Source organism: Gymnodinialimonas sp. JB5-7 (assembly GCF_055693405.1).
On the sequence record NZ_JBVFUX010000012.1, the window covers coordinates 608431 to 1057493 of the forward strand.

Annotated in this window: 426 protein-coding genes, 4 tRNA genes and 80 pseudogenes (2 of these 510 only partly in view); 211 read left to right on the forward strand and 299 right to left on the reverse strand. The window is 61.2% G+C overall.

The window, feature by feature from the left end:
- From ACZ1HK_RS11025 to rpmC, 30 genes and pseudogenes are all read right to left on the reverse strand, one after another.
- Positions 1-454, reverse strand: the 5' portion of a protein-coding gene (locus ACZ1HK_RS11025; RefSeq protein ID WP_472628756.1) for an amino acid ABC transporter ATP-binding protein. Its footprint begins 344 nt before the window's first position; 454 of the gene's 798 nt are visible here — the first part of the coding sequence; the start codon lies at positions 452-454; its stop codon lies off the left edge, out of view.
- A 14-nt stretch (positions 455-468) separates the two neighbouring features.
- Positions 469-1790: pseudogene (locus ACZ1HK_RS11030) on the reverse strand (amino acid ABC transporter permease).
- A gap of 1 nt (position 1791) precedes the next feature.
- Entirely contained in the window at positions 1792-3069 is a 1278-nt protein-coding gene (locus ACZ1HK_RS11035) for an amino acid ABC transporter permease (RefSeq protein WP_472628757.1), read from the reverse strand.
- A 137-nt stretch (positions 3070-3206) separates the two neighbouring features.
- A complete protein-coding gene (locus ACZ1HK_RS11040) occupies positions 3207-4238 on the reverse strand; it encodes an amino acid ABC transporter substrate-binding protein (RefSeq protein ID WP_472628758.1) in 1032 nt (343 codons plus the stop codon).
- 234 nt (positions 4239-4472) lie between these two features.
- The gene (locus ACZ1HK_RS11045; RefSeq protein WP_472628759.1) at positions 4473-5186 is read right to left on the reverse strand and encodes an ATP12 family chaperone protein; all 714 of its coding nucleotides are present in this window, start codon (positions 5184-5186) and stop codon (positions 4473-4475) included.
- Positions 5183-5854 carry an HAD-IA family hydrolase gene (locus ACZ1HK_RS11050; protein ID WP_472628760.1) on the reverse strand — a complete coding sequence of 224 codons (672 nt, stop codon included), beginning with the start codon at positions 5852-5854 and terminating at the stop codon, positions 5183-5185. The genes ACZ1HK_RS11045 and ACZ1HK_RS11050 overlap by 4 nt, the downstream gene beginning before the upstream one ends.
- Positions 5845-6893: pseudogene (locus tag ACZ1HK_RS11055) on the reverse strand (RluA family pseudouridine synthase). Before ACZ1HK_RS11055 ends, ACZ1HK_RS11050 begins: the two are co-directional and overlap by 10 nt.
- A complete protein-coding gene (crcB, locus tag ACZ1HK_RS11060) occupies positions 6890-7267 on the reverse strand; it encodes a fluoride efflux transporter CrcB (RefSeq protein WP_472628761.1) in 378 nt (125 codons plus the stop codon). The pseudogene ACZ1HK_RS11055 and the gene crcB overlap by 4 nt, the downstream one beginning before the upstream one ends.
- Positions 7268-7313: 46 nt before the next feature.
- Positions 7314-8623, reverse strand: a pseudogene (locus tag ACZ1HK_RS11065) (replication-associated recombination protein A).
- Positions 8624-8756: 133 nt separating this feature from the next.
- A complete protein-coding gene (locus ACZ1HK_RS11070) occupies positions 8757-9338 on the reverse strand; it encodes an acyl-homoserine-lactone synthase (RefSeq protein WP_472628762.1) in 582 nt (193 codons plus the stop codon).
- A gap of 85 nt (positions 9339-9423) precedes the next feature.
- Complete coding sequence (locus tag ACZ1HK_RS11075; RefSeq protein WP_472628763.1) at positions 9424-10035, reverse strand: helix-turn-helix transcriptional regulator; 612 nt, start codon at positions 10033-10035, stop codon at positions 9424-9426.
- A gap of 338 nt (positions 10036-10373) precedes the next feature.
- Positions 10374-10793: a 50S ribosomal protein L17 gene (gene rplQ, locus ACZ1HK_RS11080; protein ID WP_472628764.1), complete on the reverse strand. Its 420-nt coding sequence runs from the start codon at positions 10791-10793 to the stop codon at positions 10374-10376.
- Positions 10794-10924: 131 nt separating this feature from the next.
- Entirely contained in the window at positions 10925-11941 is a 1017-nt protein-coding gene (locus tag ACZ1HK_RS11085) for a DNA-directed RNA polymerase subunit alpha (protein WP_472628765.1), read from the reverse strand.
- 108 nt (positions 11942-12049) lie between these two features.
- On the reverse strand, positions 12050-12439 hold the full coding sequence (gene rpsK / locus ACZ1HK_RS11090; protein WP_368476535.1) for a 30S ribosomal protein S11: 390 nt from the start codon (positions 12437-12439) through the stop codon (positions 12050-12052).
- A 15-nt stretch (positions 12440-12454) separates the two neighbouring features.
- On the reverse strand, positions 12455-12823 hold the full coding sequence (gene rpsM, locus ACZ1HK_RS11095) for a 30S ribosomal protein S13 (RefSeq protein WP_368476536.1): 369 nt from the start codon (positions 12821-12823) through the stop codon (positions 12455-12457).
- A 161-nt stretch (positions 12824-12984) separates the two neighbouring features.
- Positions 12985-13562, reverse strand: a pseudogene (locus ACZ1HK_RS11100) (adenylate kinase).
- Complete coding sequence (gene secY, locus ACZ1HK_RS11105) at positions 13559-14929, reverse strand: preprotein translocase subunit SecY (protein WP_368476538.1); 1371 nt, start codon at positions 14927-14929, stop codon at positions 13559-13561. Before secY ends, ACZ1HK_RS11100 begins: the two are co-directional and overlap by 4 nt.
- 133 nt (positions 14930-15062) lie before the next feature.
- Positions 15063-15536: a 50S ribosomal protein L15 gene (gene rplO / locus ACZ1HK_RS11110; RefSeq protein ID WP_472628766.1), complete on the reverse strand. Its 474-nt coding sequence runs from the start codon at positions 15534-15536 to the stop codon at positions 15063-15065.
- Positions 15537-15683: 147 nt separating this feature from the next.
- Positions 15684-16160, reverse strand: a complete 477-nt coding sequence (locus tag ACZ1HK_RS11115) for a hypothetical protein (RefSeq protein WP_472628767.1) — start codon at positions 16158-16160, stop codon at positions 15684-15686.
- Between the two features lie 128 nt (positions 16161-16288).
- Positions 16289-16477, reverse strand: a complete 189-nt coding sequence (rpmD, locus tag ACZ1HK_RS11120; protein ID WP_224813493.1) for a 50S ribosomal protein L30 — start codon at positions 16475-16477, stop codon at positions 16289-16291.
- Positions 16478-16482: 5 nt separating this feature from the next.
- Positions 16483-17058: a 30S ribosomal protein S5 gene (rpsE, locus tag ACZ1HK_RS11125; RefSeq protein WP_368476541.1), complete on the reverse strand. Its 576-nt coding sequence runs from the start codon at positions 17056-17058 to the stop codon at positions 16483-16485.
- 118 nt (positions 17059-17176) lie between these two features.
- Positions 17177-17536, reverse strand: a complete 360-nt coding sequence (gene rplR, locus ACZ1HK_RS11130) for a 50S ribosomal protein L18 (protein ID WP_472628768.1) — start codon at positions 17534-17536, stop codon at positions 17177-17179.
- Between the two features lie 11 nt (positions 17537-17547).
- On the reverse strand, positions 17548-18081 hold the full coding sequence (rplF, locus tag ACZ1HK_RS11135; protein WP_472628769.1) for a 50S ribosomal protein L6: 534 nt from the start codon (positions 18079-18081) through the stop codon (positions 17548-17550).
- Positions 18082-18094: 13 nt separating this feature from the next.
- Positions 18095-18487 (reverse strand): 30S ribosomal protein S8, encoded by a 393-nt coding sequence (gene rpsH / locus ACZ1HK_RS11140; RefSeq protein WP_472628770.1) that lies wholly within the window; start codon positions 18485-18487, stop codon positions 18095-18097.
- A 12-nt stretch (positions 18488-18499) separates the two neighbouring features.
- Positions 18500-18805, reverse strand: coding sequence for a 30S ribosomal protein S14 (gene rpsN, locus ACZ1HK_RS11145; RefSeq protein WP_368476545.1), 306 nt, complete (start codon positions 18803-18805; stop codon positions 18500-18502).
- Between the two features lie 18 nt (positions 18806-18823).
- Entirely contained in the window at positions 18824-19384 is a 561-nt protein-coding gene (gene rplE / locus ACZ1HK_RS11150) for a 50S ribosomal protein L5 (RefSeq protein WP_472628771.1), read from the reverse strand.
- The gene (gene rplX / locus ACZ1HK_RS11155) at positions 19384-19689 is read right to left on the reverse strand and encodes a 50S ribosomal protein L24 (protein WP_368476547.1); all 306 of its coding nucleotides are present in this window, start codon (positions 19687-19689) and stop codon (positions 19384-19386) included. Before rplX ends, rplE begins: the two co-directional genes overlap by 1 nt.
- 1 nt (position 19690) lies before the next feature.
- On the reverse strand, positions 19691-20059 hold the full coding sequence (gene rplN / locus ACZ1HK_RS11160; RefSeq protein ID WP_011567679.1) for a 50S ribosomal protein L14: 369 nt from the start codon (positions 20057-20059) through the stop codon (positions 19691-19693).
- A gap of 80 nt (positions 20060-20139) precedes the next feature.
- Positions 20140-20370 (reverse strand): 30S ribosomal protein S17, encoded by a 231-nt coding sequence (rpsQ, locus tag ACZ1HK_RS11165; RefSeq protein ID WP_472628772.1) that lies wholly within the window; start codon positions 20368-20370, stop codon positions 20140-20142.
- 3 nt (positions 20371-20373) lie between these two features.
- Complete coding sequence (gene rpmC, locus ACZ1HK_RS11170) at positions 20374-20580, reverse strand: 50S ribosomal protein L29 (protein ID WP_472628773.1); 207 nt, start codon at positions 20578-20580, stop codon at positions 20374-20376.
- 642 nt (positions 20581-21222) lie between these two features.
- Between rpmC and ACZ1HK_RS11175 the strand changes: the two genes are divergently transcribed.
- The gene (locus ACZ1HK_RS11175) at positions 21223-21456 is read left to right on the forward strand and encodes a DUF4145 domain-containing protein (protein ID WP_472628774.1); all 234 of its coding nucleotides are present in this window, start codon (positions 21223-21225) and stop codon (positions 21454-21456) included.
- Between the two features lie 169 nt (positions 21457-21625).
- Positions 21626-22207 carry a hemerythrin domain-containing protein gene (locus tag ACZ1HK_RS11180; protein ID WP_472628775.1) on the forward strand — a complete coding sequence of 194 codons (582 nt, stop codon included), beginning with the start codon at positions 21626-21628 and terminating at the stop codon, positions 22205-22207.
- An 88-nt stretch (positions 22208-22295) separates the two neighbouring features.
- On the opposite strand, the gene ACZ1HK_RS11185 is transcribed toward ACZ1HK_RS11180, so the two are convergent.
- A complete protein-coding gene (locus tag ACZ1HK_RS11185; RefSeq protein ID WP_472628776.1) occupies positions 22296-22751 on the reverse strand; it encodes a hypothetical protein in 456 nt (151 codons plus the stop codon).
- A 68-nt stretch (positions 22752-22819) separates the two neighbouring features.
- Positions 22820-23442 (reverse strand): annotated as a pseudogene (locus tag ACZ1HK_RS11190) (TIGR02466 family protein).
- 86 nt (positions 23443-23528) lie between these two features.
- Between ACZ1HK_RS11190 and ACZ1HK_RS11195 the strand changes: the two are divergent.
- Both ACZ1HK_RS11195 and ACZ1HK_RS11200 read left to right on the forward strand, forming a co-directional pair.
- Positions 23529-24236: a lysozyme family protein gene (locus tag ACZ1HK_RS11195; RefSeq protein WP_472628777.1), complete on the forward strand. Its 708-nt coding sequence runs from the start codon at positions 23529-23531 to the stop codon at positions 24234-24236.
- Positions 24237-24267: 31 nt separating this feature from the next.
- On the forward strand, positions 24268-24699 hold the full coding sequence (locus ACZ1HK_RS11200) for a DUF1569 domain-containing protein (RefSeq protein WP_472628778.1): 432 nt from the start codon (positions 24268-24270) through the stop codon (positions 24697-24699).
- Between the two features lie 10 nt (positions 24700-24709).
- Here ACZ1HK_RS11200 and ACZ1HK_RS11205 read toward each other — a convergent pair whose 3' ends face one another.
- The 11 genes and pseudogenes from ACZ1HK_RS11205 to ACZ1HK_RS11255 form a co-directional block, all read right to left on the reverse strand.
- Positions 24710-25225 (reverse strand): hypothetical protein, encoded by a 516-nt coding sequence (locus ACZ1HK_RS11205; RefSeq protein WP_472628779.1) that lies wholly within the window; start codon positions 25223-25225, stop codon positions 24710-24712.
- Positions 25226-25384: 159 nt separating this feature from the next.
- Complete coding sequence (gene rplP, locus ACZ1HK_RS11210) at positions 25385-25798, reverse strand: 50S ribosomal protein L16 (protein WP_472628780.1); 414 nt, start codon at positions 25796-25798, stop codon at positions 25385-25387.
- A 13-nt stretch (positions 25799-25811) separates the two neighbouring features.
- The gene (rpsC, locus tag ACZ1HK_RS11215) at positions 25812-26555 is read right to left on the reverse strand and encodes a 30S ribosomal protein S3 (protein WP_472628781.1); all 744 of its coding nucleotides are present in this window, start codon (positions 26553-26555) and stop codon (positions 25812-25814) included.
- Positions 26555-26935 carry a 50S ribosomal protein L22 gene (rplV, locus tag ACZ1HK_RS11220; RefSeq protein ID WP_472628782.1) on the reverse strand — a complete coding sequence of 127 codons (381 nt, stop codon included), beginning with the start codon at positions 26933-26935 and terminating at the stop codon, positions 26555-26557. The genes rpsC and rplV overlap by 1 nt, the downstream gene beginning before the upstream one ends.
- Before the next feature lie 3 nt (positions 26936-26938).
- Complete coding sequence (gene rpsS / locus ACZ1HK_RS11225; RefSeq protein WP_368476562.1) at positions 26939-27217, reverse strand: 30S ribosomal protein S19; 279 nt, start codon at positions 27215-27217, stop codon at positions 26939-26941.
- A 3-nt stretch (positions 27218-27220) separates the two neighbouring features.
- Positions 27221-28064: pseudogene (gene rplB, locus ACZ1HK_RS11230) on the reverse strand (50S ribosomal protein L2).
- A 1023-nt stretch (positions 28065-29087) separates the two neighbouring features.
- On the reverse strand, positions 29088-29315 hold the full coding sequence (locus tag ACZ1HK_RS11235) for a hypothetical protein (RefSeq protein WP_472630926.1): 228 nt from the start codon (positions 29313-29315) through the stop codon (positions 29088-29090).
- Entirely contained in the window at positions 29255-29566 is a 312-nt protein-coding gene (locus tag ACZ1HK_RS11240) for a hypothetical protein (protein ID WP_472628783.1), read from the reverse strand. The genes ACZ1HK_RS11235 and ACZ1HK_RS11240 overlap by 61 nt, the downstream gene beginning before the upstream one ends.
- Before the next feature lie 54 nt (positions 29567-29620).
- Positions 29621-29959 carry a cation:proton antiporter regulatory subunit gene (locus ACZ1HK_RS11245; protein WP_472628784.1) on the reverse strand — a complete coding sequence of 113 codons (339 nt, stop codon included), beginning with the start codon at positions 29957-29959 and terminating at the stop codon, positions 29621-29623.
- Positions 29904-30746, reverse strand: a complete 843-nt coding sequence (locus ACZ1HK_RS11250; protein WP_472628785.1) for an SLC13 family permease — start codon at positions 30744-30746, stop codon at positions 29904-29906. Before ACZ1HK_RS11250 ends, ACZ1HK_RS11245 begins: the two co-directional genes overlap by 56 nt.
- A 6-nt stretch (positions 30747-30752) precedes the next feature.
- Positions 30753-30980, reverse strand: coding sequence for a hypothetical protein (locus ACZ1HK_RS11255; RefSeq protein ID WP_472628786.1), 228 nt, complete (start codon positions 30978-30980; stop codon positions 30753-30755).
- Between the two features lie 200 nt (positions 30981-31180).
- Between ACZ1HK_RS11255 and ACZ1HK_RS11260 the strand changes: the two genes are divergently transcribed.
- Positions 31181-32116 carry an MBL fold metallo-hydrolase gene (locus ACZ1HK_RS11260; protein WP_472628787.1) on the forward strand — a complete coding sequence of 312 codons (936 nt, stop codon included), beginning with the start codon at positions 31181-31183 and terminating at the stop codon, positions 32114-32116.
- Between the two features lie 85 nt (positions 32117-32201).
- Here the strand turns inward: ACZ1HK_RS11260 and ACZ1HK_RS11265 are convergent, their stop codons facing one another.
- From ACZ1HK_RS11265 to ACZ1HK_RS11370, 22 genes and pseudogenes are all read right to left on the reverse strand, one after another.
- Complete coding sequence (locus ACZ1HK_RS11265) at positions 32202-32498, reverse strand: 50S ribosomal protein L23 (protein ID WP_368476565.1); 297 nt, start codon at positions 32496-32498, stop codon at positions 32202-32204.
- Complete coding sequence (gene rplD, locus ACZ1HK_RS11270) at positions 32495-33115, reverse strand: 50S ribosomal protein L4 (RefSeq protein WP_472630823.1); 621 nt, start codon at positions 33113-33115, stop codon at positions 32495-32497. The genes ACZ1HK_RS11265 and rplD overlap by 4 nt, the downstream gene beginning before the upstream one ends.
- Positions 33115-33987, reverse strand: a complete 873-nt coding sequence (rplC, locus tag ACZ1HK_RS11275) for a 50S ribosomal protein L3 (RefSeq protein ID WP_472628788.1) — start codon at positions 33985-33987, stop codon at positions 33115-33117. The genes rplD and rplC overlap by 1 nt, the downstream gene beginning before the upstream one ends.
- A gap of 15 nt (positions 33988-34002) precedes the next feature.
- Complete coding sequence (rpsJ, locus tag ACZ1HK_RS11280) at positions 34003-34317, reverse strand: 30S ribosomal protein S10 (protein WP_339987329.1); 315 nt, start codon at positions 34315-34317, stop codon at positions 34003-34005.
- A gap of 403 nt (positions 34318-34720) precedes the next feature.
- Positions 34721-35131: a hypothetical protein gene (locus tag ACZ1HK_RS11285; RefSeq protein ID WP_472628789.1), complete on the reverse strand. Its 411-nt coding sequence runs from the start codon at positions 35129-35131 to the stop codon at positions 34721-34723.
- A gap of 419 nt (positions 35132-35550) precedes the next feature.
- Complete coding sequence (tuf, locus tag ACZ1HK_RS11290) at positions 35551-36726, reverse strand: elongation factor Tu (protein WP_472628790.1); 1176 nt, start codon at positions 36724-36726, stop codon at positions 35551-35553.
- 74 nt (positions 36727-36800) lie between these two features.
- Positions 36801-38918 (reverse strand): elongation factor G, encoded by a 2118-nt coding sequence (gene fusA / locus ACZ1HK_RS11295; protein WP_472628791.1) that lies wholly within the window; start codon positions 38916-38918, stop codon positions 36801-36803.
- A 66-nt stretch (positions 38919-38984) separates the two neighbouring features.
- Entirely contained in the window at positions 38985-39455 is a 471-nt protein-coding gene (gene rpsG / locus ACZ1HK_RS11300) for a 30S ribosomal protein S7 (RefSeq protein WP_368476570.1), read from the reverse strand.
- 12 nt (positions 39456-39467) lie between these two features.
- The gene (gene rpsL / locus ACZ1HK_RS11305; protein ID WP_071673925.1) at positions 39468-39839 is read right to left on the reverse strand and encodes a 30S ribosomal protein S12; all 372 of its coding nucleotides are present in this window, start codon (positions 39837-39839) and stop codon (positions 39468-39470) included.
- Positions 39840-40102: 263 nt separating this feature from the next.
- On the reverse strand, positions 40103-40933 hold the full coding sequence (locus ACZ1HK_RS11310; RefSeq protein ID WP_472628792.1) for a putative rhamnosyl transferase: 831 nt from the start codon (positions 40931-40933) through the stop codon (positions 40103-40105).
- Entirely contained in the window at positions 40926-41792 is an 867-nt protein-coding gene (locus tag ACZ1HK_RS11315; RefSeq protein ID WP_472628794.1) for a DMT family transporter, read from the reverse strand. The genes ACZ1HK_RS11310 and ACZ1HK_RS11315 overlap by 8 nt, the downstream gene beginning before the upstream one ends.
- A complete protein-coding gene (locus ACZ1HK_RS11320; protein WP_472628795.1) occupies positions 41789-42688 on the reverse strand; it encodes a glycosyltransferase in 900 nt (299 codons plus the stop codon). The genes ACZ1HK_RS11315 and ACZ1HK_RS11320 overlap by 4 nt, the downstream gene beginning before the upstream one ends.
- A 66-nt stretch (positions 42689-42754) precedes the next feature.
- On the reverse strand, positions 42755-43096 hold the full coding sequence (locus ACZ1HK_RS11325) for a VOC family protein (RefSeq protein WP_472628796.1): 342 nt from the start codon (positions 43094-43096) through the stop codon (positions 42755-42757).
- Positions 43097-43206: 110 nt separating this feature from the next.
- Positions 43207-47430, reverse strand: coding sequence for a DNA-directed RNA polymerase subunit beta' (gene rpoC / locus ACZ1HK_RS11330; RefSeq protein ID WP_472628797.1), 4224 nt, complete (start codon positions 47428-47430; stop codon positions 43207-43209).
- Between the two features lie 71 nt (positions 47431-47501).
- A pseudogene (gene rpoB / locus ACZ1HK_RS11335) lies at positions 47502-51660 on the reverse strand (DNA-directed RNA polymerase subunit beta).
- A gap of 242 nt (positions 51661-51902) precedes the next feature.
- Positions 51903-52277 carry a 50S ribosomal protein L7/L12 gene (gene rplL, locus ACZ1HK_RS11340; protein ID WP_472628798.1) on the reverse strand — a complete coding sequence of 125 codons (375 nt, stop codon included), beginning with the start codon at positions 52275-52277 and terminating at the stop codon, positions 51903-51905.
- Positions 52278-52341: 64 nt separating this feature from the next.
- Positions 52342-52854: a 50S ribosomal protein L10 gene (gene rplJ / locus ACZ1HK_RS11345; RefSeq protein ID WP_472628799.1), complete on the reverse strand. Its 513-nt coding sequence runs from the start codon at positions 52852-52854 to the stop codon at positions 52342-52344.
- Positions 52855-53154: 300 nt separating this feature from the next.
- Positions 53155-53340, reverse strand: a complete 186-nt coding sequence (locus ACZ1HK_RS11350) for a hypothetical protein (RefSeq protein WP_472628800.1) — start codon at positions 53338-53340, stop codon at positions 53155-53157.
- Positions 53341-53359: 19 nt separating this feature from the next.
- Positions 53360-54169 (reverse strand): hypothetical protein, encoded by an 810-nt coding sequence (locus ACZ1HK_RS11355; protein WP_472628801.1) that lies wholly within the window; start codon positions 54167-54169, stop codon positions 53360-53362.
- A 166-nt stretch (positions 54170-54335) separates the two neighbouring features.
- Complete coding sequence (rplA, locus tag ACZ1HK_RS11360; RefSeq protein WP_472628802.1) at positions 54336-55034, reverse strand: 50S ribosomal protein L1; 699 nt, start codon at positions 55032-55034, stop codon at positions 54336-54338.
- 4 nt (positions 55035-55038) lie between these two features.
- A pseudogene (rplK, locus tag ACZ1HK_RS11365) lies at positions 55039-55490 on the reverse strand (50S ribosomal protein L11).
- A gap of 257 nt (positions 55491-55747) precedes the next feature.
- Positions 55748-56926, reverse strand: coding sequence for a hypothetical protein (locus ACZ1HK_RS11370; RefSeq protein WP_472628803.1), 1179 nt, complete (start codon positions 56924-56926; stop codon positions 55748-55750).
- Between the two features lie 160 nt (positions 56927-57086).
- Here ACZ1HK_RS11370 and ACZ1HK_RS11375 point away from each other — a divergent pair, with 160 nt between their 5' ends.
- A complete protein-coding gene (locus ACZ1HK_RS11375) occupies positions 57087-58091 on the forward strand; it encodes a glutathione S-transferase C-terminal domain-containing protein (RefSeq protein WP_472628804.1) in 1005 nt (334 codons plus the stop codon).
- 51 nt (positions 58092-58142) lie between these two features.
- Here ACZ1HK_RS11375 and nusG read toward each other — a convergent pair whose 3' ends face one another.
- Positions 58143-58676, reverse strand: a complete 534-nt coding sequence (nusG, locus tag ACZ1HK_RS11380) for a transcription termination/antitermination protein NusG (RefSeq protein ID WP_472628805.1) — start codon at positions 58674-58676, stop codon at positions 58143-58145.
- Between the two features lie 142 nt (positions 58677-58818).
- A complete protein-coding gene (gene secE, locus ACZ1HK_RS11385; RefSeq protein ID WP_472628806.1) occupies positions 58819-59010 on the reverse strand; it encodes a preprotein translocase subunit SecE in 192 nt (63 codons plus the stop codon).
- Between the two features lie 37 nt (positions 59011-59047).
- Here secE and ACZ1HK_RS11390 point away from each other — a divergent pair, with 37 nt between their 5' ends.
- Positions 59048-59533 (forward strand): YdcF family protein, encoded by a 486-nt coding sequence (locus tag ACZ1HK_RS11390; RefSeq protein ID WP_472628807.1) that lies wholly within the window; start codon positions 59048-59050, stop codon positions 59531-59533.
- Positions 59534-59536: 3 nt separating this feature from the next.
- Here ACZ1HK_RS11390 and ACZ1HK_RS11395 read toward each other — a convergent pair whose 3' ends face one another.
- The gene (locus tag ACZ1HK_RS11395) at positions 59537-60349 is read right to left on the reverse strand and encodes an alpha/beta hydrolase (protein ID WP_472628808.1); all 813 of its coding nucleotides are present in this window, start codon (positions 60347-60349) and stop codon (positions 59537-59539) included.
- Positions 60350-60392: 43 nt separating this feature from the next.
- Positions 60393-60468, reverse strand: a tRNA-Trp gene (locus tag ACZ1HK_RS11400).
- A 128-nt stretch (positions 60469-60596) separates the two neighbouring features.
- On the opposite strand from ACZ1HK_RS11400, the gene ACZ1HK_RS11405 reads away from it, so the two are divergent.
- On the forward strand, positions 60597-60866 hold the full coding sequence (locus ACZ1HK_RS11405) for a hypothetical protein (RefSeq protein WP_472628809.1): 270 nt from the start codon (positions 60597-60599) through the stop codon (positions 60864-60866).
- Positions 60867-60920: 54 nt separating this feature from the next.
- On the opposite strand, the gene ACZ1HK_RS11410 is transcribed toward ACZ1HK_RS11405, so the two are convergent.
- The 3 genes from ACZ1HK_RS11410 to ACZ1HK_RS11420 form a co-directional block, all read right to left on the reverse strand.
- Positions 60921-61607 (reverse strand): hypothetical protein, encoded by a 687-nt coding sequence (locus tag ACZ1HK_RS11410; protein ID WP_472628810.1) that lies wholly within the window; start codon positions 61605-61607, stop codon positions 60921-60923.
- A 382-nt stretch (positions 61608-61989) separates the two neighbouring features.
- Complete coding sequence (gene tuf / locus ACZ1HK_RS11415) at positions 61990-63165, reverse strand: elongation factor Tu (RefSeq protein ID WP_472628790.1); 1176 nt, start codon at positions 63163-63165, stop codon at positions 61990-61992.
- 123 nt (positions 63166-63288) lie between these two features.
- Positions 63289-63948, reverse strand: coding sequence for a hypothetical protein (locus tag ACZ1HK_RS11420; protein WP_472628811.1), 660 nt, complete (start codon positions 63946-63948; stop codon positions 63289-63291).
- A 133-nt stretch (positions 63949-64081) separates the two neighbouring features.
- On the opposite strand from ACZ1HK_RS11420, the gene ACZ1HK_RS11425 reads away from it, so the two are divergent.
- Complete coding sequence (locus ACZ1HK_RS11425; RefSeq protein ID WP_472628812.1) at positions 64082-64231, forward strand: hypothetical protein; 150 nt, start codon at positions 64082-64084, stop codon at positions 64229-64231.
- Positions 64232-64341: 110 nt separating this feature from the next.
- On the forward strand, positions 64342-64779 hold the full coding sequence (locus ACZ1HK_RS11430; protein WP_472628813.1) for a hypothetical protein: 438 nt from the start codon (positions 64342-64344) through the stop codon (positions 64777-64779).
- A 6-nt stretch (positions 64780-64785) separates the two neighbouring features.
- Here the strand turns inward: ACZ1HK_RS11430 and parC are convergent, their stop codons facing one another.
- The gene (parC, locus tag ACZ1HK_RS11435) at positions 64786-67089 is read right to left on the reverse strand and encodes a DNA topoisomerase IV subunit A (protein ID WP_472628814.1); all 2304 of its coding nucleotides are present in this window, start codon (positions 67087-67089) and stop codon (positions 64786-64788) included.
- A gap of 149 nt (positions 67090-67238) precedes the next feature.
- Between parC and ACZ1HK_RS11440 the strand changes: the two genes are divergently transcribed.
- From ACZ1HK_RS11440 to ACZ1HK_RS11455, 4 genes are read left to right on the forward strand one after another with little or no spacing between them, the layout of a single operon-like run.
- Positions 67239-67835 carry an SH3 domain-containing protein gene (locus tag ACZ1HK_RS11440; protein WP_472628815.1) on the forward strand — a complete coding sequence of 199 codons (597 nt, stop codon included), beginning with the start codon at positions 67239-67241 and terminating at the stop codon, positions 67833-67835.
- A gap of 60 nt (positions 67836-67895) precedes the next feature.
- On the forward strand, positions 67896-68723 hold the full coding sequence (locus ACZ1HK_RS11445) for an SDR family NAD(P)-dependent oxidoreductase (protein WP_472628816.1): 828 nt from the start codon (positions 67896-67898) through the stop codon (positions 68721-68723).
- Positions 68724-68775: 52 nt separating this feature from the next.
- Positions 68776-69000 (forward strand): twin transmembrane helix small protein, encoded by a 225-nt coding sequence (locus ACZ1HK_RS11450; protein ID WP_472628817.1) that lies wholly within the window; start codon positions 68776-68778, stop codon positions 68998-69000.
- Positions 68988-69560: a cob(I)yrinic acid a,c-diamide adenosyltransferase gene (locus ACZ1HK_RS11455; protein ID WP_472628818.1), complete on the forward strand. Its 573-nt coding sequence runs from the start codon at positions 68988-68990 to the stop codon at positions 69558-69560. The genes ACZ1HK_RS11450 and ACZ1HK_RS11455 overlap by 13 nt, the downstream gene beginning before the upstream one ends.
- Before the next feature lie 7 nt (positions 69561-69567).
- Here ACZ1HK_RS11455 and ACZ1HK_RS11460 read toward each other — a convergent pair whose 3' ends face one another.
- Positions 69568-69912: a hypothetical protein gene (locus tag ACZ1HK_RS11460; RefSeq protein ID WP_472628819.1), complete on the reverse strand. Its 345-nt coding sequence runs from the start codon at positions 69910-69912 to the stop codon at positions 69568-69570.
- Between the two features lie 11 nt (positions 69913-69923).
- A complete protein-coding gene (locus ACZ1HK_RS11465) occupies positions 69924-70286 on the reverse strand; it encodes a hypothetical protein (RefSeq protein WP_472628820.1) in 363 nt (120 codons plus the stop codon).
- Between the two features lie 219 nt (positions 70287-70505).
- On the opposite strand from ACZ1HK_RS11465, the gene trhA reads away from it, so the two are divergent.
- From trhA to ACZ1HK_RS11480, 3 genes are all read left to right on the forward strand, one after another.
- Entirely contained in the window at positions 70506-71174 is a 669-nt protein-coding gene (gene trhA, locus ACZ1HK_RS11470) for a PAQR family membrane homeostasis protein TrhA (protein ID WP_472628821.1), read from the forward strand.
- 186 nt (positions 71175-71360) lie between these two features.
- Positions 71361-72122 carry an electron transfer flavoprotein subunit beta/FixA family protein gene (locus ACZ1HK_RS11475; protein WP_472628822.1) on the forward strand — a complete coding sequence of 254 codons (762 nt, stop codon included), beginning with the start codon at positions 71361-71363 and terminating at the stop codon, positions 72120-72122.
- Positions 72122-73048, forward strand: a complete 927-nt coding sequence (locus ACZ1HK_RS11480; RefSeq protein WP_472628823.1) for an electron transfer flavoprotein subunit alpha/FixB family protein — start codon at positions 72122-72124, stop codon at positions 73046-73048. Before ACZ1HK_RS11475 ends, ACZ1HK_RS11480 begins: the two co-directional genes overlap by 1 nt.
- Positions 73049-73115: 67 nt before the next feature.
- On the opposite strand, the gene ACZ1HK_RS11485 is transcribed toward ACZ1HK_RS11480, so the two are convergent.
- Positions 73116-73928: a DUF6473 family protein gene (locus ACZ1HK_RS11485; RefSeq protein WP_472628824.1), complete on the reverse strand. Its 813-nt coding sequence runs from the start codon at positions 73926-73928 to the stop codon at positions 73116-73118.
- Positions 73929-74134: 206 nt separating this feature from the next.
- Between ACZ1HK_RS11485 and ACZ1HK_RS11490 the strand changes: the two genes are divergently transcribed.
- Positions 74135-75010 (forward strand): 3-hydroxybutyryl-CoA dehydrogenase, encoded by an 876-nt coding sequence (locus ACZ1HK_RS11490; RefSeq protein WP_472628825.1) that lies wholly within the window; start codon positions 74135-74137, stop codon positions 75008-75010.
- A gap of 7 nt (positions 75011-75017) precedes the next feature.
- Here the strand turns inward: ACZ1HK_RS11490 and ACZ1HK_RS11495 are convergent, their stop codons facing one another.
- From ACZ1HK_RS11495 to ACZ1HK_RS11525, 7 genes and pseudogenes are all read right to left on the reverse strand, one after another.
- The gene (locus ACZ1HK_RS11495; RefSeq protein WP_472630824.1) at positions 75018-75905 is read right to left on the reverse strand and encodes a lysophospholipid acyltransferase family protein; all 888 of its coding nucleotides are present in this window, start codon (positions 75903-75905) and stop codon (positions 75018-75020) included.
- 66 nt (positions 75906-75971) lie between these two features.
- Complete coding sequence (locus tag ACZ1HK_RS11500) at positions 75972-76259, reverse strand: HPr family phosphocarrier protein (protein WP_472628826.1); 288 nt, start codon at positions 76257-76259, stop codon at positions 75972-75974.
- 15 nt (positions 76260-76274) lie between these two features.
- Positions 76275-76667: a PTS sugar transporter subunit IIA gene (locus ACZ1HK_RS11505; protein WP_472628827.1), complete on the reverse strand. Its 393-nt coding sequence runs from the start codon at positions 76665-76667 to the stop codon at positions 76275-76277.
- A gap of 39 nt (positions 76668-76706) precedes the next feature.
- Positions 76707-77582, reverse strand: a complete 876-nt coding sequence (gene rapZ / locus ACZ1HK_RS11510) for an RNase adapter RapZ (RefSeq protein WP_472628828.1) — start codon at positions 77580-77582, stop codon at positions 76707-76709.
- A 14-nt stretch (positions 77583-77596) separates the two neighbouring features.
- Positions 77597-78055 (reverse strand): HPr kinase/phosphorylase, encoded by a 459-nt coding sequence (locus ACZ1HK_RS11515; protein ID WP_472628829.1) that lies wholly within the window; start codon positions 78053-78055, stop codon positions 77597-77599.
- Between the two features lie 3 nt (positions 78056-78058).
- Positions 78059-79762 (reverse strand): sensor N-terminal transmembrane domain-containing protein, encoded by a 1704-nt coding sequence (locus ACZ1HK_RS11520; RefSeq protein ID WP_472630825.1) that lies wholly within the window; start codon positions 79760-79762, stop codon positions 78059-78061.
- Positions 79763-79792: 30 nt separating this feature from the next.
- Positions 79793-80495 (reverse strand): annotated as a pseudogene (locus ACZ1HK_RS11525) (response regulator).
- A gap of 369 nt (positions 80496-80864) precedes the next feature.
- On the opposite strand from ACZ1HK_RS11525, the pseudogene ACZ1HK_RS11530 reads away from it, so the two are divergent.
- Positions 80865-82459 (forward strand): annotated as a pseudogene (locus ACZ1HK_RS11530) (phosphoenolpyruvate carboxykinase).
- A gap of 84 nt (positions 82460-82543) precedes the next feature.
- Complete coding sequence (locus tag ACZ1HK_RS11535) at positions 82544-83092, forward strand: DUF3859 domain-containing protein (protein ID WP_472628830.1); 549 nt, start codon at positions 82544-82546, stop codon at positions 83090-83092.
- 212 nt (positions 83093-83304) lie between these two features.
- Here ACZ1HK_RS11535 and ACZ1HK_RS11540 read toward each other — a convergent pair whose 3' ends face one another.
- Entirely contained in the window at positions 83305-84021 is a 717-nt protein-coding gene (locus tag ACZ1HK_RS11540) for a sulfite exporter TauE/SafE family protein (RefSeq protein WP_472628831.1), read from the reverse strand.
- Between the two features lie 231 nt (positions 84022-84252).
- Here ACZ1HK_RS11540 and ACZ1HK_RS11545 point away from each other — a divergent pair.
- The 4 genes and pseudogenes from ACZ1HK_RS11545 to thpR all read left to right on the forward strand — a co-directional run bounded on the left by ACZ1HK_RS11545 (position 84253) and on the right by thpR (position 87547).
- Positions 84253-85936: pseudogene (locus tag ACZ1HK_RS11545) on the forward strand (acyl-CoA dehydrogenase family protein).
- Between the two features lie 77 nt (positions 85937-86013).
- Positions 86014-86553 (forward strand): NAD-dependent epimerase/dehydratase family protein, encoded by a 540-nt coding sequence (locus ACZ1HK_RS11550; RefSeq protein WP_472628832.1) that lies wholly within the window; start codon positions 86014-86016, stop codon positions 86551-86553.
- Positions 86544-87011 carry a Rossmann-fold NAD(P)-binding domain-containing protein gene (locus ACZ1HK_RS11555; RefSeq protein WP_472628833.1) on the forward strand — a complete coding sequence of 156 codons (468 nt, stop codon included), beginning with the start codon at positions 86544-86546 and terminating at the stop codon, positions 87009-87011. The genes ACZ1HK_RS11550 and ACZ1HK_RS11555 overlap by 10 nt, the downstream gene beginning before the upstream one ends.
- The gene (gene thpR / locus ACZ1HK_RS11560; RefSeq protein ID WP_472628834.1) at positions 87011-87547 is read left to right on the forward strand and encodes an RNA 2',3'-cyclic phosphodiesterase; all 537 of its coding nucleotides are present in this window, start codon (positions 87011-87013) and stop codon (positions 87545-87547) included. Before ACZ1HK_RS11555 ends, thpR begins: the two co-directional genes overlap by 1 nt.
- Here thpR and recO read toward each other — a convergent pair.
- A pseudogene (gene recO / locus ACZ1HK_RS11565) lies at positions 87522-88248 on the reverse strand (DNA repair protein RecO). The gene thpR and the pseudogene recO sit on opposite strands and share 26 nt — an antisense overlap.
- A 104-nt stretch (positions 88249-88352) precedes the next feature.
- Here recO and ACZ1HK_RS11570 point away from each other — a divergent pair.
- The gene (locus tag ACZ1HK_RS11570) at positions 88353-88970 is read left to right on the forward strand and encodes a Pr6Pr family membrane protein (protein ID WP_472628835.1); all 618 of its coding nucleotides are present in this window, start codon (positions 88353-88355) and stop codon (positions 88968-88970) included.
- Positions 88971-89118: 148 nt separating this feature from the next.
- On the opposite strand, the gene ACZ1HK_RS11575 is transcribed toward ACZ1HK_RS11570, so the two are convergent.
- The 11 genes and pseudogenes from ACZ1HK_RS11575 to folK form a co-directional block, all read right to left on the reverse strand.
- A complete protein-coding gene (locus ACZ1HK_RS11575; protein ID WP_472628836.1) occupies positions 89119-89454 on the reverse strand; it encodes a DUF1491 family protein in 336 nt (111 codons plus the stop codon).
- Positions 89451-90358, reverse strand: a pseudogene (era, locus tag ACZ1HK_RS11580) (GTPase Era). Before era ends, ACZ1HK_RS11575 begins: the two are co-directional and overlap by 4 nt.
- 67 nt (positions 90359-90425) lie before the next feature.
- The gene (rnc, locus tag ACZ1HK_RS11585; RefSeq protein ID WP_472628837.1) at positions 90426-91103 is read right to left on the reverse strand and encodes a ribonuclease III; all 678 of its coding nucleotides are present in this window, start codon (positions 91101-91103) and stop codon (positions 90426-90428) included.
- Positions 91100-91879 (reverse strand): signal peptidase I, encoded by a 780-nt coding sequence (gene lepB / locus ACZ1HK_RS11590; protein WP_472628838.1) that lies wholly within the window; start codon positions 91877-91879, stop codon positions 91100-91102. Before lepB ends, rnc begins: the two co-directional genes overlap by 4 nt.
- Before the next feature lie 161 nt (positions 91880-92040).
- Entirely contained in the window at positions 92041-92493 is a 453-nt protein-coding gene (gene acpS, locus ACZ1HK_RS11595; RefSeq protein ID WP_472628839.1) for a holo-ACP synthase, read from the reverse strand.
- A complete protein-coding gene (locus ACZ1HK_RS11600; RefSeq protein WP_472628840.1) occupies positions 92490-92930 on the reverse strand; it encodes a hypothetical protein in 441 nt (146 codons plus the stop codon). The genes acpS and ACZ1HK_RS11600 overlap by 4 nt, the downstream gene beginning before the upstream one ends.
- Positions 92931-93000: 70 nt before the next feature.
- A complete protein-coding gene (locus tag ACZ1HK_RS11605) occupies positions 93001-93741 on the reverse strand; it encodes a pyridoxine 5'-phosphate synthase (protein ID WP_472628841.1) in 741 nt (246 codons plus the stop codon).
- Between the two features lie 5 nt (positions 93742-93746).
- Positions 93747-94277, reverse strand: coding sequence for a DUF2062 domain-containing protein (locus ACZ1HK_RS11610; RefSeq protein WP_472628842.1), 531 nt, complete (start codon positions 94275-94277; stop codon positions 93747-93749).
- A gap of 221 nt (positions 94278-94498) precedes the next feature.
- The gene (locus ACZ1HK_RS11615) at positions 94499-96667 is read right to left on the reverse strand and encodes a RelA/SpoT family protein (RefSeq protein WP_472628843.1); all 2169 of its coding nucleotides are present in this window, start codon (positions 96665-96667) and stop codon (positions 94499-94501) included.
- Complete coding sequence (gene rpoZ / locus ACZ1HK_RS11620) at positions 96664-97017, reverse strand: DNA-directed RNA polymerase subunit omega (RefSeq protein WP_472628844.1); 354 nt, start codon at positions 97015-97017, stop codon at positions 96664-96666. Before rpoZ ends, ACZ1HK_RS11615 begins: the two co-directional genes overlap by 4 nt.
- A gap of 84 nt (positions 97018-97101) precedes the next feature.
- Positions 97102-97677, reverse strand: coding sequence for a 2-amino-4-hydroxy-6-hydroxymethyldihydropteridine diphosphokinase (gene folK / locus ACZ1HK_RS11625; RefSeq protein ID WP_472628845.1), 576 nt, complete (start codon positions 97675-97677; stop codon positions 97102-97104).
- 130 nt (positions 97678-97807) lie between these two features.
- Between folK and ACZ1HK_RS11630 the strand changes: the two genes are divergently transcribed.
- On the forward strand, positions 97808-98383 hold the full coding sequence (locus tag ACZ1HK_RS11630) for a LabA-like NYN domain-containing protein (protein ID WP_472628846.1): 576 nt from the start codon (positions 97808-97810) through the stop codon (positions 98381-98383).
- Positions 98380-98841: a hypothetical protein gene (locus tag ACZ1HK_RS11635; protein WP_472628847.1), complete on the forward strand. Its 462-nt coding sequence runs from the start codon at positions 98380-98382 to the stop codon at positions 98839-98841. Before ACZ1HK_RS11630 ends, ACZ1HK_RS11635 begins: the two co-directional genes overlap by 4 nt.
- 10 nt (positions 98842-98851) lie before the next feature.
- Here ACZ1HK_RS11635 and ACZ1HK_RS11640 read toward each other — a convergent pair whose 3' ends face one another.
- Entirely contained in the window at positions 98852-99352 is a 501-nt protein-coding gene (locus ACZ1HK_RS11640) for an anthrone oxygenase family protein (protein ID WP_472628848.1), read from the reverse strand.
- Between the two features lie 89 nt (positions 99353-99441).
- Between ACZ1HK_RS11640 and ACZ1HK_RS11645 the strand changes: the two genes are divergently transcribed.
- Complete coding sequence (locus tag ACZ1HK_RS11645) at positions 99442-100032, forward strand: TetR/AcrR family transcriptional regulator (RefSeq protein WP_472628849.1); 591 nt, start codon at positions 99442-99444, stop codon at positions 100030-100032.
- Between the two features lie 76 nt (positions 100033-100108).
- On the opposite strand, the gene ACZ1HK_RS11650 is transcribed toward ACZ1HK_RS11645, so the two are convergent.
- Together ACZ1HK_RS11650 and ACZ1HK_RS11655 are read right to left on the reverse strand one after the other, a co-directional pair.
- Positions 100109-100645 carry a peroxiredoxin-like family protein gene (locus tag ACZ1HK_RS11650; RefSeq protein ID WP_472628850.1) on the reverse strand — a complete coding sequence of 179 codons (537 nt, stop codon included), beginning with the start codon at positions 100643-100645 and terminating at the stop codon, positions 100109-100111.
- Between the two features lie 84 nt (positions 100646-100729).
- Positions 100730-101203, reverse strand: a complete 474-nt coding sequence (locus ACZ1HK_RS11655; RefSeq protein ID WP_472628851.1) for a c-type cytochrome — start codon at positions 101201-101203, stop codon at positions 100730-100732.
- A gap of 135 nt (positions 101204-101338) precedes the next feature.
- Between ACZ1HK_RS11655 and ispH the strand changes: the two are divergent.
- The 13 genes and pseudogenes from ispH (at position 101339) to ACZ1HK_RS11720 (ending at position 108841) form a co-directional block, all read left to right on the forward strand.
- A pseudogene (gene ispH / locus ACZ1HK_RS11660) lies at positions 101339-102267 on the forward strand (4-hydroxy-3-methylbut-2-enyl diphosphate reductase).
- A pseudogene (locus ACZ1HK_RS11665) lies at positions 102254-102828 on the forward strand (DUF7002 family protein). Before ispH ends, ACZ1HK_RS11665 begins: the two co-directional pseudogenes overlap by 14 nt.
- 56 nt (positions 102829-102884) lie before the next feature.
- A complete protein-coding gene (locus tag ACZ1HK_RS11670; protein ID WP_472628852.1) occupies positions 102885-103523 on the forward strand; it encodes a DsbA family protein in 639 nt (212 codons plus the stop codon).
- 46 nt (positions 103524-103569) lie between these two features.
- Positions 103570-104400, forward strand: coding sequence for a phytanoyl-CoA dioxygenase family protein (locus ACZ1HK_RS11675; RefSeq protein ID WP_472628853.1), 831 nt, complete (start codon positions 103570-103572; stop codon positions 104398-104400).
- A 171-nt stretch (positions 104401-104571) separates the two neighbouring features.
- Positions 104572-104784: a hypothetical protein gene (locus ACZ1HK_RS11680; RefSeq protein ID WP_472630927.1), complete on the forward strand. Its 213-nt coding sequence runs from the start codon at positions 104572-104574 to the stop codon at positions 104782-104784.
- Entirely contained in the window at positions 104736-104852 is a 117-nt protein-coding gene (locus ACZ1HK_RS11685; protein ID WP_472628854.1) for a YdeI/OmpD-associated family protein, read from the forward strand. The genes ACZ1HK_RS11680 and ACZ1HK_RS11685 overlap by 49 nt, the downstream gene beginning before the upstream one ends.
- A gap of 81 nt (positions 104853-104933) precedes the next feature.
- The gene (locus ACZ1HK_RS11690; RefSeq protein ID WP_472628855.1) at positions 104934-105548 is read left to right on the forward strand and encodes a LysE family translocator; all 615 of its coding nucleotides are present in this window, start codon (positions 104934-104936) and stop codon (positions 105546-105548) included.
- A complete protein-coding gene (locus ACZ1HK_RS11695) occupies positions 105479-106132 on the forward strand; it encodes a DUF3429 domain-containing protein (protein ID WP_472628856.1) in 654 nt (217 codons plus the stop codon). Before ACZ1HK_RS11690 ends, ACZ1HK_RS11695 begins: the two co-directional genes overlap by 70 nt.
- A complete protein-coding gene (locus ACZ1HK_RS11700) occupies positions 106129-106725 on the forward strand; it encodes a class I SAM-dependent methyltransferase (RefSeq protein ID WP_472628857.1) in 597 nt (198 codons plus the stop codon). The genes ACZ1HK_RS11695 and ACZ1HK_RS11700 overlap by 4 nt, the downstream gene beginning before the upstream one ends.
- Positions 106718-107191, forward strand: a complete 474-nt coding sequence (rnhA, locus tag ACZ1HK_RS11705) for a ribonuclease HI (RefSeq protein WP_472628858.1) — start codon at positions 106718-106720, stop codon at positions 107189-107191. Before ACZ1HK_RS11700 ends, rnhA begins: the two co-directional genes overlap by 8 nt.
- A complete protein-coding gene (locus ACZ1HK_RS11710) occupies positions 107184-107573 on the forward strand; it encodes an NUDIX domain-containing protein (protein WP_472628859.1) in 390 nt (129 codons plus the stop codon). The genes rnhA and ACZ1HK_RS11710 overlap by 8 nt, the downstream gene beginning before the upstream one ends.
- A pseudogene (locus ACZ1HK_RS11715) lies at positions 107570-108181 on the forward strand (trimeric intracellular cation channel family protein); the annotation flags it as partial. The gene ACZ1HK_RS11710 and the pseudogene ACZ1HK_RS11715, both read left to right, overlap by 4 nt.
- 339 nt (positions 108182-108520) lie before the next feature.
- Positions 108521-108841 (forward strand): hypothetical protein, encoded by a 321-nt coding sequence (locus tag ACZ1HK_RS11720; RefSeq protein ID WP_472628860.1) that lies wholly within the window; start codon positions 108521-108523, stop codon positions 108839-108841.
- 92 nt (positions 108842-108933) lie between these two features.
- Here the strand turns inward: ACZ1HK_RS11720 and ACZ1HK_RS11725 are convergent, their stop codons facing one another.
- From ACZ1HK_RS11725 to ACZ1HK_RS11735, 3 genes are all read right to left on the reverse strand, one after another.
- A complete protein-coding gene (locus ACZ1HK_RS11725) occupies positions 108934-109980 on the reverse strand; it encodes a hypothetical protein (protein ID WP_472628861.1) in 1047 nt (348 codons plus the stop codon).
- Between the two features lie 54 nt (positions 109981-110034).
- Entirely contained in the window at positions 110035-110505 is a 471-nt protein-coding gene (gene greA, locus ACZ1HK_RS11730) for a transcription elongation factor GreA (protein ID WP_472628862.1), read from the reverse strand.
- 128 nt (positions 110506-110633) lie between these two features.
- Positions 110634-110783 carry a hypothetical protein gene (locus ACZ1HK_RS11735; RefSeq protein WP_472628863.1) on the reverse strand — a complete coding sequence of 50 codons (150 nt, stop codon included), beginning with the start codon at positions 110781-110783 and terminating at the stop codon, positions 110634-110636.
- Between the two features lie 309 nt (positions 110784-111092).
- Between ACZ1HK_RS11735 and ACZ1HK_RS11740 the strand changes: the two genes are divergently transcribed.
- The 3 genes from ACZ1HK_RS11740 (at position 111093) to ACZ1HK_RS11750 (ending at position 113243) form a co-directional block, all read left to right on the forward strand.
- Positions 111093-111986 carry a porin gene (locus tag ACZ1HK_RS11740; protein WP_472628864.1) on the forward strand — a complete coding sequence of 298 codons (894 nt, stop codon included), beginning with the start codon at positions 111093-111095 and terminating at the stop codon, positions 111984-111986.
- A 106-nt stretch (positions 111987-112092) separates the two neighbouring features.
- Positions 112093-112317 (forward strand): hypothetical protein, encoded by a 225-nt coding sequence (locus tag ACZ1HK_RS11745; RefSeq protein WP_472628866.1) that lies wholly within the window; start codon positions 112093-112095, stop codon positions 112315-112317.
- A gap of 74 nt (positions 112318-112391) precedes the next feature.
- Positions 112392-113243, forward strand: a complete 852-nt coding sequence (locus ACZ1HK_RS11750; RefSeq protein ID WP_472628867.1) for a sulfotransferase domain-containing protein — start codon at positions 112392-112394, stop codon at positions 113241-113243.
- Here ACZ1HK_RS11750 and argH read toward each other — a convergent pair.
- Positions 113235-114650 carry an argininosuccinate lyase gene (argH, locus tag ACZ1HK_RS11755; RefSeq protein ID WP_472628868.1) on the reverse strand — a complete coding sequence of 472 codons (1416 nt, stop codon included), beginning with the start codon at positions 114648-114650 and terminating at the stop codon, positions 113235-113237. The genes ACZ1HK_RS11750 and argH overlap by 9 nt on opposite strands.
- Before the next feature lie 31 nt (positions 114651-114681).
- Between argH and ACZ1HK_RS11760 the strand changes: the two genes are divergently transcribed.
- Positions 114682-115239, forward strand: a complete 558-nt coding sequence (locus ACZ1HK_RS11760) for a TlpA family protein disulfide reductase (RefSeq protein ID WP_472628869.1) — start codon at positions 114682-114684, stop codon at positions 115237-115239.
- Positions 115240-115462: 223 nt separating this feature from the next.
- On the opposite strand, the gene ACZ1HK_RS11765 is transcribed toward ACZ1HK_RS11760, so the two are convergent.
- Entirely contained in the window at positions 115463-116047 is a 585-nt protein-coding gene (locus ACZ1HK_RS11765; RefSeq protein ID WP_472628870.1) for a DNA-3-methyladenine glycosylase I, read from the reverse strand.
- A gap of 105 nt (positions 116048-116152) precedes the next feature.
- Here ACZ1HK_RS11765 and ACZ1HK_RS11770 point away from each other — a divergent pair, with 105 nt between their 5' ends.
- From ACZ1HK_RS11770 to yddG, 4 genes and pseudogenes are all read left to right on the forward strand, one after another.
- Positions 116153-116983: an EAL domain-containing protein gene (locus ACZ1HK_RS11770; protein WP_472628871.1), complete on the forward strand. Its 831-nt coding sequence runs from the start codon at positions 116153-116155 to the stop codon at positions 116981-116983.
- Between the two features lie 170 nt (positions 116984-117153).
- Positions 117154-118329, forward strand: coding sequence for an acetyl-CoA C-acetyltransferase (locus ACZ1HK_RS11775; protein ID WP_472628872.1), 1176 nt, complete (start codon positions 117154-117156; stop codon positions 118327-118329).
- A 93-nt stretch (positions 118330-118422) separates the two neighbouring features.
- Positions 118423-119146 (forward strand): annotated as a pseudogene (phbB, locus tag ACZ1HK_RS11780) (acetoacetyl-CoA reductase).
- Positions 119147-119393: 247 nt separating this feature from the next.
- Positions 119394-120285, forward strand: a pseudogene (gene yddG, locus ACZ1HK_RS11785) (aromatic amino acid exporter YddG).
- A 178-nt stretch (positions 120286-120463) separates the two neighbouring features.
- On the opposite strand, the gene ACZ1HK_RS11790 reads toward yddG, so the two are convergent.
- Positions 120464-120604 carry a hypothetical protein gene (locus tag ACZ1HK_RS11790; RefSeq protein WP_472628873.1) on the reverse strand — a complete coding sequence of 47 codons (141 nt, stop codon included), beginning with the start codon at positions 120602-120604 and terminating at the stop codon, positions 120464-120466.
- 323 nt (positions 120605-120927) lie between these two features.
- Between ACZ1HK_RS11790 and ACZ1HK_RS11795 the strand changes: the two genes are divergently transcribed.
- Positions 120928-121935: a LysR substrate-binding domain-containing protein gene (locus ACZ1HK_RS11795; protein ID WP_472628874.1), complete on the forward strand. Its 1008-nt coding sequence runs from the start codon at positions 120928-120930 to the stop codon at positions 121933-121935.
- Here the strand turns inward: ACZ1HK_RS11795 and ACZ1HK_RS11800 are convergent.
- The 3 genes from ACZ1HK_RS11800 to ACZ1HK_RS11810 form a co-directional block, all read right to left on the reverse strand.
- Positions 121904-122068: a YdcH family protein gene (locus tag ACZ1HK_RS11800; RefSeq protein ID WP_368476664.1), complete on the reverse strand. Its 165-nt coding sequence runs from the start codon at positions 122066-122068 to the stop codon at positions 121904-121906. The genes ACZ1HK_RS11795 and ACZ1HK_RS11800 overlap by 32 nt on opposite strands.
- Before the next feature lie 107 nt (positions 122069-122175).
- On the reverse strand, positions 122176-122904 hold the full coding sequence (locus ACZ1HK_RS11805; RefSeq protein WP_472628875.1) for a tRNA1(Val) (adenine(37)-N6)-methyltransferase: 729 nt from the start codon (positions 122902-122904) through the stop codon (positions 122176-122178).
- Positions 122901-123116 carry a putative signal transducing protein gene (locus tag ACZ1HK_RS11810; protein WP_368477662.1) on the reverse strand — a complete coding sequence of 72 codons (216 nt, stop codon included), beginning with the start codon at positions 123114-123116 and terminating at the stop codon, positions 122901-122903. The genes ACZ1HK_RS11805 and ACZ1HK_RS11810 overlap by 4 nt, the downstream gene beginning before the upstream one ends.
- A 52-nt stretch (positions 123117-123168) precedes the next feature.
- On the opposite strand from ACZ1HK_RS11810, the gene ACZ1HK_RS11815 reads away from it, so the two are divergent.
- Positions 123169-124182, forward strand: a complete 1014-nt coding sequence (locus ACZ1HK_RS11815) for a polyprenyl synthetase family protein (RefSeq protein ID WP_472628876.1) — start codon at positions 123169-123171, stop codon at positions 124180-124182.
- Here ACZ1HK_RS11815 and ACZ1HK_RS11820 read toward each other — a convergent pair.
- The 3 genes and pseudogenes from ACZ1HK_RS11820 to ACZ1HK_RS11830 form a co-directional block, all read right to left on the reverse strand.
- A pseudogene (locus ACZ1HK_RS11820) lies at positions 124179-124969 on the reverse strand (4-(cytidine 5'-diphospho)-2-C-methyl-D-erythritol kinase). The gene ACZ1HK_RS11815 and the pseudogene ACZ1HK_RS11820 overlap by 4 nt on opposite strands.
- Positions 124966-126648: a tetratricopeptide repeat protein gene (locus tag ACZ1HK_RS11825; protein WP_472628878.1), complete on the reverse strand. Its 1683-nt coding sequence runs from the start codon at positions 126646-126648 to the stop codon at positions 124966-124968. The pseudogene ACZ1HK_RS11820 and the gene ACZ1HK_RS11825 overlap by 4 nt, the downstream one beginning before the upstream one ends.
- Positions 126649-126726: 78 nt before the next feature.
- The gene (locus ACZ1HK_RS11830; RefSeq protein ID WP_472628879.1) at positions 126727-128376 is read right to left on the reverse strand and encodes an electron transfer flavoprotein-ubiquinone oxidoreductase; all 1650 of its coding nucleotides are present in this window, start codon (positions 128374-128376) and stop codon (positions 126727-126729) included.
- Positions 128377-128567: 191 nt separating this feature from the next.
- Between ACZ1HK_RS11830 and ACZ1HK_RS11835 the strand changes: the two genes are divergently transcribed.
- The 3 genes from ACZ1HK_RS11835 to ACZ1HK_RS11845 all read left to right on the forward strand — a co-directional run bounded on the left by ACZ1HK_RS11835 (position 128568) and on the right by ACZ1HK_RS11845 (position 132907).
- Positions 128568-128876 (forward strand): DUF2834 domain-containing protein, encoded by a 309-nt coding sequence (locus ACZ1HK_RS11835; protein WP_472628880.1) that lies wholly within the window; start codon positions 128568-128570, stop codon positions 128874-128876.
- Positions 128877-129058: 182 nt separating this feature from the next.
- On the forward strand, positions 129059-130324 hold the full coding sequence (gene lysA, locus ACZ1HK_RS11840; protein WP_472628881.1) for a diaminopimelate decarboxylase: 1266 nt from the start codon (positions 129059-129061) through the stop codon (positions 130322-130324).
- Positions 130325-130546: 222 nt separating this feature from the next.
- Positions 130547-132907, forward strand: a complete 2361-nt coding sequence (locus ACZ1HK_RS11845) for a DUF4175 domain-containing protein (protein WP_472628882.1) — start codon at positions 130547-130549, stop codon at positions 132905-132907.
- A gap of 7 nt (positions 132908-132914) precedes the next feature.
- Here ACZ1HK_RS11845 and ACZ1HK_RS11850 read toward each other — a convergent pair whose 3' ends face one another.
- Positions 132915-133367: a hypothetical protein gene (locus ACZ1HK_RS11850; RefSeq protein ID WP_472630928.1), complete on the reverse strand. Its 453-nt coding sequence runs from the start codon at positions 133365-133367 to the stop codon at positions 132915-132917.
- Between the two features lie 308 nt (positions 133368-133675).
- Positions 133676-133771: pseudogene (locus ACZ1HK_RS11855) on the reverse strand (zinc-ribbon domain-containing protein); the annotation flags it as partial.
- A 246-nt stretch (positions 133772-134017) separates the two neighbouring features.
- Between ACZ1HK_RS11855 and ACZ1HK_RS11860 the strand changes: the two are divergent.
- From ACZ1HK_RS11860 to ACZ1HK_RS11880, 5 genes and pseudogenes are all read left to right on the forward strand, one after another.
- Complete coding sequence (locus ACZ1HK_RS11860; RefSeq protein ID WP_472630826.1) at positions 134018-134695, forward strand: cell division ATP-binding protein FtsE; 678 nt, start codon at positions 134018-134020, stop codon at positions 134693-134695.
- Positions 134692-135594: a cell division protein FtsX gene (locus ACZ1HK_RS11865; protein WP_472628883.1), complete on the forward strand. Its 903-nt coding sequence runs from the start codon at positions 134692-134694 to the stop codon at positions 135592-135594. The genes ACZ1HK_RS11860 and ACZ1HK_RS11865 overlap by 4 nt, the downstream gene beginning before the upstream one ends.
- Positions 135591-136316 (forward strand): lysophospholipid acyltransferase family protein, encoded by a 726-nt coding sequence (locus ACZ1HK_RS11870; protein ID WP_472628884.1) that lies wholly within the window; start codon positions 135591-135593, stop codon positions 136314-136316. Before ACZ1HK_RS11865 ends, ACZ1HK_RS11870 begins: the two co-directional genes overlap by 4 nt.
- Positions 136316-136914 (forward strand): annotated as a pseudogene (locus ACZ1HK_RS11875) (pyridoxamine 5'-phosphate oxidase family protein). The gene ACZ1HK_RS11870 and the pseudogene ACZ1HK_RS11875 overlap by 1 nt, the downstream one beginning before the upstream one ends.
- Positions 136911-137126, forward strand: a complete 216-nt coding sequence (locus ACZ1HK_RS11880) for a hypothetical protein (protein WP_472628885.1) — start codon at positions 136911-136913, stop codon at positions 137124-137126. The pseudogene ACZ1HK_RS11875 and the gene ACZ1HK_RS11880 overlap by 4 nt, the downstream one beginning before the upstream one ends.
- Here the strand turns inward: ACZ1HK_RS11880 and ACZ1HK_RS11885 are convergent.
- The 7 genes and pseudogenes from ACZ1HK_RS11885 to def (ACZ1HK_RS11915) all read right to left on the reverse strand — a co-directional run bounded on the left by ACZ1HK_RS11885 (position 137123) and on the right by def (ACZ1HK_RS11915) (position 142859).
- Positions 137123-138081, reverse strand: a pseudogene (locus tag ACZ1HK_RS11885) (acetyl-CoA carboxylase carboxyltransferase subunit alpha). The gene ACZ1HK_RS11880 and the pseudogene ACZ1HK_RS11885 overlap by 4 nt on opposite strands.
- A gap of 92 nt (positions 138082-138173) precedes the next feature.
- Positions 138174-139349: a LytS/YhcK type 5TM receptor domain-containing protein gene (locus ACZ1HK_RS11890; RefSeq protein WP_472628886.1), complete on the reverse strand. Its 1176-nt coding sequence runs from the start codon at positions 139347-139349 to the stop codon at positions 138174-138176.
- Between the two features lie 73 nt (positions 139350-139422).
- A pseudogene (locus ACZ1HK_RS11895) lies at positions 139423-140378 on the reverse strand (L-malyl-CoA/beta-methylmalyl-CoA lyase).
- Between the two features lie 216 nt (positions 140379-140594).
- The gene (locus tag ACZ1HK_RS11900; RefSeq protein ID WP_472628887.1) at positions 140595-140864 is read right to left on the reverse strand and encodes a hypothetical protein; all 270 of its coding nucleotides are present in this window, start codon (positions 140862-140864) and stop codon (positions 140595-140597) included.
- A 1-nt stretch (position 140865) separates the two neighbouring features.
- Positions 140866-141773: pseudogene (gene fmt / locus ACZ1HK_RS11905) on the reverse strand (methionyl-tRNA formyltransferase).
- Positions 141773-142267, reverse strand: coding sequence for a peptide deformylase (gene def, locus ACZ1HK_RS11910; protein ID WP_472628888.1), 495 nt, complete (start codon positions 142265-142267; stop codon positions 141773-141775). The pseudogene fmt and the gene def (ACZ1HK_RS11910) overlap by 1 nt, the downstream one beginning before the upstream one ends.
- A gap of 67 nt (positions 142268-142334) precedes the next feature.
- Entirely contained in the window at positions 142335-142859 is a 525-nt protein-coding gene (gene def, locus ACZ1HK_RS11915) for a peptide deformylase (RefSeq protein WP_472628889.1), read from the reverse strand.
- A 102-nt stretch (positions 142860-142961) separates the two neighbouring features.
- Between def (ACZ1HK_RS11915) and ACZ1HK_RS11920 the strand changes: the two genes are divergently transcribed.
- Entirely contained in the window at positions 142962-144131 is a 1170-nt protein-coding gene (locus tag ACZ1HK_RS11920; protein WP_472628890.1) for a MalY/PatB family protein, read from the forward strand.
- On the opposite strand, the gene ACZ1HK_RS11925 is transcribed toward ACZ1HK_RS11920, so the two are convergent.
- The 4 genes from ACZ1HK_RS11925 to ACZ1HK_RS11940 all read right to left on the reverse strand — a co-directional run bounded on the left by ACZ1HK_RS11925 (position 144125) and on the right by ACZ1HK_RS11940 (position 146964).
- Positions 144125-144997, reverse strand: coding sequence for a DMT family transporter (locus ACZ1HK_RS11925; protein ID WP_472628891.1), 873 nt, complete (start codon positions 144995-144997; stop codon positions 144125-144127). The genes ACZ1HK_RS11920 and ACZ1HK_RS11925 overlap by 7 nt on opposite strands.
- The gene (locus ACZ1HK_RS11930; RefSeq protein ID WP_472628892.1) at positions 144997-145464 is read right to left on the reverse strand and encodes a hypothetical protein; all 468 of its coding nucleotides are present in this window, start codon (positions 145462-145464) and stop codon (positions 144997-144999) included. Before ACZ1HK_RS11930 ends, ACZ1HK_RS11925 begins: the two co-directional genes overlap by 1 nt.
- A gap of 379 nt (positions 145465-145843) precedes the next feature.
- The gene (gene mobA, locus ACZ1HK_RS11935; RefSeq protein WP_472628893.1) at positions 145844-146404 is read right to left on the reverse strand and encodes a molybdenum cofactor guanylyltransferase MobA; all 561 of its coding nucleotides are present in this window, start codon (positions 146402-146404) and stop codon (positions 145844-145846) included.
- Complete coding sequence (locus ACZ1HK_RS11940) at positions 146401-146964, reverse strand: hypothetical protein (protein ID WP_472628894.1); 564 nt, start codon at positions 146962-146964, stop codon at positions 146401-146403. The genes mobA and ACZ1HK_RS11940 overlap by 4 nt, the downstream gene beginning before the upstream one ends.
- Before the next feature lie 102 nt (positions 146965-147066).
- Between ACZ1HK_RS11940 and ACZ1HK_RS11945 the strand changes: the two are divergent.
- A pseudogene (locus ACZ1HK_RS11945) lies at positions 147067-147752 on the forward strand (AzlC family ABC transporter permease); the annotation flags it as partial.
- Between the two features lie 43 nt (positions 147753-147795).
- Positions 147796-148125 (forward strand): AzlD domain-containing protein, encoded by a 330-nt coding sequence (locus tag ACZ1HK_RS11950; protein WP_472628895.1) that lies wholly within the window; start codon positions 147796-147798, stop codon positions 148123-148125.
- On the opposite strand, the gene ACZ1HK_RS11955 is transcribed toward ACZ1HK_RS11950, so the two are convergent.
- Positions 148122-148592, reverse strand: a complete 471-nt coding sequence (locus ACZ1HK_RS11955; RefSeq protein WP_472628896.1) for an Lrp/AsnC family transcriptional regulator — start codon at positions 148590-148592, stop codon at positions 148122-148124. The genes ACZ1HK_RS11950 and ACZ1HK_RS11955 overlap by 4 nt on opposite strands.
- Before the next feature lie 137 nt (positions 148593-148729).
- Between ACZ1HK_RS11955 and ald the strand changes: the two genes are divergently transcribed.
- Entirely contained in the window at positions 148730-149848 is a 1119-nt protein-coding gene (gene ald / locus ACZ1HK_RS11960; protein WP_472628897.1) for an alanine dehydrogenase, read from the forward strand.
- A gap of 38 nt (positions 149849-149886) precedes the next feature.
- On the opposite strand, the gene ACZ1HK_RS11965 is transcribed toward ald, so the two are convergent.
- On the reverse strand, positions 149887-150267 hold the full coding sequence (locus ACZ1HK_RS11965) for a hypothetical protein (RefSeq protein ID WP_472628898.1): 381 nt from the start codon (positions 150265-150267) through the stop codon (positions 149887-149889).
- A 146-nt stretch (positions 150268-150413) separates the two neighbouring features.
- Here ACZ1HK_RS11965 and ACZ1HK_RS11970 point away from each other — a divergent pair, with 146 nt between their 5' ends.
- Positions 150414-150788, forward strand: coding sequence for a MarR family winged helix-turn-helix transcriptional regulator (locus ACZ1HK_RS11970; protein WP_472628899.1), 375 nt, complete (start codon positions 150414-150416; stop codon positions 150786-150788).
- Here the strand turns inward: ACZ1HK_RS11970 and mscL are convergent.
- Positions 150785-151219, reverse strand: a complete 435-nt coding sequence (mscL, locus tag ACZ1HK_RS11975; protein WP_472628900.1) for a large conductance mechanosensitive channel protein MscL — start codon at positions 151217-151219, stop codon at positions 150785-150787. The genes ACZ1HK_RS11970 and mscL overlap by 4 nt on opposite strands.
- A 157-nt stretch (positions 151220-151376) precedes the next feature.
- Here mscL and ACZ1HK_RS11980 point away from each other — a divergent pair, with 157 nt between their 5' ends.
- Entirely contained in the window at positions 151377-152078 is a 702-nt protein-coding gene (locus ACZ1HK_RS11980; RefSeq protein WP_472628901.1) for a glutathione S-transferase family protein, read from the forward strand.
- Between the two features lie 40 nt (positions 152079-152118).
- Here ACZ1HK_RS11980 and ACZ1HK_RS11985 read toward each other — a convergent pair whose 3' ends face one another.
- The 5 genes from ACZ1HK_RS11985 to pheS form a co-directional block, all read right to left on the reverse strand.
- On the reverse strand, positions 152119-152568 hold the full coding sequence (locus ACZ1HK_RS11985; protein ID WP_472628902.1) for a YtoQ family protein: 450 nt from the start codon (positions 152566-152568) through the stop codon (positions 152119-152121).
- Positions 152569-152771: 203 nt separating this feature from the next.
- Positions 152772-155177 carry a phenylalanine--tRNA ligase subunit beta gene (pheT, locus tag ACZ1HK_RS11990; RefSeq protein ID WP_472628903.1) on the reverse strand — a complete coding sequence of 802 codons (2406 nt, stop codon included), beginning with the start codon at positions 155175-155177 and terminating at the stop codon, positions 152772-152774.
- A 65-nt stretch (positions 155178-155242) separates the two neighbouring features.
- Complete coding sequence (locus ACZ1HK_RS11995) at positions 155243-156028, reverse strand: CE1 family esterase (RefSeq protein ID WP_472628904.1); 786 nt, start codon at positions 156026-156028, stop codon at positions 155243-155245.
- Positions 156029-156119: 91 nt separating this feature from the next.
- Complete coding sequence (locus ACZ1HK_RS12000; protein ID WP_472628905.1) at positions 156120-156551, reverse strand: hypothetical protein; 432 nt, start codon at positions 156549-156551, stop codon at positions 156120-156122.
- On the reverse strand, positions 156548-157621 hold the full coding sequence (gene pheS / locus ACZ1HK_RS12005; RefSeq protein WP_472630827.1) for a phenylalanine--tRNA ligase subunit alpha: 1074 nt from the start codon (positions 157619-157621) through the stop codon (positions 156548-156550). The genes ACZ1HK_RS12000 and pheS overlap by 4 nt, the downstream gene beginning before the upstream one ends.
- Positions 157622-158140: 519 nt before the next feature.
- Here pheS and ACZ1HK_RS12010 point away from each other — a divergent pair.
- Complete coding sequence (locus ACZ1HK_RS12010; RefSeq protein ID WP_472628906.1) at positions 158141-158998, forward strand: OmpA family protein; 858 nt, start codon at positions 158141-158143, stop codon at positions 158996-158998.
- Positions 158999-159014: 16 nt separating this feature from the next.
- Positions 159015-159488: a hypothetical protein gene (locus ACZ1HK_RS12015; protein ID WP_472628907.1), complete on the forward strand. Its 474-nt coding sequence runs from the start codon at positions 159015-159017 to the stop codon at positions 159486-159488.
- A 77-nt stretch (positions 159489-159565) separates the two neighbouring features.
- Here the strand turns inward: ACZ1HK_RS12015 and rplT are convergent, their stop codons facing one another.
- Together rplT and rpmI are read right to left on the reverse strand one after the other, a co-directional pair.
- Entirely contained in the window at positions 159566-159925 is a 360-nt protein-coding gene (gene rplT / locus ACZ1HK_RS12020; protein ID WP_339987467.1) for a 50S ribosomal protein L20, read from the reverse strand.
- Positions 159926-159937: 12 nt separating this feature from the next.
- Complete coding sequence (gene rpmI / locus ACZ1HK_RS12025) at positions 159938-160138, reverse strand: 50S ribosomal protein L35 (RefSeq protein ID WP_368476705.1); 201 nt, start codon at positions 160136-160138, stop codon at positions 159938-159940.
- 174 nt (positions 160139-160312) lie between these two features.
- On the opposite strand from rpmI, the gene ACZ1HK_RS12030 reads away from it, so the two are divergent.
- Positions 160313-160915, forward strand: a complete 603-nt coding sequence (locus ACZ1HK_RS12030; protein WP_472628908.1) for an exopolysaccharide biosynthesis protein — start codon at positions 160313-160315, stop codon at positions 160913-160915.
- A gap of 38 nt (positions 160916-160953) precedes the next feature.
- Here the strand turns inward: ACZ1HK_RS12030 and ACZ1HK_RS12035 are convergent, their stop codons facing one another.
- Both ACZ1HK_RS12035 and pyk read right to left on the reverse strand, forming a co-directional pair.
- Complete coding sequence (locus ACZ1HK_RS12035) at positions 160954-161184, reverse strand: hypothetical protein (RefSeq protein WP_472628909.1); 231 nt, start codon at positions 161182-161184, stop codon at positions 160954-160956.
- Between the two features lie 2 nt (positions 161185-161186).
- A complete protein-coding gene (pyk, locus tag ACZ1HK_RS12040) occupies positions 161187-162635 on the reverse strand; it encodes a pyruvate kinase (protein ID WP_472628910.1) in 1449 nt (482 codons plus the stop codon).
- Positions 162636-162820: 185 nt separating this feature from the next.
- On the opposite strand from pyk, the gene ACZ1HK_RS12045 reads away from it, so the two are divergent.
- Together ACZ1HK_RS12045 and ACZ1HK_RS12050 are read left to right on the forward strand one after the other, a co-directional pair.
- Entirely contained in the window at positions 162821-163558 is a 738-nt protein-coding gene (locus tag ACZ1HK_RS12045) for an N-formylglutamate amidohydrolase (protein WP_472628911.1), read from the forward strand.
- 20 nt (positions 163559-163578) lie between these two features.
- Positions 163579-163875 carry a DUF1244 domain-containing protein gene (locus ACZ1HK_RS12050; RefSeq protein WP_472628912.1) on the forward strand — a complete coding sequence of 99 codons (297 nt, stop codon included), beginning with the start codon at positions 163579-163581 and terminating at the stop codon, positions 163873-163875.
- 176 nt (positions 163876-164051) lie between these two features.
- Here the strand turns inward: ACZ1HK_RS12050 and yaaA are convergent.
- The 5 pseudogenes from yaaA to ACZ1HK_RS12075 all read right to left on the reverse strand — a co-directional run bounded on the left by yaaA (position 164052) and on the right by ACZ1HK_RS12075 (position 169445).
- Positions 164052-164833 (reverse strand): annotated as a pseudogene (gene yaaA, locus ACZ1HK_RS12055) (peroxide stress protein YaaA).
- A gap of 42 nt (positions 164834-164875) precedes the next feature.
- Positions 164876-166935: pseudogene (recQ, locus tag ACZ1HK_RS12060) on the reverse strand (DNA helicase RecQ).
- 112 nt (positions 166936-167047) lie between these two features.
- Positions 167048-167686, reverse strand: a pseudogene (locus ACZ1HK_RS12065) (HAD family hydrolase); the annotation flags it as partial.
- Positions 167683-168241 (reverse strand): annotated as a pseudogene (gene rsmD, locus ACZ1HK_RS12070) (16S rRNA (guanine(966)-N(2))-methyltransferase RsmD). The pseudogenes rsmD and ACZ1HK_RS12065, both read right to left, overlap by 4 nt.
- A pseudogene (locus ACZ1HK_RS12075) lies at positions 168238-169445 on the reverse strand (NAD(P)/FAD-dependent oxidoreductase). The pseudogenes rsmD and ACZ1HK_RS12075 overlap by 4 nt, the downstream one beginning before the upstream one ends.
- 75 nt (positions 169446-169520) lie before the next feature.
- Between ACZ1HK_RS12075 and ACZ1HK_RS12080 the strand changes: the two are divergent.
- Positions 169521-170009, forward strand: coding sequence for a redoxin family protein (locus ACZ1HK_RS12080; protein ID WP_472628913.1), 489 nt, complete (start codon positions 169521-169523; stop codon positions 170007-170009).
- On the opposite strand, the gene ACZ1HK_RS12085 is transcribed toward ACZ1HK_RS12080, so the two are convergent.
- From ACZ1HK_RS12085 to ACZ1HK_RS12100, 4 genes and pseudogenes are all read right to left on the reverse strand, one after another.
- Positions 170006-170302 carry a 4a-hydroxytetrahydrobiopterin dehydratase gene (locus ACZ1HK_RS12085; protein WP_472628914.1) on the reverse strand — a complete coding sequence of 99 codons (297 nt, stop codon included), beginning with the start codon at positions 170300-170302 and terminating at the stop codon, positions 170006-170008. The genes ACZ1HK_RS12080 and ACZ1HK_RS12085 overlap by 4 nt on opposite strands.
- Positions 170302-171482, reverse strand: a pseudogene (locus ACZ1HK_RS12090) (GNAT family N-acetyltransferase). The gene ACZ1HK_RS12085 and the pseudogene ACZ1HK_RS12090 overlap by 1 nt, the downstream one beginning before the upstream one ends.
- A 60-nt stretch (positions 171483-171542) precedes the next feature.
- Positions 171543-172307, reverse strand: a complete 765-nt coding sequence (locus ACZ1HK_RS12095; protein WP_472628915.1) for a glycerophosphodiester phosphodiesterase family protein — start codon at positions 172305-172307, stop codon at positions 171543-171545.
- Positions 172304-172771 carry a RidA family protein gene (locus ACZ1HK_RS12100; RefSeq protein ID WP_472628916.1) on the reverse strand — a complete coding sequence of 156 codons (468 nt, stop codon included), beginning with the start codon at positions 172769-172771 and terminating at the stop codon, positions 172304-172306. The genes ACZ1HK_RS12095 and ACZ1HK_RS12100 overlap by 4 nt, the downstream gene beginning before the upstream one ends.
- A gap of 311 nt (positions 172772-173082) precedes the next feature.
- Here ACZ1HK_RS12100 and ACZ1HK_RS12105 point away from each other — a divergent pair, with 311 nt between their 5' ends.
- Positions 173083-173841, forward strand: coding sequence for an MlaA family lipoprotein (locus ACZ1HK_RS12105; RefSeq protein ID WP_472628917.1), 759 nt, complete (start codon positions 173083-173085; stop codon positions 173839-173841).
- On the forward strand, positions 173831-174445 hold the full coding sequence (locus ACZ1HK_RS12110; protein WP_472628918.1) for an MlaC/ttg2D family ABC transporter substrate-binding protein: 615 nt from the start codon (positions 173831-173833) through the stop codon (positions 174443-174445). The genes ACZ1HK_RS12105 and ACZ1HK_RS12110 overlap by 11 nt, the downstream gene beginning before the upstream one ends.
- A gap of 7 nt (positions 174446-174452) precedes the next feature.
- On the opposite strand, the gene hspQ is transcribed toward ACZ1HK_RS12110, so the two are convergent.
- A complete protein-coding gene (gene hspQ / locus ACZ1HK_RS12115) occupies positions 174453-174779 on the reverse strand; it encodes a heat shock protein HspQ (protein ID WP_368476724.1) in 327 nt (108 codons plus the stop codon).
- Positions 174780-174866: 87 nt separating this feature from the next.
- Between hspQ and ACZ1HK_RS12120 the strand changes: the two genes are divergently transcribed.
- Together ACZ1HK_RS12120 and ACZ1HK_RS12125 are read left to right on the forward strand one after the other, a co-directional pair.
- Positions 174867-175754, forward strand: coding sequence for an AEC family transporter (locus ACZ1HK_RS12120; RefSeq protein WP_472628919.1), 888 nt, complete (start codon positions 174867-174869; stop codon positions 175752-175754).
- A gap of 86 nt (positions 175755-175840) precedes the next feature.
- Entirely contained in the window at positions 175841-176416 is a 576-nt protein-coding gene (locus ACZ1HK_RS12125; RefSeq protein ID WP_472628920.1) for a transglycosylase SLT domain-containing protein, read from the forward strand.
- Here the strand turns inward: ACZ1HK_RS12125 and ACZ1HK_RS12130 are convergent.
- The 6 genes and pseudogenes from ACZ1HK_RS12130 to ACZ1HK_RS12155 all read right to left on the reverse strand — a co-directional run bounded on the left by ACZ1HK_RS12130 (position 176413) and on the right by ACZ1HK_RS12155 (position 183882).
- The gene (locus tag ACZ1HK_RS12130; protein ID WP_472628921.1) at positions 176413-177030 is read right to left on the reverse strand and encodes a LolA family protein; all 618 of its coding nucleotides are present in this window, start codon (positions 177028-177030) and stop codon (positions 176413-176415) included. The two genes, ACZ1HK_RS12125 and ACZ1HK_RS12130, sit on opposite strands and share 4 nt — an antisense overlap.
- A 119-nt stretch (positions 177031-177149) precedes the next feature.
- Entirely contained in the window at positions 177150-177698 is a 549-nt protein-coding gene (locus ACZ1HK_RS12135; protein ID WP_472628922.1) for a YbhB/YbcL family Raf kinase inhibitor-like protein, read from the reverse strand.
- Between the two features lie 101 nt (positions 177699-177799).
- Positions 177800-178354 carry a class I SAM-dependent methyltransferase gene (locus tag ACZ1HK_RS12140; RefSeq protein WP_472628923.1) on the reverse strand — a complete coding sequence of 185 codons (555 nt, stop codon included), beginning with the start codon at positions 178352-178354 and terminating at the stop codon, positions 177800-177802.
- An 11-nt stretch (positions 178355-178365) separates the two neighbouring features.
- Positions 178366-181260 (reverse strand): DNA translocase FtsK, encoded by a 2895-nt coding sequence (locus ACZ1HK_RS12145; RefSeq protein ID WP_472628924.1) that lies wholly within the window; start codon positions 181258-181260, stop codon positions 178366-178368.
- Between the two features lie 12 nt (positions 181261-181272).
- Positions 181273-182454, reverse strand: a pseudogene (locus ACZ1HK_RS12150) (aminotransferase class I/II-fold pyridoxal phosphate-dependent enzyme).
- 105 nt (positions 182455-182559) lie between these two features.
- Positions 182560-183882: an amidase gene (locus ACZ1HK_RS12155; RefSeq protein WP_472628925.1), complete on the reverse strand. Its 1323-nt coding sequence runs from the start codon at positions 183880-183882 to the stop codon at positions 182560-182562.
- Between the two features lie 47 nt (positions 183883-183929).
- Between ACZ1HK_RS12155 and ACZ1HK_RS12160 the strand changes: the two genes are divergently transcribed.
- Together ACZ1HK_RS12160 and ACZ1HK_RS12165 are read left to right on the forward strand one after the other, a co-directional pair.
- Complete coding sequence (locus ACZ1HK_RS12160; RefSeq protein WP_472628926.1) at positions 183930-185183, forward strand: FAD-dependent monooxygenase; 1254 nt, start codon at positions 183930-183932, stop codon at positions 185181-185183.
- An 83-nt stretch (positions 185184-185266) separates the two neighbouring features.
- Complete coding sequence (locus tag ACZ1HK_RS12165; protein WP_472628927.1) at positions 185267-185716, forward strand: hypothetical protein; 450 nt, start codon at positions 185267-185269, stop codon at positions 185714-185716.
- A gap of 6 nt (positions 185717-185722) precedes the next feature.
- Here ACZ1HK_RS12165 and ACZ1HK_RS12170 read toward each other — a convergent pair whose 3' ends face one another.
- From ACZ1HK_RS12170 to ACZ1HK_RS12190, 5 genes are all read right to left on the reverse strand, one after another.
- The gene (locus ACZ1HK_RS12170; protein WP_472628928.1) at positions 185723-185902 is read right to left on the reverse strand and encodes a Trm112 family protein; all 180 of its coding nucleotides are present in this window, start codon (positions 185900-185902) and stop codon (positions 185723-185725) included.
- On the reverse strand, positions 185899-186543 hold the full coding sequence (locus ACZ1HK_RS12175; RefSeq protein WP_472628929.1) for an LON peptidase substrate-binding domain-containing protein: 645 nt from the start codon (positions 186541-186543) through the stop codon (positions 185899-185901). The genes ACZ1HK_RS12170 and ACZ1HK_RS12175 overlap by 4 nt, the downstream gene beginning before the upstream one ends.
- A 51-nt stretch (positions 186544-186594) precedes the next feature.
- Complete coding sequence (locus ACZ1HK_RS12180; RefSeq protein ID WP_472628930.1) at positions 186595-187515, reverse strand: tetratricopeptide repeat protein; 921 nt, start codon at positions 187513-187515, stop codon at positions 186595-186597.
- A 63-nt stretch (positions 187516-187578) separates the two neighbouring features.
- Complete coding sequence (locus ACZ1HK_RS12185; RefSeq protein ID WP_472628931.1) at positions 187579-188370, reverse strand: exodeoxyribonuclease III; 792 nt, start codon at positions 188368-188370, stop codon at positions 187579-187581.
- A 113-nt stretch (positions 188371-188483) separates the two neighbouring features.
- Positions 188484-189449, reverse strand: a complete 966-nt coding sequence (locus tag ACZ1HK_RS12190; protein ID WP_472628932.1) for an alpha/beta fold hydrolase — start codon at positions 189447-189449, stop codon at positions 188484-188486.
- 44 nt (positions 189450-189493) lie between these two features.
- Between ACZ1HK_RS12190 and ACZ1HK_RS12195 the strand changes: the two genes are divergently transcribed.
- The gene (locus ACZ1HK_RS12195; protein ID WP_472628933.1) at positions 189494-190732 is read left to right on the forward strand and encodes an MFS transporter; all 1239 of its coding nucleotides are present in this window, start codon (positions 189494-189496) and stop codon (positions 190730-190732) included.
- 98 nt (positions 190733-190830) lie between these two features.
- On the opposite strand, the gene ACZ1HK_RS12200 is transcribed toward ACZ1HK_RS12195, so the two are convergent.
- The gene (locus tag ACZ1HK_RS12200) at positions 190831-191208 is read right to left on the reverse strand and encodes a VOC family protein (RefSeq protein WP_472630828.1); all 378 of its coding nucleotides are present in this window, start codon (positions 191206-191208) and stop codon (positions 190831-190833) included.
- A gap of 159 nt (positions 191209-191367) precedes the next feature.
- Positions 191368-192054, reverse strand: coding sequence for a response regulator transcription factor (locus tag ACZ1HK_RS12205; RefSeq protein WP_472628934.1), 687 nt, complete (start codon positions 192052-192054; stop codon positions 191368-191370).
- Positions 192055-192204: 150 nt separating this feature from the next.
- Between ACZ1HK_RS12205 and ribA the strand changes: the two are divergent.
- Both ribA and ACZ1HK_RS12215 read left to right on the forward strand, forming a co-directional pair.
- Positions 192205-193279 (forward strand): annotated as a pseudogene (gene ribA / locus ACZ1HK_RS12210) (GTP cyclohydrolase II).
- Positions 193280-193331: 52 nt separating this feature from the next.
- The gene (locus ACZ1HK_RS12215; protein ID WP_472628935.1) at positions 193332-193853 is read left to right on the forward strand and encodes a L,D-transpeptidase family protein; all 522 of its coding nucleotides are present in this window, start codon (positions 193332-193334) and stop codon (positions 193851-193853) included.
- Here the strand turns inward: ACZ1HK_RS12215 and ACZ1HK_RS12220 are convergent.
- The 4 genes from ACZ1HK_RS12220 to ACZ1HK_RS12235 form a co-directional block, all read right to left on the reverse strand.
- Positions 193844-194497, reverse strand: a complete 654-nt coding sequence (locus ACZ1HK_RS12220; protein WP_472628936.1) for a YggS family pyridoxal phosphate-dependent enzyme — start codon at positions 194495-194497, stop codon at positions 193844-193846. The two genes, ACZ1HK_RS12215 and ACZ1HK_RS12220, sit on opposite strands and share 10 nt — an antisense overlap.
- Before the next feature lie 71 nt (positions 194498-194568).
- The gene (locus tag ACZ1HK_RS12225; protein ID WP_472628937.1) at positions 194569-194832 is read right to left on the reverse strand and encodes a porin; all 264 of its coding nucleotides are present in this window, start codon (positions 194830-194832) and stop codon (positions 194569-194571) included.
- Between the two features lie 73 nt (positions 194833-194905).
- On the reverse strand, positions 194906-195103 hold the full coding sequence (locus ACZ1HK_RS12230) for a hypothetical protein (RefSeq protein ID WP_472628938.1): 198 nt from the start codon (positions 195101-195103) through the stop codon (positions 194906-194908).
- A 4-nt stretch (positions 195104-195107) separates the two neighbouring features.
- Entirely contained in the window at positions 195108-195746 is a 639-nt protein-coding gene (locus ACZ1HK_RS12235) for a porin (protein ID WP_472628939.1), read from the reverse strand.
- Between the two features lie 512 nt (positions 195747-196258).
- Here ACZ1HK_RS12235 and ACZ1HK_RS12240 point away from each other — a divergent pair.
- The 5 genes and pseudogenes from ACZ1HK_RS12240 (at position 196259) to ACZ1HK_RS12260 (ending at position 201500) form a co-directional block, all read left to right on the forward strand.
- The gene (locus tag ACZ1HK_RS12240; protein WP_472628940.1) at positions 196259-196750 is read left to right on the forward strand and encodes a DUF3576 domain-containing protein; all 492 of its coding nucleotides are present in this window, start codon (positions 196259-196261) and stop codon (positions 196748-196750) included.
- An 84-nt stretch (positions 196751-196834) separates the two neighbouring features.
- Positions 196835-199408 (forward strand): annotated as a pseudogene (leuS, locus tag ACZ1HK_RS12245) (leucine--tRNA ligase).
- Complete coding sequence (lptE, locus tag ACZ1HK_RS12250; protein ID WP_472628941.1) at positions 199395-199877, forward strand: LPS assembly lipoprotein LptE; 483 nt, start codon at positions 199395-199397, stop codon at positions 199875-199877. The pseudogene leuS and the gene lptE overlap by 14 nt, the downstream one beginning before the upstream one ends.
- A pseudogene (gene holA, locus ACZ1HK_RS12255) lies at positions 199874-200904 on the forward strand (DNA polymerase III subunit delta). Before lptE ends, holA begins: the two are co-directional and overlap by 4 nt.
- On the forward strand, positions 200904-201500 hold the full coding sequence (locus tag ACZ1HK_RS12260; RefSeq protein ID WP_472628942.1) for a glutathione S-transferase family protein: 597 nt from the start codon (positions 200904-200906) through the stop codon (positions 201498-201500). The pseudogene holA and the gene ACZ1HK_RS12260 overlap by 1 nt, the downstream one beginning before the upstream one ends.
- A gap of 63 nt (positions 201501-201563) precedes the next feature.
- On the opposite strand, the gene ACZ1HK_RS12265 is transcribed toward ACZ1HK_RS12260, so the two are convergent.
- Entirely contained in the window at positions 201564-202763 is a 1200-nt protein-coding gene (locus ACZ1HK_RS12265) for a BaiN/RdsA family NAD(P)/FAD-dependent oxidoreductase (RefSeq protein ID WP_472628943.1), read from the reverse strand.
- Here ACZ1HK_RS12265 and ACZ1HK_RS12270 point away from each other — a divergent pair.
- Positions 202762-203067: an HNH endonuclease family protein gene (locus ACZ1HK_RS12270; protein WP_472628944.1), complete on the forward strand. Its 306-nt coding sequence runs from the start codon at positions 202762-202764 to the stop codon at positions 203065-203067. The two genes, ACZ1HK_RS12265 and ACZ1HK_RS12270, sit on opposite strands and share 2 nt — an antisense overlap.
- A gap of 23 nt (positions 203068-203090) precedes the next feature.
- Here ACZ1HK_RS12270 and ACZ1HK_RS12275 read toward each other — a convergent pair.
- Together ACZ1HK_RS12275 and ACZ1HK_RS12280 are read right to left on the reverse strand one after the other, a co-directional pair.
- Positions 203091-203698 (reverse strand): annotated as a pseudogene (locus ACZ1HK_RS12275) (enoyl-CoA hydratase/isomerase family protein).
- Entirely contained in the window at positions 203695-204447 is a 753-nt protein-coding gene (locus ACZ1HK_RS12280) for an SDR family oxidoreductase (protein WP_472628945.1), read from the reverse strand. Before ACZ1HK_RS12280 ends, ACZ1HK_RS12275 begins: the two are co-directional and overlap by 4 nt.
- A gap of 184 nt (positions 204448-204631) precedes the next feature.
- Between ACZ1HK_RS12280 and ACZ1HK_RS12285 the strand changes: the two genes are divergently transcribed.
- The 3 genes from ACZ1HK_RS12285 to ACZ1HK_RS12295 all read left to right on the forward strand — a co-directional run bounded on the left by ACZ1HK_RS12285 (position 204632) and on the right by ACZ1HK_RS12295 (position 208347).
- Complete coding sequence (locus tag ACZ1HK_RS12285; RefSeq protein ID WP_472628946.1) at positions 204632-206122, forward strand: DUF2125 domain-containing protein; 1491 nt, start codon at positions 204632-204634, stop codon at positions 206120-206122.
- 112 nt (positions 206123-206234) lie between these two features.
- On the forward strand, positions 206235-207584 hold the full coding sequence (locus ACZ1HK_RS12290) for a TldD/PmbA family protein (protein WP_472628947.1): 1350 nt from the start codon (positions 206235-206237) through the stop codon (positions 207582-207584).
- Positions 207571-208347 (forward strand): inositol monophosphatase family protein, encoded by a 777-nt coding sequence (locus ACZ1HK_RS12295; protein WP_472628948.1) that lies wholly within the window; start codon positions 207571-207573, stop codon positions 208345-208347. The genes ACZ1HK_RS12290 and ACZ1HK_RS12295 overlap by 14 nt, the downstream gene beginning before the upstream one ends.
- On the opposite strand, the gene ACZ1HK_RS12300 is transcribed toward ACZ1HK_RS12295, so the two are convergent.
- Together ACZ1HK_RS12300 and ACZ1HK_RS12305 are read right to left on the reverse strand one after the other, a co-directional pair.
- Complete coding sequence (locus ACZ1HK_RS12300; protein WP_472628949.1) at positions 208344-208526, reverse strand: hypothetical protein; 183 nt, start codon at positions 208524-208526, stop codon at positions 208344-208346. The two genes, ACZ1HK_RS12295 and ACZ1HK_RS12300, sit on opposite strands and share 4 nt — an antisense overlap.
- Positions 208527-208787: 261 nt before the next feature.
- Complete coding sequence (locus ACZ1HK_RS12305) at positions 208788-208970, reverse strand: hypothetical protein (protein ID WP_472628950.1); 183 nt, start codon at positions 208968-208970, stop codon at positions 208788-208790.
- Positions 208971-209146: 176 nt separating this feature from the next.
- Here ACZ1HK_RS12305 and ACZ1HK_RS12310 point away from each other — a divergent pair, with 176 nt between their 5' ends.
- From ACZ1HK_RS12310 to lpxK, 3 genes and pseudogenes are all read left to right on the forward strand, one after another.
- Positions 209147-209392 (forward strand): DUF4170 domain-containing protein, encoded by a 246-nt coding sequence (locus ACZ1HK_RS12310; RefSeq protein WP_472628951.1) that lies wholly within the window; start codon positions 209147-209149, stop codon positions 209390-209392.
- An 8-nt stretch (positions 209393-209400) separates the two neighbouring features.
- Complete coding sequence (locus ACZ1HK_RS12315; protein ID WP_472628952.1) at positions 209401-210714, forward strand: 3-deoxy-D-manno-octulosonic acid transferase; 1314 nt, start codon at positions 209401-209403, stop codon at positions 210712-210714.
- Positions 210714-211689: pseudogene (gene lpxK, locus ACZ1HK_RS12320) on the forward strand (tetraacyldisaccharide 4'-kinase); the annotation flags it as partial. The gene ACZ1HK_RS12315 and the pseudogene lpxK, both read left to right, overlap by 1 nt.
- Before the next feature lie 28 nt (positions 211690-211717).
- On the opposite strand, the pseudogene ACZ1HK_RS12325 reads toward lpxK, so the two are convergent.
- Together ACZ1HK_RS12325 and ACZ1HK_RS12330 are read right to left on the reverse strand one after the other, a co-directional pair.
- A pseudogene (locus ACZ1HK_RS12325) lies at positions 211718-212406 on the reverse strand (DsbA family protein).
- Between the two features lie 164 nt (positions 212407-212570).
- Positions 212571-212954 (reverse strand): DUF721 domain-containing protein, encoded by a 384-nt coding sequence (locus ACZ1HK_RS12330; RefSeq protein ID WP_472628953.1) that lies wholly within the window; start codon positions 212952-212954, stop codon positions 212571-212573.
- Positions 212955-213037: 83 nt separating this feature from the next.
- On the opposite strand from ACZ1HK_RS12330, the pseudogene mutY reads away from it, so the two are divergent.
- Positions 213038-214103, forward strand: a pseudogene (gene mutY / locus ACZ1HK_RS12335) (A/G-specific adenine glycosylase).
- 29 nt (positions 214104-214132) lie between these two features.
- Positions 214133-215266, forward strand: coding sequence for an alkane 1-monooxygenase (locus ACZ1HK_RS12340; RefSeq protein WP_472628954.1), 1134 nt, complete (start codon positions 214133-214135; stop codon positions 215264-215266).
- A gap of 116 nt (positions 215267-215382) precedes the next feature.
- Here ACZ1HK_RS12340 and ACZ1HK_RS12345 read toward each other — a convergent pair whose 3' ends face one another.
- The 7 genes and pseudogenes from ACZ1HK_RS12345 to ACZ1HK_RS12375 form a co-directional block, all read right to left on the reverse strand.
- Complete coding sequence (locus ACZ1HK_RS12345; protein WP_472628955.1) at positions 215383-216012, reverse strand: NAD(P)-dependent oxidoreductase; 630 nt, start codon at positions 216010-216012, stop codon at positions 215383-215385.
- A gap of 51 nt (positions 216013-216063) precedes the next feature.
- Complete coding sequence (locus ACZ1HK_RS12350) at positions 216064-216735, reverse strand: cupin domain-containing protein (protein ID WP_472628956.1); 672 nt, start codon at positions 216733-216735, stop codon at positions 216064-216066.
- Between the two features lie 213 nt (positions 216736-216948).
- The gene (locus tag ACZ1HK_RS12355; protein ID WP_472628957.1) at positions 216949-218052 is read right to left on the reverse strand and encodes a DNA methyltransferase; all 1104 of its coding nucleotides are present in this window, start codon (positions 218050-218052) and stop codon (positions 216949-216951) included.
- Between the two features lie 108 nt (positions 218053-218160).
- A pseudogene (locus ACZ1HK_RS12360) lies at positions 218161-218760 on the reverse strand (ribonuclease HII).
- A gap of 129 nt (positions 218761-218889) precedes the next feature.
- Complete coding sequence (locus ACZ1HK_RS12365) at positions 218890-219129, reverse strand: hypothetical protein (protein WP_472628958.1); 240 nt, start codon at positions 219127-219129, stop codon at positions 218890-218892.
- Positions 219126-219338, reverse strand: coding sequence for a hypothetical protein (locus tag ACZ1HK_RS12370; protein ID WP_472628959.1), 213 nt, complete (start codon positions 219336-219338; stop codon positions 219126-219128). The genes ACZ1HK_RS12365 and ACZ1HK_RS12370 overlap by 4 nt, the downstream gene beginning before the upstream one ends.
- Before the next feature lie 143 nt (positions 219339-219481).
- Positions 219482-220039 carry a hypothetical protein gene (locus tag ACZ1HK_RS12375; RefSeq protein ID WP_472628960.1) on the reverse strand — a complete coding sequence of 186 codons (558 nt, stop codon included), beginning with the start codon at positions 220037-220039 and terminating at the stop codon, positions 219482-219484.
- Positions 220040-220281: 242 nt separating this feature from the next.
- Between ACZ1HK_RS12375 and ACZ1HK_RS12380 the strand changes: the two genes are divergently transcribed.
- From ACZ1HK_RS12380 to ACZ1HK_RS12395, 4 genes are read left to right on the forward strand one after another with little or no spacing between them, the layout of a single operon-like run.
- Entirely contained in the window at positions 220282-220575 is a 294-nt protein-coding gene (locus tag ACZ1HK_RS12380; RefSeq protein WP_472628961.1) for a hypothetical protein, read from the forward strand.
- Complete coding sequence (locus ACZ1HK_RS12385; protein ID WP_368476775.1) at positions 220547-221269, forward strand: winged helix-turn-helix domain-containing protein; 723 nt, start codon at positions 220547-220549, stop codon at positions 221267-221269. The genes ACZ1HK_RS12380 and ACZ1HK_RS12385 overlap by 29 nt, the downstream gene beginning before the upstream one ends.
- A gap of 3 nt (positions 221270-221272) precedes the next feature.
- On the forward strand, positions 221273-221800 hold the full coding sequence (locus ACZ1HK_RS12390; RefSeq protein ID WP_472628962.1) for an alpha/beta hydrolase: 528 nt from the start codon (positions 221273-221275) through the stop codon (positions 221798-221800).
- A 4-nt stretch (positions 221801-221804) separates the two neighbouring features.
- Positions 221805-222347, forward strand: coding sequence for an alpha/beta hydrolase fold domain-containing protein (locus ACZ1HK_RS12395; protein WP_472630829.1), 543 nt, complete (start codon positions 221805-221807; stop codon positions 222345-222347).
- Here ACZ1HK_RS12395 and ACZ1HK_RS12400 read toward each other — a convergent pair.
- Complete coding sequence (locus ACZ1HK_RS12400) at positions 222304-222588, reverse strand: hypothetical protein (RefSeq protein ID WP_472628963.1); 285 nt, start codon at positions 222586-222588, stop codon at positions 222304-222306. The genes ACZ1HK_RS12395 and ACZ1HK_RS12400 overlap by 44 nt on opposite strands.
- A 563-nt stretch (positions 222589-223151) precedes the next feature.
- Between ACZ1HK_RS12400 and ACZ1HK_RS12405 the strand changes: the two genes are divergently transcribed.
- A complete protein-coding gene (locus tag ACZ1HK_RS12405; RefSeq protein WP_472628964.1) occupies positions 223152-223940 on the forward strand; it encodes a cupin domain-containing protein in 789 nt (262 codons plus the stop codon).
- A gap of 133 nt (positions 223941-224073) precedes the next feature.
- Here the strand turns inward: ACZ1HK_RS12405 and ACZ1HK_RS12410 are convergent, their stop codons facing one another.
- From ACZ1HK_RS12410 to gpmI, 7 genes and pseudogenes are all read right to left on the reverse strand, one after another.
- Positions 224074-224571, reverse strand: a complete 498-nt coding sequence (locus ACZ1HK_RS12410; protein ID WP_472628965.1) for a hypothetical protein — start codon at positions 224569-224571, stop codon at positions 224074-224076.
- 29 nt (positions 224572-224600) lie between these two features.
- Complete coding sequence (locus tag ACZ1HK_RS12415) at positions 224601-225056, reverse strand: hypothetical protein (RefSeq protein ID WP_472628966.1); 456 nt, start codon at positions 225054-225056, stop codon at positions 224601-224603.
- Positions 225053-225529: pseudogene (locus ACZ1HK_RS12420) on the reverse strand (RNA pyrophosphohydrolase). The gene ACZ1HK_RS12415 and the pseudogene ACZ1HK_RS12420 overlap by 4 nt, the downstream one beginning before the upstream one ends.
- Positions 225526-226849: pseudogene (locus ACZ1HK_RS12425) on the reverse strand (S41 family peptidase). The pseudogenes ACZ1HK_RS12420 and ACZ1HK_RS12425 overlap by 4 nt, the downstream one beginning before the upstream one ends.
- 40 nt (positions 226850-226889) lie before the next feature.
- Positions 226890-227207, reverse strand: coding sequence for a murein hydrolase activator EnvC family protein (locus ACZ1HK_RS12430; protein WP_472628967.1), 318 nt, complete (start codon positions 227205-227207; stop codon positions 226890-226892).
- Positions 227201-228019 carry a murein hydrolase activator EnvC family protein gene (locus tag ACZ1HK_RS12435; RefSeq protein ID WP_472628968.1) on the reverse strand — a complete coding sequence of 273 codons (819 nt, stop codon included), beginning with the start codon at positions 228017-228019 and terminating at the stop codon, positions 227201-227203. Before ACZ1HK_RS12435 ends, ACZ1HK_RS12430 begins: the two co-directional genes overlap by 7 nt.
- Positions 228016-229538: pseudogene (gpmI, locus tag ACZ1HK_RS12440) on the reverse strand (2,3-bisphosphoglycerate-independent phosphoglycerate mutase). The gene ACZ1HK_RS12435 and the pseudogene gpmI overlap by 4 nt, the downstream one beginning before the upstream one ends.
- Positions 229539-229693: 155 nt before the next feature.
- On the opposite strand from gpmI, the gene ACZ1HK_RS12445 reads away from it, so the two are divergent.
- From ACZ1HK_RS12445 to ACZ1HK_RS12475, 7 genes and pseudogenes are all read left to right on the forward strand, one after another.
- A complete protein-coding gene (locus tag ACZ1HK_RS12445; protein WP_472628969.1) occupies positions 229694-231472 on the forward strand; it encodes a pre-peptidase C-terminal domain-containing protein in 1779 nt (592 codons plus the stop codon).
- Positions 231439-231783 (forward strand): annotated as a pseudogene (locus ACZ1HK_RS12450) (calcium-binding protein); the annotation flags it as partial. The gene ACZ1HK_RS12445 and the pseudogene ACZ1HK_RS12450, both read left to right, overlap by 34 nt.
- Before the next feature lie 134 nt (positions 231784-231917).
- Positions 231918-232799 (forward strand): calcium-binding protein, encoded by an 882-nt coding sequence (locus tag ACZ1HK_RS12455; RefSeq protein WP_472630830.1) that lies wholly within the window; start codon positions 231918-231920, stop codon positions 232797-232799.
- Positions 232800-233017: 218 nt separating this feature from the next.
- Positions 233018-233833: a hypothetical protein gene (locus ACZ1HK_RS12460; RefSeq protein ID WP_472628970.1), complete on the forward strand. Its 816-nt coding sequence runs from the start codon at positions 233018-233020 to the stop codon at positions 233831-233833.
- Positions 233751-234905 (forward strand): glycosyltransferase family protein, encoded by a 1155-nt coding sequence (locus ACZ1HK_RS12465; RefSeq protein WP_472628971.1) that lies wholly within the window; start codon positions 233751-233753, stop codon positions 234903-234905. The genes ACZ1HK_RS12460 and ACZ1HK_RS12465 overlap by 83 nt, the downstream gene beginning before the upstream one ends.
- The gene (locus ACZ1HK_RS12470) at positions 234902-236005 is read left to right on the forward strand and encodes a hypothetical protein (protein ID WP_472628972.1); all 1104 of its coding nucleotides are present in this window, start codon (positions 234902-234904) and stop codon (positions 236003-236005) included. The genes ACZ1HK_RS12465 and ACZ1HK_RS12470 overlap by 4 nt, the downstream gene beginning before the upstream one ends.
- Positions 236002-236883: a hypothetical protein gene (locus ACZ1HK_RS12475; protein WP_472628973.1), complete on the forward strand. Its 882-nt coding sequence runs from the start codon at positions 236002-236004 to the stop codon at positions 236881-236883. The genes ACZ1HK_RS12470 and ACZ1HK_RS12475 overlap by 4 nt, the downstream gene beginning before the upstream one ends.
- A 9-nt stretch (positions 236884-236892) precedes the next feature.
- Here the strand turns inward: ACZ1HK_RS12475 and ACZ1HK_RS12480 are convergent, their stop codons facing one another.
- From ACZ1HK_RS12480 to ACZ1HK_RS12490, 3 genes are all read right to left on the reverse strand, one after another.
- Positions 236893-239730, reverse strand: coding sequence for a calcium-binding protein (locus ACZ1HK_RS12480; protein WP_472628974.1), 2838 nt, complete (start codon positions 239728-239730; stop codon positions 236893-236895).
- Positions 239731-239949: 219 nt separating this feature from the next.
- Positions 239950-240621 (reverse strand): ABC transporter ATP-binding protein, encoded by a 672-nt coding sequence (locus ACZ1HK_RS12485; protein ID WP_472628975.1) that lies wholly within the window; start codon positions 240619-240621, stop codon positions 239950-239952.
- A gap of 13 nt (positions 240622-240634) precedes the next feature.
- The gene (locus tag ACZ1HK_RS12490) at positions 240635-241879 is read right to left on the reverse strand and encodes a KpsE/RkpR family capsule polysaccharide export protein (RefSeq protein ID WP_472628976.1); all 1245 of its coding nucleotides are present in this window, start codon (positions 241877-241879) and stop codon (positions 240635-240637) included.
- Positions 241880-241984: 105 nt separating this feature from the next.
- Here ACZ1HK_RS12490 and ACZ1HK_RS12495 point away from each other — a divergent pair, with 105 nt between their 5' ends.
- Positions 241985-242794 carry an ABC transporter permease gene (locus ACZ1HK_RS12495; RefSeq protein ID WP_472628977.1) on the forward strand — a complete coding sequence of 270 codons (810 nt, stop codon included), beginning with the start codon at positions 241985-241987 and terminating at the stop codon, positions 242792-242794.
- A 56-nt stretch (positions 242795-242850) separates the two neighbouring features.
- Here the strand turns inward: ACZ1HK_RS12495 and rlmH are convergent.
- The 3 genes and pseudogenes from rlmH to ACZ1HK_RS12510 form a co-directional block, all read right to left on the reverse strand.
- Positions 242851-243317 (reverse strand): annotated as a pseudogene (rlmH, locus tag ACZ1HK_RS12500) (23S rRNA (pseudouridine(1915)-N(3))-methyltransferase RlmH).
- Positions 243318-243324: 7 nt separating this feature from the next.
- Positions 243325-243741: a ribosome silencing factor gene (gene rsfS / locus ACZ1HK_RS12505; protein WP_368476793.1), complete on the reverse strand. Its 417-nt coding sequence runs from the start codon at positions 243739-243741 to the stop codon at positions 243325-243327.
- Between the two features lie 121 nt (positions 243742-243862).
- Positions 243863-244375, reverse strand: coding sequence for a hypothetical protein (locus ACZ1HK_RS12510; protein ID WP_472628978.1), 513 nt, complete (start codon positions 244373-244375; stop codon positions 243863-243865).
- Between the two features lie 72 nt (positions 244376-244447).
- Between ACZ1HK_RS12510 and ACZ1HK_RS12515 the strand changes: the two genes are divergently transcribed.
- The 6 genes and pseudogenes from ACZ1HK_RS12515 (at position 244448) to ACZ1HK_RS12540 (ending at position 251043) form a co-directional block, all read left to right on the forward strand.
- Positions 244448-244990: a DUF2975 domain-containing protein gene (locus tag ACZ1HK_RS12515; protein ID WP_472628979.1), complete on the forward strand. Its 543-nt coding sequence runs from the start codon at positions 244448-244450 to the stop codon at positions 244988-244990.
- Positions 244990-245211: a helix-turn-helix domain-containing protein gene (locus ACZ1HK_RS12520; protein ID WP_472628980.1), complete on the forward strand. Its 222-nt coding sequence runs from the start codon at positions 244990-244992 to the stop codon at positions 245209-245211. Before ACZ1HK_RS12515 ends, ACZ1HK_RS12520 begins: the two co-directional genes overlap by 1 nt.
- A gap of 248 nt (positions 245212-245459) precedes the next feature.
- Positions 245460-248916 (forward strand): annotated as a pseudogene (locus ACZ1HK_RS12525) (chromosome segregation SMC family protein).
- 289 nt (positions 248917-249205) lie between these two features.
- Positions 249206-249766 (forward strand): SMODS domain-containing nucleotidyltransferase, encoded by a 561-nt coding sequence (locus tag ACZ1HK_RS12530; RefSeq protein WP_472628981.1) that lies wholly within the window; start codon positions 249206-249208, stop codon positions 249764-249766.
- A 74-nt stretch (positions 249767-249840) separates the two neighbouring features.
- Positions 249841-250478: pseudogene (locus ACZ1HK_RS12535) on the forward strand (nucleotide-binding domain-containing protein).
- A 19-nt stretch (positions 250479-250497) separates the two neighbouring features.
- Complete coding sequence (locus tag ACZ1HK_RS12540; protein WP_472628982.1) at positions 250498-251043, forward strand: SLATT domain-containing protein; 546 nt, start codon at positions 250498-250500, stop codon at positions 251041-251043.
- Between the two features lie 84 nt (positions 251044-251127).
- On the opposite strand, the gene ACZ1HK_RS12545 is transcribed toward ACZ1HK_RS12540, so the two are convergent.
- Entirely contained in the window at positions 251128-251958 is an 831-nt protein-coding gene (locus ACZ1HK_RS12545) for a ParB/RepB/Spo0J family partition protein (RefSeq protein WP_472628983.1), read from the reverse strand.
- Positions 251959-252019: 61 nt separating this feature from the next.
- Complete coding sequence (locus ACZ1HK_RS12550; RefSeq protein WP_472628984.1) at positions 252020-253198, reverse strand: lytic murein transglycosylase; 1179 nt, start codon at positions 253196-253198, stop codon at positions 252020-252022.
- Positions 253199-253426: 228 nt separating this feature from the next.
- On the opposite strand from ACZ1HK_RS12550, the gene ACZ1HK_RS12555 reads away from it, so the two are divergent.
- From ACZ1HK_RS12555 to ACZ1HK_RS12570, 4 genes are all read left to right on the forward strand, one after another.
- Complete coding sequence (locus ACZ1HK_RS12555) at positions 253427-254053, forward strand: outer membrane protein (RefSeq protein WP_472628985.1); 627 nt, start codon at positions 253427-253429, stop codon at positions 254051-254053.
- A 167-nt stretch (positions 254054-254220) separates the two neighbouring features.
- A complete protein-coding gene (gene merF, locus ACZ1HK_RS12560) occupies positions 254221-254493 on the forward strand; it encodes a mercury resistance system transport protein MerF (RefSeq protein WP_472628986.1) in 273 nt (90 codons plus the stop codon).
- Positions 254466-254693 (forward strand): GDCCVxC domain-containing (seleno)protein, encoded by a 228-nt coding sequence (locus ACZ1HK_RS12565; RefSeq protein ID WP_472628987.1) that lies wholly within the window; start codon positions 254466-254468, stop codon positions 254691-254693. The genes merF and ACZ1HK_RS12565 overlap by 28 nt, the downstream gene beginning before the upstream one ends.
- A 181-nt stretch (positions 254694-254874) precedes the next feature.
- Positions 254875-255693, forward strand: coding sequence for a DUF2189 domain-containing protein (locus tag ACZ1HK_RS12570; RefSeq protein ID WP_472628988.1), 819 nt, complete (start codon positions 254875-254877; stop codon positions 255691-255693).
- A 4-nt stretch (positions 255694-255697) separates the two neighbouring features.
- Here ACZ1HK_RS12570 and cbiB read toward each other — a convergent pair whose 3' ends face one another.
- From cbiB to ACZ1HK_RS12595, 5 genes are all read right to left on the reverse strand, one after another.
- On the reverse strand, positions 255698-256609 hold the full coding sequence (cbiB, locus tag ACZ1HK_RS12575) for an adenosylcobinamide-phosphate synthase CbiB (protein ID WP_472628989.1): 912 nt from the start codon (positions 256607-256609) through the stop codon (positions 255698-255700).
- On the reverse strand, positions 256606-256845 hold the full coding sequence (locus ACZ1HK_RS12580; RefSeq protein ID WP_472628990.1) for a hypothetical protein: 240 nt from the start codon (positions 256843-256845) through the stop codon (positions 256606-256608). The genes cbiB and ACZ1HK_RS12580 overlap by 4 nt, the downstream gene beginning before the upstream one ends.
- Positions 256846-256862: 17 nt before the next feature.
- Positions 256863-257561 (reverse strand): aminotransferase class I/II-fold pyridoxal phosphate-dependent enzyme, encoded by a 699-nt coding sequence (locus tag ACZ1HK_RS12585; RefSeq protein ID WP_472628991.1) that lies wholly within the window; start codon positions 257559-257561, stop codon positions 256863-256865.
- Between the two features lie 21 nt (positions 257562-257582).
- Positions 257583-258572, reverse strand: coding sequence for a glutathione S-transferase family protein (locus ACZ1HK_RS12590; RefSeq protein WP_472628992.1), 990 nt, complete (start codon positions 258570-258572; stop codon positions 257583-257585).
- A gap of 86 nt (positions 258573-258658) precedes the next feature.
- On the reverse strand, positions 258659-259174 hold the full coding sequence (locus tag ACZ1HK_RS12595; protein ID WP_472628993.1) for a CGNR zinc finger domain-containing protein: 516 nt from the start codon (positions 259172-259174) through the stop codon (positions 258659-258661).
- 252 nt (positions 259175-259426) lie between these two features.
- Between ACZ1HK_RS12595 and ACZ1HK_RS12600 the strand changes: the two genes are divergently transcribed.
- The 5 genes from ACZ1HK_RS12600 to ACZ1HK_RS12620 all read left to right on the forward strand — a co-directional run bounded on the left by ACZ1HK_RS12600 (position 259427) and on the right by ACZ1HK_RS12620 (position 263648).
- Positions 259427-259777 carry a hypothetical protein gene (locus tag ACZ1HK_RS12600; RefSeq protein ID WP_472628994.1) on the forward strand — a complete coding sequence of 117 codons (351 nt, stop codon included), beginning with the start codon at positions 259427-259429 and terminating at the stop codon, positions 259775-259777.
- A gap of 149 nt (positions 259778-259926) precedes the next feature.
- A complete protein-coding gene (gene dgcN / locus ACZ1HK_RS12605) occupies positions 259927-260928 on the forward strand; it encodes an N-acetyltransferase DgcN (protein ID WP_472628995.1) in 1002 nt (333 codons plus the stop codon).
- Positions 260928-261881, forward strand: coding sequence for an N-acetyl-D-Glu racemase DgcA (dgcA, locus tag ACZ1HK_RS12610; RefSeq protein ID WP_472628996.1), 954 nt, complete (start codon positions 260928-260930; stop codon positions 261879-261881). The genes dgcN and dgcA overlap by 1 nt, the downstream gene beginning before the upstream one ends.
- A gap of 60 nt (positions 261882-261941) precedes the next feature.
- Positions 261942-262757, forward strand: coding sequence for a CE1 family esterase (locus tag ACZ1HK_RS12615; RefSeq protein ID WP_472628997.1), 816 nt, complete (start codon positions 261942-261944; stop codon positions 262755-262757).
- Between the two features lie 33 nt (positions 262758-262790).
- Positions 262791-263648, forward strand: a complete 858-nt coding sequence (locus tag ACZ1HK_RS12620; RefSeq protein WP_472628998.1) for a D-amino-acid transaminase — start codon at positions 262791-262793, stop codon at positions 263646-263648.
- A gap of 94 nt (positions 263649-263742) precedes the next feature.
- On the opposite strand, the gene ACZ1HK_RS12625 is transcribed toward ACZ1HK_RS12620, so the two are convergent.
- The 3 genes and pseudogenes from ACZ1HK_RS12625 to ACZ1HK_RS12635 form a co-directional block, all read right to left on the reverse strand.
- The gene (locus tag ACZ1HK_RS12625; protein WP_472628999.1) at positions 263743-264207 is read right to left on the reverse strand and encodes a VOC family protein; all 465 of its coding nucleotides are present in this window, start codon (positions 264205-264207) and stop codon (positions 263743-263745) included.
- Positions 264188-265849, reverse strand: a complete 1662-nt coding sequence (locus ACZ1HK_RS12630; protein ID WP_472629000.1) for a calcium-binding protein — start codon at positions 265847-265849, stop codon at positions 264188-264190. Before ACZ1HK_RS12630 ends, ACZ1HK_RS12625 begins: the two co-directional genes overlap by 20 nt.
- Positions 265850-266111: 262 nt before the next feature.
- Positions 266112-267799: pseudogene (locus tag ACZ1HK_RS12635) on the reverse strand (DUF6504 family protein).
- A gap of 83 nt (positions 267800-267882) precedes the next feature.
- Between ACZ1HK_RS12635 and ACZ1HK_RS12640 the strand changes: the two are divergent.
- Complete coding sequence (locus ACZ1HK_RS12640; protein ID WP_472629001.1) at positions 267883-268350, forward strand: MOSC domain-containing protein; 468 nt, start codon at positions 267883-267885, stop codon at positions 268348-268350.
- Between the two features lie 80 nt (positions 268351-268430).
- Here ACZ1HK_RS12640 and ACZ1HK_RS12645 read toward each other — a convergent pair whose 3' ends face one another.
- The 3 genes and pseudogenes from ACZ1HK_RS12645 to dapE form a co-directional block, all read right to left on the reverse strand.
- Entirely contained in the window at positions 268431-269954 is a 1524-nt protein-coding gene (locus tag ACZ1HK_RS12645; protein ID WP_472629002.1) for a lytic murein transglycosylase, read from the reverse strand.
- A 129-nt stretch (positions 269955-270083) separates the two neighbouring features.
- Positions 270084-272338: pseudogene (gene rnr / locus ACZ1HK_RS12650) on the reverse strand (ribonuclease R).
- Between the two features lie 155 nt (positions 272339-272493).
- Positions 272494-273644 (reverse strand): annotated as a pseudogene (gene dapE, locus ACZ1HK_RS12655) (succinyl-diaminopimelate desuccinylase).
- Between the two features lie 298 nt (positions 273645-273942).
- On the opposite strand from dapE, the gene ACZ1HK_RS12660 reads away from it, so the two are divergent.
- Both ACZ1HK_RS12660 and ACZ1HK_RS12665 read left to right on the forward strand, forming a co-directional pair.
- On the forward strand, positions 273943-275520 hold the full coding sequence (locus ACZ1HK_RS12660) for a Hint domain-containing protein (RefSeq protein ID WP_472629003.1): 1578 nt from the start codon (positions 273943-273945) through the stop codon (positions 275518-275520).
- Positions 275521-275570: 50 nt separating this feature from the next.
- Entirely contained in the window at positions 275571-276587 is a 1017-nt protein-coding gene (locus tag ACZ1HK_RS12665; RefSeq protein ID WP_472629004.1) for a Hint domain-containing protein, read from the forward strand.
- On the opposite strand, the gene ACZ1HK_RS12670 is transcribed toward ACZ1HK_RS12665, so the two are convergent.
- From ACZ1HK_RS12670 to dapD, 5 genes are all read right to left on the reverse strand, one after another.
- Positions 276584-276934: a hypothetical protein gene (locus ACZ1HK_RS12670; protein WP_472629005.1), complete on the reverse strand. Its 351-nt coding sequence runs from the start codon at positions 276932-276934 to the stop codon at positions 276584-276586. The genes ACZ1HK_RS12665 and ACZ1HK_RS12670 overlap by 4 nt on opposite strands.
- Before the next feature lie 42 nt (positions 276935-276976).
- A complete protein-coding gene (locus ACZ1HK_RS12675; RefSeq protein WP_472629006.1) occupies positions 276977-277738 on the reverse strand; it encodes a YHYH protein in 762 nt (253 codons plus the stop codon).
- A 68-nt stretch (positions 277739-277806) separates the two neighbouring features.
- Positions 277807-278058: a GlsB/YeaQ/YmgE family stress response membrane protein gene (locus ACZ1HK_RS12680; RefSeq protein WP_472629007.1), complete on the reverse strand. Its 252-nt coding sequence runs from the start codon at positions 278056-278058 to the stop codon at positions 277807-277809.
- 63 nt (positions 278059-278121) lie between these two features.
- Complete coding sequence (locus tag ACZ1HK_RS12685) at positions 278122-278580, reverse strand: hypothetical protein (protein WP_472629008.1); 459 nt, start codon at positions 278578-278580, stop codon at positions 278122-278124.
- Entirely contained in the window at positions 278580-279407 is an 828-nt protein-coding gene (dapD, locus tag ACZ1HK_RS12690) for a 2,3,4,5-tetrahydropyridine-2,6-dicarboxylate N-succinyltransferase (protein WP_472629009.1), read from the reverse strand. Before dapD ends, ACZ1HK_RS12685 begins: the two co-directional genes overlap by 1 nt.
- Positions 279408-279592: 185 nt before the next feature.
- On the opposite strand from dapD, the gene ACZ1HK_RS12695 reads away from it, so the two are divergent.
- Positions 279593-279952, forward strand: coding sequence for a hypothetical protein (locus tag ACZ1HK_RS12695; protein WP_472629010.1), 360 nt, complete (start codon positions 279593-279595; stop codon positions 279950-279952).
- Between the two features lie 39 nt (positions 279953-279991).
- Here ACZ1HK_RS12695 and ACZ1HK_RS12700 read toward each other — a convergent pair whose 3' ends face one another.
- A complete protein-coding gene (locus ACZ1HK_RS12700) occupies positions 279992-280708 on the reverse strand; it encodes a 1-acyl-sn-glycerol-3-phosphate acyltransferase (protein ID WP_472629011.1) in 717 nt (238 codons plus the stop codon).
- Between the two features lie 75 nt (positions 280709-280783).
- Here ACZ1HK_RS12700 and ACZ1HK_RS12705 point away from each other — a divergent pair, with 75 nt between their 5' ends.
- Complete coding sequence (locus tag ACZ1HK_RS12705) at positions 280784-281623, forward strand: LOG family protein (RefSeq protein WP_472629012.1); 840 nt, start codon at positions 280784-280786, stop codon at positions 281621-281623.
- A gap of 11 nt (positions 281624-281634) precedes the next feature.
- Here the strand turns inward: ACZ1HK_RS12705 and ACZ1HK_RS12710 are convergent, their stop codons facing one another.
- From ACZ1HK_RS12710 to ACZ1HK_RS12735, 6 genes are all read right to left on the reverse strand, one after another.
- Positions 281635-281766: a hypothetical protein gene (locus ACZ1HK_RS12710; protein ID WP_472630929.1), complete on the reverse strand. Its 132-nt coding sequence runs from the start codon at positions 281764-281766 to the stop codon at positions 281635-281637.
- Entirely contained in the window at positions 281744-282250 is a 507-nt protein-coding gene (locus ACZ1HK_RS12715; RefSeq protein ID WP_472629013.1) for an outer membrane protein, read from the reverse strand. The genes ACZ1HK_RS12710 and ACZ1HK_RS12715 overlap by 23 nt, the downstream gene beginning before the upstream one ends.
- 85 nt (positions 282251-282335) lie before the next feature.
- Positions 282336-282857 carry an outer membrane protein gene (locus ACZ1HK_RS12720; RefSeq protein ID WP_472629014.1) on the reverse strand — a complete coding sequence of 174 codons (522 nt, stop codon included), beginning with the start codon at positions 282855-282857 and terminating at the stop codon, positions 282336-282338.
- 247 nt (positions 282858-283104) lie between these two features.
- Positions 283105-284013, reverse strand: coding sequence for a penicillin-insensitive murein endopeptidase (gene mepA / locus ACZ1HK_RS12725; protein ID WP_472629015.1), 909 nt, complete (start codon positions 284011-284013; stop codon positions 283105-283107).
- Positions 284010-285389: an MFS transporter gene (locus ACZ1HK_RS12730; RefSeq protein ID WP_472629016.1), complete on the reverse strand. Its 1380-nt coding sequence runs from the start codon at positions 285387-285389 to the stop codon at positions 284010-284012. Before ACZ1HK_RS12730 ends, mepA begins: the two co-directional genes overlap by 4 nt.
- Before the next feature lie 51 nt (positions 285390-285440).
- Positions 285441-286010 carry an acyl-CoA thioesterase gene (locus tag ACZ1HK_RS12735; protein ID WP_472629017.1) on the reverse strand — a complete coding sequence of 190 codons (570 nt, stop codon included), beginning with the start codon at positions 286008-286010 and terminating at the stop codon, positions 285441-285443.
- Positions 286011-286119: 109 nt separating this feature from the next.
- On the opposite strand from ACZ1HK_RS12735, the gene ACZ1HK_RS12740 reads away from it, so the two are divergent.
- A complete protein-coding gene (locus tag ACZ1HK_RS12740) occupies positions 286120-286407 on the forward strand; it encodes a YggT family protein (RefSeq protein ID WP_472629018.1) in 288 nt (95 codons plus the stop codon).
- A gap of 2 nt (positions 286408-286409) precedes the next feature.
- Here the strand turns inward: ACZ1HK_RS12740 and msrA are convergent, their stop codons facing one another.
- A complete protein-coding gene (msrA, locus tag ACZ1HK_RS12745; RefSeq protein ID WP_472629019.1) occupies positions 286410-287087 on the reverse strand; it encodes a peptide-methionine (S)-S-oxide reductase MsrA in 678 nt (225 codons plus the stop codon).
- A 150-nt stretch (positions 287088-287237) separates the two neighbouring features.
- On the opposite strand from msrA, the gene ACZ1HK_RS12750 reads away from it, so the two are divergent.
- The 8 genes from ACZ1HK_RS12750 to ACZ1HK_RS12785 all read left to right on the forward strand — a co-directional run bounded on the left by ACZ1HK_RS12750 (position 287238) and on the right by ACZ1HK_RS12785 (position 294582).
- Positions 287238-287933, forward strand: a complete 696-nt coding sequence (locus ACZ1HK_RS12750; protein ID WP_472629020.1) for a sulfotransferase-like domain-containing protein — start codon at positions 287238-287240, stop codon at positions 287931-287933.
- 48 nt (positions 287934-287981) lie between these two features.
- Entirely contained in the window at positions 287982-289766 is a 1785-nt protein-coding gene (locus ACZ1HK_RS12755) for an adenine deaminase (protein WP_472629021.1), read from the forward strand.
- Between the two features lie 510 nt (positions 289767-290276).
- Complete coding sequence (locus ACZ1HK_RS12760) at positions 290277-290549, forward strand: hypothetical protein (RefSeq protein ID WP_472629022.1); 273 nt, start codon at positions 290277-290279, stop codon at positions 290547-290549.
- Positions 290546-292027: an AMP nucleosidase gene (locus tag ACZ1HK_RS12765; protein WP_472629023.1), complete on the forward strand. Its 1482-nt coding sequence runs from the start codon at positions 290546-290548 to the stop codon at positions 292025-292027. Before ACZ1HK_RS12760 ends, ACZ1HK_RS12765 begins: the two co-directional genes overlap by 4 nt.
- Positions 292028-292163: 136 nt before the next feature.
- On the forward strand, positions 292164-292454 hold the full coding sequence (locus ACZ1HK_RS12770; RefSeq protein WP_472629024.1) for an HU family DNA-binding protein: 291 nt from the start codon (positions 292164-292166) through the stop codon (positions 292452-292454).
- Positions 292455-292526: 72 nt separating this feature from the next.
- Positions 292527-293396: a DMT family transporter gene (locus ACZ1HK_RS12775; RefSeq protein WP_472629025.1), complete on the forward strand. Its 870-nt coding sequence runs from the start codon at positions 292527-292529 to the stop codon at positions 293394-293396.
- Between the two features lie 57 nt (positions 293397-293453).
- On the forward strand, positions 293454-294167 hold the full coding sequence (locus ACZ1HK_RS12780) for a cytochrome c biogenesis CcdA family protein (RefSeq protein WP_472629026.1): 714 nt from the start codon (positions 293454-293456) through the stop codon (positions 294165-294167).
- A 208-nt stretch (positions 294168-294375) separates the two neighbouring features.
- Positions 294376-294582 (forward strand): YbbN family protein, encoded by a 207-nt coding sequence (locus ACZ1HK_RS12785; RefSeq protein ID WP_472629027.1) that lies wholly within the window; start codon positions 294376-294378, stop codon positions 294580-294582.
- Positions 294583-294588: 6 nt separating this feature from the next.
- Here the strand turns inward: ACZ1HK_RS12785 and ACZ1HK_RS12790 are convergent, their stop codons facing one another.
- Entirely contained in the window at positions 294589-295293 is a 705-nt protein-coding gene (locus tag ACZ1HK_RS12790) for a hypothetical protein (RefSeq protein WP_472629028.1), read from the reverse strand.
- 161 nt (positions 295294-295454) lie between these two features.
- Positions 295455-296550 (reverse strand): annotated as a pseudogene (gene aroC / locus ACZ1HK_RS12795) (chorismate synthase).
- A 214-nt stretch (positions 296551-296764) separates the two neighbouring features.
- Here aroC and thiB point away from each other — a divergent pair.
- The 4 genes and pseudogenes from thiB (at position 296765) to ACZ1HK_RS12815 (ending at position 299978) form a co-directional block, all read left to right on the forward strand.
- Positions 296765-297760, forward strand: a complete 996-nt coding sequence (gene thiB, locus ACZ1HK_RS12800; RefSeq protein ID WP_472629029.1) for a thiamine ABC transporter substrate binding subunit — start codon at positions 296765-296767, stop codon at positions 297758-297760.
- On the forward strand, positions 297736-299301 hold the full coding sequence (locus tag ACZ1HK_RS12805) for a thiamine/thiamine pyrophosphate ABC transporter permease ThiP (RefSeq protein WP_472629030.1): 1566 nt from the start codon (positions 297736-297738) through the stop codon (positions 299299-299301). Before thiB ends, ACZ1HK_RS12805 begins: the two co-directional genes overlap by 25 nt.
- A 76-nt stretch (positions 299302-299377) precedes the next feature.
- A pseudogene (locus ACZ1HK_RS12810) lies at positions 299378-299702 on the forward strand (ATP-binding cassette domain-containing protein); the annotation flags it as partial.
- A gap of 12 nt (positions 299703-299714) precedes the next feature.
- The gene (locus tag ACZ1HK_RS12815; protein WP_472630831.1) at positions 299715-299978 is read left to right on the forward strand and encodes an AAA family ATPase; all 264 of its coding nucleotides are present in this window, start codon (positions 299715-299717) and stop codon (positions 299976-299978) included.
- Between the two features lie 57 nt (positions 299979-300035).
- On the opposite strand, the gene ACZ1HK_RS12820 is transcribed toward ACZ1HK_RS12815, so the two are convergent.
- From ACZ1HK_RS12820 to dapF, 10 genes are all read right to left on the reverse strand, one after another.
- Positions 300036-300848, reverse strand: a complete 813-nt coding sequence (locus ACZ1HK_RS12820) for a cytochrome c1 (RefSeq protein WP_472629031.1) — start codon at positions 300846-300848, stop codon at positions 300036-300038.
- A gap of 15 nt (positions 300849-300863) precedes the next feature.
- The gene (locus ACZ1HK_RS12825; RefSeq protein ID WP_472629033.1) at positions 300864-302222 is read right to left on the reverse strand and encodes a cytochrome b; all 1359 of its coding nucleotides are present in this window, start codon (positions 302220-302222) and stop codon (positions 300864-300866) included.
- 14 nt (positions 302223-302236) lie between these two features.
- Positions 302237-302812: a ubiquinol-cytochrome c reductase iron-sulfur subunit gene (gene petA, locus ACZ1HK_RS12830; RefSeq protein WP_472629034.1), complete on the reverse strand. Its 576-nt coding sequence runs from the start codon at positions 302810-302812 to the stop codon at positions 302237-302239.
- Between the two features lie 233 nt (positions 302813-303045).
- On the reverse strand, positions 303046-303594 hold the full coding sequence (locus ACZ1HK_RS12835; protein ID WP_472629035.1) for a pyridoxamine 5'-phosphate oxidase family protein: 549 nt from the start codon (positions 303592-303594) through the stop codon (positions 303046-303048).
- Between the two features lie 97 nt (positions 303595-303691).
- Positions 303692-304117, reverse strand: coding sequence for a GNAT family N-acetyltransferase (locus ACZ1HK_RS12840; protein WP_472629036.1), 426 nt, complete (start codon positions 304115-304117; stop codon positions 303692-303694).
- Positions 304114-304713, reverse strand: a complete 600-nt coding sequence (locus ACZ1HK_RS12845) for a glutathione S-transferase family protein (protein ID WP_472630832.1) — start codon at positions 304711-304713, stop codon at positions 304114-304116. Before ACZ1HK_RS12845 ends, ACZ1HK_RS12840 begins: the two co-directional genes overlap by 4 nt.
- Positions 304713-304994 (reverse strand): hypothetical protein, encoded by a 282-nt coding sequence (locus tag ACZ1HK_RS12850; protein WP_472629037.1) that lies wholly within the window; start codon positions 304992-304994, stop codon positions 304713-304715. Before ACZ1HK_RS12850 ends, ACZ1HK_RS12845 begins: the two co-directional genes overlap by 1 nt.
- Positions 304995-305024: 30 nt before the next feature.
- Positions 305025-305678, reverse strand: a complete 654-nt coding sequence (locus tag ACZ1HK_RS12855; protein ID WP_472629038.1) for an FMN-binding negative transcriptional regulator — start codon at positions 305676-305678, stop codon at positions 305025-305027.
- 24 nt (positions 305679-305702) lie between these two features.
- Complete coding sequence (gene mtaB / locus ACZ1HK_RS12860; protein ID WP_472629039.1) at positions 305703-306965, reverse strand: tRNA (N(6)-L-threonylcarbamoyladenosine(37)-C(2))-methylthiotransferase MtaB; 1263 nt, start codon at positions 306963-306965, stop codon at positions 305703-305705.
- On the reverse strand, positions 306962-307801 hold the full coding sequence (gene dapF, locus ACZ1HK_RS12865; RefSeq protein ID WP_472629040.1) for a diaminopimelate epimerase: 840 nt from the start codon (positions 307799-307801) through the stop codon (positions 306962-306964). The genes mtaB and dapF overlap by 4 nt, the downstream gene beginning before the upstream one ends.
- Positions 307802-307897: 96 nt before the next feature.
- On the opposite strand from dapF, the gene ACZ1HK_RS12870 reads away from it, so the two are divergent.
- Positions 307898-307973 (forward strand) — tRNA-Lys (locus ACZ1HK_RS12870).
- 382 nt (positions 307974-308355) lie between these two features.
- Here the strand turns inward: ACZ1HK_RS12870 and ACZ1HK_RS12875 are convergent.
- From ACZ1HK_RS12875 to ACZ1HK_RS12895, 5 genes are all read right to left on the reverse strand, one after another.
- A complete protein-coding gene (locus ACZ1HK_RS12875) occupies positions 308356-309255 on the reverse strand; it encodes an FGGY family carbohydrate kinase (RefSeq protein WP_472629041.1) in 900 nt (299 codons plus the stop codon).
- Positions 309252-310187, reverse strand: coding sequence for a class II aldolase/adducin family protein (locus ACZ1HK_RS12880; RefSeq protein WP_472629042.1), 936 nt, complete (start codon positions 310185-310187; stop codon positions 309252-309254). Before ACZ1HK_RS12880 ends, ACZ1HK_RS12875 begins: the two co-directional genes overlap by 4 nt.
- Positions 310188-310191: 4 nt before the next feature.
- Positions 310192-310992, reverse strand: a complete 801-nt coding sequence (locus tag ACZ1HK_RS12885; protein ID WP_472629043.1) for a TIGR01459 family HAD-type hydrolase — start codon at positions 310990-310992, stop codon at positions 310192-310194.
- 3 nt (positions 310993-310995) lie between these two features.
- On the reverse strand, positions 310996-311931 hold the full coding sequence (locus ACZ1HK_RS12890) for an N-acyl homoserine lactonase family protein (protein ID WP_472629044.1): 936 nt from the start codon (positions 311929-311931) through the stop codon (positions 310996-310998).
- Positions 311932-312017: 86 nt separating this feature from the next.
- A complete protein-coding gene (locus ACZ1HK_RS12895; protein WP_472629045.1) occupies positions 312018-312683 on the reverse strand; it encodes a GntR family transcriptional regulator in 666 nt (221 codons plus the stop codon).
- A 127-nt stretch (positions 312684-312810) separates the two neighbouring features.
- On the opposite strand from ACZ1HK_RS12895, the gene ACZ1HK_RS12900 reads away from it, so the two are divergent.
- The 8 genes and pseudogenes from ACZ1HK_RS12900 (at position 312811) to ACZ1HK_RS12935 (ending at position 320686) form a co-directional block, all read left to right on the forward strand.
- Positions 312811-313899: an ABC transporter ATP-binding protein gene (locus tag ACZ1HK_RS12900; RefSeq protein ID WP_472629046.1), complete on the forward strand. Its 1089-nt coding sequence runs from the start codon at positions 312811-312813 to the stop codon at positions 313897-313899.
- Positions 313900-313932: 33 nt separating this feature from the next.
- A complete protein-coding gene (locus tag ACZ1HK_RS12905; RefSeq protein WP_472629048.1) occupies positions 313933-315267 on the forward strand; it encodes an ABC transporter substrate-binding protein in 1335 nt (444 codons plus the stop codon).
- A 112-nt stretch (positions 315268-315379) separates the two neighbouring features.
- Positions 315380-316303: a carbohydrate ABC transporter permease gene (locus ACZ1HK_RS12910; protein WP_472629049.1), complete on the forward strand. Its 924-nt coding sequence runs from the start codon at positions 315380-315382 to the stop codon at positions 316301-316303.
- A gap of 3 nt (positions 316304-316306) precedes the next feature.
- On the forward strand, positions 316307-317242 hold the full coding sequence (locus ACZ1HK_RS12915) for a carbohydrate ABC transporter permease (protein WP_472629050.1): 936 nt from the start codon (positions 316307-316309) through the stop codon (positions 317240-317242).
- 4 nt (positions 317243-317246) lie between these two features.
- Positions 317247-317549, forward strand: a complete 303-nt coding sequence (locus tag ACZ1HK_RS12920) for a hypothetical protein (protein WP_472629051.1) — start codon at positions 317247-317249, stop codon at positions 317547-317549.
- Complete coding sequence (locus ACZ1HK_RS12925) at positions 317504-318385, forward strand: Tm-1-like ATP-binding domain-containing protein (RefSeq protein WP_472629052.1); 882 nt, start codon at positions 317504-317506, stop codon at positions 318383-318385. Before ACZ1HK_RS12920 ends, ACZ1HK_RS12925 begins: the two co-directional genes overlap by 46 nt.
- Positions 318378-319043 carry a class II aldolase/adducin family protein gene (locus tag ACZ1HK_RS12930; protein WP_472629053.1) on the forward strand — a complete coding sequence of 222 codons (666 nt, stop codon included), beginning with the start codon at positions 318378-318380 and terminating at the stop codon, positions 319041-319043. The genes ACZ1HK_RS12925 and ACZ1HK_RS12930 overlap by 8 nt, the downstream gene beginning before the upstream one ends.
- Before the next feature lie 231 nt (positions 319044-319274).
- Positions 319275-320686 (forward strand): annotated as a pseudogene (locus tag ACZ1HK_RS12935) (L-serine ammonia-lyase).
- Between the two features lie 7 nt (positions 320687-320693).
- On the opposite strand, the gene ACZ1HK_RS12940 reads toward ACZ1HK_RS12935, so the two are convergent.
- A complete protein-coding gene (locus tag ACZ1HK_RS12940; protein WP_472629054.1) occupies positions 320694-321716 on the reverse strand; it encodes a LacI family DNA-binding transcriptional regulator in 1023 nt (340 codons plus the stop codon).
- Between the two features lie 107 nt (positions 321717-321823).
- Here ACZ1HK_RS12940 and ACZ1HK_RS12945 point away from each other — a divergent pair.
- From ACZ1HK_RS12945 to ACZ1HK_RS12960, 4 genes and pseudogenes are all read left to right on the forward strand, one after another.
- Positions 321824-321900 (forward strand) — tRNA-Arg (locus ACZ1HK_RS12945).
- A 171-nt stretch (positions 321901-322071) separates the two neighbouring features.
- Positions 322072-322836 carry a coenzyme F420 hydrogenase/dehydrogenase beta subunit N-terminal domain-containing protein gene (locus ACZ1HK_RS12950; RefSeq protein WP_472629055.1) on the forward strand — a complete coding sequence of 255 codons (765 nt, stop codon included), beginning with the start codon at positions 322072-322074 and terminating at the stop codon, positions 322834-322836.
- On the forward strand, positions 322833-323201 hold the full coding sequence (locus tag ACZ1HK_RS12955; RefSeq protein ID WP_472629056.1) for a hypothetical protein: 369 nt from the start codon (positions 322833-322835) through the stop codon (positions 323199-323201). The genes ACZ1HK_RS12950 and ACZ1HK_RS12955 overlap by 4 nt, the downstream gene beginning before the upstream one ends.
- Positions 323202-323383: 182 nt before the next feature.
- Positions 323384-326406 (forward strand): annotated as a pseudogene (locus tag ACZ1HK_RS12960) (error-prone DNA polymerase).
- A 159-nt stretch (positions 326407-326565) separates the two neighbouring features.
- On the opposite strand, the gene ACZ1HK_RS12965 reads toward ACZ1HK_RS12960, so the two are convergent.
- On the reverse strand, positions 326566-327456 hold the full coding sequence (locus tag ACZ1HK_RS12965; protein WP_472629057.1) for an AraC family transcriptional regulator: 891 nt from the start codon (positions 327454-327456) through the stop codon (positions 326566-326568).
- Positions 327457-327616: 160 nt separating this feature from the next.
- On the opposite strand from ACZ1HK_RS12965, the gene ACZ1HK_RS12970 reads away from it, so the two are divergent.
- A complete protein-coding gene (locus ACZ1HK_RS12970) occupies positions 327617-328570 on the forward strand; it encodes an SDR family oxidoreductase (RefSeq protein ID WP_472629058.1) in 954 nt (317 codons plus the stop codon).
- 143 nt (positions 328571-328713) lie between these two features.
- Here ACZ1HK_RS12970 and pip read toward each other — a convergent pair.
- Positions 328714-329702 (reverse strand): annotated as a pseudogene (gene pip, locus ACZ1HK_RS12975) (prolyl aminopeptidase).
- Positions 329703-329760: 58 nt separating this feature from the next.
- On the opposite strand from pip, the gene ubiG reads away from it, so the two are divergent.
- Positions 329761-330507 carry a bifunctional 2-polyprenyl-6-hydroxyphenol methylase/3-demethylubiquinol 3-O-methyltransferase UbiG gene (gene ubiG / locus ACZ1HK_RS12980; RefSeq protein WP_472629059.1) on the forward strand — a complete coding sequence of 249 codons (747 nt, stop codon included), beginning with the start codon at positions 329761-329763 and terminating at the stop codon, positions 330505-330507.
- A gap of 62 nt (positions 330508-330569) precedes the next feature.
- Here the strand turns inward: ubiG and ACZ1HK_RS12985 are convergent, their stop codons facing one another.
- From ACZ1HK_RS12985 to ACZ1HK_RS12995, 3 genes are read right to left on the reverse strand one after another with little or no spacing between them, the layout of a single operon-like run.
- Entirely contained in the window at positions 330570-331013 is a 444-nt protein-coding gene (locus tag ACZ1HK_RS12985) for a MarR family winged helix-turn-helix transcriptional regulator (protein ID WP_472630833.1), read from the reverse strand.
- A 56-nt stretch (positions 331014-331069) separates the two neighbouring features.
- Positions 331070-331330 carry a glutaredoxin 3 gene (grxC, locus tag ACZ1HK_RS12990; protein ID WP_472629060.1) on the reverse strand — a complete coding sequence of 87 codons (261 nt, stop codon included), beginning with the start codon at positions 331328-331330 and terminating at the stop codon, positions 331070-331072.
- A 39-nt stretch (positions 331331-331369) separates the two neighbouring features.
- Positions 331370-332104, reverse strand: coding sequence for a double zinc ribbon domain-containing protein (locus tag ACZ1HK_RS12995; RefSeq protein WP_472629061.1), 735 nt, complete (start codon positions 332102-332104; stop codon positions 331370-331372).
- Positions 332105-332153: 49 nt separating this feature from the next.
- Between ACZ1HK_RS12995 and ACZ1HK_RS13000 the strand changes: the two genes are divergently transcribed.
- Both ACZ1HK_RS13000 and hemH read left to right on the forward strand, forming a co-directional pair.
- On the forward strand, positions 332154-333023 hold the full coding sequence (locus ACZ1HK_RS13000) for a methyltransferase domain-containing protein (RefSeq protein WP_472629062.1): 870 nt from the start codon (positions 332154-332156) through the stop codon (positions 333021-333023).
- A gap of 2 nt (positions 333024-333025) precedes the next feature.
- Positions 333026-334083, forward strand: a pseudogene (gene hemH / locus ACZ1HK_RS13005) (ferrochelatase).
- 132 nt (positions 334084-334215) lie between these two features.
- On the opposite strand, the gene ACZ1HK_RS13010 reads toward hemH, so the two are convergent.
- The 5 genes and pseudogenes from ACZ1HK_RS13010 to ACZ1HK_RS13030 form a co-directional block, all read right to left on the reverse strand.
- Complete coding sequence (locus ACZ1HK_RS13010) at positions 334216-334362, reverse strand: hypothetical protein (RefSeq protein WP_472629063.1); 147 nt, start codon at positions 334360-334362, stop codon at positions 334216-334218.
- A gap of 149 nt (positions 334363-334511) precedes the next feature.
- Positions 334512-334910, reverse strand: coding sequence for an 8-oxo-dGTP diphosphatase MutT (gene mutT, locus ACZ1HK_RS13015; RefSeq protein ID WP_472629064.1), 399 nt, complete (start codon positions 334908-334910; stop codon positions 334512-334514).
- Positions 334907-336176 (reverse strand): annotated as a pseudogene (argJ, locus tag ACZ1HK_RS13020) (bifunctional glutamate N-acetyltransferase/amino-acid acetyltransferase ArgJ). The gene mutT and the pseudogene argJ overlap by 4 nt, the downstream one beginning before the upstream one ends.
- Positions 336177-336197: 21 nt before the next feature.
- On the reverse strand, positions 336198-336776 hold the full coding sequence (locus tag ACZ1HK_RS13025; protein WP_472629065.1) for a peptidylprolyl isomerase: 579 nt from the start codon (positions 336774-336776) through the stop codon (positions 336198-336200).
- Positions 336754-337041 (reverse strand): hypothetical protein, encoded by a 288-nt coding sequence (locus ACZ1HK_RS13030; protein ID WP_472629066.1) that lies wholly within the window; start codon positions 337039-337041, stop codon positions 336754-336756. Before ACZ1HK_RS13030 ends, ACZ1HK_RS13025 begins: the two co-directional genes overlap by 23 nt.
- 219 nt (positions 337042-337260) lie before the next feature.
- On the opposite strand from ACZ1HK_RS13030, the pseudogene secA reads away from it, so the two are divergent.
- From secA to ACZ1HK_RS13050, 4 genes and pseudogenes are all read left to right on the forward strand, one after another.
- Positions 337261-340033: pseudogene (secA, locus tag ACZ1HK_RS13035) on the forward strand (preprotein translocase subunit SecA).
- A 279-nt stretch (positions 340034-340312) separates the two neighbouring features.
- On the forward strand, positions 340313-341284 hold the full coding sequence (locus tag ACZ1HK_RS13040; RefSeq protein ID WP_472629067.1) for a hypothetical protein: 972 nt from the start codon (positions 340313-340315) through the stop codon (positions 341282-341284).
- Positions 341175-342140 (forward strand): annotated as a pseudogene (locus ACZ1HK_RS13045) (substrate-binding domain-containing protein); the annotation flags it as partial. The gene ACZ1HK_RS13040 and the pseudogene ACZ1HK_RS13045, both read left to right, overlap by 110 nt.
- Before the next feature lie 208 nt (positions 342141-342348).
- Positions 342349-342723 carry an OmpA family protein gene (locus tag ACZ1HK_RS13050; RefSeq protein WP_472629068.1) on the forward strand — a complete coding sequence of 125 codons (375 nt, stop codon included), beginning with the start codon at positions 342349-342351 and terminating at the stop codon, positions 342721-342723.
- A 198-nt stretch (positions 342724-342921) separates the two neighbouring features.
- Here ACZ1HK_RS13050 and radC read toward each other — a convergent pair whose 3' ends face one another.
- From radC to sfsA, 5 genes are all read right to left on the reverse strand, one after another.
- Positions 342922-343689, reverse strand: a complete 768-nt coding sequence (gene radC / locus ACZ1HK_RS13055) for a RadC family protein (protein ID WP_472629069.1) — start codon at positions 343687-343689, stop codon at positions 342922-342924.
- Between the two features lie 35 nt (positions 343690-343724).
- Positions 343725-344891: a sterol desaturase family protein gene (locus tag ACZ1HK_RS13060; RefSeq protein ID WP_472629070.1), complete on the reverse strand. Its 1167-nt coding sequence runs from the start codon at positions 344889-344891 to the stop codon at positions 343725-343727.
- 92 nt (positions 344892-344983) lie between these two features.
- Positions 344984-345676, reverse strand: coding sequence for a hypothetical protein (locus tag ACZ1HK_RS13065; RefSeq protein WP_472629071.1), 693 nt, complete (start codon positions 345674-345676; stop codon positions 344984-344986).
- A gap of 78 nt (positions 345677-345754) precedes the next feature.
- Complete coding sequence (map, locus tag ACZ1HK_RS13070) at positions 345755-346564, reverse strand: type I methionyl aminopeptidase (protein ID WP_472629072.1); 810 nt, start codon at positions 346562-346564, stop codon at positions 345755-345757.
- Between the two features lie 65 nt (positions 346565-346629).
- Positions 346630-347355: a DNA/RNA nuclease SfsA gene (sfsA, locus tag ACZ1HK_RS13075; protein ID WP_472629073.1), complete on the reverse strand. Its 726-nt coding sequence runs from the start codon at positions 347353-347355 to the stop codon at positions 346630-346632.
- Between the two features lie 48 nt (positions 347356-347403).
- Here sfsA and ACZ1HK_RS13080 point away from each other — a divergent pair, with 48 nt between their 5' ends.
- From ACZ1HK_RS13080 to ACZ1HK_RS13095, 4 genes are all read left to right on the forward strand, one after another.
- The gene (locus ACZ1HK_RS13080; protein ID WP_472629074.1) at positions 347404-348135 is read left to right on the forward strand and encodes a competence/damage-inducible protein A; all 732 of its coding nucleotides are present in this window, start codon (positions 347404-347406) and stop codon (positions 348133-348135) included.
- 157 nt (positions 348136-348292) lie between these two features.
- Positions 348293-348868, forward strand: a complete 576-nt coding sequence (locus ACZ1HK_RS13085) for a GNAT family N-acetyltransferase (protein ID WP_472629075.1) — start codon at positions 348293-348295, stop codon at positions 348866-348868.
- Between the two features lie 29 nt (positions 348869-348897).
- Positions 348898-349170, forward strand: a complete 273-nt coding sequence (locus ACZ1HK_RS13090; protein ID WP_472629076.1) for a hypothetical protein — start codon at positions 348898-348900, stop codon at positions 349168-349170.
- A complete protein-coding gene (locus tag ACZ1HK_RS13095; protein WP_472629077.1) occupies positions 349142-349846 on the forward strand; it encodes an OmpA family protein in 705 nt (234 codons plus the stop codon). The genes ACZ1HK_RS13090 and ACZ1HK_RS13095 overlap by 29 nt, the downstream gene beginning before the upstream one ends.
- Positions 349847-349949: 103 nt before the next feature.
- Here the strand turns inward: ACZ1HK_RS13095 and ACZ1HK_RS13100 are convergent, their stop codons facing one another.
- Together ACZ1HK_RS13100 and ACZ1HK_RS13105 are read right to left on the reverse strand one after the other, a co-directional pair.
- Complete coding sequence (locus tag ACZ1HK_RS13100) at positions 349950-350303, reverse strand: hypothetical protein (protein WP_472629078.1); 354 nt, start codon at positions 350301-350303, stop codon at positions 349950-349952.
- A gap of 149 nt (positions 350304-350452) precedes the next feature.
- Complete coding sequence (locus tag ACZ1HK_RS13105; protein ID WP_472629079.1) at positions 350453-351358, reverse strand: LysR family transcriptional regulator; 906 nt, start codon at positions 351356-351358, stop codon at positions 350453-350455.
- A gap of 206 nt (positions 351359-351564) precedes the next feature.
- Here ACZ1HK_RS13105 and ACZ1HK_RS13110 point away from each other — a divergent pair, with 206 nt between their 5' ends.
- Entirely contained in the window at positions 351565-352290 is a 726-nt protein-coding gene (locus ACZ1HK_RS13110) for a class II aldolase and adducin N-terminal domain-containing protein (protein ID WP_472629080.1), read from the forward strand.
- Between the two features lie 24 nt (positions 352291-352314).
- Here ACZ1HK_RS13110 and speB read toward each other — a convergent pair whose 3' ends face one another.
- On the reverse strand, positions 352315-353265 hold the full coding sequence (speB, locus tag ACZ1HK_RS13115) for an agmatinase (protein WP_472629081.1): 951 nt from the start codon (positions 353263-353265) through the stop codon (positions 352315-352317).
- A gap of 96 nt (positions 353266-353361) precedes the next feature.
- Between speB and mtgA the strand changes: the two genes are divergently transcribed.
- From mtgA to ACZ1HK_RS13150, 7 genes are all read left to right on the forward strand, one after another.
- A complete protein-coding gene (gene mtgA, locus ACZ1HK_RS13120; protein WP_472629082.1) occupies positions 353362-354114 on the forward strand; it encodes a monofunctional biosynthetic peptidoglycan transglycosylase in 753 nt (250 codons plus the stop codon).
- A gap of 51 nt (positions 354115-354165) precedes the next feature.
- Positions 354166-354831, forward strand: coding sequence for an FtsZ-binding protein FzlA (fzlA, locus tag ACZ1HK_RS13125; RefSeq protein WP_472629083.1), 666 nt, complete (start codon positions 354166-354168; stop codon positions 354829-354831).
- Positions 354828-355859 (forward strand): tRNA epoxyqueuosine(34) reductase QueG, encoded by a 1032-nt coding sequence (queG, locus tag ACZ1HK_RS13130; protein WP_472629084.1) that lies wholly within the window; start codon positions 354828-354830, stop codon positions 355857-355859. Before fzlA ends, queG begins: the two co-directional genes overlap by 4 nt.
- Entirely contained in the window at positions 355856-356713 is an 858-nt protein-coding gene (locus ACZ1HK_RS13135; RefSeq protein ID WP_472629085.1) for an SDR family oxidoreductase, read from the forward strand. The genes queG and ACZ1HK_RS13135 overlap by 4 nt, the downstream gene beginning before the upstream one ends.
- Positions 356714-356857: 144 nt before the next feature.
- On the forward strand, positions 356858-357259 hold the full coding sequence (locus ACZ1HK_RS13140) for a L,D-transpeptidase family protein (RefSeq protein WP_472629086.1): 402 nt from the start codon (positions 356858-356860) through the stop codon (positions 357257-357259).
- A gap of 288 nt (positions 357260-357547) precedes the next feature.
- Positions 357548-357733, forward strand: coding sequence for a hypothetical protein (locus ACZ1HK_RS13145; protein ID WP_368476899.1), 186 nt, complete (start codon positions 357548-357550; stop codon positions 357731-357733).
- Between the two features lie 191 nt (positions 357734-357924).
- Entirely contained in the window at positions 357925-358110 is a 186-nt protein-coding gene (locus tag ACZ1HK_RS13150) for a hypothetical protein (protein WP_472629087.1), read from the forward strand.
- 71 nt (positions 358111-358181) lie between these two features.
- Here the strand turns inward: ACZ1HK_RS13150 and rlmN are convergent.
- From rlmN to ACZ1HK_RS13165, 3 genes and pseudogenes are all read right to left on the reverse strand, one after another.
- Positions 358182-359364 (reverse strand): annotated as a pseudogene (rlmN, locus tag ACZ1HK_RS13155) (dual-specificity RNA methyltransferase RlmN).
- Positions 359365-359527: 163 nt separating this feature from the next.
- Positions 359528-360061 (reverse strand): invasion associated locus B family protein, encoded by a 534-nt coding sequence (locus ACZ1HK_RS13160; protein WP_472629088.1) that lies wholly within the window; start codon positions 360059-360061, stop codon positions 359528-359530.
- Entirely contained in the window at positions 360036-360569 is a 534-nt protein-coding gene (locus ACZ1HK_RS13165; RefSeq protein ID WP_368476903.1) for an invasion associated locus B family protein, read from the reverse strand. The genes ACZ1HK_RS13160 and ACZ1HK_RS13165 overlap by 26 nt, the downstream gene beginning before the upstream one ends.
- 172 nt (positions 360570-360741) lie before the next feature.
- On the opposite strand from ACZ1HK_RS13165, the pseudogene ACZ1HK_RS13170 reads away from it, so the two are divergent.
- Positions 360742-361756 (forward strand): annotated as a pseudogene (locus ACZ1HK_RS13170) (asparaginase).
- Here the strand turns inward: ACZ1HK_RS13170 and ACZ1HK_RS13175 are convergent.
- Both ACZ1HK_RS13175 and ACZ1HK_RS13180 read right to left on the reverse strand, forming a co-directional pair.
- A complete protein-coding gene (locus tag ACZ1HK_RS13175; RefSeq protein ID WP_472629089.1) occupies positions 361753-363597 on the reverse strand; it encodes an ATP-binding protein in 1845 nt (614 codons plus the stop codon). The pseudogene ACZ1HK_RS13170 and the gene ACZ1HK_RS13175 overlap by 4 nt on opposite strands.
- Complete coding sequence (locus ACZ1HK_RS13180) at positions 363581-363949, reverse strand: hypothetical protein (protein ID WP_472629090.1); 369 nt, start codon at positions 363947-363949, stop codon at positions 363581-363583. The genes ACZ1HK_RS13175 and ACZ1HK_RS13180 overlap by 17 nt, the downstream gene beginning before the upstream one ends.
- Before the next feature lie 183 nt (positions 363950-364132).
- On the opposite strand from ACZ1HK_RS13180, the pseudogene ACZ1HK_RS13185 reads away from it, so the two are divergent.
- The 3 genes and pseudogenes from ACZ1HK_RS13185 (at position 364133) to ACZ1HK_RS13195 (ending at position 371607) form a co-directional block, all read left to right on the forward strand.
- Positions 364133-369567, forward strand: a pseudogene (locus tag ACZ1HK_RS13185) (MG2 domain-containing protein).
- The gene (pbpC, locus tag ACZ1HK_RS13190) at positions 369564-371360 is read left to right on the forward strand and encodes a penicillin-binding protein 1C (RefSeq protein ID WP_472629091.1); all 1797 of its coding nucleotides are present in this window, start codon (positions 369564-369566) and stop codon (positions 371358-371360) included. Before ACZ1HK_RS13185 ends, pbpC begins: the two are co-directional and overlap by 4 nt.
- Positions 371353-371607: a hypothetical protein gene (locus tag ACZ1HK_RS13195; protein ID WP_472629092.1), complete on the forward strand. Its 255-nt coding sequence runs from the start codon at positions 371353-371355 to the stop codon at positions 371605-371607. Before pbpC ends, ACZ1HK_RS13195 begins: the two co-directional genes overlap by 8 nt.
- A gap of 64 nt (positions 371608-371671) precedes the next feature.
- On the opposite strand, the pseudogene ACZ1HK_RS13200 reads toward ACZ1HK_RS13195, so the two are convergent.
- From ACZ1HK_RS13200 to ACZ1HK_RS13210, 3 pseudogenes are all read right to left on the reverse strand, one after another.
- Positions 371672-372848, reverse strand: a pseudogene (locus tag ACZ1HK_RS13200) (acetyl-CoA C-acyltransferase family protein).
- A gap of 63 nt (positions 372849-372911) precedes the next feature.
- Positions 372912-374509: pseudogene (gene serA, locus ACZ1HK_RS13205) on the reverse strand (phosphoglycerate dehydrogenase).
- 70 nt (positions 374510-374579) lie between these two features.
- Positions 374580-375768, reverse strand: a pseudogene (locus ACZ1HK_RS13210) (phosphoserine transaminase).
- Between the two features lie 303 nt (positions 375769-376071).
- Here ACZ1HK_RS13210 and ACZ1HK_RS13215 point away from each other — a divergent pair.
- A complete protein-coding gene (locus tag ACZ1HK_RS13215) occupies positions 376072-376686 on the forward strand; it encodes a MarR family winged helix-turn-helix transcriptional regulator (protein WP_472629093.1) in 615 nt (204 codons plus the stop codon).
- Positions 376687-376990: 304 nt separating this feature from the next.
- On the opposite strand, the gene ACZ1HK_RS13220 is transcribed toward ACZ1HK_RS13215, so the two are convergent.
- Positions 376991-377302: a hypothetical protein gene (locus ACZ1HK_RS13220; RefSeq protein ID WP_472629094.1), complete on the reverse strand. Its 312-nt coding sequence runs from the start codon at positions 377300-377302 to the stop codon at positions 376991-376993.
- Between the two features lie 94 nt (positions 377303-377396).
- On the opposite strand from ACZ1HK_RS13220, the pseudogene ACZ1HK_RS13225 reads away from it, so the two are divergent.
- The 7 genes and pseudogenes from ACZ1HK_RS13225 to ACZ1HK_RS13255 all read left to right on the forward strand — a co-directional run bounded on the left by ACZ1HK_RS13225 (position 377397) and on the right by ACZ1HK_RS13255 (position 382024).
- Positions 377397-378055, forward strand: a pseudogene (locus tag ACZ1HK_RS13225) (ABC transporter ATP-binding protein).
- Positions 378056-378057: 2 nt separating this feature from the next.
- Positions 378058-378696 carry a hypothetical protein gene (locus tag ACZ1HK_RS13230; protein ID WP_472629095.1) on the forward strand — a complete coding sequence of 213 codons (639 nt, stop codon included), beginning with the start codon at positions 378058-378060 and terminating at the stop codon, positions 378694-378696.
- Positions 378647-379402 (forward strand): FtsX-like permease family protein, encoded by a 756-nt coding sequence (locus ACZ1HK_RS13235; RefSeq protein ID WP_472629096.1) that lies wholly within the window; start codon positions 378647-378649, stop codon positions 379400-379402. Before ACZ1HK_RS13230 ends, ACZ1HK_RS13235 begins: the two co-directional genes overlap by 50 nt.
- A complete protein-coding gene (locus tag ACZ1HK_RS13240; protein ID WP_472629097.1) occupies positions 379402-380451 on the forward strand; it encodes an ABC transporter permease in 1050 nt (349 codons plus the stop codon). Before ACZ1HK_RS13235 ends, ACZ1HK_RS13240 begins: the two co-directional genes overlap by 1 nt.
- A complete protein-coding gene (locus ACZ1HK_RS13245) occupies positions 380451-381503 on the forward strand; it encodes a lipocalin-like domain-containing protein (protein WP_472629098.1) in 1053 nt (350 codons plus the stop codon). Before ACZ1HK_RS13240 ends, ACZ1HK_RS13245 begins: the two co-directional genes overlap by 1 nt.
- Positions 381504-381519: 16 nt before the next feature.
- On the forward strand, positions 381520-381888 hold the full coding sequence (locus ACZ1HK_RS13250; protein WP_472630834.1) for a pyridoxamine 5'-phosphate oxidase family protein: 369 nt from the start codon (positions 381520-381522) through the stop codon (positions 381886-381888).
- Positions 381788-382024, forward strand: coding sequence for a hypothetical protein (locus ACZ1HK_RS13255; protein WP_472630930.1), 237 nt, complete (start codon positions 381788-381790; stop codon positions 382022-382024). The genes ACZ1HK_RS13250 and ACZ1HK_RS13255 overlap by 101 nt, the downstream gene beginning before the upstream one ends.
- 246 nt (positions 382025-382270) lie before the next feature.
- Here the strand turns inward: ACZ1HK_RS13255 and ACZ1HK_RS13260 are convergent, their stop codons facing one another.
- Together ACZ1HK_RS13260 and ACZ1HK_RS13265 are read right to left on the reverse strand one after the other, a co-directional pair.
- Positions 382271-382690, reverse strand: a complete 420-nt coding sequence (locus ACZ1HK_RS13260) for a hypothetical protein (RefSeq protein WP_472629099.1) — start codon at positions 382688-382690, stop codon at positions 382271-382273.
- Positions 382654-383748 carry an alpha/beta hydrolase gene (locus ACZ1HK_RS13265; protein ID WP_472629100.1) on the reverse strand — a complete coding sequence of 365 codons (1095 nt, stop codon included), beginning with the start codon at positions 383746-383748 and terminating at the stop codon, positions 382654-382656. Before ACZ1HK_RS13265 ends, ACZ1HK_RS13260 begins: the two co-directional genes overlap by 37 nt.
- Positions 383749-383862: 114 nt before the next feature.
- On the opposite strand from ACZ1HK_RS13265, the gene serB reads away from it, so the two are divergent.
- The gene (gene serB, locus ACZ1HK_RS13270; protein WP_472629101.1) at positions 383863-384735 is read left to right on the forward strand and encodes a phosphoserine phosphatase SerB; all 873 of its coding nucleotides are present in this window, start codon (positions 383863-383865) and stop codon (positions 384733-384735) included.
- A 34-nt stretch (positions 384736-384769) separates the two neighbouring features.
- Here the strand turns inward: serB and ACZ1HK_RS13275 are convergent, their stop codons facing one another.
- The 7 genes and pseudogenes from ACZ1HK_RS13275 to ACZ1HK_RS13305 form a co-directional block, all read right to left on the reverse strand.
- The gene (locus ACZ1HK_RS13275; RefSeq protein WP_472629102.1) at positions 384770-385702 is read right to left on the reverse strand and encodes a Hint domain-containing protein; all 933 of its coding nucleotides are present in this window, start codon (positions 385700-385702) and stop codon (positions 384770-384772) included.
- A 119-nt stretch (positions 385703-385821) separates the two neighbouring features.
- Positions 385822-390362 (reverse strand): annotated as a pseudogene (gene gltB / locus ACZ1HK_RS13280) (glutamate synthase large subunit).
- Positions 390359-391027, reverse strand: a complete 669-nt coding sequence (locus ACZ1HK_RS13285; protein ID WP_472629103.1) for a DUF4328 domain-containing protein — start codon at positions 391025-391027, stop codon at positions 390359-390361. Before ACZ1HK_RS13285 ends, gltB begins: the two are co-directional and overlap by 4 nt.
- The gene (locus ACZ1HK_RS13290; protein WP_472629104.1) at positions 391024-391482 is read right to left on the reverse strand and encodes a GFA family protein; all 459 of its coding nucleotides are present in this window, start codon (positions 391480-391482) and stop codon (positions 391024-391026) included. Before ACZ1HK_RS13290 ends, ACZ1HK_RS13285 begins: the two co-directional genes overlap by 4 nt.
- A gap of 75 nt (positions 391483-391557) precedes the next feature.
- A complete protein-coding gene (locus ACZ1HK_RS13295; protein ID WP_472629105.1) occupies positions 391558-392121 on the reverse strand; it encodes a hypothetical protein in 564 nt (187 codons plus the stop codon).
- Positions 392118-392855 carry a hypothetical protein gene (locus tag ACZ1HK_RS13300; protein ID WP_472629106.1) on the reverse strand — a complete coding sequence of 246 codons (738 nt, stop codon included), beginning with the start codon at positions 392853-392855 and terminating at the stop codon, positions 392118-392120. Before ACZ1HK_RS13300 ends, ACZ1HK_RS13295 begins: the two co-directional genes overlap by 4 nt.
- Before the next feature lie 140 nt (positions 392856-392995).
- Positions 392996-394438: an NAD(P)-dependent oxidoreductase gene (locus tag ACZ1HK_RS13305; RefSeq protein ID WP_472629107.1), complete on the reverse strand. Its 1443-nt coding sequence runs from the start codon at positions 394436-394438 to the stop codon at positions 392996-392998.
- Between the two features lie 203 nt (positions 394439-394641).
- Between ACZ1HK_RS13305 and ACZ1HK_RS13310 the strand changes: the two genes are divergently transcribed.
- Complete coding sequence (locus tag ACZ1HK_RS13310; RefSeq protein WP_472629108.1) at positions 394642-395445, forward strand: undecaprenyl-diphosphate phosphatase; 804 nt, start codon at positions 394642-394644, stop codon at positions 395443-395445.
- On the opposite strand, the pseudogene ACZ1HK_RS13315 reads toward ACZ1HK_RS13310, so the two are convergent.
- Positions 395442-396426 (reverse strand): annotated as a pseudogene (locus ACZ1HK_RS13315) (complex I NDUFA9 subunit family protein). The gene ACZ1HK_RS13310 and the pseudogene ACZ1HK_RS13315 overlap by 4 nt on opposite strands.
- A gap of 207 nt (positions 396427-396633) precedes the next feature.
- On the opposite strand from ACZ1HK_RS13315, the gene ACZ1HK_RS13320 reads away from it, so the two are divergent.
- From ACZ1HK_RS13320 to ACZ1HK_RS13365, 10 genes and pseudogenes are all read left to right on the forward strand, one after another.
- Positions 396634-398370 carry an autotransporter assembly complex protein TamA gene (locus ACZ1HK_RS13320; protein ID WP_472629109.1) on the forward strand — a complete coding sequence of 579 codons (1737 nt, stop codon included), beginning with the start codon at positions 396634-396636 and terminating at the stop codon, positions 398368-398370.
- The gene (locus ACZ1HK_RS13325) at positions 398370-401042 is read left to right on the forward strand and encodes a hypothetical protein (protein WP_472629110.1); all 2673 of its coding nucleotides are present in this window, start codon (positions 398370-398372) and stop codon (positions 401040-401042) included. The genes ACZ1HK_RS13320 and ACZ1HK_RS13325 overlap by 1 nt, the downstream gene beginning before the upstream one ends.
- Positions 401043-401137: 95 nt before the next feature.
- Positions 401138-401992 carry a translocation/assembly module TamB domain-containing protein gene (locus ACZ1HK_RS13330; RefSeq protein WP_472630835.1) on the forward strand — a complete coding sequence of 285 codons (855 nt, stop codon included), beginning with the start codon at positions 401138-401140 and terminating at the stop codon, positions 401990-401992.
- 42 nt (positions 401993-402034) lie between these two features.
- Positions 402035-402121 (forward strand) — tRNA-Leu (locus tag ACZ1HK_RS13335).
- Positions 402122-402243: 122 nt separating this feature from the next.
- Positions 402244-402855, forward strand: coding sequence for a ribonuclease D (locus ACZ1HK_RS13340; protein WP_472629111.1), 612 nt, complete (start codon positions 402244-402246; stop codon positions 402853-402855).
- Positions 402856-402879: 24 nt separating this feature from the next.
- Positions 402880-403476 (forward strand): LPS export ABC transporter periplasmic protein LptC, encoded by a 597-nt coding sequence (gene lptC / locus ACZ1HK_RS13345; RefSeq protein WP_472629112.1) that lies wholly within the window; start codon positions 402880-402882, stop codon positions 403474-403476.
- A 9-nt stretch (positions 403477-403485) separates the two neighbouring features.
- Positions 403486-403971, forward strand: a complete 486-nt coding sequence (locus ACZ1HK_RS13350; RefSeq protein WP_472629113.1) for an LptA/OstA family protein — start codon at positions 403486-403488, stop codon at positions 403969-403971.
- Position 403972: 1 nt separating this feature from the next.
- Positions 403973-404723: pseudogene (lptB, locus tag ACZ1HK_RS13355) on the forward strand (LPS export ABC transporter ATP-binding protein).
- 196 nt (positions 404724-404919) lie between these two features.
- Positions 404920-405495, forward strand: coding sequence for a ribosome hibernation-promoting factor, HPF/YfiA family (gene hpf / locus ACZ1HK_RS13360; RefSeq protein WP_472629114.1), 576 nt, complete (start codon positions 404920-404922; stop codon positions 405493-405495).
- 47 nt (positions 405496-405542) lie between these two features.
- Positions 405543-406007 (forward strand): PTS sugar transporter subunit IIA, encoded by a 465-nt coding sequence (locus ACZ1HK_RS13365; RefSeq protein WP_472629115.1) that lies wholly within the window; start codon positions 405543-405545, stop codon positions 406005-406007.
- Here ACZ1HK_RS13365 and ACZ1HK_RS13370 read toward each other — a convergent pair.
- The 8 genes and pseudogenes from ACZ1HK_RS13370 to cysQ form a co-directional block, all read right to left on the reverse strand.
- Entirely contained in the window at positions 406004-407440 is a 1437-nt protein-coding gene (locus tag ACZ1HK_RS13370; RefSeq protein ID WP_472629116.1) for a nodulation protein NodH, read from the reverse strand. The two genes, ACZ1HK_RS13365 and ACZ1HK_RS13370, sit on opposite strands and share 4 nt — an antisense overlap.
- Before the next feature lie 3 nt (positions 407441-407443).
- Positions 407444-409144, reverse strand: a complete 1701-nt coding sequence (locus tag ACZ1HK_RS13375) for a DUF5927 domain-containing protein (protein WP_472629117.1) — start codon at positions 409142-409144, stop codon at positions 407444-407446.
- Positions 409141-410150: pseudogene (locus tag ACZ1HK_RS13380) on the reverse strand (glycosyltransferase family 2 protein). Before ACZ1HK_RS13380 ends, ACZ1HK_RS13375 begins: the two are co-directional and overlap by 4 nt.
- The gene (locus tag ACZ1HK_RS13385; RefSeq protein ID WP_472629118.1) at positions 410147-411382 is read right to left on the reverse strand and encodes a glycosyltransferase family 4 protein; all 1236 of its coding nucleotides are present in this window, start codon (positions 411380-411382) and stop codon (positions 410147-410149) included. Before ACZ1HK_RS13385 ends, ACZ1HK_RS13380 begins: the two are co-directional and overlap by 4 nt.
- A gap of 13 nt (positions 411383-411395) precedes the next feature.
- On the reverse strand, positions 411396-412289 hold the full coding sequence (gene galU / locus ACZ1HK_RS13390) for a UTP--glucose-1-phosphate uridylyltransferase GalU (protein WP_472629119.1): 894 nt from the start codon (positions 412287-412289) through the stop codon (positions 411396-411398).
- Between the two features lie 95 nt (positions 412290-412384).
- Positions 412385-413608 (reverse strand): glycosyltransferase family 2 protein, encoded by a 1224-nt coding sequence (locus tag ACZ1HK_RS13395; RefSeq protein WP_472629120.1) that lies wholly within the window; start codon positions 413606-413608, stop codon positions 412385-412387.
- Positions 413605-414402 (reverse strand): 3-deoxy-manno-octulosonate cytidylyltransferase, encoded by a 798-nt coding sequence (locus tag ACZ1HK_RS13400; RefSeq protein WP_472629121.1) that lies wholly within the window; start codon positions 414400-414402, stop codon positions 413605-413607. The genes ACZ1HK_RS13395 and ACZ1HK_RS13400 overlap by 4 nt, the downstream gene beginning before the upstream one ends.
- On the reverse strand, positions 414399-415196 hold the full coding sequence (gene cysQ / locus ACZ1HK_RS13405) for a 3'(2'),5'-bisphosphate nucleotidase CysQ (protein WP_472629122.1): 798 nt from the start codon (positions 415194-415196) through the stop codon (positions 414399-414401). Before cysQ ends, ACZ1HK_RS13400 begins: the two co-directional genes overlap by 4 nt.
- A 136-nt stretch (positions 415197-415332) precedes the next feature.
- Here cysQ and ACZ1HK_RS13410 point away from each other — a divergent pair, with 136 nt between their 5' ends.
- Positions 415333-416157 (forward strand): ABC transporter permease, encoded by an 825-nt coding sequence (locus ACZ1HK_RS13410; RefSeq protein WP_472629123.1) that lies wholly within the window; start codon positions 415333-415335, stop codon positions 416155-416157.
- A 3-nt stretch (positions 416158-416160) separates the two neighbouring features.
- Here the strand turns inward: ACZ1HK_RS13410 and ACZ1HK_RS13415 are convergent, their stop codons facing one another.
- Positions 416161-416760 (reverse strand): alpha-ketoglutarate-dependent dioxygenase AlkB family protein, encoded by a 600-nt coding sequence (locus tag ACZ1HK_RS13415; RefSeq protein ID WP_472629124.1) that lies wholly within the window; start codon positions 416758-416760, stop codon positions 416161-416163.
- A gap of 190 nt (positions 416761-416950) precedes the next feature.
- Between ACZ1HK_RS13415 and dnaK the strand changes: the two genes are divergently transcribed.
- Together dnaK and dnaJ are read left to right on the forward strand one after the other, a co-directional pair.
- A complete protein-coding gene (gene dnaK / locus ACZ1HK_RS13420; RefSeq protein ID WP_472629125.1) occupies positions 416951-418876 on the forward strand; it encodes a molecular chaperone DnaK in 1926 nt (641 codons plus the stop codon).
- Between the two features lie 71 nt (positions 418877-418947).
- On the forward strand, positions 418948-420102 hold the full coding sequence (gene dnaJ, locus ACZ1HK_RS13425) for a molecular chaperone DnaJ (RefSeq protein ID WP_472629126.1): 1155 nt from the start codon (positions 418948-418950) through the stop codon (positions 420100-420102).
- 164 nt (positions 420103-420266) lie between these two features.
- Here the strand turns inward: dnaJ and ACZ1HK_RS13430 are convergent, their stop codons facing one another.
- Positions 420267-422531 carry an NADP-dependent malic enzyme gene (locus tag ACZ1HK_RS13430; RefSeq protein ID WP_472629127.1) on the reverse strand — a complete coding sequence of 755 codons (2265 nt, stop codon included), beginning with the start codon at positions 422529-422531 and terminating at the stop codon, positions 420267-420269.
- A gap of 118 nt (positions 422532-422649) precedes the next feature.
- On the opposite strand from ACZ1HK_RS13430, the gene mutS reads away from it, so the two are divergent.
- Positions 422650-425289, forward strand: coding sequence for a DNA mismatch repair protein MutS (gene mutS, locus ACZ1HK_RS13435; protein ID WP_472629128.1), 2640 nt, complete (start codon positions 422650-422652; stop codon positions 425287-425289).
- Here mutS and ACZ1HK_RS13440 read toward each other — a convergent pair.
- Together ACZ1HK_RS13440 and hrcA are read right to left on the reverse strand one after the other, a co-directional pair.
- Positions 425273-425770 (reverse strand): nucleotide exchange factor GrpE, encoded by a 498-nt coding sequence (locus ACZ1HK_RS13440; RefSeq protein ID WP_472630836.1) that lies wholly within the window; start codon positions 425768-425770, stop codon positions 425273-425275. The genes mutS and ACZ1HK_RS13440 overlap by 17 nt on opposite strands.
- Before the next feature lie 115 nt (positions 425771-425885).
- Positions 425886-426951, reverse strand: a pseudogene (hrcA, locus tag ACZ1HK_RS13445) (heat-inducible transcriptional repressor HrcA).
- A gap of 96 nt (positions 426952-427047) precedes the next feature.
- Here hrcA and rph point away from each other — a divergent pair.
- The 3 pseudogenes from rph (at position 427048) to hemW (ending at position 429522) form a co-directional block, all read left to right on the forward strand.
- Positions 427048-427762 (forward strand): annotated as a pseudogene (rph, locus tag ACZ1HK_RS13450) (ribonuclease PH).
- 1 nt (position 427763) lies between these two features.
- Positions 427764-428374: pseudogene (gene rdgB, locus ACZ1HK_RS13455) on the forward strand (RdgB/HAM1 family non-canonical purine NTP pyrophosphatase).
- A pseudogene (gene hemW / locus ACZ1HK_RS13460) lies at positions 428367-429522 on the forward strand (radical SAM family heme chaperone HemW). The pseudogenes rdgB and hemW overlap by 8 nt, the downstream one beginning before the upstream one ends.
- Before the next feature lie 4 nt (positions 429523-429526).
- Here the strand turns inward: hemW and ACZ1HK_RS13465 are convergent.
- The 6 genes from ACZ1HK_RS13465 to rho are packed head-to-tail and all read right to left on the reverse strand — an operon-like array spanning position 429527 to position 436279.
- On the reverse strand, positions 429527-430429 hold the full coding sequence (locus ACZ1HK_RS13465) for a ParB/RepB/Spo0J family partition protein (RefSeq protein WP_472629129.1): 903 nt from the start codon (positions 430427-430429) through the stop codon (positions 429527-429529).
- Positions 430429-431205 (reverse strand): ParA family protein, encoded by a 777-nt coding sequence (locus ACZ1HK_RS13470; RefSeq protein ID WP_472629130.1) that lies wholly within the window; start codon positions 431203-431205, stop codon positions 430429-430431. The genes ACZ1HK_RS13465 and ACZ1HK_RS13470 overlap by 1 nt, the downstream gene beginning before the upstream one ends.
- 1 nt (position 431206) lies before the next feature.
- Positions 431207-431818 carry a 16S rRNA (guanine(527)-N(7))-methyltransferase RsmG gene (gene rsmG / locus ACZ1HK_RS13475; RefSeq protein WP_472629131.1) on the reverse strand — a complete coding sequence of 204 codons (612 nt, stop codon included), beginning with the start codon at positions 431816-431818 and terminating at the stop codon, positions 431207-431209.
- 19 nt (positions 431819-431837) lie between these two features.
- Positions 431838-433712, reverse strand: coding sequence for a tRNA uridine-5-carboxymethylaminomethyl(34) synthesis enzyme MnmG (mnmG, locus tag ACZ1HK_RS13480; protein ID WP_472629132.1), 1875 nt, complete (start codon positions 433710-433712; stop codon positions 431838-431840).
- Between the two features lie 2 nt (positions 433713-433714).
- Positions 433715-434995, reverse strand: coding sequence for a tRNA uridine-5-carboxymethylaminomethyl(34) synthesis GTPase MnmE (gene mnmE / locus ACZ1HK_RS13485; protein WP_472629133.1), 1281 nt, complete (start codon positions 434993-434995; stop codon positions 433715-433717).
- Between the two features lie 12 nt (positions 434996-435007).
- Positions 435008-436279: a transcription termination factor Rho gene (gene rho, locus ACZ1HK_RS13490; RefSeq protein WP_472629134.1), complete on the reverse strand. Its 1272-nt coding sequence runs from the start codon at positions 436277-436279 to the stop codon at positions 435008-435010.
- Positions 436280-436815: 536 nt separating this feature from the next.
- Here rho and ACZ1HK_RS13495 point away from each other — a divergent pair.
- From ACZ1HK_RS13495 to dnaQ, 4 genes and pseudogenes are all read left to right on the forward strand, one after another.
- Complete coding sequence (locus tag ACZ1HK_RS13495) at positions 436816-437415, forward strand: Maf family protein (protein WP_472629135.1); 600 nt, start codon at positions 436816-436818, stop codon at positions 437413-437415.
- Positions 437412-438248 carry a shikimate dehydrogenase gene (locus tag ACZ1HK_RS13500; protein ID WP_472629136.1) on the forward strand — a complete coding sequence of 279 codons (837 nt, stop codon included), beginning with the start codon at positions 437412-437414 and terminating at the stop codon, positions 438246-438248. Before ACZ1HK_RS13495 ends, ACZ1HK_RS13500 begins: the two co-directional genes overlap by 4 nt.
- Positions 438245-438820, forward strand: coding sequence for a dephospho-CoA kinase (coaE, locus tag ACZ1HK_RS13505; RefSeq protein WP_472629137.1), 576 nt, complete (start codon positions 438245-438247; stop codon positions 438818-438820). Before ACZ1HK_RS13500 ends, coaE begins: the two co-directional genes overlap by 4 nt.
- 1 nt (position 438821) lies before the next feature.
- Positions 438822-439521 (forward strand): annotated as a pseudogene (gene dnaQ, locus ACZ1HK_RS13510) (DNA polymerase III subunit epsilon).
- 1 nt (position 439522) lies between these two features.
- Here dnaQ and secB read toward each other — a convergent pair.
- Together secB and ACZ1HK_RS13520 are read right to left on the reverse strand one after the other, a co-directional pair.
- Positions 439523-440048: pseudogene (gene secB, locus ACZ1HK_RS13515) on the reverse strand (protein-export chaperone SecB).
- Between the two features lie 56 nt (positions 440049-440104).
- Positions 440105-440570, reverse strand: a pseudogene (locus ACZ1HK_RS13520) (FxsA family protein).
- Positions 440571-440693: 123 nt separating this feature from the next.
- Between ACZ1HK_RS13520 and ACZ1HK_RS13525 the strand changes: the two are divergent.
- From ACZ1HK_RS13525 to ACZ1HK_RS13535, 3 genes are read left to right on the forward strand one after another with little or no spacing between them, the layout of a single operon-like run.
- Positions 440694-441353, forward strand: coding sequence for a Tim44/TimA family putative adaptor protein (locus ACZ1HK_RS13525; protein ID WP_472629138.1), 660 nt, complete (start codon positions 440694-440696; stop codon positions 441351-441353).
- A gap of 3 nt (positions 441354-441356) precedes the next feature.
- Positions 441357-442373 carry a murein transglycosylase A gene (mltA, locus tag ACZ1HK_RS13530; RefSeq protein ID WP_472629139.1) on the forward strand — a complete coding sequence of 339 codons (1017 nt, stop codon included), beginning with the start codon at positions 441357-441359 and terminating at the stop codon, positions 442371-442373.
- Between the two features lie 3 nt (positions 442374-442376).
- Positions 442377-442982, forward strand: coding sequence for a Smr/MutS family protein (locus tag ACZ1HK_RS13535; protein WP_472629140.1), 606 nt, complete (start codon positions 442377-442379; stop codon positions 442980-442982).
- On the opposite strand, the gene ACZ1HK_RS13540 is transcribed toward ACZ1HK_RS13535, so the two are convergent.
- The 7 genes and pseudogenes from ACZ1HK_RS13540 to crtD form a co-directional block, all read right to left on the reverse strand.
- Entirely contained in the window at positions 442979-444103 is a 1125-nt protein-coding gene (locus tag ACZ1HK_RS13540; protein WP_472629141.1) for an alpha/beta hydrolase, read from the reverse strand. The genes ACZ1HK_RS13535 and ACZ1HK_RS13540 overlap by 4 nt on opposite strands.
- A 23-nt stretch (positions 444104-444126) precedes the next feature.
- A complete protein-coding gene (hslU, locus tag ACZ1HK_RS13545; protein WP_472629142.1) occupies positions 444127-445437 on the reverse strand; it encodes an ATP-dependent protease ATPase subunit HslU in 1311 nt (436 codons plus the stop codon).
- Positions 445434-446561: pseudogene (locus ACZ1HK_RS13550) on the reverse strand (aldo/keto reductase). The gene hslU and the pseudogene ACZ1HK_RS13550 overlap by 4 nt, the downstream one beginning before the upstream one ends.
- Positions 446468-447541, reverse strand: coding sequence for a hypothetical protein (locus tag ACZ1HK_RS13555; protein WP_472629143.1), 1074 nt, complete (start codon positions 447539-447541; stop codon positions 446468-446470). Before ACZ1HK_RS13555 ends, ACZ1HK_RS13550 begins: the two are co-directional and overlap by 94 nt.
- Positions 447538-448095, reverse strand: coding sequence for an ATP-dependent protease subunit HslV (gene hslV, locus ACZ1HK_RS13560; RefSeq protein WP_472629144.1), 558 nt, complete (start codon positions 448093-448095; stop codon positions 447538-447540). The genes ACZ1HK_RS13555 and hslV overlap by 4 nt, the downstream gene beginning before the upstream one ends.
- A 55-nt stretch (positions 448096-448150) precedes the next feature.
- Positions 448151-449022, reverse strand: a pseudogene (crtC, locus tag ACZ1HK_RS13565) (carotenoid 1,2-hydratase).
- Positions 448977-449063 (reverse strand): annotated as a pseudogene (gene crtD / locus ACZ1HK_RS13570) (1-hydroxycarotenoid 3,4-desaturase CrtD) (it continues 1484 nt past the right edge of the window). The pseudogenes crtC and crtD overlap by 46 nt, the downstream one beginning before the upstream one ends.

Consider the following 449063-nt stretch of genomic DNA (forward strand, 5'->3'; position numbering starts at 1 on the left):
GTTCCGGGATCTTCACTTTCTCAAGGAAATACATCGCCGTCTCTTCGGCTTCCTTCTTGGGCGTTTTGCGGACCCAGATCGGTGCCAGCGTGCAGTTCTCCAGGATCGTCAGATGCGGGAATAGGTTGAAGTGCTGGAAGCACATGCCAACCTCGGACCGGATCTTGTCGATGTTTTTGAGGTCGTTGGACAGCAGCGTGCCGTCCACTGTGATCCTGCCCTGCTGATGCTCCTCCAGCGCATTGATGCACCGGATAAGCGTCGACTTGCCCGATCCGGACGGCCCGCAAATCACGATCCGCTCGCCCCGCTGCACGGTCAGGTTGATGTCGCGCAGAACGTGGAACGTCCCGTACCACTTGTTCATCCCCGTGATTTCAATGGCCACCTCGTCGGAGACCTTCATTTGCGAGCGGTCGATTTCGCGCTCTTCTGCCATGTTTGTATCAGCCATGGATCAGGCCTCCTTTAACGGTGATCGGTGCGCAGTTTGCGCTCGAGATATTGCGAATACCGGGACATGCCGTAGCAACAGATGAAGAAGCACAGCCCGATGAAGATGAAGAGTTCCCAGTAGATCCCGTTCCAGTCGGTCGTCGCCCGGATCAGGTTCGAGAAACCGATTGGATCGCTGAGGCCCACAAAGACCACCAGAACGGTGTCCTTGAAGAGGCCGATGAACGACGAAACAATACCAGGGATCGAGATTTTCAATGCCTGCGGCAGGATGATCAGCTGCATGGACTGCCAGTAATTCAGACCAAGGCTGTCAGCCCCCTCATACTGACCCCGCGGCAAGGCGGCCAAGCCACCCCGGATCACCTCGGCGATATAGGCCGAGGAGAACAGCGTCACCATGATGATCACGCGCAGCATCAGGTCAAAGTTCGTGCCCGGCGGCAGGAAGTAATTCAGTAGCAGGGATGCCGTGAACAGCCACACAATCAGCGGCACGCCCCGGATCACCTCAATGAAGATCACCGAGAACTTGTTGATGATGAACAGATCCGACTGCCGCCCGAGGGCCAGAACAATCCCCAACGGCATGGACAGGATGATCCCCGAGGCGCCGATCACGAAGGCCAGAAGGAAGCCCCCAAAATCGTCGGAAGGTACGGCCTCGATCCCAATCGGGATCGCGCCGGACAAAGCGCCAGCAATAGGACCCGCGATGAACAGCCAGTAGAGGATCGGGATTAGGATCGCGGCAATCGTTGCGCTCAACGCGCCAATGGCAGGCGCCCCGAACTTGAAGATCGCCCAACCGATCACAAAGCCCACGGCAATCATCAGCGGCCCCCAGATGGTGCCCCCCACAAAAGCCAGGCGCAGATGAAGGGCGCAGCCGCCGTCAGGATGAACATCTTGCGCGGCACCGTGTCGAACAGCACCGGCGCAAGGGCCGCAAGGAACAAGGCCAGCGCAAGGATCGGCCGCCAGTACAGGTCGGACGGGTAGAACCCGAAGGTCAGCTGGTGCCAACGGTCGCCCAACACGGCCCAACAAGCCACCCCGTGGCCATGCTCACTCGAGCCGCCCCGCGCATCCCGGATTTCGCGACACTCGCTCAGCGAGTCCGCATCCCAGATGCCGTTGACCATCCATGGAAGGATGCCTTGCAAGACATAGTAGATAACGATGATCGACAGCACCGTCAGGATCGCATTCAGCGGTGAAGAAAACAGGTTCTCCCGCATCCACTTGACCGGCCCAGCCGCGGTGATCGGCGGCGCCTGTTCCGGCAACATCTCTGTGCGGACATAGGCGGTTTCAGCATGAATCTCGCTCATATCAACGCTCCTGCAACTTGACGGAATTGTTGTAGATGTTCATCGCGCCAGAAATGATCAGTGACGTGATCAAGTAGAACAGGCCCAACAAAAGCATCCCCTCCAATTCCCGACCGGTCTGGTTGATCGTGATCCCCCCAAGGGTGGACCGCACATCCATGTACCCCACGGCAATCGCCAGAGAGGAGTTCTTGGTCAGGTTCAGAAATTGCGAAATCAGCGGCGGAATGATCACCCGCAGCGCTTGCGGCAGGATCACAAGGTTCATTGTCCAGCTTGGACGCATACCCAGTGCGAAGGCCGCCTCGGTCTGGCCCTTGCTGACCGCCATGATACCGGCTCGCACGATCTCGGCGATGAAGGCTCCGGTATAAAGCGACAGGGCGAACCACAGCGCGATCAGGGAGTTCCGAAGGTGAATGCCGTCAGCGAAGTTGAAGCCGCGCAGTTCGGGATATTCCAGCGTCGCACCCAATGCGACCAACACGATTAAGGCGGGTACAACCACGGCCCCCAATCGCATCCAGAACGTGCCCGGCGGGCGAACGCCTGTCTTTTCCTGAATGGCGGTCGCACGGCGTCCGATAAAGCCGGATGCCAGGAAGCCTGCAATGATCACAGCAAGCAGCAAGATGATGTCGCCTGCGCTTTGCGATGCAATCACCGCGCCGGTATCTGCATCAACCTCGTTACCACCAAGCGAGCGATTGAAAACAAGGTTGGGAATATAGATGCCGCGGTTCGTGATGGCGACGCTGTCGCCAAGGATCATCGACGCTTCAGCATCCTCGCCGCGGAAATCGCGCGGCTGCGGTGTGCCTTCCGTCATGACCGCAAAGATCACAAGGATCCAAAGCAGCAGCGGAATGTTGCGGAAGCCTTCGACGTAGACCGACATCAGGCGTGACACGATCCAGTTCTTCGACAGGCGCAGAACACCAGCGAACACACCCAGCACAGTGGCCGTGATACAGCCTAGAACAGCCACCAAAAGGGTGTTCAGGATGCCGACAATGGCGGCTCGACCGTGGGTCGAGTCATTCGAATACTCAACAAGGCGCTGGTTGATGTCGTACCCGGCGCGATTGCCGAGGAAACCGAAGTCGAAGTCTTTGCCCAGTGCTTGAAGGTTGGTGACGACGTTGTTCGCCAGCCAGACTAGACCAAGCATGATCAGGACAAATGCAACCACCTGGATCGTCATCGATCTGTAGCGCGTGTCGTAGATAAGCTGGCTTAGCCGGAACCCCTCCACCGGTGGGTCGGTCATCGTTGCCATCTCTGTGGCCCCCTGTCGTTGGTTTCGTTGTTGCGGTACGGGCCGTCTTTTGCGGTCCCTTGCATCACTGCAACTTACGTTTGTCTGTATATGAGAAGGGCGCGAACTTTACGCTCGCGCCCTCTCGTTTTTTGGTCTTACCGGAAGGGCGGGCTGTAGAGCAGGCCGCCATCGGTCCACTGAGCGTTCAGGCCGCGGGCCAGACCGATCGGGGTGGATTCGCCGATATTGCCTTCGAACAGCTCACCGTAGTTGCCGACAGCTGCGATAGCGTTTGCAGCCCAATCCGCTTCGAGGCCGAGCATTGCGCCCAGTTCACCCTCGGTGCCGAGCAGGCGGCGGATTTCCGGGTTCTCGGTGGTGCCACCGATTTCGCCAACGTTGGCCGAGGTCACGCCGAGCTCTTCAGCAGTGATCAGAGCGTTCAGCGTCCAGCGAACGATGTCGCCCCACTCGTGGTCGCCGTGGCGAACCAGCGGGCCGAGCGGCTCTTTCGAGACGATCTCGGGCAGAACGACGTGCGCCGACGGATCTTCGAACGTGGCGCGCGTTGCGGCCAGGCCCGAGGCATCCGTGGTGTAAACGTCGCAAGCACCGGCCAGGTACTGCTGCTGTGCTTCTGCGTTGGTCTCGATCGGCACGGGCTCGTAGCTCATGTTGTTCGAGGAGAAGAAGTCAGCAAGGTTCAGTTCGGTCGTGGTACCGGTCTGGATGCAGACGGTTGCGCCGTCCAGTTCCAGGGCCGACGAAACGCCGAGTTCACGGGGGACCATGAAGCCCTGACCATCGTAATAGTTAACACCGGTGAATTCGAACGCGAGGTCGACATCGCGCGAGAACGTCCAGGTGGTGTTACGAGCCAGCATGTCGACTTCGCCCGAAGCCAGCGCAGTAAAGCGGGTCTGGCCAGTGGTCGGAACGAATTCAACGGCGGTCGGATCGCCAAGAACAGCTGCAGCAACCGCGCGGCATACGCCGACGTCGAAGCCTTCCCACTCGCCTTCGGCGTTGGGGGCTGCGAAGCCGGTCAGACCGGTGGTCACGCCGCAGTTCAGCGAGCCGCGCTCTTGGATCTGGCCCAGCGTGGTGTCGCCGTGGCCGTCAGCAAACGCTGCGCCCGATGCAACACCGGCTACGGCGAGCGTGCCGAGAAGTACGGATTTTTTCATTGTTAACCTCTTCCTGTGGGATCGCCCTAAGGGATCATATTATTTGCCCTTCGGGCTTTGGCATATGCCGGGAGGGGCTTTTCGCCCCCGCCGCTGCCAAAATGGGCAAATCCTGTGCACAAGGTCAAGGGCATCGGACGCTCAAAACACACTGGAAACACTTCGTTTGCAGGCCGCTCGGCGTACGCTGCCTGCATTTTATGCAACAGGCACTGGCCCATGCCCGAAGAAACGTCAGTTCTCAGAGCATAGCGACAAGAACCGCTCGGCATGAAGCAATTGGCTGCGCTTTGCCGCTGCCATCTGCGTGGCCTCGTCATCTTCGCCCCATTGGGAGATTTGCCAATCCTCATCGATTCGGCTCAAAAGCCATGCTTCGTTGGCCGAAATGTGGCCATCTGCGATCGCCAAACCGAGCACCAAAGACCCGGTCAAGGTGATCAGGTCATGCAGAGCCGTCAGCGGAAACGCCTCGGTGCGCAACACCCGATTGGACAATGCGCGCAGGGCGTCGGGATCCTGCTCAACCGGCAAGACGCCCGCCACTGGCACCAAGCGGGCGCCATAGCGATCCGCGGCCCAATCCAGCATCGGATCCCAAGCGCCTTTCTGACGTTGCGTCAACTCAAGCGGCCCCTCCGCCCGATAGCACAGCAGATCGGTTTCGCCGTAGGCTGACAGCATCGCACAGACCTCGGCATGCTGCGGCGCGACTCGCTCAATCGCCGAATTTGCAGAGCGCGTGTTGGGCATGGTCAGCGGTTGGATATGCCCCTCCTGCGCCCTCCATTCTTCGGCCACTGCGTCGGCCAACGTGCGCGTGGGCATGATCAGCGGCAGCTTGCCCGGTGTGTTGAGGGCACGCGCGTCCAGCAAAACCCGAAACCCGTCGCCTTCCGCGTGCACCGTCACCTCGGTCCAGAACCGCTTTGCTTTCCATTCCGTCATGCGAAGGCCCAGCATTCTTCTAACGCGGCGGGTATATCCACGAACCGCTCCACCACGCGCACAGCCCCGGCCTGCACCAGCGCATCTTCGGGGTGATATCCCCAGCCAACCGCCAGCGCTGTCACCGACCCCGCGCGCGCCATCTCCATATCGAAACTTGTATCGCCCACCATCACGGCCCTCTCCGCCTCAACCCCCGTCTCGGCCAAGCACGCCTCCACCATCGACGGATGCGGTTTGGACGGATGGAAATCAGCGACCTGCACCGTCTGAAACACCCGCGCCCAGCCGTGCAGCTCGATCAGATGGTCGAGCCCTCGCTTGCTCTTGCCCGTTGCCACCCCCAACAGCACGTCGTCCCGTGCCGCCAATCCGGCCAACACCTCCGCCGCACCGGGATAGAGTGGTGAAGCACCCTCACCCGACATCCGCAGCCCCGCGAACGTGTCCTTGTAAGCCTCGGTCAACAGACCCGCCAATTCTGCCCGCTCCGGCACCAGCCGTGCAAAAGCCTCCGGCAGCGACAAGCCCACGATCCCCAGCACTGCCTCACGTGGCGGCACCGCCATACCATGCGCCTCGAACGCGCCTTTCATCGACGCCAAGATATGCGCCTGGCTGTCGACCAGCGTGCCGTCCACATCGAAGATGACCAGCTTCAGGTCCATTCATCCTCCGCAAACGGATCCGCCGGCACGTCCGAGGCCTGCCACCCCAACGTCTCCCACGTCTTCGCCATATGCTCAGACAGTGGTGCAATCAGGTTCACTTGAGCCCCGCCAAACGGATGCTGAAACGACAGGCTCCGCGCATGCAGATGCAGCTTGCGGCTGATCTCACCGCCCAACTGAGCGCCCCAGCCATCGCCTAGGTTTTCCTGGCCCGAGCCGCCGTATTTCCCATCGCCGATGATCGGATGCCCGATCTCGGCCATGTGCGCGCGCAGCTGATGCGTCCGCCCCGTAATCGGCACCAAAGCACACCACGACACGCGCCCGCCAAGGTTCGACAACACCGCGTAATCCGTCTCCGCCCGCTTTGCGCCTTCAACGCTGCGCACTTCATCGGGCATCACCGCACGCATCTTCTCGTTCTCGCCGCCCTTGCCATGGCCCGGCGCCTTCACCAGCCCGTACTTGATCGTGCCCATCTTGGGCAGCGGCGTACCGGCGACGGCAGCCCAATAGATCTTGCGCGTTTCCCGCGCGCGGAACGCATCGGTCAGCGCCTTTGCACTGGCCCGCGTCCGCGCCATCAGCAAAACGCCCGATGTGTCCTTGTCGAGCCGATGCACCAACCTCGGCTTTTCCTCAAACCCGAACCGCAGCGCCTCCGCCAAGCCATCCACATGGCGGCTTTGGCCTGAACCCCTTGCGACGGCAAGCCAGCTGGCTTGTTCAGCGCAATGATATGATCATCCCGGTAGATCACAGCTTTCCGCATCATCTCCGCATCCGCATCGCTGATCTTGGGCTGCTTGTGCACCACCGGCGCGGCCGTATCAGGCAGCGGCGGCACGCGCACGCTCTGCCCCACCTCCACACGGGTCGAACTCTTCACCCGTCCCCCATCAACGCGGATCTCGCCCTTCCGGCACATCTTCTCGATCCGGCCCTGCGAGACCTGCGGGAACCGCTTGCGAAACCAGCGGTCCAACCGCTGATCGCCCTCATCCGGGCCAACCTCAACCGTTTGGACACCACTCATGCGAACATCCCTCGCGCGACCCAGAGGCCTAACATCAGCCCACCAATCGATAGAACCACCGAGGCCCCAACATACAGTGCCGCCTGCCCCACATCGCCGCGCTCATACAGCGTCACAGCCTCCAGCGAAAAGGCGGAGAAGGTCGTGAACCCGCCCAACAGGCCCGTCATCACCAAGGGAGACAAATGCGTGAGCCCGCGCTGCGCCGCGACCACCACAAAGACCCCCATCAGGAACGAGCCTACGATATTCACCGTGAGGATCGGCAAGGGGAACGCGCCATGCCCGAACAGCCGGACCATGCCGATACCCGTCAGGTATCGGAGCACGGCACCAACGGCGCCGCCAAAGGCCACTTGCAGGATCGCTGTCATAGGGGCGGGATGCGCCGGGCGGGTTGGGATGTCAACGTATCGCCTGTCACTTGCCGCGCTTCTTCCTCAACCCGTCGAACCATTCCACGCGCTTCTTCAGATCGCGTTCGAACCCGCGTTCCTTCGGTTCATAGAACCGCGCCCGCGACATCGTATCGGGGAAGTAGTTCGCCCCCGAAAACCCGTCCTCATGATCGTGGTCATAAGCATAGCCCTCGCCGTAGCCCTGATCTTTCATCATGGACGTCGGCGCATTCAGGATATGCTTTGGCGGCATCGCCGATCCAGTCGACTTCGCCGAAGCGCGCGCCGCCTTATAAGCCACGTAGTTCGCGTTCGATTTCGGGGCGAGCGCCAGGTAGATGATCGCCTGAGACAACGCAAGCTCGCCCTCGGGCGACCCCAACCGCTCATACGTCTCCCACGCATCCAGACAGACGCGCTGCGCCTGCGGATCGGCCAGCCCGACGTCTTCCACCGCCATCCGCACCATGCGCCGCGCGAGATAGCGTGGGTCCTCGCCCCCTCCAGCATCCGTGCGAACCAATAAAGGCAGGCATCCGGGTCGCTGCCGCGCATCGACTTGTGCAGGGCCGAGATCAGGTTGTAATGCGCGTCGCCCGACTTGTCGTATTGCGCGGCGCGCCGCTGCAAACGCGCACCCAACGCCTTGGTATCGAGCGGCTCAACATTCCAGGCCGCGACCTGTTCCACCAGATTAAGCAACGCGCGCCCATCCCCATCGGCCATCTCGCGCAAGCTGACCCGCGCATCGGGCAGCAGGGGCAGCTTGCGGTCCAGCTCCGCTTCGGCCCGCTGCAGCAGAGCCTCGAGATCGTCGTCGCTCAAGCGCTCAAGAACCATGACCTGAGACCGCGACATGACAGCAGCATTCAACTCGAACGAGGGGTTCTCTGTGGTCGCCCCCACCAGAAGGATCGTGCCGTCCTCCATATGCGGCAGGAAGCTGTCCTGCTGCGCCTTGTTGAAACGGTGGATTTCGTCGACGAACAGAAGTGTGCCCTTGCCGTTCTGGCGGCGCAGTTTCGCGCCCTCGAACACTTTGCGCAGGTCCGGCACGCCGGTGAAAATCGCGCTGATCTGGACGAAATGCAGGTCGGTCTCATCCGCCAAAAGCCGCGCGATGGTCGTCTTGCCCACACCCGGCGGCCCCCAGAAGATCAGGCTCGACAGCGACCCGGAGTCCAGCATCACCCGCAGGCTGCCGTCCGGCCCCAAAATGTGCTGCTGACCGATGACCTCCGACAATGCGGCGGGCCGCAACCGATCCGCCAGCGGTCGCGGTCCTGTGGAGGCGTCCTGCGCCGCCGCAGATGTGTCGAAGAGATCAGCCATAATGGGCAAAGCTACGCCCGCGCCACAGTGGCGGCAAGGGTAAAGAAAAGGTTAAAGAAATCTCTTTTGTTATTATTTATCATAGGTTTAAGTGGTTTGTGCAAGCTTGCACAAACCACTTGAATCCTCCGTTTCAGTGCATTTTCGAGGCCATCGAGACAAAGTAGCACCGATGCGCCACGCCGCCGATCTTCATGATCGGCCCTCCGGCCTCCATATCAATGCCAAGGCGGCGGCCGAGCCGCGGGATGCCAATGGGCAGAAGGCCCAAAAGCGTCGTCGCCCCCAACTCCCGCGCCGAGCGCACCATGTGCCCCATCAGCGACATCTGAACCTCCCGCCGGATCTCTGTCTCCACCCCTTCGGCGACAAACAGGCGGTTGGCGTCCCAGATATGCTCCGCAATCGGCGCTGGATCATCCAGCAAATTGGCAGGGATCGAGTCCAGCAACCCCCGCTGCGCGTCCCGCACCATATAGCTGTAGATCCCGCAAGACGCCGTCGTCGGCGTCAACCGCACCCCTGCCAGCACGCGAAGGCCATCATGGACGCAAACCCACCGGCTCTGCGCCGTGTCGTACTGGTCAAACTCCATCCCGCCTTCCGAGGGGATCTCCCAGCCCATTTCTTCAATGAATGTCCGGTGTCGTGCTTTCAGCATGTTCGTGAACAACGGCCCATGCCGGTGGAAGTTCTCGAACGAGAGTGTCGTCATTTGCATATGAGTCTCCAATGAGGTGAATCGCGTATTTCGAAACACCACGCAGTTGGCTCTCATGCGGGGCTGCGACCCCTGACGCTCAGATCAACCCGTACTCCTTGGCCCTTTGAACGGCTTCTGCCGTCGTTCGGGCCATCAGCTTCTGACGCGCAGACGTCAGTCGCGCCTTGAAGGCGCTTTCGGATATGCCGAGCTTTGCGGCAGCAGCTGCATGGCGGTCCCCCTCCGCGATGCATTTCAGTGCGTCGGCCTGCGCCTTGGACAGGCGGGCCGGCGGTTCGGACAGATCGTGCATGCGGTGCACGATCCGGTAGACAAGCTCCATTTCGTCTTCGGTGAACTCACGGTCTTCCCGGCTTGCACCCGCGATGGTGCGCGACGACATCGGCCCGATGGATGCGATCATCCCGTATCTCAGGCCGTATTCCGCAGATTCCTTCAGGATCCCGAACGGGTCAGGAAGGCCAATCTGGCTCCAACGACGTGTCCCCGTATGGCTTAGCCCCCAAGCCAAGGTGGGGTCGCGCAGACCGTAGAGCTTTGACGTGTAAACCTCCTGCCAGGAGTCGGGATATGTGTTCACCATGATCAGCGGAGAGACGTAGCGAATATGCAGACCCACGGCGAAACCGGCAGGGGCCGCCAACGAAAGCTCGTGCAGCAATAGGTCTAGAACCGGCGCTTTTGTCATCTAACCCACCAAATGGACATGTCCATTTAGATAGGTTGCCCGAAACGGGGTCAAGCCGGATGATCAATTGCTAACGCAAGGTGAGACGAATGACCAAAAGGATCGAACCCGATCTTTTCGCGCGTCTCATGAAGTTGTCTTCTGAAACGCGCCGTGACCTACTCGAATTCCTTGGGCAATCGCCTTTGGATGCAGATTTTGTCGTGGCCGACATCCACTTGCCGACACCTTCAACGCACACGGGCAAACTACGCTAGAGCCCCCAAAAAAGCCTCCTGCCAAAGAGAAAACCCTCCGACACGGCCGGAGGGTTCAATCAAGTAGCCGCTGCAAAGGGATCAGCCTTCGACGGCGTCCTCTTCTTCAACGCGCGCACGGTCTACGGCGCCTTTGGCGTCAACATCGCGGTCAACGAATTCGATGATCGCCATCGGCGCCATGTCGCCATAGCGGAAGCCCGCCTTCATGATGCGAATGTAACCGCCCTGGCGTTCCGCATAGCGGGGGCCAAGCACGTCAAACAGCTTGGCGACAAACTGGTCCTGCTTCAGCTGCGATGCGGCCTGACGGCGCGCGTGCAGGTCGCCGCGCTTGGCAAGCGTGATCAGCTTTTCCACGATCGGACGCAGTTCCTTTGCCTTGGGCAAAGTCGTCTTGATCTGTTCATGTTCAATCAGCGAGCCGGCCATGTTCGAGAACATCGCCTTGCGGTGCTCGTGGGTCCGGTTCAGGCGGCGGTATCCGCGGGCGTGACGCATGTGTCTTCTCCAATTCAGGTGCCCTCTACGGGCGATTTTGCTTTGTCTGGGGCCCCATGCGTGCGGGGCCCTCTCCTTGGGGCGTTCAAACCCGAATATTCCCCGGCGCGACCGGGCATTCATTCAGCAGCTTAGAAGTTGTCTTCGTACTTCTTCGCCAGCTCTTCGATGTTGTCGGGCGGCCAGTCCACGATATCCATACCGAGGTGCAGGCCCATGCCGGACAGCACTTCCTTGATCTCGTTGAGCGACTTGCGGCCAAAGTTCGGCGTGCGCAGCATCTCTGCCTCGGTCTTCTGGATCAGATCACCGATGTAGACGATGTTGTCGTTCTTAAGGCAGTTCGCAGACCGCACCGAAAGCTCCAGCTCATCAACCTTCTTCAGGAGAAGCGGGTTGAATTCCAGATCGTCTTCGTCGTCCTGACGGGTGGCCGACTCCGGCTCGTCGAAGTTCACGAAGATCGACAGCTGGTCCTGGATGATACGCGCGGCATAGGCCACGGCATCGTCCGGCGTTACAGAGCCGTCAGTTTCCAGCTTCAGCGTCAGCTTGTCATAGTCGAGCACTTGACCCTCGCGGGTCGGCTGCACATCATAGGACACCTTCTTAACCGGCGAATAAATCGCATCGATCGGCATCAGGCCGATGGGTGCATCTTCCGGGCGATTCTTGTCAGCGGCGACATAGCCCTTGCCGGTATTAACCGTCAGCTCGATGTACAGATCGGCACCATCGTCGAGGTGGCAGATCACGTGATCCTTGTTCAGGATCTCGATGCCTGCCGACTCCGAAATATCGCCAGCCGTCACAACGCGCGGGCCTTTGGCGGAGATCGAAACGCGCTTGGGCCCTTCGGCTTCCATGCGGATCGCGACGCCCTTCAGGTTCAACACGATATCGGTCACGTCTTCCCGCACGCCAGCCACGCTGGAGAATTCGTGCAGAACGCCGTCGATTTGGACGGAGGTGATGGCCGCGCCTTGCAGCGAGGACATCAGAACGCGGCGCAGCGCGTTCCCAAGCGTCAGGCCGAAGCCCCGCTCAAGCGGTTCAGCAACGACAGTTGCCTTCCGCGCCGGGTCGGTCCCAGGCTGGACTACCAGCTGGGTGGGCTTGATCAGCTCTTGCCAATTTTTGTGGATCATGCGTCGCCTCCATGCTCGTGTCGGGGGGATCCATCCCGGACACACTCGAGGTAAAAATGACGAATCCGGGCCACGGAAAACCGCAGCCCGGCAGGAATTCTTCTGACCTTAGACGCGACGGCGCTTTGGTGGGCGGCAGCCGTTATGGGCCATCGGGGTCACGTCGCGGATCGACGTGATCTGGAAGCCAAGAGCCGCCAGGGCGCGCAGCGCGCTTTCACGGCCCGAACCGGGGCCCTGAACTTCGACCTCAAGCGTTTTCACGCCGTGGTCCTGCGCCTTCTTGCCCGCATCTTCCGCAGCCATCTGGGCGGCGAACGGTGTGGACTTGCGGCTGCCCTTGAAGCCCATCGTGCCAGCAGACGACCACGAAATGGCGTTGCCCTGCACGTCAGAGATCAGGATCTTGGTGTTGTTGAACGAAGAGTTCACATGCGCAACGCCAGTGGCGATGTTCTTGGAAACCTTCTTCTTCGCGGGACGACGATCACGTGCCATGTGTCCAGCCCTCCCTTATTTCTTCTTACCGGCAATGGCCTTTGCGGGGCCTTTGCGGGTACGAGCGTTGGTGTGCGTGCGCTGACCGCGGACGGGCAGGTTACGACGATGGCGCAGACCGCGGTAGCAGCCCAGGTCCATGAGACGCTTGATGTTCATCTGCGTCTCGCGGCGCAGGTCACCTTCGACGTTGTAGTTGGCGTCGATGTGCTCGCGGATTTGCAGAACCTCTGCATCCGACAGCTCATTCACGCGGCGCGTGGCGTCGATGCCAACGGCTTCGCAGATGGCTGCGGCGGAGGTGTGACCAATTCCGGTGATGTAGGTCAGCGCGATCGGAACGCGCTTTGCGGTGGGGATGTTGACCCCTGCAATACGTGCCATGTGTGGCTCTTTCCTTCGGTTGCGAGCCCGTAACCCCAGGCCCTTTTTCACAACGTAAGCCCGGGCGGTTTTTCCCGGGCTTGCAATGCATCCTGGCAGGGTGATTCCTGCGGAGATGGCGGTAACTATGACTTGATGACCAAAAGGTCAATAGGCCCGGATCAGGCGTCCATGATGCCCGCAATCTCGGCCGCAACTTCGTCCATCGTGCCGAGGCCTTCAACACCCCGAAGCATCCCTTTGGCATAGTAATAACCAAGCAGAGGCGAGGTCTGTTTGTAATAGACGAACAGGCGTTCCTGCATCGCTTCTGCTGTATCGTCCGCGCGCGGTTCCTTGCCTGCGGCGACAGCTTCGGCGGCACGGTTCACTACACGCTCGACCAGGACTTCATCCTTGTCGACACGCATCTCGATCACCGCATCAAGACTTTGGCCCATATCGGCGAGCAACTGCTCCAGCGCATCAGCCTGAGGAAGCGTCCGGGGAAGCCGTCAAAGATGAAGCCATTGCCACCGGTTTCCAACTTTTCGCGGATTAGGCCGATGACGATCTCATCCGTCACCAGATGGCCCTTGGCCATAACCTCGGCCACCTTCTGGCCCATCTCGGTGCCGCTTGTCTTGGCTTCCCGCAGCATGTCCCCCGTGGACAACTGCGTCATGCCGCGTGCTTCGACAAGGCGCGAGGCCTGCGTTCCCTTTCCCGCACCCGGCGGGCCCAAAAGAATGATGTTCATCGACGCGCCGGTCCCTTCCGCGGTTTCTTGGCGCCACTCTTGCGCCCGCGGAGCTGGGACTTTTCGAGCAGGCCTTCGTATTGGTGGGCCAACAGATGTGATTGGATCTGCTGTACCGTATCCATCCCCACCGAAACGATGATGAGAATCGAAGTGCCGCCAAAGTAAGCAGTAATCGCCAGGTTTGTCCGCACAATTTCTGGCATGAGACAAACCAGCGCAAGATAGGCCGAGCCAAGCACCAGGATGCGGCGCACCACATATTCCAGATACTCCGCCGTCCGTGCGCCCGGGCGAATGCCAGGAATAAAGCCGTTCTGGTTCTTTAGATTGTCGGCCACATCCTCGGTCTTGAACGACACGTTCAGCGTATAGAAATATGTGAAGAAGATGATCATGGACGCGAAGAACAGCAGATACAGTGGCTGACCAGGCCCGAAGTTTGCAAGGATCCAGCCCATGACCGGGCCGTTGCCCTCAGCTCCGCCGAACGTGGTCAGCGTGGTGGGCAGCAGCAAGAGCGACGAGGCAAAGATCGCCGGGATCACACCCGCCGGGTTCACCTTGACGGGCAGGTGGCTGGAGCCACCGTCGTAGACCTTCATCCCGACCTGACGGCGCGGGTACTGAATGTGTATTTTCCTCAAGCTGCGCTCCATGAACACAACGAAGAAGAGCGTGCCAATCAGCATCACGATCACGCCCAAGATCGCAGGCGTCGAAAGCGCACCCTGACGGCCGGACTCGAAGAACTGCGCCAGAGCAGCGGGGATTTCCGCGATGATTCCGACGAAGATAATCAGCGAGATGCCATTGCCGATGCCACGCTGGGTGATCTGCTCACCCAACCACATCAGGAACATCGTACCACCGACAAGCGTGATCACGCAGGCCGCGCGGAAGAACCAGCCCGGATCGGTCACAAGTCCACCAGATTCCATCGAAACGGCAAGCCCGTAGGCCTGCGCGGTCGCCAAAACCACCGTGCCGTAGCGCGTCCATTGGTTCAGCTTCTTGCGGCCCTGCTCACCCTCCTTCTTCAGCTGCTCCATCGCCGGCACCATGGCCGACATAAGCTGCACGATGATCGAGGCCGAGATGTAGGGCATGATGCCAAGCGCAAAGACACCCATGCGCGACAGCGCGCCACCGGTGAACATGTTCAGAACGCCACCAAGACCAGCCGCCGCTTGATCGAAGAAGTTCTGCAACTCGATCGCGTCGATGCCAGGCACCGGAATATAGGTGCCGATCCGGTAGATGATCAGAAGGCCCAGGGTGAACCAGATCCGTTGGCGAAGCTCTGTCGCTTTGCCAAACGCGCTCCAGCTCATGTTGGAGGCCATTTGCTCCGCTGCTGATGCCATGCCGTCTCTCTTATGCGCTAAAGCCGCCGGGCCCTTTGCGGGGCCCCTGCGGCGCAGGAATTCCTTGGGGTAGGATGTAGGCGGAGAGCGCCCCGCCCACAAGCGTTACGGGGTGATTAACACCCCGAACGGGTTACTCCGCCGCAGCAGCCGCAGCCACGGTCAGCGAACCGCCGGCCTTTTCGACGGCCTCAACAGCCGCCTTTGAGGCGCCAGTCACGTTGATGTTCAGCTTGGCTGAAACGTCGCCTTTCGCCAGAACACGCACACCGTCCAGTTTGCGGCGCACGAGGCCGGACGCGACCAGCGCATCTTCGGTGATCTCGGATTTCGCATCGATCTTGCCGGCGTCTACGAACTTCTGGATCAGGCCCAGGTTCACAACGGCGAACTTCTTGCGATTTGGCTTGTTGAAGCCGCGCTTTGGCAAGCGCTGGTAGAGGGGCATCTGGCCGCCTTCATAGGCGTTGATTGCCACACCCGAACGGGATTTCTGGCCTTTGATACCACGGCCAGCGGTCTTACCCATGCCCGAACCCGGGCCGCGGCCCACGCGCTTGCGCCGTTTGGTTGCACCGGGATTGTCCCGCAATTCATGCAGTTTCATGTCGCTTCTCCTTTGCCGGAACACCTCCCTTGAAGCGAAAATGGGAGGGACGCGGCTTACGTTAATGTAGAATGCCCCGAAGAACACCGGGCGCGTATAAGGAAACAGACCGCACACCGCAAGAGGGCATGTATGGGCAGTCAGCCGTTAGGCGATCGTCTCCTGCGCAGAGCCCTGCGCACGGCGGCAGGCCGGCTTGAAATCATTGTCTTCCAACAGATCCGCAAAGCTCTTGTAAGTATCGAGCAATTCCAGCGCCGCTAACGCCTCTTCCTCGGTTCGGAAAATCTCCACGCGAATGCCATGGGCCAGCTCGGAGAGGAGCTGGTACATCCGCCCGACTCCGAAAACAGTGTCGTTCGGCGAATAGATGACCGTGTGGGTGTCGACGATAATCGAGGGCGACTGTTCATTCACCGTGCGCAGCAACGTGCGCATGATATCAAAATTGATGTCCAGCTCGGTAATGCCCGAATGGTCGATCAATTCCGGTCGCCCGGGCACGTAATACTTGTCGTTGAGATAAGCATCGAAATTCGCCTGGAACTGGTCGAAATCGACGTAACCCCACCAACGCGCGTAAAGCAGGTCACGCTCGAGGCATGTTGAAAATTCGATGGGCATATTCGCGCCGAGGCCCTTGTCGTTTATGGTCTGTGTAAAGAAAAATAGACTGAATTGATTTAAATCCCATAAAAAAAGCCGCCCCACCGTACGGTGGGGCAGCCTTTCATTAACCAATTCGAAGGCGCTTAGCCGCGCTCTTCGACGATCTCCACGAGATGCGGGATCTTGTTGATCATACCGCGGACGGAAGGGGTATCCTCCAGCTCGCGGGTTTTGTGCATCTTGTTCAGGCCCAGGCCGATCAGCGTGGCACGCTGTTCCTGCGGGCGGCGGATGGGCGAGCCCACCTGCTTGACGACGATGGTTTTTGCCATGGGTCTCAGGCCTCCTCAGTCTCTGCCGCAGGGGCGTCATCGCGCTTGGGCAGGATGTCGGCGACCTTCTTGCCGCGACGTGCTGCAACCTGACGGGGCGAGCTTTCCTTGCGCAGACCGTCCAGCGTTGCACGGATCATGTTGTAGGGGTTCTGCGACCCGGTCGACTTCGACACAACGTCCTTCACACCCAGCATCTCGAATACGGCACGCATCGGACCACCGGCGATGATCCCGGTTCCTTCCGGGGCTGTGCGCATCACAACCTTGCCGGCGCCATGACGGCCCAGGATGTCGTGGTGCAGCGTGCGACCTTCCTTGAGGGGCACGCGGATCAGGTTGCGCTTGGCCTGCTCGGTGGCCTTGCGGATCGCCTCGGGCACCTCTTTGGCCTTACCTTTGCCGAAGCCCACGCGACCGCGCTGGTCACCAACCACAACAAGGGCTGCAAAGCCGAAACGCTTACCACCCTTCACGGTCTTGGAAACGCGGTTGATCGCAACCAGACGGTCGGCAAATTCCGGCGTTTCCTCTTCACGATTGCGACCGCGGCCGCGCCCTCTGTTTTCACGTTCTGCCATATGGCAATTCCTTCAAATCGGAGCGCGTGAAGCACGCGCCGGAGTTGTCTCAATCCTCGTGAACCAACAGGCCCCGGGATCATCGAGGGCGCCCCCGAGGGACGCCCTTCAAGGTCTCTTAGAACTTCAGACCACCTTCACGCGCGGCGTCGGCCAAGGCCTTCACACGCCCGTGGAACAGGAAGCCGCCACGGTCGAAATAGCATTCTTCGACCCCGGCCTTCTTCGCCCGCTCGGCAATCGCGGCGCCCACCTTTGCGGCGGCCTCCACGTTGTTCTTGCCGACCACGCCGAGCGACGATTCGAGGGAAGACGCGGACGCGAGCGTGCGGCCTTCCACATCGTCGATCAGCTGGACGCTGATGTTCTTGTTCGAACGATGAACCGAAAGGCGCGCGCGCCCTGCAGCCATCTTCTTCATTTTGTTCCGGTTGCGCAGGCGGCGCTTCTGGAACAGATCGCGTTTGCTCATAGCCATAGTGCCAGCCCTTACTTCTTCTTGCCTTCCTTACGGAAGATGTACTCACCCTTGTAGCGAATGCCTTTGCCCTTGTAGGGCTCGGGCGCACGCCACTCACGAATGTTCGCTGCCACCTGACCAACAAGCTGCTGGTCGGTGCCCTCGATCACCACTTCAGTGTTCTTCGGGCAGGTGACGGTCACACCGGCGGGCACTTCGAAATCGACGTCGTGGCTGTAGCCGAGCGACAGCTTCAGGGTGTTACCCTGCATCTGCGCACGATAACCAACACCGGTGATCTCAAGCTCTTTCTTGAAACCGTCGGTGACGCCGGTGACGAGGTTCTGAACCATGGTGCGGCTCATGCCCCACTGCTGACGGGCACGCTTGGACTTGCCACGCGGCTCAACAGTGACGGCATTGTCGGCCACGGCCAGCGACACATCGTCGGTTGCGGTGAAGTTGCGGGCACCCTTGGGGCCTTTCACTTCGATGGTCTGACCCGACACGGAGGCTTCGACACCCCCGGGCAGCTCGACCGGTCTTTTACCAATACGAGACATAGCGAGGGCCTCCTTAGAAGATTGTGCAAAGCACTTCGCCGCCAACATTCTGGCTGCGAGCGTTTGCATCGGACATCACGCCCTTCGAGGTGGAAACGATCGACACACCCAGACCCTGACGGACCTGTGGGATGTCGCCCACGCTCATGTAGACGCGGCGGCCGGGTTTCGACACGCGCTTGAGCTCACGGATCACCGGGGTGCCTTCATAGTACTTCAGGCTGATTTCAAAGGCGGGGTGACCGTCTTTGCCGGTGGTGGGCTCGTAGCCGCGGATATAGCCTTCGTCCGCCAACACATCCAAGACACGCGCACGCTGCTTGGAGGCCGGGGTCTCGACCGTGGATTTACCGCGCATCTGGCTATTGCGGATGCGGGTCAGCATATCGCCGATAGGATCATTCATCTTATCTGCTCCTTACCAGCTCGACTTGACCATGCCGGGGATCTGACCGTTGGAGGCCAAATCACGCAGCTTGATCCGCGACATTTTCAGCTTGCGGTAATACGCCTTCGGGCGACCGGTCAGCTGGCAACGGTTGTGAAGACGGGTGGCCGAGCTGTTGCGCGGCAGTTTCGCCAGTTTCAGACGCGCCTTGAAGCGCTCTTCCATCGGCTTGTCTTCGTCATTTGCGATCTCTTTCAGCGCGGCACGCTTGGCGGCATACTTCTCCACCAGGCGCTGACGCTTGAGTTCACGTTGAACCATGGAAACTTTGGCCATGTGTCTTTTCCTCTCGCGTCAGGCGTTGAACGGCATGTTGAAGTGCTTCAGAAGCGACTTCGCCTCGGCGTCCGTGTCCGCCGTTGTGACAATGATCACGTCGATGCCCCAGACTTCGTCGACTTTGTCGAAGTTGATCTCGGGGAAAACGATGTGCTCCTTGATGCCCATGGCAAAGTTGCCACGACCGTCGAACGACGGCTTCACACCACGGAAGTCGCGAATGCGGGGCATTGCGATGGTGGTGAGGCGGTCAAGGAAGTCGTACATGCGGTCGCCGCGCAGCGTGACCTTCGTGCCAAGCGGCATGTCTTCCCGAACGCGGAAGCCAGCGATGGACTTCTTTGCTTTGGTGATGACAGCGTGCTGGCCTGCGATGGCGGTCAGGTCTTCCTGGGCCGATTTGGCCTTCTTGGAGTCCTTCACGCTCTCGGCCCCGGCGCCGATGTTGAGAACGATCTTCTCAAGACGCGGGATCTGCATGTCGTTCTTGTAGCCGAATTCCTCTTTCATGGCTGCCTTGATGGCATCCTTGTAAGCGGCCTTCAGACGCGGGGTGTAGTTGGCGGTATCCAGCATCAGATCACGTCCCCCGTGGTCTTGGCGAAGCGGACCTTCTTGCCGTCTTCCTCACGGAAGCCAACGCGGGTTGCTTTGCCGTTTGCATCCAGCAGGGCCAGGTTCGACAGATCGATGGGCATCGCCTGAGGGATGCGGCCACCTTGGCTGGACTGGCTTTGCTTGGTGTGACGGATGGCGATGTTCACGCCGTCCACAATGGCTTTGCCGGCCTTGGGGTTCACGGAGGCGATTTCGCCTTCCTTGCCCTTGTCCTTACCGGCAAGCACGACGACCTTGTCGCCCTTCTTGAGCTTAGCTGCCATCTTACAGCACCTCCGGCGCAAGCGAGATGATCTTCATGAAGTTCTTCGCGCGCAGCTCACGAACAACCGGCCCGAAGATACGGGTGCCGATCGGCTCGTTGTTGTTGTTGAGGATGACGGCGGCGTTGCGGTCGAAGCGGATGGCGGTGCCATCCTCACGACGCACTTCCTTGGCGGTGCGAACGACGACGGCCTTACGAACGTCACCTTTCTTCACACGACCACGCGGAATAGCCTCTTTGACCGACACCACGATGATGTCGCCCACAGAGGCGTATTTGCGTTTGGAACCACCCAGGACCTTGATGCACTGAACACGGCGAGCGCCGCTATTGTCAGCAACATCCAGATTGGTCTGCATCTGGATCATATTGGTTTCTCCCGACGTCCCGAACCGGCAGTTTGCACATTGGCCCGGGGGTTTCGATCAAACCGAAAGGTTGACGCTTCTCAGGAAGCGAGAACCTCCCAGCGCTTGGATTTCGAGACAGGGGCACATTCCTGAATGCGGACTGTGTCACCTACCTTGAACGTGTTCTCCGGATCGTGTGCCCGATACTTTTTGGACTTCCGGATGGTCTTCTGCATGACCGGGTGCTTGAAGCGGCGCTCCACGGAAACGGTCACGGTCTGTTCGTTGGCGTCGCTGGTCACGGTGCCGGTCAAAATACGCTTGGGCATAGATCAGGCCTCCGCTGCGGCAGCGGCCGCTTTTTCGTTCAGAATGGTCTTAACGCGCGCGGCGTCACGGCGAACCTGACGCATACGAGCGGTGTTTTCGAGCTGGCCGGTGGCCTGCTGGAAGCGGAGGTTGAAAGCCTCCTTCTTAAGCGCCTTCAGCTCATCACGAAGCTGGTCCGGCGTCTTGTCACGCAGTTCCTGGGCGTTCATCGCCTTTTTCCTTTCAACATCACGAGGGCGCGCCGCATGGGCGGGTTACGCTGATTCCCGTGGAGTTCGGTGAATGAGGGGGCCGTATAGGGGGATGGGGGCGGTTGGCAAGCAGAACTGCCGTTTGAAGTTCTCGCCGATGAACTGCTACCTTCTCGCTTAAGAAGGAAGCGAGCATCACTAACATGGCATTTGAACTTCCACCACTTGGATCTCGCCGAAACGCCGAGCGACTCCTACCGCTGCCCTAATTGCAGAACCGGTCTTCTGGAAGTCGTGGACGATAGCTTCGCCTTCACTGAACCGAAGCACTCGAAAGCAGCTCATAGAGTCGAAGAGTGGGATCCCGATTGGATAGAGTATCGTTTCTCATTCAGGCTGCAGTGCAACGCAAAAGCATGCCAAGAGTTAGCCTTCGCCATTGGGACCGGAACGCTTGATCAGCGCTACGATGGTAGGGGTGGAGCCGAGTATTACGATAGCTTTCGCATCCACGCCATCAGCCCTCCGCCAGACCTTTTGAGGTGCTCTGAGGATACTCCAGTCAAGGTTGAAAGAGGGTTAAGCGCAGCTTTTTGCTCTATTGGGCCGACCTCTCCGCCGCGGCGAACGCGCTACGCACAGCACTCGAACGTCTCCTTGATGAGATGGGGATTCCAACATCGGACGAAACAAGCTTCTGGGGCGACCCGGCAACTCACTCTCCACGGTAGGATAGAGAATGCTAGCGTGCAGAACAAAGACTTTGCCGAATTATTCATGGCACTTAAGGAAGTTGGCAATTTAGGTTCACATGGCAATCAAGTGCGACGCAACGAATTTGAGGCTGCGACAGAGATTTTCGCGCATGTGTTGAATGAGTTGTTTCAGAACTGACTTCTGGCTCGGATAAAGAAGATCGCCAAATCTTTGAGAGATGGGATCAAATCGCGTCGCAAATGAACGCGGGCTGATCAGACTCGTATCGTTTTCGCGACGGATGCATTCCCAGTTACTCACAAGAAGCTTCACCAATCGCAATCGACCCTTAAACTGCCGTCCCGCCATGCCCAACCTCTCCGCCCTCCCCCTCGCCCAACTCACACTGGACGAGGCCGCCCGCCCCTCGGCCCAACCACTCCCCAACGCAACCGACCAGCACCGCAGCCAAGGCAAGCAACTCGCCCTTATCCACCGGCACTACCTGATGGAGATGGCCCGCATCGGTGCCGTCCTCGCCCGGATCGAGGCCGGCGACGCCCCGCCCGAGAACCTCAAGCGCATCGTCCTGTCCCTCGACATGTCCGAGAACCTGCGCGCCTTTGGCTCGCTCTGCGGGCAGGAATGCCGCATCCTCAAGATGCACCATGATATCGAAGCCGCCGACATGTTCCCCCGGATCGAGGCCGCCGGGAACGGCCTGTTCCGAGAGGTCGTCGCCAAGCTGAAGGCCGAGCATGAGGTGGTCCACGAACTCCTCCTCCGCCTCGACCGCGCCGCCGACACCCTCATCGCCGACCCCACCGACGCGAACTTCACCGAAGCCGCCGCCATCTTCCGACAGCTGGAAACCGTCATCCGCTCCCATTTCGGCTACGAGGAAACCGAACTGGCCGAGGCCATAGGCTACTACCTCGGGCACATCTGACCCACCCAATGCCCGGGCGCAGTCGAACCTCACGTTGATCTGACGGTGTTCATCGGTGCTTCATGGCGCAGCCCCGATCCGCAAATCCCTACCCGACACATTCCTTGATCGTGTAGACATCCACATAGACCCCATCCTCGTAAGGTTGGGTCATTTCCAAATCAGCGAACCCTCTGGTCGTGACGGTCAGTTGGTCGCCCTCCCGCACCAGCTCGGTCTGCCAGAAACTGCGTTCATCGCCCGGCAGGAGCCCCTCGATCTCGATCCCGATACAGCGGCCAAGGCTGTCGTCTTCGCAGGTTGTGGTCGAGACCGCCGTCAGCGTCGCGCCATCGTCATAGCGGTGGAACGCGAACAGGACGGCCTGGATAAGGTAGCTGTCCGTCTCATAGTGCAATTCGCCGCCGATCGAATCTTCCGACACGGCGACTTCCAATCTGCATTCCTGCGACTGCGCCAGAACGGGCGCTGCCGCACCGACGAGCATTCCGGCACTGGCAAGGGCCGGGGTGAGAGCCGAAAAAACGTTTTTGATGAATGGCATGATGTGTCCTTCGGAAATCCCTCAAACACTTCCACAACATGTTTTGCACGGCAAGGCTCGGGCGCGCCTTACGTCCAGGCGTAGTTGAAACTGATGCTGATCCGGTCGTCCTCGTCCATGTTCATCGGCACCTCGTGACGCAGCCAGCGATTCCCAAAGCAGCACGTCGCCCGGCCTGCGGGTTCGGGTAGACGAAGGCCCGCAACTCCTCCCGCGCATCCGCCTTGCGCGCAGGCGCGGCCATCATCATCGCATGGCGCGGATCCTCCAGCTTGATCGACCGCGCACCCGGCGGCACCGCCACGTAGGTCGTGCCCGAAATGACAGAATGCGGATGGATATGAGAGGTATGGATGCCCCCTTCGGGCAAGATGTTGATCCAGATATCTTCCAGCTTGAGCGCGCGGTCTTCCAGATCGAATTCCAGATCCTTCGCGAACGCTGCAACATGTTTGTCCAGCGCCTCAACCACCTGCGCGAAAATCGGAAACCGCCAGGGCAAATCCGTCAGGGATGCATAGGAGGTATAGCCGGGAAATCCGTTTTCCTCGCACCATTCCTGCCCGGCCTCATCGTCATCGGCGATGGAAAAGCACGAGGCCATCAACTCATCCCGATCCACGGCCGGGCCGAACTCGGCCAGCTTGGCGTGATAAAGTCGGGTCGCGAAAAGGGATTTGATCTGGGCCATGGGCGCTTGTGTAGGCGCGCGGCAACGGTTTGGAAAGATATTGCCGCCATGCTGCGCCCAAGACGAACGATTGAGGCTCGGCCAGAATGGCAAACCGGCTTTACGGGGCACTCTTCCTGCCCCTCACGCTCATCTTCCTGATCGCGGGGCTGGCCAAGGCCGATGTAGCGCCTCTCGTCACCCGCGCCGCACCGCTGATCGAAGGAGGCCTAGGTTCCACGACCGCAATCAATGGATCACTGTTCGCGGGCACACAGGATGGCAGCTTCTTCGCGCCCTTCCCCGTCCGCGCCCCCGCCCCCACTGGCGTTGGGCACTCAACCGCGCGGCTCCTCACCTTGATTTCTCGTGCTGAAGCCGGGCAAGCGGGCTACGACGCTGTGCAACACGGCGCGCGCATCCGCACACCGCGTCCGCCCACGCAGATGACCCTTGGGGAGATCTACGCCTGGATCACCGCAACCCCCGGCCAACCCCACGCCATCGGACGCTACCAGTTCATCCCCGACACGCTCCGCCGCGTCGCCCGTATCCGCGGCTATGGGCCGGAGGTCCGCTTCACGGCTGAGGTGCAGGATAGCCTCGCAACTGTCCTGCTGGACGAGGCAGGCCTGCAGGCCTTTGAAGCGGGGGAACTCGGTCGCCGCGACTTCATGCACAACCTCGCCCGCATCTGGGCCGGACTGCCCCTGCCCAACGGCAGGTCCTACTATCAAGGCTATGCGGGCAACCGCGCGACCATGTCATGGGCCGAATTCAGCGGCGGGATGGAGGCGATCTGGCCCACAGGTTGACCGGCTCATTCTAACGGCCTCTAGTGGCCCCATGACCAACGCCCTCGACACCGCCTTTCGCCGCCTCGACGAACTGGACGTCACCGCGATCCAGTCCACCGGCGACTGGGACCTGGGGCGCACCTTCAGCCATCTCGCTCAAGGGGTGGAGTTCTCCATGTCCGGCTACCCGGAGGAGAAGCCGAGGCTCTTCCAGATGACCGCGGGCAAACTTGCCTTCACGGTTTTCAAGTCTGCGCGGGCGGATGAGCCATGGCCTCGACGAACCCATCCCGGGGAGGTTGTCGGCGATGTGTCAGCCGATGCTGGCCTTCATCGTCTCGTGACGTCCCTCGAAACCTTCCGGGACTTCAACGGAGCGCTCCGCCCCCACTTTGCCTTCGGTGCGCTCGGCAAGGATCAGTTCGCTCTGGCGCACCTGATGCACATCGAAAACCATCTGGAAGAGGTGCGGTTGGGCTAGGCACAGCACGCTACGGCCACTGCCCGAAAGCATCTTCCGCGGGGTCCGTTCCCTTCTGTGCCCGGTAGTAATCCATCGCGCCCTGAAGCCCGATGGGCCGTGTCGGCTCAACGGCTGCGTTGCTTTGCGACGTCACAACCAATTCTCGCGCCCCGGCATCCTCGAATTGGCTCAGGACCAGCCCGAGTTCCTCGTAGGCTAGCGACCCACCCTGAATTTGATCCGTGCCGCCGTTCATTCGATCCAATGCGGCCAGCACCTGATCCAGTGGCTGCTGCAACAGGTCGACCTCACCAAGCAGAACGGATTTTGCAACGCTATGGTTGATGGTGAGAGCCTCAAGGCAATCTTTCGTGAAATCACAGGACGAAAAAGCCAAACCATCCCAGACCTGGCACACACCACCACCGCCGACGACACGGAATCTATTCTGCGGCGGCCCAAGCAACGCCGCGACCGCCTCTTGGCTCGTGCCGAATTCAAGCGGGCCGACTGACAGGCGCGGTATGATGACAAGCTGTTCCATCCCGCCAAAGGACCCCAGCGCTGCACAGCTGACAAGAGAAAACCCCCGCCGATCTCTCGACGGAGGCTTCCCATTCTTTCAACCGGAGTGGGGCCCGGGCGATTTCTGCGAAATCACCTGTCCCCATTGGCGAGCGCCCGCCTGCGGCAGGCACTACCTTTACCAGTCTTCGCGGACCACGGTGCGGGTCTTGACCGGAAGCTTCATCGCCGCAAGGCGCAGGGCCTCACGGGCGATTGGCTCCGACACACCGTCGATCTCGAACATGATCCGGCCAGGCTTGACCTTGCACGCCCAGAAATCGACCGAACCCTTACCCTTACCCATACGTACTTCGACGGGCTTGGAGGTCACCGGGGTATCCGGGAAAATCCGGATCCAGACGCGACCCTGACGCTTCATATGACGCGTCATGGCCCGACGGGCGGCTTCGATTTGGCGCGCAGTGACGCGCTCGGGCTGCAGGGCTTTCAGACCAAAGGTGCCGAAGTTCAGGTCAGACCCGCCCTTCGCTTCGCCTTTGATCCGGCCTTTGTGCATCTTGCGGAACTTTGTCCGTTTGGGTTGCAACATTGATCAGACCTCCTCAGCGGTCACGGCGCGGGCGCGAGGCCCCACCGCTTTCCTGGATTTCCTGATTGCGACGATCACGAGCCGACGGATCGTGCTCCATGATCTCACCTTTGAAGATCCAGGTTTTGATGCCGATGATGCCATAAGGCGTCGAGGCCTCGGCATGTGCATAGTCGATATCCGCACGCAGGGTGTGAAGCGGCACACGGCCCTCACGATACCACTCGGTCCGGGCGATCTCGGCACCGCCAAGGCGGCCCGCGACGTTGACCCGGATGCCCAGGGCACCCATGCGCATGGCGTTTTGAACGGCACGCTTCATGGCACGGCGGAAAGACACACGGCGTTCCAGCTGCTGAGCAATGCTCTCAGCCACCAGTTGCGCGTCCAGCTCGGGCTTGCGGATCTCAACGATGTTGAGATGCAGTTCCGAGTCGGTGATCTTCGCCAATTCCTTGCGCAGGCCCTCGATGTCTGCACCTTTCTTGCCGATGATGACACCCGGACGGGCCGAGTGGATCGTCACACGGCACTTCTTGTGCGGACGCTCAATGATGACCTTTGCGATCCCGGCATCACCGGGGTTGCGGCGGTCACGCTTGGCAACCAGATCCCACCAGCCCTTCTTGATGAACTCGCGGATCTTGATGTCTTCCAGCAGCAGATCACCGTATTCCTTGGTGTTCGCGTACCAGCGGCTGTCCCAGGTCCGGTTGACCTGCAGACGCATGCCGATGGGGTTTACCTTATGTCCCATTAGGCGGTCTCCTCAACCTGACGGACCGTGATGGTCAGTTCTGCAAACGGCTTGTGAATGCGGCCAAACCGGCCACGCGCCCGCGGACGACCGCGCTTCATCACAAGGTTCTTGCCCACATAGGCCTCAGACACGACAAGCTCGTCGACATCCAGACCGTGGTTGTTTTCCGCATTGGCGATGGCCGACTGAAGGCATTTCTTCACGTCGATCGCGATACGCTTTTTCGAGAAAGTGAGATCGGTCAACGCCTTCTCCACCTTCTTGCCGCGAATGAGGCCGGCAACGAGGTTCAGCTTCTGCGGGCTGGTCTTCAGCATCCGCAGCTTGGCGCGTGCCTCGTTGTCCGCCACGCGGCGGGGATTTTTATCCTTGCCCATGGCTTACTTCCTCTTGGCTTTCTTGTCCGCCGCGTGCCCGTAGTAGGTACGCGTGGGCGAATATTCCCCGAACTTCTGACCGATCATGTCCTCGGTCACGTTCACCGGCACATGCTTCTGGCCGTTGTACACACCGAACGTCAGACCGACGAACTGGGGCAGGATGGTGGAGCGGCGCGACCAGATCTTGATCACGTCGTTGCGCCCGCTTTCGCGCGCGGCTTCGGCCTTCTTGAGGACGTAAGAGTCGACAAAAGGCCCTTTCCAGACGGAGCGGCTCATGACTTAGCGCCCTTTCTTCTTGGCGTGACGCGAGCGGATGATCAGCTTCTGCGACGCCTTGTTCTTGTTGCGGGTACGCTTGCCCTTGGTATCGTTACCCCAGGGTGTCACCGGCGTACGGCCACCCGAAGTACGACCCTCACCACCACCATGCGGGTGGTCGATCGGGTTCATGGCGACGCCGCGAACGCTTGGGCGCTTGCCCATGTGACGCACACGACCGGCCTTACCGAGGTTCTGGTTCGAGTTGTCGGGGTTCGACACCGCGCCAACCGTTGCCATGCACTCCTGACGGACGAGGCGAAGCTCACCCGAGCGACAGGCGGATCTGAGCGTAACCACCATCACGACCCACGAACTGGGCATAGGTGCCCGCGGCGCGTGCGATCTGGCCACCCTTGCCGGGCTTCAGCTCGATGTTGTGCACGATGGTACCAATCGGCAGGCCCGAGAACGGCATCGCGTTGCCCGGCTTGATGTCGGCCTTGGCGGAGGAGATCACCTTGTCGCCAACAGCCAGACGCTGCGGGGCAAGGATATAGGCCTGCTCACCATCGGTGTATTGCACCAACGCGATGAAGGCAGTCCGGTTCGGGTCATATTCGATCCGAACGACGGTTGCTTCCACGTCAAACTTGGTGCGCTTGAAATCTACGATACGGTAAAGGCGTTTTGCCCCACCACCACGACGACGCGCCGTGATCCGTCCGGTGTTGTTCCGGCCGCCCTTCTTGGTCAAACCCTCCGTGAGGGATTTGACTGGACGTCCTTTCCACAGCTCCGAACGGTCGATCAGTACCAGCCCACGCTGGCCCGGCGTCGTCGGCTTATACGACTTGAGTGCCATGTTAACTGTCTTCCGTTTGCTTGAAGGACCGGCATGTGGCCGACCCCGATGTTATAGGCCCCCGTAGGTGCCCGTAGAGATGGTCATACGACCAAAAACACAGCCCCGGACGAATCCGGGGCAGTGCTTATGCGGTGCGTGTAGGAGGTGTCGTAGTTATCGTCAAGCGACGAACGCAGCTTGAAGGTTGACAACTAGCTGAGCAAGCAACATAGACCATGTGTTCAGTAGAAATTGCAAAGGAGTTCTGGCCATACTACTCCGTGTCGACCGATTGAGCGTCGGATTCGCCAACACATTGGTCGATGCTCGGGCTCAGGGTCCTCTGCGTCGACCCAACGCCGGCCTTTGCCGATCAACACTGGCGCGCAAGCGCAGTGGTAAGTCGTAGCCATCAGTGTCGGGTGAGCTAGCGACGGACGTACTTTCGTTGGCCTGCTTAGCGCCGACAGATCTTACGCGCGAATGCTCCGAAATTGAGACGTTCGTTCTATCGTCGCAAAACCTAGGAGCCGCGCGAATACTGACAAGCTTATTCAGACGCTCCGCCACCGCACGAGCGTCATTGGCACGCATTCGGCAAGCGCGCTAGCTGGCGGATAATGGATCGGGGCAAGCACAAGAGGGCTTATGTGCTGCTCGATGCGGCAGATCGAGCTTTCTGATAGCGCTATGGAAGGCCGAGGCGACGCCGCGCGGGCTGTCGTTTACGCGGTATTCTTTCAGCTGCTAAGGCTGTCCATAGTCCGAAGCTTTTGCGAGGGCGCGACAGGCGGCGAGAATTGCTCGGACAATCGAGGGGTTCGCAACCTCTGAAGAAATGCTCCTCGAATACAATTCGCATTCAGTTTGATCGCAACGATCCCGTTGATGGTGCTTTACTGCCTTATGACGGAACAGATGCACTGATCCACTCAGATCGTTGACGTCCTCTCAAGTCGACGAATGCTGAGTTGTATTGTAAGGGGCGAACAGCTATCGACGGTTCGACAGGCGTGCACACCAGCTGCGTCAAGGGCACCTTCAAAACAAAACGCTCATCACCCCCAACGACACCACCAAAAACAGCACCGTCATGATCCCGCCGGACTTCATGAAATCCGTCACCTTGTAGCCCGCTGGCCCCATGATCAGCGCGTTCACCTGATGGGTCGGGATCAGGAAACTGTTCGACGTCGAAATCGCCACCGTCAGCGCGAAAATCGCCGGGTTCCCGCCCGCCGCCACAGCAATCGACACCGCCAGCGGCACCAGCAGACACCGTTGCGCCCACGTTCGACATGATCAGCGTGAAGATCGTGGCCAGCACCGCGACGCCCGCCTGCAACGCCCAGATCGGCCAGCCGTCCAGAAGCATCAGGATGCGGTCCGCGATCCACGCCGCGGTGCCCAGTGCTTTGCACAGCCAGCCCCAACGGGATCAGGCTCGCCAACAAGAACACCGTGCTCCAACTGACCGCGCGGTAGGCCTCATCAATCGACAGCACCCGCGTCATGATCATCCCCACGGCGCCCGGTCAGCAGGCACAGAGACAACAAGATGTCGGTGAACAGGATCATGCACAAGCGCCACTGGCGAAGAAGGTCAGCGCCCATCCCACCTTGGTCGGGCGCAGTTCCTCTTGCGGGAAGTCGGTGGTCACGACCACGAAATCGCGATCCTTGGTCAGGCGCGTCAACGCCTCCCAAGTCGAATGGATCACCAGCGTGTCGCCTGCTTTGAAGGGCACGTTGGCAATCGCCGTGGGCGCGTGATCTTCGGTCTCGACGTAGCTCAGCGTTTCCTCATCGCGGTGGATCGCCAACATGCTCGCGCCGTAGGTCTTGCGGAAAATCACGTCATGGGCGCATTTCCCGATCAGCGAGGAGCCCGGCGGGATCACGACCTCGGCCACACCCGATTTCGTCGGCGCATAATCCTCGGCGAACACATCCAGCGACGAATGCATCGTCAAGCCCCGATCGAGGACCATCGTGTTCACATCCCGCCCCCGGCCCAGAACAGCCAAGACGGCAGGGCGTGGTGATCGGCGTATCGATCGTCGGCGCAAACCAACGCTGCCCACGATAGGCGCTGCCGATGATGTAGACGTGATATTCTTGCATCAGGTCGTCGAAGGTCATCCCCTCACACGGATGGCCGACCGGGATGCTCACCTCGAAAATATCGGCGTGCAGTCCGTAGATCTTCTGCAGATATTCCCGCAGCGATTGGCCGCTGGTCGCATCCTCCGCATCTGGTTGCCCAGGAAGAACCCAACGCCCCAAAAGCACGAAATACAGGATCCCCGTCAGGATCAGTGCGATGCCAATAGGCGTAACGTCGAACAGGCCAAACGGCTCCATCTGCTGATCCGCCGGCAGGCTGTCATTGGCGTTCGCGATCAGGTCGTTCAGCAGGATCAGCGGCGAGGACCCCACCATCGTCATCGTGCCGCCCAGGATCGCGCAGAAGCCCATCGGCATCAGCAAGCGGCTCAACGGCAGTTCCGTCCGCACGCTGATCCGGCTGACCACCGGCAGAAACAACGCCGCCGCGCCCACATTCTGCATGAAAGAAGAAATCACACCCACAGTGCCGGAGATGATCGGCACAATCCGCGCCTCTGTCCGCCCACCGTGCTTCAGGATAAACGCCGCGACCTTCGACATGATGCCCGGTCTTGTCGAGCCCCGCGCCAATGATCATCACCGCGATGATCGACACGACCGCGTTCGAGGCCAGCCCCGAGAACAGCTCGTCTCGTGTCCGCGATGTTCTCCCAGTCCGGGCACCTGGCTCACCAGACCCAGCAGCACAAGCACGGAAATCGCGGCCAGATCGATGCGCACGACCTCGGTCACGAACAACGTGACCGTCAATGCCAGCAGCCCTAAGACCACTGTCATTTCAAGCGTCAGTCCAAGTGCGTCCAATCGTGCCTCCCTTGTCCCCACTTAACCCCACACCGGCCCCCGGGCGAAAGGGCCAGTTCCACACAACGGTCAGGACAGCGCCTTAATGGGGCAGGCGCGCCACAGCATTGCCTGTCGCGGAGCTTCACGAAACCGTGATGGGTCTTTCGACCACCTCCCTCCTACCCTTCAGGTGATACGCAATCACCGGAGCCCGTCCCATGTCTCTGCCCACACCCCACTTGTCCCGTCGTGTCCTGATGGCCACTGCCGCGGCCGCGCCCCTCGCTGGCCTCGCCGCAGGCGTTTCTCGTGCTGAAGCCCCGATGCTCGGGGAAAGTTTCGCGCAGCATCGCCGCTTCATGGTCGGCGGGTTCGAGGTCACAACGATCCTTGCCGGCACCGCAGCCCGGGAAGATGCGCAAAGTATCTTCGGCATGAACGTCCCGACTGAGACCTTCGATGCCGTGTCCGAACGGAACTTCCTGCCCACCGACACGATGCGCTTCTTCTTCACACCCACGCTTGTGAACACCGGATCTGAGCTGATCCTCTTCGACGCTGGTCTGAATGCCGCGGCTACGACGGGGGCGCTCGCCTCAGCAGGGTATACACCGGACCAAGTCGATATCTTGGTCCTCACCCACATGCACGGCGACCATATCGGCGGATTGATGCGTGAAGGCGCGCCGACTTTCGCCAATGCCCGTTATGTGACGGGCGAGGCGGAGTTCGATTATTGGGCCAACGCTGAGAATGACGGTTTTGAGGCCAACGTCCGCCCCCTGGCGGATCAGATGACATTCATCGGCGACGGTGCCGATGTTGTCACCGGCGTCACCGGCCTCGCAGCCTTTGGCCATACGCCTGGCCACATGGTCTATCGCTTGGAAAGCGAGGGCGAAGGCCTCGTCATTTTCGCCGATCTCGCCAATCACCCGGTCTGGTCGCTCGCCCGCCCCGATTGGGAGGTGCGCTTCGATGCCGATAAAGAGGCCGCCGCCGCCGCCCGCCGAAACATCCTCGGCATGATCGCGGCAGATCGCGTGCCGGCCGTGGGCTACCACATGCCCTTCCCGGCCGTGGGGTATGTTGCGCCGGGGACTGGCGATGCAGAATTCCAATGGGTGCCAGAAGCGGGGCAATTGATGGGCTAACCCGACCGTGATCACCGGGCTCGCTCAAAGAAAAAACCCCGCCGCAGACGCGACGGGGTTTTCCGAATTCAGTGGATCACAAGGATCAAAGGCCGGTCGATACGTCGATCGTGTTGCCTTCTTCCAGCGTCACATAGGCCTTCTTGACGTCTTTCCGCGTGCCGAGCTGGCCACGGAAGCGCTTGACCTTGCCCTTTGTGATGGTCGTGTTCACGGCCTTCACCTTTACACCAAAGACGGCCTCAACGGCTTCCTTGATCATGGGCTTGTTCGCGTCGATGGCCACCTCGAACACCACGGCCCCATTCTCGGAGGCCATCGTGGTTTTCTCGGTGATCAGCGGCTTGCGGATCACATCGTAATGCTTGGCGTCTGCACTCATTTCAGGCGAGCCTCCAATGCTTCGACACCCGCCTTCGTGATCACCAGCGTGTCACGCTTCAGGATGTCATAGACGTTTGCACCCATCGTCGGCAGCACATCGAGACCTTCGATGTTGCGCGCGGCCTGGGCGAAGTTGGCGTCCACGTCAGCACCGTCAATGATCAGCGCGCGCTTCCAACCCATTTCCTTGACCTGTTTGGCCAGGGCAGAGGTCTTTGCGTCCTTCATTGCGATGCTGTCGATCACGACCAGACGACCTTCCGCAGCCTTCGCGGAAAGCGCATGGCGCAGTCCCAGCTTGCGGAACTTCTTCGGCAGATCATGGCCGTGGCTGCGCGGGGTCGGACCCTTGTAGATACCACCTTTGCGGAAGATCGGCGCGTTGCGGTCACCATGGCGTGCGCCACCGGTGCCCTTCTGGCGATAGATCTTCTTGGTGGAATAGCTCGTTTCCGAGCGGGTCTTCACCTTGTGCGTGCCGGCTTGCGCATTGTTGCGCTGCCAGCGGACGACGCGATGCAGGATGTCGGCGCGTGGCTCCAGCCCGAACAGGGCCTCGTCCAGGTCGACCGAACCGGCTTTCTTACCGTCCAGTTTGATAACGTCGACTTTCATCATTCACCGTCCTTCTTCTCGGCATCGTCACCCTCGGGGGCAGCGTCGCCTTCAGCCGCGATTTCAGCTTCGGCCTGGGCCAGCGCTTCTGCTTCCGCAGCCGCCTGCTCTTCCGCCAGACGTGCCGCTTCCGCTTCAGCTTCCGCAGCAGCGGCAGCAGCCGCTTCTTCAGCCGCTTTCGCAGCTTCAGCAGCAGCAGAGGCCAGAGCAGCAGGCAGAATGGCGTTCTCAGGGAACGGCTTCTTCACCGCATCCTTGACCGTCACCCAGCCGCCCTTGGAACCCGGAACAGCGCCCTTGATCATGATCAGGCCACGGTCGCTGTCGGTCTTCACAACCTGCAAGTTCTGCGTGGTGACACGGGCAGCACCCATGTGACCGGCCATTTTCTTGCCTTTGAAGACGCGACCCGGGTCCTGACACTGACCGGTCGAACCGTGCGAACGGTGCGAAATCGACACACCGTGCGTAGCGCGCAGGCCGCCGAAGTTGTGCCGCTTCATGGCACCGGCAAAACCCTTACCGATCGAGGTGCCCGTCACATCGACGAACTGACCCTCGAAATAGTGGTCGGCGATGATTTCCTCGCCCACATCCAGCAGGTTCTCCGCATCAACGCGGAATTCCACCAGCTTGCGCTTGGGCTCCACATTCGCCTTGGCGAAGTGGCCGCGCATCGGCGCCGACGTCCGCTTGGCCTTTGCCGTACCGGCACCAAGCTGAACAGCCGAATAGCCGTCGCTGTCGGAGGTCTTCTTCGCGACCACCTGAAGTTTATCTAATTGAAGAACGGTCACAGGGATCTGCTTGCCGTCTTCCATGAAAAGGCGGGTCATCCCGACCTTTTTCGCGATCACACCAGAGCGCAACATAATCTGTAACCCTCCTTAGACCGAAATCTGAACGTCAACGCCCGCGGCGAGGTCGAGCTTCATCAGCGCGTCCACGGTCTGCGGGGTCGGGTCAACGATGTCGAGCAGGCGCTTGTGAGTACGGATCTCCCACTGGTCGCGGCTCTTCTTGTCAACGTGCGGGCCACGGAGAACCGTGAACTTCTCGATCTTGTTGGGCAGCGGGATCGGACCACGGACCGTAGCACCTGTGCGCTTGGCCGTGTTTACGATTTCCTGCGTGGAAGCGTCGAGAACCCGATAATCAAACGCCTTGAGGCGGATACGGATATTCTGGCTGGCAACTGCCATGCTTGTCCCCTTCTTTCGGGGTTTCACCGGATTGGACGAATGCCGCTCATCGGCACCCCTCGTCGCGGTATTTGATCCAACGGAAATGGGGGCACGCCATGGCGCACCCCGTTGGATGAGCGGCGTATAGGGGACAGCGAAAGAACTGGCAAGTAGATTCGAGCTGAATTGCACCATGACATCGTCAGGTCTCGAAGCCGCGTCATCGACGGGCCGGGGACTGTCGATCCAACGGCATTTCTGCTGCGCTTTATGGCAGCCAAGTCATCGCACAAAATAATCGGTGCACCCAGCTTCAGCAAATCGACAGGCCGCCGGACGGCCCGTCGATGGCGGGGCGGGCAAGCCCGCTGTTAACCCGCTTTGCGACATTGATTTGGTCGGCGCTGAAGGGCGCTAGGTTCTACGAGACGCTTGCGCGTCGCATCATCTCTTTAAGGTACTCTAAGTGTTCCACGTTACGACGCTCGATTTTTTCACTTGTGAACATCGAACCCAACAGGAATTGGCGCGGAGCGGTAAGTGCAATCCACATCAAATCCAGCGCCAGCAGGAAAACAATCAAACCAACTGGGAAAAAGGCGACCGCGAGAAACGCCGAAAAAATTGTGCCAATGCCTCCGCCTCCGGCCAATGTTTCCGTAAGGCGAAGGACCGCTTCCATACCGTTAATGACGAAGCCCAACATCGCAATTGGGATCAACCCGACAAACCAGCCATATCGCGCGAAGGAAATCATCGCTGCATGGATGTGCCAAAGCCTGAGTCTTGAGAAAACCAAGACAACGAAACGCCAACGGAAGATCGCTCTCATGGTTCCTTTTCCGATATTTGGCCTCATTGCGATGTGAAACGCAGTTTAAGCGCCACGATTCATAGATGAAACCCCGTCGTGCCCGAAGTGAGTGGGGTGCAACCCACCGTTTCCCGTCCGTAGACCGGGCTTTCAGCCCGGGGCGCTGACTCGTAGGGCGGGACTTGTCCCGCCGTTCTGCCCCCGGATCATGGTTAGCGAGAGGTTAACGGGATTCGTCTTTTCGTTTGGGAACAGGGGCTTAACCCCTCTGCTCAACCTTGAGCAGGCGAGGCCTCTCAAGAAAAAGGCCCCGCCGGTTGGGCGGGGCCTTCTGACAATTTCAACCGTCGGCGGCACCGGGTTCTCGTGACCTTTGCCAGAGCAAAGGCACTGCCACCCGGCACCTTCTGGCCAAAGTTTCCTATGGAAACTCGACCTTATTCAATGATCTTCGACACAACACCTGCACCAACCGTGCGTCCACCTTCGCGGATGGCGAAGCGGAGGCCGTTTTCCATCGCGATCGGCGCGATCAGTTCCACGTTGAACTTCAGGTTGTCGCCCGGCATCACCATCTCCGTGCCGCTGGGAAGCTCAACCGTGCCCGTCACGTCCGTCGTGCGGAAGTAGAACTGCGGGCGGTAGTTGGCGAAGAACGGCGTGTGGCGGCCACCTTCCTCTTTGGTGAGGATGTAGGCCTCGGCCTCGAACTTCGTGTGCGGCGTCACCGAGCCGGGCTTGCAGAGCACCTGGCCCCGCTCAACACCGTCACGGTCCACACCACGCAGCAGCGCGCCGATATTGTCGCCGGCTTCACCGCGGTCCAGCAGCTTGCGGAACATCTCAACGCCCGTGCAGGTCGTCTTCGACGTGTCGCGGATGCCCACGATCTCGATCTCGTCGCCCACATTGATCACGCCACGCTCCACGCGACCGGTCACAACCGTGCCGCGGCCAGAGATCGAGAACACGTCTTCGATCGGCATCAGGAACGGCTGGTCCACAGCACGCTCGGGCGTATCGATATACTCGTCGACAGCCGCCATCAGCTCGGCGATTTTCTCTTCGCCGATATTCGCGTCACGGCCTTCCAGCGCGGCGAGCGCGGAGCCCGCAACGATCGGAATGTCGTCGCCCGGATAGTCGTAGGACGACAGCAGTTCGCGGATCTCCATCTCGACGAGTTCCAGCAGTTCCTCGTCGTCGACCTGGTCCACCTTGTTCATGAACACGACCATCTTCGGGATGCCAACCTGGCGGCCCAGAAGGATGTGCTCGCGCGTTTGCGGCATCGGGCCGTCGGCGGCGTTCACAACCAGGATCGCGCCGTCCATCTGGGCGGCACCGGTGATCATGTTCTTCACGTAGTCGGCGTGGCCGGGGCAGTCGACATGGGCGTAGTGGCGCGCGTCGGTCTCGTACTCCACGTGCGCGGTCGAAATCGTGATCCCGCGCGCTTTCTCTTCCGGCGCGCCGTCAATCTCGTCATACGCCTTGAAGTCGCCAAACTGCTTCGTAATCGCAGCCGTCAGCGTCGTCTTGCCGTGGTCAACGTGACCAATCGTGCCGATGTTCACATGCGGCTTCGTACGTTCAAACTTTTCCTTTGCCATGATGGCCTCCTTGAAGTTCTTCGGCACCCAAACGGATGCCTATGGGTGGGGCGGGCGGCGTCACCGCCCCGCCGTTATGCGTATTTCGCCTGGATCTCGTCCGAGATGTTGTTCGGAACCGGCTCGTAATGGTCGAACTGCATCGTGAACTGCGCGCGGCCCGAAGACATGGAGCGCAGCGTGTTGATATAGCCGAACATATTGGCCAGCGGCACGAAGGCGTCGATCGCGATGGCATTGCCGCGCGTATCCTGCCCCTGCACCTGACCGCGACGCGAGGTCAGATCGCCAATGATACCGCCGGTATACTCTTCCGGCGTGATCACCTCGACCTTCATGATCGGCTCGAGCAGCTTGGCACCGGCCTTCTTCATGCCTTCGCGCATGCCCATGCGGGCTGCGATTTCAAAGGCCAGAACGCTGGAGTCCACGTCGTGGAACTTACCGTCGACCAGGGCAACCTTGAAGTCGATCACAGGGAAGCCAGCCAGCGGGCCGCTATCCATGACCGAGTTGATGCCCTTTTCCACGCCAGGGATATATTCCTTCGGCACGGCACCGCCGACGATGCGGCTCTCGAACGAGTAACCCTCGCCGGGCTCGGTCGGGCTGATTTCCAGCTTGACCTCGGCGTACTGACCAGACCCACCCGACTGCTTCTTGTGGGTGTAGGTGTGCTCGACTGCGTGAGAGATGGTCTCACGGTAAGCCACCTGGGGTGCACCGATATTGGCTTCAACCTTGAACTCGCGCTTCAGGCGGTCGACGAGGATGTCGAGGTGAAGTTCGCCCATGCCTTTCATGATGGTCTGACCGGACTCAAGGTCAGTTTCCACACGGAAGGACGGATCTTCGGCTGCCAGACGGGCCAGACCCTGGGACATCTTCTCCTGGTCGCCCTTCGTCTTGGGCTCAACCGCGATCTCGATCACCGGATCGGGGAAGGTCATCGTTTCCAGAACCACCGGATCTGCCTTGTCGCAAAGCGTATCCCCGGTCGTCGTGTTCTTCAGACCACCCAGCGCGATGATGTCGCCGGCGAATGCCTCTTCGATCTCTTCGCGGTTGTTGGAGTGCATCATCATCATGCGGCCCACACGCTCGTTGTTCTCCTTTGTGGAGTTGAGCATGGAGTCGCCCTTCTTCAGCTGGCCGGAGTAGATCCGGACAAACGTCAAAGAGCCCACAAACGGGTCGTTCATGATTTTGAACGCAAGGCCCGAGAAGGCCATGTTGTCGTCCGCGCGGCGAGCGATGTCGCGGGTTTCCGTCTCATCGCCGGGCTTGAAGCCCATGTAATCCACCACGTCGAGCGGGCTCGGCAGATAGTCGATCACAGCGTTGAGCAGCGGCTGAACACCTTTGTTCTTGAACGCAGAGCCGCCCAGAACCGGCACAAAGGCCATCTCAAGCGTACCCTTGCGCAGGAGTGCGCGCAGGGTCGGCACGTCAGGCTCGTTGCCTTCGAGGTATTCCATCATGGCGTCGTCGTCCATTTCGACGGCCGCTTCGATCATCTTGCCACGCCATTCGTCGGCCATGTCCTTGAGGTCAGCGCGGATCGGCGCCTTCACCCAAGATGCACCAAGGTCTTCGCCCTGCCACAGCCACTCTTCCATGGTCACGAGGTCGATCAGGCCTTCCAGCTCGGTCTCGGCACCAATTGGAATACCAACAGGCACGGCACGTGCGCCGGTGCGGTCTTCGATCATGTGGACGCAGTTGAAGAAGTCAGCGCCGATCTTGTCCATCTTGTTGACGAACACGATGCGCGGAACCTTGTAGCGGTCGGCCTGACGCCAAACGGTTTCGGTCTGTGGCTCAACACCAGCATTGGCGTCGAGCACGCAAACGGCACCGTCGAGGACCGCCAGCGAACGCTCAACTTCAATGGTGAAGTCCACGTGGCCGGGGGTGTCGATGATGTTCAGGCGGTGCTTTTCGGTGTCGGCAGTCTGGCCGTCCTCGGTGCGCTCCCAGAAGGTGGTCGTCGCAGCGGAGGTGATGGTGATGCCGCGTTCCTGCTCCTGCTCCATCCAGTCCATGGTGGCTGCACCATCGTGCACCTCACCGATGTTGTGGGATTTGCCGGTGTAGTACAGGATGCGTTCGGAACAGGTGGTCTTGCCCGCATCAATGTGGGCCATGATCCCGAAGTTGCGGTAACGCTCCAGCGGATATTCGCGTGCCATGTGAGGTATCCTCAGGCTTGAGTTTGAAAACGGAGGAGGCCCCGGGGATGCGGGGCCGCCAAGGTCTTACCAGCGGTAGTGGCTGAACGCGCGGTTGGCGTCGGCCATCTTGTGGGTGTCTTCGCGCTTCTTGACGGCGGCACCACGGGAATTGACGGCGTCGATCAGCTCACCGGCCAGACGCTCTTCCATGGTGTTTTCATTGCGTGCGCGGCTGGCGTTGATCAACCAGCGGATCGCCAACGCTTCGCGGCGCTCAGGGCGCACGTCGACGGGCACCTGGTAGGTGGCACCACCCACGCGGCGCGAGCGCACCTCAACGGCGGGTTTCACGTTGTCGAGCGCTTCGTGGAACACTTCCACGGGCGCGCGCTTCAGCTTGGCCTCGACGCGGTCGAACGCGTTGTAGACGATCTTTTCTGCGACCGACTTCTTACCGTCGATCATCAGGTTGTTCATGAACTTGGTCAGGACGGTGTCACCGAACTTTGCGTCGGGCAGCACCTGGCGCTTTTCAGCGGCGTGACGGCGGGACATCTATAAATCCTCTTACTTCGGACGCTTGGCGCCGTATTTCGAACGACGCTGGCGACGATCCTTGACGCCCTGCGTATCGAGAACACCCCGCAGGATGTGGTAGCGCACACCGGGAAGGTCTTTCACACGACCGCCGCGGATCAGGACCACGGAGTGCTCCTGAAGGTTGTGGCTTTCACCGGGGATGTAGCTGATCACCTCGTAGCCGTTGGTCAGGCGGACCTTCGCAACTTTCCGCATAGCGGAGTTCGGCTTCTTCGGCGTCGTCGTATACACGCGGGTGCATACGCCACGCTTTTGCGGGCAGCTCTCGAGGTGCTGAGACTTCGAGCGTTTTACTTTGGGCTGCCGCGGTTTGCGGATCAGCTGTTGGATAGTTGGCATTCGGGATCCCCGTCTGTCGTTCTCATCATGTCGGCGGTGTCCCTTGCCATGCGTGGCCTTGGCACGCAAAAACACCAAAACCGCACGCATCCCTTCCCTACCTGGAGGACGCTGCGGAGGAATTTCCAGAGGATCGGGGCTGCAAAATCGCCCGGATCGTGGCCACTCAGATCTGTATTTCAGCCACAAAGGACGCGCACGGGCATCCGGGCCAAGTGGCGCGGGGTATAGGGGGTCCCCGATGGCCTGTCAACAGCGCCGGTTTACTCGGCCGTCAGCGTGCGCCACTCGGCCTGAAATGCCGGTAAATCAATGGCGAAACGCCTTTGGATCATGGGCGCAATCTCATCGTCAGGCACAGGCACCGGCTGGCCCGCCCCAAAGGGCGTGCGCGCATCGTTGTGATCGTGATCCCCGCGAATGAACATCACGGAATCGGTGAGGTTCACGAACGGCACCCGTGCCCAGATCTTGTGATGTGGGAAGTCCATCACAATGGCCTCGTCGTCAGGTTTTAGGTAGATCGCCAATCCCGCCGACCAGCAATGCGTGTTCAAGACTTGCGGCTTGATCTGGCCACCCTCGATGGCTTGCAGCACCACACCCTTACCGTGGTCGAGCGCCACACGGCCCGCGAAATTCGCCAGCCGTCCGACTTTGTTCCAACTGCGCCTGAGCTGCTGCACATAATCGACCGCCACGGCGTCATCATCGTCCAGCCTGAACTCAGCCACCACAGCGCGCGTTCCATCGCGCCCGCCCCACATCACATCTCGGCAGATTGCGCGGTGATCCCCTGGCTCGCGCCAATGGGCCTGCACCTGCGGGCAATCCCTAATCGCGGCCTCGATGCGGCCCCGCCACGGTTCGGGGAAATCCTCCCCCAACAGCAGGTGCATGGTGAAATCCGCGTCAGTCTGCGCGCGCAGGGGCGGCAAGAACACGTGCTCGAACCACAACGTCCGCTCGTCCAGCCGCTTCGGCGCGTAAAGCGCAGCGCGGCGTTCTTCCAGGCTCTCATGGTATCTCTTGAACCCGCCAGTGCACGGGAAAGAGAACCGGCACAGCCCCTGAACCTGCACCCCCTCAGCCACGGGCCACCTGCCGTTCGCGGATCAGGGTGAACACGCCCGTCGCCACAACGATCGCGGCCCCAGTCAGGGCCAGCCCATTGGGGAATTCTGCAAACACGACCACTCCAAGGATTAGGGCAAACACCAGTGCCGTATAACGGAAGGGCGACGTCACAGCGACATCGCCGACCCGCATCACAAAGATCGACAGGACGTAGCCGCCAATGATGAAGAGCGCGCTACCCGCAAGATAGGCGATGTCCCGACCGTCCATCGGCACCCAATCGATGGTGAAGGACATAACCCCCCCAAAGGCGCCAACAGACGCTGCGGTCAGAACGGCGACCGACATCAGCGGAACGTCGTTCGAAAATGCCCGCGTGGACAAGTCCCGGCCCGCAACAAGGAAAACGGCTACCAAGGCCAACAACGAATACGCGTTGAACCCCTCGGTTCCCGGCTGAACAATCAGAAGCACGCCCGAAGCGCCCACGGCGATTGCCGTCCAGCGTCGCCAACCCACCGGCTCCCTGAATAGCAAAGCCGCGCCTAGCGTTACCACCAGCGGCAGGGCCGCCAGGATCGCTGTCGCATTCGCCAGCTCCATATTCACCAGCGCGGTCAAGAACGTCACAACCGTCAAAACTTCGAACACTGTCCGCAGGGCCACCTTCGCGCGGTCGCCTTTCGGGATGCGGAAGGTCAGCTTCCCAAATGCCGCCACGGTAACCGCCAACAGCAGGGTTGTCAGAATGCCGCGTAGGAACACGATTTGGAACAGCGGCACCGTTTCAGCCAGCAGCTTTACGAAGACATCGTTCATCGTGAACGCTGCCATCGAGCCCATCATGAAGAGCGCGCCCTGAAGGTTCGGGTTCATTCTTCGCCGTCACCCTTGGCGATGTCGGCCCGCGCCTCATCCGCCAATTGGCGCGCCATTCCGGACCCTTCTTCCTGCAACTTTTCCATCATCGGCAGAAGCCGCTTGGGGTTCAGCCCAAAGCGTTCCCGGAACAGCTTACGTGCTTGCCACAGCGGAAGCTCACGCGACCCGGGCGGGATGGAGCGGTCGCTGTCATTATGTCCATGGAGCGTGCGCACAAACATGTATTCATGCGGGTCAATCCAGCAGCGCGCATGGCAGGCCAGTTTGCGGTGGTTCCAGCGGTAGATGTTATGCTGGCTGTCCGGGTGATGGATCATCGCGCTGGCCAGCCCGAGTGGCTGCGGTTCGGAGTAATCCCAAAACTGATCATCGTCGCGCTTCATGTCCCAGTAGATGCCGCGATGGAAGCAGACGGCAGCCGGCACCTCGGCAGTGGCCCAGTTCAGCTTGATGAGGTTGTCCGAGATCTCGCGCGTCCGCTCGATATAGTCGCAGCCCACCGCATCGTCGTCGTCCAACCGGAACCCGGTGATGAAATCCGCCTCTTCATCCAGACCACGTCGAAACGCCCGCCGTGTGGAATTCAGTGGCCCGGCGGCCTCTAACGTACAGATGCGCAGATATGGATGCTTTTCTGCCAAGCGCTTCAGACGCTTGCGGAAGTGGAACGGCATCGTGTCGCCGATGAGAGCCACCAGGATAAAGTCCTGATCCGTCTGGGCATCCAGCGAAGGCAGGCAAATATTCTCAAAATAGGCAAAGCGGCGCTGCATGCGACCCGGCGCATAAAGCTCCGCCGCCGCCTCTTCCGGGCCCTTGTTCAGGGTGCGAAACCCGGCATCCCCGAGGTAGGAGAAACGGCACACGCCTATGATCTTGTTCACTGCCATGCAAACGCCCTTACCCGGCCCTTGAGGCGGAAGTTAGGCAATTTCCGCTGAGTGGGGAATCCCCCCTCAAATCGGCGTCCAGACCGCCATCTCGGTGCCACCGGGTTCACGGAACTGGAACCTGCGCCCGCCCGGAAATTCGAAGATGTCTTTCGTGATCTCAGCACCCGCAGCCTTCACGCGCTCTAGCATCGCGTCCAGATCATCGGCTTTGAGAACCGGCAACGGCGCACGCAATTCCCCGCGCTCGATCCCGCCCCCAAGCTCGGCCCCTTGAAGATCGCGATAGTCGGGGCCGTAATCGATGAAGCTCCATCCGAAGGCCTCGGCAAAGAAAGCCTGCGTTTCCTCAAGCTTGGGGGACGTGAATTCGAGATAGTCGAGCGGTGGGCGCGCATCGGTTGACATTGGAACCTCCAAGACGATTGAGAACATAACGTAAACAAAATCTGAGAAAGCGCAAAAGAAAACGCCCCACCGTTTCCGATGGGGCGTTCCAATTGTCTTTGCAGTACAGCTTAATCTGCCGCATCCCCTTCGGGCGCTTCGCCATCTGCCTCGAACACTTCCGGGGCGGCCAGTGCAGCGGCTTCGGCCGCTGCTGCTTGCTGCTCTTCGATCACGACCATGTCGCGCGACTTGGCGATGCGCTCGACCTTCTGCGTGGCACCACCGGTGCCCGCCGGGATCAGGCGGCCCACGATTACGTTCTCTTTCAGACCAACCAGCTTGTCTTTCTTGCCCTGAACCGAAGCCTCGGTCAGCACGCGCGTGGTTTCCTGGAAGGACGCCGCCGAGATGAACGACCGGGTCTGGAGCGAGGCCTTGGTGATCCCCAGAAGGATCGGCTCACCCTGTGCCGGACGACGACCATCAGCGATGGCCTTCTCGTTGGCCGCATCGAACTCGGCCTTGTCGACATGCTCGCCCTTCAGAAGCGTGGTTTCACCAGAATCCTGGATCTCCCACTTCTGCAGCATCTGACGGACGATGACTTCGATGTGCTTGTCGTTAATCTTCACACCCTGAAGGCGATAAACGTCCTGCACCTCGTCGATCATGTAATCGGCCAGCGCTTCCACACCCATGACCGCAAGAATGTCATGCGGGGCCGGGTTGCCGTCCATGATGTATTCACCCTTCTGGATGAAATCACCTTCGGCGACCGGGATGTGCTTGCCCTTGGGCACCATGTATTCCACCGGCTCCAAGCTCTCGTCCGCAGGCACGATGCCGATGCGGCGCTTGTTCTTGAAGTCGCGGCCGAATTTCACGTAACCGTCGATTTCCGCGATGATGGCGTGGTCCTTCGGACGACGTGCTTCGAAGAGTTCGGCCACACGCGGCAGACCACCGGTAATGTCCTTCGTCTTCGCACCTTCACGCGGGATACGCGCAATCACGTCACCGGCTTCAACCGTCTGACCATCTTCGATGGACAGAATGGCGTCGACCGACATCGTGTAGGTCACGGGGTTGCCCTGATCGTTGCGCATCGGCTCACCATCTTCACCCGCGATAATGATCTCGGGCTTCAGCTCATTGCCCTTGGGGGCCGTGCGCCAATCCGAGACGATTTTCTGGGTCATGCCGGTTGCATCGTCCGTTTCATCCCGCAGCGAGATACCTACGGTCAGGTCGACGAACTTCGCGTTACCAGCGGCCTCGGCGATGATCGGAAGCGTATACGGGTCCCATTCGAACAGGCGATCACCACGGGCGATGTCCTGCCCATCTGTCACCAGCACGTTGGTGCCGTACCCCAGCTTGAACGAGGCACGCTCGGCGCCCTGCTCATCCACAATCGCCAGCTGCATGTTGCGCCCCATGACGACCGTCTGGCCATCACGGTTCTTCAGCAGGTTGGGATTGCGGAATTCGATCTTGCCTTCGACATTGGCTTCCTGGAACGACTGCTGGCCACCCTGGGCCACGCCGCCGATGTGGAACGTCCGCATCGTCAGCTGCGTGCCAGGCTCACCGATCGACTGCGCCGCGATGATACCCACGGCTTCGCCGGTATTCACCTTCGTACCGCGTGCGAGGTCACGACCATAACACGTGGCACAGACACCCTCTTCCGCCTCACAAGTCAGCGGGGAGCGCATCTGCATCGTGGTCACACCAGCGGCCTCGACTGCATCGGCCTTGCGTTCGTCGATCAACTCGCCCTTGGCGACGATCACCTCATCGGTGCCGGGCACAAGCACGTCTTCCCCGGCCGTACGACCCAGGATGCGCTCTGCCAGCGAGGCCACGACTTCACCGTCATTGACAGCAGCCTCGGCCTTGATCGTCTTTTCGGTGCCGCAATCGTCCATACGAACGATACAGTCCTGCGCCACGTCCACCAGACGACGCGTCAGATAGCCCGAGTTCGCCGTCTTCAACGCAGTATCCGACAGACCCTTCCGGGCGCCGTGGGTGGAGTTGAAGTATTCAAGAACGGTCAGACCTTCCTTGAAGTTCGAGATGATCGGCGTCTCGATGATTTCGCCGTTCGGCTTGGCCATCAGGCCGCGCATGCCGCCCAACTGCTTCATCTGCGTGACCGAGCCACGCGCACCGGAGTGGGCCATCATGTAGACTGAGTTCGGCTCCATCTCGGACCCGTCTTCGGCGCGCTTGGCAGCCGAGATCGTGCCCATCATGGCGTCCGTGACTTTGTCGTTGGCTTTCGACCAGGCATCGATGACCTTGTTGTACTTCTCACCCTGGGTGATCAGACCATCCATGTACTGCTGTTCGAATTCCTTCACCTGACCGCGGGTATCCTCGACAAGGTCCCACTTGTCGTCTGGAATGACCATGTCGTCCTTGCCGAACGAGATGCCCGCCTTGAACGCTTCACGGAAGCCCATGCCCATGATCTGGTCGCAGAAGATGACCGACTCTTTCTGACCGCAATACCGGTAGACAGTGTCGATGACCTGCTGCACTTCCTTCTTCCGAAGAAGGCGGTTCACCAGATCAAACGGCGCCTTGGCGTTGAGCGGCAATAGCGCACCCAACAGCACACGGCCCGGCGTGGTTTCAAACCGCATCAGAACCTCGTTGCCCTCTTCATCAATCTGAGGAAGGCGCGCGTGGATCTTGGCGTGCAGATGCACCTCGCCCGCGTCGAGCGCGTGGCGAACCTCATCCACATCCGAGAAGATCATGCCTTCGCCCTGCATCCCCTCACGCTGCAGCGTGACGTAGTAGAGACCCAGGATCATGTCCTGCGACGGAACGATGATCGGTGCGCCGTTGGCGGGCGACAGCACGTTATTCGTCGACATCATCAGAACGCGGGCTTCAAGCTGTGCCTCAAGGCTCAGCGGGACGTGCACAGCCATCTGGTCGCCATCGAAGTCAGCGTTGAAGGCCGAGCAGACCAGCGGGTGAAGCTGGATCGCCTTGCCTTCGATCAGTACAGGTTCGAACGCCTGAATGCCAAGACGGTGCAACGTGGGCGCACGGTTCAGAAGGACCGGATGCTCACGAATAACCTCGTCGAGGATATCCCACACTTCGGGACGCTCTTTTTCGACCAGCTTCTTGGCCTGCTTCACGGTCGAAGACAGACCTTTCGCCTCAAGCCGCGAATAGATGAACGGCTTGAACAGCTCCAACGCCATCTTCTTCGGCAAGCCGCACTGGTGCAGTTTCAACTCCGGCCCGGTCACGATGACCGAACGGCCCGAGAAGTCCACGCGCTTGCCCAGAAGGTTCTGGCGGAAACGGCCCTGCTTGCCCTTCAACATGTCCGACAGCGATTTCAGCGGGCGCTTGTTGGCACCCGTGATCACGCGGCCCCGACGGCCGTTGTCGAACAGAGCGTCGACAGATTCCTGCAGCATCCGCTTTTCGTTGCGGATGATGATGTCCGGCGCGCGCAGTTCGATCAGGCGCTTCAGGCGGTTGTTCCGGTTGATCACGCGGCGATAGAGGTCGTTGAGGTCAGACGTCGCGAAACGGCCACCATCCAGCGGCACCAGCGGGCGCAGCTCTGGCGGGATGACTGGAACAACGGTCAGAACCATCCACTCGGGCCGGTTGCCGGACTCGAGGAAAGATTCAACGATCTTCAGACGCTTGATGATCTTCTTCGGCTTCAGCTCACCTGTCGCTTCCTTGAGGTCTTCGCGCAGATTCTGCGCCTCGGACTCAAGATCGATCTGGGAAAGCATCTCGCGGATCGCTTCCGCACCGATATTGGCCTGGAACGCATCGGCGCCGTAGGCGTCCTGCGCATCCATGAACTCCTCTTCCGACATCAACTGACCGTATTGCAGGTCCGTCAGTCCGGGTTCGATCACCACATAGTTCTCGAAGTAAAGGATCCGCTCCAGATCGCGCAGCGTCATGTCCAGCATCAGGCCGATGCGGGACGGCAGCGACTTGAGGAACCAGATGTGCGCAACCGGCGCGGCCAGCTCGATGTGACCCATACGCTCACGACGGACCTTTTGCAGCGTGACTTCCACACCACATTTCTCGCAGACAACGCCGCGATACTTCATGCGCTTGTATTTGCCGCAGAGGCACTCATAGTCCTTGATCGGCCCGAAGATACGGGCACAGAACAGACCGTCACGCTCAGGCTTGAACGTACGGTAGTTGATCGTTTCGGGCTTTTTGATTTCCCCGTACGACCACGACAGGATGCGCTCGGGCGACGCCAGCGAAACCTTGATCTCGTCAAACGCCTTGGGCGGCGTCAGCGGGTTGAACGGGTTGTTTGTCAGTTCCTGGTTCATTTCGAATCCTTGAAATTAAAGGCGCGTGAGGGAGGGGGCGATCTTGCGACCGCCCCGAAGGCGTGGGCGGATTACTCCGCCGCGATGCCCCCTTCGTCCTCCTCCGCATCCAGGAGTTCCATGTTGAGGCCCAATCCGCGGACCTCTTTGACGAGAACGTTGAACGATTCCGGCACGCCGGCCTCGAAATTGTCCTCACCCTTAACGATGCTCTCGTAGACCTTGGTCCGGCCCGCAACGTCGTCCGACTTCACCGTCAGCATTTCCTGCAAGGTGTAGGCGGCGCCGTAGGCTTCCAGGGCCCAGACCTCCATCTCACCGAAGCGCTGACCGCCGAACTGCGCCTTACCACCCAGCGGCTGCTGTGTGACGAGCGAGTACGGCCCCGTCGAACGGGCGTGGATCTTGTCGTCGACGAGGTGGTGCAGTTTCAGCAGGTATTTCACACCCACTGTCACCGGACGCGCGAATTTCTCACCGGTGCGGCCGTCGAACAGGTCCGACTGACCGGATTCTGAGAACCCGGCCCGCATCAGCGCGTCATTCACATCCGCCTCTTTCGCACCGTCGAAGACCGGCGTTGCGATCGGAACACCGCGGGTCACGTTGCCCGCCGCTTCCAGAAGGCTGTCCTCGTCACGATCGGCGAAAGCTTCCGAGTAGACCTCGTCACCATAGGCGATCTTCAAGGCATCGCGCACCGGGGTCATGTCGCCAGAGCGGCGATATTCGTCCAATGCGTCGTCGATCTTCAGGCCAAGGCCACGTGCCGCCCAACCCATATGGGTCTCAAGGATCTGACCCACGTTCATGCGCGACGGCACACCCAGCGGGTTCAGCACGAAATCAACCGGCGTACCGTCCGCAAGGAACGGCATGTCCTCCATCGGGACCACCTTCGAGATCACACCCTTGTTGCCGTGACGGCCAGCCATCTTGTCGCCCGGCTGAAGCTTGCGCTTCACGGCAATGAAGACCTTGACCATCTTCATCACACCCGGGGGCAGATCGTCGCCGCGACGGACCTTCTCGACCTTGTCCTCAAAGCGATGATCGAGCGCGCGTTTTTGCGCGTCAAACTGCTCGTTGAGGGCTTCGACCTGGGCCGCGTCTTGCTCGTCTTCGAGGGCAAGCTGCCACCACTGGCCGCGCGACAGTTGCTCATCAAGCAACTCCGCGGTGATCGGGCTGTTCGGCTTCACGCCTTTGGGGCCTTTGACCGCAACCTTGCCTTCGATCATGCCGCGCAGACGGGCGTAGATGTTCCGTTCCAGGATCACCAGCTCGTCGTCACGGTCACGGGCAAGGCGCTCGACCTCTTCCCGCTCGATCTGCAGGGCACGTTCGTCTTTCTCAACGCCGTGGCGGTTGAAGACGCGTACTTCCACAACCGTCCCGAAATCGCCGGGCGGCAGGCGAAGCGACGTGTCACGCACGTCCGAGGCCTTCTCACCGAAGATTGCACGCAGAAGCTTTTCTTCCGGCGTCATCGGGCTTTCGCCCTTCGGTGTGATCTTACCCACAAGAATGTCCGCCGGGCCAACTTCTGCACCGATATAGACAATGCCCGCTTCGTCGAGGTTGCGCAGGGCTTCCTCACCGACATTCGGGATGTCGCGGGTGATCTCTTCCGGCCCAAGCTTCGTGTCACGGGCGGCGACTTCAAATTCCTCGATGTGGATTGAGGTGAAGACGTCATCCTTCACGATACGCTCGGAGATCAGGATCGAGTCCTCGTAGTTGTAACCATTCCACGGCATGAAGGCGACGATGACGTTCTTGCCAAGCGCCAGTTCACCGATATCCGTGGACGGGCCGTCTGCGATGACCTCACCTTTGCCAACCTTGTCGCCCACCTTCACCAGCGGACGCTGGTTGATGCAGGTGTTCTGGTTGGAACGCTGGAATTTGCGCAGACGGTAGATGTCCACGCCCGCGTCACCCAGCTCAAGATCCTCAGTTGCACGCACAACGATACGCTGCGCATCGACCTGGTCGATGACACCGCCACGCTTGGCCATGATCGCAGCACCGGAATCCTGCGCCACAATGCTCTCGATGCCCGTGCCCACGAACGGAGCATCGGCCTGCAAAAGCGGCACAGCCTGACGTTGCATGTTGGAGCCCATCAGCGCGCGGTTCGCGTCGTCGTTCTCAAGGAACGGGATCAGCGATGCGGCCACGGAGACCAACTGCTTGGGCGACACGTCGATCAGGTCAACGCTTTCACGGGCGTTCAGCGTGTACTCGCCGGACATCCGCGTGTTGACCATATCGTTCACGAACTTGCCATTCTCATCGAGGTTCGCGTTCGCCTGCGCCACGGTGTGACGCATCTCCTCGGTCGCGGACATGTAGACCACGTCGTCGGAGACCACTGCGTCATTCACACGGCGATAGGGCGTTTCGATGAAGCCGTACTTGTTCACGCGGGCATAGGTGGCCAGCGAGTTAATCAGACCAATGTTCGGCCCTTCCGGCGTTTCAATCGGGCACATCCGGCCATAGTGTGTCGGATGCACGTCGCGCACCTCAAAACCAGCCCGTTCCCGCGTCAGACCACCCGGCCCAAGCGCCGACAGGCGACGTTTGTGGGTGACTTCCGAAAGCGGGTTCGTCTGGTCCATGAACTGCGACAGCTGCGAGGAGCCGAAGAATTCACGCACGGCCGCCGCAGCAGGCTTGGCGTTGATCAGGTCCTGCGGCATCACGGTGTCGATCTCGACCGACGACATACGCTCCTTGATGGCGCGCTCCATGCGCAGCAGGCCAACACGGTACTGGTTCTCCATCAACTCACCGACCGAGCGCACACGGCGATTTCCGAGGTGGTCGATGTCGTCAATGTCGCCACGTCCGTCGCGCAGTTCCACCAGCGCCTTGATGCAGGCGATAATGTCTTCCTTGCGGAGCGTCCGCATGGTGTCTTCCGCGTCCAGATCGAGACGCATGTTCATCTTCACGCGACCAACGGCCGACAGATCATAACGCTCAGAGTCGAAGAACAGCTGGTCGAACAGGTTCGACGCGGCTTCAACGGTGGGCGGCTCACCCGGACGCATGACGCGGTAGATGTCCATCAGCGCGGTTTCACGGTTCAGGTTCTTGTCCGTCGCCATGGTGTTGCGCATGTACGGGCCGACAGTGACGTTATCGATGTCGAGCACCGGAATCTCGGTGATGCCGGCATCCAGCAGCTCTTTCAGCGTACCACCAGTGACTTCACCTTCCTTGTCGACTTCCCACGTCAGCTCATCACCGGCTTCGACATAAATCGCGCCGTTTTCCTCGTTGATGATGTCCTTGGCGGCAAAGCGGCCCACGATGCCGTCGAACGGCACCAGCAGGTTCTCGATCTCACCCTCGTCGATCCACTTCTTGACCGCGCGCGGGGTGACCTTCTTGCCAGCCTCGGCAATGACTTCGCCGGTCTTGGCGTCCACCAGATCGGCCACCGGGCGGGTGCCACGCACACGCTCAGGGAAGAACTTCGTGGCCCAGCCCTTGTTCTTCACCATCTTGAACGTGACGGTGTCGTAATAGGCATCCATGATGCCTTCCTGGTCCAGACCCAGCGCATAAAGCAGGGTGGTCACAGGCAGCTTACGACGGCGGTCGATACGCGCGAACACGATATCCTTGGCGTCGAACTCGAAGTCCAGCCAAGAGCCGCGATATGGGATGATGCGGCACGCGAACAGCAGTTTGCCCGAGGAGTGCGTCTTGCCCTTGTCGTGGTCAAAGAACACACCGGGCGAACGGTGCATCTGGGACACGATCACACGTTCGGTGCCGTTCACGATGAACGTCCCGTTCGGCGTCATCAGGGGCATGTCGCCCATGAACACGTCCTGTTCCTTGATGTCCTTGACGGACTTCGCACCAGTATCTTCGTCGATATCGAACACGATCAGGCGCAGCGTCACCTTGAGCGGTGCCGCATAGGTCAGGTCGCGCTGCTGGCATTCCTCAACGTCGAACTTGGGCTGCTCCAGCTCGTACTTGACGAATTCGAGGATCGCGGTCTCGTTGAAGTCCTTGATCGGGAAATACCGACTGGAACACACCTTTGATGCCTTCGCCGTCGCTCGGGTCGGGCTGATCGCCTGATTTCAGGAACAAGTCGTAAGACGACTTCTGAACCTCAATCAGGTTCGGCATTGCGAGGACTTCCTCGATCTTGCCGTAAAATTTGCGGATACGTTTCTGGCCTGCGTAGGTCTGAGCCATGGTTGTCGCGCACCTTTCTGTCTCGCGCGGCACCCACGCCGCCGGGGCTCGGCGGGCTGCTCGCAAGAAAATAGACGTAACGGATCAATCTGTTTGCCGTCCCACCGACAAAGCCCGACCCTTTTGTTACCGCCTAAGAAAAAGCCTTTCGCAAAAGGCGCTTTCTAAGACGACGATAGCTGGACCCGGAATTTTCCGGATCCAGCCATAACTCATACGTCCGATTGGACGCTTTGGACCAATCAGGCCAGCTCGACCTCGGCGCCAGCTGCTTCCAGCTTGCCTTTGATCTCTTCTGCTTCGGCCTTGTCGACGCCTTCTTTGATCTTGCCACCGGCTTCGACCAGATCCTTGGCTTCTTTCAGGCCAAGACCGGTGATGCCACGCACTTCTTTGATCACGTTGATCTTCTGTGCGCCGGCGTTCTTCAGAACGACGTCAAATTCGGTCTGCTCTTCAGCGGCGCCACCGGCGTCGCCAGCAGGACCAGCCATCATCACTGCGCCGCCAGCGGCGGGCTCGATGCCGTATTCGTCTTTTAGGATGGTCTTGAGTTCCTGGGCTTCCAGGAGGGTCAGACCAACGATCTCTTCTGCGAGTTTCTTAAGATCAGCCATTTTTCAGGTTCCGTATGTAGGTATGGGTTCCAACGCCGCAAGGGGCGGGTTCTCAACGGGTGCTTTACGCCGCCTTCTCTTCGATGGTCGAAAGGACGGAGGCGATGTTCGAAGCAGGCGCGCCAATGGCACCGGCGATGTTGGATGCGGGCGCTCCGAGGCAGCCAACGATCGAGCTGATAAGCTCTTCGCGGGACGGCAACTTTGCGACAGCCTTCACACCATCAGTGTCCAAAACGTTTCCGCCCATCGCACCGCCGAGGATGACATATTTGTCATTCTCTTTGGCAAACTCGTCCGCGGCCTTAGCGGCTGCGACCGGGTCTTCCGAATAGGCAAGAACGGTCATGCCATCCATCAGGTCAGCGATGCCAGCGGCAGGCGTTCCATCAAGGGCAATCTTGGCGAGCTTGTTCTTGGCGACACGCACAGATCCACCCGCGTCGCGAACGCGACCGCGCAGATCTTGCATCTCTGCAACCGTGAGGCCCTGGTAGTGTGCAACCACCACGACGCCAGAGCTTTCAAAGATCTGGCCGAGTTCCTCGACCACTTTCTCTTTCTGGGCTCTATCCACAGGTTTTCTCCAAATTGGCGGGTTGCCCCGCCGGCTCAGTTTCTACCGGATCGCTCCGGCGGTTTTTGGTCCGTATCGCAACGGAACCGAAACACCGCCAAGCGCTCAAACGGATCTGAGCTCTCAAACACATGTCTGATCCCGTCTCAGGCAGGATTTATTGGAGTTTTGAAGCCCCCACCCACCGTCTCGGACGAAACGCAAAAGAGCGCCCGACGAATCGCACGCTCTTACGCAAGGCGGTTGCTAAACGGGTTGGTCCAAAATGCCAACCCCCTTCCCGCCCAATCTGCCCCAGGTTCAGCGGGAATAGATGGTCAAAAAACGGGGCACATAGGTCGTGCCCGTGGTGGGCGCTGTGGTCGTCGGGGCCGTGGTTGTGGCAGCCGTCGGGTTGGGGGTGCTCGACCCACCGGCCTGTACGGCTGCAGCGGCGGCGATGGAAAGGGTCGTGGTCAGGGCGATTGTCTTGAGTGTGCGAGACATACTCGTACTCCTTTACGTGTCAAAATCCAAACGCGACCGTCACTGTTGCTTGCTGCCGGTCGGTATTGTCGAGGATGTCGAACATCCCCGCTGACAGGCTCAAACCCTCAAGCTGCGGGATGGCCAACGTGGCCCCGGCATTCAATTGTGTCGCCGTGCCCGAAACGCTCAGCGACAGGTTTTCTGCGATCCCCGCACCGACCCCGAAGAAGACACCCTCTTCGACGCGACCACTTCGATCATCGGCCAGCGTCGTTCGGTTGCCGTATCCGAGCGTCAGCTGAAGCGGCACTTCTGCCGATCCGAGCCCGATCGAGCGCAGATGCGAGACATAGCCAGCGTAGGATTCTCCATCCGCTTCCGCATCGCCCCATCCCCCGAGGCCAAGGGCCGAGGCGCCGACAAAGGTGGCTGATCGATCGGACGACCCGATCAGCCGCGACACGCCAAGGTTCAGGCTGCCACTGTCGCCGAAAGGCTCCAGCCCCGTGACGACCACTCCGACTGAGACACTGATGCCATCGACCGGGTTGCCAAACGTGTAGCCCGCCGCGACATCGCCATCCCCACCCGTCCCGGATATTCCGTTGCGCGGGTTGGCGTAGGTCAACGCGACGTAGCCCGTGCCGCCTGCCGGGGCGACCGCAGAGGCTGCCCCGAAAATGGATGGAAAGGCCAATGCAGCCTCACTCCGTTCTGGAGTGCTTAGAACCTGCCCGATATCCGAGGTGTTTCCGCTTTGACCCGCCGCTGGCAATGCTGTGGCAGTCACCGCAGCCGCATACAGAAAACAACGAGTTGGCCCGAAGACCGTCGAACGAATGGACATGGTTCACCTGCCAATAACCTAAGGTTCTCTTCAGTTTTTGGCAGCTGCTTGAAACAGTATCGTCTAAAATCCCGCAAACAAGGGTCAGATTACGTTCATGATTAACAACGAAAAAGGGGTGGGCATTTTTGCCCACCCCTTAGTCAGGTTTCAAAGCGATTGAAGCTCAGTTGCCTGTCGCGTTTTCCACGTTGATCGACACGCCCGGACCCATGGTGGACGAGATGGCGATCTTTTTCATGTAGGTGCCTTTGGCGCCCGACGGCTTGGCCTTGTTCACCGACTCGACGAACGCACGGACGTTTTCGACCAGTTTGGCCTCATCAAAAGACGCCTTGCCGATACCTGCATGTACAACTCCGGCTTTCTCGGCCTTGTACTGCACCTGGCCACCCTTGGCGGCTTCAACGGCTTCTTTGACGTCCATCGTCACCGTGCCGATCTTCGGGTTCGGCATCAGGTTGCGGGGGCCAAGCACCTTACCCAGACGGCCGACGATCGGCATCATGTCCGGGGTGGCGATGCAGCGATCAAACTCGATGGTGCCGCCCTGGACGGTTTCCATCAGGTCTTCTGCACCCACGATATCCGCACCAGCGGCCGTTGCTTCCTCAGCCTTCGGGCCACGGGCGAACACGGCCACGCGGACCGATTTGCCGGTGCCGTTGGGCAGGTCGACCGTGCCGCGGACCATCTGGTCTGCGTGGCGCGGATCGACGCCAAGCGTCATCGCGATTTCAATGCTCTCGTCGAACTTCGCCTTCGCGTTGGTCTTCACCAGTGCAACTGCTTCTTCAACGCTCAGATCTTCCTTGCCTTCGAACGCTGCGCGGGCGGCGGTCAGGCGTTTTCCCATCTTTCCCATGGTCTTACCCCTTTACCTCGATACCCATCGACTTGGCGGAACCAAGGATGATCTGCATTGCGGCTTCCACGTCGTTTGCGGACAGGTCCACCATCTTGGCTTCTGCAATCTCGCGCAGCTGCTTGGCGGTGATCGTCGCAACGGTTTCACGGCCGGGGTTCTCGGCCCCACGCGGACGGTTACGCTTGCCCACGTTCTTCAGGCCAGCGGCCTTCTTCAGGTAATACGACGCGGGTGGCGTCTTGATGTCCATGGCGAAGGACTTGTCCTGGTAATACGTGATCACCGTGGGGCAAGGCGCGCCCTGTTCCATCTCCTGCGTCTTGGCGTTGAACGCCTTGCAGAATTCCATGATGTTGATGCCGCGCTGACCCAGCGCAGGGCCCACAGGGGGCTTGGGTTGGCTTGACCTGCAGGGATCTGCAGTTTCATCGTGCCAGCAAGTTTCTTGGCCATGAGGCCTCTCCTTTTCTACCAACAGCCCGTCATCGCGTTTCAGGGCCTTTGTGGCCGTGGTCTGGTCCGGCACGCGCGCGTGCCTCGCCTCCCACGGTTCGGGGTGCCGCATACACGACGCCCAAACGAAGCCCGGCGTATAGGACGGGTCGCTGTGCCTTGCAAACGGAAAATGCAGGGATGCAACTCTGCTCAGTTGAACGCATTTGCGCTCATCTGAACGCAGTTTTTCGCGAAAATGCGTCCAGATGATCACATTACCGCGCCGCATAAACGGTCGACAAATGCCGCGCGGCGCCGGCGGCGGCTTCGCGATCCGACGATGCTGCCAACCGCCACAAGACCGGCTCCATCCCGTCGACAACACTGCGCAGCTCGGTCGCACACATCATCGCGATCCAATCATGCCCTTCATCCATCAATCGGGCGACGAAGTCAGCATTCACCGCGAAGCCTTCGTGGATGTAAAACCAGAATGCCTGCGCCGAGGGGATCAGCACCTCCTCCGGGGTGTCGGCAAGCACGGCAATCACCCAACCGTCCAGATCGAACCCCGCCAGTCGCGCATCCTCGCGCAAGAGTTGAAACGGTTCATCGCAATCGGCAAACCCGTTCAGGAACCCGCCCGCCACGGCCCGGCGCGTCGCGAGCGGGCGGTTGGCAAGATAGGTCAGCAAATCCGGCAAAGGCCAAGGCGTGCCATGGTTATAGAACTCCTCCGGCTCGGCATGGACCCGGCCCAGGAACCGCGCAGCGGCGGCGGCCAGCATGGGGTTCGGGTCATCCAGCACCGGCAGAAAAATCTCATCCACGCCTTTGCGGCTGACCCGTTGACGCCCGCGATCAGCCAATCCCCAGAACGCCATCGACCGCCGCAGCGCCGAATAGCTGTCGCCAAGGCCCAGACCCCGCGCCTCAACCTCTTTCAGCCACGCGGCGAACACCCGGTCGAAGGGGGCCACCGGATGCATCAGCACCTCCCACGCCAGGTTGAAATGGCGCATCGGCTGCGCGTCCATGCTGTCTTCATAGGAAGTGAGCAAAGGCTGGATCAGCTTTCGTGCCTCGGATGCGGTTACTGGCAGGGCCGCCACTGGGACAGGCTCATCAAAGCGATCACCCGGCATCTTACTGCCAAAGGCCGTATGGTGATCGAAGCTGCGCTGTACATGCACCCGGTGCCAACCGGATGGGTCGACCACCATCCGGCGGACCAACTCCATCACGGCATGGCTCAACCGCCCCGCAGGTGTACCAATCGGGCCAAGGGCCAGCACGGCGGTGCTGACCGCAAAGCTGCGCCGCACATCGTCTGGCGTCGGATCGTCCGGCCAGTCCCTGCGCAGCGCGCGCAAGCCCTGCACCAGCGCCTCAATCTCTGGTGTCTCTTTGGCCCATTCGGCCTCTAACGCGCCAAGCGTTTCAGGAAAACTCACGTCCATGGCCTTTTCGGTAAGCGTTCCATCCCGCGCACGCAAATGCCGATCAGCGCGCGTGGGTCCACACTCCCCCTTCATCAGCGCGCAAAGAAGGGGCGCGCGGACGCGGCGTGCTTGTCGTAGGGTCATGACCACTGCACCATCAGAAAGGCATCGCATGTCTACGGACACGTCCACCGAGGAAAGCCAAACACACGCAAGCGCCCGCCGCGCCAAAGGTGAATTTGTGCGGGGCGTCAGCGGATTTCGCCACGCCATTGGCGATCCCGAATTTCCGCCGGAACCGGGCCGCTACCACCTCTTCGTCGCGTTGAACTGCCCTTGGTGCCACCGCGTCACGCTGGCCCGCGCGGTACTGGGGCTGGAGGACGCGATTACCCTGGACGTGGCTTTTCCCAACCGAACCGGTGACGACGACCCCGTCGGCCCCAACCTCTGGCAATTTGCGCCCGACAAGGTCGCCAGCCTGACCGGCGGAACGCTACCCGAATGCACGCCCGAGACCGGAACAGGGGAGGCCCTGCGCCTGGCCAAGCAAATCTACCAGCGCGAAGGCTCAGATGAGCAATCCGTGCCGATCCTTTACGACAAAGTGGCGGGCCGCATCGTCAACAACGAGAGCGCTGAGATCATCCGCATGCTCGACGCCCATGCCGAGGCGCTTGGCTCGACCCGAGCGGATCGGCCCCATCTGGTCCTGGAAGACCCATCGTTGGCCGAGCTCAATGACCTGATCTACACGACAATCAACAACGGCGCTTACAAGGCGGGCTTTTCCTCGGACCAGCAGGTCTACGCCAATGCTTTTGCCGCCTATTTCGACTCACTTGAGACGTTGGAAAAGCGCCTCGCCGATGGCCGCCCGTACCTTCTGGGCGACGCGTTCACTGAAGCCGATCTGAGGCTTTTCCCTACGCTCTACCGCCACGACCCGGTGTACTACGTGCGCATGAAACTCAACGGCGCGCGTATCCTCGATTACCCGCACCTGTGGCGCTGGCTCTGTCGCGTTTATGCGCTGCCCGGCGTGGCCGAGGCCGGATCTTTGATCCACTGCCGTCAGGGCTATTTCGGGCGGTCGTGGAATGGAGTGGTGCCACTTGGGCCGATGAAACCGATGAGCTACCCAGAGGCCTATCTGCATCCGGAACTGGCGGGTTAAACGCAAAAGGCCGCCCCAGCGGAGCGGCCAATCGAGTCCGTGGTGGACATATCAAAGCTGCTTGGAGACCTGCGTGTATTCCAACTCCACCGGCGTGGCGCGGCCAAAGATCGATACCGTCACCTTCAGGCGCTGGTTGTCGTCGTCGACTTCCTCGACCATACCGTCGAAATCCTCGAACGGGCCGTCGTTGACCTTGACCTTCTCGCCCACCTCGAAGGTGATGGTGGACCGCGGCGCGGCCTCACCCTCTTCCACGCGGTTGAGGATCGAGTTCACCTCTTCGTCGCGCATTGGCATCGGGCGGCCCTGGGGGCCAAGGAAGCCGGTCACGCGCTGGATGGAGTTGATGACGTGATAGCCTTCATCCGTCATCTCCATACGCACTAGAACGTAGCCGGGCATGAAGCGGCGCGGGACGGTGACTTTCTTGCCCCGGCGGATTTCGATGACATCCTCTTCGGGGACCAGAACCTCTTCGATGACGTCCTGCAGGCCCTTTTCCTCGACAGCGGTGCAGATCTGCTCCGCGATGCGCTTCTCGAAATTGGACAGCACTGAAACCGAGTACCAACGCTTTGCCATGGCCTTATCCCTTATGTGTAACGCGCGCGCGCCTCTCAGATGGTTCCCGAACATCGGGTAGAGACCCTTCGGGCCAGTTCTACCATCATCATGTCAGGGATGTTGAGGCTGCGTAGCGTCGCGCGCCCCGAAAGGCAAGGCGTTAGCCGAACGACGTCAGGATGGTTTCCAGCACGAAGCGGATCACCCAATCCACGCCGAAGAAGAAAATCGCGGCAAGGACGGCCATCACGAACACCATCCCGGTCGTCACCAGCACTTCGCGCCGCGTCGGCCAAACGACTTTGGCAACTTCAGAGCGGGTCTGCTGGAGGAACTGGAACGGATTTGTCATGGTGGCGCCATCTGGTTGGGTTGAAGGGCATATACGCATGGGGGCACCCGCTTGCAAGACAGCGATCGTGATCCTGGGCGCGGCGGTTTGGCCCGATGGTCCGTCGCCCACCTTGTGCAGGCGGACATTGCACGGGGCCGCGTTGTATCACGCAGGGCATGGGCAGGCGATTATCTGCTGCGGCGGTCTTGGACGGCATCCGCCGACCGAGGCCAGGGCGATGGCCGATATGTTGCATGCTGCGGGTGTGCCTGAGAACGATGTGCACTTTGAAGATGCGTCCACCAACACATCCGAAAACCTCAGCTTCGCGCTGCCGATCCTCGACCAGCTTGGGACGCGGGACGTTGTGATCGTCTCGGATGCCTATCACCTGACCCGCGCCCGCGTGATCGCGCGGCGGATTGGTCTGCGGGTTCAGGTCAGCGCCCCACCGTCCAAAGACGCACGGCTCTGGCCGCAGATCAAAGGCTGGCTGCGCGAGATACCGGGCCTTGTCGCCGTACTGCTGCGGCTACGCTGAACACTATGCGCCGTCGCGCAGGTTGCGGATAAACGCAATCTCACCTTGCCAGAGGCTCGGGTCGAACAGCACCTCATGCCCCGCGCCCTCGATGGCCACAAACCGTGTGCCCTGTGGCGCTGCGGCGTGCAACGCCTGGCCCGACGCAAACGGCACGACCGTGTCGGCCGTGCCATGCTGGATCAAGATGGGAGCGCGGACCGAACCGATATGATCCACGCTTCGAAAGCGGTCCCGCATCAACAGGCGCACCGGCAACCATGGATAAACACCTGCGGCCACATCATCTGTCGCCGAATAGGGCGCACCCAGAACCAGCGCCGCGACCTCTGCCCGCGCGGCCAATTGCACCGCAACCCCGGTCCCAAGCGAAGCCCCGACGACAACGATATCCTCCGCCGCGATCCCCTGATCCCGCAGCCAGCCATATGCCGCGTCCGCATCCATGTGCAGACCCGCCTCCGTCGGCGTGCCGGAGCTTCCGCCATAGCCGCGATAGGACAAGAAGGCGACGCCAAGTCCCGCCGCCTGATAGGCCGCAAAGCGCCCGTTGCGATGGGCCATCTCGCCGCCATTGCCGTGGAAGAACAGGATCGTCGGCTGGCCGGGCGCGGCCTCGGCATACCAAAGCACCAGCGTCTCACCATCCGGGGTTTCAAGACGCTCCACCGAAACGCCGGAAAGGCCGACATCGCCCGGCAAGGGATCGTCATTGGACGGAAAGTACATCAGCTGCCGCTGACCCAGATACATGCCGACGACAACAACGGCATAGAGCAAGGCGGCAATCACGACGATGATAAGAAGAACGCGCATGGGCCAAAACGTATGATGCCCACCATGATGCGCAAGGTGGGCTTGGCAGGGGCAGCAGGATTCGAACCCGCGACCTACGGATTTGGAATCCGTTGCTCTACCAACTGAGCTATACCCCTACGGCCGGGCCACGCCTTAGGCCGATTTCAAACCTGTGTCCAGATGTGAGCTACGGATTTCCCGACCATGCATTACGCTCGGCATATGATAGCCTAGCGGCAATAACCCCCTTCCGGAGACCAACCTCATGCGTTCCCTCATCTTGACCCTGTCCCTCGCCATGGCCCTGCCCATGATCCCCTCCATCGCATCGGCCGACAGCCATTCCTGCAACCAGCTGCGCCAAACGATCTTCAACCAGGCCCCCGCAACCACACGCAACCTGCCCTACGGCGCGCTGACCTGCGCAGGCGTCAGCGAAATCCACCTGCTGATCATCCGCCGCTCCACCTATTCCAGCACCCAGCTGGAATCGCGCATCGAGGCCGTCTTCCGCGGCGAAGGCCTGATCCGCTAACTCGCTTGCAAGACTGATGAAGGGGCTGCCCGGCTTGGGCGGCCCTTTTTGTGCTCAGCGGCCACCGCTATCAATTGGTCCCTGATCCTGTTTCGCAGCCGCAACCGCCTGCCGCTTGGCAGCCCTGCGCCTGTGCCAGCCACGAAAATTCACAAACGTCGCAAGGCCAAGCGCCGCCGTGATGGCCCAGGTGATGAACATCACCATACGGTCGCCCGATACCATGCTGGCCAGGGCCGCCTCTCGGTCGCCCTCCAGAAACTCCGCCATCAGGACGGGGCCTTGCGGAAAGTTTGGGTCGTCTTCGCGCAGGAAGGCCTCAAGATCGGCGCGATAGGAATTTGTGCCGGTCAGCACGCCGCGGACAATCCGGTTCTCCCAATCCTGTTCCAGAAGGCGTGCCTCTTCCTCGAACATGTTTTCGTCGAACGTCGTGGACGTGAAGGCCACGTAAACAGGTGGAGTGGAGAACGATTCCAGCACCAGAAAGGACCGCCCGTTGCGCCCGGTCTCGACGATGCCAACCCAGTAGCCGGCGAAATCGCGCACCGCGAATTCGGAGAAGGGCGGATGATCGGGCGCCTCGGGCAGATCGCGCAACAGGATGGTGTCGGGCGGGTTGGCCAGGGCGCCTTCCAGGGCGGCATTGTCTGACAGGTAGTCTTGGGTGAAGGTTGCGGCGATGCTGCCGAACAAAAGCGCGCAGAGCCCAAAGACCCACCATGGCAGTAATCTCATCATTCCGGGCTTCCCTTTTTATACATGCGCACCGGAAGTGCGCCGCAAAAGGGTATCGTTGCAAGGGGATGTCAGTGGCAAGCGTTAGGGCGCACATTTACGCAAGGGTTTGACACGCGGCGGCCCTTCGATTGGGCCCGCCTTGTCTCGGATCATGGTTAGGGAGAGGTTAACGGGATTCGTCTTTTCGTTTGGGAACAGGGGCTTAACCCCTCTGCTCAACCTTGAGCAGGCGAGGCCTCTCAAGAAAAAGGCCCCGCCGGTTGGGCGGGGCCTTCTGACAATTTCAACCGTCGGCGGCACCGGGTTCTCGTGACCTTTTGCCAGAGCAAAAGGCACTGCCACCCGGCACCTTCTGGCCAAAGTTTCCTATGGAAACTCGACCTTATTCAATGATCTTCGACACAACACCTGCACCAACCGTACGTCCACCTTCGCGGATGGCGAAGCGGAGGCCGTTTTCCATCGCGATCGGCGCGATCAGTTCCACGTTGAACTTCAGGTTGTCGCCCGGCATCACCATCTCCGTGCCGCTGGGAAGCTCAACCGTGCCCGTCACGTCCGTCGTGCGGAAGTAGAACTGCGGGCGGTAGTTGGCGAAGAACGGCGTGTGGCGGCCACCTTCCTCTTTGGTGAGGATGTAGGCCTCGGCCTCGAACTTCGTGTGCGGCGTCACCGAGCCGGGCTTGCAGAGCACCTGGCCCCGCTCAACACCGTCACGGTCCACACCACGCAGCAGCGCGCCGATATTGTCGCCGGCTTCACCGCGGTCCAGCAGCTTGCGGAACATCTCAACGCCCGTGCAGGTCGTCTTCGACGTGTCGCGGATGCCCACGATCTCGATCTCGTCGCCCACATTGATCACGCCACGCTCCACGCGACCGGTCACAACCGTGCCGCGGCCAGAGATCGAGAACACGTCTTCGATCGGCATCAGGAACGGCTGGTCCACAGCACGCTCGGGCGTATCGATATACTCGTCGACAGCCGCCATCAGCTCGGCGATTTTCTCTTCGCCGATATTCGCGTCACGGCCTTCCAGCGCGGCGAGCGCGGAGCCCGCAACGATCGGAATGTCGTCGCCCGGATAGTCGTAGGACGACAGCAGTTCGCGGATCTCCATCTCGACGAGTTCCAGCAGTTCCTCGTCGTCGACCTGGTCCACCTTGTTCATGAACACGACCATCTTCGGGATGCCAACCTGGCGGCCCAGAAGGATGTGCTCGCGCGTTTGCGGCATCGGGCCGTCGGCGGCGTTCACAACCAGGATCGCGCCGTCCATCTGGGCGGCACCGGTGATCATGTTCTTCACGTAGTCGGCGTGGCCGGGGCAGTCGACATGGGCGTAGTGGCGCGCGTCGGTCTCGTACTCCACGTGCGCGGTCGAAATCGTGATCCCGCGCGCTTTCTCTTCCGGCGCGCCGTCAATCTCGTCATACGCCTTGAAGTCGCCAAACTGCTTCGTAATCGCAGCCGTCAGCGTCGTCTTGCCGTGGTCAACGTGACCAATCGTGCCGATGTTCACATGCGGCTTCGTACGTTCAAACTTTTCCTTTGCCATGCGTTTGGCACCCCGTCCTTGGAGGGTCTGGCATCTCAGACTGCGCAGACCTGTTACATCATCGCGCGCCACCTATTCGGGCGGCGCGGAAAAATCAAGTCATGTTGGTGGTCAGGCGGCCGATCAGTTGCCTGAAGCAGCTTCATCCGCTGCCTCTTCTGCGGCCTCTTCGATGGCGGCGGCTTCTTCGGCGGCCTCGGCCAGCGCTTCAACATTGCCAAGGGCCTCAGCCGCCTCAGCGTCGGAGATGTTGAACCATTCCGGATTCTCCAGCATGAACAGCTGGACGCGGCGCGCGGCATTGCGGGCCAGAACCTGCATCTGTTCATTGCGGTTGCGCGCGATGCCGGACCCCACAAGCAGCGTCTCGGGCGAGGCGCCTTCGAAGACGATGATCTGCTCAGGCTCCTCATGGAGTTTGCGACCCAGCGCGTCGTCCCAGATGTTCACGGACAACACGAGGACCGAACGCGGGCTCAACACAATCGGAATACCCGGAGGCGCCAGCGAATAGCCATCGACCGCGATGCCGATGTGGTAGAGGCGATCCCCTTCGTACCCACCAAAACGCCGGTCGATTTCGGCCACGAGGATTTCTTCCCATTCCTCAGGCGTCGCATTTCGCGACGGCGGGACCTGCTGCATGTTGTCGGCAACCACGATGTTATGGGCCAGCCGGAAATCGCCCATCGGCGGCAACTCTTCATCTAGCGGGTCACCTGCGGCACAGCCCATCAGGGCAAGAACAGGGACAATCACTGCAAATCGGAAAATGCGAAGCATCAAAAAACTCCCGAAGGAAAGGTCTGGGTCAGCGCGCAAGATAGGTCGCGTGACGAAGGGGGTAAAGGCGTCGATTGACCGGTCGCGTGGAAGTGTTACCCAAGGGCCAAATTGTTAGGGAAGGGCCATTGCCTTGCAGGACGTACCATTCGACCCAACGACGATCCCTTCCATGGGCACGCATGACGTCGGACCGGCCTTGCGCGACCTGGCAGCCAAGGTGAACAACGAGCAGGCCATCGTGGAAGTTGGCACCTGGCTGGGGGAGGGACGGCATGGCTAGCACTGGGTGCGAGTGCGCAGCCCGACGCGCCGACAATCCATACATTCGATCAGTTCCAAGCGCGCCCGGAAGAGGTGTATAAGGCCCTGCGTGGCGCGGTCGAGATGCAAGTGGGCACGGACACGTTACCCATTGTTCAAAATCTTCTTGCGCCCAGCAACGCAGACATCGTGTTCCACAAGGGCGATCTGTTGCAGGCACGTTGGACTGGTGGCCCAATCGGCCTTTATGTCGATGATGCCGCAAAAACGCCGACGCTTTTCTACCATGCCCTATCGACATTCGCACCGCATTGGGTGCCGGGCGAAACGATCATCGTCTTGATGGACTACCGGTTTTGGGAACGCGTGACATCGGCACGAGGGAAAAAGCGGTTCAGGGTGCAGCAGAAAATCATTGAGCAACACCCGGACTGCTTCGAAGAGATCCTGCAAGACACGTTCGCTCCTGCGGGAATGGGTGCCTTTCGCTATACAGCACCGCTGCCTATGCAAAGCATTCGCCGACAAGCGAAGCTGCGCCGGATACTCGACAAACTGCCGGGCTAGGGCAAGTCAGGTAAATCGGTTGTCCCGTGGGAAGCCCCGTGGTGCCATGCGCCCGGCCGACGCGCGCTTGGCGGTCCATTCGGCCAGCTCAACTTCTGTCCGCGTGCGGCCCGCAGGGTCAAGCCAGGTGAGGCCCTCGGACAGATTGAACGTGCGCGCGTCGCTGAGGCCGCCATCTTTGAACTTCTGAAGACGAACGCCCTTGCCGCGACCCATTTCCGGCAATTCTTCCAGCGGGAAGATCAGGAGTTTGCGATTTTCGCCAACGGTGGTGACATGGCTATCCCCTTCGGCAATGGCACGGCACACCAGGGCGGTGACGCCGTCCTTCACGTTCAGGACCTGCTTGCCAGAGCGGGTCTGGGCGAGGATTTCCTCCTCCGCCACGACAAACCCATCGCCTGCGCTGGACGCCATGAGGCGTTTGGTGCCGGGGATGTGCGTGAACAAATCAACGATCTGCACCTCGTTGGGAAGGTCGACCATCAGGCGCACAGGTTCCCCCAGACCACGACCACCGGGCAGGCCATTCGCGGCAAGCGTGTAAACGCGGCCCTGGCTGCCAAGGATCAGGAGCTTGTCTGTCGTTTGTGCATGGAAGGCGAAACGCGGGCCGTCGCCGTCGCGGAACTTCATCTCAGACGACAGGTCCACATGGCCCTTCATCGCCCGGATCCAGCCCATTTGGGAGCAGACAACCGTGATCGGCTCTTTCTCGATCATCGCTTCAAGGGGCACGTCTTCGACTTCGCCCGCTTCGGCAAACATCGTTCGGCGCGCGCCGCCTTCGACTTTCGCACCGAATTTGCCGCGCACTTCGCGCAGTTCTTCAGCGATCTTGTTCCACTGAAGATCTTCTTCGGCCAGCAGGTCGTCGAGGTTGGCGCGTTCTTCCATCAAGCGATCACGCTCTGCCTGCAACTCCATCTCTTCCAGACGGCGCAGGCTGCGCAGACGCATGTTGAGGATGGCCTCGGCCTGCACTTCAGTGAGTTCGCCCTCACCCGGAGCCGGGCTGCGATAGTCCGCCTCAGACGTGGCGCGGACGAAATCCTGATCCCAGGTTTCGCGCATCAAGGCGGCCTTTGGCGCGTCGTCGTAGCGAATGATGTCGATCACGCGGTCGAGGTTGAGGAAGGCGATCAGGAAGCCTTCCAGCACTTCGAGCCGGTGGTCGATCTGCGCCATCCGATGCTTGGAACGGCGGATGAGAACATCGCGACGGTGATCGAGGAAGGCGCGCAGAACCTCTTTGAGGCTACAAACCTTAGGCGTGCGCCCATCGATCAGAACGTTCATGTTCAGGCTGAAGCGGTTTTCCAGATCGGACTGCCGGAACAGCGTACCCATCAGCACTTCGGGATCGACTGTCTTGGCGCGGGGTTCCAGCACGATGCGGATGTCATCGGCGGATTCGTCCCGGACATCGGCGAGGATTGGCACCTTTTTTTGCTGGATCAGTTCGGCCAGCTTCTCGATCAGCTTGGACTTCTGCACCTGATAGGGGATTTCCGTGACCACGATCTGCCATTGGCCGCGGCCCAGATCCTCGATCTCCCACTTCGACCTCAGGCGAAATCCGCCTTTGCCGGTGCGATAAGTCTCAGCGATGCTTTCAGGCGGCTCGACAATCACGCCGCCGGTGGGGAAATCGGGGCCCTGCACGTAGTTCAACAACGTATCATCGCGCGCGTCCGGCGTTTTGATCAGGTGCAGGCAGGCTGCGATCAGCTCATCAAGGTTGTGGGGCGGGATGTTCGTGGCCATGCCCACGGCAATCCCGGAGGAGCCGTTGGCCAGAAGGTTCGGGACCTGGGCGGGAAGAACTTCAGGCTCTGTCAGGGTGCCGTCATAGTTGTCGCGGAAATTGACGGCATCCTCAGAGAGACCTTCTAGCAAAGCCTCCGCCATCGGCGTCATACGTGCCTCGGTGTAGCGGGAGGCAGCCGGGTTATCGCCGTCGATATTGCCGAAATTGCCCTGCCCATCGACCAGCGGGTAGCGGATGACGAAATCCTGCGCCAGGCGTGCCATCGCGTCGTAGATCGCGGCATCACCGTGCGGGTGGTAATTGCCCATCACATCGCCGCTGATCTTTGCGGATTTGCGGAAACCGCCATTCGAGGCCAACCGCAATTCTCGCATCGCATATAGAATCCGACGATGGACTGGCTTCAACCCATCGCGCGCGTCCGGCAAGGCGCGGTGCATGATCGTCGACAGGGCGTATTGCAGGTAGCGCGAGCCGATTGCGCGGCTTAGCGATTCCTGTTCCTGCCGGTCATCTTGTGTGTCGTTATCACTGCTCATCTAGATCATGTGCATATCCTGCGGTTGCTTGTATCGGCAAGGGAACAAAGCCACGCGGACGGGGTTTTTCCCCCGAAGAATCTCTATTTTCGAATCGGCAGAAGGCTTATCCACAGATTCTCCGGGGCAAATTAGAATGAGGGCGCGGTATGATCCGCATGACCGTCACGTTGATCGTGGCCATTTACATCGTTTTGATCGTTGTCCCCGGTGAGGACCACGGCACGCAGCAAGTCGAAGTGACGCGCAGCGCAGGGCAGAATTGGCTCGTCGCGATGATCAGTGATGCGCAGGCCGGGGCGCAGCGCCCGCCGCGTGTGGCGCCACCCGATGCCTCGCGCACCCTGCGCCACGAGCTGACCGATGATCTGCTGGAAACCGATGACGGCTATGCGCTCGAGCGCGCCGATGGCGAATTGCTGGAAATCACTGCCGTGATTGATCCTGTTGACCTTATGCCCACGGACGGACGCGCCACGGTCGCGGCAGTCTCGGTTGTGGACCCGGACGCGGTTGAGGTTGCGCAAGAACAGGCTGAAAGCGCGCGCATCATCTGGCGCGTCGCCGGCAGCAACGTGAACTTTCGCGCCGGCCCGTCGACCAACACAGCCGTCCTGGCGGGCCTGGTGCGTGGCGACGAGGTCGAATTCCTTGCCGACGCGCCGGACGGATGGGCGCATCTGCGCGTGTTGGAAAGTGGCCTCGAAGGCTACATGGCCGCGCGCTTCCTTGAACCCGTCAACTGACTTGCGCGCCTTGGGTGCGGTGTCATACCCATAGGGGCACAAAACGCGCGGGCCGAACTTTTGACAAAAAGCATATTGATTACAGGATCCTCCAGCGGGATCGGTTATGCGGCGGCGCATGCTCTGCAGGGGCGCGGCTGGCGCGTTTTCGCAAGTGTCCGCAAGCCGGAAGACAAGGCCCGCCTTGAACAGGAGGGGTTCGAAAGCGTCCTTCTGAATTGCGCCGACACAACCAGCATTGATGGCGGTTTGGCCGAAGTGCTGGAACGCACCGGCGGCCGTCTGGATGCCTTGTTCAACAATGCTGGTTTCGGCCTGCCTGGCGCGGTTGAGGACCTTCCCACGGATGGCCTGCGCGAGACGTTTGAGACCAACGTCTTTGGCCTGCACCATCTGACCCGCGCTGTGATCCCCACCATGCGCGCACAGGGCCATGGTCGGATCGTGCAGCATTCATCTGGCTTTGGGCGCCATGTGATGAAATGGCGGGGGGCCTATAATGCCTCCAAACATGCGGTGGAGGGGCTGACGGACACTCTGCGGCTGGAGATGCGGGGGACGGGCATCTACATCTCGACGCTCAACACCGGGCCGGTCACGTCGAAGTTCCGGATCAATTCCATCCCACATTTCGAGCGTTGGATCGATTGGGAAAACTCCGCTGATCCCGATCGCTACAAACGTGAACTGTTCCATCATCTTTATGAAGATTCGGGCCGGGCGCCGTTCCAGAAGGAACCCGATGCCGTCATCCGCCGGTTGATCCACGCCATCGAGTCGCCCAACCCGCGCCCGCGCTACCATATCACCGGGGCCACCCATATCGCCGAGGGTCTGCGCCGCTTCCTGCCACAACGCGCGCTGGACGCGATTGCGGCACGGCTCTAGCCTTTTGCGCCTGAACCGCTAGGTAAGCCCGGACGAGTCGAGCGGAGTGACCATGACAGACGACCCCCTCCTTATTGCAGCATTGGTGGCGTGCGCCGCTGTGTTGATCATTTTACTTTTGGGCATCAACTCTTTCCGCAAGGGCGGCGCGGATGCGGCCAAGGAAAGCAACAAGTTCATGCGGTGGCGGTTGGGCGCGCAGTTTGTGGCGATCCTTTTGATCCTCGCGTTCGTCTATTTCCGTTGCCAATCGGGGGCTGAACCATGGTTGTACTGAACAAGATTTACACACGCACCGGGGATGCCGGGGAAACTGCGCTGGGGGATGGCAGCCGCGTGGCCAAGCATTCCGCCCGCGTCACGGCCTATGGAACGGTGGATGAGCTGAACGCGACGCTCGGCGTGGCCAAGCTGCATGCCGACGGGCAAATGGCCGAGCGTCTGGCGATGATCCAGAATGACCTTTTCGACCTTGGCGCAGACCTGTGCACGCCGAACATGGAGATGGACGGCGAACGCGAATACCCGCCGCTGCGCGTCGCAGAGGCGCAAGTGGATCGCTTGGAAGCCGAGATTGACGAGATGAACGGCGCTTTGGAGCCTTTGCGGTCGTTCATCCTGCCCGGCGGCTCTGCACTCGCGGCGCATTTGCATATCTGCCGGACGGTTGCACGGCGTGCGGAGCGGCTTTCGGTGGAGTTGGGTGGCGTCGAGTCGATCAATCCGGCGGGGGTGAAATACCTCAATCGATTGTCGGATTGGTTCTTTGTTGCGGGGCGCATCGCCAACAACAGCGGCAAGGATGACGTGTTGTGGGTTCCAGGCGCGAACCGGTAACGCCCGTCTAGCGCCGGTCCATCAGGGTTTCTGTCGCCCGGTCCGACCATTGGGTCGACAGCAACGTCGCCTCGCGCCATTGCAACAAACGCGACAGGTAGCGAGCCCAATCCTCGTCTTGCGCTGCCAGCGCGTAACGTTCGATCAGGCGCTCGGTTGCCGGGTCTTCCAGGGCGGCGCAGAGGGCGTCTCGCCCCGCGACGGGCATCGCGATGTGGTACTGATGCAGGTCTATGCCATGCACCGGATTGCGCGGGTGTGGGCTGTGGTCGATCCACCCGCAAAGGGAGGTCCAGAACCGGAGCTGCCGCCGCGCTGGCCAGCCCTTGATCGAGGCCAAAAAGGGCGGCAAGCCGTCGCCCGTCAACGCAAGAAAGCCAAGAGCGTCACGGAGAAAGCGCCCCCTTTCGCCGCGGCAAGAGCCACGCAATCCGTCAAAACGGCCTGCACCTGCGCGTTGTCTTGCGCGCGGCGTGTTTGGACCACGCCGGTGCGCAGAAGGTTCATGGTCCAATATTCCGGCTCGACAAAATGATTGGCCCGCATGAAGTCGCGCTGTTCTTCACGCGGCAAGGCGATACCCTGGGCCAGAAGCGCAATGGTATGGACAAGGACGATCCATGCTTCTTCTTGCCCCTCGGGGCTATCGTCCCCGCCTACGGCACCTGCACCGCCGTAATATTGCGATACCAGATCGCGTGACCAGTCTTGCGGAGGCGTTCGCATGATGGCGCTGAGTGCCGGCGGATCAATGCACCGATCACAACAACACACCAATCGCGGTGTGCCTATCGGCGTTGCGGGCAGCGCTGAGACCAAGGCACTTGCGGCGGCGACAAGGTCCCGCCCAGCCCGAGCCAGCTCCGCATTTTTATAGCCTGTTCTTACCGCCATGACGCAACGACACAATTTGTTTTTGATTGTTTACATGGTTGTTAACCGAACATGGGCTATCCTCTCGGCATGTCACACGTCAAACCCAACCGGGAATACAGCCGGGCCGAGTATATCTCGGACGCGGTCGTTCATGGTCTGGGCATTGGCGGGGCGCTGATTGCGGGGCCGGTTCTGGTCACGCTGGTCGCCGTTTGGATCGGGGATCCGGGTGCGGTGACGGCCGCCGTAATCTATGCCGTGACGATGTTGGCAATGTGGGTCTGCTCAGCCCTCTACAACCTGGTTCAGCGGGAAGATTTGGTGCCGGGTCTGCGGCGGCTCGATCAATCTGCGATCTCTCTGAAGATCGCCGGAACGTATACGCCATTTATCGCGCTGGCCTCAGGCTCCCTTGGGTTTTTGGCGGGGATTTGGGCCGTGGCCCTTGCCGGGGCCACGATCATTCTGGCGTCTCGACGTCAGTTCAATGCGCTAACGATCATGCTGTATCTGGGCCTGGGATGGGCAGGGGCCGTGATGGGCGGCCCTCTGGTCAGCACCCTGTCGCCTGTGGCGTTCTGGCTGCTGGTCGCCGGGGGCCTGACCTATTCCGCCGGTGTGATCTTCAATGTCTGGGGCAGCCTGCCGTTTCACAACACAATCTGGCATGTCTTTGTCCTGGCCGGGACTGGTCTTTGCTACGCCGCCATCGCTGCGGAAGTCGCGTTCATGGCCTGACCCGGAGCGGTCAAGATTCGGAATTTTGACGACTCGGCGGAACATGCATTCCTTGACGTGCACGTAACGCGGCGTCGGAACGCCAAACCGCGTCGATTTTGGCCTATTTTCCGGCGCCGCTTGGGTCTATCTCTCGAGCCAAGATAATTGCTTGGGTCCGCCCGGCTTGTGACAGAGGAGAACGCCATGAAGGTCCTGGTGCCTGTTAAGCGCGTGATCGACTACAACGTGAAGGTTCGCGTGAAAGCGGACGGTTCTGGCGTCGATCTTGCCAACGTAAAGATGTCGATGAACCCGTTTGACGAGATTGCCGTCGAAGAGGCGATCCGCCTGAAAGAAGCCGGGAAAGCCGACGAGGTTGTCGCGGTTTCCATCGGCGTGAAGCAAAGCCAGGAAACCCTGCGCACGGCTTTGGCCATGGGTGCGGATCGCGCGATCCTCGTGGTTGCGGCAGACGATGTGCACACGGATATTGAGCCGCTGGCGGTTGCCAAAATCCTCAAGGCCGTGATCGATGAAGAGCAGCCCGGCCTTGTGCTGGCGGGCAAGCAGGCCATCGACAATGACATGAACGCCACGGGCCAGATGCTGTCGGCGCTTTTGGGTTGGTCGCAAGGCACGTTTGCTTCTGAGGTCGATATCGACGGCGACACCGCAAAGGTCACGCGCGAAGTGGACGGTGGTCTGCAGACAATCGAAGTGAAGATGCCTGCCATCATCACCGTTGACCTGCGCCTGAACGAGCCGCGCTATGCCTCGCTGCCCAACATCATGAAGGCGAAGAAAAAGCCTTTGGATGAAAAGACGGCCGCCGATTACGGCGTCGATGTTACACCGCGCCTGGCCGTGGTTTCCACGACAGAGCCCGAAGCGCGCGCCGCTGGCGTCAAGGTCGGATCGGTCGACGAACTTCTCACGAAACTCAAAGACGAAGCGGGGGTCATCTGATGGCTGTTCTTCTCCTTGCCGAAGTGAACGCGGGCGAATTGGCGATGGACGCCACTGCCAAGGCTGTAACGGCTGCCAAGATGCTGGGTGATGTGACCGTGCTGTGTGCCGGTGCATCCGCGAAGGCGGCTGCTGACGAAGCGGCCACCATCGACGGCGTCGCCAAGGTGCTTTGCGCCGAAGACGATAGCCTTGGCCATCGCCTGGCCGAGCCCACGGCGGCTCTGATTGTAGCGTTGGCTGGTGACTATGAGCATATCGTGGCACCCGCCACGACGGACGCCAAAAACGTCATGCCGCGCGTCGCCGCGCTGCTGGACGTCATGGTGATCTCGGACGCATCCGCCGTGGTCGATGGCGATACGTTTGAGCGCCCGATCTACGCAGGTAACGCGATCCAGACGGTCAAATCGTCGGATGCGAAGAAGGTCGTAACCTTCCGCACATCCACCTTCGACGCTGCGGGCACCGGTGGGTCTGCCGCGGTCGAGATGATCGACGCCGCAGGCAACCCTGGCCTGTCGAGCTGGATTGAAGACAAGGTTGCAGCCTCGGATCGTCCGGAACTGACCTCGGCTGGAATCGTTGTCTCTGGCGGCCGCGGTGTCGGCTCGGAAGAGCAATTTGCCCTGATCGAAGGCCTGGCTGACAAGCTGGGTGCCGCCGTTGGCGCGTCCCGCGCCGCCGTCGACTCGGGCTATGCGCCGAACGACTGGCAGGTGGGTCAGACTGGCAAGGTCGTGGCGCCTGAGCTGTATGTGGCTGTTGGCATCTCTGGCGCCATTCAGCACCTGGCCGGCATGAAGGACTCCAAAGTGATCGTTGCGATCAACAAGGACGAAGAGGCCCCGATTTTCCAGGTCGCCGATTACGGTCTGGTTGCGGACCTGTTCGATGCCGTACCGGAGCTGACCGGCAAGCTCTGATCAGAGACGTCTAGATTGTCGTAAAGCCCCGCCCGGTCTGTCCGGCGCGGGGCTTTTTCGTGTGCGATCACAGCTTTCGCAGAAGCTCTTCCGTCGCGAGTGCATGCAGTTTCGGCCCCGGCAACAGCCGTGCAGCGGCTTCGTCTTTCGGGCCAAAATACTTCCCTTGAAGCGTGTCAGATGCCTCAACTCCATCTGGCGTCACAACCGTCAGACTGGCGGCGTGCCGGGCGACCTGGTTCAGCATGTCGGTCGTCACAAACAGGGGGTCGGTCGACATATCGCCGCTTGCCCCGTCATCGGGCGCGCGGTTCGACAACCACAGCAAATGGACCGGGGCCGCAATATGCTTGAGAAAACGGATCATGCGGGCGGTCCACGCCGCCTCCAACTCAGTGCGGATGATTTCGAACCGGTCAGCGGACAAGGCGTGCAACTGCGTCAGCATGTGACGGATGAAGTTGAACTGCGTGAAATCGACCTGCGGATAGATCGTGCGCAGCATGGTACTGGCCGTCAGGAACCTGTCATTGCGGCGGGGATGCACCGTATAAAACCGGTTCGACATGTTATGTGCTGAAATGATCTGCAGGATCACGGCATCCGCACCGTCCAGAGCGCCAAGGATTGCATGATCCGTCATCAATACATCCAGACCCGCATTCATGACGCCAAGGTTCAGGACCGGTTGGTCACGATGTTCGTTCAGCTGCGCCGGGAAAGGCGCATCGATGAAGCGGCCAAAGGTTTCAGACCCGCCGATGCAGACGATCGACGGCTGCCGATCCGCTTCCAAAGGCCCGCGAAATCGCAGGACCGACCCCGGTAGGACCACAGGGTTATAGTCGAGGGGCATACGCCCTCGTTGTTCAATGCTCATCACTCTCGCTCCGACTCATAGGAGACTCACCCGCAGATAGATTTGGCCCACAATCGTTGATACTTCTCTAACCCTTTGTATTGATTATTATTTTAGGAAATTCGGAGCGATCTGGCGTGCGGATATGCGCATCCGAGACGGCTTGTCCTTACCCGCCCGGCACGCATAGTCTGCGCCTGACGCACGGGAACACAAAGGGGCCAGTCATGGGCATCCAAAGCATCGGAATTGTCGGCGCTGGACAGATGGGCAACGGGATCGCGCATGTCTGCGCGTTGGCCGGATATGATGTGATCCTTTCGGACGTCAGCCAAGATGCGCTGAATGCGGCCACGGCGCTGATCGACAAAAACCTTGAACGGCAAGTCGGCCGTGAGAAAATCGCCGCCGCCGAGAAAGATGCCGCCATGGGCCGCATCCGGACGACGCTGCAACTGGCGGAGGTGGGGCCGACCGATCTGATCATCGAGGCCGCGACTGAGCGAGAGACCGTCAAACAAGCCATTTTCGAGGATCTTCTGCCGCACCTGAAGCCGAACACGATCCTGACATCGAATACCTCTTCGATTTCCATCACGCGGCTGGCGAGCCGCACGGACCGGCCCGAAAAGTTCATGGGGTTCCACTTCATGAACCCGGTTCCCGTGATGCAGCTTGTGGAATTGATCCGCGGCATCGCGACCGACGAAGAGACCTTCAAGGCGTGTAAATCTGTGGTGGATGCGATCGGCAAAACTGCCGCCACGGCCGAAGATTTTCCGGCATTTATCGTGAACCGCATCCTCATGCCGATGATCAACGAAGCGGTCTATACGCTCTACGAAGGGGTCGGAAATGTCACTTCAATCGACATGGCGATGAAACTGGGAACCAACCATCCCATGGGCCCGCTTGAACTGGCGGATTTCATCGGATTGGACACCTGCCTTGCGATCATGAATGTCCTGCATGACGGCCTGGCTGACACCAAGTACAGGCCCTGCCCACTTCTGACCAAGTATGTGGAGGCCGGTTGGTTGGGCCGCAAAACACAACGCGGATTCTACGACTACCGTGGGGACAGCCCGGTTCCGACGCGCTGAACTAGGCCTATTGGTCGGGGTTGTCGCGGAGTGAAAGCGTGCGCTCGCGCAGCCAAGCCATGAACTCGCGCGGCTTGCCAATCCGGTCTTGCCACTCATCCGGAGTGATCGGATTACCGATGATCGGAGCTTGCGGCTTGTCAAAGCTGCGCACAACCTCATGGATCAAAAGGCCCTGGCGGATCACCGGGCTGATGCGATTGGCGATCTGGTAGGCGCGGCTGTTCTGCCCCGTGAAGAAACACGGAACGATTGTCGCGCCTGAGGTTCGGATCATCTTGGCGGTGAATACGTTCCATTCGCCTTCAATGGGCTGCCCCATCATCCTGTCCGAGGCTGCGACGGCACCCGACGGGAACAGGGCAATCAGACCGTTATCCTTCAAATGCGCCATGGCCTGCGCGCGCATATCCAGCATCTTTTGCTGCGCGTCCGCTTCGTGCGGGAAGGGAACGGAGATCATGTAGCTCGACGCAGATTCGTCGATCCCGGTCAGCAAAGCCCGGGTCAGGATGCGGTAGTCATTGCGGCGGCGCCCAATCAGGTCTGCCAGGATCATCCCATCGACCAGACCGTGCGGATGGTTGGCGACGAAGACCACGGGGCCCTCTTCGGGAATGCGCGCCAGCTGGTGTTCCGGCGTCTGCAATTCGATGCCCATCACCTTCATGGTTGCAGGCCAGAACGCCTGGCCCTTGAACTCACCCAGGCTTTCGAATTTGCGGACCCGGTTGATGATGGTGATCTTCCCGGTCATCCATTCGATGGCTCTGATCGTGAAGCGCACAAACGGATTGGGAAAGGAATTCGAATAGGTCAGAGACCGGCGGTCATAGGTTCCGTCCGGCCCAGGGGTCCTGGTCGGCGCAGGTGCCGAAATGTTTCGGGAACCCAAATCCGTCAACTGCTCTTGTCCCTTCCAAACTGCCCGATCAAACCGTGCGGCCAAGCGCCGATTTCATCAGCTGTCTTCGCCGAACCGGTCGGCGACCAGAGCTTCCAAAGCGTCTGCCAAGGCGTTTGCCTCGGCCCCAATGGTTTCGACTTCAATAAAGGTTCCCTTGGATGCTGCCAACATCAAAAGGCCCATAATGCTATCCCCGGCGGCGCTTAGCCCATCCTTTCGGACCTCGGCAGTGGCATTGTGATCTTCTACAACTTCCACGAAACGGGCGGACGCACGCGCGTGCAATCCCTTGGTGTTCACGATCTCCAGGGTCCGGGTGGCGGAAGTGGCGCTGTCGCTCATGAAGTCACATTATTCCTATTCCGGGGCGCCATCGAAGCTGTTGATGTAGCGCCGGCCAGCTTCCGCAGCGCGGCTGACTGCTTCGTCCACGGGCAATTGCCGCGATTTGGCCAGTTTGACCAGCATAGGCAGGTTCATACCGGTCAGGATCTTGCGGTTTGCAGGCCGGCAGGCGCGCAAGGACAGGTTCGATGGGCTGCCACCGTACATGTCCGTCACAACGACCACGCCATCGCCCTGATCCACGGAATCCGCGGCATCGCAAATCTCGCGCGTGCGTGCCGTTCGGTCATCTTCAGGGCCGATGGAGATGGCAACCATGGCATGTTGTGCACCCACAACATGTTCGGTTGCGCGTTTCAGCTCTTTCGCTAGGCCACCATGGGCAACGATGACGACGCCAATCACGGTTTGGCAGCCTCTCCCGGTTTGATCGCGGTGCTGCTGTCAGCGCGAGATCCGATCGTTCTCTACATCTCGGTGCCGTATAGACACCTGCCAGCCTTGTTCCGCAAGCGCCTGGCCGCTTATCTCGGTCATCGCGACGGACCGGTGCTTGCCGCCCGTGCACCCAAAGGCGACGGTCAGGTGGCTCTTCCCCTCTTCCTTGAAGGCCGGCAAAAGCAGGTCCAGCATCCCCATGACTTGATCGCGGAAAGGCGCGAAACGGTCATCTTCTGCGATATACGCACGCACCGCGTCGTCGCGGCCATCCTTCGGACGCAGGGTTGCATCCCAGTGCGGATTTCGCAGAAAGCGGCAGTCAAACACCATGTCAGCGGCTTGGAGCACCCCGCGCCGGTACGAGAACGAGGTCAACTGTATCGCCATGCGCGCGCCGCTGCCCGGGGCGAATACATGCTCGATCCGGGCACGGGTGTCATGAACGCTCAGGCTCGTCGTATCGATCAGAACGTCCGCGCGGTCGCGCAATGGGGCGAGCATCTGACGTTCAAGCGCAATTCCGTCTGCCGGATCCGCATCCGGGGCCAGCGGATGCCGGCGCCGCGTCTCGGAATAGCGGCGCAAGAGCGTGCCGGGTTCGCAATCAAGGTAGATCAGATCGACGGTATAGGCCGCATCTGCCCGCAATCCGTCATAAGCCCGCAGCAAATCCTCTGCCCCAAAATCCCTCGTGCGTGGATCAATGCCAAGGGCCAGCGGGCGATCTGGCGGCGTGCCCTTCAAAAGGCGGGGCAACAGGCGTAGCGGCAAATTGTCGATCGCCTCGAAACCTAAATCCTCTAACGCATTGATCGCGGTGCTCCGTCCGGCGCCAGACGGGCCGGTGACAATGACGACATGGGCGGATGGGCCGGGCATTCGTGGCTTTCAGGTCAATAATCGCCGCGTCCATGACGCAGCACTTGCAGGATCGCTGTTTCAAGGGTGGGGCCGTGTTCTGCCCGGATCAACGGAACTTTTTCGTCATCTGCGGCGACGAACCGTCGCGGCGGAAGCCGTTGGCCCTCGGCCTGGCCCAGTTCCACCACAAGAGACAACGGGGCCGAAGGGCAAAGCGGGCCTGTGTTCAAAAGCCCGATCCCTCGTGCCTCGATCAGGTTTGGCGCGCCCTGCGGTGGCGTGAGCAATCCGGCCCGGAGCCATATCCCATCATCGCAGATCAGCTCGGCCCCGAAGGCCAGAAGACCAAGCGCAACAGAAGACTTGCCGCTGCCAGAAGGGCCCAAAAGCAAAACGCCGCGGCCCTGATAGGCAACGGCGCTTGCGTTGAAATACAGATCCTCACCGTCGCGTGCAGCAATCCTGGGATCTAGTGGTTCGACTATATCCACGCCTTAGATCGGCAGGCCGACAACAAAGCGTGCGCCGAGCGGTTCGGAGGTCACATCCGCCTCGGTCGGGCGGATATTCTCGGCCCAGATCACGCCGCCATGAGCCTCCACAATTTGTTTGGAAATGGCGAGGCCGAGGCCGGAGTGATTGCCAAACTGCTGCACGGGGCGCTCCGAATAGAAGCGATTGAACACCTTTGTCAGCGCCTCTTCCGGGATGCCCGGCCCCGTATCCTCAACCACGATCAGCACGCGATTTTCGCGCTGCCGGGTCCATAGGCGTACCGCATCACCTTCGTCACAGAAAGAAATCGCATTGCCGATGAGGTTCACGAAGACCTGCGCCAGGCGCCCTTCCAGGCCGGCGATGCTGATGGAGCGATCCGGCAGGTCGGTGATGAACTCGACGCCCTTCTTCGCAGCTTCTTCCGAGTGGTAATGGCTGATATTGTCGAGTGTGCGGACGAGGTCGAATTCCTCTTCCTCTTCCTTCACAAGTTCGGGATCGAGGCGCGATGCGTTGGAGATATCGCTGACCAGACGGTCCAGCCGCTGCACGTCATGTTCGATCACTTCCACAAGCCGCGCGCGCTGTTCATCCGTTCGCGCGACGTTCAACGTGCCGACCGCTGATCGCAAGGAGGCCAGCGGGTTCTTGATTTCGTGGCTTACATCGGCCGCGAACTGTTCGTTGCTGTCGATCCGATCGTAAAGCGCGGCAACCATGCCCCTGAGCGCGCCCGATAGGCGGCCAATCTCATCCGGCCGCCCAGTCAGGTCGGGGATGCGGACGCGCGTGGGCGACATCTTGCGCGCATTCTTGTCGCGCCCAAGCTCAGCCGCTGCTGAAAGATCAGCGAGCGGATTGGCAATGGTCGACGCCAACACCAACGACAAGGCAATCGACACGATCAACGCGACAACGAAGACCTGCATGGCCTGTTCCTGGTTGACGCGCACAAGCTGGTCGATTTCACCGGCAGCAGTCGTCACAACCAAAACGCCCAAGGGACCGGTCGCGCCGTCAATGGGCGTGGCCGCTGCAAACAAGGTGCCGGTCGCGTCTTCGCCGCGTTGCAGGATGGTCGCGCCGCCAAGGGCGGCTTCCACCATAGCCACATGCGCCTCTGGCCCGGCGGGCAAGGCGGTGGATTCGGTACGCCCCAGAATGCCGGACAATCCGTTCCAGATCGAATTCAGGAAATCGGTGATCAGCAGGGTCTCGCCCGCCTGCGGCGCCAGGCCACGCACCGGGCGTGCCACGCTGCGACCCACTTCCTGCGTCGATGTCACAAGCGTGCCATCTGCCGCAAAGACAAAGATATCGACCCCTTCGGTCAGACCGATCCGAGACAAAACAGCCTCTGCATCGACGCCATCACCGGTCACAAGGTTGGCCGGTGCGGCCTGGGGCAGATTTGCCTCAAACACGTCCGCAATCAACTGGGCTTCCACGGCAAGCGCCCGTTCCCGCTGCGCCACCAGGGAGTCGCGGAACGGGTTGAGCCACATGAACCCGATCCCGAGGATCAGGATCGCAAGCAGGTTGAACAGGATGATCTTGCGCGCAAGCGGCGAGGAGTTGAGCGAAATCAGCGACCTGCGCGCCCGCGCGGCCCTAAGTTCGCTCTCCAGGTTCGCCTGGGGGCGATCCCAATCCTCACCCAACACAATGTCCGCCCGCTCTGCGGCGCGGCGGTTGGTCATCGAGACGTCGGCTGGCACGGGAGGCGCCCCTTATTCTTCGTTGTAGCGGTAGCCAATGCCGTAGAGTGTCTCGATCGCAGAGAACTCATCATCGACCGAGCGCATCTTCTTGCGCAGGCGTTTGATGTGGCTGTCGATCGTACGGTCATCGACATAGACCTGCTCATCATAAGCAACGTCCATCAGCTGATCGCGCGACTTCACGAAACCGGGCCGTTGCGCCAGCGCCTGAAGCAGCAGGAACTCGGTTACCGTCAGCGTGACGTCCCGGCCCTTCCAGCTTACGGCATGGCGCAGTGGATCCATCTGAAGATCACCGCGGTCCAGCACCGTGCTTTCTTCCGGTGCGCCGGTCGCATCGAGACGCGATCGCGTCCTGGCGGCGCAGGATCGAGCGGATGCGTTCGACCAGCAAACGCTGCGAGAAAGGCTTTTTCACATAGTCATCCGCCCCCATGCGCAGGCCCATAAGCTCGTCAATCTCGTCGTCTTTCGACGTCAGGAAGATCACGGGCATCTGGGATTTCTGGCGCAGGCGTTGGAGTAGATCCATGCCATCCATGCGCGGCATCTTGATGTCGAAGACACCCAGATCCGGCAATTTGCGGTTGAAGGCGTCCAGTGCGGACTGCCCATCATTATAAGTTTCTACGTCAAAACCCTCTGCCTCAAGGGTCATCGACACAGACGTCAGGATATTCCTGTCGTCATCGACAAGTGCGATGCGGGCCATACTTTCATGTCCTCGATTACTGCTCGGTACATTATTTTTTCGGGCAGCTTCCAGTTTTCGCGCTTGAGAATCAATCGGAAATCTCCCGCGCGACTCACCAGCACGCCGGAAGTGTGGCCATTTTGCGTTAATGCCGGGTGAAGGCATGGCTGGTTCGAGGGCATTTGCGCAGGAAAACAGCAATTTCGGCGAACGTGCTCCGCGCGCAACTTTATTTCGCACTGATTGCGCTAATGGTTGCGCTAACTGTGCGGTCGCGTCCTGTTCAGGCCGAAAAACGTCATGTTATAGCTCGGAGCAGGCAGTGCAATTCTGCGCCGCCAGCATAAAGGACCGGGCGATACTCAGCCCTTCAGGAGCATTCCAGCCATGACCAATGGACGCGTGAACCCCGCACACACGCTTGATCAACAAGGCATCACGGGGCTCGGATCGGTCTATTATAACCTGCTGGAACCCGCGTTGATGCAGGCCGCGGTCGAGCGTGGCGAAGGGCGCATCGGCAAGGGCGGCACCTTCCTTGTCTCTACCGGACAGTTCACCGGACGCTCCCCAATGACAAATTCGTCGTGCGCACGCCCGCGGTCGAAGACCATATCTGGTGGGACAACAACGCGCCCATGGCGCCTGAGGCGTTCGATCTGCTCCACGCCGATATGCTGGAGCATATGAAGGGCAACGACTACTACGTGCAGGACCTTTACGCAGGTGCCGATCCCGAACATCGCCTTGATGTGCGCGTGATCAGCGAGCTTGCGTGGCACAACCTTTTCATCCGCCATCTGCTGCGCCGCCCCGATGCAGAGGAACTGGCGAGCTTCGTGCCAGAGTTCACCATCATCAACTGCCCGACCTTCAAGGCAGACCCCGCGCGGCACGGCTGCCGGTCGGAGACGGTGATCGCGCTGAACTTCGAGAAAAAGCTGATCCTGATCGGCAACACGGAATATGCGGGTGAGAACAAGAAGTCTGTCTTCACCCTGCTGAACTACATGCTGCCCGGAAAAGGCGTGATGGCGATGCATTGCTCGGCCAACCACGCCATTGGCGACCCGGACGATGCAGCGGTGTTCTTTGGCCTGAGCGGCACGGGCAAGACAACACTTTCCGCTGATCCATCCCGCACGCTGATCGGCGATGATGAACACGGCTGGTCCGACAACGGCACCTTCAATTTCGAAGGTGGATGCTATGCGAAAACGATCAACCTCCGCGAAGAGGCCGAGCCAGAGATCTACGCCACCACGCAAAAATTCGGCACCGTGATCGAGAACATGATCTACGACGAAGACACGCTTGAGCTGGACTTCGACGATGACAGTCTGACCGCGAATATGCGCTGCGCTTATCCGCTCGACATGATCTCCAACGCGTCGGACACCGGCGTCGCGGGCCATCCCAAGAACATCGTCATGCTCACCTGCGATGCCTTCGGCGTTCTGCCCCCGATCGCACGGCTGACCCCGGCGCAGGCCATGTACCACTTCCTCAGCGGCTTCACGGCCAAGGTTGCCGGGACGGAGCGTGGCGTGACCGAGCCCACGCCGACCTTCTCCACCTGCTTCGGCGCGCCCTTCATGCCGCGCCGCCCGGAGGTTTACGGCGACCTGCTGCGTGAGAAGATCGCAGAACACGGGGCCACCTGTTGGCTGGTGAACACGGGCTGGACCGGCGGCGCCTTTGGCACCGGCAATCGCATGCCCATCAAAGCCACGCGCGCCTTGTTGACGGCGGCGCTCGACGGCACGCTCAACCGCGGCAAATTCCGCAAGGACCCACATTTCGGGTTCGAGGTTCCGACCACCTGCCCGGGCTGCGAGGATGATCTGCTCGATCCGCGCGGCACATGGGCCGACGGCGTGGCTTATGACAAACAGGCTTCAATGCTGGTGCAGATGTTTGCCGACAACTTTGCGCAATACGTCGCCCATATCGATGAAGATGTGCGCGCCGCTGCCATCTAGGCCCCGCGCAATACCCTTACCTTGAGTTTCAAGGGCTGGTGGTTATCTAACCTCCAGCCCTTTTTCCTATCCATCGGAGGCGCCATGCTGGCCCGCATCCTCTTCGTCCTTGCGTTGATCCTGCCCGCTTCCGTTTTCGCACAGTCAGGTACAGAAAACCCTCGCATCAGCGATGGCATAGCCGAGTTGGTTTACGGCATCTATTGCGCCCAGGAACCCGAACGGCGCGACCCCGCGCCCGATACCGCCTCTGGCCATCTCAACATTGTGCCGATCATCCCTGACTTCCAATTCCGCCAGAAGCTTGTGCCAGCCGAGATTGGCATTGGGTTCGGGGTACTGGCCACGGCGCCGTTGGGGACGATCCATGACCCCGTCACCGTGACCGTGACCCACCCGCCGTACCCCGACAGCGGGATCGAAGTGGAACAATGGATCAGCGATATCGAGGATGTCGGCCCCAGCCTGATGGGCTTCAGCTTCGACACGCCGAACGAGCTGCTGTTGGGCGAGTGGACATTTTCAGCCCACACGCTCGACGGAGTGGAGCTATTTCACATCGCTTTTGAAGTCGTGCAGCCGGAACTGATGCCGCAGGTGGTCAGCACCTGCCTCGGGTCGTTCATGTCCTGAACGAATGCCACCCGGCCCCTCCTCCGGCCACAAGCACAATCCTCGCCCGCTGTCACAGCCGGCCCATCTTTGTTCCCTGAAAATGCACCTTTTGGTGCGCACCCTCGGACAGTGATTATTCTCGACCCGCAACGACCGTGCCTTGAATGCGATGGGGGAGCGCGAGGGGGCTTGCCCCTCGCCCCCGGCGATCGCGTCAGCGAGCGCAACACCTAGCCAAACACACCGCGCCGGATCAGGTTCGCACCGGCCAGAACCAGAACGATCAGAATGATCTTGCGGATGCGTTCCCCATCCATCCGGTCGCCGATCCGGAACCCGATCTGCATGCCGATAAAGGTCGGGATCAACAGCACAGCCGAAAACAGAAAGGTAGTGCCGTTCAGAACACCCGATTGCGCATGGCCCGCCACCAATGCGATCGCGCCAATCGAATAGATCACCCCCTGCACCAGCATCTGGCGCGCCTTGGGCGTCTCTAGCGCCATCAAATAAAGGACGGTTGGCGGCCCCCAACTGCCAGTGATGCCACCGGTGCACCCTGCCATCCCGCCGATCACCCATTCGGCCATCCGACGCCGCTCCGCCGGGATCACAAGGCGCCAGCCAAACAATTGTACCAGCGACAGGCCAATCACAGGGATGCCGAGGATCAGGTAGAACGCCCGCTCCGGCAGCATTACCACGATTTGCGCCACGATCAGGATCATCAAACAGACCATCAGGATGAACCGCCAATGCTCCCCAATGGCATCCCTGATGTCGGGCAGCGGGTGGCGGGCCGCCTGCAACACGTTGGAAAACAGCGCGGGCAGGATCACACCGGCCAGGGCCAGCAACGGATCAAGCACCAGCGACAAACCCGATACGATAATCAGCGGCAGCGCAAAGCCGATTGCGCCCTTCACCAACCCCGCCAACAGGGTCACGCCAAGCACAACCGCAAAAGTTCCAGCCAGGCATCAGGTTGAGCACATTCAGACAACATAACGCCCTTCTATGCCCCACATGGCGGGGCCGCACCCCAAATTCCGTTGCGACATTTTCATGCGCATTATGATGCAATGCAGCATTTTTGTTGCGCTGCACCTGCAAACAAACTACGTACACCGAGACGTGCTATTCTGCCATGACACCCGCTTTTGCTGAGAGGTGATTCCATGCCCCGTGACGGCCAATTCGACGCTGAATTCGTGATCCTGCCGGACCTTCTGAAACTGACCGGCGCCGCCGTCGCCCCGGCTGAGTTTCTGCTGGCCGCTGCAAAAGATCGTGTGCGCGGCCTCGTCAGTGAAGGCGACCGCGTCTCGGGCGCTTTGATCGAGGCCAATCAGACAGCCGCCCACGGCCTGGCCTGGCTCGCCACCTATGTCGAGGCCCTGCGCCAGATGCACAAATGGGCCGAGCGCCTCGACGCTGACGGCAAATTCGGCGAGGTCGAACAGCTGATCCTGCAAATCACCTTCGGCGAATACCTCTGGCAGATGTATGGCGGGCTGCAGATGAACCAGGGCGAGATGCTGCGCCCGCAGGATATGGGCCTGACGCAAGACGACCAGCGCGCCATGATGGACGATGCGGTCATGACCTTGACCCAGGGCGGCAACACCCAGGCCGCCCGGACGCGCCTCGTGGAACTGATGCGCGAACGCTCGGCAGAGATCACGGTGGGCAACCCTGGCCTTGATGATGAACTTGAGATGATCCGCGAACAATTCCGCCGCTATTCGGTCGACCGCGTGATCCCCGACGCCCATGAATGGCACCTCAAAGACGAACTCATCCCGATGGAGGTCATCAACGAACTGGCCGAAATGGGCGTGTTCGGTCTGACCATCCCCGAAGAGTTCGGCGGCTTTGGCCTCAGCAAAGCCTCCATGTGCGTCGTCTCCGAAGAACTGTCGCGCGGCTATATCGGCGTGGGGTCCCTCGGCACCCGCAGCGAGATCGCGGCCGAGCTGATCCTGGCCGGTGGCACCGACGAACAGAAAGAGAAATGGTTGCCCGGTCTCGCCTCCGGTGAAATCCTGCCGACCGCCGTCTTCACGGAACCAAATACCGGCTCCGACCTCGGTTCGCTCCGCACCAAGGCCACGCAAGACGAAAACGGCGACTGGATCATCAATGGCAACAAGACGTGGATCACCCACGCCGCCCGCACCCATGTCATGACCGTCCTCGCCCGCACGGTGCCCGACACCGACAACTATAAGGGCCTGTCGATGTTCCTGGCCGAGAAGACCCCCGGCACGGATGAGGTGCCTTGGCAGGACCCGGGCATTTCAGGCGGCGAGATCGAAGTGCTCGGTTATCGCGGCATGAAGGAATACACGGTCAACTTTGACGACTTCAAAGTGAAGGGTGAAAACCTTCTGGGCGGCAAGGAGGGCGAAGGTTTCAAGCAGCTCATGCAAACCTTCGAGATCCGCCCGCATCCAGACCGCCGCCCGCGCCGTCGGCGTTGCCTGCTCCGCACTCGACGCAGGCATGGCCTATGCCGAAGACCGCAAGCAATTCGGCAAGGCCCTGATCGAATTCCCCCGCGTTTCAGGCAAGCTGGCGATGATGGCGGTTGAGATCATGGTCGCCCGGCAGCTGACTTATTTCTCAGCCTGGGAAAAAGACAATGACCGCCGCTGCGATGTGGAGGCCGGGATGGCCAAGCTGCTGGGTGCGCGCGTTGCATGGTCTTGCGCCGACAACGCGCTGCAAATCCACGGCGGCAACGGCTTCGCGCTGGAATACGGGATCAGCCGCATCCTGTGTGACGCGCGCATCCTCAATATCTTTGAGGGTGCCGCCGAAATCCAGGCACAGGTCATCGCCCGCCGCTTGCTTGGCTGATTGCCCTTGAACGATCGCCTCTGGCTTCTACATCGAAAGTGAACTAAGCAGTTCACTTTCGATGATTGGAGTTCTACATGTCCAAGAACGTCTTTCTTACCGGTGTCACGGGTTTCATTGCCAAGCGCATTGCCCTTGATCTGCTTGAAGCCGGACATTCCGTGACGGGATCGCTCCGCAGCGTGTCTCGTGCAGATGAAGTCCGGGACGCCGTCCGCCCGCATCTCAGCAACGCAGGCGCGCTGGACAGGCTTTCGTTTGTCGAACTTGACCTGACCCGCGACGACGGCTGGAGCGATGCGTTGCAAGGCCATGATGTGCTTATGCACACCGCCTCTCCGTTCCCGATGTCGCAGCCGAAGAACGAAGACGATATCATCCGCCCGGCCGTCGACGGCACGATGCGCGCCCTCAAAGCCGCACAGGCCGCGGGCGTGACACGGGTCGTCCTGACATCCTCGGTTGTGGCGATTGAGGCGAATGATCTGCCTATTCCTAAAGGCCCGGACCAGTGGACTGACCCCAACCATCCCGCGCCACGGCCTACTACAAATCCAAAACGCTGGCCGAGAAGGCCGCTTGGGCTTTCGTCGAAGACCACCCAGAAATGCAAATGACAACCATCCATCCATCCCTCGTCCTCGGCGCGCCGCTTGATGAGAACTACGGCACCTCCCTGAACCTCATCGCACGGATCATGGGCGGCAAGGACCCTGCTCTTCCAGGAATGGGCTTTGGCATGGTGGACGTCGCCGACATCTCAGCCATGCATATCGCGGCGATGGACCGTCCCGAAACCGCAGGAAAACGTTATATCGGCTCAGCCGGGTCAATGATGATGCCCGCCATCGCCCAGCATCTGGCCCCGCAATACCCCGACCGCAAAATCGCAACCCGGCAAGCGCCGGGATGGCTCCTGAAGGTTTTGGCGCTCTTCGATCCGGCGGTGAAAGGCATCCTGCCACAAGTCGGCTACATGCCGGAATTCGACACCTCCGCCACACAGGCCGATCTGGGCATCACCTTCACGCCCGTGAAAACCACCATCGACCGCGCGGCTGCTGCGGTGGCCTGATGCGCAGTTTCGTGGCGCTTCCGATAGAAGAAGGCGCCGTGGACGCATTGGTCGCTGCGCAGTCGCACCTGCCCTTTGGCAAGCCAGTGCCCGAGGAGAACCTGCACCTGACGCTGGCCTATCTGGGAGAGGTGCCGGAGCCCGTGGTTGAGGCACTGCACGACCTGCTCGACAGTGCCCGTCTTCCCGCGCCAGAGATCCATTTTGGGGCATTGGGCACCTTCGCCGAGATGGAGCGTGGTCTCGTCTTTGCAGAGGTGCAAGCGACGCCGACATTGACCGCGTTGCAATCCAAAGTCGCGCAAGTCACACGGCAAGCCGGCGCAGACCTTCCGCGCCGCCGCTTCCGACCCCACGTCACCCTTATGCGTGCCAACCGCCAGCCCGTCGGCCCGGCGCGTGACCGTCTTGCCACCGCAATCGGCCAGCCCTGCGCGATCCCTGCGTTCACGGCCCGCCGCATGTGCCTGTACCAATCTACACTCACGCCCCATGGCGCGGTGCATGAGGTTATGGCGCACTATCCGCTCGGCTAAGCAGATCCACGTAGCGCTGCCGCGCGGCGGGGAGGGCGCGATCGCCCAGGCTACGGGCCAGGTGATGGGTCAGGAAATGCCCTGTGGTCTGCAAGCCAAGGGATATGTCCGACAAGGTTGCCACCCCCGCGCAGAACTGCGGGAAGCGGCAAGAGCCGATCCGCCCATTCCCCCGCCGCAGTGCGCGACACCGCGCGCCCGGTCTTGGGCGACACATAGACAAGATCCTCGGTCGCGCCGGTCACAGCGCACGTGCTGAGATCCAATCCGAACCCCATCTCTTCGAGAAGCGCCATCTCCCAGCCCAGATAGGCCTCAGACCATTTCTCGGCTCCCAACGCATCAAGCAAGGCAAGGGACCGTGCATGGAGCGCCGGATAGGGCGCGCGTTCAGGAAGACTGAACGACAGAAGGGCACAAACGGCCGCCATTCCGGCAAGTGCCGTCCGGTCGTCCAACACTTCCGCGGCGCGGCTCTGCTTCAGCTCGACCGTGTAACTGCCCATATGCTCTGCCAGCCGGGCCTTCCACGTCGCATCCAACTGTGCGCCGATCTGCAACAAAGGCGCCATCTTGCGGGACGCCCCGCCGCGCACAACGCCCAGATGCCGCCCATGCTCGGCGGTAAACAGCTCCACAATCGCCGCGGATTCGCCGTGTCGGCGCAGGGCTATCAAGATGCCATCGGCTCGCCATTCCATGGGTACAACTATCCGGCAGACCGGTGCTGTTGTCGATCCACACCCTGTGGATAAAATTTTTGGCGGTGCTGGAAACACCCGCGAACAAATGGCATGGAGCATCCATGTTTCCCGCGCTTCCCCTTCGCGCCCGTGTGACGGCCTTTCTGATCGCCAGCATCTCGGTGGCGTCCCTCGTGGGCATCTATGCGTTCAACATGCAAACGGATCGGTATGGATCAGAATGGGCGACCGTTTGGGGCATGGCGCGCTTCTTCACGATCCTCAGCCATGTCCTGATTGCGCTGACCTTCTTTACAGCGGCATTCAGGCGCGAGGGCATCGGCGCCCCATGGATCGCGGCATTGACGCTGACCATCGTTCTGGTTGGGGCGGTCTATCATGCGTTACTGCGCGGCATCACCGAATTTACCGGGATCGGGTATTGGGCAGACCTTGGCCTTCACACCGTTGTGCCTGTTGCAACACTGCTGTGGTGGTTTGCCTTCGCGCCGAAAGGCCGGCTGCGTTACGGTGATTTGCCGATGTTCATCGTGTGGCCCTGCGTCTACGTCGCCTATGCGCTGGGGCGCGGAGCATCCGACCGGATCTACCCTTATCCGTTCATGAACGTTGCAGAGATCGGCCCGCTCGCCACAGCCACAAATCTGGCCGGTCTGCTGCTGGCGCTTTTGCTTGGTGGGGTGATCTTCGTCATGATCGGACGCTTCGCCGACCGCTAGGGATTGCGCCGCGCATTGCGCGTCGCCGGGGTAAATTTCCAAGGGAAATTTGCGGGCATTCGGGGGCCAGGCTGAGTATCGCCAGCCGAGGCCGCACATGGTAGAAATGGTACCTTTGCATTTTCAGGGAACAAAGATGGGCAGGCCGTCACTCCAACCCCGGCTCTCCCAACAGGTGGCGACCCTCGCGGTCCTCGACCTCTATGACCCATAGATCCGGGTCGAAGTCGCGTTGGCGTGCGACCGCGGCGTCAACATCGGCCTCTGGACCCTGGGCCAGCTCCATCCACTGCCGCTCGCCTGTCACAGGGTCAAAACTGCGCTGGTGCAATGTGGCCGTGCCATCCAGCGGCGATTGCTTGACAAGGATCGCACCGGCTGTCCCATCGCCCCGCGCCACAATGAACGCCGCAATATCCTCAAGCCGCAGCCGCGCCAGATAGGCCGCAACCCAAAGATCCGCCGTAAGGCGCGGACCGCTCATGCGTTTCCATCTTTGAATTCGAGACCCATTTCCGAATACCGCTCGGCCTCTTCCAGCCAGTTCGGGCGCACCTTCACTTGCAGGAACAGGTGCACGGGGTGGCCCGCAAACTCCGCTATCTCCTCACGCGCCGCCTTTGAGACCGACTTGATCGTTTCACCCCCTTGCCCAACACAATGCCCTTATGGCCATCCCGGGCCACATAGATGATCTGTTCGATCCGGGCCGAGCCGTCTTTCTTGGCCTCCCAGCTCTCTGTCTCGACCGTCAGCTGATAGGGCAGCTCCTGATGCAGGCGCAGCGTCAGCTTTTCGCGCGTCATCTCGGCGGCAATCATGCGCATGGGCAAATCGGCGATCTGGTCTTCGGGGTAAAGGTAGGGCCCCTCGGGCACTTCGCGCGCCAGCCATTTGCGCAAATCGTCGACGCCGTGCCCCTTCTCTGCGGAAATCATGAATGTCTCCGCGAAGGCGAACGCGCTGTTCAGGTCTTCGGTCAGTTTCAGAAGGGCCTTCGCCTCCACCCGGTCGATCTTGTTGATCGCCAGCGCGATCTTCGTGGCCTGTGTCCGCTCTGCCAAGCCATCCAGAATGGCCCGCACCCCGTCTGTCAGTCCGCGATGCGCCTCAATCAGAACAACGACAACATCGGCATCTGCAGCCCCCGTCCACGCTGCCGCCACCATGGCCCGATCCAAGCGTCGCTTTGGGCGAAAGAGCCCCGGCGTATCCACAAAGATCAGCTGGCTTTCGCCCTCCATCGCGACGCCGCGAATGCGTGCGCGCGTTGTCTGCACCTTGTGCGTCACGATCGAGACCTTGGCCCCCACCATGCGATTGAGCAGCGTGGATTTGCCCGCATTGGGCTCTCCGATCAGGGCAACAAAACCGGCGCGGGTTGTCATGGGCGCTCCTTGGAACGTTGGGGTCGGGGCGGCATAGCCGGAATCAGGGCTGCGACGTAAGGGGCGACTATTCCAGACGCCCCAGCAGGTCTTTGGCAGCCGCCTGTTCGGCCTGCCGCTTGGCCTTGGCCTCGGCCTCGGCGCTTTCGCCACTGGGCAGGGTCACGCGAATACGAAAGATCGGGGCATGATCCGGGCCAGAGCGGGCGATTTCTTCGTAGACGGGCGGCGTCATCCGCCGCGCTTGCGCCCATTCCTGCAACGCCGTCTTGGCATCGCGGGCGTCTTCCTCGACCGAGGCGATGCGCGCGCCCCACAACCGCAGGACCAGCGCCTTTGCATCGGCAAAACCGGCATCCAGATAGACGGCGGCAATCACCGCCTCCATCGCGTCACCCAGCAGGGCCATGCGGCGACGCCCGCCGGCACTCATCTCGGATTTTCCCAAACGCATGGCGGAGCCCAGATCAATCTCGCGCGCCACGTCCGCACAAGTTTCCTTACGCACGAGGGCGTTGAACCGGGGGGCGAGCTGGCCTTCCTTGGCCTCCACATCGGCGGCAAGGACGGCCTCGGCCATCACAAGGCCCAGGACGCGGTCGCCCAGAAACTCCATACGTTGATTGTCGGGCCGCGAGGGCGAAGACAGCGAGGAATGCGTCAGCGCGCGCTGCAACAGGGCCGGGTCCGCGAAATCGTGTCCCAGCCGCTCCATGAACGCGACAAGATCCTTGGCTGGCTTCACTCGATCTCCCGGAAGAAACGATCAGAGCGCCAGGTCCAGAAGTAGACCATGCGCGCGCCAGCAGACGAGAAGATCACCCGATCCGCCCGGCCCAACAGGTTCTCATGCGGCACGAAGCCCACACCACCGATGCTCTGCGGAAAACGCGAGTCGATGGAATTGTCGCGGTTGTCACCCATCACGAAGTAATGGCCTTCCGGCACAACGAATTCCGGCGTGTTGTCACCCCGAGTGCCGTCTTCGATATTGAGGATCGAATGCGTCACACCGCCGGGCAATGTCTCGGTCGCACGCTCCTTCGTGCAGAGCGCTCCCTCACCCACAGGCGCGTTGCTGCACCGGGGCTGGTGCCCCTGCGGACCTTGTGGGCCGACAACCTCTTCGAAATCCGGCTGCGGCGTGATCTGCACCGGCTCCCCGTTCAGATGCAGCACCCCGTCGATCATCTGCACCCGGTCGCCCGGCAGGCCAATCACCCGCTTGATGAAATCGGTGCCGTTCGTGGGGTGGCGGAAGACAACCACATCACCGCGCTCGGGCTCAGAGCCGAAAATGCGGCCCTCAAATGGGCAGGCCGAAAACGGGCAGGAATGGCGCGAATAGCCATAGGCCATTTTGTTGACGAACAGGAAATCGCCGATCAACAGCGTGTCTTTCATCGACCCTGAAGGGATCCAGAACGGCTGGAAGAACAGGGTGCGAAAGATGCCTGCGATCAACAAGGCCCAGAACACGGTTTTCACCGTCTCCATGATCCCGCCTTCGGATTTGGCCATGCTCTGGCTCTCCTGCGTTTTAAACTGCGTTCGGGCGGTTCTGGCCCGCCCCCTGCGCTAGTCAAGCAAAGCGGCGCCACTTTCGTGTCAGGACAAGTGGCAATAGCCTACGGGACGGCGGGAGGGGCGAGGCGCTTTGCGCGAGCGTCTCCCCGCCGGTCTCAAGACATTCGTCGGCTTCCACGCCCTTCCGGCACTGGGCGCAACTCCTCAACATCTGCGGGCAAGGCCTCGATCACCACCATCGCCTGCGCCCAGGGATGATCGTCGGTCAGCGTCACATGGATCACGGCGACATGGCCCTCAGGTGTCATGGCGTCCAAACGCTCCTTCGCCCAACCCGTGACCTCCATGACAGGCTGCCCGGTGCGCAAGTTGCGCACGGCCATGTCTTTCCAGGCAATCCCCATCCGCAACCCCGTGCCAAGCGCCTTAGAACAGGCCTCTTTCGCGGCCCACCGCTTGGCATAAACCGCCGGAGGCTCGGGCACACGCTCGGCTCTCGCCTGCTCGATTTCGGTATAGACACGGTTCCGAAATCGGTCGCCAAACCGTTCCAGCGTACGCTCAATCCGCTCGATATTGGCCAGATCCGTGCCGATCCCCAGGATCATCGCAGCGTCACCGTCCCCGTCGCCTGATTCACGGCAAAGCTGACCGGGCGCGTGCCGCTACCATCTGCAAAAGCAATGGGCACCGTGATGATCAAACCAACCGAGGCGTCGTAAACCGCCGTGGCCTGCGAGACGAGAGCCTGTCCGAAAAAGCGCGTCACGCCCGAAGCATAGATCGCCGTGCAGCGCCGAAAGGGCCCACCTGCGTCAGACGGCACCGGATGCAATACGCCCAAAGCCGCGCCGCTGGCCACGTTGGGGTCGACAAAAATCTCGAAGATACGGATCGCACCATTGGCAAAGGTTTGGGAGTTTTCTTCCCACGGTTCGGTGATCGTCATGGGCGTGAATTCAGGCCCACACTCCCCAACGACAAAAGCACTCGCCGGTGCAGCAAACGCGCAGATCGCGGCAAATGCGGTAAAAATGCTCTTCATCAGAAACTCCAAAGGCAATGATCTCAACAGATTGGAAATCTTCCGCATCCTGGGCAACCGCGCAATGGCGTTAAACCCGCGCCGCATCCATGCGCACACGCATCCCCGCAATCGCGGCTTCCAGCCCGACGAAAAGCGCTTCACCCATCAGGAAATGCCCGATGTTCAGCTCCCGCACCTCGGGCAAAGCGGCGATCGGCGCCACGGTGTCGTAGTTCAGCCCATGGCCCACATGCACTTCCTGCCCAAGATCATGGCCGAGCTTCACACCGTCCACGATCCGGGCAAGCTCCGCATCGCGCGCCTCGATATTCCCCTCACTGTCGAAATCCGTGTAGGCGCCGGAATGGATCTCGATCACTGGCGCACCGATCCGCGCAGCGGCCTCAATCTGGGATCGCTCGGCGGCAATAAAAAGCGACACGCGAATGCCCGCATCGCTGAGCGGCCCAATGAAATGGGACAGTCGGTTCTGATCGCCCGCCACCTCAAGCCCGCCTTCGGTTGTCCGCTCTTCCCGCTTCTCCGGCACGATGCAGGCGGCGTGGGGCATATGCTGCAAGGCGATCCCTTGCATCTCCTCCGTGGCCGCCATCTCAAAATTCAGCGGGATCGAGATTGCGTCCATGATCGCGCCAATATCCGCGTCCCGGATGTGCCGCCGATCTTCGCGCAGATGCGCCGTGATCCCATCGGCCCCCGCCTGCTCGGCTAGCACAGCCGCGCGTACCGGGTCCGGCGTGGCCCCGCCCCGCGCATTCCGCAGCGTTGCCACATGATCAATGTTCACCCCGAGGCGTAGTTTTTCCATTGGCATCACTCCGCTGCTTCCGCCTGCTGGCGAAGCTTGTCCATTTTCTTGCGCAGCCGCGCCGCGCGACGGTTCTGATAGGCCCGGATCACGGGAACACTCAGGTAGTAGCAAACGATGCCGCAGATCAGGCCCGGCAGGATGCCGCCAACCGTCCAGGGCCACACGACCGTGTCCCAGAAGATATGCAATTCCCGCCACGAGGCGACATCATCGGTGAAGATCGCCTTGAAGTTGTGCCACAAATCCCCGGCCGCGTTGCCGAACCGCGCAAACATGGAATCGTTGATCTCACCATGCATGCGCGTGCCCAGCATGAAGTGCCCGATCTCCAAAGAGACAAAGGCAATCGGCACATAGGTCAGCGGATTGCCGATGAACGTCGCCAGAAGTGACGCGATAATCGACCCGCGCATGACACGCGCCAGAAACGCCGCCAATACGAAATGCAGCCCGAAATAGGGGGTGAAAACAACAAAGGCCCCGGCCATGATGCCACGCGCAATTTGCTCAGGTGTGCCGGGCAGGCGCCGCATCCGATGCTTCACATATTGCGCTGCACGCACCCAGCCCCCCGGGGCCAGAGCGCCTCGAGGATCACACGATACCAGGGTCTGTAATCACGGCGTCTGAACACGCGCCGCCCCTTCCGTCATGATGCTGTCCTAAGTGACAGATATGGACCGCATAACCGCGTTGAACAACTCTTGTTCCGAAGATGGCATACGCCCGGGAAGGGGCGTTGCAGTCCTGCCCGTCAGGGCCGCCGATCCAGATCACGGAACCGGTCCAGCGTGGCCACATCGCCTTCCGCCTCAACCGCAATCATCACGGCATGCAAATGCTCGGCATCGCGGACATCCACGTCAATCAGCAGGCGGAAGAAATCAGGTTTCCGGTCCACGAAATGCAAGTCCGAGATGTTGGCATTCTGCTCCCCGATCAGGGTGCAGATCCGGCCCAGAACGCCATTTTCGTTCGAGATCGTGACATCGAGCGTGACGTTGTGGATCGCCGCATGACGGCCTTCGGTCCAATGCAGATCAATCCAGCGATCGGGCAGGTCGTCAAAGGCGGCCAGCGCGGCGCAGTCAATCGAATGCACCAAAGGCCCCTTGCCCGGATAGGCAATCCCGATGATCCGCTCGCCCGGCACGGCCTGACAGCATTGCGCCCGTTGCGTGCGCGCGCCGGGTGGCAGGCCGATCACGGCGCGCGTCTCTTCGATCACCGCCTCGTCACCCTTATCGGCCAGCTCAGGATACAGCTGCTGCACCACGTTCCGCGCGCTCAGCTCAGCGGAGCCGATGCGCGCCAGTACTTCATCAGCATCTTTGAACGCCAATGCCTTTGCGGCTGTCGAAAGGGCCTGATCAGTTGCCTTCTTGCCAAACTGTTCAAACGCCACTCGCGCCAGTTCCCGACCCAGTTTGATGTACCGGTCCCGGTCAACTTCGCGCAACGACCGGCGGATCGCGGCCTTGGCCCGTCCCGTCGTGGCAATGTCAATCCAGGTGGCCTGCGGTGTCTGGCCTTCAGCGGTAATGATATCGACCGATTGGCCATTCTTCAGCCGCGTCCAAAGCGGCACGCGGATGCCATCGACCTTCGCCCCCACGCAGGAATGTCCGATCCGGGTGTGGATCGAATAGGCAAAGTCGATGGGCGTGGCCCCGCGCGGCAGCTTGACCACATCGCCCTTGGGCGTGAAGCAGAAAACCTGGTCCGAATACATCTCCAGCTTCACATGCTCGAGGAATTCGTCATGGTCGTCCGCGTTCTCAAACCGCTCGGTCAGGCCTTCCAGCCATTTGGCGGGGTCGACGGCAAAGGGGTTCTGCGCCCGTACACCGTCGCGATAGGCCCAGTGGGCGGCGACACCGGCCTCGGCCACTTCGTGCATCTGGCGCGTGCGGATCTGCACCTCGACCCGCTTGCCGTCACGCCCGCTGACAGTCGTGTGGATGGAGCGATAGCCGTTTGATTTCGGCTGGCTGATGTAATCCTTGAACCGCCCCGGGACAGACTTCCACCGCTGGTGGATCGCGCCCAGCACACGATAGCAATCGTCTTCCGTATCGGTGATCACCCGAAAACCATAGATGTCTGACAAGCGGCTGAAGGCCAGCTTCTTATCCTGCATCTTGCGCCAGATCGAATAGGGTTTCTTGGCACGCCCAAAGACCTGACCCGACACACCATGTTTGGTCAGGACAGCTTCGATGTCGTCCGTGATCTTGGGGATCACATCGCCCGTCTCGCGTTGCAGTGTGATGAACCGCCGAAGGATCGAGGAACGCGCTTCAGGATTCACCACCCGAAAGCTCAGATCCTCCAACTCCTCCCGCATCCAGTGCATCCCCATCCGTCCTGCGAGCGGCGCGAAGATGTCCATCGTCTCCTGCGCCTTCTGGCGCTGCTTTTCGGGGCGCATGTGCCGGATCGTGCGCATATTGTGCAGCCGGTCGGCCAACTTCACCAGGATCACCCGCAGGTCCTTGGACATCGCCATGAACAGCTTGCGGAAATTCTCGGCCTGCTTGCTTTCGCGGTTCGACAGCTGCAGGTTCGTCAGCTTCGTGACACCATCCACCAGCCCGGCAATCTCCTCGCCAAACCGCTCCGACACCTCGCTATAGGTCGACCGCGTGTCTTCAATGGTGTCATGCAATAGGGCCGTGACGATGGTGGCATCGTCCAACTGCTGCTCGGTCAGGATGGCGGCCACAGCGACAGGATGGGTGAAATAAGGCTCACCCGAATGCCGCGTCTGCCCCTCGTGCATCTCGCGGCCATAGTCAAAGGCGCCGCGGATCAGCGCCTCACTTGTGTTCGGATTGTAATTGCGGATCAGGCTGAGCAGATCGTCGGCGTCGATAGCATCTTCGGCACCGTGGGTATGATCAAGCGCAGCCTGCGCGCTCACTTCTGGCCCTGAGCTTCCATGAGCGCACGCAGCATCTGCTCTTCGCTCATGTCATCCTGGGCCGGGCGATCCTGCTCGACACCCTGCAGAAGCGCCATGGCGTCTTCTTCGGGCTCGTCGACTTCGATCTGGGTCTGGTGCGACTCAATCAGGCGCTCACGCAGATCATCGGCACCTTGCGTCTCATCCGCGATCTCGCGCAACGCAACGACAGGATTCTTGTCGTTGTCGCGGTCAATGGTCAGCGGATCACCGGCAGAAATCTCACGCGCGCGGTGCGACGCAAGCATCACCAGTTCGAACCGGTTCGGGACCTTATCAACGCAATCTTCAACCGTGACGCGGGCCATGGGGGCACTCCAGACGTATAGAACAGATGGATTAGAGCGGCCTACATAAGGGCCAATCCCTTTATTGACAACCTGATTCCGCCGCTAGTCGAGGGGCCGGATTGTTTCCAATTCTTCCGGGTCCAGCGCGTCCAGCATGGCCCGCACAGAACGCCCCGTCGCCGGGTCCACCCAATCAGGCGCAACATCCGCCAGGGGGACCAGCACAAATCCGCGATCGGCCAGCCTGGGATGCGGCAGGATCAACTGATCCGGCACCACCTTGGCGGCCTCTTCTGGTGACAGGGCCGCCCATTTCGCACGCACCTCGGCACTCGGCAAAATCGCGTCCCCAAACCCGATAAGGTCCAGGTCCATCACCCGCGCTTCCCACCGATTGGCACGCGTACGCCCAAAAGCCTCCTCGATGCCGTGCAAAGCCTCCAGCAACGCCTCGGCCGTGCCGCGCCATTCCACCCGCATCGCCGCATTGACGAAGTCGGGACCCGCGCCCGCAGGAAAAGCCGGGGTCGCAAACAGCCGACTGCGTACGGTGCCTTCTCCGCACATCTCTTCCAGCTGGTCCATGGCCCGGGGAACGCTCAGTTCCGGCGGAATGCTGCCCGAAGGCAGGTTTGCGCCCAGCGCAATCAAGCCGGTCGTCGCGTCACCTGTATACATGCCGTATTGCACCCAACCCACCGAACATCCATATTAACACGCATCCCGTGCCGCGGGCGCCCGGTCTCACTCCCCGGACATTACTATTGTCAGCGGTGCATTACACTCACTCACGGGCTTTGGACATATTATGTTTTATCGTGACGAACGTCTGGCGCTGTTTATCGACGGCTCCAACCTATACGCCGCTGCAAAAGCGCTTGGATTCGACATCGACTACAAACTGCTGCGGCAGGAATTCATGCAGCGCGGCAAACTCCTGCGGGCCTACTACTACACTGCTCTGCTGGAAAATGACGACTATTCGCCGATCCGGCCGCTGGTCGACTGGCTGCACTACAACGGCTTTACCATGGTCACCAAACCGGCCAAGGAATTCACCGACAGTCAAGGCCGCCGCAAGGTCAAAGGCAACATGGATATCGAGCTGACGGTCGATGCCATGGAAACCGCCGAACATGTCGACCACATCGTCCTGTTCTCGGGCGATGGCGATTTCCGGCCCCTGGTCGCTGCGCTCCAGCGCAGGGGCTGCCGGGTCTCCGTGGTCTCGACGATCCGCTCGCAGCCACCGATGATTGCCGATGATCTGCGCCGCCAGGCCGACAATTTCATTGAACTTGATGAACTCAAGGACGTCGTCGGCCGCCCGCCGCGTGAACCCCGGATGATGGACGACCGCGCCGAAGAAGAAACCGTCGAATGATGTGGCCCCTGCGCCCAATCGTGACCGTGGCCCTGATGTTCAGCGCTCCGGTTGCGATGGCGCAGGACAATCGGACATGCGCCAGGACCGGCACGATCGCCGCCGACGAAAGCTATACCACTTTCGCCGCCCAGGCCTTTCTGGGCAGCGAATGGGGCCAGCCGGGCGAGGCGATCAGCGCGATCACCCCGGGCGATCACGAACGCATCATCGCCGAAGGGGATGAACCCACGCTGTATCCCGGCGCGTTCATTGAAACCTCGGCGGGGCGTCAGCTTCACGTCACCACATTCGGTGATGTGCAGGGCGGCGGCGTGATCCCCTATCACCGGGTGGGTGTTGTCAGATCCGTCGACGTGCAGGGCCTGTTGGCCCTTACGGCATGCGGGGACGTCTATTTCAGCACCTGGACGCAACCCACCTTCCTTGCGCAATTCACTTGGCCTGATCCCGGCTGACATACGCCGCTCAAGGCTTCCCGCTCAGCGCGAGCAATCCCAGACCTGTCAGTATCAATGCCCCGCCCGACGCGATGGTCCGGGCGATGTTGTAGGCTTGCCATCTTGGCGAGTAATCGGTCCAAATCTGGCGCGCTGCGTCTATGTCGTCCGGCACCACGATCTCGGCCAAAGCCTCGTTCATGGGCACGTTGACCGCCATGGTCAGGACCAATCCACCAACCAGATACAGGACACCGCCCGCCGCAAAGATCAGGCCTGCACGCGCATTGCCTGCGCCAAACGCCAAGGCGCCGGTCAGCAGCAAGGCAAAGGGTGTTCCAAAAAACGCAGGCGCGAACACCATATTCCGCACGCTCGCATTCATGCCCTGCATCGCCTCGATGGCGACACGCGGGTCAATCGCATCCAGCCCCCACATGGTCGAGCAGACCCAGGCATAAAAGAACCCGAAGATCGCGCCCGCAAGCAGCAGGGACAAAAATCCGAACACGTAAGTGGTTGTCGTCATCTCACTCTCCATCTCTAACCGTAATTTCAATTACGGCTTGATGACCTGCGTAACCGTAATTACGATTACACGTCAAGAGGGGAGAGATCATGAAGTCCGAAAAGCAGGAAGAACGCCGCGCCCAGATCGAGGAGGCCGCCTACCGGATGCTCGGCGAAAAGGGCTATCAGGGCACCTCGGTGCAGGCGATTGCGAAGGCGGCGAAAGCGTCGAATGAGACGCTTTACAACTGGTATGGCGACAAGAAGGGCCTGATGGCGGCCTTGGTTGCGCGCAACACGGAGGTTGTGCGCACAGCCCTCGCGGAAAACGAGGCAACCGATCCGATGGACCAACTTGCCCGCCTCGGCCCCATCCTGCTCGGCATGGTCCTCGGACCCCGCGCCGTGGCGCTCAACCGCGCCGCCGCTGCCGATCCGTCGGGCGATCTGGGTCGCGCGATTTCAGCCGGCGGGCGCGAGGTTGTCGCCCCCATGGTCACCGCTGTCATGGCCCGTGCCGTGGCCGAGGGCGCATTGCACGGAACGCCCGATGACCTCACTCAGCTGTACCTCACCCTTCTGATCGGCGACCTGCAAATCCGCCGCGTCATAGGTGCAATGGATGTGCAGAAGCCCGAGGCCAACCAAGTGAGGGCTGAGGGCGCGCTGCAAACCCTGCTCCGCGCGTCAAATCCTTAATTTTCGGTTAACGAAAACGGCATAATCTCCATTTTTCATATACTTAACCCTGCTTATCAACCGTGATAAGCTTGCGCTAAACCGGCCCTTCATACTCGCCGCGCGCCGGATAATTCTTCTCAATCGCGAAATCGACCGCGCCTAGAAGCTCCCGAAAATGGGGCCGCACAAACGGCATCGTCTGCACGCTCATATAGTAAAGCGTCTGGTCCGGATTGATCAGGAACAGCCCCGGCTCGGCAAACAGGGCGGGCTCCTCGATCCCGATGGATGTCTTGCCCCGAGAGGTCGAGATATAAAGCCCCCATTCCCGCGCCTTGGCGAGCGGCAGGTCATGGCCGAACCGCAGCTTGCTCGCCCCGATCTTCTCCTTCATCTGCGCCGCACGTTCCTCTCCGTCACTGGAAATCGCGACTGAAGCCACGCCGCGGTCGGCAAAATCATCCACCAACTTCTCAAACTCCGTCAGGTACGTCGCGCAAACCGGGCAATGCAGCCCGCGATAAAAGCAGACAACCGTGCCCCGCTCCGCCGTCTCGGCAGACAGATCAAACGTTCCGCCCCCAATCAGTGGCACGGACAAATCAGGGGTTTTCTGGCGCGGCATCAGCATCGGGCAATCTCCTTAGACGTCACACGAACTCAACACGTTCGCATCCGCCATCGCAACACGTCGCGGCTGCCAAACACGCAAATGTCACCCACCCGCATCTGCGTTGATCTGGTTATGGATCTCGATTACCTCATCCGGCCAGGTCGACTTGATGTAGCTCAGTACAGCAATGATCTCGTCTTCGCTCAACCTGTCACCGAAGCCCATCATATTGCTCTGATAATCCCCGCCTACCAAAGCCGCCGTTCCATATGTGGTCAGAGCGATGAGCACCTCGTCAGGATGATGCCATGTATGCCCAGTCTCATCATGGGGCGGCGCTGGAAGGAATCCAGCGTCATCCCGCACTCTCCAATCCGGCGCCCCTTCAAGATCGGCACCATGGCAGGAGGCGCACTCAGCCTCATAAATCGCCCGCCCAAGCGCCACGACCTCCTCATTCTGCCAAGCCAACCGGGAAACTGGCTGCTGATCGGTTTGAGCCTGTATCGGCAAGACGGCGCCCAAGACCGCAACAAGCCCAACGGCTGCCAATCCCGTAATCCATATCGACTTCATTGATTCTCTCCCGTCATTTTGCCCTACTTGCCATCCCTCCTGCACAGGAGGGCAAGCCCCTCTGGACCCGGGCGACCTAGACCCTTACCTCTGTGCTGACTAGGAGAGCCCGACCATGACCAAGACCCCCTCACGATCTACCTCGCCGCGCCACGCGGCTTTGCGCAGGTGTGGACCGCGCCATCAAGATCGTGGAGATGGCTCTGGAAAAATGGGGCGCGCCGGTCTTCGTGCGGCACGAGATCGTGCACAACAAATTCGTGGTCGATGACCTGCGCGCAAAAGGCGCCGTCTTCGTCGAGGAACTCGAAGAATGCCCCGATGACCGCCCCGTCATCTTCTCCGCCCATGGCGTTCCGAAATCCGTGCCCGCCGCCGCCCAGGCGCGCGAGATGGTCTATGTCGATGCCACCTGCCCGCTCGTGTCCAAAGTCCATATCGAGGCGCAGCGCCACGCCGACAATGGCCTTCAGATGATAATGATCGGCCACAAAGGCCACCCGGAGACGGTCGGCACCATGGGTCAATTGCCCGAAGGTGAAGTGCTCTTGGTCGAAACCGTCGAAGACGTGGCAACCGTCGACGTGCGCGACCCGTGGAAACTTGCCTTCGTTACACAGACCACATTGTCGGTGGACGACACCGCCGACATCGTGGCCGCCCTTCAAGCCCGCTTCCCCGCCATTGTTGGCCCCCACAAGGAAGACATCTGCTACGCCACCACCAACCGGCAAGAGGCCGTGAAGGCCGCAGCCCCCAAATGCGACGCGATGCTGGTGGTTGGCGCACCAAACAGCTCCAACTCCAAACGCCTCGTCGAAGTCGCCGCGCGGGCCGGGTGCAGCTATTCGCAGCTTGTGCAACGCGCCACCGACATCGACTGGCGCGCGCTGGAAGGGATCAAATCGCTCGGCATCACCGCTGGCGCCTCGGCCCCCGAAGTGCTGATCGAAGAGGTCATCGGCGCGTTTGAAGATCGTTTCGATGTCACCCGCGAACTGGTCGAGACCGCCGTAGAGAACGTCGAATTCAAGGTGCCCCGCGTGCTGCGTGAACCCGCCTAATGCGCCTCGTCGATTTCACGACGATGTATCCAAGACTCTATCGCCTTGCCGAACGGGGGCACACCATGGCATTCGCAAACACGGGCTGCTTCCGGCGGCTGAGGTTGCCGAACAGGTTGGCGAGATACTCCCGACAACGCCCCGAAAAGGTCCATTGCCGCTCAAGCTGCCTGACGGCATTCGAGTCATGGTGACGGACAATATCCCGCTGAGCTTCGGAAAACTCGAACCTGTGCTCGACGATGGCCTATCCCCGGAGCAATGGCTGCGGATGCTGAATGAGCGGGTTTTCTTTTGGCCGGAGCGTAAGCTCGGTGAGAGGATCTTAAGGCGCGAAACCGGCGAAATTATGCTAGCGAATGGCAAATCTACGACACTCGCCTATTGCTTGAACCAGTGTGGAGTGCCGCCGAAATGTCCCCGATCAACTCGGGCTCGACCATACACACTCCCGCAAGACGCGGATTGGCCACGTTTGCGCCTCTGCATACGCTAAACTACGATGCGTGGCGTAGACGGCGTGGCCTATCCTCTTTGGACAAGCCCAAGAAATCACGGTGAAGGGGTCATTCCCGGTGCGGGCAGCGCGCTGATCCACATCGAACCCGCGTAATCACATGCCCATAATCACCTACGTCTATTCCGCCCATTCCGCCTACGCCTATCTTGGCTCGCGCGAGTTATACCGCATCGCCGCCGTCTACGGCGCAACGGTCATCCACCGCCCAATCCTTCTGTCCCCCGTTGTAGAACAGCAAGGCAGCCTCCCCTTTGCGGCCCGGACGCAGGCCCATGTCGATTACTTCTTCGGACGTGAGGTTGAGCGTTGGTCCGAACTCCGTGACGTTCCCATCCTTCACCATCGACCGACCCACCACGATGCCGACTACAGCCTCGCGTCCGGCATGATCCTCACGCTGGGGGAAAGCGGGCCAGCTGTCGATGACATGGCGCACCGCCTGCTGGAGGCCCATTGGCGCGACGATGCCGACTTGTCGAACCGAGAGACGCTTCTCAAGCTCGCCGCCGACGCCGGCCATGACGCACGCGCCCTTCTCATCAAGGCGGGATCAGCTGCGGTTCAAAGCAGGCTAGAGGCCAACAACGATTGGGCCATCGCCAATTCGATCTTCGGCTCTCCCACCTACATCTTCGATGGCGATCCGTTCTACGGACAGGACCATCTGGCGATGGTCGAACGCGCTCTGCAACAGCCCTTCGCCGCAAGCACGTGGCGAAATCCGCCTGTCGGGTGACGCAAATACCGTTGTGAAAGCGCGGATCCAGGGTCAGACTGGGCCCATGCTCGATTTCCCGACTCTTCCCGCCGACACCCTCGCCGACTTCCGCCGTGACGGTGCCGTGGCCATCCGCAACGCCTTTGCGCCCGATTGGCTCGACCAGCTGCGCGCGGGCATCGACCGCGCCACAGCGGCGCCACACCCAAACGTCGCCCGCCATACCAAGGACCCCGATGCACCGGCCTATCTGGAGGGCTATTGGCTCTGGTCCGAGGTCCCGGAATTCACCGACTTTGTTCACAACTCGCCTTGCGCCCCGCTTGCGGCACAGCTGCTCAATGCCCCGAGCGTCAACCTGGTGATGGACAATTGGTTCCTGCGTGAGGCGGGCTCAACCTCCCGCCCGCCCTTCCATCAGGACCTCGCCTATTTCGATTTCGAGGGCACGATGTGCGTCCTGTGGTTGCCCCTGGAATCCGTGACAAAGGAAAACGGGATCGCCTTCGTCAAAGGCTCCCACCTGTGGGACAAGCTGTTCATGCGAGTGCGCTTCGCCGATGGCCATGCCAGCATGGAACCCCAGACCGTCAACGGAAAGACCTATCACATCCCTCCCGAGGTCACCGCCGACAGCCACGATCTGCTGCAATGGGACCTCGACCTTGGCGATTGCATTTTCTTCGATATGCGCACGCTGCACGGCGGGCTGGCCTCGGTCACACCGACTGAAACCGTGCGCCGTTTCACCCTGCGCATGACCGCGCCGGATGGCATGATCCGCTACCGCGGCGATTGGGCCAAAGACGAGCGCGCGCAGTTCGAAGCAGCGGGTTACAGCGAAGGCGACCGCATCGCAGGCGATTTCTTCCCGCAACTCTGGCCCCGTCCGTGACCGACTATGTGACGTTCGAAGCGCAGGTGCAGCCCATGCCCTGGGGGAGGCCGTCTATACGGTCGTCGCCCTGCCCGAAGCGGTGTTGGACGCGCTCGGCCCGACAAAACGGGTAGAGGGGAGTTCAACGACCATCCCGTCAACCTCGCCATCTCCAAGGCACCGGCCAATGTGATCGGCACCCCCTTCCTTTGGGCGGGCAGGAGCCTTTTGGACCGGATTGGCCTTGAGCCCGGGGATGTGTTTGAGGCACGCCTTCGCCCCGCACCCGACGATGCGGTGGACGTGCCGCGCGACGTGCTGAACGCGCTGCGATCCTCTGGCTTGTCCGAGCAGTGGGAAAAGCTGACGCCAGGAAAAAGCGCAGCGCGCTCTATCCGATAGAGACAGCCAAACGACCCGAGACGCGCGCAAAGCGTATCTCAAAACTGCTGGCTGACCTTCAGGCCTGAGGGGCACCACTGCTGCAGCCTTGCGTAGAGCATATAAACCTGTAACACTAAAACCGTAATACTTGTTACGGATGCAAACAAATGCTCAGCACCCAATTCCTCCTGACCGCCTTCGTCGTTGTCATCGCCCCCGGAACGGGTGTGCTCTATACGCTCGCCCTCGGCCTTGGCCGGGGCAAACGCGCCGCGCTTTGGGCCGCGCTTGGCTGTACCTTCGGCATCGTCCCGCACCTGCTGGCCGCAACCCTTGGCCTTGCCGCCGTCCTCCACACCTCGGCGCTGCTGTTCAATATCGTGAAATTCGCGGGCGTGGCTTACCTGCTCTACCTCGCTTACTCGGCCCTGCGCTCAGGCGGCGCGTTGAATGTGGAGCCGTCCACAAACTCTGAGCCCGGCATCGCCATCGCCCGGCGCGGCGCGCTCATCAATATCCTGAACCCGAAACTCTCGATCTTCTTCCTGTCGCTGCTGACACCCTTCCTGTCCGGTAACCCGGCCACCGTCACGCAGGAAATCGTCATCCTCGGCTCCGTCTTCATGGCCATGACCTTTGCGGTCTTCGTTCTCTACGGCCTCTTCGCCGCGCAGGCCCGCGCCAAGATCCTCGGCTCCGCCCGCATCATGGCATGGCTCAACCGCTCCTTCGCCGCCATCTTCGCGCTTTTGGCAGGTCGCCTCGCTCTAGAGCGCGCCTGACCCTTCCTTGTTTCAAAAATATCTCGGGGTCCGGGGCGGCGCCCCCAATCTGCCCTTCTGCGACTTTGGCCGCTGTACAATACCAAGCCCTTGCCGAACCTAGTGGCACGCGCCACATAGGCCCCCATGTCTCGCATCCCCTCTTCCGCCCTTTTCCTCGGCCTCGCAGGCCTGATCCTTTTCTTTGGGGGGCCGCCAGCGCCGCGTGGATCGTCATCGCCTATCTGGATGTCCCGGACATTGTGCTGATCTACAGCGGCGTTCCGGTCCTTCTGGCCTATGGCACAATCATCCTAAGCTTCATGGCGGGCGTGATCTGGGGCTTTGCGGCCAAGGCGGGCGGACCATGGATGCCCATCGGACTGACACTATCCGTCCTGCCCGCGATCCTGATGTTCTTCATGTTCAACATGCCGCCCCTGACACAGATCTTCGCGTTGATCTTCGGCTTTGTCAGCCTTCTGGCGGTCGACTGGATATGTGCGCGAAAGGGCGTCGCGCCCGAATGGTGGATGAGCCTACGATTGATCCTCACTTCGGTGGTTGTCTTTTGCCTCGGCATCGGCGCAGCCTTCGTTCCATGACAGACCGCAAAACCATCGACGTGTACGAGGCGCAAGCGCAACGCTACGCCGACCTGCCCATCAGCCAAATGCAGCGAGACGCGATCAACCGCTTCCTCTCCATGCTGCCCGCTCGGGCCACGATCCTCGATGCAGGGTGCGGGCCGGGGGTGCATGCGGCGGTGATGGTCTCCGCCGAGCATGAGGTGCACGGCATTGACCCGACCGAGGCCTTTGTCAGCGATGCCCTCCATCGGGGCGTCAACGCGCGCCTTGGCAGCTTTGACGATATCAGCGGCACGGCCATCTTCGACGGTGTCTATGCCAGCTTCAGCCTGCTCCACGCGCCGCGCGCCGACCTGCCCCGGCACCTCGCGGCCATGGTCCAAGCCCTCAAACCCGGCGGCGCGCTCTTCATCGGCATGAAATCCGGCAGTGGCGAAGACCGCGACACAATCGGCCGCCGTTACACCTACGTGACCGAGCTTGAGATGCGCGGGCTTCTGCGCGACCTCGGCGCCTCGGTCACCCATGTCGAAACCGGCGAAGAGGCCGGTCTGTCCGGTGAGGTCGCCCCGTTCTTCCTGATGCATGCAAGAGGGCCCAATGCCTGATCTCTACGCCTACACGGACGGCGCTTGCTCCGGCAATCCGGGCCCCGGCGGCTGGGGCGCACTGTTGCAAGCCAAGGACGGCGAAACCGTCGTGAAGGAGCGAGAGCTCAAGGGGGGCGAGGCCGAGACCACCAACAACCGGATGGAGCTGCTCGCCGCAATCCACGCCCTCGAAGCGCTCGAACGCCCCTCGTCCCTGACCGTTGTGACTGACAGCGCCTATGTCAAAAACGGCATCACCGGTTGGCTCCACGGCTGGAAGCGCAACGGCTGGAAGACCTCTACCAAGAAACCCGTCAAAAACGTGGAGCTGTGGCAACGCCTGGACGAAGCCGCCGCCCGACACGACGTGACCTGGGAATGGGTCAAGGGCCATGCCGGCCATCCGGAGAATGAGCGCGCCGACGAACTGGCCCGCGCAGGCATGGAGCCGTTCAAACCAAAGCGACGCTCCGAAAATGGATAAGGTCTGCCCTGTCGTCCTGCGCTCAGATGGCCGCATTCTGGCGTTCCGGCACCCCATGGCAGGGCTACAATTTGTCAAAGGCACGCTGGAAGAGGAGGAAACAACTCCTGAAACCGCCATGCGCGAACTCTACGAAGAAAGCGGCTTTGTCCTTGCGGCGGTCCATCATCTTGGTGAAAGCGATGCGATCGTGGACGGCGAAACCTGGCATTTCTGGCTTATGCAGGACGCCGACCTGCCCGAGACTTGGGACCATGCCTGCGCCGATGACGGCGGACATGTCTTCTCCTTCTTCTGGCAAAGCCTGAATGATCCACTGCCCACCGCCTTCGCCCCAGCCTTCCAGCGCGCGGCCACGCACATTCGGGCGGCCTTGGCATGACCGCGCTTGCCCTCGACTATGCCTCTGCCCTGATCTTCGCTCTGACTGGCGCGCTCGCAGCCTCCCGTGCGCAACTCGACATTGTGGGCTTCGTATTCTTCGCGGCGCTCACCGCCGTAGGCGGCGGCACCGTGCGCGATTTGCTCCTCGACCGTGATCCTGTCTTCTGGATCGCAGACCCTACGCCGCTCGGCATCGCGGCGCTCGCCGCCGTGCTCGTCTTTTTCACCGCCCACCTTCTGGAAAGCCGGTTGAAATGGCTCATCTGGCTGGATGCGATGGCCTTGGCGATTGCGGTCGCTGCCGGGGTTGCCGTCGCGCGGAACCTCGGCGCCTCTGCCCCAGTTGTGCTGGTCATGGGCGTGGCAACCGGAACCTTCGGCGGGTTGGCTCGCGATGTCATCGCCAATGAGGTGCCGCTTGTCCTCAAACAGGGGGAGCTTTACGTGACCGCCGCTTTCGGCGGCGCGGGCGCAGCCCTTCTCGGCGCGCGTCTCCTCAATGCCGATCCGATCTGGGGCACGGCCATTTGCGTCACCGTCACATTTGGTCTCCGCGCGGGCTCTTTGCTGTTTGGCTGGTCCCTGCCCGTCTACAAAGCGCGCCCCCGCGCCAGTAAGAGCGATCGACTCGACCTCGGCAGGCATCCGGCGAGTCGGCCTGAGCCGCACCGAGTCTTCCAAATATTTCAAACCCCATGCTCGTTTCTCACGCCCCCGCGACCGTCGATCACGCGGGCGTGGGGTTCGTGCAGGGCCTGAGCATGTCTGTGCACATACGCACCTATATCCGCTATTTCTCGCGATTCCGTGTATGGAATGCGAAGACCACTCCCCCTCATATTCATCTCATCGGACGGCCACAGAGGCTCTCCACCGAAACCAAACCAACCCCGGGCCCCCTCCCAAATCGGGCCCACACACACGAAACTGAGTAGGACCAGTACAATGAAAAAGATCGCTCTTATCGCCGCCGTCGCCGCCACCGTTGCCGCCCCGGCCTTCGCCCAATCCGCAGCCTCCGTCGCCGCGATCCAGCACTTCAACCTGTCTGAAGACAGCGCGCTGGAGCGCACCAACGTGAACAGCGTCGGCCAGTCGGTTTCGCCAAATGGCGCGCTTGGCACCACTTTCAGCGTCCTCAACGGCACGCAAGACGTCGCCTCCGACCTGCGCGGCGTGAACGGCGCGACGCTGGTCAACGGCCAGCCCGCTTACGGCGCGGACATCTTCGACCGCCTGCGCGCAGCCTCGCTTGAAGACGAGTAAGACCAGTCAACCGAATGAGCCCTTTTGAGGCTCTGGTCCGGGTGCCCTCCGCCAGCAATGGCGGGGGCATTCGAACTTTCGAAGTCTGAACCTTAGTCAAAAGTGCCGGTCACACGCCCCAGCAACATGAATGCCCGCGCCGTGCGTGTGTCGGACAATTCCGCAATCTCGGCGTCCGACGCGTTCTTCTCAAACTCCATGAACGTCCGGTCGAAGTGGCGCAGGAAATGGTGCACTGCGTCGCGGAACACCGGATCTTTGCGCATCCGACCGGCCGCCAGCACCAGTGATGACCGGTCATGGATGCCGCCAAGCGCCGCAATCGGGCGCCCACGCTCGCCCTTGGCAAAGCGCCGCCAGACCTCGGGCCGTGAGCGATCAGGCCGCAGATCATCCATATAGATGCCGTCCTGGGACAACAGCGTCAGCACATCCTGGCTCGCGCGGATCAACCGCTCTGTCGCGCGATCTTCCAGCGCCCGGCGCAACGTGCGGAAGCCTTCCTTGTCATGCTCATTTTCGGGGAAATTCAGCGCCTTGATGAAATCCGCCACCGAAATCGGCTCAACTTCGGCAGGCTGAACCAGGCCAAGCACCGGTTGCGGCTGCGCGGGATCCTCCGGAAGTGCTGCGGGCGGAACAGCGGCCCTGACTTCGGCCGGGCCCGCCGTCCGCAGCGAGGTGAAGGTCGCAAGCTTGGTCTCTGCCGCCGCCTGCGCGGCCACCAGATCATCCAGCTTCTGCACCAGCTCGGGCTTCATCTCCATGCTCTGGCGCTGCTGCTGTTCAACGTATGCGGCGCGCATCGCATCGATCGACGCCTGCAGCCGGGCCGCCTCTTGCCTGAGCGCACGCGCGGTCCGCGCGGCCATCGCGGCCACCCAAATCAACGCCAGCGGCAGGATCACCGCCAGAAACGACAGCAACATGCTCAGGCCGGTTTGTGCATCCGACCCCTCGCCCCCGCCAAAGCCCAGAAAGACAACCGCGATGATCCACAGAAGCGACACGCCGATGGCGACAATCTCGATAACAGTGATCTTTGGCCCGGCCTCGGCACGCGCATAAAGCCCAAGGTCCAGCGCCGTGGGAACGGCCTGTGTCGGAGTGCGGTCCTGTGCTGTTTCCGAGGACGGCATCTGCGGCCTCAACCTGCGTTGCGTTTGTCTGTGCTTGGCGCCTGCCGCGTCAGGTCAAACATAGGAAATCTTGACGATTTCATAGTCCTTCGACCCGCCGGGCGTGCGCACTTCGACGCTATCGCCCTCCTCCTTGCCGATCAAGGCGCGGGCGAGCGGAGATTTGATGTTCAGCAGACCCTTCTCGATATCGGCCTCGGCCTCACCGACAATCATGTAGGTCTTCTCTTCCTCGGTCTCTTCATCGACCAGATCAACCGTCGCGCCAAACTTGATCGCGCCCGACAGCGTCTTGGGATCAATGACCTGGGCCAGCGAGATCATCCCCTCAAGTTCCTTGATCCGGCCCTCGATGAACGACTGCTTCTCCTTGGCCGAGTGATATTCGGCGTTTTCCGAAAGATCACCATGCTCGCGCGCTTCGGAAATCGCTTTGATGATGGCGGGCCGCTCAACGCTCTTGAGCTGTTTGAGTTCGGCATTCAGGGCCTCAAGCCCTTTCGGCGTCATCGGGATCTTGTCCATGGGTCGAAACCTTGTGGCGGGTTGGCAAACAAAGCCCCGGCCAAGGCACGTGCCAACCGGGGAGAGAAGAAGTTAGGCGCGAACGCGCGCGGGATCAACTGGGATTGCAGACAGGCGCAAAGAGCTGCCTAGTTGCCGCCAGCAATCCCGAAAGAGACGCTGCCAGAGACACTGATCCCGGTGCGCGCACGGTCCGGCTGCTCAGGCTCCCCATCCACGCCGCAAGCGGCAAGGGTCATCACGATCAGAAGCGCGAAAAGGTTCATATGGGTCGGCATGGGAAATCCTCTCTGACCTCAGCTTACGCCAACCTTCACAAGCCGCACAACCGGCAGGCCCATGGACCGGTGCGCGACGGCGAAGCCAAAAAATGACGGAAATGCGGCCTAAATGTGCAGATTTTGTGTCGCCCGCGCCACAAACCCCAAATTTTGGAGGTTTTCGGTTACCCCGTTCAAGCACCTCTCTGCCAATTGCCGTAGCGTCAGCAACAGGGGCACAGCTGGGATCTTCGGTGTGGAATGGCCGTCATCTGATCCAGTTACTCATTTCCCTCACGAAACGCTGCCAATTCAAAGGACACTACAATGAAGAATTTTCGTTTAGCGACCGCATCTGCGGTCGCACTCATCGCTGCAACCGGCGCGTATGCCGACGGGCACCTTGGACCGGCTCCAGGTACATTGGGTTACTCCGTGGGCGGAGCCCAAGCCCCGAACACAGAGGGCCTGATTGCGCCCATCGCAATCTCTGATGGATTCACCCTTGATATCGGGGGATTCATGCAAGCTGGCCTTTGGTCGAATTCGAACTCAGGCGCGACGGCGGCCATTGCAGACCCATCTGTTTTTAATGGCGTGGACGCCTACACCAACTTTGAGATCCATATCTCACCCACGTTCACGCTAGACAACGGGATGACCGTTGGGGGCACGATCGAGTATGAAGGCGAGAGCAGCGGCGACCAAATTGACGAGGCTTACGTCTTCGTCGAAGGCGATTTTGGCCGCGTGGAAATCGGTAATGTCAATTCCGTCGGGTATCGTCTGCATGTAACGGCCCCATATGTGGGTGCCATTGGTGATGTAGAACACGGCGCGTACTCTGTGTTCGGTTTCTCGGGACTGTCTGCTGGTGTGGGCGACATTTATCGCGGCACATTGGGCACCACGCGGCTTGAAACGCTCCGAGCAAACGATTCCAGGCGGATCAACTACTTCTCGCCGAACCTGAATGGCTTCGTCATCGGCGCTTCCTTTGCCGGAGATGCAAACCAGGACAATTTTGGACCGACGGCTTCGGCCCCTGGCAACAACAACCCTGATAACTTCTTCGACGTCGCAGTACAATATTCCGGGCAGCTCGGTGCGGGCACTTTGACCGCATCTGCCCGGTATGGCTACCGCGACCTCGAATGCCACCATTGCCCCGGGTTCCAGAGGCGCAAATCCGTATGTCTATGGTGCGGGTTTCAACTATGACCTCGGAAGCTTCAGCTTCGGTGGTTCAACCGCGCATTCCGTAGACTCAGGGAACGGGGATGGCACCGCCTATGACTTCGGCGGATCCTACACCAACGGCGATTTTATGGTTTCGCTGACTTACTTCATGGGTGAGAACAACGACAACTTTGTAGCAGGCGCCTTTACCGAGGAGACCTTCTCGCAGGTCGTCGCAAGCGGCACGTATACGATGAATGAGTACATCGGGTTTGACGCATTCGCAGGTTACGGACGGCTTGAAAATGACACGGCACCCGGCTTCTCAGCCGAGGCCTTCGTTATCGGTGGCGGCATCAGCATCGAGTTCTGATCTGCTCACCAAATTCGTGTTCACGAATACTGGGGGCGCTTTTCGCGCCCCCTTATTCCGTGTTGAATGACCCCATGGCCGCGCCCAAGAAATCCCTTGTCTGGATCGCCAGTTACCCGAAATCGGGCAATACATGGCTGCGCGTGTTCCTATGCAACTATCTGTTGAATCGGCAGACCCCCATGCCGATCAACGACATGGCTAAGATCATCGAAAGCGATGCCGCGCCCGCGCGCTATTACGCCACGGCCAAGGCGCTTGGCAAAAAGCAGTTCGATCACCGGGAGGAAGGGCAGGTCCTTGGCTTGCGGCTGCAAATGTTGCGCCGGCTGGTGGCCAACGGGGCCGATCTGAACTTTTTGAAGAGCCACAATTTCAACGGAAAGCCCTACGGCAAGCAGTTGATACCGCCTGCGCTGACCCGCACCGCTATCCACGTCGTCCGCAACCCGCTCGACCTCGCCGTTTCGTTTGCTGACTACATCGAGCAGGATCGCGATGAGGTGATCGACATGATGTGTGACACCAGGTTGGCGCTCGGCAGCAAACACCTTCTCTGCACGCAATACCTCTGCGACTGGTCCACTCACACCGATAGCTGGACGCGCCCCGCGAGCTTTCCGGTTTGCACCCTACGTTACGAGGATTTGCACAACGACCCGGAGGGATCGTTTTCCCGCGCGCTTGAGGTGATGAATATGCCCCTCGACCCCGAACGCCTCACCCGCGCCATAGCCTTTTCCAGCTTTCAATCCCTCAGTCAGCAAGAGGCCAGCGGCGGCTTCTCTGAGCATTCCGGCGCGAAGGCCCGCTTCTTCCGCGCAGGCAAGGCCGGCGATGGGCGCAGCACGCTTTTGCCTGCGCAGATCGACAAACTCATCAAAGCCCATGGCCCGATGATGGAACGCTTCGGCTACCTACCCTAGCCGCTCCCGCCACCGCGCAATCTGCTCGCGCACCCGCACCGGCGCGGTGCCGCCGTATGATGTGCGCGACGCAACCGAGTTATGGACGCCAAGCACCTCAAAGACGGCCTCGGTGATCTCACCGTGGACGCCCTGCATCTCCTCCAGCGACAAGTCCGGCAGGTCACAGCCCTTATCCTCAGCCAGCTTCACCAGTGACCCCGTCACATGGTGCGCATCACGGAACGGCATGTCCAAAGCCCGCACCAGCCAATCGGCCAAATCCGTCGCGGTGGAGAATCCGCTGGCCGCCGCCGCTTCCAGCTCCGGCACACGCGCCTGCATGTCGCCCGCCATACCGGTCATCGCCGCCAACGCCAGCATCAGGTTATCCGCTGCATCAAAGACCTGTTCCTTGTCCTCCTGCATGTCCTTGGAATAGGTCAGCGCCAGCCCCTTCATCACCGTCATCAAGGCGACATTCGCGCCGAAAATCCGCCCGATCTTCGCGCGGATCAGCTCCGCCGCATCGGGATTCTTTTTCTGCGGCATGATAGACGAGCCCGTCGAGAACCGGTCACTCAAGCTGACAAACCGGAACTGCGCCGAGGACCAGATCACCAATTCCTCTGCCAGCCGGCTTAGATGCATCGCGCAGATGCTCGCACTGCTCAGAAACTCCAAGGCAAAGTCCCGGTCGCTCACCGCATCCAGCGAATTCGCGCAAGGCCGGTCAAAACCAAGCGCCTTCGCCGTCATCTCCCGGTCAATCGGAAACGACGTTCCCGCCAAAGCCGCCGCACCCAACGGCGACTCGTTCATTCGCACCCGCGCATCGCGGAACCGGCTCGCGTCCCGCCCGAACATCTCCACATATGCCATCATGTGATGGCCCCATGTGACAGGCTGCGCCGTCTGCAAATGGGTGAAGCCCGGCATCACCCAATCCGCGCCCGCCTCGGCCTGCCCCAACAACGCCCGCTGAAGCGCCTCCAACCCCTCAATCGCGGCATCCATCTGCTCCCGCACCCACAGCCGAAAGTCTGTGGCCACCTGGTCATTGCGCGACCGCGCGGTGTGCAGCCGTCCTGCCGGTTCGCCCACAATCTCCTTCAGCCGCGCCTCCACATTCATGTGGATGTCTTCCAGCGCCGTCGAAAAGGCAAAATTCCCGCCCTCAATCTCTGACAAGACCGTGAGCAGCCCTTCCCGGATCGCCTTTGCATCGTTATCCCTGACGATGCCCTGCGCGGCCAACATGGCTGCATGGGCGCGGGAGCCTTCGATATCCTGCCGTGCCATCCGCTGGTCGAAACTGATCGAGGCATTGATCGCCTCCATGATCGCATCCGGCCCGGCGGCAAAGCGCCCGCCCCACATGGCGTTCGCGGTGCTGGTCTGGTCGTCGTTGGAACCCGTGTTGGTCATGTGCCTCTGCCTCGTCGAAGAAGGGAACCCGATGGTCCGCAAATTCCTGATCACCGCCGCTTACCTTGCCCTTGGCCTCGGTGCAAATCCCGCCACCGCCCAGGACCTGTCCGGGCTGCTGACCGGTGAGATGCGCGGCCTCGTCGTGCACGACACACCCGTCACAGCCTCCGCCCTGCCCTTCGAACTGGCCGATGGTTCTCAGGCCAGCCTGGCCGTGTATCAGGGGCAATACGTCCTTCTGAACTTCTGGGCCACCTGGTGCGCCCCCTGCCGGGAGGAGATGCCGTCGCTGCAAAACCTGCAGACGGAACTGGGCGGTGACAACTTCCGGGTCGTGACGCTGGCCACCGGACGCAACCCGCCGCAAGCGATCCAGCGCTTCTTCGACGAAATCGGCGTCACCAACCTGCCGCAACACCGCGACATCAACCAGCAGATCGCGCGCGAGATGGGGATTTTCGGCTTGCCCATCACCGTCATCCTCAACCCGCAGGGTCAGGAAATCGCCCGCCTGCGCGGCGACGCCTATTGGGACAGCCCCGAAGCCATCGCCGTGATCGAGGCATTGCTGGCCGGTCAAAGCTGACCCGGTCCAATGCGTTCCTTGTTTCGCAAATACCTCGGGGAAGTCCGTCAGGACAGGGGGCAGAGCCCCCCATACGGGACGGCGGGAGGGGCGAAGGCGTGAGCCGAGCGTCTCACCGTCCCGAGATCACTTTGCGTTTGATTTGAATCGCAACCCGCTGTCACGCGCCGATGGTGCGAACGCGGAACGCGATAAGAGGGCCTCAGATAAAACGCAAAGTGCTTTAACGCGCCAGTCGCGCCACCTCCTCATGGCGAAAACAGCCAACCAGATGGTCGTTCACCACGCCGGTCGCCTCCAACCAGGCATAGACAATTGTAGGCCCGCAAAACCGGAAGCCGGCCTTCTTCAAATCCTTCGACATGCGCTCGGACAGCGGCGTTTTTGGCGGCACCTCGTCCATCGTCCGAAACGTGTTGCGCAGCGGCTTGCCGTCAAAATAGTCCCACACAAAGGCATCGAACCCGCCCCGCGCCTCCATCGCCTGCCACGCTTTGGCGTTGCCAATCGCCGCTTCAATCTTGCCGCGATGGCGCACAATGCCCGCGTCGCGCAACAGCCGCTCGACATCCCGCTCCCCCCAGGTGGCGATAACATTGGGATCAAACCCCTCGAACGCGGCCCGAAAGGCGTCGCGCTTGCGCAAGATGGTGATCCAGGCCAATCCTGCCTGAAACCCGTCAAGGATCAGCTTCTCCCACAAGGCCCGGCTGTCATATTCCGGCACGCCCCATTCCGTGTCGTGATAAGCGACGTAGTCCGGCGCCGTCCCGCACCAATCGCACCGCGCACCCGCCAATTCCGCCATCGCCACTTTCCCTGCATTTTCCGCGAATACCGATTTTCACCCTTCTTTAAGGGGCAGCCAGTCACAACTGCAAAGACGATCGTGAGATTCTTTCGGAGTGGGATAATGCCCGACAACCGTGTTGAACTGGTAGAACCCGGCATGGAAAGCCCGCTGGACGCTGCACTCTCACAGCGCGACCGTGGCACCCTGGCGATGGTTGAACAGGCATTGGCACGGGGTGATGCGCGGCTGGCCTATCAACCCATCATGCGCGCCGACGGCAAAGGCATTGCGTTTTTCGAAGGGCTTATTCGCGTGCTGGATGAAACCGGCCGCGTGATCCCGGCCCGCGATTTCATGGGCGCGGTTGAGGACACCGATATTGGCCGACAGATTGACTGCACGGCCCTCAAGATCGGGCTAGAGGCGCTTAAAGCCCATCCAACGCTTCGGCTGTCCATCAACATGTCTGCCCGCTCAGTAGGCTATCCCCGGTGGATGAAAACCCTGCGCAGCTATCTTGCGGACCATCCCACCATCGTTGAACGCCTGATCCTTGAGATCACCGAAAGCTCGGTCATGATCATGCCGGAGATTGTCGCCATTTTTATGGAAGATCTCCAGGACAAAGGCATCACCTTCGCCCTCGATGATTTCGGTGCCGGGTACACGGCCTTCCGCTATTTCAAGACCTTCTACTTCGACATCCTGAAGATCGACGGCCAGTTTTCCCGCAACGTGGCGCAAGACCCTGACAATCAGGTTCTTACAGAAGCGCTCATTTCGCTGGCCCGCCATTTCGACATGCTCGTGGTCTCCGAAGCTGTGGAGAGTGCGGCCGATGCCGCATGGCTGGCACGGGCCGGCGTGGATTGCCTGCAAGGCTATTACTACGGCGCACCCTCGATGCGATTGCCTGACCTCACCGGGTCCGTCATGGCAAAATCCGCCTGACCATCTGGCACCCAGCCCTGCAATCGGCGCATATCCGCCCTTATAATATTGCCTGAGACACTGTGTCGGTTGCCCACCCCCACCCCTGACCCTTATGACGCACCGCAGCATAAGCATGTGGCCGGACCTTCACGCACTGCCCCGGCCCGGACAGGAAAGGACACCTCAATATGACCAATGTCGTCATCGCCTCCGCCGCTCGCACACCGGTCGGTAGCTTCCTCGGCTCTTTCGCCAACACCCCCGCCCACGACCTCGGCAAGACCGTGATCGAAGCGGTGGTCGACCGCGCCGGCATCGACAAGGCCGAGGTGTCTGAAACCATTCTTGGACAAGTTCTCACCGCCGCCCAGGGCCAGAACCCCGCGCGCCAGGCCCACATCAACGCAGGTCTTCCGCAGGAAGCCGCCGCTTGGGGCATCAACCAGGTCTGCGGCTCCGGCCTGCGCGCCGTGGCCCTCGGCGCTCAGCACATCCAGTTGGGTGACGCCGCCATCGTCGTCGCCGGTGGTCAGGAAAACATGTCCATGTCCCCCCACGCAGCTGCACTCCGCGCCGGTCAGAAGATGGGCGATATGAAGTATATCGACACCATGATCCGCGATGGCCTGTGGGATGCGTTCAACGGCTACCACATGGGCCAGACCGCCGAGAACGTGGCGCAGCAATGGCAAATCTCCCGCGAACAGCAGGACGAATTCGCCGTCGCCTCGCAGAACAAGGCGGAAGCCGCCCAAAAGGCGGGCAAATTCGCCGACGAGATCACCGCCGTGACTGTGCCGAACCGCAAGGGCGACATTATCGTCGAGAACGATGAATATATCCGCCACGGCGCCACGATGGACGCGATGCAGAAACTGCGCCCCGCCTTCACCAAGGATGGCTCGGTGACTGCCGCGAACGCGTCCGGCCTCAACGACGGTGCAGCCGCGACACTGCTGATGTCCGCCGACGATGCCGAGAAACGCGGCATCCAGCCGCTCGCCCGCATCGCCTCCTACGCGACCGCCGGCCTCGACCCGTCGATCATGGGCGTGGGCCCGATCTACGCCTCGCGTAAAGCCCTCGACAAGGCAGGCTGGAAAGTTGAAGACCTCGACCTCGTGGAAGCCAACGAAGCCTTCGCCGCCCAGGCCTGCGCCGTGAACAAGGACATGGGCTGGGATCCAGCCATCGTGAACGTGAACGGCGGCGCCATCGCCATCGGCCACCCGATCGGCGCCTCCGGCTGCCGCGTCCTCAACACGCTTCTGTTCGAAATGCAGCGCCGCGACGCCAAGAAGGGCCTCGCCACGCTCTGCATCGGCGGCGGCATGGGCGTCGCCCTCTGCGTCGAGCGCGACTGATCGGATGAACACGAAACGGCTGCGCAAGATAATTGCGCAGCCGTTTCTATTTCGCTAACAAGATTTCAAGAACACCCAAAAGGAGAGACAGACATGGGACGAGTCGCACTGGTCACCGGCGGCAGCCGCGGAATCGGCGAAGCCATTTCCAAGGCCCTGCAGGCCGAAGGCTACACGGTCGCCGCCACCTACGCCGGCAATGACGAAGCCGCCGCCAAGTTCACGGCAGAGACCGGCATCAAGACCTACAAATGGAACGTGGCCGACTACGACAGCTCCAAAGCGGGCATCGAACAGGTCGAAGCGGACCTCGGCCCGATCGAAGTGGTCGTTGCCAACGCGGGCATCACCCGCGACGCGCCGTTCCACAAAATGACCCCTGAGCAATGGCACCAGGTCATCGACACCAACCTCACCGGCGTCTTCAACACCGTGCACCCGATCTGGCCCGGCATGCGCGAACGCAAATTCGGCCGCATCATCGTGATCTCTTCGATCAACGGTCAGAAGGGCCAGTTCGCCCAGGTCAACTACGCCGCCACCAAAGCAGGCGACCTCGGGATCGTGAAATCCCTGGCCCAGGAAGGCGCGCGCGCCGGCATCACCGCCAACGCGATCTGCCCCGGCTATATCGCAACCGAAATGGTCATGGCCGTGCCCGAGAAGGTGCGCGAGATCGATCATCGGCCAGATCCCCGCAGGCCGCCTGGGCGAACCGGAAGAAATCGCGCGCTGCGTCTGTTTCCTCGCCTCCGACGATAGCGGCTTCATCAACGGCTCGACGATCTCCGCCAACGGCGCGCAATTCTTCGTCTGACCTGCAAAGCCACACGAACCCAAAGGCCCCCGCGATCCTGATGGGGGCCTTTTTTTGCGCCCACCCCATCTTTGTTCCATGAAAATGCCCGCCGGAGGCACCTGCCAGTCGCCCAACAGCACACCGTCCAATAAAAAGCCCAACTCGGGCCACGCGCGCCCTGTCGGAGGCGGACGGGGGCGGGCGGGTGGGCCGTTCGCCTCCGACAGGGCTTTTGCAATGCCTCCAAAGCCCCTAACGCTGTGCCATGACTCGCCGCACCGCCACATCCATCGGCTTCATCGCCGTCCTGCTTTGGGCGCTCCTCGCACTTTTCACCATCGGCACGGCCCCGGTCCCCCCTTCCAGTTGAACGCCATGACCTTCGCCGTCGGCGGCACGATTGGCCTAATCTGGGTGACCGCCACAAACGGCTGGTCCCGCCTGCGCACGGTTCCGCTGCACGTCTATGTCCTCGGCACTCTCGGCCTCTTCGGCTACCACGCGCTCTATTTCAGCGCCCTGCGCCTCGCCCCCCGGCTGAGGCCAGCCTCATCGCCTATCTCTGGCCGCTCTTTATCGTGCTCTTCTCCGGCCTCTTGCCCGGCGAACGACTGGGCCTCCTCCATATCCTCGGCGCCATTGTCGCCTTCGCTGGCGCGGTCCTCCTGATCGCGCCCGATGCCGATGGCTTTACGGGCGGCACCGGCCTGATCCTCGCAGGCCTCTGCGCGCTCACCTGGTCAGGTTATTCCGTCCTGTCCCGCTCCTTCGGCGCAGTGCCAACCGACAGCGTGGCGGTGTTCTGCATCCTGACAGCCCTCCTGTCTGTCCCGCTGCATCTGATGCTGGAACAAACCCAATGGCCCTCAGGCGCACTCGGATGGGGTGCGGTTCTGGCGCTTGGCCTAGGCCCCGTCGGGCTCGCTTTTTACGTCTGGGATGTGGGGGTCAAGGCAGGGGACATTCAGCTTTTGGGCGTCGCAAGCTACGCAGCCCCGCTTCTGTCGACCCTGATCCTTGTCATCGTGGGGGTGGCCGCGGCCTCCCTCACACTTCTTCTTGCCGCCGCCCTGATCGCGGGCGGCGCGGGGCTGGCCGCATATGGCTCAGCCCGAGTTCAGCGCAAACTCAGCGCAACGCGCCGAGATAGCCCATAAGACGCGCCATGTCGCGGGCCTCAACGGCGCGGCGATTGGCGACCATTGCCGAGATGCGGCGCAGATTGGTAAAGAGCATTTTAATCGACCTTTTCTGATCCTGAGTTCAAATGGCAGCAGACCTGCCCCTTACACCCAAGCGCCAGATCACCCAATTGCCATTTTGGAATAGCTGGTATCAGCCCAGCGCAACGCGCGAAGATGTGTCTGCCGAACGGCGCGTGACGCGCGTCCAGACTGCGCTGATATAGGCGCGGCGCGCAGCCCGTGCTTCTGCAACAACGGCCTGGAATTTGGGGTCACAGTAAAACTCGTACATGATGCACCTCTTTCAGCGGATTTAGCGTATGCACCAGAACATAGGTACTTTTTGCGGCTACAGAATTGCGTTCTGCGCAACCCTGCATCCCGCTGTGCTGCGGTCAGCGGCGGCCGGTCAAAAAGCCCCAAACTTCGCCCAGGATCTTGCCACGCTCAGCATGGGCGCGGGCGATGGCATTGCGGGCGGCGGGGTTGGTTGTGTTGTCGAAGAACATCGGGAACCTCATTCGTCTTGATTGCTGTTGAACCCTATTTGGGGCCAATGGTGATTTTTCACAAACGAGACTTTCCCTCACCTCAGATAAGGAATACTTAAGTGAAATGTCTGATCGTCTCCCTCCCCTCACCGCCCTTCGTGCGTTTGATGCCGCCGCCCGCCATATGAGCTTTTCCAAAGCGGCGGCCGAGCTAAACGTGACCCCCGCCGCCCTGTCCTTCCAGATCAAGTCACTGGAAGAGCACTTGGAGGCACCCTTGTTTCGCCGCATGAACCGTGCGGTTGAACTGACGGATGCAGGCCGCGCTCTGGCCCCGGGGGCCGCCGACGGCTTCACCGCGCTCTCGGCCGCATGGCGCGCGGCGCGGCGCACCGTGGATCAGTCCACGCTGACTGTGACCGCTGGCCCCGCCTTCACCGCCAAATGGCTCGCCCCGCGCCTCTTCCCCTTCGCGGAAGAACATCCGGGCATTGAGCTGCGCTTCTCGGCCACCCTTCGGATCATGGATTTTACCCGTGACGACGTCGACGTCGCCATCCGCTTCGGCTTCCCGCGGGAGGAGGAGGGGCTGTTTTCTCGCAAGATCATCGACGAATGGCTCACCCCGATGATGAGCCCGGCCCTGGCCGGACAATACCCAGACCCCTCCGACCTCGCCCGCGCGCCGCTTTTGCATCAGGATGACACCGCAGGCTTCAAGCCCGCCTTCGATTGGGCCGCGTGGTTCCGCGCCGCAGGCCTGCCACCGCGCTTCGCGTCAGGCACACGCTTCAGTCAGGCCGATCACGCGCTCGACGCCGCGATTGCGGGGGTGGGGTTGTTCTGGGTCGCATTTCACTGGCCGAAGGCGATCTGCGCGAAGGGCGGCTTGTCGCCCCCTACAAGATCGGTCTCCGGACCGAGGCGCAGTATCGCTTCGTCTGCCCGGAAGGGTCCGAGCATCGCCCGCAAGTGCGCGCATTCCTCGATTTTCTTGAAACGCACACAGCGGCGCTCAAGACCTATCAGGAAGGTATGTCTTTCGTGGACGCAGCCGAGGTTGCCGAATAACGCGGCCTTCCCCGGCCAGCGTCACCGCATCAGCTGTCGAGCCGCGCGATTTCTTCCTTGAGGCGGAGTTTCTCTTTCTTCAGCTCGCGAATGATCAGATCATCCGTGGCAGGGCTCCGCTGGCTTTCCTCGACCTTGGCCGAGAGGGTGGCGTGCTTCTTCTTGAGTTCCTGAAGATGGGCGCCTAGCGACATATGAGTCTCCTCTCGTTGTGGAATGTGAACGTCGAAAGTGCAGCACAAAACAGGCTCCATGTCACGTCCGACGAGGCCGTCCGATAAAAAGCTTGGCATTAAATGGGTTAATCGAATGTTAACGGCGCCCCGTCGCGCAGGACGGCGCGCGCTGTTGCGGAATAGTCATCCCCATCGCGCAGATGCTCGACGCCTTCATGTATAAGAATTGGCGCACACAGGCGAAACGCCCCGCGCCCACCTTTCCGCGCCCGCACCAGAACACGCCCTGCAGCACGCCCCTCTCGCGCAGCCAGCGGCAAGACCGCAACCGATCCGAACCCGCCCAGCCCGGCCAAAACATCCGGCAAACGCTCCGCCAAATGGATCATCGTCAGCCACCCGCCGGGCCTCAGCCGCGCACGCGCCACCGCGCACCATTCTGCCAACGGCGTGCCTTCCCGAAACGCGCCCTCGCGCCCGGCATCTTCCGCCGCCGTCCCGGCCCCGGCTGCCAGATAGGGCGGGTTTGCAATCACATGGTCAAACGACCTCTGCCGCAACTCCGCTGGCAGCGCGGTCAAATCCGCCTCCACAACGTCCACCCCGTTTCGTCGGGCCAGATCCGCATAGAATGCCTGCCGTTCCACCCCGGTCACGTGGCACTCAACCCGCGCCGCCAGGCACAACGCCGCAACCCCGGCCCCGCACCCCAGCTCCAGCACATGCTCCCCCGCCTGCGCCGGGCAGGCCGCCGCCAGGAACACCGGGTCCGTCGCCGCGCGGTATCCGTCCTTGGGTTGCCATGCCTGCACACGGCCGCCCAGAAATCCGTCTTGCGTCAGCGCACCCGTCACTCACTCACCGGCAGGTCATTGTCGCGCAGCGTGGCGCGCGCCGTGAACGCATCCTCGCGCCGCACCAGCAGACGGCGCGGCAATATGCCGATGCTGCCTTCCAGGGCGCTCATATGGACGTCCATCTCGAACACCTCTATATCCTCGCCGGATAGAAGCGCCGAGGCGAAGGCGATCACGGTCGGGTCGTTGCTGCGCAGAATTTCAAGCATATCCGACAGGTAAGCAGCCGCCGCCGGGATGTCGAGACAGGGGATAAGGCATATGAGCCTCGATCACGCCGCCGCCAAGCCGCATGAACGCCTCAGCGCGCTGTTGGCCGATGACCTCGATGGCGTGAACGCGCTGATCCGCGACCGTATGGCCTCCGAACATGCCCCCCGCATCCCCGAGGTCACGGCCCATCTGGTTGAGGCGGGCGGCAAACGCGTCCGTCCCATGCTCACCCTCGCCTGCGCCCGGCTCTGCGGCTACACGGGCGAGGACCACATCAAGCTGGCTGCAACGGTCGAGTTCATCCACACCGCGACGCTTCTGCACGACGATGTCGTCGACGAAAGCGAAAAGCGGCGCGGTCGGCCCACAGCCAATCTGCTGTGGGACAACAAATCGAGCGTTCTAGTCGGCGACTACCTCTTTGCGCGCGCCTTTCAGTTGATGGTCGAACCGGGCTCCCTCCGCGTTCTGTCCATCCTGTCCAACGCCGCCGCCACGATTGCCGAGGGCGAAGTCCTGCAACTCTCCGCGGCCATGAACATCGACACGAGTGAAGCGACATATCTACAAGTCATCCGCGGCAAGACCGCCGCCTTGTTCGAGGCCGCTTGTGAGGTTGGCGGTGTGATCTCCGACAGCAACGAAAAAATCGTCAAAGCGCTCGCCGCCTATGGCGACGGCCTCGGCGTGGCCTTCCAGATGGCGGACGACCTTCTCGATTGGGGCGGCGTCGATGCCGCAAGCCGCGAAACGCTCGACAAGAATATCGGCGACGATTTCCGCGAACGAAAGCTGACCCTGCCGGTGATCCGCGCCATCGCCGCCGCCAATGCCGACCAACGTGCCTTCTGGTCCCGCACAATCGCCAAAGGCGACCAGCGCGACGGTGATCTGGAAGAGGCGCTGCGCCTGCTCACGCTGCACGGCACCCTCGCCCAAACCCGCGACGCCGCAAACGCACATGTGGCGCAGGCCAAGGCCGCCCTCGCTGACCTGCCAGACGATCCAATCCGCGAGATGCTGGGGGATTTGGCCGATTACGTTGTGGCGCGCTTGAACTAGGCCAGAACCTCCGCCGCCTCGGCCCACCATGCCTCCGGCAGCGATGCCGCAGCCCCCGCGCGTCGGATTCCGTTTCAAACAGCCCAAAGCAGGTCGCGCCGGATCCGCTCATCCGCGCCAACGCACATCCCCGCGCGCCTCCCAGACGGCTCAGTACGTCGCCGATGACAGGTTGCATCGCCTCGGCGGGTCCCTGCATATCGTTCCGCGCTTGGGACAACCACCTGATAAAGCTGTCGAAATCGTGCCATTCAGGCGCATCCAGCGGCGCATTGTCCACCCGCCTCATCGCCCCAAAGACCGATTCGGTCGGAACCTCGACGCCCGGATTGGCCAGTACGATCCACATCGGCGGCAAAGGCGGCACCTCTTCCAGAACCTCGCCAATCCCCTGCATCCGCATGGGCCGCCCCTGCACGCACACCGGCACATCCGCGCCAAGCACTTCGCTGCCGTCAGCCACGCCACCAAGCGCGCGGATCACCGCAGCCGCATCCGCAGATCCGCCGCCAATGCCCGCCGCATGGGGCAGATGTTTTTCTATAAGAATATCCGCTGGCTGGCCGACCCATTCCGCCGCCCGCCACGCGATGTTGCGCGCGTCAATTGGCACGCCCTCGGCACGTGGCCCCTTCACGCGCAGGCGCATATGCTCGGTCGGCTCAACCTCCACCCGGTCGCCGACCCCGGCAAAGACAACCAGCGAGTCGAGCAAATGCAGCCCATCCCCGCGCCGCCCAACAACGTGCAACGCGAGGTTGACCTTCGCAGGCGCCAGCAGCCTCACTGGCTTTCGCCCACGCCACCTTCCTCTTCGAGTACAACATCCAAGCCGACTTCCAGCTTGCGCCGGATGCGCTCGGCTTCAACCTCATCATCGGGGTCGAAACTCAGCGCACGGTGCCATTGGAACTCCGCCTCACGGTGGCGGCCCACCATCCAGTAGACATCCCCCAGATGGTCGTTGAGGATCCAGTCGTTCGGCTCTAGTTCTACAGCGCGCTCCATCGGCGCCACGGCATCGTCGAACCGGCCCAGGCGGTAATAAACCCAACCAAGGCTATCCACGATGAACCCGCTTTCCGGGCGCGCCGCGACGGCACGCTGAATCATATCGAGGGCCTCATCAAAGTTCCGGCGCTGCTCCACCAGGGAATAGCCAAGGTAATTCAGGACGTTGGGCTGTTCGGGGTTCAACTCCAACGCACGGCGAAAATCGGCCTCTGCCGGGGGCCAATCATCCAGCTGATGATAGCAGATCGCCCGCGCATAGTGGATGAACCAATAACGCGGCAGGTCCGCGTCCACGAGGTCGAGCACGGCTGAATAGGCCGCGATGGCCTCCTCAAACCGCTCATTGCGCCGCAGGATATCGCCATAGGCAGCCTGCAAGGATGCCAGTTCCGGCCGCGCCTCAACAAGCGCGGTCAACGTGCCGATCGCCTCCTCGCTCCGGCCCAACTCCTCCAGCGCATTGGCCCGCCCCATCTGTGCTTCGATGTAGTTCGGATCGTCTTCCGGAACCGAAGCCAAGGTCGACGCGGCCAAAGCGTGCTGGCCATCCTCGGCCATCAACTCACCCGCCAACAGGGCGGCATCGGTATGCGTTGGGTCAATCCCACGCGCTGACTGTGTCATCAGCAACGGCAGCGTCCGGTTGCGATCACCGGACAACAGCTGCGCCACCGTAAAGAACACCTCTGCCACGCCGTCCTGTGCAGTGATCACGAAGTCATAGGGCGTCTCGGCCCCACTGCCGATTTCGGCCTGCAGCGCCAGCAAACCGGGGTCCGGCACGGCCTGCGTGTAGCCGTCCAGCAGGTCCAACGCTTCACCCCGCAGCCCAAGCTGCACCATGATCTGCGCCCGCGCGCGCACCACCCGCTCGGTATTGGTGATCTGCACGCCTGTCTCGCCGGACAGGATCGCATGGGCCGCCTCAAAATCACCAACCGCCGCGCGGGCCAGCGCCAGATGCAGGGCCGCCAATTCCTCAAGCCCCCGCTCGCTGGCAAGGGCCTCAAACCGCTCCACCGCACCGGACATGTCGCCCTGGCCAAAGGTCAGCCAAGCGCGCGCCAGATCATCGGCCAACGGCCCCGGCCCATCCCCGGCCTCGATCATTGCGACCGCCTCAGGCAACTCGTCCAACGCGACATGGCGCACGAACCGGACCAGCTCCACCAATTCCTGCCCATCCGCATCGGCAGGCAAAGCCGTGGCCACTTCGGCGGCACGCTCCCACTCCGCGAGGGACGCATGGGCAAAGACCGCGTTGGAAATCAGGAAGGGATTGCCCGGATCAAGCTCCAGCGCGCGGTCAAAATACCGCGCCGCTTCCTCATGGTTGCCCGAAATCGCCGCCGAGCGCGCAGCAAGGTACGACCCGGCCAGCCCATCCGCTGAAACCGGCCCCGCAAGCCCCGCCACTAAGGCGAGAACGGACAAGGAAAATTTGAAGGCCATGGCGAATGCTCTCCCGGTAAGGCGCGGCTTTGGTCGGAAGACTAGGCCGCGCCCATGGGAAGGGCAATCGCAGGTCACTTACATGTTAGGGTAATTCGGCCCGTCGCCACCCTGCGGGACCGTCCAGACGATATTCTGGCTCGGATCCTTGATGTCACAGGTCTTGCAGTGCACGCAGTTCTGGAAGTTGATCTGGAAGCACGGGTCTTTGCCCTCCTCCTCAACCACCTCGTAAACGCCCGCCGGGCAATAGCGCTGCGCGGGCTCCGCATATTCAGGCAGGTTCACTGCAATCGGAATGCTCGGGTCCTTCAGCTTCAGATGCGCAGGCTGGCTTTCTTCATGGTTCGTGAAGGAATAGGCCACATTCGTCAGCCGGTCGAAGCTCAGCTTGCCATCGGGCTTGGGATATTCGATCGGGTTCCAGCGCGCGGCCTTCATTGTGGCATCCGCATCGGACTTGCCATGACCCTTCGTCCCGAAGATCGAAAAGCCAATCGTATTCGTCCACATATCGAACCCGCCCAGACCCAGCGCGCTCAAGACACCACCGTTCGATTGGAACGGCTTCACGTTGCGCACCTTGTAGAGGTCGCGGCCCACCGGCCCTTCACGCAGCTCGGTGTTGTATTCGACCAACTCGTCGCTGGCACGCCCTTCACCAATCGCGGCAAACGCGGCCTCGGCCGCCGCAATGCCCGACAGCATCGCGTTATGGTTGCCCTTGATCCGCGGCACGTTCACCAGCCCGACCGAGCAGCCCAACAGCGCCCCACCGGGGAAACACGCCTTGGGCATCGACTGATAGCCACCCTGCGTGATCGCCCGCGCGCCGTAAGCCACGCGTTTCCCGCCTTCCAGCAACTCCGCAATCATCGGGTGATGCTTGAACCGCTGGAATTCCATGTAAGGCGACAGATGCGGGTTCTTGTAGCCCAGCGCCGTCACCAAACCGATGAAGATCTGGTTGTTCTCGGCGTGATAAACGAACGATCCGCCCTGCGCATTTTTGCCAAGCGGCCAACCCAGCGAGTGGAACACCGTGCCTTCGCGGTGCTTGTCGGGGTCGATTTCCCAGATTTCCTTGATCCCGATGCCGTATTTCTGCGGCTCGGCATCCTTGTCCAACTCGAACTTCGCGATCACTTCCTTCGACAGCGACCCCCGTACGCCTTCACTCAGGAACACGTACTTGCCGTGCAACTCCATGCCCGGCTCGGTGTTCTCGCCGATGGAACCATCTTCTTCCAACCCAAAGACACCGGCCACAACGCCCTTCACTTCCCCGTTCTCGCCGTAGACGAGCTCGGAACAGGCCATGCCCGGGAAAATCTCAACGCCCAGCTCTTCCGCCTGCTCCGCCATCCAGCGGCAGACATTGCCCATCGACACGATATAATTGCCGTGGTTGTTCATCAGCGGCGGCATCGGGAAGTTGGGGATGCGCACACCACCCGCCTCACCCAGCATGTAGAACTTGTCGTCCTTCACCGGCACATTCAGCGGCGCACCCTTTTCCTTCCAATCAGGGATCAGCGTGTCCAAACCCACAGGGTCCAGCACCGCGCCCGAAAGGATATGCGCGCCCACTTCCGAGCCCTTTTCAAGGACCACAACGTTCAGATCGGCGTCCAACTGCTTCAGCCGAATGGCCGCGCTCAGCCCCGCAGGCCCCGCGCCCACGATGACCACATCGTATTCCATGCTTTCGCGTTCGATCTCGGACATCCCTTTAGTCCCTCTCAAGCTGTCATCAGGCCGTCCCAACCGGCCCGGAAATGGCATTTGCATGGGCCTAGCGCGCCGCTGCCCTTAACGTCAATTATGACGCAGTGGCACAAGCACGTGGTCTGACGATTTGACGCGTCTGGTCTTAGGGGCAAGTGCCGCTATGTCGCGCTTCAAAGGAGTTCTCCCAAATGCTGCGCATTCTCTACTTCGCCCTCTTCCTGATCGGCCTCTACCCATGGGTCCATTTCTACCGCTGGTTCGAGCAGAACGGCTGGGACCTCGGCCCGATGATCGACGCCTGGTACGTGAACGAGGCGACGACGGGCATCACATGGGACCTCACCATCGCGGCCATGGTTCTGGTGGTCTGGACCATCGTTGAACTGATCCGCCATCGCGATTGGTGGTTCCTGCTGGTGGTCCCGGCGACCTTCGGCGTCGGCGTCTCAGCAGGCCTGCCCTTGGCGTTGTTTCTGGTGGCGCGTCGCAGCGCCTGAGATGCAACCAAATGGTCAGAGTTCGCAGAGCGCCCAGAAACGCGCATTAAATGTGACCAGATGGACGCATTTTTCGCGAAAAAAGTGACCAGATGGACGCAACTGTGACCAGATGGTCAGGGTTTGACCGACCTGAAAACGGTGTTACGAGCGCGCCGAACAAGTCTGAAGGATGGCTGTAGATGGACCACTTTCTTTACCGGAACGGCATTCTTCACGCCGAAGATGTGCCACTGCCCGACATCGCGGCGCAGGTCGGCACACCGTTCTACGTCTATTCCACCGCCACCCTGACCCGCCATTTCGACGTGTTTACCGAGGCGCTTTCAGGCATGGGTCATCTGATCTGCTACGCCATGAAAAGCAATTCAAATCAGGCGGTTATCGCGCATATGGCCGCGCTCGGTGCGGGCATGGATGTGGTCTCCGGCGGGGAATATTTGCGCGCGAAGGCAGCGGGCGTTCCAGGCGATAAGATCGTCTTTTCCGGCGTCGGCAAAACCCATGACGAGATGCGCATGGCGCTGGAAGGCGGCATCCGTCAATTCAACGTCGAATCTGAGCCTGAGATGGAGCGCCTCAGCCAAGTCGCTGATAGTATGGGAAAAATTGCCCCCATCACCATCCGTGTAAACCCGGATGTGGACGCGAAAACGCACGAAAAAATCAGCACGGGCCGCAAGGAAGACAAGTTCGGCATCCCCATCGCCCGCGCGCGCGAGGTTTATGCCCGCGCCGCCGCCCTGCCCGGCCTCAAGGTCATCGGCATCGACGTCCATATCGGCAGCCAGCTAACCGACCTTGAACCCTATGAAATCGCTTATAAAAAAGTGGCTGAACTGACTCATGCCTTACGCGCGGATGGCCACGAAATCACCCGCCTCGACCTCGGCGGCGGGCTTGGGATTCCCTATGAGCGCTCCAATACGGCCCCTCCCTTGCCACTGGAATATGGCGAGGTCGTCCGCCGCACCGTGGGTGATCTCGGCTGCGAGATCGAGATCGAACCGGGCCGCCTGATCTCAGGCAATGCAGGGCTTCTCGTAGCCTCCACAATCTACGTAAAGCACGGAGAAGGCAGGGATTTTCTGATCCTCGATGCCGCAATGAACGACCTGATCCGCCCCGCCATGTACGGCGCCTGGCACGATATCGTACCGGTAACGGAGCCTGCGCCGGGCGCGGAACAGACCCCCTACGACATTGTCGGCCCCGTCTGCGAAAGCGGTGACACCTTCGCCAAACAGCGCAACCTCCCGGAATTGAAGGAAAACGACCTGATCGCCTTCCGTTCCGCTGGCGCATATGGCGCGGTGATGAGCAGCGAATACAACTCGCGCCCGCTTATTCCGGAGGTTATGGTGAACGGTGATCAATTCGCCGTCATCCGCGCACGTCCATCGTTTGACGACATGATAAACCGCGATACTATTCCCATATGGGCCTGACGCCCGCAGGGCGCAGCCCGGAAAAGGGAATATGACCGAGCGCGATCCCAAAACCTCTGCCTTTCAGCGCCTGATCTGGCCGCTCCGCCTGACCCGGTTGGGTATGGTTGCGGAGCGTTTGGTGAGGTCATTCTGGCCGGTCTGGACCCTGCTGTTTGTCCTGTTGGCTGCAGCTGCTTTTGGCGCGGGCAGCTTGCTTCCCCAAGCTGGGGCTGGCCTGCTTTGGGAATTACGGCTTTGGTTTTGTTGGGCTTTTTGGCCTATGGCGTTCGCCACTATCGCCATCCAACCCGGGATGAGGCGCTGGTGCGGCTCGACAGCACCATGCCCGGACGCCCGATCACGACCCTGATGGATACACCCGCCGTGGGCGGCGATGATCCGGCCAGCCGCTCCGTCTGGGCGGCCCATGTCCGCCGCATGGCCGACCGCGCCGCATCCGCCCGCGCGCCCGAGCCTGATCTGCGCCTGTCCAACCGCGACCCCTACGCTCTGCGCTATATCGGCGCGACCGCAATTGCGATGGCGCTGATGTTCGGCGCGTTCAGCCGTGTGGGCGACGTGGGCGAAGTTCCGCTTGGCGCGGGCGCCGCGACCGCATCTTCCGGCCCAAGCTGGGAAGGCTGGGTTGAACCGCCGCTCTACACCGGTCTGCCCTCTCTCTACCTCAACGACATCACTGCCGATCAGTTTGAGGCGCCGCTTGGTTCCGAAATCACGTTCCGCGCCTATGGCGCGCCCGGCGACATCACGCTGCGCACCGATATCGGCCAGATGCCTGACCTCGATCCCGAGGCCTATGCCCAAACTATCGTTATGGAACAAGGCGGTACGCTGGCTGTTGACGGACCCGGGGGCCGCGAATGGCGTGTCATCGTCCGCCCGGATCAGCCACCAACCGTTGCGCTGGAAGGCGAGGTTGAAGGCGAACCGCCCGGCGCGTTGGAGTTCAGTTTCACGGCGTCAGATGATTACGGCGTTCGCTCTGGCACGGCGACGATCCGTCTGAACCTGAACGCAGTCGATCGCCGTTACGGGCTTGCGCTGGATCCCGAACCGCGGGAGCCGGTCGTTCTGGATCTGCCGATGCCCTTCCGTGGCAACCGTGACGAATTCACCGAGGTCGTGCTTGAAGATCTAAGCCAACATCCCTTCGCGAACCTGCCTATCACCCTGACACTCACGGTGAATGACGATGCCGGGCAGATCGCCACGGTCAGCTATGATGTCGACCGCCTGCCGGGCCAGCGGTTCTTCGACCCGATGGCCAACGCCTTGATCGAATTGCGCCGCGATATCCTCTGGAATCGCGACAATGCCGGCCGGTCTGCCCGCCTACTGCGCGCCATGACGCATCTCCCCGAACCGGGATTGCCAGAAGGCGTCTACCTTTCGCTGCGATCCGCCATTCAGCGGCTGGAAAGCGCCATCGACCTTGTTTCGCTCGAAGTGCAGGAAGATGTGGCCGAAATCCTTTGGGAAGCCGCGCTTGAGCTGGAATTCGGCGATCTCGCCTCCGCCCTCGACCGTCTGCGCCGTGCTCAGGAACGCCTCGAAGAGGCCATGCGCCAAGGGGCCAGCGAGGAAGAAATCGCCGAGCTGATGCAGGAAATGCGCGAGGCAATGGACGATTACATGCAGGAATTGGCCGACAATACCGAGTTCGGCGATGACACCGATCAGCCTGATCAGGGTGACGGTGAGCGCATGGAGATGTCCTCAGCCGATCTCGACGCCATGCTGGAGCGCATTCAGGAGCTGATGGAAGAAGGCCGCATGGCCGAAGCGATGGAGCTGTTGCAGCAGTTGCAGGAACTTCTAGAGAATATGGAAATCACCCAAGGCGAAGGCGGCGGCGATGGCCCGCAAACGCCCGGTCAGCAGGCGATGGAAGGGTTGCAGGATACGCTTCGTGGCCAGCAGGGCCTGAGCGACGACAGCTTCCAGGAGCTTCAGGATCAGTTCAATCCCAACCGCCCGGGCCAGCAAAGCGAACAGCAAGGCCAAGCCCCGCAAGGCAACCAGCAAGGGCAGGACGGTGAAAATCCCGGCCAGGGCCAGGGTGGGGAGAATGAGCAAGGTGGAGGCTCGCTTGCCGAGCGCCAGGAAGAATTGCGCCGACAGCTTGAGGAACAGGCGCGTCGCCTCCCCGGCACCGGAACCGAAGCCGGAGACGAAGCCCTTGATCAATTGGACGGTGCGGGCCGCGCGATGGAAGAGGCCGCCGAGGCTCTGGAACGCGGTGACATTGCAGAAGCGTTGGATCTGCAATCTGAGGCCATGGAAGCGATCCGCGAAGGCATGACACAGTTGGGCGAAGCGCTTGCCCAGGAACAGGGGGCCGAGCCCGGCCAGGGTCAAGCCGAAGGCAATATGGCCGAAAGCCGCCCACTTCAGGACCCGCTGGGGCGTCAGGCCGGCAACAATGGTGCGTTCGGATCGGACGAGGAAGGCAGCATCGGTGGTGAAGAGGCCCGGCGACGCGCGAGGGAGTTACTTGACCTGCTGCGCGACCGCGCAGCCGAACAGGGCCGGCCTGAGATCGAATTGGATTATCTGCGTAGACTGCTTGATCAGTTCTGAAACGGTATCATTCGCCTGATCCGGTGGCCCCGCCCGCAATCGAGCGCGCCAAATCGTCCAGCCAGAAACGCGCAGAATTCACCGCGCCGACGTAGCTTTCCAACACGGACGCGAGTTGCGGCACAGCGGCCGCGATCTGGTCGGCGTAGACGTACACGCCCACTCCGATCACCGCGAGGAGCAGGATCAGAAAGAAGCCGCGTCGGACCTGCCCCCGGCGCTTTGCGCTTTCGACGATGGTATCGACGTCGCTGGCATCTTCCTCGGACTCGCTCCGGTCGCCGGTAGCGCGCAAAGTCGAATTGATCTCTTCGATGTCCGGCAAAAGCTCACTTCGCGACGCAGCAGCGGCTGCCACACCAGAAACGGCCAGGTCTTCCGCTTCGAACGCATCCTCGGCCTCTTCCAGATCGGCCAAGCGACGCGACCGCGCCTCAGCCTCTTCGCTTTCCAGCGGCATCTCGGACTGGGTTTCAACGGGGTCGGGCTGCGCATCGCCGCGCCGCAGGCGGGCTTCACGCTCGGCCTCTTCGCGGAGGATGTCGGCAACGCCCGCGTCAATCTGGCGGCGGGCCGGGCGTTCGGGTGTTCCCTCACCGGGTTCCTCGCCGGGGGCGCCACTTGGACCCTCGACCGCAATCTCTTCAAGTTGCGGCTCGGGATCAGGCTCAGGGGCTGCGGCGGCACCTCCTGCGCAGGCGACGGTGCTTCGGGCTCAGGTTCGGGATCAGGCGCCACGACCCGTGGACCCGGCTGGAACCAAGTGGTCGAGCAGTTTGAGCATTGCACATCGCGCCCGCCGGGCGGGATCATGCTTTCATCGACTTCGTATCGGGCACTGCAATTGGGGCACGTCAGCCGCATGGTTCACTGCTCTCGTGGCTAGGCCAAAAAACCGGCCGCGACGGCTCCGACGACATGGGGCCGACTGCTTGTATTTGCCAAAGATTAACAATCCCCGTGACTGTTTCCAATCCCTGCATGATCTCAACCATTTGGCCGTTGCATCTGCGTGTCAGATCAGCGGCGCGATTACGTCACGCGATTGCAAGTGCGCCGCCAAGAGTGCAAGACAGGGGCAACAAGAATGGCGCGGGGGCGCGGGGCCAGATGATCGAGATGCAGGACGCAGCCTATGGCTACGGAGCAGAGCCGCTGCTTTCCGAATTGTCGCTGCAACTGCCACCGGGATCCTTCCATTTTCTGACGGGCCCATCGGGGGCGGGGAAGACCACCTTTCTGAAGCTTTGCTACGCGGAATTGCTGCCGACGGGCGGCAATATCACCCTGTTCGGGCACACGGCTACTGGCCTCAGCCGCGACGGGATCGCGGACATCCGCCAAAAGATCGGCGTGGTCCATCAGGATTGCAAATTTCTGGACCACCTTTCGGTGTCCGAAAACATCGCCTTGCCGCTTCCTGTGACGGGCAAGGGCGGCATGGCGCAGGAGTCCAACCTAAATGAACTGGTCGGCTGGGTTGGCTTGACCGCGCGGGCCGAGGCTTTGCCACCTGAACTGTCGGGGGGCGAACGGCAGAGGGCCGCACTGGCCCGCGCCATCATCATGGACCCGGACTTGATCCTGGCCGACGAGCCGACCGGCAACGTCGATTGGGATATGTCACTGCGACTTCTCAACTTGCTGATCGAATTGAACAAACTTGGCAAAACCGTGGTCATCGCAACCCACGACCTTGCCCTGATCCGCGCCGCCAAACAGCGCGTGCAGGCCCGCGTGTTGCGCATTCAAGGCGGTCAGATCACAGCGGCGGGGGCGGACCTATGAGCCTTCGAAGTGATCTGCTGGCCCTTGTTCGCGGTGATCGCGGTGCCGACCGGGTTGTGCCTCGTAGCGGGCAATCCGCGCGCCTGACCTTTGCAACCTCGGCGGCCATGGCCTTCCTTGCGGTGTTCGCCATGGCTTTGTCGATGGCCGCAGGCCGATTGGCCGATCGCTGGTCGGACGCATTGGCACAATCCTCGACCATCCGCATCTCCGCCCCGCCCGCCGAGATGGAGGCACAGACCTGGGCTGTCCTGACCGTGCTGGAGCAGACGCCCGGTGTCGAAAGCGCCCGTGCGTTGAGCGATGAAGACCAGCAGGCGCTTCTTGCGCCCTGGTTCGGGCCGGACCTGCCACTGGACGACCTGCCCGTGCCTCGGTTGATCGAAATCACGGAAACCGCCGACGGCTATGACGCCGATGGGTTGCGGCAACGACTGGCCGCCGAAGCCCCCGGCGCTGTTCTGGACGATCATGACCGGTGGCGACGCCCTCTGGCAGAGGCGGCCGGGCGGCTTCGCGTGCTGGGGTGGCTTGCTCTTGTGCTCATTCTCGGGGCTACGGGCGCGATGGTGACACTGGCCGCGCAGTCTGCGCTTAGCGCGAACGAGCAGGTGATCCGCGTGCTGCGCCTTGTCGGTGCCCGCGACAGCTATATCGCCCGCGCCTTTGTGCGGCGCTTTACGATCCGCGCTTTGACCGGTGCTGCCCTTGGTGTGATTGTAGGTCTGCTTGCCGTGGCCATACTGCCTTCTGCCCGCGACACCGCTGCCATTTTGACCGGCCTCAGCTTCTCGGGCGCTGGCTGGTTCTGGCCGCTGATCATCCCGCCGTTGGCCGGGGCCACCGCGTTTGCCGCAACGCGCATCGCTGCCTTCCGCACGCTAAGGAGCCTTCAATGATCCAATGGCTCCGCTCCCTGCTGCACATCGTCCAGATGTATGTCGCCATGTTGGTTCTGTCGGTTGCGTTCTTTCCCTATGCGCTGCTCAGCGCTTCGGGCGCTCATGCCGCCTGCCATACCTTTTGCCGCTGGGTATTCTGGACGCTTGGGTGGATGGTCGGCCTGAAGACGGAAGTGCGCGGGACGCCACCGACCGATGAAGTGATGATCGCCGCAAAGCACCAGAGCTTTCTGGACATCATGATGATCTATAACGCCGTGCCGCGCGGCAAATTCATCATGAAGAAGCAGCTCATGTTCTCGCCTCTTCTTGGGCAATATGCCTTGCGCATCGGATGTGTCCCCGTGAACCGGGGCAAGCGAGGTGCCGCGATCAAGAAGATGTTGCACGACGTGAAATCCGGCAAACAGCAAGGCGGGCAGTTGATCATCTACCCGCAAGGCACGCGCGTGGCACCGGGCGTATCTGTGCCGTACAAGGTCGGCACGGCAGCCTTGTATGAACAGCTTGGCCAGCCCTGCGTTCCTGTTGCTGCCAATGTCGGTGTCTTCTGGCCCCGTCACGGCATTTTGCGCAAAAAAGGTGTGGCCGTTGTGGAGTTTCTGCCGCGGATCGAGTCCGGTCTGGATACCGCTTCCTTCATGGAACGGCTCGAGTCCGAGATTGAGACCGCGAGCGATTTGCTTCTGGATGAAGCTGGCTTTGAACGGAGCGCATGATGCGGAAAATCACCGATCTGGACGCGCTCGCGGAGTTATACGGGACACCGGTGCCAGCCTCTCTCACCAAGGTAATGACAGGTGTGACCCCGCTTTATCAGCGCTGGATTGATGCCTCGCGCTTTGTCGTCCTATCGACTGTCGGACCTGAGGGGACGGATGCCAGCCCGCGTGGGGACGCAGGCCCGGTGGTGAAATTGGTAGATGACCGAACCATCTGGCTGCCGGATTGGCGGGGAACAACCGCATCGACAATCTGCGCAATATCGTGCGTGATCCGCGCGTGTCGCTGATGTTCATGGTTCCGGGCTGCAACAATGTGGTGCGGGTTAATGGCTCTGCGTTCCTTACCGATGATCCGCAGGCAACAGAGGCGTTTGAGCAGCGCGGCAAGCATCCAAAGACCGTAATCGTGATCAAAACGGAAGAGGTTTACTTCCAATGTGCCAAGGCGCTGATGCGCTCGGGGCTTTGGTCCCGCGACGATTCCGAAGGGCTTCCTACGCCGGGGGATTTTGTGAAGGCCGTCGATGCCGATTTCGACGGCGCAGCCTATGACAGTGGCTATGCGGACTATGCCAAGGACCGTATGTGGTGAGAGCGCTTGGGTACATCCTGTTCACACTTGCCGTCCTTATGGGGACCGTAGCGGGGTTCGTGTTTTTTGCGGCGATCACGGACTGGCGCGACCGCGGCTGTCCCGGGGCCGAGCAATGCTCGGACGCGGTCAGCGTCATGGTTCTGACAGGTTGTGCGTTGGTCGGCGCAGCCGTAATGGCGTTTGCCGGGATGGTGTTCGTGCGTCGTTAGGCCGCCAGACCTTTTGACCCGAGATCCAGGAATTTGCGGCGGCGGTTCGCGATCACCTCGTCCCGCGCGGGCGTGCCCAGGTCTGCCAACAGACCGGAAATCGCTTTGCCGACGGCCGCAATCGTGGCGGGCTTGTCGCGCTGCGCGCCCCCAGAGGCTCACCAATAATGTGGTCACAGACGCCAAGCTTGTTCAGGTCCTGCGCCGTCAGACGCAGGGCTTCTGCGGCCTCGCGCATCTTTTCGGCGTCTTTCCAAAGGATGGAGGCGCAGCCTTCCGGGCTGATGACCGAGTAGATGGAATGCTCCAGCATGGCCAGCTTGTCGGCTGTTGCGAACGCGACGGCGCCGCCGGATCCACCTTCGCCGATGATGACCGAGATCAAGGGAACGCCGATCTGTAGGCATTTTTCGGTTGAGCGTGCAATGGCCTCGGACTGGCCCCGCTCCTCCGCGCCTTTGCCGGGATAGGCGCCGGGTGTGTCGACAAGGCTGATCACCGGCAGATTGAAGCGGTCGGCAAGATCCATCAGGCGGACCGCTTTGCGGTAGCCTTCCGGGCGCGCCATTCCGAAATTCCGCTCGATCCGGGTCTTCGTGTCATGGCCTTTTTCGTGGCCGATCACGACAACTGGCCTGTCATCGAACCGTGCGAGCCCGCCCATGACAGCGTGGTCGTCGGCAAAGTTCCGGTCGCCCGCCAACGGGGTATATTCGGTGAACAAGGTCTCGATATAGTCGCGGCAATGGGGCCGGTCAGGATGGCGGGCAATCTGGCATTTCCGCCAAGGCGTCAGATCCCGGTAGAGATCGCGCAGCATATCGGCGGCTTTCTTGTCGAGTGCTGCAGCCTGCTCTTCAACGTCCATGCCTTCTTCGCGGCGGGCCATGGCGCGCAGCTCTTCCGCTTTGCCCTCGATCTCGGCCAACGGCTTTTCGAAGTCCAGATAGTTCATTGCGGCACTCACTGCTCGGTTCTTGACGCAATGTATATGGCTGGGGCGCGGGCGGGATGCAACTCAGCCCGCGCGATTGCTGTAAGGCATGATCAGCTGCGGCCACGCTCAATCAAGAAGTTCGCTTTTGCAAAAAGCGCCTCATGCTCATCGGGATTGAAAAGCGTTGAGCGGCGTACATGGGTCGGCCCCTTGGGATTAAGCAACGCACTGCGCAGGGCTTTTGTGCGTCCGACCCAATCTGGTTGAGAGGTCAGCGCGGCACGTTCCACCAGTTTGAGGAAATCCGAAGGATCATTGGCTTCGATCCCGGACACGTCCCAGTACAGGGGTGTTTGCCCATCAAGCGCATGATCTGAAAGCAATGCACGGACTGTGGAGCGCAACCGATGTACGATCTCACATTCTTGCTGCGTTATGGGGATGATGATCTTTCCATCGGCAGAGCGGCCGGCAAGCTGCCAATGCGTCAGATCATTTGCAAAGACCTTCGCTTCGACTTCCGGCAAATTCGACTTTGCGCTGCGGGCGAACAGACTCCGCCAAACAGACCGGTCAGGTTCAATAACAAGGAGGCCGGACAGGGCGCCCAAGGGATGTGCCGCGAACGAGTTGGTGATTTCGCGCACCAAGGTATGTCCGCTGAGGAATCCGGCATGTGGGTGTCGCGCACGAATGTCTGCATTCGCTTCCTCTGCCAAAATGCGGCGATTTTCACGCTCCAGCAACGCGCCGATAAGGGGAACGGTGATCAGGTTCATGATCAGGATCGGGCCTGCCGCGGAGGTATAAAACCATACGGCCAGATCGCGTGGCAGAGCCAAGGCGCCGAGCAGATGCGTCGACATTGCAAGGGCGAGCAGCAAAAGCATCGCGAAGTTGCGTTTCGGCAGGCCTGCGAGTTTGCGACACCAGATCATGCCCGCCAGGCCCGCGATGACCATGGCCCACAGGCCCGAAACCATGCCAACACCACCAATCTCGAACCGGACGGCCATGGCGATCAGCAGACACGGCACCAGGCCACGCCAGCCCAGAAAAGCGCCAGCCAGGGCGACAGGGATGTTTCTAAGGTCGATGATCAGCCCGTCAAAAGGCTCGATCGGCGTATGCATTTGCAAAGCCGACATTGCCCCAAACATTACGCCCAGAACGACGGGCGCAACGGAATTACCGGTTATGCGCCGACGCACGGCCCCATAGCTTTCAGCAAGCAAGGCCGTGACTGCCAAAGCGGCAACCATGTCCATCAGGATCGGAAAATTCATATTGCCCCCTAAGTGCCCAGACCTTTGGGCAAGCCTTAGGGCGGCTGAGTTTAGGACCTGTTAATTCGCGAAATCAGCCAGCGAGCATTTCGGATTGTTTTACGATAACTTCGGCCTGTTTTATCGACGCGATGTCAACCAAACGGCCCTTGTAGACTGTGGCACCGGACCCGTCAGCCTTCGCCTGTTCCATCGCGGCGAGGATTTCACGCGCTTCCGTGACCGCTTGCTCGGAGGGCGTAAACACCTCATTTGCAAGGGCAATTTGCTTTGGATGGATCGCCCACTTGCCCACCATGCCCAGAGTGGCCGATCGCTTCGCCTGGGCGCGGTAGCCTTCATCGTCGGAGAAGTCGCCAAACGGTCCGTCGACCGGCAACACCCCATGGGTGCGGCATGCCGCAACGATGGCTGTCTGTGCCCAATGCCAGGGGTCGGACCAATGCTTTTGGCCCTCATGCAGCATGTAATAGGCTTCTTGCGTGCCGCCGATGCCCGTTGTTTGCATGCCCATTGACGCCGCGAAATCGGCAGCGCCGAGGCTCATGGCTTGCATCCGGGGGACGCTGCTGCGATCTCTTCCACATGGGCGATGCCGGCGGCGCTTTCGATGATGACCTCGAACCCGATCGGCTTGGTGCGCCCTTTCGCGGTCTCAATGGCGGTGACCAAGGCGTCGACCGCGTAAATGTCCGATGCACACCCCACTTTCGGGATCATGATGATATCGAGGCGGGGTGTATCCGCCTCCAGCAGCTCAACAACATCGCGGTACCAATAGGGCGTATCAAGGCCGTTGATCCGCACGGAAAGGGTCTTGTTGCCCCAATCAACCGTTTGAATCGCATCAATAATATTGGCACGCGCCTGATCCTTGTCGGACGGCGCGACCGAGTCTTCGAGATCGAGGTTGATCACGTCCGCGTCGGAGGCTGCCATCTTGGCAAAGAGCTTGGTGTTCGAGCCGGGGCCGAACAACTGGCAACGGTTAGGACGGGCAACAGGGGCTGGTTGCAGGCGAAAGCTCATGGGCGGACCTCAGCGAAAGGATGTTTCGTTCACATTCGCCAGAGGGGTAGATTATTGCGCTGCGGCGTGCAAGTGCTGCGATGCAGAATGCCGTCAGGCGCACGCAAAAGTCGCCAATCAGCCGTGTAGTGATCCCGTAGTGAATCTGTAGTTTTTCTGTAGTTACAGATTTCCACACAGATCGAGGCAAAAGTGGGGATTTCTGTGCGCGCGAACTCAGCGGTCGCGTCGGTCCCGTTTGCGTCGATTGGCAGCATATTCTGTAGGAATGAGGATCAGCGCCGCCGCCGATCCGATGGCCGCATCGAACCCGGGCGAGCCAATTGAGAGGCCGAATGTCGTTCGGATCATGAACAACACGAAGACCGCGCCGAGGGCGATCAACATCGAGGGCAGAATGCCATTGTGCGTCCAGCCCCATTTCTCGGACAGGAAAGCTACGACACCGGCGATCATCATCGACCCGAAAAAAGCGAAAAAGCCCATCCTACTCTCCCATCAGGTCGCCAGGCGCGATCCGCGCGCCGCGCAACCAATCCTCTGCTGCCATCGGCCCTTTGCCTTCCGGCTGGACCTGCATGATCTCAACCGCGCCTCGGCCGCACGCGATAGTCAAACCGCGCAGCACTGTCCCGGCAGTGCCCGACCCTGTTGCCACCCGGGACACCAGCAGTTTCAAGCGCTTTCCATTGACCATAGTCCATGCCCCAGGAAACGGGGAAAGACCACGGATCTGAGCATCTATATGGGCGGCAGGCGCGGTCCAATCCACCTTTGCTTCGGATTTGTCTATCTTTTGGGCGTAGGTGACGCCCTCCGTCGGTTGCGGCTTTGGCTGCAACGCCTCCAGCTTGGGCAGCGCGGCACGGACAATCGCGGCCCCTGCGACGGAGAGTTTGTCGTGCAAGGTACCAGCCGTCTCATCCGAGGCAATGGCCACCTCTTCCCGCAAAAGGACCGGGCCGGTATCGAGGCCCGCTTCCATCTGCATCAGGCACACGGCGGTCGTTTCATCCCCGGCCATGATCGCCCGTTGGATGGGCGCAGCCCCGCGCCAGCGCGGAAGGTCAGAGGCATGGACATTCACGCAGCCGAGCCTGGGTGCATCAAGGATCGTTTGCGGCAGCAAAAGGCCATAGGCGACTACCACTGCGACATCGGCTTGCAACGCTGCAAAGGCCGCCTGTTCCTCAGGCCCTTTGAGGCTCACCGGATGGCGGACGAGAAGGCCAAGCGCGTCAGCGCGCTGGTGCACCGGGCCGGGGCGTTCCCTTTGCCACGGCCAGCGGGGCGCGGCGGCTGGGAATAGACGGCTGCAACGTCGTGCCCCTGATCCACAATCGCATCGAGGATCGGGACGGAGAAATCCGGTGTGCCCATGAACACCACACGCATCAGCGGGCTTTCCTTGCTTTCTTGAGCAACATCTCGCGCTTCACCTTGCTGAGATTGTCAAAATACATCCGTCCGTTCAGGTGGTCGATCTGGTGCTGAACGGAGGTCGCCCAGAGGTCAACGAATTCCTGGCGCACGCGCATCCCCATGTGATCGGTGAACGCCACGGTGACACGGGCGGGCCGCGTGATCTTGGCGGACACACCCGGAAGATTGGGGGAACCTTCGGGATAGGTGCTTTGATCGTTCGACACCGCGATGATTTCGGGGTCGGCCATGCGGATCGCCTGGCCCCGTTCATCGCTGGCATCCACGACCGCCAGGCGCAACATGACGCCGATCTGCGGCGCGGCCAGGCCGACACCGGGCATGGCATCCATCGTCTCGATCATGTCGTCCCAGATCTGGCGGTGTTCATCCGTGATTGCGCCCACGGGATCGGCGGGCGTCCGCAAAGCCTTGTTTGGCCAAGGGATGAACGGGCGGGTGGGCATGGAGGCATCTCCGACGGGTGCAGCCCCTTCCTCCAGCCTAGCGGCTGTCCTTGCGGCTGCGCTTCGCTTAGGCCTTTTCGGTGGCCTTGTTGCGTTTGAACTTGACCATCTTGCGGGTGATCAGTTGCCGCTTGAGCGGGCTGAGATAGTCGATGAAGAGTTTGCCATCGAGGTGGTCAATCTCGTGCTGGACGCAGGTGGCCCAGAGGCCGTCGAAGGTTTCCTCCTGCTCTGCGCCGTTCACATCAAGCCAGCGGACGGTCACAGCCTCGGGCCGGGTCACATCGGCGTAGATATCGGGGATCGAGAGGCAGCCTTCCTCGTAAACGTTGGTCTCATCCGACGCGGCCACAACCTGCGGGTTGAACATGGCCATCGGGCGGGGCGCGGCGCCTTCTTCCTTCACGCAATCCAGCACGATCAAGCGCTGCGATACACCGATCTGCGGCGCGGCCAATCCTATGCCCGGGGCGTCATACATGGTCGCCAGCATATCATCGGCCAAACTCCGCAACTCATCGCTGAGATCGGCAACGGGCGCGGCCACTTTTTTCAGGCGTGGATCGGGGTGGAGGACGATAGGGCGTTTCATGGAGGCCCATGTAAGACAATCCTGCGCCCGAATAAAGGGCGCGGGGTTGCGGCCAAATTTGCGCGCGCTAGGGTCCGGAGCGACGCACCAAGGAGAGGTCCCATGTCCTTTGACGAAATCATCGACCGCCGCGGCACCCATTGCGTGAAATGGGACATGATGGAGAGCCTTTACGGCGTCTCGCCCAACGATGGTGTTTCGATGTGGGTGGCCGACATGGATTTCAGGCCACCGGGCTGCGTTCAAGAGGCGGTTCAGGCGATGATGGACCATGGCGTCTATGGCTACTTCGGTGATGACAGCAAATACCGCGCGGCGATCTGCTGGTGGATGGCGGAACGCCATGGCTGGGAGGTTGACCCTAGCCACATATTCTCCACCCACGGGCTGGTGAATGGCACGGCTATGTGTGTCGATGCGTTCACAAACGAGGGCGACGGCGTTGTGCTGTTCACGCCGGTCTACCATGCTTTCGCCAAGGTGATCCGCGCGGCGAACCGCGACTTGCGTGAGTTGGAGATGGGGCAGGAGGGCGGGAAATACGTTCTCGATTTCGAGGCGTTCGATGCCCAGATGACGGGCAATGAGAAGATGCTTGTCCTGTGCTCGCCCCATAATCCCGGCGGGCGCGTCTGGACGCGGGCGGAGCTTGAGGGCGTGGCAGAATTTGCCAGGCGCCACGACCTGATCATCGTCTCCGACGAGATCCACCATGACCTGCTGATGCCCGGTCAGACGCATATTCCGATGACGAAGATTGACGGGATCGCGGACCGGCTGGTCATGATGACGGCCGCCACGAAGACCTTCAACATCGCGGGGTCCCACATCGGGAACGTGATTATCGCGGATGACGCCCTGCGGGCCAAGTTTGGGGCGCGCATGATGGCGTTGGGGATGTCGCCGAACTCCTTCGGGTTGTTCATGGTCACCGCAGCCTATTCACCGGCCGGGGCGGAGTGGTTGGACGAGTTGCGCGGATATCTGGCGGAGAATGCGCGGATCTTCGACGAGGGGATCAATGCCATCCCCGGATTGCGGTCCATGCCGCTGGAATCGACCTACCTCGCATGGGTGGACTTCGACGGCACCGGGATGGCGCGGGAGGAATTTACCGACCGCGTCACCAACTCTGCCAAGATCGCTGCGAATTACGGGCCGACCTTCGGCAAGGGTGGGGACAGTTTCCTGCGCTTCAACATCGCGGCCCCGCGTGCGGTCATCGAAGACGCCGTAGCGCGGATGAAGACGGCGTTCGGCGACCTTCAATAGCGGCGACGCTGGAGGCCGAGATAAAGGGCGAGGCTGCCGACAACGATGGCCCCGCCCACCAACATCAACGCTGTGGGCGCCTCGCCGATGGCCAGCCAGACCCAAAGCGGCCCCAACACGGTTTCCAAAAGCAAAAGCAAGCTGACATTCGCGGTGGCGGTGTGGCGCGATGCGAGGGACAGGCAATAGAAGCTGACCGGCAGGACAAGCGCGCCCGTCAGGATGATGGGCCACAAAGCGATGCCGTCCAAGGATTGGCCGGGGCCCGTCAGCCCAAGGCCCGTCAGGCCAGCAAGCAAGGCCCCGACGCCAACGGCCAGCGGGATCGGGACAGCTTGATGATGCCGGATCAGTACAAATGACAGTGCCAGACAAAGCGCGACGCCAAGCCCGAACGCCGCGCCAACCAAAGAGGCCGCATCAAAGCCAATCCCGCCAGACTTTCCGAATATCGCCAGCGATAGCCCCACAATGACCGCCCCGATGGTGATCCATGTGGCGCGGCTTGTGGCCTCTCCCATCATCAACCACGACAACAGGGCAGACAGAACCGGCACGGTGGCAACGCCCAAAAGCACGGGCGTGACCGGATAGCCGACAATACCGAACGTGAAGAGCGCGCCGTTCACCGCCTGACACAGGGCGATGGCAATCCCCCCAAACCCAAAAAGCGCTGCCAGATCCACGCGCCTTTGGCGACTGGTCGCGGCCCAGGCCGCCAGCAGCACCAACCCCATCAGGCTGGACCGCCACCCGAGCATCTGCACACCGTCCATCCCCGAAAGGCGCATCAGCATGGCGTCGGGGGTCAGGACAAGCGCGCCAAAGGTTGCAAGACCAAGGCCGAAAAAGGGGCTATGTCGCATCAATCAAGGCCCGCGACCAACGCGTCTTCGGCGCCGAGGCCTAGGATCCAGCCTTCCACGGGGTCGCCTTCATTCAAGAGATGGCTCAGATGGGACGTCTCCAACCGCGAAAAGGCGCACGCGACCAGTCGGACTTGCACAGCGTCGAGGATTTCACCCTCTTTCGCGCGGGACTTGATCGCAGTGTCGATGAGGCCCGGATAGATCTCGGCCAGAACAATCGGCGTGTCGGGTGCCTCGAACGGACTGACGCTGAGGTCTGATCCATAGCGACGGCGCAACCCATGCAAGTGCGGCAGACCCAACAAGACCTGCGACCCAACTGAGCCTGTTGTGAACAGCTTCCAGCAGGGCTGCGCACGCGGGAGCTTTTGTTCGACCAAACGGCGTTCGGGCAGGCCGTGGCCGTGCCGGAGGGTACCCTTGCGGGCAAGGCCTGCGTCGTGCGGGGGGCGGGGCAGCCCCAAAACGGGCCGATCCCGGGGAAGAGGTCGTTAAGCTGCTCCGCGATGTCGAACCGGTTGTTGCTGTTGTCCTGGCCGTCCCGGATCACATCGGACAGGTGCGACCACAGCACGAGCGGATCGTCCGAGCCTGTCACGGCCTTCCCGAAACCGCGCGGATACCCAAATGGGAAATCGAACCCGACAAGGACGCGACGCTTTGCCCGAAGCTCCCCATCCAACAGGCCCTGCAGTGCGCGCATCGCGGCGTGGCGGGTTCGGTGATACGTGACCGTCTCGCGCCCTTTGCGGCTGATGCCCACGAAGATCGCATCCTTTGTGGGCTTGGCGGGCGAGGGTTTGGAGCGTGCCGACCAGTCGACCGCGATGATCGTGTCGAAAGCTAGCATTCCAACCAACGCTCGGCTTGGGCAAGGTCTTCGGCTGTGTTCACGTTGAAGAAGGGCGGCGGCACGGCGTCGGGGAACCGGATGCGGGAACATTCATGGCCCGCAATCCAGTCTGTCACCTTGCGGGTGCCATGGTCGAGCGCGTGCGCGAGGTTCTGTGAAAGATGCACCGGCCAAAGGGCGGTGGTGCCATGCAGGCCATCTTGCGTTTCGGCGATGGCAATCCCTGTGCCGCTGGTCAATTGCTCAACAAGGTCGAAAGGAAGAAAAGGTGTGTCGACAGCGACCGTCAGCACACGCTCGGCCCCGATGAACTCGGCCCACGTCATGGCCGCCAGGATTCCGACCAAGGGCCCGAGACCCGGCACCGAGTCTTTGACGAGCGGAACGGGTCCGAAGGCGTCCTGCGCATTAATCGCCAGCTTTGTGACCTGCGGTTCAACCCGGTCGCGTACATGATGCCACAGGGGTCTTCCAGCCAACATCCGCTGCGCCTTTTGGCCGCCAATGCGGCGGCCCTGACCACCGGCCAGAATGACACCGGGAATGGTCATTCCTGTGCTGCCGCCTGCCAGCTGCGCATTTGGGACAGAGCGTCGTTTGCCGCCTCTGTTGAGGAGAAGCCGCTAAGCGGGATCGACAACCAGGCAAACCCGGAAAACACAAGGATTGAGGTTGGAGCAACCTCGACCCGGTCGATATCTGCCCAATCCCAGATCGCCTCTGACCGACCCGAGACGGTGCGGAGATTTTCTGCCGCAATGATCGTGTGGATCTGTGCATGTATCGGGTCGTCGCAATATTTGCGCCAGAAACGGCGGGTGTTGGCCCGGTCGAACAGCATGAACAGCACGACGAACGCGCCACCCCCCACCAAGACCGGAATAAACGCCGCGAATTGAGGGGCGAGGCCCGCAGCCTCTAGCATCGGGTAAAGCCAAAGCACCATCAGCCCGGCGCAGCAGGCGGTCGCCAGCAAATAGGTGGCCCATCCCAGAAAGGCGACGCTTTCGGTGACGCCTGCACGCTCCATCAAGATGGCTTCGGCGGCTGCACTGGCCTGCGCTAGAACATCCGGGCCGCCGGTCCCCTCGATCCGGTAAGACGTCGTCATGACCCGCGATCCTTTCCGTGATTGCCCTGATCAAAAGGCTTCATTTGCATCCCTCCATCACCGGACTTATGGCGAGGCATAGCGTCAGGAGTAATCGACCCCATGGCCAGTGCCAACTCATCTCGAAGCGCGTTTTTGCAAGGAGCCCGCGATGCCGGGCCATTCCTGTTGGTCGCCGGTCCATTCGGGGCCCTGTTCGGCGTGGTGGCGACAGAGGCCGGCTTAAACCTGGTGCAGGTGATGGGCTTCTCGGTTGTGGTAATTGCCGGTGCATCGCAGCTTGCGGCGATGCAGTTGATGCTGGATCAGGCACCCGCCGTGATCGTGCTGCTGTCTGCCATCGCAGTGAACCTGCGCATGGCGATGTATTCGGCCTCCTCGCGCCGCATCTGGGCGCGGCGCCGCTTTGGAAGCGGGCGTTGGTGGCGTATATGAACGTGGACCAAACCTACGCGGTTTCTGTCCTGAAGTATGAGGACGCGCCCGAGATGAGTCTGGCCCAAAAGCTGGGGTACTTCTTTGGCACTTGCGTTCCGATCATCCCGGTCTGGATCATCGCGACTTATATCGGTGCGCTATTAGGGGAGGTGATCCCCAGCGACTGGGATATTGCCTTTGCGGTGCCGGTGGCTTTCCTCGCGATGGTCGCTCCGGCGCTGCGCACGGCTGCGCATGTGGCGGCGGCTTTCGCGTCGGTCGTGTTGGCCATCATGTTTGCGGGCTTGCCCTATAACCTGGGCCTGATGCCAGCAGGCATCGGGGCGATGATCGTGGGCGCTGAGGTGGAGCGGCGGATGGGTGCGCGGTTCGTGCCACCGGCGGGGGTGGCAAATGACGGGTTGGACAGGTGCGGAAATCTGGTTGATCATCGTGGCGCTAGGGGTAGCGACCTACACGATCCGGTTTTCGTTTCTTGGCCTGATCGGCAACCGGGAGTTGCCCGATTGGCTGCTGCGCCACCTGCGATACACGCCCGTGGCGATTCTGCCGGCTCTGGTCACGCCGGGCGTATTGTGGCCCGCGGGCACCGATGGAAGCTTGAGTTTGCCCCATATCGCATCCGCGCTGGTCGCGCTTGGCGTGGGGTATTGGCGCAAGAGCGCTGTTCTGGCGGCGATCTGCGGTGTGCTGGCTTTTGTCGGGTTGAATGCCCTTGCCTAGACCGGCAGCGCCGTTGTCTTGAACACAGTCTTCAGGGCGAAACTGGATTGCATCTGCGCCACGCCGGGCAATCGGGACAGATGCTGACGGTGGATGCGGGCGAAATCCTCAGAATCGCGGGCAACGACCTTAAGAAGATAGTCCGCCGTACCGGCCATAAGGTGGCATTCAAGGACATCAGGGACGCGCGCGACCGCCTTCTCGAACGCATCAAGGATCTCGTCCGACTGCCCCTGCAACTTGATCTCAACAAACACGGTGGTGACGCGCCCGACGGAACGCGGGTTCAGGAGGGCAACGTAATCGCGGATCACGCCGGACGCTTCCAACCGCTGAACGCGCCTGTGGCAAGCGGACGGAGACAAGTTCACCCGTTCAGACAATTCTGCATGGGTCATGCGGCCTTGTCGCTGAAGCACTCTGAGAATCGCTGAATCTGTGCTGTCCAGCTCCTGTTCAACACTCATTTGTTCTACCTTTGACCATTTGTGTGCATGTTTCTTGCATTGATTACGCTAACGGCGGGCGAATTATCAAAGTATTTCCGCCATTTCGGGCGCATTTTCCATGCACCGCAGTGACCCGTCCAGAGGAGGAGTGGACCATGCACATCGGCTGCCCGAAAGAGATCAAACCACAGGAATTTCGCGTGGGGCTTACCCCCGCCGCTGCGCGAGAAGCCGTTTCGCACGGCCATAGGGTGACGGTACAGACAAGCGCGGGCGAAGGAGCCGGGTTTTATGACGAGGATTACCGCGCCATCGGCGCTGACATCGCCGACACCGCGGAGGCGATTTTCGCCGAGGCTGAGATGATCGTGAAGGTGAAGGAGCCGCAGGCTGTCGAACGCAAACAACTGCGTGAGGGGCAGATCCTGTTCACCTATCTTCACCTCGCCCCTGACCCCGATCAGACGCGCGATCTTCTCGACAGCGGCGTAACAGCGATTGCCTATGAGACCGTCACCGACGCCGCAGGGGGATTGCCCCTGCTTGCGCCGATGTCCGAAGTGGCCGGACGGCTTGCCCCGCAGGTCGGGTCTTGGGCCTTGCAAAAGGCCAATGGCGGGCGTGGTGTTTTGATGGGCGGTGTTCCAGGTGTCGGCCCGGCGGAGGTCGTGGTGATTGGCGGCGGTGTTGTCGGCACACAGGCCGCGCGCGTCGCCGCTGGCATGGGCGCGGATGTGACGATCCTTGATCGATCCCTGCCCCGGCTGCGCTACCTAGACGATGCCTATCGCGGCGCCTTCAAAACGCGATACGCGAGCGCAGACGCAACCGCAACGCTGATCCAAACCGCTGATCTGGTGATTGGCGCAGTCCTGATCCCCGGTGCCGCTGCGCCCAAGCTTGTGACCAAGGCACAGCTTTCGACGATGAAGCCGGGCTCCGTGATTGTCGATGTTGCTATCGACCAGGGTGGCTGCTTTGAGACATCGAAGGCCACCACTCACCAGGACCCGATCTACGAGGTCGACGGCGTGGTGCATTACTGCGTGGCAAACATGCCAGGTGCCGTTGCGCGCACATCCACGCTGGCGCTCGGCAATGCCACGATGCCGTTCATGCTGGCTTTGGCGGACAAGGGGTGGAAGCAGGCCTGTGTCGACGATCCACACCTGCTGGAGGGTCTGAACACCCATGCGGGGCAGTTGACCAACTACGCCGTCGGCGTGGCTTTGGGGATGGACGTGATCTCTCCGGCATTGGTTGTAAAGGGCTGACGAAACGCGCGCGGCCCTTTGGGAGGCCGCGCCTTTTTTCACAGATCTTCGGCGTTGCCGGGTACAATCCGCAGCACTGTCCCGCGGGCTTCACCGCTGGCCGCATCGCTGAAGGCAATTGCACCATCAGATTTGGTCACGCGGGTGCAGCTGTTTTGCGGCCCATTCTCCCAATCGACGCAGTAGCCGTCCCCGTCGATCGTCCAGGTGCCCACCAACGTCACGCCATTTGGCAGCGCAGCGGCACTGCGCCCGTCCGCGCCGTACCAGACCGGCGCCTCACCGCTGGGCGTTGCAAGGTAAACCGTATGACCGGTCAGCAGCACGTCGAGCCCTTCCGCGCTCAAGACCGTAACGGCAGATGCGCCCCCTGCGGCGAGGGTCGAAATCAAGCTGACCATTGCAATTCGTCCTTTCATGGTATCCTCCAAGGAATAAGAGTATCACAGAAAGACAAGTAGGTTGACTATCCCATATAGTCAACCACATTGACTATATGCCTCAAGAACCCCCTCCCCATATCGGCGTTGCCCTGTGGACTGCCTTTCGAGCGTTTGAACACGCCATGTTCAATCGTGCAGCTTTGGCCGGTTTCCCAGATATCACCCAGGCGGACAGTGATGTGCTGGTCCATGTCGGGCCCGACGGCACGACAATGGCCGCGATTGCACGCGCGCGAGGCGTCAGCAAGCAAGCGATGCAGGGGGCGGTCAAAAGCCTTGTCACCCGCGGGTATCTGGAAATTGCGCCGGACCCGGATGATGCGCGCGCCCGCCGGGTGACCCATACGCAAAAGGGCCGCGACCTGGTCGCGACCCTTGATCTGATCAAATCAGAACTTCATGCAGCCATCGAAGCCGAACTTGGCCCCGACCGCCTGCACGATTTGCGGGAGGCCCTTGATGTGGCCACCCGCGTTGCAACAAGCCGGAAGACTTAGCCGCGCGCCTTCAGGGCGTCGCGGATTTCTGCCAGAAGCTCTTCCTGCGTGGGGCCTGCGGGCTCCTCGGGGGCTTCCTCTTTCGGGCCTTCAGCCGCCGCCTTCACCTTGTTCACGTAGCGTACCAGCATGAACACAACGAAGGCGATGATCAGGAAGTTGATAACCGCCATGATGAAGGCACCATAGGCGAACACACTGGCCCCGGCTTCTCGGGCGGCTTCAAGCGACGCACCTTCCGGCACTTCGCCGCCAAGCACGGCATAATTGTTCGTAAAGTCGATCCCGCCCGATACCAGGCCGATGATCGGGTTGATCAAATCGCCCACCAGCGAGGTGACGATTGCAGTAAAGGCCGCGCCGATAATGATACCGACAGCCATATCCATCACATTGCCTTTGGCAATGAAGTCCTTGAATTCTGAAAGCATGTAGTCGCTCCACCCAGTCCTGTTCCGTTGATCGGGCGGCATTCGTTGGTGCGCATGCGCACAGGCCCCCCTATAGCGCGTGTAGAAAGACCGGTCTGGCGCATCGTTTCAAGGGGAACTATCTGCCATAGGTCGCATTTCGCCTGTGAGGTAAACCATGAGCACGCTTGAAAATTTCCCGATCAACACCCGCTGGACGGCGGAGGACCCCACTGTCATCCAGCTTTATTCCTTCCCCACACCCAATGGTGTGAAGGCCTCCATCGCGCTGGAAGAGATGGGCCTGCCCTATGAAGCGCACCGCGTGACGCTATCGGACAGTGACGTCAAAAGTGACGAATTCCTGTCGCTCAACCCCAACAACAAGATCCCGGCCCTGATTGACCCGAACGGACCCGACGGCGCACCGATCGCCTTGTGGGAATCCGGTGCCATCCTGATTTACCTCGGCGAGAAGACCGGGAAGTTCATCGGACGGACCGACGCCGAGAAGTACCAGATCATCAAATGGGTGATGTTCCAGATGGGCGGCCTTGGCCCGATGTTAGGCCAGCTTGGCTTCTTCGTGAAGTTTGCAGGATCCGAGATCGAAGATCCCCGCCCGCGGGAGCGGTACGTGGCGGAAGCCAAACGCCTGCTCAACGTGCTTGAGGGTGAATTGGCCGGTAAGGAGTGGATTGCGGGCGACTATTCGATTGCCGACATGGCAATTGCGCCATGGTTGGCCGCACTCGATTTCTACGGTGCGAAAGAGATTGTTGGTTGGGACGATCTGAAAAACGTACCCGCCTATCTGGAGCGTTTCCTCGCCCGGCCCGCCGTTCAAAAGGGCCGCGCAACGCCGCCGCGCGAAGGGTAAGCGAGGTAGCCCGGCGTCACGGGTGCGCCGGGCCGCTTCGTCAGCCAGGAAGTGCTCCGGTCAGGACGTAGCGCAGGACCTGAACCACCTGTGCGGGTTCTTCGGCAACCGCGAGGGCGGCTGCGTGAACTTCTTTCAGCGGGTGCTGATGTTCGGGCCGCGAAAGGACGATCAAGGGCTTGCCGAGTGCGCTGGCATAGCCTGCGTCAAAGGCCGCGTTCCACTGCTTGTATTGCTCGCCAAAGCGCACCACGACCACATCGGCGTTTTCGATGCCATGCCGCGTCCGGATCGCATTGACCATGGCGCCCTTGTGGTCATGCCAATACTTGCTTGGCTCTTCCCCAAGGATGGCGACACCGCAATCATCGCTAGCGCCGTGATCCGTGACCGGGCTGGAAAAGGACACATCCAGATCGGTTGACCCCTCCACAATCTGTTCGCGCCAATCTGTGTGGATCTCTCCCGATAGATAGACTTTCAAGGCCATCACGCGTTCTTCCTCGTTTCCAAAATACCTGGTCCAGGCATACGCCCACACCCCAAACCTAGCCCCATTCAACGGGGTGCCCACCGCGCACGCCTCAATTTTCCGTAGGAAAATTGCCCCGGCGACCGCGACAGCGGGCGCAATCCCGGCTCATTTACGCGCAACTCTTCCCGAGAACCGGTTCCCACTTTTCGAGTTGCGCTTTAACCTCGCAATGTGCCGCCGGTGGCCTTGGTGACCTTCTCGACGATCTTCGCGCCAACAGCGTCGATCTCTTCTTCCGTGAGGGTCTTGTCCGTCGGTTGCAGGCGCACCGTGATCGCAAGCGATTTCTGCCCGTCGCCAAGTGAGCCGCCGATGAACTCATCGAACACACGCACATCCTCGATCAGGGCCTTGTCGGCACCTGCTGCCGCGTTCACCAGATCGAGCGCTGCCACCTCTGCCCCCACTACGAACGCGAAGTCCCGCTCCACCGCCTGGAGGTCGGACATCGTTACAGCCCCTCGGCTGGCCGAGGTTTTCCGGGGCATGGGCACCTCTTCGGGGAAGAGGGTGAAGGCCATCGCCGGGCCTTTGACGTCCATCGCGTCAAGGATCTTCGGGTGCACCTCGCCAAAGATGCCAAGCACTTTCTTGGGCCCAAGGCAGATCATCCCGTGTCGGCCGGGGTGCCACCACTCGCGCGCGCCGCGCAAAATCTGGGATTTTGCGGGTGCACCGATGGCGGCCAGAATGGCCTCTGCATCCGCTTTGACGTCGAAGACATCCACCGCGCGCCGTGCCCCATGCGGATCGCGCGGTCCGGTCTGGCCGATCAAGAGGCCGCTCACTACCAAATGCTGTTCGCCCGGCTCGCCGCCGTGGAAGGCCGCGCCAACCTCGAACAAGGCCATGTCCATCATGCCGCGCGACTGGTTGCGCGCCGCCGCCTGCAAGAGGCCGGGCAGAACGGCGGGCCGCATATGCGACATTTCCGAGCTGATCGGATTCTCCAACATCACGGCATCACTGCCGCCGCCAAACAATTCGGCTGAGGCTTTGTCGATGAAGCTGTAGTTCACGCATTCATTGTAGCCGAGTGCCGCCGCCGTCCGCCGTGCCGCGCGTTCGCGAAGCTGCATAGGCGTCAAAACCGGCGCAGGGACGCCAGGCGCACGTGGCAGTGGCTGCGGCTTGAGGCCGGTCAACGAGGTCACGCGCGCGACCTCTTCCACCAGATCTGCTTCGCCCTGTACGTCCCGTCGCCACGACGGCACCCAGACTTCCAATGCATCACCGGAGCCGGATGCGCTGAAGCCGAGCGCGGTCAGGATGCGTACCTGTTCGTCGCGGGAAATCTCCATTCCCACGAGGCTTTCGACCCGCTTGGGGTCAAGCGTGTAGCTGCGCGCGGTCTGCGGGGCTGCGCCTGCCTCAACAACTTCGGATGCCTCGCCGCCACACAGGTCCAAAACCATCTGCGTTGCGGCCTCCAGCCCGGGGCGGGTGTATTCGGGATCAACACCACGCTCAAACCGGTAGCGCGCATCGGAATTGATCTTCAATTCGCGGCCCGTATAGGCGATGCGCACAGGCTCCCACCAGGCACTCTCAAGGAAGACGTTTACGGTCTCCCCGGTGCAGCCCGTCTCGGCCCCACCCATGACACCGGCGATGCTTTCGGGGCCATTGTCGTCCGAGATCACAACCTGCCCGGCGACAAAGGTGTAGTCCTTGTCGTCCAGCGCCGTGATCGTTTCACCGCCCGCCGCGCGGTGGACGCGCAGGTCGCCCGCGACCTTGTCGGCGTCGAACACGTGGAGGGGGCGATTCTGGTCGAACGTGAAGAAGTTCGTGATGTCCACCAGCGCCGAGATCGGGCGCAACCCAATGGCGCGGAGACGGTCCTGGAGCCATTGCGGGCTAGGGCCATTCTTGACACCCCGGATCAGACGACCCGTGAAATGGGGCGCGTCGTCGAGGGTGTCAGCGTCGATGGTGACATTGATCAGGCATGGATAGGTACCGGGCACCTCTGACGGCTCGTGGGGTTTCAACGTCCCAAGGCCGCGCGCCGCCAAATCGCGGGCAATGCCGCGCACGCCCAGGGCATCCTGCCGGTTGGGTGTGATGGCAATTTCGATGACCGGGTCGACTTTCGCCGGATCATTGGCGGCCAGCCAATCGACGAAGCGGTCGCCGACCTTACCCGAGGGCAATTCGATGATGCCGTCATGTACGTCGGAAAGCTCCAACTCCCGCTCGGACGCCATCATGCCGAAGCTCTCGATCCCACGGATCTTGCCTACACCGATGGTCGTGTCGATGCCGGGCACATATGTGCCGGGCTTGGCAAGGACGACAGTGATCCCTTCGCGCGCATTGGGCGCGCCGCAGATGATCTGCTGCACACCGTCATCGGTTTCGACCTGGCACACGCGCAGCTTGTCGGCATCGGGGTGCTTTTCAGCGGATTTGACCTTGGCAATGGTAAAATCCTTCAGCCGCGCCGCGCGGTCTTCGACCTCCTCCACCTCAAGGCCAAGGTCGGTGAGGGCTTCAAGGATTTCATCAAGGCTCACCTCGGTTTCGAGGTGATCTTTCAGCCAGGACAGCGTGAACTTCATAATGGGCCCCAGGGTCAAATTCATCGGCCCCGGACATGGCAAAGAATGCCCTCAGACACAAGCCATCAGGGGTAGCTGTTGGGCAGCCCCAGCAACTCGTCCAACTGCCGCGCGATCCAGCCATGGGGGATGAAATGCCCGCCGGGATGCGTATCCAGTGCCACGCGCCCCTCTGCGCAATTCCATTCGGTGCGGGTCAGGGTCAGGAACGAGCGTTGCTGCCATTCGCCGATGACCTCACCTTCGCCGCAGCCCATAACCTCGCGCCAAAGGGCCACGGGATGATCTGTTTCACCATTCGGCCCATGGGGGAAACGTAGGACCGTATCGTCAAAGCCATAGACTTGTCGGGCGTCTCGGGGGTGGGTGGGGCAATTTGTGGATTGCGGCAGCGCGCCAGAGATGGCGAGGAGGGCCGCAATCTCGGTGCCGTCTTCACACACAAACCGCCACGCCATTCGCGCGCCATAGCTGTAGCCTGAGACGAAGATGTTGTCGGCGTCGATAGGATAGCGCGCGGCAATGTCGTCGAGGACAGCGCGGGCGAAGGGGATGTCGGGCGAATTGGCCGTGCGGAACGTCCATGTGCCGTTGTTGCCGTTAGGCGCCACGAGGAGGACGCCCCGGCGTTCCGTGGCGCCGGCGATACGATCATGCTGGACGATCAGCGTGCCTTGGCGTTGCCAGCCGTGGAAATGGAGAAGGACGGGAAGAGGCGTCTCACCGTCCCAGCCGTCGGGTTCGAGGACGTGATAGGAACGGTCGCCGACCGGGCACGGGGTTTGGCCAGTGCAGGCATAGGATTGGGTCGTGGCGAGGAGAAATGCAGCAAGAGCTAGGAGCGTTTTCATGCCGCACACACTTGCGCTCTGCTCGGCGGTGTCAATTCACGGATGGGTCAACGACCGAGAATAAGAGGGCTTCGAACTTTGGCCATGGTCATCAGCGCCCGTCAAAACCCAGAAACTCCATCAACTCAACCGACAATATGATCGAAACGATTGGGACGACGACCAGAACGATTAGGGGAACAACGACGGTCCTGAACTTCGTCGACGACCAATTCTGGATGCGCAGCATGTTCCGTCGGGCAGGGGTATTGTCGCGGTGCCACGACAGCCTGTCGCGACCGCCACGGAGAAGCCGGGCCGTCATTCTTGCATCGGTTTTCCAGATCCGGACAAAGCCGCGTTCCGACATCTGCTCAAGGTGAAACAGGGTGTCGTTCGAATGCTTCGTAACGTCCTCGTAAAGCCGAATAGTGGCGTCAATCTTGCTGGGAACCGGGTATAGTTCCGCATTGGTCCAGCGCTGCGTGCCCGCCTCTTTGATCGAAAGCAGGAGCTGCCGTTCAACCTCCAGATCGTACCTCACACCCCTGCATGCACCGTCGGGACCTCCAGCGATGCGAAGCCGTAGTGGCGCAGCCAGCGCAGGTCGCTGGCGAAGAAGTCGCGCAGGTCAGGGATGCCGTATTTCAGCATGGCGATGCGGTCGATGCCCATGCCGAACGCGAAGCCCTGGTATTTGGACGGGTCAATTTTGCCCGCCTCCAGCACTTTGGGGTGGACCATTCCCGACCCAAGGATCTCCAGCCAATCGTCGCCCTCGCCGATCTTGACCGTGCCGCCTTCAAAGGAACACTGAATGTCGACTTCGGCGCCCGGTTCCACGAACGGGAAGTGGGAGGCGCGGAAACGGGTTTTGACGGCAACGCCGAAGAAGGCGGAGTAGAACTCTTCCAACACCCATTTCAGGTTCGCCATGGAGATGTCTTCGCCTAGAACCAACCCTTCGACCTGATGGAACATCGGGGTGTGGGTCTGGTCATAGTCGGCACGGTACACGCGGCCCGGCGCGATGATGCGGCAAGGCGCGCCGTATTGCTCCATGTGCCTGATCTGCACGGGGCTCGTGTGGGTGCGCAAGACATGGGGCGGGCGGTTATCGCCCACTTTGCGGTGCGTGTAGAACGTGTCCATCTCAGCCCGCGCGGGGTGGTGGCCGGGGATGTTGAGCGCGTCGAAGTTATAGAAATCGGTTTCGATCTGCGGACCTTCGGCCACTGAGAAACCCATATCAGCGAAGATCGCCGTGACCTCTTCCATCACCTGAGAAACCGGATGGATCGTGCCCTGTCGGCGATGGCGTGCGGGCAAGGTAATATCCAGCCACTCGGCTTTCAGCCGTTCGTCGAGCGCCGCGTCCGCAAGGCCCGCCTTCTTGGCGACAATGGCTGCGTTGACCTCATCCTTCAGGGCGTTCAGCGCGGGGCCAGCCACCTGACGCTCCTCAGGTGACATCTTCCCAAGTTCGCGCATTTTCAGGCTGATCTCGCCCTTCTTGCCGAGCGCGGCCACGCGGAATTCTTCCAAAGCGCCTTCATCCGTGGCCCCGCCGATACGGTCCAGCCAGCTTTTGCGCAGCTCGTCCAAGCCGTCCATTTTTGCACGCTCCATCCAGAAGATTTCCGGCTTGTCCCCTACCAGAGCGGCCCCGGATTGCAAGCCAGCGCAGTGGACCTGCCCCATTCTCGCCACATTTGGACACATTTCAGATCGCATGACGCAAGGACGTACGAAAGAACCGGCTTCCGCTTGTAAAACTTGACCAAAACGTAATCCCGGACGGCCTGGCAAAAAGGTTAACGGCGGCATTCCTGCAACAGCGTGACTGCTGCGATCGCCGTAAATGCGTCAAATCGTTGACTGAAATTAGGCTTGGCCTCAATTTGGCAACCAAGCCGGACAAAAAAACACCGGCAAACATTGGGCAGGAACACGTGAGTAAGTTGGTCTCAGTACGGTCGAAATCCGACCCGTTTGGCGCGGTATATGCGCCAGCAGCCGTCGCCGGTATATGCGACGGGATCGCCACATCATCAGATCAGCAACGTGTGTCCGTAACGGGTCAGATCCGCATGCGTCCCCTTTTGGCGTGCGGTCACAATACGGAGTAGAGTTATGGCGATCTTCAACAAGCGTCGCAAAGCCGACCAAGCGCGGGAAGAGGCCGGGCAGCGCCTTGCACATGCAGCACGCCGCGCAGATCATTATCGCAAGCTGGTGGCGACGCCTTCCGTCCTTGCGGCGGCAGGGTTGTTCACCCTTTCCGGGATCGCCGGTGGTTTCCTGGCCACCGGGCAAACCACAGTGGCGCGCACGCCCGTGGCCCCTGTGCAGCCCGCAGTCGTTCCTGTCGCAGCCGTGCCCGAGGCACCGATGCCGCCGACGGTGATTGATATGACCGGTGCCGATGCAGACACCACAAGCGTGGTCCCCATCGCGCGCCCTGTCGCGCTGGAGGCTGTCCTGGACCTGGCCGAAGCAGGCGCGGACGCAGCGCCGGAAGAGCCGGAAGAGCAAATCTTCACCTCCCTCTCCATCGACGCGGCCACAGGTCGGGAAGAACGGCGCGCCAACCGCCCGGCCCTGACCGAGGCTCAGGCGCAGGTTTGCCGCGAAAATCTCGCAGCCGCAGCGGACCGCCTGTCTGTCCGCTTCTCGGCCAGCTCCACCGATGCAGCTCCTGAGGATCTGGATGCGGCCTTCTCATTCGCTGAGGGCGTGGCAAGCTGCTCGGGCCTGCGGATCTTGGTGCGTGGCCATGCCGATGCAACCGGGGATGAAACGCAAAACCTGTTGCTGTCGTGGGAACGCGCCGAGGCCATCATCGAGGCCATCGAGGCGGCTGGTCACGACACAACGATTTATGAACCCGTCGGCTACGGGTCGCGTCAGCTTCTGAGCGATGCGCCCGCCGAGCAAGCCGAAGCCCTGAGCCGCCGTGTGGAATTCGCGGTCGTTCCCGCGCGCCAGTAACAAAGGACTATAGGTCATGTCACTTCTTCTAAACCTCACCCTTGTCCTTGTGCTAATCGCATCGGCAGGTGTCGGCGGCTACCTTTTGGCCCGCGCCCATTTCACTGCAACCATTGCAAACCGGGTTCTGGCCTATCAGGCGCGTTTGGCCCGGGCGAACCGCGACACCAAGCAGGCGCAAAAGGATATCGACCGTCTCGTTGCGGAAGCAGACGTCTTGAAAGCCGATCTTGGCCGCGCGCGCGACAGCCTGCAACGCTATGAGACGGCCTTGTTCGAAGCGCAGCCCGCAGCCCCGGTCAGCATGGCAGCAGCCCCTGCTCCGGTCGAGGTCGCGCCTGCGCCCGAAATGCCACTGGAGCAACAGGCCGAGGCCTATATCCAGCATGTTGGCGGCTACGATGATTTTGAGCGTTCAAGCGGGACGGAAGAGGCCGAGACGACCTCTATCGAGCCACACCCCCGTACACTGAGCCGCGCAATCGCCTGATCCGCGGCGCATCCGCAAAGAAAACCCCCGCCGGGCATGACGCTCGGCGGGGGTTTTCGTTTCAAAAGGCGCGTCGCTTAGAGCGCAGCTTTTGCCTGGTCCACAATGGCACCGAATGCTTCGGGCTCATGCACGGCAAGATCGGCCAGAACTTTACGGTCCACCTCGATCCCGGCTTTCGCAAGACCGTTGATAAAGCGGCTGTACGTCAGCGCTTCGTCATGGGCGCGGACAGCTGCGTTGATGCGCTGGATCCACAGGGCACGGAACTGACGCTTGCGGGCCTTGCGGTCGCGCGTGGCGTACTGGTTCGCCTTGTCGACAGCCTGCGTAGCGGTACGGAAGTTCCGGCTACGGGCGCCATAATAACCTTTGGCCGCGTCAAGAACCTTCTTGTGACGGCGATGAGTGACGGTTCCACCTTTGGTACGGGACATATCCGGATCTCCTTAGCGGTCGTAGGGCATATAGGATTTGGCGATCTTCGTGTCGGGGGCGGACAATTCGCTTGTTCCCCGAGCATTGCGGAGAAACTTGTTCGTCCGCTTGATCATCCCGTGCCGCTTACCGGCCTGACCGGCCAGCACCTTACCGGTGCCCGTCACTTTGAAGCGCTTCTTGGCGCTCGACTTTGTCTTCATCTTCGGCATTTCCAACTCCTCAAGTCTTACGAGTGGTTCGGGCGCGTCGCGGCATGCCGTTTTAGGCCGGATGCACCGTTCGGAAGCTGCCGCATAAAGCCAATCCCGCCGTCTGACAAGAGGAGTCTGCAAAGGGCAAAGGTTCTTGATGAATGCGGTGTGGCCACATAGGTGCGGAGCGCAATGGAAGAGACCACATCATCCGATGCCGAGGCCCCGCCCGCATCCCTGCCCGAGATCATTGACCGGGTGCTTCAGGCGGCTGTTGCCGAAACCACGGACATTCGCGCGATCCTGCAATCCTTCGGGCGGGCAAGCTTTACGCCAGTATTGTTATTGCCGGCCATCGCAGTGGCCACCCCGCTAAGCGGCATTCCCCTCTTCTCGTCCCTGATGGGGATATTCATCGCGATTGTGTCCGCGCAAATGCTGGCTCGACGCCGACACCTCTGGCTCCCAGATTTCATCCTGTCGCGCCAGATCAGTGGCCAGAAGCTGCGCGCTGCCTTCTCCCGCATTCGCCCGGCGGCTGTCTGGCTTGACGCACGCACAGCCAAACGCCTTCGGCTTCTGTCGCGCCGGCCCCTCATTTTCATTCCGCAACTTATCTGCCTGCTTTCGGGGCTGCTGATGCCGTTTCTGGAGTTTGTGCCGGTCTCCTCCTCGGTCGCAGGCATTGGAGTGGCCATTCTGGCCCTTGGAATGCTGGCCAGGGACGGAGTGGTGATCCTGTTGGGATTACTACCCTATGCGGGCGTGGCCTGGCTGATCCTGCGGGTCATCTAACGCGCACGGACAGCCGTATACAGGCGGCGTGTCTCGCTTCAATTCACGAGGCGCGCGGCCACCGATATGAACGCATTTGGAATGTCCAACGGGGTGAGGCCATCTGTCAGCTCAAAATGCAGATAGGCAAACAAACCCACCGCGATCGTGAACGAGATCATGGCCAGCCACGGCCACCGTTTGACCGTCCAGGCCCCGATGATCGACGAGAAGGAGAAGACCGCCACAATGGTGGCGATCACCAGAAGGATGTCTGGCGTAACAGCCAAGCTTATTCCAGCTCGGACGCGTAGATCAGCCGTTCATCACAGGGTGCGATCCGAAGGATGTTCGTCGACCCTGACTGACCGAAGGGCACACCGGCGGTTACGACGATCAGGTCCGACTGATCTGCGAGCTTTTCCTCGGTTGCGGCGCGAACCGCATTGATGACCGCTTCCTTGAAGCGCCCAACAGTTCCGACCTTCACGCAATGGCAACCCCAGGTCAGACACATGCGCCGTGCCGTGGCTTGACGGCTCGTCAATGCAAGGATTGGCACATTGGGTCGTTCGCGCGCCGTCAACGCGGCGGTGGAACCGCTTTCCGAAAAACAGCAGATCAACTTGATGTTGGTCGTCTCTGCAATCTCACGCGCGGCCGACACGATTGCGTCGGCGACGGTCTCCTTGTCTCCGCCGCGCGAAGCCTCGATGATGTTGCGATAGGTTGGGTCGTTTTCGACTTCCTTGGCCACGTTGTTCATCGTGGTCACCGCTTCGATCGGATAGTCGCCAGCGGCGGATTCCGCGCTCAACATCACAGCGTCGGCACCTTCGTAGATCGCGGCCGCAACGTCTGAAACCTCGGCCCGGGTCGGCATCGGCGACTCGATCATGCTTTCAAGCATTTGGGTCGCAACGATCACGGGCTTGGCAGCATTGCGGCACTTGCGCACAAGGCGTTTCTGGATCGGGGGGACAGCCTGCACAGGGCATTCAACGCCAAGATCGCCCCGCGCGACCATGATCCCGTCCGATGCCTTGAGGATTGCATCAAAGTTTTCGACCGCAGCAGGCTTTTCGATTTTCGACAGGATCGCCGCGCGGCCCTTCGCGAGGCCGCGTGCCTCTTCAACGTCGTCGGGCCGCTGGACGAACGAAAGCGCCAGCCAGTCGACCCCCAACTCACAAACGAATTCCAGATCCTTGCGGTCTTTCTCGGACAGAGCAGCAAGCGGCAGGACAACATCAGGCACGTTGACACCCTTGCGGTTCGAAATGCGGCCACCGGCCAGCACTTCGCAATTGGCATAGTCCTTGCCGCACTCCAGGACCTTCACGCGGATCTTTCCGTCATTCACCAGAAGCGTCGCGCCGGGTTTCAGCGCATCGAAGATTTCCTTGTGAGGAAGCTGAACGCGCGTCTCGTCACCCGGGGCATCATCCAGATCGAACCGGAACAACCCACCATCTTCCAGATCGTGGCCTTCGTCGTTCGCGAAGACGCCGCATCGCAATTTCGGCCCCTGCAGGTCCGCCAGGATGGCAATCGGACGGCCAAGATCGACTTCGATCTGGCGAATGATGGCATGGCGCGCTGCAATCTCTTCATGGTCGCCATGGGACATATTCAGACGGAAAACATCTGCGCCGGCCTCGTGCAAGGCGCGGATCATCTCGTAATCGTTGGACGCCGGCCCAAGTGTGGCGACGATTTTGACATTGCGGTCGCGTTTCATGGAAGTCTTCCCCCGGGTCCCGTGCATCTGCCTGAAAACAGGCATGTTGGCGCTATCATTCAACAGTCGCGCCTCTATTGACGCAAATCATCTCCCAGAACAACCGCTGAGCGGCTGGTCTTTGGCGTAGCGTCGAATTACGCAGTCGTGAAGCACTCCTTTGCGACAGAGGCATCACAAACGACATGGCCAAGGCCTTTACTTTGACCGGAGGGGACCGGGCCGGGCGCTGGGTCGTGACGTGTGATCACGCCAGCAACGCCGTGCCGCCCGAGGTGTGTGATGGGAATCTGGGGCTTTCCGCATCCGATATGGCACGCCATATCGCGTATGACGTTGGTGCCTTGGGTGTGGCGCAGGCCATTGGAGAGGCGCTGTGTGCACCCGTGATCGCCTCGACCTTTTCGCGGCTGGTGATCGATCCCAACCGAGGAGAGGACGATCCGACCCTTTTGATGCAGGTCTACGACGGGTCCATCATCCCGGCCAATCGCGGTGCGGCCGCGGACGAGATTGAGCGACGGCTGGAGTTGTTCCACAGGCCCTACCATCGCACCGTGGCCGAGGTGTTGGCCGCCCGGGACGATCCGTTGATCGTGTCCATTCATAGCTTCACGCCCCAATTTCTGGGGCGCCCAAAACGGCCATGGCATGTGGGGGTGCTCTATGCCGAGGATCGCCGCCTTGCGACGCCGCTCATCGACAGGCTGATCGTGGAAGGTGATCTGTGTGTGGGCGACAACGAACCCTATTCCGGGCACTTGCCAGGGGACGCCATGGACCGCCATGGGGTGCAGGCCGGGCGGAAACATGTGTTGATCGAGGTCCGCAATGACCTGATCGAGACACCTGAACAGCAGCAAGCCTGGGGCAAACGGCTGGCGCGGGTGCTTGAAGACACGCTGGCGCATACCGATTTATGACCTGAACCAGAGGAGGGACCATGTCTGACCCGACCCAAACGGAGCTGGAAGCCGCCGCGTTTCGGAGGCTTTTGGCCCATCTTGATGAGCGCAAGGACGTCCAGAACATCGACATGATGAACCTGGCCGGGTTTTGCCGGAATTGCCTGAGCCGTTGGTACGCTGAAGAGGCGGCCGCGCGGGGTTTGGAAATGGACAAGGAAACTGCGCGGGAGATCGTCTACGGGATGCCATATGCGGAGTGGAAGGCGAAGTATCAGACCGAGGCGAGTGCGGATCAGACCGCCAAGTTCGAGGCATCGAAGCCGAATCACTGAGATCGTAGGTCCCGCGGCTGTTCTCGCTGCTTATCACGCGTGATAAGTAGGCTTAACTCACTGTTATTAAAATTTTATCAGAATGCCGTTTACCTTTTCTTAACCCGAAATGGGGGCGCTGCCCCCGTCCTTCGGACTCCCCGAGGTATTTTTGAAACAAGGAAGGCAGGGTGGCCTTAGGCGGCTGCAGCTTGTGCCCGTTCCTCGGTGCGGAAGAAGGCTGGCTTGCCCGGTGTGCTGAGGTCGGGGGCGTGTTCATAACCGCCGGTGTCAAAATCGAGGATTTGATCCGGTGATGTCAGGCGGTGCTCAACGATAAACCGTGCCATGGCGCCGCGCGCCTTCTTGGCGAAGAAGCTGACGATTTTGGGTCCGGTTGGTTTGTCTTCGAAGAATTGTGGGGTGATGATTTGCAGGTCGAGGGCCTTTTCATCGACGGCGGAGAAATACTCGACCGAGGCACAGTTCACGAGGGTATCCGTGCCGACCGACGCCGCCTGTACATTCAGCGCGTCGGCGATGCGCGGCCCCCAATAGGCGTAAAGGTTCGCGCCTTTGCGGGTCTTCAATCGGCTGCCCATTTCAAGCCGATAAGGTCGGATCGCATCGAGGGGGCGCAGGAGGCCGTAGAGGCCTGAGAGAATGCGCAGATGGTCCTGCGCATAGGCCATCGTGTCGTCGTCGAGGCTGGCGGCTTCCAGCCCCATATAGGTGTCTCCGGCAAACGCCAGCGCCGCCGGACGTTCGCCTTCGGGCGCATCCTCGAACGCCTTGAAGCGGCCCGCGTTTAACTTGGCGAGGTCGGGGCTGATATCCATCAGCTTCGATAGGTCCTTTGGCTAAGCCGCTTGGCCACGCGCGCCAGTTTCACCGCGTCATCCGCGAAATCGGGCGCCGTCATGTGGGTCGTGCGCTCCGCCCAATCGAGGCGTTTGGCGGGCGAGATTACGGTCAGCAGGGGCGGTCCTCCTTTTGGTTGGATGTAAGCGGCGGCGCGCTGTTATCCAGCTTCTCTCAACACATCGAGGAAGGCTTCGCCAAAGCGGTCGGCCTTTTGGTCGGACATGCCGTTGATACGGGCCAGCGCCTCCAGGCTGTCGGGCTTACGTTCTGCGATTTTCCGCAATGTCGAATGGGTAACAGAGAGGTATTTTCCGGTCCCGTCATCGCCGCGCATCAGCTCCTGACTGGCTTCCATCAGGCGGTCGAAGACATCGCCCGCGTCACGGCCTGCCAGCGCACGGCGGGCGGGGTGGACGGGCTCTGGCGCGTCGCCGGTAATGACCTCAAGGAAGGCCGCGCCGTAACGCTCCAGTTTGGTCGCGCCGACGCCTGAGATGCGCGCCATGGCGTCGAGGCTGGTGGGTTTGGTTTCGGCCATTTCGATCAGTGTCTTGTCGGTAAAGATCACATAGGCCGGCACGCGCGCATCCTCGGCCAATGCGCGGCGCTTAGCCTTCAGGGCAGACATCAGCGGCGCATCTTCTTCACTGACCAGCATCTTCACGGCGGGGCGGCGGGGGCCTTGGTAATGGTGTCTTTGCGCAGCGTGATCGAGGCCTCGCCGCGCAGGATTGGCCGAGCGGCATCGGTCATGCGGAAGGCACCGTGGCGGCCCGGATCCGGGCGGATCAAATCGCGCCCCATCATTTGACGGAAGACAGCCTGCCATTGGCGTTTGTCGAATTCGGTTCCAACACCGTAGACGGACAGTCGGTCATGACCGCGTTGACGGATCTTATCGTTGTCCGCGCCAAGCAGCACATCGATCAGATGACCTGCCCCGAAAAATTCACCTGTGCGCAGCATGGCTGACAGGGCCTTTTGCACGGCGACAGAGGCATCGAACAGCTCAGGCGGCTTTTCGCAGAGATCGCAATTGCCGCAGCCGTCGGCCTGTTCGCCAAAATAGCTAAGCAAAACCTGACGGCGACACCCCTGCGCCTCAGCCAGACCCAGCAGCGCATTGAGGCGGGCATGGTCCGCTTCTTTCCGTTCCGGGGGTGCCAGGCCTTCGTCGATCTGCTGCCGGCGAAAGCGAATGTCATCAGGTCCGTAGAGCGTGATCGTATCGGCAGGTGCACCATCCCGGCCCGCGCGGCCGATCTCCTGATAGTAGCTTTCAATGCTTTTCGGCAGGTCGGCATGGGCGACCCAGCGGATGTCGGGTTTGTCGACGCCCATCCCGAAGGCCACTGTGGCGCAGACGATCAAGCCATCTTCCGTGTTGAAGCGCTGTTCAACGACGCGGCGATCATCGACATCCATCCCGGCATGGTAGTGACAAGCATTGTGCCCGGCCTCGCGCAGGCCCTGTGCCAGTGTCTCTGTCTTGGCGCGGGTGCCGGTGTAGACGATGCCGGATTGGCCTTTACGGGCGGCGGCGAAGGAGAGGATTTGTTGGCGGGGTTGGTTTTTGACCTCAAAGGCCAGAGCGAGGTTTGGGCGGTCAAAGCCGCGCAGGAAGATCTCGGGCTCGTTATCGTCGAACAGGCGGTGGCAGATCTCGGTGCGGGTTTCAGCGTCGGCGGTGGCGGTGAAGGCGGCGATGGGCACATTGAGCGCGCGGCGCAGCGCCCCGATGCGCAGGTAGTCGGGGCGGAAATCATGGCCCCATTGGCTGACACAATGGGCCTCATCCACAGCGATCAGGCTGACACCGGCGCGACTGAGCATCCGTTCGGTTCCGCCTGAGGCAAGGCGTTCGGGCGCGATGTAAAGGAGTTTTAGGGTACCGTTTTGCAGGCCTTCCCAGACGGCATCCGTTTCCTCGGGCGTATTGCCGGAGGTTAGAGCGCCTGCCTCAACCCCTGCCTCGCGCAGGCCGCGGACCTGATCGCGCATCAGTGCGATGAGGGGCGAGATGACAACAGTAACCCCGTCGCGCATCAGCGCAGGCAGCTGAAAGCACAGGCTTTTGCCGCCACCAGTTGGCATGATCGCGAGCACATTTTTTCCTGACGCGACAGCCTCCACGATCTCGGCCTGGCCAGGCCGAAAGTCGTCGAAGCCAAAAGTCGACTTCAGGATTGCAGAGGCGTCGGGATGCGCGACCAGCATGGGTGGAGGGCAGCCTGCTTAAAGTTTGGTTCGAATGCTCGTTATTGAGTGAACGTCCCATATTGAGATTCGGTAAACAAGTCCCACAAGATGCGGTTTCTGTGGAATACTTCAGACCGAGAAGCGCAGGCAGGTCGTGCATGTCGCGGAAGATCGTCGCGCCGTGTTGGGCGAGGCCTTCGCCGTCCTCGGGCGCATAGCCAAAGCAGGCCATGCCTGCGCGTTTGGCTGCCAACGCGCCGGTGGCGCTGTCTTCTATAACGACGGCGCGGTCCGGGGTGACGCCCATGTCGCGGGCCGCGATTTCGAACAGGTCGGGATCGGGTTTTGAAACGCCAAGCGCATGGGCCGAAAACAATCGCCCTTTCATCCGGGAGGTCATGCCAGTGGCGCCGAGGGTGATCTCCATCTTTTCGTCTGACCCGTTGGACGCCACGCAATAGGGCAGGCCCGCCGCATCAAGCGCGTCAAGCACGGCAATGACACCGGGGATCGGATCAACGCCTTCGCGCAGGCGCGCGTACATTTTGGTGTAGATCTGCTCCACCCAATCGTCGGGAATATCCGCCCCCATATCGCGTGCCTTTACGGCCACGCCGGGGATGGTGCCGCCGATGAAATGCGTCATCGCTTCTTCGGCGGTCAAGGGAAGGCCGCGTTCCGTCAGGTCTTCGGCCATGACCGCATTGGTCAGAGGCTCGCTGTCCACAAGCACGCCGTCGCAATCGAAAATGACGAGATCGGGGGTCATGGGAACCTCAGGAGGGTGATGGTTGTATTGCCGTATTTGCGTTGGTCGAGGGTCTCGAAGGGGGCGGGGACGATGGGGGCTGTTTCCTCTTCCCACACGAGTGTCGCGCCCTTTGCAAGCCAGCCTTCGGTGGCGAGCATCGGGAGGACCTCTTCCCCGCGACCCTGACCATAGGGTGGGTCGAGGAAGATCAGGTCGCAGCCCTTTTTGCGCAGGGCCAATCTGGCGCACGTCCTTTCGGAAGACCTTGGTGATGCCTTGGGCTGCACAGGCAGCGATGTTCTCTCGCAGAAGGGCGCGGGCTGCGGTGCCGTTGTCGACGAAGGTAGCGTGGACCGCGCCGCGGCTGAGCGCCTCCAGCCCCAGAGCGCCGGTGCCTGCAAAAAGATCGAGCACGCGGGTTCCCGCAACCAGATCACCGTTGCGACCGTTTGTCAGTAGGTTGAACAGGCTTTCGCGCACGCGGTCCGTGGTGGGGCGCAGATGCGCGGCTGCATCGCCTGCACCCACATCGGCCAGCTTTTTGCCGCGCAAGCGGCCGCCGACGATCCTCATGCTTTGAGAAGTGCCTTCAGATCACTTTCCGGGTCCGCGACCACCGCGGGCGCAGGGGACTTCCCAGCCTCGATCAGGCGCTTGCCGATCATGTAGCCACGCGGGTCATTCATCGCATCGACGGCCAGCAACTCATCACCCTTGTAATACCAATGCGAGCGCGCCTTACCGCCGTCGCGGACGGCCACGCGGTCATAGCCAAGGTTCAGACCCGCGATCTGTAGCTTGACGTCGTACTGATCCGACCAGAACCACGGCTTGGGCTCATAATCCTCGCCTGCGCCGAGAATGTTTTTCGCGACAGCTTCTGCCTGATCAATCGCATTCTGGACTGATTCCAATCGGATGCGTTCGCCCCGGAATGGCAAGGACGCACAATCCCCCGCCGCCCAGATGGACGGGTCCGAAGTGCGCCCGTGCGCGTCTGTTGCGATGCCGTTTTCCAGAGTTACGCCGGCCATTGCCGCCAAACCGTCATTTGGCGTCACACCAATCCCGGCAATCACCAGATCATAGGGATGCTCTTCGCCGTTGTTCAGCATCGCACCGACAACCCTGCGGTCGGCGGCATCAAGACATTCCAGCCCGACGCCTTCCTTGATGGTCACGCCATGGCTTTCGTGTAGGTCGCGAAAATAATCCGCCGTCTCAGCACAGGCAACGCGGCCCAGAATGCGAGGGGCCGCCTCAATCACGGTCACGTCCATGCCGCGTTTACGCGCCACAGCTGCTGCCTCCAGCCCGATATAACCGCCGCCAACGATCAGAGCCCGGCCATCCTCGCGCACTTGGGGTTCCATTGCATCGACATCCGCCAAGGTGCGTACAACGTGGACGCCACGCAGGTTGCCACCGATCTCGGCCGGAAGATGGCGAGGCGTGGATCCAGTGGCGAAGACAAGCGCGTCGTAGGGCAGAGCCTCGCCACCAACGGTGACCGTCTTGGCAGAGGCATCGACGGCCTCAACCGGTTGGCCCATCCGCAAATCAATTGTGTTTTCAGCATACCATTCGAGCGGGCGGAGGTAGAGCCGCTCCAACTCCATGTCGCCCAGCAGGTAAGCCTTGGAAAGTGGCGGACGTTGATAGGGGGCGCGGGCTCATCGCCAATCAGGGTGATTGCGCCCTCAAATCCCTCGGCCCGCAATTTCGCAACACAGGCAGCCCCGGCCTGCCCTGCCCCGACAACGATTATCCGATCCATGCTGCTTTCCTGTTGGCGTGCTTCGAGCGGACCCTATATGCGCAACAACGAACTCGACAAGCAGGAGAGACCCCCATGTCCATTTCCGCAGGCGATACACTGCCCAATGCCACCGTCCTTCGCATCGGCGCCGAAGGCCCTGAGCAGGTTGAAATGGACAGCCTGACCAAAGGCCGCAAGGTTGTGATCTTCGGCCTGCCGGGCGCGTATACCGGCACCTGCACGTCAGCCCATGTGCCATCGTTCATGCGCACCAAAGATGGCTTCGACGCCAAAGGCGTAGATGAGATCATTTGCGTGTCAGTGAACGACCCATTCGTGATGGACGCCTGGGGTGACAGCACGGGCGCAAAAGACGCAGGGATTAAGATGCTTGGCGATGCGTCCGCTGCGTTCACCAAGGCCATCGGCATGAATTGGACGGCGGAACCGGTGGGCTTCTACGACCGCTCGCGTCGCTATGCGATGTATGCCGAAGATGGCGTCGTGAAGGTCGTGAATGTCGAGGAAGGCCCCGGCGTCTGCGAAGTCTCAGCAGGTGAGACGCTGCTGGCAGCGATCTAACCGGCCAGGGCGTCCATGCGCCCGGCCAGTTTGACATCAAGGTCTGACAACCCGCCGACATCGTGGGTTGTCAGAGTCACCTCAACCGTTTTGTAGACATTCGACCATTCGGGGTGGTGGTCCATCTTTTCAGCAGTGATCGCGACCTGGGTCATCCAGCCAAAGGCTTGCGTGAAATCGCGGAACACAAAGGTCTTTTGGACGGCATCGCGGCCCGATACCTCTGTCCATCCCTTTGCTGACAAGGCGGCAAGCGCATCCGCCCGTGCTGCGCCATCCAGTTTCTCGGCCATTATTCCTGCTCCTCCACATGGGCCCGTTTGAACGGGCCGTATTTCGTCAGCACTTCGATCTCTTCATCAATCGCGTCGCGTTCCGCTTGCAGATACCGGCCAATCGCCTCGGCAAAACCTGCATCGCGCACCCAGTGCAGTGAATGAGTGGCAACCGGCATGTAGCCCCGCGCCAGTTTGTGAGTGCCCTGCGCCCCGGCTTCGACCCGCTTCAAGCCATGGGCAATCGCATAGTCTATGGCCTGATAGTAGCACAGCTCGAAGTGCAGACAGGGGTGATCTTCGACGCAGCCCCAATAGCGGCCATAGAGCGTTTCGGCCCCGATGAAGTTGAGCGCGCCAGCGACCGGTTGGCCGTCGCGGATGGCAAGGCACAGGAGCATATCGTCCGCCATCGTGGCATGGGCGCGGTCAAAGAAATCACGTGTCAGATAAGGCTGGCCCCATTTCCGCGCGCCGGTGTCTTGGTAGAACCGCCAGAACGCATCCCAATGCGCGGGCTGGATGGCGTCGCCTGTGAGCGAGACGATCTCACCCCCGAAATCCTGCGCCCGCGCGCGTTCCTTGCGGATGTTCTTGCGTTTGCGGCTGGAAAGCGAGCCGAGGAAATCGTCAAAGCTGGCATAGTTGTTGTTGAACCAGTGGAATTGCTGGGACCAGCGCCGCATCAGACCGATCTTTTCACCGGCAATCGCCTCATCCTCGGTACAGAAGGTGACGTGGAGAGACGATAAATCATTATCAGCCGCGATCTGCACGGCGCCCTGGATCAGGGCGGAGATCCCGACCGCCTCCCATCCCGGGCGGGTCAGGAACCGCCGGCCTGTGGCAGGGTGAAGGGCGCTGCGATCTGCAGCTTCGGGTAATATTCACCGCCTGCATTCTCATAGGCATGGGCCCAATTGTGGTCGAAGATATATTCGCCCTGGGAATGACCCTTGGCGTACATCGGCGCGCAGGCAATCGCCTGATCTTCGTGACGGGCGACAAGGTAGCGCGGTTGCCAGCCGCTGCCGGGCCCGACGCTGCCTGATTGCTCCAGCGCGTCGAGGAACCGATAGGTCGTGAAGGGATCAAGCGGGCGTCCCTCTTCCGGACAAGCGCAGGAATCCCACTCCGCCGCATCGATCTGCGAGAGGCTGCTGAGCAGGTCAATCGTGATGGGGGTGTCGCCGTCCAACAGGCCACTCCATAACTGGCTTATCCCAAAGATGGGTTCGCACGGGCGCTGGTCAACGGATCAGCGCGGAAACGGTGCGGCATACCCCTCGAACGTGATGTTATCGGCGACCTTTCGGGCCATCACCTCATCCGCAGGCGATTTCACGGTCCAGCACAGGATCGGCACCCCCTTGGCCTTCAGATCCAGCACGCGGGGCGCATTCAGCTCATGACAATCATGGCTGATGAAACTCGCCCCAACCAGATCAAAGGCCGCAATCTCGCGCAATTGATGCAGCGTGTCGGGCGACAGATCCGGCCACTCCTTTTCGGCATATCCGTCGGTTGTGATCCCGCGCACCACCTGTGGCGCCCGCTTGGCGAGATTGGCAACCATATGCGGGTTGAACGACATCACGGCGACGGGTCCGGGATACCCCTCCAGCGCGCGCGCGACGGCGCGTTCCAGATCATCGGCTGCGACGCCAGTGCCACCGGATTGGTCTTTCAGCTCGATCAACAGCGGGACCTGCCCCGCAACCACATCCAAAACCTCTGGCAAGGTCGGCACGCATTCGTCGGACCCGGTCAGCCGCAATTTGCTCAGATCGCGGGACGCCCAGCCACGGATCGGCCCGCTTTCGCCCGTCAGGCGGTCCAGCCGGTCGTCATGGAACACCATCGCGGCATTGTCCGAGGCAAGCTGAACATCGATCTCGATCCCGTAGCCCGCCGCAATGGCGGCCTTCACGGCGCCCATCGAATTCTCGATCACACCATTCGCACGGTCGTGCAGCCCGCGATGGGCCAGCGGGATTGTCAGAAACGCGGGATCGAGTGTCATGGTTTGATCTGGAAGATGCCTTCGATTTCAACCGCGACGTTGAACGGCAAGGCACCTGCACTGACAGCAGAGCGGGCATGACGGCCGGCATCACCCAACGCCTCCACAAGGAAATCGGAGCAGCCATTGATCACCGCCGGTTGCTGGCCAAAATCGCGAGTGGAATTCACAAAACCCGTCAGCTTCACGACCCGCACCAGGCGGTCCAGATCGCCACCACAGGCCGCTTTGACCTGGGCCAGCAGGTTGATGCCGCAGACCCGCGCTGCTGCGGCTCCCTGCTCTACGCTGAGATCCGTACCAACTGTTCCGGTGATCATCTCACCGTTTTCCATGCTGATCTGGCCAGAGACATACAGCGTTTCGCCCACCTGAACGAACGGCACATAGTTTGCGGCGGGCGCCGTAGCCTCACCCAACGTGACGCCGAGTTCCGCCAGACGCGCATCGAAATTTCCGCTCATATCGAGCCTCCCTTGAACCTTGGATTCGGCGCAAACCGTAAGGTGCACCATCGCCAAGGGAAAGAGGCGTCCGACGCCCCAGAGGGGCGTGGCATAAGACGATATCCGCCCAAATCACACGGTCTTGTCATTTGAAACGACAATTCAGGTGTCGTGCCCCGCGACCTTGCCCTATACCCATAATTACACGCTTCCGTTTCCGAACTTTGCAGTCGGGACCACGCCGCATTGGGGGATATTGTGCGCAATCGGATTTCAATCCATTCGGCAAGCACAGTCGGTATCGTTGCGCTGACCCTTCTGGTCACCGCTTGTGGCCCGGCAACCTTGCCCCCGGCGATCAGGTCGAAGACCAATACGAGGCGCGCAATCGCGCCGCACACGAATTCAATCTGTCGTTGGATCAAGCGGTTCTGGGGCCGACCTCTGACGCCTACGGCACGTCCGTGCCTGAACCTGTGCGCGACGGCGTCTCAAACTTCGCGTCGAACCTGAACCAGCCCGGCTATGTGATTAACAATCTGCTGCAACTTCGCCTTGGCGATGCCGCACAGAACACCCTGCGGTTTGCCATTAATTCGACACTTGGTGTGGCCGGCCTGTTCGATGTTGCGTCTGAGCTTGGCGTACCCGCCGAGTCCACTGATTTCGGTGAAACCCTGCATATCTATGGATTTGGAGAAGGTGATTACATCGTGCACCCCGTGCTTGGCCCGTCCACGACGCGCGACACGGTTGGCATGGTTGTGGACTTCGCCATGAACCCGCTGCGCCACCATGTGGACACGCCAGAAAGCTACTACCTGACGGCGACCTCTGTCGCCTCGGGTCTCGACAGCCGCTACGAATTCGGCGGCACCATCGACTCGATCCTCTACGAGTCTGCCGATAGCTACGCTCAACTCCGCTCGCTCTACTTGCAGCAGCGACGATTCGAACTGGGCGGCGATGCGATCGTCTACGAAGACCCTTACGCCGGGGATGACCCTGCTGCCGCAGCCGCGGCCGTTGCAGCCGATCCCTATTATGACCCCTACTCGGACCCGTATTTTGATCCCTATGCCCAATAACCTGCTCAAATTCCGCCGCCGCGCCTTTCTCTCCACTGCCCTCGCCGGGACGACGCTTCCGTTTCTGCCGAGACAGGCACAGGCGTTGAACGCGAGCCAAGCCCAAGCGTTGGTTGATGCGGCGGTGGCCGAGGTGAACCGTGTGATCGCGTCGGGCCAATCCGAAGGCGCCATGCTGCGGGAGTTCGAGCGGATTTTTCAGACCTACGCCGACGTGCCGACCATCGCACGTTCGGTCCTCGGGCCACCCGCGCGATCAGCGAGCAATGCGCAGCTTCGCGCCTTCACCGATGCCTTTCAGGATTACTTTGCCGCCAAATATGGCCGTCGGTTCCGCGAGTTCATCGGCGGTTCGATCACCGTCAACAACACCCGCGCCGTACGGTCTTTCTTTGAAGTCATCACCACGGTGAACCTGCGTGGCGAAGCCCCGTTCGAGTTGCGCTGGCTTGTGTCCGACGGGTCGGGCAGCCCACGCTTTTTCAACCTGATCATCGCAGGCGTAAACCTCATGATCTCGGAACGAACGGAAATTGGGGCGATGTTGGAGGCACGCGGCGGATCCATCGACGCGCTGACACAGCATCTGCGCACGCTCGCATGAGCGACGATCAGTTCAACTGATATTCCAGCGGATAATGCCCGTCCTGAAAATCGCCGAACAGATCAGGTAAATCGGGGTGGCCCACCGGCTCTCCGGTCTCGTCCGGGATCAGGTTCTGCTCGGACACATAGGCCACGTAGTAGGTTTGATCATTCTCAGCGAGCAGGTGATAGAACGGCTGCTCCTTCCGAGGGCGCGCCTCTTCCGGAATCGCTTCGTACCATTCATCGGTGTTCGAGAATTCGGCATCGATGTCGAAAACCACCCCACGAAAGGGGTGTTTCCGGTGCCGAACCACCTGGCCGATATTGTATTTGGCGTGTGTCTCAAGCATGGCTTGCCCCCGGGTAGTAGCGTGTTTGTTAACGAAAACGGGCGTGGTTTGTCCATGCCGAGACGCGGAATCTAAGGGAAACAGTCTGTGAACCTTGCCCTAACAGTGCTTGAGATCACGGCCCCTGTGTACCTTCTGGGCGCCGCTGGCTTTGGCTGGGTGCGGTTGGGTTACGACTATCCGACCGAGTTTGTGACCCGGCTTGCGATGACATTTGCCGTGCCCTGTCTGATCTTCACGGCTTTGGTTGAGGCGGATATTGACGCGGGCGCAGTCTTGTCGCTGGGGGCGGCCACGGCCCTGGCTTACGGGGTGGCGGCAGTGCTGGTTCTGGGCCTTTTGCGGCTGACCGGGCAGAATGTGCGCGCTTTCCTTGCCCCGCTGACCTTCGGCAATACGGGCAATTTGGGCCTGCCCTTGGCGCTGTTCGCTTTTGGCGATCTAGGCCTTGGCCTGGCAGTCGTGGTCTTTGCCATCATGGCCATTGCCATGTTCACCTTTGGTCTGTGGATGGTGGCAGGTACCGCCAATCCTTTGCGCGTGTTGAAGGAGCCGATCCTTTGGGCATCGGTCCTCGGCGTCGTGTTCCTGTCGCTTGACCTATCTCCGCCAGAGGTTGCGATGAACGCGTTGGGATTGATGGGTCAGATGGGCATTCCGTTGATGCTGCTGACACTCGGGGCAGCCGTCGCTCGGCTGAAACCCGCCGGGGCTTTGATGGCGATTGGTCTGTCGCTCGCCAAGCTGGCGATCGGACTTGCAGCGGCCCTTATGGCCGTGTGGGCCCTTGGCCTGACTGGCCTGTCGGCTGCCGTCTTGATCCTGCAGATGGTAACGCCTGTTGGCGTGACCTCCTACCTTCTGGCCGAACGCTACAAGCAGGCGCCCGAGGCCGTGGCAGGCCTCGTCGTCATCTCCACTCTGCTGGCCATAGCCACCCTGCCGGTCACATTGTCGTTTCTGCTCGCCAACTGAGGCATTCCGCCAGTTTTCCTGCGCGGCTTTTTCCGCTATACTTATCCACAACGTCGAAAAATCGGCACCAGAGGCAGAGCAGGCCCATGTACAGACGAACGTTTACCTTGGGCCTTGTGGCCCTTGTCAGCGCGTGCGGTTCGCGCGAATTCGAATCTCCCCGCAATCTGGATGATGCCTGTGCGCTGATCCGCGAACGGCCGAATTATGGCCGCGCCATGCGCCGGACAGAGCGGCGCTGGAATGTGCCGGTGCATGTGCAGATGGCGATCATCCATCAGGAAAGCCGGTTTGACGGCGATATTCGCCCGCCCTTCCGCTATGCCTTGGGTGTAATCCCGATGGGTCGCCAAAGCTCGGCCATCGGTTACAGCCAAGCGCTCGATGGAACGTGGGAAGAGTATCAGGAGGCCGAGGGCCGACCGCGCGCGCGCCGTACTGACATTGACGACGCCACGGATTTCATGGGCTGGTACATGAACCTGACGCTGGAGCGGAACAACATCCCGCTAGATGACACGCGCCGCCAATACCTAGCCTATCACGAAGGGCATACGGGCTACGCGCGTGGGTCGTACAATTCAAAGCCTTGGCTTCTGGATGTCGCCACGCGCGTTGAACAACGCGCCGAGATGTATCGCCAGCAGCTGGAGCGCTGTTAACCCGCGCGCGCGTTGATTTCTTGCTGAATCGCAAAGTATCGGGCGGGAATTGAACCACCCGTCTCAAGCCCGCCCAACACCACGGTTGTGCGCTGACCGCCTTCGTCGGTGATGATCCACTGGCGCAGCTCAATCGGGTTGGGCGTGAAGACCAGTGTGATGGAGCCGATATTCGGGCGCTCCGGGTCACGCGCCACCACGCGGGTGGCCGTGCCGTCGAACGAATGCTCGCTCACCATGCCGGATTGGCCAAGGTTCACGTTGCGTTGCAGGATGATGCGCAGCGGCGTCTCGCTCAGCGGGTATTGCTCGGGCGGGCCCGAGGCGCGGCCATCGAAGATTGCAACCTGGCTACCACCGGCCATGACCAGCAAGTCTTCCCCATCATATTCGAACCGCACCCGGCCCGGGCGATGGATGAACACTGTCCCTGTTGAGACCGACCCGTCCGAATTGATCTGGGTGAAGGGGCTTTGCGCGGTCGCAATACCGTTGAGGTAGCTCGACAGCTGGCCCAGAGGAATGGCGTTGGCATGGGCCGCCCGCACGCCCAGAAGCGAGGCAGAGGTTGCGGCGGCGGTGGCACCCAGCAGGGTGCGTCGTGTTATCGGCATGGGGATTTCTCTCCGATTCGAGTTGCTTACCCAAAATATAGGCATAGCCGGGTCGCTATACGATAACAGTGGCGGAAAACCGGCCTTCAAAGGCGCGTGACGCCTATGTTGCCCGCCCTTTATCTTCCATAGGTCGCCGTGATGCGGGCTGAGCCTAAGGCATTTTCCTCGATCGCCGTTTGAACATCTGCCGGGCTCGCCTCCTCCGACAACCCCAGCGAAGCCACACCAAGCGCATACACCGTGAATTCGTAGCGATGCTCCCGCCCTCTTGGTGGACAGGAGCCATCATATCCCGTCTCGCCAAAATCCGTCAGGCTTTGGACCGTTCCAGGTGGCATCGCGCCATCGTCGGACCCCGCACCCTGTTGGAGTGTCACGACATCCGCCGGGATGTCGAACGCCAACCAATGCCACCATCCGCCGGCCCGCGGGGCGTCTGGATCGAAGACCGTGAAGGCGAAACTTTCGGTGCCCTCTGGCGCATCGCTCCACGCGAAAGCGGGCGAGGTATTGCCGCCACTGCACCCGAAGCCATCGTAGATGAACGCGTCGTCAATGCGCGCGCCTTCCACGATGTCGGGGCTGGTCAGGGAAAAGGCTCCGTCGGCATGAAGAGGCCCGGCAAAGGCCAGACAAACGGCAAGAAACGCAATTCTTCGGGGCATCGACATGCTCCTGTGCGGGTTTCGGTTGCGATTGACGTTATCAGACCGGCTGCAAGCGAAGAACCATGGCACCGCAAAAGGCCCACAACCGGCGGATCATGTCACCGCGTGCCGACGGCCCAAGCCACAATCGGAAATTTCGGATCATTCTCAAGCGAATGGATCGACGCGTCGTATTTCGTCCACTTCTTGCGGCAATCAGCCTGCGCAACCTGAAGGTTGCCCCATTGGTCGGACCAGATCTTGTCTTCTTCAAACCCGCATTCAATCAGCAGGTTCTTCAACCCGCGCGCGGACCAGCGGCTGCAATCGACCGGAAACTCGTGATAGCGCACGTAGAACGGTGTGCAAACGTAGAACCGCCCACCCTTCTTGAGCATCTGGTAGACATTCTTGGTCGCGGCATAGGGGCGTTCCAGATGCTCCCAAACCTGGTCGGCGATGACCATATCGAACTTGCGCAGCTTGCCCTTTTCATCCCGAAACGGGCCTTGGCAGATGTCATAATCAGGAAAGTGGAATTCCTCGTATTCCTTGAACCCAAAGCCCTTCCCGAACCCGCCCGAGATTTCAGCACAGCTCATATTGGCTGTGTCCATCTCTCCGAAGATGCGTGTGGCCTCGTTTTTGTAGGCAACGCGGTTGTAGAAGGCCATCTGATGCGTCCCTATTCCTGTTCTGGCACGAGGATCTCGCGCTTGCCGACATGGTTGGCGGCTGAGACCAGACCTTGTTCTTCCATCTGCTCCACCAGCCGCGCGGCCTTGTTATAGCCGATGCCAAGTTTACGCTGGATGTAGCTGGTCGAACACTTCCGGTCTTTCACGACAACCGCGACCGCCTGATCGTAAAGCGCGTCTTCGCCAGTCGTGTTGCCGCCTGTGTTCAGACCAAGCACGGCGTCGATATCCGCTTCCTTGTCTTCGGCAGGCCCATCAAGAACGCTGGTCGCGTATTCCGGCGGGCCGAAGGATTTCAGGTGGCGGACAATCTCTTCCACTTCCTCATCGGAACAGAACGGCCCGTGCACGCGGGTGATCTTGGATCCGCCCGCCATGTAGAGCATGTCGCCCATGCCCAGCAGCTGCTCGGCGCCCATCTCACCCAGAATGGTGCGGCTGTCGACTTTCGACGTCACGTGGAACGAAATCCGCGTCGGGAAGTTTGCCTTGATCGTGCCGGTGATCACGTCGACCGAGGGCCGCTGCGTGGCCATCACAAGGTGGATGCCAGAGGCCCGCGCCATCTGCGCAAGACGTTGGATGCAGGCCTCAATCTCCTTGCCCGCGACCATCATCAGGTCGGCCATCTCATCCACGACGACGACGATGTAAGGCATCTTTTCGGGCAGGTATTCCTCGGTCTCGAACACCGGCTCGCCCGTTTCATCGTCAAAGCCCGTCTGGAACGTGCGGGAGAACATCTCGCCCTTATCCAGCGCGTCCTTCACGCGACCATTGTAGCCGTCGATATTCCGAACGCCCATCTTCGACATCTTGCGGTAGCGTTCTTCCATCTCACCCACGACCCATTTGAGCGCGACCACCGCCTTCTTCGGGTCTGTCACAACGGGGCTGAGCAGATGCGGAATGCCGTCATAGACGGAAAGTTCCAGCATCTTCGGGTCGATCATGATCATCCGGCAGTCTTCCGGCTTCAGCTTGTAAAGCAGGCTGAGGATCATGGTGTTGATCGCGACCGACTTACCTGAGCCGGTGGTCCCGGCGATCAGAAGGTGGGGCATCTTGGCGAGGTTGGCGATGATCGGCTCGCCACCAATGTCCTTACCCAAAGCCAGAGGAAGCTTGTGGTTGCCGTCCCCGAAATCGCGGTGGGACAGCATCTCACGCAGGACCACCATTTCGCGGTTCTGGTTCGGAAGCTCGATGCCGATCACCGTGCGGCCCGGAACGGTGGAGACGCGGGCGGACAGGGCGGACATGGACCGTGCAATATCGTCGGCCAGACCGATGACGCGGCTGGCTTTCAGGCCGGGAGCAGGCTCAAGCTCGTACATGGTGACAACTGGGCCAGGGCGGACCGATACGATCTCCCCCTTCACACCATAGTCATCCAGCACGTTTTCCAACATCCGCGCGTTTTCTTCGAGCGCTTCATCACTCAGGTGATGGCGTTCGATTGTCGTCGGGTTGGTCAGCAACGTCAGTGGCGGGAACTCATAGGGTTCCGGCTCTGACAGGGGCAGCGAAGGCTGGCTGTCTGCCTTGGCCTGACGAGATTGGGCAGGCGCTTTGCGGGTCGGTTGCTGAACGAGTCCACGATCTGCGCGCGCCTCTGGCGCGACTCGACGCTGGATTCCGGGCTGCGGTGCGGGAACCACCGGCGCCGGGATCGGCTCGGGTGCAGGCTCGTACAAATCAACTGGCTCGACCTCGGCCATTGGCGCCTCCTGCGGCACGGCATGGGCTGCGGTCAGAGGTGGTTCCTGGCGGTTGAGGCCAGGCACTTTCGATGGCGTGCCGGGCGTCACACGGGCGCGGGCGGCAATCTCGGCAATCGTGTTGCCGGTCGGCTCAGGCGCGGAAGGCCGCACGCGCGCACGGATCGCGTCGGAGATGCGGGAGCGCACGCGCTCTTCACCCACCGGCGCATGGTGCAGATCTTCGGCCAGTACAGGGTCGGCCTCGGGCAGCGGGCCTTCCAGCGATGGCTCAGCCTCCCGCATCAGGCGCGGCATGCGGGCGAACAGGCCCTGCGGCTGCGGCGCAGGCGCAGCATAGGGATCATCCACAACGTCGAAGTCAGGCTCAACCGGAACCTCGGCGCGCAAAACGCGCGGCTCGGAGGCAGCGGTGGCGGCAACAGGCGCATTGGCGCGTGCTTCCGCACGGGCGACACGGGCGGCCTGAATGGCATTCGCGGTGGCAGCCGTCCCCTGCCCCACACCGCGCCCAAAGCTGCGCATCATCACCATCACGGCAGAGCCGGTCGCGACCATACCCACAAGCAGGAAGCGCAAGGTCAGGCCGAATTCGCGCTTGGTTACACCAAGCACGTACAGCACCAAAACGGCCGTCGCGGCAAATGCGAGGAACGCGGCGATCTTGATGCCCACTTGCGGCGCAAACGGCATGGCGCTGAGCAACGCACCGAGGATCGTGTCGCCAAACAGACCACCGGCCCCGAAATTATGCGGCCATACCTGGGGCGGCACATGGCTTGCGGCATAAATCGCGGCCAAGGCAATCGCGATGGGCAAGAATAGGACGCGACCCAACGCACGCTCCTGCCCGCGGTGAAACAGAAACCGCACGCCCCACGCCAAAGCCGTGGCAGGAAGAACCCAGGCGGCAAAGCCCATGATCATGATCAGGATCGCCGCAACCGACGCCCCGCCGCGACCCAACAGGTTTTCCGGCTGCGCGTCGGTCGCCGCCATCCAGTTGGGATCCTCAGGCACGTAACTCCACAGCAGCGCGGCAAGGGCCAGACCCAGGCCGATCAGGGCCATGCCGATCATCTCCTGCCCACGCCGGGCGAGGATTTCCTGCATGTGTCCGTCCAGAAGTGGCTCACGTCCGCTGCGGGTCTGATAGGCCATTCTCTCGCCTCCTCAATCGTAGAGCGTTTCGCGGAGCGTTTTCAGCCCGCGTCGCATTTCTTCTTGTTCTGCCACCATGGCCACGCGGATACGGTCGTGCCCGGGGGTCACCCCATCGACCTCGCGCGCCAGATACGCGCCGGGCAAAACCCGAACACCCGTTTCGCGCCACAGCTTCAGCGTGGCCTCTTCGCCATTCTCAACTGGAAGCCACAGGAAGAACCCGGCCTCCGGCGCCTGATATCCGGGCACATCCCCAAGGATCTCGTCAGCGATCTTGTACTTCGCACGGTAGAGTTCGCGGTTCTCTTCCACATGATCTTCATCGGCCCACAGCCGATCAGCCACCGCTTGCAACGGCATCGGCAGGGGGAGCCCGCATAGCTGCGCAGCGTCTTCATCCGCGTGATGCTTTCCGCACCACCTGCACAAAAGCCAGACCGCAGCCCGGGAAGGTTCGAGCGCTTCGATAGCGAATGGAACACCAAGACCCGGTCTGGGTCCGCGCCCATCTTCTGCGACACCTGCAACGCGCCGGGCGGCGGGGCGTCACGGTAAATCTCGGAATAGCACTCATCCGCGAAAATCTTGAAATCGTGCTTTTCGGCCAACGTGATCAGCGCTTCCCAATACGCCTCGGACGCCACCGCGCCCTGCGGGTTCGCGGGTGAGCAAATATAGGCGATGGCGGTCCGATCCAGGATTGCGGGATCAACGGCGTGGAAATCGGGCAAGTCGCCAGTTTCCGACGTCGCGGGAAGGTAGACAGGCTCAGCCCCGACAGACAGCGCCGCGACAGCATAGACCTGATAAAACGGATTCGGCGTCAGGACGACAGGCGGTTGCCCGTTTTTCTGCTCAGGACACAGCGCCATGCACGCATTGTAGAGGCCTTCGCGCGTCCCGTTCAGCGCAAGGACGTTTTTCGACGGATCAACCGAAACACCGTAGCGCTGCGCAAGCCAGGCGGCTTGCGTCTCACGCAACGGGTCCGAGCCCTCGTTGACGGGGTAATTGCCGAAACCTGGCAAGGTTTTGTGCAATGATTTCAGCGATCCAAGGCGGGAAGGCATGGCGCGGCTCGCCAATGGTCATCGCAATCGGATCGCCGCCCGGTTCATGGACGTCGAGAAGCTTCCGCAGACGCGGGAACGCATAGTCCGGAAGGTTCGAAAACCGCTCGGGGAATACCATAACTGCCTCAATTTCAGGGTCATTGACGCCCTGTTTGGAGGCAGAATAGCGAAGGCAGGCGCTTCGGTCCAGAAAAAGGCGCGCAGAATCAGGCGGGTGTGGCCCTTAGGCCAGCGCAGCTTCTGCGGCTGCCGCAAGCCGCAACAGGCGTGCATCGCTGCCGGGATGACCCATCAGCATGATCCCGGTCGACGGCACCCCGGTGGGCAGCGTGATGGCACACAAGCCCATCAGGTTGCCGACGCGCGTGTTGCGCAGGGTCATCAGGTTTTCTGTCACGAAATAATCGTCATCGCTGTCCAGCCGCGCAACATCCGGTGGCAGGTTTGCGGCCGACGGGATCAGCACGGCATCATATTCCGCCGTCGCCGCAAGATACGCCTCCCGCAACGTGCGCAAACGCCGCCAAAGCGCCACGAAATCCGCAGCCTTCACATCGGCGCCTTGGCGGAACCGGTCACGGATACGGTGGAACATCTTGTCTGGATCAGCCTCGATCACCTTGCCCCACGTCCCGTAGGCCTCGGCAGTATAAAGCGACAACGTAGTCTCCATCGCCTCGTTCACGGCAGGAATATCGCCGGTCTCAATCCGCGCGCCTGCGTTGTTCAGGCGTTCGACCGCCGATTGAAAGGCTGCCCCCGGCGCTTCCCTCACATCAGATGAATAAGGCTGCAGCACCAAAAGGCGCGTGCCTGTAAGCGTCGCCTCCCGCAGGTCGGGGGCTTGCCCGTTGCCCATCACCGCAAACAGCTCCGCGCAATCCTCGACAGTTCGGCAAAGCGGGCCGACGGTGTCGAAACTCTCACACAGCGGCACGACGCCTTTCAACGACAGCGCGTTGTGCGTGGGTTTGAACCCGACAAGGTCATTCCATGCCGACGGCAAGCGGACCGAACCGCCTGTATCCGACCCGATGCCTGCCGCCGCCAGGCCGAAAGCAACCGACGCCGCCGCCCCAGATGAGGATCCACCGGGTGCAAGGTCGGCACCGTGCACATTCGGCGGTGTCGCGGTGGACGGATTCACACCAAGGCCCGAGAATGCCAGTTCCGTCATATGGGTCTTGCCCAAGCAAACGAGCCCGGCATGGGTGGCATTCACCAGAACCTCGGCATCCTCAGTCGGCACACGCCCCTGCAGCAGCTTTGTGCCCGCCTCGGTCCCGACACCTGCGGTATCGAACAGGTCCTTCCAACTGATCGGCACACCATCCAGCAGCCCGCGCCTGATCCCGAACTTCGCGCGGTCATGGGCGGCTATCGCCTCGGACAGGGCGCGGCCCCGGGTCCGGCGTGCATAGATCTGGTCGCCATGCGGATGGTCGCGGGCGGCATCAAGATAGGCTTCGGTCAATTCCACCGGATCAACTCGGCCCTCGCCAATGCCACGCCCGATCTCGCAGGCGCTTTTGCGCATCCAATCCATTGACGTGCCCCTTTTGCCGCAGCGAAAGGCTAACCGGGGGCCGCGGCATGGACAATCCCCGCGCCGCCACCATTATCAAGGGTATGGCGGAATTGGATGCAGATATCCTGATCGTTGGGGGCGGGCTGAATGGCCCCTGCCTCGCCCTGGCGTGCGCCCAAGCGGGCCTCAGCAGCATCGTGCTGGACGCGCTTCCGGCTGAAACTCGGACCGACCATGATTTCGACGGTCGCGCCTATGCGTTGGCCCTGGCCTCCGTTCGCATGTTGGGCGCGCTTGGCATTTGGGACGGTGTTGCCGACCATGCGCAGCCGATGCTGGAGATCAAGGCATCTGACGGGCGCGCGGGCGAAGGGGCTGCGCCGTTCTTTCTTCATTTCGATCACGCCGAGATCGAAGAAGGCCCGATGGGGCATATGCTCGAAGATCGCTACTTGCGCGGCGCGTTGATGGCCTCGTTGACGGCAGAGCCGCTTGCGCAGCATCGCCCAAGCGCACGCGTTGTGGCGCAGTCAAACGGCTCCGTCACTCTGGAAAACGGCGATATTCTAAAGGGCCGTCTGCTCGTCGGCGCCGATGGTCGGCGGTCAGGCGTGGCAGAGCGGGCCGGGATCAAGCGCACCGGGTGGGGCTACGACCAAACCGCTCTTGTCTGCGCCGTTAATCACGAGCGGCCCCACAACGGCGTCGCCCATCAATTCTTCATGCCCGGCGGGCCGCTTGCGATCCTGCCCCTGCCCGGCAACCGATCCTCCATCGTCTGGTCCGAGACCGAACCGCGCGCCAGCGAGCTGGCCGCCTCGGATGACGAAACATTCCTTTCCGCGCTGCGTCCTGCCTTTGGTGATTTCCTGGGCGAGATCACCCTGACCGGTAAGCGTCACAGCTACCCGCTTGGCCTGTCGCTGGCGCAGTCGTTCATTGGCGACAAGCTGGCATTGGTCGGCGATGCCGCCCACGGCATCCATCCCATCGCAGGTCAGGGCCTCAACCTTGGTCTGCGCGATGTGGGCGCACTGGCTGAGGTGCTGGCCGGCGCCAAGCGCCGGGGCGAAGACATCGCTGCCCCGGATGTTTTGGCCCGCTATCAGCAGTGGCGCCGCTTCGACACAGCCGGGCTTGCGGTCGCAACCGACACGGTCAATCGACTGTTCTCGAACGATAATTCGGCCCTGCGCGCGGTCCGCGACATTGGAATGGGCGCGATCAGCGCCCTTCCCGCCCTGCGCCGCCGCTTTATCCGAGAGGCCGCGGGCCTGACCGGCGATTTGCCCAAATTGATGCAAGGACGCGCGCTGTAGCGCAGGTTTCCCGGACTTCTCCCCGCTCAGAGCAGCGGGCTATATTGGGGCTGCCTTACCCAGCCCCACCGAAGGACGCTTCAATGACCGGCCCCAAATTGACAGCCCTGATCCTGTTTTGCGCCCTGTCCATGCTGTTTGGATTTCTTCTGAGCGTCGGCATCGCGGGCGGCACCGTGGCGCTCCTTGTGGGGTGCCTTGCAGCTGCCGGCACCGGGGCCCTGATCTGGTTCGCAACAAACGGAAGGATCGCCTTTGCACGCGGATTTCTTGCATTGGGATGCGTTTTGGTCGTCGTGCCTATCATCACCCTGGGTGGCCTGGGCGAAGCGTTCACCGATGCCGCCGGTCAGGCCATCGACCCTGGCGAAGTCGTCACGGATGAGGAATTGAGCACGCTTGCCCTGCAATCCATCTTCGCCTCCGCGGGCCTGGTGTTCGGACTGGTTGTCGGCCTTATCCTGATCCTGATCGGCGGCTTGATGCACAAGCGCACTGCCGCGCCGCCGCCCCTGCCGCCCGCAACGGACTAACTCCGTTCAATCCAGCTTGCGCGCTTCTTCTTCCAACATGATCGGAATGCCGCCGCGGATTGGATAGGCCAGATGGGCCGCTTTTGAGATCAACTCCTGCGCCTCCGCATCGTAGGTCAACGGCGCCTGTGTAACCGGGCAGACCAACGCCTCCAGCATACGGCGATCGACGGCCGCATCACTCATTGCATGCGCTCTTCATCGCTGCCCGCACGCAAGGCGAATTCCAGCAACGTCACAATGGTCTCGCGCCGCGTGCTCAGCGACGGCGCCTCCAGCAGCGCCTGCTTTTCCTCAGGATCGAAGGGGCACAGCATCGACAGCGAGTTGATCAATAGCTCATCATCCGCTTCTTTCAGGCTTTCCCAATCCGTCGACAGTGACAGCGCATCGAAATACCGCGCCAGAAGATCAAGGAAAGTGTCGCGATCAAAACCCTTGTCGACTTCAGCCGGGCCAAGATCCGCACTGAATCCGTCCCACGATACATCGCAGCGGCGATAAGGCGTGAACCCGGTCACTTCCTGTTGGATGCGGAACCGCGACATGCCCGACAGGGTGATCATGTAGCGGCCATCCTCCGTCTCAGAGAACTGGGTTAGCCGCCCCGCACATCCGATGGTGTGCAGTTTTTTCTCACCCCCGCCCGGTGCGTCATATGGCTGAACCATTCCAATCAACCGATGCGAGGTCTTCAGCGTGTCGTCCAACATCTGCAAATAACGCGGCTCAAACAGGTGCAACGGCAAGCGCGCACGCGGCAGCATCAAGGCACCCGGCAACGGGAACACCGGGATCGTTTGGGGAAGGTCGGCCGCAGACATCATGACAGCAGACCTAGGCTGATACTTGTATTTGGCAACGAATGCGCCGCCCACTCACATGAAAATCATCGAGCTCAGGCGGCGGCGACCGTTCAGCGCCACAGGGTCCTGGGGCTTCAGCGCATCGAAAATGGTGAAAAGCTGCGTCTTCGCCGCTGCATCGTTCCATTCCCGATCCCGCTTGAACAGGTCCAGCAATTCCTCGACCGCGTCCTCGACCTTGCCATCGGCATGAAGCGCCAAGGCATAGTCGAACCGCGCCTGATGATCATCGGGGTTGGCCTCGACCGCGGCCTTCAGATCACCCAGTGGGCCGGCACTGGCGGCCTGACGCGCCAGTTCGATCTGCGCACGCACGGCTTCGATCTCGGGCGCATTGAAAATCGCCTCAGGCGCGGTGCTCAAAAGGCCCTCGGCCTCATCCACCTGGTCCATCGCCAGATGCGCACGCGCCAAACCGCCCATCGCGGCGGCATTTTCAGGCTCTTCACCAAGGATCGCGGCAAAAGTCTGCGCGGCATCGGCCACGGCCCCCTGCGCCAACATCTCTTCTGCGGCTTCCAGTGCCTCACCCAAGCCACCGTCGCTGCCCGCCATATCGCAGAGCTTCTTGATGAACTCCTTGATCTGGCTTTCCGGCACCGCGCCTTGGAACATGTCCACCGGGCGGCCCTGCACAAAGCCCACAACGGTCGGGATCGACTGCAATGGCAAACCCTGCTGCGCCAAGGCGCCCGCAAGGCGCTGCTCGGCATCAACGTCGATCTTGACCATCTTCACCTTGCCCTTGGCCTCGGTGACGGCTTTTTCCAGCATCGGCCCAAGCGTCTTGCACGGCCCGCACCAGGTCGCCCAGAAATCGACGATCACAGGCACCTCAGCGCTGCCTTCTATGACATCGGCCATGAAGCTGGCTTCCGTGCCGTCCTTGATCAGGTCAGCGGGGGCGGCAGTGTCGGTTCCGAATTCGAGCATGACGGGCTCCGTCTATAAGGCGTGTTGCGGCCTATATGCGGGCGCGACCGGTCAGGGACAAGGTCATAGGTCGAATGTCGCGAAAACCGGCGCGTGATCCGAGGGTTTTTCGCTCCACCCACGAGCTGCACGCAAGATGCGGCTGGAATGGCCTGCATTGGAAATATCCGACGTCGCCCAGATATGGTCCAGCCGCCGCCCCTTGTCGGCATCCGCCCAATTCGGGGACCGGTAAGACCACCAGCTATAGAGGTTGCCTTCGGGGATATCCTGCCGGGTGATGTCGACCCATTTGCCGGCCTCTTGCGTCTCGGCCATATGCTCCACCTCGATAGGCGTATGCGACACGACCTTCAGAAGCTGCTTGTGGCTCCACACATCATCCTCGCGCGGCGCGATATTCAGATCGCCCACAAGGATGGATTTCTCGGGCTTTTCCGTGCGCGCCCAGTCCCGCATGTCCGTCAGGTAGTCGAGTTTCTGGCCGAACTTCACGTTCTTCTCGCGGTCCGGCACGTCACCGCCCGCCGGCACATAGAAATTGTGGACCGTCACACCATTTTCCAGCCGCCCGGCGATATGGCGGGCATGATCAAGACCGGCAAATTCAAAGCTGCCCGCCTGTTCCATCGGAATTTTCGAAAGGATGGCGACGCCGTTGTACATCTTCTGACCACGCGCAACCATGTGGGTATATCCCAGCGCCTGAAACACATCGAACGGGATCTGCTCTTCCAGGCATTTGCACTCCTGAAGGCACAGAACGTCCGGCGCTTCCTCCTCCATCAACTGGGCGACAATGCCTTGCCGTAAACGGACGGAGTTGATGTTCCAGGTGGCAAGTGTGAAGGGCATGGTCCGGGCTCCGTCCTGTGATGGAGGGCGGAGGATAGGCCCATGAATTCCGGTGTCCAGAGCCCTCCTGACACACGGCCCATTTACACCTGCGAAGCGGGGCCGTCGGCCTCTTACGGCGCGCTGTTGCGTGCCAGCGCGGCCAGCAGCGCCCGGTGAAACGCCGCCTCGTCTTCGATCATCGGGATATGCCCCACATCCGGGATCACGGTCAGCGTCGCGCCGGGGATTAATGCGGCCAGGTTTTCACCGTCCGCCAGTGGCGTGGTCGTGTCCTCGGCGCCCCAGATCAACTCGACGGGCAAGGACAGCTCGCGGTAAGCCTGCGATCGGACAGAGGGCAGATCGCTTGGCGGAACCAGCAGCGTCGGAAGCCAGCGGGCCAACGCTTCGGTCGCACCCTCTTGCGTGGCCGGCATTCGCAGAGTCGTCAGCACGTCGTCGGTGGCCGCGTCATCCCGGTGCAGGAAGGCTTGCAACAGCGGGCGCGACGCAATCGGGTTGGTCACGGTGGCAGAGACGATCACCTCTCGCAGCCAGACCGGGCGCAGATAGGCTGGCAATTCCGCTGTCTCGTCAGGATCAAGCGGCAGCGCGCCCGCGATAATCGTCAGCGACTGGGCGCTGGCGGGCCAATCCATGACCGCCTCAACCGCCGCCCCTGCCCCAAAGGAATGGGCCACGATGTGCGGGTCCAAACCAAGACTGTCTATAAACGCCAGGATACGCTCTGCATTCGCTGCGCGGCTGTAGTCCCTATCCGGCGCACGCCCGGAATACCCCATCGGCGGCACATCAATGGCCACCGCAAAATATCCCGCCTCTGCCAGAACCTCCATCGTGTGCAGCCAAGCGCCTGACCATCCGACGGAGCCGTGGATAAGAAGCACATGCTCACCCTCAGGCGGGCCCATCGCAATGGCGTAGATCGGACCAAGCTCGGTATGAACAAAGCGCCCCATATCGGGGCTGGCATAGGCATCCTCCGTCTCGCGTAGATGCGCGGCAAGCCTCAGCCCGGCCAACGCCAGGACAATCAGCAAGACAAGACACATCAAAAGGCGGATGAGAAATCGCATCCCCAACATTGTGCCCAGCCTGTGCATCTGCGCAAGCTGTCAGCATGGCCGCATTGCTCAAGGAAAACCGCAACTTTCGCCTGCTCATGTCGGGGGCGGGGCTGTCGAACCTGTCCGATGGCATCGGCGTGCTGGCCTTTCCCTGGCTTGCGACACTCATCACCACAGACCCCAGGGCCCTTGCGATCGTGGCCTTCGCCACGCGCGTTCCGTGGTTCCTGTGGTCGCTACCTGTGGGCGTTCTGACCGACCGTGCCGACCGTCAGCGCATGATGGTACGCGCCGATCTTACGCGCATGGCGCTGGCGCTTGCCGTTGTCGCCCTGATCCTGTCCGGCCCGGGCGACGGGGCCGTCGCCTGGCAAATTGCGGGGCTTTCAGCACTGGCCTTCCTGATGGGCACCGCTGAGGTATTCCGCGACAACGCCGCGCAAACGGCTTTGCCAAGCCTCGTTCACAAAGATCGCCTGGAAGAGGCTAACGGCCAGATTTGGTCGGTTGAGCAAATCATGGGCCAGTTCGTCGGCCCGCCCTTGGCCGGCCTTCTGATCGCCTTGGCCGTCCCCGCGCCTTTCCTGTTTGAGGCTTTGGGCTTTGCCCTGGCCGCATGGGCCGTCTGGGCCATTGCCTTCCCGGCCCGCGCCGTGGTGACCCAACGCGACGGCTTCTGGGCCGAGATGCGCGCAGGCTGGACGTGGATCCGCGAACACAAGGTGATCCTGCAACTCGCGCTGATCCTCGGCGGCTTGAACGCGGCCCATATGGCGGGCTTCACAATCCTTGTGCTCTATAGTCAGGAGGTTCTTGGCCTCGGCGCCGTGGGGCATGGCATGTTGCTGACGGCAGGGGCAGCAGGCGGAGTCGCGGGCGGGCTTCTGTGCCCCGCGCTGGCCCGCCGCTTTGGATCGGAACGCAGCCTATGGATCGCACTCGCCTTGATGCCGGTGCCGTTCATCGGCCTCTATCTCTTCAACTCGATCCCCCTTGCCATCGGATTGCTGTTTCTCGAAACCTTTGTCGCCGTCCTGTGGAATGTCGTGACGGTCTCCTACCGCCAACGTGTCATTCCCGACGCCCTGCTTGGGCGGGTCAACGCGATTTACCGCTTCTTCGGCTGGGGCATGATGCCCATCGGGGCGTTGGCAGGCGGCTGGATCATGGCCCTGGCTGAACCATCCATGGGCCGCGAAGAGGCCTTGCGACTGGTGTTCCTGATTGGCGCAGGCGCGTTCATCGCGCTTTTCGCGTATGGTGTGGCCCGCCTTCGCCTCCCGAAAAGCTGAGCAAAGAAAACCCGACGCTGCTCGCGCCGGGCAAAGTCACAACAGGGAGGTTGTGGAGTATCTTTATGCGATCCGAGGGGCCGCCGAATTGACACAGGTCAATATTCTACAACTTCAATCTCCAGCCCATTCTCGTCGCGAAAGTAAAAGCGGCGGCCCGGCTCATAATTTCCATGGCTATAGGCCTCGTAGCCGCGTGCCTTCACCCGCGCCTCAACCGCTTCCAGATCGCCAACGGTGACACCCAGATGGTTCAGCCCACCCACCTGCGTGTAGGAATCGCCGGCCTTCTGCAAGTCTGGACCCGGCGCATAAAGCGCGACGTAGCTGTCATCGCCCCCAACATGCACAGAATACCCGTCCCCCTTGGCACTGCCTTGCCAGCGAATGCGCCATCCGAAGATATTCTCCAGCATAGCGGCAGAAGCGACGGGGTCAGGCACTGTCACGTTAAGATGTTCGAGAGTGGCTTGCATGGTCTTCTCCTGAATTTGGGGACGACTCATCTAAAATTCCTCAAGTCCACTTGAGGTAAAGCGCTTTCTCAAAAAAAGACCCGGGCACGAAGCCCGGGCCAAGTCCAACAGGGAGAGATGATGCCGTAACCCGGGCATCGACGGGTACTGAACTACCGTTCACGCAACCAGACGATAGCCGCCCGATTCGGTCACAAGAAGGCGCGCATTAGACGGATCTGGTTCGATTTTCTGCCGCAGACGGTAGATATGTGTCTCAAGCGTGTGGGTCGTGACACCGGCATTGTAGCCCCAGACTTCATGCAGAAGAATGTCACGCGCAACGACGCCATCCTGTGCACGATACAGGAACTTGAGGATGTTTGTTTCCTTCTCCGTAAGGCGAATCTTACGCTCATCCTCGGTGATCAGCATCTTCATGGCGGGCTTGAACGTGTACGGCCCAAGCTGGAAAACGGCGTCTTCCGATTGCTCGTGCTGCCGCAATTGCGCCCGAATACGGGCCAGAAGCACCGGAAAGCGGAATGGCTTGGTGACATAATCGTTGGCGCCCGCATCGAGGCCCAGAATCGTGTCGGCGTCGCTGTCATGGCCGGTCAGCATCAAGACAGGGCATTTCACACCCTGTTTGCGCATCAGGCGGCACAATTCGCGTCCGTCGGTATCGGGCAGGCCCACGTCGAGGATCACGAGGTCGTAGATACCTTCCTTGGCGCGCTCCATCGCTTGGGCGCCGTTGGCGGCCTCAAAGACATCGAAGTCTTCGGTCATCACCAGCTGTTCGCTGAGCGCTTCGCGCAGATCGTCATCATCGTCGACGAGAAGGATTTTCTTCAGGTTAGCCATGTGCCGCGTCCCCGTAATGTCTTGTTCCGTTGGCATGACATGACCCTGCGGAACGCCGCTTGTCTATGGATGTAACCGTCCCTCACGCGCGTGTGTGAGTTGGTGAGGGAATGTTTCAATTTCTGTCATTGGAGGGTTATGTGGGGTGAAATGACCTTATTGCCGTCCTCATCCGAACTTGTGGCCCGCGCGCGCAGCGATCTGCGCGTGGGTCTGCCTGTTGTGCTGCAGGGCCCGGATGGACTGCTGATGGTGCTGGCGTCCGAGACAGTGGGCGAAGATCGGCTGGCGGCCATGCGTGCCCTTGGCCCGGTCGTTGCCGCCATTACCGGCTGGCGGGCGGCAACTCTGAAGGTCCGCGTCTATGACGGCGATATCGCACGGATCGCGTTGCCAGCGGATGCAGGGGCGGCGTGGCTTTGCGATCTGGCCGATCCCGCCTGTGACCTGGCGGCCCCGCTGCGCGGCCCGTTCCGCGAGGTGCGCGAAGGCGATGCCACGCTGCACCGCCTGGCGCTGGTTCTCGCGAAATCCGCGCAACTTCTTCCCGCCGTCGCCGCCGTTGCAGTGTCCGAGGTGCCAACGGGCCTTACGGTCTTGAACGCCGCATTGGCGGCGGAGGATCTCGCCGCAGCCCCGGCCCTTGTGCCGGTCGCCGCCGCTGGCCTTCCAATGGAAGCCAGCGAAGCCGGGCGTCTCCATATCTTCCGCCCCGGCAATGGTGAGATTGAGCATTACGCAATCGAGATCGGGCGACCCGACCGCTCCCAACCAGTGCTGGCCCGTCTGCATTCCGCCTGTTTCACCGGCGATGTGCTTGGGTCCCTGAAATGCGATTGTGGCCCGCAATTGCGGACCGCCCTGGCGGATATGGGCAAAGCTGGCGCAGGCGTGCTGCTCTATCTCAACCAGGAAGGGCGCGGGATTGGGCTGGCAAACAAGATGCGCGCCTACGCCCTGCAAGATCAGGGCTTTGATACGGTGGAGGCCAATCACCGCCTAGGATTCGAGGATGATGAACGCGACTTCCGCTTGGGCGCGGGCCTGCTGAAACGCATGGGCTTCGGCGCGGTGCGGCTTGATGACCAACAATCCCCGCAAGGTGGACATGATGGGGGCCGAGGGGATCGACGTGGTGGAACGTGTGCCGCTTGTGACGCCCACCAACCGGTTCAACGCCCACTATCTTGATGTGAAGCGCGAAAAGTCGGGGCATTTGCTGTGACCAGCGCAGCATCACAGCCCCCTTCCGGCATCCCCACAGCTGTGAGCTGAGAATGCAGACCACACCGGAAGATATGGTACTGACGCCCTCTGGTTTACGGTTCTGGGGCGCGCGCCTACCGTTTACTGTGGGGCGCGGCGGCGTTGTTCGGGACAAACGGGAAGGCGATGGCGGGACACCCATTGGCGCGCATCGCATTGTCGGATGCCTCTATCGCCCCGACCGTCTGGCGCGGCCCAGTGACTGGGCTGTCCCGATCGGGCCCGGCGATCTGTGGTCTGACGATGCGCAACAAGACGATTACAACACCATGGTCCGCGCACCCTATCCCGGCTCAGCCGAACGGTTGATGCGGGGCGATCCGCTCTACGACATCGTGCTGATTACCGATTGGAATTGGCCCTACGCCGAGGCGGGCCGAGGCTCTGCGATCTTCATTCACCAATGGCGTGGGCCGGGGCGACCGACGGAAGGCTGCATCGGGCTGCGTCCCGATCATTTGCGCTGGGTGGTACCGCGCATCAGCTATGCGACACGCCTGATCGTGCCCGCCTCTCTCGCCCCTCAGTTGTAATCACGCTCGCCAAAAATGGCCGAACCCACACGGATATGCGTGGCACCCTGCCCGATGGCCGTCTCGAAGTCCGATGACATACCCATCGAAAGCCCTGCAAGGCCATTGCGCGCGGCAATCTTGGCCAGAAGCGCGAAGTGCAGACTGGGTTCTTCCTCAACGGGCGGGATGCACATCAATCCTTTGAGCGGCAGATCAAGCGCGCGGACCTCAGCGATAAAGGCGTCCGCCTCGGACGGAAGGCAGCCCGCTTTCTGCGGCTCTTCCCCCGTGTTCACCTGAACGAAAACCTCCGGGCTCTCGCCCCGTTCCTGGGCCAGACGCGCCAGCGTCGTCGCCAGCTTTGGCCGGTCGACCGTGTGGATCGTTGAAAACATCTCAACCGCCTGCCGCGCCTTGTTGGTTTGCAGCGGCCCGATGAGGTGAAGGTCGATATTGTCATACACCTCCTGAAACGCAGGCCAGCGCCCCTGCGCCTCCTGCACCCGGTTCTCGCCGTAAATGCGATGGCCCTGGTCCAGCACAGCCTGAACCCGTTCAGGCGGCTGCACCTTGGAGACGGCGATCAGGGTGATGTCTGCGGGGTCCCGACCATGGGACGTGGCAGAAGCGGCGATGCGGGATGTGATTTCATCAAGCGACATGTGTGCCGTTCCACCAAAGAAAAGAGCGGGCACAAGGCCCGCTCTCTCCGTAATCCGATAATCCGTTAGGATTAGAAGGACATTGCCACACCGAGCGACCAGTTGGACGAAGTGCCCAGCGATGGAAGCGGTTGCGCCAAGTCCGCGGTGTCGTTCACAGCGTCGACCGTGGACGAGCCGTAGCCGAGGTGTGCGGACAGACCGCCACCCAGGTCGTAGGATGCTGCGAGGCCGTAGCCGGAAGTGTCGGCTGCAGTTGCGTTTGCGTCCCAGTCGAACTGACCGTAGTTGGCGTGCACGGTGATGTCACCGAATGCGTACGATGCACCGACCAAGCAGCCAGGTGTGCTGGACCGGGTCTGCGAAGAGTGGCGATGCCGATCGGACGCGTGACAGTGCCAAGGCCGTTCAACGTCGATCTGCGAGATAGTTCACACCAGCCGACAGGCCGCCGTCGAGAGCAACCGTTGCCGAGATGCCCATGACGGTGATGCCCTGGGAGCCAGCGTTGATCGCATCCATGTCTTCAACGGTCTGGTAGCCAGCACCGATGGTGTAGGAACCGCCGCCGAACGAACCAGCGTAGCTTGCGCCGATGCCGTACACTGCGTCACCGGTGAAGGTCGTCGCCTGCGATGATTGCGTCTGCGACCGCCGGTATGGCGAAGCTGGGCAGGTTGACACGGCAGGCCGATCTGGCACTACGCCAGTGCAGAACGAGCCAGGTTGCCGAAGCAGCGACGTGGCAGTTGGTGCCGCCGTCGTCGTCCATCTCGATCGAGCCAGTGATCGTGAAGCCCGAAACCGAGTAGGAGTAGGACAGGACCTGGCCATCATACAGGCCGTCGAGGCCCGAGTTGCCCGAGTAACCAGCGTGCGTGGTCTCGTTGTCGTTGATGGAGCCAGGCGAACCGATGTTCACTTCCTGCATGCCAGCGTCGAAGCCGCCATCGGTGTCGCCCATCGTCAGCGTACCGAAATCGCCGGAGATGAAGATCGCAACGCCTGCGTCGTCGGTGCCAACGCCGCCAGCCGACTCGTCGAGGTCAACTGCTGCACCAAAGGTGATGCCGCTGTCGGTCTCGCCGGAGAGCGTGAAAGTAACGTCGATGTCCTGAACGAACTGGGTGACAGCGCCGCCGGAGCCGCCCTGGACGCCCATTTGTGCCGAACCGCTGAGCGCGACGTCGGCCGATGCGTAGCCAGCAGTCGCAACAAGCGCTGTGGTCGCAAAGAGAACCTTTTTCATGGTTTTTCCCTCGTGTTCACTTTAGAAGGTGCACCCCAAAACGGAACATCCGTGCTGGGTATGCCTCTGTCTCGCTCTTTGCCCCCGTGAATGCAAGAAACCGTCCCAGAGCCTCAAAAGGTTGCCTCTCGCATGGTGCAGACATGCCACAGTCTGCACCGAGGCCCGGCATAACAATGCCCCACCCGCGCCAGAAAGTGGCGGAAATAAGGCGGATACCAAGGAAAAGGCTCGCAAATTCGCGATGCCCGGGAATCGGTCCGACTCGTTTTCATCTGCCCTATTACACCCACATCACGCGCGTGCTCACGTACAAAGATGCACGCTCGCAATTCGAATCGATGGCTGCGCCCTGCCCTTTTCGACCCCTGGCGCACGCCAGGCGGCTCTACCAACGCAGCGATTCCCTGCGGCCATTTGGATGCATTTGGCCAGCCAGCCGTTCTGCGGCCTTGCCGCTATAGATGCGCTTGGGTAGAACAACGCGACAGATTTGAGCAGGGCAGTTGAGAATGGGTATGCGTTCAGGAAACTTTGTCGCCTTTGGCGCGGTGCTGGCCCTCTTGGCGGCGTGCGGCGGAACGGGCGATTTCGCCAACGACACAGACCTGCAGGCTGAGCGGCTGCAGCGCGAGGGGATCGCCCTCGACCCAGACCGCGAAACCATCTGGGATCTGTTCGGCAACAACGAAGACCCGTCCGTTACTGTCGAGGTAAACAGCTATCTCTGGCAGGCCTCCCTCGAAATTCTCGATTTCATGCCGCTTGAAGCAGCTGACCCCTTCACCGGCATCATCGCCTTTGGCTATGCGACACCGCCCGGCGGCAACCGCGCCTATCGCGCAACGGTCTACGTGACGGACCCGGCGTTGGAGGCGCGCTCGCTGCGTGTCGCCTTACAGGGCCGCAACGGCACTGCCGTCAGCCGCGCCACCGCCCGCCAGGTCGAAGACGCCATCCTGACCCGCGCGCGCCAACTACGGGTTGCGGACGGTCGGCTGTAGACCAGCCCGACTTGTCCGCTTAAACACGCGCCGGGCTGGTTCAGCCCGGCTTTTTACTGTCCCGCTCGTCCAAGGAAGACCAAGATGTCCCGCTACGACCCCGCCAAGATTGAGCCGAAATGGCAGAAAGCCTGGGAAGAGGCCGGGACCTTCCTTGCCAAGATGTCCGCCGACAAGCCGAAGTACTACGTGTTGGAGATGTTCCCCTACCCCTCGGGCCGCATCCATATCGGCCATGTGCGCAACTACACGATGGGCGACGTGATCGCGCGCTATAAGCTGAGCACGGGTCACAACGTCCTGCACCCGATGGGCTTTGATGCATTCGGGATGCCGGCTGAGAACGCAGCGATGGCGCAAGGCGGCCACCCCGCCGATTGGACCTATCAGAACATCGACACGATGGTCGCGCAGATGAAGCCATTGGGCTTCGGCATCGACTGGTCCCGCATGTTTGCCACCTGCGACCCGGAATATTACGGCCAGCAGCAGGCGCTGTTCCTCGATATGCTGGAGGCCGGGTTCATCGACCGAAAGAATGCAGTGGTGAACTGGGATCCGGTCGATATGACCGTTCTGGCCAACGAGCAGGTGATAGACGGCAAGGGCTGGCGCTCGGGTGCTGAGGTGGAGCGCCGCGAACTCACGCAATGGTTCTTCAAGATCTCCGACATGGCCGATGAACTGTTGGAAGCACTGGACGGGCTGGACGATTGGCCTGCCAAGGTCCGCCTGATGCAGGAAAACTGGATCGGCCGCTCGCGCGGCTTGCAATTCGCCTTCGGTCTGGTGGATGCCGTCGGTGGTCATGACCGGGTGGAGGTCTACACGACCCGCCCCGACACTTTGTTGGGCGCCAGCTTCGTGGGTATCTCTCCGGACCATCCCATCGCCAAGGAACTGGAAGCCAAGGACGACGCCGTCGCCGCCTTCTGCGCAGACTGCCGCAAGGGCGGCACCACGGCCGAGGCCATCGAGAAGGCCGAGAAGATGGGCTACGACACCGGCCTGCAGCGTCCGCCACCCGTTCGACACGGCGGCGGAACTGCCCGTCTACATCGCCAACTTCATCCTGATGGACTACGGCACCGGCGCGATCTTTGGCTGCCCGGCCCACGACGAACGCGATCTGGAATTCGCGCGCAAATACGACCTGCCCGTCGTCTCCACGTACGTGCCCGAGGCCGGAGAAGACGGCTTCACCCGCCCCGAAGACGGGGGCGAGGCCTACGTGCCGCCCAAAACGGAACGCGTCCGCTACGTGGCGGGCTTCGCAGGCGATGAGGTCCAGACCGGCAACGCCGCCATCGATGCCGCCATCGCATTCTGTGAGGGCGAAGGCGTCGGCCAAGGCGTCACCAAGTTCCGCCTCCGCGATTGGGGCCTCAGTCGCCAGCGCTATTGGGGTGCTCCGATTCCGGTTGTGCACTGCAAAGCCTGCGGTGTCGTGCCCGAGAAGAAAGAGAACCTGCCCGTCGAACTGCCAAAGGACGTCACCTTCGACATCCCCGGCAATCCGCTCGACCGTCACCCGACCTGGCGCGACGTGCCCTGCCCGTCCTGCGGTGCACCAGCCACGCGTGAGACGGACACGATGGACACGTTCGTCGACTCAAGCTGGTACTTCGCCCGCTTCACTTCCCTCATGCCGACACGCCGACGGCGCGGGAAGAAGCGGAATACTGGATGAACGTTGACCAATATATCGGTGGCATCGAGCACGCGATCCTGCACCTGCTCTATTCCCGGTTCTTCGCCCGCGCCATGCACCTGACCGGCCACCTGCCCCGCAAATCGATCGAGCCCTTCAACGCGCTCTTCACCCAAGGCATGGTGACCCACGCGATCTTCAAGACAACCGGCGCAGATGGCCGCCCCGTCTACCACTACCCCGAGGCTGTGGACCTGCGGGACGGCAAAGGCTTCCTGGAAGATGGCACGGAGGTCGAAATCGTCCCCTCCGCCAAGATGTCCAAATCCAAGAACAACGTCGTCGACCCCGTGGCGATCATCGAACAATATGGCGCCGACACCGCGCGTTGGTTCGTCCTGTCGGACTCCCCGCCCGAACGTGACGTCGAATGGACCGCTGCCGGGGCCGAGGCCGCCTATAAACATCTGGGCCGGGTCTGGTCGCTGTGCGATCGCATCGGCAATATGGACCGCACCGCGCCCGGCGAGGGCGACGATGACCTCCTGCGCGCCATGCACAAGGCGATCCACGACGTCACGATGGGCGTGGAAAGCTTCGGCTTCAACGCCGCCATTGCCAAACTCTACGGCTTCACCAACACGCTGCAGAAATCCAAAGCGTCCTACGCCGCCCAGCGCGAAGCGATCCTGACGCTCGCCCAATTGATGTCTCCCTTCACGCCGCATCTGGCCGAAGACATCTGGGCTTACCAAGGCGGCAAGGGCCTGATCGCCAACGCCGAGTGGCCCAAAGCGGATGAGGCGATGCTGGTGGAAGACACCGTCACCATGCCGATCCAGATCAACGGCAAACGCAAGTCCGAGATCAAGGTCGCCAAGGACGCCTCGAAGGAAGAGGTTGAAAAGATCGCGCTGGCAGACGACGCTGTGGTGAAGGCTTTGGACGGCAACCCGCCCAAGAAGCTGATCGTTGTGCCCGGACGGATCGTGAATGTCGTCGTTTAACCGCCGAACCCTGTGTTTCCTACTGCTGGCTCCGCTGGCGGCCTGCAACTTCCAGCCCGTCTACGGACCGGGCGGGTCGGGAACGGCCATCCGCGACCAGATCCGTGTGACCGATCCCGATACGCGGATCGAATTTGAAGTGCTGTCGCGCTTTGAGGATCGGCTTGGCACGGGCAACACCTATGAGCTCGACTATTCCATCGAAACCGGCCAGCGCAATCTGGCCATCGATGAAGCCGAGAATATCGACCGGATCAATGTGATCGGCTCTCTGGCATTCACTTTGCGTGAAGCCGGCACAGGGCGCATTCTCGAACAGGGTGAGGTTTCGACCTTCACCGCCTACGCCACCACGGCTTCTCCGGTTGCAACGGCCTCAGCCCGCCGCGACGCTGAGAACAGGCTGGCCGTCGCCTTGGCCGACCAACTTGTCACCCGCCTGCTCGCAGGCGCGCCCGGCTGGTCATGAAGCTCAGCACGCGCGACGCAAACACCTATTTCAAACGCCCTGATCAAAGCGCCGCGGGCTGCCTGATCTTCGGCGAAGACGCGATGCGTGTCGCCCTCAAGCGCCAGGACCTTCTCGCGGCCCTCCTCGGTGCCAATGCTGAGGAAGAAATGCGCCTGACCCGCCTTTCAGGCGCGGATCTCCGTTCGGACGGCGCGGCCCTCCTCGACGCCGTCAAAGCCGTGGGTTTCTTCCCCGGCCCCCGCGCCGTTCTGGTCGAAGGGGCCACCGACGGTCTCGCCAAGGTCTTCACCGCCGCGATGGAGGATTGGGCGGAGGGCGACGCACAAATCATCGCCACTGCCGGCCGCCTCACCCCCAAATCGGCGCTGCGCAAGGTGTTCGAAGGCTCCAAACGCGCCTATGCCGCCGCAATCTATGATGACCCGCCCGATCGTGCCCAGATCGAGGATTGGCTGAAGGAAGCCGGGCTGACCGCCCCCGACCGTGACGCCATGGCTGACCTTGAAGGCCTCGCTCGCTCCGTCCCGCCCGGCGACTTCCGGCAGATGATCGACAAGCTCGGCCTTTACAAACGCGGCGACGCCACGCCCGTTTCGCCCGCGGATATCGAGGCCGTGGCCCCCCTGACCCGCGAGGCCGAACTTGATGACATCCTCCACGCCACAGCGGAAGCCGAGACCGGCGCCATCGGCCCGATCCTGAACCGCCTCAAGCAGCAGGGCACCACGCCTGTTTCGCTGTGTATTGCCGCGCTCCGCCATTTCCGCGCTTTGCATTTGGCGGCGAGCCACCCGAATGGCCCCGCCGCAGGGTTGCAGGCCATGCGCCCCCCGTTTTCGGCCCGCGTCGCGACCGCATGGTCCGGCAAGCCAGCCGCTGGGGCCGCGACGCGCTGGAGTTGGCGCTGTCGATGCTTGTCGAAACCGACCTGACCTTGCGCTCAACCAGCGCGGCACCGCAAATGGCCGTCATGGAACGCACATTGATCCGGCTGGCCATGCTGCCGGGCAGAGGGAGAAGATAATGTATAAGATCTACGGCTCCGTGCGTAGCCGCGCGATGCGCGCCCTTTGGACCGCTGAAGAATTGAACGTGGACTACGAATTTGTCGAAGCCGCCCCCCGCTCGCCTGAAGCCAAAGCCATCAACCCGTCCGGCAAAGTGCCGTTCATGATGGCCGATGATCAGATCATCCCCGACAGCGTCGCGATCATGACCTATCTCGCCGACAAGCATGGCAGCCTGACCGCGCCCGCCGGAACGATTGCCCGCGCGCAGCAGGACAGCTTCGTGCAACTGGTGAATGACGAGATCGACAGCCTCCTGTGGACCGCTGCACGCCACAGCTTCATCCTGCCCGAAGATCACCGCGTTCCGGCGATCAAGGAGTCCCTCAAATGGGAATTCGCCACGACCCAGAATACGGTCGCGGACCGGATGAACGCGGACGGTCCTTTCGTTGCGGGGGTTGAGATCTCGATTGCCGACATCCTGCTCAGCCACTGCATAGGGTGGGCGGCAAACGCGAAATTCGACGTCACGAACGAACGGCTGATCGACCACAATGCGATGATGCGCGCGCGGCCCGCCTTCAAACGCGCGATGAGCCAGGGCGGCTGAGCGTGCACTACAATTGTAGTTACAGAAAAACTACAGATTCACTACAGGATCATTATCCCGATTTCAGGGCCAATACCGCGCTGCATGTTCCCCGGCCCAACGCCCGGTCGCCAAGCACGCGCTGATCAGATAGCCGCCCGTCGGCGCCTCCCAATCCAGCATCTCACCGGCCACATGTATACCGGGTAAGTCCCGAAGCATAAGGCCAGATGTCACAGCGTTTTGCGTGACGCCGCCCGCCGTCGAAATCGCCTCGTCCATCGGTCGCGGGCCGTTATGTTTGATGGGCAGTGCCTTGATCAAAGCGGCCAGCGCAGACGCGTCCTCCGGCAACGGATGCGCGAATTCCCTCAGCAGAGCCCGCTTCGCCTCATCCAGCCCCAGCTTGGTCAATGCCTTGGTCAGCGTCTGCTTTTTCGGGCGTCCCTTTAGGCGACGCGCAAGCTCCGCCTCGTCGCGACCCGGTAGCAAATCCAGCGCCAGATCAGCCCCGTCGCGCACGGCGGCCGAGACCGCGTAGATCCCGCCACCCTCAAGCCCACGCTGCGACAGAACCGCTTCGCCCTTCACCGATTTTCCGTTCACGATCAACGCGATGTTCTTAAGCGGCGCGCCGAATTGCGGGGCCATATACTCAGACCATTCAACCACAAACCCCATATTCGCAGGCTTGAACGGCGCGATTTCAACACCCTTCTCTACCAGCCACGGCGCCCATGCGCCGTCGCTTCCCAGCCGCGCCCAGGACGCGCCGCCAAGCGCCAGAACAGTCACATTTGGGTGCAGGACGTGCCGTCCGTCCGGCGTGTCGAAGGCAAGCCCCTCGCCTTCAAACCCAACCCATTGCCAACGCAACCGCAGCTCCGCCTCGATCCGCCTGAGCCACGCCCGCAACAGCGGCGAGGCCTTCATCGCACGCGGAAAGACACGGCCCGTCGAGCCGGTGAAAACGGGCTGCCTAAGGTCCTCGGCAAAGGCCATGACCTCCACCGGATCAAGCCGCGCGATCATCGGATAGAGCCAATCGGCGGCGTCGCCATAGGCATTCACAAAGCGGCCAAGGTCTTCATCCTTGGTCAGGTTCAGTCCCGACTTGCCCGCCATCAGAAACTTGCGCCCCGCGGAAGGTTTCCCCTCACAAATCAGCACCTTACGGCCCGCCCTCGCCAACGTCTCCGCCGCCATCAGACCGGCAGGACCCGCCCCCACAACAAGCGCATCGACCTTGCCTTCCATGCCCACCGCGCCATCCTCACCTGCCATGGATGACACCCCGATCTGCCCGCTGTGCGACCGCCCGATCCCGCCGGATGCACCGCAAAGCCTGCACCATCTGGTGCCAAAGCTGCGCGGCGGCAAAGGCGGGCCGACGGTGCTCATCCATCAGATCTGTCACAACGAGATTCATGCCACCCTGTCCGAGGCCGAGCTTGCGCGCGTCTACAACACGCCCGAGGCCTTGCGCAGCCATCCGCGCTTGGCAAAGTTCTTTAAATGGGTCGCCAAACGCCCGCCGGATTTTCATTCCAAAACCGCCGGTGGACGCCGCGCGTGGAAACACAAATAGGCACCAAGGAGGGGCAAGTCCGCTCACCCCACCATCGCCTTGATCGCACGCACATTTTCCGTGTCCCCCGCCAGCGCGGGTGCGCATAGCGCCTCGGCCTCTGTCAGCAGCGCGTCGCGCTCCACGACACGGTCCACCAACCCAAAGGCCAGCGCCTCCTCCGTGGTCAGGCGCGCGCCGGACATCAGCACCAGCTTGGCGCGTGCGGATCCAATCAGCGCCGCAAGGCGCCCGGGATCCGACGGCTGCGGCAGAAATCCAAGCTTCGCGACCGGGTAAAAGAACGACGCACCCGGCACACACAGCCGAATGTCGCAGGCCAATGCCATCCCGAATGCACCCCCGCAAGCGTGCCGTTCAGGGCAGCAATAGTGGGGCACGGCATCGCCGCCAAAGCGCCCGAGACCCGTTCCCACAATGGCGATATGGCCAGCCCCGCGCGCGCTTCATCAAGGTCGGCTCCTGCCGAGAACACCTTCTCTCCGGCGCCCGTCAAGATGACCGCTTTAGGGTTCGCAACCTCAAAAAGCTCCGCCAATTCCTGCAGCATGGCGCCGGTCAGAGAGTTTGCTTTTTCTGGCCGGTTCAGGGCGACGTTCAGCAATCCGCCCTTCTCTGAAACATCAATCAAATCAGTCCCACCGCTTTCCGAACGCCTTCATCCCGCAGGGAAATATCGGCACCCAAATACTCATCCGCGTCGGCCGTGCACATCCAGGCGAGCGCCTTGGCGGGCCATTCCGGAGGAATGTGATCTTCCCAATTCAACGCGCTGACCGGGTTCACGCCGGATGCTTTGATCTCTTTTTGCATCTGCGTGGCAACCGTACCGGGGCTCAGCCCAAGCGCACGGATACCCCTATCGGCCATCTCCTTGTGCAGACAGCGCGTCAGCATCAATGCCGCCGCTTTGGAAGAACAGTAGTGCGACCAGCCTTCCAGCGCATTGGTGGCAGCCCCCGACGAAATCCCGATGATCGTCCCACCATGCGCCGCCATATGCGGTAAGGCTGCCCGCGCGCCGTTGAACGTGCCTTTCAGATTGATGTCGATCACCTGCCCCCACGCGTCAGCCTCGGTCTCTTCAATCCGCGCGACAGGTTCGATCACACCGGCATTGTTGATGACAACATCCAGCGACCCAAACGTATCGACGGCGGCGTTGTAGGCGGCCTCAACCTCCCAATAGCGGGCCACGTCGCAAGGCACGGCGAGGGCCGCATCCCCAATCTCGCCCGCAAGTTCCACGATGGCATCACGACTGCGCGCCATCAGAACAACCTTCGCCCCAAGGGCCGCAAATTCCCGTGCAGCGGCGGCACCGATCCCACGACTTGCGCCCGAAATCGCAACGACCTTCCCAGATACAGCATGTGTCATCTGCCTGACCTTTCGCGTTTGGAATATCGTGGGTCCAGCCCTACCGCCCCAGCCCGAATTGGGCCAGCCCCTTCCTCGTGACCGCGCGCTGCCGGACAAGCTAGGGTGATCCCTACTTGACCCAACGCGCAGAGAGTCCGACCTTGTTTTGATAAGCCTTCCCGTAGATGGAGCCGATAATTTGATGACACGTTTCTGTTTTTCGCTTTCAACCCTTGCTCTTGTTGCCGCCAGCCCCGCCTTTTCTGACACATTGGCCACCGAGGTTTGGGCCGAATGGCAGGCTCAGGCCGCGATTTCCGGGCAAACCATATCTGCCACCGAAACTCCGACGGATACCGGTTTGACCCTGACGAACTTCATCTCGGCCTTTGAGGATGATGACATCATGACCCGTGGCGTCATTGATGAAATCCAAATGACCGAGAACCCGGACGGCACACTCTCGATCACCTTCTCCGAGCTTTATTCGCTGACCTTCACGTTCGAGGTCGACGACGATGATCCACCCGGGAATATCGAACTGCAATTGCGCCATGAAGGGCTCGACGTGCGCGTGTCGGGCGATGCGGGCAACCGGACCTATGCCTATTCCGCAGACCGCATCCTGATCACGGATGGGGCGATCTGGGGCGGCGGCAGCGAGCCGCCGACCATCGACCTCGACATGGTGATGACCGATGTGGAAAGCACCTATTCCGTGACCGGGGACACGCCTGAGACTATGCGTTTTGCGAGCACGGGGTCCGCCGGTGGCATGCAGATGGCGTTGGAGTTGCTGCCCCCGTCCGGTGAAACGGGCCGCTTCAAGGCAGGTCTGCTCATCGGCGCCATCGAAGGCAACAGCAGCGGCACATTCTCCTCCATCGCGGCCCTGAACCAGGTCAGCACGGAGTTGCCAGACGGCGTCGAGCTCAGCGGGACCACGGCTTACGACTCCTTCGCGCTGGAATTCGAATTCGAAGATGTGGGCGAGCAATTTGCGGTCGCCTATTCCAATGAAGGCGGCAGCCTGGGCGTTGCCTTCAGCGAGGATGAAATATCCTACGACATCTCCGGGACCGGCATGCAAACCCGTATCACCGCCATCGACCTGCCGGTGCCGGTCGATGTATCGGTTGCATCCTCCGAGATCGCCTTTGCGATCCCGCTTTCTGCCGGGGACGCGCCGCAGGACGCCTCAGTCCGTCTGGCCTATGAGGACCTCGCATTGGGTGATGGGATTTGGGCTATGATGGACCCGACCAATGCCATTCCACGTGATCCGGCCAGCCTGATCCTTGATGCAACCGGTCAGATTCAATTGTTCGTTGATCTCATGACTCTGGACCCTGAAGAGATGACCGGACCGCCCGGTGAATTGCGCGCGCTCAACGTCAGCGAATTGCGCATTGGCGCAGGCGGCGCCGAGCTTTCAGGTACCGCGGATGTGAGTTTTGCGCCCGGGCAGTTGATGCCGATGCCTGTTGGCGCGGCCGAATTGCAATTGTCCGGCGGCAACGCGCTTCTGGATGCGTTGATGGCGGGCGGGCTAGTTCCATCCGATCAAGGTGCCTTTGTGCGCGGCATGGCCAATGTCTTCGCTCGGCCCGGTGCCGCGCCAGACACGTTAGAGACCAGTGTGCAGTTCGGCGCGGATGGATCGATCACGGCAAACGGGATCCCGCTGCAATAGCCCCAAGTTTCACGCGTCTTTGCGGCCCGGTCCATCACGGATCGGGCCGTTTCGCTTGCATGCCCCTGACCCGCGCCCTACGTCGAGAATGACAAGAGCCAAAGGGGTATCCATGAGCCATTCCGAGATTGCACCGCTGACCGAGGCTCTGCTGAGTGCCGCAAAAGCCGCCGGAGCGGATGCAGCTGACGCGATTGCCGTTGACGGCACCTCGATCCGCATCGAGGTCTTGAACGGCGCGCTCGAAATGGCGGAACGCTCAGAGGGGGTGGACCTTGGCTTGCGCGTGCTGGTCGGCCAACGGCAGGCCTGCGTTTCGGCCTCGGATACGGAACCCGGCACGCTAACGGAAATGGCCGAACGCGCGGTCGCGATGGCACGCCTTGCCCCCGAAGACCCCAATATCGGGCTGGCCGAGCCAGAGGCTTTGTCGGACATCCGGGATGGCGATGCGCTGGACCTGAATGATCCGGGCGAAAACCCGGACCCCGCCGGGCTGGAGGTCCGCGCCCTGGAAGCCGAGGCCGCCGCCCTGGCGGTCAACGGGATCAGCCAGGTCTCTACCGCCGGGGCCGGCTATAGCCGTCGTCGCATCCATCTTGCCGCCTCCAACGGCTTTTCCGGCGGTTACGCGCGCAGCGACCATAGCGTCTTCTGCGTTGCCATTACCGGTGAAGGCACCGGGATGGAGCGCGACTATTTCGGCGACGGTCGCAACCATCTGAGTGATTTGATGCACGCCTCCGACGTGGGTCGCATCGCGGCCGAACGCACAGTGGCGCGCGCAGGCGCAAAGAAGCCACCCACGGGCGCGTTTCCTGTTATCTACGATGAACGGATATCCTCGGGCCTGATCGGCCACCTGCTATCGGCCACCAACGGGGTGTCCATTGCCCGCGGATCCTCATGGGCGCGCGATCTCTTGGGCGAACAGGTTTTGCCCTCACATCTTTCCCTGATTGAGGAGCCACACCGCCCCCGCACGTCAGGCAGCCGCCCCTTTGACGCCGAAGGCTTGCCGACACGGGACCGCGCGATTGTGGAAAACGGCGTGTTGACCGGGTGGACCCTCGACCTTGCCTCAGGACGGCAACTTGACATGCCGTCAACAGCCAGCGCCAGCCGGGGCACGGGCGGGCCGCCTTCGCCGAGCGTCGGCAATGTGCGCCTCACCGCCGGTGACGCGTCGCTTGAGGCACTTCTCGCCGAAATGGGCACTGGCCTTCTGATCACGTCGATGATCGGCTCGTCCATCAACGCAACCACGGGCGACTATTCGCGCGGCGCGTCCGGTTTCTGGGTCGAGAATGGCGAGATCGCTTATCCGGTGAACGAATGCACGGTCGCCGGAAATCTGAAGGACATGCTGCGCACAATCGTGCCTGCCAATGATGCGAGGCCGCATCTGAGCCGCGTGGTCCCCTCGCTCCTCGTTGAAGGATTGACGATTGCCGGGGCCTGACGACGACCTTGAGCTGCTGATCCAGGCCGCGGAACGCGCAGGCGACATTGCGGGGCAATATTTCCAACGCGATCCGCAGATTTGGGACAAAGGCGCTGAAGGCCCTGTGACCGAGGCCGACCTCGCCGTCGACACTATGCTGCGCGAAACACTGCTTGGCGCGCGCCCGCACTACGGCTGGTTGTCCGAGGAGACCGAGGATGATCCAGCACGCCTTTCCACCGAGACGGTTTTCATTTGCGACCCCATCGATGGCACGCGCGCCTTCATCGAAGGCGGGCGCAGCTTTGCGCACTCTCTTTCAGTGGTGCATCGCGGACAGGTGATCGCGGGCGTTGTTTTCCTTCCGATGCGCGAAAAACTCTACGCGGCCGCAAAGGGGCGGGGTACAACGCTAAACGGTCAGCCGGTTCGCGTGACGGGCGCAACGGACCCGGCCCAATCTACCTTCCTGACCACCAAGGCGAACCTCACGCCCGAGCATTGGCCAAACGGCATTCCGACAGTTGAGCGCGCCTATCGCCCGTCTTTGGCCTATCGCATGTCTTTGGTGGGGGAAGGCCGTTTCGATGGCATGATGACGTTCCGCCCAACTTGGGAATGGGACATCGCGGCCGGCACGCTCATCATCGAGGAAGCCGGGGGCCGGGCCACGTCAAGTCGCGGCGCGCCACTGGTATTCAATGGGCAAAGCGCTCAGGTCGATGGAGTTTTGGCTGGTGCGCCGGACGTCCATCAGGCGCTGGTGACGCAACGGGCTTAGCGCCCCGACAATTCGAACACGATCACGTTCAACGGCCCGGTGGACATCATCCGGGCGGAGGACAGCGTGTCGTCCCCCTCGGGCGGGATGGCATAGGCGTCGGCAGGCAGGGAAAGTGTTGCAAGCACGGTGATAAACAGAAGCGAGGCCAGGAGAACAAGGGATATGCGAAGGGTCATGGCAGCAATCTGTGGCTCAAAATGGGAGGGCGGCGAAATCTTCCGTTCGTCTACCGTACTTACCCCTTGAACATACGCCGAGCCGCGAAGTCGCGCGAGTAAGGCTCTCCTTACCTGCATGTCCGAAAGGAAAGCCCCCGGCGCGGAGGGGAGGACGCGCCAGGGGCCGGGGAGGGAGACGGACAGGGGTTTGACGGAGCGACCCCGGAGAGAGAGGGGGAGAGAGGGACAAGGGCCGCTCCGCGTTGGGTTTGCCGCGGATTAGCGGCTGGACCCGAGATCAAGGCCAGAGACACCGTTAACACGGCCAGAGCCGAGATCAGTGCCCGAAACGGTCGCTGGCGCCTCGACGCCGAAGGACCAAGCCTGGGCGGGCGAGGTGTCGATGGCGAGCGTGGCGGTAATTGCCAGTGCAGCGATCAGAGCGGTAAATGCTTTGGTCATTGGAAAAGTTCCTCCGTTTCGATGACATCAATATGCGCCTTCACGTTGCCCGGCGCGAGACAGGGAAACCCGACCCTCACAATCCTGTCAGCCGCTTGTAACGGGCCCGTCGCTTGACGCCCCCGCCACACGCCGTAAGGGTTCACGCTGTATCCAGAACGACCGGAGACCTCCCCATGCCCCAACGCCTGCACCTTGTTTTCGGCGGTGAGCTTGTCGACCCGCAGAAGACCGAATTCGAGAACGTCGATGACATCCATATCGTCGGCATGTTCAGCGATTACGACAGCGCCTATGACGCCTGGAAATCCGAAGCGCAGCGCACCGTGGACAATGCCCATATGCGGTACTTCATCGCCCATATTCACCGGCTGCGGGATGAAGAGGCCGAAGCCTCCTCGACCGAGGAACTGGGCAGCTAAGCCCCGACATGGCGCGTTCGATCTTCCTTGGCCTCTACCTTGCATGGTCTGCGCGCGGCGGACGTGCGTTTGCCGAGCGCAAACTGCGCGAGCGTGTGGCCGCAGGAAAGGAAGACGCGCCGCGCCTTGATGAGCGGCGCGGGATCGCAAGCCAGCCCCGGCCTGATGGACCTTTGATCTGGTTCCATGCGGCCTCGGTCGGTGAGTCCGTTGCCATCCTCGAACTTGTCCGCCGGGTGCTGGAAGAGCGTGACGATGCCCATGTGCTCGTGACGACCGGCACGGTGACATCCGCCGAAGTCATGGCGGACCGCCTGCCGGCGCGTGCGATCCACCATTACGCGCCCCTTGATGCCAAAGCCTTTGTGACCGCATTCCTCGACCATTGGCGCCCCGATGTGGCGATCTGGACAGAAAGTGAGCTTTGGCCAACGCTTGTTGTCGAAACCGACGCGCGTGGCATTCCGATGCTGCTTCTCAATGCCCGCATGTCGAAGGCCAGCCACGACAAATGGCGTTTTGCCAAGGGCGTCGTGCGTAACCTTCTTGAACGATTTCACATGGCCTTGGTGCAAGATGAGCTGACCCAAAGCTACTTGCGACGACTGGGAATGCCCGCGGACCGCATGAAAGTGCTTGGCACGCTCAAGGAAGGGGCCGCAGCCCTGCCGTGTGATGAAGAGGAGCGTGCGGAACTGGCCAAGGTCTTGGCTGGCCGCCCTGTCTGGTTGGCCGCCTCGACCCATGATGGCGAGGAGAAGCTGGTGCTGAAGGCCCATCGCATGGCGATGCGTACCTCTCCCCGCTTGCTGTTGATCCTGGTGCCCCGCCACCCCGAACGCGGTGATGAAATTGCCACTCTGCTGCAAAGCGACGGCTGGCGCTTCACGCGCCGGGCGGCCGATGAAAGCCTCACGGATGATGCACAAGTCTATCTTGCCGATACCATGGGCGAGATGGGTCTGTGGTACAGGCTGGCCCCCATCAGCTTTGTGGGCGGCTCGCTTGTGGCGATTGGCGGACACAATCCGTTTGAGCCCGCAGCCCTCGGCTCAGCCATCTTGCATGGGCCTTATGTGACGAATTTCGTCGACATCTACCAACGCCTGTCTGAGGCCGAAGCCGCACGGCTGGCGCCGTCACCCGAAAAGCTGGCGGACCATGTTGTCACCCTTCTCAGCCCGGAGGAGGCGGCGGGTATGGCAGCCTCAGCCTGGGGGGTGATATCGGATGGGGCGGATGTGACGGACCGGGCCTTGGCCCTGATCCTGGATACATGGGACGAGGCGGAGCTGCGCACCATTCGGAAAGGCGCAGCCTGATGCGCGCCCCGGGCTTTTGGCATCAACCGGCGGGGCTTGCCTCTGCCCTGCTATCGCCGCTTGGCGCGCTTTACGCGAACGGCACGGCACGGCGGCTGGCAAATGGCCCGCGCGAAAAGGTGGCCGTGCCAATCATCTGCATCGGCAATATCAACGCGGGCGGCACCGGCAAGACGCCGACGGTTATCGCGCTGGCCGAAAAGCTGCGAGGGCGCGGGCTCACGCCCCATGTCGTCAGCCGTGGGTACGGCGGGTCGATTTCGGGGCCGACACAGGTGGACGAACGCAGCCACACTGCGGACGAAGTCGGTGATGAGCCCCTGTTGCTGGCCGCCTTCGTTCCGACATGGATTGCAACCGACCGTGCCGCCGGTGCACGCGCAGCGGTGGCTACCGGGGCAGAGGTCATCTTGCTCGACGACGGGTTCCAGAACCCCGCGCTGCACCATGATTTGTCGCTTGTCGTGGTCGACGCGTGGCGCGGCTTCGGCAATGGCAAGGTCATGCCAGCGGGTCCGTTGCGGGAACCTGTTCGCCGTCGGCATGGCGCGCGCTGATCTACTGCTGTCGATCGGCGCGGATGCCGCGCAGCAAAGGTTCGCCGACCGTTGGGGCGCATCGGTGACAAAGCCGCATCTGACGGGCGAGTTGGTCCCCCTGCCCACCGGCCTGCCGCTTGATGGAATGCCGGTGCTGGCCTTTGCCGGGATCGGCCATCCAGAGAAATTCTTTGCGACCCTGCGCAGCCTTGGCGCGGATTTGCATGCGGCGCATGCCTTGGCGGATCACCAACCGCTTAGCGACACCCTGATGACTCGCCTGATCCGCGAGGCCGACATGAGGGGCGCGCAAGTGGTCACGACCGAAAAGGACGCGGTGCGCCTGAAGCCCGAATTCCGCGCCCGTGTGATGACCGTGCCCGTGCGGCTGCGTCTTAACGAAGAAGGGCCGCTGAATGCGGCCCTCGACACGATTTTGTCCGAGTATGATCGGAGACTAGGCGTCAGCCAGCCGCTTCAAGCTCGGCATCGATCATGACCGCTCAATGTCTCGTAGTTCATGTTGCCGTTCAACTCGCCATTGAGAACGAAGGCGGGCGTGCCGGGGATGTCATGGACTGCGATATTCGCCTCGTAGGTGGCAATCATCGCCTCGGCCATCGCGGCATCCGTCATGCAGGCATCAAGCTCTTCATTGGTCAGGCCAGCGGTACGACCGATCCGACGCAGGTTCTCGGCCACCTCGGCGGGGGAGCCTTGCGTCCATTCCGACTGGTTTTCGTAGATCAAATCGACAATGCCGAAATACCGCAGCGGTCCGCCGCAACGCGCCATCATCCCGGCCCAAAGACCGTAGCGGTCGAAATAGACCTCTCGGTAGACGAAGTTGATCAGGCCAGGTTCGATGTAGTCGGCATTCAGGCTGCGGATAGACGTTTTGATGGAAGTTGCGGCAATGCGGGCAGGTGAAGCTGGCATATTCGATCAGTGTGACCGCCGCGTCCGGATTGCCTTTCGACATCTCGATAACCTCGGGCAAATCGCCCGACACTTCCTGCGCGTTGGCAGGCTGGAAAGGCAGAAGGTCGGCGGCCGTATCCGGGGCCTGTGCGCCCTGGCCCTGCCAAAGCAGGTAGCCGCCTGCGCCCAAAACGCCGGTGGCGCCGCCCAATAACATGGCTCTGCGATGCATCGTGATCTCCTCAGGTGTTCGAATTCGTTTGATTGCTAAATATGTTCCTCGCCAGTTTTCGCAAGGCATCGCGCAACGCGGGATCGGTGATCGTGTCCAACCCTTCTGTCGCCTTGGACAGGCGCGCAGGGTCGGGTTTGCGCTTTTCGCGCGGCTTTTGGCCTTCAAAGAGCAACTTTGCCCTCGGCAAAGCCGGTGGGCGCGGTTTGAGTGATCTGCACATCTTTGATCGCGGAATAGCCGTAGCAGGCATTCACGCGGGTGATGATCACCTCTTTCTGCATGGCGAGCATCGGGGCATGGGCACCGGTCGTCAGCACCTGCAAGGTGCCGCCCATTCCGCGCCCGAACCTGATCTTCAACGGCAGTGCAACGTCCGCAATATCCGGGCCAACAATCTCGGCCCAATGGGTGAGCAGCTTAGTTTCGGCAAAGCCGCGCTTTTCGGCGGGGCTGCGCAGCTCTGGACCCACCAGCGACACGGCACGCTCAAACCCGCGCATTCGGCGGCGCGGCTGAGCATTGGTCGGTGCGGGGCTTTTTGCCATGCCGGGTTGATCCTTTCGTCAGCCGCACTCTATGCGTTCATGAGGACGCTAACCAATAACAAGCGGCACAGGTTGGATAACGCATGCGTGATGAGGCCATCGGGAGCGAGCTTTTGGCGTGGTATGACGCGAATGCCCGCGTTTTGCCATGGCGTGTGCCGCCTGGTTCCACAGAACCGGCGGATCCCTACCGCGTCTGGATGTCCGAAATCATGCTGCAGCAAACAACCGTTGCGGCCGTCAAAGCGTTTTTTGAGCGGTTCACCGACGCTTTGGCCAACCGTATCAGACCTCGCCGCGGCAGAGGATTCGGCGGTGATGGGAGAATGGGCGGGCCTTGGCTACTACGCCCGCGCCCGCAACCTGCTGAAATGCGCGCGAGTAGTTGTGGCAGAGCACGGCGGCCAGTTTCCCGACACCGAAGAGGGGCTTCTGACCCTGCCCGGGGTGGGCCCCTACACGGCCGCCGCCATCGCCTCCATCGCGTTCAATCGCCCCGCTGCGGTCATGGACGGCAATATCGAACGTGTCATGTCGCGCTTGTTCTGCGTGGAAGAGCCGTTGCCGACCTCCAAGCCAACCCTCAAGGCCTATGCAACGCGGCTTACCCCGACCCATCGGCCCGGCGATCATGCGCAAGCGTTGATGGATCTGGGCGCTACGATTTGTACGCCGAAGTCGCCCGCCTGTGGCATCTGCCCGCTGATGGCAGGATGCGCCGCACGCAAACAAGGTGTCGCCGCTGAGTTGCCCCGCAAGCTGCCGAAAAAGGCAAAGCCGACACGCCTTGGCTATGTCTACATCGCGCGCCGGGCCGACGGCGCATTGTTGCTCGAAACACGGCCAGACAAGGGGTTGTTGGGCGGGATGCTGGCCTTTCCCACGTCCGACTGGTCCGAAGCGCCCACGGATACGCCACCGCTCAACACCAGCTGGTACGACCCGAAACTTGAGGTGCGTCATACCTTCACCCATTTCCACTTGCGGCTTGCGCTGCGTGTGGCCGAGGCCGACCAGGATGCGACACCTGACCGCGGCACGTTCACGCCCGCCGCCAAATTTTCGCCCAGTACCTTGCCTACAGTATTTCGCAAAGCCTTCGACCTTGGCCGTGGCGTCACCGTTGACGCGGCGGGGGCGAAAGGTTGACTTTGCAAGGGAACCGTAAGGACGACCCGATGATCCAACCCTCCGCCATGGCGAAACTGCATCGCGCCCTGCCCTTCTGGCTGAGCCTTCTGCTGATCCCGCTCATTGCATTCGTGGCCATGCAAGGCGGCTGGTGGCTGGCTCTGGTGCCGCTGAGCACATGGTGGCTGTTTTCGGTCCTTGATCACATTGCCGGTCTGGAATTGGAAAACGCGGACCTGTCGACATCGGACACGCAACTGTTCTGGTATCGTCTGATCACCCTGATCTGGCCGCCTCTGCAAATCATCACGATCTTTGGCGTCATCGCCTATGCGGTCCGCGCCGATCACTTGTCGGGCGTTGAGCTGTGGGCCCTGTCCTTCGGCCTTGGCATTCTGAGCGGGACAATCGGCATCAACTATTCCCACGAACTGATGCACCAGCGGCCGAAACATGAACGCTGGCTAGGTGATGTGCTTCTGGCCTCTGTCCTTTATTCGCATTTCCGGTCCGAGCACCTTTTGGTCCATCACCGCTATGTAGGCACGCGCCGCGACCCGGTGACGGCGCGATTCAACGAAGGTTTCCATCGCTTCTTTCCCCGCGTCCTGCGCGAGTCGCTGCTATCGGCCTGGGGTGCAGAGAAAGCGATGCTCGCCCGCAAGGGCCTACCGGTTTGGGACGGCTCCAACCCGTTCTGGCGATATCTGGCGCTACAGGCCGGGTTCCTTGCCCTCGCGCTGATGGTCGGTGGTTGGATCGGTCTGCTGATGTTCCTCAACCAGGCCTTTGTCGCGATCTGGCAGTTGGAACTGACCAACTACATCGAGCATTACGGACTGACACGAAAGCACCTTGGAGGCGGCAAATACGAACATGTTCAGCCGCGCCATTCCTGGAATGCGGCGCACAAGGCCTCCAACTGGTTGCTGATCAACTTGCAGCGCCATTCGGATCATCACTATAAGCCCGACCGCCGCTTTCCCCTATTGCAGACCTACACCGAGGCAGAGGCCCCGCAACTGCCATTTGGGTACCCGGTCATGACCGCGGTGGCGATGCTGCCGCCCGTGTGGAAGCGGGTCATGAACAGACGGGTCAGGCGCTGGCGCGAAATGTACTATCCGGAAATCACGGACTGGCAGGCCTACAACAAGGGCCAGCATCCCCTTCCGCGCTGAAGGCACGCGAGGGATTGCGCCGACTTCGTCGTCGCCGAACTGGGGGGCTCGCCCCCAGACCCCCCAGCATATTTGTTGAACAAAGATGGGGGCGCTGACCCGCAGAGAGGCGTGGATCAGCGCTGCAGCGCCGGCGTCTTGCCAACCATTTCGGAGCCTTCCGCAGCAGTCACAAGGAAGTCCGCAACATCTGCACGGCTGATCAGACCGTTGCGCCACTCCGCCTTTTCGGTCAGCACCTTGTACGCACCGCTTTTTCGATTGTCGCTGAGGATGCCCGGGCGCGCGATCGTCCAGTCCAAATCGCTTTCGCGGATCAATTGCTCCTGCACATCCTTGTCCGCATAGGCCCGCCCTAGGAACGCCTTCTGTGTCAGTCTCTCCGGCGTGGAGAGTTTTTCTGCCGAGTCGCCCGCGCCGAACCCGGTGACGGTCAGCAGCCGTTTGATCCTGGCTTTCCCCATCTGCGAGATCAGCAGGCGCGTGGCATCCGAGAACAGGGTTGTCTTCTTCAGTACCCTTGCATCGCGCGGCACCCCGAGCGTCAGGATCACCGCGTCACACCCATCAATTGCGTTGAACACATCCACGTCGTTGGTGGCGTCCCCTTCCATCCACTCAAAGCCCTCGGCCTCAAGATCCATCGCGCTGCGCGACATGGCGCGGACTTGATGGCCGCGCTCCAGCGCTTCGTCGACCGCTTTGCGGCCAATGCCGCGGCTTGCTCCGATAATGGCGAGTTTCATGGGCGATACCTCCTGCCTTCATAGATAGGGAGGGATCGCCCGAGGGCCAAATCAAGCGGCGGCCTGAAACGACAAATGTCCGGTTTTCACGTAGATCAGGCAGCCTTCATCTGACCATGGCGTATGCCGCGACATATGCGGCGAACGGATCCAACTGCCCGCCGGATAATCGCCATGCTCGTCCTGAAACGTTCCCTCGATCACAAAGATTTCTTCGCCGCCCCAATGGGCGTGCTGCGAGAACCTTGTGCCGGGTGCCCATCGCACCAGCGCGACGTTTTCACCTTCGACCGAATGCAGGGGAAGCACGGTGAGGCCAGGCGCGGACCCCGGCAGAAACTCCGCCGATCTGGTGTCGACGGAAAATTGCGCCGTATCGGCTTCATCGAACTGGCACAGCTTCACAAGGATCGTTGCGCCCTCGGGTCCAATATGGGGGGTATGGGAGGTGCCGATCGGGTTCCGCACATATGTGCCTGCGGGATAGTCGGCATGTTCATCCGAGAAGACGCCATCCAGCACCAGAAACTCCTCCCCGCCGCCGTGAGAATGTGCGTCGAAACTCGAATTCGGGGCGAACCGCACGATTGTGGTTGCTCGCGCGACCTCATCCCCGATCCGGTCAAGCATCATGCGCTCCACACCGCTGGCGGGCGACGAAACCCAATCGTAGTCTTGGGGCCGGATGACAACCCGTTCGTTGAAATCAGCATTCAGTCGCATGGACAGACCCTTCGCGCCAATAATCCTTCGTCACAAATAGACATATCGCGATGCTGGCACCAGATTGGCACGGACCAATGCGCAACTTCCGGGCAATGCGCACGAAAAGACCCGCCGGAAGACCGGCGGGCTGAAGTTGGCCCGCGCCACAGCCTGATAAAGCGCGCGGGCGGCAAGGTTCGGGATCGGGGGTCTTGGGAACCCCCGAAAACCTTATCCGGCCATTTCGGCCCGAATTTGCTGGCGAAGCACGTCGATGGAGACGCTTTTCCCGTCGCGTTTGAAGGCCCAATACGTCCAGCCATTGCAGGAAGGCGCACCCTCAAGCTCGGCGCCAACCTTGTGGATCGAGCCTTTCACATCATCGGCGATCAGGGTCCCATCCGCCCGCACTTTGGCCTGTTGGCCGCGTGGGTTGGTCAGCATCTCGCCGGGGCGCAACATGCCGCGTTCAACCAACTGGCCGAACGGCACGCGCGGCTCGGCCCGCTTGCCTTGGGTGACTTCCAGCGCGGATTTATCGAACTTGCGCACTTTCGACAGGCGCTTTTCGGCAACCTTGCGGTATGCCTCTTCCCGTTCGATGCCGATGAAATCACGTCCGAGCATCTTGGCCACAGCCCCGGTCGTGCCGGTCCCAAAGAACGGGTCGAGCACCACATCGCCCGGCTTCGTCGCACCAACCAGCACGCGATGCAGCAGGGCTTCCGGCTTCTGCGTCGGATGCGCCTTGTCGCCGTTCTCATCCTTCAGACGCTCACCGCCATTGCAGATCGGCAGCACCCAGTCCGAGCGCATCTGGATGCCCTCATTCAGCTCTTTCAGCGCCTCGTAGTTGAAGGTGTATTTCGCGCCTTCTTCCTTGGAGGCCCAGATCATCGTCTCATGCGCATTGGTGAACCGCTTGCCCCGGAAGTTCGGCATCGGGTTCGACTTGCGCCAAACGACGTCGTTGAGGATCCAGAAGCCCTGGGTCTGCAACTCGGCGCCCACTCGGAAGATATTGTGGTAGCTGCCGATCACCCAAATCGCACCATCGGGTTTCAGCAGGCGGCGCGCGGCAGAGAGCCACTCGCGGGTGAACTGATCATAGACCTTGAAGCTGTCGAACTGGTCCCACGCATCATCGACGGCGTCGACCTTGGTGTTGTTCGGGCGATGAAGGTCGCCCTTCAGCTGAAGGTTGTAGGGCGGATCGGCGAAGATCAGGTCGACCGATGCCTCGGGCAGCGACTGCATGATCTCGATGCAATCGCCCGCAAGAATGGTGTTGCGCGGCAGCGGTTTGGCTGCCTCCGGCTTTGTCTTTGTTGTCATTTTCTGCCTCTGGTGGGCGCCTCTTTTGGGCGCTGTGTGTCCACTGAACGCAGAATCGCCGATCTTCTTGAATCGGTCAATTTTGTTTCGAATCAGCCGTTTACGATTTTATCCACACAATATCTTGTGGATGGGGGCAAAGCTGCGCCGGTGATGTTGGGTGACCCCTAGATCGTGTAGCCCGGCGCTGTGTTTTGCCGTGCCATAGCCCATGTTCGTCTCCCAACCGTAACCCGGATGCATCACCGCAAGCTCCTTCATCAAGGCGTCGCGCCGCACTTTCGCCACAATCGAGGCCGCCGCGATGGAAACGGACCGCCCATCCCCTTCACCACGCACGTCGCCGCGCATGGCAGGTCCGGCGGCACGGCATTTCCGTCGATCAGCGCGTGGGTCGGGGTGTGTGCCAATCCGCCCAAAGCACGGCGCATGGCCAGAAACGTTGCCTGCCGAATGTTGAGCGTGTCGATCTCTTCGACACTGGCCCATCCCAGAGACACGTCTGCGACGGCCTCAATCTGAAGGGCGAGGGCATCGCGACGCGCCTCCGACAGTTTCTTGGAATCGTTCAGCCCTTTGGGAATCTGCGCCGGGTCTAAAATGACCGCGCATGCCGTCACTGGTCCGGCCCATGGTACCCCGGCCCACTTCATCCACTCCTGCGACAAGCCCGCCAAGCGACGCTTCCAATGAAAAATCAGGTCCCATACCCGCGATGTGGGCCAAAGAAAGAGGCGACGCAACCGGATTGGTCACGTCGCCTCGCTGCTCGGGTCGGCTACTGCCGCGCAGCTCGCCCGGCGATCTCAAGCCGCCGGACTGCGCCTCTCAATGGGGTTATCCGTGCGACCAGCCATGGTTCGCCAGGCATCGCGCGCCGTAGATCTGACGCTGGCCGCGCTGCGTCTGAACCGTGCGCAGGCAATTGGATGGCAGCCGATGCGCCTGCTGCGCGAAGTTCTGCATGCAGCGGCGCAGGTAGCCGCTGTAGTTGCCATAGTAACCATTGCCCTGAATAAAGCAGCGGGACGGCGCGACGCGATTGTATTGGGGTTGCGGTTGCGGCGGCTGGATCACCGGGGGTTTTGGCGATTTCCGTTATTCCGATTGGCCTGGCTCAGCCCATAAAGCAGCAGCAGACCACCAAAGATGGCCGCGGCCTCGGCGCCCTGGTTGTTGCGATGTCCATTTGCGCTGGCGGGCGTTGCGGTTGCGGTGATGCCGGTTGCGGCCAGAGTGACGGCCAAAACACCAGCGGTCAGAGTCTTGGAGAAGGTGCGAAACATGTCTTGGGTCCCTTGTTTCGGTTTCGAGGAGGGGTTCAGGTCTTGGGTTGGGGCGCACTCATTCGGCGCTTGTGGAACAACCCTCCCCCTCCTCGCTTCGCCATGCAATTACGGCGCCGCGCTATCGGATAACGGGGGGCGCATTAGTCGATGGCGATGGGACCCAGCACCATCGGACGCATCTCGAAGACGTAGCAATCACCGAGGGGGCGTTCGTCATTGGCGTAGTAATCATCCCACGCCAGACACCGGTTGGTGACGACCCAACCATCCGGGACAGGCATTGGAATCAATCCGACATATCCAGGTCCGGGATGGGCCACCTGATAGGGAGCTGTTTCCAAGCCCCATGTATGGGGGCGCGTGGAAGACAATCGCATCAAGGCCATATCCCGGGCGGATCGGTCGCCTTGCTCGAATACCCAATCGGGTACCTCGGCTGTCTCCAGTGTCTGCGGATGATGGTTTGGGTACGGCAAACTTCCCAGCAAATCGTTTGGCCCATGGACCAAGATCCGATCAGTGGCACCGATTTGCTCTGGTACAATCGGTGCAGGTCCACCGTGAAAGGGTTGGATCATGGCGCCGAAGTCGTAGCGCTCCAGGAACGTTTGCAAATTTTGATCAAGGTCATCGGCATGAGCCGGGAGGCACAAGGCCGTCACAATCGAAGCCACAAGGGCGGAGAAGGATTTGGTCATCGAAATCGCCTATCTGTAATCGCCAACGGGCCGAAATGCCCAAGCATATGAAAAGGTGTTGTACCCGGCGGAAATTGCCGTTGGCGCGACCCTCCCAAACCCAGGCATGCAAGGCAAAAACGCACCCCTGCTATCCGATAACAGCCCCGTGAACGGGTCCCCGTCATTGAATGACAGGCCACACCTGCACCCATCTTCATTCGTGAAGCTGCCCCCTTTCAGCAAACAAACGAGCCATCACAATGAAACGATTCTTTAAACCCCTCCTCGCTGCCGCCGCTCTTGCGGTTCTGGCAGGCCCCCTCCACGCCGCATGTTTTGCGGACTATCGCGCAAGGATGGATAACCCCTTGCGTCTGCATTACGGTGTGATCGAAGTGCCCCAAAGCGCATGTTCGGTCGGCGCCGCCTCATCCGTCGTCTCCGGTCGCATTGCGTCACAAGGCTGGACGTTGGTGCAGGTGATTTCGGTGTTTGACGATTCCGGACTCGCCTCAAGGAGGGCGGATGCCGGACAATACTACCTCAGTTTCTGACCCGAAACTGTCGGTCGCGGATACGCGGATTGCATCCACGCGTGTCGTTCAACTGGGTGTCTTGGCGGTGGTCGCGGTCCTCGTGGTCTCCGCCATTTTGCTGTTTGTGAACCTGCCGGACGCCGAAGCCTTCAACAACGCCGTTGTCACAGTCTTTGAAGTCAACGACGTGCGCGACCCAGACGCGACGCGCGTGCTTGAGATCATGGCCCAGACCGGCACCACCTTTTCCAAGGTTCTGGCCAGCTACCGCGCAGTGATCTTCGTGTTGCTCGTCTTTGCCACCGCCCTTCTGGTTGCCTGCCTCGTGTTTCTTGTCACCATCGTCACCCTCAACCGCCGCATCGGCGAGATCGAGCGTCAGGGTATCCAGGTCTCCTCGCTGATCCTGTCTCGTGAGGAACGGGTGGTTCTGATCAATAACCTCGAATTCAAGCTGACAGACGCGGCGATGGAAACCCTCTCCGTTTTGGCAGAGGCGCGCCTGGACGACGACGTGCTCAGCGGCGCGCAGATTGAGGCGATGGTCTCCGGCAAGTCTGAAACGGATGTGGACGAAGCCGCAGGTGCGACGCGCATCAAGCGTCTGCGCGATACGCTCGGCAACCAGATGGTGTCCGAGCTTCTGGTCAAGAACATCGCCCGGCGCGGCTATATCCTCGCCATCGACAAAGACGTCATCAAGATGGTCTGACCCATGGCGGGTGCACCCTATCCGGGGCTTGCGCCGGACCTTTGGGATCTGGTCGCTGAGATGGCCGCAGATCCCGACCCCGTTCCCGAAGAGGAACGCTCAGTTGAAACGTTGCGTGCCGCCGTCGCCCGGATGGAGGCCGCCCTGCCCCCGCTCCCCTCTACGATTGCGACCCGCGACTGGCGCATTCCCTGCGATGGGCGCAACGTCCCAGTCCGCAGTTACACGGCGCCAAACCCACGAAACGGGTCGATGCTATATATGCATGGCGGAGGGTGGATGCTCGGCTCCATCAATGGCCATGATCACGTCTGCGCCGATATGGCGCTCGAGACTGGTCTAACCATTGTAAGTCTCGACTACGCCCTTGCCCCGGAACACCCGTACCCCGCGGCGCTCCTTGAATGCCTTGGCGCGATTGCCCAATTGCGCGGCATGGGCCCGTTTTGGCTTGGCGGCGATAGCGCGGGCGCAAATCTGGCCCTTGGATGCGCGCTCGACCTTGCACGATCAGGGCGCGCCGCAAGCTGACGGGTTGTTTCTCGTCTATCCGGCAACGGATCCATCGTGCGCGGCACCGTCCCACACACGCCATGCACAAGCGCCCTACCTGACCAGCAAGGTGATGCGCCGGTGCTGGCAAGAGTATTTGGGCGACGCGAAGGATGCGTCCTATGCGGATATTTCCAAATGCGATCTATACGGACTGCCGCAATCGGTGATCCTGACTGCCGAGCTTGATCCCCTGGTGGAAGAAGGCGATGCCCTCGCCAAAGCCCTCTCGCATCACGCACCGGTCTGGCACGAACAGGCCAAAGGCCTGATCCATGGCTTCTTACGCTTTCGCGCCACCTCACCCTCGTCCGACGCCGCCTTCCGCCAGCGCCGCGCGCGCCCTTGCCAACCGCCTGGCCTGAAAATGCGAAACGGGCCGCCCGAAAGGACGACCCGCTCCATCTTTGTTCTTCAAATATGCCGGGGGAGGCGTAGCCGGGGGCAGAGCCCCCTCCTCACCAGCCCGATGGGCACTGGCCTCAGCAGTAAGGCGCGCCGCGGCCCCAGCCTGCAGCGTCGGTGATCGAGCCGTTGTCGGCATCGGTTGCACCGGTGGCCACGCCACCGCTACCACGCGGGCAGGAACCGGCGTCGGTCCAGGTGCCATTGTCGATGTCAGCCGCTGCTGCTGCCGTCGGGATCGTCGCAACTGCACCGGCTGCGCCACCGGCTGCCACGAGGCCAAGGAAGCCGCGGCGACCCTTCGGGCGATCCGTCGAGATTTCTGCGTCGGTCAGGGTCTTCTGTTTATTATCGCTGGACATGAGCCGAGGCTCCTTTCGTGATGTCTTGCTAATTACTGCGCGGCACATTGTCCGAAGACGCGCATTCGGTCAATGACGGGATTCCCTGCATCGAGTCGAAGATTGAACATGGTCGCCGACCGTGGTCTGACTGTCACAAATCACACTGCAAGCCATGAACGAGCCAGAATAAATGAGCCAGCCAATCTCCTTCGACTGGGCCATCGCGCCTGAAACCCCAGACACCTTCTTTTCCGAGTATTTTGAGAAGAAGCCCATGCTCATCAAACGCGGGCAGCCCGGCTATTTCGCCGACCTGCTGAGCTATGCCGAGATCGACCGCGTCGTCTCGACGATGGGCCTCAATCATCCTGAGATCAACGTCACCAAGTCGGACGGCAATATCACACCTGCCGATTTCGCCTACGAAACCGGCCAAATCGACCCGGTGCGCGTGAACCAGCTTTTCGCCGATGGCGCGACCGTCATCCTGTCTGGCCTGCACGAACGCCTGCCGCAACTCGCCCGCTATTGCCGTGCGATGGAGACAGGTGATGTCGGCCCGCGTTCAAACGAACATCTACATGACCCCTCCGGGCAATCAGGGCTTCAACCCGCATTACGACAGCCACGATGTGCTGGTCCTGCAAATCGCAGGCTCCAAGGAATGGCGCATCTACGGCACGCCGGTCGAACTGCCGCTGAACGATCAGGGCTTTGAGCGCGGCATGGACGTCGGGGAAGAGGTTCAGCGCTTTGTGCTGGAACCCGGCGATACGCTCTACGTGCCGCGCGGTGTGGCGCACGATGCCGTCGCCACGGATGAAACCTCTCTTCATATCACCACCGGCCTGATGTTCCGCACCTGGGCCGATGTGCTGGCCGAGGCCGTGATCGCAAAGGCCCATCGCGAACCCGCGATGCGCCGCGCGCTTTCGCCCGGGTTTGCAAACCATGGCGCAGATCTGGGTGCCTATGACGACACCTTCAAAGAGCTCATGGACCTTGTCGCCGATGCGCCGGCGGGCAAACTTCTGGCCGGTTTCCGCGAGGATTTTCTGACCGGCCGCGTGCCTCGGGTTGAAGGGCAAATGGCACAACTGGCCGCGCTCGACACCCTCACCGTCGACAGCCGCGTCGGTGGCCGCCCGCATCTGGTCTACGCCCTCCACATGGAGACTGAGGACGAGCAGGTGCGCCTGTCCTGCCAGGGCGCCGAGATCGTCATGCCCGACTTCGCAGCTTCCGCGATGGAGTTCTGCCTGACCACACCCGAATTCCGCCTCGGCGATATGGGCGGCGAGTTGGATGATGCCGGCAAGCTGGTCCTGGCGAAACGGCTGGTGCGCGAAGGGTTGATGCAGGTTCTCTGACCGCGCCGCAGCACCCGCGGCGGGTGCACCTCCAAAAGATGCATATTTTTGGAACAAAGATGGGGAGGGGCGTCAGAAAAACGCCCACCCCGCGCCGGCGGCAAACAGGGTCAGGCCCGCGGCGGGTAAGGGATCACCAATTGCCCGGGCAGCTCCCCGAATGGCAGTCGACCACTTCCAGCAACATACCCGGATGCGCGTCAGGGAAGGTATTTGCCGGGCAAGCACCCTCATCCAGGATGTAGGTCCCGCCCGCAACGCGGAAGAAAAACAGACCATAGTCAACCGGCACCGCTGATCCACACCACGCCGAAATGCAGCCAACCGCGATGGTGACGGGCAACACGCGCGGGCTGTCGAAATCCGCACCCGTGAAAAGTTCACCATCGAATTGGGCGGGCTGGGTAAAGCCGATCATCTGGTTGGGATCGCCCCCCTGCATCGTCGGCCCGTGGGGCGGGTCGCTTGGCCCGGTGAAGCTGAGCCGCCCCACACCAATCACGTAATCCGCGGGGCTATCGGCAGCATTCAAATAGGCGCCCGCAACCGTCGGATAGGCGCAGGACAAGGCCAGGGCAGGCGTTGCCGAAAAGGTGGCCAAAGCCGCCGCAGAAAGGATCCGTCCAAACATCAAAACGCCTCCCGCTCCGCTGGTGCCGGTCAATTGCACTGGCCAAGATAGCATTGAATGACAGCGTCCATATCTGCACGGGTCGGGTCAAGATGAACCATCCCGCCGCATCCGCCAGCGACATATTCAAGCCTGCCATCGACCCGTTCGAAAAAGAAAAGCCCTTCGCGGTCCACGGGATGGGTGCCGCAGCCCCCGCCATAGCACCAGCCGAACACCTCGACATCGGCGCTCCAGCCCGGCGCAAAAGCCTCTCCGATCAGGACCTCCCCCTCGAACCGGGTCATCTGACGGTAGCTGCCCTGATCATCAATGGTCTGGCGCGGCCCGGTATTCGCCAGCCGCCCAATCGCAATTATGAAGTCGGACTCGGACTCGGCGGCAAAGGTGTAGTTCGACGCGATGCTGGATTCACCAACACAACTCAGCGCCCAGGTTGGAGCCGGCACAAACAAAGCCAAGCCAACGGCAAACATCCGCATCATAGGCCAAATTCCTCAAAAACCACCGCATAGATATCACGTTTGAAGGGAACAATCGCCCTCAGGATCTCTGGCGCAGACATCCAGCGCCATGCGCTGAATTCGATATCCTTATGGGTCAGGTCGATCACACTATCGGGCGCCTCCAACCGGAACTGCGCCCACATCTGTTTTTGTCCACGGAACCGTCCATTCCAACGGTTCGGGATCACGTCCAGCGGCAGGTCGTAGTAGAGCCAATCCGCCGTTTCGCGCAGCGAATGTCACATGGCCGCGCCCAACGCCGGTCTCTTCTTCCAACTCACGATATGCGGCCTCCAGCGGTGTCTCGCCATCATCCACGCCGCCTTGCGGCATCTGCCAGGCGGGCGTTTCCATATCTGCCCGCTGTCCCGCAAAATAAGCCCCTGCGCATTGGTCAGAACGACCCCCACGCAAGGGCGATACGGTAGCTTTGCGGCCTCCTCCGGGGTCAATTCGGCCCCAGAGCGTTCAGGCCGGTCAGAATGTCGATGGCATAGGCCAGCTGATAATCGTCATTCCGGAGTGTCGCCGCAGCTTCCGCTGCTGCACGCTCTTCTTCCAGCAGGTTCAATTCGTCCTCGGTCAGCGAGGAGTTCTCGATTGCCCCGCGCAGACCGGCTTCGCTGCGGTCCGGGCGATCTTCGTCCTCGTCCACCTCGACCGGATCACGCTGCTCGACGATGATATCAGGCGCCACGCCAAGGGCCTGAATCGAGCGGCCCGACGGCGTGTAGTAAAGCGATGTGGTCAACCGCATCGCGCCATCTCCTGCCAGCGGCATCACTGACTGGACCGAGCCTTTGCCGAAGCTTTGCGTGCCCACAACCACCGCGCGGCGGTGATCCTGCAGCGCACCCGCCACGATTTCCGAGGCCGAGGCCGAGCCACCGTTGATCAGCACCACCATCGGCAAGCCGTTGATCATGTCGCCCGGCGTCGCGTTATAGCGTTCACCATCCTGTGGCTCGCGCCCGCGGGTGGAGACGATCTCACCCTGCTCCAGGAACGCATCCGACACGCGGATCGCCTGGCTTAGCAAACCGCCGGGATTGTTGCGCAGATCCAGAACAACGCCGTTCATGTTTTCCAGGCCGCCGACCTCTTCGATCAGCCCCTCCAACCCATCGCGCAGGTTCGGGAAGGTCTGGTCGCTGAAGGTCGAAACGCGCAGCACGGCAGTATTGCCTTCAAGCCGCGCACGCACGGCCGTCAACTGAATGCGATCCCGGGTGATGGTGATGTCGAACGGCTCGTCCGCACCCTCACGCACCACCGTAATGATGATGTCACTGCCCACCGGCCCGCGCATCAGATCAACCGCTTCTTCCAGGGTCAGACCCAAAAGCGCTTCGCTGTCGACATGCGTGATGTAATCACCCGCCTCGACACCGGCCTCCATGGCTGGCGTGCCGTCCATCGGCGTGATGACGCGCACAAAACCGTCTTCCTGCGTTACTTCAATGCCAAGCCCACCGAATTCACCGCGGGTTTGCACCTGCATATCCTCAAAGTCGCTGGCCGAGATGTAGCTCGAATGCGGATCGAGCGAGATCAGCATGCCGTTGATTGCCGCCTCAATCAGCTCGGCCTCATCGACCTCCTCCACGTAGTTCTCGCGGATGCGCTCGAAGATGTCGCCGAACAGGTCCAAGCTGCTCGTAGACCGAGGTGTTGTTGGCCGCTTCCTGCGCCAGCAGCGGTCCGGCAATCTGGGTGCTGACCAGCACACCACCTGCAATTCCGCCTACGGCGGCCATCATCAGCTTCTTCATCGCGCGTCGTCCTTCCTCAACATCTGTCACAGCCGGAGCCTCAGTTTGCGGCGAACCAGTCCAGCGGATTCACCGGGCTCCCGCCCTGTCTCAGTTCCATATAAAGCGTTTCCGTCAGCCCGGCGCCACCGCCTTGCGCGTCGGAAACGATCAAATCCGTCTCATCCTCACCGGTCTGACCCGGCATTAAGCCCAATGGCGCGCCTCCGGGCACCAATTCACCTGCGGTCACGAACAAATCACCCGCACCCGCCAGAATTAGAAGATAATCCGCGTCGGGCTCGAGAATAATGACATTTCCGTAATCCAGCAGCGGCCCGGCATAGCGGATCGAGGCTGGCCAAGGTGCCGTCAGCAACGCGCGCGGCTCCACGGCGTATAAAACCCCGGGCCGGGCGATGCCTGCAGCATCCGCCTCATCGAAGCGACGCAACAAGGCGCCAAGCACGGGGAATGGCAATTCCCCCGCGCGCTTTCGAAATCCGGCAGATCAGCCGTGGTCTCTGCCGTGCTTTCGCCAAGCAGCGACGCGAAACTCGACAGGCTGTCGATGCTACCCGCCAATTGCGCCATGGCTGCGCCGTCCAGATCGAACCGTTCGGGCAGATCCACCCGGTCGGCAATCGCCTGGCTCAGCGCAGTGCGCGCCTCCTGCACGCCTTGCACGGCGCGCTCCAATTCAGCAATTGCGCCGTCCTGCAAGGCCCGCAACACGGCCAACTCCTCCAACTGCTCCCGAAGGGCGACGGCCTCGCGGGCCACGGCAGGTGTCAGGTCAGCGACGATCATGCCAAGCCGTGCGGTGCCAAGCGGGCCTTCCGGATGCAGCAGCGTCGCAGGCGCAGGGCCTCCTCGATCCGTTGCAGCACGCCGAGCAATTGCGCGAGATCGTTCGCGCTCCGCCTCGAACACCAGAACGATGGTCTGCTCGCGCAGGGCGGCTTCGCGGATACCGGCGCGCAATGCATCCAATCCGTGCTCATAGGCGCGCACCGTCTCCGTCAGGGCCTCGACCCGGTCACGTGCACCGTCAGCTTCCCGAAGCGCACTGGCCGCATCCTCCAACATCCGCGTGGCTTCCCGCGCCGTCATCGACGGGTCCGTCTGCGCCCCAACCGGCGCAGCGGCAAGGAGGCCAGCAAGGCCAAGAAGGGCTGCGCGCAACATCATCCGATCAGGCTTTCCCCGGTCATCTCCGCAGGCGGCTCAAGACCCATCAGCTGCAACAGCGATGGCGCCAGATCAGCCAGCCGCCCGTCCCGCAAGGACGCGCCTTTGGGCCCACCAAACATTACCACAGGAACCAAATTCGTCGTATGGGCCGTGTGCGGCCCGCCTGTCTCCGGATCCACCATCGTTTCGCAATTACCGTGATCGGCGCAGACGATCATGGCACCCCCAACTTCTTCCAGCGCCGCAACCGCTTGCCCGAGGCCTTCATCCACAGCCTCACAGGCCGCAATCGCCGCCTGCAAATCGCCCGTATGCCCGACCATGTCCGGGTTGGCGTAGTTCACCACAATCAGATCGTAGCCCGCGCGGATCGCGCCCACGAACTGCGCCGTCACCTCGCCCGCGCTCATCTCAGGCTGCAGGTCGTACGTCGCCACATCGGGGGATTTCGGCATCGACCGATCCTCACCCTCCTCCGGCACTTCGACCCCGCCGTTCAGGAAGAACGTCACGTGCGGATACTTCTCGGTCTCCGCCAGCCGGAACTGCCGCAATCCCTTCTTCGCGACCCATTCGCCCAGAGTGTTCACGATCTCCTGCTTCGGGAACACGGTCGTCATGTATTCGTCATGCGCCTTGGAATAGTCGACCATCCCCAGCCGCGCCGCCAGCTCGGGCCGACCGAACACATCAAACGCATCGAAATCCGGATCGCCAATCGCCGCGAGGATCTCCCGCGCCCGGTCCGCCCGGTAGTTCAGCATGAAGATGCCATCGCCATCCTGCATTCCAGCATAGTCACCGATCACACTCGGCGGGATGAACTCGTCGGTCTTGTCTGCGTCATAGGCCGCGCGCACCGCGTCTAGTGGGTCGCCGAAAGCGTCACCCCCGCCCAGAACCATCGCGCCGTAGGCCTTTTGCACTCGGTCCCACCGATTGTCGCGGTCCATTGCGAAGTAGCGTCCCAGAACCGTGCCAATCCGCGCGCCATCCGGCAGCCGCGCCATCAGCCCTTCCACAAAATCCGCAGCACTTTTCGGCGCCACATCACGCCCATCTGTGATCGCATGGATCACCACCGGCACGCCCGCACCCGCGATCACCTTCACCGCCGTCTCCAGATGCGTCAGTTGCGAATGCACGCCACCATCGCTGACCAGCCCCATCAGATGTGCCGTGCCGCCGCTCTGCTTCAGCGTCTCGATGAACTCCACCAGCGCAGGGCGCGCAGGCAAACGATCCCCTCCGCAATCGCATCGTTGATCTCAACGAGGTCCATCTTCACGACCCGACCAGCCCCGATATTCGTGTGTCCGACCTCGGAATTGCCCATCTGGCCGTCTGGCAGGCCCACATCGCGCCCATGGGTCAGCAGCGTGGCATTCGGGCACGTGTCCATCAACCGATCCATCGTCGGGGTCCGCGCCAGCAACGGCGCGTTGTCAGCCTCGGTCTGACCAATCCCCCACCCGTCCAGGATACACAAAACCACCGGTTTCGGCGTGTCTGCCATGCTGCCTTAGCCTTTTCTTACTGCTTCGTTTCGATGGCTATCAGCCTTTGAGACAAGAGACAAAGTCTTGCCCCAATTTTCGCCCGCTTTCCGACGCCGCGGCCCGCTTCATGGGCCAACACGCCTCAGCAACGATATGGAAAGGCCGGCTTCACATGTGTACGATCTGCGCCGCATTCCGCCCGCAAGACAAGGAATGCACCTACGCCGAACTTCTGGCTGATGACATAGCCCTTGGCGTGGCGCCGCTGCCTTTCACTGCCATTCCGTCCGGATATGACGGCCCTTTCCTTTTCTCGCAAAACGATGGCTCAGGCGTCGAGAAGGCCAATATTGATGCCGCCAATGGCCCGGCGACGGCCTATTTCATGGGCACCAACGATACGTTTGACGGCACCATTTCCTTTGCGGGCGACCGCGACTGGGTCGCCATCGACCTGACCGCGGGCCAACACTACTCCTTCTCGGTCACGGGGCGCACCGGCGATCCGCTGGACGACAGCTTTCTTCGCCTGCGCGATGACGAGGGCACGGTGATCGCAATCAACGATGATGGCGGGACCGACTACAATGCCTTGCTGAACTTCCAGGCGCAGGAGACCGGGACCTATTTCATCGATGTGGGTGCGTTCATCAGCTCTTCCAGCAACAGCGAATGGATGACCGGCGGTTATCGGTTGACCACCGATGTCCTGAACCCGTCCAAATCCATCGTCAGCCATGACACGCTCGCCAATTATCTGACCGACGGCTTCTGGCAGGATCGTGGCGGTGTTGGCCATTCCTTCAACACCGGTTCCAGCAAAATCATCACGGTGGACATCGACGCGCTGAATGCCGCCGGGCAAAAACTTGCCCTCTGGGCGCTGCAAAGCTTCGAGATGGTGATCGACGTGACGTTCGACGTTGTCTCCTCAGGCGCGGACATCACGTTCGATGATGAACAAACCGGCGCCTATGCGACCTACAACTCCGCCTGGAACAACCCGACCGTCACCACCTCGGCCTTCATCAACATTCACAAAAGCTGGATCGCGACGGGTCAGGACGACATCAACGATTACGGTTTCCAGACCTATATCCATGAAATCGGGCACGCCCTCGGCCTTGGCCACCAAGGCAATTATAACGGCTCGGCCAGCTATGGCCTGAACAATGTCGGTGCCAGCAACACCAACACCTTCCTTAACGACAGCTGGCTGGCCTCGGTCATGTCCTACTTTGACCAGAACGAGAATCCGTTCACCGGCTCCACCAACGCCGCCGTTATCTCGCCCATGCTTGTCGATATCATCGCGTTGGAAAACCTCTACGGAGCCGCTGATACCGCAAGCAGCCCAACGGCCGGCAACACGATCTTCGGCGCGGGCCACACCTTGGGCAACGCCTTTGCCGGGTCTGACCTCAACACCAACGGCAGCTACCTTGCCGCCCTGTTCGACTATCTGGAGACCGGGACAAATCCCGGCGGCATGTTCGACAATTCGGCCATCGCCTTTACGATCACCGATGTCGGTGGAACCGACCTGATCGATTTTTCCTTCGACACATCCGACCAGTTTGTCTCGCTAGAGGCCGAGACCCTCTCAACCATCCTCAACCCCTACGGCGCGGGCCACAATGATAACATGTGGATCGCACGGGGCACGGTGATCGAGAATTATACCGCTGGCACCGGAAACGACTCTGTTGATGGCAATGGCGTCGCAAACCAGATCATAGGCAATGACGGGGCCGACACCCTGAACGGCGCCGCCGGAAATGACACGCTGATGGGCGGCGAAGGCGGTGATTTTCTGGATGGTGGCGCTGACCGTGACCTGCTCAACGGCAATGCGGGCAACGATACGCTCGAAGGGGGGCCGGGGCCGACACCCTTGTCGGTGGCACGGGTGCAGACGTGCTTCTGGGCGGGCTCAGCACCGACATCCTGATCGGCGAAGACGGCAATGACAGCATGGATGGCGGGGCCGAGGATGATACCTACTACGTCACTACCGGCGACGTCGTGACCGACTCTGGTGCCAATGGCTATGACCTTGCGCAGATCGTGGTCGCCACCGGCCAGAACCTGCAAATGTCCGGCTGGTCCGGTGTGGAACGGGTCGAAGGCTTCACCGGAAATGATACGATCAATGCCACCGGCCAACAGGATCAAATCCTCATCTGGGGCCATAACGGCAACGACGTGATCACCGGCGGCAATGGCAATGACATCCTGTTGGGGGGCACCGGAAATGACATTCTGTCCGGGGGGCTGGCAACGACACGATCCTCGGCGAAGCTGGCAACGACACCATGTCAGGCGGGGCCGGGCTCGACGTCTTCTACATCGACGGCGGCGGTGACAGTATCTCCGACGGCGGATCGGGCTATGACGTGGCCACCGTCAACAACGCATCGGGCGTCTCGCTTTCCATCGGCGGTTGGGCCTCGGTCGAGCGGGTCGAAGGGTTCACCGGAAACGACACGATCGACGCGACCGGGGCCAATGACACGCGGCTGATTTGGGGCGGGGCCGGGAACGATCAGATCACCGGCGGCGCGGGCGACGACATCCTCCTTGGTGGCACCGGAAACGACATCTTGAGCGGCGGCGCAGGCGCTGACACCCTGCAAGGTGGAACCGGCAACGACACCTTCAACGGCGGCGATGGCCACGACCAGTTCTTCATCGGCGAAAGCGGCGATGTCGTGGCTGACGGGGGCGACGGATATGACACCGCAATCCTGAATACCGCGGGCGGAGTGAACATCGCCGTTGGCGCGTGGTCGGGTGTTGAGCGGATCGAAGGGTTCATCGGCAACGATACAATTGATGCCACCGGGGCTGGCGCAGGCTTTGTCATCACCGGCGGAGCCGGGGATGACCGGATCATCGGCGGCAACGGCAATGACACCGTCTATGCCGACGGCGATGATGATGACGTTTTCGGCGGCGCGGGCGACGATGCCCTGATCGGTGACGCGGGTAATGACACGCTTCAGGGCGGGCAGGGAAAGGACTTCCTCCTTGGCGGGGCGGGCGCGGACGAGTTCAAGTTCGACGACGGTTGGGGCGAAGACGTGATCGCCGATTTCGCGCAAGGCAGCGACGTTATGAACCTGTCTGAGGTCAGCGGCACGGCGTCGATCAATGACCTTTCAATCACCTCCGACAGCTCCCACACCTACATCAACCTCGTGTCCGGCGGTGGAGACCTAATAACTTTGGCCAACTTTAACGGAGTTTTGACCGAATCCGATTTTAACTTCGTCTGAAGGTCGCGGGGGGAACCCGCGCAGCACGCATGGGTGCCGGGGGCCGTTAGGCTCCTCAACCCTCCAGACGAAGGACATTCGAGCATGCAGACGTTGGTCGCCCTCGGCCGCGGTTTCTTGAACCGTGTCATCCACCGATCCTCCAGACATGGCTGGCGAATTGGAACGGATGCGCCCCGATTTCGACCCCGACTTCTACCTGGCTCAATTCTCCGTCGATGATCTGCTGTCCGATCCCATTGGCGCACTACCTGCGCACCGGCTGGCAAGACGGCCTCGATCCTCATCCTGACTTCTCGACCAACGGCTATCTCGACATGCACCTCGATGTTGCTGATGCCGGGATGAACCCGCTACTCCACTACGTCACCTTCGGCCGCGACGAAGGGCGCGAAGTGCCGCCATCCACGGTCTCACATCTCAGCCGACAGGCCCGCGCAACCGCCGCCATCAATTCGGCCCAACAACTCGATCGCGACGCCAAAGAGATCGCGGATGAAATCGACCTGGCCTTCTATACGGCAACCAGCGGTCGGACCTTCGATGACCCGGTCAGCGCCGCGCGCCACTACCTCCAGATCGGCTGGGAACAGGGGCTGGACCCCACGGCGACCTTCTCGACCCGCGCCTATCTCAGCCACTATCCCGACATCGCGGATGCCAATATTCCGCCCTTCCTCCACTACATCCGCGCAGGCCGCAACGAAGGGCGGCTGGCTCAGGACCGTGCCGATGATGTCGCCCGTATTCTGGCGGCTTCGCCGACACTGGAAAGCGTTGAAACCGATTGGCTCTTCGCCCATCCCGAACAAGTGCCGTTGCAACGCGAACTGGGCGCGCAACAGCTTCTCGCAGCGGTGGAGGCGACATCAGAGCGGCTCGTTTTTGCCTTCACCCACGACGATTTCCTGAAGATTCTGCGGCGGTATCCAGCTTTGCGTCGGCAAGGAAATGCAACAGGCTACGGAGCGGGGTATTGGCTACATCGCGCTGCACCCCGCACGCCCGCGCCCGCGCCTGGCACCCTTGGGTGAAAGCCCGATCCTTTACGCCACGATCGCCGGTAACCGCATCGGTCCCCTTCACATCGACAGCCTGCTCGACGTGGCCCGCCGCTTTCGCGACAGCCGCAAGATCGACATCGTCCTGCACGCGCTATTGGGCCATTCCCCCGAAGACGTCGCAGCGCTTAGCAAAAGCGCCGGGGTCACGCGCCTGAACGCCTGGCTGCATGATCAGTTTTTCCTGTGCCCGAGCTACGCCCTGCAAAGCAACCTGGTGCGCCAATGCGGCGCCCCTGATCCGGGCTCCACCGCGTGCCGCATGTGCCTGTTCGGGGACGAACGGCATGAACATCTCAGCCGCCTGAAGGCCCTGCTGCAATTGATCCCGACAGTGGCCATAGCCCCCTCCAAGGCGGCGGCCGACATCGTGTTCGCCAAGGGCGATTTGCCGTTCGAACGGTTCGAAATTGCGCCCCACGCCCATCTCAGCGAAGGCCCCTTCACCGCACCCGCGAAATCCGGGCCAACGACCATCGCATTCATCGGCGCGCCCAAACGTCACAAGGGGTACGCCACCTTCCGCGACATCGCCCGGCGCAACCTTGGGCGGAACGATGTGCGCTTTCTCTACTTCGGCTCGGCGAAACATATTGAACCCGGCGTGCAGACGATCCCCGTTGATGTCACCGCCGAAACACCCACCGCCATGATCGACGCCCTGCAACGCGAGAATGTCGATTTCGTCCTGCACTGGGCGCAATTTGTCGAAACCTATTCCTTCGCCACTGTCGAAGCCATGCAGGCCGGCGCCCATGTCATCACACATCCCGAAAGCGGGAATGTCGCCGCTTTGGTGCGTGAAACCGGACGCGGCCACATCCTGACCGACGCGGCCGACCTCGACACCTTTCTCGAACGCAAGGCTTTGGCCAAGGCAACCCGCCAACGCCGCAAAAAGCAGCCTGCGCTCTTGGCCGCTCCCAGCACTCTCAGCTTCTCGGTGCTCGATGCACCTTCAAAGCCAACAACGCTTCCCAAGCTCCCAAAGAACGGGGCAACAAAGAAATCCGCACAAAGCCGGAAAGTACGGGCCGTTTCATGACCATCTACGCCTTTTCTTCCTTCACCTATTCCTACCTCGACCGGGCCCGTGTCCTCGCCCAAAGCCTGCGGCAGGTGCATCCAACCTGGCACCTTTGTGCCGTTGTCACGGATTTGCCGCCGGACGGCACATCGCAGCAGGATCTGCTGTCTGACTTCGACACCATCCTCACCGCCGAAGATCTCTTGTCGGCTGAAATCGGCACGCGCTTTGCCAGCTGGATGTTCTGCCACAATATCGTTGAGGCCTGCACCGCCGTGAAAGGCCGTGCGCTGGCGCATCTGCTCGACAAACCCGACGCCGAGAAGGTCTTTTTCTTCGATCCCGACATCGCGATCTTCGATGATCTCTCCTCCCTTGTGACCGCGCTGGATGGACGCCGACATCCTGCTGACCCCCACCAGCTCCATCCGGAGCCGCGCACCAACACCGTCGCAATCGGCGACAACGAAATCGCCTCTCTGAAATGGGGGGCCTATAACCTTGGCTTTGTCGGCGTCGCCAACACGCCGGATGGCGAGGGGCGGCGCTTTGCCAAATGGTGGGGCGACCGCCTGCTGGATTGGTGCCAGGACAATCTGCCTAAGGGGCTCTTTACCGACCAGAAATGGTGCGACCTTGTCCCCAGCTTCTTTGACGATGTCCACGTCCTGCGGGACCCGGGCTGCAATGTCGCCAGCTGGAACCTGTCGCAACGCCGCCTCGCCTTTACCGCAGCCGGCGACATCACCGTGAACGCCGCACCCTTGCGGTTTTTCCATTTCACCAAACTTGGCCCCGTCGGCGATCAGATGACCCGCCGCTACGCCCATGACAATCCTGAGGTGCTGGAGGTTTGGGCCTGGTACAAACGCGCCGTCGCCAAGGCGAGCGCAGCGGAAATACCGGCGCGCTACTGGCACTACGGCACGTTCAGCAATGGGCGCCGCATCCCGGACGCGGTGCGCCAACTCTACCGCGATCGCGCTGACCTGCGTGCTGCATTCAGCGATCCGTTTGACGTGGAAAATGGCTTTCACGACTGGCTGGTTGCCGAGGGCCATTTGCAGCCTCTCACCCCCGGCAGCCCCGCACCGCTCAGCCAAGGGGCCGCCCTGTGACTGAGATCTACGGCGTTGTCTTTCAGATGGGCAAGGTGGCCAGCACCGCCATCACCAAGGCGCTTGGCTCCCTCAGGCAGGTCGAAGCCGCCCATTGCCACTTCCTGGGCGAAGACGCCTTGCGCAAGGTCCTGCGCGTAGCGCTGAACCCCGCCAACACCGACTATTTCTTCAGTCATCAGATGGGGCAGATGGCCGAAAACGCGGCCATCACACGCGCCATCAACCGCATCCGGGCCGGCACGGATCCGCGCCGTCTGGTGGTTCTGTCCCTGACGCGTGATCCGTTCACCTGGTTCCGGTCCAGCGTCCTACAAGACATCAGCGGCTACGCCGACCTGCTGTGCGACCTGGCACCCGATCATGCCAGCGCCAGCCGCGATGCGCGCGTCCGCCTTGGCCTCACCCGCTTTCTCGGCCAACTGGAACAGCATCTGTCGGACTTCGCGTCCGTCGAAGACTGTCTTGAGGCCAGCCGCTCCGGCGATCCGCACAAAATGGCCCGGGCCCGGGATTGGCCGCACCAACAGCGCCAATTGTTGCTGTCCGCGCTGCGGCCTGCGGACTGGTTCAACCAGCATTACCGCATGGGCCTTGGCCTCGATCTGGCGCAATTCCACTGCGACACGCCCCTATGGCACACCACGGACGGGAACGCGCAATTCGGGATCATCCGGTATGAGGAACTCGACACCGCCTTCCCCGTCTTTTGTGACTGGGCACTCGGTCAAACACCGCGTCTGCCGGTTGCGAACGAAAGCGGGCGAAAGCCATTCTCCAACGCCATTTCCGCAGCCTTCGCCACGCAAGAGGCCGCGCGCCTGCAATCCGCCCTCAAACGATCAGACTATGCGCGCCATTTCGGCTATGCGGCATGAGCCAAACCCTCAAAAGATGAAGTCGCTGGCTCCAAGGCCCGCCGTATAATCTGCCAGCGTCACGAAATTCTGTGGATCGCCATCGGCATGCACAAAGGTATGCCCACCCGCACTCCAAATCGTCAGATCCGCAAAGCCCGAAACACCGCTCAGACCGCTGACATCCAGCCGGTCCAGACCATCCTCGTACCCGGCGATCACGTCCTCTCCGAACCCGTCATCGAAGATGAACACATCTGCGCCCGCGCCTCCGGCGAGGTAGTCCTTGCCCTGGCCGCCTTCCAGGGTGTCATTGCCCCCGGACCCGATCAACGCATCGTCACCGGCGCTGCCATACAGATAGTCGTTGCCCGCATCAGCGTAGATGGTGTCGTTGCCCTGCCCGGCCGAGATCACATCCGCGCCGTTGCCGCCCACAAGAACGATATCCTCACCATATCCGATGGCGTTGAGCGTATCGTTGCCAGTGAACCCCATGACCCATTCAACGCCACTCCAAGCGCCGATGCTCAGATCAACGCCGGCTGCATTCCGAATGACAACCTCGTCGTAGCCCGCGCCGCCATACACCAAGTCCCCATCGTCGAAGACGTAAATCAGATCATCTCCCGCCCCGGCATCAACCGTGTCATGTCCCGTCCAGCCCAGGATCGTGTCCTGCCCGGACCCGCCTGAGATGCTGTCGGCCCCATCGCCACCCAGAAGCGTGTCATTCCCCGCACCCCCACGCACCGTGTCATTGCCCGCATTGGCCCAGATGAAGATGGCGTCGCTCAGCGCACTACCGTCAATCACGTCATGGCCGACATTGCCCTCAACACGCTCCACCCCGGACCATCCGCTCAGCGAAATCGTGTCGCCCGCGCCGTCCAGAATGATCGCCACATCAAACCCCTGCGTGCCAGTGTCGGTCAGCAAATGCCCGGCGCCCACATAGTAAAGGTCATCGCCCTCACCACCGTCCAGCGTATCGGCCCCGCTCAACCCCAGCAGAATATCCGGGTCATCGCCCCCGAAGATAAGGTCATCACCGTCGCCACCCACCAACGTGTCGACCCCGGCCATGCCGTAAAGCGTGTCGTTGCCCGCGCCACCGTTCAGCGTGTCGTTGTTGATCCCGCCGTCCATCTGGTCGGCACCATCCCCACCCAAAAGGGTGTCATCCCCAAAGCCACCGGCAATGCTGTCCGCATCGGCGCCGCCATCCACGAAATCATCCCCCAAACCAGCCGTGATCGTGTCATTCCCCGCGCCCGTCACAAACACATCGTCCAGCGAAGTCCCCTGCACGTCCTGCGCTCCGGAATTGCCAAAGATCGCGTCAAAATCCGGTGCGCGGCTGGCCGTTGCCAGGATCGCCGCCTGCACCTCCGCCACGCCCAGCATCTGCGCATTGCGCGTCACGATCTCCAGCGTCTCTGACCGCCAGGTCAGAATGGCCCCAGTGGCCGTGGCCGTGTATCCGATTTGGCCAGGGTCGTAGAACATCGGCCAATCGCTCAGGTCCAACCGATCCTGTCCGGGTTGGAAATCCTCGATCCGGTCGGCCAGGCCATCGGCCCGCAAGATGTAGGTATCCGCCCCGTCGCCGCCGATCAGCGTGTCCGCGCCATGCCCATCCTCGATCAGGTCATCCCCGGCAAAGCCCTGCAACAGGTCTGCACCCGCGCCGCCAATCAGGATGTCATCCAGACCACCGCCGGAAAGCGTGGCCCCCTGATGGCTCGCAACTTGCGTTGTGCCCTGATCCGATAGATCCAGCGTCACCTCCGCATAACCGCCCTGTGCCTCAGTCGCGGCAAAGATGCGCATCGTATCGCCATCCATCATCGTCGCGGTGGCCGCGACATTGTCGAACCCCGTGGTCTCCGCCGACGTCATGATATCGAGCAATTGCAACCGACCGCTTGGCAACATCGCAAACAGCGTCAGGCCATCATCACCGCCACCCGCCAGCACATAGACCTGCCCGTTGTGCTCCACCACATCCAGCGTCTGCACCTGCCCGAACCGCGTATCTGCGGTATCGTTAAGGTGCTCGACATCCCGGATGGAGCCATCTTCGCCAATCTCCAGAACCGTCAGCGCGCCCGATTGGCCCTGCCCGTCATTGGGTGCCGAGGCCACGATGATGAACACCTTGTCCCCGATGCTGACCAGCGCACTATCGGTCGGGGTCATGATGCCGAGCCCCTCGTTCACACCCATATTTGCGGTGTTGAACAACTTGTTCGTGGGGTCGATGTAGAACACGGACACGCCGCTGTCCGCCTGGCTCACGCTCGCCATGAACTCCACGCCGTTCACCTCGAACGTGTTGATACCGATGGCGTCGCTCACATAGGTCTGCGCGGTGTCTGTTACGGTGATCTGCTGGGTCAGGGTCCCGTTCGCGGCCATGGCGTAGCCCTGAATTTCACCTGAGCTCTCTGGCGCCATAAACAGCATGTCCGCGCCCCATTGGGACAGGTCGATGGACCGATCATTGGCCGCGTTCACGCCCGACAACAGGCTGCTTTGCCCGATATCCCCGTTGCTGGCCAATTCAAACAGGCGCACCTGTTGGCTGCCTGAGGCCGCGACGGCCAGTGAAACCGTGCCGTTGTTGTCCACCAAGGCAAGGTCGCGCATCACGCCATCGGACCAGGCCGCATCGAAATAGGCAAAATCGGCAAGGCTGGCCGATCCGGGCTGGCCAAGGTCGTAGGCCGTCAATCCACCCAACTGCCCCGAGGTCGCGTACAACATCGGGCCAGCCGCTCCCGCGACGACCATAAGGTCCGTGATCCCCACATCCAAACTGGTTTGGCCGGCACTAAACCGACTTTCGAATACCAACTGCGGCATCGTTCAAATTCCCGTATCGCTCAGCAGGGAAGATGGGCGCGGACCGGGATTTGGCTGTGGAATAATCGCGGCGGAATGGCGAACAATCTGGGCGGAAGGGCGAAAATCCCGCTCAATTTTCGGGTCGTTCTTAACGTTTTCGGAGGGTGCCGCGTTGCGCCCGGCGCTCGCCTAGGCCAGCCCGGCGGTGCTGCACGTCAACTGGAAAACGGCAAAGGACTAAGCTTCGTCAGGGCGGCGCAGCAACGTTGTTTGGTGAATCTCGATGGCTTCATCCAGGTCGGTGAAATACCGCAACCGCCCCTCTTCCAGCACAAGGGCATGGTCGCAATATTCCCGCAACTCAGTGAGGTTGTGGTTGACCATGATCGCCCCGGCCTTTTGCATCCGGTCCCGAAACACCGCCTTGCTCTTTTGCCGGAACGAGGCATCGCCCGCCCCCGTCACCTCATCGACCAGATAGGTGTCGAACGCGATCCCCATCGAAAGGCCAAAGGTCAGGCGCGACCGCATACCCTGGCTATAGGTGCGCACCGGCATCCGGAAATGCGCGCCAAGTTCCGCGAAGTCCTGCACGAAGTCGGCCAACTCGTCCGTATCGACGCCGTAGATGCGTGCGATGAACCGCGTGTTCTGCGCACCCGTCAGTTGCGGATGGAACGAGCCCGCGAAACCCACCGGCCAACTGATCGACCCATCGCTGACCACGCGCCCGGCATCGGGCCGCATATTGCCTGCGATGATCTGCATCAGCGTCGATTTTCCCGCCCCGTTCCGCCCGAGCAGGGCCAGCGACTGCCCCGATGGGATCGTCAGGTTCAGGTTGTTGATCACCACGCGCCGCGTGCCGTTGACCATGAAGCTCTTGGTGAGGTTCTCGAACCGGATCATCGGGCAAGCCGCCTTATTGCCGGTCCCGGATCGAATAGACGATCAGCGCAAGGATTGACCACGTGATCAGCAGGAACAGCCCCGCCTGCGCCAGGATCATCGCATTGCGCGGATATTCGGGGCCGTCCGGCACGCTCGGCTCAATATAGACGGCCAGATACCGGCTTTGCCGGGCCGCATTGGTCCGCGCCAGATCCAGCGCGGCAACAGCAAGCCCATGGGTCGTCTCCGCCAATTCGCGCGCCACGACCAAACCTTCATATTCCGTCATCAGGTCGGAATACGCCTCGTCCCGGCCGGTCTCACCCACCACATTGAACGTACCCCGCTCCTCTGCAATCCGCGCCCGGATCGCTTCGATCCGCTGCCGCATCTGTTGCAGGCGCGTGTCGTTGGGGTTGCTCGTATTGGCGTTCAGCAGGTCGTATTCCACCAGCACCTCGGCCAGTTGCTGCTGGAAATTCGTCAGAATCCCCAGCCTTCCTTCCAGATCAATCTCCGGGTCCACGATCTGCGTGCGTGACCGGAACGCCGCCAAATCCTCCCGCGCGCGGACAAGGCGTTGCGTCGTCACCGCCAGATCATCCTCGGCATAGCGAACCGAGTCCGTGCGCACGACCGCGTTCAACTCGTTCAAAAGCGCCTGGCTTTCCTCGATAATCGCCTGTGTGATCCCGTGTGCCGTCTGCGGATCGAAGGCCAGCACCTGCAACTCCATCAGCCCGGTCGCCTGATCGTAGCTCAGCCGGACAACCCGCTGCCAATAGCTGACGAACTCCTCAATTGTGGAATCTGGCGCCAGCGCGAAAATCGGATCCCGCTCGTGGGTCTGCGCGTAATGCGCGCGCAGGTCCTGCCGCTCCAACAACCGTTCCACCAAGGTCTGGCTTTCGATGAATTCATGCAGAATGTCGCCATCCACATTCGCAGGCCCCGCCGCAAGCTGCGTGATCCCACCCAGCAGATCCGTCGGCATCGTCATCTCGTTCGAGCGCACGGTGAACCCAACGGTCGAGGCATATTGCGGCGTCGCCCGCTCGTTCAGGTAGAAAGCCGCCAACGCGAAAGGCACCACGACCAACAGAAGGAACGAGCATATCTGCCCCCAATGCCGGAACCGCATTTTCGCGGGCCCAACCGTGGCGCGCACCTGAATGACCCGCGCCGGGTCGACGGCCCGCGCAGCCTTGGCCGCCGCTGCAATCCTGGCGGCTGCCCCATCCTCATCGACCAGCGTTGGTTTCGGCCTTGCAGACATTCTGCCCCCAGATTGCAGCGTGCATTCATCACTTGTTGACCAGAGCCATAGATACTGAGTCCCGTTAATTCCCGATGAATGCCCCGCCCGAAATGTGAGGACCGCGTGACAAGCCACGCCCAACCGCAACGTGCTGCCCTGCCCACGGGCAAGCTGACCCGTGCAACGCGCGCAACGCTTGCGCTCATGCTGCGCGAGATGTCGACGCGCTATGGCCGGTCCCCCGGTGGCTATGTCTGGGCGGTGTTGGAGCCCATCGGCGCCGTCATCGTGATCTCCGTCGCCCTGCAATTCCTGATCCGCGTACCACCGCTCGGGTCATCATTCCTGCTGTTCTACGCCTCGGGCTATCTGGTCTTTTACCTCTACAATAACCTGCAGCAGCATATCAGTCTGGCGCTGACCTTCTCCAAACCGCTGTTGATGTACCCCGCCGTGTCATGGATCGACGCGGTGCTGGCCCGCTTCTTCCTCAACACGCTCACCGGGATCGGCGTCGTCGCCATCTCCATGGCCGGCATCATCTGGTGGACGGAAACGAACACCACGCTCGACCTTGTCCCGATCCTCGGCGCGCTCTTCATGATGGCGATACTTGGCCTTGGCCACGGCACCCTCAACTGCGCGCTTGTGGGCCTGTTTCCGGCATGGGCACAGGTCTGGGGCATCCTTTCGCGCCCGTTGCTGGTGGCCGCCGGGGTGTTCTTCATCGTCGAAGACCTACCCCAAAACGCGCAGGACGTGCTGTGGTGGACACCGTGGATCCACGCCACCACTCTGTTCCGGCAAGGGGTCTACCCGACCTACCAGCCCGACTACGTGTCTTTCACCTTGGTGATGCTCTGGGCGCTTATCCCGCTTTTCTTCGGGCTGCTCCTGCTCCGCCGCCACCGTCAGGACATCCTGATGCAGTGAAGCGCGCCACGGATTTCTGCAGAAATCCCATAGGAAAACTCAAGTTTTCCTGTCCTTCAAACGCGATGATAGGGGAGCCCGACAGGATCGACGCCGCTCGATACAACTGCTCGGACAGCATCACGCGGGCCAGCATATGGGGCCACACCATCTTACCGAACGAAATCGCCAGCCCGGCCTGCGCGCGAAAGCCCGGGTCGGTGCCATCGGCCCCACCGATCACAATCGCCAGATCCCCGGCCCCACGATCCCTTTGCGCGCCCAGACGCCTGGAGAAGTCAGGCGAGGTCATGACGTCCCCGCGCTCATCCATCACCCAAAAGGCCTCACACGGCAGGGCCTTGCGCAACAGTTCCGCTTCCGCCGCCATGCCACCGCCCTTGCGGTCTTCCACTTCCACAACACGGCCAAGCGTCAGCCCAAGGCCACGCCCCGTCTTGTCGAAACGGTCCAGATATTCGTCAATCAGCGCCTTTTCCGGCCCGCCTTTCAGGCGACCGACGACGCAAAGATGAACCTTCATCCAAGCCTCAGGTGGCCGCCGGGGGCTGCCACATCTTTTCCAGCTGGTAGAAGTCACGCACCTCGGGCCGGAACACGTGGACAATCACGTCCGCCGTGTCGATCAGGACCCAATCGCCCGCATCCTTGCCTTCCATTTTCGCAAGCAGGCCAAACTCGGCCTTCAAACGCTCAACAAGCTTTTCCGAAATCGCCGCAACCTGCCGGGTCGAGCGGCCAGAGGCCACGACCATGTAGTCGGCAATCGACGACTTGCCGCGCAGATCAATCTGCACAACGTCTTCGGCCTTGTCTTCATCAAGAGAGGTCAGGATCCGCTTCAACAGCTCCTCGCTGGAGTAAGTCGGCTCTGGGCGCGCATGGCGTGCGCTGGGTGCGGCCGTTGGTGCCGCCTGAGTAAGTCCGGTCAGGACCTTATCCTCCATGGTTCATGCGCCTGAATCGCCCGGCGCCGGATACCAGTAATATAACAGCACCAAATGGGCATCTCAACGGAGTGTCGCGGAATTGATGCGGCCCTGTGACCTGACAGGACCGCATCCTTTCTCATGAACAGGGTTGCAGCTCGCTGATAGAGTGCCCGATCAACCGCCGCAGACGCATGTCATCAACGACGTTGATGAAACCGCTCTCCTGATCTGCCTGCAAATCGATGGAGACACGCGCGCGGCGCGGTTGGCCCAGGCCCGTCACACAAGGATCCAGCGTGACTGAAAAGCTGCCGTCCACATCAATGCCCGCATCCATATATTGCCGGATCAATCCCTGCTGCCGCGCCACGCGCACACGGTCCGTGGTTGAGAACACGAAATGCCCCGGCTCCTGCGCAGGTCGCAGAATGTAGCGTTCGACAAAGCGCTGCCCCGTATCAGGCAGCACAGCCGACAGGGTCGCCACAACGCCGCCCTCCGCCACGTCCACGCTGTCAGGCATGGAAAGCCGAGCCACGAAATCCGCAGGGTCCGCCGTGATCGGATCCGGTTCCGTCGCCGAAGCCGGCAGGCAAAGCGCTGCTATTACGGTCCCCAGAAGGGCCGCACGAAGATCAGTTTTCGACATGTGAAGTGATTCCTCTTTTCAAAATGAGTTTTTAATGTAAAACATGAAACTTATGATGTTTGGAGTCGAAAAATGAACGAACGAACGTTCCGTCGCATTCAACGCCTTGCACGGGTTCTCAAGCTCATCTGCACGGCCTGTCTGATCCTCATGCCGGCCTTCTTTATCTATGCCATTGCGACGGGTCTGGCTGGTGAACCCGCCCTCCAGCGGGAATTTGCCGACTACGTTCTTCCAAGCGTCGTGCCGGTTTGGACCCTCATCCTGGTGCGCGCAATACAGGCCGTCAGCGTCCTGCTCATATTCTACGTCCTGTGGCAGATGCGCGGACTGTTCAGCCTCTATCTCGACGGAGAAACCATCAGCGATCGCTGCGCCACCCGCATTCGACATTGCGGCCAGGGCCTCATCTACATCGGACTGGCGGGGGTGCTGTCGAACATTGTGATCGTGCTTTTGCTCACCATGGTGAATGAAACCGGGCCGCAAACCGTCGTCATCACCTTCTCGCAGGGTGACATCGGCTTCTTTCTTGGCGGAGGGTTGATCGTGGTCATCGGCTGGGTCATGGGCGAAGCGGCACGCATCGCCGAAGACAATCGTGGGTTTATCTAGTGGAAATCGTGGTCCGACTCGATGTCATGCTTGCCCTGCGCAAGATGAAAAGCCGGGAGCTTGCGGCACAGATCGGCATTTCGGAACAAAATCTGAGCCTTCTCAAAAGCGGCAAGGTGAAGGGCATCCGGTTCGAAACCCTGGCGAAGATCTGCGAGGTGCTCGAATGCCAGCCAGGTGACCTGCTCGAGGCGGTCGCAGGAAACGAAGCGCCCAACTGAAACTGTGACCAGATGGACGCTTTTTTCCGGAAAAATGTGACCAGATGGACGCATGTCTGACCAGATGGTCACAGTTCCCACCGGGCTTGGGCCACTGGGTCGACGCTATCATATATTTGCCCACGACCCGCATATCTTGGGGATAACCCGCCGAAACACGCGAGATGAAGCGTGCCGCTGTTGACTCACCGCAGAGCGATCCGGAAACTCTCCCGACCCAAGAATCGAAGAATACAGGCAGGCATCCCGTGCGGTTTACCAAGCTCAGGCTCAATGGATTCAAATCCTTCGTCGACCCCACGGACCTCGTGATTGCCGATGGTCTGACGGGCGTTGTGGGTCCCAACGGCTGCGGAAAATCCAATCTTCTTGAGGCGTTACGCTGGGTGATGGGCGAAAATCGCCCCACTGCGATGCGCGGCGCAGGCATGGAAGACGTGATCTTCGGCGGTGCCGCCACGCGCCCTGCTCGTAACTTTGCCGAGGTGTCGCTGCAGATCGATAACGAGGACCGTCTGGCCCCCGCAGGGTTCAACGATGAAGACCAAATCGACATCGTCCGCCGCATCACCCGGGACGCCGGAAGTGCTTATAAACTCAACGGAAAAGACGTCCGCGCCCGCGATGTGTCGATGCTTTTTGCCGATGCCTCCACCGGCGCGCACAGCCCCGCGCTCGTCCGTCAGGGCCAGATTGCCGAGCTGATCAACGCCCGCCCCAAGGCGCGCCGTCGCGTGCTTGAAGAGGCCGCCGGCATCTCCGGCCTCTATCAGCGCCGCCATGAAGCAGAACTGAAATTGAAAGCGGCCGAGACCAATCTCGCCCGTATCGACGACGTGCTCGAACAACTCGCCTCGCCAGCTTAACTCATTGGCAAGGCAGGCAAAACAGGCGGCCCGTTACCGCGAAATCGGGTCCGAGCTGCGCATCGCCGAAGGCCTATTCCTGTTCCTGCGCTGGCGCGATGCCGACGCAGCCCGCCTCCGCGCGGAAGAGGCTTTGCGGAACGGTCTGGCCACAGCCGCCCAAGCCGAAGCCGCCGCACGCGATGCCGTGACGGCCCGCGAAGCCGCGGAAGAGGCGCTCCCACCGCTCCGCGAAGAAGACGCAGTCGCCGCCGCGATCCTCCAACGTCTCATGGTCGAACGCGACTCGCTGCACGCCGAAGCCGACCGCGCCGAAGCCGCCGTTGAAACCCTCACAGCCCGTATCGCGCAAATCGACAAAGACCGTGAACGGGAGGAAACGCTAAACGCCGACGCGTCCGAAACCGTGGAGCGTTTGCGCACCGAACGGGTGGAGCTTCAGGCCCAACAAGATGGGCAGGACGAACGCCTGGCCCTTGCCCGCGATGAAGTCACCGACGCGCGATCCGTTCTCGCCGGGCAAGAGGCAGAACTCTCTGATCTCACGGAACAATCCGCTGCACTGGCGGCCCGCCACCAGGCCATCGAGCGCCGCATTGGCGAAGCTGAAAAGGCGGTGTCCCGCAACGAGACCGACGCCGAAAACGCCAAGGTCGCCGCGTCCGAGGCGGCGACGCGTCTCGAAGGGCTCAAGCGCGAAGCGACCGACGCCGCTGACGCCCTGACCGCCGCCACCGATCTTGCAGCCCGTGCGGAAGAGGCGCTCCTTTCGACCGAGGCCGCCCGCGCTGAAGCGCAGACCACGGAGGCAGAGGCCCGCTCTGCCAGGTCCGAGGCCGAAGGCCAAGCCGGAACGCTCGACGCCGAGGTCAACGCGCTGTCCCGCGTGCTGGAGCGCGAGCGGGGCGATGGCGGCCAAGTCCTTGATGAGGTTAGCGTTTCTCCGGGGTTTGAGGCCGCAATCGGTGCCGCTTTGTCCGACGATCTCAAAGCCGCGCGCGCCGAAACGCCTGGGGCCTCCGGCTGGTCCGATTTGCCCGGCTACGACGGCGCTGCGCCGCTGCCAACAGGTGCGCAACCGGCAACTGACGTCACCACCGCACCGGCAATCCTGTCGCGCCGACTTTCCCAGATCGGCATCATCGATGTGGCTGACGGTCCGCGCCTGCAGCCGCTTCTCCAGCCCGGCCAGCGCCTTGTCAGCCGTGAAGGCGACCTCTGGCGGTGGGATGGGTTCGCCGTCGCCGCCGCGGATGCCGTTTCGACGGCAGCGCGCCGTCTGGAACAGGCCAACCGCTTGACGGAGTTGCAGGCTGAGCAACGCAAGGCCCGCGCCGCTGCGGATGCGGAAGTTGAAAAACACGAAGCCGCCACCATGCGCCTCGCGGATCTGACCGAGGCCGACAAGGCCGCCCGCACCGCCCGGCGCGACGCTGAAACGCAGTTGAGCCAAGCCAGCCGCGCTGCTGCGCGAGCTGAGGCGGATCAGAGTGTGCTGGATGGCAAGCTTGAGACTTTGCGGCTGACAGCGGCCCGCCATGCAGAAGAGGCTGAGACGGCGCGCGCTGAGTTGGTTCGGGCGCAGGATGCCTTGGCAGAGTTGGATGATCTGGAGGCCGTGCGTCAGAAGCTGGCCGATGTGAAAACCACCGTCGAAGCCGCACGGATGACGATGCTGGCCAAACGCGCCGCCTTTGATGAGGTGAAGCGCGATGGTGAGGACCGCGTCTCTCGCATCACGAAGATCGGTCAGGAGATCACCACCTGGCAGAACCGTTTGACGAATGCAGCGACGCGGCTCGCCGAGCTTGAGAAGCGGCGCGGTGAGGCTGAGGTTGCGCTAGCGGATGCCAAGCAGAAGCCTGGGGAAATCGCGGAGCGGCGCGAAACTCTGGCAATTCAGATCACCGAGGCTGAGATGCGGAAGGCGGCGGCGGCGGATGCTTTGTCGGTGGGCGAGTCGAACCTGCGGGCGGCGACAGCGGCGGAGCGGGATGCGGAGCGCGCGGCCTCTGAGGCGCGTGAAGGGCGGGCTGCGGCCGAGGCGCGGCGGGATGCGGCGGCGGAGGCTGTGCAGGCGGCGGCGGAGCGGATCGCCGAGGATACGGAGATGTCGCCGGAGGCATTGCGAGAGTCCTTGGGCGATTTGCCGGAGCCTTTGCCGTCGCTCGACCGGATCGAGGCGGATGTCATGCGGTTGCGGCGTCAGCGGGATGCGTCTGGGCGCGGTGAACCTGCGGGCCGAGGAGGATGCGCGGGAGGTTCGGGAGGAGCATGACGGGCTTCTGACCGAGAAAGAGGACCTTGAGGCGGCGATTGCGAAGCTGCGGACGGGGATTGCCTCGCTGAACAAGGAAGGGCGCGAGCGGTTGTTGAAGGCGTTCGACGAGGTGAACGCGAACTTCTCGAAGCTGTTCACGCACCTCTTTGGGGGCGGAGAAGCGCGGCTGGTGCTGGTGGAATCGGACGACCCGCTGGAGGCGGGGCTGGAGATCCTGTGTCAGCCGCCGGGCAAGAAACTCTCGACGCTGTCGCTGCTGTCGGGGGCGAGCAGACGTTGACGGCGCTGGCGCTGATCTTTGGGGTGTTCCTGGCGAACCCGGCGCCGATCTGTGTGCTCGATGAGGTCGACGCGCCGCTGGACGATGCCAACGTGAACCGGTTCTGCGACATGCTCGACGAGATGACCCGCCAGACGGATACACGGTTCCTGACGATCACCCACCACGCGGTCACGATGGCCCGCATGGACCGCCTGTTCGGCGTGACGATGGGCGAGCAGGGGGTGAGCCAGCTGGTGTCGGTGGACCTGAAAAAGGCCGAGGCCCTGGTGGCCTGAGGGTGTCTGCTCACGCGTGAGCAGAGGGGTTAAGTGTTTGGGATTGCTGGTTTTTGGGTTTGGCGTTAAGGTTTTGTTAGGGTTGTTCTCTGACCTTGCAAGGTTTCCGCTTTGTGTTCTTCTTTTCAGAAAATGGTTACACACATCTGAGCGTCATCCCTGCTGGCGTAGCGACTTCACTTTCTGTTCTAAAAGCAATGACAAAGATGGAAACATTTCAAAAACTAAAGTAGAACAAGATGAGAACTTTTTAGTGTAGAGATTCGGTGTTGGAGAGCAGGCTATGAGTGTGGCTGAGGAATTCGAGAACCTCTTGAGCAACCTCAAGATTGTCCGCCAAGACAAGTTTTCCCTTCGCTACGGCGAAATCACAAATGCCTTGAATAAGAAATTCCGAGAGACGGATTCGAAAACCAACTACCGGCTTCAGATTGGGTCTTATGGAAGGTGGACGGGAATAAAGGGCATTTCTGATCTCGACATGATTTTCATCATGCCAAAGAGCGCATGGGACAATTACAAGGATGGTGGGCAGACTAGGCTACTGAACGACACTAAGTCAGCGATTTCCAGCCGCTATCCGACTACAACAGTCAAGGTTGATCGCTGCGTTGTTCGAGCCGAATACACTGACTTCCACGTAGAAGTTCAACCTGCTTTTGAACAGGAAGATGGTAGTTTTACGTATCCAGACACCTATGGCTCTGGTGCGTGGAAGACTACGAAGCCCCGGCTAGAGATCGACGAAATCAAAAGTAAAAATGAGGAAAAAACCGGAACCTTCGCCGACTTTGTAAGATGGCGAGAGCATGGAAAAACAAGCATGGCGTGGCGATGGGTGGCCTGTTGATCGATACATTGGCCTACAACTTCCTTTGCTCGACAGAAGAGTATGATGAAAAGGGCTGGCTTTGGTACGATTTTATGTCGCGGGATTTCTTTGAGTATCTCAAGGATGAGCAAGACAAATCATATTATCAGGCGCTTGGTAGCAAACAGCACGTCAAAGTAAGGAAAAAATTCCAAAAGAAAGCCGCCAAAGCTTACGAGCTTAGTCTCGATGCGATTTCAGCGACAACCGAAGCGAGTCGTCGGACAAGATGGCGCAAGGTCTTTGGCAAGGCATACCCTGCCCCACAAAAGCTCGAAAAGGCGGCATATGATGTAGTCTTCCGGCAAACGGAAGAGTTTATCGAGGACAAGTTTCCTGTCGATATTCGATACAATATTGAGTTGGATTGTACCGTCTCACAGGACGGATTTCGCGTTGCAACACTGCGTGAAATGTTGACACGAGGCACTCCCTTCAACCAAAGAAAAAGCTGAAGTTCGAGATAATTAGAGACAGTTTACCTATTGGCTGCGTGATCTATTGGAAGGTCCTCAATACCGGACCGGTGGCAGAGAGACGAGACGAAATTCGCGGCCAAATTGTACCGGACAATGGAGACCGATGCAAAGTTGAACGAACAAGCTTTAGGGGAGAGCACGTCGTGGAAGTGTACGCCGTTAGACAAGGTGTCGTAGTTGCTCGGGATGAAATTTTAGTACCAATCGCATGATCTGACAGGGGTAGGCCCAATGGACAAAAATAAATTTGAAGATCAAATTCGTGAACTCTACGGACGAACAGTCTATACTCATAAATGCCACGCAAAGATGGCTGATCAGTGTTTGACGAAGTTCAACTTGGCAAAAGCATTTAAGTTGCTTTTGACTGCCACAACGGGCTCTGGTGCGGTCAGCGTCGTTTTTGTGGATGAAAAGCTACTCGAGGTAGCTGTGGCTATAATTGCCTTATTCACTCTGTATTGGACCGCATATCTACGAGAGTTCGATCTTGGCGCCCTTGCGCAGCGGCACGCGGAGGCAGCAGCGAAAATTTGGCCAATTAGGGAATCGTACCAGTCTCTATTGGTTGATCTTGATTTCAAACCTATCGAACATCTTGTTGAAAAGCGCGATCAATTGCAAAATGAGCTAGCAGAGATATACGCGACAGTTCCACAAACAAATGATAAAGCTTACAGGGCAGCGCAAAAGGGTCTCAAGGAAAACGGGGAGTTGTCATTCTCCGAAAAAGAAATCGACGATCTACTACCTGTTGGTCTCCGTAGACGTAGTTGACGTCGGACATGTAATCGTTCGCTAAGCCTGCAGGCCTTTGACCGCACGGCCGTCGCTTGGCAAGATTGGTGCCCTGCATAGCCGTCACCGCTGCCGATTACCGAACATGTCCTCCACATAATCCATGATGTTCTCCATCAGTGGACCCTTCGCTGTCCGTCCCGTGAACCGGAGGGTCCAGCCGTCTTTCGTGCGCTCTCGGCGCACTGTCAGGTCGTCTTGAACGCGGCGGTGGTATTTCGGCTGGCCGGGTTTGTAGTGGAGTTTGGGGGCTTTGGCCTCGGCCTCGGCGTCGTCCGATGATGGCCGACAGAAGGCTCCATTGCGTCGCCGGGGATTTGTCGGAGGATTCCTGCAGGGCGACGAGCATGGTGTCTCCCGATCCCGGCGCGCAAGGTTGGTGGCGAGGCGGGTGAGCTTGGCGTTGGGAGAGCGCTGCGCGGGTCGGTGAGGGCGTGGTCGCCGAAATGGGCAATCACCTCGGTCGATGGCGCGGAGGCGGGAGATGCGGTTGCGGTCGTAGGTGGGGTAGAGGCGGGGGAGGGCCGCGTCGATGGTGTCGAAATGGCCGTGCTCGATGGCGGTGAGGACGATTTTGGCGCGTTCCCACGGGGTGATGTCGGCGCGGATTTCGTTTTCCTCGATCATGGCTGAGCGAGGGCGTGAGGGGATGTCGGCGGGTTGGCGGATGGTGTCGAGGGTGAGCTCGCGGTGGGCGGCGAGGCGGCGGAAGCCGGAGATGAGGCCGTAGGGTTTGGGGCCGGTGGCGGGGAAGACCTCAATCGGCATGCGGAGGCCGTGGGCGGCGATGGAGAGGGTGAGGTCGGAGAGGTCGGTCGCGTCGAGGGCGTCGCGGTCGCGGGGGAGGGCGTGTTCGTCGATGTCGTTCAGCGGGATTTGGTGGATGTCGGGCATGGGTGTCGATCCTGCGAGCATTGGAGGGCAAGCAGGATCGACTGGTTGGGTTAGCGAGAGGTTAAAGCGCGTTGAGGAGCGCGGTGGTGGGCCAGGCGTCGGCGGGCAGGCCGAGGCGGCGCTGTTCCTCACGCACTGCGGCACGGGTGCCGGCGCCGAGGATGCCGTCGATCCGGCCCACGTCATGGCCGCGGGCGGCGAGGAGTTCCTGCAGGCGGCGCATCTGGTCGCCGTTGAGGCCCGCGTCGGGGTTGCGGGCGTCGAAGACGGGCGCGCCTTCGAGGCGGGTGGCGAAATAGGCGGCGGTCAGGACGTAGGTGAAGGACTGGTTCCATTCGAAAAGGACGTTGAAGTTCGGGTAGGCGATGAAGGCGGGGCCGTTGCGGCCTTGCGGGATGACGATGGAGGCCTGGGCGTTCGACATGGGCAGGGTGCCACCGGCACGGGCGCGGACGCCGTCAGCCTCCCACTCCGCCACGGAGCGGGTGGTGTGGACGCCGGTCTGGTACCAGTCGAGGTCGGCGGGAAGGGTGACTTCGACGAGCCAGGGCTCGTTGGCGCGCCAGCCGAGGGAGGAGAGGATGTTGGCACCGGAGAGGAGGGCATCGGGCGCGGAGGTTTGCAGATTGACCTGCCCGTCGCCGTCGCCGTCGATGCCGAAATTCACGATGTCTTCGGGGAGCATCTGGACCATGCCGATTTCCCCGGCCCAGGCCCCGACGGTGTTCACGGGGTCGAAATCGCCTTGTTCGAAGAGTTCGAGGGCACCGAAGACCTCGGGGCGGAACAGTTCGGGGCGGCGGCAATCGTGGGCGAGGGTCACGAGGCTGTCGAGCGTGTTGTAGTCGCCCTGGAAGGCGCCGTAGTCGGTCTCGAACGCCCAGAAGGCCAGAAGGATGCCGCGGGAGACGCCGAAGCGTTCCTGGATGGCGTTGAAGGTGGCGGCTTGACGGTCGGCGTTGCGGCGGCCCGCATCCATTCGGTTTTGGCTGATCAGGCGGCGTGCGAAATCGGTGAATGGGACGGTGAAGATGCCCTGGCGGCGGTCGGCATCGAGCGCGCGTTGGTAGTAGGACGCATGGCGGAAGAAGCCGTCGATGGCCTCTTGGCTGTGGCCACGCTCAGCCGCTTCGGCGCGGAGGCCTTGCACGAACTGACCGAAATCCCCGCCGCATTGTTGGGCGGTCGCGGTGGTGCCGAGGGTTAGGGAAAGAAGCAGCGGAACGAGGAAACGGCGCATGAAAAAAGACCCTTTTGGTGAAGTGCTTGCGCGGGAAGATACAGGGCGGGGGTGTGAAGCAAGGGGGTGGAAAAACCGCCGAGGCGGCATAACGAGGCCGCGGCCATCTTTTAGACAATCCGCACAGATGTGGCGTGTAAGCCACTATAGATGAGGTCAACGCATTGGTATCCCGCGCCAACCGACGTGAATGCGGCTATTAATGCCGTACCTAGCAGGAGACTTACCGTGCGCACTTGCCTTGCATTCTCTTTGGCCGTCGCAGTTTCGATTGGGCCGGCCTTCGCCGGGGGAGTCGCGCCTGCAGCGCCAGTTGCCGCGGCACCGACCACGGTTGGGGACAACAGTTGGTCAGGTGCCTATGTCGGTGTCACGTACAGCGCAAATGCACATCTTGACGAATCCCTCGAAACGTCTGGTTTCGTGGCGGATTTTGAAGGCGATCTCTCTGGCATCTTTGGCGGCATACGCCACGACTTTGGTGACATTGTTGTGGGTCTTGAGGTTGCATCCTTGTCCGGCGCTTTGCCCAGAGACACTGTGGCGCCGGGCGTCATCGTGACTGGCGGAGGGCCAGACGTCAGGATCAACCGGCTCGGCGCGGAGGTGGGGTACGACTTCGGCCGCATCCTGGCTTATGGAACGGCAGGCACAGCATCAGCGTACATCGAATTCCCAACCACTTTTACTAACCGACAAGGCATGTTTTTCGGGGTCGGTGCAGATTTTCAGGTGTTCGACAACCTGCTCGTCGGAGCCCAGTGGACGGTCTACGAGTTCTATGATGATGGGCCGATACCTTTGCCCGACTTCGACCTGGAAACGCTTGAATTGGGTATAGCCATTACCTTCTGATCGCCTGTTCGCCGTTTCAGCCCGGTTGTTTCATGGCGCTTCGGACCGGGTCAGGTCTTCTGCCAGATATTGACCTGCTGGGTGCCTTCGAAAGGACGGTTTTGGCGAGGCCAGTCGCAGGTAGGTTTGCGGGCAAGGACGTGCGGATTGGGTGACGGGGTCGCGCGTTGGTATCTTTCTGTTGCCGCTGCACTTATGATCCATTCAACATCCAAGCTGGAGCGAGAGCGCTGAACAACAAACTGCTGATCGTAGGAATTGTCGGGGCGATCCTTGCCGCGCTGTGTTGTTTCACGCCGCTTTTGCCGATCGTGCTTGGCGCACTTGGGATGACTGGGCTGCTTGGAGTCCTGTACAATGACGCGATCCTGTTGCCGCTTCTGGCCGGGTTCCTTCTCCTGACGGGGTACGCATGGTGGCGAAAGACGCGACGGAGTTGACCTTGGTATCGACGCTCACCTGCCCTGAATGCGGGCATGCTGAGCCGGAGACGATGCCGACGGATGCCTGCCAATGGTTTTACCAATGCACGTCCTGCCGCGTTGTGCTGCGCCCGCGCGAAGGGGATTGCTGCGTTTATTGTTCCTACGGGGATGTTGCGTGCCCGCCGATCCAGAACGGAGTGTCCTGCTGTTCTTGAGCGCCGGTCTGTTTGGCAGGGGGCTGGGTGGATCGCCCCGATGCAGGAACGAGCGATTTAGCCCAACCTTGTTCTGATGACCTACCTGATGCAGGATCGCCCATGGAAGCGCGATGTCAGTATCACCGCCGGGCCGTGTGACACATGACCGGGGCGGTGCCATGCCTTGGAAGGATATGACATGACGTCCGGTTCCGCAGGTTCCACACCACCGAAAGATCTGACGCCGCATCGGCATGAGATACCGCGTGTGAATGCCGTCACCGCTGAAGACATTCGCGCGTCCCTTAAAGCCGGGTTTTCCGACTTTCTGGCGCGGCCCATGATGAGTGGCTTCTTTGGGCTGTTCTACGCGATGTTCGGTATCTTCTACGTCTGGTGCCTCGTCTGGCTTGAGATGCTGTGGATGATCATTCCAGCCGCCGTGGGCTTTCCGCTGGTCGCACCATTCGCGGCAGCGGGGCTTTACGAAATGTCGCGCCGGATGGAGCGGGGTGAGCCTTTCGGCTGGTCCGAGATCCTGACGGTTATGGCCAACCAAAGGAACCGCGAGATGGGCTGGATGGCGTTTGTCACGCTGTTCGTCTTCTGGGTGTGGGTTTACCAGATCCGGCTTTGGTTGGCGCTGATCCTGCAGAATTCCGCCTTCTCGGATTTCGAGGGCTTTCTGAATGTGGTCTTCTTCACGCCGGAGGGCTGGACCTTCCTTGCCGTGGGCACCGTGGTTGGCGCGGCTTTGTCAGCGGTTCTGTTTGCGGTGACGGTGATTGCGATGCCGATGTTGCTGGACCGGGAGACGAATTTCGTGACCGCGATGGTGACGTCGGTTCGCGGCTGTTGTGGAAAACCCGGTGGTGATGCTGGGCTGGGCGGCGATCGTCTCGGTCACGATGGTGCTGTCGCTGGTGCCCGCCTTTCTGGGTCTGATCTTTACGTTGCCGATCCTCGGGCACGCGACATGGCATTTGTACCGGCGGGTCTTGGCGCCGGTGGAGGGTGAGGCGTTAGACCAGCGCCAGGGCGGTGACCATCACCAGCAGCAGCGCCCACACCCGCCACAGCACCGAGACTGCCGCTGCGATGTCGCCCGGTGTCGCGTCGCGCGTGCCGTCTGCGTTCATCGGGGGGTCGTTGGTCATTTCACCGCCGTAAGCGCGCGGGCCGGAGAGGGAGAGGCCAAGGGCGGCGGCCATGGCGGCTTCGGGCCAGCCGGCGTTGACGGAGCGGTGTTTGGGGCCGTCTTGGGCGGCGATCTTGAGGGCGCTCAGTTTGGTCGTGACTGCGATCAGGAGGGCCGTGAGGCGGGCGGGGATGTAGTTGAGGATATCGTCGAGGCGGGCGGCGGCCCAACCGAATTGCTCGTGGCGTTCAGTGCGGTGGCCGATCATGGAATCTGCGGTGTTGATGATCTTGTAGGCGAGGATGCCGGGCAGGCCCGCAACGAGGAACCAGAAGGCGGGGGCGATGACGCCGTCGGAGAGGTTCTCAGCCGCGCTTTCAATGGCGGCGCGGGCGACGGCGGGCTGGTCGAGCGCCTCGGGGTCGCGCCCGACGATCATGGAGACAGCGCGGCGGCCTTCGGGGAGGGAGACGCGGAGGGCATCGGCGACGGCGGTGACGTGCTCGGTCAGGCTGCGTTGAGCGAGGAGGATGGCGGTCAGGATCAGGGACCAGAGCCAGCCGAGGGGGAGGCTCTGGATCAGCAGGCCGAGGGTGATGGCAAGGGCGGAAAGGGCGGCTGTGACGGCGATGCCTTTGAGTTTGCGGGCATTGCCTTGGTTAAATGTCCGGTCACAGTAGCCCACGAGGCGACCCATGAGGACGGCGGGATGAGGCGCGCGGGACCAAAGCCAATTGGGCTCGCCAAGCAGGGCGTCGAGGATCAGCGCGGCGGCGAGGATGGCGGGGGCGGTCATAGGGCGGCTTGGAGTTGGGCCCAATGGGCCTCGGTCCCCGGAAGGCCGAAACGGATCCAGCCGTCGGAATAGGGGAAGATGCGGGTCCAGATGTGGGACGCCGCGAGTTGGGTTTGGAGGGCGGCGGCATTGCGGACAGCGTAGGTGCGAAAGAGCGTCGTGCCGCCGACAAGGGTCGCGCCCTGGGCGGTGATCAGGGCGTCGAGGCGTTCTGTGTCGACCTCGAGCCGGGCCATGCGTCTGCGCGGCCCATTCAAGATCTACTGAGCGCGCGGGTGCCGATATCCAATGCGGGGCCGGATACGGCCCAGGGCCCGAGCAATTCCGTGAAAGGCGCAACCGTTTCGCGCTGTCCGATGGCGAAGCCAAGGCGGAGGCCACCGAGGCCCCAAAACTTCCCCAGACCCTTGTAGACGATCACGCCGGGGCGGGCGGTGTGGTCGATCAGGGTCTCGGTCATGCAGGTCTCGGCGAAGCTTTCGTCGATGACGATCAGCGGCGTTCTCTTCGCCCAGTTGATCACGGCGAAGCGGCCGTCGGGGTTGTTCGGGTGGACGTGGATATGGGTCGGGTTCGAAGGGTCGGTCGGGTCGCCAAGCGTACCATTTGAGGCAAAGGCGGCGGCGTGTTCGTTGTAGGTGGGACCGGGGATATAGGCACCAGGCGGCACCATCGTCGGGAGGCGCGCGATCAGGGACGAGACGCCGGGGGCCGCGATGATCTGCGCGGTGCCGGGCACGTTCCAGAACGTGCGGGCGGCCTCCAGAAGCCGGTCCATTGCGCCTGCATCGGGCAGGCGGGTCCAAGCTTCAGCAGGGATATTGCCCACCGGGTATGGCACCGGGTTGATGCCGGTGGAGAGGTCGAGCCATTGGTCACGGGACCCGCCGTAGCGGGCCATGGCGGCGTCGAGGCCGCCACCGTGATCGCGTTTTGGAACCGGGGCATCCATGGCCCCGGTTGAAGCCTGAAATCAGGCGGCCCGCAAGCCCTCGCGCCCGTGTGGCTCGTGCCAATCGATCACAGGATTGATCGGGATGATGCGGTGCGGGTTAATGCTCTCGTGGCTGTAATGGTAGTGGCGCACGATGTGGTCGAAGTTGATCGTGTCGGCAATGCCAGGGCGTTGGTAGAGTTCGCGCGTGTAGGCCCACAGGTTGGGGTAATCCACGATCCGTGCACGGTTGCACTTGAAGTGCAGGTGGTAGACCAGATCGAAACGGATCAGCGTGGTGAAGAGGCGCCAATCGGCCTCGGTCAGGCGGTCGCCGGTGAGGTAGCGGTTCTGGCTTAGGATGCCTTCAAGCCAATCGAGCGCGTCGAAGAGGGTGTGGACGGCTTTGTCGTAGGCCTCTTGCGTGGTGGCGAAGCCGGATTTGTAGACGCCGTTGTTCACCTCGGAATAGACACGGTCGTTGATGGCGTCGATCCCCTCGCGCAGGTCCACCGGATAGTAATCATCCGTGTTGCCTGTAAGGCCGTTGAAGGCCGTGTTGAACATGCGGATTATTTCGGAGGATTCGTTCGACACGATGGTCTCACGCTGCTTGTCCCACAGGATCGGGACGGTGACGCGGGTGGTCACGTCTGGCTGCGCCTTGACGTAGAGGTCACGGGCGAACGGGAGGTTGTAGAGCGTGTCGCCGGTGGCGCCGTCATAGCTATCGTCGAAGGTCCAGCCGTCGCCGAGCATGTCGGGGTGGACGACGGAGATGTCTATATGATCCTCAAGCCCCTTCAACGCCCGGAAGATCAGGGTGCGGTTGGCCCAAGGACAGGCGTGGGAGACGTAGAGGTGGTAGCGGCCAGATTCGGCCTTGAAGCCGCCCTCACCCGTTGGACCAGCGCTGCCATCGGCGGTGATCCAATTTCGAAACTGCGCCTCGGTACGTTTGAACGCGCCGCCGGACTTCTTGGTGTCGTACCACTGGTCGTGCCATTCGCCGTCAATCAACAGGCCCATGGGAAAGCTCCTTCGCTGTGCTTGAGAGCGAAATAGACTGCCCCTTTCCCCGCATAAACGCCCAAGGGCGCACGTGCGGTTCCGCATCAGCGCACAGCTTCCCCTTCGGCACGCTTGCGTGCGCGGAAGCTTTCGGCCTTGGCGCGGTTGCCACAGCGGGACATGTCACACCAGCGCCGCCCCTTGCCGCGCCCCCGGTCGATGAACATACGAGTGCAGCGATGGCATTCCTTCAGGCGGGTGACGTCGTCTGACCTCAGAAGATCATAGGCAGACAGTGCCAAAACATCGGTTTGCGTGCTTGCAGGACCGGGGCCAAGGCGCAGACCATCGGGCGATATCGACAGTGCGACCCGCGCCAGGGCCGCTGAGATCGCCGATCGCACGGCCATGTCGTGCACCGGATCGGGCGCGGTTCCTGCGGCGATGGCAGACAGGGTTGAAAAGAGCGCCTCACGAAATGCCAGAAGCTCTTCCAATGGAACGGCGCGTGCGGATGGCAGCGCAGGATCAGCCACAAGGTGTAGTAATCCGGCCTGGTCCCGGAACGCATTTTTGCCCCGCGTCTTTCCATCATCCTCGATGGAATTCACGAATCTCAAGGCCGCGTTTTCGGCGTGATACATGGTATTTTTGCAACCCGCTCAAGTCGACTGACAGATCATGCGAAATTCTTATATAAGTTTTCTGCACTGCCGCATTTCTGCGATTTCCAATAGAATCGGGCGGATTAGCGCGCCTGTCCACTCTCCATGCTGCGATGCCGCTAAATCGGCGGAGTTCCGTCATTGACCTGACATTAACCACGTCCAAGTTATTGATCGAATGGCCTTTATCTGACCGCAGAGGATGCGATGTCTGAATACCTGCCCAAAGAGGTGCGCGACCAGCTGGCCGCCGCGCACCGCAAAGCGAAGCGCAAGCGCGCGACCCGTTCCGTTCATATCGGGGATGAGGCGTTTGCGATCCTTGAGATGTCGGACAACGGCTTTGCCGTGGCCACCGATGAGGCCCCGCGCCTGCGCGGTCTGGTGGATATTTATGAGGGACCGCGGCACCTGTATCAGGCGCTGATCGTTGCCTCGGCTGAGGCCGGTGATCTGATGCGGTACGACTTCAAACGCAACACGGCCGCAGTCCCCGCGCCGCCGGTTGATTTCGAGCAACGGGTCAATCGACCCGTCGGATTGCTGTCCAAAGCGTAGAGCATGCGCACGGATCCCCCGCGCACTGGCCTATTGGCGCGATAATCTCCCGCCGCTGGCCTTATTGCGCGCAGCCTTTCCGAAGTAATTGCGCCGGGTCGCACATATGGTGCGACTCGACGAAAATTCGGCCCCGGGGATGCACAGCCATGATCGAAACACCGTACCTCCTGTTCTTGGGCGATGCGCCCGACCAGCTTGCCGCAAAAGTGGCCCAGGGCATCCGTGACTGGCGCCCGGAAAACGTCATCGGCCAGTTCCGTATGGAGGGCTGTGGCGCGGACGTGAAAGTGGCGGATATGGATTTGGCGGCTGCCAAGGCTTCCGGCGCGAAGACGCTGGTGGTGGGTGTGGCCAACCGCGGCGGCGTGATCTCCAGCGCGTGGAAACGCGTGCTGATCGAGGCGCTGGCGGAAGGGTTCGACCTGGCCTCCGGCCTGCATAACCTGCTGCGCGATGAACCTGATCTGGTGGCCGTGGCCAAGGAATATGGCCGCGAGTTGCACGATGTGCGCATCCCGTCGGTCGACTATCCGATTGCCAATGGTGTGAAACGCTCCGGCAAGCGCTGCTTGGCTGTGGGCACCGATTGTTCGGTCGGCAAGATGTACACGTCGCTGGCGATGGACAAGGAGATGAAGGCGCGTGGGCTGAAGTCTTCGTTCCGCGCGACGGGGCAGACGGGCATTCTGGTGACAGGCGATGGCGTGCCGCTGGACGCCGTGATTGCTGATTTCATGGCCGGAGCCGTCGAATGGCTGACGCCTGACAATGACGACGATCACTGGGACATGATCGAGGGGCAGGGCAGCTTGTTCCACGTCTCCTATTCCGGTGTGACGATGGCGTTGATCCACGGCGGGCAGCCTGATGCGTTGATCCTGAGCCATGAGCCCACGCGAAAGCACATGCGCGGCCTGCCGAGTTATGAATTGCCGTCGCTTGAGGCGCTGCGCGACATGGCGCTGCCATTGGCGAAGATCGCCAATCCGGCGGCAGAGGTTGTGGGCATCTCCGTCAACACCGCCGCGATGGGTGAGGATGAGGCGCTTTCATACCTTGAAGGTGTCGAGAAGCGGATGGGCCTGCCCACCTGCGACCCGTTCCGTCAAGGTGCGGGCAAGCTGTGTGATGCCCTGGAAGCGATCTGATGTATCGGATCACGCGCGACAGCTTTCGTCTGGCCGAGGTGTTCACGATCTCTCGTGGATCGCGGACCGAGGCGCAGGTGCTGACGTTCGAGATTGATCAAGGGGCCAGCGGCAAAGGGCGCGGGGAATGCGTGCCCTATGCCCGCTATGGTGAGACGCTTGAAAGTGTTGAGGCGCAGATCCAGAGCTACACTGAGAACGGTGATAGCGCGGCGATGCCGGCTGGTGCTGCGCGGAATGCCGTGGATTGTGCGATCATTGATGCGGAGTGCAAGGCGACAGGCGTGCGAGCGTGGGAGCTGCTGAACGAGCCCGCGCCGGGGCCTGTGGTGAGCGCCTACACGCTGTCGCTGGATGAGCCTGAGAAGATGCGGGCGTCGGCGGCGAAACATAGCCACCGCCCGCTTCTGAAGATCAAACTCGGCAGTGCGGGCGATATGGCGCGGCTGGAGGCGGTGCGCGCGGGCGCGCCGAAGACGCCGATCATCATCGACGCGAATGAGGGCTGGACGGCGGAGGTCTATTCCGACCTCGCCCCGCATCTGGTTCGGTTGGGCGTGCAGATGGTGGAGCAACCTCTGCCTGCGGGCGACGATGGCATGCTGGCCGAGATCGAACGGCCCCTGCCCGTTTGCGCCGATGAATCGTGCCATGATCGGGCCTCCCTGCCCGATCTGAAGGGCAAGTACGACATGGTGAACATCAAGCTCGACAAGACCGGCGGGCTGACCGAGGCCTTGGCCCTGCGGGATGCGGCACGCGCCGAAGGATACCGGGTGATGGTGGGCTGCATGGTGGGCTCATCGCTCGCCATGGCGCCCGCTATGATCGTGGCGCAGGGGGCGGAGATTGTAGACCTCGACGGGCCGCTGTTGCTGGCCGAAGACCGGGTGCCGCCGCTGCGGTTTGATGGCTCGACCGTGTATCCGCCGGACGCCGCTTTGTGGGGCTGATCACCTGGGTGTGATGTGCATCCCCGCGCGCTATCTTCCACCCTCGAAGCACATGCTTTGATGGAGTCTCCGATGCGCCACGTCCTCGCCGCCTTACTTGCTCTGACCGCCACGCCCGCCCTTGCTTGCGGACCGGATACCGATTGCACCGTTCTGGGCGACCGCACCTATCGCTACTACATGCCAGACGGCGTGGATGGCCCGGTGGGCGCGTTTTTCCATGCACACGGCTATCGCGGCAGCGCGAATGGCGCGATGCGGAATGCGGCCTTGCGCGAGATGGCGGATCGGTTGGGGATGGCGTTCATCGCCATGAACGCAGATGCCGACGATTGGAACCTGGCCCACCGCCCGCGCGAACCTGATCAGGCCGAGGCGCGGGAATACGAATATGTAGCTGCCGTGATCGAGGATGTGGCGGGGCGGATTGATCTGGACCGCGAGCGCCTGATCGCCACGGGCTTCAGCGCAGGCGGCATGATGACATGGACGCTGGCTTGCGGGATGGGCGAGACCTTCGCGGGCTTCGTGCCTTATGCGGGCACGTTCTGGGCGCCGGTGCCTGAAAGCTGCCCAAGCCCACCTGCGACGTTGATCCACATCCACGGGCTTCAGGACACGACTGTGCCGCTGGAAGGCCGCCCCATCGGGCAGACTCGGCAGGGCAATGTGATTGAGGCGTTCCGCATGTATGTGGCCCATTCCGATCTGCCAGACCCTACGCAAAGCGGGTTTCCGCATGGAGAGGGGTGTCTGGTGAGCATGGACCCGGATGCCAGCGCGGGCGGGCTGGCCCTATGCGTTTTTGATGGTGGCCATTCCTATTCCACGACCCGTGTGGAATGGGCGATTGAACAGATCCTTGAGGGGCTTTAGAGCATCTCGGGACCCGTTTCAGGAGGCACGACCATGACCCGCACCGTTTACGTCAATGGGCAGTATCTGCCCGAACATGAAGCGACCGTTTCGATCTTTGATCGTGGGTTTTTGTTTGCGGACGGGGTCTATGAGGTGACGAGCGTTCTGGACGGCAAGCTGATCGACTTTGACGGCCACGCGAAGCGGTTGCAGCGCTCGCTGGATGAGTTGGAGATGAAGAACCCAACGACCAAGGACGAGTTGCTGGAGATCCACCGCGAGTTGGTGCGTCTGAACGGGATCGAAGAAGGGCTCATCTACCTGCAAGTCACGCGCGGCGCGGCGGATCGGGATTTTGCCTATCCGGGCGATGATACCGAGCCAACCATTGTGCTGTTCACTCAAGCCAAAACCGGGCTGGCGGACAATCCGATGGCGCAGACGGGGATGAAGGTCATCTCGATCGAGGATCAGCGTTGGGGGCGGCGGGATATCAAGACCGTGCAGCTCCTCTACCCGTCGATGGGCAAGATGGCGGCGAAGGCCGCTGGCGCCCATGATGCGTGGATGGTGGAAGATGGCGTCGTGACCGAGGGGACCTCAAACAACGCCTATATCGTGAAGGGCAATACCATCGTCACGCGGCATCTGGGCAACGAGATCCTGCACGGGATCACGCGCGCCGCGGTTCTGCGGATGGCGCGCGAGGCGCAGATGCAGGTGGAAGAGCGCCCCTTTACGATGGACGAGGCGAAGGCTGCGGATGAGGCGTTCATCACCTCGGCCTCCACCTTCGTGATGCCCGTGGTGGAGATCGATGGGGAAGCCGTGGGCACAGGCCAGCCGGGCAACGTGACAGCACGCTTGCGTGAGATTTACCTCGACGAGATGCGCAAGGCCGCGATCTGAGGGGTTTCGCCCGCTTCGCGGTCGACCAACTGGGGGGAGGCGCTGCCTCCCCCAGACCCCCATCCGAGGTATTTTTGACCAATGGAAGACAAGATCAATCCTTGAGGGAGGCCTCATAGGCCACCAACTCCACCGTATTTCCTTCGGGGTCTTCGGTGAAGATGCCGCGCCAGCCGACCCAGCCGAAATGCTCCACCCGGTAAGACAGACCAAGCTGGTCGTACCAGTCCATCACCGCTTGCTGCTCGGCATAGGGCAGGCTGAGTGCGATGTGGTGGAGAGAAGAGCGTGTGCCGGTTTCAGGCGCGTGTGATCCAGTGGGGTGCAGGCCGGGGCGGGTCGCATAGGCTTTGTCGAACAGAGCCAGGATTTGCGTATGGCCGCCAAACCCCTCGCCGATACGAAAGAAGACAATGCCGTCAGCAGCACTGCCTTCCATCCGGTCCAGCCCGAGGATGTCTTCGTAGAAAGACGCCATCCGCTGGACATCGTCGCAGCGGATGGCAATTTCGCCTAAAGCGCGTGGTTTGAAGCCCCGCTTATGGGATGGCGAAGGCAACGTTCACCGTTGGATTATCGGCCACAGTGATGCCCGCGAGCTTCACGTAGACTTCACCATCGACCACAACCTCGACCCCGGAGGCATCAGCGGCATCCTGAAGGGTAAAGGCCAGCGAGGAGGCTGCTGTTTCGTCGAAGATCGAGATGTTCACTTCTTCCGTGGCGACCTCGAAATCAGCGATTTCGGTCACAAGGACATCGCCGGTGGGCTCTGCGCCCGGATCAACGACATAGGTGCGGTTGACGCGGAATTCGTCCACACCATCGCCGCCGGTCAGCGTGTCATTGCCATCGCCGACGATCAGTGTGTCATCGCCATCGCCGCCCAAGAGCACATCCCCGAGCACTTCAGTCGCGCCGACATTGGGGCCGCCCAGGTCGATCAGGCGGTCATTGCCTGCGCCACCGATCAGATCATCCTGACCGGCACCGCCGTCGAGCGTATCATCGCCCTCACCGCCGTCGAGGACATCCTTGCCACCATTGCCGTTCAGAACGTCATTGCCGCCAAGGCCATTGATGGTGTCATTGTCATCATCGCCGTTGAAGGTATTGGCGTCGTTATTGAGGGTGCGGAACTCCTCCAGCCCGACAACGCTGCCCATCTCGGAGGTCACAACGTCGATCTTGAGTTCGTCGCTTTCGGTCACACCGGCCAGCACGGCGAAGGTTTCGCCATTCACCGCGACGGCAAGGCCATCGGCGGTATCAGATGTGGTGACTTCCAGTTCGAAATCATCCGTGCGCGGATCGCCGAATTCGAACAGGTCGACGGCCAGCGTCAGGCGGTCATCGGCAGGGTCATAGTCCTGGATCGCAGCAGGCATCAGGGCGGAGTCGCCCGTGCCGGTGTTGATCACGAACTCATCCTTGCCGGCGCCGCCGAAGAGGACATCGCCCAGATCGCCGATCACCTGGTCAGAGCCGAAGCCACCGTTCAGGGTCTGGCCGCCATCGCCATCTTCTGAGCCGGACGCATCCAGCGTGTCGGACCCGGCAAAGCCGCGCAGGGTGCTGGCGCCATCGTTGTCAAAGACGATGTCATTGCCGCCGCCGCCGACCAGATCATCGTCGCCAGCATCGCCCAGAACGGTGTCATCACCGGCGCCGCCGCGCACATTGTCGTCGCCAAAGCCACCGGCCACGAAGTCGTCGCCGCCAGCGCCATCAATCGTGTCTTTGCCGAGGCCACCCAGCAGCGTGTCATTGCCATCGCCGCCGTTCATGTCGTCGTTGCCGGCGCCGCCGTTGACGGACATCGCGCCTGCACCGGCGTTCACGGTGTCATCGCCCTCGCCCAGAACGGCAGAGGCCGGGCCCGTCCCGCCATTGACGACATCATCGCCACGGCCCGCAAAGACCGTGCTGTTGCCTTCGCCAAGATCGATGCTGTCATTCCCGTCACCCAGGAAGATCGTGTAATCGTCGGGGCCCGCGACGGTGACGGTGTCGTCACCCGCAAAGGCGAGGATGTCATCCTCGGCGCGGCCATCAACGGTGAGCTCGTCATCGCCCGGAGTCCCGTTTGGGCCGGTTGGGCCGGGGTTGAACAGGCCACCCCCGTTGTCATCATCGTCATCTCCGCCAAGCAGGAAAGCGAGGCCAAGGCCAATCAGAAGAAGTGGCAGAATGGTCAACATCGTGTCATCCCCTCGCGCCGCGCATTTTGGGACCGCTGGCGCACTCTTTTTTGTTTAATCACATGCGGGGTGGCGCGGCACTTGTCGTGTCGCCAGTGGCAGCTGGCAGACCGGTCACCCTCGTTATGGGCCTAGTGTTCACTTTGATTCAAACTTTGGGAAGACTCTTTTTCGCCATGTTTTTGACTATTTTTCAATCAGGTAGGATACATTAACTATGATTAAGCGCGGTTGTTTCCGTTGCGTTATCAATTGCCACAATTCAGCAAAAATCACCGTGGGCGAACCAACCCGCTGAATTGAGCCCGCCATGGGCATAGTAGAGCCATAGCCGCGCGCCGTCCTCGGTGACCACCCGCCAGTAATCCCGCACGCCCGAGCGCCAGTCGGGATCATCCAGCCACCATTCCGGCGCGATGCGTTCCGGACCCGCCGCGCTGAGGGTCTGAAACACGCGCCCGCGCCACCGGAAACTGGCGGGAATGTCGGGTGTGTCCGGGGCGCTCACGGGCTCGGGCCGGAACAGGGTCAGGGGCCGGGGGCGGGCCGGTTTGGGCCAAGTGCCGGGGGCCTCGGCTATGGACCAGGCGGCGGCCAGCGGCACATCGGTTTTCTCGGGCACATGGCTGTCGGCGGGCCGCGCGCGGCGGATCGCCTCCAACCCAACACGCGCACCGAGACGCGCGATCAGGTCAGCCATCTCATCGCTTTCACCGCGTTTCTGGGCGGCTTCCTCGGCCGCGATCAGCCCGCCCTTGTGGGTCGCAGTGTGCAGTGGTTCCGTCACATGGGCGACAAGGCGCAACTGGTCGATGCCAAAGCCTGCATCGACCTCATCCAGTTTCATCGCAAAAAGCGGGCGTAGCTTGTCGGGGCGGTCAGCGGGCCGGGCAAGGCCAACCTCGATCCCCTGACGCGTGCTGTCGACGCGGGACAGCTCCAACCGCACCCGCCGTGCGCCGCGCGCCTTGGCCCTGAGCTTGTCACACAGCACCGGAAGCATACGGTCGAGCCCGGCGAGAATATCCTCTTCCAACCCGATCGGGTCCGGCAGGCTGAGGCGGACGGCGAAATGCAGCGGGGCGGCGGCGGGTGAGATCGGCTCGGGCTCCATCCCCAGCGCCTGATCCAAGCGCCAGGTCAGCGCGCGCCCGAAGCGGCGGCTCAGGCTGGCGCGCGGCAGGCCCAAGACATCGTCGATGCGGCGCAAACCCAGTCGGGCCAGACCTGCGGTGATGTCCGCCTCCACACGCAACGCGGCGATGGGCAAGGGGCCGATGGCCTGCCGGGTGCCGCCGCGCGGGGCGATGCGCGCCACCCCGCCCCTGGCCACTCTGGCTTGCGGAGCCGCGCCGCCCTTCACCCAGTGACGCTTGCTGGCGCGCGACCGCGTCGCCCGCGCCTCCTGATCTATCGCATCCCCATTGCGCGCCTCGGCCAGCCCACCGCCGCCCGCATAGCGTGCCAAGGCCCAGGCTGCCCCGGCGGTATCGGCAATGCCCGCGCAGACACTCAGGCCCAGATCGGCGCAATCCTCGTGCACCTGCGCAAACAGCTTGTCCTCCCCCCGAACAGATGCGCGCAACCCGTCAGGTCGATCATCAGCCCTTCAGGCGCTTCCTCGGACACCCAGGGGCTGAACTTGCCGGCCCATCGGCGCAGCGCGGCCAACAACGCCGCCTCCCGCGCGGGGTCGGCGGGGCGGGTGATGAGATCGGGGCACAGAACCATCGCTTCGCTCAGCGCCTGCCCGCGCGACAGGCCCTGACGTTCGGCCAGGGCCGTGGTCGAGGCGAGTTGGCGCAGATTGCCAATCTCCGCGACCGTTACGAGTGCAGCCTCAGCCAGCCCCGGCTCGGCCCGCAACACACGCTCCGCGCCCAAGCGCGGAAACCAGAGCGACAGGATCCGACGCTGCGGATCGCGGGAATTGGTGGATCTTGTGGACATCAGGCAGCAGTTTGTTCATATTTTGTTCTCAAGTTAGAGCGCGCGCCTCTGGGAGTCGAGTCCAACACCGGATAGGATCCCCCATGGAAACCCTCGCCACCCTGACAGCCCGCCATGCCGGCCCCGGACGCATCGACTGGATCGGCCTGCGCCCCGAACGGCTGGCTGGGATCAAAGCGGTGGACAGCGCTCATCTGGGCGAGGCCGGGCTGGACAGCGATCACGCCCGCCCCGGCAAACGCGCGGTGACGCTGATCCAGGCCGAACATCTGCCAGTGATCGCCGCACTGGCCCATATCCCACAGGTCGCGCCTGAGACGCTGCGCCGAAATCTTGTGATCTCGGGCCTCAACCTCTCGGCCCTGCGTGGCAAACGCCTGACATTGGGGGAGGCCGTGATCGAGCTTACCATCCCCTGCGCACCGTGTTCGCGCATGGAGGCCGCCCTGGGCCCCGGCGGTTACAACGCCATGCGCAGCCATGGCGGCTGGTGCGCGCGCGTGCTGCACCCGGGACCGCTCCGCATCGGGCTGACCGTCCAGCCGGATTGAGCCTCCTTCCTTGTTTCAAAAATACCTCGGGGGTCAGCGTCCTTTTCCCTGAAAAGGGCGCGGAAGGGGCAGCGCCCCTGCTATCCGTTGCGCAACCGCTCAAGGATCGACAGGGACGCGTAGCCATCAGGCACCAGCCCCTGCCCTTCCTGATAGGCGCGCACGGCCGCGATGGTGATCGGCCCAACCAGCCCGTCAATGTTGCCGGAGTAATATCCAGCCGCTTCCAGATGGCGCTGCATCTCTTGCCGCTCATCAAAGCTCAACGCGCGATCCCCGCGCGGCCAAGAGGCGCGGAAGGACGGGCCACCTTCGATCCGGTCACTCAGGTGTCCTATGGCAATGACGTAGGCGTCGGCGGGATTGTACCGCTCGATCACGCGGAAATTGTTGAAGGTGATCAGCGCCACGCCTTCCGCCCCCATCGGCAGACGCAGCGAAGCCGGGCCGTGATCCGGAATCGGATCACCGTTCATCAGCCGCACGCCTTGGCCATTCCAGAAGGCCACTCCGATGCGTTCCTGTTCGCCCGCGAGACGGTAATCAAAGCCCTCCGGCAGGCGCACCTCCAGCCCCCAGGGCTGGCCATAGGTCCAGCCATGTTCCGCGAGGTAGTGCGCGGTGGAGGCCAGCGCATCGACCGGATTGTCGCCCCAGATATTGCGCCGCCCGTCGCCGTTGAAATCCTGCGCATATTGCAGGTAGCTCGTGGGCATGAACTGCGTATGGCCCATCGCCCCGGCCCAGGAGCCGACCATGTTGCGGGGCGAGGTGTCGCCCGACTGCAGGATCTGCAATGCGGCGATCAGCTGTTCCTCGAAGAAGTCCGTGCGCCGCCCGTCATAGGCCAGTGTGGCCATGGCCGCGATGATATCGGTGGAACCACGCGTCGCGCCATAGGCGCTTTCAAGGCCCCAGACGGCGACAACCACTTCGGCCTCAACCTGATATTGCTCTTCGATGCGGCCCAATGTCGTGCGCCATTCCGCGAGCTTATCGCGGCCATTGCGGATGCGGGCGTCCGACACGGCGGTATCGAGGTAGTCCCATAGAGCGCGAGAGAATTCCGCCTGGTTGCGGTCGCGTTCCAGCACGCGGTCCTGCAACTGCACCCCTTCAAACGCGCGGTTGAGCGTGCCTTGCGAGATACCTGCCGCCCGCGCGCGGGCTTGGAATGCGGTGATCCAGGCGAGGAAGTCGGGGTCGCGTGTTGGCTCGGCGCTGCGCGCGGCCAGAGCCGCGTCATGGGCGCGACCGCGCTCTTCCGCTGCCTCAAGAAAGTCCTCGGGTATATCGCCACGTCGCGTGGGGCGGGGAGAGGTTGCTGTGGCCAGCGGGCTGATTTCAGGCCCATCTGACGGATCGGGCGCATCCGCAGCCTCTATCGCGCTGGCCGCAAGGGTCGCAATGTCGACGGGTTCAGGCGCAGGAGCCGCCTCGTCAATCACCTCAACGATCACACGCGGCAGGGTCGTCGCCTGCACCTCCGCCGGAGCGGACACAGCCCATTCCGGGCGCGGCAAGGGCAATGGAGACGCAACCGGCGGCGCAGCCAAAGCTGGCGCGGACAGGGCAAGTGTAAGGAAAAGGGTCAAGCGGATCATCGTCAGGCGCGCGTTTCTTTGTGCTCGATCACGCAACAATATAGCGAATTTCAGCGGAATTCACAGCATTTAGCGGAATGTGGGCGGAGTCTTGCCGCCTCTTTTGCCGCAAAACCGGTTACCGCGGGGTTACTTGCCCTTCCGCGCGGCCTTCTTGCGCAGCTTGGTGCGTTTGCCCTTGCTGGCGCCGGCCTTGCGGCGGACGGGGGATTTGCGCCGGCCAGAACGGCGCGTTGCGGGCCGCGCGCGGCCTTCATGTTCAAGCAGTTCGAGGATCAGACCGCCGGTTACGGGCACCGCCTCGGCCAGTTTCACCTGCACGCGGTCGCCAATGCCGATCACAAGGCCCGTATCCGCACCCATCAGTGTCTGCGCCTCGGCGTCGAAGTGGAAATATTCGTCGCCCAAAGCACGCATCGGCAAAAGGCCGTCCGCGCCGGTCTCATCCAGTTTCACGAACACCCCGAACCGCGCGATGCCCGAGATGCGGCCTGCAAACTGGGCGCCCACGCGGTCGGACAGATAGGCGGCCAGATAACGGTCATTCGTGTCGCGTTCGGCGACCATGGACCGGCGCTCGGTGTCAGAGATCAGCTTGGCCGTTTCTTCCAACCGATCGATCTCGTCCGGTTGTAGGCCATCCTTCCCCCAACCGTGGGCCGAGATCAGCGCGCGGTGCACGATCAAGTCCGCATAGCGTCGGATCGGTGAAGTGAAATGCGCATAGTGCTGCAGGGCAAGGCCGAAATGGCCGAAATTCTCAGGGTTGTAATAGGCCTGCTGCATCGACCGCAGAGTGGAGATGGAGATCAGTTCGGCATGTTCCTCGCTCGCCTGTGTGAGCAGCGCGTTGAGGTGGGAAGTCTTGAGGACCTGCCCTTTCGCCAACGTCAGACCTGATGCCTGGGCAACCTCTCGCAACGCATCGAGTTTCTGGGGCGAAGGTTCTTCATGCACCCGGAACAGAAGCGGTGTGCGCTTGGCAATCAGCGTTTCAGCCGCGCAGACATTGGCCAGCACCATGAACTCTTCGATCAGGCGGTGGGCGTCGAGCCGTTCCTTGAACGCGACGGAGGTAACTTTCCCGTCGTCGCTTAACTCGATCCGGCGTTCGGGCAGATCCAATTCCAGCGGTTGCCGCTTTTCACGCGCGATGACGAGCGCATCATAGGCGGCGTAGAGCGGGCGGATGACCGGTTCGAGCAAAGCTTCGGTGCGGTCGTTTGGTTCGCGGTCCTGGGCCGCCTGCACTTCCTCATAGTGCAAGCTCGCCGGCGAGCGCATCAGGGCGCGGTGGAAGCTGTGGCTGCGTTTCTGCCCCTCAGCCGTCACCACGATGCGCACGGCAATCACCGCGCGGTCGACGCCTTCGTGCAGCGAACAGAGATCACCCGACAACGTATCAGGCAGCATCGGCACGACACGGTCGGGGAAGTAGGTCGAATTGCCCCGCTTGCGCGCCTCACGGTCCAGCGCGGAGCCCGGGCGCACGTAATGGGCGACATCGGCGATGGCGACCCAGATGACATGGCCACCCTCATTCTTCGGGTCGGTATCGGCGTGCGCATAACAGGCATCGTCATGGTCGCGGGCATCCGCCGGGTCGATGGTGACAAGCGGCAGATCACGCAGATCCTCCCGGCCTTTCAGGGGCGCGGGTTTGGCGGCATCAGCCTCGGCCACCACGGCATCGGGGAAGGCATCGGGAATGCCGTTTTCGTGGATCGCAATCAGCGACACGGCCCGTGGCGCGCCCGGGTCTCCCAACCGGTCTGTGATCCGCGCCCGCGGCAGGCCCATGCGGGCTTTGGGCCCGGCCAGTTCGCCTTCGACCAGTTCGCCATCTTTCGCGCCGTGGGTATCGCCTGAGCGTACGATCCATTCCTTGTCGGACCCCTTGGAGATGGGCGAGATGCGCCCCCTTCGTCAGACTTGCGGAAGATGCCGAGGATTTTGCGGGGGTTTGTGCCGATCTTCCGGATCAGCTTCGCGGTATATTGGTGATCCTCGCCGTCAGCCTCGAACAGCTTGGCGAGGATGCGGTCGCCTTCGCCTACCGCCGGATCGCTTTGGCGCGGGGTGAACAGGATACGCGGCTCCGGCCCCTCCCCATCCCAATTCATCGGGCGCGCGAAAAGATCGCCATCGCTGTCGGGGGCCTGGATGATCAGCACACCCACAGGCGGCAGCTTGCCGGGGTCGCGATAAAGGCGGCCCTTCTTTTCGATCTGCCCCTCTTCCTCCAGCTCTTTCAGCATGCGCTTGAGGTCGATCCGCGCGGCGCCCTTGATGCCGAAGGCTTTGGCGATATCGCGCTTGGTCCGCTTGCCGGGATTGTCGTTGATCCAGGTGAGGACGTCGTCTTTGGAGGGAAGGCTGCTCATGTCTGCGGGCGTATCATGGGCGCGTGGAGGCGTCATCGGGGAATTCGCGGGGCCGTAGGCGCGAGTGGAGAGTACGGACGCTCCGCGGGAGGTATTTCTGAAACAAGGAAGATAAGACAGCGCAGGGGCAGGCGCGCGTGAACCTTAGCGTTCGGTTACACGAAGTAGTCGGTGAGCACACGCGTGTAGATCCGCTTGAGGTCGTGGATGTCGCTGATGCGGACACGTTCATCGACCTGGTGCATGCGATGGCCCACCAGTCCGAATTCCACCACAGGGCAATGGTTCTTCACGAAGCGCGCGTCGGAGGTGCCGCCTGTTGTGGACATCTCTGGCGTGCGGCCAGTCTCGGCCTGCACGGCCGACGCGACGAGTGACGAGAGGTCACCGGGGGGCGTCAAGAAGGCCTCGCCGCTGAGTTTGGTGGTCATCTCGATGCGGGTGCCGGTTTCCTCGGCCACCTTGTCAGCCTCAGTCCGCATCCATTTGGTCAGACTCTCGCCGGTATGCGTATCGTTGAAGCGCAGGTTCACGGTCATGCCGGTCTTGGCCGGGATGACGTTGTTGGCCGCATTGCCAGTGTCGATCGTGGTGATCGCACAGGTGGACGGGTCGAAATGGTCGGTGCCGTCGTCCAGCACATGGGTCGAAAGACGGTGGCCCAGAAGGGCCACGGCGGGCATCGGGTTGATGACCTTGTGCAGATAAGCGGAATGGCCTTGCTTGCCGATCACTTCGAAGAAGGCTGTCAGGGCGCCGCGGCGACCGATCTTCATCATGTCGCCCATCTGCTCCGGGCAGGTCGGTTCACCCACGATGCAATGGTCCATGCGTTCGCCCGCCTCGGCCATCCAGTCGAGCAGCGCGATGGTGCCGTCCGAGCTTTCGCCCTCCTCATCGCCGGTAATGGCGAGCACGACAGCCCCGTCGGGGGGCGTCTCACGCACGAAATCGATGGCGGCGGCGGCAAAGGCGGCCACGCCGGATTTCATATCGGTGGCGCCGCGCCCATACATCCAATCGCCGTCGATCTCGGCCCCGAAGGGCGGGTGGGTCCAGGCGGCCTCATCCCCCACAGGCACCACATCCGTGTGGCCGTTGAAGCCGAACGCCTTGCCGTTCCCGCGCTCACCCCATTTGGCATAGAGGTTTGCGATCCCGTTGCGGTCGACGCGGGTGCAAGTGAACCCGGCCTCCGAGAGCAGCTTTTCCAACATCACAAGTGCCCCCCTTCCAGCGGCGTGACGGAGTTGCAGCGGATCAGATCAGCGGTCAGGGCGACGGGATCGACGGGGACAGCGGGCATGGAAACCTCGGAAATCACTGGTGAAACCCTAGCCTATCGGCGTGGCAGAGAGACCACAATGCGGCGCGAACATGTCGCTTACGCGGCGGAAACTTGGATTTATCCACAGGCGATATGGTAACGAGGCTCATAAAAATACGCCGAGGCAGGCAGTGGACGCCACAAAAACAAGGCGCCACATCGAGTAGAGTAACGAGAGCATTCGCCATGACCGCATGGGCCTTTGGGCCGTGCGGCAGTTGTGTGATAGCGTGTGATGTCTTGCCAGACCTCGGCCCGAAAAGGGTGAAGGCAGGTCATGCCCGCGACGGGACAAGAGCTACCAATCGATACCAGCGCTTCGGCGCTTGATATGGCGCTGGCGATCTTCGGCCCCGGTGTGACGGTGAATACCGCCACCTATACGGGCTGGAGCGAGTCGTCTGGCATCTACTCGGACGGCGATAACGTCTCGAACGCGCTGACACCGTCAGACACCGGCGTGATCCTCTCGACGGGCCGGGCCACCGACATCACGCGCTCAAACGGCGACCCGAACCGCCAGGGCAATGAGACGACAAACACCTCTGGCCCCAACAACGATCCGGATTTCAACGCGATTGCAGGCCGCTCGACCTTTGATGCGTCGTTCATGGAGGTGAACTTCACCCCCACGACCGATTTCATCACGATGCAGTTCACTTTCGCGTCCGAGGAGTACCCGGAATTCACAGGCTCGATCTACAATGACGCCGTGGGGGTTTGGATCAACGGCAACCTGGTTACATCGCCCACGGTGAACGTCACGCAGATCAACTCGGTCAACCAGAACGAAAACGCGACGCTTTTCAACGACAATACCAACGACGACTACAACACCGAGATGGACGGCTTCACTGTGACTCTGTCACTGGTGATCCCGGTCAACAACGGCGTTCCCAACGACATCAAGATCGGCATCGCGGATGTGGGCGACAGCAGCTATGACAGTTCGGTCCTGATTGCGGCGAACTCGCTGCAGGGTGAATTCATCGCCTATGACGATGCGATCACGCGCCAGGAAACGATTACTGGCGTCCTTGATGTGCTTGCCAATGACCCGACAAGCGGCGGTATCGCCTTCATTACCCACATCAACGGGATTGAGGTGAGCCTCGGCGATACGATCACCCTGTCGTCAGGCCATGACATCACGCTGTTGTTGGACGGAACGCTAGAGATCGTTCCACCGGCGACACAGGTGGGCCTCACGGCACCGGAATCGATCAACTTCACCTACACCGCCGACGATGGCACCGGCATCACCGACACCGCCTTTGTCACGGTCACGGCCATTCCCTGCTTCGTACGCGGCACGATGATCCTGACAGATCAGGGTGAGAAGCCGGTGGAAGACCTCGTGCCCGGCGACATGGTTGAGACCCGGGACAACGGTCTGCAGCCGATCCGTTGGATCGGCACCCGCACCGTCGCAGCCGAGGGGCGTTTTGCCCCCGTAGTGATTGAAGCCGGCACCTTTGGGATGCACCGCCGGTTGGTCGTCTCGCCCCAGCATCGCGTGATGCTGACCCACTGGATGGCCGAGCTGATGTTTGGCGAGGATGAGGTGCTGGTCGCCGCCAAGGACCTGGTCAACGAATGCTCCGTCCGCGTGCTGGAAGGCGGCGAGGTGGAGTATTTCCACCTGCTCTTCGACAAGCACCAGATCATCTGGTCCGAAGGGCTGGCGACCGAAAGTTTCCTGCCCGGCCCCACGGTCATGAACGATCTCGATGCTGCGGTTCAGGAAGAGGTGCTGACACTCTTCCCCGAAATCGACCGTGAAACAAAAGATGGCTACGGGCCCGCGGCCCGCCTGCCCCTGCGCGGGTATGAGGCCCGCGCGATGCTGGGTTGAGCGGGGCCATCGAACAGATGTCGTGGCACGCCATATGGAGCGAGGGACGCGTGCTGAAACGGCCGCAGGCCGCGTGCGACACGCCCTTGCGGGCCATGACCCTTTGGCTGGAGCTGTCCGGCCCGCGCCGTCCTGCGCCCCGTCGCGGGCGGATACGGCCCAAACAGGTGCCGTTGCGGCTCTGGCGCGGCATGGCCGAAGATCCGGGCCACGCCATCACCATCTACCTGATGCCAAACGATGCCCTGCGCCTTGTGCACGGCGACATTGATCTGGTCTCTGCACCGAACATGATGCGCAGCGGGGAAACCGTGGGCCTGCGGTACGTGACCTGTTCGGAGGGTCGGCACGACACGTTCGAGATCACGAATTTCGATCAGGGCCGTACGCAAACCCTGCGCGCGGGTTTGGCGCATCTTGCGACTATGGCCGAAGCCGTTCCCGCCGCCGACGGCTATCTGAAGGTCGCCCATATCGCGGCTGTTGCTCCAACCCTGGTTCCGGCCACCGATCTGCCCGGCGTTGAAAGCGGCGCGATCATCGCCACAACGCAGGGCCCCCGCCCGGTGGATGCCCTGCGCGCGGGCGACACGGTTCTCGACGCGCAAGGAGAGGCCCATCCCCTGCGCTGGATCGAGGCGCGTCCACGCCTGTGCATGGGCCGCAACGCCCCCATGCGCCTGCGCGCGCCCTATTTCGGCCTTGCCCGTGATCTGATCGTCACCCCCCAAACGCGGATTCTGCAGACAGGGCCCGTGGTCGATTATCTGTGTGGGACCGATGCCGTTTTGGCGCAGGTGGGTGATCTTGCGAACGGGCGGGCCGTGTTCCGCGATCGGCACCAGGCGGTTCGCACCTTCTATCATATGATGCTGGATGATCCCGCCTGTATCCTGGTGGAGAATTGCCCGATCGAGACCTCGCATCTGGGCGATGTCATGGCCTTGGGGGATCCCCAGGTCGGCCAGGCCGCCGCCCCAAGTGAATGCGATCTGACGCCGTCTCTGCCCTTGCTCGACAGGGCATCCGCCAGGGCCTTGCTGACCGCGAATTCGCGCGCGGCTTAGGCCTTTTCCTCGCCGTCGAAGAATGGCGTCATCTGCACAACGATCACGGCGTTCTCGGCCTTCGCGCGGTCCATCAGGCTGCGTTCCTCATCGTTGATCTCGTCGCCCTGCGCCTCGCGCTCGGCGCGGGTGCCGTAGCCTGTTACATCCAGCGGGTTCAGATCGGCCTGCTTCAGCAAGGCCACCGTCTCGCGCACCGCCTCGGCTTCATCCACACCGCTGGCAAAGCACAACAGCCCCGCCCCGGTGGAGCCATCGGGCAATCCATCGCCGTCCTTGCGCCCAACCTGGACCAGCAAGGTGTAGACGTCATGCTTCGCTTTGGGCTTCTTCGGTTTCTCTGCCATCCCGCGCGGATGACGCAGGAGGGCAGGATCTGTCAAGCGGCCTTAGCGCCGTCCGGTGAAATCCGAGCTGACCTCGCCCATGAAACAACGCGGGAAGAACGGGAAGGTATCGGTGGCAAAGTAGACATAGTCGCCGCCCATCATGGCGCCGTTGCACTGGTCCAGATTGCCGGAGCCTGCTACGAATTCCCAATCCTCCTCATAGCTGCCATCAAACACGCCATACGGTGCGGTCGACCGTGTACCATCGCGCAGCTGCCACGATGATTGTGCCTGATCGCCGACATAGTGGATCTCGAACCCATCGGCGGCCCATCCGATCAAGCTATCGTCGCGGTTGTCCAGGAAACTGTCCGCGACGGCGTGGTAGTGATAGAGGCCTCGATGATCGACATGCGCGTTAGCTGCATCCATGCCTAGCGCATCGGCCGAACCCATCCCCTCCAAATTCCAGCCGCTTGACGGGTCGCGTGAATGCCCGCGCGGGCTGGAGGCGTCGTAGTAGTCGGCAGTGCCGGGGCGAAATAGGATACCGGTGACCGAAATGCCCGATGAATGCGTCTCGGTCGTCATCTGGCCGGTATAGGTCGGCGTGGCATCGACACAGACCGAAACGTTCTGCGCCTGAAAGCTGTGTGGATTGCCGGAATTGGGGAACGACCCAATGTCGTGGTCCGGGCTTCCATTGGACGCAATGCATAGCGCGTCGCCCTGTCGTGTGATGCTGACGTCATTTTCGTGGGCGATGGCAGAGGTTGCGACAGTACCGGCCAGAAGGGCGGCGAGGGTCAGAAGGCGAAACATTTTGGGTGGTCCTTTCAACTTGTGTCAGGACGTACCACGCGGCGCACGACGTATTCCGTCGCTTGGTGTCAGCGCCCCCGGATCATGCGCCAAGCTGCAATCAGGATACATGCGCCCAGAAGGCCTACTGCGCCTTGGGCGAGCCATGTGGCCGAGGCATTGATCCCGATCAGACCAAGCAGGACATTGGCAACCATCGCGCCCACAATCCCGAGAATGACGTTCGTGATCAGCCCGGTATTCGCCCCCATGATGCGGGAGCCGATCCAACCGGCAAGGCCGCCTACGAAAATGGCGGCGATCCAACCTAGTCCCTGCATGGTGAGCCCTCCTGATACGATGCAGGGAGTATCGCGAAATCTCCGCTTGCAGGCAAATGGGCGCTATTCGACCGGCACACCGGGGCATCGCATGAAGGTGGCATGGGCTTCGACGTAGTCGCCGCCATCCATGGCGATGTAGCTTGTCATCTCAGCCCGCGCGGTGATCCAAAGCGTGGCGTCAACACCATCCGGTCCCGCGCCCTGCCCGCCGCAATCAAGGCCAAGTTCCACTGTGTCAGAACGGCCTTCCGTGGTGTTTTCGCTGATCACGTCGATGCCCGCGATCGCACATGTCAGACCTGCGGTCATGACGCGGTCGGCGTCCACGCGAAGGATGCCTTCAGGGGGCACCTCAGAGGTGTTCGCGCACAGCGCCTCCCTGCCCTCCATCACGGTGATGCGGACAAAGCTGCCTTGGTAATCCGTGGGACCGCCATCCTCGGCCAATCGCTGCCAGGCCCAGCCCGATGCCATCAGACAGACAAACAGGGCCAGACCAAGCAGAAGTCGCTTTTGCATCAATCGCGCAGAAGCTCGTTGATCGAGGTCTTCGACCGCGTCTGCGCATCCACCCGCTTCACGATCACCGCACAGTAGAGGTTGATGCCGTTCTTCGACGGCATGGAGCCTGCCACGACGACCGAGCCTGCGGGCACTTCGCCATAGGAGACATTGCCTGTTTCACGGTCCACGATCTTGGTGGATTTGCCGATAAACACGCCCATGCCCAAAACCGAGCCTTCGCGGACGATACAGCCTTCGACCACTTCCGACCGCGCGCCGATGAAGCAATCATCCTCGATGATCGTGGGGCCCGCCTGCATCGGCTCCAACACGCCGCCAATGCCCACGCCACCCGACAGGTGCACGTTTTTGCCGATCTGCGCGCAAGACCCGACCGTGGCCCATGTGTCCACCATCGTGCCGCTGTCCACGTAAGCGCCGAGGTTCACGAAGGATGGCATCAGAACGACGCCCGGCGCGATATAGGCGGACTTGCGGACGACGCAGTTGGGCACCGCACGGAAGCCCGCAGCACCCCATTCATTCTCGCCCCAGCCCTTCCACTTGCTGTCGACCTTGTCCCACCAGGACCCGCCCTGGGCGGAGCCGCCCTGCATCTCCATGTCCTTCAGGCGGAAGCCCAGCAGCACGGCCTTCTTGGCCCACTGGTTCACATGCCAATCACCGCTTTCCTGCTTTTCCGCCACCCGCAGCGATCCGCTGTCGAGCGCATTGAGCGTGTCCTCGATGGCTTCGCGGGTCTCGCCCGTTGTTGCTGGGGTGATCTGATCGCGCGCCTCCCAGGCGGCTTCAATGGCGGTTTCGAGTTGAGCGTTCGACATGGGCTAGGCTCCGTAAAGCAAGGGCGGCGTTCCGCGCGGGCTATAGAGACCGCCAGAACGCATTGCAACGCACCACTGCGTCCAAGGCGGACCAGGACAGGAAGCGCTTCGGCAGAAAGTCTTTACTTTTGAACGCGCTATGCGCACCTTTCCCAAGGTCAATTTGCCAAGAAAGGGCCCTAAGAATGCGTAAACCCCTTGCCCTCCTCTCAGCCCTTGCAATGTCGGGCTGTGTTGCCGCCACCGTTCCGGGCACGTCGCCCACGCCACAAGGCGCGTCGCTACAGCAGCGCCTGACGGGCGCACAGCTTATCAACAACGATGAGCTGCACACGCTTCTTCCCGGTGGGCAGGTCGCTGGTCGTTTCTATTTCGGCCCGTCTGAGCGGGACTTCTCTCCGGTCAACGGCACTTGGTCGGTCAATGGAAACAACTTCTGTTTTGGCGTCGAGGTCAGTGAGCCTTTCTGCGGCCCAGCCGAGATTTCAGGCAACACGCTGACCCACTATTCCGACGGCGGCACCATGATTTGGACGATCGAGTAGCGCACCGCCGCCAACTGAAACGAGGCACCACGCCAGTCGCTATGCTTGATCAGCCGCTGGCCAATGGGGCGGCGCATTGAAGCGCTCCTCCAGATCAGCGTTGAACGCGTCCAGCGGCAGGCTGGTGTCCAGCCCACCATCCAGCCGCTCAATCGTGATGTTGACGTGCCGCCGACCCTTGAAGATGCCCAGGAAACTCCAGAACAGGTCCCGGATGGATTTGTCGAATTTGCTCAACCCCTGAATGCGCAGGATCGCGACGGGGCAATCGGGATTGGCGCGCAGTGTCTCATATGCGCCGCTGAAATGCGGCTGGATGATTTCGCGCGCCTGCCGCTTGGCCTGACCACCGGGAAAAAGCAGCACGATCTTGCCGCTTTGGATGGTGTCGTTCAGTTTTCCCTGCGCCCACAACTTCCGCTCGGCGCGCTTTTCCGCTGGCCAATCCTTGGGCGACGACAGCGGGATACACCCCGACGGCGCAAGCACCAGGAATTGGGCGGGATGGAAATATTCGTTGTAGTGCACCGCAGGCAGAACCCGCCGCGTGGGATATAGCAGCGAGGCCACCATGGGCCCATCCAGACGCGTGACATGCGTGGCCAGGATCAGGCCGCCAGGCATGTCCTGCAACAAATGCTTGTTGGAAATGCTGATATTATAGAACAGGCCGAAATAGGTCCGAAGGCACACAAAAAAGAAATGGCGCAAGACCCGCCCGAGGGTCGCATCCACAAACCGTTGAATTGCCTTCATGGATACGTCCAGTTGCCGCTCTGCCCCCGGTGAGGGTATAGGCATTCAACTGACCTGCAACTACGGAATTCCGTAATGAAAGACGACCGCAAGCCTTTTCGCGATGCCCATCAGGATATCGCCTACGCGCAATCGCTGCCCGACACGCCCCAGGCGCAATCGCCCGCCTACCGTCTGGCCTTTGCCGATGACGATTTCCTCTGCCGGGATGAGTTGCGGCCCGTCCGGTTGCAGCTTGAGCTTCTCAAGCCCGAACTTGGCCTCGACGCGCATGGGATCAAATCGACCATCGTGCTGTTCGGCGGCGCACGTATTCCTCGGCCCGAGGACCGCGACGGTGCCCGCAGCGAAACGCTGCGTGATATGTCGAAATACTACGAAGAGGCCCGCGAATTTGCCCGTGTGATAACCGAGCGTTCGGTGGAGTCGGGCTGCACCGAGAATGTCGTCGTCACGGGCGGTGGCCCCGGTGTGATGGAAGCCGGGAACCGTGGCGCGCAGGATGCGGGTGGCTGTTCCATCGGCCTCAACATCGTGCTCCCGCACGAGCAGGAACCGAACCACTACATCACGCCCGAGCTGTGCTTCAACTTCCACTACTTCGCGATCCGCAAGATGCACTTCCTGATGCGCGCCAAGGCCATCGCGGTCTTCCCCGGCGGCTTCGGCACGATGGATGAGACGTTCGAAGCCCTGACCCTGATCCAGACCGGCCGGATGGAGCAGGTGCCCGTTCTGCTGTTTGGTGAGGATTTCTGGCGCGAGATCGTGAACTGGGACGCACTCGTGCGTGCGGGCACCATCTCAGCCGACGACCTGAACCTCTTCCGCTTTGTGGAAACGGCGCAGGACGCCCTCGATGTAATCGACAACTGGACGCTCAGCGGCAAACGCGGTGAAATCCCGGGGCGTTGAAACGGCCCGTCTCAAAACCGGAATGCGGCGTTCACGCCAACGGTTCCGAATTCAAGATCCCCTGTGCCACCAAAACCATCAAACTGGTGGTGCAGGATCTCGACCCCAAGACTGACCTGCTCAGACACCAGAGAAATCAACACCAGCGCCCCAAAAGAACCCGTCACCATCCAGCGTGGCACCGCCGCTTTCCCACTCGATCCAGGCTGCCCCTGCGGTGCCGTAGATCAACACCTGTCCAAGATCAGCGCCGACCTCGCCCCCAAATCGCAACAGCGTTGTGTCGATGTCGTTGTCCGCGATGGGGAAATTGCCCCCGACACCAGCGGCACTGAGCGTGCCGAACATGGCATCCGCCTCAACCCCCAGCACAAGCGTGCCCAGATCGTGCCGATACCCGGCAAAAGCGCCGAAAAGAGTGCCCTCTATGTCCGCGAGCGGCGCCCCACCATCCGACAAAAGGCCCTCAAACAGCTGGTCCACCTGCCCACCGACGTAGAAGCCTGTCCAATCCGTTCCGCTTGGCGCGACGATCACGGGGGCAGGCGCGGGGTGCGGCGCGTCGCCGCCTGCGATGACGGAATGGGCAGAAAGGCTGAAAAAAGCGACGGCAAGGAACAAACGCATAGCGGTCTCCTGAACAATAGCTGATTGCTGAAACGGGTCAGCCGTGCAGGCGCACCACCTCCCCGTTTTGCAAGGTCACGAAAGGCTAGAACGTGAAGGCGACGTTGACGCCGAATGTCGTCATGTCGAATTCCAGCGCGGTTCCGAAATCGCTGAACGAATGCTGCAACAGCTCCGCGCCGACCGTGACATTCTCCGCAACGCGGTAGTCGACCCCAGCCCCGAAGAAATAGCCGTTGCTTTCGTTGTCCGGGGTTGCCCCAAATGCGAAGTTGATATGGGCAAAGCCCGCCGTTCCGTAGATCAGCGCTGGCCCCGTGTCGTACCCGACTTCGCCGCCAACCCTGACCAGCGTCACGTCGGCATCAGGAGCGACGAGAAAGATGTTGGGTGCGATATTGGCCGCCTCAAGTGTTCCGACCATATAGTCGATCTCGCCGCCCACAACGATATCGCCAAAATCGTATCGGTACCCGGCAAAGATCCCGGCCAGATGCCCTTCCAAATCGTAAAGATCTAGCGCCCCGACTGCGATGTCCGTGGATGCGACGAAATCGACCTGACCCCCGATATAGAATTCCGTCCAATCGTCGTCCGCGATGGGCACTATCACAGGCGGCGGGGCGGGTTGTGGGGCAACGCCGCCGGCAATGGCTGGGGATGAAAGAAGGAGGGCCGTAATGCAAAGAGACAAGCGAAGCATGAATAACTCCAAGGATATGATGAATATCCTGAAATCATCTCACAGCACGCCGGATTCTTCCATGCGCTTAGAAATCTGACTTGTCAGAGGGTTAGGGGGCTGGCGCCGTCTGGCGGCTCAACGCCACGGCCAAACGGCGCCGCCAAAAGACTCAGTTCAACCCGCTCAACAGGCTTACACATTGGTTTGGCACTTCCCCCAACGCCACGCGCATGCCGCGCGGCGGTCGGTCAGGCGGCGGGTCGGTGTTGGGCGGGCCGGGCGGGGGCGGGTTAAGGATGCGCGCGGCGCGGTCATAGGCCTCTTGGCAGCCATCGCCCTGCGGCAGGGGCTGGTTCTGGCAATTCCGGTCTCCGTCCGGGCACTGAAGCCGGACATGGAAATGGTAGTGGTGGCCATTGGCCGGGCGAATATGGCTCAGCCAGCTGCGATCGCCGGTGACGTTTTCGCACAGCCAGACCTTCACACCCGTGGTTACAAAGATGCGGGCCACGCGCGGGTCGGTTGCGGCAAGGCGCAGCACCTCGGCGTGCTCCGCCGTCCAATTGCCATTCACCGACGCGCCGCGTTGTGCGCGCACAGAGATGGAAGAGAGGTTTTCGCGCTCCTCTTCCGACAGGTTCACACGCTCGGGCGGCAGCATCCAGATGTCGACATCAATCCCCGATTGATGGCTTGCATGCCCGGTCAGCATCGGCCCGCCCCGCGGCTGCGACATGTCCCCGACATAAAGCCCCGCCCAAGACGTGTTCGCCGCAACATCAGCCGACAATGTCTGCACATAGTCGATCAACTCGGCATGGCCCCAGTTCCGGTTTCGGCTCAACCGCATCGCCTGCCAGGTCGGGCCGGTCTCGGCCAACTCAACGCCGCCGGCGAGACACCCGTTGGAGTAAAAGCCAATCGACTCGGACGCACCGCCAGAGCCGCGGGTCTCTGCCCCGAAATATTGCCGCGCTTCCTGCCCTGAAATCGTCGGATCAAGCTCGATGGCGGGTCCGCCGCCACCTGCGCCGCAGGCCGCAAGCACCATCAATGCGAATGGAAAAAGCCGTTTCATGCAGTCCCCTCGTCTTCAAAATTTCGGCCAATCGGATCCACCCAGAATAGAAGGATCAGGCCGATCAAGAATAGAACAACCAGCGGCACAACGCCAATCTGCTGCGATCCGCTGATCTGGGTCATGAACCCGATGGACAGCGGCGCAATGAAGGAGGTGGCTTTGCCGGCCAGCGCGTAAAGCCCAAACGCCTCTGTCATGCGATCAGGGTAAGCCTGCCGCACCAGCATCGTACGCGAGGCCGATTGAAGCATCCCGCCACAAGCGCCAATGAACGCGCCCAGAATGTAGAAGCCGATGTCAGGCGCGCTCGACCCTTCCTCCACTGGAATGCCAAACACACTGTCGCGGCTGACGAAAACTACGGCCAAAGCCACCAGCGTCAGGACGATCACGTTCAGCACGATCACAGGCTTCGGCCCCAACGCGCCGTCCATCTTGCCGCCCAGCCAGGCGAAGAGTGCGCCCGTCAGGATCGCGAGAATGCCGAAGATCCCGACATCCACAACCTCCCAGCCCAGAACGCCCGCCGCGTAGATGCCGCCAAATACATACATCCCGTTCAGCGCATCGCGGTAGAACATCGACGAGGCGAGGTAGAACATCAGCGGCCGCTCAGACGGCAACCGCTTCAGCGACACCTTCAGCGACGGCCACGCCCCGCGCAGCGCCTGCCCCATCGAAATCGCGCCCGGCGGGGGCGTGTCGCGCACCCACAGGAAGAACGGGATCATGCCCACAGCAAACCAGATCGCCGTCAGCGGCCCGACCGACCGTGTCCCCTCTCGCGCGCTGGCATCAAGGCCAAAGGCCGGATCCCAGCCCAGCAAGGTCTTTCCGCTCTCCGGGTTCTCAGCCAGAAACAGCAGCATGATCACCAGCGCGATCAACCCACCGACATACCCCCACGCAAAGCCGGTGCCCGAGATGCGCCCGATCTCTTCACGGTTGCCCAGCGACGGCAGCATCGAGTTGGTGAAGATCGTCGCAAACTCCATCCCGATCAGCCCCACGGCAAACAGGATCAGCGTCAGCAGCAGGTTGAAATCGCCGGGTGCGGCCCACCACAGGCCGAATGCACCCACCACGTACATCACGGAAAACAGCCAGATGAACGGCAAGCGTCGGCCCGAAAGGTCGGCCATGGCCCCCAGAAACGGGGCCGAAATGGCGATCAGAAAGCCCGCCGCCCCCACGCCAAAACCCCAGGCCGCCTGTGCCTGCGTCCCGTCGCCCAAAAGGTCGTTGATGTACGGACCGAAGATGAACGTCAGAAGCAACGTGTTGTAGGGCTGGCTCGCCCAGTCGAAGGCCCACCAACCCAAGATGCGTTTTCGCAAAGACGGGCCAGTGTCAGAAGTCGCGCTTGTTTCCATGCCCGCAACCTTCTTGCGGCAGGCGATGTTTGTCCACGACTTTAACCGCGCTCAGAATTCCGGTGGCCAGGGGCGTGTCGCATCGGCCTCAGCCCAGGCTTGCGCGTAAGGCGGCAATGGACGGCTGCCGTCGGTTATGCCCATCGCATGGGCCACGTCTTCGACAGGGGCGAGCCGCCCTTTCTGCGTCACACCGGTGCGCAACAACGCGTGGTGACAACAGGTCTCGCCTCGCCACATCGCCTGTTCCAGATAGAAGAACCGCGCATCCCACCCCAGGAACCGTGTGCGCATCTCGAACCGCTGAAACGGGCGGATACGGGACCGGTAGCGCACCGTCGATCCGGCCACCACAAGGCCCCATCCTTCGCGCTTGAGAATGTCCCAAAGCCCAATACGGATGGCCAGCGCCGTCCGGCCCAGATCAAACAGTGTCAGGACACGACCGTTGTTCATCTCAACGAAGTAATCGACGTCGAACGGCCAGCACGTCATTTGCATCTTGTGGGTGTCGTAAAGGCCAAGCCGCGGCTTGCGGCTTTCGCGGGCGGCGACAGAGAGGGTGCGTGCGAATGGATACATGCCCGCCAATGTGACTGTGCGTGCGGCAAGGACAACCACGCCGTCGCGTCAAATGCGCGTCGTTTTCTGCAAATCCGCGCCGATTGCTTGCGGGAAAGGCATCGCTTGCCTATTTGCCCTGCATCACTCCACTGTTCGGACGCCCAACATGACCTCCATCCTTCAGATCCTGATGCTGCTTCTCAGCGTCGCGAAGTTCATCGTGATCGCCCATATAATCATGTCGTGGCTGATCAATTTCGGTGTGCTGAACATGGCGCAACCCATCGTTGCGCAAATCTGGGATGGTCTGAACCGCCTGCTGCAACCGATTTACGACCCGATCCGGCGCATCCTGCCGAATATGGGCGGGCTGGATCTGGCCCCACTGGTCGTGATCCTCGGCATCCTCGCGCTTGAGATCGTGATCCGAAACAACGCCTATCTGCTGATCTGACCCTATAGGTGATCGGCGGCAAAGGCCGCCTCTTGCCCCCAGATGTCCAGCACCCGCTGATCGCGTCCGCAGGACTGTCGGTATAGCTCATAGGCCACCGATTTCCGACGCGGGCCAAAACGGGTCAGGATGATCTCGTCCGAGCGGTAGTAGTCTTGGTGGTAGTCGTCCGCCGCGTAGAAGGTCGCGGCATCCCGGATCGGCGTTACAATGCTTTGGCCCAGCGCACCCTCAGCCTCAAGGATCGCGCCACGCGCAATCTCACGCTCCGCCGCGTCATTCACGAAAATCGCAGTGGTGTAACTTTCGCCCCGGTCACAGAACTGCCCGCCCGCATCCAGCGGATCGATGGAGCGCAGGAACAGGCGCAGAAGGCCCGCATAGGGCAGCACTTCGGCGTCGTATGTGATCTCGACCACCTCAAGATGGCCCGTACCGCCACGCACGACATCACGGTATTCGGGGTTCGGGACGGAGCCACCGGCAAAGCCTGACACCACCTCGATCACGCCCTGCACCCGTTCAAAATCGCTCTCCACACACCAGAAACAACCGCCCGCCACGACCGCGGTACGAATGTCCTGCGCATGGGCCTTGCCGTGGCCAAGGACCGCACCGGTCAGGATTGCGACGCTTAGGATCAGTGTTTTGATGTTCTCTCGGATCGGAGTGCGAGACATGGGAATTGGTCCTTGGATTGCCGTCACAGATTAGCGAAACGCGATGAGACCGGCATTGCAAGACACGGGCGCTTGATGTCACGAAAGGGTGAAAGCTGCACTACAATTGTAGTTATAGAAAAACTACAGATTCACTACAGGATCATGCACATGAAAATCGCCATGTGGTCGGGGCCACGAAACCTGTCGACAGCGATGATGTATGCCTTTGGAAATCGCACGGATTGCGAGGCCGTGGATGAGCCGTTCTACGCCGCCTACCTCGCCGCGTCCGGCGCTGATCACCCGATGCGCGACGCCTGCATCGCGGCGCAACCTACCGATCCGAATGCGGTTGTTGCGGGGATCGCAGGGCAGTCAAAGCCGGTCCAATACCTGAAGCTCATGACCCACCATATGCTGCCCGATTTCCCGCTGGATTGGGCGAAGGATTGCGTGAATATCCACCTCATCCGCCACCCCGCGCGCGTCATCGCAAGCTACGCCAACAAGCGCAAAACGATCACGATGGAGGACATCGGTTTTGCGGATGTGGAGCGGGTTTTCACAGCCCTTCCCGGCCCGATTATCGACAGTGCCGATATCCGGGAAAACCCGGAGGAGATGTTGAAAATCCTCTGCGAATCCATTGGCTTGCCGTTCGATGACGCCATGCTCTCGTGGCCCGCCGGTCCGAAAGTCTTCGACGGCGCTTGGGCCCCGCATTGGTACGACGCCGTGCACCGCTCAACCGGGTTTGCAGGCGCCGAAGGCCCACTTCCCAAAGTGGCGCCCCAGCATGAGACCCTTCTCGCTGAGGCGCTTCCGATCTACGAGGCACTGCACAGCAAGCGCCTCACCGCCTGACATCCAATCGTCACTTGCAGCCCCTCGGCGCTTCGGCAAAACTGCACCATGGAGCACGCCCCTTTCCCCACATGGCCCGATGTCGCCGCCGACCTTGTCGCAACCGCTGCCGGGCGGGCGCCCGCTGACCTTGTCCTGACCAACGCGAAGGTCGTACTTGTTCAAACACGCGAGGTCATGGACGGCTGGCAAGTTGCAGTAAAACAAGGGCGTTTCGCCTATGTCGGACCGGATGCCACCCATTGCATCGGCGCTGCGACCGAGGTTCAGGACATCGCTGGAAAATACCTGATCCCCGGCCTCTGCGACGGCCATATGCATATCGAGTCGGGTATGTTGACCCCCGCCGAGTTTGCGCGCGCCGTGATTCCGCACGGGACCACGTCAATGTTCACGGACCCCCACGAAATCGCCAACGTCTTCGGCCTGCGTGGCGTGCGGTTGATGCATGACGAGGCGCTGATGCAGCCGGTCAATATCTGGACGCAAATGCCCTCCTGCGCGCCCTCTGCGCCGGGGTTGGAGACGACCGGATATGAGATCGGGCCCGACGATGTCGCCGAGGCGATGGCGTGGCCCGGTATCATCGGTCTGGGCGAGATGATGAACTTCCCCGGCGTGGTGGCTGGAAGCCAGCAAATGCTGGCCGAAATTGCCGAAACCCAGAAAGCCGGAAAGACCGTTGGCGGGCATTATGCCTCGCCCGATCTGGGCCCGGATTTCCACGCCTACGCGGCGGGTGGACCCGCCGATGATCACGAGGGGACCCATGAGGCCGACGCCATCGCGCGGATGCGCCAGGGCATGCGGTCAATGATCCGTTTGGGTTCCGCCTGGTATGACATTGAAAGCCAGATCACGGCCATAACGGAACGGGGCCTCGACCCGCGCAACATGATCATCTGCACCGATGATTGCTTTGCGAAGACGCTGGTGGAAGACGGCCATATGAACCGCGCGGTGCGGCACGCGATTGCCTGCGGATGCGACCCGCTGATTGCGCTGCAGATGGCCACAATCAACACCGCGACCCATTTCGGGCTGGAGCGTGAGATTGGCCAGATCGCACCGGGGCGGCGGGCCGATATGATTGTGACAAGCGATCTGTACGAGCTTCCCATCGAGGTCGTTTATGCGCGCGGTCAGCGTGTCGCGCAGTTCGGAAAAGTGCTTGTGGAATGTCCTCATCTGGACTGGCCAGAGGATACCCGCACATCGGTCAATCTTGGCAAAACGCTCGCCGCACCAGATTTCGAAATCCGATCCACCGCCCCGCAGGTGCGCGCCAATGTCATTGGCGTGGTGGAAAACCAGGCACCGACAAAGGCGCTGGAGATGGATCTGCCCGTCCGGGACAGCGTTGTTGAACCCGACGGCATAGCGCAGATCGCCCTCGTCGAGCGGCACCGTGGAACAGGCGGCGTGACGAATGGCTTTGTCAGCGGCTTCGGCTATGGGCCGGGCATGGCCATGGCCTCAACCGTGGCCCATGACAGCCACCATATGATCGTGGTCGGTACCGACCGAGCCATGATGGCAAAGGCCGCGAACCGGCTGGCCGAAGTTGGTGGCGGTGTCACATTGTGGCGCGACGGCGAGGAGCTGGCGCTGGTTGAATTGCCCATTGCAGGCCTGATGTCGGATGCCCCAGCGACCGAAGTCGCGGCGAAAGTCACGCGCCTGGTGGATGCAATGGAGGCAGCAGGCTGCACGCTGAACAACGCCTATATGCAGCATTCGTTGCTGGCGTTGGTCGTGATCCCGGAGCTGCGGATTTCCGATCTGGGTCTGGTCGATGTGCGCACCTTTGAGCTGACCGAAGTGATCCAATGAGTTTCTCCAGCGCCTTCAAAGCCCATATGCCGGCAAACATGGTCTTGCCAGACGCCTTTGCCGACACGTTTGATTGGCTGGAAGCGCAGGGATGGGGGGACAGCTGACCTACCACCCAGATCCCGGCAGCTTCGCGCAGAACTACCTTTCGATCTATCCAGCAAAACAAATGGATCACCCGAATGGCAGTTTTGTCCTTTTTTCGTATGAAGCTGGTCCACCGCTGGCCCAACCTCCCGACGATGTCAAAAACCGCTTTGTGAAACTTGCAACCATCGCAGGGGATGGCGGCATCTTGGCCCTCTGGCTGGACGATGACGGGGCGCAGCATTTCGTCGTGTTCAACCACGGCATGCCCCACGTGCTGACCCAAGATCCTGTGATTGCGCTGCAATTTCTGGCGATTGGGTACCCGGAGCCTGCGGCATCCAACCCAAAGCTGACGGCCGACGAACAGGCCAAACAGGATGGAGGGGGCCGCCCCTGCTCCCAATGGCATTTCGATCCTTCTTGGAAGAGCGCTTCCATGTCACGATCCCCGACCGCGCGAGCGATCTGGGCATCCATGTCCCGCCGGACGAGGCAACTGACCAGGTCCGCGACTACTTGGATCGGGCTATGCCGATTGATACGCTTGCCGACATCGCGACAGGCGATTTCAACATGCTCGGCCTTGTCCCCGAGCAGCCCTTTGTTATTTCAGCCGCACTTCGCGACATACTGTCAGAGGAACAGTTGGACGCAATTCGGCAGAGCTTTCCCTACATCTCCGAGGAAGAATGACGCAAAACAATCCAAAAGTCCGGTCCCCCGATCAGGGCGAGCCCCGCAGCTTCACCGACGCCAAAGCAGCGGTCGCGCATTTGCAGACACTCTATAAAGAGGCCGCGCAATTCCTGTGCGACAGCTTCTCGGCGACGCTGACGGATGGCGCACCCGAGGCCACGCGCTATCGGGCCTACTACCCAGAGGTCCGTATTCGCACGACCAGCTTTGCCGGTGTCGATAGCCGGTTGAGCTTTGGTCACGTGTCTGAGCCCGGGATTTATGCGGCCACCATCTCGCGTCCAGACCTGTTCGAAAACTACCTGATCCAGCAGATTGGACTGCTTCTAAAAAACCATGGCGTGCCGGTCAGTGTGGGGCCGTCGATGACGCCGATGCCGGTGCACTTTGCCGTTGCCAATGACAGCGCCATTTCCGTGCCGCAGGAAGGCGCAGGCGAATTCACCTTGCGCGACATGTTCGATGTGCCGGACCTGGCCACGACGAACGACGATATCGTCAACGGAACGGGCTTCACGTACGAGGATGGCGCCCATCCGCTGGGGCCGTTTACAGCGCAGCGGGTCGACTATTCGCTAGCGCGATTGTCCCACTACACGGCGACGGACCCGAGCCATTTTCAAAACCATGTTCTGTTCACGAACTACCAGTTCTACGTCGATGAGTTCGAGGCTTACGCGCGCGCGCAATTGGCTGATCCCGAAAGCGGCTATGTCAGCTTTGTCGCGACGGGGAATGTCGAAATCACGGATGCCGAGACGGCCATCACGCCACCGGCGAAGATGCCGCAGATGCCAACGTATCACCTAAAGCGCGCCGATGGTGGCGGGATCACATTGGTCAATATCGGGGTGGGGCCGTCGAACGCGAAAACGGCGACCGATCATATCGCCGTCTTGCGCCCCCATGCCTGGCTGATGGTGGGCCATTGTGCGGGCCTGCGCAATTCGCAGCAGCTTGGCGATTTCGTGCTCGCCCACGCCTATCTGCGCGAGGACAAGGTTCTGGACGACGACTTGCCCGTCTGGGTTCCGGTGCCGGCCCTGGCCGAATTGCAGGTCGCCTTGGAAACAGCTGTGGCGAACGTCACCGAGCTGGAAGGCTTTGACCTCAAGCGCATCATGCGCACGGGCACGGTGGCCAGTTTTGACAATCGCAACTGGGAATTGCGGGACCAGACGGGTCCGGTGCAGCGGCTCAGCCAATCTCGGGCGGTTGCCCTCGACATGGAAAGCGCAACCATCGCGGCCAATGGGTTCCGGTTCCGTGTGCCCTACGGCACATTGTTGTGCGTCTCCGACAAGCCCCTCCATGGCGAATTGAAGCTGCCGGGCATGGCATCAGACTTCTATAAAACGCAGGTCGCGCGGCACTTGTTGATCGGAATTTGCGCCATGGAGCACCTGCGCGAGATGCCGCTGGAACGCCTTCACAGCCGGAAATTGCGCTCATTCCAGGAGACTGCCTTCCTCTAACAGGACAAAAATCGCCGATTCCCCATATTTTTCTGCCCAAATCGCACACGAGGCGTTGTGTGGGCCCACAATATTCGGTTAGCTTCGCCGCAACCGGCCCAAGGGCTCGGGGGAAAGAATGCAGGAGAATAATACCATGGCAACCAAACCCATGACCAAAACCCAACTCGTCGCTGCTCTGGCCGAAGAGATGGGCGCAGACAAAAAAGCTGCAGGCGCAGCGCTTGACGCAGTGACCGCCGTTGTCACCAAGGAAGTTGCAAACGGCGGCGCCGTGACCCTTCCCGGCATCGGCAAAGTCTACTGCCGCGAGCGTCCTGAGCGTATGGTTCGCAACCCCGCCACGGGCGAGCAGATCAAGAAAGAAGCCGACAAGCAGGTCAAGATGACCATTGCCAAGGCACTCAAGGATTCCGTGAACGGCTAATTGCTGTCCACCTGAAGACGTGAAAGGGTCGCGCCGAAGGGCGTGGCCCTTTTGCTTTGACGGGGACAGAGAATGGACGTGCGCGCGGTTTTGATGGGGCTGACTTTTGCCCTAATCTGGTCGTCGGCCTTTACCTCTGCCCGGATCATTGTTGAGGCTGCGCCTCCGCTATTTTCCCTGTCAGCGCGATTTGCGATTTCGGGTCTGATTGGCGTCGGGATCGCGCTGGCCCTGGGGCAGCGCTTCAACCTCACGCGCGGACAATGGCGGGCCGTGTTGATCTTCGGCTTGTGCCAGAACGCGATCTACCTGGGCCTTAACTTCGTCGCGATGCAAACGATTGAGGCGTCTCTGGCCGCCATCATCGCCTCGACCATGCCGCTGCTGGTGGCGCTGGCGAACTGGACCATCTTCAAGGAGCGTTTGCCCGTGATGGGTATCTTCGGAATGGTTGCCGGTTTCGCCGGTGTTGCGCTGATCATGGCGCAACGGTTTGGCGGCGGCGCAGACCCGTTCGCCATAGTTTTGTGCATGATAGCGGCCGTTGCGTTGGCGGCAGCGACACTGACAGTCAAAAGCGCTTCCAGCGATGGCGGCAATCTGTTGATGATCGTTGGATTGCAGATGCTGGTGGGATCCATCGCCTTGCTGTTCCCGGCGATGGCATTGGAAGAGTTGGCCGTGGATTGGACAACGCCGTTCATCCTTGCGTTCCTCTACACCACTCTGATGCCGGGCCTTGCCGCGACGTTTATTTGGTTTCTACTGGTCGGACGGATCGGGCCGACGCGGGCTGCGACATATCACTTCCTGAACCCGGTCTTCGGTGTAGCGATAGCCTATGTGCTTTTGTCCGAACAACTCAGTTGGATCGACGCGGTCGGCGTGGCGATCATTGCGGGCGGCATTCTGGCTGTGCAGCGCGCTCGCATCGCAACCTGAGCGTGTCTCACGAACGTTTCACGTGACAGAGCGAGAGCGGTCCGGCATGACCGGCCTATGGAATTCATCCTCGCATATGGCGCGGGTCTACTGACCCTTATCAACCCGTGCGTCCTGCCGGTCTTGCCGATCGTGCTTGCCGGTTCGCTGCAGTCAAGCCGCTATGGGCCGTTGGCCCTGGCCGGCGGCATGGGGTTGGCGTTTGTAACGCTCGGCTTTGGGATCATCGCCGCGGGACATTTGGTGGGTTTGCGAGAGGAAACGGTCAGCACGGCTGGCGCTGTCTTGATGATGGTGTTCGGCGCGGTTCTTATGGTGCCGCAACTTTCCGCACGGTTTGCCACTGCGACAGGTGGATTTGCGGAGCGGGCCGATGACGGCATGCGCAACATGTCCACCGATGGCTGGCAGGGGCAGTTTCTGGGCGGCCTTCTTCTGGGCGCGGTCTGGAGCCCTTGCGTTGGCCCGGTCCTCGGCTCCGCGATCTCATTGGCATCCCAAGGTGAGGAACTGCTCCGCGCCTTCTTCATCATGGTATCGTTTGCGCTTGGTATTGCCACGGTGATCCTCGCGCTTGGCTACGGCGCGCGCGCCGCGCTTCAAAAGCGCATGGGCACGTTGCGCAGGTTTGCCCAATCCTCCCGCCCCATTCTGGGGGGTGTGTTCTTCCTCGTCGGTCTTGCGATCTATATGCGTTGGCATCTGATGGCTGAAATCTGGCTGCTGGATCGGATGCCGATCTGGTTGCAGGACCTGTCCGTTTCCCTCTGACCCTTACGGAGAATGACCATGAACCGTCGCACGCTTCTTGCCGCAACCGCGGCGCTTGCACTGGCCCCGCTGGCAGTAAACGCAAACATGATCGACTACACGCCCGGCGCCGCCGAGCAGGCGATCAATGCGGGTGAGACCGTAATGCTGGATTTCGCAGCCGATTGGTGTTCGACCGTGCCGCAGCCAGGAACGCACGATCAATGCCTTGATCGAAGCCAACCCGGCCTACGGCGAGGCAATCACAATCTACCGCGTGGATTGGGACGACTATGGCAATGGCGCCTTGGTCAACCAGCTGAACATCCCGCGTCGCTCGACCCTTGTGATGTTCCGTGACGGGGCCGAAGTTGGCCGCATTGTTGCCGGCACACGCGAAGCCGACATTCGGGCCTTGATGGACGCTGGCCTTTAAGCCGGCCTACACCTCACCGTCCGTGGTCGCCACGACTGCGAGGTTATCCAAGGTCCACGACGCGCCTTCGGACGGACGTGCCTGCAACCCAAGCGAAAGGATGTCGGAGCGGGGCACCGTTTGAAGCACGATATGCAGCGTCACAATTGCCTCTTCCGTCGTCGTGGGAAGGGCCGGTTCCACGGCGCGTGGCGAAATGATCGTTTGTTCAAGCAAAACGTCCACTCCTACTGCGTCGGGGATTGTGTGGGTGGCGAAGACTTCGGCCCTGTCGCGGGTCTCAAGCGTGATCGTGACAGCCTCCGTTTCATCCAAAGCGACACGCAATTCATCTGTATCCGACCAATCGCCAAGCAGGTGAATATCGAAGCTGACTTGCACGGTACTGGTATCAATCGGAAGGCGGAAACTCCGTTCAACCGGATCATCGGTGAAGGGGCCCAGGACCGGGCCTAAACCGGTCAAACGACTGGACGTCGTGGCTGGCGACCAGTCACCGCCACCATGGCTGAAATCTTCAAACGCCAGCAGACTGTCAGCAGAATTCAACGCAAGAAGCCCGTGCTGCTGACGCAGGGCATGAGGTTCAGCCGTGATGCGGATAAAGGCGCCAATGCAGACAAGCATCACAAACAACGCGACAGCCAGAAGCATCCCGTCGATTGAAATCAGTGCACGCTCTGCGCGGCCCGGTCGAGCATTCTGCCCCATGAGACATCCATTGGCTTACCCCAGCACCCCCTGTATTTTTTCCGAATTGTGGCGGAAAAATGGCGAGGCCAAGGCAGTATTGCCACATTGTTCCAAGTCAGGAACAAATGCGCGACGCCATGGAAAATTAGGCAAATTTTCGCAAAAAGGTTAGCGAATGCCTAACCGATTTGGCCCTGATTAACCCCGACTTGCCCGCGATGGAGCAGCATGTGGTCAAGCAGCACGCAGGCCATCATCGCCTCTCCGACGGGCACAGCGCGGATGCCCACGCAAGGGTCGTGCCGACCTTTGGTGACGATCTCGGTCGCCTCGCCTGATTTGGTGATCGTCTTGCGCGGCGTCAGGATCGAAGAAGTCGGCTTGACGGCAAACCGCACGACTCACGTCCTGCCCGGTCGAAATGCCGCCAAGGATACCACCGGCATGGTTCGAGGAATATTCCGGCCCGTTCGGGCCCATTGTGATCTCGTCGGCATTGGCCGTACCGGTCAGGGCAGCGGCGGCCATGCCGTCCCCGATCTCAACACCTTTCACAGCATTGATGCTCATCATGGCTGCTGCCAGATCGGTATCTAGTTTGCCGTAAATCGGCGCACCAAGCCCGGTGGGAACACCACTGGCACGTACTTCGATCACGGCACCGACACTATCGCCAGACTTGCGCAGTGCATCGAGGTAATCGGCCCAGTCCGCCGCTGCCGTTGCATCTGGTGACCAGAACGGATTGTTCTCGACCTCCGCCAGATCGATGTCCGACACACGCCGGTCACCCATCTGCACCATGTAGCCGATGATCTTCATGTGGGGTGCCATCTGCGTCAGCGCCGCGCGCGCCACACCACCGGCTGCAACACGTGCTGCCGTTTCACGGGCCGAAGACCGCCCGCCCCCGCGGTAATCGCGGATGCCATATTTCTGCCAGTACGTGATATCAGCGTGGCCGGGGCGGAACTTCTCGACGATGTCTCCATAGTCTTTCGACCGCTGATCCGTGTTGCGGATCATCAGCTGGATTGGCGTGCCGGTGCTTTGGCCTTCAAACACACCGGACAATACTTCAACCTCATCCGGTTCGCGCCGTTGGGTCGTGTATTTGTTCTGACCGGGCTTCCGGCGGTCGAGCCAATGCTGGATCGCGGCGGCCTCGATCGGCACGCCGGGCGGGCAGCCATCTACAGTCGCGCCAAGGGCAGGACCGTGGCTTTCGCCCCAGGTGGTGACGCGGAAAAGGTGGCCGTAGGAATTCATGCTCATGGCCTTGGGGATTAGCGTTGCTGCGCCCGATGGACAAGCCCGCAGCTTTGCCCTAGCTGTTGTCGTACCTCGGGGGGCTCGGGCGCCATACGGCACCCTGGCCTGAGATTGCGAAAGCTGACCCGTTGAACCTGAACCGGTTAGAACCGGCGGAGGGAAGGTTGACGGCATTGCCAGACTTCACTTCGCCCACAGTTATTGGAGGAGTGAGATCATGAAACTCACCACACCACTCATCGCTGCGGGATTGTCCACCTTTGCAGGGGCCGCTTTGGCACAGACCCCTGTTCTGACAGTCTATACCTATGACAGCTTCGCGTCTGACTGGGGCCCCGGCCCGCAAGTGGAACTGGCCTTTGAAGAGGTCTGCGGATGCGACCTGCAATTCACCGCCACGGGGGACGGGGCCGCGCTCCTGTCGCGCCTGCGCTTGGAAGGATCACGGTCCGAGGCGGATATCGTCTTGGGCCTCGACACCAACCTGATCGCCGCGGCGGATGAGGCCGGATTGATGCAGCCCCATGGGATGGATGCAACGGGCCTGACCCTGCCAATCGCGTGGGACGACGCGAATTTCATGCCGTTTGATTGGGGATACTTTGCGTTCGTTCATCGCCAGACGCTTGAAAACGTGCCGACCAGTTTTGAAGAGCTTGCCGCGTCAGATGTGAGCATTGTCATTCAGGACCCACGCTCCTCCACCCCTGGCCTTGGGCTTTTGATGTGGGTGCAGCACGCCTATGGCGATGAGCGTGCCTCTGAGATCTGGGAAGGTCTGGCGGACAACGTGGTGACAGTCACCCCCGGCTGGTCCGAGGCGTATGGCCTGTTCCTTGATGGTGAGGCCGACATGGTTCTTTCCTACACCACATCACCTGCCTATCACCTGATCGCGGAAGAGGATGACAGCTACACCGCCGCGCCATTCACCGAAGGCCACTACATGCAGGTCGAAGTGGGGGGCATCCTTGCCACCGCCGACAATGTCGAGCTTGCGCAGCAATTCATGGAATTCATGGTCTCTGCGGCGTTCCAAGAGGTGATCCCGACGACCAACTGGATGTATCCCGCCGCCTTGCCAACGGATGCTTTGCCCGATGGCTTTGAGACGCTGATCCAGCCAGATCAATCCCTGATCTTCTCATCCATCGGCGCCGCCGAAGTGCGAGAGGACGCTTTGGCCACATGGCAAAACGCGCTGAGCCAGTAACATCGCTTCAGGCGACCGGCGGGATATTGGCCCTGCTGGTCGTCTTGTGCATCCTTGGGCCGCTGATTGCCGTAATCCTGCGGGCCGAGGGCCTTTCAGATCTGCGCGCGGCCGATTGGGCTGCCATCAGGTTCACGCTTGTGCAGGCGGCGCTTTCGGCCGTCGTCTCTTGTCTTGCGGCCATCCCGGTGGCACGCGCCTTGGCGCGCAGGCGCTTTCCCGGACGCAGCGCATTCATCGCACTTCTTGGGGCACCCTTCATCCTTCCGGTGATCGTTGCGGTCATGGGGCTGCTGGCCATCTTTGGCCGATCTGGCTGGATCAACAGCGCGCTTGAAGGGATCGGCGCAGGCACGATTGAGATCTACGGCCTGTTGGGGGTCGTTTTGGCACATGTGTTTCTGAACTTGCCATTGGCCACACGGCTGTTGTTGCAGGGCTGGTTGTCCATCCCGTCTGAACGCATCCGGCTGGCACGGTCTTTGAATTTCCAAAGGCGCCATATGCAGCGGCATTTCGAATGGCCGCTTCTTGCGGCGACATTTCCCGGCGCCCTGCTGGTGATCTTCCTGATCTGCACCACGAGTTTCGCTGTTGCCCTGATCCTGGGCGGCGGGCCCGCTGCCACGACAGTGGAACTGGCGATCTATCAGGCGTTTCGGTTCGACTTTGATCTTGGTCGTGCCGCATATCTGGGCCTAGTCCAGGTCACGATCTGCGTTGCGGCGGGTCTGCTGGCCTGGCGTTTCGCAAAGGCCGCCCAGTTTGGAAGTGGGTTGGATCGACCTGCAATGCGTTGGCCGGACGATACCCCAGCTTCGCGCCGGTTCGATTTGGTTGTCCTGACGGCAGCTGGCGCTTTTCTGCTTTTGCCGCTTCTGGCCGTTGTTGCGGAAGGGCTCGGGGCGGTCATCGGCCTTCCTTTGTCCACGTGGGAGGCGGCGCTGAGATCTATTGCACTCGCACTCGCCTCTACCGCTCTGACGGTTGGCCTCGCCCTGCCGATGGCATTGCTGATTGCCGACCACGCGGTGCGCGCGGGGTTGGAAGGGGTTGGCTTGCTGTCAATTGCAGTCTCCCCTCTTGTCGTAGGGACAGGCCTTTTCATTATCGTTTTTCCAATTGCGGATCCGGTGACCCTTTCCCTGCCCATCACCGGGCTTGTGAACGCGCTGGTCGCCTTGCCGTTCCTGCTACGGGCTTTGATACCCGCCGCTGCGGCCGCGGAGGCCACACAGGGACGTCTGGCCGATGCTCTTGGCATGCGAGGCTCCGCCCGGTTGCGCCACGCCATTCTACCCCGCCTCCGGCGGCCTCTGGGGTTTGGCGCAGGATTGGCGGCGGCCTTTTCCATGGGGGATCTTGGCGTGATTGCCCTGTTCTCAGCTCCCGGGCAGGAAACACTGCCGCTGGAAATGTACCGCCTCTTCGGATCTTACCGCACCGACGACGCACAAGGTGCAGCAGTAGTTTTGATGGCGCTGTCTTTGGGGTTGTTCTGGCTCTTCGATCGTGGAGGACGCGTGAATGCTGCGGCTTGAAAATATTCGGGTTGAGCAGGGGAATTTTAGCCTGTCGCTTGCGCTGGAAATCCCCAAGGGTGCCCGTGTCGCGCTCATGGGGGCCTCTGGCTCAGGCAAATCGACGTTCCTATCGCTCGTTGCGGGTTTCACTTGGCCAGATGCAGGCCGGGTGTGGATCGACGGCACCGACGTGTCGCGCGCGAAGGTTGCGCAGCACCCGATGTCGATCTTGTTTCAGGATGGCAATTTGTTCCCGCACCTGTCCGTCTTTCAAAACGTGGCCGTGGGCATTGAACCGAGTTTGAAGTTGCACTGGGAGGATCAGGCGCGTGTTTCCGAAGCCCTGGAGAAGGTCGGCCTGAAAGGGTTCGAAGCGCGCAAGCCAAGCCGAGTTGTCCGGCGGGCAGCAGAGCCGCGTGGCATTGGCACGGATGTTGCTGCAGGATCGGCCTCTGGTGCTGTTGGACGAGCCCTTTGCCGCCCTCGACCCCGGTTTGCGGCGCGACATGCTGGAATTGGTGGCGACCCTATGTGCCGAGACAGGGCAAACACTGATCATGGCCACGCACGACTTGCGCGATGCAACGCGGCTCTGTGATCGGCTGGTCTTGTTGGATGCAGGGCAGATCGTTTTAGAGGGTGATCTTGCACGGTTGGTCGCGCAAGAGAACGAGGCGCTGCAGCCCTGGCTCTAGCCACAAAAAAACGCGCCCCTTAGAGGAGCGCGTTTTAAATTTAGAGCGTTGAGCTAATTACTCGGCGGCTTGAGTGCCGCGCTTGGCCGCTGCCTTGACCGGGGCCCACAGGCGCTTGTTGGTCAGGTACAAGAGCACCGAGAAAATGCCGAGGATGATGACCGCGAGGAAGCCCATCTGCTTACGTGCCATCATGTGCGGCTCTGCCGTCCACATCAGGAACGCAGCAACGTCCTGCGCCATCTGATCGACGGTTGCAGGTGTGCCATCGGCATAGACAACAGCATCTTCCCAGAGCGGTGGCGCCATAGAGATCAATCCACCTTCCATCGTCTCGTTCTCGTAGAGGATCGCGCCATATTGCTCGACCTCTTCACCCGTATAGTGGGTCAAAAGCGAGGCAATATATTCTGGTCCGCCGATCCCGTTGATCAGCGGGTTGATCCCCAGACCGTAAGGGCCGGAGAAGCCGGTGCGAGCCTTGGCCATCAGGCTCAGGTCCGGTGCGCCAACACCGTCATTGACGGGGAAGTTGTCGTTCGGCGTGGCCATCCGCCAGTCTTGCAGATCGGGGTCGTAAACCTCGATGAAGTTCTGGTCGATGTATTCCAGCACCTCTTCCTCGGTCCAGCCGATACCGCCTTCATCCGCAAGGGTGCGGATCGGGACGTACTGCAGGCCGTGACAGCCTGAGCAAATCTCAGTGTAGACCTGAAGGCCGCGCTGAAGCTGGTTTTGATCGAACGTGCCGAACGGACCTTCGAACGAGAAGGCGTAGTTTTCGACATAGCCCGCGCCACCCGCAGCATGTGCCGCGCCGGAGGTGAGGGCCAGCGCCGCGGTGGCGCTGATTGCAAGTTTCCTGAACATCGTCAGTTTCCTCTCTCACTCTGCCGGGGTCGGCGCTGCGGCCGTACCGGAGCCGGGGGTGCCCGAAGACCCGCCACCGACATGTTCGTTGAAGTCCTCTTCGATGGTCGAGGGCTGCGGCAGCGGCTTCTCGATCACGCCCAGAAGCGGCAGGATCACCAGGAAGTAGGCGAACCAGTAAGTCGAACCGATCAGTGCGATGTAGGGATAGATCCCTTCCGCCGGACGGGCACCGACCCACATCAGAACGAAGAAGTTCACGATGAAGACCCAGAACCACGCCTTGAACATCGGGCGGTAACGACCCGAGCGGACCGACGACGTGTCGAGCCATGGGGCCAGAGCCATCACCACGATCGCGCCGAACATCGCCACCACACCGAAGAACGCGGCATCGACAATGCCACCGGTGAGGAAGTTGGCGGCGATCACAACCCAAACCTCGTTATCGAAGGCGCGCAGGATCGCGTAGAACGGCAGGAAGTACCATTCGGGCACGATGTACGCTGGCGTAGCCAGCGGGTTCGCCTCGATATAGTTGTCGGGGTGGCCGAGGTAGTTCGGCATGAAGCCCACGACCGCGAAGAAGGCGACCAGGATCACGGCAAGCGCGAAAAGGTCCTTGATCACGAAATAGGGCCAGAACGGCAGAGTGTCTTTCTCCGCCTCGGCCTTCGACGTGCGGCGCACTTCAACACCCGTGGGATTGTTGTTGCCGGTCGTGTGGAAGGCCCAGACGTGCACAATCACAAGGCCCAGGATAAGGAAGGGCAGCAGATAGTGCAGCGACAGGAAGCGGTTCAGCGTGGCATTGTCCACGGCGGGTCCGCCCAGAAGCCAGGTCTGGATGCCTTCCCCGATGAACGGGATGGCGCCGAAGAGGCCGGTGATCACGGTCGCGCCCCAGAAGGACATCTGACCCCAGGGCAGAACGTAGCCCATGAACGCTGTGCCCATCATCAGAACGTAGATCAGCATACCGATGATCCACGTGACCTCACGCGGCGCCTTGTAGGAGCCGTAGTAGAGGCCGCGGAAGATGTGCAGGTAAACGGCGATAAAGAACAGCGATGCGCCGTTCTGGTGGATGTAGCGGATCGCCCACCCTCCGTTCACGTTGCGCATGATGTGCTCGACCGACGCAAATGCCAGATCGACATGCGGCGTGTAGTGCATCACCAGAAGCACGCCGGTGATGATCTGCATCACCAGCGTGAAAACAAGAACGATACCCCAGATCCACATCCAGTTGAGGTTCTTGGGCGTGGGGATCATCAATGTGTCGTACATCAAACCGACGATCGGCAGGCGGCGGTGAAGCCACTTTTCGCCGCGCGAATTCGGTTCGTAATGGTCGTGGGGAATACCACCCATGTGTCGTTCCTCCCTTAACCGAGCAAAATGGTTGTTTCGTCGATGAACTCTGCCGCCGGGATGGGCAGGTTCCGGGGCGCAGGCCCGCGACGAATACGGCCGGCAGCGTCATAGTGCGACCCGTGGCACGGGCAGAACCAGCCGCCGAAGTCACCAGCGCCGTCACCAAGCGGAACGCAACCCAAGTGCGTACACACGCCCTGCATCACGAGCCATTCGCCCGTATCGTCGCCCTCAAACGGGGCCAGCGTGCGGTTGGCGTCGGCTGCGTCGGCCGCTTCGTCGTTGGCGTTGCGCGACTCTGGATCGGGAAGCTCAGACACTTCCACGGCGCGGGCCGATTCAATCTCTTCCGCGGTGCGACGACGAATGAAGATGGGTTTACCCAGGAACAAAACCGTCAACTGCGAACCTTCGGCCACGCCCGATACGTCAACGCGCATCTGGCTGGCCGCACGGGTGTCGGCGGACGGGTTCATGGAATTCACAAGCGGCCAAGCGGCCGCGCCTGCCACGACAACGCCGGTGCCGGCGGTTGCGTAGTACAGAAAGTCCCGGCGCTCGCCGGAAGGATCCTCTGCGTGTGACACGAGCTCTCCTGTTCTCTCTATCGGGGTCGGACGTCTCCGGCGCCCCATGGGAAACTGCAAAGAGGGCCACGGAATCTATCCGTCACCCAGCTTGCGCTGCTGTTACTGTCTGACGTTATAGGCGTCCAGCGGACAAACGCGCGCATGGGGGCTGAAATGTCGCATTCTTTCCGGTGGCTTCCATTTCCGGGCGACTTTGCTGCGCATGCACGCGGCTACAGGTTGAATCGACCCTATTCCTCGGACAGACCTGTCGGATACCCGTCAATGGTTTCAGTATTCTTGCGCTGCCAATAGTCCTGAACGCCATCCTCGCCCATTTCAGCGTAAAACGGCAGGAGTTCCGTGTGCACGCGGTCCGCTTCGAACGGCATACGTGGGACGCCAGTACCACAGGATGTCTGTACAAGATCTATGCGCATATCGAAGATCTGCCGCGTGCCGGCCATCTCAGGAAAGTCCGCGGCAGCCTCGGACCAACCGACATCGCGCGGGTGCAAGGTGCTTGCCGCGCCATAGACGCGCAGGATCAGTGCGTCGCCCTCAAACGCGCAGAACATCAAGGTCATGCGATCAGATTTCCGCAAATGTCCGGCGGTTTCATTGCCGCTGCCAGATAGGTTGAGCCACCGGATATGTGTGTCGCTGACGATCCGTAGGCTGTCGGCACCTTTGGGCGATAGGTTCACCCGCCCTTCCGGCGCTGCGGTGGCAACGAAGAACAGCTTCTGACGCTCAATAAAGGCCCGCAGGCTTCGGTTTAGCTTCGGTCCCGTTGGCATCGCGTGCCTCTCCTTTTGTGGGATCATACGACGAACACGGCGCAATCACCACAGACCTATGAGAGCCTCCTGTAAGGTTCCCGCCAACGTCGGAATTCTAGAGTTTGGCCCGCATCATACGATGCATGATGCCGGATCCATCATCATAATCCCGCCCCTCTGCGGCAAACCCCAGCCGTTCATAAAAGGCGATGGCATGGACCTGGCTTTCGAGCGCCGCAAATTTGAACCCACGTGCCCTTGCGTCGCCCAGAAGCGTACGCATGATCTGCGCGCCAAGGCCGGTCCCGCGACGGGCCTTCAAGACAGCGACGCGCCCAATCTTTGCCGTATCGCCCTTGGCGATAATGCGCGCCGCTCCCGCCAAGCCGGTATCGTCCTGCGCTAGGTAGTGAAGCGCGTCGGCGTCAAACTCATCAATGTCTGGCGGGTCCGTGATTCCCTGCTCGACCGTGAATACGGCATCACGCACGTCAAAACAGGCCTGTCGCTCGGCCTCGGTCGTCGCAAGCGTAATTCTCATGCGGGCGCTGTGGCCACCATGGACGGGCGTTCGGCAAACTTGGCGTACCACGCCGCCAGCGCCTCCCGCCCGGCACGCCAATCGTCGTCCGGAAAGCGGAAATCGAGATAGCCAAGCGCACACGCCACACTGACCTGCCCCATATCCACCGGGCCATGCAGATGGCTCATCCATTGGCGTTCGATGGTATCGAGTGAGCGGTTGATCTTGGTCCACTGGGCTTCGAACCACGGTGTCCAGATCTTCGTCTTTGGGCGGAAACGCTGTTCGTAGATCATGCCTACAGCCGCTTCCATGACGCCGTCACCTGTGGCTTCCAGCGTCAGCACTTCCCACAAGCGCGCCTCCGGATAGAGGCCCGCCATCGCGTGATCGTCAAGAAATCGGCAGATCACGTTGCTATCGTAGATCGTCGGGCCACTGTCGCGCGTCAGCGCCGGGATTTTACCCAATGGGTTCGCCGCATTGATCTTGTCTTCGCCCCCCATGGGCGAGGCGGTGACTTCGACGTACGGAATGTCTGTAATCCCAGCCTCAACCACCAAGACCCGCGTTTTGCGTACAAACGGGGACGCCCCCGATCCGAGCAGTTCCATCATGTCAGCCGCCTTATCTTCAGACGCGCAAGCGCCGTTCCATCAATTCGAAATCTTGGGCCAAAACGCCAAAAACGGGTGTCGCGCGTGATGCGGGCCGATCCGCTGATTTGACCCTGTGCCCGACGCAGGCGAAGCCCTTTTGGCGCCCCGTCCATCTGCGCCTCGACCGCTTTGGAAAAGCGTCCGCGCGGAATGAGGCGCGCGGCGACAAAGCCGGCTGTCGCCACCGCACCGTAGCGCAAGGCTATCGCCGCAAAGGGTGTCAGTTGAAGTGCCATAAGAACCGCTCCTCCTCGGGACTGGTTCCCCTAGATGTAGGTAAGCGAACTGCCCTTGTCTATCGACGGGACGCCACCGGTCATCAAGGCTCCCAATGTCTCAAGCTCGTGACCAATGGGGCTTTGCTTGATCTGTTCGGCAGCGCCCTGGCGGGCCTCATCGCTTTTGTTCTGGTTCAGCTTCCAAGTGCCTTCGACGTCCTGCACTTTGAATTTGAACGGCAGGATCTGGCGCATCATCCGTTCCAATGCGTCTTTAGACATCTTGTCGGTTGTCCAGGCAGGCTTGGGCGAAAGCCGCCCCTCGAAATGGGCCGAGAGCCGATCAAGATGTTCACGCATCAAGCCGCCGTCCATGGGCTCGATCGTGCCGCGCAAGTGAACGGCGACGTAGTTCCATGTTGGCACTTGATCTGGCGTCTCATACCAGTCTGGCGAGACGTAGCCATCGGGCCCCATCACGGCGATCACCGCCGGGGTTGGCGTCTGAACAGCGCGCGCGATTGGATTGGACCGCACAAGGTGCAATTCCGCCATTTCACCACTGTCATCCAAAAAGAATGGCACGTGGCTGATTAAAGGGGCCGGGTCCGCGTTCATGCTCAACATGCCAAAGCCGCGCTTGCGGCACATGGCAAGGTTCATGAATTTCGGTTCCCTTCGGAATGCTGGATTAGGATGCATGGCCTTCCTTAGTACTTGCGGTCGCTACTGGTGAGACGCCACAAGTTGACGTTCCGTTGCGCCAGCGATCTTTGCTTGGACAATCTGTCCCTCGGGCTGATCATGATCGAACACAACCTCGGCGAATTGTTCTGTGCGCCCCAAGCGGGGCTTTTCGACAAGTATGTTGTGTTTCTGCCCTATCTGTTTGGACAGGTGAGACTTCACGCGATCTTCCCCCTTGCGCCTCAGTTGGCCCGCACGCTCTTTGATAGCCTTGCCGCTGACCTGCGGCATACGGGCAGCAGGCGTGCCCGGGCGGGGGCTATAGGGAAATACGTGAAGCCAAGTCAGGTCGCAATCTTCGACCAGTTTCAACGAGTTCTCGAAATGCGCCTCGGTTTCCGTCGGGAAGCCCGCGATGATGTCCGCGCCAAAGGTCATGTTAGGGCGCAGGCGTTTGGCCTCTTCACAAAAGGCAATGGCATCGTCGCGCAGGTGGCGGCGTTTCATCCGCTTTAGGATCAGGTCATCACCGTGTTGTAGCGACAGGTGAAGATGCGGCATCAAGCGCGGCTCCGTCGCGATGGCCTGCATCAGGTTCTCGTCCACTTCAATCGAGTCGATCGAGCTGATGCGCATCCGCGGCAGGTCTGGCACCAGCTTGAGGATGCGCATGACCAGATCACCAAGCTTAGGTTCCCCCGGCAAGTCAGCACCCCAAGAAGTCAGATCGACCCCGGTCAACACGACCTCGTTAAACCCGCGATCCACCAGGCGCTTGATCTGCTCGACCACAACACCGGCTGGAACCGAGCGGCTGTTTCCGCGGCCATAGGGGATGATGCAGAACGTGCAGCGATGATCGCAGCCGTTTTGGACTTGGACATAGGCCCGATACCGTCCAAACCCGTCGATCAGGTGACCAGCCGTTTCTTCAACCGACATGATGTCATCGACCCTGACCTTTTCGGTTTCACCGATGAAATCAGTGGGCAGATTGGCCCAGGTCTCAGGTTGCATCTTTTCTGTATTGCCTAGGACAAGGTCGACCTCATCCATCGCTTCGAACGTCTGCGGCTCGGTCTGGGCCGCGCAGCCGGTCACGATCAATCGCGCCTTGGGGTTCTCTCGGCGAAGCTTGCGAATTTCCTGCCGCGCCTTGCGCACTGCTTCAGACGTCACCGCGCAGGTATTCACGATCACCGCATCCCCCACGCCAGCGGCCTGCGTCATCTCACGCATCGCTTCGGTTTCATATGCGTTGAGCCGGCAACCGAGCGTGTGGAACACGGGCGGATTGCTCATTCAAGGCTGTCCAGAAACGCAGGCGTAAGCTCGCCCGAAAAGACATGTGCCGTGGGGCCAGTCATCCAGACCCCATCGTCGCGCCAATCAATCGCGATTTCGCCGCCATCGAGGGTCAGGCGCGCCTTGCGCCCGGTCAAGCCCCGTCGCGCCGCTGCTACCGCAACCGCACATGAGGACGAGCCAGAGGCAAGAGTCACACCAACACCCCTTTCCCACACCCGCATTCTGAGGTGATCGGGGCCAATCACATGCGCAAATTGCACATTGGTACGTTCCGGAAACAGCGGATGATGTTCGAATTTCGCACCCAAAGTTTCAAGATCAACCGCGTCAGCGTCGTCCACAAAGAACGTGCAGTGCGGGTTGCCCATGCCAGTCGCAACAGGCGCGCCATCAATGGGCAAATGCAGCGTGTCACATGCGCCTTTCAGCGGGATACCCTGCCAAGCCATCACGGGCTGGCCCATGTTCACAGAAGTCAGGCCATTGCCTTCATCCACGGCCTCCAGCACACCGCGCTCAGTCCGCAAGGTGATGCGATGATTGCCGGTCAGCTCCATCTCGCGCCGCGCAATGCAGCGGGTTGCGTTCCCGCAGGCCGCGGAAGTCGAGCCGTCCGCATTCCAGAATGCAAGTTCCAGGTCAGCGTCGGTGCCGGTTTCAATAACGGCCAACTGATCAAACCCAACTCCACGATGCCTGTCCCCGAGTGCCTGCGCTAAGGCGGACGTAATCGTCCGGGATTCGCCCCGGGCATCAACAACAACGAAGTCATTGCCAAGGCCATGCATCTTGAGAAAAGGAAGGCCGGGATATGAGTCTGCGTTGGACATTCCGCGCATATACGCCTGCGTCACGTAAGTTCAAAGGGGCTACCGGATTTTCGCTTGACGACGCGCGGGCCTCCTCTTAGGTACGCGCCCCTGAGTGGGCCCGTAGCTCAGTTGGTAGAGCAGTTGACTTTTAATCAATTGGTCACAGGTTCGAATCCTGTCGGGCTCACCATTTTTCTATTGGATTGCGCGACTAAAAGCTTGCGAGCTTTGCGACGCCGATTGCGGCTTCTGTCGTTGCCGCACTTTCGATAGGCGCGCCGATAACGCGCGATCGGATGGCCGTGAATACGGGATTTTGGGCACCGCCACCTGCCGTGAAGATCGTCTTTGGCACTGGACCTCCCCCGCCTGGATCGCTGCGTAGCATTGGGCCTCAATCCGCGCGATCCCCTCGAGCAAGCCACCAAAAAAGGCTGCATCATCTGACGGTCTTGGCTCCATCCGAGGGGGATAATTCGGATCGTTGATCGGGAAACGCTCACCCGGTTTCAAAAGCGGGTAGTAATCGAGCTCACTTGGAACAGATGGATCAATCCGGGCAGACAGCGACTTCATCTGGCCAGGCGAAAAGAAGTGGGCAAGCACACCCCGCCCGTGTTCGAAGCACCCCCAACGAGCCAGAAATCCCCGATCTTATGGGAATAGAGCCCGATCTCCGGTGCATCGAACCGTTCTTCACTAAGGATTTTGATGGCCAACGTAGTGCCAAGCGACGTGACGGCAGCTCCGCGCTCCAACGGCGCGGCCGCAAGGAAGGCTGCAATGCTATCTGTCGTACCAGTGTGCACCGTTGCGTGTGGTGACAGGCCAAGCTGATCGGCAAGGTCGGTACGCACCTCCGCAAACGCGGTGCCTGCTGGAAGCACTTTGGGCAGGAGCGAGCGATTCAGACCCATGGGCGCAAACCAATCGGGCCAGGCACCGGATTCGGGGTCAAACCCAGTTTTCAGAGAATTGTTTTGGTCGGATACGCCGCCGACACCGCTGAGTCGTGCTGCGATGAAATCCGCCTGATGCATGAGGTGCTTGGCTACCCCGTTCGCGGCTTCGGATCGCAGCCGCAGAACCCGGGATAAGGCAGATGCCGGACCGCGAGTGATGTGCGGATCTGGCGCGAATTTTGCAATCAGGGCGGCCTCGTCGCTGAACCCGCCATCGTTGTACATCAACGTCCGCGTCACTGGGCGCAGGTTGGCATCGGTCAGAACGACACTGCCAGAGGTGCCGTCAACCGCGATGCGCGTGATCTCTGACGGATCATATCCCGCGGTGCGTAGGCTCTCGATTTGAGACCTGATGCAGTCCAAAGCACCGGCCCACCAGACCTCCGCATCTGAGGATGCATCGCCGGGATAGGCTGCGCGCGCTTGCGCAAGGACGGCCCCCGACGCATCCACCACGGCAGAGCGCAAACCCGAGGTGCCCAAATCCAGGCCAAGCGAAAGGGTCATTGCCGCGCCGCCAGAGCCTGCCGGTATTTCTCGGCGTCCCAATTCAGAAGCTCCGCCTCAGCCTCGGCGCCGATGGCTTCGGGCACCCAGTCTTCAGGCAGGCGGATCAGAAGGTCAGACAGGCACCGCAACATGGCCTTTTGGCTTGGAGTCGCATCGTCGCGCAAGGCAATGCCCTTGCCGGGGTGCAGAATGACGGGCGGCTTGGCATCGCTGTCTTGCACCGGCAGAGCAGGCCCAAGAAAGACCACGTGGTCTGGGTAGTAGGAGCCAGCCTGAGCCAGCGCGCATGCGCGGGCGTCCTGGGCGATCCAGCTATGGGAGGGATCGGATTTGTCCACCTCGCCGCGTGGGGCCATGGCGAGGCGTTCCTCCACCGTCTCCGTCAGGTCGTGCAACTCCTGAACACCTGAGCCGCAGATAATGAGCCCATGGTTTTCCAGCATAATCACTTGGGTCTGAGCAGTGATCCGCGACAGGATTTCACGCGTCAAAGGCAGGCCCGGTTTGGCATAAGGCACCGAAACAAAAGGCAGATCCGCCAGTTTGCCGGCAGCAACGGCACGCCCCTTGGTGCTGACGCCGTGGGTAAGAGCGGCAATGGAATGGGTGTGGGCAATGACAGGCCAGTCCAGCGCAGCGTGAAAGGTCGTCTCAATAGATGGGCGAAGGGTTTGGGAAGGGTCCAGAACAGTCGCCTTGCAGGTCCCATCCCCTGCGCCATGGGCCTCGGCCCTGGCCGCTTCGCGGTCGACGGCGACAAAGATGTCCTTTGTTTCGGCATCAGCCAACTCGGTGCCCGAAGCCTTGATCCACATGGTCCCGCCTTCCTTGATAGAGGTGTTCCCGCCAGGCCCCTGCACGCGAAGCGGGTCTTGGCCGAGGCGGGCGGAGAGGGCGCGGAACGCGTCGAATTCAACAGGTTGAGACATGCAACTACCCTAGATGAGAAAGGTGATATGTGGGGAGAGGCGCGTTTTCCTTGGCCGCAAGGGTGCGGATCGCGGTTTCGGCGTCGCCGGCCATCGCGCTTGCGTGGAGGCCTCCACGGATAAAGGCCGTGGACCAACCAGCCCGGTGCCCACCGGCGATGTCATGTTCCAGGCTATCGCCCACCATCAGCAGGTTTGAGGTGCCTAGGGCGGTCTCGACAGCGCGAAAAATCGGCAGATGGGGTTTGCCGTAGAACGTTACATCGCCGCCCTTGTCTTTGTGATCGTGCGCGAGCGCGCCAGGTGAGACGACCGTTTTACCACCCGCGCGCGGAGAGGCGCGATCGGGGTTGGTGCAATAGACAGGAAGGTCCGGCAGCAGATGCGCAGCCCCTTCATCGGGCAGGCCCATAAGCAAGACCGCGTCCGGCGTATCAAAGGTCAGCGTGATGTCCAGACCATCGGCCCATCTCTCTGCATCGCCGTTGTCGCGGGTGATGGGGTGGAAACGCGTGTGCGGCACACGACCCGCGGCAATGTCCTGCCAAAGCGCCTCGCCCGAGGTCATCACGATCTCAAACGCATCGACTGGAAAGCCCATGGCCGCTATGCGATCCGCATTCGGCGCCGCGCGCTTCCCGGAATTGGAAAGGACTGCAAGACGCTTACCCGATGACCTCAATGCGTGAATCGCGTCTACAGCGCCGGGATAGGGCGTGGTGCCGTCATGCAGCACGCCCCATTGGTCCAGCACAACGGCGTCGAATTGGTCCGCCACCGGCAGAAGGCTATCAAGCGCCTGCATGGGTCAGCTTTCGGCCATGTCCTTGGGGTCTTTCAGGCCCGCAAGATAGCCATTGACCTCGTCGCGCGGCATTGCGGGCGCTGCTTTTTCGACCGCGCCGTCTGGCATGTCGCCGAAGTAGAACTGGAAACCAGGGATTGTCTGCCGACGCTTACGAAGCGGCATGCCCTCATATGGAAAGACGTCCGAACGCCCGTTTGCCTCGGCGTCGTGGCACGGCAAGATGTAGTCGGCGCGTTTGTCGAGCTCTTCCACCGACTTCCAGCCTTCATAAGAGTTCACGAAGCGGGCAGGCACCCAGTAACGCCAGCCTTCCGCCGGGTTTGGTGCCAGATTGCGTTCGACGAAAATCGCGTCGCCCGCGATAACGATATCGCCTGCTGAGGTTGCGACTGTGACAGCCATGTGACCGACCGAGTGGCCGGGAGTGTGGAACATGGTGATGCCGGGCAGGACTTCACATTCATCTTCGACTGCCTCGAAAACACAACCGGCATACGCGGGCTCGATACCCAGGTATCCGGATTCGTAGGTGCGGTAGTAGAGGGGCAAGGGATTGTAGGCCATTTCGATCTCGGCCTTGGGGGCGATGTAGCGGGCGTTTTTGAACTTCTTCATATTCTGCACGTGGTCCCAGTGCAGGTGGGTGAATACGATCGCGTCAATCTCATCCGGATGAACGCCAAGCTTTTGTTCGAGGTGATCGTGCACTTCGAGGCAGCCGCGCTTGTCGCATTTGTGGTGATATTTGGTGGCACGTTCTGCGTCACACAGGCCGGTGTCGATCAGGATCTTGTGGGTGCCCGTATCTACGTAGTGGCAGTAGACAGGGTTCCAGTACTTCTTACCCGCAGGGCCCTTCCAAAAGATGTAAGTGCCGAGATCGGCCTCCAGCCAGCCGGTGTTGATCGGGTAGATTTTGGTTTCCTGAACGCCCATTCGCACATCCCTTCGCGTCTCGAGTCAAGTTTGTATACAAACTGACATCTATGTGTGCGAATGCAAGTCGAAAAATGCGCAGCTCGTCAGTTGACCGCCAAAGTTTCTTTGAAAGAGCGCGCCATATGCTCACGCATGCCGTCTGACGCGGCGTCCGAATCCTCTGAAAAAATGAGGGCAACCAAGCTTTCGTGGCTTTTCGCCGATGCCAGCAAATCCTCAGGCTTGGCAAACTTTTTGGCCCGTGCAGCGCCGGTGCGATTGCGAAACTCCGACGCGATTTCGGCCATGTAAGGATTGCCCGTCGCCTTGTAGATGGCGAGGTGAAATGCCTCGTTCGCCTTAAGGTAAGAGGAACGATCCCCAGCCTCGGCCGCAGCCATGCAATCAGCCTGCGCGGCCTCAATCTCGACTCTGGACAAAAGGGTCAGTCGTTGAGCCGCAACTCGGGCACATGCAGCCTCAATTTCATGCATAGCTTCAAATATTTGCGCCAATTGCTCTCGTGTATATTCGGCGACCCGAACTCCACGTTTTTCGCCCGGAATCAGGATGCCTTGGGCGACCAATCGCGACAGGGCCTCACGCACTGGCGTGCGCGACACGCCAAATCTTTCGGTCAGCTTCACTTCGTCAATTCGCTCGCCCGGCGAAAGCGCCCCGGCGGAAATCTCTTCAGTCAAAGTGGCTTCGATCCGCCGGACTGTTGAGCCGCGCCCGTTCGGCGCTTGTTTTCCTGAATCTTTCGGCATCTGGGCCCCTTTCGTTGAGCCTGTGTTTCGCAATCTTCTTAGCCCACAATCGGGAAAAATGCAATTTTGGATATTTACAATCAAGTTTGTATACAGAATGCTGTTTGAAAGTCCGAGGAAGGGATCAATGCCGACGATCCGCCTAGAGAATTTGGTGAAGCGCTATGGGGCCGTTGAGGTCCTGCATGGCATTGAGCTTGAGATGGCAGAGCATGAATTCACTGTGTTGGTGGGCCCCTCAGGCTGCGGCAAGTCCACGACGCTTCGCATGCTGGCGGGGCTGGAGACCGTCTCGGACGGTGAGATTTACATGAACGACCAGCCGATCAGCGCGAAGGACCCAAAGGATCGGGACATCGCGATGGTCTTCCAGGACTATGCGCTTTACCCGCACATGAATGTCGCGCGGAACATGTCCTTCAGCCTGCGCCTGCAGAAGACCCCGCAGAACGTGATCGATAAGAAGGTCAAGGAAGTGGCCGAGATGCTTGGCCTGTCCGACTTCCTTGCGCGCAAACCCGGTGAATTGTCAGGCGGTCAACGTCAGCGTGTCGCCATGGGGCGCGCGCTATGCCGCGATGCCAGCACGTTCCTGTTTGATGAGCCGCTGTCGAACCTTGACGCGAAGCTGCGCGGGCAGATGCGGGCGGAACTGGCGCTTATGCGTCAGAACGTGAAAAAGAACATGATCTACGTCACCCATGACCAGATCGAAGCCATGACCCTGGCCGACCGGATCGTGGTCATGCATGGCGGACATATTCAGCAGCAGGGAACACCGACTGAGCTGTTCAAGAACCCGGTCAACAAGTTCGTCGCGGGCTTCCTTGGTTCCCCTCCGATGAATTTCCTTGAGGCTGACCTTGTGGAAGACGGCGGCGACCTGCGCGCTAAGGGACAGGGATTTGATATCCGGCTGCCAGATACTTTGGCCGCGCAGGCGAAGCAGAAGGCGGTTCATCAGGCGACGCTTGGCATCCGCCCCTCGGACCTGGAGTTCGACGCAAATGCACCGGCCGACCAGAGCCTCGATCTGAATGTCGTGGTCTCGGAATATATCGGCGCGCAATCCGTACTGATCTGTGACTGCGGCGGCGCCAAGGTCACGGTCGAGCTGAAATCAGAAACACCTATCGCGTTGGGCGAAACCCTTCGCTTTGCGGTGCGGCCTGAGGGGCTGCACCTGTTCGATAAGACAACGGAAACGGCACTGTAAACGGTGCCCGATCAGCAAACTGGGAGGATGAGTATGCTGAAAAGACTCTTAGCAACAACTATGGTCGCCGGGGTCGCAATGACCGGCGCGGCCTTCGCAGACGGGCATTCCAACCCGTACGCGGAATATGAAGGGACAACGCTTGTCGTGAACTTCCCTGCACACCCCCATTACAACGCTGTGATGGAAGTGCTGCCGGAATTCACTGCACAGACGGGCATCGAGGTTGAGGTGGATATGCTTCCCTACCTCGATATGCGCGAGCGTCGGACTCTTGAGCTGGCCTTGGACGAAGGCGCCTATGACATGATCGCGTATGTGGTCTTCTCGAAGGCCGACTACGTCTATGCCGACCAGATCCTGAACCTTGCGCCGTTCTTCATGAACCCGCGTCTGGCGGATCCGAACTATGACGCAGAAGACCTGATCGACGGCTATGTTCAGAACATCGGTGTTGCAGGCGGCGAGCGTGGCTATCTGCCGGGTCCGACGGGCTCGCTTTATGGTCTGCCGTTCGGTTCGGAGACGTCGGTGCTCTACTACCGCACGGACGTGTTTGAAGAGCATGGGCTGGAAGTGCCTGAAACCTATGATGATTTCCTGGCGCTGGCCTGTGAGATCCCAGAGCTTGTTCCGGGCATGGGTGGCGTCGCCTCCCGCGCGGCATCGGGCCACCAGGCCTCGCACGCGTTCCTTCTGCACCTCGCCCCCCTTGGCGGTCGTGTCTTTGGCGACGGTTGGGAGCCGACCATCAACTCGCCCGAAGGTGTAGCCGCAGCGGAAGCCCTGCGCTCCATCGTTGAGTGTGGTCCGGAAGGCTCGTCGGCCTTCGGTCCGGCAGAAGCGGCCAACGCCTTTGCCCAAGGCCAGGCGGCCATGTTCCTCGACTCCATCGCGTTCGCCGCGACGTTTGAGGACGAAAGCCGCTCGACCGTGGCAGGTAATGTTGGTTGGGCTCCGCATCCCGTGGGTGTCCGTGCTGCGTCGCAGACCGGTGGCTTCGGCATCGCCATTCCGCGCAACGGAGCCAACCCGGAAGCAGCTTTCCTGTTGATGCAGTGGCTGACCAGCCGTGAAGGCGATCTGGCTGTCGCAATGGCCGGTGGTAACCCATCGCGCTTCTCGACCTATGCCAACGAAGAGCTGAACGCCCAGTATCCCTGGTCGGCCACCTTCGGTGAGGCATTGGCCGATGCTGATCCGGACTGGCGTCCGATCATCCCGCCATGGGGCCGCATCAATGCCGATATCGGCACCACGATGTCTCAGGTTCTGACCGAGGGTCTTGACCCGCAGGAAGCCCTGGACGGCATCGCAGAGCGCACCCGCGCCCTGATGGAAGAAGAAGGCTACTACACCTGGCAGTAAGCCAGTGAGCTCTGGGCCCGCCGCGCGTGATGCGGCGGGTCTTCTCCCGGCCCCCGGACCGTCCTGAACGTGCCCGGGGGTTCCGTTAAGGGCCCCATGCTGAGAGACCCCCATGAACCGCTCGACCCCCTATCTGTTCATCGCTCCGGCGGCCCTCGTGATGGCTTTGGCGCTGTTTTACCCCATCGGTTACATGATGTGGGGCAGCTTCCGCGACTGGGACCCGACGCAGAATATCTCAGAGACTGAATTCGTCGGCTTTGCCAATTACGTACGGCTCTGGGGCGATGCGTTCTTCTGGGAAAGCTTCTCGGTCACGTTGATCTTCGCCTTCACGGTTGTGGTGGTCGAGATGGTGATCGGGGTGGGGCTGGCGCTTTTGCTGGACCGGAATATTCGCGGCATGTCCGTGCTGCGGACGCTTTTTATCCTGCCGATGATGATCGCGCCCGTTGTGGTTGGTCTCGTCTGGCGGTTCATGTTTCACCAGACCTACGGCACGTTTAACCGCTTCCTGAACTGGATTGGCGAGACGTGGTGGGGCAATTTGTTGGGGATCGGTCCGGTCGATTGGCTGGGGCAGAACCCGCTTCTGAGCGTCATCATCGCCGACATCTGGCAGTGGACGCCGTTTATTTTCATTCTCAGCCTCGCCGCGTTGCAATCCCTGCCGCGCTCGGCTTTGGAGGCCGCGCGGATTGATGGGGCCACGGGCTGGCAACAGGTGTGGTTCATCAAGCTGCCGCTGATGGCGCCGGTGTTGGTTGTGACCATGCTGTTGCGCCTGATTGATGCGTTCAAAGTGCTTGAGGTGATCCTGGTGATGACCGGCGGGGGGCCTGGCCTGTCGACCGAAATCCTTGCCTTGCGGATTGCGCGGACGGCGCGGGAGTTCCGGGAGCTCGGCGAGGCGGCGGCGATGTCGAATTACCTGCTGATGCTTCTGATGCTGCTGACGCTTGGCATGTTTGCCTTCAACCGCTGGACCGAGGCGCGGTCGCGCAAGTTGAAATTCGCCGCAGAAGAGGAAGGTTGAGCCATGGCTGACACCAATTACGACCGCCAGAACCCGGCCTTCTACGTTCTGATTGCGATCCTGATCCTGATGAGCGTTGGGCCGGTTATCATTCTGCTGGCCAATTCGATGCGGCTGGACGTGGATATTACGTCCGGCGTGGGCGGTTTGATCTTCATGCCGACGATCCGCAACTACGAGACCGCGTTGTGCGATATCCTGTGGTATGAGCCCGAGCATCTGCGGTTCTGTCAGATCCGGTTTGGCGGAGCCTTCATCAACTCGATCATCATTGCGCTGATCTCCACCGCGCTAACGCTGATTTTCGGTTGCATGGCGGCCTATGCGCTGGTGCGGTTCAAGTTCATGGGGCGCGACACGGTCTCGCTGTCTACGCTGGCCGTGCGGATGATCCCGCCTGCGGTTCTGCTGGTGCCGGTGTTTGGGCTTTGGAACAACGCCTTCTGCCTCGACAATGACTACGGGCTTGGCGCTTGGATCCGCGACACCTTCGGTGGGCGCGGGGATGTGTGCCTTGCAGGGACGCATTCAGGCATCATCATCGTCTATGTCGCTATGAACCTTCCCTTCGTGATCTGGATCTTGCAGAGCTTCATCGTGCAGGTGCCGAAATCGCTTGAGGAAGCTGCCCGTGTCGATGGCGCCGGGCCATTTCAGGTCTTCTTCCTGGTCGTGCTTCCCTTGATCAAGCCGGGTCTTGCGGCGGCGTCGATCTTCACGTTCCGCATCGCGTGGAACGAGTACCTGCTGGCTTCGGCGCTGGCAGATCGGGACACCATGACGGTGCCGATCCTGATCGTGAACAACGCATCCGAATTCGACGGGCTTGGCACGATCTTTGCCACTGGCATGTTGCTGGCCATTCCGCCGATCCTGTTCACACTGTTTGCGTCGCGGCAGATCATCACTGGCATGACGGCTGGTGCAGTGAAAGGCTGACCCAATGAAGGTCTTGCTGATCGGAACGTTCGAAACCAAGGGGGTCGAGCTTGGCTACCTGTCTGACGCGCTTGCACGCAACGGGCTGGAGGTCGAGCGTGTCGATGTCTCGCTTGGCGCAGGCGGCACGGTGCTGTCGGGCGCGGAAAAGCTGAAGCGCATGGAAGAGCGTGCGCAGCAGGCGGCGGCCCACATCGCAGCAATGTGTGATGAATGCTACGTCGCACTCGGCGTCGGCGGCGGCACGGGGGTGAGATTGTGTTGGCCGCCCTCAAGGGCTTGCCGGCGGTCTACCCGAAAGTACTGATCACAACGATGGCGTTCGATCCCCGCGCGGCGCTTGCCGACACAGCGATCACCTTGATCCCGACGCTTTGCGATATCGAGGGTCTGAACCCCATGCTGCGGCAGGTGTTCGAAAACGCAGCTTCAATGGTGGCGGGGCTTTACCGGGCGCACATCCCTTCAGCGGAGCGGGCGACTGCAGTGGCGGTCACAACTCTAGGTGCCACAGGACGCGCCGGGGCCGAAGTGGCCCGACTTTTGGGCACCCATAACTTCGAGCCCACAGTCTTCCACGCCAACGGCTATGGCGGCGCAGCCTTTGCGCGGTTCGTGGCGGAAAGCCCGGTGGCCGGTGTCATCGACCTGAACGTGCACGAGCTGGGGCGGCTGCGTTTGGCGGGGGCCCATGTGCCCATGCCAACCCGGTTCTCCTGCGCCAATCACCTGCCGCGTGTTGTGCTGCCCGGTGGCCTCAACTTCATTGGTTTGGGTGAGATCAGCACAGTCTCGCCCGAACAACTGGAACGCCCCCATTACCGACACTCCGCCTATTTCACCCACATCAAGCTGACGGAGTCCGAGATGGCCGCGCAAGCCCAGGCCTTGGCGGGATTGCTGAACGAGGCCGAGGCCCCCTGCCACGTCATCGTGCCCATGGGTGGGCTGAGCCACGAGGATCGGATCGGCGGTGCAATCGAAGACCCGAACCTGCGAGGAATTGCAGCTGAGGTGCTGGAGGCAGAAGCGCGCGCCTACACAGTTTCCCGAATTCCAGATCACATCAACACGACCGAAGCGGCGCTCGCCGCCGTTGACGCGCTGCAAAACGCCATGAGCAAAAGGATCGAAGATGCCTGATTTCCCCGACCTGCACGAAAAGATGGATGCCCTGATCGCGACGGCCAAGCGGTGCTTTGACGGGGGCCTTCAGACCAATGCAGGTGGCAATCTGTCGGTACGTCTGGACAGCAGGGATGCAATCGTCATCAAACCGTCGGGCGTGGGCTTCAACGAGTGCACGCGCGACAATCTGCAAGTTGTGATGCTCGACGGAACGATCCTGCCGAGCGATGTCGCGCTCAAGCCGTCAAAGGACCTCGACTTTCACCTCGACCTCTACCGCATCCGCGACGACATCAACGCCATCGTCCACTGCCACAGTCCTTGGGCCACCGGCTATGCCAGCGCGGGGATCGAAATCCCCTGCCTGACAGTGCAGACCATCGAAAAGATCGGGCGCATGCCGCTTATCCCGCTGTCAGCGAACGGTGGCCCTCAGACAGAAATTGAGATCAGCCCCGTTTTCCGCGACCCGAATATCCGGGCCGCCGTACTGGCCAATCACGGCACCATTGGCGCAGGACCGACGCTGATGGCGGCGCAATACCTCGCTGAGATCATCGAGGAGACCGCCCATATTGCCTATGTCCGCGACACGCTGATGGCGGCCCACGGCAAGACGCAGGCCGATCTGCCGCAATATGGCACCGCGATGGACGCGAGGGCCGCAAGCTAAAGCACTTTGCGTTTTACCCGAGGCACTCTTTTCGCGTACCGCGTTCGCGCCATCGAGCGCGAGGCAGCGGGTTGCGATTCAAATCAAATGCAAAGTGCTCTAGACAAGGCTTTCTGCCGACCGACGACGCGCTATATCCCCTGCCCATTTCTTTGCGGGGCGTCGGAAAAAGACGCACTCTGTCGCCTTCGCCCATTGGGAATCACGCGCCCACGCGATAGACGCGATCCCATGTTCCTTTCGATCTTCGACATCTTCAAAATCGGCGTCGGCCCGTCTTCGTCTCATACCATGGGGCCGATGACAGCCGCAGCACGTTTTCTGGAAGATCTCCGTTCCGGCCGCGAGAAGGAGCCGGGTGCTGGCGTACTGGCTGGCTTGGGCGCGTCCTTGCACGGCTCGCTTGCTTTTACCGGAAAGGGCCATGCCACCGACCGCGCCGTTGTCCTTGGCTTTGCCGGATTTGAGCCTGCCACGCTTGACCCGGATCGCGCCGAAGCGTTTGAGGCGGAGATAAATGCCAGCGGCATCGTCACGCCGCCTGGGCTACCGCCGCTCAAATTTCAGCCCGCAACGGACTTGATCTTCGACTATGACCGCACCCTACCAGGGCATGCCAATGGAATGATCTTGAGGGCCTTTGATGATGCGGGACATCTGTATCTTGAGGAAACGTATTATTCGATCGGCGGCGGATTTGTCCTGACAGCGACGGAACTTGCGGGCCAAGGCGAAGGGCCCGATGCCCTGCACGCCGAAAAGGAAGAGGCCGGCTTCCCCCACCCCTTCGGCTCTGCGCAGGAAATGCTGCAAATGGGGCGCGCAACCGGCAAAAGCATTGCCCAGATGAAGTGGGAGAATGAGGCAGCCCTCGCCCCGCGGGCCGAGGTTCAGACACGCCTCGACAGCGTTTGGAAGGCCATGGACGATTGCATCGACCGGGGCCTTCGGATGGAGGGGAACTGCCCGGCGGCCTTGCCGTCAAACGCCGCGCGAAAAACATCTACGACCAGCTGAAGGCCGAAGCCGGAACCAACCTCGCCCAACCCCATGTCGCGAACGATTGGCTCAGCGTCTATGCCATGGCCGTGAACGAGGAAAATGCCGCGGGCGGGCGCGTTGTGACTTCCCCGACGAATGGCGCCGCAGGTGTCGTGCCTGCCGTCCTGCGCTACTACCGCGACCATTGCATCGGCGCGACAGAAGAAGGCCGCCGCACCTTCCTGATGACCGCCGCCGCCATCGGTGGGCTGATCAAACACAACGCGTCGATCTCGGGCGCCGAGGTTGGATGCCAGGGCGAGGTCGGCAGTGCCTCCGCCATGGCCGCAGCCGGGCTATGTGCGGCGCTAGGTGGCACGAATGAACAGATCGAAAACGCCGCTGAGATTGCGCTGGAACATCACCTTGGCATGACATGTGATCCGGTTGCCGGGCTTGTTCAGGTTCCCTGCATCGAGCGCAACGGATTGGGCGCGATCAAGGCCGTTTCAGCCGCCTCTCTCGCGCTGCGCGGGGACGGCACGCATTTCATGCCACTCGACAATTGCATCGAAGCGATGCGCCAAACCGGCATCGATATGAGCACGAAGTACAAGGAAACCAGCCAGGGCGGCCTGGCTGTGAACCTGCCGGAGTGTTGAGCCGGAGTTAAGCGCGTCTCACCGTGTCGCCGGGCAGAAATTCGGGCTCAAGTCGGATCACTTCCGATGTCAGCTCATTGGCCACCATCAGCTCTGCCGCCTTACGGCCAATCGCATCGCGTTGGCTGTCCATCGTGGCGATACGCAGGGGCAAGCCGTCCAACACTTCAAAGGAATTGAACCCGGCCAACCCAATCTCATCAGGAATGCGCATACCTTTTTCGAGGCAATAGAGCAGCCCACCGGCAGCGTTCATGTCTGTGTTATAGTAGAGAAAATCGAGGTTAGGCGTTCGCTCTAGCAGCGCTTGGGTCATGCCACGCCCGGTGCCAAACCCCGACGCGCCTTCATAAAAAATCTCATCCGTCAGGCCCAGGCCGGCGTCTGCTAGGCCCGCCTTGAAGCCGCGATACCGCTTCTGCGCGCGCGCATCCGCAATCGAACTCGACCCGAGATAGCCGATGCGTTTGTACCCGCGCGCCACGATTTCATTGGCCATAGACCGGCCTGCCGCTTCGTGACTGATGCCCACAACTCCTGCGACCGGGTCACCGTCAACATCCATCACCTCGACCACCGGAACACCGGCTGCACGCATCATCGCGCGGGCCGAGTCGGTATGCTCCAACCCTGCAACGATCAGGCCGGAGGGACGCCAGGACAGCATCTCGTAGATGACCTTTTCTTCCTTGTCGGCGTCGTATTGCGACGTGCCAATCACGGGCTGCAACTCGGTGCCGTCAAGCACCGCGCCGATGCCGTGCAGCACGTCTGGGAAGACCATGTTGGACAGCGACGGGATAACGACGCCCACCAAATTCACCCGGTTTGAGGCCAATGCGCCAGCAATTTTGTTGGGCACATATCCCAGTTTTCGAGCAGCCTCGAAGACGCGCTCGCGCGTCTGCACCGAAACATCGCCCCGGTTTCGCAGCACGCGGCTGACCGTCATTTCGCTGACGCCGGCAGCGTCCGCCACATCGCGCAGGGTCATCTGCGGCTTGCCATCAAATGGATTTCGTCCGCGCAAGGGGTCTTCCTTTGGTCGTGTGCGCCGTTTGTCCCTTGATACGCATGCCCGGCCAACGTCCGCAAGCGCTTGCGGCACAGGCCTAAATCGCGGAGAAACGAACGATCGGCCCCGTGGCTCAACTGGATAGAGCAGCCCCCTCCTAAGGGGCAGGTTGCAGGTTCGGATCCTGCCGGGGTCGCCAGCCTCAGAAGTGTCAGTTTTACTTGACATATTCGGTGTAATTTCGCAGTCTGAAGCGTCCTGTTGAGGCGTCGTAGACTTGCCTAAAGATCTGATATCATTTCCTTTTATGGCCCCGGCACTCACGGGCGAACCGCGCGCGGGAATGTGTACGGATTGCGGGATCAGCCGAATGGGCGATGGCAAGGCCTGCGGGAAAGCGTGCCAGTTCATTCAGCCGGACTACCCAGAGGCGGAGCATCGTGTTCATGGGCGAGAGACGGATACTGATTTGGGTGATGAAGCGTTCTTTGGTGTCACCCTCTCGATGCAGCGCGCCCGTATGGCGCAGCCTGCGAAGAACGCACAATGGACTGGAATCACAACAGAATTAGCTGCGGAACTGTTGCGCAGTGGGGCTGTGACGGCCGTGCTGGCAGTGGCGCCGGACCCGAAGGATCGCTGGAAACCGATGCCCGTGATCGTGACCGATCCCGAGGAAATGGCGCAGTGTCGGGGCATGCGGATGGGGTATGGGCCGACCCTAGCAGCGTTGGAACCGGCGATGGAGGCAGGGCACAAACGCATCGCGGTGATTGGTATTCCGTGTCAGGTTTACGCGCTGCGCCAGATCGAACGGGACCTCGGGCTTGAGCGGCTTTATGTCATCGGAACGCCATGTTCCGACAACACGACGACCGAGAATTTTCACCGTTTTCTCAGTCTGTTAGACGATCATCCGGAAACAATCAGCTACCTTGAATTCCGCGCCGATTACCGGGTCGAACTGCGATTTGACGATGGGCGCAAGCCGCGTGTTGTGCCCTTTCTGAGCCTTCCGATCAGCCAGCTTGATGATGATTTCTTCCCGCTGACCTGCAAAACCTGCGTGGATTACACCAACCGGTTGGCCGATATCACCGTCGGCTATATGGGGGGGACGGCGATCAATGGGTGATCACCCGCAACCATCGCGGGGTGGAGATGCTGGAGGCCCTGGGGGATCGGATTGAGATCAAACCCCTGACAGATAAGGGAAAACGCGAAGGCGCGGTAAAAGGCTTTCTGGCGAATACCGAACGCGCGGCGGGCGGAATGCCGTTGCGGCGGATGCCCGATTGGCTGCGACCTGTGGTGTCGTTTCTGCAACCCAGGATTGGGCCGCGGGGCTTGGAATTTGCCCGTGCGCGGGTGGAAATGAAGGCGATTGAGACGATCCTGCACCTGCGCCGGGCGCACCCGGCGCGGGTCAAGAATATGGTGCCGGAGCATGTCTGGCGGGTGGCTGAGAAATACGGGCTGCGTCGCGGTGAGGGTGAGTGAACTGTGACCATCTGGTCAGAGTTGCGTCCATCTGGTCACTTTTTTCCTAAAAAATGCGTCCATTTGGTCAGGGTTTGAGGCCGTGTGAGTGGAGCTTGGAAAGTGTGACCATCTGGTCGCATCTGGGTCTGTTTTCGAAAGACTCCCCATGAGAACAAAACGTGAATATACTGTACGCTATCATGGGATTCGCGGAACTCTCCATCACCTCAAATTTCACCTTCCTGACGGGGGCTCTCATCCTGAGGAGTATGCCCGGCGGGCGGCTCTGCTCGGGGTGGAGGCGATTGCGATTGCCGATGAGAACTCGGTCGCCGGTGTTGTCCGCGCCTGGGCGGAGTTGCGCAAGATCGGGGAGGAGATCAAAGACGCGAAAGAGGCCGCCAAGGATCCGATTGGGCCACCCCGGCCCAACCATATTCCACCCGCGCCCCGGGCGCCGATTGACCATATCCCGCGCCTGCTGCCCGCCAGCCGGTTGGTGTTTACCGACGGGGTCGAGATCACCGCCCTGCCCCGCAACCGGGTGGGATGGGCCAGCCTGTGCCGCTTGCTGTCGACGGGGCGGCTGAGGGCGGTGAAGGGCGATTGCGATCTGCGCCTGAGCGATCTGCTGGAGCGGCATGAGGGGTTGGAGTTGCTGCTGCACGCGCCCGCGCGGATCACGAAGCGCTGGCTGACGGCGGCGGAACAGGTCGTGGGGCTGGCGCCCGCGCTCTGCCTGTCGCCGCTTTATGATGGGCAGGACGCGGACCGCTTTGCCAGCCACGCGCGGCTGGCCGACAGCCTTGGGTTGCAAACCATCGCCTCGGCCCGGCCGCTGATGCATCATGGATCGCGCCGGCGGTTGACCGATATTCTGACCTGTGTGCGGTTGGGTATCCGCGTGGAGGAACTTGGCACCGCCGCACAGGCCAATGCGGAGCAGCGGTTGCGCAGCCCATCCGAGATGGCGCGGATCTTCGAGGGCCATGAAGGCGCCGTGGCGCGATCCATCGAGGTGGCGGAGCGCTGCCAGTTCGACATCCAGAGCCTGCGTTACGAATATCCCAGCGAGATCACCGAGAACGAGACCGCCAGTGAACGCCTCGCCCGGCTGGCCCGCGCGGGGCTGGAATGGCGCTATCCCGGGGGCATTCCCGACTATGCGCAAAAGCAGATGGAGCATGAGCTGACCCTGATCGGGAAGCTCGGCTACGAGCCCTATTTCCTGACGGTCCATGACATCGTGAAATTTGCCCGCTCGCGGAATATCCTGTGCCAGGGGCGCGGATCGGCGGCCAATTCGATCACCTGTTTTGCTTTGGGGGTGACGAGCGTTTCGCCCGAGATCGGCACCATGGTGTTTGAACGCTTCGTGAGCGAGGCCCGCAATGAGCCGCCCGATATCGACGTCGATTTCGAGCATGAGCGGCGCGAGGAGGTGATCCAGCATATCTACGAGCGCTATGGGCGGCACCGCGCGGGGCTGTGCGCCACGGTGATCCATTATCGCGGCAAGCGGGCGGTGCGCGAGGTGGGCAAGGCCATGGGGCTGAGCGAGGATGTCCTGTCGGCATTGAGCAGTCAGATCTGGGGGTCGTGGTCGAAGACCGCGCCGGAGTTTGAACGGTTGGCGGAGATCGGGCTCGACCCGACCTCACCCCGCTTGCAGCAGACCATTCGCTTGATCAGCGAGATTATCGGGTTTCCGCGCCACCTGAGCCAGCATGTGGGCGGCTTCGTGATCACCGAAGGACGGCTGGATGAGTTGGTGCCGATCGAGAATGCCACGATGGAGGATCGAACGGTCATCTGCTGGGACAAGGATGACATCGATGCGTTGGGCATCCTGAAGGTGGATGTGCTGGCGCTGGGGATGCTGACCTGCGTGCGCAAGGCGTTCGACCTGCTGCAGATGCACCACCAGATTGATTACACACTGGCGACCCTGCCGCCGGAGGATCCGGCGACGTATGACATGCTGTGTGCGGCGGACTCGCTTGGTGTGTTCCAGGTGGAAAGCCGGGCGCAGATGAACTTTCTGCCCCGGATGCGACCGCGCTGTTTCTACGATCTGGTTATTCAGGTGGCGATCATCCGGCCCGGGCCGATCCAGGGCGATATGGTGCATCCGTTCATCCGGCGGCGGAATGGGGAGGAGCCGGTGGAGTTCCCCTCCGACGAGTTGGGGCGGGTGTTGGGCAAGACGCTTGGCGTGCCGCTGTTCCAGGAACAGGCAATGCAGATTGCGATCACCGGGGCGGGGTTTACGCCGGATGAGGCGGATCGGCTGAGGCGGTCACTGGCGACGTTCAAGAAGCACGGGAATGTATCTGATTTCCGCACCCGGTTCCTGAAGGGGATGGGTGACAAAGGGCTATGACCGGGACTTTGCGGAGCGGTGTTTTTCGCAGATCGAAGGGTTCGGGTCGTATGGCTTCCCAGAGAGCCATGCGGCGAGTTTTGCGCTGCTGGTCTATGCGTCGAGTTGGCTGAAATGCCACCATCCCGGCATCTTTGCCTGCGCGCTGCTGAATGCGCAGCCGATGGGGTTTTACGCGCCTGCCCAGATCGTGCGGGATGCCCGCGAACATGGGGTGGAGGTGCGACCGGTCTGCGTGAACAGCTCACACTGGGACAATACGATGGAGCGGACGGAGAGTGGCGATCTGGCGCTGCGGCTGGGGTTCCGGCAGATCAAGTCGATGCGCGCGGAAGAGGCGGATTGGATCGTCGCCGCGCGGGGGAACGGGTATCGCGCGGTCGAGGACGTGTGGCGGCGCGCAGGCGTGGAGGCGCGGATGCTGACGGTGCTGGCCGAGGCGGATGCCTTCGCGGCTTTGGGGATGAGCCGGCGGGAAGCGTTGTGGGCGGCGCGGGCTTTGACGCCGAAAAGGAGCTGCCGCTGTTTGCGGGCGATCTGGATGGTGAGGGGATCGTGGAGCCTGCGGTGCTGCTGCCGCAGATGAGTGAGGGTGAAGAGGTGGTGGAGGATTATGTGTCGATGCGGCTGACCTTGCGGACGCACCCCGTGGCGCTGATCCGGGATCGGCTGAGCCCGCGGATAGACCCGCGGCTGCTGGTGAAGCCGGACGTCGTGAAGGCCCCGGCCCGGCACGATTTCCCGAAACCGCAGAGCACCCTGCCGCCGGTTCCGGTGGAGGCCATTGGCGAGAAATTCCCACTGGGACGCGTGGAAAACTGGGGGAGCGGGAAGGGGTAAAGCGGCGCTTTCGTGCGCCCTCTCAATCAGGTGCAAGACGCGGGCTGGAGATTGAATACCGGTTGTGTGGGAAGACACTGTCCTTCGGACAACGCACCCAATGGCGGTCGCACCGCGCAAACCGGACATTCCCCACAAACGTGAATCGGCGAGAGGCGTTTAGTTCAGTCGTTCCGGCAGCAGCGCCGTGCTGCCCCATTGCCGGGGCGACTGGCCGTACATCCGCTTGAACTCCCGGCTGAATTGAGACGAGCTTTGATAGCCCACGTCCCAGGCTGCCTCCGACACGGTCTTTCCTTCGGCGATCTTCATTGCGGCGTTGTTCAGCCGCATGGATTTCACGAACTGTATCGGGGACATTGTCGTGGCTTCCTTGAACCGCCGGTGGAAGACTGCCCGGCTCATGCCGACATGGTCGGCCATGTCGTCGATGGTGACCTGTTCGTTCAGGTGGGTCGAAAGATAGTCGATGGTGCGCGCGATTTCGTTGCCGACGCCAAAGGCCCGTCTTGCAGCGGCCCCGGCCTCCCCCATGAGCACCGCGTAACACAACTCGCGCAGTCGCCCGGGTCCGAGAACCTCCAGACCAAGCGGATTGTCGAGCAGATCGAGAAGACGCAGCAGTGCCTGCGAGAATTCAACGTCCCAGGACGCCAGTGCCAAAGCCTGTGGCACGCCGCCCCGCGATTGTCTGTTTCCACCAGCGGCGGTCTCGATCTCCATGGTGAGCGCGCGCATCATTTGTGGATCCAGATTGATCACGACGCCGAGCAGTGGGTCCGCTTTGGAAGCGCGTGGCGTCCCTGCCTCGACCGGCAAGGTCATTGGGCACAGCAGGTATCTGTCGCTGCCATAGACATGGTGTTCACCGTCGAGCACAGCTTCCTTGGTGCCGCTGAGAATGGCCACAACCGTGGGCTCGTAGACGGCTGGGACGCAGGGCATGGCCTCGGTCACGCGGAAAAGCTGGACGCCCTTCAGTGCGGTATCGACGAGGCCTGCCTTTGGCAGACGACGCTCGATCAGGGTTTTGATCTGGTCTTTGCTCATGCACATTAGCTGGCAGAGGACTTTCCTCTTTACAATAGGTTTGAGACGATTGGGCAAGTATTCGAGATCATTTCGCCTATTTGCCCGCCCAATCCGGTTCTATCTGTGCCTTCAAGAAACAACATCCCTAACCGCCAGTCTGGACTGGCAGGAGACAAAAATGGCAGATACGACATTTGGACCTAAAGGTTGGACACCCGAGCGCCTCGGCGACCAGTCAGGTAAAACCTACATCATCACCGGCGCCAACGCTGGCGCGGGCTTTCAGGCCGCGCGCATCCTTCTGGGGAAGAACGCCAGGGTGGTGATGCTGAACCGCTCGGCCGCGAAATCCGAGGCGGCCATCGCGGAGCTGAAACAGGAAATTGGCGAACAGGCCGATGTGAGCTTTATCCGCATGGACCTGTCCGTTCTGGACAGCGTGCGCGAGGCTGCCGATGACGTTCTGAAGACGGTGCCTCGGATCGACGCGCTGATCAACAACGCGGCCATCGCGCAGGTGCCGACGCGTAATCTGACGGTCGACGGGTTCGAAAGCCAGCTTGGCACCAACCACTACGGACATTTTCTGCTCAATGGACTGCTCTTTGACCGCATCACCGAAAGCAAAGGCCGGATCGTGGTCGTCGCGAGCCTCGGCTACAACATGGGTCTCAAGACCATCAAGTTCGACGATATGAGCTGGGATGAAGGCTACGGGGCAAACACTGCCTATTCGCAGAGCAAGCTGGCGCAGATGATGTTCGCCTATGAATTGCAGGACCGGCTGGCCGCTGCGGGGCGGAAAGATGTTGGGGTTTTCGTCTGCCATCCCGGCTCATCGGCGACGTCATTGATCACCACGAGCGGAAGCCGGGTCATGCGTTTGATTTTCTGGCTGATGACCAAGACGCCAATGGTGCAGACTGCAGAGCAGGGCTCCTACCCGGAGGTCATGTGTGCCACCGAAGAGGCCCTGACCGAGCAACGCGCCCTTTATGGCCCAACGGGTCGCATGGAAGTGGTTGGCCCTGTCGGCAAAGGCACATTGAACGCCCACGCCTACGACAAATTGATCATGGCCCGGCTTTGGGATGAGTCTGAAAATGCCGTTGGGTTCGAATGGAGAATCTGACAATCAATGGACATCCGCTGCCAGCGAACCTGCCAGCGGAGCGGACATTGGTGCGCTGTGCAGTATTGGGGGCGTCTGGTCTTAAGCCCGCCGTTCGCAGCCGTTGAAAAGCCACGCGTTCAGGCTTCGATCCGGCGCTCCTGTCAGAGGCCGTATTTCGGGCGCTTCTCACCCACCGACTTCATCACGCGGACGAGTTCCTGGCTGATGCCCGGCTCACTTAGCGCATGGCCGGCGCCGCGGATCATGTGGAGGCGGCCTGCAGACCAAACCCGGTCGAGGGCGTGGGCCGAGGCGGGGGGGCATATCATGTCGTAGCGGCCCTGGACGATGACGCCGGGGATCTGGGCGATGCGGTGGGCGTCGCGCAGGATCTGGCCGTCCTCCTCAAGGAAGCCCCTATTGACGAAGTAGTGGTTTTCGAGCCGGGCAAAGGCGCGGGCGTAATCGGCGGGGCTTTCGCCGCCATGGCCGTCGCTTTCCATGCTGGCCAAGGCATTTTCCCATGCAGCCCAGGCGCGGGCGAAGCGGGTCTCGATCATCAGATCGCCGGAGAAGAGGCGGCGGTTATAGGCGGCAATCAGGTCGCCCTGCTCCTCCACCGGCACGAGGTTCGCGAACCGCGCCCATTGGTCGGGCCAGAACTGGCCTGCGCCACCGCCGTAGAACCAATCAAGCTCTCGCTGCATGGACAGGAACACGCCGCGCAAGGCAAGGTAGGCGGTGTTTTCGGGATGCGCTTCGGCGTAGATCAAGCCAAGCGTCGCCCCCAGGAGCCGCCGAAAACGGCCCAACGGTCGATCCCGAGGGTGTTCCGGATGCGTTCGATATCGGCGACGAGGTGCCAGGTGGTGTTGTCGTTGGTCGAGGCATGGGGGCGCGAGCGGCCGCAGCCGCGCTGATCGAACAGGATGATGCGCCAAACGGTCGGGTCGAAATAGCGCCGCATCGCAGGGCTGCACCCGCCGCCGGGCCCGCCATGGAGCACCACAACAGGCGCGCCGCGCGGGTTACCGCATTGTTCGACATAGATGTGGTGGCCATCGCCAACATCGAGCATCCGTTGATCAAACGGGTCGATAGGCGGAAACAAATGCGCGGCTGCGCGCTTTTGGCCGGAGAACTTGTCCATACTCGTCCTATATAGAGCGTGACGCCATTAAGACTGACTAAAGTTGCAAGAGATGTCCATGAACGCTGCGCCGCAAACCACTGTAGATGACGGTGAAATCGCTAAATTTGAGGCAATGGCCGCCGAATGGTGGGACACGGAGGGCAAATTCAAGCCGCTTCATATGCTGAACCCGACGCGGCTGGACTACATCTGCGCCCAAATCGCGGCGGAGTTCGGGCGGGACCTTAAAGACGAGGCTCCGTTTGCGGGGCTGCGGATTTTGGACATAGGCTGCGGCGGCGGATTGCTGGCCGAACCGATGGCGCGGCTGGGTGCGGATGTCGTGGGCGCCGACGCGGCGGAACGGAATATTCCGGTGGCGCGGGTGCATGCGGAGCAGTCGGGGTTGGAGATCGACTATCGCCACACGACGGCTGAGGCGATGGCCGCGGACGGCGAGCAATTCGACGTCGTCCTGAACATGGAAGTCGTCGAGCATGTGGCTGACCCGCTGGCCTATCTGACGGCGTGTCAGCAACTGTTGAAGCCGGGCGGATTGATGGTGTGCTCGACGCTGAACCGGAACCCGAAAAGCTACTTGATGGCGATCATCGGGGCCGAGCATGTGATGCGTTGGTTGCCCAAGGGCACCCATGAATGGTCGAAGTTCATCACGCCGGACGAGTTGTTCGGGTTGATTGAAGAGGCGGGGTTGGACCCGGTGGACCGTAAGGGATTCGTGTTTAACCCGGTGCTGTGGACCTGGGGGTTGAGCGACCGGGATCTGAGCGTGAATTACGTGACCGCGTCCGTGAAGCGCTGACGCGCCGGGGGCCTTGCCCCCGAACCCCCAAGGTATTTTTGAAACAAGGAAGAGGGGCGCGCCTAGCCTTCGCCTTCCAGCTTGATCCGCATCTCTCGCAGGATCGGAAGGGTGGCGCGGACCTTTTCCGCACCGATTTCCGAGACGGCCTCGGACAGGATTGGGGCGATGGCGGAGATCGCGGCATCGCGCGCGCGGCGGCCGGCGGGGCTGATGGAGATCATCTTGCGGCGGGCATCATCCCAATCGGGGCGGACATGGATATGGCCCGCCCATTCGAGGCGATTGAGCGTGTTGGTCATCGCGCCACGCGTCAGATGGAAGGCACGGGCGAGTTGGGCTGGCGATTTCTCATCATTGCTGCGGGCAAGATGGTTGAGCACGGAAAAATGGCTGAGTTCCATGCCTTTAGGGAGGGCCTTGGACAGGCGCGCGCGCGCCAGCTGGTCCACCATGAAGACCTCGCTAAAGAGCGCAACAGAGAGAGGATCATCGGCCTGCGACATGGCGCGGATAAGACGCCGCGTTGCGGCATGACGCAAGGGTTAACGGTGCCGCAGGGTCATTCAGCCGCGAGAAGCGGGTCCAGTTTGCCGGTGCGTTCGAGCGAGGCCATATCGTCGTAGCCGCCGATATGCTGATCGCCGATAAAAATCTGCGGAACGGTGTGGCGCCCATTGGCGCGGCCCATCATCTCCTGCCGTTTGGCGGGATCTGCGGCCACGTCAATCTCGGCATAGCTGATGCCTTTTTCGGTGAGCATCCGTTTTGCCGCGTGGCAAAAGCCGCAAAGCGGCGAGGTGTAGATTTCGACGTGCGACATGATGCGGTCCCCGTGTTCCGTCTGCGTTGCGACGCTAACCTAGGTATCCCGGCCCACGCGCGCCAGTGCCAGGACAGACACTTTTTTGGCACCGGCTGCCAGACAGGCTTGCGTGGCGGCCGCGAAGGTGGCGCCGGAGGTCATGACATCGTCCACCAGAATGACATTGCGGTCGCTTAGAACATCGCCGCGTCTGGGATGGGCGACGATGGCCTCATCAACATTCTGGTGGCGCGCCTCCCTGTCTTTGCCTTCCTGAGACGGGGTTGGGCGCAGGCGCAAAAGCGCCATTGGCTCCACATCGAGCGGCACCGGCGTGTTGCGGGCCATGGACCAGGCCAACAAAGCCGCCTGGTTGAACCGGCGGCGGGCAAGACGGGTCCAGTGTAGGGGAACGGGAACAATCAGTGGGGTGTCTTGCAGCATGTCGGCACCGGCACGGGCGAGCCAGGGGCCCGCCGCGCGCGCGATATCGGCCCGGTCGCCATGTTTCAGGGCGAGAACGAGTTTGCGGCCCACGCCTTCATACCCGAAGACGGCGCGCCCTTTGTCCCATGGGCGGTGCGTCGTTTCGCACTCGCTGCACGTAAGAACCTCATCCACAGCGCCGTTTTGGCCGGGAAGACCGGTGCCGCAAAGGTCGCAGGCTGCCCCGAGGATGAACGGCGTGTCGGACCAGCAGGCGCCGCAGATTGCAAACGGGTCTTCGACCCGCTCCGCACAGCTCAGGCATTCGGGCGGAAACACCGTGTGGAGCATGGTTTGCAATCTCATTTGTGCCCCCTATTTTGCGCCGGTAGACCGGACGCCGGAACAGAGCCTCTTGCACAATACAAACCCTCGCCTGACTGACGCCAAAGCGCTTGCTGCGCACCGTGCCCGCGCGGCGCGTGACCCCGCGCGCTTTTTGCATGACGAAGCCATGCTGGAGCTTCAGGAAAGACTCATGGACGTTAACAGGAGGTTTACGTCGACGGCAATTGTGACGGATTTTCCGAAAATTTGGCGTGAATTTGCCGAGGGCGCACAAATTGTGGGCATGGAGGACACGCTTGCGCTGAACGAGGGCGCGCATGATCTGGTGATCCACGCCATGTCGCTGCATTGGGCGGACGACCCGGTGGGGCAGATCGTGCAATGCAGGCGCGCAGTGAAGCCGGACGGATTGTTCCTTGGTGTGGCCTTTGGGGGCGCCACACTGTCCGAGTTGCGCGCGGCGATGGGCGAGGCGGAGGCGCAGGTGATGGGTGGGATCAGCCCACGGGTCGCGCCGATGGCCGAGGTGCGGGATATGGGCAGCCTGCTGCAAAGAGCGGGGCTGGCCCTGCCGGTGGCCGACAGCTTGCGCAAGCGGGTGACCTATTCCAACGCGATTGCGTTGATGCATGACCTGCGCGCGATGGGGGAAAGTAACGCGCTGGCCGCGCGACACAGGGCTATTGTGCCGCGGGCGTTGTTTCCGACGGCCGCCGCGATTTACGCGGAATCGCACCCGGCGGAAGAAAATCGCATCCAAGCGACGTTCGAGCTCGTATTCCTTACAGGTTGGGCGCCACACGATAGCCAGCAACAGCCATTGCGCCCAGGCGCTGCCACCCACCGGCTTGCCGATGCTCTGGGCGTCGACGAGTTTGACGAAACCGCAAAACCGGTCCATGACCGGCCCGACGTTGAGAGCCCGAAAAGCCGATGAACATGATGCAAGCCAGCCCCGCGCCAGCGCTCGAACATGCCCCTGCCGACCACCCAAGGGTGAAGATGGGCAAGGTTGGCATCCTGCTGGCCAATCTCGGCACGCCGGACAATTACGATTACTGGTCGATGCGCCGGTACCTGAACGAGTTCCTGAGCGACAAGCGGGTGATCGACTATAGCCCATGGATCTGGCAGCCGTTGTTGCAGTTGGTGATCCTGACGAAGCGGCCGTTTTCGTCGGGCGCGGCGTACAAGTCGATCTGGAATGAAGAGGCCGGGGAAAGCCCGCTGATGACGATCACCAAGGATCAGGCCGCCAAGATGAAGACGCTGATGGCGGATCGTTATGGCGACGATGTGATCGTGGATTTCTGCATGCGTTACGGCAACCCATCAACCAAATCGAAGGTGGATGAGTTGGTGGCGCAGGGCTGCACCAAGATCCTGTTTTTCCCGCTCTATCCGCAATATGCGGGCGCGACCTCGGCCACGGCCTGTGACCAGTTCTTCCGGTCGCTGGAGAACATCAAATGGCAGCCGCAGGTGCGCACGGTGGAGCCCTACTACGAGCATCCGCTTTACATTGAGTCGCTCGCGCAGAGCATCGAGCGCGCCTACGGCGAGTTGGAGAACCGCCCTGACGTGCTGGTCTGCAGCTATCATGGTGTGCCGAAGCGGTACCTGATGGAAGGCGACCCGTATCACTGCCAGTGTCAGAAGACGACGCGCCTTTTGAAGGAACGGCTGGGCTGGGGCGACACGGATATCGTGACGACGTTCCAGAGCCGGTTTGGGCCGGAGGAATGGCTGAAGCCATACACGGTTGAGGAAGTGGCCAATCTGGCGGAGCAGGGGAAGAAGAAAATCGCCGTGTGCGCGCCTGCGTTCAGCGCCGATTGCATCGAGACGCTGGAAGAGATCAACGAAGAGATCCGGGAAAGCTTTGAGGAAGCGGGGGTGAGGAATTCACCTATATCCCGTGCCTGAACGACGATGACGCGCATATGCATGCGCTTGCGACGGTGGTGGAAGAGAACCTGAAAGGGTGGCTTGGCTGAGCGACCTTTGGGTGGGGGTCCTCAGCCCCGCCTCGCCGCTTTGATCCGCGGGTGATCGAACAGAAAAGGCAGCGCGTTTGGCGAGCGCCGCTTTTGCATTTTCATGGAACAAAGATGGACGGGATTGCCCTGTCAGGCGGCGAGGGCCGAGACGACGGGGTGGCCGGTAAATTGCTTGTCGCCCACGCGCACTGTCACCATGCCATTGGCCAGCTTGCGGACAAAATTGCCTTGAATGGACACACAGGTCCCGATGATCACGGTGGTCAACACAGCCATATCCCCCATAGACGTGTGCTCAAATGTTAGCCGGTTTGATTAAGAAATCACTTACAAAATTACGTCTGTGCGCAACTTTCTGAAGTTTTTATGCGCTTTGTGGATAAATTTGCGGGTAATCCGGCCCGGATGTGGCGTGATCCGCCCGTTCAAAGCCAATCGCGGAGAATCGGGATCAGGGGGATATCGGCTGCTGGCATGGGATAGTCGCGGAGTTCGTTCGCGCGGGCCCATTTCAGCGCCTGCCCTTCGCGGGATTGCGGGATGCCCTGCCACTTGCGGCAGGCGAAGAGGGGCATGAGCAGGTGGAAATCATCGTAGCTGTGGCTGGCGAAGGTGAGCGGCGCGAGGCACGACGCCCAGGTATTGATGCCGAGTTCCTCTTGCAGCTCGCGGATCAGGGCCAGTTCGGGGGTTTCGCCGGGTTCGACCTTGCCGCCGGGGAATTCCCAGAGGCCGGCCATGGATTTCCCCTCGGGCCGTTGGGCCAGGAGGATGCGGCCATCGGCGTCGATCAGGGCGACGGCAGACACCAAAACGGTCTTCACGAGCGGTAATCCGCGTTGATCTGGATGTAGCCGTGAGTCAGGTCACAGGTCCACATCGTTGAGGTTCCTTGGCCAAGGCCGAGGTCGACGTCGATCAGGAGTTCCGGATTCTTCATGTAAGCCGCGCCTGCATCTTCGGAGTAGCTGTCGGCGACCCAGCCGTTTTCGGCCACGAGGATGTCACCGAAGCGGATGGTGAGTGTGTCGCGGTCGGCCAGTGCGCCGGATTTGCCGACGGCCATGACGATGCGGCCCCAGTTCGGATCCTCTCCCGCGATGGCGGTTTTCACGAGGGGGAATTGGCGATGGCGCGGGCGACTTTGCGAGCGTCAGTGTCAGACGCGGCGCCGGTGACGCGGACTTCGACGAATTTCGTGGCGCCTTCGCCGTCACGGACGATCTGGTGGGCGAGGTCTTGCATGACCGTCCGGAGCGCGGCCTGGAAGGTCGCGTCAGGCGCGGTGATGGGCGCGTTTGCGGCGCGGCCCGTGGCGGCGAGCAGGACGGTGTCGGAAGTGGAGGTGTCGCTGTCGACGGTAACGGCGTTGAAGCTGACCTCGTTCGTGGCGCTGAGCATCTGTTGCAGCGCGCTTTGCGTCACGGCGGCGTCGGTGAAAACGTAGCCGAGCATGGTGGCCATGTCGGGTGCGATCATGCCGGAACCTTTGGCGAAGCCCATGATCGTGATGGTCTTGCCGTCGATCTGGCAGGTGGCGACCGCGCCTTTGGGGAAGGTGTCGGTTGTCATGATGGCGCGGGCGGCGACATCAGACGCGTCGGCGCTGAGGGATTGGGCGATGGAGGGCAGCGCGTCGGTGATCTTTGAGCTGGAAGAGGCTCACCGATGACGCCGGTCGACGAAGTGAAGATGTGGCCCTGCGGCAGGCTCAGAGCCTGCGCAGCGGCTTCGGCGATCAGGGCGACGTCGGTGACGCCGCGCTTGCCGGTGAAGGTGTTGGCGTTGCCGGAATTCACGACGATGGCGAGGCCTTGGTCGGTGCTGACGTTCGGCAGTTTGGCCTGACAATCGAGCACCGCGGCAGAGCGCGTCGCGGAGCGGGTGAAGACGCCCGCGAGGGTGGAGCCCGGCGCAATTTCAGCCAGCATCACATCGACGCGGTCTTTGTATTTGACGCCAACAGCGCCCGCAGCAAAGCGGACGCCGTCAATTGCGGGCAAGTCGGGGAAGGCGGCGGGAGCGAGCGGTGAGACCGCGTATTTGCTGCCGCCGGTGGCGACGGCCACCTTGCTTGGTGTTTCCGACATGGTGGCCCCTTCCGCCCGTGATTACTCCGCGATCAGAGCTTGGTCACGGATCACGGCGGGGTCAATCTCCACCTCGTGGCGGTCGATCTCGGCGGCTTCGGTCAACTCCTGCAGGCGGGTGTCGACGCGGGCACGGCGGAGCGTTTCCTCAAGCTCGGGCGCGACCTCTTCGAGGGTCGGCAGCGGCTGTTCGCGGGTCTCGTTCAGGAGAACAACGTGCCAGCCGAATTGCGTTTGCACCGGGGCGGAGACGCCACCAACCTCAAGCGCGAACACGGCTTCTTCAAACTCGGGCACCATCATGCCAGCGCCGAACCAACCCAGCGCGCCGCCATTGGGACCTGACGGCCCAATGGAGTTCTCGGCGGCGAGTTCCGCGAAATCTGCACCTTCGGCGAGTTGGTCGATGATGGCCTGCGCCTCTTCCTCGGTTTCCAGAAGGATATGGGCGGCATTGTATTCAACGGTCGGCTCGGCCGAGCCATAGATGGCGTCATATTCTGCCTGAAGCTCTTCCTCGGTCAGTTCGGCCATGGCGACATCGTCCATGAACATGGCGGCGAGGAAGGCGCGACGCTCATTCTCGAGGCCCAACTGCATCTCGCGGCTGATTTCGGATGCCTCGGCGGCCTCGGCCAAGAACCTGTTGCTGGATCAACTGCTCCAGCATGCCGTCAAAGAGCACCTCATCGGGCAGGGTCTGGTATTCGGCGGGCAGCATCTGGCGCATGGCGATCAGGTGGCCGACGGTGATCGCCTCACCGTTGACGGTGGCCAGCACAGTCTCTCCGTTCACATGGCCGTCGGCAAAAGCAGGGGCGGCCAGGGCGAGCGCCATGGCGCCGGACATCAGAAAGCGTTTCATCGGGAAAATCCTTGTTGGGGGCAAAGCCGCGAAATCGCGGGATCGCCTTACGTTGACTATCATCGGGCCGACCCTTATCTCGCTGATGGGTTCATCTCGGGGCCTTGGCCGTTGGCGGAAGATGTAGACCGCCGCGATGGGCCGAACAACCCACGACACCCACACGATATGTTCAGATGCGATGGGCCGCCGAAGCGTGGTCCGAGAAGAGGTTGAGATATGTTCGGAAAGCTGGCGAAGAAGGTGTTTGGATCGCCAAACGACCGCAAGGTGAAAGCCGTCCGTACCGATCATCGACAAGATCAACGCGCTGGAATCCGATTTCGAGCGTCTGAGCGATACGGAAATCGTCGCGAAGACAGCGGAATTCCGCAACCGCGCGCAGAACGGCGAAAGTCTGGATGATCTGCTGCCCGAAGCGTTCGCCAATTGCCGCGAGGCCGCCAAGCGCGCCCTTGGCCTGCGCGCCTTTGATGTGCAGCTGATTGGCGCGCTGTTCATCCACCAGGGCAATATCGCCGAAATGAAAACGGGTGAGGGCAAGACGCTTGTGGCGACCTTCGCGGCCTACCTGAACGCGCTGACGGGTGAAGGCGTGCACGTTGTGACGGTGAACGACTACCTCGCCAAGCGGGACAGCGAGTGGATGGGCAAGGTGTTCACGGCGCTCGGCATGACCACGGGCGTGGTTTATCCGCGCCAGCCCGATGGTGAGAAGAAGCAAGCCTATGCCTGCGATATCACCTATGCGACGAACAACGAGCTTGGGTTCGATTACCTGCGCGACAACATGCGTGGGTCCATCGACCAGATGGCACAGCGCGGCCACAACTTCGCGATTGTGGACGAGGTCGACTCGATCCTCATCGACGAGGCGCGGACGCCGCTGATCATTTCGGGCCCGACGCAGGACAAGTCTGACCTGTACGTCAGCATCGACAAGATCATCCCGCATGTTGAAGATCAGCATTTCACGCTGGATGAAAAGACGCGCCAGGCGACATTCACCGATGAGGGCAACGATTTCCTGGAAGAGATCCTGCACCAGGAGGGCATCCTGCCCGAGGGGCAGTCCCTTTATGACCCGGAAAGCACGTCCATCGTGCACCACGTCACCAACGCGCTGCGTGCCCACAAGGTGTTCACCAAGGACAAGGAATATATCGTCCGCGATGGTGAGGTTGTGCTGGTGGATGAATTCACCGGGCGCATGATGCCGGGCCGCCGCATGAGCGAGGGCCTGCACCAGGCGATCGAGGCGAAGGAAGGCTGCAAGATCCAGCCCGAGAACGTGACCCTGGCGAGTGTGACGTTCCAGAACTACTTCCGCCTCTACAACAAGCTGGGCGGTATGACCGGTACGGCGGCCACCGAGGCCGAGGAATTCGCGTCGATCTACGGGTTGGGTGTGGTGGAGATCCCCACGAACCGTGAAATCGCCCGGATCGATGAAGACGATGCCGTCTACCGCACTGCGCGTGAGAAGTATGAGGCCATCGTGAAGGCGATTGCCGACGCCCATGGGCGCGGTCAGCCGGTGCTTGTTGGCACAACCTCCATCGAGAAGTCGGAGATGCTGGGGCAGATGCTGGAGAAGGCGGGCTTGCCGTTCAACATCCTCAACGCGCGCCAGCACGAGCAGGAGGCGCAGATCGTCGCCGATGCGGGCAAGCTGGGCGCGATCACCATTGCCACGAACATGGCCGGGCGCGGCACGGACATCAAACTGGGCGGCAATGTCGAGTTCAAGATCATGGAAGCAATTGCCGCTGATCCCGATGGCGACCCCGAAGAAATCCGGGCGCGGATCGAGGCGCAGCATGAGGCGGATGAACAAGCCGTGAAGGATGCTGGGGGCCTTTATGTTCTGGCCACCGAGCGGCACGAAAGCCGCCGCATCGACAACCAGCTGCGCGGGCGTTCTGGCCGTCAGGGTGATCCGGGCAAGTCGAGCTTCTTCCTGTCCCTGGAAGATGACCTGATGCGCATCTTCGGGTCCGAGCGGCTGGACAAGATGCTCAACACGCTCGGCATGCAGGAAGGTGAGGCGATCGTGCACCCTTGGGTGAACAAGTCGCTGGAGCGCGCGCAGGCGAAGGTCGAAGGGCGCAACTTCGACATCCGCAAGCAGTTGCTGAAGTTCGACGACGTGATGAACGATCAGCGGAAGGTCGTGTTCGGCCAGCGCCGCGATATCATGAGCGCGGAGGACATCGCCGAGGTCGCCAAGGATATGCGTGACCAAGTGATCGAGGACATGGTCGACACCTACATGCCGCCCAAGACCTACGCCGATCAGTGGGACGTCGACGGGCTGAAGGAAAGCGCGCAGAAGGTTCTGGGCGTCGATCTGCCGATTGAAACCTGGGCCAACGAGGACGGCGTTGACCAGGAGGTTGCGCTGGAGCGGCTGGAGAAGGCGGCGGACGAATACATGGCCTCCAAAGCCGCGCAGTTCGGCCCTGAGCAGATGCGCAACATCGAAAAGCAGGTACTGCTCCAGACCATCGACCAGAAATGGCAGGAACATCTTCTGTCGTTGGAACATCTCCGCTCGGTCGTGGGGTTCCGCGGCTATGCGCAGCGTGATCCGCTGAATGAATACAAGACCGACGGTTTCCAGATGTTCGAGGCGATGCTGGATGGCTTGCGGGCCGATGTGACCGAAAAGCTGGCGCGCATTCAGCCGCTGACCCCGGAACAGCAAGAGGCGCTGATGGCGCAGTTGCGCCAGCAACAGGAAGCCGCGCAACAGCAGATGGCCGGTGCAACCGCCGATGGCGGCGGTGCTGCGGCGGGTGCCGGGGCTGCGGGTGCCGCAGGTGTTGCGGCCGCCGACCCGGTGGCCGAGGCGCGCGCTGCAGGCTTTCCCAATGCTGTCGAAGGCTTCGTGGAAGACGATCCGAACAGCTGGGGCAGCCCGGGGCGGAACGATGCGTGCCCCTGCGGATCGGGCAAAAAATTCAAGCATTGCCACGGACGGCTGAGCTAGACCGATTGGGGCGAAATTGCGGAACGTGACGCGATCTCGCCCTTATTTCCCACGTTTTGAGGCTTAATGCGGCCCGAATCCCACCCCATCCTGCCCGCGGGTAAGACTATGTGGAGTGTGGGATATGTTGAATACATTGGTCATCCGAGGCGCCGCTATTTGCGTGCTTGCGTCGGGCGGCGTTCTTTATGCGATGGACAGCGGATTGATCGGCAACGCCAGTTGGATCGGGTGCTGATATCGGTGAAGAGCAGACGCTGACGTCGGATCTCGCGCGCGGTGCATTCGCTGACGCCGGAACTTCCCGTTGTTGCGACCCATGCGGATGTGCGTTTGCCCATGGCGGCAGAGCCGGTCGCGCCCGAAGCCATGGTGGTTCCCGCGACATTTGACAATGCGCCAGAGGCCCCGGTTGTTGCCGCACCCACCGAGGTGAGCGACCTCGGCTTGCCCTGCGATATCACGTTGAGTGCAACGGCCATGCCGGCGGCGATGGTTGCCCTGGATCTCATGGCCCCGTGCCGGACAGAAGCAGTGGTTCAGGTCATGCATTCCGGCATGATGTTTGAAGCGGAAACCGACGCCCTTGGCCTTTTGACGCTGGATATCCCCGCTTTCGAGACACCCGCCTTCTTCTCGGTCACGTTTGACGACGGGGTGGAGGAAACTGTGCTGGTCGGCCTGCCTGACCTGTTGGAATTCGACCGGATCGGCCTGACTTGGCGGGGCGATATGGGCCTTGAACTTCACGCCATGGAATTTGGCGCGGAATTCGGGGGCGACGGCCATGTCTGGCAAGACGCCCCAGCCAATGCCGAAGCCGCCGTGGCGGGTGATGGTGGGTTCCTGACCGAGGTGATCGTCGGCGACAGCTTTGCCCAAGTCTACACCTTGCCCCGCGCGACGCTGCGCGAGGGCGACTCGGTGCGTCTGTCGATTGATGCGCCGATCACGGCGAACAATTGTGCGGCCAGTGTTCTGGCGCGGACCCTTACGCACGGAAGGCGCAGGCCCGGTGGATATCACCGAGCTGACCTTCACCGTGCCGGGCTGCGACGCGATTGGCGACGTTCTGGTCTTGCAAAACCTTCTCGACGACCTGAGACTCGCCTCGAATTGAGGTCAGTTTGCGGGATGTCCCATGGGATACCGGATCGGGGCGGCCATCGGGGCCGCCCTTTCCTTTTTAGGCTGTATCGCGGCGGCGCAGGACGTCGAATTGCGCTCGCTCGACGGGACCGTGGAACTTGAGGGCAACCTGACTTCCTATGACGGGGCGTTCTACCGGCTGGAGACGGTTTACGGCGCGCTGACAGTTGCGGCGGAGGGTGTCTCGTGCGCCGGGCCGGGATGCCCTGATCTTGGAACCTTCGTGGCGGAGGCACGGATTGCGGGGGCGGCAACGGTCGCTGAGGGCTTGTTGCCGGCCTTGTTGGAGGCCTTCGCGGACGCGCAGGGGATGACCATTGAACTGGCCGGAGATTTCGGCCCCACCTATATCTTGCGCCGCGAAGACGGATCCCCGGCGGCGCGCTTCACGGTTGTTCCGGGCACCACCGACGATGGATTTCTGGCCTTGCTGAACGGGGAGGCAGACATCGCGCTGGCCTTACGCGAACCCTCCGCCGCGGAACTGCGCGCGGCCGAGGCCGCGAGTCCTGACGACCCGCCATTGGACGACCGCGTGCGCGTTTTGGCGCTGGACGCGCTGGTGCCCGTGGTGTCGCCCGAGAACCCGCTGGACAGCCTGACCCTGCCACAGATCGCGCAGCTCTTCTCAGGCGAGGTGGTGAATTGGCAGGACCTTGGCGGGCCGGACGCGCCGGTCGCCTTGCATCTGTTGGCGCCCGGGCTCGGGCTTGCGCAGGCGTTTTCCGCGCGCGTCTTGTTGCCCTCGGATGCGGGGCTGTCCGCCAACATCGTGCGCCACGAAAGTGCCGCCGCATTGGCGGAGGCCGTGGCGGGTGACGCCTATGCGGTGGGCGTTACGGCGCGATCCGGGATTGGGCCTGCCCGCGCCCTGCCCTTGTCCGGCGCCTGCGGCTTTGCCCAAAGCGCCACGGGCGATGCAGTGAAGGCTGAGGATTATCCGCTGACCGCGCCGGTCTACATGTATCTTGCGCCGCAACGCCTTCCGCTTTTGGTGCGGCAGTTCCTGGCCTTCACGGAGACGGAGGAGGCAGAGCGTCGTGTGCGCGATGCGGGCTTCGTCGACCAGCTGCTGACGCGCACGCCCTCTGGCCTTGCAGGGGGAACGTCTGGCCAGCGCGATCCGCGCGGGGGGCGAGGATGTGGCGCTGGAGGATTTGCAGGAGATGATCGAGGTGCTTGGTACGGCGGAACGGCTGTCGACCACGCTGCGCTTCAATCCGGGCGGGACGGCGCTCGACATCCAATCGCGGGCATCGATTGCGCGGCTGGCCATGGCGGTGGAACGCGGGGTCTTCGACGGGCGGCGCTTGATCTTTGCCGGCTTCTCGGACGGGGACGGACCGGCGAATGTCAACGCGCGCCTGTCGCTGCGACGGGCGGGCGTGGTGCGCGATGCGTTTCTGGCAGCCTCTGGTGCTGCGGCGCCTGACAGGGTGGAGCTTGTGACCCACGGCTTTGGCGAGGCGATGCCAATGGCCTGTGATGACACGGATTGGGGGCGAGCCGTGAACCGACGGGTCGAGGTGTGGCTGGACTAGAGGTTGCGCCCGCTTCGCGGTCGCCGGGGGCGAGGGGCAAGCCCCTCGCGCTCCCCCTACAGGGGTGAACGACGGTATTTCGGCGGTCAAATTTGCCCGAGTTGCACAGAGCCGGTCCAGAAGGTGCATTTTCATGGAACAAAGATGGGCTGGACGCGCATCATCTGGACCTTTGGGGGCGTGGGTGACGGCGTCAGGTCAAAGATAACCTTCGGACCGGAAGCTGAGCTCGCGCGCTTTGCCGATGACCAAGTGGTCGTGAATTGTGATGTTAAAGATCTCAGCCGCGTCGCGAATTGCGAATGTCATCTCGATATCCGACTGGCTCGGGGTTGGGTCGCCGGAGGGATGGTTGTGGACGAGGATGAGCGCGGTTGCGTTGAGCTCCAGCGCACGTTTGACGACCTCGCGCGGGTAGACCGGCACATGATCAACGGTGCCTTCGGCCTGGGCCTCATCCGCGATCAAGACGTTCTTACGATCGAGGTAGAGGACGCGGAATTGTTCGATATCGCGGTGAGCCATGGCGGTTTGACAATATTCCAGCAGCACATCCCATGAGCTTAGGATCGGCTTTTGCATGACCTTGGCGCGGGCCATGCGGTGACCCACGGCTTCGATCAGCTTCAGCTGGAAAACGACCTTGTCGCCGACACCGTCCACCTCTTTCAAGCGGGAGGGCGCGGCGGCGAGGACGCGGTTCAGATCGCCGAAATGGGCGATGAGGCGTTTGGCGAGCGGCTTGGTGTCGCCGCGCAGGATCGCGCCGTAGAGGACCATTTCCAGGAGCTCATAATCCGGCACGGCATCGGGCCCACCTTCGGTGAAGCGGGCACGCAGACGGTCGCGATGTTTGAGGCGGTGATCTTCGGCCCCCTTGGACGGGCCAGCCGCCTTGCGCACAGGCATGGCCTTCATGAATTGGGGCGAGGCTTCTTCAAAGGAAAAGGCGGGTTGGTCAGACATGCTGCGCAGCCTGCCGCGAATTGGTTAACGAAGCGTTATTCGCCGGGCGGCGGTGTGGGTTCGCGCCGGAATTTGGAGGAGAAGGGATACATGAATTGCTTCCAGTACCCGCGGGGAACGGTATCACCAACGACGCCGTATTGCTCGGGCCATTCGCCTTTGTCGGGCAGATGGTGCGTACCGAACAGCCAATCATAGATCGGGAAATGGCTGGAATAGTTGATGTCGATCGCGGCGCGGTCGGAGCCGTGGTGCCAGTGGTGAAATCGTGGGGTCACAATGAAGCGTTCCAGAAAACCCATCTTCCAACCGATATTGGCGTGGATGAAGCTGGACGAGAAATAGACGATCAGCAGATAGGCCTGGATCGCCTCGGGCATGAAGCCAAGCGTGAACATCGGCACGGCGGTGAGGCTGCGCAGGATGGCGATTTCGATGAAGTGCATCCGCGCGCCGGCGAGCCAGTCCATTTTCTTGGTGGAATGGTGGATGGCGTGGAAGTTCCACAGGAAGGGGAAGGTGTGGAAGGCGCGGTGGACCCAGTATTGTACGAAATCCGTGGCGGCCATGATGACGATGACCTGCACCCAGAAGGGCATGGAGGCGATCCACGCGCGGGTGGCATCGAGGTCGATGTTGGCGTTCACGTAGTTGGCGGGAGCCAGCGTGATGAAGCCTAGGACCTGCACGAACATCGACGAGATGAGGTAGTAGAACATGTCTTCCTGCCATTCGGGGCGGAAGACGGTTTGCTCGGACCTTGCCGGGAAGAAGCGTTCGAGGGGCACGAAGAGGAAGCCCACGACCAACACGTTGATGATGAAGTAGTCGAGCCCGAAGTAGAGGCTTTGGGGTGGCGCGCCTGCGGTATCGGGTTGGGTGGTAGCCATGAGGCTGGCGACAACCGTGACCGCCAAAGCGGCCCAGCCAAGCGATTTGCGGCGCCCGATGATCAGCGACAGAAGCGCCAGTGCGTAGCCTGACAATAGCAGGAAGCGCATCACCACGGTCATGATGCCGTTTTGGTGGATAAACGCGATCTCGGGGTAGCTGAAGGTCTCCGGATACCAGCGCAGCAGCACGATCAGGAGGCCCGCAAGGCCGGCCAGAAGTGCGAGAGACCCGCTGAGCCAGCCGGAACCCAAAGGGCGGTCTTCGCGTGGGGTTTCAAGATGCGAGATGATTGATCGAAGGATGCCCATAGCAATCGCCTAGCCGTGTCGTTTGACGGAAGTATGGCGCAGCCCAGAGCCGTTCATAGAGGGCAGATTTTCAATTCGCTCCGGCTGTTGCCTTACCGATACTCAAACTCTTCCAGAATGCGCCCGGATGTTGTTGCGGCAAGGGTTTCACCATCGCGGACAGGGATCACATCGAGATTGATCTGGTTCAGGATCAAAAGGCTCTCGGGTTGATCCGGGTGCGGCAGGATCACGGCGCGGACCATCATCTGATCATCGAATTCCGGATCATAGTAGGCGCCGATCAGCTGCACGGCATTGGGCACAGTTCCAAGTTCGATCTCTTCCACGGCCAGAATGCGGGCCTCGGGTGCGGCGGCGAAATTGGCGCCCCAGAAATCATTCTCGAGCAGGCCAGCTGCGACTTGAACCCGAGCCTGCGACGGATCGGCTTCTTCCGCCATCAAGGGGATCGTCGCGTCTGTGACCTGCATCACCTCAAGAAACAGCGAGTCAAATCCATCCGTTGGCTCGCTGGTGAAGGTGAAGCCCACAAAGGCCCCTCCGTCGGGCAGAAGCGCCGTCTGCACCTCAATCCCGTCGCGGCGCGGAATGCTGAGCCGGAACGGTACGGGCACGACGACGTCATGTTCTTCGGCGAAGTCTTCATCGAACGTGTAGGTGTCGGACAACGTGAAATTGGATGGCTCAAAATAGGCGTCGCCCAGAAAACCCGGGACTGGTTCGGTTTGAGCAAAAGCAGGACCGGCCAGAATGAGGCCAAGCATAAATGGAAGAATGCGCATGAAGGGAAACTCCGGTGATTGCCGGAGAAGGCTAGGCGAAAGGCTATGTCGCGGTCAAAGGCGGGAAACCTGCAGGCTTTAGCCCCAGGTTGGGTGAAATTTCCCTGCGGGCGACAACGTAAAGATCTCGGCCCCGTCTGCGGTCACGCCGATGGAATGCTCGAACTGCGCGCTGAGGCTTTTGTCGCGGGTCACGGCGGTCCAGTCATCGGAGAGGACCTTGGTTTCGGGCCGCCCGAGGTTCACCATCGGCTCAATCGTGAAGAACATGCCCTCTTCCAGCACGGGGCCCGTTCCGGGACGGCCGTAGTGCAGGACATTGGGCGGGGCGTGGAACACCTGACCCAGCCCATGGCCGCAGAAATCGCGAACAACGGACATGCGCTTGGATTCGACGAAAGATTGGATCGCGTAGCCGATATCACCGAACGTCTTGCCCGGCTTCACCGCCTCAATGCCTTTGAACAGCGCATCATGCGTCACTTGGATCAAACGCTCGGCTTTACGAGGCAGGTTTCCGGCGACGAACATGCGAGAAGTGTCGCCAAACCAGCCATCAACGATCACGGTCACATCGATGTTCACGATGTCGCCGTCCTTGAGCTTCTTCTCGCTCGGGATGCCGTGGCAGACGACGTGGTTGATGCTGATGCAGGAGGCGTGCTGATAGCCGCGATAACCGATAGTGGCGGAGGTCGCTTCGGCCTCAGTCACCCAAGCCTCAATCTGCGCATCGAGCGCACCCGTCGTGACGCCGGGGACAACCAACGGCGCGATCCGGTCGAGGATGTCAGCCGCAAGCGCCCCCGCCCGGTGCATCCCGGCGAAGTCGTCTGGTTGGTGAATGCGGATGCCGTCTTTCGTGAGGCGGCCTTTGAAATCGTCCACGGGTGTTCTCCGATCCGAAGCGCCTATAATTTAGGGTGGCTCGCAGCGAATTGCCAGTGACGGCCCTATGACAGGGCCTGGGGGTTCGGGTCAACGGGCAGCGGGCCGGTCAATCGGATGCCGTTGGGGGAGATTTCTGTGCCGTGGCACAGAACCTCGACGCCCGCATCGCGCGCGGCGTCGAAGGCTTTGGCATAGCCGGGGTCAAGATCAGGGGCGAGGCGAAAGCGGGCGCAATCGGTGCGTTGCACGACGTAAAGCATGACAGCGCGACCGCCATGTTGGGCGATGGCAGTCAATTCGCGCAGATGCTTCGCCCCACGTTCTGTGACACAATCGGGGAACTCGGCCCAATCGCCGTCACGGCGGAGATGGCAATTCTTGACCTCGACATAGGCATCGGGGCGCCCAGGCTCGCTCAGCAGGAAATCGATGCGGCTATTCTCTGATCCATAGCGTTGCTCTGGTTTGGTCTCTGAATAGCCGGTTAGAGCCTTGATCTGGCCTTCAGCGAGGGCGTCCTTCACCAGCCGGTTTGGCAAGCCCGCGTCGATCCCAGCGTAGTGGCCACCCGGAAGCTCAACCAAGCGCCAGCCGTATTTCAGCTTCTTCTTCGGGTCATCGTTGGGCAGCAGCCAGATGCGCGCGCCATCGTCCTTCAGGCCCATCATGGACCCGGGATTGGGGCAATGGGCCGTTACCTCACTTCCATCCTCCAGCACGCAATCGGCGAGGAAGCGTTTGTAGCGGCGGATCAGGCGGGCGGGGACAAGTGGGGTTGGAAAGATCATGGGGCGCGACCTATACCGTGCGAGGCTGATGTCCAAGGAGGCCCGCGCATGTCCAACCCAACCGCCGCGATGCTTGTGATCGGGGATGAGATCCTGTCGGGGCGCACGCGCGACAGCAACATGAACCATCTGGCCAAAGCGCTGACCGAGCATGGCATCACCCTGCAAGAGGCGCGGATGATCAGCGATGATCACGCGACCATCGTGCGCCAAGTGCGTGAGCTGGCGGAGGCTTACGACCACGTCTTCACCTCGGGCGGGATCGGGCCGACTCACGATGACATCACGGCGGAAGCGGTCGCAGATGCGATGGGCGCCGCTTGCGGCGTGCGGGACGATGCGCGTGCGATCCTGCAAGCGCATTACGACCGGTCGGGGCAGGAGCTGAATGAGGCACGTCTGCGCATGGCGCGGGTTCCCGATGGCGCGGATTTGATCGACAATCCGGTCAGCGCGGCACCCGGTTTCACCCTCGGCAACGTGCATGTGATGGCCGGCGTGCCGAAGATCTTTGAGGCGATGCTGGCGGGCCTGCTGCCGACGCTGACGGGCGGCGCGCCGATGATCTCGGACAGTTTGCGGGTGGAACGCGGCGAGGGTGATATTGCGGCACCCTTGGGACACTTGGCGGAGGCGCATCCTGAGGTTTCCATTGGTTCGTACCCCTTCCAAAGCAGCAATGGGAAATATGGCTCGAACGTTGTGGTGCGCAGTCAGGACAGCGACGCCGTGGCAGTTGTTATGGGCAAGCTGCGCGACTTGTTCCCGGAAGCGGCATGACCGGCGCAGACATCTTCCCCACGGTTGCAACGTCCTGGCCGCCAAGCGCGACCCAGTCGGTTGGCCCTTTGTCGTCGCCGCCCCGGATGCTGGCGGCAATCGCGTCAGCGCAGCGCGGCTGAAAGACCCAAGTGCGCGGGACACAAGCGAGGAGGGATTGGACGCCGCGGAATCTGCCATGCTGGCGCAGGGGCGTGCGCCGCTGTTCCAGGTGCTCGACCATCAGGATGGCCTGAGCAATTCCCTTGATCAGCGCGGCTACATCGCGCGGGATCATACGGACATCCTTGTCATCCGCTCCGCCGATCTGGCTGCCCCGCCCCCACCCGTCACCGCCTTCACAATCTGGCCGCCACTGGCCATCCAGACCGAGATTTGGGAGGCCGGCGGCATCGACGCGGCGCGCCTTGCGGTGATGGATCGGGCGCAATTCCCCAAGACCGCCCTTTTCGGGCGCATTAATGACAAACCCGCAGGCGCGGCCTTTGTGGGCGTGAATGGCGCTGTTGCGATGTTGCACGCGCTGGAGATCGCCCCAACTGCGCGGCGGGCCGGATTGGCCAGCACGATGATGCGCGCAGCGGCAGATTGGGCACAAAAAGAGGGTGCAGCGTGGTTTTCTGTGCTAGTGACGCAGCAAAACAGTGGAGCGCAAAAGCTTTATGCTTCCTTGGGCCTGAAAGCTGTGGGAACATATTGCTACCGGGAAAAGACAGGCGGACCGACCCAGTGAGATTACAAGGCGTGCGCAAAGGAGGCGGCATGGCAGCGCTATGCCTGGCCGCCTTGTGCGCGTCGTCTGGCGCTTCGGCATTGGACCTTGCGTTTCCGGGCGAGGCAGAATTGGTGCTGAGCACTGGGCCCGCGCAAGGGCAGCATCCGATTGCCACTGGTCCGTTCGACAATGGTCAGGTGTCTTTGGCATTGGCGGATGGGATGGTGCAGACGCTGATCTGGCAGGTTAACGGCGAAGGCGTTTCGACCGCTTCGATCCTGCGCAGCGTCAATGAACAGCTCGCCGTCGCAAGACTATGAGGTGACGTTTACCTGTTTTGCCGCAGCGTGTGGCGGGTTCGATTTCCGCCATGCTGTGCCAGTCGGGCAAGCGCCTGAGATGCATGTCGATCTGGGGAACTTTCAATACCTGGTTGCCAGTATCGAGCGTGAGACGGGCGCGGAGCAGGTGGCGCTGATGATCAGCCAAGGTGGTTCCACAAGCTTTGTCCACATGGCGCGCGTCATGCCGGCCGAAGTGGTCGAGACCAACCCGGTGGTTCTATCCAGTCGGTCGCCGGATGCGGCGGACGCACCATTGACCCCGCAAATGGACCCCAGCGATCTGGTGGGGATGCTGACCAGCATCGGGTCAGCCCCGCTTGACGATCTGCGCTTTGCAACGGGCGCCTCGCAGCTTTCGGGGGAGACATACCCTTCCCTCATCGCTTTGGCGGCCTTCCTTGAGGCCAACCCGGCGCGCAGCGTTGTTCTGGTTGGGCACACGGATGCAAGCGGGTCGCTTTCTGGCAATATTTCCCTGTCGCAAGCGCGCGCAGATGCGGTTCGGCGTTTTCTGATCAGTCAGTTGGGTGCAAACCCTGCGCAGATTGAGGCGGAAGGGATTGGCTACCTTTCACCCCGCGCATCGAACACGACGTCTGAGGGACGTGAGGCTAATCGCCGTGTTGAAGTCGTCTTGGCGGATCCCGGTTAATCCAGACGATCCGGCAGGCCCTTCCCATTGTTCCACCATCGATGCGGATTGTTGCTGTTGGGATCATAGGCCGCGCGACTGGCCCAATCTTCGCGCACAAATATCACCGGCTCTTCATAGTGGTGCACGGCAATAATCGCGTCCATGACGGCGGCCAGCGCTCGCGATATCCCGCTCGATCGAGATCTTTAGCTCGACCATCGGGTAGGTCTCGGTGCTGCCGGCTGTGAACCCGTCGACATGGGTGGTGGTAGTCGATCCCTGGCTCAGGCTGCGCGGTTTCGCGCCCGACGGCTGAAATGCTGGCATTGCGCTGATACCGCCCGAAGCTGAGGGGATGCACTTCCATCACCGCATCCAGAATGCGGTCGGTGTCTTCGGGCAGTGTTTGCACTTCCAGAGTAAATACAGGCTCTAACGTGCCGGATAGAGCCTTATAGTAATCCAGATTGACCATTTCACCCTCCATTTTGTTCGCATTATGTTCCCGTGCACGCAGATCGCCAACAAAAAAGCCCGGGTGATGCAAGCATCAACCCGGGGCAAGTTAGGCACGTATCGTCGGCAGGGACGATACAGGCACGGCAAGAGAAAAGACGGTTCAGATTACCAGTCGGTCGGGCCTTTGTCGCGGAAGCTCTCGACAAGATAGTCGATGAAGGCGCGAACCTTGGGCTGGATGTAGCGACCGGGGGGATAGACGGCATAGACACCTTGGACGTCGACCGGCAGGTCGGGCATGGCATCCTCTAGGAGACCGTCACGCATCGGATCGGCGTAAAGGAATGAGGGCAGGTAGGCGATGCCAAGACCGCCGATCGCGGCGTTCAGCAGGCTTTGCCCGTCATTTACGGTCAGCCAACCGGCGGTGCGCACTTGGCGCAGCTCACCCGAGGGGGCCGTCAGCTTCCACACATTGCCAGTGGACGAGTTCGAGTAGTGCAAAAGCTTGTGTTCGTTCAGATCGTCGATGCGATCCGGGCGACCGTATTCCTTGAAATAGCTGGGTGCTGCGATCATGCGGCGCTGCGTTTCGCAGATTTTACGGGCCATGAGCGAGCTGTCTTCCAACTCCCCCACGCGGATGGCCATATCGAAACCTTCCGAGATCAGCTCAACATAACGGTTGTTCAGAACCATGTTGACGGTGATGTCGGGGTAATTGTGCAGGAATTCGCCAAGGATGGGCGAGACGTGGTTCACGCCAAAGTCTGTCGCAATGGACACGCGCAGCGTGCCGGACGGCGCGGATTGCATGGCGGTGACGAGCGCGTCGGCCTCACCTGCGTCGTTCAGGACGCGGCGAGCGCGGTCGTAGTAGGCAAGACCAATTTCAGTCGGTGAAACGCGGCGGGTCGTGCGATTGAGAAGACGCGCACCAAGACGTGCCTCTAGCGAAGAGACATGTTTCGAGACGGCGGATTTCGAGATCCCCATCTTCTTGGCTGCATCCGTGAAGCCACCTTGGTCTACTACCGTAGCAAAGGCTTCCATTTCCGTTAAACGATCCATACCGGGCCTACTGTTGACTGCTCTGACCCTGTTGATGGCGGTGAAATGGGGCGCAAATGGGATGCGGGTTAGACCAAAGCGGGATTATTCCGCGGATCGTTGAAGGCAACGCAACAACGGTTGCGCACGGATTGACGATTGCGCAGCGCGTTGGATCGTCGTTAGCGTCCGCGCAACAATCGCACGAAACAATGGGGACGATGGACATGGATCATGCAGAAGCCCGGGCCGAGATGGCCGCCGCCTTTCGCTGGACCGCGCGCGAAGACATGCATGAGGGCGTGGCCAATCATTTCTCGTTGGCGGTAAATGATGCAGGCACCGAATTCCTGATCAATCCCAAGAAGCATTTCAGCGCCATCAAGGCATCAGACCTGTGGGTTGTGGATGCCGACGACCCGGAAAGCGCCAAGGGCAACGACGCGCCCGACCAGACGGCCTGGGGCCTGCATGGGTCTTTGCACCGCCACGTCCCGCACGCACGCTGTGCCATGCATGTGCATTCGACCTACGCAACGGTGCTTGCGTCGCTGGCGGACTCGCGGCTTCCGGCGATCGATCAGAACTCGGCCATGTTCCACAACCGGCAGGTGGTGGATGAGGGATATGGCGGGCTGGCGTTGGAAGACGAAGGCACGCGCTGCGCCAAGATGTTCCAGGACCCAAGCGTGCGGACGATGATCATGGGCAATCATGGCGTGCTGTTCATTGGTGAGACGGTCGCCGAGACCTTCATGCGGATGTATTATTTTGAGCGCGCGGCGCGGAACTACATCCTGGCACTTCAGACCGGTCGCGCATTGCGGGTGTTGCCGGAAGAGGTCGCGGAACGCACGGCGCAGCAGCTCGATGAAGACCACGGCGCCGATGCAGACCTGCTGCGCGGGATCAGGACCGTGCTGGACCGGGACGAGCCAGATTACGTCAACTAAGGCGTCGCCGGGCCTAGGCCCGGTCTACGACTTCGCGTGCAGGATGCGGCCAATCAGGTTCAACAAAAGCTGCGCGGCCAGGATCGCGGTTGTTCCGTCGCGGTCATAATCCGGCGCAACCTCCACTAGGTCCACGCCGACGATCCGGCCTCGCTTGGCCAGGATGGCGAGGAATTCCAGCACCTCATAGTAAAGGAACCCGCCGTGAGACGGCGTGCCGGTACCCGGTGCGATGGACGGGTCGAAGCCGTCGATGTCGATCGTGATGTAGAGGTCAACGTCCTGTGGCACGCGGGCCGCAGCGGCCTCGGCCCCCATGGCGCGAATCTGGCGGACAGATTGAATGTCGGACCCGAAGCCGCGCGCATCCTCGTAGCCTTCCTTGGCGGTGGAGCTCACGTTGCGAATGCCGAACTGGCTGAGACCCGTGACGTGATCCTGCTCGGCTGCGCGGCGCATTGGGTTGCCGTGGCCGTGGCGGACGCCGTGACGTTCATCGACAAAGTCGAGATGCGCGTCGATCTGCACGACGTGGATCGGGCCACGATCTGCAAAGGCGCGGATGCAGGGGATGTTGATCGAGTGATCACCGCCAAGCGTGACGGGCATGGCACCGGCGGCCAGCGCAGCGCGCACGCCCTTTTCGATATTCGCGTGAGAGGCCTCGGTATCCGTATGGATGATGTCGGCATCGCCCATATCCACGATCTTCGTGCCTGGCCCAAGATAGGTGACGTCGTCCTCATGGTCGTAGGCCCCGGCATGACCAAAGGCGAATAGTGTGGACGCTTCGCGAATGCCACGCGGCCCAAACCGCGCACCTGCCCGCCATTGGGTGCCGAAATCAAAGGGCGCGCCAAGGACAGCGACATCCGCGTCGATCTTGGACCAATCGGGAACGTATTCGTATTTGCCAAAGGTGGCGATGCCCACGAAGGGCAGGTTCAGGCGGCCGGATTCGTAACCATGTGACATGGCGGCAAAGTGCGGCGGTAAGGTCGCGCCTTCAAGCGGATGTTTCGTGCAGGGCTGGTGCGGGAGCCTCCGGCGGGCATATTTAGAGGAACAAAGATGAGCAGGAGTCGATGGGCCGAGTTGGCGAAGCGCACACGAAAAACCAGGAAGACAAAGACCGAGTCGCGCGCACGGCGTTGGGCGCAGACGTTCCGACGCTGGCTTTGGCGTGGGGTTTTGGGGGCCGTGGCGCTGATGCTGGTGTGGATCGTGCTTTATGCCTTCGTGCCGGTGCCAACGACCATTTACATGTTGCAGGAACGCGCGCGCTTGGGCGGGGCATTGGAACGCGATTGGGTTCCGATGGAAGAGATCTCTCCGCATCTGGCGCGGGCCGCTGTGGCGGCGGAGGACGCGAATTTCTGCCTGCATTGGGGCTTTGATATGTCAGCCATCCGCGATGCCATCGCCGATGGCGCGGCGCGGGGCGGATCGACCATCAGCCAGCAGACGGTGAAGAATGCGTTTTTGTGGCATGGGCGATCATGGGTGCGAAAAGCGCTGGAGGCGGCGATTACCCCGGTGATGGAGTTGATCTGGCCCAAGCGGCGTGTGCTGGAAGTTTACCTGAACGTGGCCGAATTCGCGCCGGGTGTGTTTGGGGCAGAGGCCGCGGCGCAGCATCATTTCGGGGTTTCGGCAGCCGAATTGACCGAGCGCCAGGCCTCCCTTCTGGCGGCCGTTCTGCCCAACCCGCAACAACGCAATGCAAGCGCGCCATCCAGCAGCGTGGATCGCCGCGCACGGTCCATCGCGAACGGGGCGGCAACGATCCGCGCCGATGGGCGGGATGATTGCTTTGCGAATTGATTTTTCCGATCCAAGCCGCCAAAGAACACGCACACCAGACCGAGCAGCTGAATGAACCGCCTCTATCATTTCCCTCTTTCTCCGTTTTGCCGGAAGGTCCGGCTTGTGCTGGCCGAGAAGAAGATCGAGGTGGAGCTCGTCGAAGAGACGTATTGGGAACCCACAACCGAATTCCTGCGCCGCAATCCGGCGGGCAAGGTTCCGGTGCTGAAGATCGACGGCATGATGTTGAGCGACAGTCAGGCGATCTGCGAATATCTGGAAGAAACGGTGCCGGACCCTGCGCTTTTGCCGCGGGACCCCGCCCAACGGGCCGAAGTGCGGCGGCTGATGGCGTGGTTTGACGATAAGTTCCACAAGGAAGTGACCGTCAATCTTGTGCATGAACGGGTGCACAAGAAGCTGATGCGGTCAGGCTACCCGGACGGACGCAACGTCAAAGCGGGCGCAACCAACGTGAAATTCCACATCAAGTATATGGACTGGCTGCTGGATCATCGCCGCTGGCTGGCGGGGGACCAGATGACAATGGCCGATTTCGCGGCCGCTGCGCAGCTGTCGTGCCTCGACTATATCTCGGACGTGGATTGGAGCCTGAGCGCGCCGGTCAAGGATTGGTATGCGAAGGTGAAATCGCGGCCGGCGTTCCGGTCGATCCTTGCGGATCAGATCTTCGGCTTCCCACAACCGGCGCATTACGCCGACCTCGACTTTTGAGTGACCTGAAAGACGCCCTGCGTGCGGAGGCCCTTGAGGCCGGATTTGCAAAGATGGGTGTGTGCCGGCCAGACGCCGTGCCAGAGATCGCAGAACGTTTGGCCGATTTCGTAAGCGCGGGATACCATGGACAGATGGGCTGGATGGCCGAGCGGATGCATTGGCGCGGCGCGCCGGATGTGCTGTGGCCAGAGGCAAAGTCGGTTGTCATGCTGGCCGAACCCTATACGCCCGAGGTGGACCCGCTGGACGCCTTAGAGGCACGCGATTGCGCCACGATCAGCGTTTATGCCCAGAACCGAGACTATCATGACCTAGTGAAGAAGCGCCTCAAGCGTGTCGGGCGCTGGTTGTTGGAGCAGGCCCCAGGTGAGCAGATCAAGGTTTTTGTCGATACTGCCCCGGTGATGGAAAAGCCGTTGGCGCAAGCGGCGGGTCTGGGTTGGCAGGGGAAACACACTAATCTTCTCGCCCGCGATCTGGGGAATTGGTTCTTTCTCGGCGCGATCTTCACGACGGTGGAGCTGCCCGTTGATACGGCGGAGGCGGAGCACTGCGGCAGCTGCACCGCGTGCCTCGACATCTGCCCGACGGACGCCTTCCCCGCCCCGTTCAAACTCGATGCGCGCAAGTGCATTTCTTATCTGACGATCGAGTATAAGGGGCCGGTGGACACGGATTTGCGTGCCAAGATGGGCAACCGCATCTATGGTTGCGACGATTGCTTGGCCGTCTGCCCATGGAACAAATTCGCCCGGACCGCGCGCGACATGCGCTACGCGCCACGGCCAGAGCTGCAATCGCCAAAGCTGGCTGAGCTGGCGACGCTGGATGATGCCGCGTTTCGCGCGCTTTTCTCTGGCTCGCCCATCAAACGGATCGGGCGGGATCGTTTCGTGCGGAACGTACTTTACGCCATCGGGAATTCCGGGGAGCCTGCGCTGGCGGACGCCGCGCGACGTTTGCTGGACGATCCTGACGCAGCGGTCGCTGACGCGGCGCGTTGGGCAGTAGAAAGGCTGACATGAGACTTCTGATCTTTGGCTACGGCTTCTCGTCCCGGGCAATCGCCCTGGCCTTGCCGGGCGGGTGGGACGTGCGCGCAACCACCCGCAAACCTGACAAGCTGGGCGCAATCGCCCGTGACGGCGTTACGCCGCTGCTGTTCCCCGGCACCGATATGGCCGCGCATATCGAATGGGCGAGCCATGTCTTGATCTCGGCCGGGCCGCAAAACGGACGCGATCCTGTTCTGACGGACCTGCGCACGGCGTTTGCCGCGGCAAGGCATCTGAAATGGGTGGGCTACCTAAGCACCACAGGCGTTTACGGCGACCATGGCGGTGGCTGGGTGACGGAGGAGACGCCGCTACAGGCCTCAACCAAGCGGGGGCAGGCGCGGATCGATGCAGAGGCTGACTGGATGACGCTGCACCAGAACCATGGCCTGCCGGTGCATTTCTTCCGTTTGGCGGGCATTTACGGGCCCGGGCGCGGGCCCTTTGCCAAAGTGCGCAACGGCACCGCACGGCGGATCATCAAGGAAGGCCAGGTGTTCAGCCGCATCCATGTTGAGGACATTGCGCAAACGGTCCTTGCCTCCATCAACCGGCCCAATCCGGGGGCCGCTTACAATGTCTGCGACGATGACCCGGCCCCACCGCAGGATGTCATTGCCCACGCGGCCGAGCTTCTCGGGCTACCGGTGCCACCGGCGGTGCCATTCGAAGACGCGGACATGACCCCCATGGCGCGCAGCTTTTACGCCGAATCCAAGAAGGTCGATAACACGCGGATCAAGACGGAGTTGGGCGTCAGCCTGCGCTATCCCGACTATCGGACAGGCCTGTCGCATCTGCTTGCGACCGAATCGGAAAGCTGAGCCTCGCGCACGGCCAAGATTCGTGTATATATGCGGAAAAACCTAGATCGAGCAGTCGTCATGGATCGTCGCGCTTTTCTTGCCATTCCCGCCTTGTTGCCCGTCGCGGCCTGTTCGCGCTTCCCCGAATAAGACGGGCCGGAGGTGACGCGGGTCGTTGTGTGGAAGAACGAACGCCTGATGTCGCTTTTCCATTGCGAAGAAGTGCTTGAAAGCTACGAGATTGAACTTGGCTTCGCGCCGGAAGGCCACAAATTCGAGTATGGCGATGGGCGAACGCCAGAGGGCGAGTATTTCATCGACCGTCGCAACCCCAACAGCGATTTCTACCTGTCCATCGGGATCAGCTACCCCAATGCCGAAGATATTGCCCGCGCGCGGGAGGCCGGTGTGGACCCCGGAGGCGATATTTTCATTCACGGTACACCGCGTCCGTTCCGGAATATCGATGATTGGACCGTCGGTTGCATTGCCGTTCCGAACCGTGAAATGCGCCAAATCTATTCGATGGTGCAAAACGGCACCCCGATCATGATTCACCCCTGAGCCAGGCGGCGAATCGACACCAAACCCTTGATTCGCTTGCGTTCAGCACCCGTCTGGGCTGAATTTTTGCGCCATCAAATTCAGACTGGCGGCATTTTGAGCGCCATTGTGCCGCCCGAGGCCCGGAAGTGTTGCCAAATTGACGACACAAGCGATTTCGATGGCAACCGCCGATTTTCCCGCCATTGCATTCGCACAGGGTTGCTGGTTAAACATGAACACGAGGTACAGTCTTGGGTGCCCTAACCTGTGCATTGTGTACAAAAGGGGCGTATCTTGGAGGATATTATGAAGAAACTTGCTCTCGCTGCTGCTCTGTCTGTTGTCGCCACTGGCGCATTTGCAGGCGGCTACGTTGAACCCGCGGTCATCGAGCCCGTGGTCATCGTTGAAGACACCGGCTCCTCGGCCGGCGGCATCCTGGTGCCCGCCATCGCCGTGCTCCTGCTGGTTCTGGCACTGCACCACACCTGATCCCAACGGATCACGTGGTATCACGATTTGAATTGGCGCTGCCCGCAAGGGTGGCGCCATTTCTTTTTTGCAACAGGTTTGCGGCACGTAATCGCACGCGCACTTTCCTAGTTGCAGCCTGAAAGCCAGTCCGGATAGGCATGAGGCATATACACGCAAACCCGCCAAAGAAATTTGGCAAGGAGACTAAAATGAAGAAGCTCGCACTTGCTGCTGCCCTGACCGTTGTCGCCACCGGCGCTTTCGCAGGCGGCTACGTTGAACCCGCCGTCATCGACCCCGTTGTCGTTGTCGACGACACAGGCTCCTCGGCTGGCGGCATCCTGGTGCCCGCAATCGCCGTTCTGCTGCTGGTTCTGGCACTGCACCACACCTGATCCCAACGGATCACGGTACGGAATTGGATTGGCGCGGCCTTCGGGCGGCGCCTTTTCTTTGGAGGAGCGGCCTAAAGCCCTGCTTCCGCCTCGATCTGCTTTTTCGATTTCCGCGCGCGTTCGGTTGCGGATTTGAGCTGCCCGCAGGCGGCCATGATGTCTTCCCCGCGCGGCGTGCGGATGGGCGAGGCATAGCCCGCCTTGTAGACGATATCGGCAAAGCGTTCGATCCGCTCCCAATCCGACCGCTCATACGGCGCGCCGGGCCATTCGTTGAACGGGATCAGGTTGATCTTGGCGGGAATGCCCTGGATCAGCTTCACAAGACGGCGTGCATCCTCGTCGCTGTCGTTCACATCTTTCAGCATCACATATTCAAACGTGATCCGCTCGCTGTTGGACGCTTTCGGGTAGGTCCGCAGCGCATCCAGCAGTTCTTCGATATTCCAGCGCTTGTTGATTGGCACAAGCTTGTCGCGCACCTCATCCGTGGTGGCATGGAAGCTGACACGGCCAGTTGGCAGCCGATCTCTTCCGCGGTGCGCGCGATCTCAGGGCACCACGCCAGAGGTCGACAGCGTGATCCGGCGGCGAGACAGGCTGATCCCTTCCGGGTCCATCGCGATCTTCATCGCGTCGCGCACATTCTCGAAATTATAGAGCGGCTCACCCATGCCCATCAGCACGATGTTCGACACAAGGCGCGGCTTCGCGTCTGATCCAACGCCTTCGGCAGTCCATTCATCAAGATCATCGCGGGCCAGCATCACCTGGCCGATGATCTCACCCGCCGTCAGGTTGCGGACCAGTTTCTGCGTGCCGGTATGACAGAACGAACAGGTCAGGGTGCAGCCAACCTGGCTGGAGATGCACAGGCGTTCCGCGATCGACCTCTGGGATATAGACAACCTCAACCTCGTGCCCACCGGCGATCCGCACCAGGTATTTGCGCGTGCCATCTGCGCTGACCTGCTTGGACACAACCTCGGGCACCTCTGCCACGAAGGTCTGGGCCAGCATGGCACGGTAATCCTTGGACAGATTCGTCATGGCCGCGAAATCGCGGATGCCTTTCTGGTAGAGCCACTGCCAGATCTGCCCCGTGCGCATCTTGGCCTGCTTCTCAGGCGTTCCAGCCTCGATCAACGCTTTGCGCAAGCCATCACGGGTCAACCCGATCAGGTTGATCGGGCCTTCGGGCAGCTTGCGTTTGATCGTGGCGACGTCTTGCGTGATGGGCGCAGTGGCGGTCATGGTGAAAATCCTCGGGAAGTCGCGCTGACATATAGGATGCAACGCGCCCACGCAAATGGCCCATATCGAAATGCAAATATCGTGGAACATTCCTCATCACCTGACCCGTTGAAACTGAAGGTTTCAGGCGGGGTTAGGTGATTCAGTTTTTTGCATTTCTGATTTAGTTGCTACACCGGATTTCCGCATCTTCGATGGCAGCGGTAAAGCCGGTCAAGCTGAAGGTATCGACAACCTCGGTGCCCCGCCCGGACACGGCCGTCACGACCGCCTCGGCGCCAGTGCGCAGGGCTGCAATGATGCGCGCGTCCGATGCAGGCGACCCGGCCCATGACATTGGGCCTTCGGTAAACAATTCAAACGTCGCCTCACCCACCGCAATCGTCACGGTGCTGCCGTTTGCGAAGGGGTAGCCGCCCGTATAACTGACCTCGCCCAACCGCCCGTCCGCTGGCCAGAACGAGATGAACAACAGCGCCTCATCCCGGTTGATCGCATCGGTGACGTCTTCGCCGTTCCGGCTTGCCGTTGTGCCAGCCGGAACAGATGTCACCCAGCATTGCGTCGGGTCTTCCTGCACGTAGATCGACCACGCCGTCTGGCCCTGCGCAAACGCAGGCCCGACGCTCAGACCGAGGGCAATTCCGCAAAGAAGGCTGGCGCGCACCGGATCAGTTTCCGCAGCGCGCTTCGGCATCCTCAACAGCGGCAGTGAACCCCAGCAGGCTGAATGTGTCCTGAGTCTGGGTGCCACGCGACGACCGCGCCGTCAGCACAGCCTCCGCGCCGCGCTTCATCGCGGTGATGATGCGGTCATCGTCCTGCGGCGATGCGGCCCAAGCCATTTCGCCTTCGGTGAACAGCTCAAAAGTCGATGAGCCAATCTCGATCGACACGGTGGAGCCATCGGCAAAGGGATAGCCGCCCGTGAAGCTGACTTCACCAAGACGCTCCTGCCCCGGCCAGAACGACACGAACATCAAAATCTCACCCCGGCGGACCGACACAACACGCCCGTCGCGGGTGTTCACGGTTTCCGATGGGGTGGACACGACCCAGCATTGCGTGGGGTCATCTTCGACGAATACCGACCAATCGGTTTCAGCATTCACTCGGTTTGTGGATTCTTCGCCTTCCTGTGCAAACGCAACGGTCCCCGAAATGAAGAATGCGCCCGCCAGAAGACCAGCAAGATATTGTTTCATGAATGTCAGAGCCTCCAGCCCCTGGTCTGCCTCTGGTCGGCGCCCTTTTTTGGGTCACTAAAGTGTCAAGCGTCCGACCGTTACTGATCGGCAAGTTAGCTTAAACGGTTCGCTGAAAAAAGCCCCGGCGGCGGAAATTTGCCGGGTTGTGAAGGGATTGGGAGGGATTCGGATGGCTGAAACGGCTGATGCGCCGCTGGTTGAGGTCCATCGCGGCCCGATCCGCGAATGCGTGCACCGTGGGCACGCGGTGATTTGGCATGACGACGCCGGGATGATCGGCGCGTGGGGCGATGCTGAGGCATATGTTCTGCCACGCTCCTCCGCGAAGATGATCCAGGCCCTTCCCCTGATCGAAAGTGGGGCTGCGGACGGCGGCGGGATTGACGCCTGAACATCTGGCACTGGCCTGCGCCTCGCACAACGGGGCGGCGATCCACACCGACCGCGTGACGCGATGGCTGTCAGACCTTGGGTTGAGCGAGGCCGACCTGCGGTGCGGCCCGCAAGAACCATCCGACCTCTCCGCCCGCAACGATTTGGTTTGCAGCCATACCGCGTCGGATCAGCGGCACAACAACTGTTCTGGCAAGCATTCCGGGTTTCTGACCCTGTCGCAGCATCTTGGCGCAGGCCCGGAATATATCGACCCGGATCACCCGGTTCAGCGCGCCATCGCGGATGCGACGGCTGGCGTGACAGACGAAGATGTCAGCGACTACGCGATTGACGGCTGCTCGGCCCCGAACTTTGCCGGATCGCTTGCCGGATTTGCCCGCGCGATGGCCCGGTTCGCGGCCGCAAAGCCCGGTGGCGGGGCCCGGCAGGACGCAATGGTCAGGTTGCGAAACGCGATGATGGCGCATCCGGATCTTGTTGCCGGCGAAGGCCGCGCCTGCACCCGGCTTATGCGTACCATGGGCAAAGGTGCCGCTGTCAAAACCGGGGCAGAGGGGGTCTTTTTCGCGATCATCCCTGAGCACAAAATGGGCGTAGCGCTCAAGATCAGCGACGGCGCGACGCGCGGGTCCGAGGCAGCGCTCGCGCAGATCCTTGCCAATATCGGCGTGCTGGATCAGGCGCATCCGGTGTTTCAAGAATTGACACACGGACCCATTCGGAACCGCCGTGATGTTGAGACAGGTCACTACAAAGTGGTGCACGATCTGGCGGCGTGGCGGCCCTAGGCTGCACTTTGGGCGCCCTCGCCGGGGTTGGGCGCCTCGGAAATCTTGGCATGGATCACCGGCTTTTTCAGCGGTTTGGTGATGTAGTCGTCAATGCCGGCTTCAAGAATACGCTCTCTGTCGCCGTCGAGCGCATGGGCGGTCATGGCAATGATATGGACACGCGGCCGGCCCTGCGCAGCCTCTTCGGCCCTGATGGCCCGCGCAGCTTCAAGGCCATCCATTTCGGGCATTGAGATGTCCGTCATGATCAGATCCGGCGGATTGGCTTTGAACGCCTCCAACAATTCTGCGCCGTTGTTTACAATCTCAACATCCAGATCGAGGCCCTTGATCATCGACTTGAAGACCAACTGATTGGTCTTGTTGTCTTCTGCCGCCAGCAGCCGGCGCTTCGCAGGTGCTGCAGGCATGTCCTCCGCCAGCACTTCGGGCGTTTCGTCGCCAGGGCCTGAAATCTCCTCCGGTACGACTGCTTCATCGGGGTTCTGTGGCACCGGCAGCAACAGGGCGCGCAAATCGGCCAAGGCGATATCCGCTTGGAACGGAACAAATCCATCATCCTGATCCGATGTGTCGCCAACGCGCAGCAAAGCACCTTTGAACCCGTAAGCGCCCAGCGCGGCACCTACATCTTCTGGGGGAACAGAATCGTCACACAGGATAACCGCCTGCGTTCCATCAAGATCTTTCTCAGACGGCACGCGCCGAACCTGTGACGCTTCCGCGTGAAGTCGGGTCAGCGCATCCATGATCAAGTCAGTCGTCTCACCCGCACCACCAACCAGCAGAATACGCGCCTGATCCGGCGGTAGGCCCGCAACAGGCTCTAACCGCGCACTAGGGTCTTCTTGCAGGGCCATATCAAAGCCAAAGGCAGCCCCATGTCCGGGCTCGGATTGCAGCCACATCGAACCACCCATGAGCTTCACAAGCCGCTGCGAGATCGCCAGGCCAAGGCCCGTCCCATCATGGCGGCGATTGGCCTCTTCCTCCACTTGGTTGAACTCACCAAAGACGTGGGCCTGCTTTTCATGCGGGATGCCGATGCCGGTATCTTCAACGATCACCTGCAGATTGAGCGCGCCCGGCGCTTCGGCAGGAAGCCCGGCCATCACCCGCACAGTAACGTGCCCTTCTTCGGTGAACTTGATCGCGTTGCCGATCAAATTGGTCAGAACCTGCCGCACCCGGCCCGGATCGCCGATCATGCGTTCTGGCAGAAAGATATCGTAGTCCAGCCGCAACTCGACGGTTTTTCCCTCAAGCCCCGGACGCAACAGGCGGAAAATCTCAAGCACCATCGCGTTCAGGTCAAAGCTCTCGGACCTAAGCTCAAGCTTGCCAGCCTCGATCTTCGAATAGTCGAGCACATCGTTGATGATGACCAACAAAGCCTCACCGGAATTCCGGATGGTATCGGCATAGATCTTTTGATCTTCGGTCAGCTCCGTTTCGCGCAAAAGCTCCGCCATGGAGACGACGCCGTTCATCGGCGTCCTGATCTCGTGGCTCATATTCGCAAGGAACGTGGATTTCGCGCGGCTCGCCGCCAAGGCTGCATCACGGGCCGTGCGAAGCTGCCGTTCGCGGCGGATATTGGGGGTAATATCAACAGCAAGTGAGACGAAATCGCCCTGCGGGGTCTGTTTGTCGTCAAGGCGGATGAAGGCCCCGTTCCACAGTTTGATGTCGACACGCGGGATTGGGTTCATTTCCCAACGGGCAATCATCCGATCAACCCAATCCTCGGGCGCGACACCCTGCAGGTCGACAATGCCTTCATCGACAGCAACCCGCAGAATCGCCTCATAGGTTGCCCCCTCAGAAACATCGCCCACCCCATCGAAAGGCCCCGAAGAAGGCAGGATCTGCGGCAACCAGCCGCAAATCACGGTCAAAGATGGCGAAGCCATCATCGGTGGCATGCAACGCGTCCCACAAACGCCGCTGCGCTGTTACCGCCCGCTCCGTGACAACCTCCAGCTTCGCTTCAGTCTCAGTGGCGATGCCACGCAGGCTTTCGTTTTCTTCCCTTTGCTCAATGACTTGGTGCGACAGCGCGTCGGCATGTTCGGCGAGTTTGCGGTTGGCCTCGTACAGCTCCTCCGAGCGCAGGGCGAGCAATTGCTCGGCCTGAAGCCGGGCGCGACGCTCCTGCGCCATACGCTCCATCATGCTGCTCGAAGTCATTCTTATGCATCACGCAAATGGGTTTCGTCCGGTGGAATGTTCTGGGGGAGTCGCTGAAAATACAGTTAATCACCGGTGGCGAGTCAGGGAATCCTCCATAGCCAAGGGGGAATCATGGACTCCGCGCGGATGCGCATGGCAGCATCGCGACGAATTGTTTGATGAATTTGTGGGGTGCCTTGGATGCGTCGTTTTTCGGTCGCTTGGGCCATCGGTCTTTCGCTGTTTCTGTCCGCACCGCTGGCAGCGCAGACGATACCAGAACGGACAATCACCATCCTACGCGATACCGACCTTCCGGGCGGCGACATGCGCCCGATTTTCGACACCACGCTGACCGCCTGCGACGCGGCCTGCCGGGCAGACCCGGACTGTATTGCCTTCACGTTCAACAGCCGCTCGAACGCGTGCTTTCCAAAGTCGACAATTGGCGAAAGTGAGGCCTATGCAGGCGCCTTTTCCGGCCTGATCCGCGCAACAGATGCGAGCCTCGTCGCCCGCGCAACGGAACGCCGCGCTGCGATGGATTTCCTGAACAGTGCCGATTTCGAAGATGCCTATGCGCAGGCCGACACCTTGGGACTTGTCCACTATGGCGGCCGCTTCCCGGCCGAGGATTGGCGCCGTAGCGCACAAAACGCCTTTGCAGAGGGCGATATTGTGGGCGCCATGCGACGTATCGGGGCCGCGATCACGGTAGAGGGCGAGGCCAATGATTGGATCACCTACGCGACCTATCTTCTGGCGATCGAGGCTGAGAATTCATCGGAACAGCGCCAATTCGACCGGCGCGCCTTGCAGGCCGCAATCAACGCGGCCCTCCGCGCCGACCCGGGCGAACCCACGGCACTTGCCAATGACCTCCTTGCAGAGGCGCTTGAACGGAACGGGCGCGGGCGCGATGCGATCTTTGCGGCAGACATGGCCGTGGCCAATGCGCCGTCAGACCAACGCACAGAAGCGGCGAACCGCCTTCGTGGCCTGTTCGGCTTTCGCGTGACCGACACGCGCGTCGATGTCGAAGCCGACTTCCCCCGGATCTGTGCCATCTTCTCCGAAGATCTCGCAGCGGGCGGCGTGATCTACGACGACTATCTGCAATCCACCGAACCCGGCCTCGCCGTCGAGGCCGAGGGCCGGCAGCTTTGCATCTCGGGCGTGTCGCACGGCGAACGGCTGGAATTCACCCTGCGCGCCGGATTGCCCGCCGCGTCGGGTGAGGTGCTGCACGAACCCGTAGCCCTTCAGCAATATGTCCGGGACCGTGCCGCCTCCGTACGCTTTGCAGGCCGCGCCTATGTCCTGCCGGCCTCTGCCGGTGGGACCATCCCGCTGGTCGCCGTCAATACGGACCTTGTTGACCTGAACCTCTACCACGTCTCCGACCGCAACATCCTGCGCAGCCTTCAGGATCGCTATTTCGGTCGCCCGCTCGCGGAATGGCAGATTGATCGCTTCGCCGACGAAATCGGTGAAGCCGTCTGGCAGGGTGAGGCCGAAGTGGCCATGGAGCAGAACCGTGGCGTGACCACGCGCATTCCCATCGGCACCGTTCTGGAAGGCCGCGCGCCGGGCCTTTATGCGTTGGAAGCTCGCGTCGGCGGCGCCGGGGAAGCTGAAGGGGGTGCCACGCAATGGTTCCTCGTTAGCGATCTTGGTCTTGTCCTCGGCCAGCGGCGTCGACGGAGTCCATGTCAGCGTCACATCCCTGACGACCGCGCGTCCTGTCGAAGGTGTCGCAATTGATCTGGTCTCAGAATCGAACCGTGTGTTGGCTGAAGCCATTACAGATACCGACGGCTACGCACATTTCGAAGGCGACATTGCCGCCGGGCAAGACGGGGCGGCCCCCGCCCTTCTGATCGCACGGACCGGCGACACCGATCTTGCCTTCCTGTCCCTGCGCGAGGCGGAGTTCGATCTGTCCGACCGGGGCGTTGAAGGGCGCGAACCGGCGGGCCCCATCGATGTCTTCCTTACGACCGACCGGGGCGTTTACCGGGCGGGTGAGACGATCCATGCCACCGCATTGGCCCGCGATCCGCAGGCCCAGGCCATAACCGGCCTGCCCCTGACCGCCATCCTGACCCGCGCCGATGGCGTCGAATACAGTCGAACCTTGCTGACGGATGAGGGCGCAGGCGGCTACGTCTTTTCCCTGCCCACCGGGCCAGGGGTGCCGCGCGGCACGTGGCGGTTGGCGATCCATGCGGATCCAGATGCTGCACCCCTGACGACAACGCGCCTGCTGATCGAGGATTTCTTGCCGGAACGGCTTGATCTGTTCGTCAGCCTTCCGTCCCGAACCTTTGCGCCTGGCGCCGCACCGATCACCGATTTCATCGCCAATTACCTTTACGGCGCACCGGCTGAGGGTCTTCCGATCAGCGGCCGCATGGCCCTGCGGCCAACGCAATTCCTGCCCGCGCATCCCGGCTACGCGTTTGGACGCCATGACGCTCCACCAGACGCGGAATTCGCCAGTTTCGGCCCGTTCGAGACCAACAATCAGGGCCGCATGGCTGTTGGCCTTGAATTCCCGGCCTTCTCTGGCGCGCCCTATCCCGGCCAGCTGACGATCACGGCAGAGATCTCAGAGGCCTCTGGCCGACCGGTGGAACGGCGCGAAACCGTCACGATCATGCCAGACGGCCCCGCCATCGGCATCCGCCCCCTATTTGACGGCACGTTGGCGGAAGGCGTGGACGCCCCCTTTGATCTTATCGCCATCGGCACGGGCGATCCCATGCCCGCCCGGTGGACCCTGAACCGGGTTGAGCGTCGCTACCAATGGTACCGGCAGAACGGCAATTGGTCATGGGACCCCGTCACCACCCGCGAACGCATTGCCGAAGGTGACGTCACCCTGGGCCGCGATCCCACGCGCCTCGATCTGCCGATTGATTGGGGCCGGTACGAGCTTCGCGTTGAAAGCGATTTTGGCGGCTTCACGATCAGTTCGGTCGGCTTCTCCGCTGGCTTCTATGGCGCTGACGACGGCGGCGATACACCGGACGTCCTCGATGTCACGCTTGATGCAGACAGCTACCGCCCCGGCGACACGGCAAATCTGCGCGTTTCGGCTCTGTCCGGCGGGTTATTGACGGTTCAGGTCGTCTCGAACGCGTTGATCCACCGGGAATCCGTGGTCTTTGAAGGCTCGCCCATGACCATCCCGTTGCAGGTCACGGAAGACTGGGGATCGGGAGCGTATGTCACCGCATCCCTGATCCGCCCATTTGGGGAGGCCGACACACCCGCTCCCACTCGGGCCATCGGCATTGCACATGCCGCCGTCGACCCGGGTCCGCGCGCTTTGAACGCAACGCTGGAATTGCCTGAGGTCACGCGGCCCCGCGGCCCCCTGGACGTAACTTTGCGCGTCGACGGCGCCCAGCCCGGCGAAACGGTGTTCGCCACCATCTCGGCCGTTGATCTTGGGATCCTCAACCTCACCAGTTTTGAGGCCCCCGATCCGCAGGGCCATTATTTCGGCCAGCGCCGCCTCGGCATGGCATTCCGCGATCTCTATGGCCGCTTGATCGACAGCCGCGATGGCGCCGAAGGCCGCATCCGGCAGGGCGGCGATGCAGGCGCGGGCCTGCGGATGGAGGCCTCGCCGCCAACCGAAGACCTTGTTGCGCTTTTCTCTGGCCCCCTGACCGTTGGCGATGACGGCTATGCCCGCACCAGTTTTGACCTGCCCGCGTTCAACGGCACCGTTCGCGTCATGGCCACCGCCTGGTCCGAGACCGGCGTTGGGCAAGCGACGCAGGATGTCATTGTTCGCGATCCGGTGGTCGTCACGGCCACCGCTCCACGCTTCCTCGCGCCCGGTGACACCGCGCGGGTTCTGCTGGAAGTGACCCATACCGAAGGCCCCACAGGAACTATGCCGCTTGAGCTCAGCGCCAATACGGGCATCCAGCTTTTTGGCCAGTTGATCCCCGAAGTCACACTTGCGGAAGGCCAGACACAACGTATCCCGATCGTATTTCAGACCGCTGACCGCGTGGGCGACGCCACGATCGCCATCACCTTGACCACGCCAGACGGAACCGAGCTGTCGCAAGAGGTCTCGATCCCCCTGCAACTCAATAACCCGCTTGTCGCTGAAACCACCCGGCTGACCCTCGCGCCCGGTCAATCCTTCACACTTGATGCCAATGCCTTCGCTGATTTCCGGCCTGAAACCGCCCGCGTGACCCTATCTCGCCGGGCCGCTCGCGCGGTTCGATGCGGCGGGTCTTCTGCAACGGCTCGACCGATACCCCTATGGCTGCACCGAGCAGGTCACAAGCCAGGCCCTTCCCCTCCTGTACCTCTCCTCCGTGGCCGAGATCATGGGGCTTGGGACGGCAGATGACCTCAACGACCGTATCGCCGACGCCATCCGGTCCGTCCTGACGAACCAAAGCGCCAATGGCAGCTTCGGCCTGTGGCGCGCCGGGTCGGGCGATCTGTGGCTTGATGCCTATGTCACCGATTTCCTCTCCCGCGCGCGGGCCGAGGGGCATGGGGTTCCCGCCAACGCCTTCCAAAGCGCGCTCGATAATCTCGCCAATCGCATCGCCGGTCATCCGGATTTCGAGAATGGGGGCGAAGGGCTTGCCTATGCGCTGATGGTCCTGGCCCGCGAAGGGCAGGCCTCCATGGGGGATTTGCGGTACTATGCCGATGTGAAAGCGCAGGATTTCGCGACGCCACTGGCCCTTGCCCAACTGGGCGCCGCCCTTGCGATGTACGGCGATCAGCCACGCGCCGACGCCATGTTCACCGCAGGGTTCGCGCGACTGACCCTTACGGGCAACGGCGGGGCGATCTCCGGCTGGCGCACGGATTACGGCACCCGCCAACGCGATGCCGCTGGCCTTGTGGCCCTTGCCGCAGCGGCAGGATCCGACACCATCAACGTCCCCGCCTATATGCCTGAGATTGCCATCCCCGTGGCCGAAGCTTCAACACAGGAGGCCGTCTGGTCCCTGCTCGCAGCCCATGCATTGATCGACAATCCCGCCACACAGACCCTTACGCTCGACGGCGCACCGGTTTCCGGCCCGCTCATCGAAGTCCTGGACGGGAGCGAAGCATCCGCCCGTGTCATTGAGAACACCGGCCCGAATGAGGAGCTTCTGACCCTCACCCGCTTCGGCCAGCCCTATGGTGACGTCGCGCAGTTCGGCAACGGCTACCGGATCGATCGCGACTACTTCACGCTGGAGGGCGACGCGACCGATCCGCAGCAGGTCCCCCTCGGCGCGCGCATGATCGTGGTGTTGGAGGTGCGCCGCACGGGTGCGCCAGACGGGCGCCTGATGATCAACGATCCCCTTCCCGCTGGTTTCGAGATCGACAATCCAAACCTCCTGCAATCGGGTGATGTCTCAGCCTTGCAAGGCGTCGATTTTCCCGTCTCGCCGCAAATGTCGGAATTCCGGGCGGAACGTTTCCTGTCTGCCGTCGATATGCGGGGCGACAGCGACCTAGTTCGCCTCGCCTATATTGTGCGCGCCGTGACGCCCGGCTCTTTCCACCATCCCGCCGCCTCGGTGGAAGACATGTACCGCCCGACATACCGGGCACAGACTGCCTCAGGGACTGTTGAAATCCTCGAATGATCCGCCAGATCGCATCCACCCTCGTGCTCCTCATTGTGACTTTTGTCGCCGGAGCGGTGCTGTGGGTGGACGATTGGATTGACCGGACGACGCTTCCACCCCTCACCCTGGAAACGGGCGTGGAGGTGCTGGACCGCAACGGCGACCTGCTGCGCGCCTACACAGTCGAGAATGGCCGCTGGCGCCTGCCGGTCAGCTACGACGCGGTAGATCCTGATTTCATCGAAATGCTGGTGGCCTACGAGGATCGCCGCTTCTGGTCCCATCCCGGCGTCGATCTCCGCGCCTTTGCCCGGGCCGCCTACCAACGCATCACAACGGGCCGCGTGATTTCGGGCGGATCCACTCTGACTATGCAGGTCGCCCGCCTGTTGGAGGATCCAGGCACCGGCGCCTGGGGCGGCAAGATCCGCCAGATCAGGCTGGCCCTGGCGCTTGAGCGCCATCTACGCAAAGAGGAGATCCTGACCCTCTACCTCCACCTTGCCCCCTATGGCGGCAATCTTGAAGGCGTGCGCGCGGCAACGCTCACCTGGTTCGGGACGGAACCTGATCGCCTGACCGCTGCGCAATCCGCCCTGCTGGTCGCCATTCCGCAAGCGCCGAACTCTCGCCGCCCGGATCGCTTCCCCGAAGCCGCCGAGATTGCCCGAAACCGGGTCCTGTCGCGGGCCGTGACCTTTACCAACCTGACAGAGGCGCAAATCGCCTGGGCCCGGGAAGAGCCAATCCCGACCGCGCGGCGCCCGTTCCCCGCGCTGGCCGCCCATCTTGCCGATCGCGCCATTCTTGAACGGCCCACGCAAGGCACGCATCATCTGACCCTGGACCGCGACCTTCAGGCGCAAATGGAACGGCTCGCCACCCGCGCTGTGACCGGCCTTGGGCCGCAGATCAGCACAGCTATCATGGTCATGGATCATGAGACAGGCGAAGTGCTCGCCAGTGTCGGCTCCCCCGACTACACCGACACCCCCCGTGATGGCTTCGTCGATATGACCCAGGCCGTCCGGTCCCCCGGCTCTGCGCTCAAACCGCTGATCTACGGCCTCGCCATGGATGCAGGCCTGATCCACCCCGAAACGCTGGTGCAAGATCGCCCGATCTCTATCGCGGGCTACGCCCCGCAGAATTTTGATGAGGTCTTTCGCGGCGAAGTCACCGCGTCCGAGGCGCTGCAATTGTCCCTGAATATCCCCGCCGTAACCCTGTTGAATGAGGTTGGCCCCCACCAGATGCTCGCCGCCATGGGCCGCGCGGATATGGACGTGTCCCTGCCGCTAGGCGAAGAACCCGGCCTTGCCATTGCCCTCGGCGGCATCGGCACCACGATGGAGGACCTCTTGCGCCTCTATGCGGGAATTGCGCGCGGCGGCGTGGCGGCGCCCTTGCATTGGCGTGAAGGCGAAGCCGTGGGGGAAGGCCAGCGCATCCTGTCAGAAACCGCCGCCTGGTATCTGGGCGACATGCTCTCTGGCGTCATCCCGCCGCCAAATGCCCCGCGCGTGGGCCTCAGCTACAAGACGGGCACCAGCTACGGCCACCGCGATGCCTGGGCCTTCGGGTTCGACGGGCAGCATGTCGATCGGGGTCTGGATGGGCCGCGCCGATGGGGCCTCGGTGCCCGGGGCCTTTGGCGCAGAACTCTCCGCGCCCCTGTTGTTCGAGGCGTTTGCCCATCTCGGCGACCGACCCGCGCCGCGCCCCGCGCCGCCATCCGGCGCGCTGACGCTGACCAATGCGCAACTGCCCGAAACCTTGCGCCGCTTCGATCCAGTGGCAGACATGACTGATACCGACGGCCCCGCCATCACCTTCCCGCCCGAAGGCGCCGTTCTGGCCTACCAGCCGGACCTGCCGGTCGTGGCGCGCGTGGCCGAAGGGCAAGCGCCGTTCACCTGGCTCTGGAATGGCGCCCCGGTCGGCGTTGGCCTGCGTGACCGCGAGGTTGCCCTGGATGTTGGCCTCGGCTTCGGAGAGCTGACGGTCATCGACGCCACCGGCCGCGCCGAAAGCCGCTCAGTCGAAGTGAGGAACTAAACGCCCATCTTTGTTCTGAGAAAATGCCGGGGAGCGCGAGGGGCTGGCCCCTCGCTTAGCCGCGTCACACCCGCTCAATCGCCAGCGCAATGCCCTGACCGCCGCCGATGCACATCGTGATCAGCGCCTTCGATCCACCAATCCGCTCCAGCTCATACAACGCCTTCACCGTGATGATCGCACCCGTCGCGCCAACTGGATGGCCCAGCGCAATCGCGCCGCCATTCGGGTTCACCTTCGCCGCGTCCAGACCAAGCCCCTTGTTCACCGCAATCGCTTGCGCCGCGAAGGCCTCATTGGATCTCGATCACATCGAAATCCCCGATGCTGAGGCCGGTCTTCGCCAACAGGTTTTCCACTGCGGGCACTGGACCAATCCCCATCACCTCAGGCCGCACACCGGCATGGGCATAGCCCAGCACGCGCGCCCTTGGCGTCAGGCCGGCCTTTTCCGCCGCCTCGCCGCGTGCCAGCACCAATGCTGCCGCGCCATCGTTGATGCCGCTGGCATTGCCCGCCGTCACACGCCCGTCTTTCTGAAACACCGCGCGCAGCCCGGCCAAAGCCTCCAGCGACGTCGCCTTGGGATGCTCATCCACCTCAAACGGCACCATGTCGCGCTTCAAACGCACCTCAACCGGCACGATCTGATCCGCAAAATACCCCTGCTCAATGGCGTTCGCCGCGCGCTCCTGCGAGGCCATGGCGAAGGCATCCATCTGCTCCCGCGTCACGTCATGCTCATCCGCGACATTCTCAGCCGTCACGCCCATATGCCCCGTCCCAAACGGGCAGTTCAAAGCGCCCAGCATCATGTCGAGCGTCTTGACGTCCCCCATCTTCTGCCCGAACCGCGCTTGCGGGATCACGTAAGGTGACCGGCTCATGCTTTCCGCACCACCGGCCAAGCCAAAATCGGCATCCCCCATCGCAAGCGACTGAATCACGCTGACAATCGCCTGCGCGCCGGACCCACAAAGCCGGTTCACGTTCATCGCTGGAACCGTTTCCGGCACGCCCGCCTGCATCGCGGCAACGCGGCTCAGATACATGTCGCGCGGTTCGGTGTTGATCACATGGCCAAAGGTAACGTGCCCGATCTGGCCGCCATCCACACCCGCCCGCTCCAGCGCCGCCTTCGCCGCAACAGCACCTGTGTCAATTGGCGTCGTGCCCGCCAGCGATCCGCCAAATGTCCCAATCGCCGTGCGTGCGCCCGACAGGATCACGATCTCGTCCATATGAAAAACCCTCCGCAATTGCTTGCGAAGGGTTAGAGCATCAATCAGCAGCGAGCGCCAATTTTACGCCGCGTCGAACTGCAACGGCTGCACGCTTTGGAACAGCCCCGTGTCCATCAGATCCTTCAACGCCTTCGCAGGCGGCGGCGCGTCGAGGTACAAAAGCGCAATCGCCTCACCCTTCGGACCCGACCGGCCCAGCGTAAAGTTTGCGATGTTGACGTCGTTTGCCCCCATCGTCTGACCCAGCGCACCGATGATCCCGGGCACGTCCTCGTTGGTGGTGTAGAGCATATGCTGCCCCGATCTCGGCATCAATATTGATGCCCTTGATCTGGATGAAGCGCGGCTTGCCATCGCTGAAGCACGTGCCCGCAATGGACCGCTCCCGCTTGTCCGTCTTGACCACCAGCCGGATATAGCCGTCGAACACGCCGGTCTTGTCCTGCGTGGTCTGGGCTCAGCTCGATCCCACGCTCCTTTGCAATCACAGGGGCCGACACCATGTTCACATCCGGGTTCGTGGCCTTCATCACACCGGCAATTGCCGCGCAATCCAGCGCCTTCAGGTTCATGCCCGTGACCACCCCGTTATAGACGATCTCGATGCTCTTAATCGGCTCATCGGTCAACTGGCCCACAAAGGCACCCAGATGCTCGGCCAGCTTCACCCACGGCCCCATCACGGCGGCTTCCTCGGCGGTCACGCTCGGCATGTTCAGCGCATTCGAAACCGCACCCGTCAGCAGGTAATCCGACATCTGTTCCGCCACCTGCAACGCCACATTCTCCTGCGCCTCGGTCGTCGCCGCGCCCAAGTGAGGCGTCACAACGACGTTCGGCAGGTTGAACAGCGGGCTGTCGGTCGCAGGCTCCACCGCGAACACATCAAACGCCGCACCCGCGACATGGCCGGATTTCAATGCCTCGGCCAGCGCCTCTTCATCGACCAAACCACCGCGGGCGCAGTTCACAATGCGCACGCCCTTCTTCATCGTGGCAATCGCTTCGGCTGAGATCATGCCCCGCGTCTTGTCGGTCGCCGGAACGTGCAGCGTGATGAAGTCAGAGCGCGCGAACAGCTCGTCCAACTCCACCTTGGTTACACCCAGTTTCGCCGCACGCTCTTCGCTCAGGAATGGATCATAGGCGATCACCTTCATGCGCAGGCCAACGCCACGTTCACACACGATCCCGCCGATATTGCCCGCGCCAATCACGCCCAGAGTCTTGCCGGTCAGCTCGACGCCCATGAATTTCGACTTCTCCCATTTGCCCGCATGGGTCGAGGCGCTGGCCTCCGGGATCTGCCGCGCCACGGCAAACATCATGGCAATCGCATGTTCCGCCGTGGTGATCATGTTCCCGAAGGGCGTGTTCATCACGATGATGCCCTTCTTCGACGCATTGGGAATGTCGACATTGTCGACCCCAATCCCGGCGCGACCCACAACTTTAAGGCGATCAGCTTGCGCAATGATCTTCTCCGTCACCTTGGTGGCGGACCGGATGGCAAGACCATCATACTGATCAATCACGGACAGGAGCTTCTCCTTATCCTTGCCGATGCTCGGGTCGAAGGTCACGTCGATGCCGCGATCCCGGAATATCTGGACGGCGGTTTCACTCAGCTTGTCTGAGACGAGGACTTTGGGGGCCATGTCAGGCACTCATTTCGGGGTCTGCACATTGGGCAGATCGAGAATTGTATTTGGAACAAAGATGGGCAGGTCAGGCAGCGACGGCTTGTGCGTCGATCTCGGCGTGGAAGGCCCAGTCGAGCCAGGGCAGCATCGCCTCGATGTCCGAAGGTCTCAACCGTTGCACCGCACCAGATGCGCAGGCCCGGCAGGCGCATCGCGATAGGACCCGACGTCGAAGCGCGACGCATGTTCCGATCATCAACCGCTTGGCCACGGCCTTGGCAAACGCTTCCCCGTCCACGAATGCGCGGGTCGGTGAACTTCAGGCAAACGGACGTGTTCGACCGGGTCGCCGGATCAACCGCCAGGTTCTCGATCCAATCGCGCGTCGTCGCAGAAGTCCCAGATCGGCTTGCGCGTTGGCATCGGCCCGGGCGCGCAAGCGCGGGCAGGCCACCCAGGCTTTCGGCCCATTCCAGCGCAAAGTGCGTAATCCTCGACACACAGCATGGATGGCGTGTTGATCGTCGCACCGCCGAAGATACCCGTCGATCAGCTTACCGCCCTTGGTCAGACGGAAAATCTTCGGCAGTGGCCATGGTGGTGTGTAGCTTTCCAGCCGCTCCACCGCGCGCGGGCTCAGGATCAGCACACCATGCGCACCCTTCGCCACCCATCACCTTCTGCCAGGAGAAGGTGACAACATCCAGCTTGTCCCACGGCAAGTCCTGCGCGAAGGCCGCGCTGGTTGCGTCGCAGATCGTCAGCCCCGCGCGATCCGCCGGGATCACGTCGCCGTTCGGGACGCGCACGCCTGATGTCGTGCCGTTCCAGGTGAAGACCACATCGGTATCCCAATCGACCGCGGCCAGATCGGGCAGCTCGCCGTATTCGGCCGTCGTGACCGTGGCGTCCAGCTTCAGCTGCTTGACCACATCCGTCACCCAGCCCGCGCCAAAGCTTTCCCATGCAAGCATCGTGCAAGGCCGAGCGCCCAGCATCGACCACATCGCCATCTCCACAGCGCCCGTGTCCGAGGCCGGAACGATGCCCACACTTGTAGCTATCTCTGGCACGCCGAGCATGGTGGCCGGTACGGTGCCGATGACGGACTGCAGCAAGGTCCTTGCCGACAGCCGCACGGTGCGACCGCCCAAGCGGCGCCTGTGCGGAGGGCGTCAGGGGTCCAGGTGGGGGGTTTGGTGCAGGGGCCAGACGAAAATTTCGGATCTCGACGGCTTCACGTCCGGCCGTGGGGCCGGTTGGGTCGTGGTCATAATGGTATCCTCACAGATATGCGCCCCTCGTTGGGGAGGGGTGTCCCACCGCCGGGCATAAGCAGGCGCGGTTTGGGGACAAGCCGGAAAAACGTGCCAGGCGGTCGTTTTTGTCCTTTTCCCAATTCCCGCTGTTCACCATCGGAAACCCAGCGCACAATCTATCGGAATTGCAATTTCGATAGATTGGCCCGGCTAAAACCGGCTAAATGTCAACTTTGCCTGACATTTTTCTTGCGCCGCCATCAGACAGGCCGCTATCGTTAGGGTTGTATTCTCCTGCGTGTGGCAAAGGTGGTCCCCATGAAAGACCAATCCCAGTCTCTGACATTTGACCTGTCCGAGTTTCTGCCGTTTCAAATGTCGGTGCTGTCTGCACGGATGTTTGCACGCGTCATGGAAGATGCCGGCCTGCAAGTGCCCGAATGGCGCATCATGATGGCTTTGCCATCGAACCAGCCCTGCTCATCCCACGATCTGTGCATCCTTACGGCCATGGATGCAGCCCGGGTCAGCCGCGCGCAGCGCCGGTTGGAAGACCTCGATATGATCTCGGTCATCCGCGACAAGGCCGATCGCCGCAGGCTGGTTGTCCGCCTCTCAGATCACGGAACGGAAGAAGTCTCCCGCCTGAAATCCGCGGCCCTCGCAGCCGAAAGCCGGATGCTGGACGCGCTCGGCCCCGAAGATCGGGCACAGCTCAAGACGGCGATCTCCGCCCTGTTTGACCGAATTCTAGCCCATCACCAAACGGCACAACTCCGCATTCGGGTCTTCCAGGCCCTCCAGAATGCTGAAGTGATTTTCGCCCGGCAGCTCAATCGCCTGCATGCGCGCCCCCAACCCCGTCCAGATATTGGCCAACAACGCGGACTGCCTGCGGAATTCGGGCCGCTCCTCGGCGCCCACGACACATGACACGCGCACGCCGCTGGCCGGGGTCAAAAGGGCCGGGCTTTCCCGCACCGCCTCCTCTGGCGTCAATCGCAGCGTTTCGTTCATCCGCGTGCGCAACAGCGGGCGCAAATCATGCACCCCAGAGATTGAGATCACATGCGCCACCCGGTCCAGGACAGGTGCAGGCAAGACCCCCTCACACACCATCCGCGTCACCAAATGCCCGCCGGCAGAATGGCCCACCAGCCGGATCGGCCCCTCAACCAAAGCGGCCGCAGCCTCAACCGCTTGCGCAATTTCCGCCGTGATCTCGGAAATCCGCGCCTCAGGGGCAAGCGTATAGGTGATCGCTCCAACGGCCTGACCATGCGACAGCGAGACCCGTCACAACATGGGCGAAGTCACGGCCCTCAAAGGCCATCCAGTACCCCCCATGCACAAAAAATGTCAGGCCCTGTTGCGCGGTTTCGGGTCTAGAGAGATCCACAAACTGCCTCGGCCGAGGCCCCGTCTCAATCCGCTCCGGCGCAAGGGTCCGGTAGACCCGCGGCGCCTCCTTCTTCCACCGTGCCAGAATAGCATCCGCATCCGCGATATGTGCCCCATTGGCATAGGCGTCATCCCAATCCGTGATCATCCGGCGCTCCCTTGCTCGCTCGAAACCTGCGGCAAAACCGCCGCCCGCGCAATGGCCCGTGGCGAAGCGGACCCGGCCTGCTACATCTGCGCCTATGGAAAGCCCTCTGCTCGATCTGCGTGACATCCACAAATCCTATGACGAAACCCCCGTGCTTGCGGGCGTCTCGATTGGCATGGATGTGGGCGAAACCCTCGCCCTGACGGGCGAAAGCGGATCCGGCAAATCCACGCTTCTGCATCTTGCAGGCGGGTTGGACCGACCCGACAGCGGGCAGGTCATGGTGCAGGGCCAGGACATCGGCCAATTGGACGATGCCGCGCGAGCATCCGCGCGGCGCACGCAGATCGGGCTGATCTTTCAACAGTTCAACCTTGTCCCGTCCCTCAACGTCGGGGCCAACATTGCGCTGCAGGCCCGCCTCGCGGGGCGACACGATGCGGCGTTCTGCACGGAACTCGCCCAGCGCCTTGGCCTGGACGATCTTACCACCCGCTACCCCGAGCAACTGTCCGGCGGACAACAGCAACGCGTCGCCATCGCCCGTGCACTGGCCCCCGGCCCGCCCTGATCCTTGCCGATGAGCCGACCGGTAACCTCGATGAAGAAACCGGCGATGCCGTCCTCTCCCTTCTGCTTGATCTGGTCGCCGATACCAATGCAGGCCTCTTGATGGTCACCCATTCCACCCGGCTTGCCGCCCGCCTATCTCACCGCATCCACCTGTCGCGCGGCGTTTTGGAAGCGGTCTGAACATGCTCTACACCGCTATTCAGAGCCTTTCTTCACATTGGAAGCGCCGCCCCGGGCAGCTGGCGATGCTGGCCATTGGTCTGGCCTTGGCAACAGCCCTGTGGTCGGGTGTCCAGGCCATCAATGCAGAGGCACGATCAGCCTACGACAGGGCGGCCGCCACCCTTGGTCAGGATCAGCTTGCGCGCCTCGAACGCGCCGATGGCCGCCCCGTGCCGCTCGACACCTACCTCGCGCTCCGATCTGCCGGTTACCTCGTCTCTCCCGTGATCTCCGGTGAGCTTCGCGACAGCAATGGCCGCCTGCGCGTGTTGGGAATTGACCCGCTGACAGCACCTGCCGCCGCTCAAGGCCCCGCACTGGACGGCGACTTGGATTTGAGCACTTTCTTCACGGCCCCCGGTCTGCTTCTCGTGTCGGAGGCAACCGCAAACGGCCCACTGCCCACCGATCTGCCCCCGATCACCATCTCAAGCGATGTCCCCCTGGCCGCCGCGATAACGGATATCTCGACCGCCGCGCGCCTTTTGGGCCAAACCGACCCGTCCTACCTGCTCGATCGCCCCGCAACAGCCCTTTGGCCTGCCGCCGTTGGCCGACGCAACCGATCTTCAGCTGCGCGCGCCCGAGACGGCAAATGACATCTCTCGCCTGACCGACTCCTTCCACCTGAACCTGACGGCCTTCGGCTTTCTCAGCTTCGGCGTTGGCCTCTTCATTGTGCACGCCGCCATCGGGCTGGCGTTTGAACAGCGCCGCGCGTCCATCCGAACCCTGCGCGCGCTCGGCACGCCGCTGCGCACGGTCTTGCTGGCGCTGGGGATCGAACTTGCCGCCATCGCGCTCGTCGCGGGGCTCATTGGCATCTTCATGGGCTACCTCATTGCGGCTGCCCTCATGCCGGGCGTCGCTGGAACGCTGCGCGGCCTTTATGGAGCGGAGGTCGAAGGTATCCTTCGGTTTGATCCCTATTGGGCACTTTCGGCCCTTTTCATCACTTGGCTTGGTGCCGCAGCCGCCGCCGTTCAGGCCATGATCCGCACGGCCCGCATGCCCCTTCTTGCGCCCGCCCTCCCTCGGGCCTGGGCGCAGGCATCAGGCCGGGCCATGCGTGTTCAGACCGTTGCTGCGTTGGCGCTCTTCGGCTTGGCCACAATGCTCGCCCTCTTCGGCCATGGCCTCATCGCGGCCTTCCTCTGCCTCGCCGCCCTCCTCATTGGCGCGGCCCTGATCCTCCCCGGCGTGATGAGCGTCGTCGCTCAGGTTTTTGCCCAGCGCGCGGCGCGTTCAGCGAATGGGTGCTCGCCGACACCCGACAGCAAATTCCTGGCCTGTCCTTGGCTCTGATGGCACTCCTGCTGGCGCTCTCCGCGAATATCGGCGTCTCCACGATGGTCGGCAGCTTTCGCAGCACGTTCATCGGCTGGCTCGATCAACGCCTCGCGTCGGAGCTCTACGTCACTGCAGCTGATCCGTCCGAGGCCGCCTTCCTGATGGACGCGATCAGGCCCGACGTGGACGCCATCCTTCCAATCGTGTCGGCAGATCAACGATTGTTCGACCGCCCCGCACAGGTCTTCGGCGTGGTCGACCACCCGACCTATCGCCAAGCCTGGCCCCTTCTCGCGCAATCTGAGAACCCCTGGGATCAACTCGCCACAGGCAATGCGGCGCTGATCAATGAACAACTCGCGCGCCGGGAAAACCTCTCGCCCGGCGACCTGTTGCCCATCGCGGAAGGCCTTCCAATCGTTGGCGTCTATTCCGACTACGGAAACCCAAACGGGCAGGCTATTGTGTCTCTAAACCGCTTTGCAGACACTTATCCAGAGGTTCAGCCATTTCGCTTCGCCATTCGCATCAACCCAGAGCAGGCACCGGCCATGGCAAGTCGGCTGCGCGAAGAATTTAGCCTGCCTGCCGATGCCGTCACCAATCAGGATCAGGTCAAAGCCTTCTCCATTGAGGTGTTTGATCAAACCTTCCTGGTGACGGGCGCGCTCAACATCCTCACCCTCGGCGTCGCTGGCGTCGCACTTTTGACGAGCCTGCTGACCCTCGCCAATCTGCGCTTGCCGCAACTGGCCCCGCTCTGGGCCATCGGCACGTCCCGCGCGACTTTGGCCAAGGTCGAACTCATCCGCGCGCTCGGGCTTGCGATGCTGACCTTCCTCTTCGCCCTCCCCGTGGGCCTGTCACTGGCCTGGGTCTTGCTGGCCCTGGTTAACGTTGAAGCCTTCGGGTGGCGCCTGCCAATGCAGCTCTTCCCCGGCGATTGGGCGCGCCTCTTCGCACTCGCCCTCATCGCAGCCGGCCTCGCAGCGCTTGGCCCCGCCCTGCGCCTCGCACGCATTCCGCCCGCCCGCCTGACCCAAATCTTCGCACAGGAACGCTGATGCGCCGTTTCGCCCTGATCCTGCTTCTCACGCTCGGCCAGGCCCACGCCCAAGGGTTTGCCGGCCTCGGCACGCAGGCCGATGGCTTCGCGATCCCCCAACCGAATCCGGTGTTCACCTTCCCCGAAGATCACGGCCCCCACCCGGAATATCGCATCGAATGGTGGTATCTGACCGCCACGTTGCAGGGCATGGACGGCACGGATTACGGCATTCAATGGACCCTGTTTCGCACCGCGTTAGAGCCTGAAACATCCTCCGATTGGACCGCCCCGCAGCTCTTCATGGGGCACGCGGGCCTCACCACCCCAACCGCCCATTTCAGTGCCGAGCGTCTTGCGCGCGGCGGAATCGGACAGGCAGGCGTATCGTCTGATCCGTTCCACGCCCGGATCGACGATTGGCACATGGCCTCAACCGCCACCGATGGCGATGCCTATGATGCCCTGCACCTCACCGCGCGCGGCTCGAATTTCGCCTATGACCTCAACCTCACCGCCAATGGCCCCCTCATTTTCCACGGCGACGGCGGCTATTCCGTCAAAAGCGCCCAAGGGCAGGCAAGCTACTACTATTCGCAGCCCTTCTACGCCGTCACAGGCACGCTCAACCTACCCGACGGAGATATTCCCGTTACAGGCACCGCCTGGCTTGACCGGGAATGGTCGTCGCAACCGCTCAGCGACGATCAAATGGGCTGGGATTGGTTCTCGCTTCAATTCGAAGGTGGTGCCCGCATGATGGCGTTCGCGCTGCGCAGCACCGAAGGTGGCACCTTCACCTCCGCCACATGGATCAACGCCGATGGCACCACCGAAAGCTATGGCGACGGCCATATCGCGCTCACACCGCTGGCCACGACGCAGGTCGCAGGCCGCACTATTCCCACCCAATGGCAGCTCACCTTTCCTGTTCGAGGTATCGATATTCAGACAACACCCATCAACGCTCAAAGCTGGATGGACACCAGCTTTCCTTACTGGGAAGGCCCGATCACCTTCACCGGCAGCCATACCGGCCGCGGCTATCTGGAGATGACCGGATATGAATGATCAGAGCCCAACCGGCATGCTAGATACGGTCTGGCAGCACCTCACCCGCGGCACGGCCGACCGCCACCATCCCGCGCGCCATCCGACCCTGGCCACCCTTGGGCCAGATGGCCCCGATCTGCGAACGCTCGTCCTGCGCGCCGCTGATCGCCAGACGAGCACCCTCGAATTCCACACCGACAGCGCCTCCCCGAAAGCTGCCCATATCGCCGAAAATCCCGCAATCGCCCTCCACGTCTGGATCCCCAAAGCCCGCCTCCAGATCCGCGCCCGCGGCATGGCACATGCTGACCGAAGGCGACGAAACCCTCTTCAACCAGCTCCCGCCCCAAGCCCAGTCAAACTACACCGGACCCATCCCCGGCACGGCTCTCCCCACCAATGATCCCAGCACAGCACCCCGCTTTGCCCGACTTCTCTGCACCTTGGCCGAGATCGACGCCCTTACGCTATCGGACCCCCATCGCCGCGCCCTCTTCAAAGCCACAGACAGCTGGCAAGGCATCTGGATCGCGCCCTAAAGCACTTTGCGCTTTATCTGAGCACTTTTATCGCGGCCCACATTCGCACCATCAGCGCGAGGCAGCGGGTTGCGACCCAAATCAAACGCGAAGTGCTCAGCTTTCCTTGTTTCAAAATACCTCGGGGTCAGCGATCTTTTTCGCCGAAAAAGTCGCGAAGGGGGCAGCGCCCCCTTTTTCGAGCCCAAAGCGTGGCACACGCGACGGCGAGGCGAAAGGAATGCGGGCAACGCCCGCTCCGTCTGATCAGGATCCCAGCGTTTCCACATAAAGCGGAAAGGAAACGCCGAGCGCCCAGCCCAGCAACAGGCCAAGTCCGATCCCAGCCGCCAGTGTCGAGCCCGCGCGCCGCCCAACCCAACGGCCCATCATGCCGAACGTGCCGTAGAACAAGAGGATCACGGGGAAGATCAGAACCAGAAAGAACAACCGCTCGAAATCCAGCGCCACGGCCACGGCCAGCGACCCAAGGAACGCTGCGCGTACCACGACCCTCTGCCAAAGGCCCGCCAGCGTCGCCCGCGTCAGCACGGCATCGGCCCACATGGCCAACACCGCCCCGGGGACCATCGCCAAAATGACCGGCACGCGCCCGACATGGGGCACAAACGACGCCACATACCGATCCATCAGCAGGCCAAACAAACCGATCCCGAAGATCGCCAAAGCAAGGCCCCATACCCATCCCCGGCCGTCCGGGCGCCATCCCGCGACCCAGGCCCCGACCAGCACGAGCAGGCCGTATAGACCCAAATGAACCGCCAGATAGTCGGCCACCAAAACCGGCAGCGCGCCCACTTCGACCTGGACCGCCACCAATGGCGCCACCACCGCAGGCGCCGAAGCGCCAGGGCCCAGAACACCCGTCGCGGCAAAGCCTCCGGCGCAGGGCCTTCCGGCAGCATCCGCGACAGGGGTGCGGCCAACATCACCGCGCCTGCCAGCATCAGCAAGATGCCAAGGCCAAGCCGCGCAACCGCCGTATCACCCGAGCGGCCAAGGCTCGCATTCGCCCATTCGATTGCCTCTTCCAGCCCGGCGGGCGCCCAAAGCACGGCCACATGCTCCGCAAATGGCACCGAAACGGCGCGTCGGGCAAAGCCATCGCCGGGCGCACCCACCGTCTCGCCTTCCACGGCATCAAGCTCGGCCATCACCCGCCGGGCCTCTGCCCTCAACGCGCTTTCCCACGCCCCGTTCACGATCAGCAGGTTGTCCGGGGCATCCGCAGTGACAGCCTCCGAAAACATCGAAATCGCAACCACAGCGTCCACACGGTCGTCGGCAATGCCCGCCCGCACAACCAGGTCCGACGACATCGAATGCCCGATCAGCACAATTCTCGGCGCGGCCCCGGGCTGCGCCACCGCCCAATCGGTGACTCGCGCAATTTCGTCCAATAGCAGCTGCGTCGTCCCGTTGATCGAGGTTACGTCGCCAGACATCGGCACCGGATTGCGCCCATGCCCCTCCAGATCCAGCGCAACGGCGATATACCCGGCGCGCGCAAAGCTCTCGGACCAGGCGGCCATCATCTGCCGCGATCCCGCAAAGCCATGCACGATCACCGCAACAGGCCCGTCATCCACAGCGCGCGTCACCGTCACCGGCGTGGTGCCGACCCGATCATGCACAATCTCAAGCCCGGCACGCGGTCGCTCCAGTAGAACGATCCCCACCACCAAAGCGGCCAATGCCACGGCCCCAAAAATCCAACTGCGCATTTCCATTCTCATCGCCCCCAGATAGCGCAGGGCGATGGGCGCGCCAATCCGCTGGCCCCCCTACCGCACACCGCTTATGCTAGCTGGAACGTAAGACAGCGACGGACCGCCTCCATGTTCACCGTAACCCTGCTGACCAACTCGGCCATGTTCCTGGACCGAGAGCTGGTCACAAACCTGCGCAATGCCATGGGCGGTGGTGACGCAATCTGGCTCGACCCCAATCACGCAGCTGAATTTGAAGTCGCCAAAATCCCCAAAGGGATCGACACGGTTTGGAAAAGCCTCTCTGCCGAAGGCGTCGATCTCGTCGTGCAGCCCTCAGGTCAGCGCAAGCGGCGCATGTTGCTGGCCGATATGGACAGCACGATGATCCAGCAGGAATGCATCGATGAACTCGCGGCTGAGGCCGGGGTGGGCGACCGCGTCGCTGCCATCACGGCCCGCGCGATGAATGGAGAGTTGGACTTTGAAGCGGCTTTGATTGAACGCGTCGGCCTCCTCAAAGGCCTGCCAGAGGCGACCATCGCAACCGTCCTTGAAAAGCGCATCACCCTAATGCCGGGCGGCACAACCCTTCTCGCGACCATGCGCGCAAACGGCGCCCACTGCGCGCTGGTCTCCGGCGGGTTCACCGCCTTTACCTCCGCAATCGCGGCCAAGCTCGGCTTCCACGAAAACCATGCCAACACACTGTTGGCTGAAGGCGGCAAGCTGACCGGCGACGTGACCCGGCCAATTCTGGGCCGCGATGCGAAGGTTGAGGCGCTTCAATCCATCTCGCAGGCGCAGGGCCTTGCTCCGTCAGACGTGCTTGCGGTGGGCGATGGCGCGAACGATCTGGGCATGCTGCAACTCGCTGGCACCGGCGTAGCACTGCACGCCAAACCCACGGTGCAGGAACAGGCCGATATCCGCATCAATCACGGCGATCTGACAGCGCTTCTGTTCATACAAGGCTACACGAAGGCTGATTTCGTCCAGTAGATGGGCGTTTGGGCGCGCCGCAGAATAGTTTGCGTCAAGCCAAGGCGGCAGAGGCTTCCCGAACGCGAAGGGCCGGATAAGCGATCGTCAGCTCGTCAACCGCATCCTTGAGTTCCGGAAACAATTCCAGCACCTCGGACCGTGTGGCCTGTTCCTCCGGCTTTGCCAAATGCCCGATGAAAAAGCTCTCCGTCGGTACGCCATTGGCCCACAAGATCTCATGATCGCGAAACAGCAGGTGGATGTAGGTGACGGACTCGGTTGCGACACGGCGAACGCTGGTGCCATTGACCAAGGCAATTGCTGGCACAAGAACCCGCTCCGCCGCGAACATCAGTTCGGCCCGCCATCCTTCGATCAGCATCCTGTGCTGGGGTGAAACAGCCAATTGGCCCGTATTGCCGATGGCACCATCATCAAAAACCACCTGCGCATAGCGGCCCTTCCCACGCACGGTGCGCGAGCCGATCCAAAGCAGTTCCTGCGCGCCATGGTCTTCCGTCAGCACAAGATCGCCCGGACGCAGCGTTTCCACCGCTTGTTCGCCGCCAGGCGTTGCTATCATCGTGCCAGGAGTGAAACAGGGCGGCCCAAGTTCGCCAACCGGCAACTCCGTACTGGGTGTGATCCCGTTGGAGCGTACGAACTCCGCCGATTCCAGAATCGTGCCATCGTAAGGCGTGAAGATCGCCGGTTGGCCTGAGATGTAGAAGGTCGCGCCGAAGATCTCGGTCTCGACCCCACCGATCAGAACGGTGACGGAATCGCCGTACCAGACTGCCGTGATTTCGTTGAAAACCTCCGGGTCAGACCCGGGCTGCAGGACCGTATCACCCGCATTCGGCTGAATGATCCCGTTATCATCATTGTCGAAAAAGTCGAAGATCTGCGGTGTCAGAATGGTACCGGGCGTCACGCCGTTGAACGGATCGATGACGTAAAACTGGTCGGTATACTTCGTTGGCACAGCGCACCTCTGATCGAAACTTGATCAGCGGTACCGCGCGCCCGAGCCCATTTTGAGGAGAAAAAGGGCAAACATTGGCAATTTGCCCCGATTTCCAGGAAAACCGGGGCAATTCAGCGCTATTCTGCAGGAACAGCCGTCTCTTCCACGCCCAACGGCACCTCCAGCTTGTTCAGCATCTCTTTCGGGCAGACCTGAAGGAAATTCCCCTTCTCGCTGTCCCAATGCTGCAGGATATCCCGCGCCTTCATGCTCCCGGTCTCCTCGGCGTGACGTTCCACCAGGCCACGCAATTGCGCCTCCCAATGCTCCATCGTCACCGGACAGGTCACCAGCGTCTCAAGGTTCATGTTCACCAAGCGCCTCACCATCCGGGTCATACAGATACGCCATCCCGCCGGTCATGCCCGCGCCGAAATTCGCACCAATCGACCCAAGGATCACAGCAACCCCACCGGTCATGTATTCACATCCGTTGGAGCCGCAGCCCTCGATCACCACCTTCGCGCCGGAGTTCCGAACGGCGAACCGCTCTCCGGCCCTTCCGGCGGCAAACAGATAGCCATCCGTGGCCCCGTAAAGCACCGTGTTGCCAATGATCACGTTGTCGGCCGCCACCAGAGGCGAGGCCATCGGCGGTCGCACCACCACCGTGCCGCCGCTACAGACCCCTTGCCGACGTAATCGTTGGCATCACCACTCACTTCCAGCTTCAGACCCGGCGCCGCAAACGCCCCCAGCGATTGCCCGGCAGAGCCTTTCAGCTTCACCGTCAAATGATCCGGTTGCAGGTCATTCCGCATCCCGAACCGCTTCACGATATGGCTCGACGTCCGCGTGCCAATCGTGCGCAACGTGTTCTGCACCGCATAGGACAGCTCGATCTTTTCGCCATCCTCAAGGAACCGATGCGCATCCTTCACGATCTGCGCGTCCAGCGTATCCGGCACCTCGTTCCGGGGCTTGTTCCGGTCATAGGTGATGTCCGCCGCCCCATCGACGGTGATCAGCATCGGGTTCAGGTCCAGATCATCCAAATGCGCCGAGCCACGGGAAACCTGGCTCAGCAAGTCCGCGCGCCCGATCACCTCATCAAGGCTTCGTGCGCCCAATTCGGCCAGAATCTCACGCACCTCTTCCGCGTAGAAGGTGATCAGGTTCACCACCTTGTCTGCATTGCCCGTGAACTTCTCGCGCAACGCCTCGTCCTGCGTACAAACGCCCACCGGGCAGGTGTTCGACTGGCACTGACGCACCATGATGCAGCCCATCGCGATCAGCGCCGCCGTGCCGATGCCGTATTCCTCGGCCCCCAGCATCGCGGCCATCACGATGTCCCGGCCCGTGCGCAAACCACCATCCGTGCGCAGCGTGATGCGCTCGCGCAGATTGTTCATCGCCAGAACCTGATGCGCCTCGGTCAGGCCCATCTCCCACGGCAGACCCGCATATTTGATGCGTGGTCGCAGGCGAGGCCCCGGTGCCGCCATTGTGGCCCGAGATCAGGATCACATCGGCCTTGGCCTTCGCCACGCCGGCGGCAATCGTGCCAACACCGGAGGATGCCACCAGCTTCACCGTCACCTTGCAGCGCGGGTTGATCTGCTTGAGGTCGTAGATCAGCTGCGCAAGGTCCTCGATCGAGTAGATATCGTGGTGCGGTGGCGGCGAGATCAGCGTCACCCCCTTCGTCGAATGCCGCAGCCGCGCGATCAGGTCGGTGACCTTCATGCCGGGCAACTGGCCACCCTCACCGGGCTTCGCCCCTTGCGCGACCTTGATCTCCAACTCTTCGCACTGGTTCAGATACTCGGCCGTCACACCAAACCGGCCAGACGCCACCTGCTTGATTTTCGCAGACGGGTTGTCGCCATTGGGCTCCGGGTGGAAATGCGCCGGGTCTTCGCCGCCTTCACCGGAGTCCGACTTCGCGCCAATCCGGTTCATCGCCACGTTCAGCGTCTTATGCGCCTCGGGCGACAGCGCGCCCAGCGACATGCCCGGCGTCACGAACCGCTTGCGGATCGAGGTGACGCTTTCCACCTCATCAATCGGCACCGGCGCGCCCAGCGGTTTGAAATCCATCAAGTCGCGCAGGTGGATCGGCGGATTGCTCCGCATCTTCTCGGAATATTGCTTCCACAATCCATAGGACGCGCGATCACAGGCCGCCTGCAACATATGCATGCTCGTCGCCTGCCACGCGTGCGTCTCCCCCGACCGACGCGCCTTGTAGAAGCCACCGATGGGCAAAACGCCCTCGCCGCGCAACCAGCCCTTGTCGTGGACCTCTTCGACCTTGCGCTGCAACCCGCTGACGCCAATCCCGGAAATCCGGCTCAACATGCCGGGGAAGTATTCCGCCACCATCGCGCGGCTCAGCCCCACGGCCTCAAAGTTCAGACCCCCGCGATAAGACGAGATCACCGAAATCCCCATCTTCGCCATGATCTTCAACAGAGCCCGCATCAATCGCCGCCCGGTAGCGGGCCATCGCTTCGGTCAGGTTGCTTTCAATCAGGCCACGGTCAATCCGGTCGGCCAAGCTGTCCTGCGCCAGGTACGCATTCACCGTCGTCGCGCCGCAGCCCACCAGAACCGCGAAATAATGCGGGTCGATACATTCCGCCGACCGCACGTTCAGCGAACAGAAGGTCCGCAGACCCTTCGCCGTCAGCCCCGAATGCACCGCACTTGTGGCCAGGATCATCGGCATCGCCACGCGACCTTCACCCTGATGCTGATCCGTCAGCACGATATGCCCGGCACCGGACCGAACGGCATCCTCGGCCTCAGCCCGGATGCGCGCCAAGCCTTCGCGCAACGCACCCGCAGGCGCGCCCGCATCAAAAGTACAGTCGATCTCGATGACAGAGCTCTGGAAGTAGCTCACCATCTTGTCGAACTGCGCATTCGTTACAAACGGGCTGTCCAGAACCAGAATTTCGGTCTGCGACGAATCCTCATCCAACACGTTCTTCAGGTTCCCGAACCGCGTCTTCAGGCTCATCACCCGATACTCGCGAAGCGAGTCGATCGGCGGGTTCGTCACCTGGCTGAAGTTCTGCCGGAAGTAATGGCTCAGCGGGCGATATTGGCTCGACAGAACGGCAGACGGCGTATCGTCCCCCATACTCGCCAAGGCTTCCTTGGCATCTTCCGCCATCGGCGCCAGGATCTGTTCCAGCTCCTCAATCGAATAGCCCGCCGCGATCTGCCGTTTGCGCAGCTCTGCACCGCCGAACAGGGTCTTTTCCGTGGCCCCGGCCATCTCGGCCTCAAGGTCCGTGATCCGACCGACCCATTCGCCAAACGGACGGCTGGCGGCCAGCGCATCCTTGATCTCGGTGTCATGGAACAGGGCCTGTTCCTGCATGTCCACGGCAATCATCTGCCCCGGGCCAAGCGCGCCCTTCTCGACAACGCTCGCCTCATCAATCGGCACCATCCCGGCTTCCGAGCCTGCAATCATCAGCCCGTCGCCCGTCACCACGTAGCGCATCGGGCGCAACCCGTTCCGGTCAAGACCGGCACAAACCCAGCGCCCATCCGTCATTGCCAGGGCTGCGGGACCATCCCACGGCTCCATGACCGAGTTGCAGTACGAATACATGTCCTGCCACGCCTGCGGCAGTTCGGTGGCCGTCTGGCTCCACGCTTCGGGTACCAGCATCGTCTTCGCCATGGGCGCGTCGCGACCCGCGCGGACCAGCACCTCAAACACCGCATCAAGTGCCGCCGAGTCGCTCGACCCGCCCGCCACGATCGGCTTGATGTCTTCGGCCATCTCGCCAAAGAACGACGAGGCCATGCGGATCTCGTGGCTCTTCATCCAGTTGAGGTTGCCCTTCAACGTGTTGATCTCGCCGTTATGGGCCAGCATCCGGAACGGCTGCGCCAACCACCATTGCGGGAAGGTGTTCGTGGAATAACGCTGGTGATAGATCGCGAATGCGCTCTCAAACCGCTCATCCATCAGGTCCGGGTAGAACTCCGCCACCTGCTCGGCGAGCATCATGCCTTTGTAGATGATGCTCCGACAGCTCAGCGAACACAGATATAACTGCCCCACACCGGCGGCCTGCGCCGCCTTCTCGATCCGGCGGCGAATGACGTACAGCTCGCGCTCAAACGTCTCTTCATCAACGCCTTTGGCATTCGAAATAATGATCTGCTCGATCTCGGGCCGCGTCGCATTGGCCTTCTCACCCAGGCACGCCACCTCAACCGGCACATGGCGCCAGCCATAGATGTAATACCCCATCCGCAGAACCTCGGACTCCACGATGGTCCGGCACGTCTCCTGCGCACCGAAATCATTGCGCGGCAAAAACACCTGCCCCACGGCCAGCAACTCATCCCGCATCTCGTGGCCGGTGCGCTGCACCTGCTCACCGAAGAACTTGTAGGGGATCTGCACATGGATCCCGGCCCCGTCGCCGGTCTTCCCATCCGCATCCACAGCCCCCCGGTGCCAAACCGCCTTCAGCGCGTTGATACCGTTCTCCACGACCTTCCGCGACGGCTTGCCATCAATCGCCACCACAAGCCCCACGCCACACGAGGAATGCTCATGCTCCGCGCGGAACAGAGAGTTCTCCTCCATCCACGCGCGTTTGGTTTCCTCGGCCTTGGCCCAATCAGCGTCAAAACGGGTCATAGCTGTCCCTCCTCAAGGTCAGGGGTGGTGGCGGGCCGCGCGTCTGCACTCAGCGCCGTCATGTCTAGAATAAGCTTGCGGAACATCAGCGCCGCAGGGATCGAAAGAACCGATGACGCGACATCCAAGGTGGTCGCCGTCCGGAATTGATCGATGGTCTGGGCATCGAAATTCAACCGAGTCCCAACCGTGGCGGTGGCATTGCCAAACACCCACAAAAGCCACCAGATGATGGCCCAGGATGGCCAACTCGGCCCGCCGGACCCAGCCAACCCGTCCCAATGCTGCCGAAGCGCCTTGTAGGGCATCCAAAAGTTGGCAATCGGAACGGCGAACCAGCCGACGGACCAACCCGGCCCAATTGCGTCCGGGTTCGGTGTCACCGCCTGCGCATTGGTCGCCGCGCGGTAAATCCACATCCCGCTTGCGATATAGCACCCGATCAAGGTGATCATGAAAACACCCGCGACCAGAATACCAGTCCCGTCGATGCGGGCCGCCTCCGCATCCATCTCAACGGCGGACAGAAGATTGCCTTCAATCGCGTCGTAGAAGCCGAACAGCTGGAAGGAATGCCAGGTGAACAGAACCTCCGCGGCCGCATAAGCCAGCAGAAACATCGTGGCGACGCGCCCCGTCTTCGACAAATCATATGGCATGCTCATGCATTGCCCTCCGTAACGTGGCGGTTCTTGGCCTCATATTCGGCCTTGCTGGCCCGCCGATGATCGCCCGCCAAAGCGGCATAAGCAGGCGCGCAGTCGGTGTAGATTTCCGAGATCACCGGAAACGTAGCCGCCTCTGGGAACAGGGCCGGCATCAACTCGAACACCGCATCACTTTCGTGGTCGCGCAGCCAAAGGTTGCTGCCGCACACCGGGCAAAACGTGCGCGTCGCAAAAGGGGTGGAGGCATAGCTGGCCACGTCACCCGTGACCGTCACGGCATCGGCATTGGCCTGAAAGGCTCCCCATACGACACCGTTCGACCGCTGGCAGATCCCGCAATGGCACACACCAACAGCCGCGACGTAGTCACCATCGACCGCGATCTGCACAGCACCACACAGGCACCCTCCGTCCAGCGTGCCACTGGTCCGATAAGGATCAGCAATGCTCATCGAAGGGCTCCTGCCTGTTTCACCGTCCAACTCCTGCTGCGACCGCGCGCCAAACCCGGGCGCACGGGTGCGCCGTTAATCGAGCAATATGTCATAGTCACCCAGCGCGGTTCCCCGCATCTCAAAGCTCTGCTCGCCGCGCGTGCCCACCAACGGCACGGCAAACTCCATCTGGATCCGCATGCGCCCCTGCGGCGTGCATGCGATGTTTGAAACCGCCACACGGACATCCGTGAACCCTTCCCAAGACCGCACGGGGGCGGCGTCGCGGTTCACTTCATTAAAGAAGACGCCGGGGTTCGACACGGCCCAACCGGTACCGGTGCGTTGAACCTCGAAAATCACATTCAGGTCCCAGCCCGGAGCCCCACGGCCACCAAAAAAGTTCACTTCGAAATAGTCATAGGCCTCACAAGGCCGCGCGACCCCATCAAGGATGTAGACACTTGGGGACGCCCAAATGGTGTCGACCGTCTCGTCCCCGAAATCGTTCACCACGCCCGAGATCTCGTCGGTCAGCAGCTCACTCCGCACGGAAAGCGACCAAGGCGTTTGCTGCGCGCTGACCGGCAGGGCCAGGCCCAGCAACAGCAGCGCAACGATCACAAATCGCGCTTGGACAAACGCCAACAGTGTCACTGCGACGCCCTCCAGATCAGGTCGGCGGGAAGGCCGCTCATCATGTCGCCGCAATCATATTCCGGCTGCGTCGTCAGAAAATCGGGATCACCCGCCTCATGGAATTCCACCGGGCTGTAATTGCCCTCGAAGGTCTCGCCACCCGGCGTTGTGACAGTTTCCAAACCGCCAAAGAACAACCCCATCTCGCGAGAGACGAACTGCGTGCCCTCTGTTAGACGCGGCCCGGCGGTAGTTTCCCACTGATAGGCAAACTCCGTCACCAGCAAAGGCCGCCCGTCGATGGTGATCTGATCGCCCGTCAGCCGGTCGAACCCGGTATAGTCGCGCTGGAAAATTCCCTCGGCGCGTTCCTCGCGGATCGAAAAAACCATCGTGTCATTTCCCGTCTCCAGCAGCTCAGCCATGCTTGCGGGATCTTCTTCCGGCTCGATCAGAACGTCACGGCTGCCGGTGCGCAGGTTGAAGGCCTGCAACCAACGAAATTCGCTGTCGGTGTAGTTCAGGTAAAACGGCCCGTCCTGATCCAGCGTCACGCGCCAATGGCTACCCTCCGGATCGGTCTCGCACCGCCAATGGTGCGACACGAGGCACGACCGCGACTGCACCGTCAGGAAAGCCGTGCAGCCTTCGGGCACCGGAAACCGATCCGCCGTTTGCGCCGCGGCAGGCATGCTGAAAGCAAGCCCGGCGATGGTCACGTTAACGATCTGTTTACAAATGCGTCCGATCACGTCAGCTTTCCTGTCGTTGTTTGTCGATGCGTTCATCTGAGCGCTTTTTCATCTCATCCGTGAAACTGTGACCAACTGGACGCTTTTTCCGAAGAATTGCGTCCAGATGGTCGCATTTGCGTCCAAATGGTCAGGGTTTCCTATTCCGCCGCCACGGTCTTCGACGCCGACATGACCCGTTCAAGGATCGTCTCCGCCGCTTCGCGACCGTCTCGGATCGCCCACACAACCAGCGACGCGCCGCGTACGATGTCACCCACCGCAAACACGTTTTCGAGGTCGGTTTCATGGGTCATTGGCTTGGCCTTGATCGTGCCCCAGCGCGTGACAGCCAGCTCCGGCATATCCCACAGCGTCGGCAGATCCTCAGGTTCAAAGCCAAGGGCTTTGATCACCATGTCGGCGCCCTCAATATAGTCAGCACCTTCAATGACTTCCGGGGATTGACGCCCCGTCACATCCGGCGCGCCAAGGCGCATCTTCTGGACGAGAACGCCATCAACCACATCATTGGTGGCGTTGAAGCCTTTCGGCGCAGAAAGCCAAACGAATTCAACGCCTTCTTCCTCAGCGTTCTGCACTTCGCGCTGCGATCCCGGCATATTGGCCCGGTCGCGGCGATACAGGCATTTGACGCTCGTGGCGCCTTGCCGGGTGGCCGTGCGCACGCAGTCCATCGCTGTGTCACCGCCACCGATCACCACGATCCGCTTGCCTTCGGCATTTAGCTCGCCGCTATCGAATTCCGGCACAGCATCGCCAAAAGACTTGCGGTTTGAGGCGGTTAGGAAGTCGATGGCGCGCACCATACCCGTTGCAGTGGCATTGGGGCCGGGCAAATCGCGCGACTTGTAGACACCCGTGGCAATGATCACGAAGTCATGCTCTTCCCGGATTTCGGCCAGCGTGATGTCCTGGCCCACATCCGTGTTCAGCTCAAACTTCACGCCGCCATCCGCCAGCAACTTGTTGCGGCGCATGACCACGTCTTTCTCGAGCTTGAAGCCGGGAATGCCATAGGTCAGAAGCCCGCCCGCGCGGTCATAGCGGTCATAGATCGTAACCTGCAGACCCGCGCGGCGCAGCATGTCCGCAGCCGCAAGTCCGCCTGGGCCGGCACCAATAATCCCAACGGATTCAGGGCGTTCCACCGAAGGCGCGATGGGCATGACCCAGCCTTCATCCCAAGCCGTGTCAGTGATGTATTTCTCGACCGAGCCGATTGTGACGGTGCCATGGCCCGATTGCTCGATCACGCAATTGCCTTCGCACAGCCGGTCTTGCGGGCAGATGCGCCCGCAGATTTCCGGGAAGGTGTTCGTGGCCTGGCTGACCTCATAGGCTTCGCGCAGGCGGCCTTCGGCGGTCAGCTTCAGCCAATCGGGGATGTTGTTATGCAACGGACAATGTGACTGGCAATAGGGCACGCCGCACTGGCTGCACCGACCCGCCTGCTCCGCCGCCTTCTCGCGCGCATATTCGCCATAGATTTCGGCGAAATCCTCTTTCCGCTGGTCCGCTGCCCGCTTTTCAGGCATCTCCTTACCAACAGTCACAAACTTCAACATGGGTTGCTTAGCCAAACCACATCTCCCCTATCTGAGCGGCCCGTATATCGGGGGTCTCACGAGATAAAAAGACAATAATGCTGACCTTTTTGCTTTCAGAAGTACAAAAGATACGATCATCAGGCGAAAAACATGCCTTAGTATGGCATATCTGTTTACCTATTTTTGGAAATCTCCCTCTAAATCATATACTTACAGATAGGCTCGATTGACCTGATATGAGCTTGCTCCACCTGCTAATTCTTGCCCTCATCCAAGGCGTAACCGAGTTCTTGCCGGTTTCTTCCTCCGGTCACCTGATTCTGCTGCCGAATCTCACCGGCCTGGAAGACCAGGGACAGGTCATAGATGTAGCCGTACATGTGGGCACTTTGGGCGCCGTCATCCTCTACTTCTGGAGCGACGTGAAAATGGGCCTCGCGGGTCTTCCGCGCATGCTCACCGGAAAGATCGACACGCCGGGATCAAAGCTCGCCTTCCTATTGGTGCTCGCCACCATCCCCGTGATCATCTTCGGTCTCGCGTTGGAGGTGTCCGGCCTCTACGACCAACTGCGGTCCATCGCCGTCATCGGTTGGACGATGTTGGTCTTTGGCCTCGTCCTCTATTGGGCCGACCAGAAGGGCCCGCAGGAGAAACGCTCCGAGGATTGGACGCTTCGAGACGCCATCGTCATGGGGCTGTGGCAGGCCATCGCCCTGATCCCCGGCACATCTCGCAGCGGCATCACGATCACGGCTGGCCGCTATCTTGGATATGACCGGGAAAGCGCCGCACGCTTGGCTATGCTCATGTCGATCCCGACAATTATCGCCTCCGGCGTCTTCGCAGGGGCGGAGGTCATCGCGACCGCAGATGCAGCCGCCGCGCGCGACGGCGCGATCGCTGCCGGCTTCGCCTTCATCGCGGCCCTCGCGGCGCTTGCCCTGATGTTCAAATTGCTCCGCAGCGTCAGCTTCACGCCCTACGTGATCTACCGCGTCGTACTTGGGCTGATCCTGCTTGGGATCGCGTATATCTAGCTTTCCCGCAGGTTCTGCGCGCTTTCCTTGATGTCGGAATATTGCCCGGAGGGCCGGAAGACGTAGAGGTAGTCGTCCAGCACCGCCTCCATCGCGGTCGCCTCAACGCCGAGATCTGCAAGCGTTTGGGCCCCTTCGCCAACGACATTATCCGACGCCAGCGAGCGCACCTGATCCCGGGTCAGAATGCCATTGTGGAAAAGTCCGAGCGTGATCATCTGCGCCATGTCGAGGCTGAACGCCATGATGCGCGCCACGAAGAACGGGATATTCAGAACCAGACGGCGGCGGCGAATGACCCCCAACATGCGGTTCATCAATTCGCGGAAGGTCTCCACATCAGGGCCACCCAGCTCAAACGTGCCGTGCGCCTCGCCAAGGATGCCTTTGACTGCCGCCTGTGCGACGTCGTCGACATAAACGGGCTGAAACCGCGTTTCCGCACCAGCAACGGGCAGGATCGGGCCCAACGCGGGTCATGCCAGCAAAGCGATTGAAGAACTGGTCTTCCGGACCGAACACAACCGATGGCCGCAGGATCATGGCGCCGGGAAAGGCCTCCAGCACGGCAGCTTCGCCAGCTGCTTTGGATTGCGCATAAAGGCTGTTGCCTTCCGCATCGGCCCCAATCGCCGAAATATGGACCAGCGTCCCAGCCGCTTCTTCCGCCGCAATGCGGGCAATGCGGGCAGCGCCTTCATGCTGGACCGCGTCGAAGTTGTTCTTTCCACCGGCGTCGAATGTGCCCACGCAATTCACCACAGCATCCGCGCCATGGATCGCAGCCCGGACTGAGGCATCGTCGCGAATATTGGCCAGGATCGGCTCCACCTGCCCGACAACACCGTAAGGCTTCACGAACAGCGCTTCATTCGGGCGACGCACGGCGACGCGCACGCGCCAGCCTTCTTTGGCCATTCGGCGTGCGATGTAGCGGCCCACAAAGCCCGAGCCGCCGAAAATGGTGACGAGTTTAGCCATCGATGGGCCCCTCCGGTCGCGTTTGGGTTGTGATACGGCCCCGCTCCACAAGCGGCAAGGCGCAAAACGTCTCAACTTTCCGCGCATATGGGTGGAACCACCGGTATACCACTGGCGTTTGCCAGAGTGGCAATCTACGAAACGTATATGTCTGCGCGAATACCCTTGATCTTATCGCTTGTCCTGGCTTTGGGCGCAGGCCCGGCCATGGCGCAGAATGTTCAGATTTTGGCGCCCGATGCAGACGAAGACCTGCAAGATCGCCTGCGCGCCGCGTCACTTCTCTTGCAGGAAACGGAAGAAGCGCGAACTGCGCAGGATATCGTCGCCGCCGCACGCGCCGATTACGGGCGTCTTGTCGCGGCCCTTTACGATTCCGGCTATTTTTCACCCGTTGTTCGGATTGACGTGGATGGCCGCGAGGCCGCACGCATTCCACCGTTCGGCGCCCCGCGGTCCGTGTCAAATGTCACAATCCGCGTCACACCGGGCCCCGAATTCACATTTGGCACGGCAGAGATCGGGCCATTGGCCGCGGACACCGACCTGCCAGGTGAGTTCCGGCCAGGCGGCGCGGCTTCGACCCCTGTGCTGCGCGACACCGCCGCCGCATCGATCGATGCGTGGCGCGCCGTGGGGTACGCAACCGCAGACGTGGCTGATCAACAGATCACCGCACGCAACGGAGATGCTGTTCTTGACGTCCGCGTGCGCATCGATCCCGGTCAGATCGTCCGCTTCGGCACACTCGACCCCGAAGGCCATGAACGCATGCGGACCGAGCGCATCCTTGCCATTGCGGGCCTGCCAGAAGGCGCGGTCTTTTCGCCAGAAACGCTCGACCGGGTTGAAGGGCGCTTACAGGATACCGGTGTTTTCTCCGCCATCGCATTGCAGGAGGGGGAGGTTGGCCCAGACGGCAGGATGAACATCACTGCAACCCTGGTGGAAAGCCTGCCGCGCCGGTTTGGGGCGGGGGTCGAGTTCTCCACCGACGATGGCCTGGGCGTCAGTGCCTACTGGCTTCACCGCAACCTGTTCGGCGGGGCCGAGCGCTTGCGCATCGAAGGTGAGATCAGCGGCATTGGATCCGAAGGCCTGTCCACGGAAGATGTCGAAGGTATCGATGCCTCCATCGGCCTGCGCTATTCGCGCCCGGCCACCTTCACACCGGACACCACGCTTTATGCAGAAATCGGCGCCGATTACCTGGATGAGCCCGCGTTCAGCCTGGCGACGATTGGGGCTGAGGTCGGCGTTGAACATCGCTTCACCCGCACCTTGACCGCCGCCGCAGGCGTTGCGCTGGACTACTTCGATATCGACGATCAATTCGGCGAACGGCAAGTGACGCTGCTGTCGCTTCCCGCCTCGGTCACATGGGATCGCCGTGAAGACCCGCTGGACGCCAGGCGGCTGTTCTTTCTGGAGGCCTCCGCCACGCCCCTTGTCACCAATGAAGGCAGCACAGGCGCGCGCACCAATGTTGATGGCCGGGCCTATTTCGGCTTTGGGGAAGATCGCGCCAGCCGGGTCGCCTTGCGGGCCCAAGTCGGCAGTGTCTTTGGCGGGGAAATCACTGAAATCCCACCCAGCTTCCTCTTCTTCTCAGGCGGTGCCGGCACAGTTCGGGGGCAGGAATTCCAATCCCTCGGCGCGACACAGCTTGGCCAGGATGCCGGCGGGCGCAGCTTTGCGGGTCTGTCTGCCGAATTCCGGCAGGACATTGGAGAGACGAATTTCGGCCTTGTCGCGTTCGCCGATGCGGGCTTTGTGGCCGCCGATGCCTTGGGCGGCGAAGGCGATTGGCACGCGGGCGGCGGGCTTGGCGTGCGCTATACGACGCCTTTCGGTCCGATCCGCGTAGATCTGGCCACACCATTGCGCGGCGACGGTGTCGGCGAAGACCTGTTCATCTATATCGGCATCGGGCACAGCTTCTGATGCGGTGGCTTTGCATCATTCTCCTCCTTCTGCTGCCCAGTGCCGCAATCGCGCAGGATGATGACCGCTCGCGCCTGATCCGCTTCCTTGAGGATCAACTGTCAGACGGTGCGGCACGCCAGATCCGGATTGAGGGGTTTCGCGGTGCTCTGTCGTCCGAGGCGCAACTGGATCAACTGACTATTTCAGACGCTGATGGCGTCTGGCTGACGCTGGACAATGCCACGCTGAACTGGTCCCGCTCCGCTCTGCTGTCCGGGGCGTTGCAGATTGACGCGCTGACGGCGGAACGCCTTGAAATTCTGCGCCCCCCGCTGGCCGAAGACGGTGTTGATCTGGCCGATGCAGAGGCCACGCCCTTTGCCCTGCCCGAACTTCCCGTCAGCATCGAAGTGGGGCGCTTTGCGATTGAAGAGGTCGTTCTGGCCGAGCCGATCATCGGCCTCCCGGCTATCCTGTCTGTTGAAGGCTCTGCGCAGCTGATCGGCGGGGCGGGACAGGCGGACATTGCATTGGAACGCCTGGATGGCCCGGGCGGAACGTTTTCGCTTGAAGCGGAATACGATAATTCCAACCGCGACCTCGCCCTCTCGCTATTGCTGGCCGAGCCCGAAGATGGCCTGACCGCTGAACTACTTGGCCTGCCAGGCCGTCCCGATTTGCGCCTGTCTGTTGAGGGCGAAGGTCCAGTCACGGATTTTGCCACCCAGATCACCCTGCAGACCGAGGGACAGGATCGTATTGCCGGGCAAGTGATCACCTCAACTAGCACCAGCGGCGAACAGCTTCTGGCGGTCGACATTGGCGGTGACATTCGCCCCCTCCTTCTGCCGGACTATCGCGCCTTCTTCGGCGAAGACACGCGCGTGCAGGCCCAGGCGCGGCAGGAAACCGATGGCGGCCTGAACCTTGATGCCCTTCGACTAAGCTCTGCCGCGCTTTCGCTGGAAGGCTCCGTCGCGCTCTCGTCCGGAGGGTTGCCGGAAGTTTTGGACCTGACTGGCCAGATCACCCCGCCCCAGGGCGACAGGGTGCGTTTGCCCTCAGGCGGCACGCCGGTCGCAATCGCGGGCGCTGATCTAAGCGTCACCTACGACCGCGCCGCGGGAGATGCCTATGCGCTGGTTGTTGGGCTTGATCAGCTGACAGTCGACGACCTCTCCATTCAATCCGGCCAACTCCGCTTTGAAGGCACCGCTGCGATCACCGACACGGGGGTCGAAGCGACAGCCGCTGATCTGTCCGCCGCATTGTCCGGCGTTCAGCACACCGACCCCGCCCTTGCCCAAGCCTTGGGAGAGCGTATTTCGCTCGTCGCGACCCTGTCGTGGATCGCAGGTGCACCCCTGATCCTGTCCGATCTTGCGGCCCAAAGCGGCGATGTGTCCGCCGTCGGCGGCGCGTCTTTTCAATCAGGCGAAAATCGCCTCGACATGGTCATGGATGTCACCGCCACTGTTGCGGACCTCTCCCGGTTCGCTGCAGTCGCAGGCCAACCCCTAGATGGCGCCGCGACGCTCGCGGTGTCCGGCGCGGCAGAGCCGCTGTCCGGCGCCTTTGACCTGACCATTGCAGGCACCGGCACCGACCTGCATTTTACCGATGCGCTCCCCGATGAGATCTTCGCCGGTGACACCCAGCTTGCCGCCACCGTCGTGCGCAATGAAACCGGCCTGACCTTGCGCGGCCTCAGCCTGCAAAATGCCGAGCTTGATCTGACCGGCGACGCCGCCCTTACATCGGGCGATACGGTGGCATCGGCCGATTTTGAGTTGCGCGAGGTCGGCTACTTCACCGACATTCTTTCCGGTCCCGTCGCCATCTCCGCCGATGTCGCGCGGCAGGGGACAGCCCCGTTTGACATCGACGTCTCGCTCACTGGCCCGAACGAGATTGCGGCCAGCACCCAGGGCACGTTCGATGCCGAATCCGGTGACTTCGCGCTCGACCTCACCGCATCCGCGCAAGACTTGAACATTGGAAATGGGGTTCCGCCGCAACTTCTGGCAGGTCGAACGCAGATCGCAGCGGCAGCCAATCGCACCGGCGATGTGCTGAGCCTGACCAACCTCTCCATCCGAAACCCCGAACTCACCCTGACGGGTGAGGCCAGCGTCAGCCCAACTGTCAGCCGGGTCGATGTTGACGCGCGCCTCGCCAATGTCGGCCTGTTCACCGACGCACTTTCGGGCCCGGTCAGCGCCGATGCGATCCTGACACGCCAGGGCGAGGATCCTTGGCAAGTGGACGCCGATCTGGGCGGGCCCGGCGGCATGAACGCCAATGTCGAAGGCCGCGTGGGCCTTCCCGGCAACACCGTTGATCTGCGCCTGAATGGACAGGCTCCGCTTGCCTTGGCAAACCGGTACATCCAACCCCGCTCAATCCGCGGCTCGCTTGGCTTCAACCTGACGATGCGAGGCACACCCGGCCTACCCGCCCTCAGCGGCAGCCTCTCCAGCAGCAATGCCCGGATCGCCGTGCCCACTTATGCGCTTGCGGTCGAGAATGTCGGCCTCAACGCCCAGATCTCCGGTGGACGAGTGAGCCTGACGGGGAACGGCACGCTGTCCACCGGCGGGCAACTCAGCACGCAGGGCTCCATCAACCTCGCCAGCCCCGGTCTAGATGGGCAAATCAACGTAACTCCTCGCCAATGGGCGCATAGTTGATCCCACCCTTTATGACGCCCAGATCGCCCGCGCCGATCTTTCGGTCAGCGGGCCTTTGGCCCGTGGCCCGCGCATCTCGGGCGACATCACGCTTGGTGAATCTGAGATCTCGCGTGCCCGAAGCCAGCCTTGCAGGCAGCGCCGCAATCCCGAACATCCGCCATATCGGCGAAACCCCGGAAGAGCGTTTGACGCGCCGTTTCGCGGGCCTGCTCGGCAGCAGCGCAGGCAGCTCCGGTGGGGGAAGCGCCACAACCGCACTCGACATCAGCATTACGGCACCCGGTCGCATCTTCCTGCGCGGGCGCGGTATCGATGCGGAATTCGGCGGCTCCATCCGCCTGTTCGGCACCACCGCCAACGTGATCCCAACCGGCCAGTTCGAACTGGTCCGCGGGCGCCTTTCGATCCTTGGAACACGGCTGGATTTCGTCGAAGGGCAGGCAACCCTTCAGGGCAGCTTCGATCCGTTCCTGCGCCTGGCCGCTGTCAGTCGCGCGTCCGGCTATCAGATCACCATTCGCGTGGATGGCGCCGCCTCCAATCCTGAGATTACCTTCACGTCCGACCCGTCCCTCCCTGAGGATGAGGTGCTTGCCCAACTCCTCTTCGGTCGCTCCGTCTCTGGCCTGTCGCCCTTGCAGCTTCTGCAACTGGCCGATGCGGCCACATCGCTTGCGGGCGGCTCGACCAATTCCGGTTTCATCGCCGGGCTGCGCGACGGCCTCGGTCTCGACGATCTGGACCTTTCCACCGACGACGAAGGCAACGCCGCCGTGACCGCCGGGCGCTACCTTTCCGAAAACATTTACACCGATGTCACGATCAACGCCGAAGGCGACGCGGACCTATCGCTGAACATCGACCTGACGCCCAATTTCACAGCGCGCGGCAGCGTCGGGTCCGATGGCAGCTCAAGTATCGGCATCTTCTTCGAGCAGGACTATTGACGCCGCTTTCCGCCGGATATATCAGCCGCCAGCACGACACCTGCCCAGGTGGCGGAATTGGTAGACGCGCCAGCTTCAGGTGCTGGTGTCTGTATGGACGTGGAGGTTCGAGTCCTCTCCTGGGCACCAACCTGCACTTTCGAAGAAAGTGTCAGGGGCCGGTAGGGTGATTTTCATCGAAAATCGTCCCGAAAGGCCGCTCTCCCCTTCCGCCGCACTGATTGCCAATTCCCGACGGAGGGGCCGCGACCATGACCATCCATCTCTACCAAAATGATCTGCCCGATGACCTGTCGCTGGGTCCCATCGTGGCGATCGATTGCGAAACCATGGGTCTGCACCCCCACCGCGACCGTCTTTGCGTCGTGCAACTGTCCGATGGTGACGGCAACGCACACTTGATCCAGGTCGCCAAGGGCCAGACGTCTGCGCCAAACCTGGAACGCCTGCTGACCGATCCCGACACGCTCAAGCTGTTCCACTTCGGACGCTTCGATATTGCGGTCATGTTCCACGCCTTCGGCGCGCTGACAGCACCCGTCTACTGCACCAAGATCGCGTCCAAACTCGTGCGCACCTATACCGACCGCCATGGCCTCAAGAACCTGTTGCAGGAATTGCTCAGTGTCGACATCTCCAAACAGCAGCAAAGCTCGGATTGGGGCGCCGATACCCTGACCGATGCGCAGCAAGCCTATGCCGCCTCCGACGTGCTTTACCTTCATCAGGTCAAGGAGAAGCTCGATATCATGCTGGCCCGCGAAGGGCGGGCGGACATCGCGCAGGCGTGTTTTGAGTTTTTGCCGTCCCGTGCGAAACTCGACCTAGCCGGGTGGCCTGAGATCGACATCTTCTCGCACTGATCAGCACCGGCAGGAGGCACGGCCTTGGCGCGCAGCGATCTGTATTCGAAAACCGTGATGTGGGTGAAAGTCACCCTGCCGCTGATCGCGCTTGCCCTTTTGTCCAGCCTGTTTCTGCTCTCAGGTGCGCCCGATCCGGACGCCGCCCTGCCATATGCCGAGGTTGACGTGGAACAGATCGCCCGTGAACAGCGCGTCACCGCGCCCCGCTTTGCCGGGATCGTCGGCGAAGATCAGGAGATCATCCTGATCGCCGCGGCCATGACGGCGGAAAGTGGGCAAACGGACCGCATCCGCGCGCAAGCCATCGACGGACGTGTCGATCTGGGCATCTCCGAAGTCATGACCGTGCAAGCCACGTTGGGCGATATCGACATGGCCGGCCAGTTTGCCTCGCTGCGGGATGGGGTCGCCGTACAATCCTCGCGTGGCTATCAGATGGAAAGCGAAACGATCCTGATGGCGCTGGATGAGGTTCGGCTTCGCGCACCCACACCCGTGCACATCACAGGCCCCGGCCTCGACCTGACTGCGGATGCCATGGAAATGGAGGAAGTGGACGGCGCGCCAATCCTTCGTTTCACTGGATCCGTTCGGATGCTATACGACCCGGAGAGTTAAGAGGTTTTCATGCAGCGTCTTTTTGCCCTTCTGGGCCTTGCCCTCTGTCTGTCCGGGCCAGCTTTCGCACAAGTCGACATTGGCTTTGGCGGCGTCAGCTATGACGCGCGAGAACCGATTGAGGTCACGGCCGACGGGCTGACCGTTGATCAGGCAACGGGTGAGGCGGTCTTCACTGGCAATGTCATTGTCGTGCAGGGTGATCTGCGCTTGTCCGCAGGCGCCGTTCGCGTCGTCTATGCCACCGACGGCGGCAACCAGGATGTGCGTGAGGTGATTGCAACTGGCGGTGTCCTCGTCACCCGCGGCGCCGACGCCGCCGAAGGCGGCCAGGCCCGGTTTGATGTCGCGTCATCCCTGCTGACCCTTTCGGGCAATGTGCTTGTGACACAAGGGCCAACGGCGATTGCCGGCGACAGCATGGTCGTGAACATGCAGACCGGAAATGGCTCGGTCGATGGCCGCGTGCGCACGGTCCTGGGCGGTGGCGATTGATATGCCGCTTGATGTCACAGAAGGATCAGCCGGTCTCAGGGTCGAAAAGCTTCGGAAAAGCTACCGAAAGCGCCCCGTCATCCGCGACGTCACGCTGGAGTTGAACCGCGGCGAAGTGGTGGCCCTGCTGGGCCCGAACGGGTCGGGCAAGACAACCAGCTTCTACTGCATCGCAGGCCTCGATCACGCCCGACGGCGGGCGCGTGACCATCGACGGCCAGGATGTGACCCTGTTCCCGATGTACCGCCGGGCCCGCGCGGGCGTCGGCTACCTGCCGCAGGAAATGTCGATCTTTCGTGGCCTGTCCGTGCAAGACAACATCATGGCGATCCTCGAAATCGTCGAACCAAAGCGCAAGAAACGCCGCGACCGGCTGGAGGAGCTTCTCAGCGAATTCACCATCGAACATCTCCGCCGCGCGCCCGCCCTGTCCCTGTCAGGCGGGGAGCGTCGCCGCGTGGAAATCGCGCGCTGCCTTGCGTCAAATCCCCGCTACGTGCTGTTGGACGAACCTTTTGCCGGGGTCGATCCCATTGCCGTGGGTGACATCCGCGCCCTGGTGGGAGAGCTCAAGACACGCGGCATCGGTGTTCTGATCACCGACCACAACGTGCAGGAAACCCTCGCCATCGTGGATCGCGCCTATATTCTGCACGATGGCAGCATCATCATGTCCGGCACCGCCGAAGAAGTGGTGAAGGACGAAAACGTCCGCCGCGTCTATCTCGGGCAGTCTTTCCGCATCGGTTAACCCGGTTTTCGTTGACAGGTGGGGGCGACTCGTCGCCAAATGGCGGGGATGGTTGCACTTGCTTCATCTCGATCCCGACCTCGCGCTTTACGGCGCACTCAGGATCACTCTTTTCGAGAAATCGATAAATATCAGAGCCTTGGCGGCTTGTGCACGCGTGCACATCCCCGGGCCATCCCCAAATAACGGAGGTTTCATGCGGTATCAGATCAGTGGAAAACAAATCGAGATCGGCCAAGCCCTGCAAACCCACGTTCAGGACAATCTCGGCGGTGTCGCCGAGAAATATGCCGAACGCCCGACCGATGCGACCGTCATCTTTTCCAAGTCCGGATCTGAATTCGTCTGCGAAACCACCATCCACCTGTCGACTGGCATGACAGCATCCGCCAAGGGCCATGCCCACGAAATCTATGCCGCGTTCGAAACCACGGCAGAGAAGCTTGAAAAGCAGCTGCGTCGCTACAAACGTCGCTTAAAAGATCATCACCGCGAACGTTCGCAGCCCATTGATGTCTTCGGCGGCTCCTCCTATATCCTCGCCTCATCTGAGGGCACGGATGAAGAGTCTGAGCCCGACAGCCTGCAGCCCATCATTGTGGCCGAGATGGAAACCAGTATCCCATCCCTGTCCGTCGGCGAGGCCGTGATGCAGATGGAAATCGCGGGCGCACCCTTGCTGGTGTTCCGCAACGAAGGACACGACCGGGTGAATGTGGTCTACCGCCGCGATGACGGCAATGTAGGCTGGATCGACCCCGCCACCGATTGAATCAGACGTCAGCCGCACCGCTCGGTTGACTGAGGGGACGCTTACAGATGGATCTCTCCACATTGCTTGCACCGCAAGCCGTGAAAGTTGTCAGTGACGTCAGCAGCAAAAAGCGCCTGCTTCAGTCGATTTCCGAATTGGCTGAACAGACGGTTGGCGTCCCTGCGGCGCGCATCTTCGAATCCCTTCAGGAACGCGAAAGCCTGGGCCCTACGGGCGTGGGCAACGGTATCGCACTGCCCCATACCCGCCTGCCGGGTCTGGACCGGGTCAGCGGTGTGTTCATCCGCCTCGAACGCGCCATCGATTTCGATGCGGCGGACCGGATGCCTGTGGATCTTGTTTTTGCCCTGATGGCTCCGATCGACTCGGGCGTGGATCACCTCAAGGCCCTGGCCCTGGTGTCGCGAACCCTGCGGGATGCGGAACTTTGCGCGAAGTTGCGGGCCAACGCTGATCCAGCAGCGCTCTACGCGTTGATGACCGAATCTGAGGCGACCAAAGCCGCCTAGGACTTGTTCCAGCGCTTGAAGCCGAACCCGACATAGTCGCGCCTGTACGTGTCGATCAGCACCTGTTCGATCTTGCCGTCATAAACGGCCTTCAACGGAAATGCCCCGGGCATGGCTTCGCCCACAACCTCAGGCACCTCTTCAACGCCAACCTCAAACGCCAAGGCGGGCAGCGCGTCTTTCATCTGATGTTCGTGGATAACCGCCTGCGGAACCATGACCTGTGAAATACCCTGCAAGATCGCCATCTGGCTGGCCCAGGCTTGATCAACGCGCACGCTCGTCTGCCCGTTCAGATTGCCCTTCAAAAAGCCTATGAATCCGATGAACGCGGCCTTCTGCTCCTCTTCGGTCCAATTCTCGCCGAGGGCTTTGCCCGGGATCGGCACCTTGTAGCGCTGCCGAAGGATCTTGCGCGGGTCGGAATACATCGGGCGATCATCGGGCAGGATGAACCGGTTGAACGTGCAATATGCCCGCGCGACCGGGTGGCGCAGAACACTGAAACTGCGGAACCCGGGATGGTCTTTCATCCACTGGCGCAACTGTTTCTGACTCATCTTGCGGATCAGCGTATCGCGGCCGACATCGTCGATCTTTCCCATCCAGTCGAGCACGGCATTTTCCGGCCCTCCCTTGATGGGACAGAACAAGAGGCCCTTGGTCGGATGCGCCACAAAGTTCGGCACCTGCGCGGCACGCTCGGGCTCCAATTCAGGCGACCGTTCCAATCCGAAGCGATCCAGATCGGCCAGAGCCGCGACCATTTCATCGTAATTCTCAACCTTGTCGCGCAGCGGGCTCGGGTTCTGCTTCTTGAGCTTTTTTGACGTCGCTTCGACCCGCTCGTCCGAGCCCAGAAAGGCCGCCAAGCCGTTCAGAACGTCCGCATCATTAATATCCTCGTACCGGATGTGGAATGCCACCTGACCCGTTCGCTGAAGGCCGCGCCGCAGATGTTCCTGAAATCCGCCCAAGGTATCGACAAGGTCCCGAAACTCTGGCGCATCGAACCGCACCTTTGCTGTCTTGGCATGCTTCAGGTCGGTCAAACGCCACTGCCCCGTGGCGCTCGCGATCTTGCGACTGACATAGGAATCGAGCGGATTGCGCGTCAGGATCACCTTCGCAATCCTCGGGTCGGGCAGGACACGCTCAACCACACGATCATCATGGTCATGAAACAATCGGAACCCGGGCAGCGCATCGCCTGCATTTTCGATGATCGCCTCCAACAACCCCAACGGATCAAGCTCGCGCCGGTCCATGTCATAGCCGTGCATCTCGAACGTGTTGTGATGGCCCAGGAAGGTCGGGTTATAGACCTCCCCCAGACAATCGATGCTTTCGAAATTGTTCAGCGAGTCTTCCAGGTAATTCGACCCGGTTCGCATCTCGGCGAACAAAACGAAGGCGTCGTATTTACGGGCCATGTCTTACCTCACAAGGTAGGGGCGATTGTCGGCACCGGCTGGCAGCGGCGCCACACCCTCTTGCGGGAAATCGCCCACGGCAAATGGGTTCATCCCCTGGTTTTTCAGATTCTGCAGGAATTTCGGCAGGCCGCTCAGGTCAGCCATGCGCGGCGCCTCGGTCAACCGGCTGGCTTGCGCGCCCTCCATCGCATCAAGGATGCGTTGCAGGTTTTCCATCGGCTCTTCCAGAAACTCCGCCAGCGACCAGATGCGGATTTCGGCCCGGCTGCGCACATGGCGCAGCGTGTTGACGAACTCCACCTCGCGCCGCTGGAGGCGCGCGGCCTCGGTCCGGATATCGCTGAAATTGCGGTTGGCCGTGAACAACCGTACCGCCCATCCGCCCGTGATCACGCTGATCTGCGCGTTCGAGTCGCCCGCCATGAACGCACCGGGCCGCTGATTGTCCTGGGGACCGAACATGAAAACCTGCCGCTCGCCCCGTGTGTTCCAGATCAGGTTGGTCAGGAACCGTTCGGGGTTATAATCCCGCAATTCCGGCGCAGCCGAAAGGCATCCGGCATAGGTCTCGGCATCGCCCGCAAACCGGGCACGCTTCAGATCAAACAGGTTGCCATGCACCGATGCGCCAAGCCGGCGCGACAGCCACGGCTCAAAATCAAGGAACAGATCATTAAAGCCCTGAAAGACGGAATAGGGCGCGGCCGTCTTGCCGTTTTCCCATTCACTGTTGGGGTAGCGACTTTGCATGTAAAGCCCGGCCCGGCCCTGCGTGCGTCGCTCAAGTGCTTTGGCAAAGACGCGGTCGATCTTGCCCGGCGTGGGTTCTGACCGACGAACATCCGCGCCGGAATCGTCCAGAAACGATTGATAAAGCCGATCCGCCCGGTGCCAGATTTTCCGCGCCACAAAGCAATCAGACCGCCGCAAAAGATGCAGGTGGTCGTCGTAGAACACATGCGGCTTGCCCTGGAAATCGAACTTCGACAGCGTCAGCGAACGGCTTTCGATGTTGCGCGAATAGTTTCGCACCAAGGTCTGCCAATAGCTTTCGTCAGGGATCCAGACCAACTTGAAGTACCGGTCGAATTCCCGCCGCTTGGGGTCCTGCAAAATCGCGCTCAGCGTCTGCCGCGACAGACACCACCACTGGCTTCCCAAATGCGGCGCAAGGCCGTCGGGGATCTTGCGTTTGAACCCGATGCGGCGCTGAAACTCCACATACCGATCAAACAGGAACCGGTGCCGCTTCCACGAAAAGGGGAACCGCAACTGGAACCGTTCGGTGTTCAGCCCGTCGATCGTCCAATCCACATCGCGGATCGTGACCGACTCGATAAAGTCGGTCATCGGCCGCGCCGCCAGATAGGCGCGCAACTCATCCACCGGGCGCAGCGGCAGACAGGACCCGGAGGCAAGGTAGACGTGCCGCACACCCGGAAACGCCTCAAGCATCAGCTCGCTGGCGGTCTGGCTGGCGGCCACAAGGCTCCACGTGCCCCACTCACATTTATGCCGCTTCGAGAATTTCACATTCTCAAGGTCTGACATTTCCTGCTTCAGCCAGTCGAATTGTGCCCGCCCCACGCGCTTGTCGACATGGATCACAACCGGGCAATCCCGTTCGGCCCAATGCCGCGCAACCTGCGCCGCGCGATCAAAGGCCGTATGGCACATCATAACAAAGCCAAGCGTGCTCATGCCCAGTTCCCCTTGGACATCAGGCCGAGGATCTCAAGCTGGCGCCAGTTGATGTATTTCTCGGACCATTTGGTCCAGAAATCGGGGTTCTCGCGCAGACCCTCCGCATAAGCCTTGTATTCAGCCGAAGCCGCATAATGCTCGCGCCGCTCCAATTCCTCCGCGGCCTTCTTCGTGAACGTATCCAGAAACTTTGCGTGCAGCAGCACGCCCGAGGCCTTCTCACCCCCCATTCGTCGTACACAAGGTTGAGCCCGCGCGGCAGCAGCATGTGGGTGGACGACGCATAGGTGTAATGCTTCTGCCAATGCACAAGCGGCGTCTTGTTCAGCGCCGGGGCCCGTTCGGGATTGTCCTGAAAAAAGGCACGCGCCCGTGGCCCGCCCTGAATCCACAGATTGCCGTATTCCCAATTCCGCTCGATCGAATAATTGCCGGCGTCAAACCAGCAGGCGATGTCGAACGGGTTCTGACCCTCCGCATAGGGCTGCGCGGTGATCGGCCCTTTCGGATACATGTCCAATAGCATCGCGCCAAAGGACTTGATGGACGAGGCCTGCAACCAATCCGTCAGCGCCGGGATCGGACGTGTGTCCGAGAACGGGTAGACAAGAAACTCATCCGGATCGACCGTCAGGCACCAATGGTCGTGACCGTAAAGGCGCAACAGGCGGTTGATCCAATCCATGCCGAACCGGGATCTCTTGTAACTCTCGTCCGTCCACCAGACCGAGCAATCCGGTTGCTCCATCAGGTATTCGCGCGTGCCATCGCCGCTGTCATTGTCCACGAAGAGGAAATGCGAAACGCCGCGCTCGCGATAGTATTTCAGGAAGTAGGGAAGGCGGATCCGTTCGTTCCGAAGGGTGACAAAGCACAGCAATTCCCGCTCACGGATCGCATCCGTGCGGTTGGCGATCTCCTCCAAACCGCGGGATTTACGCCAGGCTCGCACAAGGAATCGCTTACGCTCAAGGCGCAAACCATATCGCCGGACAGCCTTCATCGGCGCCCTGCGTGATCCGTTGTGATGACAGCGTCTGCCACGATCTCAAAATGCTCCTGCCATGTCGGGCACCTGACTTTTCTCAGGTCAGGCCGTGTGATTTTACCATCAATGAGTTGCTTAATCGTTTCTTTCCACTGATACGCCGTTGGATTGTTTACGTAAACGGCACAATCACCAAGGGTTTCCCGGAACACGGGCAGGTCAGAACAGATCGGCGTCGCCCCAACCATGGCAGCCTCCAGCGGGGGAAGGCCGAACCCCTCGGTCATCGACGGAAAGAGCAGCGCAGACGCCTTTGACAGGTGCCCGCGCACATCCGCGTCCGGCAGCGGGCCGTGCACGTGGATGGATTGGCCAAGCATCGGGTGCGCGTTCAAACGCGCCATCAGCCCCTCCACCTTCCAGCCTGTATGTCCAATGATATGGAGGTGCGGCATGCCACTCGCAGGCACATCCTCTGCCAATGCGTCCCACGCATCCAGCATCAGCGCATGGTTTTTCCGCGGCTCAATCGTTCCCAACATCACGAAATGCAGCGGGTCCCGGTCACCTGCGATACGCTCCAACACCGGGACGCCCAGATGGGCCACGACCGTTTCAGGCCGTCTTTCTGCGCCGTGCCAATGCAGGTCCAACGCTTCGCCCGTCGCATGAGAATTCGCAATCACATGGCTCGCGAACCGGCGAACCCGGTCAACGCGCCCCGCGAAATTCGCAGGCTGATCATCGGCCACAAGATCGGGATGGGTGATCGGGATCAGGTCATGGATCATGACCACACTGCGCTCACGCGCTCCGAAGGCTGACAAAGTCGCCTTGGACAAATTCGAATGGCCGACATTCACGTAGGTCCAGCCCTGTGGTGCGGCGCGGGCCAGTAGTGCCGGCAGCGCAGTTGGCCTACATCTATCAATGGCAAAACTGCGCAACGTTGCCTCTGCCATGTGACGCGGTCGCTTTCCCCGAAGGGTCAGCCGCGACAGCAGATCGGCACGGCCCAAAGGTCGCCGCTCCTCCGCCAGGTCAAGCATCAAACGCCCGCCTGCCTTGTCCAACAGCAGATAGCCGCGCGTTGTGCGGCACAGGAAGCGGTCACACCCGGCGTCCAGAAAGGCTTTCAGGTATTCCAGTTCAACCCGGTCAATGCCCGTTGGCGCCCGTCTGCCAAGGCGCGTCAGGGTGCGTGTCACGTCCAGCCAGAGGGCCGGGATTTGGGACAGCGCACCCATTGCCACGCTCAGGCTATTGCGCCGCGCTCCGGACCGACATCATGTCGCCCAGATAGCTCTGGAATTCGTCCCGCAGATCTTCGCGGGCCAAGCCAAAGGCGACGGTCGCTTGCAGGAAACCTGCTTTCGATCCGCAATCAAACCGCTGGCCCTTGAACCGGAAGCCATAGACGTTGTCGGCGCTGGTGATTTCCTGCGCGATGGCATCCGTCAGCTGCACTTCGCCGCCAGCCCCGGTCTTGATCCGGTTCAAATGGCCCATAACGTCAGGCGTCAGAATATAGCGGCCAATTACAGCCAGGTTTGAGGGCGCCTTGTCCGCATCAGGCTTTTCAACCATGCCCTTCACCGACACGACGGAGCCCATGTCTTCCTTGATGTCCAGAACACCGTAGGCTGAGGTTTTGTCGTCAGGCACTTCCATCGCGGCGACCATGTTGCCGCCGATTTCCGCATGCGCTTCGACCATCTGCTGCAGGCACGGCGTTTCAGCCGCGATCACATCATCGGGTAGGATGACTGCAAAGGGTTCGTTCGACAGCAAGCGACGCGCACACCAGACGGCATGGCCCAAGCCAAGCGCCTTGTGCTGGCGGATATACGCGATTGCGCCACTGTCCATGTTGGTGCTTTTCAGCTGATCCAACATGTCAGTTTTGCCCTTTTTGCGAAGGGTATTTTCCAGCTCGGGCGAATGGTCGAAATAATCTTCCAACGCCGATTTGCCGCGACTCGTTACGAAGATGAACTCTTTAATACCTGCCGCACGCGCTTCGTCGATGGCGTACTGGATCAGGGGGCGGTCAACCAATGTCATGATCTCTTTCGGGATCGACTTGGTAGCCGGAAGGAAACGGGTCCCAAGACCCGCGACCGGAAAGATCGCCTTGGTTACTTTCTTCTTCATGCCTTGCCTCTTCTTGCGTCGCCCGGTTTTCGCAGTGCGCGCAGCTTTCTTGTTATGCCTTAAAGCTTAACGAAAGATCATGAAGTGGGAAATCATCAATTCGTGTCCCCCTCCAGCGGTATACCGCGCGTGGCAGAAATGCGACGGACTTCGCGGGCCCGGCGGGCCCGGAAGGAATGCATCTGAAACCGGGGTTCACGGCGGTCAGCTGGGCCAAAAAGCCCGCCATATTGCTCCCACCAACCGCCATTGGTGAACTGTATTTTGTGCTTTCTGGGGGTGGGCTCAAAAATGAACAGGCTCACGGGCTGGCCCTCGTTCACGAGACGCGCCGCCTCCCGGTGCAGCGCCATACGTTGAAAGGGCCGGCCGGATAAGACAACGGGTGTCGGCGGATCAACATCAACAAAGGGCAGAAAATCCTGCGATGGTTCGGCTGGTTTGGGAGCGTCACTCGAACGCGCCTTCCCTTCGGCAAGGCCGTCCCGCAGACCCTCCATCAAGCCCCGCATTTTGGCAGCGTCCAGCTTCTTTCGCCGGGCCAGTGCCAGCAAGCGACTACTCTGCGCCGCCTCCATATCGCGAACCGCAGCAGTCACATCACCGCCACGGCCGTGTTTTGCCAAAAACACGCTGGTCGATGCCCCGATATCAAACAGGCTCAACGGGACCCGATCGTCGGTCCGCCGTGCACTCGCCTGATAGCCATGATGCACCACCGCACCTGCGACCCATTCCGTCCGCAGCCCTGCACGCCCGACACGCACGGCCATGTCCGTGTCATCGAGGTAGAAGTGCATCGCTTCATCAAAGCCGCCGAGGCTTTCGAACACATCACGGCGAAAGGCCATATTCGTGCCCTGTAATTTCCGCACACAACCGTCCCTAAACGGCCTGTCAGGCCCGGTTATCAAATCCTGCCCCAGCCCGTTCACAGCCATCGGACCCCATTGCATGGAAATCCCGTTGCGCCCAAGAACTGGCCCCGTTGCGGCTGCAAGATCCGGGTCGGCAAAGGCCTCCAGCAGCGCATCGGCCCATGTCGGCTCCGGCACCGCATCGTCATCAATAAACGCAATGATCCCCCCAGCGGCGGCCTCGATCCCCGCGTTCCGCGCGGCTGAGATGTTCGGGGCACCCTGGGACAGCAGCTTGATGCGATCGGCGAAGCCTCTGACCGCCTGCTGCCCGGCCCCATCAGCCACAACAACCACCTCGCACCCGGCATGGCGTAACTGGCTCAACCCAAGCAGACATCGATGCAAAGCCTCCGGCCGCCCGGCGCTGACAACAACTACGCTCAGGTCGGCGGGCGTCACACCGTCCCCATCTCGGCCATCATCGCCTCGATCCGGGGGATGTCCTCGGGATTGTTCAGCTCCCAGAATTTGGACCCACGCGCTTCGACTTCAACGCACAAAACCGGATGCCCGGCCTCCAGGAATCGCAGCTGCTCCAACCCCTCAAGCGTCTCTAACGGGCCAATCGGCCAATGTGGGTAAGCCCTCAAAGCCCAAGGCCGGTACGCGTAGACGCCGACATGGTGGAACACCGACGTATCCGCGGCGGGCGCATAATCCTCCGCCGTGAACGGCACGACTTCCTTGGAAAAGTAGAGCGCGCGTCGCTTGCTGTCGGCTACCGCCGTCGTCCCGCCGACACGCCCGGCGGCGCGATCCGCTTTCAACGCAGCTAAGGTCTCTCCATCGCAGCGCAGGATCGGTGTTGCCAAAGCGGCCTGACTGTCCGCCCGCAATCCCGCAATCAATTCTTCCAGAAACCAATGCGGGGTCAGAGGTGCATCGCCTTGCAGGTTCACCACCATCTCCACGTCACCCAGGATCTCCAGCGCCTCGGCGCAGCGCTCTGTCCCGTTGCGGGCCTCGGATGAGGTCATCAAAATCTCCGCCCCAAACGCACGCGCCGCATCCGCGATCCGCTCATCATCCGTGGCCACGTAAACCGCATCCAGCCCCGCCACGCCCTGCGCCGCGCGCCAGGAGCGTTCGATCAGGCTTCGCGCCTCACCCGTCGCCCCGCGCAACATTGCCAGCGGTTTGCCGGGATAGCGGGTGGAGGCATAGCGGGCCGGAATAACGCAGGCGACCGTCACGGCTGCTTCAACTCCACCCCCGGCGCATAGGCGATGAAGAAGCCATTGGCGAAGCCGTCCTTGCCATAATCAAACGTCGCGTGATCCTCGAACCGAACCATCTTGCCACCAGCCCCACGCAGCACCGCATCCCCCGCCGCCGTATCCCATTCCATGGTCCGGCCCAGGCGCGGGTAGATGTCAGCCTCGCCCGTCGCCACGAGACAGAACTTCAACGAAGAGCCCGCAGATTTCATATCTGCATGGGCGTATTTGTTGATGTAATCATCCGTCGCCTGATCTCGGTGCGATTTCGATGCAACCACGCGCAGCGCTCCGTTATCCGGGTCGGCAACCGCCATCTGTTCGACGCGACCCGGCGCGTTAGGGTCGAAAAGGCCCTGCTCCTCAACGCTCACGCCATTCGCATCCGTGTAGAAAAGGCGACCCTTGGCGGGGGCATAGACGATCCCGCGCACAGGCACGCCATTTTCGACCAATGCAATGTTCACAGTGAAATCGCCACGTCGCTTGATGAACTCTTTGGTGCCATCCAGCGGATCGACGATCAGAAACTGCGCGGCACTCAGATCGTGACTATCGGCCTGCTCTTCAGTGACCAAAGCGACGTCCGGAAAGGCGGCCCGCAAATGGCGGGAGATTACGGCATCTGCCTTTTCGTCTGCCTCCGTGACAGGGCTGTCGTCGGATTTAACCTTCACATCGAAATCATCGGCCTCGTAGACCTGCATGATCACATCGCCCGCTTCCAACGCGGCGGCGCGCATCACGGCAACAAGTTTTTGGTGATCCATCACGCCTCACTTGCGGTTGAATTGAAAATTAACACCTCCTGCGTTATCGTCTGCACAGGTGGGAACGGCAAGCATCGCCTTTGGCGGCGCGAACGACAGAACAATCCGGCCCCCTATCGGCAGGCAAGGACCACAGATGTTTGAGAGCACACGCAACACCACGTCCATGCTTGGCCTCATCCTCAATTTCTTTGAGGTGACGTTTCACGCATCCGTCCGGAAAGTGCGCAAAAACCACGGCAACGCCATCCTGGCGATCGCCCTTTCGGTTGTTCAAAGCCTGCTGTTCATTGCGGCCTTCTACTTCATGTTCAGCTTGCTGGGCGGGCGCACCATCGCGATCCGGGGAAACTACCTGCTCTACCTTATGTCAGGTATCTTCATCTACCTGACCCATATCCAGACACTGCGGCAGGTCATGGGGGCCGAGGGTCCGACATCGGATATGATGCAGCACGCGCCAATGAATACGCTCGTGTCGATCACGTCGTCCGCGATGTCCGTGCTCTACACGCAATTCGTGGCGCTGCTTTGCATCCTACTGATGATCCACACGCTGATCGAACCGGTTGAATTTCATTATTGGCCCGGCGCTTTGGGGATGTTCGCCCTGTCGTGGTTCTCTGGCGTGGTGCTTGGAATTATCTTCATGGGGCTGAAGATCTGGTTCCCGGATATCATCAACATTTTATCGATGGTCTATATCCGGGCAAATATGATCTTTTCGGGCAAGATGTTCGTGGCCAATGCCATGCCTGCGATGATGCTGCCGGTCTTCACATGGAACCCGCTGTTCCACATCATTGATCAGGCCCGCGGGCACATCTTTGTAAACTACATCCCGCACAACACGAATTGGGAATATCCATTCTTCATTTCGCTGGTCTTCTTGTTGTTCGGAATGATGCTTGAGCATTATACACGCCAGCACGCCTCGGCGAGCTGGGGCGCAAAACGATAGGCCCTAATCTACGACCCGCAGCGTCAGGTTGATCCGCCCACCATGCGGCAACAGCGTCGATGACCCGGTCCGCAGCCGATCAATCCCGTGATAGTTGAGCCGCGCCTCTCCACCCATCACGGCGACGTCGCCCGAGCTCAACCAGATCGACTGCGTTTTGCCGCCGCGCTCAGGCCCGCCCACGCGGAACAGGGCGTCATCGCCAAGGGAGATCGAGACAACCGGCATCTCGAAATTCGCCTCGTCCCGATCCTGATGCATGCCCATCTTTGCATCGGCATCATAGAAGTTGATCAGACAGGATTGCGGGTCGCACGACACCCCCGACACATCCCGCCAGATATCTTTGGCAATCGCCGGGATCGGCGGCCATTCCGGCCCATCGGGATGCGTCCGCTCGTACCGGTATCCAGCCCTGTCCGAAATCCAGCCATACCGCCCGGCCGAGGTCATCCGAACCGACATCTTGCCGCCTCGTTTGGTCTCGGGTCGGAACAACGGGGCTGCACGCACAACGCGGCGAACCTGCTCGACCAACTCGGCCTGCTGCCCTGCATCCAGCGCCCCCTGATGCACCTTAATCCCACCAACATCGACAATCATCGCAATTTCCCCGCGATTCCCTCCGATTCATGCGAACCGGACCGCTTGCAGCCCCAAAACCCGCTACTTATATACCCCCCGAACTCACACGGGCACTCTGGTGCTCACTCTAGTCATTGGCAATGGCGGCACGGGGGCCGCAGGGTCGGACCCGCTCCCGCCTGTTCGCTTTAAGAAAGGGACATGACACATGGCCAAAGTTATCGGTATCGACCTCGGTACAACCAACTCCTGCGTGGCAATTATGGACGGCTCGCAGCCGCGCGTGATTGAAAATTCCGAAGGCGCACGCACCACGCCCTCTATCGTTGCCTTCACGGATGATGAACGCCTCGCCGGCCAAGCCGCCAAGCGCCAGGCCGTCACCAACCCGGAAAACACCATCTTCGGCGTCAAGCGCCTGATCGGTCGCCGGATCGATGACGAACATCTGGAAAAGGACAAGAAGAACCTGCCGTTCAACGTTGTCGACGGCGGCAATGGCGACGCTTGGGTTGAGGCGAAGGGCGACAAATACAGCCCCTCCCAAATCTCGGCCTTCATCCTGCAAAAGATGAAAGAGACGGCGGAAAGCTATCTTGGCGAAGATGTGACCCAAGCGGTCATCACCGTCCCCGCCTACTTCAACGACGCCCAGCGTCAGGCCACGAAAGACGCGGGCAAGATCGCGGGCCTCGAAGTGCTCCGCATCATCAACGAACCGACAGCCGCTGCGCTCGCCTATGGCCTCGACAAACAGGAAACCAAAACCATCGCTGTCTATGACCTTGGTGGCGGCACGTTTGACGTGACCATCCTGGAGATCGACGACGGCCTGTTCGAAGTGAAATCCACCAACGGCGACACGTTCTTGGGTGGTGAAGACTTCGACATGCGCATCGTGAACTACCTTGCGGATGAGTTCAAAAAGGAACACGGCACCGACCTGACGCAAGACAAGATGGCGCTCCAGCGCCTGAAGGAAGCGGCGGAAAAGGCGAAGATCGAACTGTCGTCCTCCACCCAGACCGAGATCAACCAACCGTTCATCTCCATGGGTTCGAACGGCCAGCCGCTTCACATGGTCATGAAGCTGACCCGTGCCAAGCTGGAAAGCCTTGTGTCGGACCTGATCAAGGCATCCCTCAAGCCCTGCGCCGCAGCGCTCAAGGACGCGGGCCTGTCCAAAGGTGAGATCGACGAAGTCGTCCTCGTTGGCGGCATGACCCGTATGCCCAAGGTGATCGAGGAAGTGACCAACTTCTTCGGCAAGGAACCCCATAAGGGTGTGAACCCCGACGAAGTCGTCGCCATGGGCGCCGCCGTTCAGGCCGGTGTTCTGCAAGGTGATGTGAAGGACGTGGTCCTTCTCGACGTCACGCCCCTGTCGCTCGGCATTGAAACGCTCGGTGGTGTCTTCACCCGTCTGATCGACCGCAACACGACGATCCCGACCAAGAAGTCGCAGATATTCTCCACCGCGGAAGACAACCAGAACGCCGTGACGATCCGCGTGTTCCAGGGTGAGCGTGAGATGGCCGCTGACAACAAGATGCTCGGCCAGTTCAACCTTGAAAACATCCCGCCTGCCCCGCGCGGCGTGCCACAGATCGAAGTAACCTTCGACATCGACGCCAACGGCATCGTGTCGGTCGGCGCCAAGGATAAGGGCACCGGCAAGGAACAGCAGATCACGATCCAGGCCTCCGGTGGTCTCAGCGATGAGGATATCGAAAACATGGTCCGCGAAGCCGAGGAAAATGCCGAGGCCGACAAGGATCGCCGCGATCTGGTGGAAACGCTGAACCAGGCCGAAAGCCTGATCCACGGCACCGAAAAGTCGATGGAAGAGCATGGCGATAAGGTCGACGCCTCGACAATCGAAGCGATCGAGCTGGCGATCAACGCTCTGAAAGAAACCCTCGACTCCGAGGATGCGGCCAAGATCAAAGGCGGCATCCAGAACGTGACCGAAGCGGCCATGCGTCTGGGCGAAGCCATCTACAAGGCCGAGCAGGAGAAAGCGGAAGCGTCCTCCGACGAGGCTGAGGATGAAGACGAGCAGCGCGGTGTCGATGAAGACATCGTCGATGCCGACTTCGAAGATCTGAACGACGACGACCGCAACCGCGGCTGATCGCGATTTGACCCCATGCGGCCGGCTGGGGATGTCCCTGGCCGGCCCATGTATTTCCGAAAGGGAAACTCATGGCAAAACGCGATTATTACGAAGTGCTTGGCGTCGCCAAAGGCGCCGGTGCGGACGAGATCAAGAAAGCCTATCGCAAAAAAGCGAAAGAGCTTCACCCCGACCGCAACGCCGATAATCCTGACGCAGAAGCTCAGTTCAAGGAAGCGAACGAAGCCTATGACGTCCTGAAGGATGCCGACAAGAAAGCGGCCTATGACCGCTTTGGTCATGCGGCGTTCGACGGTGGGATGGGCGGCGGCCCGCGGGCAAATGCAGGCGGGCAGGGCGATTTCGCCTCTGCCTTCTCGGACGTGTTCGAAGATCTGTTCGGCGATTTCATGGGCGGCCAACGCGGACGCCCCGGCGCTGGCCGCAACCGCGCCTCGCGCGGGTCCGATCTGCGCTACAACCTGAAAATCTCGCTGGAAGAGGCGCATTCAGGCCTCACCAAACAAATCACCGTTCCCGCCTCAGTCGCCTGCGACAGCTGCGATGGCACGGGGTCCGAGGCTGGGGCCGAGCCCACAACCTGTCCGACATGTTCCGGCATGGGAAAGGTTCGCGCGCAGCAAGGCTTCTTCACGGTTGAACGCACCTGTCCGACATGCTCCGGCATGGGCCAGATCGTGAAAAACCCCTGCCGCACCTGCGGCGGCGCGGGTCGGACCGAGAAAGAACGTGCGCTTAGTGTGAACATCCCCGCCGGTGTTGAAACCGGCACTCGCATACGCCTGTCCGGCGAAGGTGAAGCCGGTCTACGCGGCGGTCCGCAAGGCGACCTCTACATCTTTGTCGAGGTGGCCGATCACCCGCTCTTCCAGCGCGACGGGATGGATCTGTTCTGCCGCGTCCCGGTCTCCATGGTCTCCGCAGCTTTGGGTGGTGAGATCGAGGTGCCCACAATTGACGGTGGCCGGTCCCGCGTGAAGGTTCCCGAAGGGTCCCAATCCGGGCGTCAGATGCGCTTGCGCAGCAAGGGCATGCCTGCTCTGCGCGGCCCGGGCGTAGGCGACATGTATATTGAGTTGCAGATCGAAACGCCGGTAAACCTCACCAGCGAACAAAGGGACCTGCTCAGACAGCTCGACGAAAGCCTCGCTAAATCGAACAATCCGAATGCATCGGGTTTCTTCGACAAGGTCAAAACCTTCTGGGATTCGATCAAGGACTGACCGTAGACCGGGCCCTGGCCTGGGACCCGGCACGCATTGACAAGCCCCCACCGCTTGCGGTCGGGGGCTTTTTGTTGTGCCAATCGCTTCACACCCCACCACATCTTGGTAACTACAAAAAAACTACAGATTCACTACAGGTTCATTACAGCGATATCGGTCTTTCAGACCCGCCCAATCTCACACGCCGCCATCACCGCCATATTCAGAATATCGTTCGCCGTGCTCACCGTCGACGCGATCTGAACCGGCCGATCCAGACCTGTCAAAATCGGCCCAATCACCGTCGCCCCCGCCATCTCCTGCATCAGCTTCACACTGATGGAAGCCGAGTGTCGCGCAGGCACCACAAGGATATTCGCAGGCCCTGAAAGGCGGTTGAACGGATACTGCTCCCGCGTCGCCGGGTTCAGCGCCACGTCCACCGTCATCTCGCCCTCATACTCGAAATCCACACCCTTCGCGTCCAGAACCTTGGGCGCGTGATGCATCTTTTCCGCCCGTTCCGACACCGGATATCCAAACGTCGAAAAGCTCACAAACGCGACCCGAGGCTCCAGCCCCAGCCCACGCGCAACCGCCGCGCCACGCTCCGCAATCAAGGCCAAATCCTCATCGCTCGGCCATTCATGGACCAGCGTATCGCCTATCAAAACGATGCGCCCTTTGTGCAGCAAGGCGGTGACACCCACGGCGCCATCCTCAGCCTTCACATCAAAGACTTTGCCAATCATCTCAAGCGCTTGCGCAGACTTCCGCGTGGCCCCCGTCACCAGCCCGTCACCGTGCCCATGGGCCAGCATCAGGCTTGAGAACACATGCCGATCCCGCGCCGCAAGCCGGTGAATGTCGCTTGAATCGTGTCCCTTCCTTTGCAGCCGCTCGTAAAGGAAATCCTTGTAGGTATCGAGGTGCCGGGTATTCGCCGCATTGACGATTTCCAACTCGCGCACCGCATCGCCAAGGCCCGCACCTTCCAGCTTCTCGCGCACATCCGCGTCGCGCCCCACAACAAGCGCCTTGCCCAGGCCCTGCCGCTGATACGCCACCGCCGCGCGCAGCACGCGCACGTCATCGCCCTCGGCGAAAATCATCCGCGCCTGAGCATTCTTCGCCCGCGCATAAACCCCCTGCAATATCGAGGAGGTCGGATCCATCCGCGCCTGCAAATCTTTGGCGTAGCCATCGAGATCAATAATCGGCCGCCGCGCAGCCCCCGTATCCATCCCCGCCTGCGCCACCGCTGGCGGGATCGTATAGATCAGCCGCGGATCAAATGGCGTTGGAATAATGTAATCTCTTCCGAAGCTTAGCTTCCGCCCATACGCCATCGCCACTTCATCAGGCACGTCCTCTCGCGCCAGTTCGGCCAGCGCGCGGGCACAGGCGATCTTCATCTCGTCATTGATCGCCCGCGCATGAACATCCAGCGCGCCGCGGAACAGGTAAGGAAAGCCCAGCACGTTGTTCACCTGGTTCGGATAATCCGACCGTCCCGTCGCCACGATCGCATCCGCGCGCACCGCCTGTGCTTCCTCGGGTGTAATCTCCGGGTCCGGGTTCGCCATGGCGAAGATCACCGGATTGTCGGCCATGCTTTGCACCATCGCGGGCGTCACAGCCCCCTTCACCGAGACGCCAAGGAACACATCTGCCCCGTCCATCGCCTCTTCGAGCGTGCGCAGCTTAGTGGCGACAGCATGACCAGATTTCCACTGGTTCATACCCTCGGTACGTCCCTGATAAATCACACCTTTCGTGTCACAAACGATGCAATTCTCGTGCCGCGCACCCATCGCTTTCAGCAGCTCAATACACGCAATCCCAGCCGCTCCCGCACCGTTCAGAACGATCTTGCAATCCTCGATCTTCTTACCGCTTAAGTGCAGCGCATTGATCAGCCCCGCAGCACAGATCACCGCCGTCCCGTGCTGGTCGTCATGAAACACCGGAATGTCCATGATCTCCTTCAGCTGCTGCTCGATCATGAAGCATTCGGGCGCCTTGATATCCTCAAGGTTGATGCCGCCAAAGGTCGGCCCCATCAGCTTCACGGCGTTGACAAATTCATCCACATCTTCGGTATCCAGCTCGATATCAATCGAGTTCACGTCCGCGAACCGTTTAAACAGAACCGACTTCCCCTCCATCACCGGCTTCGACGCCAGCGCTCCGAGGTTTCCAAGCCCCAACACCGCCGTCCCGTTGGAAATCACGGCAACCATGTTGCCTTTGGTCGTGTAGTCGTACGCTGTCTCGGGTTTTTCGGCGATCACCTCACACGGCACCGCCACTCCGGGCGAATAAGCGAGCGACAGATCGCGCTGCGTCGCCATCGGCGTGGACGCGTTGATGTCGATCTTCCCTGGGCTCGGCTCCAAGTGATAGGCCAGTGCCTCTTCGCGGGTGATCTTTTGCTTGTCGGCCATGTTCGCCCTCTCCTGACGGTGCTCAACCGGCATAGCGCGCCCTTGCGCGATTTCGCAACCGATTGCGCTTCAAACCCGCTGTTTCCTTGCGTAGATCTCGCGTCCAGGGGGTGCGGATATGAACGCGCAAGTCACGCCGATGATGGCGCAATATCTTGAGATCAAGGCGCAGCACCCGGATGCGATCCTGTTCTATCGCATGGGCGATTTCTACGAGATGTTCTTTGACGACGCCGTCGCTGCGGCCGAGGCGTTGGACATTGCCCTGACCAAACGCGGCAAGCATGACGGCGATGATATCCCCATGTGCGGTGTGCCCGCGCATAGTGCCGAATCCTACCTTTTGACCCTGATCCGCAAGGGCTTCCGCGTCGCGATCGGCGAACAGATGGAAAGCCCGGAAGAGGCGAAAAAGCGCGGCTCCAAGTCCGTCGTGAAGCGCGATGTGGTTCGTGTCGTCACCCCAGGCACGTTGACCGAAGACACGCTGCTCGAAGCCCGGCGTCATAACTACCTTGCCGCTTATGCCGAAGTGCGCGGTGATGGCGCGCTGGCATGGTGCGACATCTCCACTGGCGATTTCCGCGTGATGCCCTGCCCGCCGGTGCGTCTTGGCCCCGAAATCGCACGGCTTTCTCCAAAGGAGGTGCTGGTTTCTGATGGATTGGAGGTCGCCCGCCAAGACGCGATGATCGAACTGAGCGCCGCCGTCACGCCGCTTTCGCCCGGCTCCTTCGACAGCGCCTCCGCCGAAAAGCGTCTGACCGCGCTGTTCAACGTCTCCACCCTCGAAGGATTCGGCACATTCGCCCGCCCGGAGCTCAGCGCGATGGGCGCGCTCATTGACTATCTCGACCTGACCCAAAAAGGCGCGCTTCCCCTCCTTCGCGCCCCGCGTCAGCAAAAAGCCGACCGCCTCCTGCAACTCGACACCGCCACGCGGCGCAATCTCGAACTCACCCATGCTCTCTCTGGCGGCCGCGCGAATTCGCTCCTCTCGGTGCTCGACCGCACCCTGACCGCCGGTGGCGCTCGCCTGCTCGAACGCCGTCTCACCGGCCCTTCCACCGACCTCGATACAATCCGCGCGCGGCACAGTGCCGTTGCGTTCTGCGTCTCGGATACGCTTGTTAGGGACGAATTAGAGGCTGAACTCCGCCGTACACCAGACCTAGACCGCGCCCTATCCCGCCTTGCGCTCGACCGCGGCGGCCCGCGCGATCTGGCTGCTATCCGCGACGGCTTGACCGGCGCGGACCATTTGCAGAAACGTCTTGAATCCATCGATCTGCCGACGCTGCTTGCCGATGCCACCGACACCCTCACCGGCCACGACCAACTCATCAGCCTGTTGGACGACGCGCTCGTCGCCGAACCGCCCGTACAACTCCGCGACGGTGGGTTGATCGCGCCTGGCTACCACGAGGAGTTGGATGAAGCGCGCAAACTCCGCGACGAAGGACGAGGCGTGATCGCCGGAATGCAGACGGACTACGCCGAGGCAACCGGCGTCCAGAGCCTCAAGATCAAGCACAACAATGTCCTCGGCTATTTCATCGAAACTACGGCCACTCACGCCGAAAAAATGCTGAACCCGCCGCTCAGCGAACGGTTCATCCACCGCCAGACCACCGCAAACGCCGTCCGCTTCACAACCGTTGAGCTCTCGGAACTCGAGACCAAGATCCTCAACGCCGGCAACCGCGCGCTTGAGATTGAGCGTGCCCTCTTTGCTTCTCTCCGCGATGCGATCCTCGACCAACAGGACAAGATCGGCGACGCTGCCCGCGGCCTGGCCGAGCTCGACCTCGCCAGCGCCCTCGCCCGCCGCGCCCGCGAAGGCGATTGGGTCCAGCCCGACATGACCGAGGATCGCAGCTTCGAGATCGAAGGCGGCCGTCACCCTGTTGTCGAAGCTGCCCTCGCCAAAACCGGAGAGCCGTTCATCGCCAACCACTGCACCCTGACCGCCGAAGACGGGGCCGCCATCAGCCTGCTGACCGGCCCCAATATGGCCGGTAAATCCACCTATCTCCGCCAGAACGCGCTGATCGCAATTCTGGCCCAAATCGGCTCTTTCGTCCCTGCCACACGCGCGAAAATCGGCCTAGTTAGCCAAGTATTCAGCCGCGTCGGCGCGTCTGACGATCTGGCGCGCGGCCGCTCCACCTTCATGGTCGAAATGGTCGAAACCGCCACGATCCTGAACCAGGCCGATGACCGCGCGCTCGTGATCCTTGATGAGATCGGGCGCGGCACGGCGACTTACGATGGTCTTTCCATTGCTTGGGCCACCCTCGAACACTTGCACGAAACCAACCGATGCAGGGCCCTCTTCGCCACACATTATCATGAGATGACATCGCTTGCCGCCAAACTCGACGGCCTGAGCAACGCTACAATGGCCGTGAAGGAGTGGGAGGGTGAGGTGATCTTCCTTCACGAGGTCCGTGAAGGCGCGGCGGATCGATCCTACGGTGTGCAGGTCGCAAAACTCGCGGGCCTGCCGGACGCGGTGATCCAACGCGCGCAAACTGTGCTGGACGCGCTTGAAAAGGGCGAACGCGAAGGCGGCGAACGCAAGGCCGTCATTGACGACCTGCCATTGTTCAGCGCCACGCCAAACCCGGCGCCGCGCCCAAGCAAGCCATCCGAGATCGAGGAAAAACTACGCGCCGTGCATCCAGACGAGATGACGGCGCGTGAAGCTTTGAACCTACTTTATGAGCTGAAAGCGCAGCTTAGCCAGCAGGCGTAGACGACACGCCCACCTGCGCAGGCCGCAGCAAACGGTCGTGCAGCATGAAACCCGTCGCAGCGACCTGAATGATGTCGCCCGCCTTGGTGTTCGGCACCGGCGCTTCAAACATCGCTTGATGCAGTTGCGGATCGAACTTGTCGCCCACTTCCGGCTGGATCGGCGTGATGCCGTGCTTACCAAAGACGCTCAGCAACTCCTTCAGTGTTAGCTCCACACCTTCGATCAGCGCGCCGGCGGTTTCTTTCGATGCTTCGTCCGACGCCTCTAACGCGCGATGCAAATTGTCGAACACAGGCAGCAAATCGCGTGACAGCTTGGACCCGCCATACTGCTCCGCTTCGCGCCGATCCCGATCCGCGCGCTTGCGCATATTTTCGGCCTCGGCCAGCGCACGCAGCATGCGGTCGCGGATCTCGTCTCGCTCCGCTTCAAGCGCTGCTATCACAGCCTCTGCCCCAAGATCGACGGACTCGCCCATATCAATCTCGGGCGCATCACCCAGACCATCCTCTGCCAAACTCATCTTCGGCTCGGCTTCATCGCCATAAAACTCGTCTTTCGGTTCGCCCATACTCGTTTCGCCCCTTGGCCTCCTACGCGCGGTCCGAGATCAGTTTCCCGACCAGCTGCGCCGTATAATCCACGATCGGAACAATGCGTCCGTAGTTCAGGCGCGTGGGTCCGATCACCCCCACGGCACCAACGATCTTTCGATCAGCGTTCATATATGGGGAAACCACCAGAGAGGAACCCGAAAGTGAGAACAACTTGTTCTCAGAGCCGATGAAAATGCGCACACCGTCGCCCTCTTCCGTCAATTCGAGGAAATCGGCGATGTCACGTTTGCGTTCGAGGTCATCGAAGAGGGTTCGGATACGCTCCAGATCCTCGGCTTCCTGCGTGTCGGACAGAAGATCTCGACCGCCCCCGCACGATCAGGCGCGCCGATTGCTGATCATTGTCATCCCACACCGCCAGCCCCGAATCGATCAAGCCGGAGGCGAGATCATCGATCTCGCGCCGCCGGGTCTCCATATCGGCTTCCAACTCACCCCGGATCGACGTCACTGTCTGCCCGACAATCCGCGCGTTCAGGAAATTCGCCGCCTCCCGCATCGCACTGGGCGTTGTGCCTGGCGGCGGTGTAAATAGGCGGTTCTCCACATGGCCATCCGAATAGACTAACACGACCAGCGCCTGCTCGGCATTCAGGGGCACGAACTCGATATGCTGGATCGGCGCCTCATGCTTTGGCGTCAGAACCAGGCTCGCTCCATGGGTCGCTGCCGACAGGGCAGACCCAACACGGTCCAACAGCGCCGGTACATCAGACGCATTGTCGCCCAGTGTCTCATGCAGCGCATGCTTGTCGTCCTTCGACAAATCGCCTGTCTCAAGGAACCCGTCCACGAACATCCGCAGGCCCTGTTGCGTTGGGACCCGCCCGGCCGAAATGTGGGGCGAGTCCAGCAGCCCCAGATATTCCAGATCCTGCATCACATTGCGGATTGTCGCTGCGGAAACCTTCTCGGACATCGTGCGCGTCAGCGTGCGGGACCCGACCGGCGCACCGCTGTCCAGATAGCCTTCCACGATCCGGCGGAATACCTCCCGGGACCGGTCGTTCAACTCTTCCAAAATTTTACCTTGCTCGGTCATCGTGTCGTTTGCCCAAAGCAACCATTCGGGGTTGTAAGCGCCAAGCCTGCCGGATTATCTCGGCGCAGCACAGCCAAAAATATCAGGGAGATATTTATGCGTCCTTCCGGCCGAAACCTAGACGAAATGCGCCCGATTTCCATCGAGACGGGCGTGACGCGCCATGCCGAAGGCTCCTGTCTGATCAAATGCGGCGATACGCATGTGCTGTGCACCGCCTCGCTTGAGGAACGCGTACCGCCCTTTCTGCGCAATTCCGGCCAGGGTTGGGTGACGGCGGAATATGGTATGCTGCCCCGTGCGACCCATACCCGTGGCCGCCGCGAAGCTGCGGCTGGCAAACAATCGGGCCGGACGCAGGAAATTCAGCGTCTCATCGGTCGATCCCTCCGCGCCTGCGTAGACCGCAACGCCCTTGGCGAGCGTCAGATCACCATCGACTGCGACGTGATCCAAGCCGATGGCGGAACCCGCTGCGCTTCCATCACCGGTGGCTGGATTGCCTTGCGTCTTGCTGTGAACAAGCTGCTGAAGGCTGGTGACATCATCACCGACCCCATCACCGACAACATCGCCGCCGTGTCCTGCGGCATCTACGCGGGCCAGCCCGTGCTCGACCTGGACTACCCCGAAGATCTCGGAGGCCGGAACAGATGGCAACTTTATCATGACTGGCTCGGGTCAGGTCGTTGAACTGCAAGCGAGCGCTGAGGGCGCGACCTTCTCCCGCGACGAATTCAATCAACTCTACACGCTCGCCGAAAAGGGCGTGGCCGAGCTGGTTACAGCCCAAAACGCAGCCACTGCCTGAGATGCGCCGCTTCACCGGAACCGAACTGCTCGTCGCGACCCACAATCAGGGCAAACTCGATGAGATGAAGCACCTTTTGGAGCCGTTCGGCATCACGGTGACCGGCGCCAAGGATCACAACCTGCCGGAACCGCCCGAAGACGGCACCACCTTCGTCGAAAACGCCCGCACCAAGGCCCATGCCGCCGCGCAAGCCACCGGCCTTCCCGCTTTGTCTGATGACAGTGGCATTGAAATTGACGCCCTTGATGGCGCCCCCGGCGTCTACACCGCCGATTGGGCCGAAACGCCGAATGGCCGCGATTTCGATATGGCGATGCGAAAGACGCACGAAAAACTCGATGCCATCAACGCCCCCACCCACGCACCGCGCGGTTCTGCTGCACCCTCGTCCTCGCCTGGCCTGATGGCCGTGATGAGGTGTTCCCCGGCGTGATGCCCGGTCAGGTCGTTTGGCCGATGCGTGGCGATCAAGGCCACGGCTACGATCCGATCTTCCAGCCCGATGGCTACAACATCACATTCGGTGAAATGGACCGGTGGGAGAAGAACAAGATCAGCCACCGCGCGAAGGCCGTCGAAAAACTTGTCAAAATCTTCGGCGATGGTTGATTGGCAGGAAGGGGGCTTCGGCCTCTACATCCACTGGCCGTTTTGCGAGGCTAAATGCCCCTATTGCGACTTCAACAGCCATGTCGCCGCAAAAATCGATCACGCCGCCTGGCGGAAGCGCGTATCTCAGCGAACTCACCCGCGCGGCTGAGGAAACCAAGGGCCGCACCCTGCAATCCATCTTCTTCGGCGGGGGTACCCCGTCCCTCATGGCACCTGAGACGACCGCCAGCATCCTTGAAGCGGTCCGCACCCTTTGGCCGACCGCAAACGACTGCGAGATCACGTTGGAGGCCAACCCCTCTTCCGTCGAGGCAGGTCGGTTCCGAGCGTTTCGGGACGCTGGCGTTACCCGCGTCTCTATGGGAATTCAGGCTCTAAACAACGAAGATTTGCGGCGTCTCGGTCGCCTTCACACCGTCGAAGAGGCGCGCAAAGCCTACGACATCGCCCACAATTGCTTCGATCGGACCAGCTTTGATCTAATCTACGCCCGGCAAGATCAAACCATGGAGGATTGGCACGCTGAACTGACCGAGGCGCTCACTTGGGGCGGCGATCACCTCTCTCTCTATCAACTCACAATCGAGCCGGGCACAGCCTTCGGCGCGCGCCACAAGGCAGGTGGCCTGAAAGGCTTGCCGACCGAGGACCTCTCCGCCGATCTCTACGATCTTACGCAAGAGCTGACCGATAAAGCAGGCCTTCCCGCCTACGAGATCTCGAACCATTCCGCTGATCTCGCGCAATCGCGCCATAACCTGATCTACTGGCGCGGCGGCGATTACATCGGTATCGGCCCTGGCGCCCATGGTCGCCTCACTCTGAACGGTCAGCGCTTTGCCACCGAAACCCTGCTTGCTCCACAAAAGTGGCTCGACGCCGTGGCCGATGCCGGAACCGGGGAAACGTCGCGCGCACCCATCACGCAAGAGGAGCAAGCCGAGGAATACCTCATGATGTCACTGCGCCTGTCCGAGGGATCTGACCTGGCGCGGTTTGAGCGCCTCATGGGTCACCCCGCTCCGCAAACGAAGATCGAGGCTTTGGTCGACCTCGGCCTGATCGAGCAAAACGGGACCCGCATCATGGCAACGCGGGCCGGTCGCCCGGTCTTGAACGGCTTGCTACGAGAGCTTCTGACCTAGCAGCCTAACCAGCGTTCAGCTTGCGCATCAGATCATCCAGTTGCTCTAAGTCATTGTAATTAATAGTCATTTTTCCCGCGCCGGACTGCGCGTTATGATCGATGGACACTTTCATCGACAGCGCCGCCTTCAAGTCAGCCTCCAATGCCCGCGTGTCGGCGTCCTTCTCCGATTTCCCTGCTGCGCCGCCGCCCGACGTCACGACGCCACCAGATTTCGCGGCTTTCTCGATGTCCCGCACGGACATCCCTTCGCGCACAGCCCGTAGCGCCAGCGCAATCGGGTTCTCCGCTGTCACCAACGCGCGCGCGTGGCCCGAGCTCAGCTCACCATCCCGCACCATCACCTGGATTTCATCCGGCAATTGCAGCAACCGCATCATATTCGCCAAGTGGCTCCGGCTTTTGCCCATGGCCGTGGACAGAGCCAACTGAGTGTGGCCGAACTTCTCGATCAGCTGCTTGTATCCCAAAGCTTCTTCAATCGGGTTCAGGTCCGCGCGTTGCACGTTCTCGATGATCGCGACCTGCAGCACTTCATTATCATCGAACGTACGCACCAGGGCGGGCACGTCGTGCAATTGCGCCATCTGCGCAGCGCGCCAGCGACGTTCACCAGCGACAATCTGATACTTTCCCGAGTCAGCCGGATCGGGCCGTACGATCAGCGGCTGAATGATTCCATGTTCACGAATCGAAGCTGCCAATTCCCGCAATTGCTGGTCGTCAAAGGCGCGCCTGGGCTGTTCCGGGTTTGGCCGCACATCTTCGATTGGAATACGGCGATCTGCCCGTTCGTTTGCCGGCGCTTCAGGCGATGCCGCGTCCTGCGTCGCGTTAGGCTCTATATCGGCCATAAGCGCAGAAAGACCGCGGCCCAAACGCCGCTTGTCTGAAGGTTTTGCCATTATGCGCTCTCCTGCGTTTCGGGCTGACGATCCAACAGTTCATTCGCCAGATCGACATAGGCCTGACTGCCCTTAGAGGCCGGATCGTAAGCGATAACAGGAAGCGCATAAGATGGTGCTTCGCTCAACCGAACATTCCGCGGAACGATTGTATCAAAGACCAAATCGCCCAACGTGGCGCGGGCATCTTCCTCTACCTGTTTGCTGAGGTTCATCCGCGAATCGTGCATCGTCAGCACGACCCCTTCGATCCGTAGCGAAGGGTTGGCCGTCTCGCGCACCTCGCGCACCGTCAGCATAAGCTGCGAAAGGCCTTCAAGTGCGAAGAACTCAGCCTGCAACGGCACGAGCAAAGCGTGCGCGGCCGTTAGTGCATTCAATGTCAGCAAGCTCAACGACGGCGGGCAATCGATAAGCACGTAGTCGTATGGCGCGCCCTGTGCCAACGCCTCTTTCAGAAGGAAGACACGGTTATCGCGCTGCCCCAATTCTACATCGGTGGAGCTAAGGTCCGTCGTAGCAGGCGCGATCCACAGGTGATCCACCTCCGTCTCCATCGCCACATCGGAAAGGTCCGCCCCATCCAGCAGCAGGTCGTATGTCGTTTTCACCCGATCAGCCGGATCGATGCCCAACCCGGTCGAGGCATTGCCCTGCGGATCAAGGTCAACAATCAGAACCTTGTACTTCATCGAAGCCAGGGTCGCGCCAAGATTGATGGCTGTTGTCGTTTTTCCGACCCCACCCTTCTGGTTCGTGATCGCAATGATGCGCATCTCAGGCGTCGCCCTCTAGTTGTCCAACGTCAAATCTTAGAATAACCGCATCGGCAAGTGTCTGGCTTGGGATGGGCTCACAGATCATCTGCCAGCGCTCAGGAAGGGTTTCAAGCTCTTCCCGCCACGCGCTGCCTTTTGGAAACAAAAGCCGAGTGTCGGCGGTGAAATGCGGCTTGGCATGGTCGATCAGCTTATCCAGCCCACTCAAGGCCCGGGCCGAGACCACGTCTGCGGATTGTTGCGGTATCTCACTGATCCGGCGCGACAAAATGTTGACCTTTACGCCCATGGCGCGCGCGACTTCGCGTAAGAACCCGCATTTGCGTATATCGCTTTCAACAAGTGTAACTGTAAGCGGGCTGTCCCCTTCGGCTCCCATCGCCGCCACGACAAGTCCTGGAAACCCTCCACCGGACCCGAGGTCGAGCCAACGCTTGGCTCCGATAGGAGTTAGCTCGAACAATTGAGCCGAATCCACAAAATGCCGAGCCCAAGCGTCATCCAATGTGGCAGGTGCGACGAGGTTGATCGTCTTTTGCCATTTCAGCAGCAGGTCGTGATAGATTTCCAGCCGGTCGAGTGTTTCACGTGAAACACGCCCCCCAGCCATGCCTTCGCATCCTCAGAATTCACGCGGAGATCCGATCTAGCTGCCGCAGCTTGGTAAGGATCAAGGCCAGCGCGGCAGGCGTCATGCCGTCTATCCGACCCGCCTGTCCAAGCGTTGCCGGTTGAACGCGCGTCAGCTTGGACCGCAATTCGTTGGACAGGCCAATTACCTCTGCATATGGGAAATCATTGGGGATTTGCTTGGCTTCATCCCGATCGAGAGCCTCGGCATCCTTCTGCTGACGCGCCACATAGGTCGCATACGTGGCCTCGATCTTGAGTTGATCCGCAACTTCCGCTTCAAGCGCGTCAAGCTGCGGCTCGATCTTTGCAAGATCCGCCACGTGGAGTTCCGGAAACGCCAGATACTCCATACCCGTACGTCGCTTTCCATCAGCGTTCACGGTGATACCAACTTCCGCCGCTTGTTTCGGTGTGGCCGTCATAGCTTCCAGAATGGTTCGCCCACGATCCAACCGGTCCATTTTTTCGGTAAAGACCCGTTCCCGCGCCTCGTCCACCAACCCGAGCGAAAGCCCAAGCGGCGTCAAGCGCGCATCCGCATTGTCGGCGCGCAGGGACAAGCGATATTCGGCCCGTGACGTGAACATACGATAGGGCTCTGCCACACCCCGAGTGACCAGATCATCGATCATCACACCGATATAGCTCTCGCGTCGGCTGAAGGTGATCGGATCTCGCTCAAGCGTTTTCAGCGCTGCGGAAAGACCCGCGACAAGACCTTGCGCTGCGGCCTCCTCATACCCGGTTGTTCCGTTGATCTGGCCTGCAAGAAACAGCCCCTTCAACGCGCGCAATTCAAGCTGATCGCTCAGGCATGTGGGATCGACATAGTCATATTCGATCGCATATCCAGGCTGTTGGATGTCCGCATTTTCCAGCCCGACGATCGAGTGCACGTAGTCGTGCTGAACATCCTCAGGCAAGGACGTCGAAATCCCGTTGGGATAGACGAGGTCGGAAGTAAGACCCTCAGGCTCAAGGAAAATCTGGTGCGAATCCTTATCGCTGAACCGCACGACTTTGTCTTCGATAGACGGGCAGTAGCGTGGCCCGACCCCTTCAATCATACCGCCATACATAGCGGACCGGCTCAGGTTCGCCTGGATGATGTCATGGGTACGGGTATTCGTATGAGTGATCCCGCACGCCACCTGGCGCGCTTGAACGCTCTTTGTCAGGAACGAGAAGAAGGTCGGGTCTTCATCTGCCTTCTGCTCCTGCAAAATATCCCAGTTGATCGATTGGCTTTTGAGACGAGGCGGCGTTCCCGTTTTCAGCCGCCCAAGGGGCAAATTTAGGCTATCCATACGTTGCGCCAGCTTGACGGATGGGCGGTCACCCATTCTGCCGCCCTCGATCTTCCGATCGCCGATATGGATGACGCCCCGCAGAAACGTCCCCGTTGTCAGCACGACGGCGCGAGCGGAAAGCTCACTTTCATCAGCAAGCACAACACCTGCGACATTGCCTTGGTCTACGATTAAATCCGCAACCTCGGCTTCAATCACGGTCAGACCTTCGGCTTGCGCCACATGATCCTGGATGGCTTTGGCGTAAAGCGCTCGGTCCGATTGCGTCCGCGGGCCTTGAACGGCAGCGCCTTTACGGCGGTTCAGAAGCCGGTACTGGATCCCGGATGCATCGGCCGCACGCCCCATGACGCCACCAAGCGCATCAATCTCGCGCACCAAATGGCCCTTGCCAAGGCCACCAATAGCGGGGTTGCAGGACATAACGCCGAGGTCGCTTTTCCGCAGTGTTACAAGGGCGGTACGGGCACCAATACGACGCGCGGCATCTGCCGCTTCCACGCCAGCATGGCCACCGCCAACTACAACAACATCGAAGTCTGGATGTTTCACGTGAAACACTCCTATTTCCCGATACAGAACCGAGAGAAAATTTCGCCGAGAATATTCTCTACATCCACACGGCCAATGACTGAGTCAAGCGCGCGGAGCCCGTCTTGCACATGCTCGGCTGCAATCTCAACCTCACCGCTGCCGCATAATATGGCTAACGCACCCTCGAATTCGGCTACAGCTCTTTGCATCCCACCGCGTTGACGGGCGGAAATCGCCGTTTTCACCTGAGCAACACGGTCCGCCAGAATAGCCGAGATGTCAGAAATCATCACATCCAGCCCGTCCCCTGTCAGGCCAGAGACACCGCCCGAACCCGTCACATCTGACTTCGCGCCGTACGAAAGGTCCACTTTCCCCTCCAGCGCATCGGGCAACTGAAACCCGTCCGTCACAAGCAAAACCCGCAGATCAGCCGCAAGCGCGCGTTCAACAGCGCGAGTGACGCCGATCTGTTCAACCCTATCCTCGGTGTCGCGCAGGCCAGCCGTATCAAGGAACGTCACAGCCAAGCCATCAATATCAAGACGCGCCTCGATGACATCTCGTGTGGTGCCGGCTATGTCAGAGGTGATGGCAATCTCACGACCGGCCAGCGCGTTGAGCAAGGTGGATTTCCCTGCATTGGGCGCACCAAGAATGGCGACTTCGAACCCATCTCGTACACGTTCCGCCACGTGGGAGCCGGCGATTTCAGAGGTGAGATCCGAAATTATCCCAGTCAGAAGGCTTTCCACCTCTGGCGAGACATCAACGGGAACCTCTTCGTCCGCAAAGTCGATAGTGGCCGTCAACAAAGCTGCTGCACGAATACCACGATCCCGGAGGTCGGCCATCTTTCTGGACAACGCGCCGGAGAAGACACGTTGGGCTTGCTGGCGCTGCGCCTCAGTCTCCGCCTCGACCAGATCACCAAGCCCTTCGACTTGCGCAAGATCGAGGCGGTCGTTCAGGAGCGCACGTTTGGTGAACTCGCCTGCCTCGGCCTCTCGTGCGAGACCGGTGGCAAGAATGGCTTGCTCCACCGCACGGATAACGGCGATGCTGCCATGAAGGTGCAATTCAACGACATCTTCGCCTGTGAAGCTGTTTGGACTAGCGAAAAACAGTACAAGCGCCTGATCTAAAACACTTTTATCGGAATTTCGCACGGTTCGCACCGCATGATCCCCGGCCTTGGGCAACGACCCGCACAAAGCCATACCAATCTGCATGGCTTCCGGCCCGGAGATGCGGATGATGGCGACACCCGCTTTCCCCCGGGCTGTGGCCAGGGCGAAAACGGTGTGCATTGCGCGGCGCCCTTAGGTGTTCATCGAGTCGAAGAACTCGGAATTCGTCTTCGTCTGTTTGAGCTTGGAGATCAGGAACTCGATCGCGTCAGTCGTGCCCATCGGGTTCAGGATGCGGCGCAGAACGAAGGTCTTTGCCAGATCGCCCTTCTCCACCAGCAGATCCTCTTTCCTTGTGCCGGACTTGAGAATGTCCATCGCCGGGAAGACGCGCTTGTCGGCAACCTTGCGGTCGAGCACGATTTCGCTGTTACCGGTGCCCTTGAATTCTTCGAAGATCACTTCGTCCATCCGGCTGCCGGTGTCGATCAACGCGGTGGCGATGATGGTCAGCGAGCCGCCTTCTTCGATATTCCGCGCCGCACCAAAGAAGCGCTTGGGGCGTTGCAGGGCGTTCGCATCCACACCACCGGTCAGGACCTTACCGGAGGATGGCACGACCGTGTTGAACGCACGACCCAGACGGGTGATCGAGTCGAGCAAGATCACAACATCGCGTTTATGTTCGACAAGGCGCTTGGCTTTCTCGATGACCATCTCAGACACGGCCACGTGGCGCGTTGCAGGTTCATCGAAGGTGGAGGACACAACTTCGCCCTTCACCGAGCGTTGCATGTCTGTCACTTCCTCAGGCCGTTCGTCGATCAGAAGGACGATCAGATAGCATTCGGGGTGATTGGTTTCGATCGAATGCGCGATGTTCTGCATCAGGACCGTCTTACCGGTGCGCGGCGGCGCGGTGATCAGCGCACGCTGGCCTTTGCCGATAGGTGCCACGAGGTCGATGATACGAGCAGATCGATCCTTGATGGTCGGATCCTCGATCTCCATCTTCAGACGCTCATCAGGATAGAGCGGCGTCAGGTTGTCGAAAGCCACCTTATGGCGCGCCTTCTCAGGCTCCTGGAAATTGATCTGGGTGCAAGTGACGAGGCAGAAGTAGCGCTCATTCTCTTTTGGGGCGGTGATGACACCTTCAACAGTGTCACCGGTGCGCAGCGAATGCTGGCGGATCATCTCGGGCGAGACGTAGATGTCATCGGGGCCGGGCAGATAATTCGCCTCAGGGCTGCGGAGAAAGCCGAAGCCGTCCTGCAGAACCTCAAGCACGCCATCGCCGGAGATCTCCCAGCCTTCTTCGGCGCGCTCGCGCAGGATCTCGAACATCATGTCGCCTTTGCGCATGGTCGAGGCATTTTCGATCTCAAGCTCTTCTGCCATCGCCAGCAGGTCTTTGGGCGACTTTGCTTTCAGGTCAGCAAGGCTCAGGGATTCAGTTGTCATGGGAATATATCCAAGGGGCGTTATCCTGACGCTGTCAGGGTCGCGAAATTCTGTTCTTGTGAAGCTGCCTCTCCGGACGGAGTGCGAGGTTGGAGGTAAGGACTTCACCTTCTCAAGTCAACTCATGCCGCCAGCTCTTTGTCCCCCAAAATAAAAAGAAAGAAAGAGTCTTTGCTGTTTTTGTTTGTTGTACCGTGGAGTTCCCGGAAAACTCAAATGCTCCCAGTTTATCCCCAAATTTCGGAACAGATGCAAAACTCCAAGATGGTTGTGTTGAGAAGCGATTCAACTAGTTTTATACGATTTAATAACAATGATTTATGTAATTCTCCATCAAAGAAAATCTGTGGATGAAATGGGGAAAATCAGGGAAAATTTGCTTTGCTCGTTTCTCTGCTCCAAAAAGCATTCCCGGGGGAAAAACGTTGAGGGCGATGGCGAAAATCGCGGAACTTCTCGCTTGACGCATCTGCTTGTCGATTCTGTCACAATCCGCCCATACTATCCCGGAAGATGTCCACAGAGTTCCCCAGAAGATGGTTGATCTTATCCTCGCCTCCTCGTCGCCGATCCGGCGCGAGATGTTGGAAAATGCCGGTCTGAGTGTCGATTGTCGGCCCGCCCGCGTGGATGAAGAGGCTATTCGCGAATCGCTTCTGGCAGAAGGTGCCGGGCCGCGCGATGTGGCCGATACACTGGCGGAGTTCAAAGCGCGGCGCGTAGCAGAGAAAGCTGCATCGGATGAGCTCGTGCTTGGTTGCGACCAGGTCCTAGCACTGAAGGGTGAGGTGTTTGGCAAGCCCGCCGATGAAGCGCAAGCCGCCGAACATCTACGCGCCTTGCAGGGAAAGACGCATCATCTGATGTCAGCTGCTGTCCTCTATGAAGATGGCAAACCGGTTTGGCGCTATGTGGGTGTCGTCCGCATGACCATGCATGCTTTATCGGATGCACAGATTGAGGCTTATCTGAAAGATGCCTGGCCAGACGTGTCCTATTGTGTCGGTGCCTACCAGGCGGAGCGTCTTGGGGCCCGTCTGTTCTCGCGGATCGAGGGTGATTGGTTCTCCATTCTGGGTTTGCCATTGCTGGAGGTCCTTTCCCATCTGCGATTGCGCGGTATGTTAGGCACATGACGAAAGAGACGATCCCTCTGGCCGGCGTTATCGGTGATCCGATTGCGCATTCACTGTCCCCGCGCCTGCATGGGCATTGGTTGAAGCGGTATGGACTGAAGGGGCACTACGTTCCCCTGCAGATCAACCATCAGGATCTGCCCGAGGCGTTGGGCGTCCTACCCCGTATGGGATTTGTCGGCGCGAACGTGACGATTCCACACAAGGAATTGGTGCTGTCGCTGGCTGACACTGTGACGGATCGTGCGGCGCTGATCGGGGCGGCCAACACGCTGACCTTCACCGCCGACGGCCGCATTCAGGCAGACAATACGGATGGCATGGGGTTCCTTTCCAACATTCGCCAGACCTTGCCGGGATGGTCTGCCTCCGCGGGACCTGCCCTTGTTCTCGGATCGGGTGGCGCTGCCAAGGCGATCGTCTCAGCCCTGATCTCGGACGGCGCCCCCATCGTCCATGTTGCCAATCGAACGCGGGCCCGGGCCGATGGCTTGCGGGAACAGTTTGGCGCGCGCGTGTCGCCGATAGATTGGACGCAAATCGCGGATCATATGCGAGACGCGGCGTTGATCGTGAATACCACCGCATTGGGTATGGATGGACAAGCGCCACTGACACTGGATTGGTCGCGCCTTTCGCCGCCGACCGTGGTGACAGACATTGTCTATACCCCGCTTGAGACAGATCTTTTGCGCGAAGCGGCAGAGCGTGGCTGCGAAACTGTTGATGGGTTGGGCATGTTGTTGCATCAGGCGGTGCCCGGCTTTGAACGGTGGTTCAGCTACACGCCAATGGTCGATGATGATTTGCGCGCGGCGGTGCTCGGCGGATGACCGTGATCCTGGGCCTGACCGGCTCCATCGGGATGGGCAAAAGCACGACTGCGCAGATGTTTCGGGATCAGGGCATTCCGGTTTGGGATGCGGATGCCACAGTTCACGCGCTGTACGCCCCGACTGGCCCGGCTCCTGCTCTGTTGAATGCCGAATTTCCCGGATCCGTTGGACCGGACGGCCATGTGGATCGCGCATATCTGCGCAAACTGATTGCCGATGATGCAGCGGTACTGGATCGTATCAATGCCGTCATCCACCCGCTTGTGGCCGAGAGTCGGGCTGCGTTCCTGGCAGGCGCAAATGGGCTGGTCGTTCTGGATGTTCCGCTGCTCTTTGAAACAGGGCTGGATGCGCGATGCGACAAGATCGCGGTCGTTTCTGTGGATACTGAGACTCAGCGCGACAGGGTTTTGTCGCGCGCCACGATGACGGAGGCAGACCTTGATGCGATCCTGTCGCGCCAAACACCGGATGCCGAAAAGCGGAAGCGAGCAGACTACATCATAGACACTTCATCGATGGATGTGGCACAAGATGCGGTGTCCAAAATCATTGAAGAGCTGAGCTGAGATGCGCGAGATCGTCCTCGACACCGAAACCACGGGCCTCAACCCCTTCGACAACCCGCGCCACAGGATTGTAGAGATCGGGGCGGTGGAGCTGTTCAATCAGGTGCCAACGGGCAAGACCTATCATCAATACATCAATCCCGAACGCGGCATGCCGAATGAGGCGCTCGAAGTGCACGGCATTGGTGATGATTTCCTGGCCGATAAGCCCCTTTTTGCGGCAATCGCGCAGGAATTCCTCGATTTCGTGGGGGATGCCAAGCTGGTCATCCACAACGCCGAATTCGACATGCGGTTTCTAAATGCTGAGCTTGAATGGGCGAACAAGCCACTTCTGCCCAATGACCAGGCACTTGATACGCTCAAGATCGCGCGCAGCCGGTTTCCGGGATCCCCGGCGTCGCTGGATGCCTTGTGCCGCCGGTTCGGCATCGACAATTCCAACCGTACCTTGCACGGCGCATTGCTCGACTCCGGAGATTTTGGCCGAGGTCTATCTGGAGCTCACAGGCGGCAAGCAGCCCGACTTTGCGCTGTCGCAAACGCAATCCCGCCAGAACGCAGCCGATCAAGGCGAAGATTGGCGGCCGAAGCCCCGACCTACGCCCTTACCCACGCGGCTGACAGAAAACGAAAAGGCCGCACACGCGGCCTTTGTCGAGAAGCTCGGTGAAGACGCGCTTTGGACGCGGTTCCAGTAGATCAGGCCGTGCCCTGCGGCTCACCTGCAGCCTGCTGCGCCTGACGCTGCTGCAACTGCTGACGATAGAGCGCCACAAAGTCGATCTGGTCGAGGTTCAGCGGCGGATAGCCACCGTCACGCGTCACATCCGAGATGATGCGGCGCACAAACGGGAACAGCATCCGGGGGCATTCGATCATCAGAAAAGGATGCAGCTGCTGTTCGGCGATGTTTTCGATGGAGAAGACGCCACCATATTCCAGCTCGATCAGGAAAACCGACTTCGGCTCATCTTCCTTGGTCTTCGATCTCGACCTTCATCTTCATGATGACGTCGTATTGGTTTTCAGTCGTCCGCTTGCGCGCATCCAAAGCGACCTGCACCTGAATGTCAGGCTGGCCTTGTGCGACGACGGCGTTTTGAACGGCGGCATTCTCGAACGACAGGTCACGGATGAACTGGCCGAGGATTTGCATTTTTGGAAGCTGGGCGGCGGGCTGTGCCGCGCCGTTTTCGGTCTCACCGTTGGCCGAAGCGTCGGACATGGATCATTCTCCTGAAATCAAAGTTGCAGGCGACATAACAGGCCCGCGCTTTGGCCTCAATGGCGAGTCCAGCCTGAAGGTCCACGGGGCCGATCCTCATCTTCTGCACTGTACGTGCCTTCGATGATCGTCTCATCCTGCGGCTGCCATCCGCGATCTGTGCGGACGGTCTGCACATTCACGCGCTTTTTCATCTCTCGCAGTACGGTAGTTCCGCACACCTGGAATAAGCAGGGCAAACCCAACGGCATCGGTAAAGAACCCCGGCGTCAGCAACAGCGCGCCGGAAAACAGGATCATCGCGCCATGGGCCAGCGGTTCGGTCGGGTCACGCAGATCATCGAACGACGTTCGAAGTTGCGCCATCGCTTGCGCGCCCTGGCTCTTCACCAGCATGGTCCCCGCAATCGCCGTCAGCACCACAATCGCCAATGTGGGCCAAAGTCCCAGCCATCCGCCAACCTGAATAAATAAAGCGATTTCGATCAACGGGACCGCAATGAACAACAAAAGCAGGCGCATGGGCGCGTTTCCTCTGACAAATGGCCTTATGCCGCAGATGGGCTGTCATGGACTTGACCCCACCCCTGCCTTACATATGTGGCTGCTACACCGGTTTTGAACCCATTCCCCCGCCGAGGTGCCATGAACTCGTCTCTTTTGTCCCTGCTGGTCCTGGCCGGCGTCGCGATTTTCCTGATCTTGCGCCTGCGCTCCGTCCTTGGATCGCGTGAGGGGTTTGAGCGCCCCCCGGCCCGCCCTGATGGCGCAAGCGCCAGCCGCCGCCGTGATTTCGAAGTGATTGACGGTGGCCCGGATGAGGACATCACCGATCACGTCGAAGACGGCTCCGACAGCGCCAAGGCGCTGGCCGCCATGAAGATGGCCGAGCCGGGCTTTAACGTCGGCGAGTTTCTGGGCGGTGCACGCCAAGCCTACGAGATGATTCTGATGTCGTTCGAGCGCGGTGATGTGGACGGGCTGAAGCCGTTCCTGGCCGATGACGTGATGGAAACCTTCGAGACGGTCATCAACCAGCGTAACGAACAGGGCCTGACCATCGAGGCGGAGTTTGTGGGCGTGCGCGAGATTGCCTTGCAGAATGCCACGTTCGACCGTGGCACGGGCGAGGCTGAAATTACCGTGCGGTTCGTGGGTGAATTGACCAGCGTTGTGCGCAACTCCGATGGTGAAATCATCGAAGGCGACGCGTCCGAGATCAAGCGCCAGCGCGATGTCTGGACCTTTGCCCGCACGATGGGCGCGGATGATCCGAACTGGGCCCTGGTGGCAACCGACGGATGAACGATGGGGCTGCGCGCGGTTGCGATTGCCTTGGCGCTTACCGCCACAGCGGCCATGGCAGATGAGCCCGTGCAACTTCTGACGTTCGACGATCTGGATGGCTGGGCCGAGGATGATCATTCCGCGGCCCTTTCCGTTTTCCGCAACACCTGCATGGATCTGGACGGCTCGGATTGGGAGGCTTTGTGTGCAGTGGCTGAAACGGCACCCGATGCGCGCACTTTCTTTGAATTGTTCTTCCGTCCTGTCCTGATTGGTGGCGAGGATCCAGCGTTGTTCACCGGCTACTACGAGCCGGAACTGGATGGATCGCGGACGCGGACGTCGCGCTATCGCTACCCGGTTTACCGTCTACCGCCCGAGGTGAACGGCCAATGGTTATCCCGTCGCGAAATTGAGGAAAGCCGCGTTCTGGAAGGCCGCGGGCTTGAGATTGCGTGGGTCGATGACCCGGTGGAGCTGTTCTTTCTACAAATCCAGGGCTCAGGTCGGATCCGACTGGCCGAGGGCGGGTTCCTTCGCGTCGGCTACGGCGGGCGGAACGGGCATGAATATCGTTCCGTCGGGCAAGAACTTGTTCGGCGTGGCGTGTATCAGCCCCATCAGGTCAGCGCGCAGGTGATCCAAGCGTGGGTGCGGCGGAACCCTGTGGCCGGGCAAACTCTGTTGCACCACAACCCGAGCTACGTGTTCTTCCGTGAAGTCGACATTGACGACCCAAACCTTGGGCCGCTCGGCGCAATGAACCGCAATATCACCCCGCATCGCACGATTGCGGTGGACCCAGATCATACACCACTGGGCGCGCCGGTCTGGATCGAGAAGGACGGCGACGGCCCGATCCGCCGTTTGATGATCGCGCAGGATACGGGTGGTGCCATTCAAGGGCCGCAACGGGCCGACATTTTCTTTGGGTTCGGAGATGAGGCCGGCGACGCCGCCGGGGTAATCCGCGACCCCGGCCGTATGATGGTGCTGCTTCCAATCGAGCGTGCCCACCAGTTGATCCCGGACGCGTGAGATATGGCGCGGCGCGGCAAACGTGGCCTGTCCGAAGAGGATAAGGCGCTGTGGGACAGAGTCGCCGCAACCGCCACGCCGATGGATCGGACCGGCGCGCCTCAGATCACCCCCGAAGCGCCCAAGCCGAAACCACCGATCCGACGTGAGGCTACGACGGCAGATCGTCTTCCCGCGTTCAGGATTGGGGAAAAGGCCTCCTTTTCTGCCAATCCGGTGAACCATGCGCCGACGCTCTCCAGCCGACTGGCACAAGCCCCGGTTCGGATGGATCACGGGACCCACAAGCGCATGGTGCGCGGCAAGCTGAAGCCCGAAGACCGGATCGACCTGCACGGCATGGTCTTGGCTGAGGCGCACCCTGCCCTGATCTCCTTCATCAGCAGCGCGTATGAACGGAACTTGCGACTGGTCTTGGTGATCACCGGCAAGGGCAAGGATCGTGACAGTGGCGGACCAATCCCGATCCGCCGCGGGGTGTTGAAGCATCAGGTGCCAAGCTGGCTGCAATCGCCGCCCCTGGGTTTGATGATCCTCGATATCCGCGAAGCACACCAGAAGCATGGCGGCGGTGGGGCGTATTACGTCTACCTGAAACGTCGCCGCTAATTCGCGTTGATTGGACTCAGCATGATCTGGGTCGCATTCTGAATCGTCAGAATCGTTCCCGGCAAAAGCCCCGCTCTTTGTGTCGTGCTTTGCTCGAACGAATTGTTTACCCCGGCCGCATCGTTGAGGATTTGCACCACAGCCGGCGAGCTTGCGCCAGAGAAATGGTTGAACGTGTCCCGCACCCCGCCGCGGAAAGCGGAGACGTCGATGATCGTGATCTCATAATCGCCAAGCGCGTCTGGGATAGACAGGTTCCCGACCCGTTCAGCCTGCCCCGTGATCCGGGCCGACAAGCGCAACGCCTGATCCCGCTGCGAGGTGAAAATCACAAAGGGTTGCGGCAGCTCTCCGATCCGGTCGGCCTGCGCGCGGAAGACATCCACGTCGATGTCAGGCGAAAACAGGATCACGCCGTTGATCCGGGCCAGGACATCTGTGCGCCCCCCGATCCGAAGCTGGCGCAAAACCTCCATCACCACGGTCGACCCAAGCGAATGCGCGGTCAGCACCACGTTCAGGCCAGCGGCCTGAATTTCAGCGATCAACTGCTCCAACCCATCGCGGGCAAACAGGCTCGAATCCCGATCATAGGCATAGCCAAGCGGGTTTCCGGCACTGGGCCAGGCATAGTGCACGGCAACGCCCGGAATCTGGAAATCGTACCGGATCTGAGCCGTGCGGTAGAGGCCGGTGCCGATAGTGCTGGCAAAGCCGTGGATGAAGATCATCGCCTCGTTCACACCCGTCCGACGCGCCTCGGCGCGCAAAGCTGCGCGAAAGGTGTCCCGGCTGCCCAGATGATTGCCGCTACTGGCCACGAATTCCGTTTGAAGGTCCGGACCACGCCGTCGACCGGGTCGAGCGGGCTGAACGGCGCCGGTCTCGCGTTCCGGCGGGATTTCAACCGTGAATTCAGTGAACGACAGCGTCTCTTGCCGCGCGGCCTGAAAGGCGCCATCGGCAAAGACGCGGTTCGTCGCGACAAAGACGGTTTCCGCAGTCCCGATCGTGGCGGCTTCGGGTACGATCATCAGATCAGGCACGCCGCCACACGCCGCAAGGGGCAGGGCAGCTGCTCCGCAGAGAAGGGAGCGGCGAGTGATCGAAGCGCGTGTCATGCCACCCTCATATCAGCCTTTGCCTAAAGAACGTAACGGCTGAGATCCGTACTACGCGTCAATTCGCCGAGGTTCTCCTCAACGAAAGCGGCATCAACAGTCACGGACTGCCCCGATTGATCAGGCGCATTGAAGCTGAGTTCTTCAAAGACCCGCTCCAACACCGTGTAGAGCCGCCGCGCGCCGATATTCTCGACGCTTTCGTTCACATCTGCCGCGATCTTGGCCAGTGCTGCGATGCCTTCCTCGGTGAAGGTCACTTCGACCTCTTCCGTCGCCATCAGCGCGGTATATTGCCGGGTCAGCGCATTGTCGGTTTCCGTCAGGATGCGCACGAAATCATCTTCTGTCAGCGCCCGCAGGTTCACGCGGATCGGCAGGCGGCCCTGAAGCTCTGGCAGAAGATCGCTCGGTTTTGCGATGTGAAATGCGCCTGAGGCAATGAAAAGGATATGGTCCGTTTTCACCGGGCCGTGTTTCGTTGAAACCGTGGTCCCCTCGATCAACGGCAGCAAATCCCGCTGCACCCCTTCGCGGGAGACATCGGCACCACGCGCGTCGGACCGCGCGCAGACCTTGTCGATCTCGTCGATAAAGACGATCCCGTTCTGCTCCACCGCGCGCATGGCTTCCTTCGTGACCATTTCGGGGTCCAGCAGCTTATCCGCTTCCTCATCAATCAGGATGTCGTAGCTGGCGGCCACAGTAAGCCGCCGCTTCACCTTGCGCCCGCCCATGCCCTTGAACAGGTCGCCCAGGTTCATCATGCCGCCCATCTGGCCCATGCCGGGCTGGCCGGGAATCTCGAACCCGCCAAGCGGGTTGGAATTGTCCGTCACCTCAAGCTCGATGATCGTATCGTCCAGCTCACCGGAACGCAGCTTTTTGCGGAACATCTCCCGCGTCTGATCACGCGCGCCGTCACCGGCCAACGCCTCAATCACGCGTTCCTCAGCCGCGTCATGGGCCTTGGCCTTCACTTCTTCCCGCATATTCTCGCGGATCATCACTTGGGCTGCATCCACCAGATCGCGCACGATCTGTTCCACGTCGCGCCCGACATAACCGACCTCTGTGAACTTGGTCGCTTCGACCTTGATGAAGGGCGCACGGGCCAGCTTGGCCAGACGCCGCGAAATCTCGGTCTTGCCGACACCCGTCGGCCCGATCATCAGGATATTCTTCGGGTAGACCTCATCCCGCAGATCATCGCCCAATTGCTTGCGCCGCCAGCGGTTGCGCAACGCCACGGCGACAGCGCGCTTTGCGTCCTTCTGGCCGATGATAAATCGGTCCAGTTCCGAGACGATTTCGCGGGGAGTCAGGTCACTCATTTCAGAGCCTCATTCACTTGGCTGTCCAACATCATGTCGGCGAACCATTCAGGGTAGCGTTTTGGGGGCGGAGCCGCGGCGTCGATCAAAGCCATCTCGTCCGCGGTCAGGACGACAGAGCCCGATTTCAGGCTCTTCTCCAGCTGATCCGTTGAGGATGCGCCGACCAGAACGGTGTGCGTCGGGTTTCGGTTCACGATCCAAGCAAGGGCCGTTTGCGCCAAAGTCAGGTCCATGCGCTTGGCCTATAGCCCCCAACGCATCCAAGACGGCCCGCGCCTGCGGTTTCGGGATTTCAAAGAAATCGTGGGTGCCGATGCGCCCGTCGCCATCTTCCAACCGGTCCAGATCGTATTTCCCGGTCAACAGGCCGCCCGGCCGAGCGGCGACCAGGCCATCAGCGACAGGCCGAGCTTGTCGGCCATCCGCAGCACGTCCATCTCGATATCGCGCTGCGCGGCGGAGTAGAGGTACTGCCCCGCGATGAACGGCGCGAGGCCATGATCCCGCTGAAACTGCACCGCCTGCGCCACTTCCCAAGCGGGCCAGTTGGAACAGCCGATATAGCGCACCTTGCCCGATTTCACGATGTCGTCCAGCGCGCGCAGCGTCTCTTCCAGCGGCGTGAAGACGTCCGTCTTATGCACCACGAGCAGGTCGACATAGTCCGTGCCAAGCCGTTTCAGGCACCCGTCGATGGACTTCATCAGATGCCGCCGCGACAGACCTGCATCGGTCATCGCCTCGCCCTGCCGGAAGCCAATCTTGGTGCAGATCACCGCATGCTCCCGCTTGCCTTTCAGCGTTACTCCCAGGGCGACCTCCGCATCGCCTTGCGAATAGCCATCGGCGCTGTCGAAGAAATTCACCCCATGATCCAGCGCGCAATCGACCATGCGCGTGGCTTCCTCCTGCCCGACGCTGGCGATGCCGGGAATGAACTCCCCACCAAGGTTGAAGGTCATCGTCCCCAGCGCCATGCGCGAAACGATCAGGCCGGAATTGCCGAGCCGTGTGAAGGTCATGTCGGTCATGTTGCCTCTCTCACTGCCCATGGGGGCAATCTGTTTTTGCCGGGGAATGCGGGAAGTTTCCGCATGATCGCGCCGCGCATCGCCTCCCATTGTGCGCCCAAGACAACCAGCCCGATGCCAAGCAGCAGGATCACAAGGAACGCGCCTTCGCCCTCAACGACTGAGATTGACAGGGCCACCACATAGCCGACGCCTGATACGAGGAACGACCGGCGATCGATCACCACCGCGAACAGCGCCATCGCCGCCACGAACAAAACCAGTGCCACCTTCGCGCCTGCATCGGGGTTCTGAAACAGCGTCAACGCCACGGTGTTCACGATGGCCGGGGCCGCAATCACGTGCAGCCAGAAGCCTGACGCTGCCCGCCGCGTCACACGGTGCGGGTCGGACATGTCGAAGATCATCGCGATACCAAGGCCGATCAGGCCCAGGACGATTGTCAGGATTGCGAAGGGCCCATCGGCGGACAGAAGGAAGATATCCTGCGCGTTGTCCGGAAAGGTACCGCCCATGGTGACAAACCCAAAAGTAGTCAGCACCACAGACGCCGCAATCAGCGCGACCGTGAACGGAACACGAAAGATCAGGTAGTGCAGGCACAGGAAGAAAAAGGCGACTCCGGCGCTCATCGTGAGGCTGGGTTCCAGCGAAAGGTCAAGCATCGCGGCGGCGTAGAAGCCGAATTGTAGGGCCGAAACCGCAAACATGATCGCAAGCGCGATCGATGGGGCCACCATACGACGTTTGAGCGTGAAGTAGCGCGACAACCCCCCAAAGGAGAGCATGGCCACTGCCGACAAGGCCATGCCCAGAATCCACCCTTGTGTTGCGCTGAAAATGGTCAGCCCAGTCACGCCAAGCCACCCGGCGAACAGGATAGACAGGCCCACGACGATGAAGATCTCGTTGAACCCTTTGAACAGCTCGAACGGTTCATCCAGGCCGGTGCGCCGCGCGCGCACGCCTTCGCGTTCCTCGGCCAGATTGATCAGCGACGCGGCCTGCGCCTCCGACATCAGGCCGGCCCCAACCGCGGCCCGCAGATCATCGCGGGTGATCTGGCTCATGCCTCGATCACCTCTACGGTGAGGTTGCCGTTGGTGTAGACGCAAATATCGGCGGCAATCGCCATCGCTTCCCGGGCAATGGTCTCGGCATCCTTGTCCGTGTCCAGCATCCCACGCGCCGCAGCCAGTGCAAAGTTCCCGCCGGAGCCGATCGCGGCAATGCCGTGTTCCGGCTCCAACACGTCGCCCGCACCGGTAATGATGTAAAGCTCCGACCCATCGGTCACGATCAGCATCGCTTCCAGCTTTTGCAGGTACTTGTCTGTACGCCAATCCTTGGCGAGCTCCACGCTCGCGCGTTGTAGCTGCCCCGGCGTCGCTTCCAGCTTCGTCTCCAGCCGCTCAAGCAACGTGAACGCATCCGCCGTCGACCCGGCAAACCCACAGACCACATCATGCCCGCCGGGCTTCAGCCGCCGCACCTTCCGCGCGCTGCCCTTGATGACGGTCTGCCCAAGGCTAACCTGCCCGTCACCCGCCACAACAACCTTGCCGCCCTTGCGCACGCCGATGATCGTGGTGCCATGCCAACCGGGGAAGTCTTCTTTCGCCATATCGGCCTCCATTCGCTTGTGGCCTTATATGGACAGCCCTGTACGCGGCGACAACCTACGGCATCCGCCACCGTTTGCGACGCGGCACCCGAACGGCCAGCATCGGCATCAGCCACGGCCCCCGAAAACGGTCCAGATCAAGTGCCTCATAGACACCAACCGTCTCTTCGCCGTTGATCTTCGTTTTGATGGCCGAGCGGTTGTAAAACGGCGCGTCCAGCATGGCTTTCACTTGATGAGGGCGAAAATCCGCATCGGCGCGCGTATCTCGCCGAACCATCCAAAATGGGCGCTTTAGTCTCTGTTTCGGCGGCATCTGGATCGCGTGCGGCGTCCCGTCCGCAGCGAAGCCAACCCCGGTGGCCAAGGTCGTGCCATCCCGCCGTTCAAGGTCGTAGAAACAGGCCGATCCGTCTTTCAACGGAAACCGCCCCCAGGTCCAATATCTGAAATCCGCCTCCAACGCCCTCGTCCCGAAATTCGCGTCGAAATAGCCGTGACCCGTCCATTGCCAACCAGGGCGGTTCAAATCCACCTCGATGCGTGCGGTCGGCGCGAAAGGCCGCCAGACATGCGCACCGTCATCGCTCAACAGCATTTCCTGATCCGTCAGCGCGCTTGGATGAACCGTGACCGTCCCCGTCACCTTCTGGGCATGGGGCGTGCTGATCTCATCGATCTGCACCTCCAGCCGGTCGCCCTTCCAGACCATCGCACTGGGCCCGATCTGCAAGCCGATCCCGCGACAGACCCAAGGCCTCTTGCCCCGCGATCCGTCATCGTCCAGCGCCCGCCGCGTCCGTAGGTCACAACGTTCAGGCAGCAATTGATTCGCCGGGTTCTTGCGCCCGGACCAGCGATACCAGGGGAGAAAACAGACCCTATGAAGCCGATGATCGAGATGGCCCGTTCGCCATCGTCACTGATCCCGTCGACATACCACCAGGCGTAGCCGTCGGACGGGACCT

Bases quoted from the DNA above. Each gene is read 5' to 3' on its own strand.
- ACZ1HK_RS12490 (WP_472628976.1), bottom strand. From the start codon at position 241,879: ATGTCTGCAAGGCCGAAACCAACGCTGGTCGATGAGGATGGGGCAGCC.
- rpmI (WP_368476705.1), bottom strand. From the start codon at position 160,138: ATGCCGAAGATGAAGACAAAGTCGAGCGCCAAGAAGCGCTTCAAAGTG.
- hslU (WP_472629142.1), bottom strand. From the start codon at position 445,437: ATGAGTGACCTGACTCCCCGCGAAATCGTCTCGGAACTGGACCGATTT.
- ACZ1HK_RS12410 (WP_472628965.1), bottom strand. From the start codon at position 224,571: ATGTTTGGACGGATCCTTTCTGCGGCGGCTTTGGCCACCTTTTCGGCA.
- rplD (WP_472630823.1), bottom strand. From the start codon at position 33,115: ATGAAAGTCGACGTTATCAAACTGGACGGTAAGAAAGCCGGTTCGGTC.
- ACZ1HK_RS11650 (WP_472628850.1), bottom strand. From the start codon at position 100,645: ATGCTGATGCCGCGCCAGAAAACCCCTGATTTGTCCGTGCCACTGATT.
- ACZ1HK_RS13470 (WP_472629130.1), bottom strand. From the start codon at position 431,205: ATGCGCATCATTGCGATCACGAACCAGAAGGGTGGGGTCGGAAAAACG.
- ACZ1HK_RS12660 (WP_472629003.1), top strand. From the start codon at position 273,943: ATGCCCGCGACGGGACAAGAGCTACCAATCGATACCAGCGCTTCGGCG.
- ACZ1HK_RS12985 (WP_472630833.1), bottom strand. From the start codon at position 331,013: ATGTCGCAGGCCGATGATCCTCTCTCTGTTGCGCTCTTTAGCGAGGTC.
- thiB (WP_472629029.1), top strand. From the start codon at position 296,765: ATGAAACTCACCACACCACTCATCGCTGCGGGATTGTCCACCTTTGCA.
- ACZ1HK_RS13290 (WP_472629104.1), bottom strand. From the start codon at position 391,482: ATGAGCATTGCTGATCCTTATCGGACCAGTGGCACGCTGGACGGAGGG.
- ACZ1HK_RS12195 (WP_472628933.1), top strand. From the start codon at position 189,494: ATGGCCGCATTGCTCAAGGAAAACCGCAACTTTCGCCTGCTCATGTCG.
- ACZ1HK_RS13050 (WP_472629068.1), top strand. From the start codon at position 342,349: ATGATCGAGGTGCTTGGTACGGCGGAACGGCTGTCGACCACGCTGCGC.
- greA (WP_472628862.1), bottom strand. From the start codon at position 110,505: ATGGACAAGATCCCGATGACGCCGAAAGGGCTTGAGGCCCTGAATGCC.
- ACZ1HK_RS11640 (WP_472628848.1), bottom strand. From the start codon at position 99,352: ATGACGACAACCACTTACGTGTTCGGATTTTTGTCCCTGCTGCTTGCG.
- ACZ1HK_RS12110 (WP_472628918.1), top strand. From the start codon at position 173,831: ATGCCCAATAACCTGCTCAAATTCCGCCGCCGCGCCTTTCTCTCCACT.
- ald (WP_472628897.1), top strand. From the start codon at position 148,730: ATGCACATCGGCTGCCCGAAAGAGATCAAACCACAGGAATTTCGCGTG.
- lepB (WP_472628838.1), bottom strand. From the start codon at position 91,879: ATGGCCAAATCCGAAGGCGGGATCATGGAGACGGTGAAAACCGTGTTC.
- ACZ1HK_RS11115 (WP_472628767.1), bottom strand. From the start codon at position 16,160: ATGCCCATCGAATTTTCAACATGCCTCGAGCGTGACCTGCTTTACGCG.
- ACZ1HK_RS13525 (WP_472629138.1), top strand. From the start codon at position 440,694: ATGAACTCGTCTCTTTTGTCCCTGCTGGTCCTGGCCGGCGTCGCGATT.
- ACZ1HK_RS11265 (WP_368476565.1), bottom strand. From the start codon at position 32,498: ATGAGTGCAGACGCCAAGCATTACGATGTGATCCGCAAGCCGCTGATC.
- ACZ1HK_RS13555 (WP_472629143.1), bottom strand. From the start codon at position 447,541: ATGAGCCAGATCACCCGCGATGATCTGCGGGCCGCGGTTGGGGCCGGC.
- ACZ1HK_RS12915 (WP_472629050.1), top strand. From the start codon at position 316,307: ATGGCTGACACCAATTACGACCGCCAGAACCCGGCCTTCTACGTTCTG.
- ACZ1HK_RS11995 (WP_472628904.1), bottom strand. From the start codon at position 156,028: ATGAAAACGCTCCTAGCTCTTGCTGCATTTCTCCTCGCCACGACCCAA.
- rplO (WP_472628766.1), bottom strand. From the start codon at position 15,536: ATGAAACTGCATGAATTGCGGGACAATCCCGGTGCAACCAAACGGCGC.
- ACZ1HK_RS12590 (WP_472628992.1), bottom strand. From the start codon at position 258,572: ATGGGCCTGTTGATTGACGGCGAATGGCACGACCAGTGGTACGACACC.
- ACZ1HK_RS12175 (WP_472628929.1), bottom strand. From the start codon at position 186,543: ATGATGTCTGCGGCCGACCTTCCCCAAACGATCCCGGTGTTCCCGTTG.
- rplQ (WP_472628764.1), bottom strand. From the start codon at position 10,793: ATGCGTCACGCCCGCGGATACCGCCGCCTGAACCGGACCCACGAGCAC.
- ACZ1HK_RS11315 (WP_472628794.1), bottom strand. From the start codon at position 41,792: ATGAACCCGAACCTTCAGGGCGCGCTCTTCATGATGGGCTCGATGGCA.
- ACZ1HK_RS11670 (WP_472628852.1), top strand. From the start codon at position 102,885: ATGCCCATAATCACCTACGTCTATTCCGCCCATTCCGCCTACGCCTAT.
- ACZ1HK_RS11955 (WP_472628896.1), bottom strand. From the start codon at position 148,592: ATGAGTGTTGAACAGGAGCTGGACAGCACAGATTCAGCGATTCTCAGA.
- ACZ1HK_RS12755 (WP_472629021.1), top strand. From the start codon at position 287,982: ATGGAGCACGCCCCTTTCCCCACATGGCCCGATGTCGCCGCCGACCTT.
- ACZ1HK_RS13375 (WP_472629117.1), bottom strand. From the start codon at position 409,144: ATGAGCACGCTTGGCTTTGTTATGATGTGCCATACGGCCTTTGATCGC.
- ACZ1HK_RS12620 (WP_472628998.1), top strand. From the start codon at position 262,791: ATGACCCGCACCGTTTACGTCAATGGGCAGTATCTGCCCGAACATGAA.
- ACZ1HK_RS12845 (WP_472630832.1), bottom strand. From the start codon at position 304,713: ATGGAACTGCTCGGATCGGGGGCGTCCCCGTTTGTACGCAAAACGCGG.
- ACZ1HK_RS12375 (WP_472628960.1), bottom strand. From the start codon at position 220,039: ATGACCAAATCCTTCTCCGCCCTTGTGGCTTCGATTGTGACGGCCTTG.
- ACZ1HK_RS11465 (WP_472628820.1), bottom strand. From the start codon at position 70,286: ATGCGAACGCCTCCGCAAGACTGGTCACGCGATCTGGTATCGCAATAT.
- ACZ1HK_RS12825 (WP_472629033.1), bottom strand. From the start codon at position 302,222: ATGGGTGGTATTCCCCACGACCATTACGAACCGAATTCGCGCGGCGAA.
- ACZ1HK_RS13150 (WP_472629087.1), top strand. From the start codon at position 357,925: ATGAAGAAGCTCGCACTTGCTGCTGCCCTGACCGTTGTCGCCACCGGC.
- ACZ1HK_RS12180 (WP_472628930.1), bottom strand. From the start codon at position 187,515: ATGCTCGAATTCGGAACCGACACTGCCGCCCCCGCTGACCTGATCAAG.
- fzlA (WP_472629083.1), top strand. From the start codon at position 354,166: ATGAACCGCCTCTATCATTTCCCTCTTTCTCCGTTTTGCCGGAAGGTC.
- ACZ1HK_RS13365 (WP_472629115.1), top strand. From the start codon at position 405,543: ATGGATCTCTCCACATTGCTTGCACCGCAAGCCGTGAAAGTTGTCAGT.
- rplL (WP_472628798.1), bottom strand. From the start codon at position 52,277: ATGGCTGATCTTAAGAAACTCGCAGAAGAGATCGTTGGTCTGACCCTC.
- ACZ1HK_RS11860 (WP_472630826.1), top strand. From the start codon at position 134,018: ATGATCGAGATGCAGGACGCAGCCTATGGCTACGGAGCAGAGCCGCTG.
- ACZ1HK_RS12480 (WP_472628974.1), bottom strand. From the start codon at position 239,730: ATGCCGCAGTTGGTATTCGAAAGTCGGTTTAGTGCCGGCCAAACCAGT.
- ACZ1HK_RS13500 (WP_472629136.1), top strand. From the start codon at position 437,412: ATGACGAAAGAGACGATCCCTCTGGCCGGCGTTATCGGTGATCCGATT.
- ACZ1HK_RS13495 (WP_472629135.1), top strand. From the start codon at position 436,816: ATGGTTGATCTTATCCTCGCCTCCTCGTCGCCGATCCGGCGCGAGATG.
- ACZ1HK_RS11655 (WP_472628851.1), bottom strand. From the start codon at position 101,203: ATGAAGTCGATATGGATTACGGGATTGGCAGCCGTTGGGCTTGTTGCG.
- ACZ1HK_RS12465 (WP_472628971.1), top strand. From the start codon at position 233,751: ATGCAACAGGCTACGGAGCGGGGTATTGGCTACATCGCGCTGCACCCC.
- ACZ1HK_RS11900 (WP_472628887.1), bottom strand. From the start codon at position 140,864: ATGGGCTTTTTCGCTTTTTTCGGGTCGATGATGATCGCCGGTGTCGTA.
- ACZ1HK_RS11420 (WP_472628811.1), bottom strand. From the start codon at position 63,948: ATGCTTCGCATTTTCCGATTTGCAGTGATTGTCCCTGTTCTTGCCCTG.
- ACZ1HK_RS12015 (WP_472628907.1), top strand. From the start codon at position 159,015: ATGTCACTTCTTCTAAACCTCACCCTTGTCCTTGTGCTAATCGCATCG.
- ACZ1HK_RS12570 (WP_472628988.1), top strand. From the start codon at position 254,875: ATGACGTCCGGTTCCGCAGGTTCCACACCACCGAAAGATCTGACGCCG.
- ACZ1HK_RS12240 (WP_472628940.1), top strand. From the start codon at position 196,259: ATGGGTATGCGTTCAGGAAACTTTGTCGCCTTTGGCGCGGTGCTGGCC.
- ACZ1HK_RS12835 (WP_472629035.1), bottom strand. From the start codon at position 303,594: ATGCCAACGGGACCGAAGCTAAACCGAAGCCTGCGGGCCTTTATTGAG.
- ACZ1HK_RS11720 (WP_472628860.1), top strand. From the start codon at position 108,521: ATGAAAAAGATCGCTCTTATCGCCGCCGTCGCCGCCACCGTTGCCGCC.
- ACZ1HK_RS11810 (WP_368477662.1), bottom strand. From the start codon at position 123,116: ATGCTTGAAATTCTGCGCAGCAACGACCCGACCGTGATCGCCTTCGCC.
- ACZ1HK_RS11320 (WP_472628795.1), bottom strand. From the start codon at position 42,688: ATGGCAGTGAACAAGATCATAGGCGTGTGCCGTTTCTCCTACCTCGGG.
- ACZ1HK_RS12695 (WP_472629010.1), top strand. From the start codon at position 279,593: ATGCGTAAACCCCTTGCCCTCCTCTCAGCCCTTGCAATGTCGGGCTGT.
- ACZ1HK_RS13385 (WP_472629118.1), bottom strand. From the start codon at position 411,382: ATGGGTGCGCTGTCCCAAATCCCGGCCCTCTGGCTGGACGTGACACGC.
- parC (WP_472628814.1), bottom strand. From the start codon at position 67,089: ATGAGCAGTGATAACGACACACAAGATGACCGGCAGGAACAGGAATCG.
- ACZ1HK_RS13165 (WP_368476903.1), bottom strand. From the start codon at position 360,569: ATGAAACAATATCTTGCTGGTCTTCTGGCGGGCGCATTCTTCATTTCG.
- ACZ1HK_RS13090 (WP_472629076.1), top strand. From the start codon at position 348,898: ATGGCAGCGCTATGCCTGGCCGCCTTGTGCGCGTCGTCTGGCGCTTCG.
- ACZ1HK_RS11455 (WP_472628818.1), top strand. From the start codon at position 68,988: ATGGTTGTACTGAACAAGATTTACACACGCACCGGGGATGCCGGGGAA.
- ACZ1HK_RS11205 (WP_472628779.1), bottom strand. From the start codon at position 25,225: ATGGAACAGCTTGTCATCATACCGCGCCTGTCAGTCGGCCCGCTTGAA.
- ACZ1HK_RS11635 (WP_472628847.1), top strand. From the start codon at position 98,380: ATGATGTGGCCCCTGCGCCCAATCGTGACCGTGGCCCTGATGTTCAGC.
- rplA (WP_472628802.1), bottom strand. From the start codon at position 55,034: ATGGGAAAGATGGGAAAACGCCTGACCGCCGCCCGCGCAGCGTTCGAA.
- ACZ1HK_RS11045 (WP_472628759.1), bottom strand. From the start codon at position 5,186: ATGACGGAATGGAAAGCAAAGCGGTTCTGGACCGAGGTGACGGTGCAC.
- mutS (WP_472629128.1), top strand. From the start codon at position 422,650: ATGAACGCGCAAGTCACGCCGATGATGGCGCAATATCTTGAGATCAAG.
- ACZ1HK_RS12550 (WP_472628984.1), bottom strand. From the start codon at position 253,198: ATGCGCCGTTTCCTCGTTCCGCTGCTTCTTTCCCTAACCCTCGGCACC.
- ACZ1HK_RS11555 (WP_472628833.1), top strand. From the start codon at position 86,544: ATGCAAATGACAACCATCCATCCATCCCTCGTCCTCGGCGCGCCGCTT.
- mltA (WP_472629139.1), top strand. From the start codon at position 441,357: ATGGGGCTGCGCGCGGTTGCGATTGCCTTGGCGCTTACCGCCACAGCG.
- ACZ1HK_RS11575 (WP_472628836.1), bottom strand. From the start codon at position 89,454: ATGAGCGGTCCGCGCCTTACGGCGGATCTTTGGGTTGCGGCCTATCTG.
- rplC (WP_472628788.1), bottom strand. From the start codon at position 33,987: ATGTTGCGCTCTGGTGTGATCGCGAAAAAGGTCGGGATGACCCGCCTT.
- ACZ1HK_RS13240 (WP_472629097.1), top strand. From the start codon at position 379,402: ATGGCACTCCTGCTGGCGCTCTCCGCGAATATCGGCGTCTCCACGATG.
- tuf (WP_472628790.1), bottom strand. From the start codon at position 63,165: ATGGCAAAGGAAAAGTTTGAACGTACGAAGCCGCATGTGAACATCGGC.
- ACZ1HK_RS12185 (WP_472628931.1), bottom strand. From the start codon at position 188,370: ATGCCCTTCACACTTGCCACCTGGAACATCAACTCCGTCCGTTTACGG.
- secY (WP_368476538.1), bottom strand. From the start codon at position 14,929: ATGGCATCAGCAGCGGAGCAAATGGCCTCCAACATGAGCTGGAGCGCG.
- ACZ1HK_RS13410 (WP_472629123.1), top strand. From the start codon at position 415,333: ATGTTTGAGAGCACACGCAACACCACGTCCATGCTTGGCCTCATCCTC.
- ACZ1HK_RS12740 (WP_472629018.1), top strand. From the start codon at position 286,120: ATGACCTCCATCCTTCAGATCCTGATGCTGCTTCTCAGCGTCGCGAAG.
- galU (WP_472629119.1), bottom strand. From the start codon at position 412,289: ATGAAGAAGAAAGTAACCAAGGCGATCTTTCCGGTCGCGGGTCTTGGG.
- ACZ1HK_RS12965 (WP_472629057.1), bottom strand. From the start codon at position 327,456: ATGAGCAAAGACCAGATCAAAACCCTGATCGAGCGTCGTCTGCCAAAG.
- ACZ1HK_RS12215 (WP_472628935.1), top strand. From the start codon at position 193,332: ATGCAGACCACACCGGAAGATATGGTACTGACGCCCTCTGGTTTACGG.
- ACZ1HK_RS11690 (WP_472628855.1), top strand. From the start codon at position 104,934: ATGCTCAGCACCCAATTCCTCCTGACCGCCTTCGTCGTTGTCATCGCC.
- ACZ1HK_RS12905 (WP_472629048.1), top strand. From the start codon at position 313,933: ATGCTGAAAAGACTCTTAGCAACAACTATGGTCGCCGGGGTCGCAATG.
- ACZ1HK_RS12145 (WP_472628924.1), bottom strand. From the start codon at position 181,260: ATGGCCTATCAGACCCGCAGCGGACGTGAGCCACTTCTGGACGGACAC.
- ACZ1HK_RS12205 (WP_472628934.1), bottom strand. From the start codon at position 192,054: ATGGCTAACCTGAAGAAAATCCTTCTCGTCGACGATGATGACGATCTG.
- ACZ1HK_RS12700 (WP_472629011.1), bottom strand. From the start codon at position 280,708: ATGAAGGCAATTCAACGGTTTGTGGATGCGACCCTCGGGCGGGTCTTG.
- ACZ1HK_RS12600 (WP_472628994.1), top strand. From the start codon at position 259,427: ATGTCTGAATACCTGCCCAAAGAGGTGCGCGACCAGCTGGCCGCCGCG.
- ACZ1HK_RS12030 (WP_472628908.1), top strand. From the start codon at position 160,313: ATGGAAGAGACCACATCATCCGATGCCGAGGCCCCGCCCGCATCCCTG.
- ACZ1HK_RS12435 (WP_472628968.1), bottom strand. From the start codon at position 228,019: ATGATGTTGCGCGCAGCCCTTCTTGGCCTTGCTGGCCTCCTTGCCGCT.
- ACZ1HK_RS11890 (WP_472628886.1), bottom strand. From the start codon at position 139,349: ATGAATTTTCCGATCCTGATGGACATGGTTGCCGCTTTGGCAGTCACG.
- ACZ1HK_RS11800 (WP_368476664.1), bottom strand. From the start codon at position 122,068: ATGTCGCTAGGCGCCCATCTTCAGGAACTCAAGAAGAAGCACGCCACC.
- ACZ1HK_RS12405 (WP_472628964.1), top strand. From the start codon at position 223,152: ATGACCCCTCCGGGCAATCAGGGCTTCAACCCGCATTACGACAGCCAC.
- ACZ1HK_RS13110 (WP_472629080.1), top strand. From the start codon at position 351,565: ATGGATCATGCAGAAGCCCGGGCCGAGATGGCCGCCGCCTTTCGCTGG.
- ACZ1HK_RS12170 (WP_472628928.1), bottom strand. From the start codon at position 185,902: ATGAGTGATGCGGCCGTCGATCGCCGTATGCTGGAGGCGTTGGTCTGC.
- ACZ1HK_RS12140 (WP_472628923.1), bottom strand. From the start codon at position 178,354: ATGGCCTTCTACAACCGCGTTGCCTACAAAAACGAGGCCACACGCATC.
- dgcA (WP_472628996.1), top strand. From the start codon at position 260,928: ATGTATCGGATCACGCGCGACAGCTTTCGTCTGGCCGAGGTGTTCACG.
- ACZ1HK_RS12545 (WP_472628983.1), bottom strand. From the start codon at position 251,958: ATGCCCGACATCCACCAAATCCCGCTGAACGACATCGACGAACACGCC.
- ACZ1HK_RS13030 (WP_472629066.1), bottom strand. From the start codon at position 337,041: ATGAAACGCTTTCTGATGTCCGGCGCCATGGCGCTCGCCCTGGCCGCC.
- ACZ1HK_RS12615 (WP_472628997.1), top strand. From the start codon at position 261,942: ATGGAGTCTCCGATGCGCCACGTCCTCGCCGCCTTACTTGCTCTGACC.
- ACZ1HK_RS13415 (WP_472629124.1), bottom strand. From the start codon at position 416,760: ATGATTGTCGATGTTGGTGGGATTAAGGTGCATCAGGGGGCGCTGGAT.
- rpsK (WP_368476535.1), bottom strand. From the start codon at position 12,439: ATGGCACGTGATCGTCGTCCCGCGAAGAAGAAGGTTTCCAAGAACATC.
- ACZ1HK_RS13430 (WP_472629127.1), bottom strand. From the start codon at position 422,531: ATGGCCGACAAGCAAAAGATCACCCGCGAAGAGGCACTGGCCTATCAC.
- ACZ1HK_RS12370 (WP_472628959.1), bottom strand. From the start codon at position 219,338: ATGTTTCGCACCTTCTCCAAGACTCTGACCGCTGGTGTTTTGGCCGTC.
- ACZ1HK_RS13220 (WP_472629094.1), bottom strand. From the start codon at position 377,302: ATGATCACGGATTGGGATGACGCCTATGCCAATGGGGCACATATCGCG.
- ACZ1HK_RS11870 (WP_472628884.1), top strand. From the start codon at position 135,591: ATGATCCAATGGCTCCGCTCCCTGCTGCACATCGTCCAGATGTATGTC.
- ACZ1HK_RS12670 (WP_472629005.1), bottom strand. From the start codon at position 276,934: ATGGCAGAGAAACCGAAGAAGCCCAAAGCGAAGCATGACGTCTACACC.
- hpf (WP_472629114.1), top strand. From the start codon at position 404,920: ATGCGGTATCAGATCAGTGGAAAACAAATCGAGATCGGCCAAGCCCTG.
- rplN (WP_011567679.1), bottom strand. From the start codon at position 20,059: ATGATCCAGATGCAGACCAATCTGGATGTTGCTGACAATAGCGGCGCT.
- cbiB (WP_472628989.1), bottom strand. From the start codon at position 256,609: ATGACCGCCCCCGCCATCCTCGCCGCCGCGCTGATCCTCGACGCCCTG.
- ACZ1HK_RS12780 (WP_472629026.1), top strand. From the start codon at position 293,454: ATGGAATTCATCCTCGCATATGGCGCGGGTCTACTGACCCTTATCAAC.
- ACZ1HK_RS11710 (WP_472628859.1), top strand. From the start codon at position 107,184: ATGGATAAGGTCTGCCCTGTCGTCCTGCGCTCAGATGGCCGCATTCTG.
- ACZ1HK_RS13010 (WP_472629063.1), bottom strand. From the start codon at position 334,362: ATGGCTGTGTTGACCACCGTGATCATCGGGACCTGTGTGTCCATTCAA.
- ACZ1HK_RS12165 (WP_472628927.1), top strand. From the start codon at position 185,267: ATGACCGGCCCCAAATTGACAGCCCTGATCCTGTTTTGCGCCCTGTCC.
- ACZ1HK_RS11200 (WP_472628778.1), top strand. From the start codon at position 24,268: ATGACCAACGCCCTCGACACCGCCTTTCGCCGCCTCGACGAACTGGAC.
- rsfS (WP_368476793.1), bottom strand. From the start codon at position 243,741: ATGGAGGATAAGGTCCTGACCGGACTTACTCAGGCGGCACCAACGGCC.
- ACZ1HK_RS11675 (WP_472628853.1), top strand. From the start codon at position 103,570: ATGCTCGATTTCCCGACTCTTCCCGCCGACACCCTCGCCGACTTCCGC.
- ACZ1HK_RS11475 (WP_472628822.1), top strand. From the start codon at position 71,361: ATGAAGGTCCTGGTGCCTGTTAAGCGCGTGATCGACTACAACGTGAAG.
- ACZ1HK_RS11440 (WP_472628815.1), top strand. From the start codon at position 67,239: ATGATCCGCATGACCGTCACGTTGATCGTGGCCATTTACATCGTTTTG.
- ACZ1HK_RS12260 (WP_472628942.1), top strand. From the start codon at position 200,904: ATGTATAAGATCTACGGCTCCGTGCGTAGCCGCGCGATGCGCGCCCTT.
- ACZ1HK_RS11765 (WP_472628870.1), bottom strand. From the start codon at position 116,047: ATGGCGGAATTGGCGGGTGCGCGGTGCGATTGGTGCGGGACGGCGCCG.
- ACZ1HK_RS11070 (WP_472628762.1), bottom strand. From the start codon at position 9,338: ATGACGACACTCTCGTTCGAGAACTTCCACCGGCATGGGCCGTTGTTC.
- hslV (WP_472629144.1), bottom strand. From the start codon at position 448,095: ATGGCGAAAGAAGACTTCCCCGGTTGGCATGGCACCACGATCATCGGC.
- rplV (WP_472628782.1), bottom strand. From the start codon at position 26,935: ATGGGCAAGGATAAAAATCCCCGCCGCGTGGCGGACAACGAGGCACGC.
- ACZ1HK_RS12280 (WP_472628945.1), bottom strand. From the start codon at position 204,447: ATGACACATGCTGTATCTGGGAAGGTCGTTGCGATTTCGGGCGCAAGT.
- ACZ1HK_RS12875 (WP_472629041.1), bottom strand. From the start codon at position 309,255: ATGACCCTTTCGCTTGGCCTGGATTTGGGCACCTCGGGTTTGCGCTCT.
- rpoC (WP_472628797.1), bottom strand. From the start codon at position 47,430: ATGAACCAGGAACTGACAAACAACCCGTTCAACCCGCTGACGCCGCCC.
- dnaK (WP_472629125.1), top strand. From the start codon at position 416,951: ATGGCCAAAGTTATCGGTATCGACCTCGGTACAACCAACTCCTGCGTG.
- acpS (WP_472628839.1), bottom strand. From the start codon at position 92,493: ATGATCCTGGGGATCGGCACGGATCTGGCCAATATCGAGCGGATTGAG.
- ACZ1HK_RS13310 (WP_472629108.1), top strand. From the start codon at position 394,642: ATGAGCTTGCTCCACCTGCTAATTCTTGCCCTCATCCAAGGCGTAACC.
- ACZ1HK_RS13135 (WP_472629085.1), top strand. From the start codon at position 355,856: ATGAGACTTCTGATCTTTGGCTACGGCTTCTCGTCCCGGGCAATCGCC.
- ACZ1HK_RS12580 (WP_472628990.1), bottom strand. From the start codon at position 256,845: ATGGCCCGGCTCGAGGTCGACACAGAACGCCTCGACGCCCTGATCACC.
- ACZ1HK_RS12805 (WP_472629030.1), top strand. From the start codon at position 297,736: ATGGCAAAACGCGCTGAGCCAGTAACATCGCTTCAGGCGACCGGCGGG.
- ACZ1HK_RS12330 (WP_472628953.1), bottom strand. From the start codon at position 212,954: ATGGCAAAAAGCCCCGCACCGACCAATGCTCAGCCGCGCCGCCGAATG.
- coaE (WP_472629137.1), top strand. From the start codon at position 438,245: ATGACCGTGATCCTGGGCCTGACCGGCTCCATCGGGATGGGCAAAAGC.
- rplX (WP_368476547.1), bottom strand. From the start codon at position 19,689: ATGGCAGCTAAGCTCAAGAAGGGCGACAAGGTCGTCGTGCTTGCCGGT.
- mscL (WP_472628900.1), bottom strand. From the start codon at position 151,219: ATGCTTTCAGAATTCAAGGACTTCATTGCCAAAGGCAATGTGATGGAT.
- ACZ1HK_RS11260 (WP_472628787.1), top strand. From the start codon at position 31,181: ATGTCTCTGCCCACACCCCACTTGTCCCGTCGTGTCCTGATGGCCACT.
- ACZ1HK_RS11830 (WP_472628879.1), bottom strand. From the start codon at position 128,376: ATGTCCGAGATCGAACGCGAAAGCATGGAATACGATGTGGTCATCGTG.
- lptE (WP_472628941.1), top strand. From the start codon at position 199,395: ATGTCGTCGTTTAACCGCCGAACCCTGTGTTTCCTACTGCTGGCTCCG.
- pheT (WP_472628903.1), bottom strand. From the start codon at position 155,177: ATGAAGTTCACGCTGTCCTGGCTGAAAGATCACCTCGAAACCGAGGTG.
- msrA (WP_472629019.1), bottom strand. From the start codon at position 287,087: ATGTCTCGCACTCCGATCCGAGAGAACATCAAAACACTGATCCTAAGC.
- ACZ1HK_RS12470 (WP_472628972.1), top strand. From the start codon at position 234,902: ATGACCATCTACGCCTTTTCTTCCTTCACCTATTCCTACCTCGACCGG.
- ACZ1HK_RS11040 (WP_472628758.1), bottom strand. From the start codon at position 4,238: ATGAAAAAATCCGTACTTCTCGGCACGCTCGCCGTAGCCGGTGTTGCA.
- ACZ1HK_RS13160 (WP_472629088.1), bottom strand. From the start codon at position 360,061: ATGCCGAAGCGCGCTGCGGAAACTGATCCGGTGCGCGCCAGCCTTCTT.
- ACZ1HK_RS11325 (WP_472628796.1), bottom strand. From the start codon at position 43,096: ATGTCAACCGATGCGCGCCCACCGCTCGACTATCTCGAATTCACGTCC.
- ACZ1HK_RS11035 (WP_472628757.1), bottom strand. From the start codon at position 3,069: ATGGCAACGATGACCGACCCACCGGTGGAGGGGTTCCGGCTAAGCCAG.
- ACZ1HK_RS11985 (WP_472628902.1), bottom strand. From the start codon at position 152,568: ATGGCCTTGAAAGTCTATCTATCGGGAGAGATCCACACAGATTGGCGC.
- ACZ1HK_RS12645 (WP_472629002.1), bottom strand. From the start codon at position 269,954: ATGATCCGCTTGACCCTTTTCCTTACACTTGCCCTGTCCGCGCCAGCT.
- ACZ1HK_RS12540 (WP_472628982.1), top strand. From the start codon at position 250,498: ATGGACAAAAATAAATTTGAAGATCAAATTCGTGAACTCTACGGACGA.
- ACZ1HK_RS11175 (WP_472628774.1), top strand. From the start codon at position 21,223: ATGAGATGGGGATTCCAACATCGGACGAAACAAGCTTCTGGGGCGACC.
- ACZ1HK_RS12770 (WP_472629024.1), top strand. From the start codon at position 292,164: ATGGCAACCAAACCCATGACCAAAACCCAACTCGTCGCTGCTCTGGCC.
- pbpC (WP_472629091.1), top strand. From the start codon at position 369,564: ATGATCCGCCAGATCGCATCCACCCTCGTGCTCCTCATTGTGACTTTT.
- ACZ1HK_RS12640 (WP_472629001.1), top strand. From the start codon at position 267,883: ATGGAAACCCTCGCCACCCTGACAGCCCGCCATGCCGGCCCCGGACGC.
- argH (WP_472628868.1), bottom strand. From the start codon at position 114,650: ATGACCAACACGGGTTCCAACGACGACCAGACCAGCACCGCGAACGCC.
- ACZ1HK_RS11610 (WP_472628842.1), bottom strand. From the start codon at position 94,277: ATGCGGCGCCTGCCCGGCACACCTGAGCAAATTGCGCGTGGCATCATG.
- ACZ1HK_RS13320 (WP_472629109.1), top strand. From the start codon at position 396,634: ATGGCGCAGAATGTTCAGATTTTGGCGCCCGATGCAGACGAAGACCTG.
- ACZ1HK_RS13025 (WP_472629065.1), bottom strand. From the start codon at position 336,776: ATGCAGTTGGGCCTCGAGAATGAGCGTCGCGCCTTCCTCGCCGCCATG.
- ACZ1HK_RS12080 (WP_472628913.1), top strand. From the start codon at position 169,521: ATGTCCATTTCCGCAGGCGATACACTGCCCAATGCCACCGTCCTTCGC.
- rpsQ (WP_472628772.1), bottom strand. From the start codon at position 20,370: ATGCCCAAGCGTATTTTGACCGGCACCGTGACCAGCGACGCCAACGAA.
- hspQ (WP_368476724.1), bottom strand. From the start codon at position 174,779: ATGCTTGAGACACACGCCAAATACAATATCGGCCAGGTGGTTCGGCAC.
- rpsG (WP_368476570.1), bottom strand. From the start codon at position 39,455: ATGTCCCGCCGTCACGCCGCTGAAAAGCGCCAGGTGCTGCCCGACGCA.
- ACZ1HK_RS13060 (WP_472629070.1), bottom strand. From the start codon at position 344,891: ATGGGCATCCTTCGATCAATCATCTCGCATCTTGAAACCCCACGCGAA.
- ACZ1HK_RS12125 (WP_472628920.1), top strand. From the start codon at position 175,841: ATGTACAGACGAACGTTTACCTTGGGCCTTGTGGCCCTTGTCAGCGCG.
- ACZ1HK_RS11350 (WP_472628800.1), bottom strand. From the start codon at position 53,340: ATGTCTCGCACACTCAAGACAATCGCCCTGACCACGACCCTTTCCATC.
- ACZ1HK_RS12855 (WP_472629038.1), bottom strand. From the start codon at position 305,678: ATGCATCCTAATCCAGCATTCCGAAGGGAACCGAAATTCATGAACCTT.
- ACZ1HK_RS13230 (WP_472629095.1), top strand. From the start codon at position 378,058: ATGCTCTACACCGCTATTCAGAGCCTTTCTTCACATTGGAAGCGCCGC.
- mepA (WP_472629015.1), bottom strand. From the start codon at position 284,013: ATGAAACGGCTTTTTCCATTCGCATTGATGGTGCTTGCGGCCTGCGGC.
- ACZ1HK_RS11180 (WP_472628775.1), top strand. From the start codon at position 21,626: ATGCCCAACCTCTCCGCCCTCCCCCTCGCCCAACTCACACTGGACGAG.
- rapZ (WP_472628828.1), bottom strand. From the start codon at position 77,582: ATGCCCGGCCCATCCGCCCATGTCGTCATTGTCACCGGCCCGTCTGGC.
- ACZ1HK_RS13145 (WP_368476899.1), top strand. From the start codon at position 357,548: ATGAAGAAACTTGCTCTCGCTGCTGCTCTGTCTGTTGTCGCCACTGGC.
- ubiG (WP_472629059.1), top strand. From the start codon at position 329,761: ATGAACGCTGCGCCGCAAACCACTGTAGATGACGGTGAAATCGCTAAA.
- rpsS (WP_368476562.1), bottom strand. From the start codon at position 27,217: ATGAGCCGCTCCGTCTGGAAAGGGCCTTTTGTCGACTCTTACGTCCTC.
- tuf (WP_472628790.1), bottom strand. From the start codon at position 36,726: ATGGCAAAGGAAAAGTTTGAACGTACGAAGCCGCATGTGAACATCGGC.
- ACZ1HK_RS13250 (WP_472630834.1), top strand. From the start codon at position 381,520: ATGCTAGATACGGTCTGGCAGCACCTCACCCGCGGCACGGCCGACCGC.
- ACZ1HK_RS12910 (WP_472629049.1), top strand. From the start codon at position 315,380: ATGAACCGCTCGACCCCCTATCTGTTCATCGCTCCGGCGGCCCTCGTG.
- ACZ1HK_RS13340 (WP_472629111.1), top strand. From the start codon at position 402,244: ATGACCATCCATCTCTACCAAAATGATCTGCCCGATGACCTGTCGCTG.
- ACZ1HK_RS12485 (WP_472628975.1), bottom strand. From the start codon at position 240,621: ATGATCCGGTTCGAGAACCTCACCAAGAGCTTCATGGTCAACGGCACG.
- ACZ1HK_RS13370 (WP_472629116.1), bottom strand. From the start codon at position 407,440: ATGGCCCGTAAATACGACGCCTTCGTTTTGTTCGCCGAGATGCGAACC.
- ACZ1HK_RS11835 (WP_472628880.1), top strand. From the start codon at position 128,568: ATGCTGCGCATTCTCTACTTCGCCCTCTTCCTGATCGGCCTCTACCCA.
- ACZ1HK_RS11535 (WP_472628830.1), top strand. From the start codon at position 82,544: ATGCTGGCCCGCATCCTCTTCGTCCTTGCGTTGATCCTGCCCGCTTCC.
- ACZ1HK_RS11750 (WP_472628867.1), top strand. From the start codon at position 112,392: ATGGCCGCGCCCAAGAAATCCCTTGTCTGGATCGCCAGTTACCCGAAA.
- ACZ1HK_RS12765 (WP_472629023.1), top strand. From the start codon at position 290,546: ATGACGCAAAACAATCCAAAAGTCCGGTCCCCCGATCAGGGCGAGCCC.
- mtaB (WP_472629039.1), bottom strand. From the start codon at position 306,965: ATGAGCAATCCGCCCGTGTTCCACACGCTCGGTTGCCGGCTCAACGCA.
- ACZ1HK_RS11735 (WP_472628863.1), bottom strand. From the start codon at position 110,783: ATGCCGACCCATATGAACCTTTTCGCGCTTCTGATCGTGATGACCCTT.
- ACZ1HK_RS12675 (WP_472629006.1), bottom strand. From the start codon at position 277,738: ATGTTTCGCCTTCTGACCCTCGCCGCCCTTCTGGCCGGTACTGTCGCA.
- rplF (WP_472628769.1), bottom strand. From the start codon at position 18,081: ATGTCTCGTATTGGTAAAAGACCGGTCGAGCTGCCCGGGGGTGTCGAA.
- ACZ1HK_RS12270 (WP_472628944.1), top strand. From the start codon at position 202,762: ATGGATGACACCCCGATCTGCCCGCTGTGCGACCGCCCGATCCCGCCG.
- ACZ1HK_RS11355 (WP_472628801.1), bottom strand. From the start codon at position 54,169: ATGTCCATTCGTTCGACGGTCTTCGGGCCAACTCGTTGTTTTCTGTAT.
- ACZ1HK_RS12380 (WP_472628961.1), top strand. From the start codon at position 220,282: ATGAAACGATTCTTTAAACCCCTCCTCGCTGCCGCCGCTCTTGCGGTT.
- ACZ1HK_RS12340 (WP_472628954.1), top strand. From the start codon at position 214,133: ATGATCCAACCCTCCGCCATGGCGAAACTGCATCGCGCCCTGCCCTTC.
- ACZ1HK_RS12355 (WP_472628957.1), bottom strand. From the start codon at position 218,052: ATGACAACAAAGACAAAGCCGGAGGCAGCCAAACCGCTGCCGCGCAAC.
- ACZ1HK_RS12390 (WP_472628962.1), top strand. From the start codon at position 221,273: ATGGCGGGTGCACCCTATCCGGGGCTTGCGCCGGACCTTTGGGATCTG.
- ACZ1HK_RS12190 (WP_472628932.1), bottom strand. From the start codon at position 189,449: ATGCGATTTCTCATCCGCCTTTTGATGTGTCTTGTCTTGCTGATTGTC.
- ACZ1HK_RS12350 (WP_472628956.1), bottom strand. From the start codon at position 216,735: ATGCGACTGAATGCTGATTTCAACGAACGGGTTGTCATCCGGCCCCAA.
- dapF (WP_472629040.1), bottom strand. From the start codon at position 307,801: ATGTCCAACGCAGACTCATATCCCGGCCTTCCTTTTCTCAAGATGCAT.
- ACZ1HK_RS11485 (WP_472628824.1), bottom strand. From the start codon at position 73,928: ATGAGCATTGAACAACGAGGGCGTATGCCCCTCGACTATAACCCTGTG.
- ACZ1HK_RS12890 (WP_472629044.1), bottom strand. From the start codon at position 311,931: ATGGGCGTTCAGGAAACCAAAATCTACCCGATCAACACCGGCTGGCTG.
- ACZ1HK_RS11795 (WP_472628874.1), top strand. From the start codon at position 120,928: ATGTCTGATCGTCTCCCTCCCCTCACCGCCCTTCGTGCGTTTGATGCC.
- ACZ1HK_RS11850 (WP_472630928.1), bottom strand. From the start codon at position 133,367: ATGCCGCTGGAAAGCGAAGAGGCTGAGGCGCGGTCGCGTCGCTTGGCC.
- ACZ1HK_RS11500 (WP_472628826.1), bottom strand. From the start codon at position 76,259: ATGAGCGACAGCGCCACTTCCGCCACCCGGACCCTGGAGATCGTGAAC.
- ACZ1HK_RS11940 (WP_472628894.1), bottom strand. From the start codon at position 146,964: ATGACGACGTCTTACCGGATCGAGGGGACCGGCGGCCCGGATGTTCTA.
- ACZ1HK_RS11185 (WP_472628776.1), bottom strand. From the start codon at position 22,751: ATGCCATTCATCAAAAACGTTTTTTCGGCTCTCACCCCGGCCCTTGCC.
- rnhA (WP_472628858.1), top strand. From the start codon at position 106,718: ATGCCTGATCTCTACGCCTACACGGACGGCGCTTGCTCCGGCAATCCG.
- ACZ1HK_RS11195 (WP_472628777.1), top strand. From the start codon at position 23,529: ATGGCAAACCGGCTTTACGGGGCACTCTTCCTGCCCCTCACGCTCATC.
- ACZ1HK_RS12445 (WP_472628969.1), top strand. From the start codon at position 229,694: ATGTGTACGATCTGCGCCGCATTCCGCCCGCAAGACAAGGAATGCACC.
- ACZ1HK_RS12385 (WP_368476775.1), top strand. From the start codon at position 220,547: ATGCCGGACAATACTACCTCAGTTTCTGACCCGAAACTGTCGGTCGCG.
- ACZ1HK_RS12265 (WP_472628943.1), bottom strand. From the start codon at position 202,763: ATGGCAGGTGAGGATGGCGCGGTGGGCATGGAAGGCAAGGTCGATGCG.
- ACZ1HK_RS11700 (WP_472628857.1), top strand. From the start codon at position 106,129: ATGACAGACCGCAAAACCATCGACGTGTACGAGGCGCAAGCGCAACGC.
- ACZ1HK_RS11395 (WP_472628808.1), bottom strand. From the start codon at position 60,349: ATGCGCGTTCTTCTTATCATCGTCGTGATTGCCGCCTTGCTCTATGCC.
- ACZ1HK_RS12790 (WP_472629028.1), bottom strand. From the start codon at position 295,293: ATGGGGCAGAATGCTCGACCGGGCCGCGCAGAGCGTGCACTGATTTCA.
- ACZ1HK_RS11605 (WP_472628841.1), bottom strand. From the start codon at position 93,741: ATGGAAAAACTACGCCTCGGGGTGAACATTGATCATGTGGCAACGCTG.
- rpsC (WP_472628781.1), bottom strand. From the start codon at position 26,555: ATGGGACATAAGGTAAACCCCATCGGCATGCGTCTGCAGGTCAACCGG.
- ACZ1HK_RS11950 (WP_472628895.1), top strand. From the start codon at position 147,796: ATGACGGGTTGGACAGGTGCGGAAATCTGGTTGATCATCGTGGCGCTA.
- ACZ1HK_RS11970 (WP_472628899.1), top strand. From the start codon at position 150,414: ATGTTCAATCGTGCAGCTTTGGCCGGTTTCCCAGATATCACCCAGGCG.
- thpR (WP_472628834.1), top strand. From the start codon at position 87,011: ATGCGCAGTTTCGTGGCGCTTCCGATAGAAGAAGGCGCCGTGGACGCA.
- ACZ1HK_RS12095 (WP_472628915.1), bottom strand. From the start codon at position 172,307: ATGACACTCGATCCCGCGTTTCTGACAATCCCGCTGGCCCATCGCGGG.
- ACZ1HK_RS12085 (WP_472628914.1), bottom strand. From the start codon at position 170,302: ATGGCCGAGAAACTGGATGGCGCAGCACGGGCGGATGCGCTTGCCGCC.
- ACZ1HK_RS12880 (WP_472629042.1), bottom strand. From the start codon at position 310,187: ATGTCTCAACCTGTTGAATTCGACGCGTTCCGCGCCCTCTCCGCCCGC.
- rplT (WP_339987467.1), bottom strand. From the start codon at position 159,925: ATGTCCCGTACCAAAGGTGGAACCGTCACTCATCGCCGTCACAAGAAG.
- ACZ1HK_RS12730 (WP_472629016.1), bottom strand. From the start codon at position 285,389: ATGGAAACAAGCGCGACTTCTGACACTGGCCCGTCTTTGCGAAAACGC.
- ACZ1HK_RS11410 (WP_472628810.1), bottom strand. From the start codon at position 61,607: ATGATGAGATTACTGCCATGGTGGGTCTTTGGGCTCTGCGCGCTTTTG.
- rho (WP_472629134.1), bottom strand. From the start codon at position 436,279: ATGACAACTGAATCCCTGAGCCTTGCTGACCTGAAAGCAAAGTCGCCC.
- ACZ1HK_RS13180 (WP_472629090.1), bottom strand. From the start codon at position 363,949: ATGACTTCGAGCAGCATGATGGAGCGTATGGCGCAGGAGCGTCGCGCC.
- ACZ1HK_RS11925 (WP_472628891.1), bottom strand. From the start codon at position 144,997: ATGCGACATAGCCCCTTTTTCGGCCTTGGTCTTGCAACCTTTGGCGCG.
- ACZ1HK_RS11770 (WP_472628871.1), top strand. From the start codon at position 116,153: ATGCCCGACAACCGTGTTGAACTGGTAGAACCCGGCATGGAAAGCCCG.
- serB (WP_472629101.1), top strand. From the start codon at position 383,863: ATGTTCACCGTAACCCTGCTGACCAACTCGGCCATGTTCCTGGACCGA.
- ACZ1HK_RS12220 (WP_472628936.1), bottom strand. From the start codon at position 194,497: ATGTCGCTTGATGAAATCACATCCCGCATCGCCGCTTCTGCCACGTCC.
- ACZ1HK_RS11645 (WP_472628849.1), top strand. From the start codon at position 99,442: ATGAAGTCCGAAAAGCAGGAAGAACGCCGCGCCCAGATCGAGGAGGCC.
- ACZ1HK_RS12305 (WP_472628950.1), bottom strand. From the start codon at position 208,970: ATGACCAAAGCATTTACCGCTCTGATCGCTGCACTGGCAATTACCGCC.
- nusG (WP_472628805.1), bottom strand. From the start codon at position 58,676: ATGGCAAAGCGTTGGTACTCGGTTTCAGTGCTGTCCAATTTCGAGAAG.
- ACZ1HK_RS13440 (WP_472630836.1), bottom strand. From the start codon at position 425,770: ATGGGCGAGTCCGTCGATCTTGGGGCAGAGGCTGTGATAGCAGCGCTT.
- ACZ1HK_RS12100 (WP_472628916.1), bottom strand. From the start codon at position 172,771: ATGAGCGGAAATTTCGATGCGCGTCTGGCGGAACTCGGCGTCACGTTG.
- rpsH (WP_472628770.1), bottom strand. From the start codon at position 18,487: ATGAATGATCCTATCGGCGATATGCTGACCCGCATCCGCAATAGCCAG.
- ACZ1HK_RS12565 (WP_472628987.1), top strand. From the start codon at position 254,466: ATGGTGGCGAAAGACGCGACGGAGTTGACCTTGGTATCGACGCTCACC.
- ACZ1HK_RS12775 (WP_472629025.1), top strand. From the start codon at position 292,527: ATGGACGTGCGCGCGGTTTTGATGGGGCTGACTTTTGCCCTAATCTGG.
- rpoZ (WP_472628844.1), bottom strand. From the start codon at position 97,017: ATGGCCCGCGTCACGGTTGAAGATTGCGTTGATAAGGTCCCGAACCGG.
- ACZ1HK_RS13265 (WP_472629100.1), bottom strand. From the start codon at position 383,748: ATGCGCAGTTGGATTTTTGGGGCCGTGGCATTGGCCGCTTTGGTGGTG.
- ACZ1HK_RS11520 (WP_472630825.1), bottom strand. From the start codon at position 79,762: ATGACCAACCGCCGCGCCGCAGAGCGGGCGGACATTGTGTTGGGTGAG.
- ACZ1HK_RS12820 (WP_472629031.1), bottom strand. From the start codon at position 300,848: ATGTTCAGGAAACTTGCAATCAGCGCCACCGCGGCGCTGGCCCTCACC.
- ACZ1HK_RS11390 (WP_472628807.1), top strand. From the start codon at position 59,048: ATGGGGGCACCCGCTTGCAAGACAGCGATCGTGATCCTGGGCGCGGCG.
- ACZ1HK_RS12010 (WP_472628906.1), top strand. From the start codon at position 158,141: ATGGCGATCTTCAACAAGCGTCGCAAAGCCGACCAAGCGCGGGAAGAG.
- speB (WP_472629081.1), bottom strand. From the start codon at position 353,265: ATGTCACATGGTTACGAATCCGGCCGCCTGAACCTGCCCTTCGTGGGC.
- ACZ1HK_RS12840 (WP_472629036.1), bottom strand. From the start codon at position 304,117: ATGAGAATTACGCTTGCGACGACCGAGGCCGAGCGACAGGCCTGTTTT.
- ACZ1HK_RS12415 (WP_472628966.1), bottom strand. From the start codon at position 225,056: ATGATGCGGATGTTTGCCGTTGGCTTGGCTTTGTTTGTGCCGGCTCCA.
- ACZ1HK_RS12400 (WP_472628963.1), bottom strand. From the start codon at position 222,588: ATGTCCAGCGATAATAAACAGAAGACCCTGACCGACGCAGAAATCTCG.
- grxC (WP_472629060.1), bottom strand. From the start codon at position 331,330: ATGTCGCACGTCGAAATCTACACCTCGCCGCTTTGCGGCTTTTGCCAC.
- rsmG (WP_472629131.1), bottom strand. From the start codon at position 431,818: ATGGCTGGGGGGCGTGTTTCACGTGAAACACTCGACCGGCTGGAAATC.
- ACZ1HK_RS12300 (WP_472628949.1), bottom strand. From the start codon at position 208,526: ATGACCCTTCGCATATCCCTTGTTCTCCTGGCCTCGCTTCTGTTTATC.
- ACZ1HK_RS13535 (WP_472629140.1), top strand. From the start codon at position 442,377: ATGGCGCGGCGCGGCAAACGTGGCCTGTCCGAAGAGGATAAGGCGCTG.
- ACZ1HK_RS11790 (WP_472628873.1), bottom strand. From the start codon at position 120,604: ATGTACGAGTTTTACTGTGACCCCAAATTCCAGGCCGTTGTTGCAGAA.
- dapD (WP_472629009.1), bottom strand. From the start codon at position 279,407: ATGTCGAACGCTCAACTCGAAACCGCCATTGAAGCCGCCTGGGAGGCG.
- ACZ1HK_RS12900 (WP_472629046.1), top strand. From the start codon at position 312,811: ATGCCGACGATCCGCCTAGAGAATTTGGTGAAGCGCTATGGGGCCGTT.
- ACZ1HK_RS13100 (WP_472629078.1), bottom strand. From the start codon at position 350,303: ATGGTCAATCTGGATTACTATAAGGCTCTATCCGGCACGTTAGAGCCT.
- def (WP_472628889.1), bottom strand. From the start codon at position 142,859: ATGAAACGCCCTATCGTCCTCCACCCCGATCCACGCCTGAAAAAAGTG.
- ACZ1HK_RS12155 (WP_472628925.1), bottom strand. From the start codon at position 183,882: ATGGATTGGATGCGCAAAAGCGCCTGCGAGATCGGGCGTGGCATTGGC.
- secE (WP_472628806.1), bottom strand. From the start codon at position 59,010: ATGACAAATCCGTTCCAGTTCCTCCAGCAGACCCGCTCTGAAGTTGCC.
- ACZ1HK_RS12045 (WP_472628911.1), top strand. From the start codon at position 162,821: ATGGCCAAGGCCTTTACTTTGACCGGAGGGGACCGGGCCGGGCGCTGG.
- rpsJ (WP_339987329.1), bottom strand. From the start codon at position 34,317: ATGGCAGTTGCCAGCCAGAATATCCGTATCCGCCTCAAGGCGTTTGAT.
- ACZ1HK_RS11075 (WP_472628763.1), bottom strand. From the start codon at position 10,035: ATGACAAAAGCGCCGGTTCTAGACCTATTGCTGCACGAGCTTTCGTTG.
- ACZ1HK_RS12930 (WP_472629053.1), top strand. From the start codon at position 318,378: ATGCCTGATTTCCCCGACCTGCACGAAAAGATGGATGCCCTGATCGCG.
- ACZ1HK_RS11775 (WP_472628872.1), top strand. From the start codon at position 117,154: ATGACCAATGTCGTCATCGCCTCCGCCGCTCGCACACCGGTCGGTAGC.
- sfsA (WP_472629073.1), bottom strand. From the start codon at position 347,355: ATGATCTTTCCAACCCCACTTGTCCCCGCCCGCCTGATCCGCCGCTAC.
- ACZ1HK_RS11980 (WP_472628901.1), top strand. From the start codon at position 151,377: ATGAGCACGCTTGAAAATTTCCCGATCAACACCCGCTGGACGGCGGAG.
- ACZ1HK_RS12920 (WP_472629051.1), top strand. From the start codon at position 317,247: ATGAAGGTCTTGCTGATCGGAACGTTCGAAACCAAGGGGGTCGAGCTT.
- ACZ1HK_RS12130 (WP_472628921.1), bottom strand. From the start codon at position 177,030: ATGCCGATAACACGACGCACCCTGCTGGGTGCCACCGCCGCCGCAACC.
- ACZ1HK_RS12510 (WP_472628978.1), bottom strand. From the start codon at position 244,375: ATGTCGAAAACTGATCTTCGTGCGGCCCTTCTGGGGACCGTAATAGCA.
- ACZ1HK_RS13255 (WP_472630930.1), top strand. From the start codon at position 381,788: ATGCTGACCGAAGGCGACGAAACCCTCTTCAACCAGCTCCCGCCCCAA.
- rpmC (WP_472628773.1), bottom strand. From the start codon at position 20,580: ATGAACGCCCAGGAACTGCGTGACAAGACGCCGGACCAGCTTCGTGAT.
- radC (WP_472629069.1), bottom strand. From the start codon at position 343,689: ATGTCTGACCAACCCGCCTTTTCCTTTGAAGAAGCCTCGCCCCAATTC.
- def (WP_472628888.1), bottom strand. From the start codon at position 142,267: ATGCCCACCCGCCCGTTCATCCCTTGGCCAAACAAGGCTTTGCGGACG.
- ACZ1HK_RS12750 (WP_472629020.1), top strand. From the start codon at position 287,238: ATGAAAATCGCCATGTGGTCGGGGCCACGAAACCTGTCGACAGCGATG.
- ACZ1HK_RS11745 (WP_472628866.1), top strand. From the start codon at position 112,093: ATGGTTTCGCTGACTTACTTCATGGGTGAGAACAACGACAACTTTGTA.
- rpsL (WP_071673925.1), bottom strand. From the start codon at position 39,839: ATGCCAACTATCCAACAGCTGATCCGCAAACCGCGGCAGCCCAAAGTA.
- ACZ1HK_RS12885 (WP_472629043.1), bottom strand. From the start codon at position 310,992: ATGCAGGCGCTTGATAGCCTTCTGCCGGTGGCGGACCAATTCGACGCC.
- mnmE (WP_472629133.1), bottom strand. From the start codon at position 434,995: ATGCACACCGTTTTCGCCCTGGCCACAGCCCGGGGGAAAGCGGGTGTC.
- ACZ1HK_RS11965 (WP_472628898.1), bottom strand. From the start codon at position 150,267: ATGAAAGGACGAATTGCAATGGTCAGCTTGATTTCGACCCTCGCCGCA.
- ACZ1HK_RS12345 (WP_472628955.1), bottom strand. From the start codon at position 216,012: ATGAAACTCGCCATTATCGGAGCAAGCCGCGGCATTGGCCGCAAAGCG.
- ACZ1HK_RS11695 (WP_472628856.1), top strand. From the start codon at position 105,479: ATGGCTCAACCGCTCCTTCGCCGCCATCTTCGCGCTTTTGGCAGGTCG.
- ACZ1HK_RS12970 (WP_472629058.1), top strand. From the start codon at position 327,617: ATGGCAGATACGACATTTGGACCTAAAGGTTGGACACCCGAGCGCCTC.
- pyk (WP_472628910.1), bottom strand. From the start codon at position 162,635: ATGAAACGCGACCGCAATGTCAAAATCGTCGCCACACTTGGGCCGGCG.
- ACZ1HK_RS12685 (WP_472629008.1), bottom strand. From the start codon at position 278,580: ATGCAAAAGCGACTTCTGCTTGGTCTGGCCCTGTTTGTCTGTCTGATG.
- ACZ1HK_RS12850 (WP_472629037.1), bottom strand. From the start codon at position 304,994: ATGGCACTTCAACTGACACCCTTTGCGGCGATAGCCTTGCGCTACGGT.
- ACZ1HK_RS11760 (WP_472628869.1), top strand. From the start codon at position 114,682: ATGGTCCGCAAATTCCTGATCACCGCCGCTTACCTTGCCCTTGGCCTC.
- ACZ1HK_RS12995 (WP_472629061.1), bottom strand. From the start codon at position 332,104: ATGAGATTGCAAACCATGCTCCACACGGTGTTTCCGCCCGAATGCCTG.
- dnaJ (WP_472629126.1), top strand. From the start codon at position 418,948: ATGGCAAAACGCGATTATTACGAAGTGCTTGGCGTCGCCAAAGGCGCC.
- ACZ1HK_RS13325 (WP_472629110.1), top strand. From the start codon at position 398,370: ATGCGGTGGCTTTGCATCATTCTCCTCCTTCTGCTGCCCAGTGCCGCA.
- ACZ1HK_RS12950 (WP_472629055.1), top strand. From the start codon at position 322,072: ATGGGCGATGGCAAGGCCTGCGGGAAAGCGTGCCAGTTCATTCAGCCG.
- crcB (WP_472628761.1), bottom strand. From the start codon at position 7,267: ATGACAGCGATCCTGCAAGTGGCCTTTGGCGGCGCCGTTGGTGCCGTG.
- ACZ1HK_RS12050 (WP_472628912.1), top strand. From the start codon at position 163,579: ATGTCTGACCCGACCCAAACGGAGCTGGAAGCCGCCGCGTTTCGGAGG.
- ACZ1HK_RS13350 (WP_472629113.1), top strand. From the start codon at position 403,486: ATGCAGCGTCTTTTTGCCCTTCTGGGCCTTGCCCTCTGTCTGTCCGGG.
- ACZ1HK_RS11740 (WP_472628864.1), top strand. From the start codon at position 111,093: ATGAAGAATTTTCGTTTAGCGACCGCATCTGCGGTCGCACTCATCGCT.
- ACZ1HK_RS13540 (WP_472629141.1), bottom strand. From the start codon at position 444,103: ATGACACGCGCTTCGATCACTCGCCGCTCCCTTCTCTGCGGAGCAGCT.
- ACZ1HK_RS12630 (WP_472629000.1), bottom strand. From the start codon at position 265,849: ATGTTGACCATTCTGCCACTTCTTCTGATTGGCCTTGGCCTCGCTTTC.
- ACZ1HK_RS12135 (WP_472628922.1), bottom strand. From the start codon at position 177,698: ATGCCCCGAAGAATTGCGTTTCTTGCCGTTTGTCTGGCCTTTGCCGGG.
- ACZ1HK_RS13285 (WP_472629103.1), bottom strand. From the start codon at position 391,027: ATGAGCATGCCATATGATTTGTCGAAGACGGGGCGCGTCGCCACGATG.
- fusA (WP_472628791.1), bottom strand. From the start codon at position 38,918: ATGGCACGCGAATATCCGCTGGAGCGTTACCGCAACTTCGGGATCATG.
- ACZ1HK_RS13105 (WP_472629079.1), bottom strand. From the start codon at position 351,358: ATGGATCGTTTAACGGAAATGGAAGCCTTTGCTACGGTAGTAGACCAA.
- ACZ1HK_RS11480 (WP_472628823.1), top strand. From the start codon at position 72,122: ATGGCTGTTCTTCTCCTTGCCGAAGTGAACGCGGGCGAATTGGCGATG.
- ACZ1HK_RS13080 (WP_472629074.1), top strand. From the start codon at position 347,404: ATGTCCAACCCAACCGCCGCGATGCTTGTGATCGGGGATGAGATCCTG.
- trhA (WP_472628821.1), top strand. From the start codon at position 70,506: ATGGGCTATCCTCTCGGCATGTCACACGTCAAACCCAACCGGGAATAC.
- ACZ1HK_RS11085 (WP_472628765.1), bottom strand. From the start codon at position 11,941: ATGATCCACAAAAATTGGCAAGAGCTGATCAAGCCCACCCAGCTGGTA.
- ACZ1HK_RS12285 (WP_472628946.1), top strand. From the start codon at position 204,632: ATGACACGTTTCTGTTTTTCGCTTTCAACCCTTGCTCTTGTTGCCGCC.
- rplR (WP_472628768.1), bottom strand. From the start codon at position 17,536: ATGGCTATGAGCAAACGCGATCTGTTCCAGAAGCGCCGCCTGCGCAAC.
- ACZ1HK_RS12680 (WP_472629007.1), bottom strand. From the start codon at position 278,058: ATGCAGGGACTAGGTTGGATCGCCGCCATTTTCGTAGGCGGCCTTGCC.
- ACZ1HK_RS12310 (WP_472628951.1), top strand. From the start codon at position 209,147: ATGCCCCAACGCCTGCACCTTGTTTTCGGCGGTGAGCTTGTCGACCCG.
- ACZ1HK_RS11865 (WP_472628883.1), top strand. From the start codon at position 134,692: ATGAGCCTTCGAAGTGATCTGCTGGCCCTTGTTCGCGGTGATCGCGGT.
- ACZ1HK_RS11815 (WP_472628876.1), top strand. From the start codon at position 123,169: ATGAGCCTCGATCACGCCGCCGCCAAGCCGCATGAACGCCTCAGCGCG.
- ACZ1HK_RS13245 (WP_472629098.1), top strand. From the start codon at position 380,451: ATGCGCCGTTTCGCCCTGATCCTGCTTCTCACGCTCGGCCAGGCCCAC.
- mobA (WP_472628893.1), bottom strand. From the start codon at position 146,404: ATGACCATTCCCGGTGTCATTCTGGCCGGTGGTCAGGGCCGCCGCATT.
- ACZ1HK_RS11450 (WP_472628817.1), top strand. From the start codon at position 68,776: ATGACAGACGACCCCCTCCTTATTGCAGCATTGGTGGCGTGCGCCGCT.
- ACZ1HK_RS11725 (WP_472628861.1), bottom strand. From the start codon at position 109,980: ATGCCGTCCTCGGAAACAGCACAGGACCGCACTCCGACACAGGCCGTT.
- ACZ1HK_RS12315 (WP_472628952.1), top strand. From the start codon at position 209,401: ATGGCGCGTTCGATCTTCCTTGGCCTCTACCTTGCATGGTCTGCGCGC.
- ACZ1HK_RS11630 (WP_472628846.1), top strand. From the start codon at position 97,808: ATGTTTTATCGTGACGAACGTCTGGCGCTGTTTATCGACGGCTCCAAC.
- ACZ1HK_RS11405 (WP_472628809.1), top strand. From the start codon at position 60,597: ATGCGTTCCCTCATCTTGACCCTGTCCCTCGCCATGGCCCTGCCCATG.
- ACZ1HK_RS12200 (WP_472630828.1), bottom strand. From the start codon at position 191,208: ATGCAAGCCACTCTCGAACATCTTAACGTGACAGTGCCTGACCCCGTC.
- ACZ1HK_RS11600 (WP_472628840.1), bottom strand. From the start codon at position 92,930: ATGAAGAGCATTTTTACCGCATTTGCCGCGATCTGCGCGTTTGCTGCA.
- ACZ1HK_RS12815 (WP_472630831.1), top strand. From the start codon at position 299,715: ATGTTGCTGCAGGATCGGCCTCTGGTGCTGTTGGACGAGCCCTTTGCC.
- ACZ1HK_RS13095 (WP_472629077.1), top strand. From the start codon at position 349,142: ATGAACAGCTCGCCGTCGCAAGACTATGAGGTGACGTTTACCTGTTTT.
- ACZ1HK_RS13215 (WP_472629093.1), top strand. From the start codon at position 376,072: ATGAAAGACCAATCCCAGTCTCTGACATTTGACCTGTCCGAGTTTCTG.
- ACZ1HK_RS11285 (WP_472628789.1), bottom strand. From the start codon at position 35,131: ATGAGAGCGATCTTCCGTTGGCGTTTCGTTGTCTTGGTTTTCTCAAGA.
- ACZ1HK_RS12715 (WP_472629013.1), bottom strand. From the start codon at position 282,250: ATGCGTTTGTTCCTTGCCGTCGCTTTTTTCAGCCTTTCTGCCCATTCC.
- mtgA (WP_472629082.1), top strand. From the start codon at position 353,362: ATGAGCAGGAGTCGATGGGCCGAGTTGGCGAAGCGCACACGAAAAACC.
- ACZ1HK_RS13465 (WP_472629129.1), bottom strand. From the start codon at position 430,429: ATGGCAAAACCTTCAGACAAGCGGCGTTTGGGCCGCGGTCTTTCTGCG.
- ACZ1HK_RS12460 (WP_472628970.1), top strand. From the start codon at position 233,018: ATGATCTGCTGTCCGATCCCATTGGCGCACTACCTGCGCACCGGCTGG.
- ACZ1HK_RS11570 (WP_472628835.1), top strand. From the start codon at position 88,353: ATGTTTCCCGCGCTTCCCCTTCGCGCCCGTGTGACGGCCTTTCTGATC.
- ACZ1HK_RS11240 (WP_472628783.1), bottom strand. From the start codon at position 29,566: ATGATCATGACGCGGGTGCTGTCGATTGATGAGGCCTACCGCGCGGTC.
- ACZ1HK_RS11550 (WP_472628832.1), top strand. From the start codon at position 86,014: ATGTCCAAGAACGTCTTTCTTACCGGTGTCACGGGTTTCATTGCCAAG.
- ACZ1HK_RS11375 (WP_472628804.1), top strand. From the start codon at position 57,087: ATGTCTACGGACACGTCCACCGAGGAAAGCCAAACACACGCAAGCGCC.
- folK (WP_472628845.1), bottom strand. From the start codon at position 97,677: ATGTATACAGGTGACGCGACGACCGGCTTGATTGCGCTGGGCGCAAAC.
- ACZ1HK_RS11490 (WP_472628825.1), top strand. From the start codon at position 74,135: ATGGGCATCCAAAGCATCGGAATTGTCGGCGCTGGACAGATGGGCAAC.
- cysQ (WP_472629122.1), bottom strand. From the start codon at position 415,196: ATGGATCACCAAAAACTTGTTGCCGTGATGCGCGCCGCCGCGTTGGAA.
- ACZ1HK_RS12160 (WP_472628926.1), top strand. From the start codon at position 183,930: ATGGACAATCCCCGCGCCGCCACCATTATCAAGGGTATGGCGGAATTG.
- ACZ1HK_RS12895 (WP_472629045.1), bottom strand. From the start codon at position 312,683: ATGCCGAAAGATTCAGGAAAACAAGCGCCGAACGGGCGCGGCTCAACA.
- rplE (WP_472628771.1), bottom strand. From the start codon at position 19,384: ATGCTGGATACCGCCAACTACACCCCGCGTCTGAAGGCCGCTTACAAG.
- ACZ1HK_RS13065 (WP_472629071.1), bottom strand. From the start codon at position 345,676: ATGCGCATTCTTCCATTTATGCTTGGCCTCATTCTGGCCGGTCCTGCT.
- lysA (WP_472628881.1), top strand. From the start codon at position 129,059: ATGGACCACTTTCTTTACCGGAACGGCATTCTTCACGCCGAAGATGTG.
- rpsM (WP_368476536.1), bottom strand. From the start codon at position 12,823: ATGGCACGTATTGCAGGGGTCAACATCCCCACCGCAAAGCGCGTTCCG.
- pheS (WP_472630827.1), bottom strand. From the start codon at position 157,621: ATGGACGGCTTGGACGAGCTGCGCAAAAGCTGGCTGGACCGTATCGGC.
- ACZ1HK_RS12705 (WP_472629012.1), top strand. From the start codon at position 280,784: ATGAAAGACGACCGCAAGCCTTTTCGCGATGCCCATCAGGATATCGCC.
- rpsE (WP_368476541.1), bottom strand. From the start codon at position 17,058: ATGGCAGAACGTGAAAACAGAGGGCGCGGCCGCGGTCGCAATCGTGAA.
- ACZ1HK_RS11920 (WP_472628890.1), top strand. From the start codon at position 142,962: ATGTCCTTTGACGAAATCATCGACCGCCGCGGCACCCATTGCGTGAAA.
- rpsN (WP_368476545.1), bottom strand. From the start codon at position 18,805: ATGGCCAAAGTTTCCATGGTTCAACGTGAACTCAAGCGTCAGCGCCTG.
- ACZ1HK_RS12235 (WP_472628939.1), bottom strand. From the start codon at position 195,746: ATGAAAAAGGTTCTCTTTGCGACCACAGCGCTTGTTGCGACTGCTGGC.
- ACZ1HK_RS12515 (WP_472628979.1), top strand. From the start codon at position 244,448: ATGAACGAACGAACGTTCCGTCGCATTCAACGCCTTGCACGGGTTCTC.
- ACZ1HK_RS11825 (WP_472628878.1), bottom strand. From the start codon at position 126,648: ATGGCCTTCAAATTTTCCTTGTCCGTTCTCGCCTTAGTGGCGGGGCTT.
- ACZ1HK_RS12585 (WP_472628991.1), bottom strand. From the start codon at position 257,561: ATGGATGCCCCGGTTCCAAAACGCGATCACGGTGGCGGCCTCGACGCC.
- dgcN (WP_472628995.1), top strand. From the start codon at position 259,927: ATGATCGAAACACCGTACCTCCTGTTCTTGGGCGATGCGCCCGACCAG.
- ACZ1HK_RS11050 (WP_472628760.1), bottom strand. From the start codon at position 5,854: ATGGACCTGAAGCTGGTCATCTTCGATGTGGACGGCACGCTGGTCGAC.
- rplP (WP_472628780.1), bottom strand. From the start codon at position 25,798: ATGTTGCAACCCAAACGGACAAAGTTCCGCAAGATGCACAAAGGCCGG.
- ACZ1HK_RS13195 (WP_472629092.1), top strand. From the start codon at position 371,353: ATGACTGATACCGACGGCCCCGCCATCACCTTCCCGCCCGAAGGCGCC.
- ACZ1HK_RS12290 (WP_472628947.1), top strand. From the start codon at position 206,235: ATGAGCCATTCCGAGATTGCACCGCTGACCGAGGCTCTGCTGAGTGCC.
- rpmD (WP_224813493.1), bottom strand. From the start codon at position 16,477: ATGGCAAAAACCATCGTCGTCAAGCAGGTGGGCTCGCCCATCCGCCGC.